The organism is Nocardia sp. CA-135398, assembly GCF_050955845.1.
Lineage (GTDB): Bacteria > Actinomycetota > Actinomycetes > Mycobacteriales > Mycobacteriaceae > Nocardia.
In genome coordinates this window covers 6,712,934-7,174,306 of record NZ_CP192084.1, presented here as the reverse complement: position 1 = coordinate 7,174,306, position 461,373 = coordinate 6,712,934, and the positions used below count along the sequence as shown (strand labels likewise).

The window sequence follows — 461,373 nt, the reverse complement described above, 5'->3', positions numbered from 1 at the left end:
TCTTGTGCTCAACATTGGTGACGAACGCTCCATTGCGGGCGCCGAGTTCGCCGGTGTGTGAGTCGAAATGGAATTTCGGCACGAAGAAAAGGCTCAGACCTTTCGTGCCAGGGCCTGCTCCCTCCGGGCGTGCGAGAACGAGGTGGAAGATGTTCTCCGCCAGGTCATCTGACTCGGCGCCGGTGATGAAACGCTTCACGCCTTCGATGTGCCAGCTGCCGTCGTCTTGTTTAACGGCCTTTGTGCGGCCGGCCCCGACGTCGGAGCCGGCGTCCGGCTCGGTGAGCACCATTGTCGCGCCCCAACGTCGATCGATCGCGATCTTCGCCCACCGTTTCTGCTCGTCATTGCCGACCCGGAACAGGACGTCGGCCATCACGGGTCCCAGCATGTAGAAGAAGACAGCGGGATTCGCGCCGAGCAACAACTCGTTGACCGCCCACGTCACCATCCACGGCGCGGGAGTGCCGCCCAGTTCGTCGGGCAGGCCGAGGAGGAACCACTCCGCGTCCTGCCAGGTGCGCACCGACTTCTTGAAGTCGTCCGGTAACGCGACCGAATGCGTCTCGGGATCGAAGATCGGCGGATTGCGGTCGGCGTCGGCGAAGGACGCGGCGACGGGACCTTCGGCCTGCCGCGCGGCCTCGGCGAGCATGGAACGGACCGTGTCCGAGTCCAAACCCGCGAAGCTACCGGATCGAAGGATCGCATCCAGTTCCATGACCTCGAACATGTTGAACTCGAGGTCGCGGACGTTGCTCTTGTAATGACCCATAGGGGACCTTTCGTGGCGCACCTCGACGGTACGTAGGTGCATCCTTTAATAGTCAATAATGCGACTATTAAGCTAGTGATCTATACCGAGCGAGGCAAGCGCTAGAACGAGCCGTCGGACGAGGTTCGACAGGCGGGTGTCTTATCGCCGGTCGGGTCGGGGCGGATCGGACGCGGGGACGGTTGGGATGTGGGCGGGATGGGCGAGGGTTGCCTGAGCCGAGTAGTGGCAGGATGACGTTTGCGCTAGGCCGCCAAGGGATGTCGAAGCGGCGCACAATGTTTCGAGTTCCTGTTTCACGCGCGTCAGGAGTCACGAATTTGACCACTCCCACGGGCCCGTCGGTCGCCGTCGACGGCTCACCCATTGCGTTGTACACACCCGAGTACGCTGCGGATCCGCATGGCACCTATCGCGAGATGCGCCGACGTTTCGGTTCCTTTGTGCCGGTGGAATTGGCGCCGGGGGTGCCCGCCACCTTGGTGATCGGATATCACGAGGCGGTCCGGATCCTCAACGATCCAGAACACTTCCCGGCCGATCCCCGGGTCTGGCAGGAGAAGATTCCCGACAGCTGCCCGGTCAAGCCGTTGATGATGTGGTATCCGGGGCCATTGCGCAACGCGGGCGCAGCGCATGCGAGGTATCGCCAAGTGAACGTCGCGGCGATCGATGGAGTGAATTTGTACGGTCGGCACGCCGCTGTGGAGCGGATGGCCATCCCGCTGATCAATGCCTTCTGCGAGGTAGGCGAGGCCGATTTGCTCAGCCAGTACGCGTTCCCGCTGGTCTTCGCGGGCCTGAACGACATGTTGGGCTGCCCACCGGAATTGGGTCTCCGGGTCGCGGCCGGCATGGCGCACCTGTTCAACTCCGTCGACGACAACGCCGGTCTGGGTATGGCGATGCTCAGTGAAGCACTACTGGAGTTGATTGCGCGCAAACGCGCTGAGCCCGGCGACGACATCGTCACACGAATGGTGCAACACCCCGCCGATCTCAATGAAGAAGAGACCCTGGCGAACATCATCAGCCTCTACGGTGCGGCATTGGAACCGCAGCAGAATCTGATCGTCAATACGCTGCTGCTGATTCTTACCGACGACCGGTTCGCGGGCGATGTGCTCGGTGGCAGCCAGTCGACACGCGACGCACTCGATGAAGTCTTGTTCACCGACCCACCTGTAGCAAACTTCGCAACCACCTACCCGCGCCAGCCGATCCTGATCGACGGCACCTGGCTGCCTGCGCACCAACCGGTTCTCATCGGCTTGTCCGCCTGCAATAACGACCCGGCGATCGCCGGCTCATTCCTCGGAAATCGTTCGCATCTGGCGTGGAGCATCGGGCCGCACGCGTGCCCTGCGACCCGGTTGGCGTCATTGATTGCCGAAGACGCCATCGATCAGTTGCTCGATGCGTTGCCCGAGATGCGCCTGGCTGTCCCGGCCGAGGAATTGACCTGGCGGCCGGGGCCTTTCCACCGAGCGCTGGCTGCGCTGCCGGTCGTCTTCCCCAAGTCCCGACCATTGAACGTTTATAGGTTGGATCACCTCAGAAGACTCCGTCGACCGGCCTAAACCGTTCTTCGTCCACCGGTGATTCAGAGAGCCGTGCGAAGATCTCGAGCGGGAGCACGAGCGGCAGCGGGGTGCGTAACGGCAGATCGTCGGTGCCTCGGACGACCACGGTGCCTCGCAACACATTTCGCAGGGCAGACGCACTCTGCTCCGCCGAATCCGGCGGGCCGGCCACGGTTGCGCGCGCCATCCAGCCCGGCCCGTCGGCGGCAACGAAGCGAAGGACGAGATCGCCCATTACCGCTGACACTTCCTCACCCCAGGGACCGGACTCGCTGGAAGCCCTGTAACCATCACTGCGCAGGTTCTGGATCAGTTCGGGACGGACCTCGTTCCACAGGCCGCCGGAAGACGGTGCGGCGAAAGCGCCTACGGTGAACTTGCCGAGCGGCGTCCGCCAATGCACCGCCCGCACGATCTGATCGTAGTCAGCCATGTCGAGGAGTAACTTGCTTCCGTCGGGTATCGGTACCCGCACCGAACCAAGGTCCAACCGACGTAGCCGGTCGTCCGGTGCGTCCTTTTCATCGAAAGGTCCCGGAGGACGCCCACCGGGCGAAGATACCGGCTTGCCGGGTCCTGTCATGGCAGCAGGATATCGAGGTGGTCGTCGCCGGGACAGCCACGAGCGTCAGGGGCATCCGCGTTTCGGCGACCGGACCGCGGATCGGCTCCAGCATTGGATTGCGTGCTGAAGGCCGATCAGCTCGATGTGCTCGATACCGCAGGTGCGCCGTGGGGACGCCGATCGTCCGGTCGTCGCCGATCCCTGTCCCACTGATGCGGACCAAGCTGACCCGGACGGATTTGCGTTGCGCGCCTTCACCATTGGCGGTGAGGGAGCCACGACGCGCGTGCTCGCCATCTCGACCGACGGAAACGTCTGGGATGCGTCCTTCGAACCGGGCAGCCCAACTCGGGTGCAGGGTGAATTCAGCGACTAGGTTCGTCGCCAGTTTGGGGTATTCGACTGTGCGGTAACGCATTCCGTGGTTCCGGTCGGAGCCGAAATGAGACTGAACGCGAAGGCTGTCCGGCGAAGTCGGTGGCCCGCAGCTCAGCTACAGCGGCGTCATCGACAAACTCGCCCAGGTCGACTCCGGTCTCCGCCGAACGACGGCCAAACTTGTTGTAGCGCTTCATCGCTGGTCGCGCTATGGAATGATCTCATGAGCCGAGATCAGTGCCCTATTGGGTTCCTATGGCGCTAACGTTGGCGTGCCGTGAACAGGCTGAGTCCCCGCCTCGTGCGCAGGGTCGACAGGTGCTCGCGGCGCGGTCAATCCATCACTCGCACAAGGGGATTCCCATGCCCATCGAACCAGACGAACGCCGTGGCATACGCGCGCAAGCTAATGCCGCGGTACGTGCCCTGATCACCAGCGTTGTCGGTGTTTTCGCACTGATAGTCCTCGTCGTGCTCATCTCAAAGGCCTTCGGCTTGGGTGGGGGAGAGTCGGAATCGGCTGCGGCGAGTACAACGCCCAGCTCAGCGCGCACCGCGCCGCCAACGACACCGGCCGCTGCGCCGGCGTCGCTGTCGGATCCGCGATGTGCGCCAGCCTCGGAAGATGTCGTCGCGCACGTGCAAGCGGGCCTCACCATGGATGGCTACCGGCTCACCAATGCCACGGTGATCGTCGACGGTCGTCTGACATTCTTCGGCGCGACGATCCTCGACGCATCTGGACAGATGCAAGAGCGTTCGGACGTGTGGATCCTGCGCGACAGCGCTGTCTTTGCCTCCACTGGTGGCGCACGGAGCAACTCGCAATTCCCGAAAGCCTCGTCGTCACCGCTGAATATTTCGGCCGCAGACGAGCGGGTGCGAGCCGTGGATGGGTGTGTAGTGGATGCGACACGCAAAAGCTGATGGTGTCGGTTTCGTCCAAGACAGCGGGCGCGGTTGTTCCTAGGCTGACCGCAGGCAATCCGATGCTCATACGTGGGAGGAATCTGATGACACGCGAACTCGTCTACACGGGCTTCATGTCGCTGGACGGCGTACTGGACTCGCCGGGCGGCAAGGCCGAGGGGCATCGCAGCGGTGGCTGGGTGATGCGAACCGAGTTCGTGCCCGAGGCGTTCTCGCTGAAGGGGGAGGAACTCGCCGATACGACTGCGTTGATGTTCGGCCGCCGCAGTTACGAGGCGTTTGCCCCGATCTGGCGCGATTCGGATGATCACGCCGCATACAAGGACCTGCCCAAGTTCGTCGTCTCATCCAGCCTGACCGATGACGCGTTGATCGATGGGTGGGGTCCGATCACGATCCTGCGATCGGAGGACGACGTCGCGAAGCTGAAGCAGACCGACGGCGGCGCGATCTACATTCACGGCAGTGCCGAGCTGGCCCGGCGTCTGTCGGACGCCGACCTGATCGACCGGTACAACCTGCTTGTGTTCCCGGTTCTGCTGGGGGCGGGTAAGAGCCTGTTCGGCCGGTCGGACCGCGACGAGCAGACGTTGCGGCTGCGGGAGTCGGCGACCTATTCCAATGGGGTGGCCAAGCTCGTCTACGAGGTCGTGCACTGAGCGGGATCGAGCGCGATCGCGCCGCCGGTCTGGGTGCGCAGTTGCTGGGCCGTCCGCCCGACGTACCGGCGCAGCGCGCGGGCGAGATGGGGTTCGTCGTAGTACCCGAGCTTGTCGACGACGTCTCCCGGAGTCTCACCCGAGGTCAGCAGGAGTGCGGCGGTGCGGGCACGTCCGATCTGCCGGACGGCACCCTGGGTAAGCCCCGTCGCCGCTCGGAAACGGCGCTCGAGCGTCCGCTCGGCCACTGCTGGCGGCGAACCCTGTAGTGTCGCCGCGACCATGGGGTCGCGGACCACGACTCCCTCGCGGACGAGCCGGTCGACGAGCGCCTCGGCGTCGTCCGGCCGTGGTGTCTGCCGGTGGGCACCATCGAGCCAGAAGGTGCGCCCGGTCACATCGGGCAGCACGATCCCACTATCGACCAGCGACGGCGTCGCCGTCGCACGCAGGGACGTCCCGACCGCGAACTGGATGCCGACGAAGCCCGCGCCTTCGGGTACGGGGGCGGTACCGGTGCGGCTCTCCGGACCTGTGATCCCCGCATGAGGGCGCCCCTCCTGCTCCCAGAACACCAGCCCCCAGGTCTCGGTCGCGACCGAGGTCATCACCGAGACCTGCTCGCTGCGGCATGTCCACACGGACTCGATCCACGGCGAATCCGACGTGCGCGTCTCGAAAAGTAGTCCCACCAGCCGGATCCTAGGCCGAACCAAGGTTCGTCATCTGCATCATTTCGAACTTGCCTGTTCAGCTTCTCGCGCGCACCTCGACGCAGCATTCGCCGTCCCGTGGCGCGAGTACCGCGTGCACACTGTCGGCGCCGAGACCGGTGAGCATGCCCGAGCAGAAAGCATGGTTGAGACCACACACCAAGTCGGGGGCGGTGGTTGCCAGCGGGTGGAACGGGCAGTTGCGCAGCCGCACACAGGTCGCGGCTTCGCGGCTGGGTTCGAATCCGTGCCCGGTGAGCATGCCCTGCATCAGGGTAAGAGCTCGCTCGACCCCCAGTCGGCCGGGCCTGATTCGTTCCCGCTCGGCTGTGCCGAGTTCCTCGCCGCGCCGCTGCGCGACCCGAATCGCCGCCTCGCGCGCTGTTTCGTCGTCGCGCTCGCTAAGCACGGCGCCCATCAGAATTTCGGCCAGCACCTCGTAGCGGCGCTCGGGAATGCTCACCCGGATATCGGCGTCGGTGGGCTCGTAGACCTTCGGGGTGCGCCCGACCCGACGTACGCCGCTGAGTGCCTCGTACCGAGCGCGCAGTAGTCCAGCGTCGACGAGTTTGTCCAGATGGAACGCGGCCAGCTTGCGGGAGATCCCGACCTCCGCGGCAGCTTCGTCCCGGGTGACGGGCCGACGGGCCGCCCGGATGAACCAGTACATCCCGCGCCGCGACTCGTCATCGAGAACCGCGACGGCACCGATCGCCGCTGCATTGGTCATTCGACCACAATAACGGCTATCAGAGCAGGTGAAAACATCCATGTTCGTCCGCGACATGCACAGGGTTGACCTTCACGGCAATTACGCCAATAATTTTTGGCATTATTCGACTCGATGCGGAGGGCCTTCGCCGCCGGATTCCGGCACTGGACTTCTTCGATCCGTCTGCCAAGGAGCACATGATGGGCATCGCAGCATTGATCACCTGGTTGTTGACCGCCGCCGGTGGGTTCGTCCTGCTTGGCACATGGGTCGCCAAAGGCGGGGCCCGGCAATCGACTACGACCCACTTGCCACCACCGGTGGTGTTCGGTCACTTCCTGCTCGCCGTCGCCGGGCTCATCGTCTGGGTCGTGTATCTGGTCGCCGACTCCGACGCGCTGGCCTGGATCGCGTTCGCGCTTCTCGTACCGGTCGCGCTGCTCGGATTCACCATGCTGGCACGATGGCTCCCGGTCTACCGCGACCGCGCCAGCGCAGCGCAGGAGCCCCCGGCGGAACGGCACTTCCCGGTCGCGGTCGTCGGCGGGCACGGTGTGTTCGCCGTCGCCACCGTCGTGTTGGTGCTGCTGACCGCTCTCGGCGTCGGGGGTAGCTAGCCCGTGTCACGCCCTGCTCTACGCGTTGTCCACGAACCGGTGAACACCATCGACCTGGCCGCCGCCGAACGCGCCGCCGGTGAGTTCCTTACCGCGCTCGGTGTCGGACTCGACGACGAACACCTGCACGCCACCCCCGGGCGGATGGCCCGCGCCTATGCCGAACTGTTCACCCCACGCCCGTTCGACCTGACGACGTTCCCGAACGACGAGGGCTACGACGAACTCGTCCTCGCCCGCCGCATCCCGCTGCGCTCGGTCTGCGAACACCACCTCTTGCCGTTCGTCGGCGTCGCCCACGTCGGCTATCTGCCCGGCGACCGGATTCTCGGACTATCCAAACTTGCCCGCGTCGTCGAACACTTCTCCCGCCGCCCCCAAGTCCAGGAACGACTCACCAAGCAGGTCGCCGACTGGCTCGCCCAACACCTGCAACCGCAAGGTGTCGGCGTCGTCATCGAGGCCGAACACACCTGCATGACCCTGCGCGGCGTCCAAGCCACCGGTACCACCACTGTCACCTCGACCCTGCTGGGCACCCTGCGTGAAGACGCCCGCTCGCGCCAGGAATTCCTCTCCCTCACCGGAATCGCACCCTGATGCCCGCCCGAATATGGCCGCGAGCACCACCGAACCGGCATAGTGCCCGCGTTCGCGGGTAGGCAGAAAGTGCCCAGCAATGGGTCAGGAGGTGAGGAAAGTGATGATGTCACCGATGCTGATGCAGCTCGTGGACATGGCACGGAACCTGTGGAACATGGTGTTCCCGAACATGCCCATGTAGTGACATCGCCCCAGCGACTGGACAGAGAACCACACGCCCCACGCGTAAGCTCTGTCCAGTCCTTATGTGCCAGACACTGATTCGGCAAACCCTCCTTCCTCCGCCGCGACCATGCCCAGCACTGGCCTCGACCGGAATCCGGAGGGCACACATGGTCCCACAATGGGTCCGCGACTACACCTCTGCTGTTGACGTGACGTCGGGGCACCGGCTGTCCAGACCACGCATCAACCGCTCGGTCCACTTGCTCAGAGACACCGCCGCGTTGAGGGCGAACGCGGCCTCATCAGGCTGCACATTCTTGCCATCGCCGCTGCCCGAACTCAGCGCCCGAACATAGAACGGCAGATAGAACACCGCCCGATGCAGCGCCTGAGCCAGCTTCGCTGTGTCCTCGACCGCCAACCGGCCGGCCACCCGGTCGTGAAGCTCGACGAATTCCAAACTGCTCAGTTCCTTCTCGGCAAGCAACAGTGCCTGAACCGCCCGATACGCGAGCAACTGCGCGTCGGTGAGCTCGGGCAACTGCGGGGACACTGTCGTCACGCTGTTCTCCTCTGATCGACGCTACGGATTAGTAGGCACACTAAGCCCGAAATCAGCCGGATAACGCACATTTCCACGATGTCAGCAACGGCATGTCACCGAGAACAAGACTGGCCAAAAGCGGTCAGCGCGCCGCCACCAGCGAATTCGATCCCTGTCGTTGAAGCCGAAGCGTCGGCTTCATCACGGCGCAATCGCTCCGATACGCCAGAAGTCGGTTAGTGTTCGGCGTTCCAGAAGCCGATACCGACGGCGCCCCACCAGCAGATCTGTGAGATGGCACCCGATGCCGCACCCCAGAGCAGCAGACGCGTCGTCAGTGGCGTCGACACATGGTTCGTCAGACGCTTGCCCAACAGCAGCGCCTGAAGCCCGTTGAGCGTCAGGATCAGAACGAATGCCATCTTGGTTCGCGTCATGGCGGATTCGAGATTGGCGACCAATCCGACCAGGCCCACCCAGATCGGCACATGCAGACGCGCGATGCCGTCCAATGCTTCGGCGAGGGTGGTCCGGCCGGCCAGCCAGACCAACATCAGATAGTCGGCGATAAGGACACCGCCAAAGCCGAGTACCAGGGCGGCCAAGTGGATGAACAGGCCGACAGTATGCAACTGCCGATCGACGTCGAGGTGGTCAGCAATCCACAGGGCGGCGCCAAGCGTCACGGTGGCCAGCAAACCCGCCGCAGCCACCGTCCACCATGAATCATGAAGTGCCACAGCACGTTGCGGGTTGTTCTCGGGCCACCGACGCCGCGCCGCGACGGTCGGATGCCACTCACCCCAGATCGTGGCGGCCGCCTGCGTTCTCGGCAACACCACGATCGAAGTGGTGGACGTCTGACCAGGTACTTCAATGGTCCCGCCGTCAGACATATGGGCCTCCAGACAAACATTCACGGCAATTGTTAGGACAGGCTAATCTATCTCTTCGGTCGGGTAAAGACGGTGGATCGTCCGTGCGGGCAGGCGCGGATCGGGCGTGAGGATGAGATGAGAACGACCCAGGCTCTGGGATTGAGCATCGGCTCGGTAAACGCGGTATCAGCCGCGGTGACCGATGACCCCGCACATCCGGTGGTGACCACCCGACGCACCACGGTGACTTTCTCCGGTGACGGCACCGCATCCATCGGCGCGGTTCCTCGCGAGGCCACGGTGCTGGCGGATTTCGCAGATCTGGCGATTACGCAGGATCCGATCGTCGTCGTAGCGGGGCGGGCCATGCGCTGCGCCGACCTGGTTGCGGCAGTGGCGAATCAGCTGGCCGCAACATCGGTGCGCAGCGTATTGGCTTACCCGGCAATATATTCCGGTGACCAGGTCGCCGAACTCCGTTCCGCGTTGGATCAGCTCGAAGCCACCGGCGTCGTACTGGTCCCTGAACCGATTGCCGCGGCGCAGTGGCTCGAAACCTGCGGTGGCGCACCGGAATCCGAACTTATCCTGGTCTATGATCTCGGCGCCAGTTGCCTGGATCTTGCAGTCGTTCGTGCTGGCAGGCTGGCCGGACCGCCGGTGCGCTCCTACGGTTTCGGTGGCCGTGCACTCGATGTGGCGGTGGCCCGATACGGACACGACATCACACCGGACGCCGAATCACGTTGGGCGGAATGCGTATCCGCCGATGATATCGCCGAGCTCCGCACCCGTCAGGTGCGTGAGTCGGTCCCCCTGGTGCGCGAATGCGTCCGTGCCGCCGGTGTCGCGGCATCGGATATCGACCGCATTCTGTTGGTCGGTGGCGCGGCCCGGCCCGCAGCGGTGGCACGAGTACTGGCCGACGAATTCGAACTCCCGATTGTCCTCGGCCCCGACCCGGCGCACACCATCGCGCTGGGTGCTGCACTGCTCGCATCCCGCCCCGCCGCGACCGACGACAGCCCGACGATCGTTCCTCGCGGCCGCCGCGAACCACGCGTCGCTGCCTTGGCGGCCGCGGTGCTCACCACCGGGCTGCTCATGCCTGCCGCGGTGCCGTTCGGGCGCACCTTGGACCATGGGTCTGCGATGGAGGCGACGGCGGTGAACGCGCCCACGGCACCGCGTTTCGATCCCCACCTCGATCCGACCCCGGTCGCAGTGGCGCCAACATTGCCGCCGAACGCGATGCTCGTCGACAACCCTATTGCGCCCCTGCGGCTCGCGGTTCCCGCGACATGGCAGGCGACTGCGCCGGACCCTGCGGCACATGACATCTCACCGCTGCCGGTCGCGGAACCGCCTGCCGGTCCTACAAAGCCCGAATCGGCGCCCACTGTCTCGACGACAGACTTCGCCTCCGCGGGGGTTCGGCCCGATGCAACCGCGCCGTCCGACACCGCCTTCGGTGCGCTATCGAATTCGGGCCGATCGAATGATTCGGGCCGATCGAACGGGTCGGGCCGACCGAGCGATTCGGGGGGACAGAGCAATTCGGGCCGACCGAGCAATTCGGGGGGACAGAGCGATTCGGGGCGAAAGGGGACCTCGGGTCGGCGGTGATCCGAAGCCCCCTGTCGATCAGGGAGAGTTGAAATACACAGCGTGTTCGGCACGACAAGCTCGCAAGCCGCTGCAGTCCCGGCAGCCGCGAGAGTTTGTGCAACAACCGATGACGACGCCTCCGGGCCGAGTTCGGAGTGAAGACTCACAGATCTCTTGCCATTGGCATTGCCCGCCGGTCCGCGCCGATCGCCGAGGACTCGGTGTTCTTCGGTCTGCACGCTTCTCGCACCCCAAGAGCTGTCGGGCTATCTGGGTCGGCCCCAGCGCCATGCACAGATTCGAGATCGGCCTATTTCCGCGGCAACTCATCCGTTCCAGATTGCGCGAGCCCGAGATCCCGGTCCGAATAAGCTCCTGAACCGGTTGTGGTTCAACATGTTTCCGATTGGCTGTGGACAATTCTCGGTGGTCGGCTCGACGACGCCGAAGCCACAACCGCGCTGGCGCACACCAGTGACGAGTTCACAGCATGGAGCCGCTGGTCCTGCTGGTCATCTGCGGTTTGTGGTCATTTCTCGATCTCGATGTGGTCGATGTCGAGGGCGACGAGGATAGGGTGGGCGAGGGATCGGCCGCCGGGTCCTCGTGGGTGTACCCGTCGGTGTGTGGGAAAGACGAGTCCAGCGAAGTTCCGGTGGTCGCTGCAGTAGTGGGCGGCGTGCGCCCATCTGCCGATCGGGTTGGCGAGGTAGTCGTGGCGGCGGATGAGACCGGCAGAATCGACGAAGAAGGTCTGGCGTCGAGAGTGGGTGTGGATCTCCGGCGGGAAGCCGACCTCGAGGCGTCGCCATAGCTCGCCTGCTTCCGACCAGGTATCGCGTTCGGTGATGGTGATTCCTTCGCGGGTAAGGAGCGCGGGCGTCGAGAGGTAGTTCCACCATGCGTATCCGGCGAAGTACGCGGCATCGAGAGCGTCCCAGCGGAGGTTGCGATGGAGTCCGCTGAGCCCGGTGAAGGCGGCGCGGGCGTTACACCGGGCACTGATCAGCTCGCCATCGCGCGTCTCGATCCGTACGTCGCCTCGATCGAATACCGCTTGCTGATCCTGGTGTGGGAAGCCTCGAAAAACGGCGTGCTGTTGTGCGAACTCCACCCGCACGGTCACGGTGGCCATCCGGTTGCCGGGAAAACGTGAGCGCAGCAGGCCACCGAATCTCCCACGGGCGGTCAGGGCGGTCACGGCCCGCCACTGTTCGAGGCCGCCGTGAGCGGTGAGGACCTCCTCGAGCAGCGCGATCATGTCTGCGCCCCGGGCAGCAGTGTGGTGAGGACGCGCCGGTCGCCGTGGACACTGGCCAAGGGCAGAGCTTGGTCGATGGTGATCGCACCGGCGGCGAGGCCCAGCACCACCTCGGGCGTGGCTTCGAGAATGGTGTCGGGGCGGCGGTCGGGCTGGAGGATCACATCCGGGCCGTACGTATCGATCCGCAGGGTCATGAACAGGCCGGGAACGTCGATGCCGAGCTCGGCCGGAGGTGAGGCCGTCCGTCCGCGGAGCAGCGCCGGGAGGGCGACGGCCAGCCAGTGCGGCTGAAAGGCGTCGCCGCCTGGGCCGCTGACCATCAACGGGGCACTCCAGCGGATGAACGCCTCCACCGGTTCGCGGAGCTGACTGCCCCAGGGCGTCAGAGCGTAGACAACGCCGCTGGTCGGGCCCGGCCTCCGCTCGATCACTCCCGAGGACTCCATGTGCCGCAGGCGGTCGGCGAGCAGATTAGTGGCGATCCCACCCAGCGCCGCCACGAGTTCGCCGTAGCGCATCGGGCCGAGAAGGAGTTCGCGGACGATCAGCAGGCTCCATCGATCACCCACCACGTCGAGTGAGCGCGCCAGCCCGCAGTACTGCCCATAGGAACGAGGTGCCTTCTGCTTGACTTCTTCCATAAGCCTTGATTTTATCAAGCTAAATCAGATGTTCTCGCACGAGAGGGTTCCCATGTCGGTTACCGGTCACGCCGCCCCTGTCGCCTCGCCGACCGCCAAGACACTCGCGGCCCTGAGCGCTGCCGGGGAGAGCGGGGATGCCGATGCGGTCGCTGAACTCTTGGCGCCCGACGTCGTCTTCCATTCCCCGATGACCACGCGACTGTGGTTCGAGGGCAAACAGGAGGTCACGGCACTACACCGTGACATCTTCGCCGTCCTCGACAACGTCGTCACCATCGAACCGCTAGCGGTGGGCGATACCGGAGCGTTCTCGTTCCGCGCCCGCGTACGCGGGGTGGAACTCGAAGCCATGAATCTGGTGCGCTGCAACGAGGAGGGGCAGATCGTTGAATTCAAGGTCTTCATCCGTCCGCTCCCCGGCCTCGCGACGCTGTTCGCCGCACTGCCGCCGCGGGTGTCAGCGAGGCGTCGCGGCCGCCTGACCGGCGTGCTCGTGGCTACCGTTGCTCGCCCGCTCGCCTTCGTAGTGCGCACCGCGGACCGCTTCGCGCCCGCATTCCTCTAGCCAACACCGATGCGTCTTTCGAGCCCGCTCCGAGAAGGTCCAGATACGACCCGGCAGTCCGCCCGGGCGCACACCCGTCTTGGTGGGTGGACGACGAGCTGTTTCCCTTCGAGAGCCGTTCGCGGAGCTGGACGGGCACGTTGGAGCAAACTGCTAACGGACTGATCACACTGCTGTCGGCCCGGCCGCGAACGCGGCGCCGTGTGCTGGGGTCCGTCATTCCCTGGCGATCATGCCGAGGGCTTCTTTTTCCTCGTCGATGTATCGGTCACCAGCGAGGTTGATGGTGACGTGATCGATCCTGATGCCGCGCAGGAGTTGTCCGGCGGGGTAGTCGCGGCTGACGGGGTCGGCGGTATCGCGTCCGATCGCGAGGCCTTCGCCGGACAGGGTGAATTTGCCGGGTTGTGTTCGCATGGATGCCTGTGCTGTTTCGGTGCCGTTGATCAGCATTCGGGTAGTTCCACGCGCGGTTCTGGGACTGTCCTCGCTTTCCTTGGTGAACGAGACGTCGATGATCAGATGGCCTGGCGTGACGGGCGCGGCCGCGGTGAGGACGGTGTGATCGATTCCGAGGAAGTTGTCCTCGTATCGGGGCGTGCCGTCCTTCAGGCCTCGCCCAATGCATTCGTGGCCGGGCAGTTCGCTCCGGATTGGAGGTCGGGGTCGTGTCCAATTCGTCGCGGTCACCATGAGCACAGCGTCGTGATTGCGAACTCGAACCAGCAGCGAGGGCCACGCAGCGCAGTCGGCATGTTGCGCTTCGCCCTGGTGTCGCTTCACGACAGCTGACGCCCGCGATATTCCGTGCCGTCGCAGCTCGGTACCTACAATAATCGTGTGACGATTTTTCGTCGCGATAGCGAAGTCGAGCTCGGCCACTACGTCGGAGGCGTCGCCGCCCGGATGAACGAGCGGGTGACGGAAATCGGCGCGACCATCTGTCGCGAACTCGAGGAAGAGATAGCCGAACTGCGCGAGGACACGCATTCGCGGGAACTGCTCGGGTCGAGCGTAGAAGCGAATGTCGAGACACTGTTGCAGGTGCTACGCCACGATATTCCGGTCGCGCGTGTCCAGGCGCCGACGGCGGCGACCGAGTACGCCAAACGCCTGGCCCAGCATGGAGTTTCGCTCAATGCGTTGATTCGCGCCTATTGGGTGGGGCAGCGACGGATGAGCGAACTGGTGTTCGCGGAAGTGCGCGCCACCGACATCGCGGCGCAGCAGCGGGTCGACGTCCTGCAGGCCATCACTACGACGCTGTTCAATTACATCGACTCGATCACCCGGCAAGTCGTCGCCGCCTACCAAGGTGAGCGGGAACAGGGGTTGGAGAATCAGAACAGCATCCGCGCACTCCAGGTTCGCGAAGTGCTCACCGAGACGAGCGTCATCGACATCGACGCGGCGACCGAGGCGATCCGCTATCCGCTGCGCTGGCATCACCTCGCGCTGGTGCTGTGGTATCCGGAGCTGAGCACCGACGGTGACGAACTGCGCCGGATGCAGCGGTTCGTGCGGGAGTTGGCCGAAGCGGCGAAGACGTCGGCGGGCCCGCTGTTCGCCGCCGTCGATCAGGTCAGCGCATGGGCCTGGTTGCCCTACCGATCGCTGCCCGCCGACCCGGTCGGCACGGTACGCAGTTTCGCACGCGACCGGACCGACGCTCCCTGCTTCGCGATCGGCACACCCGGCACCGGAGTCGAGGGCTTCCGCAGATCACACCGGCACGCTCAGGCTGCGCGCGCGGTCGCGCTCGCCCGCGGCGCGGACGATCCGATGGTCTTCTCCGCGACCGATCCGGGGTTGTCGGCCGCGGCGCTGCTGGGTGGTGACATGGCCGAAGCGCGGGACTGGGTCAGCGAGGTGCTCGGCGATCTGGCCTCCGACAGCGACAACGACGAGCGGCTCCGGGAGACCTTGCGGGTGTTCCTGCGCACCGGATCGAGCTACAAGGCTGCGGCCGCGGAAATGAATCTGCACTTCAATTCCGTGAAGTATCGGGTGGCCCGAGCGATTGCGCGGCGGGGCCGACCGATAGACGACGATCGGCTCGAGGTCGAGATGGCGTTGTTGGTGTGCCAGTGGTACGGGGGCGCGGCATTGCGCCGGGAGCCGACGTAGCGCTCTTGCCAGTGACAAACGTGCGGTAAGACTTCGTACTCGCGCAACGATGGCGCGATCTCCGTGCCGACCTACTCTTCTGGCGTCGATCTCGAGCGAACGCACAGCAAGGCGGTGGCCCCATCCAGGAGAAAGAATTGATTGCGCTCAATCTGAAGGAATCACCATCGCCGCGATCGGACGCACCGGCCGCCACCTATGCCCAGCCGGCGACGAACAACGCCGAAAAGCTTCCCTCGCCGAATACCGGGTACGAAACCGACGATATCCTCGCACTCGGAGCGCCCGCACTGGTTCTGGGCGTCGTGCTGATCGGCACCGGGTTCGCCGGGCTCCTGCTGGTAGGGAGTTGGTCACGCGACTACGGCTCGCTGCTGGTTGTAGTCGCCTACGCCATCTACATGAGTCTCGCCGGTTCACTGAGCGTGTGGGGTCTCCGATTGGCCCGCAGGCAGCACCTCCGAGGATTGGCCCGCAGGCAGCACCTCCGAGCACTTCGCAGCGACACCGACCCGCGGAACTCCACAGCAAGTTCCGTCGCGGAAACGCGCTCGCCCGAGCGCCGAAAACCCTGCGGCGTTCGTGCCGCAACACAGCGATCAGACAGCGAATCTGGAGGGCCCGCCTCGGACCGGACCGGCCGATAACCTACTGGGCGCCTCCGGCATCCGCAGGTTCGCCATTCATGCGGGACAGCCACCGCTGCCGACATCGGTGGCGGCGATCTGGACCGGCAGCACCGGCGAAGGATCCGACCGTTGACCTAGGCATCGCCCCGGGTGGTCCGAGACACGATGGGGGAATTGCGATCTCGATCTGCCGCAACACGCGGAAACGTCAAGCGCCAGCCGGACGGAATGGTGGCGTCGTGCGGCTACGCTCCGGCATAGCCGAGGCCGGCAAGCAGCTCGGTCGCGGCAACGGCCACCAACGCATCGGCCATTGCTCAGCCTCCGTTCAAGGCTCCGCATCGCGTGAACCGAGCTGAAAAGTGTCTCGTCCCGAAACCATCGCCTCCACGCTGCCGATGGTCCGTCGGTGTGCACAGCGACGCACCGCACCGCACGAGACTGCTGCTCACACAAGTCTCCAGCTTCAACCTGAAGCGTAACCGTGTCAATATCCCGCGCCGCGGCATCCACATCAGGACTCAGGCCTCGCCCAAGGCGACCTCGGCCGCCCCGGCAAGAGAGCCCATAACATCTCCGAATCGACAGCCGGAGAAAAGATCACGATTGCGCTCTTGCGCCGACAAACGTCCGCAGCTCATGCTTCATCAATGGGGACGCAGGTAGAGGGCGATCATACGGTCCGTACTGTCTAGGGCCGACGCTGCTGGGAGACGGTACCAGCGCACTCGTGGATGCGCACACACTCGATGAGGCCTCGCTCGAATCGCTCTCAATTCCTGGTTGTGAACCGGTGCCGTCGACGCCGACGGGAGCTACACGGCCTGCCCCCGAACCGCTGCCCGTCACCTTTGAAGCAAATATCCGAACGTGAAGGAACAGGCAATGTCCACCATCCACTTCAAGGAAACGACGAACTCGACACCGGAGCAGTTCGTCGCCGCGCTCACCGACTTCGGACCCGGCCGCTCGCAGGTATTCGGCAACAGCGCCGACGAATACCTCGAAGTGCACAACCAGGGCCGCCGTGAAGCCGACGTCACGGAAGGTTCACACGGCATCTGGGAACGCCTGCACTACGACTGGTCGAACCCGGACCGTGTCGTCATGACAACCACCGACTCGAACGTGTGGGGCGGCCACTCCGGTCACACCTACACCTTCAACCGCCGTCCCGACGGGAAGACCGACGTGGATGTCGTCATCGTCCGCGAGGGCAAAAACCTCAAGGGACGGGTCCTCGGCGTCGTGGTCGGGAGCGTCGGCAAACGCGTCCTGCGCCAAGCCCTCGACAAGACCGTCAAGGCTATCGAAACCCGCGACAATGGCGTCGGAACGACGAAACAAACGTGACGAGACTTGTTCGTCGAAGAACGCCGCGACCTGCGGTGTCCGATCAGCAAGGTGCGGTCGACGAACAGGCTCACCTGCCGCCGCAGCCGGTACGGGATGCGGAAGTCGCCACCCGCGGCGATGACGGTGTGTCCGTCGAGGGCCGGTAGACGACATCACCGTCGGCAGGGCGCACCGTCCGGCTTTCGGGCAGCGGGCCGTGGATGAGCTGCTGCAGCGGGGGCTGGGGCGGGATCACCGGCGAGTTCAAGTAGCCGAGTAGGGCGTCGTCGTCGCGACATGTCGCGGTTCGAGTTTCGTTCTGGCGTCGGTTGCAAACATGTTGCGGCGTGGGCGAAATCGTTGATCGAGGTCAATCGAAGCCGGGACGGTCTACTCGGGGGTTGTCGTGCGCGTGAGCGCCCCACGTAGGGCATTGATTTGTGCCTCGATGAAGGAGCGAGAGACGGGCGTTTTCGGCGCGATGACGTCGAATCCGTGGTACGCGCCCGGCACGACGTCGAGGGTGCACTGGATGCCGGTCTGCTGCAGGCGCTGGGCGTAGGCGACGTTTTCGTCGAGGAAAAGGTCGTGGTCGCCGACACCGATCCAGGTCGGGGGCAAGCCCGACAGATCCTCGCAACGTGCCGCGGCGGCAAGCATCGGTACCTCGTCGGTCCCGTAGACCGCTCCTAGATAGGATTGCCAGCCGAATCGGTTACTGCGCTGATTCCATAGGCGGAACCTGCGTTCGTCGATATCGGTTCGCAGTGCTGTTCGATCGTCGAGCATCGGATAGACCAGTAGTTGGAATGCCGGCTGAATCTCACCCTTGTCTCGGGCAAGCAAACCAAGTGCGGCTGCTAGACCGCCGCCGCCGCTCGCCCCGCCGATTGCGATGCGTTCTCGGTCGACGTCGGATTGTTCGGCGAGCCAGCGCAACGCACTGTAGCAATCATCTAGCGGAGTAGGAAAAGGGTGCTCGGGTGCGCGCCGATACTCGACTGCCGCGACTATGGCACCCAGTTCGTTACTGACCTCGGTGCAGAAGTCGTTGTCGGTCCCCGCATTCCCGGTTACGAACCCGCCCCCGTGGATCCACAGCAACGCTGGCGCCGGGGCGGATACGAGCTGGGGCCGATAGAAACGAACAGACACTGCTGGTTCGTTCGGAATCGCGATAACCTCGCCGCCCGCGCGCAGCATCGCCGCTGCGGTCGCCCACCGAGTCAACCGCAAGGTTGCCGGTCCTGTGAGGAACGACCTTGGGAGAAAGCGTGCGGTTCTCAGGTCTGGGTGGAAGCTCATGGCACACCTTCTGGCCGGGGGTTGGAGGCAGTGCTTCCTGCCTTGTGGCACCGTTCGTGCAGCGCGTTTCTACGGGAGAGCCGCCGAACACAATAACGGCTACAGTGTTGCTATTAATATGTAAGGTGTCAACAAACGGGTGCCACCCGGACGTTCGGGAACAGACTGTGACTGCATAGGTATCACTGCCGCCTACCTGCTGCGCGCTAAACCTGAACAGGCACAACAGATCCTGAATCAGCTGGCCGATGTCACCTCCTCGGCACGAGAACTCAAATCGACAGTCGGCTTGGATCGGAGCATGCGGGCAAGGTCGGCTTCGGTCTGATCGGCATCAACAAACCGGCCATCTCACATTCAGTGCGCCATGACGAAACTCGGTGCACGGCATCGCGCCCAACTCGTGGTCATCGATCTGTACGCGTCGAGCCACGAGGCTGAGTCGTACCTGAGGTGGGAGCGCGCCGAATAGTATTGACGAAATCGTCATTGACGGTCGGCGGCTCGGTGACTGCCGGTCCAGGAAGGAGCGTGCGTGCCGATGACCTCGGCGTCCAGTGGTCTACCCGAGTGGGTGCGCGAGCTCGCCCCGGCGGCTCCGGCCGCGCTGCGTCGCTCGGTGCTGCCGTCGGAGCAGGTCGAGGAGTTCGCCGCCCGGGTAGGGAACGGCGCTGCCGGGTATGCCGTCGAGCTCGGTCAGGCGATGGCGGGACGTATCCTGGCCGAGGTTCCCGAGCTCGATGTGGACGGCATCGTGCAGATGGTGCGTGGCGGCTGCGAAGCGGTGGCGTTGGAAGCCATCGGAGTGATCGCGGGTGTCAAGGACTTCGCGGTCGAGGCCGCCCCGGGCGTCTTGCTGGGACCCGCTGAGGTTGTGAGCCGAGGCGTCGGCGTCGAACATATGCTGCGCAGCATTCAGGTGGGCCATTCGATGGTCGTCGAGTACGTCCTCGACGCCGCCGAACGACTGGTGCCCGCACCGCAGCGGTTTGCGGAAATGCGGCGTATCACCGCACTGTCGTTCGGCATCGCCGATCGGCTCACGAGCGAGATGGCCCCAGGCATATGGCAATGCCCATCAGGCGTGGGTGGCGAGTTCGGCCGCAGCGCGGATGGAGGTGATCCAGGAGATCCTGCGCGGTGACCCGGTGCCGCTCGATCGGGCGGTGCGCCTGCTGGTCCGACGAGCATGTTGCTTGCCGAACCCGAAGATCCGTGCCGACAACTCCATCGGCCACAGCGACGCGGGAGTCTTGTCGACGGTGATCGTGTTCGGCCAGTCGGACGAACCGAAGAACAGCGCCTTCCACGACTTCGAACCCGCCTGGACCGCAGCGGCATAGAAGGTGTTGCCCCAGCCGTTGGCGGTCAGATTCCAGAGATACGCGGCGGCGGTGCCGACCAATAGCAGCGCCAGTCCCATGTACTCACTTCGTGGAGCACTTCGCCACGAACCGTGCCGCAGGACACGCCGTTGGGCCGCGTCCCGTGCAGTCGACACCATCACTGAATCGGTCATGCCGCACAGCATCGGCGACCGACCGCGCCGAATCCTTGTGCCCGGCTGGGAAATCGCTGGGAATCAGACTGAGTCGCCATAGGGTCGAGCACGAACCGATCCGCCGACGAGTAAATCGCTCGCCGAGTTCATCCGCGAACTGATCGTCGACGGCACCTTGGAATCAGCCCGGCGGTCATCTTGCTCTTGTCGGACAATGGGCGGCTCGCTGCGTCGACCTCGTGCGACGGTGCTGGCGCCTGGTTGGCTGGATAACCCGGTTAAGGTGAAGTCATGCCGGCGATGTTGCCGAACCAAGGTTGGAAAGCGGTTGGAGTGGACGTTCGAAGTCAGGTGACGCGCCGCAGCGCCTCGGGCGTCAGGTCCTCGCGGGTCGGATAGCCGTCGACGGCCATGATCAGGTCGGTCTCGGCCAGCAACGAGCGCAGCACGTGCACCACGCCGTCCTCGCCGCCGATCGCCAGGCCGTACGCGTAGGGCCGTCCCACGCCGACCGCGGTGGCGCCCATCGCCAGCGCCTTGACGATGTCTGCGCCGCTGCGGATGCCGGAGTCGAACAGCACCGGCAGCCCTTCTGCGGCCGCGACGACCCCGGGTAGGTAGTCGATTGCCGGTATTCCGCCGTTGGCCTGGCGGCCGCCGTGGTTGGAGCAGTAGATGCCGTCGACGCCACCGTCCCTGGCTCGGCGGGCGTCGTCGGGATGACAGATGCCCTTGAGGATCAGCGGCAACTCGGTCAACGACCGCAACCACGGCAGATCGTCCCACGTCAACGGATTGCCGAACACCGAAACCCAGTGCAGCACAGCGGCTTGCGGGTTCTCCTCAGGCGTTTGTTGTAGGCTCGCGCGGAACACCGGGTCGCTGGTGTAATTCGCCAGACAGCGGCCGCGCAGTTGCGGAAAGTTCGACGTCGACAGGTCACGCGGCCGCCATCCGGGTACCCAGGTGTCCAGGGTGACGATGATGCCTTTGTAACCTGCGGCCTCTGCACGAGCAACGAGGCTGGCCGCCAAGTCACGGTCGGTCGGCGTGTAGAGCTGGAAAAAGCCTGGGGTATCACCGAATTCGGCGGCGATGTCCTCCAGCGGATCCTCGGTCAGCGTCGAGATGACCATCGGCACACCGGTGCGCGCGGCGGCTCGTGCCGTGGCCAGATCGCCGTGGCCGTCCGGCGCGCAGATACCGGTGACGCCGATCGGCGCCATGAACACCGGCGAGGGCAGCGTCAGCCCGAACAACTCCACCGACAGATCTCGTTCGCGCTGGGCGTTGAACATCCGCGGCATCAGGCCCCAGCCGTCGAAGGCGGTGCGATTGACCCGCTGAGTGCGTTCATCGCCGGCGCCGCCGCTGACGTAGGACCAGATTGACGGCGGCATCGCCGATTCCGCCTTGGCCTCCCACTCCGCATAGGACATCGGGAATGACGGCACGATGCCCGACAGTCCCGCCAGGTAGATCTCGAACTGGTAATCGCCGAATGCCATTCGCCTGCCAGTGCCCGTCATCTCGTTCCTAACGCATGTTTTCCATCACCTGGTGGTCACTGTTCCTTGGAGTCGAGGTTGCACACCATGGGGCTGGTGGTGAACGGCTCCGGGGAGCTGAGGCAGGTACGAGCTCAGTAAGGGTTTTCGCTAAGCCAGCTCAGATAGTCTTCAAGGGCTTCTTCGAAGGTGAATTGGGGGCGCCATCCGGTGTCGCGGGTCAGTAGATCCGCATTGAACCCGCCCGAAGGATACGGTTCAGCCCGCAGCGTTTCCGGATCCATCCCCACTTGCCGCGCGGCATCGGGTCTTATCTGATAGAGCGCCAGCAGCTGTTCGCGTGCGCTGGTGGTGTAACCGCTGGACAGGTTGTAGATCCGATGCGCAAGGGTGTCGGCACCGACGACGCGCGCGAGGGCATTGGCCGTGTCGCGAACGTAGGTCAGCGGGGACGCGGCGATCATGCTCCACAGTTGTGGCAGCGGCACACCGAAATATCCCGCCCCGGCCATCAGATTTCCCCTGCCCGCTGCGGTGTGAACTGCACGACTGATGGGACTACCCATCTCCTTATAGCCCGGCCCGAACTGTGAAGTGAGACGGAGCACGGCAACTTCAAGCTGGTGCTCGTTGAGATTCTGATTGGTGGGCACCGTTGCCGATCCGCCCATCCGCCACGGAGCGGCGTAATCAAGTGCGATGCACTCCAGGGATCGTTTGACGCAAACTTCGAACTCCGGTACCGCGAGCACCCTGCCGCCATCAGGGGTATCGATGGCGCCCATCGCGTTGGGATGGTCATCGATCAGCGTTTCCACCGGAAAACGCTGGTCTTCGTTGAACGGCGGTTGCAGGCCGGCATAGACCACGATCGAACTCACGTGGACGAAGCGGGTAACTCCGGTGGCCTGAGCGGCTTCCAGACAGTTGAAGAGCATGTCGTAGTTGGCGCGGTTCACGACGCGCCTCTGAGCGTGCTGATGGGCCGCCGCGGTGTGTATCACCGCGTCAAAGTTGTACCTGCTGAACAGATCAAACACTTCCCCGCTGCGCGACAAGTCCACCGATTCGATGGCGACCTGTTGGCGGTGCTCGCCTAAAGCTTTCTCGATTGTGTCGTGTCCGCGGCGAGCGTTGAGGACAACTGAAGCCCCCGTGGCGACCAGTGCGCGTGCGGTGTTGAGCCCGACCGGCCCGCCGCCGCTGGTAATCAAGATCTGAGGCACTCTGAACTTTCCTTTGATGGATGGGTAAATGTGCTGTCTACCAAGCGATTTGAAGCGCCAGTACCGCCAAGGCGAGCGTCTCGACGCCAAGTGCGGGGATCATCGCCGACATCGGATCCTTCACGCGTATGTGGGTGATCAGCGCACCGATGATGAGCAGGCTTACTCCGGCTGCCGCGGCGATCGCGAGATGCTCAACAACGAAGCCACCAAGAAGTCCGGCCGTTGCGCAGAGTTCGAGAATGCCGATCGCACGGTTAAGACTCGTGGAGATCCCAAGGTGCTCAGCGTTCTTGCCCGCAGGACCCATGTTCAGGATCTTTGGGATACCAGCCGCGCCGATGATGAGGGCCAGAGCCACAGTGAGGACCGCCGTTACGATGTGCATTGGACTGCGCTCCATGAGTTTTGTGCGACGGTCACTGCGTTTCGGAGCACGCCAAGACCTTCGATCTTCGATGTGAGCAGGTTGCCGGGCCGCAAGTAGCGCGCGGGGTTTCGGGAGTAGCCGACACCGGCCGGGGTGCCGGTGAAGATGAGATCGCCGGTCCGCAATTCGCAGACCTTCGACAGGTGACTGATCAGTGTGGGAATGTCGAAGATCATGTCGGAGGTGCGGGCCGACTGAACCGTCTCGCCATCGATGCTCGCGGTGATGGCCAGATCGTAAGGGGTGGCCAGCTCGTCGAGAGTGGTGATCCAAGGTCCGATCGGCGTGAAAGCCTGGTGGCTTTTCGCGAGGCTGAATTGGGCTGGACTGCCGGCCATTTGGGCCTTGCGCTCGGAGATGTCCTGACCGACACAGAAGCCGGCGATGTGGCGTGCCGCGTTCTCGGCCGCGATGTCGCGTCCGGGAGATCCGATGACCACGACGAGCTCGACTTCCCAGTCGCAGGTCTCGGTGGGCAGCGGGATTGCGTGAGCAGGTCCGGCGATCGAGGATGCGAACTTCGTGAAGATGAGCGGTTCGTCGGGGACGGTCAGACCCGTCTCTTGGCTGTGGTCTGCGTAGTTGAGGCCCACCGCGAAGATTTGGCCGGGGTTGGTGACCGGAGGCCCTAGTGGGGACGGATCGCTGGCCAGTGTGTCAATGGTGTGCTCATCGTCCGGGATCGGGCCGGTCGACCGATACCAGGTGTGAATATCGGTGAGGCACGCGAGAGCCTGGTCGGGGTTGCTTGGGAAACGGCCGCCGGAGGCATCGGCGATGTCCACGGTCCCGGTACTGGTGACGAGCGTGGCTCGGTTGGCAAGGTTGGCAAGCTTCATGGTCGTGAATCCTTGATTTCAGGTGCAGTCTCGACCTAGTCCAGGCGTACCGGCGGGTCGGTCTGACTGGCCATTTGCCACACCAGCTCATCGGGCATGGCGATGATCTGCTCATAGACTTCGGCCGGATAGTGCATATGGGGTTTGGCGGGGTCGTTTCCGGGCTGCGCGACCGGCCCGGTGCCGGAGACGAATTCTTCGGGTTGGCGGTACTTTTCGAGCTCGTCGGGGCCGATGTCGTTGATCTCGACGATCTCCGGGTCGATCCAGGCCCGATCGTCGATCGCCTCACCTGTGGTGAGTTCCAGGGTGAGACCCTCGGGTCCGGCGAAGTAGATCGACTTGCAGAATCCGTGGTCGACGGGGCCCAGCACCACGATGCCGCGGCTACGAATGCGGTCGCGCAGGCCGAGCAGCTCGGCGAAGTCGGCGACGTGCAGCGAGATGTGCTGCAGGGCACCGGCCGTGACCGGCGCCGAGGCGTTGCCGGCATGGGTGACCCCGTAGTCGCGAGTGTCAGGGTTGTCGGGGTGGTAGACGAACGCAACGTAAGACTCGGGGTTGAGTTCGACGAACGCGTGCCACGCTCCCTCGGCGCCGTGCATGCGATAGAGCGCTTTGAGCGGGCAGCCGAGCACATCGGTGAAGAACGCGATCTGGTTCTTGATGTTGCGGGTGGATATGGCTACGTGGTTCACCCCACGCGGGTGGACGGCGGTCATGATGGTCACTTCCCTGTTGTCGTCGCGATTGTTGTTGCGTTGGCCATCTGCTTGTGGCACCAGTCGTGCACGACCGCGGCGTACTCGGCGGTGTGGAAGAGCATTAATTGATGCACGCCGTTGGGGTGGACGTGGAAGTCGACCGGTCCGCCGGTGGCGTCGACGACGGTCTTGGCCAACTCCGGGGGGAAGATGGGGTCTTTCTCCCCGACAGCGAACAAGATGGGCTTGGTGTTGTCCGCCAAGGTGATTTCGGGGTCATAACGCATCAGCGAACCCATCGCCGCCAGGTCGTAGTTCCAGGTGTTGAGGGGATCGCGGTGCTTCTGCTTGCCGGCGCCGCGATACCCGTAGTCCTCGTCGAAGTCCATGAACCGGTCGACGTTGAACTCCAGCGCATGACCGTACTGGGCGATCAATTGTTCATAGGCCGGGGTGCGAAACGGGTTGTCGGCCGGCATCAGCGGTCCGGACGGGATGCCGTAACCCATCAAGATGGCGCCTGCGAACTTGTCCGATGCGGCGTATGCGCAATAGGCGGCGGCGGCCCCCAGCGAGGACCCCTTGACGAAGACCGGGAGCCCCGTTTCGGCGATGATGTGATCAGCCATTTCATGCGCCGCGGCGACCCATTCGTCGAGCGTGAAATCGCCTGCGCGACGGGCGGCGCAGGACCGGCCGTGGCCGGGTGCATCCATCGACCACACCTCAGCGCCGAGCCCGGCGTAGTGCGCGCCGAAGTTGTCGTAAATACCGCCATGCCCACCCATTCCGTGCTGGACGAGCAGGGCGTGGTCGGCGTCGGGGCCGGCGAATCGGTAGGCGAAGATTTCGCCGACCACGTGGTCTTCCCGTCGCATCACGGACCTCCTGAACGTATCGAAACAAGATAAATTGATAGCCATCAATAAACACGCGAAATAGATGCTTGTCAACATCTAGGGGTATATTGGTCCCATGACCACCGCACCTCGCCGCGGTCGGCCGCCCGCCGACGAATCTCCCGCCTCGATTGACGACATCCTGGCCGCAGCCCTGCGAGTGTTCTCCGAACGCGGCTTCGACGGCACCTCTGTGGCCGCGATCAACCGTGAACTGGGGGTGAGTCACAACCTGATCCACCAGCGTTTCGGCTCCAAGGAAGCGCTGTGGTTCGCCATGATCGACTGGGCTTTCGGCAAGATCGAAGGTGGGCTGGCGGAGCTCGATACCGGCGCCGAGTCCGATGTCGTCACGGCAACGCGGCACACGATCGTGCGCTTTCTGGAACTGCATGCCGCCCACCCGGAGATCCTCAGATTGGTCACCGTCGAGGGCGCGTCGCCCAGCCCCCGCCTGACCTACCTCTGGGAAACACACATCGGTCCGTCGATCGCCCGAGTCATGGCCCCCTTGAAAGTGCTCGTCGACGCCGGCGTGCTTACCAACGCCGACATTCGCAGTCTGCATTTCCTCGTCGCACACGGCGCGACGGCGCCGTTCAGCCTCGTTCCCCTTGCCGAACTGCTCGATCCGCAGGACCCGCGGCGTCCAACCGCTGTCCGCGAACACGCAAACTTCGTGGCCGATCTCGTCGTTGCCGGACTCAAGGCCAAAGGCGCGTAGGGACAATGCGGACCAAGGTCACGCTTAGCTTTGACAACGGGCCCACCGAGGTCACACCGGTGGTCCTCGATATCCTGCGCGACCGCGGCATCCTGTCGACGTTCTTTGTCATCGGGGACCGGTTGCGCGCGCCCGGTGCCCGGCAGATCGTCCGGCGCGCGGTGCGCGAGGGCCACTGGATCGGTAACCACACCATGACGCATTCGATCCAGTTCGGCGACAGCGACGATCCCGACCTTCCCTATCGGGAGATCGGGGCAACCCACACCCTGCTCGGATCACTTGCAGGTCCCGACAGGCTATTTCGACCTTCCGGTGGTGGCGGCATCCTCGATAAGCGACTACTGAGCGCCGCAGCGGTGCGTTACTTGGAAGCCAACGGCTTCACCTGCGTGTTGTGGAACTGCATCCCGCACGACTGGGATCGACCCGACGGTTGGGTGAAGCGATGTGTCGACGACGTCCTTACTCGAGACTGGAGCTTGGTCGTCATTCACGATTTGCCCACCGGCGCAATGCGTTCTCTGCCGTCACTGCTGGACCGGTTCGCCGAATTGAACATTGATGTCGTGCAAAACTTTCCACCCGACTGCGTGCCCATCCGGCGTGGTAAAAGAACCGGCTCCCTTTCCGGATTGTGCGCAGAGAACGTCTGAATACAATTCGGCGACTGGGCGGATGAACCAGTGGAAAGGAAAGGTCCGGATCATCTCAGAGCCTTCGTACTGTGCGGCACCGGGTCAGCGCCGTCACCTTGCCCGTGATCGTCGACGGGTGGGCCTGCAACTGTCGGTCGGCGATTTCAGTCGGCGTTCGGTAATCGGCGGCGCAGAGATTGTGGAGCTCTCCGAGACCTTCGATGGTCGAGTGCGCGGTGGTGCCCGGGGTCAGAAAGCGTGGGGGTATACGGGAATGGCCGACGCCCGATGGGGTGCCGGTGAAGATCAAGTCGCCGGGCATCAGCTCGCACACTTGTGACAGATAGCTGACCAGCGTGGCGACACCGAAGATCATGGAACCGGTGCGACCCGACTGGACGAGCTCATCGTCGAGCCTGGTTTCGATGGCGAGATCGCTCGGATTCGGCAGTTCGTCGAGGGTCGTCAGCCATGGACCGATCGGGCCGAATCCGGGGTGGCTCTTTGCGGCAGCCACCGTTTCCGCGTTCGCCGCGGGCTGGATGGATGTCGTCATGGGCGCACCGCCCCGGCGAGGTTCACGCTCGCGGCACAAAGCTTGTCCAGGGCGGCGCGAGGATGCACAACGAGGCGACCGGTGCCGCGGTGTCCGAGCAGCAGCACCTGATCGCCGATGAACAAGCACACCACCCGTCGCTGCCGATACGGGATGCGGAAATAGCCGTCCGGCGCTCGGACAACCGGGGTCGGCAGTCACCGGGCCATGGATCAATTCCTCCAACGGCGCCTGAGGAAACGCCAACAGCGGGATCATCGCCACACCCGCCCGACAGCGGGATCGACCGCACCGCCCTGGACTTGTCTCGAGGCCCGGGAAGCGATGACGCCCGGAATCAGACGACCACCCGCCGGGACACGCGCCCGACAGCGGGAATCGCCCCCCACAGCTAGCAGTTCTCTCGACACGCCTGCCGCAAACATTGCAGGTCAGGACAGATATCCACGAGTAGCCTCCGCGTGTATGAGTGCTCTCGAACACGCCGCTACCAGAGGTGTCACGCGTGACACGAATCTGTGCGCGAGAGGGGACTTGAACCCCTACGTCCGTGGACACCAGAACCTAAATCTGGCGCGTCTGCCAATTTCGCCACTCGCGCTTGATGGTACGACCGTCCAAACTCTACCGGGCTTGACCGACATCGCGAAGCGCAGCCCCGGCATGTCGTACTCGCCAGTAACCTCACCTGGTATTATAACGATTAGATAACGCTCAACATGAGGAGTGCTCATGTTTCGTACGCGTTGGTAACCGGGTGGACCAGCGGGTTTGAACATGAGGGAGGGTCATGTTTCTGGGCATTCTGGTACGGCTGTCCGCAAATACTCGACGGTAAGGCAGGCGTCGCAACGCAAACGTGAGGATTTCCTCATGATTTTCTGGAATCCTTGCAGTCATCAGGGCTCATTGGTGAGGAACACCTGCGCACCGGAGGGAGCGGCGTGTCTCGACGGCATGTCGCCAGGAGAAGGAAGTCGAAGCGTCTTGACGATCAATGAGAGCACTGCGGCCGGAACCGGACAGAGCCCGAAAGTGGTTGGGGCGCCACAGCAGGGGGGTTCACGGGCCCCGCTGCTGGATCGACTGCTGGGCGGAACGCCCTACGCGCTGGCCTTCGGTGGGCAGGGTGCGCGCTGGCTCGGTGAGTTGGAGGAAATCGGGCGCGACGCCGCACTGGAGCCCGAGCTGACCGCGTTGGTCAACGAAGCGGCGACGCTGCTGGAACCTGTTGCGGCACAACTACTTGTGGTGCGACCTGTCGGGTTCGACCCGATCGGCTGGATGCTCGAGAACGAGCTCGCCGAAGGTGACGATGCCGAGGTTTCCGGTGCGCCGTCGGAGCAGGTGCTCCGGTCCGCCGTGGTTTCGATGCCGGGCGTATTCCTGACGCAGGTGGCTGCCGTGCGCGCACTGCGGCTGCAGGGTCTGGACGCCAACGAGCACGCGCCGGTCGCGGTCGTCGGGCACTCGCAGGGGCGTCTGGCCGCGACCTCGGTGCAGGCCGGTGGACAGCGCGATGCCGAACTGCTCGCCATTGCCCAAATGATCGGTGCCGCAGCGGGTTTGGTTGCCCGGCGGCGCGGTCTGATGCCGGTGGGCGAGCGTTCGTCGATGGTCGCGGTATCGAATGTCGATCCCGAGCATCTGCGCACGGTGGTGGCCGAGGTGTCCGCGGGTGTGGATCCGGCTGCGGCCGCGGTGGTTTCGATTCGCAACGGTCGGCGGCGCGTGGTTCTCTCCGGTACGCCGACCCAGCTGCAGCGGGTGCGTCAGCGTTGCGCCCAGATCCATGACGAGCAGACTCGCGAGCGCGATGCGAAGACGCGCGGTGGCGCGGTGTTCGCGCCGGTCTTCGAGGATCTGGCCGTCGATGTGGCCTTCCATCACCCCGCGCTCGCCGACACGGTCGACATCGTGAGCGGCTGGGCGTCCCAGTGTGGTCTGGATGCGGAACTGGCGGGCTCGCTTGCCAAGGAGATCCTCGTCGACCCCATCGACTGGGTCGAGGAGGTAGACGGCGTCGTCGCCGCTGGTGCGCAGTGGATTCTGGATCTGGGCCCCGGCGATCTGCTCAGTCGGCTCACCAGCGGTTCGCTCAAAGGCACCGGCGTCGGCATTGTCGCGGCCGCGACCCGTGCCGGTCAGCGCAGCCTGCTGACCCCTGGTGCCGCTCCCGAGGTGCCCCAGCCGTGGTCGGCCTTCGCGCCGCGCCCGGTGCGCCTGCCGAGCGGACGCATCGTTGTCGAGACCTCGTTCACCAAGCTGACCGGTCGCTCGCCGATCCTGCTCGCTGGCATGACCCCGACCACCGTCGACGCGAAAATCGTTGCGGCGGCGGCGAATGCGGGGCACTGGGCGGAGCTGGCCGGTGGCGGTCAGGTCACCGAGCAGATCTTCGCCGACCGGGTGGCCGAGCTGAAGACGCTGCTGCATCCGGGTCGCGCGGTGCAGTTCAACTCGCTGTTCCTCGACCCGTACCTGTGGAAGCTGCAGCTCGGCGGTAAGCGCCTGGTGCAGAAGGCCCGTGCGGCGGGCGCGCCGTTCGACGGCGTCATCGTTACGGCGGGCATCCCGGAGCTGGAAGAGGCCGTCGCGCTGATCGCGGAGCTGACCGAGGTCGGCATCACGCATGTGGCGTTCAAGCCGGGCACCGTCGCCCAGATCCGCGCGGTGCTGCGCATCGCCGACGAGGTGCCGGACTACCCGGTGATCATGCACATCGAGGGCGGCCGGGCCGGTGGACACCACTCCTGGGAGGACCTGGACGATCTGCTGCTGGAGACCTACGCCGAGCTGCGCAACCGCGACAATGTGGTGGTCTGCGTCGGCGGCGGCATCGGTACCCCGGAGCGCGCCACCGAATACCTGACCGGCGAATGGGCTGTGCCGCACGGCTATCCGGTGATGCCGCTGGACGGCGTACTGGTCGGCACCGCCGCCATGGCGACGCTCGAGGCCACCACCGCACCCGAGGTCAAGCAGCTGCTCGTCGATACCCCCGGCACCCCGGACTGGGTCGGCGCGGGCACCGCGACCGGCGGAATGGCTTCCGGCCGTAGCCAATTGGGCGCCGATATCCACGAGATCGACAATGCGGCATCGCGCACCGGCCGCCTGCTCGACGAGGTCGCCGGTGATGCCGACGCGGTCGCCGAGCGTCGCGACGAGATCATCGCCGCGCTGAATGCCACGGCCAAGCCGTACTTCGGCGATGTCGCCACCATGACCTACCTCGAGTGGCTGGAACGCTACGTCGAGCTTGCCGTCGGCTTGGACCGACGCAAGGACTTCGACTGCGGCAGCGACCTCGGCGACGCCATCCTGGAGGCCACCCGTTCGGTCTGGCTCGATATCACTTGGCGGGACCGGTTCGCGGAGATGATGCGCCGCACCGAATCCCGGCTGCACCCGGCCGATCGCGGCGAGATTCCGACGCTGTTCGAATCCGACGAGGCCTTCGAGAATCCGGTCGACGCGCTGTGCGCGCTGAAGCAGCGGTACCCGGCGGCCGCGCAGACCCTGCTGCACCCGGCGGATGTGCCGTTCTTCGTCAGCCTGTGCAAGACCCCGGGTAAACCGGTGAACTTCGTGCCGGTGGTCGACGGCGATGTGCGCCGCTGGTGGCGTTCGGATTCGCTGTGGCAGGCCCATGATCCGCGCTACTCGGCCGATCAGGTCTGTGTCATTCCGGGCACGGTCGCGGTCGCCGGTATCACCCGCGTCGACGAGCCGGTCGGCGAATTGCTCGATCGCTTCGAGCAGGACACGGCCCACACGCTGGTCCGGGCCGGTGTGGTGCCGGTCGCGATCGACGCGCGCCGCCGCGCCGGTATCACCGAGGGACCGATCGACGCGGTGCTGGCCGCGCCGGATGTCGAATGGTCCGGCCGCACCACGGTCAACCCGATCCACCGCCTCGGCGATGTCACCGAATGGACCGTAGGCGATAAGGGGGCGGTACACCCGCCGACCGGTGCGACGGTCACCGAGACCACCGGACCGGATGCCGATCACGCCTATGTCGAGCTCACGGTGCCGCTGTTCGGCGGTGACGCCGTGCGCATCCGCCTGCGCATCACCGTGCCGACCTCCCTCTACAACGGCGGCGCACCGGTCATCACCGAAACCGATGCCGACACCGCCATGTCCGCGCTGCTCGCGGTCGCCGCGGGTCAGGCGCTGCCGGAGGTGAAGGGCCAGGTCGCACACCTCAATGTGGCGTGGACCCCGGATCTGATCGCCGATCACGCGGGTGTCACCGGTTCGGGTCTGCCCGGCGCGCTGAGCACGCTCGGGCGCAGCGTGCCCGATGTGCTCGTCGGCGCGTGCTGGCCGGCCGTCTTCGCGGTGCTCGGCGCCGCGCGCAGCGCCGATGGTGACAGTGTCATCGAGGGCATGCTGGATCTGGTCCACCTCGATCACCAGGTCGCACTCGAGCGGGACCTGCCGCAGGACACCAGCATTCTCGTTGTCCGCGCCGAATCGGGTGACGTTGTCGACACCGATCTGGGACGCGTCGTCGAGGTGCGGGTGTCGGTCGGCGAGATGCGGGATCAGGGCCTCGACGTGGTGCCGTTGGCGACGCTGACCGAACGTTTCGCCATCCGCGGCCGCAACGGCGCGGGCGAGCTGACCGATCCGCCGCGCGCGGCCGGTGTGGTCTCCGATGCGGCCACCGACACCCCGCGTCGGCGTCGCCGTGATGTCACCATCCTGGCGCCGCGCACCATGCGCGCCTTCGCCGCGGTCTCCGGTGACTACAACCCGATCCACACCAGCGATTCGGCCGCCAAGCTGGCCGGACTCGGCAGCCCGATCGTGCACGGCATGTGGCTTTCGGCCGCCGCGCAGCACGTGGTGTCTGCGGTGGATCCCGAAAGTTCCACTCCGGCACGGACTTTGACCGCGTGGACCACTCGTTTCCTCGGTATGGTCCGCCCGGGCGCGGAGATCGACGTGCGCGTCGAGCGGATCGCGGTCGACGCGGGCAGCGAGATCGTCGAGGTCTCCTGCCGCACCGACGGCGATCTGGTGATGACCGCGACCGGTCGCACCGCCGCCCCGAAGACCGTCTACGCCTTCCCGGGCCAGGGCATCCAGCGCAAGGGCATGGGCCTGGACGCCCGCGCCCGCTCCAAGGCCGCCAAGGAGATCTGGGAGCGCGCCGATAAGCACACCCGCGCGGCACTGGGCTTCTCGATCCTGGCCGTGGTCCGGGACAACCCGACCTACCTCAAGGCGCGCGGTGTCGAACACCGGCACCCGGACGGCGTGCTGCACCTGACCCAGTTCACCCAAGTCGCCATGGCGGTGCTCGGTGTGGCTCAGGTCGCCGAATTGCGCGAGGCCGGTGCCTACGTCGACGGCGCCATGCTGGCCGGACATTCGGTCGGTGAATACAACGCACTCGCGGCCGTCGCCGGTGTGCTGCCGCTGGAGGCGGTGCTGGAGGTCGTCTTCCAGCGCGGCTCCGCCATGCACGAGCTGGTGCCCCGGGATGCCCAGGGCCGCAGCGACTATCGGATGGCCGCCATCCGGCCGTCGCAGATCGGGCTGCCCGATGACGAGGTCATCGATTTCGTCAACGGTGTGGGCGAGAGCGTCGGGGAATTCCTCGAGGTCGTCAACCTGAACCTGCGTGGTTCGCAGTACGCGATCGCGGGCACGGTCAAGGGCCTGGAGGCGTTGGAGACCGAAATCGACCGTCGCCGTGCCGAATTCGGTGGTAAGCGGGCGTTCATCCTGGTCCCCGGCATCGATGTGCCGTTCCACTCCACCGTGCTGCGCGAGGGTGTGCCGGAGTTCCGGCAGAAGCTCGAACAGCTGCTGCCCGCGGATCTGCACCCGGAAATCCTGGTCGGACGCTACATTCCGAACCTGGTGCCCAAGCCGTTCTCGCTGGAGCGCGCATTCATCCAGGAGATCGCCGATCTGGTGCCTTCGGAGCCGCTGGCCGCCGTGCTCGCCGACTTCGACGGCTGGGCCGCACGTCCGACCGAACTGTGCCGGGTGGTGCTGATCGAGCTGCTGGCCTGGCAGTTCGCCAGCCCGGTGCGCTGGATCGAGACCCAGGATCTGCTGTTCACCGATACCGCCAACGGCGGACTCGGCGTGCAGCGTTTCGTCGAAATCGGTTTGGGCGCGACGCCGACCGTGGCGAACCTGGCCAGCCAGACGCTGAAGCTGCCCGCCTTCGGCACGGTCACCGTCGAGGTGCTGAATATCGAGCGCGAGGCCGCGGTCGTCTACTCGACCGATACCGATCCCGCGCCGGTCGACGAGCCCGCCGATGAGCCGGTCGAAACCGCTTCGGCCGCAGCGCCGGTCGCGGCGGCGCCGGTGGCCGCCCCGGTCGCGAGCTCGGGTGGTCCGCGTCCGGATGACATCGCGTTCACCGCCGCCGACGCCACCCGCGTACTGATCGCGCTGTGGACCAAGCTGCGGCTGGATCAGATCGGCCCGGTCGACACCATCGAGGGTCTCTGCGACGGTGTCTCGTCGCGGCGCAATCAGCTGCTCGTCGACCTCGGCTCCGAGCTGTCGCTCGGTGCGATCGACGGTGCCGCCGATGCCGATATGGGTGCGCTCTCGGCCACAGTCGAGCGACTTGCCCGTACCTACAAGCCTTTCGGTTCGGTGCTCTCCGATGCCATCGGCGATCACCTGCGTAAGGTCTTCGGACCGTCCGGCAAGCGGCCCGCCGCGATCGCCGAGCGCGTCAAGAAGGTCTGGGAGCTGGGCGACGGCTGGGCCCACCACGTCACCGCCGAGGTTTCGCTGGGCACCCGCGAGGGCGTCAGCGTGCGCGGCGGCGATCTCGGCGGGCTGGTCGCGAGTGTCAGCGACGCAGCCTCGGTCGATGCGGCCATCGACGCCGCCGTGCAGGCCGTCGCGGCCCGACGCGGTGTCGCGGTATCGCTGCCGAGCGCGGGCGGCGGTGGCGGCGCCACCGTGGACGCCGCGGCGCTGGGCGAGTTCACCGAACAGATCACCGGTCGCGACGGCGTGCTTGCCACGGCCGCGCGCGTGGTGCTCGAACAGCTCGGCCTGACCGACCAGGCGTCCGCGCCGGAGGCCACCGACGACACCCTGGTCGATCTGGTCTCGGCCGAATTGGGTTCGGACTGGCCGCGTTTGGTCGCGCCCGCCTTCGACGCCCGCAAGGCCGTACTGATCGACGACCGCTGGGCGACCGCACGCGAGGATCTGGCCAAGCTCTGGCTGCTCGATGACATCGGTTCGGGCGAGGAGTCGGTGGATGGCTTCCTCGGTGCCGGTGAAGCCGTTGCGGCACAGGCGAACTGGTGGCGTGAGAAGGCCAAGCACGAGGCCCGCTCGGTACTCGCCGGACTGTACGAGCGCATCGCCGAGGCCGCGCTGAACACCGAAGAGTCCGGACTTTGGTCCTCGGATACCGCCGTGATCACCGGTGCCAGCAAGGGTTCCATCGCGGCGGCGGCCGCCGGTCGACTGCTCGGCGGCGGCGCAACGGTCGTGGTCACCACCTCGAGCCTCAATGACGAGCGGCTCGGCTTCTACCGCAAGCTCTACCGCGAGAACGCGCGCCACGGCGCCGCGCTGTGGGTCGTCCCCGCGAATATGGCGTCCTACCAGGACGTCGACGCGCTGATCGACTGGGTCGGCAGCGAGCAGGTGGACAATGCGGGCGGCGCGAAGGTCAAGATCAAGGACGCGATGACACCGAGCCTGCTGCTGCCGTTCGCGGCGCCACGGGTCGCCGGTGATCTCGCCGACGCCGGGGCCCGCGCCGAAATGGAGATGCGGGTGCTGCTCTGGTCGGTCGAGCGGCTCATCGGTGGGCTGTCCAAGATCGGCGCCGATCACGATGTCGACGCGAAACTGCATGTGGTGCTTCCGGGTTCGCCCAACCGCGGCATGTTCGGCGGCGACGGCGCCTACGGTGAGTCCAAGGCCGCACTCGACGCGGTGGTCGCCAAGTGGCGGGCCGAGAAGTCGTGGTCGAGCCGAGTCACCCTGGTGCACGCCCTGATCGGCTGGGTGCGCGGCACCGGACTGATGGGCCACAACGATCCGATGGTGACCGCGGTCGAAAAGGCCGGTGTGCATACCTGGTCCACCACCGAGATGGCCGACGAGCTGCTCAAGTGGTGCACCTCGCGGGCCCGTCAGGTGACCGCCACCGGACCGCAGCAGATCGACCTCACCGGCGGACTCGCCAGGGTCAAGCTCGATCTGCCCGCCCTGGCCAAGCAGGCCCAGGAGGACGCACCGGCCGAGACCGAGGAAGCCGTTGCGGCGGCGACGATTTCGGCGCTGCCCGCACCGCCGACCATGAGCTCGGCGCTGCCGGTGCCCGAATGGGGTTCGGTGACCGCCGATCTCGCCGATATGGTCGTCATCGTCGGCGCCGGTGAACTCGGCCCGTACGGTTCGGCGCGCACCCGGTTCGAGATGGAGGTCTCCGACGAGCTCTCGGCCGCTGGTGTGCTCGAACTCGCCTGGACCACCGGCTTGGTAACTTGGGAGAACGATCCCAAGCCCGGTTGGTACGACACCGAATCCGGTGACTACGTCCCCGAACACGAGCTGGCCGAGAAGTACCACGACGCGGTCGTCGCGCGCTGCGGTGTGCGCCGCTACGAGGACGACGGCGCCATGATCGACAATGCCGCACCGCTGATGACCTCGGTCTTCCTGGACCAGGATCTGACCTTCACGGTCGGCGGCGAGGCCGAGGCGCGCGCCTTCTACGCCGCGGATCCGGAGCACACGGTGATCACGCCGGTCGCCGATTCCGGTGACTGGCAGGTGATCCGCAAGGCGGGCACCGAGATCCGGGTGCCGCGCAAGGCCAAGCTGTCGCGCACCGTCGGCGGTCAGATCCCGACCGGCTGGGATCCCACCATCTGGGGCATCTCCGCCGATATGGCGGCCTCGGTGGACCGGGTCGCGCTGTGGAATATCGTCTGCACCGTCGACGCGTTCATCAGCTCCGGATTCAGCCCGGCCGAACTGATGAGCTGGGTGCACCCGAGCCTGGTCGCCAACACCCAGGGCACCGGTATGGGCGGCATGTCCTCGATGCGCTCGCTCTACATCGACAACCTGCTCGGTGAGTCGCGCCCGAACGACATCCTGCAGGAGGCACTGCCGAACGTCGCGCTCGCGCATGTGGTGCAGTCCTACGTCGGCAGCTACGGCGCCATGGTGCATCCGGTGGCGGCCTGCGCGACGGCGGCGGTGTCGGTCGAGGAGGGCGTCGACAAGATCCGTTTGGGCAAGGCCGAATTGGTGGTCGCCGGTGGCTTCGACGATCTCGGTATCGAGGGCATCGTCGGCTTCGGTGATATGTCGGCCACCGCGGATTCGGCGGCCATGAGCGCCAAGGGCATCAGCGACCGGTACTTCTCCCGCGCCAACGACCGCCGTCGCGGCGGCTTCGTGGAATCGCAGGGTGGTGGCACCGTCCTGCTGGCGCGCGGTGATATCGCGCTCGAACTCGGTTTGCCGGTGCTCGGTGTGGTCGCCTTCGCGCAGTCCTTCGCCGATGGCGTGCACACCTCCATCCCGGCGCCCGGCCTGGGCGCACTCGGTGCGGGGCGTGGCGGTCGCGAATCCAAGTTCGCCGCCGAACTGCGCAAACTCGGTGTGGCGCCGGACGATATCGCGGTCATCTCCAAGCACGACACCTCGACCGCGGCCAACGATCCGAACGAGTCCGAACTGCACGAGCGGTTGGCCACGGCCATCGGACGCTCCGAGGGCGCCCCGCTGTTCGTGGTCTCGCAGAAGAGCCTGACCGGACACGCCAAGGGCGGTGCGGCCGCCTTCCAGCTCATCGGCCTGTGCCAGGTGCTGGAAAACGGTGTGGTACCGCCGAATCGGAGCCTGGACTGCGTCGACGACAAGATGCAGGCATACCCGCATCTGGTCTGGGCGCGCGAACCGCTGCGTTTCGGTGAGCGGTTCCCGCTCAAGGCCGGTCTGCTGACCTCGCTCGGCTTCGGCCACGTCTCGGGTCTGCTCGCGGTGGTGCATCCGGAGGCGTTCATCCAGGCGATCGAGCCGGGACGGCGCGAGGAGTACCAGCGCCGGGCGCAGCAGCGTCAGCTCGCCGGACGGCAGCGGTTCACCGAGGCCATGTGCGGCGGTGCCCCGCTGTACGAGCGGCCGGCGGATCGGCGCCTCGGTGCCGATGGCACGCCGTCGGAGCAGAAGCGGCAGCTGGAGGCCGACGTGCTGCTCTCGCCGGAGGCACGGCTGTCCGGCAACGGCACCTACCGGGCCGACGGTGCGGGTTGCGGCACCGGGGCAGTGATTCTCGGGCAACTGGACGCCGGTGGCTCTATGGCGTAGTGGCTCCGGCCATTACCGTGCAGAGTGCGGTCGCTACGGCGGCCGCACTCTGAGTTTTTCATTTGGGCTCGAAGGCGGAGGAGCGGCGACGCATTGACCATCCTGGGTATCGGCTTGGACTTGGTGACCATTTCCGAGTTCGCCGAACAGTTGCAACGGTCCGGAACCACCATGCTCCGGGAGAGTTTCACCGCCGGTGAGCGGCGCTACTGCCAGAGCAAGGGCACCGACCCGGCACGCAGTTACGCGGCGCGCTGGGCGGCCAAAGAGGCGGTGCTGAAGGCATGGGCGTCTTCGCGTTTCGCGCGCCGCCCGCAGATCGGCGACAACCCGTACCCCCTCATCGAGGTGGTCAACGACGCCTGGGGTCGCCCGAGCATCAAACTGCACGGCCTGGCCGCCGAATTCCTGCCTCGCGCAAGGGTTCACCTGTCCCTGACGCACGACGGCGATACGGCGGCCGCGATGGTCGTCCTCGAGGATCCGGGTGAACTCGCCGACCTGATCGAAGGTCGCGAAGCGCAGTAGCCGAGGCGATGTTCGAGCCGGGAACCCGATGGCGCCCGGCTCGAACGCGGATTGCCAAAGGTTAGCGCTCGCCGCCGGTTCGGGATTCTTTTTCGGCGACCATGAGGTACGCCACCATCAGTCGTTTGAGTTCGGAGACCGCTTCGGTGTTGCTCTGGTCGTCTTGCACGGAGAAATTCAGCATGGAATAGACCACGTGCACCAAGACTTCGGCCATCATGGTGCGGCGCGCGCGGGGGGTGCGCGGAGTCAACGGGCGCAGCATTTGCGAGACGACCTCGGCGAATTCCTTTTCGTGGATCGCACCGGTGGCTCGGGTGGACGGGGTGGACTGCATGGCCAGCCACACTTCGCGCCGGGACGGGTCGGTCAGCCACAGATTCGCCAGATGGTCGACGAACTGGTTCATATGCCGCAACCAGTCCAATGACGGGATTTCACCGTGGAAATCGGCGAGTTCCTGGGAAACCGCAACCAGGTCTTGGCGATTCAGCTCGCAGACGATGACGTACTTGTTGGCGAAGAACTGGTACAGCGTGCCGATCGGCACTTCGGCCCGCGCGGCCACCTCTTCGCAGGTGAACGATTCGAACCCGACCTCGACGAGCAATTCCCGGGACGCCTGCAAGAGGGCATCGAACTTGCGTTTACTGCGCTCCTGAGTGGGCCTGCGCCGCGGCATGAGCTCCTGCGGGTCGTCCTGCAGGTCCAACGCGGGGTCCAGACGTCGTTGCTTCGACCTGGCCTCCGTGCGTACATCCACGTATCAAGGCTAGCGGTATCGACACGCGTGCGACACGCGCACCGTATCTGCGTGTTAAGGACTGTCACATTTCATCACCCATCCAAGGCGGAAATGGCGCCGAACACATAACCGAGCGTGCGTGCATCTCGACGCACGTTTCGTGCCGGGGAATCCAAGGGGCTCAGGGGTTTCGGCAAGCTCGTGAGCTCTGCAATTGCACTGGGAAGGCGTGATCAGTGGGAGCTCGATCCGTGGTAACACTAGGCGTTTCCACCGAACGCGGCGCCGTTCACGCGGTAGCCATCGCCGACGGCGGCGAGAAGCTACCCGAGCGGGTGCTGCTTCAGCGGGTGGTGAAAACTCGTGGCGATTCGAAGGCGGACTTGGCGGTCGCGGTTCAGACGGCGCTGGACACCCTAGCCGCAGAGCTGGAGTCGGAGCGCGAGATCGTGGGCGCGGCGGTCGCCTACCGCGATGCCGCCGAGCGGCGCGCCATCGTCACCAAATTGGCGTCCGGCCCGTGGCATACTGCCTCGCTGGTATCGGCCAAGTCGGCACATCTGAGTGTGGCCGGGGTCATGACCTGGCTCGATGAATTCGACGATCTGCTCATCTGCGAGGTGGTCCCTGGGCATCAGGCGTTCACTCTGATCGACCGCAAGCGCAGCCGGGTACTGGCCGCGACGAGCCATGCCGGCAGTGCGACCGCCGAGGCACTCGACGTGGCGGTGTCGGATGCCTGGGATCAGTTCGAGGCGGCGATGGTCCGGCCCGATGCGGTGGTGCTGATCGGTTCGGCCGCGGACGGCTCGGTGGTGGCAACGGCGATGGACGGCTTCGGCGCGCCGGTGCTGCCGTGCAAGATCGGGACCTCCGCCTCGGCGGTCGGTGCTGCGCTGTTCGCGATGAGTGACGCGCTGGGTGTGAGCGAGCCGGTCGAGCGGGTGCGCAGTGCGCGTGGTCATACGGCGATGTTTGCCGCGGCGAGTGTGCTGGCCGGCGGGCTGGTCGTGGGCGGCTTGTACGTGACAACACGTACGGGCGCGGTCGTCGCGGACGCCCGGGTGACCGCGGATGCCCGCATGGTCGACGGTGATACCGGATCGGCGAGCGGCTCCGCCGCGGGCTCGTCGGTGCAGCCGAATATCAACCCGTTCGATCGTCCGGAGGCCCGGCAACCGACGGCCGCCGGATCCACCTCCAACGCGACGGTGGTCGACCTCGATCTGGGCGATTCTCCGCAATACACCTTCCTGCACTGGGGCGCTCAGCCACCCGGCATGATCTCCCCGGATATGCATGAGCACGAAAACGAGGCGGCTGGATCTCAGCCGCCGCTCCCGGGCACCGGTGTCCCCGGACCGACGACCAAGGTCGGCGCCCCGAACGGAGCCATGCTCTTCCCCGGTGAAGCGCCACCCCCAGCGGCCTTCACCCCCGAGTCCTACCACTGGTGGGACAACCACTTCCGCCTGCTCGTGCAATGGGCAACACAGCAGTTGCAGCCCACCTAGGAGAAACACACGAAAGGTCCGGTGCCCCAGCGGCTCCGGACCTTTCGGTTATAGATCGGGCGGATGCGGATGGCCAGGGAGATGGCGGCCAGCGCCGAGTACGACGGGTACATGGCCGCGTGATCGACCTGCAGCCCTACCCAGCGTTGGCTCTCGCCCTCGCACATCAGGCCTTCGACCTGGACGAAACCAGTTGGGCGGAAGCCGATCTGCAGTTCGGCCTTGATCGGCTGCTCGGCGGCTACGAACAGTTCGTCCGCTCGTTCGAGCAGTAGGTCTATACCGACAGGTCCCGACGAAGTTTGGCTACGTGGCCGGTGGCGCGGACGTTGTATTGCGCCACTTCGATTTCGCCTTTTTCGTCGACCAGGAATGTGGATCGGATAACGCCGGTGACGGTCTTGCCGTACATGGTCTTCTCGCCGAACGCACCCCATGCGGTGAGGACGGATTTGTCCGGATCCGAGAGCAATGGAAAGGTGAGCTTTTCGTTGTCGCGGAACTTGGCCAATTTGGCGGGCTTATCGGGGGAGATGCCGATGACATCGATGCCAGCGCCCTCGAGCTCGGCGAGGTTGTCGCGGAAATCGCAGGCCTGTTTGGTGCAGCCGGGCGTGCTCGCGGCGGGGTAGAAGTAGACGATCACCTTGCGGCCGCGGTAATCGGACAGCGACACGTCCTTGCCGTCGGCGTCGGGCAGGGTGAAAGCCGGGGCGGGATCGCCGGGGGAGAGTCGTTGGTTGTCGGTCACCTCTTGCACGGTAATCGAACGCCCCGACAACGCGGCCGCACCGACGCGGCCCGGCTGGCTAGACTCGTCGGCGAGCGCGGTTCGCGGCACATTCGAACACGCGGTGTGAGCGACGGGCTCGGAGGCGGCAGCCTGCGTAACCACGGAAAGACCCGCGAGCACCGCAAATTGAACACAGGAGGATATACGTGGCTAGGGATACCGAGCGGATCGAGCGGGAGATCGAGGCCGCGCGGACACGGCTCGCGAGCACGCTCGACGAAATCGCCGTACGGGCCGATCCACAGCGCATCGCCGATGACACCAAGCACATTGTGCTGGCGAAGCTGAACCAGCCGAAGGTGAAATACAGCCTGATCGGCGCGGCCGCGGTGGTTGTCGGGTTGGTGCTGGTCAAGATTTTCCGCTGAGCCGAAAACGCAGAACACCCGGTGTGGCTGAGCACACCGGGTGTTCTGCGTTTCAGGGCTATCAGACCGTCGGGCAGGCGAAGCCGTCGCCGTCCGGATCCAAATGCGGGCCGTAGCCCGGTTCCCCGCGGAACAGCGGTGCCCGACCGGCCGCGCGGGCCTCGTCGCAGTTGGCGAAGGCGCCACCGGCCGAGCCCGTCTGGGACAGGCCTGCCGAACCGGTCGCGGCCGATCCGGTATCGACGGCGGATGAGCCCGTTCCTGCGGAACCGGTGGGGACGTCGGCCAGGGCTGCGGGCGCCGCTAGAAAGGCGAGTGCTGCCGCGGCAACGCTGACGGTGAGCCGGCGAACGTTCATATATTCCTCTGTTTGTGTGCTGCGGTGGAGTAGCGTCCAGGGGGAGACGCCGCATCCACTGTTGTGACGGGCCGCGTACTTGTCAACTGCGCAGCAAAACAATTAGGGGCATTAGGGGACAACGCCCCTGCGTTCGTTATTCGCCCAAACGCTTACCCGCGAGATGTTCGGCGGGGATATTGCCCATGCGTCCGGCCTGGTAATCCGCCATGGCCTGGATGATTTCGGCGCGGGTGTTCATGACGAACGGGCCGTATTGCACCACAGGCTCTTTGATCGGCAGGCCGCCGAGCAGCAGCACCTCCAGGTCGCCGGTTCGGTTGTGTTGCAAGGCATCCGCGGCGACGGTGATCGAGTCGCCGGGACCGAATACCGCGAGTTGGCCTTCGCCGATCGGTCGACGCTCGGCGCCCACCGTTCCGCTGCCGGACAGTACGTATGCCATCGCGGTAAACCGTTGCGGCCATGGGGTTTCCAGCTGGCCACCCGGCGTGATCGAGGCGTGCGCGTAGGCGATCGGGGTGTAGGTCGAACCCGGCCCCGCGAAGCCACCCATCTCACCAGCGATAATGCGCACCAGTGCGCCACCGTCGTGCGAACTGACCAGCGTCAATTCACTGCCGCGCAGATCCTGATAGCGCGGCGCGGCCATCTTCTGCGCGCGTGGCAGATTGACCCACAGTTGGATGCCGTGGAACCAGCCGCCCGCGATGACCAATTCCTCGGCGGGCAGTTCATCGTGCAGGATGCCGGAACCGGCCGTCATCCATTGGGTGTCACCTTCGCTGATGACGCCTCCGCCGCCATTGGAATCGTGGTGCACCACGGTGCCGTCCATGACGTAGGTGACGGTCTCGAAGCCGCGATGCGGATGCCACGGCGCGCCCTTGGCCTCGTAAGGCTCGTAGGCGACCGGCCCCATCTGGTCGAGCAGGATGAACGGGTCGGCCGAGCGCAGATCCATGCTGGGGAACGGCCTGCGCACCTCGAAGCCAGCGCCTTCGCGCTGCTGATGTGCGGTGCTGATGCTGCTCACCTTCCGTTCCCGCGTCGAATCCGTGGGTCGGGGCAGGCGCGGCAGCACCATGATGTCGGGGACGGTGATGGCTGGCATGGGCACCTCCTGAAGAGTTGGTGTCCATGTCAACCAAACGCTGGCTAGGATCATTCCCGTGGTGCGTTGGTTGAACGATGACGAACAGGAGACCTGGCAGGCCTTCATCCGGCTGCGTCAGCGCCTGGATGCGGCGCTATCGGCCGGGCTGGCCCAGGACGGCCTGTCCACCGCCGACTACGAACTGCTGGTGCCGTTGTCGGCCGCGCCCGGCGGCTGTCTGCGCGCCAAGGAGTTGGCCGCCGAGGTCTGCTGGGAGAAGAGCAGGCTCTCGAAACATTTGGCGCGCATGGCCGCTCGCGGGCTCGTCGACCGTCGCCCGGCCGAGGACGACGCCAGGGGGATTCTGGTCGAACTCACACCCGAGGGACGCAAGCTGCTGGAGAAGGCGGCCCCGAACCATGTCGAGTTGGTGCGCCGGATCTTCGTCGATCCGATGACACCCGCGGAGGCGCGTGCGCTGCGCTCGCTGGCGGACAAGGTGGTCGGCGAGGCCGAGAGCGAGTCCGAACTCGGCTACTGAATCACCACGGTGCGATCGGCGGCTTCACCCACAGCAGCTTCTCGTCGCTGCTATTACGCTGTGCCGCAGGATGATTCGGATGCCGAGCGGCCCAGGCATCCTTCTCGTCGAGCAGTTCGGCCACGGTTGTCCACGTCTCGTCGGTGCTCGGTGGATTCGTCTCGGCCGCACGTGCCAGCTTCCGGCGAACCGCGGTCGGCATATCCAGCAGTTCCGTTCCGGTGATGCCGCGATCCCAGATATAGGTGGCCAGGCGGCGCGCCTTCTCGGCGCGGCTCTTCGACGCGTGGTCGGAGTGGGCGTAATCGGTCATGGCGGAATCCGCATCGGTGGTGGTCGGTTCTGGTCGACCCTACGACAATGCCTCCCCGCCGTCGGGCGGGGAGGCATTTGTTCAGCAGTCGCGGATCAGTACGCCGAGTTGACGTTATCCATCGAGCCGTAGCGGTGCGCCGCGTAGTTGCAGGCCGCGGTGATGTTGGCGACCGGATCCCAGATGTCCCAGGCGGTGCCCTCGACGTGGTAGGCGTTGAAGGTCGGGTCGATCACCTGGAGCAGACCCTTGGACGGGATGCCGGCGGCGGCGTTGGAGTCCCAGAGGTTGATGGCCTGCGGGTTGCCGCCCGATTCGCGCATGATGTTGCGGTAGATGCCGTCGTAGCTGCCCGGGATGCCGTTCGCCGCCATGATGTCGAGGGCGTGGTGGATCCAGCCGTCGAGGTTGTCCTCGTAGACCGGGGCCGGGGGCGGCGGCAGGGGCAGGCCCGGAATCGGCGGCAGTTCGGGCAGGGCGGGCAGACCCGGGATGATCGGGGCGTCGACCGGCGTGACCGCGGGGGCCGGAGCAGCCGCGTCGACCGGCGCGGCAGCGGGCTGCTGCTCGGAGACCATGGCAATGCGCGACGGAACGCTGTCGTCGGCCAGCGCGACTACGGAGGAGGTGCCGACGGCGATGACACCGGCTGCGGCCACTGCCAGGGTGACACCGTCACGCAGAGAAAGGCGGCGGAAAGAGGGGAGGCGTTTGTCGAGCATTTCGAAATCAGTTCCTTGATCGTGTCCAGAGAGGCGATCCGCCGGGTTCAGACAGCGCGGATCTCCGACGGGGCACCCGGTTGGAAGCCCGCCTGAATCGGTTCGTATGCTGTTTTCGGGTTTTGTTGTGAAGGCCAGGCGAGCCCTGGCGCACGACGCGGTTAGAGCCACCCGGGGTCGGTTCCCAGCGGGTGCCGCTGTCGAGCGGGGGAGAATGCGGTCACGGGCTGTAGCGCCGCTGCTATCTCCAGCGACCGCGGCGGGTGAAACCCATCTGCCGTTGCGGTCGTTTTCCGACTGTGTGTGGATTGCTCCACGGTGTTACCAAACTGCGGTCTGTTTCTGACCTGGTCTCAGCTTGGTCACGGTCGGTTAACGCAACATGAACGAACGGTGAATGGCAGGCGTTGCCGATCTTGGAAAGCCCTGGTCGGGCTACTGGAAACCCCCTCTATGCGGGGAGTTTGCTGCTAAACGTGATGTGACGCAGGTCACGGAAATTTCCGAGTAACGCAGGCCACTTTGTCTCGATTTGGTCACCAAGTGGCCGGACGGACCCGTCCAGGGGCGACCACGCGGGTCAAAGTGTTACGCAATTGGGCCACCGTGGAATCGCCCAAAACCGACGCCCACTGGTCGGCGAATCGGGCTGCGGCGGCATCGGCCGCGCGCGTGCAGGCCCATCCTTTCGCGGTCAGTGTGATCAATCGGGCGCGCGCGTCGTCGGGGTGCGCATTGCGCTCGGCGTAACCCTTGCGTACGAGTTCGTCGACCAGCTGACTTGCTGCCTGCTTGGTCACTCCGAGATGTTCGGCCAATTCGCCGACTGTCGCCCCGTTCGGCGCCAGCCGTACGAACGCGAACCCGTGCGTCGGCCGCACGTCGGCGAATCCGGCCGCGGCCACCCCGGCGTGGATCGCATCCGTCGCGGCCGCCCCCGCGGCCAGCAAAAGCAGTGCGAGGTCCTGGCCGGGCCGCAGGGTCGAAGCGGGTTTCGGATCCGACATGCCTTACATCTTGACATAGATGGACAAGTTGCTTGACTATATAGTCAATCTGCTTGACCAAATGAAGGAGTACGACATGCCAGTAACCCGCGCCGCCGACGCCGAAGTTCACGAAATGCACGGCACCCGCTTCACCTCCTACATTCGCCCCGGCACCGGCAGCGCCGAACTGTGCGTCTGGCAGATCCAGGTGTCCGCCGATAGCGAAGGCGTGCCGCACAAGGTGCTGCGCGAGGAGGCGTTCGTCGTCATCCAGGGCGCGGTGACGATCACGATCGACGGACAGGCGGAGGCGCTGGTGGCCGGTGATGCCGCGGTGGCGCCCGCGAATTCGATGATCGCCCTGACGAATTCGGCCGCCGAACCGGCCGTGCTCGTGGTGACGGTCCCGGTCGGATTCCGCGGTGAGCTGCCCGACGGAACCGTCATCAACCCGCCATGGGTCGCCTGATGGCGTAGGTGGCGAAGAACGCTCCCGGCGAGATGGCCACTACTGGTGAAATCAGTTGGCGGGCTTGCCGAACCAGCGGGAGAGGTGGTTGTTCAGGTCCGGCTGGTGCTCGCCGATCCAGGCGACGTGGCCGTCGGGGCGTAGCAGGATGGCCGGAACATCCAGTGCCGCAGTGGGATCGGCGATGAGGTCGATTCGGTCCGACCAGCCCTCGACGGTGAGACGTTCGGTGCGGTCGAGTACCAGGCCGCGGCCTCGATGTAGTCGATCGTAGAGGCGGCCCTGTTTCAGGTCGATGTCGCGCTGGCGGCGGCCGAGCAGGTCGGGGCCTGCGCCGAAGTCGTAGCGGATGTCGATCGCGGTGATCTTCTCGATCAGGTATCGGTTGACCTCGTTGAAGTTCATCAGTTCGGCGAGCAGCCTGCGCACGGCCTGTGGGCCTGGTTCGGTGGAGTGCAGTTGCATCTGCGCGCGGGTGTTGTCGAGCACATCTGCGGCGACGGGATTGCGTTCGCTGTGGTAGGTGTCCAGCAATGTTTCCGGGGCCCAGCCGTGGATTTGTGCGGCGAGTTTCCAGCCGAGGTTGACTGCGTCTTGAACGCCCAGGTTCAGGCCCTGACCGCCGGTTGGCGGGTGGATGTGCGCCGCGTCACCGGCAAGCAGCACCCGACCGACCCGATAACGCTCGGCCAGCCGGGTGGCATCGCCGAAGCGGGACAGCCAGCGCGGCGAGTGCACGCCGAAATCGGTTCCGGCGATGGCGCGCAACTGTTGTCGGAAATCCTCGAGGGTGGGTGGTTCGGTGCGGTCGCTGACTCCCGCGGCGGGGACCACGACGCGGTAGACCCCGTCGCCGAAGGGCTGGAGACTGAATCGCTTATCGGTTGTGTAGATCTCGCCCGCCTTGGCGGCGATCTCCTCCTGCGGCACGCCCACTTCCATCTCGCCCATCAGCGTCTCGTTTCGCGAGGGCTCGCCGGGGAAGTCGACGCCGAGCAGTTTGCGCACCGTACTGCGCGCGCCGTCACAGCCGACGAGGTAACGCGACCGCAGCCGTTCCCCATCGGCCAGCTCGACGGTCACTCCCTCGTCGTCCTGCTCGAAACCGGTTACCGCGCAACCGGTCCGGACCTGCGCACCCAATTCGATCGCATGTTCTTCGAGCAGCTGATTGATGACCGGCTGCGGGATGCCCAGTAGATAGGCGTGCGCGGAATCCAGGCCCTCGGGTGCGGGTTTGGGAATAGCGGCGAAGATACCGCCGACCGGACGCAGTCTTCCGCGTTCGAGAAGCCGATCCAGCAGTCCGCGCATCCCCATCAGCTCGAGACTGCGAATATGCAGGCTGACTATGCGGACGAACGATACGGGCTCGGGTTCCTTGTCCAGAACGAGGACCCGCACATCGTGCAGCCGCAGTTCAGCGGCCAGCATCGCCCCGGTGGGCCCGCACCCGGCAATGATCACATCGAACACGAACCACCCATTCGCCTAATTCTCTGCCCCCAGTCGCCGTGCGTCCCCGTCCTCAGGCGCGGCCCGCGTGTGCAAGCGTCTCGCCGATTCCGGATTTCCGCAGGTCCTGGCATTGGTGGCCCAGTGTGCGGCACCCCAGGGGCTTGCCGCAAGCGATATATAGGGAGGGGAGTTGGCCCGATCAATGTCGAGGGCGTTGAGCGAACCCGAGTTTGGCGATGGCCGCTTCGGTGACCGGCGCAGCGGCCACAGTCGAGAACCCGGTTCGCGCAGTACGACCGGCCCACTAGGTTGCTCAGGATCCGGCGACAGATGGTGGTGACTTTTTGGTGTGCTTTTGGTGACGGTCCGGTACAAACGGAACAAGCCCGATCATGAAATCGGGCCTGACCTGCTAATTTAAGTGCGCCATCAGGGACTCGAACCCCGAACCCGCTGATTAAGAGTCAGCTGCTCTGCCAATTGAGCTAATGGCGCGTGTCTCGCTGCGCTCCGTGTTCCGGTGCGGGACAAACATTAACAGGCCGAGTGCCCAGAAGTGAAATCGGTTTCTGACCAGGGGCGATGGGGCAGTTCGCGATGGGTGTTAACACCCGGCCGAGTGCGGATGATCTAACCGGTGGAACTCGCCTGTGGCGGAGGAATTTCACATTGGACCGGACCCGTTGAGCTGGCAGAATGTCTGGAGCGTGGTCCGGACCGGACTCCGTCGGCGTTGCGGGAGGAGCGTGGTCGGGTTGGATCCGAGCCATCGGTGCCCTGCGGCATCGGGACTTGAAACGGGGTTTGGTTATGAGCGTTGGTCTTGGTCGACATCGGTCGATGAGAAAGATCACGGGACCGGTAATCGTATGCGCGGTGTTGGCGCTGGCCTTGACGGCGTGTTCGTCGTCCAACGCCGCCGACAACTCGACGGTCGTCATCGACCGTAATCCGATCACCGAGCTGATGAAGCCCAAGCTGTTGTCGCCGGTCAAGGACGGTGACATGGGGATTTCACCGGGCATGCCGCTGACCTTCAAGGTCGACGACGGCAAGTTCACCACCGTGACGCTGACCAATCCGCAGGGTGTTCCGGTCGCGGGCAAGCTGGCCGCGGACGGGCGGACCTGGGAGACCGCCGAGGTGCTCGGCTACGGCAAGACCTACAAGCTCAAGGCCGACGCGATCGGTTTGGGCGGTGCGAATTCCACCGTATTGAGCTTCACCACCAGTTCCCCGGACAGCCAGACCAAGCCGTATCTGCTGCCGGGCGAGGGTGAGGTGGTCGGGATCGGCCAGCCGGTGGCCGTGCAGTTCGACGAGAACATCCCGGATCGCAAGGCCGCGCAGAATGCGATCAAGATCACCACCGAGCCGCCGGTCGAGGGCGCCTTCTATTGGGTGAACAAGCGTGAGGTTCGTTGGCGGCCGGAGCACTTCTGGGCGCCGGGCACCAAGGTCACCATTGATGTGAACGTCTACGGCCGTGATCTCGGCAAGGGGCTGTTCGGCCAGGACAATATCCATTCGTTCTTCACCGTCGGCGATCCGACGATCTTCACCGCGGACGACAACACCAAGCAGGTGACGGTTGAGATGAACGGTGAGGTGGTGCGGACCATGCCGACCTCGATGGGCAAGGACAGCACGCCCACCGATAACGGCATCTACATCGTCGGGGACCGCTTCGACCGCATCATCATGGACTCCTCGACCTACGGCGTCGCGGTGAGTTCGCCGAACGGCTACAAGACGCCGGTCGACTACGCGACCCGACTTTCCTACTCCGGCATCTTCTTTCACTCCGCGCCGTGGTCGGTCGGTGCGCAGGGCTACTCGAACACCAGCCACGGCTGCCTGAACCTGAGCCCCGCCAACGCGCTGTGGGTTTTGCAGAACGCCAAGCGCGGCGACATCACCATCGTCAAGAACACCGTGGGTGGCACGCTTTCGGGTGTGGACGGACTCGGGGACTGGAACATTCCGTGGTCGGAGTGGAAGGCGGGCAACGCCGACAACAGCTAGGCACTACGCGCAACTGAGCGTCGCTCCGACGGCGCTTCCGAGCGCGGCGCACAGCAGCGGTCCGCCGAACAACAGATTCTCGAAGCCGGACATCGCGGCACCGGCCGAGCCGGTGCCCGAGGAGCCGGTGGTGGTGACCCCACCGGCCGATCCGGTGGTGACCGAGCTCGAACCCGTACTGGATCCGGTGCCCGGCTCGACCGCGATGTCCGCGGTCGCGGTACCGGTGGCACCTGCGAGCAGGGTGGTGCCGACGAAAGCTGCGATAACCGCCGAACGCATCACGAACTTGGTGTCTTTCTGATCGGTCGGGGTGGCGTCCCCGCCCCGCGTGCCCGCAGTCTACGGAGTGAAACATGAATTTGTCAGATAATTGGCCGAGTCCGCGAAAGCCCGAAACGCGTGGGCTTGACATGCGTGAAACCGACTGCCGCACAAAGAAATAAGCCAAGGGGGTCCGACTGTGCCGACGCCGATCATGCGGTCGTGCCGTGGTTGCGCGGCCACCCCGAACAGGGTGCCGCGCTTCTGGACGAAATAGCCGACTTCCTCCGGGCTGACGGCCGGATGCGGCTCGGCTCGGTTATCACAGTTCCTGACAGCGACAAGCCGGTACAGCAACCACCCAGCGATCGGACGCTACACTCGCTTCCGTCAACCCCACTACCGCGAGATCTGCGGCCAAGGTGCGTGGTCTCCCGAAATCGCCTGGGTATGTGGCTGACCCGGAGTGATTTCTGCTCGGCTGGGGTGGTTGGCGGTGGCTCCCGGTGCGATTCGGTCTCGACTTGCTGAAAGGGTCTGCTCCTCGTGGGTGTTGAAGATCGGTACTCGGTCACGTTCCCTGAGCGTTGTCATCCTCGTGGTTTGCCGCGTGATGCCGGGGCTGTTGTCGCGACGGTGATCGTTGCCGTTCTCGCGGTTACGGTGGCCTTTGCCTCCGGTATTGCCGTCGCTGAACCACCAGCCCCGTCGACGCGCTTTCATCAGCAACATCTCGACTGGCATACCTGCGAGGATGCGGCCCTGGTGGCGGAGGGCGCGGCCTGTACGGATGTCGAGGTGCCACTCGATTACGGCACGCCAGACGGGCCGAGCATAACGATCGCGGTCTCGCGGATCCCGGCACGCGACACAGCAGACCGTCGCGGTGTGCTGCTGACCAACTCGGGCGGTCCCGGTACGCCGGGGATCGATGCGTTCGATCTTGTCGGTGATGTTCTCGAACCGGATGTGCTGAGCCGCTATGACCTGATCGGATTCGACCCGCGCGGAGTCGCCCGATCCGGGCGGCACCAGCAATGCGGATGGCCGGTCGCCACCCCGATCCGCTCGGCAGGTGTCGGGTTACCCGGATTCGTCGCCGAAACAGTCCTGCAAGCACGGCTGGCCGCCGATTGCCTGGGGGGCGATCGAAACTGGATGCGGCAGCTCAGCACCCGCAATACCGCCCGCGACATGGACGTGATACGTGCAGCACTGAGCGAGGACCGCATCAGCTATTACGGCGTGTCTTACGGAACGTACCTGGGTGCCGTCTACTCCCAGTTGTTCCCTGGCCGATCCGATCGCATGGTGCTCGATAGTGCCATCGATCCGCAGCGCTACTGGCTTGGGTTGCAACAGGACTGGGGTCCGGCATTGGAAGCGGCCTTCGACGACTGGGCCGACTGGGTCGCGGCGCGTGACCAGCAGTACCACCTCGGCGCCTCCGCACCTGAGGTACGTCGTGGAGTCGAGGACCTGATCGACCGCGCATCGCTGTCGCCGATCGAGGTCGAGGGCTTCGGCTTCGATGATCATCTCCTGCCGAACGTGCTGTGGACGATGTTGCGTGACGCGCGATTGAACGAGGCCCTAGCGGCATCGGTACGGGCCATCACCGACGCGGCCGAGGGACGCGCACCGCAGGTGCCCCAGCAGCTGCACCAGCAGATCGAGGCCGACAAGCACGACGAAGATTCGGTCATGGTGCAGATCTGGTGTGCGGACGCACCGATGCCCGCCGACCCTGTCTGGTACTGGAATGCGATCCAGGCGGCCCGCCCGACCCAGCCGATCTTCGCCGCACTGGCCAACAACATTCAACCCTGTGCATTCTGGCCACCGCCCGTGGAACCACCCACTGTGGTCGACAACGCCGTGCCAGCACTCATCCTGCAGGCCACCGGCGACAACCGGACACCCTACGCACAGGCTGTAGCACTGCATCATCAAATGTCAGGGTCGCGCTTGATCACCTTGACCGACACCAGGATCCACATGGTGTTGCGTCCGGGTTTGAGCACCTGCATCCTCGACACCACCAACCGCTACTTCCGCAATGGAACCTTCCCGGCAGACGACCGCACCTGCCAGCCCACCACACCAATCGAGTAGGCCCCCGCTGTCCGGGTCATGCCGGGTGATTCGTGCTGGTCGTCATCCTCATTTCAGATCGAGGTGCCGTGCCGGTACGCCAGCACCTTGGCCATCAGCAAGTAGGCCGTGTGGGCTGCTAGGACCCTGGCAGCCGACAATCATCGCTGGGGGAGAAATGCCTGCCGCGCGTTCTCACGTCGCGCTGTACGAACCGGGCGGTCCGGCCGTGCTACCTGCGGAAATAAGGAAGGTGCGAACCGATAGCTCAGAATTCGGTTCGCACCCTCACAGTGGGGTGAGTGACGGGACTCGAACCCGCGACAGCCAGGATCACAACCTGGTGCTCTACCAACTGAACTACACTCACCATCGCCGGTGAATCACCAGCGCGGTCGATATTAGCGTGTCAACCCCTCGAGTCCCTAATCGGTTTTTGACGTGGCGTTTTGCGCGGTCTCCCGGTCGCCGCCGCTGAGTTCGGTCGCGACGGCGGTGATCTCCGCGGTCGAAGGGCCGGGGGCGGCGACGAAGGCGGTGCGCCGGTAGTACTCCAGCTCGCGGATGGATTCCTTGATATCGGCCAGGGCGCGGTGGGTCAGACCCTTCTCCGGCTGCCCGAAGTAGATGCGCGGGTACCAGCGGCGGCACAGCTCCTTGATGGAGCTCACATCGATCATCCGGTAGTGCAGATGCGCATCGAGTGCGGGCATATCGCGGGCGATGAAGCCGCGGTCGGTTGCGATGGAATTGCCAGCCAGTGGAACCGTGCCCGCGGTGGGGGCGTATTCGCGGATGTAGTCGAGTATCTGCTGCTCGGCGTCGGCGAGGGTGACCGTCGAGCGGCGCACTTCGTCGGTGAGGCCTGAACGTGCGTGCATATCGGCGACCACCTGCGGCATGGCGGCCAGCGCCGCGTCGTCGGCGTGAATGACGATATCCACGCCGTCACCGAGAATATTGAGGTCACTATCGGTCACGAGCGCGGCCACCTCGATCAGCTTGTCGCTGTCGAGGCGCAGGCCGGTCATCTCACAATCCATCCACACCACGTATTTGTCGGACACCCCGGCAACATTAGCTGTATTTATTGGCGATGCCTTCGGCATCGCCGCATGCTTGCTCTCGCTTCGCCCGAAACCGGAGGTTGTGCCGGTGCTGGTTGCGTTGGGAGTGCATGTCACCACCGGGTGAGCAGTCTCAGTGGGAGCAGCGGCGATAGAGTTTGCGGAAGATCGGCGTATGCGTTTCGGCACGACAGCTAACACTGCGAAAGCAGTCAGGGTCAGACCAGACGGAGGACGCGATGGACGCAGGATCGCGAGGCGATTCGATGGGGGGCGGCGGTCGGGAGACGGGTGCGCCGACCCCTCAGCAGAAGGCGGCCGCGGCACGGAAGGCGGCCGAGGAAGCCGCGCGCGTGGCCGCGGAAGCCGCCGCCGCGGCCGAGGCCGCCGAACGGGAGCTGGCCGTGCAGGAGGCGGCGGCCGCGAGCGCGGACCCGAATGCGGCCAATGCGGTGGCACAGGCCGAGGCCGCGCAAACCAAGGCCGCCGCGACGGCGCAAACCGCGGCCGCCAGCGCTGCCGCGGCGGAATCCGCCCAGTTGGCGGCGACCACGACCGCGCAGGCCGCGGAACAGTCGGTGGCGCAGCAGATCGCGGCTGGGTACGCGTTCGACGGAGCGGCACTGGAATTGGGTACCGTTGTCGTGGACGGCTCCGTGGATCCGACTGCGCGCGTGCGGATTCCGATGCGCACCATGAACCGGCACGGGCTGGTGGCCGGCGCGACCGGTACCGGCAAGACGAAGACGCTGCAGGGCATCGCCGAACAGCTTTCGCGGGCCGGGGTTCCGGTGGTGCTCGCCGATATCAAGGGCGACCTGTCCGGGCTCGCGCAGCAGGGGCAGGCCGATGAAAGGCTCAGTGCCAGGGCTGCTGAGACCGGTGCGCCGGATTGGGCGCCGACCGGTTATCCGACCGAATTCGTCTCGCTCGGTACCGGTGGTGTCGGGGTGCCGATCCGCGCGACCATCACCGCATTCGGTCCGGTGCTGCTCAGTAAGGTGTTGGCGCTCAACGAAACTCAGGAGTCCACGCTCGGGCTGATTTTTCACTGGGCGGATAAGGCGGGTCTCGGTCTGCTGGATCTGAAGGATCTGCGCGCCGTTATCACCCATCTCACCAGCCCGGAGGGCAAGGAAGATCTGAAGGGCATCGGCGGGGTTTCGGCGGCGACGGCCGGTGTCATCTTGCGCGCGCTGGCGAATCTCGAGGCCGATGGCGGTGACACCTTCTTCGGTGAGCCCGAACTGGATCCGGCCGATCTGCTGCGGACCGAGGGCGGTCATGGCGTGATCACGCTGTTCGAACTCGGTGCGCAGGCGGCGCGGCCGGTGATGTTCTCGACCTTCCTGATGTGGGTGCTCGCCGACCTGTTCCAGACGCTGCCCGAGGTCGGTGATGTCGAAAAGCCCGAGCTGGTCTTTATTTTCGACGAGGCGCATCTGCTGTTCGCGGATGCCTCGAAGGCATTCCTGGAGCAGGTGGAGCAGACGGTCAAACTGATCCGGTCCAAGGGGGTCGGCGTCTTCTTCTGCACCCAGCTGCCGACCGATATCCCGAATTCGGTGCTCTCCCAACTGGGTGCGCGCATTCAACACGCCCTGCGTGCCTTCACGCCCGACGATCAACAGGCACTGTCCAAGACGGTTCGCACCTACCCGAAGACCGGTGTCTACGACCTCGAGCAGGCGCTCACCTCGCTCGGGACCGGTGAGGCGATCGTGACGGTGCTCTCGGAGACGGGCGCGCCAACTCCCGTGGCGTGGACCAGGATTCAGCCGCCGCGCTCGCTGATGGACACCATCGGTGCGGATCAGATCAAATCCCGGGCGCTGTCCAGCGCATTGGCCGCAAAGTACGGCCAGACCATCGATCGTGAGTCGGCCTACGAGATCATGGCCGCGAAAGTCGCTGCGGTACCGGAGCAACCGGAGGCCGCTCCGGCTCCGGGGCGTTCGAAGGCCGCCCCCGAGGAGGAATCCGCCGTCGATCGCATCATGAAGAATCCGGCGGTGAAGAGCTTCCTGCGTTCGGCCGCGACCGCCGCGGGGCGGGAGATCAGCCGCAGCATTTTCGGTACCCGCAAGCGCTGAGAGCAGCGGCTAGCGGCCGCCAATCGCACCGCCGACGCGGTGGCCGTCGAATTGCTCGCGCCGTTCTCGGCGGCCGAACGCCGACAGTTGCACGACCTGCTCGGCCGGTTCATCGAACACGCCGCCGGACAAGCCTGCGACGGTGCCCGTCAGTTGCCGATATCGCGGGCGTCAGTGGTTTCGCGGCGGATCAGCTGGCGTGCGCGTCCGTCACGTACCGCGATAACCGGCGGGCGACCGACGCTGTTGTAGGACGAGGCGAGGCTGTGGTGGTAGGCGCCGGTGCACGGCACCGCGAGCACTTCGCCGGGGCGCAGATCGGCCGCGAGTTGGATATCGGTGGCCAGCACATCGCCCGCCTCGCAGCAGCGACCCGCCACTGTCGCGGTCATCTGCGGTCCGTACGGATGCCGATTCGCAACTACTGGGCGCGGCCACCGATGACGTTTGGCATTTGCTCGTGAGATCTTGGAGTTCAGTTCGCGCACCGGAGCTGTGTAGTCCACCACAGGAGTGATGCGGTCGGGTCTGATCTTCAGGGATGAACGCGGGGGTCCATCGCGCAATGCTTCCGACTGCCCGCACTTCCTGAATCGCGCGGTGGCGGGAAGCTTCTGTTGTCAGCCGCCCAGCTTCTTGTAGAACGCGCCTGCGACGGGGGCGGTGAGGGCGCGGGGACCGTATTGCCCCGCGACGCTCATGCCCTTGCTGATCAGGCCGGGAACCACGCGCATCTTGTTGCGGGCCAAGGCGTCGATGGAGATTTTGGCGGTGTATTCAGAGGTGACCCACATGAAGTCGGGCACCATGCGGTCGACGATGGAGGCGTCGGCTGGGTCGGGGGTGTCGGTGCGAACGGGCCCCGGGGCGAGCAGGGTGACGTGCACGCCCGAGCCCTTCAATTCGCCGCGCAGCGATTCGGAGAAGGTATTGGCGAACGCCTTGGTCGCCGCATAGGTCGCATTGTTCGGAATCGGCATATTGCCCGCCGCCGAACCGCTGATCAAGATGCCACCGGCACCCCGGGCGATCATGCGGGGCAGCACGGCCAAGGTGAGATCGTGCACCGCAACGGCATTGAGCTCCATCTGCGCCCGCTCATATGCCGGATCCAACTCGGCGACCGCACCGAACGTCGCGATACCGGCGTTATTACACAGGATCGAAATATCGCGTGCCGCCAACTCCTCGACCAGCGCCCCCCGCGCCGTCCGATCGGCCAGATCAACCGCCCGCACCTCCGCGGTAATCCCATGCGCCAACGTCAACCGCTGCGCAAGTTCGGTCAACACCTCACCCCGCCGCGCAACCAGGATCAACGAATACCCGCGCGCAGCAAGCTCAGCGGCAAGCGCAGTCCCGATACCAGAAGAGGCACCAGTAACAACCGCACGATTCTCAGAGGTAGCAGACGGCAAACTCACGACACGAGCCTAGGCGATCCACCCCCGCCCCCTCGCCCACGCCCCAGCTCGGATCGAAAATGTAACCATGGAGGCGCGCTCTCGACATTTGCCTCCACCAGCCACATGGTGATCATCGGTTCAGGACTGCAGTGCGGCAGTGGGCTCGCGTCGAGGGGCAACTACGTTCGGCGAGGTCGGCACCTGCCGCTGCGTCGTCCGACAAGGTGCGCGCCGACACAGCCGAGGCGGCGGCGCGCCGTCTCCCACTCCACGGAACAGCAGCGACGAGCCCAGAGGATCACGGCGCACCAAGTAGAACCCCCACACGCTCCGCTACGTTGAGAATGCGCTGGTGGAGGGGCGCTCTCGGCATTGCCTCCACCGGCGTATGGTGAGCGACGGTTCAGGACTGGTTACAGGCGGGCTGCCAGGCGGGTGCCTTGGTCGATGGCGCGTTTGGCGTCGAGTTCGGCGGCTAGGTCGGCGCCGCCGATCAGGTGGATGTCGGCGCCCGCGGCGCGTAGGGGTTCTTCGAGTTCGCGGACGGATTCCTGGCCGGCGCAGATGATGACGTTGTCGACCGGGATCAGTTGGGGGCGTTGGCGTTTCTCGCCGAAGCTGATGTGTAGGCCGTTGTCGTCGATACGTTCGTAGTTGACGCCGCCGACGTGCTCGACGCCTTTCGCCTTCAGCGCCGCGCGGTGCACCCAGCCGGAGGTCTTACCGAGGTCCTTGCCGAATGGGGTCGACCTGCGTTGCAGCAGAACGACTTCGCGGGCAGCTGGTGCTGGCTTCGGTTCGGTGAGCTGGCCGCGTGTCTGTTCATCCACGGAGTCGACGCCCCACTCTTCCTTCCATTCGTCGAGTTTGAGGGTGGGATGTCCTTCGACGGTGAGGAATTCGCTCACGTCGTAACCGATGCCGCCCGCACCGATAACGGCGACGCGCTTGCCGACCGGCCGCTCCTCGCGCACCAGTTCGGCATAGGACAGCACCATCGGGTGATCGATGCCGGGAATATTCGGAATGCGCGGGCGCACGCCGGTGGCCAGCACGATCTCGTCGTAGCGCGCCTCGAGCAACTCCGTCGCGGTGACCCGCTTGTTCAGATGCACGGTCACGCCGGTGACCTCCAGCATCCTGGTGTAGTAGCGGATCGACTCGTTGAACTCCTCCTTGCCGGGAATGCGGCGCGCGATATCGAACTGCCCGCCGATCTTGTCGTCGGCCTCGAAAAGGTCGACCCGGTGCCCACGTTCGGCGAGATTCACCGCCGCCGACAGTCCGGCCGGGCCCGCGCCGACCACGGCGACGCGTTTGGTGCGCCGTGTCGGCAGCAGCTTGAGTTCGGTTTCGTGGCCAGCGCGTGGGTTCAGCAGGCAGGAAACTGTCTTGTGTTGGAAGGCGTGATCCAGGCACGCCTGGTTGCATGCGATGCAGGTATTGATCTCGTCGACCCGATCGGCGGCGGCCTTGTTCACCCACTCCGGATCGGTGAGGAACGGTCGCGCCAGCGAAACCAGTTGCGCGTCACCGCGAGTGAGGATCTCCTCGGCGATCTCGGGCATATTGATCCGGTTGGAGGCGCAGACCGGAATGTTCACGTGTTCGGTGATCTTCGCGGTGAATTCGACGAAGGCGGCCCGCGGCACCGAGGTGACGATGGTCGGCACCCGCGCCTCGTGCCAGCCGATATCGGTATTCAGAATGCTGGCGCCCGCTGCTTCGAGTTCCTTTGCCAGCGCGACGATTTCATCGAACGTCTGCCCGTTCTCGACCAATTCCGCCATGGACAAACGGAATACGATGATGAAGTCCGGCCCGACGGCCGCGCGGGTGCGCCGCACGATCTCCACCGCGAGCCTGCGCCGGTTCTCCGGCGAGCCGCCCCACTTGTCGGTGCGCTTGTTCGTCCGCGGCGCGAGGAACTGGTTGATGAAATAGCCTTCACCACCCATGATTTCGCAACCGTCGTAGCCCGCGAACTGGGCCAGCTTCGCGCAGCGCGCGTAGTCGTCGATGGTCTGCTCGACCCCGCGCGCGGAGAGCTTGCGCGGGCGGAACGGATTGATCGGAGCCTTGATCGAGGATGCCGAAACACTGCCCGGCATATAGGAATAACGGCCCGCGTGCAGGATCTGGATGGCGATCTTGCCGCCCTCTTCGTGTACCGCCTTGGTGATCACCCGGTGCCGGTAGGCCTCGGACTTATTGGTGAGTTTGGCACCGAACGGCAGCAGCCAGCCGGTGCGGTTCGGGGCGTAGCCGCCAGTGATGATGAGACCGACACCGCCGCGGGCACGTTCGGCGAAATAGGCTGCGAGCCGGTTGGTATCCCAGGCACGATCCTCCAGGCCGGTATGCATCGACCCCATGATCACGCGATTGCGCAGTGTGGTGAAGCCGAGATCGAGAGGCTCGAAAAGATGGGGGAACGAACTCATCGCTGAGTCTCACCTTTCTTCGGGTCCGCGTGCGGGGCTGTCGCACGTGGTTGCAGGGCTTGCAGTACTTCGTCGCACCATTCGACGAATCCGGACTCCACCCGGATGCCCGCGCGCAGCACGAGGTACTGGTGCAGTGGGGTACCGGAAAGCTGTTCCGGAGCCGGGAAGTCACGTTTCTCGATGAGCCGGAACAGCTCGAGGCGCTGATTGTGCTGCTCGCGATGCCGGACGACCTCGTCGCAGAGCGCTCCGATATCGCCGTGCGCGGCGGCGCGGATCTTCACACCGAGTTCGTTTCGCGGCATCGAGGTATCGGTCGGCGCGGCGATCCAGCGCGCCAGCTCTGCCCGGCCTGCCTCGTTCACGGAGTAGACCTTCTTATCCGGCCTGCCCTCCTGGGCCACCGCCTCGCTGCTGAGCCAGCCGGATTCCTCCATGCGCTTGAGCACGCGATAGATCTGCTGATGGGACGCGCGCCAGAAGAAGCCGATGGACTTGTCGAAGCGGCGCGCCAGCTCATAGCCCGAACCGGCGCGCTCGGTCAGCGATACCAGCAGCGCATGCTCGAGTGCCATGGCGCCAGGTTATCGTTACACCCGGTACTATGCAACTGAGTGCATAGCCGAGCGGTATCGGGTGTTGGCCCGCCTGTCGAGGAGTTCCGCACTAGGCTGCGCCCATGAGCGCCGCATCGCGCAGCGATTCGATGAGGGTGGTGGCCGGGTGACGGATGAGCCGGAGATCGACGCGCGGGCAACTGTCGGGCAGGCAGCCGGGCGCGGACAAGTGGTGGCTTGGGGATTGTGGGACTGGGGGTCCTCGGCATTCAATGCCGTGATCCTGACCTTCGTCTTCTCGGTGTACCTCACCGATAAGGTCGGCGACGATCTGCCGGGCGGGGTGTCATCGAGCGCGTGGCTCGGCTGGGCTCTCGGCAGCGCGGGTTTCGTGGTCGCACTCACCGCGCCGATCAGCGGCCAGCGCTTCGACGCGAGCGCCAAACGTAAACGCTCACTAGGGTTGTTGACCGCGCTGACCGTCTTGTCGATGGCGCTGATGTTCTTCGTGCACGACGACTACCGCTATTTCTGGTTCGGCCTGGTCCTGCTCGGCTTCGGCTCGGCGTTCTTCGAATTGGCGGGCGTGCCCTACAACGCCATGCTGCGCCAGGTCTCCACCCCGGCCGATGTCGGCCGTGTCTCCGGATTCGGTTGGGCCATGGGCTATTTCGGTGGCATCTTCCTCCTGCTCATCAGCTACTTCGGTTTCATCTCCGGCCACGGCGACAATCGCGGACTACTGGGCGTGCCCATCGATGACGGTACGAATATCCGATTGGTCGCGATGCTGGCCGCGGTCTGGTTCGCCGCCTTCGCGCTGCCGGTGCTGTTCGCCGTACCCGAATTGCCGCACACCAATGCCGATCCCGGCGCGGCCAAGGCCGGATTCTTCGGCTCGTATCAGGTGCTGTGGCGGGATCTGCGGGAACTGTGGGCGGTGGATCGACGCACGGTCGGCTTCCTGGTCGCCAGTGCGATCTTCCGGGACGGTCTGGCCGGGGTTTTCACCTTCGGTGCGATCCTGGCGGTGCGGGTCTACGGCATCGCAGACTCCGATGTGCTGCTGTTCGGCATTGCCGCGAATGTCGTCGCGGCACTCGGTGCGGTCACCGCTGGCCGGTTCGATGATCGCCTCGGTCCGAAGATCGTGATCGTGATATCGCTGGTCGCCATGGTGCTCTGTGGCAGCGCGCTGTTGCTCGTGTCCGGTCCGGTCATGTTCTGGATTTTCGGCCTACTGCTGACCATCTTCGTCGGCCCCGCCCAATCCGCCGCCCGCTCGTTCCTCACCCGACTGGCCCCACCCGGGCGCGAGGGCCAGATGTTCGGCCTCTACACCACCACCGGTCGGGCCGTATCCTTCCTCGCCCCAGCACTTTTCGGCTTCTTCGTCTGGGCTTTCGACGCCGACCGCGCCGGCATTGTCGGCATCCTGGTGGTCCTCGCGGTCGGCTTGGCGGCACTGCTCCCGGTCCGCAGCCCGGATGGCATACCCAATTCCGTGGGCGACCGCGTCATCAACTGAGTCCGGGCGACCTCGCCCTATTCTTTTTTCGGCAGCCAGGCGGCCATGCCGAGTGCGATGAGGCGGACCTGTCGGATGGTGCGGTCGATGATCGCGGGCTGGTCACGCGGAGTGGCGGCGACGAAGTCGGCAATGCAGTCGGCGACCGTGGAGACGATCAGGTCGGCGGCCAATTCGAGGTCGTCGGGGGACCAGGAGTCCAGGGTCGGAATCCGGGACAGGTCGACGACCAGTTCGCGCACGATCAATTGCAGTTCGAGCGCGATGGCATGTTGCAGGGCGGCCGAGCCGCCGCGGCGTTCGCGGGTGATGAAGCCGAAGAGTTCGCGCTTGGTGGCGACCTGATCGAAGACGAACCGCACGGTCTCCGAGAGTCGGGCATCGGGTGTGCGCCGCAGTTGACGCAGGGCCAGACGCAGCGCCCGGATACCCTCGTCGACCAGGGCCGCGCCGAGATCGTCGAGTGAGGCGAAATGCCGATAGAACGCGGTCGGCACAATGCCCGCGGAGCGGGCGATCTCACGCAGGCTCAGCGCGCCGAAGCCGCGCTCGGCGGCGAGCGCGAGCGTGCCTTCGAGCAGGGCCTGCCTGGTGCGCTCCTTGCGTTCGCCCCGGGTAGCTGCGGTCTCGGTCATCACAGTGAGCATACAGCCGTTCACCATTCGTCCATTCCAAGGATGTAGTTCGGGTCACATCAGTTCCTGGTTGACACTGGACCCGGTCCATCGGTCACACTATTTGAGTGTACAGGCGTGCACTGAAATCTTCGCCGATGAGGGTTCAGGAGTACGCCGAGGCCCGAAAGCAGAGGCAACTTCCATGGTGGGACTCATCGACCTGGTGCAAACCCTGACCACACCACACTCGCTCGACCGCTACCTGGAACTCGTCCGCCCCACGCTGACGGTTCGGGAGTTGCGGGCGGAAATCACCCACGTCCGCCGCTCGGTGCCGGGCTCGGTGACGCTGACCCTGCGCCCGACCTGGCAGTGGCGCGGTCACGTCGCGGGGCAATACGTGCAGATCGGCGTCGTGATCGACGGCGTCCGGCACACCAGGTGCTATTCGCCGGTCAATCCGGCGGGTCGCCGCGACCGCCACCTGCAACTGACGGTCAAGGCGCATCCGGGCGGCCTGGTGTCGCAATACCTGTACCGCAATGCCGTACCCGGCATGGTGGTCAGCCTGGAACCGGCCGCCGGTGTATTCCAGCTGCCCGAACCGCGTCCCGAACGGATCCTGCTGATCAGCGGCGGCAGCGGCATCACCCCGGTGCTGTCCATGCTGCGCACGCTGGCGCAGGAGGGCTACCCGGGCGAACTCGCTTTCCTGCACTATGCGAAATCACCGGAGACGGTGCCGCATCGGGCCGAGCTGGAGGCGATTGCGCAGGCGCACGAGAACTTCCGCGTCGAACTGCGCTATCCCGGTGACGGTTCCGGCCATTTCGACTACGACCAACTCGAAAGCGTCGCACCTTGGTTCGCCGACGGCGAGACCTACGTCTGCGGGCCGCAGGGCCTGATGGACGCGGTGCGCAAGGTCTTCGAGGCGGAGCAGTTGGAGCAGCGGCTGCACACAGAGGAATTCACCCTGTCGACCACGCCGGTCGACGTCGAGGATGCCTTCGGCACGGTCAGCTTCTCGGCCAGCGGACGCAGCGCCGAGAACAACGGCGCGGTCCTGCTGGAGCAGGCCGAGGCCGCGGGGCTGACACCGGAGTACGGCTGCCGGATGGGTATCTGCTTCTCCTGCACCGCGGTTCGGCGCAGCGGCTGCACCCGCAACGTGCGCACCGGCGAAATCGACAGCGATCCGGATCAGCCCATCCAGCTCTGCATCAACGCGCCCGTCGGCGACGTCGACATCGATATCTGACAAAGGGGACCCAGCAATGACAATTCTGACCGAAACGAATGACGGCCCGCTGGTATTGAGCCCGGACCAGGTCGAGGAACTCGGCCGCGCCCTCGACGACCTGCGTGCCCGTGTCGTCGCCGATCTCGGCGATGCCGACCGCGAGTACATCTACTCGATCATCAAGGCGCAGCGCGGTTTCGAGATCGCCGGGCGCGGCCTGCTGTACCTCGGCTTCCTGCCGCCGTTCTGGTTGGCCGCGGTGGCCGCGCTGAGTGTGTCGAAGATCCTGGACAATATGGAGATCGGCCACAATGTCATGCACGGCCAGTACGACTGGATGCGCGAGCGCGGCCTGAATTCCCGTGAGTTCGAATGGGATACGGTCTGCCCGGCGGATCAGTGGAAGCATTCGCACAACTACATGCACCACACCTTCACCAATATCCACGGCATGGACCGCGATATCGGCTACGGCATCCTGCGCATGGACGAGGCCCAGCAGTGGAACCCGTTGCGACTGGGCCAGCCGCTCTACGCCTTCGCGCTGATGGTGCTGTTCGAATGGGGTGTCATGGGCCACGACCTGGAGGTGGAGAACATCATCCGGGGCAAGAAGAGTTGGTCGGACATCAAGCGTTTGTTGAAAGGCCAGTGGCGCAAGGCCGGTCGGCAGGTGCTCAAGGATTACCTCGTCTTCCCGGCACTGACCGGTCCGCTGTTCGTCAGCACCCTCGCCGGAAACGCCGCCGCGAATCTGGTGCGCAACCTGTGGGCCTTCTCCATCATCTTCTGCGGCCACTTCCCAACGGGCGTACAGACGTTCACCGAAGAGGAGACCGCCGAGGAGACTCGCGGTGAATGGTATGTCCGGCAGATGCTCGGCTCGGCCAACATCACCGGCAGCAAGCTGTTCCACATCATGTCGGGCAATTTGTCGCACCAGATCGAGCACCACCTGTTCCCGGATCTGCCCGCGAACCGCTATCCGCAGATCGCGCCGGAGGTTCGGGAACTGTGTGAGAAGTATGGACTGCCGTACAACACCGGCTCGCTCACTAAGCAAGTCGGATCGGTGTGGCTGAAGATTTTCAAGCTTGCACTACCGCCGTTCTTGGTCGGGAAGGAGTCCACGCCCGGTGTTATCGTGATGCGACAGCGGAACACAACCGAAGTGGGCGTGTGAATGATCGGTAAATTCGAAAGCAACAAGGATCTGATTCAAGAATTGACTTCCTCTGGTGCGCGGCATGTCGGAAATATTGCGAATATCATCACCGGCACCGTCGCGGAGGTCACCCGGGAGATCGGCGAGTGGATCACCGACGCCATCGAGATGAACGAGGCCGCGGCCGCCGCGCGCAAGGATGCCGCGGCGCAGCGCACGAACGATCTCGTCGACGAGGCCGATGTGTCCTATGACGCGGAGGTCGAGCCGAGCACGTCGTTCGTCGAGGCGGAAGTGGTCGAGCCTCAGAATGATCGGTAGGGGGCTCGCGAGCCCCCGGTGATCACCACACCGGCAGCCTGCGCCGGTGTTCGGTCACATCGGTGACCAGGTCCTTGTACCCGTCGGCCAGTTCGGCCAACCGGCTCCACTGCAGTTGGGCGTCATCGTCCAACTGCAGTGGATGCGGCGGCTGGATCGGTGCCGAGATGCCCAATGCATGTTCTGCCGCAACCCATTTCGCTGCCATTCGATCGATGACGGCGCCCAGCGTCTCGGTGTGCAGCGAGGCGCCGGCGCGGTGCTCCACATTGCTGGCGACCCAATTGTCGATATGGCCGACCAGTTCGGTTCGGTGTCCGTCGAGGTCGTCGACTAGTTGCAGGCACTGTGCGACGCATCCGCTCGACGCGTCCGGCGCATGCGCCGCCTGTAGGGCATCGCGCCTGCGTTCATGGCATTCGACCAGTTCGCGTGCCGCGGCAAGCACACGGTGCCGGTGTCGATTCGGACCGTGGGGTTCACGAAATGCGCGCAGTAGCGCCGATGGCGATGGCAGCTCGTCGGCTTCGATACGACCCGCTGCGTATTGGGTAGGCATGATGCACGCCCTTGCGGTGGCGATGGGTGTGTATTTGGATGCGCCAGGGCCGAGGAGGATTTCGGGGAGGGGCACCCCTCGGCTCCGGCGCAGCCCCGCACCCGGATCGCCCTCCATACAGTCCACCAGCACGGCAAAGAAACCGGGAAATCCGCGACGATGCGATGAGGAAGACGGCCCGAGAAAATCGGGACCTTTTCAGGAAAGCGCGATAGTCGAATCGGCGCAATAGAATGGTGTAGAAACAGATGAGCTGCCGGGAAATCGTTATGATCCGTTACGGATCGGTCACATAACCGCCGACTTTCCTACCTTCGTGAAATCGCTGAGCGCATGGGCAGCAACCACTTCCGGCGAGGTGCGCGCACGACGCCGTTCGATCGACTAGCCTCGGTCTTTGTGCCCGCCTATGTGTCTTCACCCGAGCTGACGTTCGGGTTCATGTTCGCGCTGGAAGATCCGGAGCGAATCGCCGAGGTCGTGCGCACGCTCATCCTCCGCAAGACGGTGTCGGTGTTTCGGCTCGCGCGCCTGTCCGACGACGACGGCCCGCCCGAACGCTATGTCGTGAACTGGGCGGTGATTCCGCAGATCTCGATCACTACCAGCGCCCCGGATCCCGACGAGCTGGAAGCCGGGCAGATCATGCTGGTGAACGCCTTCCTCGGCGAGGAGGGTGAGGTCAGTCTGTACTCGGCCCAGGGGCAGGCACCGGGCTGAGGGTGCGGCAGGGCCATTGCGGCACTGCGTGATTCGCCACGACGGCGGCCACCTTTTCGTTGGCGTGTCGGTATCGGAACGTGGTCTGACCCGAGGTCCGGTACGGGACAATCGGGACATTCCACTCGTTGTCGAGGCATCGAAGCACCTGGAAGGAGCATCGATCATGGAGCCCGAGAAAACCGTCGCCGCCGCTGGCCCGGCAAATCCGGTTCGTGTCCGAGGAGATCTCGATCCCGCGCTATCGCGCTGGATGTGGCTGGTCAAATGGATCCTGGCCATCCCACACGCCATTATTCTGGTATTCCTCTACATCGCGTACGCGATCGTCTCGGTGGTCGCATTCTTCGCGATTCTGATCACCGGAAACTACCCGCGCGCACTGTTCGACTTCAATGTCGGCGTCATGCGCTGGGGTTGGCGGGTCGGCTTCTACGCCTACTCGGTGCTCGGCACGGATAGGTATCCGCCGTTCAGCCTGCAGTCGGATCCGGATTATCCGGCGGATCTGGAGATCGACTATCCGGAGCAGCTGAGTCGTGGTCTGGTACTGGTGAAATGGTGGCTGCTGGCCATTCCGCACTATCTGATCCTCGCCGCGATATTCAGTGCGGGTATGGGCGGCAAGTACGGGTGGGGCGGATTTACGCTGGCCAATGTGCTTGTGCTGGTCGCAGTGCTGGCACTGCTGTTCACCGCGGTATATCCCAAGGCGCTGTTCGATTTCCTGCTCGGCCTGCACCGGTGGTCCATCCGGGTGGGCGCCTACGCCTCGCTGATGCGTGACGAATATCCGCCGTTCCGGCTCGATCAGGGCGCTCGCGAACCCGAAAACAGCTGAATATCAACCGAATCGCGGAGCCGGACAGCGGCGGCGGTCTACCAGGCGGATTCATAGATCCGCCGGACCACGTCCTCGATGTCCGGCTCCTCTATGGACAGGTCGCGAACCTCGGCTCGATCGGAAACGGCGGCGAGAACCTGTGCGGCGGTGGTCGTTTCGGCATCGAAGGCCAATCGCTGGCGCATGCCCCCGCCCTCGCTGGTCAACAGTTCGGCACTGGGCAGATCGTCCAGATTGCGGGTCGGTTCGGCCAGATCGACCACCAGCACCCGCCGCGCGCCCACCCGCACCGCCAGGCCGGTCAGTGAACCGTCGTACACCAGAGAGCCGCGGTCGACGACGAGCACCCGATCACAGAGCCGCTCGATATCGCCCATATCGTGGGTGGTCAGCAACAGCGTGGTGCCGCGCTCGGTGCGTTCGGCACGCAGGAATTCACGTAGTCGCTGTTTCGACAGCACATCGAGGCCGATGGTCGGCTCGTCGAGGATAACCAATTCGGGCGAGTGCAGCAGCGCCGCGGCGACCTCGGCCCGCATGCGCTGGCCGAGCGAGAGCTGGCGCACCGGAGTATCCAGCGTCTCGGCCATCTCCAGTTGTTCGACCAACTCGTAGGTACGTTTTTGCGCGACATCGGATTCCAGCCGGTGGATCGCCGCTAGAATCGAAAACGATTCGCGCAGTGGTAGATCCCACCACAGCTGAGAGCGCTGCCCGAACACCACCCCGATTCGGGCGGCGAGTTCGCGCCGCTGTCGCACCGGATCCAGGCCGCAGGTTCGCACGGTGCCCGCGGTGGGGACCAGAATGCCGGTCAGCATTTTGATCGTGGTCGACTTGCCCGCCCCGTTCGCACCGATATAGCCCACCGCCGAACCGCGTTCGATGCGAAATGTCATCCGATCCACCGCGGTGAGCGTTTCGCGGCTGCGTCGCCAGCGCTGCCCGTTCCTGCGGTGCAGAATGAATTGCCTTGTCAGATTCTCGATCTCGATGATCGAGTTCGATAACTCGCTGTCCGCCATGCTTATCCGCCGCCTCCCTGATAGTGCCGAGTGCCTAGTCGCCACAAACCCAACGCGAGCAGCCACACCCACAGTGCCGCCAGTGGTGCGCACCAGGCCAGCCAGGGCGGCAGCAGCGGCGGGCCGGGTAGGTGCAGTAGTGCGATGGTCGGTAGATACGCCGTGAACGCGACCGGGATGGCGAAGCCGAATACCAGCCGCAGCGACGTCGGAAAGACCGAAGCCGGTTGCATGGCGGCGAAGGAGCCGCCGTAGGTGAAGCTGTTGGTCAATTCCGCACCGTCGATCAGGTAGAACTGCGCGCCGGCGGCGCAGACGAATATCCCGCCGAACAGGGCGATGCCACTGAGCAGGCTGGTTACCAGCAGTGCGAGGGTTTGCGGACTCCAAGCGAGATCGTTGCGAACGAGGCCGAGTCCGAGCACGATGATCGCCACCGACGCGCGGGCGAATCGGCGCAGCGAGATGTCACTGGTGATGAGCTGCAACAGCAGTGGCTGGGGTCGTAGGTGGTAGGCGTCGAGCACTCCGAGCCGGATCAGGGTCGGCAGTGAATCCAGGTGCCCGAAAAGGACTTGGGCCAGTGCGAATCCGGAATTGCTCAGGCCGAACAGCAGGAGTGCGCCGTCCAGATCGAGGCCGCCGAGCACCCGGACATTGTGGTAGATGACCCACACCTCGGCGAATTCGACGATGCCGATCAGGAAGGCGCTGAATACCTCACTGGCGAAAGACAATCGGTATGCGCGCTGGGCTCGCATCCGCGAACCAAGCACCGCCGCGTAGGGGGAGAACCAGGTGCCGGCCGGTACGGGCGTATACGGGGGCTCAGCCACCCTGCACCTCCAGCCTGCGGCGCCCGGCCACCAGCAGCGCCCGGCCCACCGCACCGACCGCGAGTACCCAGAACACCTGTGCGGCAACGACCGTCATGGCATCCATCCCGATGACCCGACCCGACAGGATGTCGATCGGCGACTGCAGGATCGACGGGAACGGAGTGGCCTGCGCGACGGTGCGCAGCCATGCCGGGAACATGTGGACCGGCACGAACAGCCCGGCCAGAAACGTGCCGCAAATCTGGTATAGCACTCGGAGCCCGCGGGTTTCCACTACCCAGAATCCGATCAATCCGACGGCGAAAAGGCATAGAAATGACAACGCGACGGCCAGTATCACGCTGACCAGCCCGAGCGCGTAGGGCCCCGGTGTGCCTGGCATCACGAGCCCGAAAGTAAGCACGCCGACCAGTACGCTCGGCACCCCGCGTGGCAGGATCGTGCACGACGCGCGGCCGAGATCAACAGCGAGATAACTGAATTGGACATCGACGGGTCGCAGGAAATCGATCGCGATATCGCCGTTCTTGACCCGATCCACCAATTCCAGTGGTGGTCCCATGAATTGGGTCGCACCGAGCAGTCCCTGGGACAGCCACACGTAGGCGCCGATCGATCCCGCGTCGTAACCACCGAAGCCGCCGGAGGCGCGCACCGCCGACATCATCACCGCCGCGCGCACGAACCCGAAGACGCAATTGGTGAACAGGCCCGCGAACATCGCGAGTTTGTACTGGGATTGGCGCCGGAAACCGGCGCGCACGAGGTAGAGGTACAGCCGCGCGGTCCGGAGTGGGTGCGCTACGGCGAGCTGCGATCTGTTGCCCTCCACTCTGCCGCGCACAAACGGTTAACTCTACGGTGCGTCGGGGGACGCGCGGTAGGCGAGCGCGCGATTTTTGAAAAAGTGCGACAAACCCGCTGCCCCAATGTTAGAAACACAGTCACTTCAGATTTGCCTCGTGGGCGCTCGCGCACGACAGGAAGGTTCGTCGATGACTCTTGTCGAGATGACCGTTTTCGAGACGCTCGAGTCGAACGTGCGCGGGTACTGCCGGGCTTGGCCGACCGTCTTCGACACCGGCAGCGGGGCCTGGCTGCGCGATGAGAACGGCAAGGACTACCTGGATTTCTTCGCGGGTGCGGGCGCGCTCAACTACGGCCATAACAATCCGGTGCTGAAGCGGGCACTGCTGGATTACATCGTCGGCGACGGCATCACGCACAGCCTCGACATGTCGACCGTCGCCAAGCGGCGACTGCTGGAGGCCCTGCGCGACACGATCTTCGAGCCGCGCGGACTGGACTACAAGGTGCAGTTTCCCGGCCCGACCGGCGCGAATGCCGTCGAGGCCGCGTTGAAGTTGGCTCGCAAGGTCACCGGACGTCAGACCGTTCTCAACTTCACCAATGCCTTCCACGGCATGTCGCTCGGTGCGTTATCGGTGACCGGCAATGCCGCCAAACGCGCCGCTGCCGGTGTGCCACTGCCGCATGCGATGCCCATGCCCTACGACGGTTTCCTCGACGCCGCCGACGACCTGCAGTGGATGCGGCGGGCCCTGGACGACTCGTCCTCGGGTTTGGACAAGCCCGCCGCGGTGATCGTGGAGACGGTGCAGGGCGAGGGCGGGGTGAATGTGGCGCGCTCGCAATGGCTGCGGCAGCTGGCCGAATTGTGCCGAGCGCGCGGAATTCTGCTGATCGTCGACGATGTGCAGATGGGTTGCGGACGGACCGGTGGGTTTTTCTCGTTCGAGTTCGCGGGCATCACTCCCGACATCGTGACGCTGTCCAAATCCATCGGTGGGTACGGATTACCCATGGCGCTGGTGCTTTTCAAGCCCGAACTCGATCAGTGGGCGCCCGGTGAGCACAACGGCACCTTTCGCGGCAACAACGCGGCATTCGTCACCGCACGGGTTGCGCTCGAGCACTACTGGTGCGATAGCGCACTGGAGATTTCGACGGTGGCCAAAGGGGAGCGCACGGCCCGCGCGCTCGCCGACATCGCGGCGGCGTTTCCCGGTGTCTCGACGCGCGGGCGTGGGCTGGTGCATGGCATCGTGTTCGAGGAAGCGTCACGCGCGGGCAAGGTGTGCCAGCTCGCCTTCGAGCGCGGTTTACTCGTGGAGACCTCGGGTTCGGCCGACGAGGTGGTAAAGCTGTTGCCGCCGTTGACGATCAGCGAGGACGAATTGGATCGCGGGCTGTCGTTGCTCACCGGCGCGGTGGCGGCGATCTGCGGATAGCTACCTGCTGCCGATATTGATCACCGGGTGCGCGCTCGGATCCAGCCATCGCATAACGGCTTTGAGGTCGGCAGCCGGGATCGACACGCACCCAGCGGTCGGGCGTCCGGTTTCGACGTGCAGGAAGAAGGCCGAACCCGCGCCCGCGACGACGGGCTGGCGGTTGTAGTCGATCACGACGGCGTGTTCGTACGCCGCACCCGCCTGACCGAGGTTCTCGCTCGCGTTCTCGTTGAATTCGCAAGTGCCAGTCGCGCATTGCATGTAGTGGTTGTAGCTCGACGAGCCGGTATCGGATACCCACCAGTCCTGTGTGCCGACTTGCCGATAGGGCAGCCGGGTTCCGTCGTTCGGCGCGATCCCGAAGGCCTCGCTCAGCGTCCATACACCGGCGGGAGTGTGTGCCGAGTCCTCGCTGGCTCGGCCGATGCCATCGCGCCCGACATAGGCCAGCACCGGACCGATCTCGGCGCGCCAGCCGCCTGAAATGCGTTGCCACGCAGTCAGTGCCGCGGTCGTGTCGGCGGCGTGTTCGGCGACGACGGTGACGACCTGGTCGGCATCGCCGTGGTACGGAAGGGGCAGCTCGGACTTCGACGTGCTGGTGCACGCGGCGACGGCAGCCAGCAGCACAATGAGCAGTGCAATGCGTTTCGACAAATGAAACCTCCCGACCGGCCTCGACCCTAATGCAGATTCCGCCCTTGCCGCGGCAGGCGGGTTCGAGTGTCCGCGCGCGGGTACGCGATGAGCATTGTCGCGACATACGGGAGGTCGAATGATGACGGAAGGCAAGGTCGGCAGTCTGCGCACTGTCGTGCTGGATTGCCCGGATCCACCGAAGCTGGCCGAGTTCTATGCCCGCCTGCTCGGTGCCGAACTGACCGATGCGCCGGATGACACCTGGGTCGTCATCGAAGAACCCGGCGGCAGGCGCTTGGCGTTCCAACACGCGCCGCAGTATCGACCACCGCGTTTCCCGGATCCGGAAGCGTCCCAGCAGATACATTTCGATGTGCTGGTGGACGACATCGAGGAGGCCGAGCCGCAGGCGCTCGCACTGGGCGCGCGGTTGGTACAGGCCAATGACGACAAGCAGTTCCGCGTCTATGCCGATCCCGTCGGACACACCTTCTGCCTTATCTGGCTGCACGGGCAGTCCTGAGCGCTGGACCTGCGGGTTTGCCCGTTTGCCCACGCGGCGCGCGGGTATGACGCAGGTGACTGCCCAACCGGCAGTCATCGGAATCAGTCGCACGAAACGGGCGCCTGTTCGGACGCCTGGTTCGGGAGAGGCAGGCACCATGGCCGCGCGTCACGCGCAAACCTCAGTCGCGCACTGGACGCCGTTGCGCATCGCGGCGGCGGCGGTCGGCGCGGTGTTCCTGGTGGTCGGCGTGCTCGGCTTCATACCGGGTGTCACCACGAATTACGACAGCATGGAATGGGCCGGACACAGCTCCGACGCCGAACTTCTCGGGCTGTTCAATGTTTCGATCCTGCACAACGTTGTCCACCTGCTGTTCGGCGTAGTCGGCCTGCTGGCGTCGCGCACAGCGCTCGCCTCCCGAGCCTTCCTGCTCGGCGGCGGCCTCATCTACCTGGTGCTGTGGTTGTACGGGCTGGTCACCGACCGGCACAGCGATGCCAACTTCGTCCCGTTCAACACCGCCGACAACTGGCTGCACTTCGCACTCGGCGTCGGCATGGTCGCTACCGGGGCGGCGCTCGGTTGGTCGGGCAGCCGAGGCGTAACCGGGGCGCCGCGTCCGTCGATTCAATAGGTACGAGCCGATGAAGCCCGCTCGGACGTGCGCCCGAGCGGGTTCTGTCCGTATTCCGGGTTTCCGCCGGTGCATCAACCGGCGATACCGGGGAATGCCCGGGGTAGCAGTCGCGGTGGCGTGCGGACCGTGGCTTCGTCGTAGGAGGTGATGATGGTGTCGGAGCCGCCGACCTGGCCGGCGCGGAGCTGGCGGATGCAGCCCTGGAATCCCAGTCCGCTGATGCGAGTCTCCGATCGGGTGGAAGGCCTCGTCCGCCTCCTGGCGGTCCTGGTGCTGCTGATCGCCGTGCCCACCGCCGCCGCGGCAGGTACCGCGGCCTATAGCTCGGCATCCGAACGGATCCGCGCCGAGAATGCGACGAAAGTCGTTGTGACAGGGACCATTATCGGTACCCCCGCTCGGGTCACCGCAGCCGTCGCGGACCGCACCGCGACGGTGCGCGACCACTTCGAGGCGCAGGTCTCCTGGACCCACGACGGCAAATCCGGCACCGCGACCGTCGGTGTCCCCGATGCCGCCGAATCCGGCCAGCCCGCCCCCGTGTGGCTCGGCCCGGACGGCAAACCGACCATTCCGCCCGAAGAGTCAAGTGCCGCCGCCGTGCACGGCATCGGTGTCGGTATCGCGGTCCTGCTCGAAATCTGGTGTGGTGCGGCGGCAGTCGTCTGGGCCACCAGCTGGGCCCTGAACCGCCGCCGCCACATCCGCTTGGACCGGGAATGGCGTCAGTTCAGCCACCCGACCGGCCAGGACAGCCTGTGATGCACTCGGCGAGTACCCGGGCAGCGGACTACGACCGCTCGCGTGAGCGCACCGAACTCGACGGCTGAGATACCCGAACGGACTTTGTGATCACTTGCTCAGGGCCTTGCCGCCGTTCGGGGCCACCGCGAACCAGGTTCCGCCGACACCCTGGCCGAGCAGATCACCCGGCTTCGTGTCTTTGGAGAAGTAGTACACCGGCCAGCCGGCGATGGTGATTTGGCATGTGCCGTCGGCACGTTCGATGAATCCGACGAGTTGGGGGTCGACGCCTACGGCATAGAGCACTTGATCGCGGGTGACAGTCAGCGGCGGCCAGGTTACGGCGCACTGCCCGGCGCAGCTGGATACCGACGGATTCGCCGTATCCTTGTCGAACCGGTACAGCGACCGGCCGGTTCCATCCGAAACATACTGTCCGACAGCAGGGTTACTGGTCACCCGGAGTTGCACCGCATTCGCGGTGCCTGCCGGGGCCTGGCCCGCGTAGATCTTCAGCCAGCCTTGGGTTTTCGCTACCGCGGGTGCCTGTGCCGCGACGGGCACTGCTGCCGCAACCGCCGACGTCTGCGCCGTCGCCGCGGGGCTTTTCTCGCCACCGCATGCGCTGAGCAGGCCCGCGAGCACGACAGCGGCGGCCGAGACGGGCACAATGGCACGCTGAAAATGCTTGGCTGAATTCATCTTTCGAACCCTTCGTCGCTATTCGACAAGCTGCACACCGCATCTCGTCTCCGGTACCACGAGCGAGGGCAACCATTTGGTTCACGGGATTCGCCACTGTCGCGGTGTTCGCTATCTCACAGCGCGGGTTAGTTAACGATGTTCGGCGCTCGGATATAACAGCAGGTTCGGATCCGCCGATGAGCGGTCCGGTTGCGCTTACCTCCGCTCGGCTCACAGTGTGTCGATGAGCGCCGACACCTCGCGGGCGCAGCCGTGGGCGATCGTGATGCCGGAGCCGCCATGGCCGTAGTTGTGGATTACCGGAATCGATGAGGAGTCGGCTTCGGCGATCTCCAGCCGGACTTCGGCGCGACCCGGCCGCAGTCCGACCAGCGTTTCGATGACCTCCGCGCCGGTCAACTCCGGTACCAGATCTCGACACCGGCGCAGGATCGACTGTGTCAGTTGCGGATCGGGAGTCCGATCCCAAGCGCCCGTCTCCAGTGAGCCGCCGAGGATGCAGTCGTGGCTGCGCGGATGGACGTAGGCGCGGCCGAGTGGATGTGCTTCGTCACGCACCGATACCGAGATACCAGGGTTGGTGATGCGTACGATCTGGCCGCGGATCGGGTAGACCTCGGCGTCGTCGGCCAGCGGACCGGCGCGCAGGCCAGCACAGTTGACGATGACATCGGGCGCCAGATCGTGGAGCTCGTCCAGACTCCGGATCGTCCGCCGCACCCAATACGCGCCCGCCTGGTGAACCTGAGATGCCAACCACGGCAGGAAGATCGGCATCTCGAGCAGCGGAACGGCGAACCGGAACCCGAAGCGGTAGTTCGGCGGTAGTTCGTCCGGCCTGGCCCGGCGGAACGCTTGTACCGCCTCGGACCAGGAAGGCGTCGCCGGTTCGTCGCGATAAACGGCGAGCGATTCACACATGCGCGCACCAGGTGTATCGGCGTGCGCGAGTCGTTCCAGATGGGCGAACGTCTCGACGCTCCAGGCGGCCACCCGATCGGTCGGCCCGGCGGCGGTGGGGAACCACACCGCGGCGGCGAGGAACGATGTCGTCGAGTCGATGGGCTCCGCGCTCACCACCACGACATGGTGCCCGCCGCGCAGTAGCTCGAATGCCGTTGACAGGCCGACGATTCCGGATCCGACTACCACCGCTCGCACAGCGATTATTTTACACCATTGAGTGTGCCGTTATTTGACGATACATTATTCAACGATACGATTCGGAAGCGCGGGAGGCACTGTGACTGACGTATTGCGCGACGAGGACGTCGGGTATCAGAAGAGTCTCCGCCCGCGTCAGCTACAGATGATCGCGATCGGCGGCGCCATCGGGACCGGACTGTTCCTCGGTGCGGGCGGTCGGTTGGCCAGCGCCGGTCCCGGGCTGGTTCTGGTGTACGCGGTGTGCGGCGTATTCGTCTTCTTCGTGCTCCGCGCGCTGGGCGAGTTGGTGTTGCACCGTCCGTCATCGGGGTCGTTCGTCTCCTACGCCCGCGAGTTCTACGGCGAGAAACTGGCCTACGCGGTCGGCTGGATGTATTTCTTCCACTGGTGCATGAGCGGCATCGTGGATATCACCGCGATCGCCACCTACGTCCACTACTGGTCGGCGTTCGGCGCGATTCCGCAATGGGTCATCGCGCTGATCGCGCTTGCGGTGGTGGTGGCCATCAATCTGGTATCGGTGCGTTGGTTCGGTGAGCTGGAGTTCTGGGCCGCACTGATCAAAGTTGTTGCGCTGGTCAGTTTTCTGGTGATCGGTACGGTCTTTCTCGTCGGCCGCTTCCGGATAGCGGGCGAGAGTACCGGGCCCGGTGTTCTACGCGATCACGGCGGCCTGTTCCCGACCGGGTTGCTGCCATTGGTCGTCGTCACGACCGGTGTCGTATTCGCCTATTCCGCAGTGGAATTGGTGGGCACCGCCGCCGGAGAGGCCGAAAATCCCGAGAAGATCATGCCGCGCGCCATCAACTCGGTGATCGCACGCATCGCCGTGTTCTATGTCGGTTCGCTGGTGCTGCTGAGCCTGCTGCTGCCCTACACCGCCTTCCGAGCGGGGCAAAGCCCATTCGTCACCTTCTTCGCCAAAATCGGTGTGGAAGGCGCGGATTCCGTCATGAACCTGGTCGTGCTGACGGCAGCATTCTCCAGTCTCAATGCGGGCCTGTACTCGACCGGCCGGATCCTGCGCTCCATGTCGATGAACGGCAGCGCCCCCGCCCGCGCGGCAAAACTGTCGGCGAATGGCGTTCCCTACGTCGGGATTCTGGCGACCGGTGCGATCGCCCTGACCGGCGTCGGACTCAACGCGGTGGTTCCCGAGCAGGCATACGAGATCGTGCTGAACATGTCGGCCCTCGGCGTCATAACCGCCTGGGCGGCAATCGTGCTGTGCCAATTGCAGTTGTGGCGTTGGTGGCGCGACGGCCGCGCGACCCGACCCGCCTTCCGCCTGATCGGCACCCCCTACACCAGCATCGCCACCCTGGTCTTCCTCGCCGGTGTGGTAGCGCTGATGGCGAGCAGTGGAAGCGCAGAACAGCGCGGCGCAATCGTCGCCGTCCCCCTGATCATGGTCCCAGTACTGGTCGGTGGCTGGTTCCTCAGGCGACGACCCAGCGTCCAGCCGGTGGGGGACACCGAATCGTCTCACTAGAACGGTGCGGCTATCCGGCGCAGCGAGCGTTGGTAAAACACATCGGTGGTGTCGCGGTCCGGGGAGGAGCGCATTCCGGCCACCGCCGTTTCGTCTCCGTCCAGATGACGGGTGACTCCGAACGTCTCATTGGAAACGCCGCCGAGATCTCGGCGAGTCGTTGAAGAAGTCTGATTTTCCCCGTTTAAGGGGCGGTCTGTGGTGGTACCTATCCCACGGCAGGCCGTGACCTCTGCATACTTCGGGCTACTCGGATGGGAAATCGGTCACAGATGTGACAACTGAATTGGTGAGTTTCCGAATGTGACTCGGGGACGAACCCTCGAACTTGGATCCGCGTACGGTCGACAGAGGGTGAGACGACGTGCGCGGTACCCGTCTGCCCGCGCAAACGCGAACGGACGGGCTGCGTGGCGCCCCCGGCAGGAATCGAACCTGCGACCTAGGGATTAGAAGGCCCTTGCTCTATCCAACTGAGCTACGGAGGCAGTGGGTTCCACCATGGCCGACATTGGCCGTGCTGTCCAGCGCGCCAAGTATAGCGACCGTCCAGATTGCTAGGTTCTCAGCGTCAGCAACATTTCAGCCACCTACGGTGTGCGGGCCAAGCGAGTCGCGGCATGATCGACATCGCACCTCCGATCCGTTAGCCACCATATCGGCCCAAACCCCGCCGGGCCACGCATTAAGGGCCGACTACGCTCAGTGCCATGTCGTCACCGCAAGACCCGCCCGCCGCACCCGAGCTCGAAGCGGGTAAGCCGGGCTCCGGGACGAGCTTCGCGACATTGACCGTGCTGGCCGGTGCGATCGCGGCGGTCGTCGCCGCGATGATCGTCGGACTGTCCGCGGCGCAGGCGTTGAGCCTGCTCGGCATTCCGGATCCGGGAGCGCTGACCACCTATGGCCTGCCCGCGGTGCGCGCACTCGCCGATCTTTCCGCGGCGCTGACCGTCGGTTCGCTGCTGCTCGCGGCATTCCTGGTGCCGCCGCAGTCCAACGGGCTGCTCGATGTCGGCGGATATCGCGCGGTGCGGCGCGCCTCGAATTTCGCGTTGACCTGGGCGTGTTGTGCGGCACTGCTCATACCGCTGACGGTCTCGGACACCACCGGGCAGCCGGTGCGGCAGATCTGGCAGCCGGAGCAGTTGTGGCACGCGATCGACCAAGTGGAGCTGGCCAAGGCATGGCGGACGACGGTGCTGCTCGCGCTGATCGTCGCGGTGGGTTGCCGACTCGCGCTGCGATGGGGATGGGCCCCGGTGCTGTTCGGCGGCGCGATCGTGGCGATGATGCCGCTGGCACTGACCGGACATTCGTCCGCGGGCGGCGCGCACGATCTGGCCACCAACAGTCTGATCCTGCATCTGGTTTCGGCCGCGGTGTGGGTCGGTGGATTGTTCGCGGTGCTCGCGCATGCGATGCGTGGTGGTGGACACACCGATATCGCGGCCAGGCGGTTCTCGCTCACCGCCACCATCGCCTTCGTGGTGATCGGCGTCAGCGGTGTGATCAATTCCTGGGTGCGGGTGCCGTGGAGCGATCTGTTCACCACCACCTATGGCCGACTCGTGATCGCCAAGGCCTGTGCACTGGTGGTGCTCGGCTTATTCGGATACTTGCAGCGCCGCGCCAGCCTGCCCGCACTCGCCGCGAATCCGCGCGATCGGGCCGCGCTCATCCGCTTCGGTGGGCTGGAGGTGCTGATCTTCGCGGCGACCATGGGACTGGCCGTCGGGTTGGGGCGCACGCCGCCACCGCCGCCGACCAGCGTGCCGACACCCGCCGAGGTGGAACTCGGCTACAACCTCGACGGCCCGCCGACGACTGCGCGAATACTGTTCGACTGGCGCTTCGACTTGATCTTCGGCACGCTGGCCATCGTGCTAGCCGTGCTGTACCTGCTCGGAGTGCGTCGGTTGCGGGCGCGCGGCGATGCCTGGCCGATCGGGCGGACCATCGCGTGGCTCTCGGCCTGCGCAATCCTGCTCTTCGCCACCTCGTCCGGGGTCGGGCGGTATTCGCCAGCGGTGTTCAGCGTGCATATGGGACAGCACATGGCGCTATCGATGCTCGCGCCGATTCTGTTCGCGCTCGGCGGTGCGGTCACCCTGGCGCTGCGGGCATTGCCAGCGGCCGGGCGCACCGGTGTTCCCGGGCCGCGGGAGTGGATTCTGGCCGCGGTGCACAATCCGGTCTCGCGATTTCTGACCCATCCGATCGTCGCGTCGGTGATCTTCGTCGGCGGGTTCTACGCCCTGTACATGGGCGGCATCTACGATTCGTTCGTCGATTCCCACGCGGCGCATCTGATGATGAATCTGCATTTCCTGCTCAGCGGCTATCTGTTCTATTGGGTGGTCATCGGCATCGACCCAAAACCGCGCCAGGTGCAGCCGCTGACCAAACTGGGCATGGTGTTCGGTTCGTTGCCCTTCCACGCCTTCTTCGGCATCGCGCTGATGAGCATGACCACCGTGATGGGCGGCTGGTTCTTCCACAGTCTTGCCCTCGGCTGGAACAACGACCTGCTCGGTGATCAGCGCACCGGCGGTAGCCTGGCGTGGGCCAGTGGTGAGGTGCCGTTGGTCGTGGTGATGTTGGCGCTGCTCATCCAGTGGTCACGCAGCGACGCGAAACTCGCGAAGCGGACCGACCGGGCCGCCGACCGCGACCACGACGCGGAGCTGGCCGCCCACAACGCCATGTTCGCCGAACTGGCCAAACGTGATCGAGGAATACGTCATTGAGCTCCCATCGAGGTGCAAGCGTGAGTGAGCGGGGTACCGCGGTGGTAGAGAACAGGCACGCCCGACGGGTATATCGGTCCGATGTGCGGGCGGCCCGCAGACGGCTGACCGGTCAGGTTCGCAAGACGCCGGTCTTCCATACCTCGATCGTCGGACCGAACGGGCCGGTGCCGGTCACGCTGAAACTCGAGTACCTGCAGCACGGTGGGACATTCAAGGTGCGCGGCAGCTTCAACGCGCTGCTGGAGTCCTCGGTCCAGGTCGACCACGTGGTGATCGCCTCCGGCGGGAACGCCGGGATCGCGGCCGCGCTGGCTTCGGCTCGTCTCAGCAAGACGTGCACGGTGGTGGTTCCGGAGTCGGCGCCGCATACCAAGGTGGCCGCGATGTGGTCCTACGGTGCCGAAGTGCTGTGGCACGGAACGACTTACGCCGAGGCATACAAGTACGCGACCGAACTCGCCGAAGAGCGGGGCGCGCTGCAGCTGCACGCCTATGACCTGCCCGCCGTGGTCGCCGGTGCCGGTGTCGTCGGGCTGGAATTGGAGGAGCAGGTGCGCGGGCGACCGCCGGTGCTGGTCGCGGTCGGTGGCGGCGGGTTGGTCGCCGGTATCGCGGCGGCGCTGGGGCGGCGGCAGCAGGTGGTCGGGATCGAACCCGAGGGCATTCCGACGCTGAACTCCGCGCTGCTCGCGGATCGGCCGGTGGATGTGAATGTCCGCAGCATCGCGGCGGATTCCTTGGGCGCCAATCGAATCGGCGATATCGCGCTGGATATCGCGCGACGCTATGACGTCCGGTCGCTGCTGGTCACCGACGATGCCATCTCGACCGCGCGCGAATATCTGTGGCGCGAGTTCCGGGTCGTGGTGGAACTCGCGGGGGCGACGGCGTTGGCGGCCGTGCAGAGCGGTGCGTATGTACCCGCCGAGGGGGAGCGGCCGGTGATCGTGCTCTGTGGTGCCAATACCGATCTGTCGGTGCTCTGACCGGCTCGGGATGTTTGAAGCGGCAACTGTCCACATGCGACGAAGTTGTCCACATTCGGGAATCGGGGCGGCCTGAGGGGGTTCGGAACCGTCAAGCTGAAAGGGCATCTCGGTGCGGGACTCGGGAGCTTGACGGAGCGAAATATAAAGGGGCGCAACAATGTACGAATCGATGGTTACCGTGGTCGGGACCGTGGTCACCCATCCGGTCAAGCGCGATCTGACCAATGGCGAGCAGGTGGTGACCTTCCGGATGGCGAGCAATTCGCGGCGGTTCAATCCGGAGACGAGTGAGTGGGTCGACAGTGGGACCCTCTACCTCACCGTCAGCTGCTGGCGCCGTCTTGTGGTCGGTGTCGACGCCTCATTGCGGCGCGGCGATCCGGTGATCGCCTACGGCCAGCTGCGCACGCACGAATATCGGGCCAGGGATGGCGTGGAGCGGCGTGATGTCGAAATGCGCGCCACCTCGATCGGCCCTGACCTGTCCCGCTGCACCGCGCAGGTGGTCCGGCGCGCGGTTTCGGGCGCGGCATCCGGACCCAGTACCCTGGCACGGAATAGTTGTGACCGATCCAGCGCTGATGACCGTGCACGCGCCGATGGGGAGGGACCGGGGGAGGACGCGACGTCCTTGACTTCCGCACCGTCCCGGCTCGCGGATACCGAGCCCGTCGACGCTTGATCGCACGGCCGGATACTCCGGCGACAGTGGTGGCTCTGCTGCATTCCATCGATACCCACACCGATAGGCTTTCCTCTATGGCTGAGTTCATTTATCAGATGAAGAAGGTTCGCAAGGCGCACGGCGACAAGGTCGTGCTCGACGATGTCACCTTGAACTTCCTTCCCGGCGCGAAGATCGGCGTCGTCGGCCCCAATGGCGCGGGTAAATCCAGCGTGCTGAAGATCATGGCCGGACTGGACCAGCCGAATAACGGAGACGCCTTCCTGGCGCCGGGTGCCACGGTGGGCATCCTGCAGCAGGAGCCGCCGCTGAACGAGGAGAAGACGGTTCGCGGCAATGTCGAGGAGGGCCTCGGCGAGGTCAAGGTGAAGCTGGATCGCTTCAACGAGATCGCCGAACTCATGGCCACCGACTACTCCGACGAGCTCATGGACGAAATGGGCAAACTGCAGGAGTACCTCGATCACGCGGATGCCTGGGATGTCGATTCCCAGCTCGAGCAGGCCATGGACGCGCTGCGCTGCCCGCCGCCGGACGAGCCGGTCACCACCCTCTCCGGTGGTGAGCGCCGCCGCGTCGCACTGTGCAAGCTGCTGCTCAGCAAGCCCGACCTGCTGCTGCTCGACGAACCGACCAACCACCTCGATGCCGAGAGCGTGCTGTGGCTCGAGCAGCACCTGGCCTCCTACCAGGGCGCCGTCCTCGCCGTCACGCACGACCGATACTTCCTCGACAATGTCGCCGAGTGGATCCTCGAACTCGACCGCGGCCGCGCCTACCCGTATGAGGGCAACTACTCCACCTACCTGGAGAAGAAGGCCCAGCGTCTCGAGGTCCAAGGCAAGAAGGATCAGAAGCTGCAGAAGCGGCTCAAGGAGGAGCTGGCCTGGGTGCGTTCGGGCGCCAAGGCCCGCCAGGCCAAGAACAAGGCCCGTCTCGGCCGGTACGAGGAGATGGCTGCCGAGGCCGAGAAGCACAGGAAGTTGGACTTCGAGGAGATCCAGATCCCGGCGGGTCCGCGCCTGGGCAGTGTGGTCGTCGAGGTCGAGCATCTGGACAAGGGCTTCGGCGATCGTCAGCTCATCAAGGATCTGTCATTCACCTTGCCGCGCAACGGCATTGTCGGTGTCATCGGTCCGAACGGCGTCGGTAAGACCACGCTGTTCAAGACGATCGTCGGGCTCGAGTCGCCCGACAGCGGCGAGGTAAAGGTCGGTGAGACGGTCAAGCTGAGCTACGTCGACCAGAACCGCGCGGGCATCGACCCGAAGAAGAATGTGTGGCAGGTGGTTTCCGAGGGGCTGGACTTCATCGAGGTCGGCAACCAGGAGATGCCCTCGCGGGCCTACGTCAGCGCGTTCGGCTTCAAGGGTCCGGATCAGCAGAAGCCAGCCGGGGTGCTCTCCGGTGGTGAGCGCAACCGCCTGAACCTCGCGCTCACCCTCAAGCAGGGCGGCAACCTGATCCTGCTCGACGAGCCGACCAATGACCTCGACGTGGAAACGCTGGGCTCGCTGGAGAACGCGCTCGAGCAGTTCCCGGGCTGCGCCGTGGTCATCTCGCACGACCGCTGGTTCCTCGACCGCACCTGCACCCACATCCTGGCGTGGGAGGGTGACAACGACAACGAGGCCAAGTGGTTCTGGTTCGAGGGCAACTTCGAGGCGTACGAGGCCAATAAGATCGAGCGCCTCGGCCCGGAGGCGGCCCGCCCGCACCGGGTGACGCACCGCAAGCTCACCCGCGGCTGAGTCCGGCGTTCGGCGGGGCGGTTGCCGTGTGCACTGTCCCGTCGGGCGAGCCGAGCGGGTTCCCTCGGGCCGCCCCAGCACATTTCGGCCGAGACGAAGCGGCGGATGGGTCCGCGTCGCATGCTTCTCGGGGAGGTAGCGGGCGCAGTCCGGGCTATCCGCGATGCCTACCGCCGGACACCCTTCGGGATCGAGCCGCCGCTCCGGGTTGCGGACCGCGGCCGAGGCGATGACATCTGTGCATGACGACGTCATACGGTCGTTCTGCCGAAGGAATTGCGGCGAGCACACACCGCGCGGCGTCTTCATCGAAGGAAATACGGTCGACACACGCCCTTCCAAAGATCTGACTATGGTGGGGGACGTGCATGCGCAGGCGCAGTCCGGGCATTGGGTCGCTACCACCGCGATTGCGTCTACCTGACGTCGCCGGTCCGATCGGGTGCTGTGCCGGGACCATCGACCTCGGCAATCAAGCGGCGAACGCTGCGGTTCGGTGAACACCCTGCATTTGGAAGGGATTTCACCCACGCGTCAGCATGGCACAGCTACTCTCGGACCGGCGTCACTTTGTTGCGGAACCGAATCCGAGGGAGTTGGCGAAAAAATGACGGTCTCGTCCGAATTGTCCAGCGCGGCGTGGGCCGCGAGCTTGCCGCAGTCGCTGCGCGGCGAACTCGCAACCCTCGAGGAGGCGTATTTCCGCCACGTCGACGCGGGCGATGTGGACTGCGCGATCACCGGGATCACCCAGATCTTCCGGCGGCATATGGAACTCGCGATGACCCGCCCCGCCGGGCGGGCGCTGGTGCGGGTCTACCACCCCGACGACGGCTCCGGCCTCGGCGCCGCGGTGCAGTTGGTCACCGACGATATGTCGCTATTGGTGGAGTCGATCACCTCGTCGCTGAGCCGAATGGGCGTCAGCGTGAGCGAAGTGATCCACCCTATCTTCGAGGTGACGCGCGATCCGGACGGACGGCTGACCAGCGCGGCACCGCACGAGGTCGACAGCAACAGCACCAACGGCCTGCGCGAATCGTGGATGCACCTGCAACTGCACCCGTCGACCAGTGCCGCCCTGCTGGACCGGATCGAGCAGTCCATGCCGGATGTGGTCGCGGATGTGCGTCAGGTGATCGGCGATACCGAGGCCATCAAACAGGTGCAGAGCAATCTGGCCGATGAGCTGGAGATGGCGGCGAAATCCGGCCATGCGCCGTTCTCCGATACCGACCTGATCGATACCGCGAATCTGTTGCGCTGGTTGGCCAGTGGCAACTTCACCGTGCTCGGCTATGCCCGGTATCAGCTCAGCGCCGATGAGGGACAGACGCTCTCGAACCCGCTGCCCGGTACCTGCCTCGGCGTGCTGCGCCCGGATGTCGGCACCGACTTCCGGGTGCCGATCAACGCCGGCGACGGCCCACTGCTCATGCTCACCCAGGGCCTGGTGCCCGCCACCGTGCACCGCTCGGTATATCCGTACTTCGTCGGCGTCGCCGACTTCGACGAGTCCGGCGCGATCGTCGGCGAGCACCTGTTCATCGGTGTCTTCACGGTGACCGCGGTGCACGAGAACGTCCTGGATATCCCGGTGATCGAGCGCCGGGTGCGTTCGGTGATCGAGGAGAGCGGCTTCGATCTGGACTCGTTCTCCGGGCAGGCCATGCTCGAGGTCATCCAGTCCTTCCCGCGCACCGAACTGTTCTCCTCCGATGCCGAGACCATGCGTCGCACCGCGACCGCGGTGCTGAATGTCGGTCTGCGCCGACAGGTTCGGCTGTTCCTGCGCTCGGACGGCTACGGCCGGTTCGTCGCGTGCCTGGTCTATCTGCCCCGGGATCGCTACACCACGCGGGTGCGACTGGAGATGCAGGAAATCCTGGTGCGCGAACTGGGCGGTGTCTCCATCGACTACTCGGCGCGGGTCAGCGAAAGTGAGCTGGCCAGTGTGTATTTCACGGTGCGCATGCCGGAGTCCGAGCTCGGGGTGCCACGCGAGTCGGTGGCCCAGGCCGATACCTCCGAGGCCAATCGACTGCGCATCCAGAACCTGCTCGCCGAGGCGACGCACACCTGGGACGACCGCCTCAACGATGCGGTGAACACCTCGACCGTGCTGGATCCCGGCGTTGTACAGCGCTACGCCGAGGCCTTCCCGGAGGCGTACAAACAGGATTTCGCCGCCGAGCGCGCACTGGCCGACGTGGTCCGGCTGGAGGGCCTCGCCGCGGGCTCCATCGACCAATACTTGTATCGCCGTGCGGATTCGGTGCCGGGTTCGTGGCGGTTCACCCTCTACATCGGCGGCAGCGGCATCTCGCTGAGCCAGGTGCTTCCGGTGCTGCAGAGCCTCGGTGTCGAGGTGGTCGACGAGCGGCCGTATCAGATTCTGTTGGATCCGGTAGTCGGCGATGAGGGCGGGGAACGCTGGATCTACGACTTCGGCCTGCTGGCCCGCCCGGAGCTGCTGCGCAGTTCGCTGGACCGGGATCTGGACGCGGAATTGCTGGAGTCCTCGGCCCGAGCCGATGCGCTGGAATCGGAGGAGCGCGGGCTGCACGACCGGTTCACCGAGGCCTTCGAAGCGGTCTGGTTCGGCCGTGCCGAAGCAGACGGGCTCAATGAACTCGTGCTGCGTGCCCGGCTGACCTGGCGGACGGTGTCGATCCTGCGGATGTACGCGAAGTACCTGCAGCAGGCCGACTTCCCGTACAGCCAGGCGAACATCACCAGGGTGCTGCTCGCCTACCCCGACATCGCGCGACTGTTCGTCGATCTGTTCGCGGCACGGTTCGATCCGGATACCGAATCGGCGGAGCATGCCGCCGAATTGGAGACCCGGGTCCGCGGCCGCATCGATGAGGTCGTCAGCTTGGACGCCGACCGGATCCTGCGTGCGATCCTGTCGCTGGTCAAGGCGACGCTGCGGACGAACTACTATGTGACCGATGCCAAGGGCAATTCGCGCGGGTACATCTCGGTGAAGGTGGAACCGCGCGAGATCGCCGAATTGCCCAAGCCGAGGCCGCAATTCGAGATCTTCGTGTATTCGCCGCGGGTCGAGGGCGTGCATCTGCGCTTCGGTCCGGTCGCGCGTGGCGGGTTGCGCTGGTCCGACCGTCTGGAGGACTTCCGCACCGAGATCTTGGGCCTGGTCAAGGCACAGGCGGTGAAGAACGCGGTCATCGTGCCGGTCGGCGCCAAGGGTGGATTCGTGGTGAAGCAGCCGCCCGCGGCCACCGGTGATCCGACCGCGGATCGGCAGGCGCTCGGCGCGGAGGGCGTCGAGTGCTATCGGACCTTCATTTCCGGCCTGCTCGATGTCACCGACAATGTCGACCGCGCGACCGGTGCGGTACTGCCGCCCGCGCGGGTGATCCGCCGCGACGGCGATGACACCTACCTGGTGGTCGCCGCCGATAAGGGCACCGCCACCTTCTCCGATATCGCCAATGATGTGGCTCAGCGCTACGGGTTCTGGCTCGGTGACGCTTTCGCCTCGGGTGGTTCGGCGGGCTACGACCACAAGGCCATGGGCATTACCGCCAAGGGCGCGTGGGAGAGCGTGAAACGCCACTTCCAGGAAATGGATATCGACACGCAGACAACGGATTTCACCGTGGTCGGCGTCGGCGATATGAGCGGCGATGTGTTCGGCAACGGCATGCTGCTGTCCGAGCACATCCGGCTGGTCGCGGCCTTCGACCACCGGCACATCTTCCTGGATCCGGAGCCCGATTCGGCCATCTCGTTCCGGGAGCGGCAGCGGATCTTCGCACTGCCACGTTCGTCCTGGGCCGATTACGACACCTCGCTGATCAGCACCGGCGGTGGCGTCTGGGATCGCACCGTCAAGTCGGTGCCGATCAGCCCGCAGGCGCGAAAGGCATTGGGGCTGGCCGACGATGTGGTCGCGCTGTCGCCGCCGGAACTGGTGCGGGCGATCCTGCTCGCGCCGGCACAGCTGCTGTGGAACGGCGGTATCGGCACCTACATCAAGGCGAGTACCGAGACCAATGCCGAGGTCGGCGACAAGTCCAATGACGCGGTGCGCGTCAATGGAAATCAGCTGCGGGTCAAGGTGATCGGTGAGGGCGGCAATCTGGGTGCGACCGCGCTCGGCCGCATCGAGTTCTGCCGCAACGGCGGCAAGATGAATACCGACGCACTGGACAACTCGGCCGGTGTCGATTGCTCCGACCACGAGGTCAATATCAAGGTGCTGCTCGACGGCGTGGTCAGCGCGGGCGTACTTCCCGAGGCAGAACGCAATCCGCTGCTCGCCTCGATGACCGATGAGGTCGCCCAGATGGTGTTGCAGGACAACGTCTCCCAGAACTTCCTGATGGGCATCTCGCGGGCCGAGGCGCCTCGGATGCTGAATGTGCACAAGCGGCTCATCGAAGATCTGGAGGCGCGTCGCGGGGTGGACCGCGAGCTCGAGGCGCTGCCCTCGGAGGTGGAGATCAAGCGCAGGCTCGAGGAGGGCACCGGCCTCGCGTCGCCGGAATTGTCCAATCTCATGGCACACGTGAAGCTTTCGCTGAAGGCCGATCTGCTCGAAACCGATCTGCCGGATACCGCCTACTTCGCCACCCGGCTGCCGGAGTACTTCCCGACACCGCTGCGCGAGCGTTTCGGCACCGCCATCAAGCGACACCGACTGCGCCGCGAAATCACCACCACCATGGTGGTGAACGAGATGGTCGACTACGGCGGCATCTCCTATGCCCATCGGCTGAGCGAGGAGGTCGGCGCCAGCTCGACCGACGCGGTGCGCGCCTTCGCGGCCGCCAGCGAGATCTTCGATCTGCACGAAATGTGGGCGCGGATCCGGGGCACCGATGCCGCGGTGTCGGTGCGTGACGAACTCGAGCTGGAGACCAAGCGGACACTGGACCGCGCCTCGCGCTGGTTGCTGAGCAACCGCCCGCAGCCGATCGCGGTCGGCGCGGAGATCAACCGGTACAGCCGGGGTGTGCGGGAACTGGCGCCACAGGTGCCGGGCTGGCTGCGCGGACATCATGTCTCGACGCTGACCGATCAGTCGGCCGAAGTGATCGCCCGCGGCGCGCCGACCGACCTCGCCACCGAGGTCTTCGGGCTGCTGAATCTGTTCCCGTTGCTCGATGTGTTGGATATCGCAGATATCACCGATCGCGATGGTGACGAGGTCGGCTCGCTGTACTACGCGCTCAACGATCACCTCAAGATCGATTGGCTGTTGCAGGCGGTCAGCCACCTGGAACGCGGCGATCGCTGGCATGCGCTGGCCCGGCTCGCACTGCGCGACGATATGTACGGATCGCTGCGCTCGCTGACCCTCGACGTGCTCTCCGCGGGCGACCCGGAGGAGACAGCGGACGAGAAGATTGCATACTGGGAGTCGAAAAACCAGTCCCGGCTCGGGCGCGCTCGGGCCGCGCTGTCGGAGTTGTTCGAGTCCGGAACCCACGATCTCGCCACGCTGTCGGTTGCAGCGCGGCAAGTGCGAAGCATGGTGAGCGGGGTGGGCGCTCAATCGGAGGTACCGCGTTGACCAGTTCGCTGAACGGTAATGGGAGGGCGCTTGGTGGCAGCCTGCTGCTGCCCAAGCGCTTCCACGCCAAGGTAGACGTCAGGTGGTCGGACATGGATGTGTTCCAGCACGTCAACCATGCCCGCATGGTGACCCTGCTGGAGGAGGCACGGATTCCGTGGCTGTTCGAGGACGGACGCCCGACCGCGCCATTGCGCGAGGGCTGTGTCCTGGCCGACCTGCGGGTCCGCTACCGCGGCCAGCTGCGTCACGAGGACACCCCGCTCGATATCGCCATGTGGATCGAGCAGTTGCGTGCGGTCGACTTCACCATCGGTTACGAGGTCCGCGCCAATGGCGCGGCCCCGGACTCGCCGCCCGCGGTGGTCGCCTCGACGCAGATCGCGGCCTTCGATATGCGCTCGCAGCGCCTGCGTCGGCTCACTGATTCCGAACGTGATTACCTCGCTGAGTGGAAAGACTGACAGCGGGGCGAATCGACTCGCCTAGAGGTGGTGGCCGAGCGGGCGTGTGGGTCTCGATCGGGGGCCGTGGTGGAATGGTCGCGTGGTAGTGGCTGAATCCAGTTGCGGCGGACAGATGGTGCCGCGCTGATGTCGGGGCAGCGGGTGCTCGATGTATCCGATCCGGCCGAGCGGGAGAACCTGGCGACGTTCCTGACTCGGGCGGTGCGCTTGGATCCCGCGGCGGTGGTGCGCATGCGCCGTCGCGGGGAACGGTATGTATCCGCGTGGGTGGCAACGGGTTTCGAGGCGCTCGCGGTGCGCACCGTGGTCGCCGAACTCGGCGTCGACGATGTCACCGTCGGTGCCGACTTGGTGCTGGCCGGGTTGCCCTCCGGTAGTCCGATCGATCTCGGCTACTCGATGGATTCGGCATGGCGCGGTGCGCTGCCGCCGGATGTCGGCTTCGAACATGTCGATGATGTGCCCGCGCGTACCCTGGTCGAACTCGCCGAACAGGGTGCGGCACTGGCCAAGGAACACGGCAGCAACCACGGCCCGCCCGCCTCCCTGCTGGATCAGACGGTGCTGACGGTATCTGCGGCCGAGGTTCAGGTGCAGGTTCCGATGCGGGTCGTATTCGCTCTTACCGCAATGGATTTCATTCCACACTCTGGCGACAAGGCCGATCCGCGCCGCATTCCGGCCACCGAGATCGTGCGTGTTCGAGCCACCAAGACCTGGCTGCGTATCGATGCCCGGTACGGATCGGTCGCTCGCCGTCAAGGTGGCGGCATCCCGCTCACCCCCAGCTAGTGCCGTGTCCAGATAGCTTCTGCCGTATCGCTGCGCGGGCCCTGGGGCCCGTCGAATGGCCTCATGTCACGCCGAGCAGGCGCAGGACGGCTGTGGTGGCTGCGGCGGCGAGGATTACCACGAGCATGGGTTGGTTGCGCCAGGCCAGCAGGCCGCCGACGAGAACGCCTGCGGGGAGTGCGAATCCGAGATGGCCGGATCCGGTGGGCACGGTGGTGATGGCGACCATGGCGGCCAGTAGGACCACCGCGCCGATTTCCAGGAGCTTGGTGGCACGCTCCGGGAAGCGAATGCGGTTGCGCAGGGCGGGGCCTGACGAACGGAAGGCGTAGGTTCCGGCGGACAGTGCCGACATGGCCACCAGCAGGATTGGGGTATTCATACCTGCGCCCCTCTCGGTTCCGTCCGGGCTGTGTTGGTGTTCGGCTCGGTCATGGGGCTTGCGTTCCGTTGGAGCCAGGCTCCTCGTCGCGCTGCTTGGTCGACATCGCGAAGAAGAGCCCGGAAAGCGCAACCAGCACAGGCATTCCCGCGGGTAGAAACGGTGCGCTCGCCACGGCGGTGATGGCCCCGACGAGTGCGGCGCGCAAGGTGCTACGTGCCCGGAGTGCGGGCATGATCAGCGCCAACAGCACCGCCGGGAATACCGCATCCAGCCCGATCGCACCGGTATCGGGCACCACCGTGCCGATCAGCGCGCCGATGGCCGCACCACCCGGCCACGCAACGAGCACACCCAATCCGCTCACCCAATACGCGGCCCGTCGACGCGTCACATCGGGCTGGGCCAGTGCCAGCGCGACGGATTCGTCGTTCATCACATGCACGCCGATGCGCCGCCGCCATCCGGTGCCGACCACATCGGGCACCGACAGCCCATACGGCAGATGCCGGGCATTGACCAGCAATCCGGCCAGTACCGCGGCGATCGGGCTGCCACCGGCGGCCATGATCCCGATGAACAGGAACTCCGCCCCACCCGCGAGCACCACGATCCCGAGCACAATCGGCACCCAGAGCGGAAATCCGGAGGTGACCGCGGTAGCGCCGTAGGAAACCCCGATCAACCCGACCGCGAGCAGTACCGCCGCGATGCCGGAGAGGGTGTCCCGATCGAGTGTTCGCCATATCGAACGCATGTAGCTTATAGTGAACATGGCGGGACGATTCGTCAATATGGTTCTCTGTTGGGCGGTCAGCTACTCGACGGGAGCGGAAATGGAGCAGACTCCGACGACGCCACAGGCGGTGATCGCCGCCGCCCTGCGCCGCGAGCGCACCCGCGCCAGGTTATCGCTGACCGAGGTGGCCAACCGGGCGGGTGTGGCGAAATCCACACTGTCCCAACTGGAATCCGGTACCGGCAATCCGAGCCTGGAGACTTTATGGGCGCTGTGCGTCGCCCTGGATATGCCCTTCTCGCGGCTGCTCGACCCGCCGCGCCCCACCGTTCACGTGATTCGCGCGGGGGAGGGGCCGGTGGTCGCCGCCGCTGAGTCCGAGTACCGCGCAACGCTGCTGGCGGCCGGTCCGGCCAACTCCCGCCGCGATATTTTCCGCATCACATCCGAGCCAGGGCATGCGCGCAAATCGGAGCCGCATATCCCGGGCGTGGTCGAGCACGTGCTCCTCGCCAGTGGTCGCGCACTCGTCGGCCCGATCGACGCGCCGGTCGAACTGGCGCCCGGCGACTACATCGCCTACCCGGGCGACGCACCGCACGTCTTCGAGGCCCTCGAACCGGACACCTGGGCGACGCTGGTGGTCGAATACACCTGAAGGTCAGGCGGCGCCTTCACCGAGATACTGCAACCACACCGGGTCGAGATCGGCGGTCGTGGACAACAGCCGCCAATGCGGCCCTTTCGGCGAAACCAGCGGCGAACGCAATGTCCACCCCAGCTCGCTGAGCAGTTTGTCGGCCTTGCGGTGGTTGCACGGTGCGCAGCTCGCGACGCAGTTCTCCCAGGAATGTTCACCGCCGCGGCTGCGCGGGATGACGTGGTCGATGGTCTCCGCCTTGCCACCGCAATAGCCGCAGCGGTAGCGGTCGCGATGCATGAGGGCGGCGCGGGTCATCGGGACGCGCGCCCGATAGGGCACGTGCACATAGCTGCGCAGCCGGATGACGGATGGAATCGTGACGGCGGATTCAGCGGAATGCACCACCGAGCCCTCGGGGTCGTGGTGGACGGTGTCGGCTTTATCGCAGATGAGAAGTACGACGGCTCGGCGCGCGGACAAGGCGGTGAGCGGCTCGTAGGTGGCATTCAGAAGCAACACCCGGCGCTTCAACCAGTTGGCGGCCTCGTTCTGGACGGGCGTGAGGTGTGGAATGTGGTGAGCAGGCTCACCGGTGCGATGGGCACCCGGATGGTGGTCGGACAAGATGTGCAGCGGAGTAGCCCCCGACCCACGATTGTGGACGTCGGCGGGCTGGAGTTGTCGGTGCGTCCTGGCCTCATGTGATCGGCCGTGCCGCTGCTTCATGTTGACCCCGGTTTCTTCGTAATCAAGATCATGTGGTATCTCGGCAGAGACTGCCACCCAGTTGACCATGGAACGCCTGCTATTGCACGGTGATTTCGCACAATGTCGGATGAACTGTGGTTGAAGGGCCGCCCGTTCGTAACGCGGGCACAATGGACGGCGGCCGCAGTGCTCGAGACAATACAGCCTGGCCCCGATCGAGAGGATTCGATGACTTCCGGCGAGCAGACAGCCACGTCGTTCTACGAGGCGATCGGCGGGGCGGAGACGTTCCAGCGCATCGTCGCGGCGTTCTATCGCGAGGTGGCCGATGACGAGGTGCTGCGCCCGCTGTACCCGGAGCAGGACCTCGGACCGGCCGAGCGGCGCCTGCGCATGTTCCTGGAGCAGTACTGGGGCGGTCCGCGCACCTACTCCGACGAACGCGGGCACCCGCGGCTGCGGATGCGGCATATGCCATTCAAAATCGGTCCGGTGGAGCGCGACGCCTGGCTGCGCTGCATGCGCATCGGCGTGGCGGAAATCGAACCGGAAATTCTGGACGATGAACATCGCAAGGCATTGCTCGACTATTTGGAGATGGCGGCAAATTCGCTGATGAATGCGGCTTGGTGAGATCATCTCGGCCAATTCCGGGTCAGCGCCAGGGTTACGGTACGGGTTGTGCAACGCTGGAAATTTGCCGAATGTCACAGAACACAGTTGAGCTTGGGCGAATTTACCGAAAATCTTTGGCACTATTGCGGATGTGACTGATACACCTGCCGTGCCGGCGTCGGTGGATCGCACCGCTCAACCTTGGTGGCGGTCGGCCGTGTTCTACCAGGTCTATCCGAGATCCTTCGCGGACTCCAACGGTGACGGGATCGGCGATCTCGGTGGAGTTCGCGAGAAGCTCGGCTATCTCGAACTACTCGGGGTGGACGCGCTCTGGATCTGTCCGGTGATGCGTTCGCCGATGGCCGACGGTGGCTACGACGTCGCCGATCCGCGTGATATCGACGCACTGTTCGGCGGTATGGCGGCGATGGACGAACTGATCGCCGAGGCGCACGACCGCAATCTCAAGGTCACCATGGACCTGGTGCCCAACCACACCAGTGACCAGCATCCCTGGTTCGCCGCGGCGTTGGCCGCCGCACCCGGCAGCCACGAACGCGAGCGCTACATCTTCCGCGACGGCCGCGGACCCGACGGCGCGACGCCGCCGAACAACTGGCCGAGCATCTTCGGTGGACCCGCCTGGACCCGCATTACCGAGCCCGACGGCACCCCGGGGCAGTGGTACCTGCACATCTTCGCGCGCGAGCAACCCGATCTGAACTGGCAGAATCCGGAGGTCGCCGCGGATTTCGAGCAGACGCTGCGGTTCTGGCTCGACCGCGGCGTCGACGGCTTCCGCCTCGATGTCGCGCACGGCATGGCCAAACCGGACGGCCTGCCCGATATGGCGCGCGTCGACACCAAGATGCTCGTGCACGACGACAGCGATCCGCGCTTCAACAATCCGCATGTGCACGAGATCCACCGCCGCATCCGCAAGGTGCTCGACGAGTATCCGAACGCGGTCTCGATCGGCGAGGTGTGGGTCGACGACAACACCCGCTTCGGCGAGTACGTCCGACCGGACGAACTGCACCTGGCTTTCAATTTCCGCCTCGCCGAGGCGGAGTTCACCGCCGACCTCGTGCGGGCGGCGATCGACAATTCGCTCGCGGCCGTCGCGCCGGTCGGCGCATCGCCCACCTGGACCCTGTCCAATCACGACATCGAGCGCGAGGTCACCCGCTACGGCGGCGGTCCGGTGGGGCTGGCACGGGCCCGGGCGATGATCATGGTGGAGTTGGCGCTGCCCGGTGCGGTCTTCATCTACAACGGCGCCGAACTCGGACTACCGAATGTGGACGATCTGCCGGAGGCGGTGCTGCAGGATCCGGTCTGGGAGCGCTCCGGACATACCGAGCGCGGACGCGACGGCTGCCGGGTGCCGATTCCGTGGGAGGGCGTGACGCCGCCGTTCGGCTTCACCACGGCCGAGCAGTCCTGGCTGCCGATACCGCCGGAGTGGGCGTCATCGTCGGTCGAGGCGCAGTTGGAGGCGTTGGGCTCCACGCTGTCGCTGTATCGCTTGGCGATCGAATTACGCGGTGTCCGACCGGAATTCGCTGGTCCGCGGATCGAGTGGTACGGCAGTCCGGCGGGTTGTCTCGCCTTCCGGCGACCCGGTGGACTGGTCTGTGTATTGAATGCCTCGTCCGAGCCGATCTCGCTGCCGCCGGGGGACATCCTGCTGACCAGCGCCCCACCGGTGAACGGACAGTTGCCCGCGAATGCCGCCGCCTGGCTGGTGTGAGTGGACAACACGAGTTCGACCAGAGCGCGAACTACTACAGAGGATCGTCTAGTTTGGTTCCTGTGAGTGAGCGAAGCGAGCGAACCATGTGCCAGCGCGCAATGCGCATGACGGAGCCGAGCGTCAGCGAGGCGCAGTCATGAGCATTCTCGAGACAGTGCTGATCTTCCTCGGCATCCCGCTGGTGATCTACGGCGCGATCGCCGGATTGTCGTATCTCGGCAAGCCACTGCCCGGCGAGAAGCCGGTCCACTTCGACCTCGGTCAGAAGTGGACCCAGCCTCCCGTGCTGTGGAGTGCTACCGACGAGGTGACCGGATCGGGTCACCACGCTGAGTCGTCGCATGGGCACCATGCGGCAATCGAATCCACCGACGTGGAGCTGATCGGAGGCCGGGCAAGTGGCAAGTTCTAATTGGCCCGCGGTAGTCGAATCCGAACTGCCGCACGGATCGGTGGTCACCAGCAGCGGCCGGGTCTCGGGTGTGCACGAGGCCGGTGCGGTGTTCAAGGAAGCCCCGTTCAGCGATGACGAGCGGCTCGCCATGGACAATGCGCTCACCGAGGCGACCCGCGCGACCAAGCTGCGCTTCAACATCTACATCGGCGATCTCGGCGCTGATCCGGCCGCCGGTGCGGACGCGGTCTTCCCCGCGACCCCCGAGGCCGCGCGTTCGGTGCTCATCGCGGTTTCGCCCAATGACAAGGCCATCGAGGTGCGCTCCGGCCACGAGGTCGCCGATCGCGTCAATGACCGCGTCTGCCAGCTCGGCGTCACCGCGGCGCTGAGCTCGCTCCGGAAGGGCCAGCTCATCGACGGTCTGGTCTCCGCGGTCCGCGTGATGGCCGCGCAGATCGGTCGCTGACCCGTACCGCGTGCTCCGGCGCGTTCACCGCTGAGGTGGACGCGCCGTTTGCGTTTCGGCCGTCGAAATACGAACGGGGCGTGCGCATCACGATGGATGGCACGCCCCGCCTCAGTGACATTCAGTCCTGAGCGTCGAAGGCGCGGGCGCGCAGCGAGCGTTCGATGCCCGCCTTGCCCTCGCTCACCAGGCGGCGCAGAGCAGGCGGATGGTCATCGGCGAGGAATTTGTCCGCCGTCGCGACGGCTTCCTCGCTGATCGCCCAGGCCGGGTAGAGCCCGACGACCACGGTCTGGGCGACCTCGCTGGAGCGGCGCTCCCAGACGCCGGGAACCTCGGCGAAATAGCGCTCCACGTACGGCGTCAGCAGCTCACCCTGCCCATTGGGCGCGAAGCCGCCGACGATCGAGCGGGCGGTGATATTCGGGACCGAATCGTCCGACATCACCGTTGTCCAGGCCTGCTCCTTCACCTCGGCGATCGGACGGGCCGTCGCGGCGGCCGCGGCATGGCGCTTACCGGCGGCGGTCGGATCGTTGGACAACTCTTGATCGATGGTGGGTGTGGCGAGACCATCGACGTCGATCTCACCGGCGGCGGCGAGCGCGGTCACCAGCCGCCAGCGCAGATCGGTATCGACGATCAGACCGGGCAGGCCGACCTTCGCCGGATCACCGTCGAGCAGTTCGCGCAGCACCTCGGTATGCCAGGCCGACAGCTTGGCGCCGATGAGTGCGTTGACGAAGGCGAGTTGGTGGTCCGAACCCGCCTCGGCCTCGCGCGCGAGTTCCAGCAGCCGGTTGGCGTATTCGGGCCAGCCGGTGGTGTTGGCCCATTCCGGATCGGCGTAGCTGCCGATCGCGGTGTTCGCCTGCATCAGGAGTCGTTGCACCACACCGATTTCGGATTCGGCGCCGATGCCGCGCTGGATCAGTGCGACGAAATCGCGGGCCCGGAACTCGGCCTGCCTGGTCATCTCCCAGGCGGCCGACCAGGCCAGCGTGCGGGGCAGCGGTTCGGCGATATCGGCGATGCGGTTCACCAGCACGTCGAGCGAATCGGCATCCAGGCGCACCGAGCAGTAGGTGAGGTCGTCATCGTTGACCAGTACGAACGTGCCGCGTGGCACACCGACCAGTTCGGGGACGTCGGTGCGCTCGGCGGCATCGAGATCGAGTTCGACGCGCTTGGTGCGCACCAGCTTGCCGTCCTGATCGTCGTAGACGCCGACGGCGAGGCGATGGACGCGACGTTCGCCCGCACCGGGCGCGGCGCCCTCCTGCACCACGGCGAACGAGGTGAACTTGCCCTCGGCGTCGACCTCGAAATCCGGGCGCAGGATATTCAAGCCGGTGGTCTTGAGCCACTGCGCGCCCCAGCCGGACAGATCGCGGCCCGAGGACTGTTCCAGCGCCGAGAGCAGATCGTCGAAAGTGGCATTGCCGTAGGCGTGTTCGGTGAAATACGCGCGCAGACCCGCGAGGAACGGCTCCAGCCCGACGTAAGCGACGAGCTGCTTGAGCACGGAAGCGCCCTTGGCGTAGGTGATCCCGTCGAAGTTGACCTCCACCGCATGCAGGTCCGGGATGTCCGCGGCAATGGGGTGGGTGGAGGGCAGCTGGTCCTGCCGGTAGGCCCAGGACTTCTCCACATTCGCGAAAGTGGTCCAGGCACTTGTGTATTCGGTCGCCTCGGACTGGCACAGCACCGAGGCGAAGGTCGCGAACGACTCGTTCAACCACAGGTCGTCCCACCACTTCATGGTGACCAGATCGCCGAACCACATATGCGCCATCTCGTGCAGCACGGTCTCGGCGCGGCGCTCGTAGGAGGCTCGGGTCACCTTGGACCGGAAGACGTAGTCCTCCAAGAACGTAACGGCGCCCGCGTTCTCCATCGCGCCCGCGTTGAACTCCGGGACGAACAGCTGGTCGTACTTGCCGAAGGCGTACGGCACACCGAAGTTGTTGTGGTAGAAGCCGAATCCCTGCTTGGTCTCGGTGAACAGGCGCTCGGCGTCCATGTGCTCGGCGAGCGAGGCCCGGCAGTAGATGCCGAGCGGGATAGTGCCGTGATAGTCGGTGTAGGCGTCGGTCCACTCCGCGTACGGGCCCGCGATGAGCGCGACCAGATAGGTGCTCATCCGCGGGGTGGTGCGGAACAGGTGCTTGCCGGGATCGGCGATGAGCGTATCGACCGCGGCGGCGTTGGAGATGACCTTCCAGCTCGGTGCGGCGGTGACGCTGATATCGAAGGTGGCCTTGAGATCCGGCTGATCGAAGCAGGCGAACATGCGCTTGGCATCGGCGGTTTCGAACTGCGAGTACAGGTAGACCGCGTCATCGGTGGGGTCGACGAAGCGGTGCAGGCCCTCACCGGTATTGGAGTATTCGCAGTCGGCCTCGACGACGAGTTCGTTGTGCTCGGCCAGACCGGTGAGGGTGATGCCCTTGGCTTCGTCGTAGTCGGCGACGTCGATCGGCGTGCCGTTGAGCACGGCGGAGCGGACCCCGCGGGCGACGATATCGATGAACGTGCTCGCGCCCGCGGTCGCGGTGAAAGTGACCGTGCTGCGGGAGAAGAAGGTCTGCTCGCCCGGCTGCCCCGCCCCGTCGGTCAGGTCGAGCTCGATGCGATAGTTCTCGACCTGCACTGTCGAGGCGCGTTCGATCGCCTGGTCGCGAGTCAGGTTAGGTGCGGACATTGGACTCCTTCGTGGTTCGAAGAACATGCACGGGCGGCCCCCCGGCGGGCACAGCACTCACCACAATGCCACCTCGGTAAGGTTGCCCGCGCGGGACTTTTTCCCATAAACCCTATCGACCAGGATCGGAGCTGCGACGTGAAGCACATCCACGCCGGAAAGGTGCGCGACCTCTACGAGGACGGCGACACCCTGCTGCTCGTGGCGTCGGACCGGGTATCGGTCTACGACGTGGTGCTGCCGACGCCGATCCCGGATAAGGGCGCACTGCTGACCCAGTTGTCGAACTGGTGGTTCGAATACTTCACCGATGTGCCCAACCATGTGGTCTCCGCGACCGATGTGCCCGCGGAATTCGCCGGTCGCGGCATCCGGGTCAAGCCGCTGAAGATGGTGCAGGTCGAATGCATCGCGCGCGGCTATCTGACCGGGTCTGGGCTGAAGGAGTACGAGCTCACCGGGACGGTTTCCGGCGTCGCACTGCCGCGCGGTCTGCGCGACGGCGACATACTGCCCGAGCCGATCTTCACCCCGACGAGTAAGGCCTCCGAGGGCCACGACGAGCCCATCACCTTCGCGGATGTGGTGAATCAAGAGGGCCGCGAGGTCGCCGAGCAGTTGCGCGACCTGACTCTGAAGATCTACACCCGGGGTGCCGCGCACGCCGCCGTGCGCGGCGTCATCGTCGCCGACACCAAGGTCGAATTCGGTTGGGACGGCGACATCCTCACCCTCGGCGACGAAGTACTTACCTCCGACTCCTCGCGTTTCTGGCCCGGCGCCGAATGGGAGCCAGGGCGTCCCCAGCGCTCCTTCGACAAGCAGTTCGTGCGCGACTGGTCCACGTCCACCGGCTGGAACAAGGAGTACCCGGGCCCGGAGATCCCCGCCGAGATCGTCGATGCCACTCGGCAGAAGTACACCGAGGCCTACGAGCTGATCACCGGGCAGACGTGGGGTGGCGCGCCCCGGTAGCCATCGCAGGGGCGGTCAAGCGAGGTATTCGGCCAGCCGGTCGAGGTAGGGTCGCTGGCCTGCGCCCAGTTTGTCGCGCGCGGTGGCGAGGTCCAACCATTCGATGCGGTCGATTTCCGGGAAGGTGGCGAGCCGGCCGGATTTGGGCGGCCATTCCATTTCGAAGGTGCCCGGGACAACTGTGGACGGGTCCAGATCGCCCTCGACGGCCCAAACGGTGAGGTTCTTCGCGGATTTGCCACTGCCGTAGCGGACCTCACCCAACGGCACCCGCTCGCCCTCGGGCACCGGCAGCCCGAGCTCCTCGAGGAACTCCCGCGCCGCGGCCACCTCGGCACTCTCGTGCTCCGGCTCGTACTCACCCTTCGGAATCGACCAGGCTCCCGCATCCTTCCGCGCCCAGAACGGCCCACCCATATGCCCGATCAACACCTCGGTCGCACTGGAGCCCCGACGAAACAACAGAATCCCAGCACTGTATTTGCCTGCCACACCGAGCAGTCTGCCGCCTAGCGCCTACCAGCCGGGTGCGAACGGGTCAGCCGTGGCGGAGGTGGGCGGCGCGGAGGGTCAGGTAGTTGCGTTCGGGGGTGCTGGTGGTGTGGTTGGCGGCGGAGGTGTAGCAGGTGATGGCGGCGGCGAAATCGCCTGCCATTTCGTGTAGGTGGCCGCGGACGGCGTCGAGGCGGTGGTTGCCTGCCAGCTGGTCTTCGAGGGTGGCGGCGAGTTCGAGACCGGCGGTGGGGCCGTGCACCATGGCGGTGGCGACGGCGCGGTTGAGGGTGATCATCGGATTCTTCGAGATGCGCTCGATCATGCTGTACAGGGCCAGGATTCGACGCCAGTCGGTGTCCTCGGCGCGCAGCGCCTGCGCGTGCAGTACGGCGATCGCGGCTTGGATCTGGTAGGGACCGGTGAGACCCGAGGCGAGGGTGCCGGTCGTCAACGTGATGCCCTCGGTGATCAGCTTGCGATCCCACAGCGCGCGGTTCTGTTCGGCGAGCGGGATCAATTCACCGTGCGCCCCGGCGCGTGCGGCTCGCCGGGAGTCGGTGAGCAGCATGAGCGCGAGCAGTCCGGTGACCTCGGTGTCGTCGGGGAGCAGCCGATGGATCGACCTGGTCAGGCGGATCGCCTCATTCGAGAGGTCGGTCCGCTGTAGATCGGGTCCGGCGGTGGTGGTGTGTCCCTCGTTGAAGATCAGATACAGCACGTGCAGCACCGCACCGAGCCGCTCGTGCCATTCCGCGTCACCGGGCCTGGCGAACGGGCGGTCGATGGTGGTCAGCTTTTTCTTCGCACGCGTAATCCGTTGCGCCATGGTCGCTTCCGGCAGCAGGAAGGCATTGGCGATCTCGGCCGTGCCGAGCCCGCCGACCGCACGCAATGTCAGTGCGATGGCGCTCGCGGACGACAGCGCCGGATGGCAGCAGAGGAAGAACATGGCCAGCGTATCGTCGCGATCGACGGTCTCCGCATCGGGCACATCGCGCTCGAAAACCGTTGTCTCCCTGCGTCGCCGAGCCACCTCGGCGCGCACCGCATCGGCCATCCGCCGCTGCGCGACCTGGATCAACCACGCCCGCGGATTATCCGGCAACCCGTCGGCGGGCCATTGGGTCGCCGCCGCCAGCATGGCCTCCTGCAGCGCGTCCTCGGCGGTGTCGAAATCGCCGAATCGGCGTACCAATGTGCCGAGGACCTGCGGCGCGAGTTCGCGCAACAGGTCCTCGATGGGCAGTGCTTCGGGCATGGACGATTATTGTTCGGTCGCCGGAGCACCCATCACCGCGCGTACCTCGATGTACTCACCGATCGGCTTACCGCCCGGTCCCGGGCCAGCCGAAGCCTGTGCGGCGATCTCCAGCGCACGCTCCGGACTTTCCACATCGACGAGCCAATATCCGGCGAGGAACTCCTTGGTCTCCGGGAACGGACCATCGGTGATCACCGGTGCGGTGCGCCCGTCCGAACTGACCAATCGTGCCTCGTCCGGTCCGGCCAGCCCCTGCGCGTCGACCAGCTCACCGGTCTTTGCCAGCTCCGCGCCGAGGGCCCGCTGGAAGTCGATATGCGCCTGGATCTCCTCCGGCGTCCACTCGGTGATCGGGACGTCGCAGTTGGCGGCGGGTCCATAGGTCTTGAGCAGCATGTACTTCATATCCGGTCTCCTAGCCTTCGGTGCGCCCCGCTGGCGCGCTCGCGATGAGGTCGGAGCCGCGCACACCGATCCGACGCATCCCCGATGGTGATCCGCATCACAGCGGCACGGAGGTGTCGGCGAGCCGTTCCGGATCGACCTGCTGGCCGATCAACTCCTTGATCCGATCGGTCACATCCCAGATGTTCACATTCATCCCCGCCAGCACCCGGTTCTCGGTATCGAGCCAGAACGCGACGAACTCGCGCTTCGCCACATCGCCGCGCACGACCACCCGCGCGTACTCACCGGTCGCGGCATATCCGGTGTACTCCATGCCCAGGTCGTATTGGTCGGTGAAGAAGTACGGAAGGCGTTCGTAGGAAGCCGACTTGCCGAGCATGGTCTGCGCCGCGACGGCGGGCTGATTGAGCGCATTCGCCCAGTGCTCCACCCGAATTCGGCGCCCGAGCACCGGATGCTGCGCGTCGGCGATATCGCCGACCGCCACGATGTTCGGGTCACTGGTCGCCAGACTCGCGTCGACCAGAATGCCTCCGTCGGTCGCCAGTCCCGCGTTCGCGGCCAGTTCGATATTCGGTCGCGCGCCGACCGCGACGAGTACGGCATCGCCCTCGATCACGGTGCCGTCGGTGAGTCGGACTCCGCTTGCCAGATCCACCCCTCCCTGACTAGCGGTGATTGCCCCGGCCTGATGAGTGGTGATCGCCTCGACCTGCGCGCCGAATCGCAGGTCGACGCCGTGGTCACGGTGCAGATCCGCGAAGACCTGGCCCATCTCGGGGCCCAGCGCCGCCAGCAGCGGCAGTTCGGCGGATTCGACGATGGCGACTTCGACCTGGGCGGCGCGCGCGGCCGAGGCGACCTCGAGACCGATCCAGCCCGCCCCGATGATGACCAGCCGCCGAGCCGAGCCGAACAGCTCGATCAGGCTGTCGGAATCGTCGATGGTGCGCAACGTGTACACCTCGCGCGCATCCATGCCCGGAATCGGCAGGCGGCGTGGTGTCGAGCCGGTCGCGAGTGCGAGCTTGTCGTAGCCGAGCGTCGAACCATCCGGCAGCGTCACGGTTTTCGCGCTCGGATCGATCGCGCCGACCTCGGTGCCGAGCAATAGGTCGATGTGGTGATCGCGGTACCACTGGCTCGCATCGACGGTGAATTCCTCGAGCGATTTCTTACCGGTCAGATGTTCCTTGGACAGCGGTGGTCGCTCGTAGGGCAGATATTCCTCGGCGCTGATCAGCGTCACCGTTCCGGCGAAATCGTTGGCGCGCAGCGCTTCCGCCAGTTTGGCCGCGGCCAGCCCGCCGCCGACGATGACGAAATGCTGATCAGAGGTCATAACGGACTCCTTTTCGGGAGGGAACCGGACGCCTGCGTGTCACCCTACTGGGACCCGGGGCCGCCTTTGCAGAAAATCGGGCGTCCGGTCCGGGAACGAATCGCGCGCCCGCATGGTTGGCCACGAATAGTGGCGCGGCGAATCCGCGCGATACGTGCGTGCGATGGAGAGGAACAGGTCTGTGAGCGAGACGACCACCAAGAACGTTGCCGATTTCTGGTTCGACCCGCTGTGCCCCTGGTGTTGGATCACCTCCCGCTGGATTCTCGAGGTCGAGCAGGTCCGCGATATCGAGGCCCGTTTCCACGTGATGAGCCTGTCGGTGCTGAACGAAGGTAAGGAGGGCCTGCCGCCGCAATACGAGGAACTGCTGGCCACCGGCTGGGGGCCGGTCCGGGTCGCCATCGCCGCCGCCGAGGAGCACGGTGACAAGGTGCTCTCCCCGCTCTACACCGCGATGGGCACCCGCATCCACAACCGTCGCGAGGAGTACACCCGCGACTCCCGCAAGGAATCCCTCGCCGCGGTGATCGCGGATTCGCTCGCCGAGGTCGGCCTGCCCGCCGAGCTCGCCGCGGCCGCCGAGAGCACCGACTTCGACGAGGCGCTGCGCAAGAGCCATCACGCGGGCATGGACAAGGTCGGTCCGGATGTCGGCACCCCGACCATCCATATCAACGGCAATGCCTTCTTCGGTCCGGTGCTGTCGCGGATTCCGCGCGGCGAGGAGGCGGGCAAGCTGTGGGACGCGGCGGTCACGCTTGCCGACTACCCGCACTTCTTCGAGTTGAAGCGGACCAGGACCGAGGATCCGTCCTTCGACTGACCGACCTACGGTACGGGTTTCGGCGGCAACGCCGGGACCTCGCCGTAGCTGCTCGGGTAGGGACCGGCCGGTGGCGCACCGGCCGGTCGGCTCGGTCGCCAGAACAGTTTGTCGTGCCTGCTGCGGTCGCGCAGCGCCCACATCCGCCAGGTCAGCACCGGATGCGAGGCCATGGCATTGCTGATCCAGACGAAGAAGCCCTTCTCGACCGCGGCCCGATCGGCCATTTCGTCGAAGCCGACCAATCTGTTCAGATACTTGCCCGCGGCGAGGGTGCCCATGGCACCCGATGCGCCGACGTGGCGGTTGCAGTAGCCGTGGTTGTCGGCGGTGTACTCCTGGGACCGGATCAGCGAGCTGCCGATGATCGGCAGTGACGGTGCCACGAACATGCCGAGCTGACGCCAGTACGAGGTGTGCCCGGCCGCGATATGTCCGACCTCGTGACCGATGATGAAGGCCAGCGCCTCGGGTTCGCGTGCGGCGCCGCCGATTTCGAACAGATCGCTGTAGACCGCGACATAGCGCCGGAACCCGTGACCGGAGGCGAAGGCATTGATCTGGCCGTTGCCGAGCACGACGTAGGCGTCCGGCACCTTGGCCATGCCGAATCGGGCCGCCGCCTCGACCACCAGCTGATAGCCCTCCGGAAATTGGGTCGGCGACATCTTGACGCCGTTGACCCGCATGGACGCGTAGCTCATACCGCGCAGGAACCACACCACGATCGGCGCGAAGACCAGGATGATCAGGTAGATATTCGGCTGCTTGCCATCCAGCACGAGACCGATGCACGCAGCAAGCGCGACCAGCATCGCGAACGTGGTGATCACACAGACGACGACCAGCAGCGGAATCTCCCACGGGTGCCGTGCTGGCATGCCGTACGGAGACAGGCCGCGCGGCTGCCGCTGCGGCGGCGTACCGGGCGGGACCGGAGTGACACCGTATCCGTATGGCGCGGGTCCGTACTGGGGTAGTCCGGGGTACGGTGCGGCAGGATATTGCGGCGACGATGGGTACTGCGGCGAATTGGCGGTCGCGTCCTGAGCCCGCGCCCATCCGCCCAGTGCGGGATAGGGATCGGCGGGTCCGCCCGCCTGCTCAGGCGGCTGGAAGTCGTGCGGCTGCATGCGAAGAACTCTATTCATTTGCCGGGGACGAGGTTCGGCGCCGTTGGCGGGACGTACGCATCTGTCGATTCGCGGCGACGGGCAACGGTGTTAATCGGGACCGCACGTCCCCTCTCGCGGCGCCGCGAAACACGCCTGACAGAATCGCAGCCATGCGCGTATACCTGGGTGCCGACCATGCCGGTTTCGAACTGAAGAATCACGTCAAGGCCCATCTGGAGCAGGCGGGCCACGAGGTCGTCGACTGCGGCGCCCTCGAATACGACGCACTCGACGACTACCCCGCCTTCTGCATCGAGGCGGCCCGCCGCACCGTCGCCGATCCGGGCAGCCTCGGGCTGGTCTTCGGCGGCAGCGGCAACGGTGAGCAGATCGCCGCGAACAAGGTGCCCGGCGCCCGCTGCGCCCTGGCCTGGAGCGTGGAGACCGCCCAGCTGGCCCGTGAGCACAACAATGCCCAGCTGATCGGCATCGGCGGCCGCATGCATTCCACCGAGGAGGCGCTGGCGATCGTGGACGCGTTCGTTTCGACCAAATGGTCCGATGAGCCGCGCCACCAGCGCCGCATCGACATCCTGGCCGAGTACGAGAAGACCGGTGTGGCACCGGCGATTCCGGCCCACTGAGCGCGTAATCCGCCATCGCGCAAGGTAAGCCGAGCGGCGATGCGAGGCGGACCGGAGAGGATCTCTAGTTTCGATGCCTGAGGGCTATGCGCCGCACCGACTCCGGCAATGGCGCTTCGGGGGCAGTGTGGTCTGCGTTTCGAGCTCGCAGCAGGGTGTCGCCGCCTCTGCTGCGCGCGTCGGCGGACCGGAGAGGATTTCGAGCTTCGATGCCTGAAGGGCATACGCTGCATCGGCTCGCGCGACTACATCAGCGGCGTTTCGCCGGGGGAGTGGTGCGTGTTTCCAGCCCGCAGGGCAAATTCGCCGCCGGGGCCGCGCGGGTCGACGGTCAGGCGCTCGTCAAGGCCGAGGCGTGGGGTAAACACCTTCTGCACCACTACGAGTCGGGTCTGGTCGTACATGTGCACCTGGGGCTGTACGGGGTATTCACCGAGGTGCCGCTGCCGATGGGGGAGCCGGTCGGGCAGGTGCGGATGCGGCTCGTCGGTGACGCCTCAGCCGATGATCGCCTGTACGGCAGTGATTTACGCGGCCCGACCGCCTGCGAGGTGTACACCCGGGCCGAGGTGACGGCGCTGACCGAGCGGCTCGGCCCGGATCCGCTGCGGCGCGGCGCCGACCCCGACTGGGCCTGGCGGCGCATTCACCGCTCGCGCAGGCCGATCGGCGCACTGCTGATGGATCAGCAGGTGCTCGCCGGTGTCGGCAATGTCTACCGCGCGGAAGTCCTTTTCCGCCACGGTATTTCGCCGCACCGTCCGGGCACCGGCCTGGATCGTGCGGAATGGGACGCGATCTGGGTGGATCTGACCGAACTCATGCGCGTCGGCGTCCGTCGCGGCAAGATCGTCGTGGTCCGCCGCGAACACGACCATGGCGCACCGGCTTATGCTCCGGACAAGCCGCGGACATACGTGTATCGGCGGGCGGGCGAACCCTGCCGCCTGTGCGGGGCGACTGTCCTGCACTCGGTTCTGGAAGCCCGAAACCTGTTCTGGTGCCCGGCGTGTCAGCCGTCGTGACCGGTTACCGCCGGTCGGTTCGGTCGCCGAGGTCCCGGATCACACGAGCGAGCGCCCGGGTGCGCTCTGTTTCGGCATCGGTACGCCACACCAGGGCGTAGGGCAGCCGCGGGAGGTCGGGGACGGGGATGAAGCGGATGTCCGGTAGCGACCAGTACTCGGTGACATGCGCGGGGAACAGGTGCACGAACTCGCCGCCCGCGATGAGCACCAGGGCGTCGTCGGGACTGGTTGCGTAGGTGCCGCGGGGGATAGGGCGGCCACCTGGGGTATGGAACGGTAGGTAGGCGCCCTCCCAGTACTCCGGCCAATCGGCCCCGATAATGTGCGGGACGTCGGCGAGCGCCTCCGCTGGCAACGACTCCCGTTCAGCGAGTTCATGGTCGGCGGCTACGGCGAGCACACGGGTATCGGAGAACAGGACGGGGCCCACGGTCAGATCCGGTTCCCGGATCGGAGTCCAGACGACCAACGCGTCGACGCTGTCGTCCCGGAGCATGCTGAGCGGATCGGTGATGATGGTGGGACGGCGGATCTGCAGTTCCCACTGCGGGTGCCGCGTCCGGAATTCCTGCCAGTACAGGTGCAGCACCGAGGTGTTGTACGGCAGCAAGTCGACGCGCAGTCCGGCGCTCGGGCCGCGGGCCGCCGTCCGGGCCTGCTGAATGCCTGCCCGCAGCGCGAGGTAAGACGGCCGCAGGCTGTCGCGCAGTTGTTCACCGATCGGGGTTAGCCGCACACTGCGGCTGGTTCGTTCGAACAGCGCCGCGCCGATCTCGCGTTCCTGTTTCTTGATCGCCTTGGTAATGCTCGCGGGCGTGACGTGGAGCCGCTCGGCGGTCCGGCCGAAATGCAGTTCGTCGGCGAGCGTCAGGAAGATCTCGATGTCGCGGAGCTCCACATCGTTCCTGTCGTCGGTGGCCGGTTGCGGTGCCGTCGGTGCCCGGGATGCCGCGTGATCAGCGAATATTACTGGCCGGAGCGGCTGGCGCCGCCGATGGCCCGGGCCGTTCACGCCGCCGCGCCCGGTTCGATCGTGAACCGCTGGGAAATGCTCGTTGCCCGATGCGGTCTTGTTCGGCGCCGGACGAACGCGCACTCTGAATACCGTCACGCGGCTCGAACTCCGTGACTCATGCCGAAGTTCGTCGGCCCCAATGGGATTGGAGAAAGTGTTGTCCATTGCTCATGTCGTCGTCACCATCGTGGCGGCCGGCTGGGTCGCCTTTTCGGCGGTCTCGATGTATCAGAAGGCCAAGTGGGTGGTGGAGCCGCTGGCCGAATACGGTATCCCGCAATCGTGGTGGCCGTGGCTGGCCACCGCCAAGGCCGTCGGGTCCGTGGGGCTGCTGGTTGGCCTCGCCGTCCCTGTGATCGGGCTCGCGGCCGCGGCCGGTCTGGTGTTGTATTTCCTGGGCGCCGTGGTCACGGTGGTGCGGGCGCGTTCCTACGCCCATATTCCGTATCCGCTTATGTATCTGGTGCCCGTAGCCGCCGCGGTGGCGCTCGGGGCCGCGGCCTGATCCACTGACGTCGCTCAGGGCCGCACACACGGCCCTGAGCCCTGCGCCGGAAAGGTGTTGTCGCGTTAGTGGATTCGCTGCGGATCCAGGCCCAGCTCGGACAGGTTCATGGCCATTTTGCGGTGGACCGCCGGGATCCAGTCCAGGGCGCGCAGCGCGGTATTGCGCACACCGCGCAGGGGCGCGCTGCTGACGGTGGCGATGCGGGTCATCGTGTCGGTGAAGGCGACGACCTCCTCGGCAACGGGCCGCCGCTCGGTCTCGTAGGCGTCGAGGGTGGCGTCGGGTGCGCCCTCGCGGATCACCGCGGCCAATTTGGCGGCCAGGTTCAGCGCGTCCTGCAGGCCGGTATTCATGCCCTGCCCGCCGGCGGGGCTGTGCACATGTGCGGCGTCGCCGGCGAGGAAGATCCGGCCCGTGCGGTAGTGCTCGGCGAGCCGGTGGTGCACCCGGAATCGAGAGCTCCACACGATCTCCCGGACGATGGCCGGATCCGCCTGCGGGCCACGCGCGGTCAGCAGGTTCTGCACATGGTCGTGATCGGGTTCGGGTGGTGCCTCGTCCACCGTTGCGACGATCCGATGATGGCCGCCCGGCAGCGGCGCGAGGACGGTCACGCCTTCGGGGGAGAAGTAGAGCCGGATTTCCGCTTCGGGGACGTCCCCGTCCAGCAGGGCATCGGCGAGGACGAACGACTGCGCGTAGGTATCGCCCTGGAAGCCGATGCCGGATTGCTCGCGAACCAGGCTGTGCATACCGTCCGCACCGACCGCGTAGCGTGCCCGGATCTGTTCGCCGGATGTGGTTGTCGCGGTGACTCCGTCGGTGTCCTGGGTGAGCGAAGTCAGTTCGCAGGGCCGGATCACGCTGCCGCCGAGGTTCGACAAACGCCGCAGCAGAACGGCTTCGGTGATGTCCTGAGGAATCAGCAGTGTGTAGGGATAGTCGGTGGGCAGGTCGTCGAAGCCGACGTGCAGCAGGACACGGTCACGTTCCCGGACCGTGGCGCGCGGCACGATGATGCCGCGCGCCACGAGTTCGTCGGTCACCTCGAGTTCGGTCAGCACCTCGAGGGTTCTGGCGTGCACGACCGCGGCACGGGAGGTATTCGCGCCCTCGGCCTGTTTGTCGATGAGCACCGCGGCAACGCCCTTGTCCGCCAAGGACGCCGCAAGTGCCATGCCGACCGGACCGGCGCCGACGATGAGCACATCTGTATGGCTGGGAAGAGTCATGACAGCGACGCTACGGACGCCGCTATGCTGGCGCGTCCGTCAAATGACGGTAGTCGCCACCGTCTCCTGCCGGTCCGTCTAAGTCGACGTACCTGGCGAGTTCGGCGCGCGAGGAGACTCCGAGCTTCGGAAACGCCTTGTACAGGTGATAAGCGACCGTGCGTGCACTGAGGAACAGCCGAGTGCCGATTTCGCGATTGGTCGCGCCGGTCGCGGCCAGCCGGATCACCTGAAGTTCCTGTGGCGTCAATGCCGCCAGCGGATCCGAACTCCGGGTCTGACCGGCCGATGAGACTCCGGTCGCGCGCAATTCCGCCGCGGCGCGGTCGGCCCACGGTGCCGCGCCCAACTGGTCGAAGGTCGACAACGCGGACACGAGTTGGGCGCGCGCGTCGGCGCGGCGATTGTGCCGGCGGAGCCACTCGCCGTAGAGGAGTTCGGTGCGGGCCTGCTCGAAGGGCTGATCGCCGTGCTCATGCAGACTCAGCGCTTGCTCATACAGGTCTGCGGCGTCGCCGTCGGTAAGCAGGGCGTAGCAGCGCTGCAGAACGGCCAGTGACCACGGATTCCCGGTCGCCCGAGCCCAATTCGCGAAGCGGGCCAGCATGGGGTCCGCTCGGTGTGGATCTCCGGTCCGCACGGCGGCCTCGACGTAATCCGGGTAGGCGTAGCGCCAGACGAATCCGTGCCGCGCCGGGCCGGTCGCGGCCTTGTCCAGCCGGGCCAGCACCTGCTGGTACCGACCGAGCCCGGTGTCGAGGGCCACCAACGCCCAGGTTGCCCACGCGTGGCCGGTCATCCACGCGCCGCCCTCGGCCTGTGCTTCCGCGGCCAGGGCATGGCATTGCTTTTCATCGCCGGCTACCGCGTACATCCAGGCGGCCACACCCGATAAGTAGTGCTTCCAATATGGCTGGCCGATATCCCCCGCCAGCAGCCGGGCCTCGAGAGCGGTGGCTCGCGCGGCCCGGTGCCGGCCGCTGACGAGTTCGGCGATCGCGAGCATCATCATGGCCTGCGGCATGCGCCCGATCCGGCCCGCCGATCGGCACACGTCGACCGACCGCGTCGCATCCCTGATCATGCCGGTCACGTCGCCACGGGCGAAGCTGAGGTAGGCCGCCAGAACATGCAGGTCGAAGGGGGCGTCCTCGAGTCGCCCGAGCCCGTACGGCGCGATGTTGACGGCGAGCCGATCGCCCTCCAAGAGCAGTCGAATGTCCTGGGTGAGCGCATGGACCGCGCCGAGTGGTCCGGGCAACGCCGGGGTAAGGCGTTCGGTCTGCCGTGCCAGTTCTATCTGATCCGGGTGCGGTCGGCTGGACCAGGTGTAGATGGCCGCCCAGCCGAGCATCGTCATTCTCGTCACGTCGTCGCGGGCCGACCCGTCCAACGCCACGACACCCTCGTGAAGTAAGCGGGCGGCGTCGAGCGGCCTACCGGCGTCGAAGGCGAGCGCCGCTCGCACCCGGGACAATTCGGCGGCGACCGCGGCCTCGGCGCGCACGGTGCCGGTTGCCGCGCGTTGCACGAGTTCCGCTGCGCGCCCGGATATTCCAGCGTCCAAGGCAGCGGAAGCCGCTGCCGCCCAGCGCCGAACCGCCGCTGCGGGATCGGGTGAGAGCTCGGCGGCGCGGGCATATGCGCTGCAGACCGCGATCTGGCCGCCGCGCCGCCGCGCACGCACCGCCGCTCTTTCCAATTCGTCGGCGATCGCCGCATCGGGGGTGACAGCAATCGCGGCCAGATGCCAGGCTCGCCGGTCGTCGTCGACGGTTTCTGCCAGGGCGGAATGGGCGGCCATGCGCTGACCGACATCCGAGGCGAGCCGGGTCGCGGTGCGCACCAAGGGGTGCCGGAACACGATTCCGGTGGTGGTGACGTGTACGAGGCCGGCCTGCTCGGCTGGGGCGAAGTCGGCCAGATCCACTCCGAGTGTCGCGAGGGCACGCGCCACCGGTGTCACTTGGCCGGTGTCCTCCAAAGCCGCCACCAATAGGCATATGCGCGTCTCCGGCGACAGCACGCGGATTCTCTCGCGGAAACCCGAGAGCACCCGATCCGATGGCGGCTCAGCGATTCCCAGCGAATAGGTGAATGGGGTGAAGGCTCCGGCGCGTTGCTCGGGGGTGAGCATTCGCGTGAGCTCCAGCAGCGCGAGGGGATTGCCGCCCGACTCGGCGACTATCTGGTCGCGGACCGCCGGGGCGAGTGCACCGCCGGAGTCGGCGAGTGCACGCGCGGCCTCCCGATCCAGCCCAGGCAGCCGCAGTTCAGCCACTCCGGGCGCGAAAAAGGAACGACCCTCGTCGCGGGCAGCGAAGATCAGGCTCACCGGCTCGCTGTGTAAACGCCGCACCGCGAACAGCAGCGCGTCGGCGGATTCCTGATCGAGCCAGTGTGCGTCGTCGATCAGACAAAGCAGTGGTTCCTCGGCCGAGAGCTCGGTCAAAAGGCTCAGCGTGGCCAAGCCGACGAGAAACCGGTCGCCGGATGTGGTCTCACCCAGCCCGAGGGCGCTCAGCAGCGCGTCCGCCTGCTGCCGGGGCAGGTGGGTGAGCGTACCGAGGACCGGGCGAAGCAGGACCTGGAGAGCGGCATAGGGTAGCTCGGCCTCGGATTCGATGCCGGTTACCCGCAGCGTCCGGCATTGTGCCGCGGTCTCCGCATAGTCCAGTAGGGCCGACTTTCCGATTCCGGCATCGCCGCGCAGGATCAGGACCCCCGGGCACCCCTGCGCGGACGCGGCGAGCAGTTCGCCGATCGAATCTTCCTCGCACTTGCGGCCATACAGCATCTGCCCGTCCCGATATCCGGAATCCGTTGACTCTGAAACCTTAGTGCCGATGCACTGGCATCAGATAGCAGTCCAGTGCGCTGGAACGCGACAGCCCCGGATCTACCCGGAGATTCGACATCACCGATGGCGACCGAGCCGGGACGCTGGTCGGCCATCCCGGATGGGAATATGGCCGACCGCCCGCACCTGCTGGAGGGCCGAAACCTCTTCTGGCGCCGCACCTGTCAGGCCAGCTGAGACGCTACTGGAAGTAGCGGTGCACCATCTGGGCGATGCATACCGGTTTCTCGGCGCCTTCGCGCTCCATGACCGCGTCGACAGTGACTTGCACCGCGCCGTCGCCGAGGTCGGTGGCGTCGGCGAGGGTGGCGGTGAGGCGGACCTTGGCGCCCGCGGGGACGGGCGCTGGGAATCGGACCTTGTTTAGGCCGTAATTGATTGCCATGCCGCGGTTTTCGATGACGAGTATTTGCGACCAGAGCGGAATGAGTAGCGACAGGGTCAGATAGCCGTGGGCGATGGTGCCGCCGAAGGGGCCGGTCTTCGCGCGTTCGACATCGACATGGATCCACTGCTGGTCGTGGGTGGCCTCGGCGAACATGTCGATATCGCGCTGTGGGATCTCTAGCCAGTCGCTGGTGCCGAGCTCGGTGCCGATGAGGTCGAGTAGGTCGGTGGGTTTGTCGACGGTGGTCGCCATGTGGCGGTCTCCTTCGGTTGTTGTGGATTACGGTGTCAGTCCGCGCATTTGGCGAGCGTCGTCGCGCAGCAGCAGGCGCTGGAGCTTGCCGACGGCGTTTCGCGGCAGCTGCTCACGGAAGACGTAGTACTTCGGGATCTTGTATCGGGCGAGATTTGCTTCGAGATGTGTGCGGATCACGTCTTCATCGATGACGTGACCGGCGCGGACGACGATGAACGCCAATCCGACCTCACCCCAACGCTCGTCGGGCACGGCGACCACAGCGCAGTCGCCGACGCCCTCCAGACGCGCGATGGCCGCTTCGACCTCGGCGGGATAGATGTTCTCGCCACCGGAGATGATCATGTCTTTGACGCGGTCGACAATGTGCGCCCAGCCGTCATCGTCGATGCGGACGATATCGCCGGTGCGGAACCAGCCGTCGATGAACGCCTGTGCGGTGGCATCGGGTCGATGCCAGTATCCGGCAAAGACGTTGGGGCCCTTGACAAGTAGTTCGCCCTGGCCCGGACCTTCGATGATCTCGCCGGTCGGGGTGAGCAGCGCGACGTCGGTGAAGAAGTGCGGAACACCCGCGGATACCGGATGTGCGTCGGCGCCGTGGCGCAGTGCCATCAGCACGCCGGGGGCTGCCTCGGTCATGCCGTAGCCCTGTAGGGCTTGGATGCCGCGGGACAGCCATGCCTTGGCCACGTGTTCGAGGACGGGTGAGCCGCCGAATGCGACGCAGCGGACGCTCGACAGATCGGTGGTCTCCCACTCGGGCGCCTCGCACAGCATTTTCAGCATGGTCGGGGCGAGCGGGAATACCGTGGCCCGCCTGCGCTCGATGGTGGCCAGGAACTCGCCGGGATCGAATTTCGGTATGACAACGACGGTTCCGCCCGCGTAGAGGGTCGGCAGCGTGATCTGCCCAAGGCCGAGTACGTGGAACAGCGGGGCGGAACACAAGCTGACATCGTCGCGGCCGAGACTGAAATGGGCGAACTGGTTGAGGGTGTTCCAGACGATATTGCCGTGGGTGAGTACGGCGCCCTTGGGGCGGCCGGTGGTGCCGGAGGTGTAGAGGATCAATGCGGGATCTTCGAGTCCGACCGCGTGGGCTGGTGGTGTTCGTCCGGTGCGTTCGGCGATCGCGTTCTCGTATTCCTCGCCCAGGTGCAGCAGGCGGGGTGTGGCGGAGCTTCGTGCGAGCGCATCGATACCGGTGTCGGCACCGGTGACGAACACCGCTGGGTCGGCATCATCGAGCAGACCAGCGAGCTCCGGGGCCGCGAGCCGAGTATTGAGTGCGACGAAGATGGCACCGAGATGCATTGTGGCGAAGAGGGTTTCGAAGGTCGCGATATCGTTGTGCCCGAGATAGGCGACTCGGTCGCCCGGTCCGACACCGAATTCGGCGAGGGCCGCTGCGAGGATGTCCACGCGATCGGCGAGGGTGGCGTAGTCGACGCACCGGTCCTGTTGGATCAGCGCGATGGCGTCAGGCTCCATCCTGGCCCGCCGACGCGGCCACGAGCCGATGCCCTGGTCCATCATGCCGACCTCAATCCCAGTGCGGTGATGGCGTTTTCGCGCAGGATCAGGGGGCGGACCTCGTCCTTGATGTCGAGTTGCTCGAAGTCCTTCATCCACCGATCCGGTGAGATGAGCGGAAAGTCCGAGCCGAACAACACCTTTCGTTTGAGCAGGCTGTTGGCGTACTTGACCAGTTGCGGCGGAAAGTATTTCGGCGACCACCCGGACAGATCGATATAGACATTGGGTTTGTGGGTGGCCACGGCCAGCGCTTCGTCCTGCCAGGGAAACGACGGGTGCGCGATGATGATCGTCAGATCCGGGAAGTCGACGGCCACATCGTCGAGCAGCATCGGATTGGAGTACTTGAGCCGGATGCCGCCGCCACCGGGCAGCCCCGATCCGATTCCGGTCTGCCCGGAATGGAACAGGGCGGGCACCCCGAGCTCGCTGATGGTCTCGTAGAGCGGGTAGACGGCGCGATCGTCGGGCCGGAAGGCCTGCACGCTGGGATGGAATTTGAATCCGCGCACCCCGTGCTCGACGACCAGTCGCCGGGCTTCGGCCAGTCCCGCCTTGCCCTTGGCCGGATCGATACTGGCGAACGGGATGAGGACGTCGCTGTGCGCGGCGGCCGCGGTGGCGATGTCGTCATTGCTGATCCGTCGGTGGCCCAATGCTGATTCGGCGTCGACGGTGAATACCACCGCGGCCATGCGGCGTTCCCGATAGTAGGCGGCCATCTCGTCGATGGTCGGCGGGCCCGATTCGGCGCCGAAGTAGTCCTCGGCACCGGCGCGCAGCTGGTCCGGTAGCGAATAGTGGCCGCAGCCATCGGTTTCGGCGTGCGTGTGCACGTCGATCGCGACGAGTTGGTCCAGGTCGAGACTCATGACAGCTGCTGCGCGGTGGTCGGGATCTTGGGCAGCGGGATGCCGTAGGTTTCGAGCTGCTCACCGATCGAGGAGTCGAACGCCTCGGCGATCGCGTCGGCGGTCCAGCCGCCGTCGAGGAAGGCGCTGCGGATTTCGCTCGGATGCGACCAGAGCGACAAGCGGTCGCCGCCGATGCCTACGCACTGCCCGGTGATATGGGCGGACGCATCGGAAGCCAGGAAAACCACCAGTCCGGCGACATCCTCCGGCGTGCCGAACGAAGCTGCGCGACGCACCACCGAGGGAATCGGCTCGCCATTCTTCATTCCCTCGACGTAGGGCGCGAGGAAGGGGATGGTCTCGGTCATCGCGGTCGCCGCATTCGGGATGATCGCGTTGACCGTGATTTCGGCCCTCGCACATTCCATCGCCCACGTGCGCGCCATCGCCGCGATACCGGCTTTGGCTGCCGCGTAGTTGGTTTGACCGAAGTTGCCGCGCTGCCCGGCGGGGGATCCGGCGAGCACGACCCGCCCGCCGTGCCCGGCCTGACGGAAGTGTTTGACCGCTTCCCGAACACAGGTGAAGGTGCCGCGCAGATGAACGTGGATGACGGCGTCGAAGTCGTCGTCGGACATATTCCAGAGCACCTTGTCGCGCAGGATGCCCGCATTGGTCACCATCGCATCCAGTCGCCCGAACGTGTCGACGGCCGCCGCGACGAGGGTCTGCGCGGCCTCGGTGGTGCCGACCGCGACCGGTACGGCGAGTGCTCGACCGCCGGATTCGGCGATTTCGGCGGCGGCCTTCTCGGCGCGGTCGGCGGCCACGTCGTTGACAACGACGGCCGCGCCCGCGGCGGCCAAAGCCTTGGCATAGGCGAGGCCGAGACCTTGTCCGCTGCCGGTGACAATGGCGACTTTGCCGGTGAGATCCATCTGCGATGTTCCTTTCGATGAGCGTCAGAAGATGAGGACGGGTTTGATCGCCTTGCCGGAGGTCATATCCGCCACGGCCTGCCCGATATCGTCGAATGGGTACCGGGTGATCAGCTTGTCGATCGGGAGTCGTCCGCTGTGCACCAGTGACACCAAAGCCGGTATGGCGGTGCGGGTTTCGTGGTCGCCCAGGGTGAGTCCGACGATCTTGCGGCCGGGCAGCATGGCGTTGACGTCGAGGGCCACCTCCGCACCGAACGGTGGTGCGCCGACAATGACCAGCGTGCCGCGTGCGGCGAGGACATCCGCACCGATGCGCAGTACGGCGGTGCTGCCGGTGGTTTCCACGACGGCATCGGCGCCACCGGTGAATTCGGTGATCGCCGCGGCGACATCGGTCGTCGTCGCATCGATGATGTGCGTTGCGCCGAGTTCCCAGGCCAGTTCGAGGCGTTCGGCGACCTTGTCGACGGCGATGATGGTCGTGGCCGGTGACAGCGTGGCCGCCATAATCGCGGATAAGCCGACCGCGCCCGCACCGAGAACCACAACACTCGACCCCGGACGCGGCTGTACGACATTCCAGATCGCGCCGACACCGGTCTGGACGCCGCACCCGAGCGGGGCAATCGTTTCCAGCGGCACGTCCGAGTCGACGACGATCATGCTGCGCTCGTCGACGAGCGCGAGTCGGCTGAACGACGACTGCCCGAAGAAGTGCCCGCCCAAGGGCGCGTGATCGCGGGTGATGGTGTGGCTGTCGTCGGCTCGCGCACCGCCGATCAGGTTGAGCGGCAACCAGGTTGCGCAATAGGCGGGGTGGCCGTCGCGACAGTTCGCGCACGCTCCGCACGAGGTGAACGACAGCAGCACGTGATCACCGGGGACGACACCGGTGACTTCGGATCCGACCCGTTCGACGATGCCCGCGCCTTCGTGACCGAGGACGCCGGGGAGCGGAAACGGCAGCCCGCCGCTGGCGACGCCGAGGTCGGTGTGGCAGACGCCTACAGCGACCATGCGCACGATCGCCTCGTGCGGTGGTGGTTCATCGAGTTCGATCGGCGAGAGGGTGAACGGCGCACCGCCGGATTCGACGACGGCTGCCCAGGTGGTGGTGGTCATGATGGGTGTCCCTGCGGATTCAATCGAGAGCTATGACAACGGATTTGACCTTGGTGTAGGACGCGAGGGCCTCGGGCCCGTATTCGCGTCCGAAGCCGGAGTCCTTGACACCGCCGAACGGCATGGCCGGGTCGAGCATGGCCCAGTCGTTGACCCAGACGATTCCGGCCTGCAATTTGTCGGCGACGCGGTGCGCGCGGGCGAGGTCGGTGGTGTGCAGGCCGGATGCGAGTCCGTAGCGCGTGCCGTTGGCCAGTGCGATCGCTTCGTCTTCGGTATCGAAGGCCTGCACCGTGAGCACCGGCCCGAAGATCTCCTCCTGCACCACGCGGGAGTCGTCGGCGAGGTCCGCGATCACGGTCGGTTTGTAGTAATATCCACCGTCCAGCTCCAGCCGTTCACCACCGCACACGACCCGACCGCCCTCCCGGCGAGCCAGCGCGACATACTCTTCGACCTTCGCGATATGCCGTTGCGCGGCCATCGGTCCCACCACGGTCGCCGGATCGCGGGGGTCGCCGACAGGTACGCCCGCGACGGCTTCGCCGAGGATGCCGACGATGGTCTCGTAGAGCGACCGAGCGACCAGCAGTCGGGGACCGCCCATACAGAACTGCCCGGTATTGAAGACGAACCCTTTGATGATCGCGCCGATGGCCTTCTCGACATCGGCGTCGGCGAACACGATCTGCGCGGCATTGCCGCCGAGTTCCATGGTCACCGGCTTCAACGCCGCACCGGCCGCACTCGCCGCGCGCCGACCGATCTCGGTGGAACCGGTGAACGCGATCTTGTCCACGCCCGGATGTTCGAGCAGCGCCGCACCCACTACCGGGCCGGAGCCCGTGACGACGTTGACCACACCCGATGGCACACCGGCCCGCTCGAACAGCGTCGCCATGAACAGCGCACTGAGCGGCGTCTCTTCGGCGGGCTTGTGGACGACGACATTGCCCGCGGCCAGCGCGGGCGCGATCTTGGAGGTCGACAGGATCAGTGGAAAGTTGAACGGTGTAATGGCGGCGACCACACCGAGTGGATCGCGGCGGGTGTAGGCGAAGGCGGGCAGCGGCGTGCGGCGGGTGGCGCCCTCGATGGTCTGGGCGAGCGCGGCGCAGTACTCGTACTGCTCGATGGTGGTCGAGACGTCCACCGATCGGCACAGGGTGACCGGCTTGCCGACGTCGAGGCTTTCCAGCCGGACCAACTCGTCGGCGTTCTCGCGCACCAGCTCGGCGATTCGGAGCAGAATGCGCGCCCGTTCCCGGCCGCTGCGGCCTGACCATTCGGTGAATGCCGCGCGCGCGGCGGCGACCGCGTGATCGACATCGCTGCGGTCGGCCTCGGCGACAGTGCCGATGACCCGACCGGTCGACGGGTCGACCACATCGCTGTGGCCACCCGATGCGGAGTTCCGCCATTTGCCGTCGATGAACAGCTGTCCGTCGATGTTGTCGTTGGTGCTCATGCTTCCTCGGTCCCGTCCCGACGACTCCGGCCGCGCGGCCGAGATGCGCCTGCTCTCATCAACAGGAAACCTGATGGTTTTAGTGATGTCAGCCACTATTCGCCACTAACAGGATTCCTGTCAATGGTCTATTCTCGATTTCGCCGAACATCCCCGCTACCACGCAGAGGTCAGGAGAGTGCTGGTGACGATCTCGGAGGCGAAGCCGACCATAAGCCGACCGCTGGGCAGTCAGACCTCGCTGCTGTACGCGGTGAAGAGGGTCGAGCTGGCGGTGCGCGCGCGCCTGGACGAGCTGCTGCGCCCGGTCGGGATCACCACCTTGCAGTACACCGCGCTGACCGTGCTCGAGCGGCACGACGGTCTACCGGCCGCGCAGCTGGCGCGGGATTCGTTCGTCACGGCACAGTCGGTCGCCGATGTGGTCCGCGCGCTGGAGAGTCGCGGACTCATTGCGCGCGAACGCAACTCACGCAATCGGCGGGAGCTGCTGATCCACCTGACCGAGGCGGGGCGGCGGTTGCTCGCCGATGTCGCCGACGAGGTCGATGCGGTGGAACAGCAGATGATCAGCGGTATGACGGACGAGCAGGCCGACGATTTCCGCTCGGCATTGGTGCGAGCCTGGCATGCGCTGTCCTGACGGGCTTCGGGAATGACCCAGTCGTCGGTCCTGGCCCGCGCACTGGTTCTGCTGGAGGCGTTCGATAACGCCCACCCGGTGTTGAAGCTGTCGGAACTGGCCGAGCGCACCGGTCTTCCGCAGACCACGGTCTACCGCCATGTCGTCGATCTCGTCCAGTGGGGTGCGCTGGACCGGGCCGCGAGCGGCGGGTATCAGATCGGTTTGCGCATGGTGGAGATCGCCTCCTATTGCCCGCGTGCCAGGCCGATCCGTGATGTCGCGCTGCCGTTCATGGAGGATCTGTACGAGGCGACGCACCAGAATGTGCAGCTGGCGGTGCGCGACGGCACCGAAGTGGTCTATGTCGAATTCCTCGCCGGGCGCGACGCCGTCTTCGTGCGCACCCGAGTGGGTGCGCGGTGGCCGATGCACGCGACCGGCGTCGGGCTGGCCATCCTGGCCTATGCGCCCGCCGAGATCGTGGACAAGATCGCCGACCGGCCGCTGGCGGTATTCACCACGAAGACGATCAGCACGCCCGAGTTGCTGCGTCGCGCGCTGGCCGAGGTGCGCCGCACCGGCGTCGCGATCAGCGACGGACAGATAACCCTCGACGGATATTCCGTCGCCGCACCGATTTTCGGTTCGGATGGTCAGGTCGCGGCGGCACTGTCGATCGTGGTACCGGCCGGGGACTCGCGCCGGGCCATGTGGGCTCCGGCGGTGCGCACCGCGGCCCACGGCATCACGCGCCAGCTGGGTGGCGGGCGCTGACTTCCGTTCGACGGAAGTGTGTCTTGGCTCACGACCAGGCGGCCCACACGATGGACCGCACAGCCCGACCGGGGGATCACATTCAGGAGCATTCCGATGAGCCCGACAACCGCAATTGTCCGCGACCAGTGGTACGTGGCCGCCTACAGCCAGGAGATCGGCCACGACTTGTTCGCGCGAACCATCTGTAACGAGCCACTGGTGTTCTACCGGACCGAGGACGGCACGGTAGCGGCACTGTCGGACCGCTGCATCCACCGCCGCTATCCGCTGTCGCAGTCACGGCTGGTCGGTGACCGTGTCGTCTGCGGCTACCACGGTTTCACCTACGACCGCACCGGCGCCTGTGTCGCGGTGCCAGCGCAGACCCGCATTCCGCGCAGCGCCCGGGTGGCTTCCTACCCTGTGGTGGAACAGGATTCGTTCGTCTGGGTGTGGATCGGCGACAGCGAGTCGGCCGACCCGGCGGCGATACCGCGCGCACCGTGGCTGGTGCAGGACGGCTGGACCACCATCCGCGGCCTGGAGACCATCCAAGCCAGGCATGCGCTGCTGATGGACAATCTGATGGACCTGTCCCACGAAACCTATTTGCACGGCGGTTATATCGGCACACCCGAGGTCGCGGAGACGCCGATCACCACCGAGGTCGACCAGGCCGCCGGTGTGGTGCGGGTGAGCAGGCATATGGACGATGCCGAATGCCCGCCGTTCTATGCCAATTCGACCGGCATCACCGGACGCATCACCCGATGGCAGGACATCGAGTTCCAGCCGCCGTGCCTGTACCGACTGCACAGCCGCGTCGCGCCGCAGGGCGACTATCCGCCCGACGGCTACCAGCCCGGACGCGGTGCCGATACCGATCCCGGCGCGTTCCACACCGAAATCGTGTACGCCCTCACTCCGGAAACCGAGCATTCGGTACACGACTTCTGGATGGTGGCAAGGGATTTCGCGATCGACGACCAGGACGTGACCGACTACCTGCACAAGAGCAATCACACCGTGGTCATGCAGGACGTGGTGGCGCTGAACCTGGTCGAGGAGGTCATCGCCGCGGAGGAACGCGCCGGTGGCACTTACCAGGAGCTCTCGATCAATATCGATACCGGCGCCTTGGCGGCACGTCGGCTCATCGCCCAGCTCGCCCGGACCGAAACGACCCGAGCATGACCGCGGCCGCCTGCCATCGCGTGCAGTGGTACCCGGGCAGCGATCAGCTGTTGGGCCGATGCCATTGCGGCGCAACCCGTATCGCCGATGACCCGATCGAGATCTGGCAATGGTTGCTCGCCCACCCGGACGGTCATCGCAACGAGGTTCCCGATCCGCGGCCCGCCACCCTGATCGGAGCCGGAGCATGATCACCGAACCGGAATTCGCCGTCACCGTCGCCGACCGCCGCACCCTTGCCGACGGCATCATCGAACTCACCCTCGCCGTGACCGACGGGCACATTCCGAAATGGCAGCCGGGCGCACACATCGACCTGATCCTGCGGCCGGACCTGGTACGCCAGTATTCGCTGTGCGGCGATCCCGACGACCACGGCCGATTGACGGTCGCGGTCCTGCGTGAGACGAGCGGCCGGGGCGGATCGGCCTACATCCACGACCGGCTGACCCTAGGCGAACGCCTGCGAATCCGAGGCCCCCGCAACAACTTCCCGCTCCGCGACGCGGAACGCTATCGGTTCATCGCCGGTGGCGTCGGTATCACACCGCTGCTGCCGATGATCCGCACCGTCGCGGGTCGCGGCGGTGAGTGGAGCCTGCACTACGGCGGCCGCACCCGCGCGAGTCTGGCCTACCTACCCGAACTGTCGGAGCTCGGGCCGATCGAGGTGTATCCGCAGAGCGAGACCGGTCCGCTCGATCTCGACGCCATCCTGTCCGGTCCGGAGCCGGGCACGCTGGTGTACTGCTGCGGCCCGGAGTCGCTGTTGGCGGCGGTCGAAAGCCGATGCGCCGCAACCTGGCCCGCCGATGCCATGCACCTCGAGCGGTTCGCGCCGAAGCCTACCGAAGTGACTGTCGATTCCGCCTTCGACGTCGAATGCGCGCAATCCGGTGTCACCGTGCACATCCCGGTGAATACCTCCGTCCTCGACGCCGTCGAACAGGCCGGTATCGCGGTCCTGTCCTCCTGCCGTGAAGGCACCTGCGGCACCTGCGAAACCGTTGTCCTGGACGGTATCCCCGACCATCGCGACAGCATCCTCACCGCACAGGACACCGACGTGATGATGATCTGCCGCTCACGTTCGCGCACACCGCGCCTGGTCCTGGACATCTAGTCCGCTATCGAAAGGTTCCTGTTATGCCCGTCGTCCGTGTCTCCGATACCGATGTCCACTACTCCGTGTCCGGTGCCGGACCAGGATTGGTCCTCGTCCACGGCACCAGCATGAGCGCCGAATCCAATTTCGGGCACCTCATAGCCGAGTTCACCGATCGCCACACCGTTGTCACACCCGACTACGCGGGCAGCGGCGCCACCACCGCACCCGAGCGCCGGTTGACCCTCGACCTGCTGGTCCAGCAGATCATCGCGACCATCGAGGACGCATCGACCGGCCCGGTCGACCTGGTCGGCTTCTCGCTCGGCGCGGTCGTCTCGGCGGCCGTCGCGGCACGGCGGCCCGAACTGGTGCGCAGACTCGTCCTGGTAGCCGGTTGGTCGGTGACGGAGGATCCTCGGCAGCTGCTCACCCTGCACGGCTGGGCTGCGTCATTGGAGGCCGGTCCCGAAATGGCCTCCGCATTCGGTCCGCTGCTTGCGTTCAGCCCGGCATTCCTGAGCGGCCTCGGCCATGCGGGCCTGGCGCAATTGCGCGCCACGAAACCCGAACCCGGAACGCTGCGACAGATCGAGGTGAACCTCGACGTGGACATCCGAAACGAGCTGAGCCGTATCGCCGCACCGACATTGGTGATCGGCTGCACCCAGGACCAGCTGGTACCGGTTACCCACGCCCGTGGGCTGCACGCCGCGATCCCGAACAGCCGATACGCCGAAATCGATTGCGGCCATGTGGTGTTCTTCGAGAAGCCAGCCGAACTCGTGTCGCTGGTACAAGAGTTCTTGGCCAGCTGAAGTACAGGCCCGCTGGTTGGCGGGCCGGTACCGGATCAGCCTGCGACGGCCTTGATTTCGGGTTGGTCGGAGTCAGCGAGGGCGAAGCGGCGTCCGCCCGCGGTCTTCGCCGAATACATCGCCCGATCGGCACTACGCAGCAGATCGGTGAAATCACAGGAGTTGCCCGGCGGACAGTAGGCAGTGCCGACACTGGCCGAGACCGGTACTGGACCGGCCGTCGTCCACACTGGATCCCGCAGCGCGGCCACGATCTGACGCGCGACTTCGCTGACCGTGTTGTGCAGCGGGTTGGTGGCGAGTACGAATTCGTCACCGCCGTAACGGCAGATGACCGTATCCGGCGGGCAGATCTCACGCAGCCTGCGAGCCAGTTCGACGAGCACCTCGTCGCCGACGGCATGTCCGTAGTTGTCGTTGATCTGCTTGAACCGGTCCAGGTCGATCAGCAGCAGACCGACGCCGCGGTTCGGATCCGCCGCCATCAGCCGCACCTTGTCCTGCAGCAGCGTCCGGTTGGCCAGATCGGTGAGCGCGTCGTGGGTGGCCTCGTGCCGCAGCCGATGCTGTAGCGCGGCGATCTCCTGCACCCGCAACGACACCGCGGCCGAAATGTGTTGCTCCTGCTGGGCCAGCGCCCGCTCCTGCAGCGCCTGGGCATAGCTGTCGATGGCCTGACTGGCGACCAGCGGCCAGCGCGTCGCCACCAGCGACCCGGGCGCCCCCGCCGGGAAGCCGAGCAGCCAGCGGGTGGCCTGGGCCAGCATTCTGGTCCGTTCGAACGGCGCCTCGACCAGGCGCGCCCCCAAGTCCCGCGCCGCGGGCACCGGGAAGGGCTCGGACCTGGCCAGCAACAGCAGCCGCTCGATGATGTCGATCAATACCGGCTGCAACTGTTGTGGTGACGCGTGTGATCCCGGTTCCGCGCAGACCGCACGCGCCCACGCGCCTGCCATCTGCGCTACGGGTGGCTCGATATCCGCAGACATCGCACTCACCCGCCACGGGTGATGTCGGTAGCCGGGTGCCCTGTTCCCACGCAGGTGCCGGCGTCACCCCGATCGTTCCCACTGCTACGCGGTTGTGTCCACCTCGCTTGGTGCACGCTCACCGCCCCCTTTCCAGATACCCCCGTCCGGCAAAAAGGATCCTAGCAAGCCACTCGGCACTGAAAAACGCCGTTTTATAACGAGTTATCGGTCCCTCGCGAATGGCGATCGGGTATGTGATCGCGCTCGCGCCGTCGGCGTTACACATCAATTTTGTTCGCCGGGAAGTCGCGGACCGACACGCCGGCAGCACGCCGAAAGGGGAGGTTTCCGGCTCGCTCGCCAACCTCGCCGCGATTAGTAATAGCGATCTGCTACCGTCGATGGTGAGGATTCGCTGGGCAACGGCCCCGCTGAGCGGTTCGGTGGGGGCTGATTGGCGTTTCCGAGGCCGGATTCGGTACAGTCGGTTCGCACACGACATCGTGGCGATCCCATCAGATGTCGTATGCCTGCGGGTGTAGTTCAATGGTAGAACCTCAGCCTTCCAAGCTGATGGTGCGGGTTCGATTCCCGTCACCCGCTCCACACAGGATTCATCCTCGTCGGCACCGTCTTTCGCCGCGAGGTCACGGGGTGTAGCGCAGCTTGGTAGCGCATCCGCTTTGGGAGCGGAGGGTCGCAGGTTCAAATCCTGTCACCCCGACAGCATTGGCAGGTCCGAGGCCCTTTCGAGGCTCGCAGACCGGCGGGGTGACACGGTTTCGGCATGTCCCAGTTGGTGTTTCACCGCCTCGGCGCCGTACTTCTCGGAAGCTGCACGGCATGACCTATGCGAAGGTCGAATCCGACACCCCCGCCAGCGCGGGCAAAAGCTGTTCGCCTCGAACGGTGTTCCGTTGCGGCCGATCAAGACCGGGCGTCCGGCGACGGACCGAGTGGTTTGCTGGCAGTCGCACCAGCAGATAGCCAGCACTTCGCCGGAAGTATTCCGGTGCCGAAGAAAACTTCGCGATCTCGAGGATCGTCGGGTCGCGCCGCGGTCCGCTCGTGTTGATGGGGGCAGCTGGGACTTCATGACCCGCCGGCCGGACACGCCCTGCGCCCGCAACGGATTCCAACACCTCCTTCGATGGATCGTCTTCCCATGGGTGCGAATACAGGTCGAGCATCCGGGCCGCTGTCGTCGGCAGAATAGCGGTCGAGGAGCCCGTCCACTTCGGGCCGGGCGCGCCATCCATCTGCGGACGGCGCCCACTCATGTCCGCGGTGCGCTCGCATACCTAGGTAATGAACTCCGCTGTTTCCCTGGCAGCACCCGATGTCCATACCTCCCCCATCTGGGAATACTGACCCGACGTGCAGACAAGTCGCATGTGCCTGAGGGAACGGGGTGGGGTGGAGGGCGGTGTGATGATTCCGTGGGCGACGGTGGAGACGTTGGCACCACAGGTCGTGTCGGTGGCTTCGGTGGGGGAGGGGGCGCGTAATTTCGCCAGTTGTGACCGGGTTGTGCAGCGATTGCTGGGTAAGACTCCGGCGCTCTACGACACGCTCACGACCCGCGATATCACCGGGATGATCCGCTTGGTGCACCTGCGGGCCGAGGATATGGATCTGACGATCCCGACCCGGGCCGGGGCATACAAGCTGTTGCTGCGGCCGGTTCTCGGTCCGGGCGGCGATGTGCACGCGGTGCGGTTGTGGCTCGGTCCCGCCGCCGCGCCGATTCCCCCATTGCGCCCGGCGGTCGGTCTGATCTGGGAACTCGATACGCAGTTGATCCACCAGCCCGTCGGCCTTCGGCGGCTGTGCGGTGTCGAGGCCGAAGAGTACGTGCCTCGACGTTCCATTGCCGAACTGTTCCATCGGATTTCGAAATTCGATCGACATGTGGAGGTGCTCGATCTGCTCTACGGTCCGGTGCCGGGTCAGAAGCTCCAGTTCGACGCGATCGTGACCAGTGCGTCCGCACGACGGGGACAATGGCGGATCACCATGCGTGCTCGCGATGACGAACGTACCCGCGGCGCCTGGTGGTTGATCGAAGACGTGACCTCGGACCCCATGCCATCGATGGCGCCGCCCCTCGATCACATCGCTTTGTGGGAGGCCCACCGCCGTGCCGGGACCCATTTGGCCATAGTGCAACTCGAGCACGCCACTATCTCCCATTGGCTCACCGAGCCTGCCCCCTGGGTCCGGTGGGATTACCTGTTCCGGCCGGCCGATGTGTTCCATCCCGGTGATCGTGCTCGATTGGCCGATCTCGGCGGTGGGCTCGCATCCGGTGATGCGGCGGAAGTTACCGTCCGCACATTGAACTACCAGGGCGGATACACGCCGACGTCACTGGTGCTCTATCCGTATCCCGGATATTCGGTTCGCCCGCTCACCATCGCCCAACTCGTCCACGTCGGCGGCGATCTGCCGATTGCCCGACCGAGCGATCCCGTCGGATACGACGAACAACTGTGGCACTGTCGGTCCAACCTGCGGGCACATATCCCGGCTCACTGACCGCTAGGTCGGGGACCGGGCATCGGTAGTGGCCGGACGGTGCTGGCTGGGCTGCAGTGCCGAAATGCGTACGAATCTACCGATGTTCGGGACATACCTATTGGGAAATCGTTACCGCGACCCACCACTTGCCTGTGTGACATGGCCAGCGTTTGGAGTTTCGCTTTTGAACACGCAACAGCAGCCCGATACCGGTCCGGTTCCGCACCACGTGTCGCCCGCTGGGGGCGATGGTGACTACGTCCCGATGTATTCTCCGGAATTCGCCGCCGATCCACACACGGCTTATCGGCAGATGCGCAGCCGCTACGGCGCGATGGCACCGGTGGAACTCGCGCCAGGGGTGCCCGCGACCCTGGTGCTCGATTACTACACCGCGGTGCGCATCTTGAACGATCCAGAGCATTTCCCTGCCGATCCACGCGGCTGGCAGCAGACGATACCCATCGAATGTCCGGTGCGCCCGATACTGGAGTGGCGTCCGAACGCGCTGCGCAGCGCCGGTAACGAACACACCCGCTATCGGCAAGCTATCGCCGCGGCCATCGATGGTGCCGATCTGCACGCCCTGCATGCCACTGTGGAGTCCATTGCCGTACCGCTGATCGAGTCCTTCGACTCCTCCGATACGGCGGACCTGATCAGCCAATACGCCTTACCACTCGCATTCGGCGCGATCAACGCGATGCTGGGCTGCCCACCGGAGATCGGTCAGCGGGTCGCACAGGCGACTGCCGCGATCTTCGATGGGGTCGACGCCGAACAAGGCAACAAGATGCTCAGCGATGCTTTGCTGGACCTGATCGCCTTGAAACGAGACGAACCCGGCGATGACATCACCACGCGACTACTCACGCATCCCACCCGACTCGACGAGTCGGAGTTGATTCATCAGCTCGTCATCTTGTACGGCGCGGGAATCGAACCGCAACAGAATCTGATCGCCAATACACTGCTGCTGATGCTCACCGACGAGCGGTTCGCGGGAAATGTGTTGGGCGGCAGCCTATCGACCAGGGACGCACTCGACGAGGTCTTGTTCGCCGACCCGCCGATGGCCAATTTTTGCGTCACGTATCCACGACAACCGATTCTGTCCAGCAATATCTGGCTGCCCGCCAATGAACCGGTCGTCATCAGCATGGCCGCCTGCAACAACGATCCGACGATCAGCAGCGGTGAGTATCTCGGCAATCGTTCGCACCTGGCATGGGGTGCTGGACCACACGCCTGCCCGGCGCGAACGGCGGCCTATCTGATCGCCCAAGACGCCATCGATCAACTCCTCGACGCGCTGCCCGATCTGACGCTGGCCGTGCCGGTCGATGAACTGAGCTGGCGGCCCGGACCGTTCCACCGTGCTCTTGCCGCCCTACCCGTGGCACTCCGGGCGACATAGCCATCGGGGCCGGTTATTCCGTCGGCGCCGCCGCGGCGAATTTCGCCATATTCGATGGGCGGACAAAGGTTTCGGCGAAGGCGTCGGCCAGTGCCGTGTCATCCTGTGCGGCCAGCATCAGTTCCCGGACGGCCGGTGGGGGGTCGAGCACTGCCATTGTCCAGCGTGCCGCGGGATGAGCGACCGCGGTCAGCCATGGCTGTGCCGCCGATGTCATCCAGGCTCGGTCGAACGGGCCGGTGGGATTGCCCAGGATCGCCGCGCTGTACTGGGCGGCGCAGTGCGCGGCGTTGTTTGCGCCCTGCGCACCGCCGGGATCCATCCGGCACACGACATCGCCGCCGCCCAATACGAGGGCGCCGGAGGGCAGTGTGGCGACAGGCTCGCGCATGGTCGGCGGTACGGCGCCGACCAGAGTCGCGCCACCGTCGGTCAGTTCGGCATTGCGATACCGATCGGCAAGTGCCGCAGGCAGATACCGTTGCAGGAGTTGCACGGCCCGCCGCAGTCGCTCGGCCGGGACGCTTTGCGCGAAAACGTCCAGTCCGCGGCCGGGCAATCCCTCGAAAAGCAGTATTTCGCAGCGCCTTTCCTGTCCGGGCAGACCGGTAAGTCCCGGATAGGAGATGATTTCGCCGTGGCCGGGAAGGGCTATATAGCTGCCGAGGCCATCCGGGTCGGGCTCGACGCCGTCGAGGTACAGCACCGACAGTCGACGCATCGGCTCGGTCGGAACCGACCAGCTCGGGTCGGCCGGAAAGTATGCCGCGAGATCACGCGAGGCTCGAGTGACGACGGTCAGATCGTATTCGGCTGCTCGCCGATCCAGTTGTGGCACAGACAGTTCGGCGATCTCCAGATCGCCGCCCGTGGCCGCGAAGTCGGCGAGCCAGCGGGCGAACACCGTCCGCTGGTCGACGCTCTGCGCTGGTTCGCTGAACCGCCCGGCCCACCCGGATACCAGGTTGCGGTCGACGACCAAACTCAACCGGATGCCTTGGATACGAGGTGCGCTCGAGCGCCAAATACCCAGCCCCGCTCGGGATTCGAGGTCCAGCGTCGGCGCGAATTTCACCTGAGTACTGGTCACCGAGCCCGACAGCACCGTTGCCGCGTCGCGATCGGTCACGACGGTGACCGGGATGCCGCTGTGCCGCAGCCGCAGTGCCAGTGGTAGGCCACACTCACCAGCGCCGAGTATCTGAATTCCGCGCACGTGCAATCCTTCCCGATGGTGAATTCGCCGTTGTCAGCTTCGCGACATAGGTAGGTCACCTACATCGGGTGAAACGACGGAGGTTTCAGATTTTTCGGGCCGCCGCGACGGCTGGATACTGGCTGTTCGGCGCCGATTACCTGACTACTGTGCTCACTATGACCGGGCGATATTCATCGAGCCTCGGATCACTGCCGGGAGCTGACAGTGATTTCGTCGGACGCGAACGGGAGCTGGACAAGATCGCGACGTTGCTGCTGGATTCGGTGCCCCTGATCACCTTGATCGGATCGGGCGGCATCGGCAAGACCCGCCTTGCCACCGAGGCGGTGCACCGCTATCACAGGGCTCGTCGGGTTCCGGTCCATTGGGTTCGGCTGGCCCGGCTGGCCAGCGGGGCCGATTTATCGGCGGTCGAGGACGAGGTCGCGCAGGCGATCGTCGACGCCGATTTCTCTGATCGATCGGTACGGGCCGCACTGATCGACACCCTCACCCGTTCCGACGCCGTGCACAATCGGCTGCAGACGATCCTGGTGATGGACAATTGCGAGCATGTCCTGGACGGGTCTGGGCGATTGATCGCCGAATTACTCGACGCGGTGCCGGGTTTGACGGTGCTGGCCACCAGTCGCGAGGCGGTCGGCTGGGTCGATGAGCAATTGGTGCCGATCGGTTCCTTGCCTCGGAGGGAGGCGCTGCGGCTGTTCCGCAAGCGAGCCGAGCTCACCGGGCGTGCCATCGCCGATGATCAACTAGAGCTGGCCGATTCCATCTGTCGACATCTGGACAACCACCCGCTGTCCATCCGGCTGGCCGCCGCCCGCCTTCGGCGCCAACCGTTGCCGATGATTCTGCGCGACCTCAGCGGCGAAGCCAGCGATCGGCGGTTGCGGTGGTCGCATGGTCCGCGCGTCGGCTCCGAGGAACGGCATCGGGGCATCCAGGATGTGATCGCTTGGTCTTACGACCTGTGTACGGACCAGGAACGCTTGCTCTTCGATCGGATGTCGGTCTTCGCCGCGGGCTACGACGTGGATCCCGACGACGAGGCCGATACGTCCGTTCTCGATGTCGGCGCGGAACTGGAGGCCATCGAGGGTGTTTGCGCCGATCTCGACACCGGTGGTGGCAACCCGGAAATCGGCATCGCGACGGACGAGGTCGAGGGTCTCTTGGAGCGGTTGGCGGATCAGTCCTTGGTGTCGGTCCACCTGACTTCCGACACCGTCCGCTATTCGCTGTTGGAGAGCTTCCGGGTATTCGCTCAGCAGCGATTGCGCGAGCGCTCGGCGGGCACCGAATGGGAGCGATTGACCGCTCGGCATCGACGCTACTACCGCGACAAAGTCATGCGGGCCTGCGCCGAATGGTTGAGCCCCGCGGAACAGGATCTGCTCGATTGGGCGCGGGCGGCTTGGGACAATCTGCTCAGCGCGATCGATGGAAGTCTCACCGACCCGAGGGAATCGGTGATCGGATTGGAAATCGCCGTCGGCTTGATCTCTTTGCGGGTTCCCTTCATCAAGGGGTCGCTACGCGAGTCTCGGCGTTGGGCCGAACGAACGTTGGCGGCGACGCGCGAACTCGACCCACAGCCCATCGAACTCCAGATATCGGCAATGGCCCTGATCGGGTGGGTCAGTATGTGCCAGGGTGTGCACGCCGACGCCGAGCGGATCCTCGACGAGTGCGTCGCCGCGTGCGTGACCGATCCAATGGCACGGGCGAACTGGCGGCATAGCTTCGAGCTCGATCTCGGTCTGCCCGCACCCGTCGAGTTCACTCGTGGTACCGAGCTGATGCTGGTGCAGGGTGACGCGCGTGCGGTGGCGGTGCTCGGGAACGCACGCCAAAAGTTCGCCGCCCGTGGCGATCTCGGTGGTGCGGCCATGAGCGAGCTGTTCGAGGCACTGGCCGCCGGTTTCGGTGGCACCCCGGCACAGGCCATGGAGATTGCCCGGCGTCATCTCGACAACACCACCGCGGCCGGGGCGTGCTGGGCGAAATCCTGGGCCGAATTGGCGTGGGCGATTGCCCTGACCAAATACGGAGACCCGGAGGAAGCGCTCGTCGTCGGGCGCTCCGCGTTGGCGGATCAGGTCGTGATGCGCGACCAATGGGGCGCCCTCTGGGCGGTGCATATCCGGATGTGGACGCTCGCGCGCATGTCGGGCGATGCGCGGACCGCGGACGGAACCGTCTCGGACCAGGTGATCGCGCGGGCCACCGAAATCGCACTGCTCGGCGGCGGAGTCGCCACCTGGCGGCAGCGGTTGGGCGTGAACATAGCGAACCTTCGGCCATTCGAAACCGAAACCGACAACGCCATCGATATCGCACGGGATGTGCTCGGACACGAGCTGTTCGAAGCCACGCAGCGCGAGGGTGCCTTGCTGCGGCCGGAGCACGATGAGGTGGCGCGGCTGGCGTTGGGCACGTGGTCGCTGGACAAGCTGGAGGTGGACCATCCCATTCGGCGCGGCCGCCCGGCGCCCTGGCAGGAACTGTCGACCGCCGAGCAGGAGGTCGCGACGCTCGCGGCGGCGGGCTGGACCAATACGGCGATCGCGGCCACGCGCGGCAATTCGTTCAAAACGGTAGACGCACAGATGATCTCGATCTTCCAGAAGCTGATGATCACATCACGAGCCGACATCATCAGGTTCGTGCCCGCGGACCGGCGAAACGAGGTCACGAATGCGTCCGCGCGTCGACCGAAACGTACGCGCCGCGGGCCGACCCCCGAGCGCGGCCGCTGAGCGGCGAGAGCATTGCGGCGATGTTGTGGGCGGCCCGTCGGGCGGTGCGGCATAGGGTGGAGCCGTGCCAGACCGTGACATGTCACCGGCCGCGACCGTTCTTGTGGTCGACGATGAGCCCAACATTGTGGACCTGCTCTCCGCCGCGCTGCGGATGAGCGGCTTCGACGTGCATACCGCCGCGAGCGGGTACGCGGCGCTGGCCGAGGCCGCGGCCCATCGGCCGGACATCGTGGTGCTGGACGTGATGCTGCCGGATCTGGACGGCTATGCGGTGGCGCGGCGGCTGCGGGAGGTCGACAGTCAGGTGCCGGTGCTGTTCCTGACGTCCCGGGACGCGGTCGAGGACCGGATCGCGGGGTTGGCCGCCGGTGGCGACGACTATGTGACCAAGCCGTTCAGCATCGAGGAGGTGCTGCTGCGGCTGCGCGCGATTCTGCGGCGCACCCTCGGTCCGGAGTCCGGCGACGATCGGGTGCTCAGGTACGCGGACCTGGAACTGGATGTCGATGCGCATACGGCCTATCGGGCGGGCGACGAGATCTGGCTGTCCGCCACCGAATTCAGCCTGCTGCGGTACCTGGTGGTCAACGCGGAGAAGGTGGTCAGCAAGCAGCAGATCATCGATCGGGTGTGGAGTACGGAGACCGGTCGCGACGGGCGGGTGGTGGAGACCTTCATCAGCCAGCTCCGGCGCAAGGTCGATGCCCGGAATCCGCCGCTGATCCACACGATTCGCGGTGTTGGCTACACCTTGCGGCACGGCGGCGGGCGTTCGTGAGCGAGCGAACAATCAACACAGCCGGGCATAGCCCGGTCATGGCGGAGCCGAGCGTCAGCGACGCGCAGTCATGAGCGGGCGCCGGGTATGGAATCGGGCTCGCCGGTTGACCTTACGCACCCGACTGCTGTTGGCTCTCGTCGCGATCGCCGGCATTGGAATAGCGGCCTTCGGGCTGCTCAGCGTGACGATGTTGGATCGCGCGCTGCTCGACCGGGTGGACGACCAACTCGATCACGTTGCCAGCGATATGACTTCGACCAAGCGGCCACCGCCGCCCCCGCCCTCCGGGCCGCCGGAGTACGAGCAGTTGCCTTCGGACTTCCGGCTGATGTTCTTCGATGTCGACGGGCATCAGATCGGCAAGCTCGGCGCACCGGCCCAGGTGAGCACCGTGCCCGCATTGCCCGCGATGGACGCGGCAGCGGTACGCGCCCGCGCGAACAGTGCGTTCACCGTCGGCGACCAGAACAGCGATATCCATTGGCGGGTGCGCACCGTCGTGCAGCCCGCGACCGAATGGCAGCCCGACGGCGGCACCGTCGCGGTCGCGATGTCGCTGGCGACCACCGAGGCGACCACCGGCAATCTCCGCACGATCGAGTTGGTGGCGGGTGCGACACTGCTGCTCGCCATCTGCGTCATCGCGGCGGTTCTGGTGCGAATCGGTCTGCGTCCGTTGACCAGGATCGAGCACACGGCCGAGGCCATCGCGGCCGGGGATCTGGATCGCCGTGTCGCACAGACCGATCCGCATACCGAGGTCGGTCGGCTCGGTACCGCGTTCAATGTGATGGTCACCCGGCTGTCCACGGCACTGCGTCAGCTCGCCGATTCCGAGCAGCGGATGCGGGCGTTCATCGCCGACGCCTCGCATGAACTGCGCACCCCGCTGACCTCGGTGCGTGGTTACGCCGAGCTGTATCGGCGCGGTGGTGCGTCCGACGAGGTCGGGGTGGGGGAGATGATGAGTCGGATCGAGGGCGAGGCCATCCGGATGGGTGTGCTCGTCGACGATCTGCTGCTGTTGGCCAAATCCGATCAGGAGCGGGCGCTGGATCTGGCGGAGCTCGACTTGGTGGTGCTCGCGACGGAAGTGGTGCGCGACGCCGCTACCCGAGCCCCGGATCGGGATATCGGTCTGGAGAGTCCGGAGGACCCGGTTCGGGTCGTGGGTGACGAGCACCGGCTGCGGCAGGTCGTGACGAATCTGGTCAACAATGCGTTGGTGCATACGCCCGCGGCGGCGTCGATCACCGTCACCGTCGGGATCAGGGCCGCGGCGGCGTTGACCGAGCCGGTCGCCGCCGAAGCGGGTGCGGAACTGCCCGAGGCAGCCGAATTCGCGGTACTCGATGTGCACGATGACGGACCCGGCATCGCACCGAAGAACGCGCCGCGCATCTTCGATCGCTTCTATCGCGCCGCCGAATCACGTTCCCGCACCGGTGGTTCGGGACTCGGTCTCGCCATTGCCGATGCGATCCTCGGTGCGCACGGCGCTCGGATCCAGCTGTTGCGCACGCCCGGTTCGGGTGCGACCTTCCGAATCCTTTTCGCCGTCTCCTGATCGTCGGCGGATTCGACGCCGATGGGTTAAGTTAATGACCGTTCTGTTTCCGGGGTAGGAGAACGATGGCGCTGACCCTCGCCGAGCACGCGACGCTCGGCCTCATATGTGACACCTTCGCGCCCGGGGACGGTGCGGAGCTGCCGTCCGCATCGCGGCTGGGGGCCGTCGACGCCGTCGAGCGGTTGCTCGCACGCAATCCGAGTGCGGCAGAGCGCCGCGCCTTCGAAACCCTGCTGCGGGTATGGAATTCGCGTGGGTTCGGATTGCTGATCGGCGCCGGGCCGCGCAGGTTCGCCGATCTCACCCAGGACGAACGCGAGCAGGCGCTAGTGCGGCTCGGCAGCTCCCGGCTGGGTCGCAAGCGCGCGGTCTTCCAGGCGCTCAAGGGCGCAGCGTTGACGGCGTACTATGCGACGCCCGGCTCGACCGGGACCAATCCGGCCTGGACGGAGATGGGATTTCCGGGTCCGCTCGGCGCCTTCGCCGATGCGCCCGAGCGCGCTCTTGCTCCGGTTCGACCGATCGGCGATACGACGCTCGATTGCGATGTGGTGGTGGTCGGATCCGGTGCGGGCGGTGGTACTGCGGCGGCGGTGCTCGCGGCGGCCGGTCTGGATGTCGTGGTCGTCGAACGCGGGGGCTACTACGATGACGCGGACTTCGGTTCCGGCGAACTCGACGGACTACTGAACCTATACGCACCCGGCCCCGCGACCACCCAGGAGGGCCAGCTCGGTCTGGTCGCCGGATCGTGTCTCGGCGGTGGCACGGTGGTCAACTGGACCACCTCGTTCCGCACGCCGGACGAGGTGCGCGAGGAATGGGCGAGCCTGGGCGCCAAGCAGTTCGCGGCCGACGAGTACAGCGAGGCGCTGGACGCGGTAGAGGCCAGGCTCGGCGTCAACGGCGACCACTCCGGTGCCTCCGGTCGTGACACCGTTCTGGAACGCGGTCTGCGCGCACTGGATTGGCATGTCGATGCGGTGCCACGCAATGTGCGCGATTGTGATGCCGGAATCGAATGCGGCCGTTGCGGTTTCGGATGCCGTATCGGTGCGAAGCAGTCGGTGGCCAAGACCTGGCTGGCCGATGCCGCCGAGCACGGTGCCCGGCTGCTGATCGATACCGAGGTGCGCACGATCACGCTGCGCGAGGGCAGTGCCGGTGGGGTCGAGGCTGTCACCTCGCAAGGCGACGCGGTCACCATCCGGGCCCGAGCGGTGGTCGTCGCGGCGGGGGCGATCCAGACACCGGCGCTCCTGCGTCGCTCCGGGATATCCGGCCGCAATATCGGCCGCTACCTGCGATTGCATCCAGCCACCGCGGTTTTCGGCACCTTCGACGAGCAGATCCGGCCGTGGGAGGGCGGCATGCAGACGCGCTACTCCAGCGAGCACCGTGACCTCGACGGCCACGGCTACGGCGTGATCTACGAGACCGGGCCGTTGACGCCCGGTATGACGGTCGGGTTTCTGAATTGGACCGGCGCGGCGCAGCACCGGGCGATCATGCACAACCTCGCGCACACCGTCGCCGTCGGTGTGATCACCCGGGACCGCGACCACGGCATCGTATCGGTCGACCGTGCGGGCGATGCGGTGGTCCGCTATCGCCTGTCCGGATACGATCAAGCGCATATGCACGCCGGAATCGCCGGTGCGGCAAGGATTTTGGAAGCAGCCGGTGCGCTCCGCATCTTCTCCGGGCACCAGTCGGGTCCGGTCTACGAACCCGGTATCGCTGGCTCATATGACACCTTCGTCGCCGAATGTCTGCGTGCCGGTTACGATCCCGGCCGCTGCGCGATGGGCGCACTGCACATTATGGGCTCGGCCCGCATGGGCGGCTCGCGCGCGGATTCGGCCACCGATCCGGACGGCGTGGTCTGGGATGTGCCGAATGTCGTCGTCGCCGACGCATCCTGCTTCCCGACCGCGTCGGGGGTGAACCCGATGGTCAGCATCGAGGCCATCGCGCATATGAACGCGTCACGTCTGGCCGCTCGACTGACCTGAGCGTTGTCCGGCCGGACCGGGGCCGATCGGCGCGCAATCCGTGCCCCGGCCACTCAGCGCACATGCCGACGTAACGCGTTCCGGGACAGGGATTTGCGACCGACGGTGCGGAGCATCGGTCAATAGCCGATTGTGAAGCGCCGCTGGATGAATCGCGGCAGTTCGGCTTCGTCGAGTAGGGCGACCGCGGCGTCCTCGATGGAGATGCGGCTGTGGCCGTCGGCATCGCGGACCGGCTGGTCGCCGCCGACGCGGTAGCGGCCGGTGCGTTCACCGGGGGCGATCAATTCGGCCGGGCTGAGGTAGGTCCAGAGCCGGTTCGAGGCGCGCAGGACATCGAGCGCGGCGTGGTGGCCGCGTACCGCTGCGGCGTATTCGCGAGGGAGACCGAGTCCGTCGAGAGTATCGGCCAGGCGTTGGTCGTCATCGGCGGTGACCCGGCCGGGCTCGTACTCCAGACTCCCCGCGCCGCCGACCACGATCAGTCGCGTGCGCGGGTGTGTGTGCAGTGCGTCGAGTAGCGAACGCGCGGCGCTCGCGTAGACCGTCGGATCGGCGATGGAGCGCGCGACGGTGTCATTGAAATCCGTTGCGGCATTCCCCGGTTGGTAGCAGCTGATCAGGATGTCCATGCCGGGGATGGCCGCGGCAATGGCCGCGCTGTCGAAGATATCGAGGCTGCGCCAGGTGACGTTCGGCCGGCTGGTGGTGATCTGGCTGGCGTCCCTGGTGAACGCCGTGACGTGGTGGCCGCGGGTGACGGCCTCGGTGAGTACCCGCTGGCCGATATTGCCGGTCGCGCCGACGATTCCGATGAACATGCTGCTCCTGAGAACTGATTGATACGGCGTGTAGAAACTATACGCTGTGAAGTATTTTAGCAACGTCATGTTTTCTCACGCGATGTAGAGTTGCTGCCGTGGGCACTGGGACGCCGACCCGGCGGGAGTTACGACGCTCCGAGACGACAGCGGAGATCAAGCAGGTCGGGCTCCGGTTGATGGCCGAGGGCGGGCCGGGCGCCATCACGTTGCGGGCGATCGCGCGCGAGATGGGCATGACCGCCAATGCGGTCTACAGCTACTTCCCGACCCGTGACGATCTGATCACCGCGCTGATCAACGATGTGTACTCCGAACTGGCCGATGCGGTCGAAGCTGCCCGTGATGCCCGTCCCGCTGCCGACGCTGCGGGCCGAATTCTCGTGTGGGCCTGCGCATTTCGCGATTGGTCTGTGGCGAATCCGGCCGGGTTCCGTCTCATCTACGGCGACCCGGTGCCCAACTATGAGCCGCCCGAGGGCGGCGCCGCTCCGGACGCGGAACACCGCGTATGCGCGGGCCTGACCGGTTTGGCCGCAGGCGCGTGGCCGCATGCCGAAAACCACTACGCCGACAACGGTTTCGAGTGGTCGGACTTCGAACCGAAACTCGTCGAAGAGGTCAAGACGGAGTTCCCCGGCCTACCTCCGGCCGCGGTGGCGATCGCGCTGCGCATCTGGGGTCACCTGCACGGCCTGGTCTCCCTGGAAATCCTCGGCCACCTGCGCTCCCAGACCACCGATCCGGAAAAGCTCTACCGCAACGAGATTCGCCATCTCATCCGCTCGCTGGGCCTGACGCCACCCGAGCGCTGAGTCCGGTTGTGGGCGCAATGCCGTCGTCCGTGTTGTCGCGGTGCCCGTGGCAATGCGCGAGGTCTGCACGCCGTTTCGCGCCTGGCCTCGGCCGCAGGATGCGTATAGAGACTCGGATTGATCGCCCCTCGCTCGAGGGCAGTCGCCTGGTTCCGATCAGCTGGCCACGCGCGTGTCGTCCAACGTGTCGGCGGCAGGATCCCCGATGGCCGCGCGGGCGGCGCGTTCGGTGAGGGCGGCGAGGAAGGGGAGGCGGGCGTCGCCGAGGGACATGGCGTGGTTGCCGAGGTGGTTGGTGACGAAGCCGATGCCGAGGCCGAGACCGGGATTGGCGATACCGCCGGAGCCGCCGATGCCGAAATGGCCGAGGGCCTGGCGGGTCAGGCGAGTTCCGACGATGGCGCGGTGGTAGCCGAGAGCGAAATGCGGTGGGGCGCCGAGGACATAGTCGTAGCGGCTGTTCGGCCGCATTTCCGCGATGCGGTGGGTGGTTTCGGGACGGAGCAGGCGGCGGCCGCCGACCACGCCGTCATTGGCGATGCCGCCGTACATCTTGGCGATGGCACGGGCGGTGAAAACGCCGTTCCAGCCGGGCATCATCGCATCGTAGGGGCGCATGCCGAGGGTCATATCGGCCCAGCCGTCGTAGACCGCACTGCGGGCGGAATTCATTACCTTCACCGAGGCGAACGGTGCGATGAGCGCGTCGAACGGGACCCTGGCGATGCCGAGGCGCGGTGCGAGCCGAGCCAGCCGCTGCCGCTGGTCGGCGGGCACACCGAACCAGAAATCGTTGTCGCCCAGCGGCTCTCGAAGTTCGCTGCGCACGAGGTCGGTGAAGTCGCGGCCGGTGGCGCGTTGCGCGATCTCCGCGACCAGGGTGCCGAAGGTCAGGCCGTGATATCCGGAAGCCCGCAGCCGCAATGGATCCGGCGCGGATGCCGCCATCGCGGCGGCCACGGCATCGTGGTCGAGCAGATCGTTCGAATCGGCGACCAGACCGCGGGTGCGCTGCAATCCGGCACGATGGTTCAGCACCTCGCGGATCGTGATGCCGCCCTTGCCCTGCGCGGCGAATTCCGGCCAGTAGTCCGCCACCGGCGCGTCCAAGTCGAGCACACCGCGCTCGATCAGTCGATGCGCGACCGTCGCGGTGACGCCCTTACCGGTCGAATACGACAGCGCCATGGAATCGGCCCGCCACCGTCGGTCGCTATCCGCCCACCCCGCCCAGATATCGAGCACCGGCTCGCCGTGTAGGTACACCGCCAGCGCACCGCCGCCCTGGCTCTTACGCCGGAACATCGCGAAGAACTTGGCCGCGACGGCGGTGAACCGGTCGTCGATCAGCATGTGACCGGGCACACCCGCGTCGTCGGTGCTCGCAGCTGGCATGGTCAGACTCCTTTGTCTGTTCAGATAACGCCACACAGGCTGCTGCTAACAGTTGCAAGCAGTCTGCTAACTTACTGTAACCAGTGTTACTGGATAGACGCAATGGGCCGTGCCGGTGGTCGGAATAGCACGGCCCGACGAGGTCCGGGCTGGATCTTGGAGACGCTCACCGCGCTCGGGTGCGACGGCTCCGCTGGCGCTCCGGCCGCCGATGTGATCCGGACCTATGTGGAGCGATCCGCCCACGGGTTGTCGACCGGTCGCGGGCGATCCCTCAGAGGCGCGGGTCGACCGGCTCCGATTCGAGGGCGAGGACCGCGAACACCGCTTCGTGCACGCGCCACAGCGGTTCGCCCGCGACGAAGCGGTCCAGCGCCTCCAAGCCCAGTGCGTACTCGCGCAGCGCCATCGAGCGCTTGCGGCCCAGACCGCGGGTGCGCAACCTGCGTAGGTTGTCCTCGCGCAGGTACTCCGGGCCGTAGATGATCCGGAGATACTCGGGGCCACGGCATTTCAATCCCGGCTGGACCAGGCGATCGCCTTCGCTGCGGACCATCGCCTCGTACGGCTTCACCACCATGCCCTCGCCACCCGCCGTGGTCAGCTCGGTCCACCAGGTGGTCGCGGCGGCCTCGCTGTCCGGATCGGTCAGATCGACGATCTTTCGGCCGGTCGGGGTGAACAGCTCGGCGTCGGCAGCGACCAGCCGGTCGATATTCGACAGGTGCCAATCATGGTCGCGCACCGCGTAATTGACGCCCGCACCGGCCAGGATCTGGAACGGTGCGATACGCAGACCGACCAGACCGTCGACCGGCCAGCAGTAGCGGCCGTAGGCGGTGGTGAAGGCCGCCGCGTCGGTCTTGCGTGCGGCAGTACGCTCCGCGAGTTCGGTGACATCCAGACCCCTCGCCGCGGCGGCAGCCAGCAGGTCGGTCGCGGTGCCGAGCGCCGCACGGGCGGCCGAACCGACGGCGGCGTACTGATTGCGCAGTAGACCGACGGCTTTGGCCGACCACGGCATGAGCTCGGTATCGAGCAGCAGCCATTCGGTGTTCAACTCCTCGAACAGGCCCGCCGTTTCGGCGGCGGTACGCACGCGGGCGAGCAGCTCCTCGGTCTGTGCGGAGTCGTCGAAGAACGGCCGCCCGGTGCGGGTGTAGAGCGCGCCGGTACTGCCGTCGTCGACGCCGAAGCGATCGGCCGCGACCTGCGCTGAGCGTGTCACGAGGACGATCGCGCGTGAGCCCATGTGCTTCTCCTCGCACACCACGCGCCGCACACCTTCGGACCGGTAGTAGTCGAACGCTTCGGCGGGATGTTCGAGGTAACCGTCCAGTTGGGTGGTGGCACACGGCGCCATGGTCGGCGGCAGGTACACCAGCCAGCGCGGATCGATGGCGAAGCGGCTCATCACTTCCAATGCGGCCCCGGCGTTCTCCTCCTGCACGCCGACCCGACCGTGCTGACGGGTCTCCACCACCCGGCGACCCAGCACATCGTCCAGATCCAGCACACCGGGATCGCGGTGCACCACGCCGCCTGGTGTCGCGATGGTGGTGGCCTGCAGCGGACGCACCGGCTCGTACCAAACCCGTTCGGCCGGAACCGAAACCGGCACCCGCTCCGGATACCGCAGGGCCGAGAGCTTGCCACCGAAGACGACACCGGTATCCAGGCACAATGTGTTGTTCACCCAACGCAGATCGGTCACCGGCGTGTGGCCGTACAGCACGGTGGCGCGGCCGCGGTAATCCTCGGCCCACGGATAACGCACCGGCAGACCGTATTCGTCGGTCTCCCCGGTGGATTCGCCGTACATCGCGAAGGTGCGAACCCGCCCCGATGCGCGCCCATGGTACTCCTCCTTGAGCCCGGCGTGCGCGACCACCAGTCGGCCGCCATCGAGCACATAGTGGCTGATCAGACCGCGGCAGAAGTCCAGCGCCGCCTTGCGGAAATCCTCATCCTCGGTCTCCAACTGGGTCAGTGATTCCGCGAGCCCGTGCGCGATACGCACCTTCTTCCCGTCGAGTGCACGTACCAGCTTGTTCTCGTGATTTCCGGTGACGCACAATGCGTTTCCCGCGTTCACCATCCCCATGACGAGCCGGAGCACACCGGGGGTATCCGGCCCGCGATCGACCAGATCACCGACGAATACCGCGGTACGCCCGGCCGGGTGCGTCGCACCGACCGCCCGGCCCGCATCGTCACGCGCCAGGTCGTAGCCGAGTTCGCCGAGCAGCGTTTCCAATTCGGCCCGGCAGCCGTGCACGTCGCCGATCACATCGAACGGTCCGGTGAGCTCACGCCTATCGTTCCAGGCCTTTTCGTCGACAATGCTCGCCGACTCGATCTCCTCGACGCCGCGCAGTATGTACACCTTCCGGAAGCCCTCGCGTTCCAGCCCGCGCAGGCCCCGACGCAGTTCGCGCTGCTGCCGGGAGACCACATGCCTGGGCAGGTGCGACCGGTCCGAGCGTCGCGTATTGCGTTCGAAGCACACGTCATCGGGGACGTCGAGCACGATCGCCACCGGCAGCACATCGTGTGCCCGCGCCACCGCGATCAGTTCCTGCCGCGCCTTGGGCTGCACATTGGTGGCATCGATAACGGTGCGCAGGCCGCGCCGCAGCCGAATACCGGCGATGTGGTGCAGCAATGCGAACGCGTCCGGCGTCGAGGACTGATCGTTCTCGTCATCGCTGACGATGCCGCGACAGGCATCAGAGGAGACGACTGCGGTATCCCGAAAGTGCTTGCGCGCGAATGTCGATTTGCCGGATCCGGTGCTGCCGATCAGCACGACGAGGGAGAGCTCCGGGACGGATAGCTCGGTCATCACGCGGTTCCTCTCGTACTGCCGTCGGTCACGGCCTTGGTGAACACGGCCAGCTGCGTTGGCGGGCCGAATTCGGGATGTTCGACACCGACTGGCACGAAGCGCACCGCGTACCCGTAGCGTTCGGCCACGCCAGCGCACCAGCGCGCGAATTCCGCACGGGTCCATTCGAATCGGTGGTCGGAGTGCCGGAACTTGCCAGTGGGCAGCGTCTCGTACACCACATTGTGTTCGGCATTCGGTGTCGTCACTACTACGGAACCCGGTGCGGCCGAACCGAATACGGCGTATTCGAGCGCGCCCAACCGCGGCTCGTCGATATGCTCCACGACCTCCATCAGCACGGCGGCGTCATAGCCGCGCAACCGAGCATCGGTATACGTCAGAGCTCCCTGTAGCAACGTCAAGCGCCGCGCCACCCGCTCCGGCATCCGCTCCACCCGCAAGCGCCGCTTGGTGATGTTCAGCGCCCGCATCGATACGTCGACACCGACGACATCGGTAAAAGCCTTGTCCGCCAACAATTCCCGCAACAACGCCCCCTCGCCGCAGCCGAGATCGAGCACCCGGTGCGCCCCGACCTCCCGCAGCGCGGCCAAAACGGCGGCCCGTCGCAAGACCGCCAATGACGGTGCCCGCTCGTCGCTGTCGGCCACCGACGCAGACTGCGTCGGCGCGGAGGGTTCCACGGTGAGCTCTGCGGTGCTGTTTTCGGCAGATTCCGCCTCGTCGCACCCGTCCTCGACCGCGTCGAGCTCCTCCGCCTCAACATCGTCCACCTCGGCCAGCCGAGCCAGCGCGGTACGCACCAGCGACTGACGTCGCGCCAGGTACCGCCGCGTGATCCAGCCCCGTTCCGGATGCTCGGCCAGCCACCCGGCGCCCGCGCGAATGAGCTTGTCGACCTCGTCGGCGGCCAACCAATAGTGCTTGGCCCCATCGAGCACCGGCAGCAGGACATACAGGTGCGCGAGGGCGTCGGCAAGGCGGATTGTTCCGGCGAGTTCCAGCCGCACGTAATGCGAATCCCCCCACTCCGGAAAGGCCGGATCGAGGGGGAGTGGTTCGGCGATCACGGTCCAGCCCAGCGGTGCGAAGACCCGTTCGGCCGCCTCCGCGCCGCCCTTGCACGGCACCGCGGGCAACGCGATCCGCAACGGCAGTGCGGTCCGCGCCAATTCGGGGCGCTGATCGCACCGTCCGTGCAGTGCGGTGCGGAATACCGCGCCGAGCGCCACCGACAGCAGCGACGACGCCGCATACGGCCGATCGTTGACATACTGCCCGAGACTGAAATCCGGTGTGCCGCGCGAGCGTCCGCGCACCAACCGGATCGGATCCACCTCCAATAGCAGCGCCGCCGTACAGCGCGCCGCGGTCGCCTCCGGGTACACCACGTGCGCGGTGCCGTAGGACTGTTCGAACGCCTGCACTCGGTCCGGGTTCTTGTGCAGCAAGAAGCCCAGATCGGTCGCGGGCCAGGCCGCGCCCTCCGGCGGTGCGCAGGTGATCGTCAACAGCATCTTGCGATCGTCGCCGAGCCGCACATCGCACGCAAGGAAGTTTCGCGGGCCTTGTCAGAGACTGAGGTTCGGCCAGGTCCAGTTCGCGACCGCCGGAATATCTTCGCCGTGTTCACGAGTCCAGGCGCGGGCATTCCATCGTGCGTCGACCATCTCCTGCCGCAGCCCCGCCGCCTTCTCGCGCAAGGTCGGCACCCGGTCGATCACATCCATGACCAGGTGGTACCGGTCCAGATCGTTGAGCATCACCATATCGAAAGGGGTTGTCGTGGTGCCCTTTTCCTTGTATCCACGCACATGCAGCTCACCGTGGTTGGCGCGCCGGTAGGTGAGTCGGTGGATCAGCCAGGGGTACCCGTGGAATGCGAAGATCACCGGACGGTCCCGGGTGAACAGCGAGTCGAACTCGCTGTCGGACAGGCCGTGTGGGTGTTCGTCGGATGGTTGCAGTCGCATCAGGTCGACCACATTCACCACCCGCAGACGCAGCTCGGGCAGGCGTGCGCGCAGGATCGCCGCCGCCGCAAGCGTTTCCAGCGTCGGCACATCCCCGGCGCAGGCGAGCACGACATCGGGCGTCGTTCCCGGATCGTCGTTCTGCCCGGCCCAACCCCAGATCCCGGCACCGCGTGCGCAGTGCACGGCGGCATCGGAAACCGAAAGCCAGTCCGCCTGTGGCTGTTTCCCGGCGACCACCACATTGACGTAATGCCGTGATCGCAGGCAGTGATCGTAGGTCGACAGCAGCGTATTCGCATCCGGCGGCAGATATACCCGAACGATCGATGGTTTCTTGTTCAGCACCACATCGAGGAATCCCGGATCCTGATGGGTGAAGCCATTGTGGTCTTGTCGCCAAACATGTGACGACAGAAGGTAATTCAGGCTCGCGATGGGTCGCCGCCACGGTACCGCCGCGCTGGCGTCCAGCCATTTGGCGTGCTGATTGAACATCGCGTCGATGATGTGGATGAATGCCTCGTAGCAGGTGAAAACGCCGTGCCCGCCGGTCAGCAGGTAACCCTCGAGCAGTCCCTGGCACATATGCTCGGAAAGCACCTCGATCACCCGTCCTGCGCGGTCGAGATCCACATCGAATTCGCCGATCTCAGCCTGCCAGTTACGTCCGGTGACCTGCAGAATGTCCTGCAACCGATTGCTGGCCAATTCGTCGGGTGCGAAGGTCAGGAAGTTGTCCGGATTGCGCACGGTGACATCGCGCAGCCAGGCGCCGAGCACCCGCGTCGCCTCGTGCTGAGTCGCTCCCGGCGCACGGACCTCGACGCCATAGGATCGCCAATCGGGCAGCCGCAAATCCCGAACGAGCATGCCCCCATTGGCGATTGGATTCGCGCTCATCCGCCGATCGCCATCGGGCACCAGGTCGAGCAGCGTCGATACCGGCCTACCCGACTCATCGAAGAGCTGCTCCGGCCGATAGGACCGCAACCACTGTTCGAGCACCGCCCGGTGCTCGTCATCGGTACGCGCGGCGGCCAGTGGCACCTGATGCGCTCGGAAGGTGCCCTCGACCGGATCGCCGTCGACCATCGGCGGGCAGGTCCACCCCTTCGGCGTGCGCAACACGATCATCGGCCAACTCGGGCGTACGCCATCGGTCCCCGCGCGTGCGGCCCGCTGGATCTCCGCGATGCGATCCAGGGCGGTGTCCACGGCAGTGGCCATCTCCTGGTGCACGGCAGCGGGATCGCTGCCCGCGACGACGATCGGCTCGTAGCCGTATCCGCGCATCAGCATCAACAGTTCGGATTCCGGGATGCGCGCCAGGATGGTCGGATTGGCGATCTTGTACTGATTCAACGCGAGAATCGGCAGCACCGCGCCGTCGCGCACCGGATTGAGGAACTTATTGGCGTGCCAGCTGGTGGCCAGCGGCCCGGTCTCCGCCTCTCCGTCGCCGACCACGCAGAACACTGTCAGATCCGGATTATCCAGCGCAGCCCCGAATGCGTGCAGCAGCGAATAGCCGAGCTCACCGCCCTCGTGGAAGGAACCCGGCGTCTCCGGCGCGCAGTGACTCGGCACCCCGCCAGGGAAGGAGAACTGTGCGAACAGCGCGCCCATCCCGGTCTCGTCCTGTGGCACATGGCTGTAGAGCTCGGAGTAGGTACCCTCCAGCCACGCACAGGCATTCGGCCCGGGCCCGCCGTGTCCGGGCCCGGCCACGAAGACCGAGTCGAGATCGCGCTGTCGAATCGCCCGATTTGCGTGCACCCAGACCAGATTCAGACCGGGCACGGTGCCGAAGTGTCCGAGCAGCCGCGGTTTGATGTGTTCGGCCCGCAGCGGTTCGCGCAGCAGCGGATTGCTCATCAGATAGATCTGGCCGACCGCCAGATAGTTCGCGGCCCGCCACCACGCGTCGAGCGATTCCAATTCCGCGCGATCAAGCGGGCCCGGCGCATCCGCGAGCCGATACGGCTGCGGCGCGACGGTCGCACCGCCACTGCTTTCGACATTGTCGGCCGAGGTATCGCCCCCGACACTGGCCAGCTGGGTCATGCGTCGACTCTCCTCACACTCGGGCATCGGAAGCGGCGCCTGGAGGGACCGCCTGTCACCGGGTCCTGCACGGTTGCCGACGTCGATCGATAACGCCGGATGGAGAATTCACCGTCAGCCTACCCAGGCCGGGTCCTGCCGAATCGGTTCTCACGGTCCCGCGCCGGTGGTGGGTCCGTCTGGTGCCGGATGACACGTGATCCGGTGCCATCTGTCGTCGCATTACCCGGCTGGGCCGAGTCCAGTCGTGATGGATTATGGTCCGCCGCATGCAAACACTGCGCAGGATCATCGGTATCGGCACCATCGCCGCCGCGACATTCGCGCTGGCCGCCTGCGGTTCGGACGATGACAAGGGCTCGACTGCCACGTCTGCCGCCACGTCATCGGCCGCCACGTCATCGGCGCAGCCCACCTTCGGTCAGCTGCCCGCGCAGAACACCGGCGCCGAATGCACCGCCGACGACATCGTGGTGGTCGGCGGCTTCGGCGCGACGCCGAAGATCACCATCCCGGACACCTGCACCCCGCCGACCCAGCTCGTCGTCAAGGATCTGGTTCCCGGCACCGGGCCCGGCGCGGTCGCCGGTCAACCGCTCACCATGAACTACACGCTGATCACCTGGTCGGATAAGAAGAAGCTGGACAGCTCGTTCGACCGCGGCAAGCCCTTCCAGCTGACTCTCGGTGCCGGACAGGTCATTCCGGGCTGGGAGCAGGGTCTGGTCGGCGTGCAGGCGGGCGCGCGGCGGCTGCTGATCATCCCGCCGAACCTCGGCTACGGCGCGGGCGGCAACGGCATCAAGCCCGATGAAACGCTGGTCTTCGTCACCGACGCGGTCGCCGTCGGCAAGTAATCGCGCCGCGGCGGTGCTGCTTGCAGCCCGCCGCGACGGGTCAACTAACCTGGTCGAGATACGCACGTTAAGCCGTGCGGCGATTTCGCTCGTGATAACCCCCAGCAAGTCGGCCACAAGCAAGTCGACCAGAACCAACGAACAAGGAGCATGTCCGTGAAGAGCACCGTCGAGCAGCTGAGCCCGACCCGGGTCCGGATCAACGTCGAGGTGCCTTTCGAGGAGCTGAAGCCGGACTTCGACAAGGCCTACAAGGCGCTGGCGAACCAGGTTCGCATCCCCGGCTTCCGTCCGGGCAAGGCCCCGGCCAAGCTCATCGAGGCCCGCCTGGGCCGCGGCGCGATCCTCGAGCAGGTCGTCAACGATGTGCTGCCCGGCCGCTACAGCGAGGCCGTCACCACCTCCGAGGTCAAGGTCATCGGCCAGCCCGAGATCGAGATCACCAAGATCGAGGACGGCCAGGAGCTCGCCTTCACGGCCGAGGTCGACGTGCGTCCGGAGATCGCCCTGCCCGCCTACGACGGCATCGAGGTGACCGTCGACTCGTTCACCATCGGTGACGAGGACATCGAGGAGCAGCTGCAGTCGCTGCGCCAGCGCTTCGGCACCCTGACCGGTGTCGAGCGTCCGGTCCAGGACGGCGACTTCGTCTCCATCGACCTCTCGGCCACCGTCGACGGTGAGGACGTGCCCGAGGCGGCCACCACCGGCCTGTCCCACGAGGTCGGCTCCGGCCAGCTGATCGAGGGCCTGGACGAGGCGCTCATCGGCCTTTCGGTCGACGAGTCCAAGGAGTTCACCTCGACCCTGGTCGCCGGTGAGCACGCGGGCAAGGAGGCGGTCATCACCGTCACCGTGCGCTCGGTCAAGGAGCGCGAGCTGCCCGAGGCCGATGACGACTTCGCCCAGCTGGCCAGCGAATTCGACACCCTCGACGAGCTGAAGGAAGACCTGCGCAACCGGGTCGAGCGCGTCAAGAAGGTCGAGCAGGCCGGTCAGATCCGCGACAAGGTGCTGGAGACCCTGCTCGAGCAGGTCGAGGTGCCGCTGCCGGAGGCGGTCGTGCAGGCCGAGATCGACGCCGTGGTGCACGATGCCGTGCACGGCTTCGACCACGACGAGGCCAAGCTGGCCGAGGCACTCGAGGCCCAGGGCTCGAGCCGCGAGGAATTCGACAAGGACACCAAGGAGTCCGCCGAGAAGTCGGTGAAGACCCAGCTGCTGCTGGATGCCATCGCCGAGGCGGACAACACCCAGGTCGGCCAGGAAGAGCTCACCGAGCGGATCCTGTTCCAGGCGCAGCGCTATGGCCTTTCGCCCGAGCAGTTCATCCAGCAGGTGCAGCAGGCGGGCCAGCTCGGCGCGGTCTTCGCCGACGTGCGTCGCGGGAAGGCGCTGGCCGGTGTGGTCGGCAAAGTGAAGGTCACCGACTCCGACGGCAACGCCGTGGACACCGCCGAAATGTTCGGCGGCCCTGAGGGTTCCGAGCCGGAGGGCACCGAAGAGGCGACCGCGGCGAGCGCCGAATAATTCCATGGAAGGACAGCGTGATCGGGACACATGTGGTTGTGTGATTGCGCTGTGAGCGAGCGAAGCGAGTGAACCGAAGACACAGCGCGCCCTCGCCCAGAGTGCGGCCGAGCGCTAGCGAGGTTGCGCTCTAAGCGAAGACGGGCGGTACCGGGAGTTCGGTGCCGCCCGGCTTCGTTAATGTTTGTGTCAGCGAACCAGTGATGGCTGTGTAGCAATCAGAGCCGGTGAGAAGAGAAGGCAGGTATCCGTGACAATGAACAAGGCAGGGGTCGTCATGAGTTCCCCCACTGCTGGTCTCAACCTCAGTGATTCGGTATACGAGCGCCTGCTGCGTGAGCGCATCATCTTCCTCGGCACCCAGGTCGACGACGACATCGCCAACAAGCTGTGCGCGCAGATCTTGCTGCTGTCGGCGGAGGATCCGACCAGGGACATCTCGCTCTACATCAACTCGCCCGGTGGTTCGGTCACCGCGGGTATGGCCATCTACGACACGATGCAGTTCGCCGAGTGCGATATCGCCACCTACGGCATGGGCCTGGCCGCATCGATGGGCCAGTTCCTGCTCACCGCCGGCACCAAGGGCAAGCGGTACGCCCTGCCGCATGCGCGCATCATGATGCATCAGCCGTCGGCGGGCATCGGTGGTTCCGCGGCCGATATCGCGATCATGGCCGAACAGTTCGCACACACCAAGCGGGAGCTGAACGAGCTGCAGGCGCTGCACACCGGTAAGTCCGTCGAGCAGGTGACCGCCGACGCCGACCGCGACCGCTGGTTCACCGCGAAGGACGCCCTGGACTACGGCTTCATCGATCATGTGATCAGCCACGCGAACCAGGCCAACGGCGCGAAGAAGTAAGCCGATCCATTCGAGCGACCGGCAAGAAGTCGCCGCGGCGGCTGCGACTCGCTCAACCACACAGACTTTGGAGACGAAGATGGCCAATCTGTTCGACCCGCGCGCCGGCCTCGGCGGCACCGCCCCGGCGAGCCCGCAGTCGCGCTACATCCTGCCCTCGTTCATCGAGCACTCGAGCTTCGGGGTCAAGGAGTCCAACCCGTACAACAAGCTGTTCGAGGAGCGCATCATCTTCCTCGGCGTGCAGGTCGACGACGCCTCGGCGAACGACATCATGGCGCAGCTGTTGGTGCTGGAATCGCTGGATCCCGATCGCGACATCACCATGTACATCAACTCGCCCGGTGGTTCCTTCACCTCGCTGATGGCGATCTACGACACCATGCAGTACGTGCGTGCCGATGTGGCCACCGTCTGCTTGGGTCAGGCCGCTTCCGCCGCGGCCGTGCTGCTCGCCGCCGGTACCCCCGGCAAGCGCGCCTGCCTGCCCAATGCCCGCGTGCTGATCCACCAGCCGTCGCTGGAGGGTGGCATCCAGGGGCAGGTTTCGGACCTGGAGATCCAGGCCGCCGAGATCGAGCGCATGCGTCGCCTGATGGAAACCACGCTGGCGCGCCACACCGGTAAGGATGCGGACACCATCCGCAAGGACACCGATCGTGACAAGATCCTGACGGCCGAGGATGCCAAGGAATACGGGATCATCGACACGGTCTTCGATTACCGCAAGCTCAGCGCCCAGAAGTAAGGCCGCCGCGCCGGATGTGGCGCGCTGATCGCTCGTAAGTTGCTCTATGTCAGGAAAATCCGGCCGGGCCGCATGCCGCTCGGCATGTGCCCCGGCCGGACTGCTTCAGGGAAGCCGACCGGCCGGAAGGGTATCGGGTGGAAGGGTTTCCGAGGCGGACGGCCAGGAGTGTCGGATGGCCGTCGATCGGGGTGGAACGTGTTCCATAGTGGTAAGAACTCGGACGACCCCCGTGAGAAACATGCTCGAGTTGTCGACCTCCGTCGCGCACACCGGGTACGGTCGACCTAGGGACCTTTGCTCCCGGTTGACGGCAGTGCTCGAACCGTCGGAATCGCTCGAGGTGTTCGTGATTACACCCGAGGGTGGCGGATTGCTGGCAACCTGGATAGACGGTTGCACGCGGACAAGGAAGTAGGGACCCACGAGATGGCGCGCATCGGAGATGGCGGCGATCTGCTGAAGTGCTCGTTCTGCGGAAAGAGCCAGAAGCAGGTCAAGAAGCTCATTGCGGGACCAGGGGTGTACATCTGCGACGAGTGCATCGATCTATGCAACGAGATCATCGAGGAAGAGCTGGCCGAGTCCAGCGAGGTCAAACTCGATGAGCTGCCCAAGCCCGCCGAAATCCGGGACTTCCTGGAGAACTACGTGATCGGGCAGGACACCGCCAAGCGCACTCTCGCGGTGGCCGTCTACAACCACTACAAGCGCATCCAGGCGGGCGACAAGGGGCGCGACGGCCGCGGCGAGTCCGTCGAACTGGCCAAGTCCAACATCCTCATGCTCGGCCCCACCGGCTGCGGCAAGACCTACCTGGCGCAGACGCTGGCCAAGATGCTCAACGTCCCCTTCGCCATCGCCGACGCGACGGCGCTGACCGAGGCCGGATATGTCGGTGAGGATGTGGAGAACATCCTGCTGAAGCTGATCCAGGCCGCGGATTACGACGTGAAGCGAGCCGAGACCGGCATCATCTACATCGATGAGGTCGACAAGATCGCCCGCAAGAGCGAGAACCCGTCGATCACCCGCGATGTCTCCGGCGAGGGTGTGCAGCAGGCGCTGCTGAAGATCCTGGAGGGCACGCAGGCGAGTGTGCCGCCGCAGGGCGGGCGCAAGCATCCGCACCAGGAATTCATCCAGATCGATACCACCAACGTGCTTTTCATCGTCGCGGGTGCGTTCGCGGGGTTGGAGAAGATCATCTCCGATCGCACCGGACACCGCGGCATCGGCTTCGGCGCCGAGGTGCGCTCCAAGGCCGAAATCGACACCGATGACCACTTCGCCGAGGTGATGCCGGAGGATCTGATCAAATTCGGTCTGATCCCGGAATTCATCGGCCGCCTCCCGGTCGTCGCCTCGGTGACGAACCTGGACAAGGAGTCGTTGGTCAAGATCCTCTCCGAGCCGAAGAACGCACTGGTGAAGCAGTACGTGCGGCTGTTCGAGATGGACGGCGTCGACCTGGAATTCACCGATGACGCGCTGGAGGCGATCGCCGATCAGGCGATCCTGCGCGGCACCGGCGCCCGCGGTCTGCGCGCCATCATGGAAGAGGTGCTGCAGCTGGCGATGTTCGACATCCCCAGCCGCGATGACGTCGCCAAGGTGGTCGTGAATGCCGACACCGTCAACGACAATGTGCTGCCGACCATCGTGCCGCGCAAGGCCCAGCGCGCCGAGCGTCGGGAGAAGTCGGCGTAGTAGCGCACTTCTTATACGTCACGAGTGGGCCGGAGATTTTTCCGGCCCACTCGATGTGTATCGGCCCGCCGGTTTGGGTACTCGTAGGTCACGGTTGAGTAACCAGCCCAGTCCTGGTCCTGGATGATCGGGGCGAAAAGTTCCCGCCGACAAGGCTTCTGCCCGGCGGATTCGACGGACCGAGGTCCTCATGTCGACAGTTCTAGTTTCCTCAGATCAACACATTGCTGCCGCGGACGGATCCGGACCGCAACGGTCCGCCGATCGTCTGTGTGTGGTCGTGTCACCGCCGGTGGATTCGGTCACCTTGTGTGCCGTCGGCGGCGAAATGGATTACCTGACGGCCGAAGCCTTTCGGCAGTCTCTGCTAGAGGCGCTGCCCACGGCGGGTGCGGTGGTCGTTATCGACCTATCGCAGGTGACGTTCTTCGGCGTCGCCGGGCTGCGGGTGTTGATGGAGGCCCGATCCTGGTTCGGCCACAGCGGCCGGCGACTCCAGTTGATCACGGGCCCGCGCTGCGTGGATCGGCTACTCGAGGTCGCGGGTCATGCCGCGGTCTTCGATGTCATTCCGAGCCTGGCCGCGGTCGCGCGGCCGAAACCGCTCGAGTTGGCTCGCGCGAGCGCCTGACCACTGAAAACGCGGGTGCGGCAGTCGAATTCGGCTGCCGCACCCGTGGTCGGTAATGGCCTTACGGCGCTTCGTTGCGCATATCGTCCTGGCTCCAGTAGGCGCGCATGGCGACGATCTTGCCCTCGTCGTCGAAGTCCATCGCATCGATGGGCGAGAGCGTGAAGCGCTGGTCGCCGAACTTGGTGACGAGGGTGAACATGAAGGCGGCGTGGTTGCCCGCGATCCGAACCGAATCCGCGTGCAGCTGCGTTTCCCGATCGAGGTTTCCGAGCACCTCGTAGAACTCGCGAATGGCATCGTGGCCGCGCTTGGGTTCGGTGCCGATCGGATCCTCCACCACCGCATCGGGTGTGTAGAGGTCGACGATCGCCTCGGTCGGGCCGGAACCGACCAGCTTGACGTACTGCTCGATCACATCGCGGATCTTGGCTGCCATGGAAACCTCTCACGAATTGAAACGTGTTCTAATTCGGAGCGTAGCAGTGTCCGATGGTCGCGTGGCATGGAATCCCGCTGGGCGGGGCAGACGTACTGGCGCAGATGGCCCCCCGCGCCAGCACTCGTCGAACGGTATGTGCACCGAACGGGCTCCGATCGATGCACCTCGGTTATCTTTTTGGCGCACTAGTGATGTGGGATACGGTGACGACCGCTTGTCACATCGCTGTGCCGCCCGATCGCGCCCGGACTCGGAATCGCCATTGACTCCCTGGTTCGCCGTTGAACCTTCTGTCCCGCACTTGTGCGTCTGCTTTTGGTGTCGTCATTCGTCTTCGATGCGTTACCGCCCCCACAGCCCTTTTCGACCCGAAGTCGGTGCCCCCGGTTCGGGTCCCGACCGCTGTGTGCGAAGGCTCCGCTGGGGTTACCGGCGACCTCCGCTGGGGCGTGGCAGTTCACGACCGGGGGTCTGTGGCCCGGTGGGGCGGGGGTGGTCGGAAAACTTGTCGCTATTTCTCGCTGTTCGAACCCGGTGTGTCGAGCTTGTGTGGTGCTCGTCGTGCTGTTTACTCGGTCCGGTCAACCAGATGTTCGAGTGACGAGTGAAAGCGGAGGAGACATGGCACTGCCTACCATGACCGCGGAACAGCGCACTGAGGCGTTGGCCAAGGCGGCAGCGGTCCGCAAGGCGCGCTCCGAACTGATCGGCAAGGTGAAGGCCGGCAAGGTTTCGGTCGCCGACCTGTTGAAGAAGGCGGACAGCGACGACCTGGTCAAGAAGACAAAGGTCGCTGCCGTGATCAAGGCGCTGCCCGGTGTCGGACCGGTCAAGGCGGCCAAGCTGATGGACCAGGCGGAAATCCCCGAGGACCGCCGCATCGGTGGCCTCGGCGCCCGCCAGCGTGCGGCGTTGCTCGAAGCACTGAAGGACTGACGCGTCAGCCGTAGCGATTGCTTGCAGGTCGCTCGAAAGGGTCAGCAGCGATTGCTTGCAGGTCGCTCGAAAGGGGCAGCAGCGATTGCTTGCAGGTCGCTCGAAAGGGGCAGCAGCGATTGCTTGCAGGTCGCTCGAAAGGATCAGCCGGACCATGATCGGGAAACGAATGCTCACGTCGGTGGCGTGGCTGTACGTCGAGAACGGCCGCTTGCTCGCGGTCCGGACCGAGGGACGCGACGCCTTCTATCTGCCGGGCGGCAAGCCCGAACCCGGAGAAACCTTGGCGGGAGCGCTCGTTCGGGAGGTTCGCGAGGAAGTCGGCGTCGAATTGGAGGCGCACCGGATCACGCCCGTGGTGACCATTACGGCCCCCGCCCACGGGCGTCCCGGAACGCTGGTCGAGATGCACTGCTTCCGCGCACCCGGTCACGGCACGCCGGCTCCGGCGGCGGAGATCGCCGAGATGGCGTGGCTCGGGCCGGACGACGGGCACCTGTGTGCACCGGCCGTTGTGCGGGCACTCGACCATTTGACCGCGATCGGAGGGTGGCACGCCGCCTGAACGCGCCCACTTCGCACGGAGAACGCCCCACAGCGATGCTGTGGGGCGTTACTGTTTCGGCGGTCTAGCGGCTGGTCCGGCGGCGGGGGAGGCGGAAGGTGATCGGGTCGGGATCGCGCAGCTGCGGCCCGCGCGGGGTGACCAGGATCAGGGCCGAGCCGAGGGCGACGATCAGCGCCGCACCGATAACGCTGAGCGTGAAGCTGGCCCCGCCCATCTCGGCGGGTTTGTGGAAGGCGTGATAGATCAGGTGCGGCACGCCGAATACCAGCCAGCCGATACCCGCGACCTGGGCGAGCGCGCTGCCGCCGAGGAATAGCGCGGCCAGTGTCACCGCGGTCAGCGCCAGGAAGAACGAGCCGACATCGGAGGCGAGATGGTGGTTGTACGGGCCGTCCGCGGAGATCCACTGCATGCCGAAACCCGGAAAGCTGGTGTACCAGGAGTGCGGCGCGAAGACCGCCCACAGTCCGACGACCGCGCCCTGAAATGCCAATACCCCCAATATGATTCGCACGGCGAGCCAGCGATTGCGCTGCTGGTCGAACCGCATCCGCACGCGTAGCCCACTGGATTTGCCGTCTACCGTGATCCGCATCGGTCTCTCCGTTCATCGCCGAACCAGGGATCTGGTGCTGCAACCGTAAGTCGGACCTCGGGTCACGATCAATAGGCGGCGACCTCGTCGCTGATGGTCAGCCGGTCGGAGCGCGAATAGATGTTCATGGTGTCCCCGCGCAGGAAGCCGACCAGCGTGAGGCCGGATTCGGCGGCCAGATCGATGGCCAACGAGCTGGGCGCCGAGACGGCGCCGAGCATCGGGATGCCCGCCATCACGGCCTTCTGGACCAGTTCGAAGGAGGCGCGGCCGCTCACGATGAGCACGAGATCGTTTGCGGGGATCCGCTTTTCGAGTACGGCCCAGCCGAGCACCTTGTCGACGGCGTTGTGTCGGCCGATATCCTCGCGCACGGCGAGTGCGGTGCCGTCGGTGGTGAACAATCCCGCGGCGTGCAGGCCGCCGGTGGCGTCGAAAACCGTTTGGCGGGTGCGCAATTGGTCCGGCATGGCGGCGAGGGTTTCGGTGTCGACGATGATCGACGTGGTCGGCAGCGGGAACCTGGTGCGGGTGCGGACCTCGTCGAGCGCGGTCTTACCGCAGAGGCCGCATGCGCCGGTGGTGAGGAAGTTGCGGCCGTGCACCGGGATCGGGGTACGCAGATGGATATCGAGAACGTTGTAGGTGTTCTGGCCGTTCTCGTCGGTGCCCGCGCAGTAGCGGGCGCTCACCACATCCTCGGCGGCTTGAATGATGCCCTCGCCCAAGAGGAATCCGTGCAGCAGTTCGATATCGCTGCCCGGGGTGCGCATGGTGACGGTGAGCGATTGGCCGTCCAGGCGCAGCTCCAACGGTTCCTCCACCGCAACGGAATCCGGTCGTTCGATCACGCCGTTGGGCGAGATGCGGCGCGTCTTGCGGCGCGCGGTCACTCTACTCACGATGGCTGCCCCACATGGATGTGCGGTTCCACCCGGATCGTCACAGCCTTGGATACCGGTGTATTCGACCGTGCCGCAACGTGATCCAGCGGAACCAGGGGATTGGTCTCGGGATAGTAGGCCGCGGCATTGCCGCGCGGAGTCGAGTATTCGACGATGCGGAAGCCGGTCACCTTGCGTTCGGTGCCATCGGTCCATTCGGAGATCAGATCCACCAGATCACCGTCGACGAAACCGAATTCGGTGATGTCATCGATATTCATCAAGATCACCTTGCGGCCGCCGTGCACACCGCGGTAGCGGTCGTCCAAGCCGTAGATGGTGGTGTTGTACTGGTCGTGGCTGCGCAGGGTCTGCAGGATCAACCGGCCCTCGGGGACCGGTGTCCAGGACAGTTCGTTCACCGCGAAATTGGCCTTGCCGGTGGCGGTGCGGAATTCGCGCGAGTCGCGCGGCGGATGCGGCAGTACGAAGCCGTTGCGGTCGCGCACCCGCTTGTTGTAGTCATCGCAGCCGGGGACGACACGGGCGATCGCATCGCGGATCTTGTCGTAGTCCTGCTGATATCGCGCCCATGGCACCGGGTGATCGGCGCCGAACAGTGCCTGCGCGAGTTCACAGACGATGGCGACCTCACTGCGCAGGTGCTCGCTGACCGGCTTCAGCCGACCGGTGGACAGGTGCACCATCGACATCGAATCCTCCACCGAAACTTGCTGTTTCGTGCCGTTCTGCAGGTCGAGATCGGTGCGGCCGAGGGTGGGCAGGATGAGTGCGGTCGCGCCGTGTACGACGTGGCTGCGGTTGAGTTTGGTGGAGACGTGCACGGTCAGCGCGCAACTGCGCAGCGCCGCCTCGGTCACTCCGGTATCGGGGGTGGCGGAGACGAAATTGCCGCCCATGCCGAAGAACACCTTGGCCGTGCCCGCGCGCATGGCGCGGATGGCATCGACGGTGTCGTAGCCGTGTTTGCGCGGGCTGGTGATGCCGAATTCGCGGTCGAGTGCGTCGAGGAAGGTGTCGGGCATCTTCTCCCAGATGCCCATGGTGCGATCGCCCTGGACGTTGGAGTGGCCGCGCACCGGGCATACACCCGCGCCGGGCTTACCGATCATGCCGCGCAGCAACAGCAGGTTGGTCGCCTCCTCGATGGTGGCGACGCCGTGCTTCTGCTGGGTCAGGCCCATTGCCCAGCAGATGATGATGTTCTTCGATTCGGCCAAAAGTGTTGCGGTGCGATGCAGATCGTCGTCGGTGAGTCCGGTTGCCTCGCGTACCGTGCCGAGATCTACCGCGCGCGCATTCTTCTCGTATTCGGTGAAGCCCGCGCAATGCGCATCGACGAATTCGCGGTCGACCACCGTGCCCGGCGCACGGTCCTCTGCCTCGAACAGCAGTTTGCCCAGGCCCTGGAACAGGGCCATATCGCCGCCGAGCCGGATCTGCAGGAAGTCGTCGGCAATCGAGACGCCGCTGGTGAAACCCTTGACCGTCTGTGGGTCGCGGAAGCCGAGCAGTCCGGTCTCCGGCAGTGGGTTGACCGCGATGACCTTGGCGCCTTTGGCCTTCGCACCCGCCAGCGCGCTGAGCATGCGCGGATGATTGGTGCCCGGATTCTGGCCCGCGACGATGATCAGATCGGCCTTGTCGAAGTCGTCGATCGAGACCGAACCCTTGCCGATGCCGATGGAACTGGTCAGCGCGGCGCCGGAGGATTCGTGGCACATATTCGAACAGTCCGGCAGATTGTTCGTGCCGAAGCTGCGGACCAGCAATTGATAGAGGAACGCGGTCTCGTTGGCGGTGCGGCCCGAGGTGTAGAACAGGGCCTCGTCGGGGGAGCTCAGCGCGCGCAGGTGTTCGACTATCAGCCGGTAGGCGTCGTCCCACTCGATGGGCGCGTAATGGGTGGCGCCGGGGCGCAGCACCATCGGGTGGGTCAGACGGCCCTGCTGGCCGAGCCAGTAACCGGATTTGCTCGCCAGTTCCTCGATCGAATGCCGCGCGAAGAATTCGGGGGTGACGGTGCGCAGCGTCGCCTCCTCGGCGACGGCCTTGGCGCCGTTCTCACAGAATTCGGCCGGTCGCCGGTGCCCAGTCGGCTCCGGCCAGGCACAGCCGGGGCAGTCGAAGCCGTGCACCTGGTTGAGGCGGGCCAGGGTGCGCGCGGTGCGCAGCACCCCCATCTCCTCCACCCCGCGTTTGAGCGCGACGGCCACGGCCGTCACACCCGCGGCCTGCTCCTTCGGCTGGGTCACGGTCAGTTCGGACTCATCGATGTCCTGTGTCGGCCCATTGCGGTGCATGGTGGACATTGTCCTCTCTCCGCGAAGTTTGTCGCGGACCCACCCTTTGTCCTGATCGCCGGCGCCCGCGTATCCCGGTTGTACGAGTACCGCCCGGTTCGGATCGTATGCACTCGTGGCTGGTTCGGCATGGTATGTGCGCTACCAGGTGTATCGGTGACGCTACCTGGTAGCCAGCGGTTTTCGTCCGGGTGCGGCTGCGCGAGAAGGCTCCGCGTCGGCGGGTGCTGGCCTACCATATCTACTGATCGAATCGCTGTTCTGAGGCATGGGCGATGGGGACGCTGGCGGCAATTCCGACGCGTGCCGGCGGGGAGCGTCGGCACGCGGCCTCTCGGCGCGCGAAATCCGGTGTTCGGTGCGGGATTTTCTGTGCTGCCGCGCTGCTGGTCGCGGTGGTGCCGGTCGGGTTCGGCAGGGTGGTGGCCTTCGGGGTTCCGGCATCGGAGGAGCCGACTTCGTCGGTGGTTTCGCCATCACCTGCGCCCGGGCATCACGGGTCGGGGACGCGGGATGGGTCCGCGGCACAGTCCAGCACGGCGGTCCCGAATGACAATTCGGACGGCGGCGGGACCCGCGACGGCACCGGGACCCGCGACGGCACCGGGACCCGCGACGGAACCGGGACGGGTGACGGAACCGGGACGCGTGATGGAACCGGGACGCAGACGACGACCAGTCGGGTGCCGACTGATCCGTGCGCCGGGCGGTCCTCGGATGGGTGCGCCGGAACGACTTCCAGTCCCGCCCAGCCACGGCTGCCCGATATTGTGCTGCCGCCGATCACCATCACCTCGCCGCCGCCCCCGCAGCCGCCGATCACGCCGGATCCGCCCGCGGATTCGTCAACGGTGCCGCCGCAGCAGCAGGCACCACAGGGTCCACGGCCGCCGGAATATCCGTCGAATAGGCAGCCCCAGGTGGTTGTGCCGACGGCTCGCCCCGCGGAACCGCAGCCCACGGCTGCCGCTCCGCCGATCGCGCCGCAACCCGCCGCGCTCGAGCTCAATCCAACGGCGATCGGGCCCGGTGGCGATGTCACCGCGGCCGGATCGGGGTGTGAGCCGCAGTCGCAGGTCACCGTGCTGGTCGGGGAGACGCCGGTGGGCAATGCCGTCGCGGGGGCCGACGGCGGCTTCCGAGCACCGCTGGCGTTGGCATCGATCGATGTCGGGCGGTACGAGGTGACGGCGCGCTGCGGTCGCACACTCACCGCGGCACTGGATGTGGTGCTGGTCAGCCGGATCAGTTCCGCCACTTCGACATTGACGGTGATCCTGTTCTTCTTGTTGATCGGTGCCTGGTTCTACGGGCATCGGCTCGTCTCACACCTACCCGCGCGGAGGGAACCATGATGCGAGCCCGCGTCTCGGCGGCGACGCGAATTGTCCTGCTGCCCAGTGTGTTCGCGCTCGTGCTCGGCGGGCTGTTCGCGGCGCCGGTCGCGGCCAAACCACGGGGTGTCGACATGTCGGCGACCATCGACGATCGCGATATCGCCGAAACCTCCGCCACCGAACCGCTGCGGCTGCAACCGAACAGCACTATTCGGGTGGCCATCGCGTTGACCAACAACGGCGATGGTGCGTTGCACATACGCCGGGTGGACCTGGCCGGGCATGTGCTCGGATTGAGTTTCTTCTCGTATTCGACCGCCGTCGAATTGACCATCGCACCAGGAAAATCCGAGGCACTGAAGTATCGGCTCGACCTGACCGGACTCGAGGGGCAGGCGACCGGACTGATCGTCGCGGACTTGGCGGTGATCGGCGAGGATGGCACGCAGGTCGCCTCGATACCGCTGGACACCGATGTGCGCGGTTCGTTGTATTCGGTCTACGGGCTGTTCGGGATAGCGCTGGCGGTGCTGACCATGCTCGCCATTGTCGATGCGGCGCTGGCAGTCGCCCGGCATCGGCTGTCCACCAACCGGTGGCAGCGCGGGTTGCGGTTACTCGCTCCGGGGATCGGCATCGGATTGATGTTCGGGTTCACCGCGTCGGTGTTGCGGTGGTGGGTTCCGGATACCGGGTTGTGGCTCGCGGTTGCCGGTGTGGCCGCGGCGGTCGGCTTCCTGCTCGGATATTGTTCGCCGACACCGGAAGTCGAGGATTCCGCGCCGACCGAGGAGATCGACGAAACGGCCGATGGGGAAACCGTGCGGCTCGCGGACGGGGCGACATCTTGACATCTGATACCGGCCGATTGCGGGCCGTGCTGCCCGCATATGACATCGGCGCGCAGGTCGGCAGGGGTGGATGCGGTGTGGTGCTCGCGGGTACGCATCGTCGGTTGGGGCGGCCGGTCGCCATCAAACAGATTCCACCGCAGTTCGCGCGCGACGAGCAGGTGCGGCGTCGGTTCGTCGCCGAGGCGCGGTTGCTCGCGGCCATCGATCATCCGCATGTGGTGCGAGTTTTCGACTACATCGAGGCCGATGAGCTGTGTCTGCTGGTTATGGAGTATCTGCCCGGCGGGACCGTCGGCAGTCGGTTCGCGACCGAGGGATTCGACGCGGCCACCGCGGTCGCGGTCGGGTTGGCCTGTGCCGCGGGGCTGGAAGCGGCGCACCGCCACAAGATTCTGCACCGCGACGTCAAACCGTCGAATCTCATGTTCGGCACCGGCGGTGCGATAAAGCTGACCGATTTCGGGATCGCCAAAATCGTCGGTGGCGATGAGACATTGGTGACCAGGACCGGTGAGATCGTCGGTACTCCGTCCTATATCGCGCCGGAACAGGCACGCGGACAGCTGCTTTCGCCAGCCACCGATGTCTACGCGCTGGCGACCATGCTGTATCAACTGCTGTCCGGAGCGCTGCCGTTTCCGCCGAATGACGACCATCTGGCAACGCTTTTCGCACACGCCTTCGGTAAACCCATACCGCTCCTGGACGTCGCACCGGGCGTGCCGGAGCCGATCGCCGAGGTGGTGATGCGTGGCCTGGCAACCGATCCCGCCGATCGCTTCGATACCGCCGAACTCTTCGGAATCGCTCTCGCCGAACTCGCCGCCTCGTGCTGGGGCGGTGATTGGCTTACGCCCGTAGGGATTCCGGTCATCGGTGCCGACACCATCGTCGCCGCCGCGACCGGGAGCAGTCGTGCCGCCGGGCGATCCGGTGTGCAGCAGCCGAGAGTACAGGCTGGGTTTGGGCAGGCCGCTGTCACGCAGCGGACAGGCGCGTCTACCCGGGGCTTCGGCTCTCGGACGCCGGTAACTGCCGACCCAACTCTGCCGCCGACTGGCAACCGACATGGGGTAATTCCCGCCGCGATGCCCTCCGCTTCGTCGGCCCCAACCGAAATCACGGCGATGCCAGGTCCACGAGGTTCGGATTCGGCTCCGAGTGGGCCGATATCATCGGTGCCGCCAACGCGCGCAGGTGTCACCGGTTCCGAGCAGTTCGGCACAGCGAAACCAGAGGGACGGACCGAGCCAGCGTCGGATTGGTCCACGTCGGAGCCGCATGCGTCGGGATGGCCAGCGTCGGAGCCGTCCGTGTCGGCGCCCATCCGACCGCCGATGGTTCGGGTGCGGCCGGTGCATGGGGGGCAGGACAACGGGGTTCGGTTGGCTGATGTCGATCGTCGGGATCTGGTGCCGATCCGCGATATCGTCACATTTGCCTCGCCGTGGCCGATGTTCGGGATCGGCGCGTTGCTCGCGGTGGCTGCCTGTGCGATTGCGGTGATCGGGTTGGGTGCGCCGACCGCCGGAGGGGATCTATTGCCGGGGACCGTCACCATCGCCGGTGTCGATCCGACGGGGCCGAATCCGATCGAGGTCGATCTGGCGGAGCCGATTCCCTTGCAGGTCAACGGAATCGATGTCGACTCGGCCGCGCTTACGGTGGAGGTATTCGGCGTGCGGTTGGGCGGGGATACGGTGCCGTTGCAGCCAGGTGGTGTGGCCACCCTGCCCGATCCGGTCAACTCGCATGTGCTGGCCGGAAACTTCGACGGCGAGCTCACCCTCCTGCGCAGTGGAACCGAAATCGCCACGCAGCGAATCGAATTCCGCACGACCCAACGCCCGACCCGTACCGCAGCCGCGGCCGCGGTCGTGGTACTGGCCCTGTTCGCCGTCGCCTACCTCGAGTCCAATACCCGCACCTTGCGCCGCGGCCACGGCGGCCTCGCCAACATCATCGGCCTTTCCGCGAGCTCGGCCATCCTCGCCGCCGCAGTCTCGGGTGCGGCCTGGATTCTCCGCAATACCCCACCCACCATCACCACCTTGTCCGTCACCGCCGTACTGGCCGCGGGGGCTGGCGTCGCTGCCGCACTGGGCGTGCGACGAATCGGCAAGCGCCGCAATCTTCTTCGCCGCACACGCCGCGATACTCGTTGACGGCGGGGGACCGGGAGGGTGTGCTCGTGTTCGGCGTCGGTGCGAGCTTCACGAGCGGCGGCGCTTGCTGGTGGCCTCGGTTGGGTGCTCGAGTCGGTCGTCGGCGCGGTAGGTGAGGATGCGTTGGCCTATGCGGAGGCTCCAGCCGGGGTGGAGTTCGGTGGGGGTGGTGCCGATGCGGGTCCATTCGTCGGCACCGGGGGCGGCGATGAAAGTGCCTGCGGGGGTTGCGGCGTCGCGGACGTAGACCTTGCCGCGGTCGACCGAGACGTAGGCGTGCACCCGCGAGACGTGGCGATCGCGCGGGACCGCGAGGGGCGTGGCAGTGGCGGCACGAACCGCTTCGTCGATCATCGGGCTGCGGCCGACGACATACGGCCGGTCCAGCGGAAACGCGGAGCCGTCCGCGAGAACCAGCGCGCCGACCGGTTGTCCCGTCCCGGATTTCTCCTGGTTGTTCGGGCCGCCGACCGGACGCAGAGGCCGCGGCCGAACCCCTTGTAAAGCCGGAATCTTGTGCAGCGCAATCGGTTCCGGCCGCGCAGCAGCATCCGCCCGGGTCCCGGCGACCTCGTCCCGCTCCCTGGCGGACATGGCCTGAGTACCGATTTCCTCCGGCGCACCTGCCTGCACGGATGCGCCAGAAGGGGCTGAACCACTCCGCCGCGCCTTCGATGATGACGCGCCTGTGCGCGCCCCGGCCGCCGATCCCGCGGCCCCGACCTTATCTGTCGACTCGCCGAATCCCGCGGGTCGCGCAGCCGATTCCTGCGGGAACCTGCCAGCGTCCGTCGATCCGGTTGGTCCGGCCTTTTCGGTTGGCTCGTCGTATTCGGCAGAGTCGGCGGCGTGCGGCTGAGCCGATCTGGCCGGTCGGGGCGAGCCGATGCGCGGGGTGGCCTCGGGTTTTGCGGTCGGCTCGTGGAGGGCTTCCAATCCGGCCGGAGCGGTGGGTGGGGGTTCGGCGGGGGAGGGGGTGCCGGTGGCGCTGGCTCGGGTGGCCGCGGATTTTCCGGTGCGGCGGGCGGCTATGCGCAGGACGAAGCCGCTGCCGGGGACGATTCCGGCGCGCAGGTCGGTGCGCGGGAGTTCGTGTATCGGGAAGGCCGCGTCCGCGCCGACCATGATCCGGCGCACCGGTTCTCGCACGATTTCGTCTACCCAGGTGAATGCGCGGGCTCCGGAGAGGCGCCGGGTTCCTTCTGCGCCCTGGATCTCCGCGCTGACCTGTCCGCGCAGCAAAATGACGGTGCCGTCGGCCGTCGGCGCGATGACGCCGAACGGCGGCGGTTCGGAATTGCCGCCGAAAACCACGGCGGCCAGCCGCTGCGCGATCGCCGCCCCGGGATGGCGCGCATCGGCGACGGCCTCGATCGCACCGAGTATCCGGTCCGTGGAAGGGGTTTCGCGCGCGAGATAGACGACAACCGCACCGAAGCGTGCGATCAGACCATCGCCGGGCGCAATCCCCACCGTAGACGCGTCATTCCGCACTCGCGCCTCCTTCCCGGACCACTACCGGCGTCCAGCATAGAACGTGCCCAGCGCCCGAAACCGGCCGTCGACGAACCGCGAGCGCGCATTCGCAGTGATTCTTATCGGCGTTGCTCGACGAGGTGTCGTGCACCACTGCGTGCTCGCACGGGTTCTGTCTTCGAGCAGGCTCTGCAGTGCGGTTTCGGAACGCGGCGCGGATCCTGCGACTCGACGCCAGTGGCGGCCCACACCGACGACGGCTTGGCGGACCGCGACCGGACTCTTATCGACCGCCTCGGTGATTCCTATTGCCCGGGTCGGTGCGCGATGAGCCTGCCCGATCAGGGGCAGCCGGTGAACTCGGATGCGTGGTCTTCGAGCCAGGTGGTGAAGGACCGGGCTGGGTGGCCGGTGAGGGTGGTGACGGTGTCGGTGATCGGGGTCGGGACGCCGTCGCAGCGGCGCCAGTAGTCGAGCAGCCCGTCGGCGTAGTGGGCGGGGATGAATTCGGCCATCTGCTGTTTCCACTCGTCGGGGGTGACGTGGGCGATGGTCGCGGTGCGACCGGTGACCTCGGTGATCAGGTCGATCTGCGCGGCGAACGTCAAGGTCTGCGGTCCGGTGAGGGCATAGACACCACCACGGTGGTCCGGTTTCGTGAGCAGCGCATGGGCGCATTCGGCGACGTCGAGTTCGTGGATCGGATCGGCGTAGGCATGGGGGTAGGGCAGGCTGACCGGACGGTCGGCTTTGATAGCGAATGACCAGCCGCGGGCATTGCTGGCGAAGGCGCCGGGACGCAGCACTGAGATGGTCATCGGTGTGTCGGCGAGTCCGAGCTCGGCGTCCAGGTGCGACTTCGCGACCGGATTGGTAATCGCATCCGGATCGAGCACCGCGGACGAGGACAGCAGCACGATATGGCCAACCCCGGCTTCGGTTGCGGCGGAGGCGAATTCCGCGATGTATTCGGGCTCCGCGTACAGGAATACCGAGGTGACGCCGTCAAGTGCGGCAGCGAAGGTGGCCGGATTCCGCAGGTCGCAGGCGACGGCGGGCATTCCCGCGGGAAGTTGCCCGGGGCGGCCGGAACCGATGCGGACCGCGTGGCCGTCGGCGCGCAGCAGGGACAAGAGATTGGTGGCGACCGTGCCGCGGCCTCCGGTAATGAGAATCATCAGAAATCCTTGGGGGTGAGAGTGGTTCACTGCGGTTGCGCGGCCTGGCATGGCGTGGCAGCCGCACTAGATCGGCATCGGTGAGAAATCCGGCCAGGATCGGCCCAGGCGACGACCAGAATTACGACCGATAGAGCCCATGCCCGCGCAGTTGACGGAACGACGATCGTTACGAACGGCGTTCGACATGAACCCTAAGAGGCGAACGATGTTCGTGTCAAACAATGTTCGTCAGCGCGTATGCTCCAGGGATGAGCGCCGCACCCGTCAGCCGCCGGGCCCGTCCCGCGAAAGCACCTCTCAGCCGTGACGTCATCGTCGAGACCGGCCTGCGCATCCTCGACCGGGACGGTTCGGCAGCCCTCACCATGCGCCGCGTCGCGCAGGACCTCGATACCGGTGCGGCCTCGCTCTACGTCTACGTCGCCAACCGCGACGATCTGATGGCCGCCATGCTCGACCAGGTGCTCGGTACGGTGCCCGAGCCGACCGGCGAAACCTGGCGCGACCGGCTCACGACACTGGTCGAGACGACCGTGCGCGCGATGTCCGAACACGAGGGACTCGCACTGGTCGCGCTCGGCTCGATACCGACGAGCCCGAACGCGCTGCGGATCGTCGAGCGGCTGCTTGCCCTGCTCGCCGAGGGCGGCGTCGACCCGCAGACCAATTCTTGGGCCGTCGATCTGATCTACCTGCACATATCCGCGCAGGCCGTGGAGCAGAGCACCTACAACACCAAGGACACCAACGAGCACGACTACATCGCCGAGGTCGCCAGGCACTTCGCCGAATTGCCCGCCGAGAGGTATCCGACGCTGGTGGCGATGCGCGAACAAATGCTGGCGGGCGGCGGCGACGATCGGTCACGCTGGGCGCTGCGTGCGCTGATCAACGGCATCCTGGCGACTCCGGTCGAATGAATGTCGTGGGAGAATCGTCCATGCGGATGATTCGACCGGCGGTCGAGGACGACCTGCCGATACTGCAAGATATCGAGCGCGCGGCAGGCAAACCATTCGCCGACATCGGCATGATGGCCGTTGCCGATGATGAGCCGCCGACACTGGATACGCTCCGGGAATTCCAGCGTGCGGGCCGCGCCTGGATCTATCCCGATGACGTTGGCCGCCCGGTCGGCTATCTGATCCTCGGAATCGTCGACGGCAATGCCCATATCGACCAGGTCTCGGTGGATCCGGAGCACGCGGGCAAGCGGATCGGTAAACGCCTCATCGACCATGCCGTGCGCTGGGCGAAAGCCCAAGGGATGCAGGCGATCACGCTGACCACCTTCATCGATGTCGCCTGGAACGGCCCGTATTACGAACGCCTCGGCTTCCGCTTTCTGACGCCGGCCGAGGAGACCACGGAATTACGCGAAATCCGGGCCGCCGAGGCCGCGCACGGCCTCGATCTCTGGCCGCGGGCCGCCATGCGCGCCGAACTCGACTCCTGGCAGTTGGAGTGAGTCAATGCTGCCGTGCGAAGGCGGCCTCCGCCGCGGGCATGGCCGCCGCACGGTCCTCCGGGACGAGACCGATCCGGGTGCGGCGGTCCAGCAGGTCCTCGGTGTCGATGGCGCCTTCGTGCGTGATCGCGAAGGCGAATTCGGCTGCGGTGACGTCGATTCCGGGGGCGACCGGTTCGGCGAGAGTGGGATTCCGGTCGGCCGCTTCGAGTACGGCCGCAGACTCGCTGCCGTAGCGCTCGACCAGCACGGTCGGGGCCGTGATCCGGTCGCGAGCGGCACCGGAGACCGCGCCGACCAATGGAAGTCGCTTGGTTCGGCACGGCCCAGCGGTGAGGTTGCCGTGCGCGAGCGCCGCATCGACGGCGTCCTCGGCCATCTGACGGTAGGTGGTGAGTTTGCCGCCGACAACGGTGATGACGCCGGTCGGGGAGTGCAGCACCGCGTGCTGGCGGGAGATATCGGCGGTGCTGTTGTCGGCAGTTCGCAGCAGGGGGCGCAGTCCGGCGTAGGTGCCGCGAATGTCCTTGCGGGTCAATGGCTCTCGGAGCGCGGTGTTGATGGTGTCGAGGAGGAAATCGATTTCGGCGTCGGTGGGCTTCGGCTCGTCGGGAACCGGGCCGGGGGCATCCTCATCGGTGAGACCGAGATAGACCCGGCCGTGCGCGGCGGGGAAGGCGAAGACGAAACGGCTGGTACTGCCGGGTACGGGGACGGTCAGCGAAGCGGTCAGTCCGCCGAATGATTCGGCATCGAAAACGAGATGGGTGCCGCGACTAGGGCGCAGTTCGATGCTCGGGTCGACCTGATCGGCCCAGACGCCGGTGGCATTGATGACCGTGCGGGTCCGGACGGTCATGGCTTCGCCGGTCAGGGTGTCGCGCAGGGTGGCCGAATCTCCGGTTACGTCAAGGGCTTCCACGCGAGTGAGGATCGTCGCGCCGTGCGCGGCCGCAGTGCGAGCCAATGCGACTACCAGTCGCGCATCGTCCACCAGCTGTCCATCCCAGGCCTGCAGGCCGCCACGCAATCCGTCGCGACGCACGGTCGGCGCCAACCGCAGCGCCTCGGCGGTGGCGACCCGACGCGAACGCGGCAGTGTCGCGGGGGAAGTGCCCGCGCTGCGGCGCAGGACATCCCCGGCGAGGAAACCGGCGCGGATCAAAGTCCGTTGTGCGATACCGATTTCCGGGAGCAGCGGCACCAGCTGTGGCAGCGGGCGGACGAGATGCGGTGCGGTGGTGGTGAGCAGAATCCCACGCTCGACCGCGCTTTCGTGTGCGATGCCGACCTGCCCGCCGGCGAGATATCGGAGTCCGCCGTGCACCAGCTTCGAACTCCACCGGCTCGTGCCGAATGCCAGATCGTGGCGCTCCACCAGCACGGTCCGCAGTCCTCGTGCCGCGGCATCGAGCGCCGCACCGGTTCCGGTCACGCCGCCGCCGATGACCAGCACATCGATGTCGACGCCGTCGCCGAGCAGCTGTAGTTCACGATTGCGGCGTCCGGCATTCAGCGCGGAATTCCCGTGGGCAGCAGCCGAATTCGCAGTCATCACAATCCCTTTCGGTGGCGGAGCTCGCCGGGGTATTCGGTCGTTCGCGGTTGGGCGTTGTTATCGCGGCTTCGCCACAGGAGCGAGATAACCGTCGATCGCGCGACCCAACTCGGTATCCAGCGCGGCCCCGGCCAGCAGCGGTGCGACCGTGCCGGCCGACTGCACCGCCGACTGCGCGATGAGCAGCAGCATGGTCGCCATCTGTTCCGGCTCGCCCGCGCGAATCGTGCCGTCCCGGTGGCCCGCTCGGATGCCCGCACTGAACAGCTCGATCAGTGCGCGCTGGTTGCGGCCGAGGCGGCCGAAGACGTAGGTGAGCATCAGATCGGTATCGGTGCGGAAGATCTTGCCGAACAACGGATTCGACCGAATCGTCGCCGCACCCGCGACGACCCCTTCGACCAGTCGGGTGCGCGCGTCGCCCGCGGCGGGCATGGTGTCGGTGACGATCGCGCGCAGTTCGCGCACCAGCAGTTCGGCAACCAGCGATCCGGTATCGGGCCAGCGCCGGTAGACGGTCGGCCTGCTGACACCGGCGCGGCGGGCGACTTCGGTCAGTGTGGTGCGGCGCACCCCGAACTCCTCGACGCAGGCCCTTGCCGCGTCGAGGATCGCGAGATCGGTGGCCGTGAGCGTGTCATCGGGGACGGACGCTGCGGAAGTCATCGGGTATCACCACCGGGTGTCGGCGGCACCGAAGTGCCGAAAACGAAAGCCTGATCGTTACTGCTTGACAGTCTATGTCAAACTGTAACGCATGGTCGAGACGCAACAGCACGCCGACGAAATCGGGTCCGCCGAGACCGGTGCGCCCGCCACAAACCCGGGCGAGCCGACGCATGTGGCGAGTATGGTTTGGGACGCCTGGGGCATCCCCGCCGGACACAAGCCGCTCTCGGCTTCGATTCGGAACCTGTTGACGCAGGTATTCGGAGTGTCCGGTGACCCGGTGGCGCGCCGCGATGAGGGCGATGTGCCGCTACGCGAGTCGGCGCTGACGCCGACTCAACGGGACGGGTTGGTCGCGGTGGTCGGCGTGGGCAGCATTTCGGTCGACCACCACGATCGTCTGCTGCACGCGGGTGGCAAAAGCACCCCCGACCTGCTGCGCCGTCGCGCCGATGGTCCGCAGGACGCCCCCGACGCCGTCGTTTTTCCCGCCGATCACGAGCAGGTGCTCGCGGTGCTCGGCTACTGCGCCGAGAACGCCATCGCGGTCGTCCCCTTCGGCGGCGGTACCAGTGTGGTGGGCGGCGTCGACCCGGTCCGCGGTCGCTTCGATACCGTCATCGCGCTGGATCTGCGCCGCTTGGACGGTATTTCGGAGATCGATCCGATTAGTGGCACCGCCACCCTCGGCGCGGGACTTACCGGTCCCGAGGCCGAGGAACTCCTGGCCGCTCATGGACTTTCGCTCGGCCATTTCCCGCAGAGCTTCGAATTCGCCAGCATCGGCGGATTCGCGGCAACCCGATCCTCTGGTCAGGCATCGGCGGGCTACGGGCGCTTCGACGACATGGTCCAGCACCTCAAGATCGCAACGCCCAGCGGCACCATCGAACTCGGCCGCGCGCCCGCCTCGGCCGCGGGCCCGGACCTGCGTGAATTGTTCGTCGGGTCGGAGGGTGCCCTCGGCGTGATCACCGAGGTCACGCTGCGGGTGCATCCGGTGCCGGAGACCATCGGTTACCAGGCCTGGTCATTTCCGGACTTCGAAACCGGCGCCGCCGCACTGCGTTCGGTGGTGCAGGCGGGTGCCATGCCAACGGTGCTGCGGCTATCCGACGAAGTCGAGACCGGCGTGAATCTGGCGCGCTCCGCCGATATCGGCGGTGAGCCGGTGGCCGGTTGTCTGGCCATCACCACCTTCGAAGGTACTGCGGCGCATGTCGTTGGCCGCAGTGCCGAAGCGCGGGAATTACTCGCGGCCGCGGGCGGGACCGCGCTGGGGCGGACCCCGGCTCAGGAATGGGAGCACGGGCGTTTCGCCGCACCCTATATGCGCGATGCGCTGCTCGATCTCGGTGTGCTGTGCGAAACCCTGGAAACCGCGACGACCTGGTCGAATCTGACCGAGCTCAAGGCGAAGGCGACTGCGGCACTGACGGATTCGCTCGCCGGACAGGGCACGCCGCCGCTGGTCATGTGCCACATCTCGCACACCTATCCGACCGGAGCGTCGCTGTACTTCACCGTTATCGCCAAACAGTTGGACGATCCGATAGCCCAATGGCACATCGCGAAACGCGCGGTCGGTGACGCGATCGTGGCCGCGGGCGGCACCATCACCCACCATCATGCGGTCGGTGTCGACCACCGACCCTGGATTCCGGACGAGATCGGCGATCTGGGTGTACGCGTACTGCGAGCCGTGAAGCGGGAATTGGACCCCGCGGGCATCCTCAACCCCGGAAAGCTCGTCCCGTGACACAGGATGTCCGTCCGGTGCGGGCGATCACCGTGGTGACCAACCCGCAGTCCGGTGTCGGCAGAGGACACGAGGTGGCGGCGGCCGCGCTGGCGCGATTCGCCGAAAAGGGCGTCCAGATCACCGAGGTCCGCGCACCATCGGCCGCCGAATCCGTACGCCAGGTGCGGGATTCGATCACCGGCAGCGCCCAGCCGGATGCGGTGGTCTGCATCGGCGGCGACGGACTGATGAATGTCGTACTGGAAGCCATCGCGCGGACCGGTGTTCCGCTCGGCTTGATCCCCGCGGGCACCGGCAATGATCTCGCGCGCGAAATCGGTGTGCCCACCGACGATCCCGTCGCGGCCGCGGACCTGATCCTCGGCGGCCGCACCCGCACCATCGACCTCGGCCGCATCGAATCGCCGTCGCCCGGATTCACACCCAAATGGTTCGCCACCGTCACCGGTACCGGGTTCGATGCGCGAGTCACCTTGCGCGCCAACGATATGCGCTGGCCCAAGGGTCCGCTGCGCTATACCTTCGCCGCACTGGCCGAAATCTCCGGTCGCTTCACTGTGCCGTATCGAATCGAGCTGTCCGGCGTTGTTCCCGGTGCGCTCGACAATCCGGACGCCGACACCGTCATCGAGACCGACGCCGTCATGGTGGCCATCGGCAACACCCGCACCTATGGCGGTGGCATGCTGGTCTGCCCGGACGCGGTAATGGACGACGGGCTACTGGATCTGACTGTCGTAGGCGCGGTTTCGCGCCTGGATATGCTGCGCCTGCTGCCCGCCCTTTCGGCGGGTAGGCGAATCGATCACCCGGAATCCAAGCAGTATCGGGTCACCCAGGTGACTCTCACCGCGCCCGGTGCTCCCGCCACCGCCGACGGCGAACCCGCGGGCACGCTCCCTGTCACGCTGCGCGCGGTCCCCGGCGCGCTTACCGTACTGGTCCCCTGATTGCTACTCGTCACGCCGCGAAACTGACCCGGCGTAGGCGGTCGATGGTTGTTCGGTCGAGCACGACCGTCGACACGGGCTCGGGCGGCGGTGGACGGCCGGAGTCGACGGCGTCCATGAGGCGATCCCAGCGTCGGCAATGCAGGGTGAACGAGACCGGATTGATCCGACGTCCGCGGGCGTACTGACCTGCGCGTGCGACACCGGCGGGCACATCGAGCAGGATCAGGTGTAGCTCTCGGCCGTAGCGCCTGGCCCAGCGGGCGATCATTCGTCTGGCCCATCCGAAGGTGGCGCAGTCATGGATCACCACCGGTCCGGTGCCGTCGCGCAGTGCGGACCGGATTCCGGCGTAATGCGCGACGTGCACCACCGGCCGCCACAACGGATACGGGAGTCGACCGAGCTTGTGCCGCCACCGATTTCGCGAATGGTGCGAATCCATGACCACCGATCCCCCGGGGCCATGCGGCGGCTGCTCGGCATCGGGTTGCGCGCCGAAGAACAATCGCAGCGCGGTACTCTTGCCCGCCCCCGGAATTCCGGCCACGATCAGCGCCGTCCTCGCTGGATATCGCAATTCCTCGATCGTGTGTCCGCGTAGATCGTGCACGGAATCCGGTGTTACGACCGGGATATCGGGGAGTCGCGGTTGCGAACCGGGATAAGGCGAATCAAGCGGAGGGTTCACCTCTTCCAGGCTCCCTAGCCCGATTCGTTTCGGCAACAGGGAAAACCCTGATTCTCGCAAGGTATTTCGTGAGCTGGGGCGCATTGCCGCCGTGCCCGCGTTCACCCCCGATGACGGGACCCGGCGCGCGGGCGAACGCAGCCGGGTGCGCACCGGCCGATCCGGGCAGTGGACGCGCCGTCGCGGGCGCCAGCAGGTGCCGTTGCGGCATCCGCGTAATGAACTCGTCAAGAAGCTGAGAATTAGTTGTGGATTCGGAGCTCGGGCCGGTTTCGGCGGTAAGCTCTCCGGGTGTAGGCGGAGTCTTCGGTGTCCCTCATCCACCGAAGACTCCGCCGTCTTTATGCCTTGGCCCCTTTTGCGGCGTATCCGGGAAATCGGCGTGCGGGTCACGCCGTCGGCGTCCACTGAGGTTGGTCGCGCCGGGCTCCCGGACCCGGGCAGCGGCCCTGGACAGCGGGCACTCTGCCAGAGGGCCCGACACTTTTAGGAGCTCAGCGGGCACCCCACTAGAATGCCGGGGTGACCAGCGCAGCCCCTGACAACCCGCGTAATCGTGCCGATGCCCTCCCCAAGAGCTGGGTTCCCAGCGAGGTGGAGGCCGAGATGTATGAGCGCTGGGTAGCGGCTGGTTACTTCGCCGCCGACCCCGCCAGCGACAAGCCCGGTTACTCGATCGTGCTGCCCCCGCCGAACGTCACCGGCAGCCTGCACATGGGCCACGCGCTCGACCACACCCTGATGGACACCCTCTCGCGCCGCAAGCGCATGCAGGGTTACGAGGTGCTGTGGCTGCCGGGCATGGACCACGCGGGCATCGCCACCCAGACCATCGTGGAGAAGCAGCTCGCGGTGGACGGCAAGACCAAGGAAGACTTCGGCCGCGAACTGTTCATCGACAAGGTCTGGGACTGGAAGCGCGAGTCCGGCGGACAGATCCAGTGGCAGATGCGCGCGCTCGGCGACGGCGTCGACTGGAGCCGTGACCGCTTCACCATGGACGACGGACTCTCCCGGGCCGTGCAGACCATCTTCAAGCGCCTCTACGACGCGGGCCTGATCTACCGGGCCGAGCGCCTGGTCAACTGGTCGCCGGAACTGCGCACCGCCATCTCCGATATCGAGGTCAAATTCGAGGATGTCGAGGGCGAGCTGATTTCGCTGCGCTACGGCTCGCTGAAAGACGATGAGCCGCATGTGATCGTGGCCACCACCCGGGTGGAGACCATGCTCGGCGATACCGCGGTGGCGGTGCATCCGGAGGATCCGCGCTACAAGGATCTGATCGGCAGCACACTCGAGCATCCGATCACCGGACGCCAGATCCCGATCATCGCCGATGACTACGTCGACCCCGAATTCGGCACCGGCGCGGTGAAGATCACCCCCGCGCACGACCCCAACGACTTCGAGATGGGTCTGCGACACAACCTGCCGATGCCGAGCATCATGGACGAGCGCGCCCGGATTACCGGCACCGGAACCGAATTCGACGGTATGGACCGGTTCGAGGCGCGGGTCAAGGTGCGCGAGCGGCTCGCCGCCGAGGGCCGGATCGCCGCCGAGAAGCGGCCGTATCTGCACAGCGTCGGACATTCCGAGCGCAGCGGCGAGGCGATCGAACCGCGCCTTTCGATGCAGTGGTGGGTCAAGGTGGAGTCGCTGGCCAAGGCCGCCGGTGACGCGGTTCGCAACGGCGACACCGTGATTCACCCGACCAGCCAGGAGCCGCGCTGGTTCGAATGGGTCGACAACATGCACGACTGGTGCATCTCGCGCCAGCTGTGGTGGGGCCACCGCATCCCGATCTGGTACGGACCCGACGGCGAGGTGGTCTGCGTCGGCCCGGACGAGACCGCCCCCGAGGGCTGGGTGCAGGACCCGGATGTGCTCGACACCTGGTTCTCCTCCGGCCTGTGGCCCTTCTCCACCATGGGCTGGCCCGATTCCACCGAGGAGCTCCAGAAGTTCTATCCGACAAGCGTTCTCGTCACCGGCTACGACATCCTGTTCTTCTGGGTGGCCAGGATGATGATGTTCGGCACCTTCGTCTCCGACGACCACGTGCTGACCGCGGGCAAGGGCGGCGCGAAGCAGGTGCCGTTCAAGGATGTGTTCCTGCACGGCCTGATTCGCGATCAGTACGGCAAGAAGATGTCCAAATCGCGTGGTAACGGAATCGACCCGCTGGATTGGATCAACTCCTACGGCGCGGACGCGCTGCGCTTCACCCTGGCGCGCGGTGCGCAGCCCGGCGGTGACCTCTCGGTCGGTGAACCACATGCCCTCGCCTCGCGCAGCTTCGTGACGAAGCTGTTCAACGCCACCAAGTTCGCGCTCATGAACGGTGCGCAGCCGGGCACGCTGCCCGAGCGCGCCGAACTCACCGACGCCGACCGCTGGATCATCGATCGGCTCGAACAGGTTCGCGCCGAGGTGGATTCGGCCTTCGACGCCTACGAATTCGGCAAGGCGTGCGAGGCGCTGTACCACTTCGCCTGGGACGAACTGTGCGACTGGTATCTGGAACTGTCCAAGGTGCAGTTCGCCGCCGGTGGTTCGCGCGCCGAGTCGACCAGCATTGTGCTCGGCAATGTGCTCGATGCGGTGCTGCGATTGCTGCATCCGGTCATTCCGTTCGTCACCGAATCGCTGTGGCGGGCGCTGACCGGCGGCGAATCCGTCGTCGTCGCCACCTGGCCGGAGGCCACCGGCGTTGCCACGGATATGACTGCCGCGCAGCGTATTTCGGATGCACAGCGGTTGATCACCGAGATCCGTCGCTTCCGCAGCGACCAGGGGCTGGCCGATAAGCAGAAGGTGGCGGCCAAGCTGATCGGCCTGGACACGGCGGGCCTCACCGAACTGCACGATTCGGTGACCAATCTGGCCCGGCTCACCGAGCCCGGCGCCGAATTCGCCGCGACCGCTTCGGTCGAGGTGCGCCTGAGCGGGTCGACGGTGACGGTCGAGCTCGACACCTCCGGCGCGGTGGACCTGGATGCCGAACGCCGCCGCCTGGAGAAGGACCTCGCCGCGGCCGAGAAGGAATTGGCAACCACCACAGCAAAACTCGGTAACGAGGCCTTCCTGGCCAAGGCTCCGGATCAGGTGGTCGACAAAATCAAGGGACGTCGCGATGTCGCCGAGGCCGAAGTCGCGCGCATCGGTGCCCGGCTGGCGGAACTGAGCGGCAAATGAACACCGAACCGGAGCCGCAGTACGGCGACGACCAGCAGCCGAACCCGCGGCTCGGCTCCGGGCCGTCCCCGGTCGACCTCGCCGAAATGGCGTTGGTCGAGGCGGAATTGGACCGGCGCTGGCCGGAGACCAAGATCGAGCCATCGCTGTCGCGCATCGCGACGCTGATGGATCTGCTCGGCTCACCCCAGCAGAGCTATCCGGCCATCCACATCGCGGGCACCAATGGCAAGACCTCGGTCTCCCGGATGATCGATGCGCTGCTGACCGCACTGCACCGGCGCACCGGCCGGATCACCAGCCCGCATCTGCAGCTGGCAACCGAGCGGATCAGCATCGATAACATGCCGATCTCTCCGGCCATGTACGTGGCGACCTACCGGGAACTGCTGCCCTATATCGAGATGATCGATAAGCAGTCCGCGGCCGCCGACGGTCCGGCCATGAGCAAGTTCGAGGTGCTCACCGGCATGGCCTACGCCGCCTTCGCGGAGGCGCCGGTGGATGTCGCGGTGGTCGAGACCGGTATGGGCGGTCGCTGGGACGCGACCAATGTCATCGACGGACAGGTCGCGGTGATCACCCCGATCGGTCTGGACCACACCGATTTCCTCGGCGACGATCTCGCATCCATCGCGGGAGAGAAGGCCGGGATCATCAAACGTGCCCCGGACAGCCTGGTGCCGCGCGATACCGTCGCCGTGATCGCCGAGCAGGAACCCGAGGCCATGGATGTGCTGCTGCGCCGGGCCGTCGAGGTCGATGCCGCGGTGGCGCGCGAGGGTTCGGAGTTCCGGGTACTGGCCCGCCAGATCGCGGTCGGCGGCCAGCAGCTCGAATTGCAGGGCCTCGGCGGGGTTTACGACGAGATCTTCCTGCCGTTGCACGGTGAGCACCAAGCCCGCAATGCGGTGCTCGCGCTGGCCGCGGTCGAGGCGTTCTTCGGCGCGGGTGCGGATCGGCAGCTCGATATCGAGGCGGTGCGCGCCGGTTTCGCGAGCGTCACCAGCCCGGGGCGGATGGAGCGCATGCGCAATGCCCCGACCATCTTCATCGACGCCGCGCACAATCCGGCGGGCGCGCGGGCGCTGGCCGCCACGCTGACCACGGAATTCGACTTCCGCAAGCTGGTCGGTGTCGTCGCGGTGCTCGGCGACAAGGACGTGGCGGGCATGCTGGACGCACTGGAGCCGGTATTCGACGAGATCGTCGTCACCAACAATGGTTCGCCGCGCGCCATGGACATCGAACGCCTCGCCGACCTCGCCGTGCAGCGCTTCGGTGACGAACGGGTGGTCACCGCGGAGACCCTGCCCGATGCGTTGGAAACGGCCATCGCCATTGCCGAGGAGGTCGGCGATGCGGGCGAGATGGTTTCCGGTGCGGGCGTCGTGGTGACCGGATCGGTGGTCACCGCGGGTGCCGCGCGCGCCCTGTTCGGGAAGGACCCGGCATGAGCGTCAGGTCAGGAGAAGGCAGCGTGTGTAACCACGCAGGGCCCCGCGAATACCGCGATGAACACAGCATGAGTCGCACGGTCCGGACGCGGCGGCATGCGTAAGCACCTGGGACCCGCGAATGCCGAGAAGGAGACAGCGTGACCGATCCAACCGGCGATGCCGCCGAGCCCGAGCGGCCCGACGGGGAGCCGCAGGTCCGCCCGCCCGCCACCGACCCGTGGAAGGGTCTGCGCGGCGTCATGGCGGGCACGCTGATCCTCGAGGCGATCACCGTGCTGCTCGCATTGCCGGTGGTCGGGTCCGTCGGTGGCGGTATCGGCTGGTTCTCCGGCAGCTACCTCGTCGTCCTCGCGCTGGTGATGATCCTCGGTGCCGGACTGCAACGCCGCACATGGGCCATCCCGTTCAATCTGGGCTTGCAGGTCCTGCTGATCCTCGGCGTCTTCGTGCACCTGTCCATCGGCATCATGGGCATCTTCTTCGCCGCGGTCTGGGGCTTCATCCTGGTGCTGCGCGCCGACGTCAAACGCCGGATGGAACTCGGCCTGCTGCCGAGTCAGCGCTAGCGACTGCTTGCGGGTGCTCGACATGGTCGGCATCCAGGGCGCTTCCTAGCCGCCGGTTCGGTAACCGGGGGTATCGCCTATTAGGCTGAGCGCCGTGACTGAGCAGACGTTGGTACTCATCAAGCCGGACGGTGTGGCCCGTGGCCTCGTCGGTGAGGTGCTGGCCCGGATCGAGCGCAAGGGGCTGAAGATCGCCGCCCTGGAGCTGAAGCAGGTATCCGACGAGTTGGCGCGCGGCCACTACGCCGAACATGCCGAGAAACCGTTCTTCGGGTCCTTGATCGAGTTCATCACCTCCGGCCCGGTCGTCGCGGCCGTGCTGGAGGGTCCGCGCGCCATCGCGGCGTTCCGTCAGATCGCCGGTGGCACCGATCCGGTCGAGAAGGCCGTCCCCGGCAGCATCCGCGGCGACTTCGCACTGGAGACCCAGGAGAACCTGGTGCACGGCTCCGATTCGCCGGAATCGGCCAAGCGGGAAATCGCGCTCTGGTTTCCCGAGTTCCCGGCCTGAGTAGTGCAAGAGGCGTGAGCTGCGCGAACACATAGCGCAGCCGGCGTCGCCGCGGGACGTAGCCGAGCGCCAGCGAGGCGAAGTCGTGCGGCGATGGCGAGCCGTCGCCGCACTGTGTGGGATACTGGCAGTGGTTGCTGATGGAGCCGACTGTTCGCGCAGGTACGCGGACGATCGGTGCCGGAAGGTAACCGGATGACACTGCGGTTCGATGCCGATCATCGCTGCTACGAACAGCTGGCCCGTTGCTAGGGTCGGAGGTTCGCGTCGGCACGCTGGATGAGCGCTCGCGCCGTGGAGTTCAGCCAACAGCCAGGCGCCGCGTGACCAGTTAGCCCGACGACGAACAAAATGGTGTTAACCGGGCATGCGGGGCGAGACCACTTGACCTTGCGCCAACCGCGTGAGGTGAACGGACAGTGCCCCCGCGTCGGCCGCGTCACTCCTGCCAGGAGGGACGCGCCCGGGGACCCGAGGAGACTTCGTGGCCGATCAAGAGCCGCTGACAACAACATCACAGGATGCCGAACAATTGCCGGAGCGAATCCGAGTTCACGCGCTTGCCAAGCGGCTGGGGGTAACCAGCAAACGCATCCTGGCCAAGCTCGCCGAGTTGGGTGCCGACGCACGTAGTGCGCAATCGAATGTCGATCGAGCGGTAGCGGAATCTGTCCGCGATGCGCTCGGCACGGTGGAATCCGAGGCCGTCGAGCCCGAAGCCGCCGCGCAAGAACCGGTTGCCGCCCAGCCCGAGCCGGTCGCCGTCGAGCCGGTGGCGCCGGAGCCCGAGCCGGGCCCCATCTTCTCCGCGCCGGACCAGCCGATCGACCAGTCCGGATCGCTGCTGCCATCGGGGGAGCAGCCGGCGGCGCATCAGCCGTCGGTACAGCTGTTCACCCATTCGGTTCCGCCGGAACAGCATGTCGCGACGCCGGTCGTCTTCGAGGCCGCGGCCTCGGTCGCCGCTCCGCTGTTCCTACCGCCGGACGCAACGGCCGCCGAAGAGGCGCGACGGCGGCGTCGGGCCGAGCGGGAAAGCCGCCGCGCCGAGCGCGACAGCGCTCGCGCCGAGGAAGCCGCGGTCGAAACCGTCGAGGAAGAGCCCGAGACCACCGAGGACGAGTCGACCGAACAACAGGGCGAGGCGGATCAGCCGCGTCGTCGTCGGCGGGGCCGTCGTGGTCGTGGTCGGGGCCGGGGTGAACAGCACACCGACGCCGAATCCGACGGCGACGACACCGAAGCCGCCGACGAGAGCGTCGAGGACGAGCAAACCGCCGCCAAGGGCGAGGCCGAAGCCGAGACCAGCGACGACACCGAGACCGAGGACGACGAATCCGGTGTGCCGGAGGGGGCGAGCCGTCGTCGCCGTCGCCGTCGTCGCCGCAAGGTAGCGGGGGAGGGCGCCGATAGCGAAGCCGTCTCCGATGACGATCCGCCGAATACCGTCGTGCACGAGCGTGAGCCGCGCAATAAGAGCCGCAGCCGCGCCACCGTCGACGAGGTGCAGGGCATCACCGGCTCCACCCGGCTCGAGGCCAAGCGGCAGCGTCGGCGTGACGGTCGCGAGGCCGGTCGCCGTCGCCCGCCGATCCTGACCGAGTCGGAGTTCCTGGCCCGCCGCGAGGCGGTGGACCGGGTCATGGTGGTGCGCGAGAAGAGCCTTCCGGATCATCCGACCGCGACCCAGGTCGCGGTGCTCGAGGACAACATCCTGGTCGAGCACTTCGTCACCAATACCGGTTCGGCGTCGATGGTCGGCAATGTCTATCTCGGCAAGGTGCAGAATGTGCTGCCCTCGATGGAGGCGGCCTTCGTCGATATCGGCCGCGGCCGCAACGGTGTGCTCTATGCCGGTGAGGTGAACTGGGAGGCCGCCGGTCTCGGCGGTAAGGAGCGCAAGATCGAGCAGGCGCTCAAGCCCGGCGATCAGGTGCTGGTGCAGGTCTCCAAGGATCCGGTCGGGCACAAGGGCGCCCGGCTGACCACCCAGATCAGTCTGGCCGGACGCTTCCTGGTGTACGTGCCGGGCGGTTCGTCCACCGGTATCAGCCGCAAGCTGCCCGATACCGAGCGCAAGCGGCTCAAGGAGATCCTGCGCGATATCGTGCCCGCCGATGCCGGAGTGATCATCCGCACCGCGTCGGAGGGTGTCAGCGAGACCGAACTGGCGCGCGATGTGGAGCGGCTGCAGGCGACCTGGCGCACCATCGAGAAGGCCGCCGAGGTCAAGGACAACGGCGCGCCCAAGACGCTGTACGAAGAGCCTGACCTGTTGGTCAAGGTCATTCGCGACCTGTTCAACGAGGACTTCTCCAAGCTGGTCATCGAGGGTGAGCGGTCCTGGAGCACCGTCGAGAACTACATCCGCACGGTCGCGCCGGATATGCTCGCCCGGGTCGCCCGGCACGAGAACAACGGTGTCGATGTCTTCGAGGCCTATCGGATCGATGAGCAGCTCGCCAAGGCGCTCGATCGCAAGGTGTGGCTGCCCTCGGGCGGCACCCTGGTGATCGACCGGACCGAGGCGATGACCGTCATCGACGTCAATACCGGCAAATTCACCGGTGCGGGCGGCAGCAATCTGGAAGAGACGGTCACCAGGAACAATCTGGAGGCGGCCGAGGAGATCGTGCGCCAGATGCGGCTGCGCGATATCGGCGGCATGATCGTCGTCGACTTCATCGATATGGTGCTGGAGTCGAATCGGGATCTGGTGCTGCGCAGGCTGACCGAGGCATTGGGCCGCGACCGCACCCGGCACCAGGTCTCCGAGGTGACCTCGCTCGGCCTGGTGCAGATGACCCGCAAGAAGCTGGGCACCGGCCTGGTCGAGGCGTTCTCGACGACCTGTGAGCATTGCCACGGTCGCGGCATCCTCGTGCACACCTACCCGGTAGAGCTGACGGGTGTCGAGGACGGTGCCCGCGGCGGCCGGGAGACCGGATCGCGGCGCCGGCGTGGCCGGGACAAGGGCGCGGCGGCGAGTGCGCCCGCCGCGGCCGGCAATGGCACCGCGCACCCTGTCGAAGACGAGGCGGAGATCGCGGTCAAGCGGGCGCATCCGGTGGCGTTGGCGATGGCGGCGCATCAGTCGGAGGACGCGGCGCCCGTGGAGGATGTCGAGGACGTTGCCGATGTGGTCGCGGCGAACGATGAGGCTCCGGCCGAGGAGGTCGTGGTCTCCGACTCCGTTGCGGCGGTCGCCGAGGAAGTCGCGGAGGCGGTTGCCGAGGAAGTCGCGGAGGCCGTAACCGAGGAAGCCGCAGCGGCGGAATCGGTGGCCGAGGCGGCCGTCGGGCCCGCATCCGAGAAGGTCGTTGCGCCGGTCGAGCCCGGGGTTTCGACGTCCGTGGTGGATGAACCCGCTGCGAAGCAGGTCGCGGCATCGGCCAACGGTGTGTCCGAATCCGCGCCCCGTCCGACCGGCCGCAGACGTCGCGTCGCGCGTTCGGCGGCCGCACCGGCCGCCGACAGCACCGGTGCGGTCTTCGTGCTGCCGACGGCGGAACAGGGTGCCGCAGGGCCCGCGGTGGACTACACGGCGGACGTGCCGGTCGTGGTGCCGACGCGCAAGCCGCGCCGCCGGGCCGTCGGTCGTCCCGCCGGACCGCCGGTGGACGACGCGAACTGATCGCCACGGTCCGAAAACTCGGGACCCCCGCCGCATTTCGCGGCGGGGGTCCTGCCTTTAGCGGCACCGGTTTGGTCGGGGTGGTATCCGTCCTGTAATCTTGGACAGTCGCTGCCCCGCGACAGCGCTTATCCGCGCTGTGTTTGTGACTCGGCTCGAAGCCGAGAGCCATCAGGTTGCTGAGGCGGCGATGACTACCAGACCAGAGTGCTGTGGTTTCCAGCCGGAGTCATCCGGACGGGAGCACGCAGCCGCGCGAGCACGAGCCGCGCGCATTACAGGAAGAAGGGCAGCCGACCGATGGCAACGTACGCGATCGTCAAGACCGGCGGAAAGCAGTACAAGGTCGCGGTCGGTGACCTGGTGAAGGTCGAGAAGATCGAGGGTGCGCCGGGTTCGTCCGTGGCGCTGGCCCCGGTTCTCGTGGTGAACGGCGCCGAGCTGACCACCGATGCGGACAAGCTGGCCAAGGTTTCGGTGGCCGCAGAGGTCGTCGAGCACACCAAGGGCCCGAAGATCCGCATCCACAAGTTCAAGAACAAGACCGGCTACCACAAGCGTCAGGGTCACCGTCAGCCGCTGACGGTCCTCAAGGTCACCGGCATCAAGTAAGCCTCCGCGCTTTCTCGAATTACTTCACAGGAGTTCAGAAATGGCACATAAGAAGGGTGCATCCAGCTCGCGCAACGGTCGCGACTCGAATGCCCAGCGACTCGGCGTCAAGCGTTTCGGTGGCCAGTCCGTTTCGGCGGGCGAGATCCTGGTTCGCCAGCGTGGCACGCACTTCCACCCCGGTGTGCTCGTCGGCCGTGGTGGCGACGACACCCTGTTCGCCCTGGCGGCGGGCAAGGTCGAGTTCGGCACCAAGCGTGGCCGCAAGACCGTCAACATCGTGGTTCCGGAGCCGGCCGAGGCCTGACCGCCTCTAGCCATTTCGGACAAGCTGAGCGGGTCAGGGTGCATTCCCTGGCCCGCTTTTCGCGTTCTCGAAAGATCGCGTTCCCCAATCCCTGACCACCGAGGAGGATGATTCGGACATGTCCAAATTCATCGACCGTGTCGTATTGCACGTGCGTGCGGGCAAGGGTGGTCACGGCTGCGCCTCCGTCCGCCGCGAGAAGTTCATGCCGCTCGGCGGTCCGGACGGCGGCAATGGCGGACGGGGCGGGGATGTGATCCTCGAGGTCGACCCGAATGTGCACACGCTGCTGGACTTCCATTTCCACCCGCACGCCAAGGCGAGCAACGGCAAGCCGGGCGAGGGCAGTAATCGTGACGGCAAGCAGGGCACCGATCTGGTGCTGAAGGTGCCCGACGGCACCGTGGTGCTGGACGACGACGGCAAGGTGGTCGTCGACCTGGTCGGTTCCGGCAATAAATTCATCGTGGCCCGTGGCGGACGGGGTGGGCTCGGTAATGCCGCGCTGGCCTCCAAGGCGCGCAAGGCGCCCGGTTTCGCGCTGCTCGGCGAGGACGGTGAGGAGGGCGATCTCGTCCTCGAGCTGAAGTCCGTTGCCGATGTTGGGCTGGTCGGGTACCCGTCGGCGGGTAAGTCCTCGCTGGTTTCGGTGCTTTCGGCCGCGAAGCCGAAGATCGCGGACTATCCGTTCACCACGCTGGTGCCCAATCTCGGTGTGGTCTCCAGCGGGGACACCACCTTCACCATCGCCGATGTGCCCGGTCTGATTCCGGGTGCGAGCGAGGGGCGTGGGCTCGGGCTGGATTTCCTGCGGCATCTGGAGCGCTGCGCGGTGCTGGCGCATGTGGTGGACTGCGCGACGCTGGAGCCGGGACGCGATCCGGTCTCCGATGTCGATGCGCTCGAGGCCGAACTCGCCGCCTATAAACCGGCTCTGGATGCCGACACCGGGCTCGGTGATCTGGCCGATCGGCCGCGCGTGGTGATCCTGAACAAGGTGGATGTGCCCGATGCCGCCGAGTTGGCGGAGATGGTCACGCCCGAATTCACCGCACGTGGCTGGCCGGTCTTCGAGATCTCGGCCGTGAGCCGAGCGGGCCTGCGCCCCTTGACCTTTGCGCTCGCCGAGATGGTCGAGCAGTATCGGATCGCGCATCCGAAGGCCGCGCCGAAGCGTCCGGTGATCCGCCCGATCGCGGTGAACGAGACCGGCTTCAGCGTGATCGCCGATCCCGAGGAGCCGGGCGGCTTCATCGTGCGCGGCCCGCAGCCGGAGCGCTGGGTGCGCCAGACCCAGTTCGACAACGACGAAGCCGTCGGCTACCTCGCCGACCGCCTGGCCCGCCTCGGCGTCGAAGAGGAACTGGTGAAGCAGGGCGCGAAGCCCGGTGCACCGGTCACCATCGGCGATGTCACCTTCGAGTGGGAGCCGCAGATTTCCGCGGGCATCGATATGGTGCCCACCGGCCGCGGCACCGACATCCGCTTGGAGCAGAACGACCGGATCAGCGCCGCCGAACGCAAACACGCGTCCCGAGTGCGCCGTGGTCTGGTCAAGGACGACGAGGAATAACGTGGACGCCGTGGGCTTGTGGTGTGCGGCGGTGACTGACTCGGCGGTGGCGGCGGGTGCTTTGCGTTCGGGTGGTACGGCGGAGTCGGTTGGATCGACCGGTAATGCCGGGGCGGTCGAGGCGATGGAATCGGTGGGTTCTATTGCGGTACAGGGAGTTCGGTTGCTATGCAGGTGAGTTCGGGGATGGCCGAGGTGATGTCGCAGTCCGGGCTGAGTGAGGCAAGGACGGCGATCGCCGCGGCGCGCAGTGTGGTGGTGAAGATCGGGTCTTCGGCGCTGACCAGCCTCGAGGGCGGGCTGGATACCACGCGACTGGATCGGCTCGCCGATGCGGTGGAGGCGCGGATGCGGGCCGGGTCCGATGTGGTCGTCGTGTCATCCGGTGCGATCGGGGCGGGTATCGCGCCGCTCGGATTGACCAGTCGCCCAAGGGATTTGGCAACCAAGCAGGCTGCGGCCAGTGTCGGTCAGTTGGCATTGGCGCATGCCTGGGGCACCTCGTTCGCGCGGTTCGGGCGCACGGTCGGGCAGGTGCTGTTGAGCGCGGACGACTTCTCGCGCCGCGAACATCACCGCAATGCCCAGCGCACCCTGGACCGGTTGCGCTCGCTCGGTGCGGTTGCCGTCGTGAACGAAAACGACACCGTCGCAACCGAAGAGATCCGCTTCGGTGATAACGACCGCCTCGCCGCACTGGTCGCACATCTGGTCGGTGCCGACGCGCTGGTGCTGCTCTCCGATGTCGAGGGCCTCTACGACGGCGACCCGCGCAAGGGCGCCGCCAACTTCATCCCCGAGGTCCGCAGCAGCGCCGACCTCGACGGCGTCATCGCGGGCAGCGGCGGCGCACTCGGCACCGGCGGCATGGCCTCCAAACTGTCTGCGGCCCGGTTGGCCGCCGATGCGGGCGTGCCCGTTCTGCTGGCCGCCGCCACCGAGGCCGATATCGCGCTCAGCGCGGGCACCGTCGGCACCGCCTTCGCCGCCCGTCCGGTCCGCCTCTCCGCCCGCAAGTTCTGGGTCCGCCACGCCGCCGACAGTCGCGGCGCCATCCTCATCGATGCGGGCGCCGTCCAGGCCGTGGCCCAGCGCCGCCGCTCCCTGCTCGCCGCGGGCATCACCGGCGTCCGCGGCCGCTTCCACGGCGGTGATGTAGTCGACCTCATCGCCCCCGACAATCGCATAGTCGCCCGCGGCGTGGTCGAATACGACAGCACCGAACTCTCCGGCATGCTCGGGCGCTCCACCACCGAACTCCCGGACACCATGCAACGCCCGGTAATTCACGCCGACGACCTGGTCAAGGTGTAGGGATCCCGAGTTTCTCCGTCGATTCGCAACTGGGCCGCAGTAATGGTGTATGCGAAGCCGTTGCCCTTGAACAGCGATGGTTCTCGCCACTCACCTGCGATAACGCGTAGGAGAAGCAATTGCGCGTGTCGATGGCCATCAGTGGTCGGCAGGCCATGCTCGTAGCCGATGATCTCGTCCGGGCTGCACTTATCGATCACCGGCAGGCCTGCGCATCGGCACCGAATGGCCGCGATTTCGTCGCGGAGCGGTACTGAACGGGCGCGTCCGCTTTCGCGCGCGAGCCGCTCGCGCAGTGCGATGACGACTGCCTCGGTCAAAGTCTCACCGTCAGGGTGTTGGGATGACGCCGGGTTGGTTGGAGGTCGGGGGTTGGGAGGGGCCGGTTTGTTCGGGGATGGGGCCCGTGATTCCTGGTTGGCCGCCGGGGTCGGGGAGGGAAGGGGTTGGTGCCGACGGGACGGGGACCGGGGGTGCAGGCGGTGGTGCCTGTTGGGGTGACGGAGGCTGGGGCTCCTGCGTTGAGGGCGGGGCCGGAGGGGGTGCTTGCTGGGTTGATGGTTCCGGTGTCGGGGCGGGCTGCGGGGGCGGAGTGGGCTGCGGCGCCTGGGATTCCGGTGTCGGAGGCGCTGGGCTTGGTTGCGGCGCCGGAGATTCCGGTGTGGCGGGTGCAGGGGAGGGCTGGGGGCCGGGCGCGGGCTGCGGGGGTGGAGCCGGGGTGGACTGTGGTGCCTGGGACTCCGGGGTGCTCGGTACCGGGGCGGGTTGCGGTGGCTGGGACTCCGATGTTCCGGGCGGCGGGGTGGTGGGCGCCGGAGTGGTCGGATCCGGAGTTGGTTGTGGTGCTGGGGATTCCGGCGTGGCGGGGGTTGGTGCCGGTTCTGGGGTGGTGGGTGCCGGGGATTCCGGGGTCCCGGGCGGCGGGGTGGTGGGTGCCGGTGTCGTCGGGTCCGGAGTTGGTTGTGGTGCTGGGGATTCCGGGGTGGCGGGAACTGGTGCCGGTTCTGGGGTGGTGGGTATGGGCGCGGGTTGCGGTGCCTGGGACTCCGGGGTCCCAGGGGCTGGAGTGGTGGGTACCGGGTTGGTCGGGTCCGGGGTTTGTTGTGGTGCTGGGGATTCCGGCGTTCCGGGCGGCGGGGTGGTGGGTGCCGGTGTCGTCGGGTCCGGAGTTGGTTGTGGTGCTTGGGATTCCGGAGTCGACGGGGTTGGTGCCGGTTCCGGCGCGCCCGGGGCTGGTTTGGGTTGTGGGGCTTCCGACTCCGGGGTGGACGGCGTCGGGGTTTGTTGTGGTTTTTGGGATTCTGGGGTGGAGGGTGAGGGCGCGGTTTCGGGGACCTGTATGCCGGGCTTAGTTGCTTCGGGGGCGGGGGTGGGTGCTGATGGTGTCGCGCCCGGTGTGCCGGATAAGCCTGGTGTGCCGGGTAAGGCGGGTGGGGTGGGGAGGGCGGGGACGGCGGTGCCTGCCATTTGGTAGGCGGGTTTGTAGATCATGTTCATGGCGAGGATGGCTTCTTGGCGCAGCGCCTCTTCCGCCATTTGCGCATTGATCACATGGGCGGCTTCGAGCAGTCGGGCGATGGTGCCGATCGGGCCCGAATTGCCGGGTGGGACAACGGCGATCTTCACGGCTTCGGCGGCCGCGGCCACCGCGCCGAGGCGGGTGCCGACCTGTCCCATGATCGCGGCGAGTTCATCGACGGAGTCTGCGTAGCTGCGGGCGCTCGCGTATGCGGCTTCGGCGGCGGCGCCCTCCCAGGCCATCGAATTCATTACCCGATCCGAGCCAGCCCTGGTCAGCGGAAACGAACTGGCCAGCGTCCCTGCGACTTCCAGCCAAGTGACCGACGCGTTGAGTATCTGCGCCGCGTCGATCTGCTGGGTCTTGGCGTAGATCTCCTCATGCTTCATCGACTCGAAATGCTCCATCGAGCCGATGTAATCGGGATCATTACCACTCATCGTAGCGCCTCACTGACACTCGCCCCCGCCATCCGCACAGCACACTGTGTCCCCAGCCCACCGTGCGCCCGACAGCCACCCGGTGCGGTATCACCACGGCTCATCGTGGCACCCGCGTTTCGATTGCCCGCAGTGCCGCGGCGTTCGCGGCGTCGGCCTCCTCGAATAGTCCGCCGCTGATCAGGAAGGCCTCTTTCATGCGGTAGGCGGCTTCGATGTAGTGGTCGAGCAGGGTGGCGGCGTCGCGGGCCTTGTGCGCGAATCCGGCTTGTAATTGCTGTGCGGAGATGAATCCGCCGAAGCCGCCCAGCTCGCCCGCCGATTCGAGGCGTTGGCGTAGATAGATGAGCCGGTCGGCTTGGTTGTCGTACATTTCGGCGCAACGTCGCGCCGCGTCCGGGTCGAATTTGACGGTGCCCGCCTGCGCCTCCTGCTTGAAGCGGGCAATATCGGCTCGGCTGCTCTCGATCGTCATGCACCACACCCCCGGGGATCGGTCGGTCCGCCTCAGACTAACCGTTGGCCATGCCTCCGGATGAAATAGTTCCGGTCGGTTACGGCTTATCGGGCCTGCGCCGGAATACGTTTCTGTAGCTGGGTCGCGAGTTGCTCGGCTGAGGCGGGCACGATGTGCACGGTGTCGCCCGCCTTGATCAGATAGCGCCCGTCGCCCTTGACATCGATCCAGGTGTAGTGGATCGGCGGCTGTGGCGAGGGCTGGTCCAGCCGCCCCTCGATTCGGATGTGCCCCTCGGCGGTATGCGGCTTGAGCAGCAGCCGCCGGATCGACGGCACCGCTCGCTGCGTTACGACCACCGTCTCGTCGTCGCGGATCGCTTCGGCCGATGCCGCCCGCGCCGGTTCGTGTCCGGCCGGGACGGCGGGCAGCAGTGCGGCGATCCGAGCGCCGAGCTTGGCGCTGAGCCCGATCGAAAGTCGTACGCGCCCACCGAAATCCGATGCGGAACCGGGTTCCTGGATGGCGAGGACAGCGCGGTCGTAGATCGCACAGGCCAGTAGCCGGATCTCGGTGCCGGGGCCGTGCCCGCCGCCGATCGCCACGATCCTGGTGTGCGGTGCGGCCATGATCCGCAGGCACGCCGATAGATCCGGATCGCTGCGCGGCGGTAGTCGCTCGTCGAGCTGGGCGCGCAATTTGTCGGCTTCGGCCTCGGTTCGCGGCGTCTCGAGAATGCGCAGCGGATAGGGGTGACGATCCACTTCGGTTTCGCGCCAGATATGGGCGAACTCGTCCGGGGTGAAGGTCCAACCCACGCCGAATCACTCCTTACAACCCACGATCGTCATCGCGAGCTTACTGGTGCCTCGAGGCGTTCGAACCAAGTCTTTGCCAAGCAGTCCCCAAGGTTTGCGGGCTAACGTCGACAGCAAATCTCGGATATATCCAGACAACCCCCTCGGTTTGCGCTGCCTTGTGGTGCTGGAGCGCCTGCTCCGGTGCGGTGAACAGGGGGCGATGGGAGAGAAGCTTTGCAGGTACTCGGACCGTGGACCGACTCGGCGACATTTGCCGCGCTAGGCGGTGGTAAAGCCCATGGGTTGTACACCTTGCACAATGGTGGCTTCCGTGTCCCCGAGTGGGCGGTGCTCGGCACCGACGTCTTCAACCGGTTCCTTATCGAGACCACCACGGACGCCGATTTGGCGACTATCGTGATGGATGTCACATCGTCGGAGGACCTGGATTCGGCGCTGGCCGCCGGTGCGGAACTACGCGCCGCGATCGTCGATGCGCCACTGCCGCAGCCGATCCTCGATCTGATCGCCGACGCGTACGGCCGCCTCGGCACGGGTGCGATCGCGGTTCGATCGTCGGCGGTCGTCGAGGACGGTCCCGGCCAGTCCTATGCGGGTCAGTTCGACTCGTTTCTCAATGTGAACGGCATCGACGCGGTCGCGGCGCGGGTGCGCGACTGCTGGGCCTCGGCCTTCTCGGAGCGGTCCATCCGCTATGCCTTCGCGCACGGCCAGCCGCGCGCCGACGCCATAGCCGTTGTCCTGCAACGTCTTATCGATGCACGCACCAGCGGGGTGATGTTCACCGCGAATCCGATCAGCGGTGCCAAAGACGAATTGGTCGTCAGTGCGGTGTACGGACTCGGCGAGGGGCTGGTTTCGGGTGCGGTGGATGCCGATTCGGTTGTGGTCGACAAATCCTCCGGTGCCGTGCTGGAAATGACTGTGGGGGACAAGGATCGCAGCTATGCGCCCGCGGGCGAGCAGGGTTGCGCGGTGCTGGAGGTCGAGCAGCAGCGCCGGGAGAGCGCCGTGCTGGCCGATGCCGAACTGGCCGAATTGGTGGAGTGGGGTCGCAAGCTGGAGGCCGATTTCGGTGCGCCACAGGACATCGAGTGGGCCATCGATGCCGACGGTCTCTGGTTCCTGCAGTCGCGACCGATCACCACGGCGGTCACCGACGGCGCGACTCGCGGCGCGGTACTGCGCGGCGCCGGTGAGGCGCTCGCCGACGGCGACGAGCGAATCTGGGACAACTCCAACATCATCGAGAGCTTCAGCGGTATCACCTCACCGCTGACCTACACGACGGCCGCCGATATCTACGGCCGCGTGTACCACGGTTACGCGAAATCGCTGCGGGTGCCCGACGCGCAACTGCGCCAGACCGATCGCTGGACTCCGGTGCTACTCGGCTACTTTCACGGCCGGGTCTACTACAACCTGCTGCACTGGTACCGGATGGTGGGCATCGCCCCCGGGTATCCGTTGAACCGGAAGGTATTGGAGGCCGCGCTCGGCGTCGACGAACCGCTGCCCGACGAGATCGCGAAAACCTTGCGCCCGTTCACCTTCCGCACACCGCTGGCCAGGCTGCGGTCGCGTGCGCTCACCACGGTGACCTATGTCCGGCGGCTGTTCGGCATCGACGATATGGTCGAGCGCTTCATGACCGACTTCTACCGCGTCTACGACGAATACGACGCACTCGACTACTCGACGCTGACCGGCGAACAGGCCTACGCGGCCTATCGCAAGGTCGACCGGGATCTGGTCGAACGCTGGGGTCCGCTGATGGTCCTCGACGCGATCCTGTTGACCTGCACCGGTCTGATGTACCTGCTGACCAAACTGCTGCTGCCGAAGGCGCCGGAGTGGTTCCTGTATGCCGTCGTCGGCCCAGGCGCGGATGTCGAATCCGCCGAACCCGCGCGCGCCATGACCGAGCTCGCGCAGTTCGCTCGCCAGGATCCCGAACTGGTGTCGTTGATCAATTCGACTGCGCCGGAACGGATTTACGACGCCATCGGTGACCGCACCGAATTCCTCGGCCGGATCGAGGACTACTTCGATCGTTACGGCTACCGCAGCCTGGACGAGCTCAAGCTGGAAACCCCGGATCTGCGCGAGGATCCCGCGAGCCTGTTCATCATGCTGCGCAGCGCGATCGGCCGCGTCGGCGAGGCGGCACAGCACAGCCGCAGTGCGGAGGCCGACGAATACCTCGACGCCCATCTGCGCGGTTTCCGGCGGCGGATCTATGAACGCCTGCGCGGCAAGGTGAATCGGTGTGCCGCGCATCGGGAGCGGCTGCGGTTCTGCCGCACCAGGGCCTTCGGCATGGTCAAGCGGATGATCCGGGTAATGGGTCGAGATCTGGTCGCGCGCGGCGTCATCGACGAATTCGACGATGTCTTCGCGTTGACCGTCCAAGAGCTGCGCGGCTGTTACGAGGGCGCCGACACAGACGGCTTGCCTGACCTGGTGGCCGCACGGAAAGCCCAGCGCGCCAGGGACGCCGAGTTGGTCGCCCCGGCCCGTTTCGTCACCTCGGGGCCGACCTTCGGGCGCGCGGAACTCGTACGTCAGGGCTGGGTGCCGGTCACCGACACCCCGCCCGCGACGGTCGGCACCGTTCTACCCGGCACGCCCTCGGCATCCGGCATCGTCGAGGGCACCGCGGTGGTCGTCGACGAGCCACGCGACGTGGCAGGCGGCATTCTGGTGGCATACCGCACCGATCCCGGTTGGGTGGCCGCGCTGCCCTCGGCGTCGGCGCTGGTGATCGAGCGCGGCAGTCCCCTCACCCATGTCGCGATCGTGGCGCGGGAGTTGGGGGTGCCGACGGTGGTCCAAGTCAAGGACCTGACCAGAAAGATACGTTCTGGCATGGGAATACGGGTCGATGGCACGAACGGTACCGTGACTGTGCTGTCGGGAGGAGAGCTGCGGGATGAAGCCGGATAAAGACGTTGGCGCAGTGCGTAATTGGCTGGTCGACCCGGCGCGCGACGCCGGTATCCACCTTGCCGACGAGGCCGACGGCTGGGAATTCCGCAGCTACCACGATCTCGCTGAGCTGGCCTGGTCGATCGCGGCACGCATGCGCGAACACGGTATGGGCAGCGGCGACGGCGCATGTGTGATCATGCCGACCGGATTCCCTTGTGCCGCAGCGTTTTACGCGGTGTGGGCCTGTGGTGGGGTCTTCACCCCGGTGGCGCCGCCGATGTTCGGCGACCTCGACCAGATCATCGCCCATATCGCGGCCGTTCTGGAGCAGGCGAGTCCGCGATTGGTGGTGACCTCGACCGAGTTCGAGCAGTTGGTGCGCCAGGCCGCGGCGGCGGCGGGACGCACCGATGAGCCGCTGGTGATCGATGCCGCGAATCTGGGGCCCGCACCGGTGGAACGCGAATTCGGCGAGCCCGACGAATGCGCGCTGCTGCAATTCACCTCCGGATCCACCGGAACGCCGCGCGGCGTGCGGGTCAGCTGGCCCAACCTGGCCAACAACATCGCGATGATCTCGTCGCTGATCGACTGGCGGCACGGCGAGACCATGGTCTCCTGGCTGCCGCTCTATCACGATATGGGCCTGGTCGGCGCATTCCTCACCACCGTGACCAATCAGGGCGAGTTGTATCTGATGCGCCCTGACCAGTTCGTCCGCGATCCGGCGCGCTGGCTGCGGGCCATGTCGCACGCACAGCACACGCCCTCGCCGTCCTTCGCGCTCGGCTATGTGGCCCATCGCGTCGCGCCGGAGGAGATCGCGGATCTGGATCTGTCCGGCTGGCGCACGCTGGCCGTCGGTTCCGAACCTGTCGAGGTGGCCGATCTCCAATCCTTCGCGGGACTCGCTGGTAGACAGGGCTTTTCGACCAAGGCGTACACCCTCGCCTACGGTCTGGCCGAGGCAACGCTGATGGTGACCTCTTCGGCACGCAACCGACCCATCACCGCGCTGCGCCTGGACAATCCGAATCTGCGCTTCGGCCAACCGATTACGATTCTGGCCGAGGAATCGCTCGACGACACCCACCGTGTCGATGGCTCCGGATGGATCACCGGACTCGGCTACTCGACGCCCGAATCGACCGTGCGGGTGGTCGACGAAGACGGCCGGGAACTGCCCGACGACACCCTCGGCGAGATGATCGTCGTCGGGGATTCGGTCGCGCTGGGTTACTCCGGCGAACCCACCACCGGTTCGTCCACGCGGATCGTCGAGCGGGTGCTGTTCACCGGCGATGCCGGATTCCTGCACAACGGTGAGGTTTTCGTACTCGGCCGGATGGGCTCGAGCCTGAAGGTCCGCGGCCGGTCGGTGTTCATGGAGGACATCGAATCCCGGGTTGCCCAGGAAACCGGAATCACCAAGGGCAAGCTCGCCGCCGTCGCGATCACCGAGGCCGGCGCCCAGGGCATCGCGCTGTTCGCCGAATCGGCACCCGGTGAGTGGATTGCCGAGGCGCGCAAGATCATTCGCGGTGAACTCGGCCCCGCGCAGACGGTGACCATTGTGACCGGCCCGCGCGGCATCATCCGGCGCACCTCCAGCGGTAAACCCCGGCGTCGGCATATGTGGCAGTTGTTCGCGGACGGTGCGTTGGCTGGTGCGGTGGTGCACGAGGTCGATGGCGCCACCGAATCGGAAGCGTGGACGGACCGCCCGGCCGCCGACGATGCCGTGCCCGAGCCCGCCCTGCCCGCCGAGCGAGTACGGCAGTTGCTCGATCGCGCATTGGAAAGTGTTGCGGTAGCGCGAGATTCGACCGTTCTGTTCGAGGGCTCGCTGGCCGAGGGCTTCGGCAATGCCGGATCCGACGTCGATTTCCTGGTGGTCGCACCCGGTGACGAGGAGTTGCCGACCCTGCCGACGGTGCTGTTCATCGATGGTCGGCGCGTCGAGGTGCGGACCAGGTCCGCGGCGCAGCTGCGCAATCAGCTGGAGCTGGCGGCGAGTGGTTCGGACCAGATCGACGAGGATCTGCTCAATCGGTGTCAGCGATTTCTGCGCGCGACCGTGGTCCGGTCCGGGGGACCGGATGTCGCGGAATTGCGTGCGCTGCTGCCCCATTCGCGGTTCACGGCGCTGGTGGCCGACTGGTGGACCGGGCGCGCGACGCAGGCGCTGCGATACGCGGTCGCGCTGCGGGCCCTGCACGCCGAGGCCGAGGCCGCCGATTGGGCACGCGACGGACTGCTCCAGGCAATGAAGGGCTGGGCGGCCCGCAAGGGCGAAAGCTACCTGGAAACCAAGTGGCTGCCGCACCAACTGGACCGCATCGGAACCGACGCGCTCATCGATCGCTACAACAGCCTCACCAAGCCGACCGAACTCGCGTGGGACCGAGTTCGGGAGCTGGCCGCGGCGCTCGGCGTTCCGGAGATCGCCGACGACCCGCACCAGGTCCTGTTCGCCCGCCGACCAGGAGTCACCACCTGGACGATCGGCGGACGCATCCACGTCATCCGCGACGACCGCGATGTCTTCGCGCTCTCGGATAGTGCGGCCCGTGCCTGGCGTTCGGTGGTGTTCCGGCATTCGCTGCGCGATGTCCTCGGCCGGGCCGAACATGACATCGCCGAGGATCTGCTCGAGTTCCTCGGACTCGGTCTGGTCGGGTTGCAGTGGCGCGGAGCCGAACTCATCGAACCCGCGCTCGCGATGTGCAAGCCGGTCAAGCCGTACACCCCGGTGCCCTTCGCGGCCGCACCCGCGCTAGGACTGACCGGTGCCACCCGCGACGCTGTGATCGCGACGCTGTCACCGCTGCCCGCAACCAGATTCACCGAATGCGCGCTGAATCTGGTGTGGTCGAATGTCGTCCTGGAGAACGCCAGGGAGGACCTTGCGGGTGCGGTCAAGAATTCTCAGGGCGCGGTCGCCGATATCGCCGCACACCGGCTGATCGCCATGGCGATCCGTGTCCTGTTGTCCGCCTTCGGGGTTCACCCGCTGCCCGCCGATGTCGCGCCCGCGCAGACCCTGCGTCGACTGCTGCCGAACCACGCCCTGCGTCGTGACGATCTGCTGACGCAGCTGGAATCCGCGCGGCGGATCCGTTTCTCGGAGATAATCGGAACGGGCGGAGACACTCTCGCGGGTCTCGCGGTGCTGGATGAGTTCGTCACACTGGTCCGACGGGTCGCGGCGGGGACGGAGACGACAACGGGATTCCCGGCCTCCTTCGATTCGCGTGAGCAGTGGCGGCGCACGTTGGCGATCGGTTACGACTGGCTGCGCATCGCCGGGTATCTGAATACCGACCTGCCCCTTGACGAGGCCCGCGATCTGCTGACCTCCGGTGGCCAACAACCGCATCTGCGGGAAGGAGAGTCATGACCGCAGCATCGCGTAGCGATTCGATGACGGGTGGGCCCGCGGTGGCTGGCATTTCGACTGCCGACAAGGTGCGCCGGATCGTCCTGGCCATGGCCCCGGAACCGCCCGCCGAATTGTCCGATGAGCACCGTCTCGTCGAGGATCTCGGCTTCGATTCACTGCGTCTGATGGAACTCACCGTCGTCCTGGAGCGTGCGTTCGAACTGCCGCGCTACCGGCCCGAGGAGCTGGTTGGTGTGCGCCGGGTGGACGCGGTGATCGCCCTGGTCTCGGGAAGTTTGGCGATTGGCGAGGCGGCACTGTGAACTCCGGCGATACCGTGCTGGTGACCGGTGCGGCCGGATTGGTCGGTGCCGAGGTCGTGGCCAGGCTCGCGGCCGCTAGTCGGCCGGTTGCCGCTGTGCTGCACAGCAATTCGACCATTGTGCGCAATGACGGAACGCTGATCGAGGCCGGTACGGCCGTCGCGGGTGACGTGCGGCTGTTCGGATTCGGGCTCTCCGAGCGCGATACCGAGGATCTGGCCGAGCGGGTCGGCATCATCGTGCATTGCGCGGCCACGACGGCATTCGATGCGTCGGCGGCCGACTACGAGGAACTCAATGTGGTCGGCACCGCGAATGCCATTGCGCTCGCACGTGAGTGGGAGGTGCCGCTGGTGCATGTCAGCACCGCATATGTATGCGGTATGCGCGGCGGCACCATCGCCGAGGACGAACTCGATGCCGGTCAAACCTTTGGAAATGGCTACGAGGACAGCAAGTTTCGCGCCGAAAAGCTGGTGCGAGCGGCCGGGGAGCAAGGCCTACCATGGGCGATCGTGCGCCCCGGCATCGTGACCGGCGCCAGCGATACCGGCACGATCCGGGAGTACAAGAACCTCTACACCGTGGTGAAACTCATGGTCGAGGGCAAGTTGCGGGCACTGCCCGGCCGCTACGACGCGACGCTCTCGCTGGCGCCGGTCGACCATGTCGCCGATGTAATCGCCGCTGCTGTACTGGATTTCGATTCCGCGCGGAATCGCACGCTGCACGCGCTCGGCCGCGACACCCTTTCGCTGCGTGAGGTCTCCGATGTACTCGCCGAATATCCGTCCTTCGAGGTCGCCACCTTCGTGCCGGAGGCAACCTTCGCCGAGGACGATCTCGAGCCGATCGAGCGCGAGTACTACCGCCGCATCGGTTCGCTCTACACCAGCTATTTCCGTCGGCGGCTGGTATTCGACACCGCACACGCCGACGTACTGCTCGGCAAGCCGTCACCGGCGAGCGGCAAGGAGTACCTGCGGATACTGCTGGACTACTGCCTGGAATCGGGCTATCTGGGCATGCCGCTGCCCTCGATAGCGGACATCCTGGCCAGCAACGACTTCGACGGAGCCGCCCCATGAGTGCGATAACGCCCGAGTCGCTGCGGGAACTGCTGAGCGCGCTGACGCCGTCGCCGCAGAAGGTAGACGCCTATGTCGCCGACACCTACGTCCAGGAATCGGTGGACCAACTCGACCGACTCGGCGTCGACGCGGCGAAATTCGCCAGGGAGCATTCGCTACTGCTGCTCAAGCCGGACGCGATCGTCGCACGTTCGGTCGAACCCACACTGACCTGGCTGGCCGACAACGGTTTTCGGGTCGTCGGCGCGTTCCGTGTGCCGGTGGACCGGCACCTCGCTCGCGCACTGTGGTACTTCGCCTGGAATATCGCCTCACCCGAACGCCGCCGCTTGGCCGATCTGCTGGTCGGCATCTCGGATGTGCTCGTGCTCGTCGTGCACGGACCCGACGGTGAACTGCCCGTACCGGTGCGGCTCACCGAGGCGAAGGGCGCCACCGATCCACGCAAGCGCCGCCCTGGTGAGCTGCGGTATCTGCTCGGCCGCCACAACTACCTGTTGAACCTGGTGCATTCGCCCGACGATCCCGCCGACGTACTCCGGGAACTCGCCATCTACCTGGACGAATGGCGCCGGGCGGCGGTGATCGCACAGGCCTGCACCGGTGCGGACCGCACGGCGGACGCGGCCGCGATCGCCGAAGAACTCTATGCGCGCACACCCGCGCGCAGCTTCGATCGGGCGGACGCGCTCGACCGGGTGCTACACGATTCGGCACGGGGCGGTAGGACGGCCCCACCCGGCTTCGATCCGGCCTCGGATGCCGACTGCGCGCAGTTGCTGTATCTGGCCTGGGCCGATGGCCGAGAGCTCGATCCGTGGTCGGCGATCGTACTCGGGTCCTATGTACTTCCCATGCGGAACGGCACCGCGTCGCAGACGTTGCGGCCGGTGTCCGCCGAAGAATGGTTGGAGGGTCGAACGTGACCACTGAAGCGGCCGCCGTACAGACGGCAAGCCATACCCGCACGATCTCCCGGGAACTCGCACACCGGTGCGCGGTCTCGGAGGTGTTCGTCACCTCGTTGGACGCCTTGGGCGAGCACACCTTCGTCGCCGGAGCTCAACTACCCAGGATGCACGCGTATTACGGCGATCACGCCGGATCACTCGCGGTTCGCCATGATCCGCTTGTCGTGATGGAGGCGGCTCGGCAGGCTGCCATCGCATTGACGCACAAGTTCTATGGAGTGCCGAACGAAATGGCATTCGTGGTGCGCACTTTCAACGGCACCGGATCCGACACCGCCGCCTGGGAGGTGCGCACCGCGCCCGCCGATCTGGTGATGCACGTGCGAGTACCGCAGCGTCACCAGCGCGCTGGCGTGCTGCATGGCCTCGATATGGTGCTAGAGATCGAGTCCAACGGCGAGCCGATGCTGACGGTCGACGGATCCTTCTCCTGGGTGACCGCACGGCAGTGGTCGGGGCTGCGCAGCGGATTCCGGGACAGCCTGGGGCTCGGCCCGTTTCGCGGCGCCTCGGCACTCACCGAACGCGCCGCACCCGCCGCGGTGGGCCGGGAGAACTGGCGCAATGTGGTGATCGGCCCGCCGGTGCGCGACGGCGCGATCGCACGGGCCCGGCTCGTACCCGATCTCGGCCACCCCTTCCTGTTCGATCACCAGCTCGACCATGTGCCCGGCAGTCTGCTCATCGAGGCATGCCGTCAGACCGCACTGTCGATGGTCGTGCGCGACCTGCCCCAACTCGAATGTGTGGCAAGTACTTTCGACCGATTCGTCGAGCTGGACCTGCCCGCGGAATGCACCGCGGAGATCACCGATCAAGGGGCGGGCAATACCGTCATCCACTGCGAGATCCACCAGGCCGATGCCGTGGCGGCCCAGATCGATCTCGAATTCGCCGAGGACGCATTGGTTTCCGAGGCCGATACCGAAGGAGTCTGATGGGCGAGGAGTTCTCGGGCACCGACCTGCTGACCACCACCCGCGCCTTCCGTCGCCGCCTCGACCTGACCCGTCCGGTCGCGCGCCAGGATCTGCTGGACTGTCTGGATATCGCGGTGCACGCGCCGAGCGGCACCAACCGTCAGCCGTGGCGGTTCCTGATCGTCGAGGATCCGGCGACCAAACAGCAGATCGCCGAGTACTACCGAAAGGGTTTCGCCGCTTACCTTTCCGCGCGTACACCCCGGCCGGACCAACTCGGTGACCTGGCCTCCGGTCAGCACCTCGCGGCGCATCTGCACGAAGTGCCCGCGCTGGTCATCGTGTGCTCCCTGGGGCGCCCGCCCGCGAACGCGTCCCCGCTGCTGCTGGCCAGCTTCTACGGCTCGATCTATCCGGCGGTCTGGAACTTCATGCTCGCGCTGCACGAACGTGGGCTCGGCTCCACCATGACCACCGCGCATCTGGCCTACGAGCGCGATATCGCCGACCTGCTCGGGATTCCGTTCGAGCAGGTCACTCAGGTCGCCATGCTGCCGGTCGCGCAGCTGCTGCCCGGCACGCGCGGGCCGGGCCCGCGGCGCACGCCCGCTGCGGAGGTGACCATGTGGGATCGGTGGACCGAGGCATGAGCGAGGTCGCTGGCGCGTCGTCCTCGGGTGTCCTCGATTCCGTCGTCCGCGTCGGGCGCTTCACCGCAGTCATGTACAAACCGCACTACGTGCTGTATGGCGTGCTGTGGGTGCTGGCCTTGGAGGGCACCGCAGCGCTTGTGTCACAACCGGATTCGGCCTGGCATCCGACCGGGTCAACGGTTTTGCGCATTGTCGTCGTCGCGTTCGTCCTGCTGTATCTGCGCATGGTCGACGAACAGAAGGACCTCGATTACGACCGCGTGCACAACCCGGACCGTCCGTTGGTCACCGGCGCGATCTCCGCCACCGAACTCCGTGCCGCCATGGCCGTCATCGCCATCGGTGCGGTCGCCGCCAGCCTGACGCTTTCGGTGATCTCCGCGCTAATGATCGCCGCAGTCCTGGCCTACGGCTTGGGGCTCTGGGGTCTCGAACGGCTATCGACGACCATCCGAACCGATATCCTGGCGAACCTGGCCGTCACTTATCCTGTTCAACTCCTGGTCACTGCCTATGTCGTTCTGTCTGCCGCCGACACCGGCGAGGTCCGCGCCACCTGGAAGACCGCGGTCGCCGCCCTGATCTTCGCGGGCGCGTTCCTGCAATTCGAATTCGCCCGCAAGACTTCTCGTACGCCACGCAGCGACGAGCACTTCTACTCCAATGCCCTCGGCGCGATGGGCAGCACCGCATTCGGACTGCTGTGCGCCGCCATCGCCGCCGCCACCGATATCGCCCTCGTCCAGCCATGGACGTACACGGCGGTTGTCGCCTGGATTCCGCTGGCGCTCTTACTGCTTCCCATTTGGGGCGCGGTGCAGTTCGTGCGCGGCAGCAAGCCGGACTATCCGGTGCTCCCGGCTGTCCTGTTCATCCTGACGCTGTACACAGTGCTGATCGCGCAGGCGATCACCCTGACGTAAGCGCAACGACCGCAGCAGATTTCAGCCGGTCGGCAAGCACGCCGAGCCGAGATCGATGCCTGTTCCGACGCGCACCACAACCGAGCCCTCCGACTCCGGCGTGTAATTGCCGCCCACATACTTTGCCCGCACCGTGTGATTACCGGTCGTTGCTGGCTTCCAATCGATTTGGGCGGTCAACGAGGGACCGTTGGACGGCGTCGCCTTGTTCACCGTCGGTGTGACGCTGCCGAGAAACGTCGCGTCATCCCAGAACTCCACCGGCGGAATGTAATTCCCGAGGCCGAGCGCGGAACTCCCTGCCACAGTCGCCTTTATCTGCGCCGTGCATCCGGTAGCCGCCGAACCGGATAGCGTCACCGTGGTGGTGACATCCCCTGGTGCGCCGACGGCGGTGCCGGACGCCAGTAACGATCCGCCTCCCAACGCGACGACTGCGGCGAGAACCGCGAACCCGGACGAGATACGACGAACAGCTGTGACGGCCATATCGGCTCCTGCACTCGCGAGACTTCGACCGGTCCAGTGTCGACATAGTCGCGCGCCGACGCAAGCTCCGAGCCGCCGTTCACCGCTACCGTCCGCCCGGTGAGGAAACCGTTGCCGATCATCATGAGGACCGCCTGACCGATCTCGTCAGGCAACCGCCGCTCCAGCGCGGGCCAGTGCCTGCGCGATGCCCCGACCGATGCCTCGGGATCCGCCGGTGACCAGAGCGACGCGGTTGGCGAGTGCGATGCGTCCGTCCATGAGAGCGAACGTAATCCCGGGAGTGTGCTCCAGGTCAAGGGCTCGTGTCCGGAAATTTGATGCGCTACAACACTCCGGTGCGCCCAGGAGCATGAAGAAGTCGCAGACCGTGGATGGGTGCGGAAGCCGTGCGGTAGCTAGCAAATAGCCCGGGGCTGAGGTAACGGTTGTGTTGCCATGGGCTCACATGGCGTTGATTCCGCCGAAATTGGGAATTCTTGGTGACACGTCCCGTGAGCGGAATGAGGTGCCACATGAACACAGTGGTATGCGGCGATTGCTGGCGTCGCGAAAACTTGACGTTCGCACAGCGACTGGACCCGGCCTTCATCCGGCCCGGATTTGCCTATCTATGCCCGGAGCACCGAGCCTGCCGAGCCGAAACGCTCGGTCGGCCCGAGCTCGGACAATCGGCGGCGTGAACCCTCGAAACCAACGCGCACCCCAGCGAGTTTCGCTGGCGGTCAAGGCGCGTCGGGCAATGAACCGGTACGTCCGCGTTCGCGCTCCGCGGCGGTGGCGAGGTAATCGCCCAACTCGCGCCGCAGCGTGACATCGAGCGACCGGGCAAGGGTGGCGTGCACCGAGGCGACGGCCAGTTCGCGCATTTTGTTGAGCATCGTTGTGGTGTCGGCGATTTCGCTGCTGGTCTCCGGCAGCCAGCCCGGCCCGTGTTCGTCGACGATGTGCTCTTTGGCGGCCGTGATCATGATGTGGGTGATGTCATCGATGCGGTCGGCGACCTTGGCGTAGATCTCGATGAGGGTGCGCAGTTCCAGGCCGTATTCGTGCAATTCCGCGAATGAGGTGAGCAGTGCGGTATCGGTGAAGGCGACGGTATCGCCCTCGATCCGCACCAGCTTCATCTCCGCGAGCCGGTCGACGAGTTCGTCGGTATCGGTGCCGAGGATGGTCCCGATCAGTTCGCGGGGCACCTCGAAGGTTTCGTCCTTGGCCCAGCTGGCCGTCACCGCGTGCTGCAGGCCGAGCACCTCGGTGAGGTCCTTGCCGGTCTCCCAGCTGGTGATGAAATCGGCGATATGGGCGGTGGTGAAGCCGCGCTGCAGTAGCGCGTCGATGAGTCGCAGCCGCTCCAGATGCGAATCGTCGTAGATGCTGGCGCGCCCGTCCTTGCCGATCGGGGGCGGTAGCAGCCCGCGTTCCTGGTAGGCGCGCACATTCCGGCTCGTGGTGCCCGCGGCGCGGGCGAGATCATCGATCCGGTATTCCGGCACCGATATCACCTCCCATAGCGACTAGGCCTGCTGCACCGGCGGCCGGAATGCGGTCTTCGAACCGACCGAGTCTAACGTCCCTGCTGCCGCTAGCGATTGCTTGCAGGTCGCTCGAAACAATCAGCTGCCAGTCACCTAGGAAACTGCCGCGATCCGCGACTTCGTCGTGCGCGCGGCCGGTACGACGTGATAGTCATCGAGGTTCACTGACCGCAGCTGGCCGACGTATTGGGTGGCGAAACCCGGATACATGGTCGCATTGAACCCGTCCTCGGTGAGATACCAACTGCGGCAACCGGAGTTCCAGGTGGTGCCGCCGAGCCGCCGCTGGATCGCCGCGTTGTAGCGGTCCTGGCGGTCCATCCGCACATCGAGCATGCGCAGATTCCGGTCCAGGATGGTGCCGATCGCGCTCACCAGGTAATCGATCTGGGCCTCCATGTACACCAGCGCCGAATTGTGTCCCGGCCCCGAATTCGGTCCGAAGGTGAAGAACAGATTCGGGTACCCGGATACCGCGATGCTCTTGTAGGCATAGGCGCCGCGGCGCCACTCCTCGGCTAGTACCCGACCGTCCCTGCCGACCACCGGGATGGGGGTGCCGGTCTTGGAGACATCGAATCCGGTGGCGAAGACGATGCAATCGGCTTGGTGCTCAATACCTTCCGCGGTGCGAATGCCGTGTTCGGCGATGCGGGCGATCGGCCAGGTGATCAGTTTGCAATTCTCGCGCTGCAGCGCCGGATAGTAATCGTCGGTCATCAGCAGGCGCTTGCACCCGGCCCGGAAATCCGGGGTGAGCTGACGCCGCAGCCACGGATCCTTGACCTGCCTGTGCAGCTGAGCCCGCCCGACCAATTCGACCACCCTGGTCAGCGGGGTATTCCAGACCACGCCGAGCGCGACGGATTCGTGTCCGTAGAACCAGGCCAGGCGCGAGAGCGATTCGGCCGCGGGCACCCGACGGTAGAGCTGCTTGGTCAGTGGCGTGGTGCGCCGATTGACCCGAGGCAGTACCCATCCCGGCGTTCGCTGGAACACCTTGACCGAGGCCGCCTGATCCACCAGCTCCGGAATGATCTGCACCGCGCTGGCTCCGGTGCCGACGACCGCGACCTTCTTGCCGGTGAAGTCATAGTCGTGATCCCAACGGGCACTGTGGATCTTGTGTCCTCGGTAGTCCTCGATTCCAGGAATATTCGGCAGACTCGCGTTGGCCAGTGGTCCGGAGGCCAACACCACCGTTCTGGCGCGGACGGCCTCGGCGCGGTCTTCGATACTGATGTTCCAGACGCCGGCGTCCTCGTCGAACGTGATCCCGGTGACATTGTGGCCGAAGCGGAAGTGCTTGTGCAGTCCGAACTTCGCGGCCATCGACTCGATATAGCCGAGGATTTCCGTGCTGCCGGAGTAGGTGTGCGACCAGTTCGGGTTCGGCGCGAAACTGTAGGAGTACAGCCGCGACGGAATATCGCACGCCGCCCCGGGATAGGTGTTGTCGCGCCAGGTCCCGCCGATCGCGGTGCCGCGTTCGAAGATCGCGAAATCGCCGATTCCCTTTTGCTTCAGGCGAATCGCGGCGCCGATACCGGCGAATCCGCCGCCGATAATGGCGACATCCAGTGTTCGCATCGCTTCCTTCGTCATGCCGCGGGCTCGTAGGTGAGTTCCTTGGACCAGGTCGGCTGCGGGCGCAGCAGCCGCTTCGGCACCCGTGCGGTGATCTTGACCAGTGCGTCGGCCAAAAGGTGATAGGGGTGGCCGCGGTTGATCACCCAGCCGCCATGCATCTTCACGATCTGATACATCGGCAGTCTGCGCGCGAATTCACTGCGCTCGCCGACATTCGCGTATCGCCTCAGCGCCGCGTACAACTTCTCCTCGTCGACGCCCATTTCGACGATGTTGTCGCGCATCTTGTTCAGCAGCGGCACATAGCTCAGTACGCCGATGATGAACGTCGGCTTGGCCCACCCGCCGACCAGATCGATGAGCAGCTTGCGCATCTGCGCGTGGCCGAGCAGATCCATCACCGCGAAATCCACGGCCAGATGCCGGGATTCGTCGGCATTGATCTTCTTGAAGGCCTCCTGGCAGATCGGATCCTCGATCTCGTCCATGATGAACTTGATCAGCGCACCGTCCAGCGCCACCTCCAGCATCGGAATCACCGTGCCGAGGAATGACAGCGACATGTCGTCGGAGTACTGGTCCAGGAAGTCGATGACCAGCTTGACATTGACATTCGGTTGCGGAATCTCGTCACCGTCGAGCATGCCCCAGCGCCGCATCAGCGCGAGTTCGGCATTGGCGTGCTTCTGCTCCTCGGCATGGAAGTAGCGATAGATCTCGCGCAGCGTTTCGGTCGGCGCCTTCTTCGCCATGGCGGCGAAGCCGCGCGCGCCGACATTCTCGATCCACATCAGATCGGCCATGAACGGTTTGAGCTTGGCGTGCAGTTCGGGCGAAATCGTTTCCGCGCCGGGAGCATCCCAGTCGATATCGGCCAGCGCCCACTGCCGATCCTTGATCTTGCGGAGCATGTCGTCGAAGTCCATAGCGTTGGCCATGATCAGACTCCTGTCTTATCGGAGACCGAGGAGAGGTCCGTGGTTGTCGAGTTCTCCTGTGGCAGTAGCCGATCCAGGAGACCGAGGGCAAAGGTGTACTGGGCGGGGAAGTAGCGCTTGAGCCGCCAGATGAGGTGCGCGTCCAGTTGCGGCAGCACATAGAGCTGGCCGCGGTCGTGAGCGTCGAGGGTGGTGCGCGCGACGCTGTCGGGGGAGAAGCCGGTCAGGCGCATGAGGGTGTCGGCCAATCGGGCCGATTGCGCGGTAATGCGGCCGTCGCGAGCGACGTTCGTCTTGACGAAGGTCGGACACAGCACGGTGACCGCGACTCCGGTGCCGCTCATCTCGGCGGCCATGGTCTCCGAAAGCGACAGCACCGCGGCCTTGGACGCGTTGTAGACCGCCATCGATGGCGCGGCGGCGAAGGCGGCCGCCGATGCGACATTGATGATCCCGCCACGGGAGGCGGCGCGCAGTTGCGGTGCGAAGATCTCGCATCCGTGCACCACACCCCACAGATTGATGCCGAGCGCCCAATCCCAGTCGTCGAAACCGATTTCGCCGACCCGCTTTCCACCGATGCCGACACCGGCGTTGTTGACCACCAACGTGACCGGGCGTTCGAACAGCGATTCGGCGAAGCGCGCAAGGACTTCCACTTCCTCGCGACGCGAAACATCGCAGCGGAACGCGTGCGCCGCACCGGGATGGTTGCGCTCGATGAGAGCGACGGTCTCGTCGGCGCGGGATTCATCGATATCGGCGCAGATCACCTGCCCGCCACGCTCGGATATCTCGAGTGCGAAGGCGCGCCCGATACCGCTGCCCGCGCCGGTGACCACCGCGCGGGCGCCATGGCTGCGGCGCGGTCGGATGCCGATCGGAATGAGCTTTTCCAGTCCGAACATCTCAGCTCACCTTCTTCGTGACGGTCTGGGAAATCAGTGCGGTACGGAGGAATTCGGCGGCCCGATCCAATGCCTTGTCCGCCTCCGGAACCAGCAGCGGCAGCGCTTGGAAGACGTGCACCTGGCCCGGCCAGATCTCGAGGGCGCAGTCGCCGCCCGCATCGCGCACCATCGCGTGCAGGTGTCGGGCGTCGGCACTGAGCATTTCCGCGCCGCCCGCCTGGATCAGCAGCGGCGGCAAGGTCATACCCGGCGGGATGTGTAGCCGCAGGCGGGGTGCGTCGGCGGGCAGGTCGCGGGTGTAAGCATGGGGAAGTCGGCTGGCCGCGCGGGCCGAGATCACCGGATCCCGTTGCCGCCGTTCCTGTTCGGCGGCCAAACCGAAGGTGAGATCGATCAGCGGGGAGAACATCGCGACGGCGGCGGGTTGCGGCCGGGCTTGACGGTCGTTCTCGATCAGCAGATCCAACGCCAGATGCCCGCCCGCCGAATCGCAGGCGATGACGAGATCTTGTGCGGCGAAACCGCGGTCGAGCAGCCAGCGGTATCCGGCCTCGACATCATCGGCGGCGGCCGGAAACCGATGCTCCGGCGCGAGCCGGTAGTCGGTGAGAAAGACCGGTAGTCCGGTCCTGCTCGACAGCTGTGCGGCCAAGCCGCGGTGGGTCCGGGCCGAGCAGAGGACGTAGCCGCTGCCGTGGATGTAGTAGATGGCGCGCTGTCCGAAATCCACGCCCGGCGTGCGGACCCATTCGCCGCGGATAGTTCCGGATCTGACCTGAACGACGGATATGCCACGCGGCGTCGGACCGGCGGTGGCCATGATCGTCGCGATCAGTTTGCGTGCGAACCACACTCCCGGTGCGTTCATGGGTACTGCATTGTTCAGCGGCCGCAGCCCGATCTCGCATGCCGCGGCAGCGAGTCTGGACCGTGCCGAGGGCACCGTCGGAACGCCGGGGACCGAGGTCCTCGTTGACCTTGTCATGAGCTAAGAGTCATGCATGAATGTGCCAGTTGTCAATGGCACATTTAAAACAGGCTTTTGAGGCGTGCGCCTTTGTTTGCCAGACCACTGCGCCGTGGTGGATCGACCTGCCCGCGCGGTGCAGCAGCGCCGGGTGGTCGTCGTCCCCGATCATCAGGGACCTGTTCCGGGTGGGTCAGTAACCTCGTTCGGTATCGATCGGCGCGAGCAGAGCGCGTCCGGTGATGAAGCGCTGCACATTCGCGCCGACATGGTCCGCGAAAGCTGCGAGCCGCAGCTGCGGGGGATTCGAATCATGCGGTGTGACAATGGCATTCGGCAGCACCCAGAGCGGGTGGCCGTCCGGCAGCGGTTCGGGATCGGTGACATCCAGACCGGCGCCGCCGATCGCGCCGGAGGCCAGTGCGGCGACCAGCGCGTCGGTATCGATGAGGCTGCCGCGCGCCACATTGATCACCCAGGACGACGGCTTCAACCGGGCCAGCTCCTCGGCTCCGACCAGGTGTTTCGTCTCGGGCGTCGCGGGTGCGGCGATCACGACGTGATCGGTGCGCGGCCAGATGCGGGCGAGATGTTCGGCCGGAAGGGTCTCGACGGTATCCGGAATTCCGGGGCCGGTCACCTGGCGGCCGGAGCGGTTGACGGCGATGATGTGCGCGCCGAGCGGGACGAGCATGGGAATCAGCGCGCGCCCGATCCCGCCCGCACCGACAATGGTCACCGTCTTACCGTGCAATGTGCCGACGTGCGGGAAGAAATCGTACTGTCGCCAACTGCCCGCCCGCAGGTGCTCCGGCAGATAACGCACTCCGGCGAGCAGCAGCATCAGCGCGTGTTCGGCCACGCTCGCCGCGAAAGCGCCTGCGGCGGAAGTGAATCGGATATCCGGATGTCGAGCGAGAATGCCCGCGGTGAACCAGTCCTCGACACCGGCCGCGGGCAGCTGCACCCATTCGATGGACGCTGGCAATTCGTCCGGGAATTCACCGGGGCCGCCCGCCCAGATCAACGCTCTGGCCTGCGGCAGATCCGCGACGGTCGCACCACCCTCGACGACAGCCTTGCGCAGTAGTGTCGGCGCGGGCGTCGACGGGCCGATCGCGACCGGAACCGGAACCTCCGCGGCGCTCATAACGACCTCCTGTCGCGGGCAAAACCACTGGCACGGCGCCTGCGGCTGACTCCTTAGCGAACCGTAACACCCGGTGCCCGCCCGCCCCGCGCACCCCGAACTCGCATACCGTCCGTACTCGGGGTGGGTAGCCGCGACAAACGGTGTGCGGGCGGGCTAGTCCTCGTCGAGATCGACGTCCAGATTGTCGCGGTCGGCCCATTCCAGCAGTTGGTCGATGCGGAACACCGCCTCGTCGATGCCCTCGTGCAGATCGCCGAATTCGGCGAAGCGGGCGGGGACCGTTTTCATGGTGAAGTCCCGCGGGTCGATATCGGGTATCTCATCCCAGCGGATGGGCGTGGAGACCGTCGCCTCCGGGACGCCACGGACCGAATAGGCGGCGGCGATGGTGTGGTCGCGGGCGTTCTGGTTGTAGTCGACGAACAGCAGCTTCGGATCGCGGTCCTTGCGCCACCAGGTGGTGGTCACATCGTCTGGTGCGCGGCGCTCGACCTCCTGTGCGAAGGCGAGTGCCGCCCGGCGCACCTCGGTGAAACCCCACTCCGGTGCGATGCGCACATAGATATGCATGCCCTTGCCGCCGGAGGTCTTCGGCCAGCCGACCGCGCCCAAATCGTCGAGCACTTCCCGTGCGACGCCCGCGACTCGCTGCACCCGCGACCACGGGCAATCCGGCATCGGGTCGAGGTCGATGCGCCATTCGTCCGGTAGCTCGGTGTCATCGCGGCGCGAGTTCCACGGATGGAATTCGACCGTGGACATCTGCACCGCCCAGATGACATCGGCCAGTTCGGCCACGCAGAGTTCGTCCGCATGTCGGCCGTAGCGCGGAAAGAACACGCGCACGGTGGGAATCCAGTCCGGCGCGCCAGCGGGCAGCCGCTTCTGATGCACCTTGTCACCCGACAGCCCCTTGGGAAACCGATGCAGCATGCATGGCCGGTCCCGTAGCGCGCGGACGATACCGTCGCCGACGCTCAGGTAGTACTGCACCAGGTCGAGCTTGGTCGCACCGGACTCCGGGAAGTAGATCCGGTCCGGGTTGGAGATGCGGACGGTGCGGTCGCCGACATCGAGTTCGACAGCGGGCGACGCGGACTTGCTGGCCACCTGTCCGACGATAACGGCTCGGTGGGTGAACTGCTCGCCGCCACCCGCTGACCCGCGGCTTCGCCCGTTGTGAACACCGATGCCATCCGGGGCGAAGGGGCGCACACTGGCCAGATGATGACCAAACTGATGCGAGCGATTCGTCGACTGTTCGGTCGGGGCGGGGTGCCCGCGGGCGGTGGCCGGGGTCCGGGCGAGGCCGGTGGCGGTGCCGCGGGTGTTCGCGAGCCGCGCAGGCCGATACCGCCGGACGACCGGCTCAGCGACACCAAACGGATCGAGCCGGACCCGCCCACGCTTCGACTACCGGACGCGCGTCAGTAGGGCGCGTTCGGTGACCACCCACGCAGGCTCAGTCGGACTTGCGCAGTTCTGGCATGGGTGGTAGCTCGGTGGTATCGGCCATCGGGTCGATGCGCAGGTTATCCAAGGATTCGAAGAATGCCTCGGCCGAGCCGTACCGCGCCTTGACCTCCTCGAGCAGCCGTTTTGCGGGCAGGTTCGAGTACATAGGCCTATCGTGACCGAGAATTCCCGTCCGAAACATTAGTTAGCCAAATATTCGCCAGTTTGTTAGTTATCGATCGGCGAACGCGGGCCGAGGTTCGACGGGAGTCCGACTAGGTCTGGGTGGCGAGTGCGAAGGGCAGTACCGCTGGTGCCCCCGCGTTGCGCAGCGCGTGCGCGGCCACAGTCAGCGTCCAGCCGGTATCGGAGAGCGCGTCGACGAGCAGGATCGGACCGTCCACCGAACCGAGATCCGGGATCAGCCAGGAATCGAACAGACCGGCCACCCGGTGGGCCGAGTTCGCGGCGGAAACCGGCGGCCGGTCCGGACGCAGCTGCAAGGTGCCGAGGTCACGCAGACGGCCGACCTCGGCGAGGCGGGCGGCGAGTGTGGCGGTGAGCACCGGATAGCGGTGCGATTCCAGGGCCATTACCGCGGTCGGGCGCGTCGTCCAATTCCATTCGCGCAGCACCGCGATGCAGGCGTCGAAGACCGCATCCGGAACCGGATCGTCGGGCGCGTCCAGCAGCGCGCGCAGGCGCTGACCCCAGCCGAGATCGGTGAGCCGCCCGAGCGCACGTCCGGTCTCCGCGCCGTTGGTGATCTTGCCGGACAACGGAATTCCGAGTTTGGCCATCCCGGTGGGCCACTGCTTGCGCGGGGCGAGATCGAGGCCGGGACGGTCGAGCCGGGCGCGGGTCGCGGCGATGGCCGAGGAATCGATGGTGGTATCGAGGCGGGTACCGGTGCAGTTGTCACAGCGACCGCAGCCGGGTGCATCGGCCTCGAGTGCGGGCAAGCCGGGGTCGTCGAGCTGGCGGCGCAGGAATTGCATCCGGCAGCCCCTGGTGCGCTGATAGTCGATCATCGCCTGCTGTTCGACCTCGCGGGCCGCGGCGAGACGTTCATAGCGCTCGGTGTCATAGACCCATGGCTGTCCGGTGGCGATCCAGCCGCCGCGGACCCGCCGCACCGCACCATCCACATCGAGCACCTTGAGCACCATTTCCAGTCGCGAGCGGTTCAGCTCCACCATGGGCTCGAGCGCGACAGTCGACATGGCTCGGTCGAAATCCAGTGCGTCCAGGACCGAGCGCACGATGTGTTCGCGCGGAAAGGCAACGGAGGCAAAGTAACTCCAGATCCTGGCGTCCTCCGGACCGGGCAGCAGTATCACCTCGGCGCGATCGGTGCCGCGACCCGCACGACCGACCTGCTGGTAGTAGGCGATGGGGGAGGACGGTGCGCCGACATGCACCACGAAACCCAGATCGGGTTTGTCGAAGCCCATGCCGAGTGCCGAGGTTGCGATGAGCGCCTTCACCTCGTTGTTCAGCAGCGCCGCCTCCAAGGCCTCGCGTTCGGCGGTATCGGTCTGGCCGGTATAGGCGGCGACATTGTGGCCATGCGAATTCAGCACGTCGGCGAGGTCGTGCGCGGCGGCGACGGTGAGGGTGTAGACGATGCCGGAGCCGGTCAGTTTGTCGAGGTGGCCGCTGAGCCACGCGGTGCGCTCGACGGCATCGTCGAAGCGCACCACCGACAGGTGCAGCGATTCGCGATCCAACGTGCCGCGCAGCACTAGGGTCTCGGTGCCGATCTGGGTGGCGACATCGGTGACTACCCGATCGTTGGCGGTCGCGGTGGTGGCGAGCACCGGCACATCGGAGCCGAGATCGGCGATCAGGGTGCGGATGCGACGGTAATCGGGTCGGAAGTCGTGACCCCAGTCCGAGACGCAGTGCGCCTCGTCGATCACGACGAGTCCGGCGTCGGCGGCCAGTTTGGGCAATACCTGGTCGCGGAAGTCCGGATTGTTCAGCCGCTCCGGGCTGACCAGCAGCACATCCACCGCGCCCGCGGCCACCCGATCGTGGATCTCATCCCATTCGGTGACATTGCCGGAGTTGATGGTCGCCGCGATGACCCCCGCCCGTTCGGCAGCCGCGACCTGGTTGCGCATGAGCGCCAGTAGTGGCGAAACGATCACCGTCGGCCCGCGTCCCGCCCGCCGCAGCAGCTTGGCCGCGATGAAATACACCGCCGACTTACCCCAGCCGGTGCGCTGCACCACCAGTGCCCTGCGTCGCTGCACGATCAGCGCTTCGATCGCCGTCCACTGGTCCTCGCGCAGTTCCGCCTGCGGTCCGGCGAGGTCGCGCAGCAACTCCTCGGCCCGTTCCCGCAGGTCGGGTGCGGTGAGGTCGATCGCTGAAGTACCGGCCGCGGTGGTCATGCGCTCCATCGTGCCTGATGCCACCGACATCGCTGGCCACGGCCGTGCTTCGCCGTTCGCCGCAGGGGTCGGCGGATCGAAGGTCCCGAGCGTAGACATCACAGCGCTGCGCCGCACGGATTCGCGACGAAACGTTCCGACCCAGAGGCGGGAACGCCCGCCATAACCGCAGGCGAGTGCCGAGCCAGCGAGTACAGCTCACCGGTGACACCCGCGGCCGAAAAGGCGAAATATCGCTGGGCAACCGACAGTCGGGTGAGACGATTGCTCCGCACCGTGGGACCGCGCAGGAGGTAGCGATGACGAATTACGAGCCGCCCCCGGGTTGGTCTCCACCCGGTGCCCAATTCCGCAGCACCAGTAGATTCGGCCGGACCGTTTTCGGCATTCTGGTCGGTCTGGTGGTGACACCGGTCGGGATCGGACTCGCCGCGCACGCGGCGCTGGATACCCGGCAGTGGGTCATTCTCGGATCCGCGGCGAACCGGGCCGGATCGACGTTCCAGATCGTCGGTGGGGCGCTGTTGCTACTCCTGGTGGCCGCGCTTGCCGCGTACTCACCGGCCGGAACGGTGCTGGCCGGACTCGTCTGGGGTGTGGTGCCGGGCTTCGTGTATTTCCTGTTCCCGGATGACACCTGGCGAATCATTCATGACGACCTACCACTGTTGTCCGATGAGATGCGCCAAGCGCTGATCACCTGGGTGACCAGCGGTTTCCCCTTCATCCTCGGCGTACTGCTGCTCGGTGCGGGCGTGGCCGGCACGCTGCGACGCAACTGAATACGCAAAGGCCGAATCGCGATGGTGCGCACCGCAATTCGGCGTGCTCGAGTCGAGGTCCCGGCTACTGGCCGCGTCGCATCGGCAACACATAATCCCGGATGTCACTGAGCGCTTTTGGGGCCGAATTGCAGTTGTGCTTACCGCAATTCGGCCACCATGTCACCCTTTCACACACAGCACCTGACGCAGCGTCGCGACGATATCGACCAGATCGCTTTGTGCCGCGATGACCTCATCGATGTCCTTGTACGCGGCCGGGATCTCGTCGACCACACCCGCGTCCTTGCGCGATTCCACGCCCTCGGTCTGCGCGATCAGATCCGCGACGGTGAACCGCCGCTTCGCGGCGTTCCGGCTCATCCGCCGACCCGCACCGTGCGATGCCGACTGGAACGACGCCGGGTTTCCCTTGCCACGCACCACATATGAGCGCGTGCCCATCGAACCCGGAATCAACGCCAGATCGCCCGCGCCCGCCCGTACCGCACCCTTACGGGTCACCAGCATCGGCACGCCGTCGATCTCCTCCTCCGCCACATAGTTGTGGTGGCAAGATATCGGCTCGTCGAAATGTACTTCGCGCCCGGCGAATTCCGCACGCACCGCACCGCATACGAGCGACAGCATGACCGCGCGGTTGCGTGCGGCGTATTCTTGCGCCCAGGTCAGATCGCGCCGGTAGGCTTCCATTTCCGGTGTGCCGGAAAGGAATACGGCCAGATCGCGATCGGGTAGGTCCCGGTTGTGCGGCAGTGCGCGCGCGATGGTCATATGTCGTTCGGCGAGTTCTTTGCCGATATTGCGGCTACCGGAGTGCAGCAGGATCCACACCGAATCGTGCTCGTCCAGACAGACTTCTATGAAGTGATTGCCACCTCCTAGCGAGCCGATCTGCTTGTGCGCCTTGGATTCCAGCGCCTGCACGCCCGGATGCAACGCACCGAACTCGGACCAGAAACGCCCCCAGCCGCTGATGTGCCGGGCCAGTTCGCTGTGTGAGGCGGCGAACTGCGCGCCCAGCTTCGCGACATCGACCGCATCCTTGTGCGCCTGGAACCCCACCGGCACCGCCGCCTCGATGCGCGAGCGCAGCGAATGCAGATTGTCCGGCAGATCGGCGGCGGTGAGGTCGGTCCGCACGCTCTCCATACCGCAGCCGATATCCACCCCGACGGCCGCGGGCGCGACCGCATCGCGCATCGCGATCACCGAGCCGACCGTCGCACCCTTGCCGAGGTGCACGTCGGGCATGACGCGGACTCCGTGGACCCATGGCAGTTGCGCGATATTCCGCAGCTGCCGCAGCGCGGCCTGCTCGATTTCGTGCTCGTCGGCCCACATGAGCGTCTGCGCCCTGGTGCCGCGCAGCTCGACGGGAAACATGAGAAGCGTCCTTTCTGGTTTCGGTCTGTTCCCCGTCAACGCTAGATACCCGCAGGTCCATGCGCACTTGATTATCGATGGGCCATTACCGGACGAGCACTCCGAGCTCCGCTACCGCTATCGTGCGGGGGCGGAAAGTTCGGCGAGCGAAAGAGTGGTGAAGCGGTGAGCATCCCTCAGGGTGGATGGTCGGGTCCACCGGCGGCGGCGCGGTCCAGCAGCAGCGCGGTCGTCGTTCTGGTGGTGGTCGCCGCACTGCTATTCGTTGTGGTCGGCGTGGTCGGCGTAGTTGTGGTGCAGAAGAGCGGCGTCGTTTCGGGTGTCGCGACGGCCGCCGGTTCCGGGACGACCCCAACGGGCGTGACCGACGCCGGTGCGGTCCGGGTCGGCGATGCGAATGCGAAGGTCGTCGTTCGCGTGGTCGCGGACCTGCAGTGCCCCGCATGTAAACAATTCGAGAAACGCAACGCCAAGACTCTCGAAGACGCCGCCGAGCACGGCACCGCGATCATCGAATACGACGTCATCTCATTCTTGGACCGCGCGTCCAGCACCCAGTACTCTTCGCGTGCCGCAAATGCGTCGTATTGTGTTGCCGGACAAGACCGTTCGAAGTATCAGGGCTGGTTCGCCGCGATGTTCGAACAGCAGCCCGCTGAGGGCGGCAGTGGTCTGCCCGACAGCAAACTCGTCGAGATCGCCAAGAACGCGGGCTACACCGACCCGTCGGTCGCCCAGTGCATTACCGATCGCAAATACGACAGCTATCTCCGTGACAAGACCGACCGGGTCCTCAATGGCGATGTCAACGCCACCCCGACCGTCTTCGTCAACGGCAAGAAGCTCGACTCCAGCCAGCTGTCCAACAGCCTGGACGCCGCCATCGCCGCTGCGCGTTAGCGCCGTCGAACGTAGTCGAATGGTCGTTGCCGCCGCCGCATTCGGCCGCCATATCACTGCCTTCGGCGAGCAGCCGGAACCGATGGCGGGTAGGTGCGCACGGCGTTTCCACGGGCGATCGCGATGACGAGCCCTTCGGCATCAGGGAGGGTGATGGCGTCGTCGGCGATCCATTCGTCCAGTAGGCGGCCGAGACCGCGCCGCCACAGCAGTGCGCCGAGGTAGTGCAGCTCGGGGAGTCCGTAGCCGTCGGAGGAGTAGAGCATCGACCGGAACGGCGCGAGTTCGAGCGCTTCCGCCAGTACCGCCTCGGCTCGATGCCCCACATAGGGAATCGTCAGGCCGAGGTCCAGGTGCACGTGGTGGAAGGCGTGCGCGAGGTAGGCGGCATTGCGGTGGAAGGGCCAGCAGTGCAGCAGCATGACCGATAGGCCGGAGCCCGCGGTGAAGTGCAGGAAGTCGGTGAGCAGTAATGGATCGGCCTGTTGCAGCCGCTGATCGGTGTCGCCGAATCCGGTGTGGAACTGCAGCGGCAGGCCGAATTCCGCGCCGATGCGGGCGCCGAGTCCGACCAGCCAGCCGAGCGTCGCCGGATCGGTGAGGCGCAGTTCGTGGATGATCGTCGACGGCAGCGTATCGGTGATCGGGAAGTTCAGACCATAGCGGTAGGCCACGATCGTCTTGAGGCCGACGGCATTTCGGGCCCGACTGCGCAAGGTGGTTTCGATATCCTCGAAAGGCATTGTCGCGGTGCTGACTTCGGTGATCACCTGTTCGGCTACCTGTTCGAGCCGGACGATCTCACGCACCTCGCCAGGTGCGAGCGCGGCGAATTCCGCTCGGTCACCGCCGAATCCGGTATCGAGAAACCATCGGGTGGTGCCGGAGGCGTGCAGCAGTCGGGTGGCCGCTGCGCGCCAGCCGAGCTCGGCCCTGCGGGCCAGATACCGCTCCGGCTCGGCATGCGGTTCCAGGTCGAGAACCGGTGCGCACCAACGCCTTACCGCCAGACCGATCGCCGAATCGAAGCTGCCGCATTGCCCCTCGCCGAGCAGTCGCTCGAAGCCAGGGCGGTCCAGATCCCCGGCGACGATGCCGTGACAATGGTGATCGGTCAGCGCGACACCATCGGTGAGCACGCTAGAACCGCCACCGGGTCATCTCGATCACCTTGGCCGGGCTGATGTCCCGATAGCGTTCGGCCTCGGCGCGGCGCACGGTGAGCAGCGCATCGTGCAGTTCGACGCCGAGTGCCTCGGTGAGCACCTTGGAGTCCGCGAGTGCGTCGGCGGCCTCCATCGAACTGGTCGGCAACCGACGCACGCCCGACAGCATGAGTTGCTCAGCATCGAATCCCATTGGGTCGCCGGTGATTTCGGCGGGCAACCGCAGTTCTTCGGCGACCCCGGCGAGTCCGGCGGCAATGACCGTGCCGACGATCAGATACGGATTACCGGTCGCGTCGAAACACTTGATCTCGGCATTGGCCGCCCAGTCCTCGGTGCCCTGCACGCCGGTGATGAAGCGCAGCGCCGCCTCCCGCGTCTCCCGGCCCCAGCACTGCCAGACTCCGGCCCATCGCGAAGGTTGCAGCCGCAGGAAGCTCGCCGGATTGCCCGCGCCGACCGCGACCAGTGCGGGCAGTTCCCGCAGCACACCGGCCAGGAACGCCTCGCCAGCGCGGCGCATGCCATAGGGGCCCTCGCCCTGGGCCAATAGCGGCCCTTCGTCGTCGTGCAGCGAAAAATGCAGGTGCGCACCGGAACCCGCACCGCCGGGCTCGATACAGGGAGCCAGCAGTGCGCGCCAACCGTATTGCGCGCTCACCTGCCGGATGGTGTGCCGGACCAGGATCGCGTCATCGGCGGCCGCGACCGGATCATTGGGCGCGACCGACAATTCCAGTTGCGACAGCGCGTATTCCGGATGGAACTGATCGACGGCGACCTCCTGGCGTTCCAGGGCCGCGACGAGCTCGCTGGCGTACTCACCCACTTGGCTCAACCGGATCATGCTGTAGGCGGGCCCATATACCACTGGGACGAAATCGTTTTCGATATCCCCGCGCCCGACCGACCACTCCGTCTCGAATGCCATCGACAGCCGCAGCCCGGCATTCTGCGCCGCCTGCGCCTGCCGAGTCGCGAAGGCGCGCTGACAACCGACGAAGCGGCTGCCGTCCTGGGTGAACTTATCGGCGGGCGCCCAGGCCCACCCCGGCTGACAGGCGAGCTCGGTCAATCGCGACAGATCTGGAATCAGCCGCAGATCGCCATCGGGCCCGCCCAGATACCGCCCGACCGACATCAGATCATCGAAGGTGAACGTCTCGAAACAGGGCGAAACCCCGATCCCGAATCTGGCGGCCTGGGCCAACCGCCCCTTCGGCACCGTCTTCACCCTGGTTATCCCGGCATTATCGACAAACGTCATGGCGACCATATGGGCCTCGAGGTGCCCGATCAACGCATCATGGGCACCCTCGGCCGGTATCCGATCCGGCATAGTGGGCATGAATCCCAAGATAATCCGCCCCCGCCCGCTTCGGGACGGACTCGGGCTACCTCGTCGCGCCGCGGCTATCCGGCCGCTTATGATCGACCTGTCGGGACCAGCTGGTTTTCGCCTCGAGAGGTGAGTACATGAGTCGCTCGTGGAGCGGTCAGGGTGGCAGCCCGCCGTGAATGCGCGAATTTCCGGGAAGTCTGCGCCGATGATCGGTTGAGCGGTCGGTGTCCGAAGGTAGTGCCGAGGGGACGCAACGCGACCTGACTTTCGGCCTCGCAGCGGAACTGGCTGCGGCCGGGTTTGCCGACGCCCAAGAGATCGGCCGCGGCGCATTCGGCATCGTGTACCGGTGCACCGATTCCGCACTCGATCGGGACGTGGCGGTCAAGGTGCTCGGCTCCACGGTCGACGATGAAGACCGCACCCGCTTCCTGCGTGAACAACGTGCTTTGGGAAAGTTCTCGACCCATCCCAATATCGTCCAGGTGCTGACGACCGACGTGACCGCGACCGGACGGCCGTTCATCGTGATGCCCTTCCATCCCAGGGGTTCACTCGACGCACGGATTCGCACGGACGGACCGTTGTCGTGGCAGGAGGTGCTTGCCGTCGGCGTGAAGCTGGCGGGCGCACTGGCGACCGCGCACGCTTGCGGCGTCATCCATCGCGACGTCAACCCCGCCAACGTGCTGATCAGTGACTACGGTGAACCGCAGCTGGCGGACTTCGGTATCGCGCGCGTCGGCGGCGCGTTCGAGACAGCGGCCGGCATCGTCGCGGGCACCCCGGCCTACACGGCTCCGGAGGTGATACGCGGCGATCCTCCGACGGTTCGCTCCGATATCTACGGGCTCGGCGCGACGCTGTTCGCGGCGCTCACCGGCCATGCCGCGTTCGAGCGTCAGGCGGGGGAGTCGATGGTGGCGCAGTTCGTGCGCATCACCTCTGAACCCGTCCCCGACCTGCGTTCCGCCGGTGTACCGGCAATGGTGTGCGCGGTCCTGGAAGCCGCGATGGCCACCGACCCCACCGACCGGCCCGCCACCGCCCGAGAGTTCGGCGAGCGGATGCGCACCGTGCAGTTCTCCTGCGGGCTGCCGGTGGACACGATGCCTGCCCCGGAACACGACGGAGCCGTCGAAACCGGATCGGTCGCGGGCGGCGGGCCGATCCCGTCGAGCACGTCGAGCACCGCGACCGCGTCGCGACCGCAATCGGCCCCGACGACCCGGTTCCGTCCACCGACGACGCTGCGCAGGTTGGTCGATCGCCCGCGGTTGCTGGAGATCTTGCGGGAGGGACAATCCAGGCGGCTGGTCCTCATTCATGGCCCGGCCGGTTTCGGCAAGAGCAGTCTGGCCGCGCAGTGGGCGCACGCCCTCGAAGTGGACGGCGTCCGGGCCGCCTGGTTGGCGATCGCGGAGGACGACAACAATGTCGTGTGGTTCCTGAGCCACTTGGTCGAGGCGATTCGGCAGGTTCGCCCGACGCTGGCGATCGAACTGACGCAGATTCTCGAGGAGCGTTCCGCCGGCGCGGCGCAGCAGGTGATGACGGCCCTGATCAACGAGATCCACGACAGTGCCGAGCCTGTTGCCGTCGTGATCGATGACTGGCACCAGGTGACAAGTCCGGCGACCCTCGCCGCGATGGAGTTCCTGCTCGACAACGGATCCGACCACCTGCGATTGATTGTCACCAGCCGCACTCGCACCGGACTTCCGTTGGGGCGCATGGGTGTTCAGGACGAACTGGTGGAAATCGACGAGACCGCATTGCGTTTCGATTCTGGGGAGACGACGGATTTCCTGGTCGGTGTGAAGCGATTGCACCTGTCGAACGCCGACGTCGACCGGCTGCGCGAGTCCACGGAGGGCTGGGTGGCGGCGCTGCAGCTCGCCTCGCTGTCGCTGCGCGGCAAGGAGGATCCGGGGGCCTACCTGGACCAGATCACGGGCCAGCACTACGCCATCGGCGAATACCTGATGGAAAACGTCGTCGGCGCGCTCGAACCGCCGATGCTCGACTTCGTCATGCGGACCGCGGTCACCGACACCATCTGCGGGGATCTCGCGCAGGCGTTGACCGGAGTGCGGTCCGGGCAGGAACAGCTCGAGGAGGTGCGGCGCCGGGACCTGTTCCTGCGCGCCATCGATGACGAGCTGCGGTGGTTCCGCTATCACGCGCTCTTCGCGGACTTCTTGCGCCGCAGGCTGATCCGGCAGCATCCCGGCTTGCTCGAACAGCTCCATCTGACCGCGTCGACCTGGTTCACCGAGCACGAAAGGGTCACCGAAGCCGTGGATCACGCACTCGCGGCCGGTGCCGCCGAGCGGGCGAAACAACTGGTGCAAGCACATGCCGACACGCTGATCGAAGATTCCCGCATGGCCACCTTCCTAGGGCTGGTGAAGAAGCTGCCCGCCGAGATCACGGTTGCCGATCCACGGCTGCAACTGTCGGTGGCCTGGGCCAACATCTCGCTGCAGCGCCCCGCCGCCACCCGGACCGCGCTGGATCGTGTGGACGCGGCACTGGCCACCGCGGCACCGGACGATCCCGGGATCGCGGACCTGCGCATCCAGGCCGATGTGACGCGAGCCGCGGAATACCTTGTGACGGACCGGTTCAAGGATTTCCCGGATGCCGCCGTGGCGTGGCTGGAGCAGCCGGTGCGACCGTTCTTCGCCAGCGTCGCGGCCACCACCGCGGAAGCGGCCGCCTACTATCGTTTCGACTTTGCCGGTGCCCGCCGCTGGCATGCCTGGGCCGAGCCCTACCGGACCCGCATCAACGGTCCGGCTGGCGTGGTCTACGGCGCCTGCATCGCTGGTGAAGCCGCCGCCGAGCAACTCGACATCGCCGAAGCCGAGGCGCTCTTCCGCTCCGCGCTCGCGGAGGCCCGCAATACCGGCAGCCAATCCCACGCGACCCGGATGGCCAGCGGTCTGCTCGGCGAATTGCTCTACCAGAAGGGGCAATACGCCGAAGCCGCCGAGCTGCTGGCATCCAGTCCCGGTGTCGCGGCCGGTGCGATGGAATTCCTGGTCGCCACCTACGGGACCGGTGCCAGGCTGACGGCAATGCGCGGCGACCTCGATGCCGCACGGAGACGGTTGGACGAGGGGCAAATGGTCGCCGAGCACATCAGCCTGCCACGGCTGACCGCCCGCATTGTGAACGAGCGAGTCCGACTGGGTCTGCCGATCACCGACGAGGACCGGCAGACGCTCGAGCACCTGCCCGCGTACCAACGGCAACCGAACCACCCACTCGCGGTCACCGCCGAACTCACCCACGAGTCGGCGATCCGTCTCCTACTCGCCCAACGGTCACCGGCCGCCGCTGAGCGCTGCGCCGCTGCCGCCGAGCAGATGGTCGCCGAAATCCGCACCCAGCCCCGCCCCCGCGCTCTTCTCCAGGCTCAATTGCTATATGGCGGTTGCCTTTCCGTCGCCGGACGCACCGATCAGGCGACTGCCTGCCTGACTCCGGCACTTTCTCGGTGCGCCGAACTCGGTCTGGTCCGACTGGCCGTGGACAGCGCCCCCGCCATCGCCCCGATTGTGGAAGACCTGCTCGCCGCCCCCGAGACACCCGAACGGCTGCCCCGACCTTTCCTGCGACAGATCCTGAACGAGATCGACGGAATCAGCGAGCGGACATATCGCGAATAGGCCGTGCCAGCGTTGTCGGCGAGAAGACCATCCGCCGCGTGCTGAAGCGTAGGGACACCTCCGAAGGCTGTAAAGCCTTGCATTGGAACGAGTTTCCGTTCATCGACTGGAAGCGGCCGCGGCAGGGCAGGGATCGAGATGCCGACCACGTCGCCCCTGAGACAGCCTGATCGTGTCTCGCGGCCGAAATGCGAAGCCCCTGACGCCGAGACGGATTGCTGAAGCGCAAAGGGTCCATTAGATGTGGCGTCAAAATGGGCTGATACCAACAATTTTCGCGCGCTATGGTGTCAAATTTCAACTGCAGCAATGGTGTAGATGGCCGATACCACCAGTCAGGAGAGCGCGCATGCCCCGTGAGATCGATTCCGCTGTCTTCCCGCACCTGGATGCGGACCTGGACCGTGTCCGTGACGTTCTCGGGCCCATGCAGTTTCGCGGCCGCCCCGAGCTGACCGCACTCACCGATGAGGGGCCGGGCACGTCTCGTCGGATGGTGCGTCCGACGTTGACATTGCTGTCGTACTACCTGCTCACCGACCCCGCGAACCCCGCCGACGATCGGGCGGTGCGCGCAGCTGCCGGGGTGGAGTTGCTGCATCTGGGGTCGCTGTATCACGACGACGTCATCGATCACGCCGACCAGCGTCGCGGCCGCCCCAGCACCAACGCGGTGTGGGGTTCGCACATGGCCGTACTGGCCGGGGATTGCGTGACGACCTCGGGCACGCGCATGCTGGTCGAACTCGGCCAGCGCGAAGTTTCCGAGGCGACGATCGCGAGTGAGCAGATGTGTGCGGGCATGGTGATCGAGGCCGCCGATCAGCATGTGGGCTCCCGCAGTGAGCAGTCCTACCTGGAGTCGATCGGCGGTAAGACGGCGGCGTTGCTGTCGTTGGCGTGCCAGCTGGGCGCGATGCAGGCAGGCTGTTCGGACGAGCACCTGGAAGCGTTGGCCGAGTTCGGTCGATATTTCGGGCTGGCTTACCAGTTGTGGGACGACATCCTCGATGTGACCTCGACCGCCGAGGAAATGGGTAAGCCGGTCAATCAGGATCTGTTCGAGGGCATCTACACCCTGCCCGTGATCCGCGCGGCTGCCCGCGACCAACGTCTTGTCCGCCTGCTCGGCGGACGTATGACGCGGGAAGACGCCGCACGCGCCCGTGACCTGGTGCTCGCCTCGGGCGCGGTGGACGAAGCACAGGCGGTCGCCGACGAATTCATCGACCAAGCGCAGAATCAACTTGCCGGTCTGCCCGTTGACCCTCGCGTTCGCGACGCGATGATCGGTTATGTGCGGTCGGTACTCGATCGGCGAACTTCCCGCCCGGCCGTTTCCGAGTCCTCGAGTCCGGCACCGCACGTCGGCGGCGAATCGGTTTCGCCGCAGGCCATGTCATGGTTGCGGAGCTGGATGGCCGACACCGGCCTGATCGTCTCCTCGGCCGAGTTCGACCACTACCACCGGTGGGCAGGAGCGTTCCGTGTGTCGACACCGTTCTTGGTCCCGGCTAACGTCTTGGTCCCGGCGAACGCGGCCCGTGAACAGGCGTTCATTGCCATGTCCACACTGATGACTGTGTGCGATGACCTATTCGACGATCCGCGGTTGACGGACCCGGAAGCTGCCACCGCACTGCGGCACGGGCTGGTAGCCGTGCTGCACCAGGATCCGCAGGCACCGTGGCGCTCCGGCGCGATCGCGACGGCGTGGGCGAGCGCATGGCCGCGTGTGCGCGAAGGCCGCACCATCGACTGGCAGCAGCGGTTCCTCGACAGCGTCGAGTCGTGGTTCGAAGCCTGCGAACGCGAAGCGCACCACCGCATCAACCGCTACATCCCCGCCGCGGCCGACTGGCTAGCGCTGCGGAACTCGACCGGTGGGTTCGACATCATGATCGCCTTGATTGAGGTACACCAGGACTGGGAACTGCCGCGATCGTTGCGGAGCCACCCGGTGTTCCGCCGTCTCGAGGAACTTCTCTGGTGGGTGGGCTTGGCGGAGAACGATCTGGTGTCACTGGAACGGGACGAGACCGACCATATCCCCTACAACTTGGTCAGGGCCATTCGTCACGAAACCGGCTGCAGCCGAAGCGAAGCCGTCGATCAGGTGCAGCGCGAGGTGACGGAGAAGCGCGCTCGGATCGATGCGGTGCTCCGCTACCTCCCCGCTCTCCTGCGCGTACTGCCCGGTCTATCCGGTCGAAGGAAGGAGTACCTGGCGCTCTACGAGCACCTCAGGGATGTGGCGTTCACGGCGCGTCACGCCGATCGGTACACGCAGAGCTCGGATTCCGCGGCGCCGGACTTGGAGCGTTTGCGCCGTGAGGTCTACTACCCCGCCGCCGATTCGGCTCCGACCACTGCGTCTGCGGCAACCAAGGGGCGATGATGGAAGTGGAGAACGTCCACCACTCATACGGCAGGCGGTCGGTGCTGCGTGGGATCGACTTCGTGCTGCCCGCTGGGACGTTGGTGGGCATCGTCGGTGAGAACGGGGTGGGGAAGTCGACGCTGTTGCAGGTCCTTTCCGGAGGGCTGCGACCGGACCGGGGAACGATCCGGCACCACGGGCGGTTCGGGTACTGCCCGCAGCAGGTAATCCTGAACGACGCCTTTACCGTTCGCCAGCACCTCGACTTCTTCGCCGCGGCTTATGCCGTTCCCGATCTGCGGCGAGCCGAGCAGACCATGGAGATCCTCCGGTTCTCCGAGTACATCGATGAGCGGGTCGCGACGCTGAGCGGCGGCACCCGGCAGAAGCTCAACCTGACGCTGGCGGTGATGCACGACCCGCAGGTTCTGCTGCTCGACGAGCCATATCAGGGATTCGACTGGGAAACGTATCTGCGTTTCTGGGATCTGGTCACAGAGTTCCGTGACAGCGGTCGGTCGGTTCTGGTCGTCTCACATCTGGCCCACGACACCGACAAGCTGGATCAGGTGTGGCGGTTGCACGACGGGGTCCTACAGGACAGACAGGAGAAGGCTTGATGAGCAACGGTTTTCGACTGTTTCTGATCGCCACGCGGTTCGGCCTCATCGAGCACGCACGTAACCGGTTCGCCATGGTGTTGGTGGCCGCCTTCGTCCCCATATTGATCACTCTTGTGGGCGTGGCCGTCACCGGCGTCGAGATACCGTTCCGGCTCCGGGATACCGGTCTCGTATTGCGCGCCAACGGCAATGAGCTCGCCCAGATCAGCGTTGCCCTGATGGCGGTCTCACTGATCATCGGGTTCATGATGTTCGCGGCGACCTTCAGCAGTGGCGCATTCGATCGGCGACTGTCGATGGCCGGGTTTCCCCGGGTCGCGCTGGGACTGGCGAAGATTGCCTGCCTGGTGGTGGCCTCCGTGGTTGTCTGCGCGTATGCCACCGCGATCATCTGCTGCTACTGGTCGCCTAGGCAGCCTGTCCTGTTCGCCGCGGCGCTTTTCGGCGCGGCGATGACCTACGGTGCGTTGGGTGTCGCGCTCGGCGCGCTGCTGCGCCGCGAGGTGGAGGGCATGTTCGCCATCGCGATGATCAGCTGCGTCGATATGGCCCTGCAGAACCCGATCGCCAGCGCCGGGGCGGACAGCGATCTGGTGCGCTGGCTGCCCTCCTACGGAGCAATGCAGGCTTCGACCGCGGCCGGTTTCTCCGATACCACGCCATTCGTGGGGCTCGGCGTGCAACTGGCCTGGTTCGCCGCGAGTGCCCTGGTCGGGCTGGTCGCGTTCCATCTGCGCACCCGCTCGGCTCTGGGACCCACGATGCTGATCAGGGTCCCCGGGCAGCCAGCCGAGCACTGACCGGTGTTCCCGCGCGGGCACCTCACGGTGTATCGCGCGGGAACCGCGGCGGCGGAGGGCTCAGGAGGCGGTGCGAACCGGGTCTGCAGCCGGGTAGTAGACCTCACGACGCAAGCGTTCCAAGTCCGGCTCCGGTCCTGCGGAGGCGGAGGTTTGCGTGTGCCGATCGCTTTGCGGCACCGACAGCGCCATGTTCGTCACGCTTTCGTAGATCCCCGCGTACTTCTTCCTCAGACCGGACAGGCCGGGAAGGATGCGCAGGAGCACGGGGATGTAGCGGATCACCGCGTCGAGCTGGGCGCGGTGCTCCGTCAGCTGACGCTGCACCTGCTCGACGGCTTCACTGCGGCTGCAGCCGGTCTCGTGACGGATGGCCCGGACCAGGTTATAGGGGACTTGGTCGGCCTCGTCCTGATCGACTCCCACCAGGTCGTTCTCCACGAACGCCACAAAGAAGGCGAGTTCCTCGAGACGGCGGAACACGGGGTGGCTGCGCAGTGTCGGCGGCAGTTCGAGGTCGTGGTACACCTCCAATAAGGCGATCGCGACGTCGAACCCACTGGTCGATCTCCGCAGCGGCACATAGTCGGCTGTCGGGGGGATGTAGCCGCTGAGGCGATGGTGCGTTTCGCGTTCGGCGGCTTCGAACCATTCCTGGAGGTTGTCGAGGAACTGTTCTTGCCAGCGGGCGCTGCGGCCCGCACGCAGGCGCGGCCATAAACTCGCCCAAGCCGTCGGGAGCGCGCCAGGCCGCCACGGCTTCTCCGGGTCCTGGCGCAGTGTCGCCACCAAGCCCCGCCTCAGGGCGGTGATGGCTTCCGGATCCCTCAGCTGCGGATCCTCGAACAGGTCGTCCCACAGAAGACAGAGCATGCCCAGGCCGACCGCGGTCTGTTCACGGGCCGCGTCCGTTGGAGCAACGGCTGGCGTCACGGCTGCCAGGAGCCCGAATGCTCCTGCCCACCGACGGTGGTTCAACTCGGCCTCGGAGGCGGCAAGTCCGGTGTCCACCAACCAATTCCGCACCCATGACATAACCTGCGGCGGGAACTCCTTACGGCGGCCCCGGGGTCCCTGCGTCGCGGGTACGGAAACTGCGGGCAGCGGAGTTCGCCGGTCGAGTACGGACCGGGCATAGGCGGTCATCGCGTGGGCCGCGCGTGGGTCGACGGCCAACCCGTCGAGCTGTCCGGCGGCCTGATCGATGAATTCGTCGGCCACCGCTTGTGCTTCCTCCACGGCGCCGGAGGCGATGACGAGCTCACGGGCACGGGCGGCTTCCTCCCCCGTCATTCCGGCACGCAGCAGTCGGGCGAGGCCTCGGTCACGGGCCGCCGCGCGGATCACGGGCAGGGTGTAGATGCCCTCGGGCAGATCCGTGTTGACGGGTTTGCCCATCTCTTCGGCAGTCGAGGTCAAATCGAGGATGTCATCACGCAGCTGGTAGGCCAGCCCGAGATATCGGCCGAATCGGGCCAGTGCCTCTACTTGATCGTCGGGTCGGCCGACCGCAATCGCGCCTACCCGGCAGGCCAGCGAGAGCAGCGCCGCGGTCTTGCCGTCGCTCGCGTCCAGGTAGGACTGCTCACTGCGGGAGGCCACATACTGGTCGGCGGCCTCGATCACCATGCCCGCGCACATCTGCTCACCTGTGCTCGCCCCCGCGAGCGCTTCCCGCCCGCCGAGTTCGGCCAGCATGCGCATGCCCGCGAATAGCGCGGAGTCTCCACCAAGCACCGCGAGATGCGACCCCCACACCGCGTTGGCACTGGGGCGGCGGCGACGCTCATAGGCGTGATCGACGACGTCGTCGTGGTAGAGCGAGCCTAGGTGCAGCAACTCCACCGCAGCCGCCGCGCGCACCACCCGGTTGTCGGCCGGAGCCGCGGGATCGGTGAGCAGGTAGTACGACAGCAACGTAAACGTGGGCCGGACCAGGCGGCGAGAGGTGTCAGGCCCTTCGTCGGTGAGGGCGGTCAGTTCCGGCCTGCCCTGGAACCGTACGGGTCCGAGAACGTCACGGACGCGGTCCAAGTCCGCATCCAGATATGGGAAGACAGCCGAATCGATTTCACGTGGCACGAGGGCACTCCTGACTGGTTACACCGGTCATCTGCAACACCGTTGGTCAATGGAATTGGACACCAATTCGCGCGGAAGATGTTGGTATCGACCAATTTTGGTGCCTAGTGCGTGAGCGATGCCGGGTGGGAGCGCTGTGGCGGGCGAGTGACTCGGCGACGCGCGGGTCTTCCTCGCCGCGGCGGCGACGAGCGCACCGGCCGAGCAAAGTCATGGCGGCCCTGGGCATCGTGCAAGAAGGGGGAGCTTCTGCGGCAAGTTGCCGCCGGCCTTGGTTACCAGGTTGTGCGCCCGTTCGGCTGCCCGTCGAAGCCGAAGACGCGGGCCATGTTGTCGCCGAATCGAATTCAGCGGCCGAACGCGTCGACCAAGCCCACGTGTTCGGAAAAGGAATGGGCGTCGCGCCGCAGATCGGCATCGGCAGAGCCGCCGCGATTGTTCCACAGCGGAAGCTGCATTCCACTTTGCCTCCGCCACAAGGGGTTTGGTTTGACCACGCAGCGTGAGTCGATGGGCGGGTGATCGTTGTTCGCTACGGTGATTCGGTATCTGCGGGTGTGGTCTGTGTCGAGGTGATCAGTCGGAGCAGCGTGTTCAGGTCGCGACGCTGGCGTGGGTTGAGTACGTCGAGTGGGGGCACGGTGCTGAAGGCGAGGTCTTCCAGTGTTTGCCGGATGCGCTTGCCGGTGGCGGTCAAGGTGAGCAGACGTGCTCGCCGATCGGTTTGGTGCGGCTGCTTGCGAAGTAGGCCCTGAGACTCCAGGCGGTCGACGGTCCCCGAGGTGTTGGACAGGTCCGCGCCCAATCGTGCCGACAGATCCTTGAGGGTGAGGGGGTCGGCGAGTTCACGCAGCACCTTCGCCTGCACCGGCGTCACGCCCGCGTGGGCTGTGGCTGCGGCGAAGTGGGCGCGCACCAGCCCCACCGCCTGCTGAAGGGCTTGGACCAGCTCGGCGTTGCTGGGATTCTCGTCGGCGCCAGTTGGTTGCTGACTCATATTCCCACCGTAGCCGTGTCGCGAGAATTGGTGGTGGTTGACCACCATATTCCGGCGTGCTAGAAAGTGGTGGTAGACCACCACTATTAGCGGATCGGCGTACCGGAACGCATCCGACTCGAGAGGAGCGCGCATGGACAAGCATTGCGTCGTTGTCACCGGAAGTACCCGCGGTCTCGGATTCGCTTTGGCCGATGCGTTTCTCGCGGCGGGCTGCGCGGTGGTGGTGTCGGGGCGAACCGAGAGTGCGGTGAGCGAGTGCATCGAGAAGCTGCGCTCGACCCACCCGAACGCAAGGGTCGCGGGGGTTGCGGCCGACGTCGGCCGTATCGAGGATGTCGAGCGCCTATTCGCGGCCGCCACAGCCGCTTTCGGCCGCGTCGACCTGTGGATAAACAATGCCGGACTCGGCGGACACCCCGTACCTTTGGTCGAACTGACGGCGACGGAGATAGCCGACGTGGTGGCGGCGAATCTCACCGGCACGATGAATGGCTGCATCGTCGCACTCGCCGGAATGCGGAAGCAGCAGACAACCGGTCAGATCTTCAACACCGAAGGTTTCGGAAGTAATGGCATGAAGCGCAACGGCATGGCGATCTACGGTGCCACCAAGCAAGCGATCCGCTATTTCACCCGGTCCGTGATCAAAGAGGTCGCAGGCGGCCCGGTCCGCGTCGGCACCATCATCCCCGGGATCGTCGTCAGCGACATGCTGGCCGAGCAATACCGCGCGGCCTCGCCCCGCAGACGCGAACTCTACTCAGCTTTCGCCGATCTACCCGAAACCATTGCGGCAGACCTTGTTCCGCGGCTACTCGAGAACCGGGAACACGGCGCTGTCATTTCCTGGATGTCACCGGCCGCCATGGTCGGACGGATGCTTCGACCCAAGTACAAGAAGCGCGGACTGTTGGCGGCACTTGATGCCCCATCGCAAGCCGGCGAGCGCGTCGGCAGTGGGGCTTCGGCGAAGTCGTGACTCGGTGACGAGCTGAGAGGCGAGACTTTACGGAGCGTCTCGTGGCCTGCTCAGCGGCCGATCTGGACGTGGAGCTGAAACGGCAACGGCCTCAGTCCTTTACGTGTGGCCCGGAACCCGTTGGCTGCGATCGTTTCGGGGAACTATTACGTGGTGCGGCGAAACGCAATCGAGCCATTACCGGACGAGCGTGTCTGGTCAGCTGCACGGCGCACCGATCATCAGTTCGCGGTCTGGAGTCATTCCGGGACGGTGAAGGCTTCGGTGATACCGCCGTCGAGCGGAATGGCGGCACCGGTGATGAACCCGGCATCGTCGCTGGCGAGGAACGCGATCGTGCCGGCGGCTTCGTCCAGGGTGCCGAAACGCCCCATCGGCCAGTGCACCAGTCGCTTTTCCAGCACACTCGGATCACGCTGAAGAATCTCCCGCTGCTGCGGCGTCTCGATCGGCCCGAACAACACCGCGTTAACCCGAACTCCGCTGCGAGCCAGATGAACACCGAGGTCCCTGCTCAATTGCACAACCCCCGCCTTGGCTGCCGCGTACGCCATCGGTGCCGTCGCCGACCCGACCGCAGCCAGGAACGATGCAGCATTGATCACCGAGCCGCCGGTCGGCTCGGTGGCGAGCAGGTGCGGGATGCCGTGCTTGCAGGCCAGGAAGATGCTGGTGAGATTTGCTTCTTGGGCGTTGCGCCAGGTTTGAAGGCTCATCTCCAAAACGGAGCGATCACCACGATCCATCAACCCGACGTTGTTGTAGATCACGTCCAGACGACCGTGGTCGCGAACAACCTCCCGATACATCGCTTCGACCGCAGATTCGTCGGTGAGATCGGCATGCACCACCTGCTCACCGACCGAATGCGCGAGCTTGTCGACACCGACGACCACCGCGCCCTCCCGCGCGAAGCGGTCGGCAACAGCTCGGCCGATCAGGCTGGCAGCGCCATTGACCATGCAAACCTTGTCGGCAAGTCTCTCTGCCACACGGCCTCCCATCGACCCGAACACAAAGGTCGTCGCCCGATACCGGCACCAGACGATACGCCTTCCTCTCTGCAGCACCCTGAACTCGGCATTTCCGGACGTTCAGTTTGCCGTCGCCCCAGTTCACTGCTCAGCTGCGCGGCCTCCGATGCGGGAACCGGCCAGCGGCTGGGCCGATTCACCCATCGCTGAACACCGCCGTATCGGGATGCGAGCACCGTGCCTTGCAAAGCCGACTGTGCGATTGCAGGCCAGCCGAATTCCAGCCCGACGACCGGACGAGGAAGCTCGCCTGGGTAGGCCATCATCATTTCCAGTCTCGACCCCAGCTCGCGCCCAATCACCGACCCTGACCGATCCAGCAGACCGCCGGTTCCAATTCCGGCGCACACCACCACGTTTGGTGCAGATATCAGCCCTTGGGATGTTTCGACACCGCGCATCCCACCGTTGTCGATGACGATCCGCTGCGCACTGATACCCACAGCGACCTCGACACCGTGCGCGACACACCGCGCGGCCAGCTGCCTGAGGACTGCACGCGCGTCGACCACTACCTCGTGAACCTCAGCGGCCCGGACATGGTCGCCATCGACGTCGTGGATTACCTCGCCGATATCGCGCAGATCAACGCCGTGATGTTCGATATCCATTGCGCGCCAGAGGCAACCGAACCACCCGCTCGCGGTCACCGCCGAACTCACCCACGAGTCGGCCATTCGGCTCCTGCTCGCCCAACAGTCCCCGGCCGCCGCCGAGCGCGCCACCACCGCCGCCGAACAGATCGTCGCCGAAATCCGTACCCAACTCCGCCCCCGCGCGCTCAACGTTCACCACGCTCGTGTCGAGACATTTGACCTCGGCATTGGCCGCCCAGTCCTTCTCGCGCGCGCAAACCAGTGTGAGAAATGTGGCTTCGTGATCTTTACTTAGCGGTGTGTCTTGCTATCTGGGAGAACTCACAGCACGGTCGGTCGGCGTCGGGAGCAAAGGGGATAAATTACCCGAAAGCTCCGCTATCGGACTCGAGCGTCCAGCGTGGTGGGCCGCGACGTTGCGGGTTGCCTGCGAAGTTGCCTCGGTAGTGTCGGTAGTGCTGCTGGCCGTCGGCACGGCGGCTGCCGAGGCGCCTACGTCGGGCCCGGACCTCGGCCCGCCGGGCGGATATCACGCTCCCGCCGAGAGCGGCACCGGCCTTCCTGCCCAGCCGGTCATCACCAGGATCGAGCCGATCACCGACCGTTGGCTGCGGGTGTCCGTGCAATCGCCGTCGATGAACCGGGTCGTACAGGTGCAGGTGCTGCTCCCAGCCGACCGCAGCCGGCCGCGACCCACCCTGTACATGCTCGACGGGCGCGGCGCTCCCGAGAACGCCAGCAGCTGGACCGAGTACGGGCACGCGGTGGAGTTCTTCGCCGACAAGAACGTCAACGTCGTGCTGACCACCGGAGGACCCGCCAACCTCTACGCCGACTGGCAACGCCGAGACCCCGTCCTGGGCACCAACAAATGGGAAACCTTTCTCACCCGCGAACTGCCCCCGCTGATCGACGCCCAGTTCGAGGGCAACGGGCACAAGGCAATCGAAGGCGTATCGATGGGCGGCGAGGCCGCGATGATGCTGACGATGCGCAACCCGGGCGCCTACCGGGCGGTGGCGGCCCACAGCGGCTGCTACAGCACCGCCCCAGGGCCCGGTCAAGCCCAGGCCCGCGCGATCGTGAAAACCTACGGCGGCGACCCCGACAACATGTTCGGGACCACCGACGATCCCGACTGGCTCGCCCACGACGTCATGACACACGCGGAAGCTCTGCGCGGCACCGCGATCTACCTGTCCAGCGGCAGCGGGATTCCGGGCGAACACGATATCCTCGGCAAGGTGGACGACCTCACCGACGCCATCACCGTCGGTGGCTCCCTGGAAGCAGGCGCGTACGCATGCCTTGCCAAGCTCTCCGATCGGCTGGACCAACTGCGGATTCCCGCGACGGTGAACCTGCGGCCCACCGGCACGCATTCGTGGCCGTATTGGGCCGACGAATTGGTCCGGTCCTGGCCGCTCATCGCCCGTGCGCTCGATATCGACACGTCGTTCTCGACCACGGACCACAAGTAGGGGCCGGTACACGCCTCAGGTGGTCGGGCTTCGTAGCAGCCGAAGCCCTCCTATGTCGCGGTCTGGGATGACCTGCCGAAGTGGCAGCGGCAGGTCGACGCGCATCTTCGAAGCGTCTCACCGCTGCTCAGTGGTCGATCTGGATTCGCTGGGCTGAAAACCTAACGGCCTCAGTCCATTACGTGTTGGACTGAGGCCGTTGACCGTGGTCGGGAGCTGTTAGACGGTGGGGCGGGTGAACTCACCGTCTTGTACGCCTGCTGCGAAGGCGTCCCACTCGCCGGGGGTGAAGACCAGTGCTGGGCCGGTTGGGTTTTTCGAGTCGCGGACTCCGACCCTGCCTCCGTCGAGCCAGGCCACCCCGACGCACTGCCCGCTGCCTTCGCTGTAACTGCTCTTGAACCACTTCGCGCTTGATAGGTCACCATTCACGACGCTCGTGCTCCTTCGCTACCTGCGTGAAGGCATCCCACTCGCCGGGAGAGAAGACCAGTGCTGGGCCGGTCGGATTCTTCGAGTCGCGGACTCCGACTTTGCCTGCGTCGAGCCAGGCCACCTCGACGCATTCTCCGCTGCCTTCGCTGTAGCTGCTCTTGAACCAGTCCATGCTGAAACGATAACGGCCTCAGACCATTACGTGTGGGACTGAGGCCGTTGACCGTGGTCGGGAGCTGTTAGACGGTGGGGCGGGTGAACTCACCGCCCTGTACGCCTGCTGCGAAGGCGTCCCACTCGCCGGGAGAGAAGACCAGTGCTGGGCCGGTTGGGTTTTTCGAGTCGCGGACGCCGACTCTGCCTTCGGCGAGCCAGGCCACCTCGACGCACTGCGCGCCACCTTCGCTGTAACTGCTCTTGAACCACTTCACGCTTGATAGGTCACCATTCACGACGCTCGTGCTCCTTCGCTACCCGCCGCAGCAGGTTTCTGCTTTCTACCTCACCCAGACATGTGTCCTGGATGGCTGTAGCAAGCTCACTATAGAGCCGAACTTCGTCGGGCTTCTCGAGGTACATGTCCTGAGCCGCTCCACCCTCTATGAATACCACTGGGGGCTCAAGGGGTTCGCCTTTGGCGGTTCGGCCGAAGTTCATGACAATGAACGAACCATGAGGTATTCCCCACGTCAGACCTGCACTATACGGCTGTATTCGCAATGTGACGTTGGGTCGCTTCGACATCTCGGCAAGGTGCCTGAGCTGTGCGGCCATGGTGCTCGAACTGCCGATCACACGGTAAAGCACCGATACATGTAGCAAGACGTCCAACTGGACAGGATTCGTCTTGCGAGTGACGAGAGCTTGCCGCTTCATCCGATGCTCGACCCGCCGGTCAACGTCGTCGGGACTGGTGAACTCGGGGAACGCGCCAATGATTGCCCAGGCGTAGTCGGCAGTTTGAAGCAGACCGGGAATGTGCTGATCGTGGTAGGTGGTCAGCCGATGGGCGGCTGTCTCCAGTCCGACGTACATGTTGAAGGCAGTGCTGAAAAGGCCGCCGTATACGTGGTACCAATTCTTGAACCGGGCTTGGGTCGCGAGATCGACTGCGGCGCGGGTGTCTTCGCGTCCGACGTCGTACACCTCGCACAGCGCCTGCACATCCTGCCGCTGGACCTTCTGAATCTGTCCGGTCTCGATGCGTTGCAGCACGGCTCGCGATAGGTCGACCAATTTGGCGGCTTCGGCGATGGTGAATCCGGTTGCTTCGCGACGATCGCGAAGGAATCGTCCGAGCTGGCGGCGCGGCAGGGTTGACGATGGGCCGTCCTCTTCGGTGCTGGTCACGGGGGTCTCCTGGAATCGAGTCATGTCGGATCGGAAACTGAGCCTGTTTTCATCGCGGAACCGAGTCACGTTCTGGCGCTTTGGAGCAATCGCATTCGAGTTCTCGCTTCTGCTGGCCACGGGCAGTTGCTGATGCTGTGCTGTGGGTGGCGCTCGAGATGAGAACTGATGAGGCACGAGACCTACTCGGCCGCCACCCACCGTAATCCATCGGCCGAAGGGGCGGAGCGATGACGAACAATCAAGTGGCAGAACGAGATACCGGGCGATTCGACACGCCGAAAGCTGTCGGATTCGTGCGAGGTGACGTGTCCGGGCTCGCCGCACCACGGCATGCGAGCGCAGTGATGCAGCACGCCGGGTTACTGGGCTATCAGTACGTGTATACGATTCGGCCGCCACAGGACACCGCCGATCCGATCGGGTACGCCCTCGGCATTGCGGCCGGGCTCGGCGTGGCCGCGATCGTGGTCTACGACCTTGCGCAGGTCGATGATCAACCGGCGCGGGTCTGTGAGGACTTCGATCTCGAAACCGTTTGTCCCGCAACGAGGTGGGCGAGGGTCGCACACCCAGTGATCGAGACCGGGGCGGCGTGATGCACGAGGACACGATCGTCACGCCGCCGAGGGTTTGCGGACAGGCCGATATCGACCTGGCGCACGAGCAGATGCGCGAGCACCGCGCCTGTCGGATCGGGCGGTGCGTGTGGAAAGCGGCGGCGTATTACACGCTGGTCGATGCGGGTCGCCTTGCGCCGCAGTCGTTGACGCCGCGTGAGCGCGCTGCCGCTCGTGGGCTCGAGTTCCCACCGCTCGACAGCCAGGTGTCTGCGCGTGGTGGGCCGACGTTGCAAACTCTGCGTGAGGTGCTGGACAAACTCAACGAACTAGCGCTGCCGGGCACGGACGGCGGTGGCCACAGGTAGACGATCCGGGATGAGCGAGCATCGCACCGAGGTGGACGGCTGGCAGGCGATCTGGCGGATCGACAACTGCTGCATTCGAATGATGTTGGTGCGCAAGCTATCCGAACGGCAGCCGCTGATCTCGATGTCGAGCATCGTCGCCGCGCCGGATCTGGTGCAGGTCCGTGAGCGGTTCCCGGAATTGGCGCGGTTGTGGGACGCGGTACGGCACGAATATTGGGTCGAATCCCTCGGCCCCGGAAGCAATGGCGCACGATCCGACTGACCGGCATCGATCACATGGATAGCCCGCACGGATGTCGGCCGGAACCAGCTGTTGGCCGGGTTGTTCGGGCATTATGATCGCTACTGGATTCACCGATATTTGTCGGAACCAGCTGTTGGCCGGGTTGTTCGGGGCATTTGTGATCGCCACTGGATTCACCGATATTTGTCGAAACCAGCTGTCGGCCCGGCTTTTCGGGGGACTTGCGATCGTAATCGAATTCATCGATGAGGCTGCGACGGAACGTCTTATGCCGCAGCGTATCCGGTGAATTCCTGCGCGGTCACCGTGACCATGCGGCCACTCATTGCCTTCACCGCCGAGCGAAAGTTGGGCCTACCACTGGGCGGTAGCGGCATCGACCAAGCGGTCGAGCCGTCTCCGGCGTCGATCGCGTGCACGGTGTTGCCGTCGGTCAGGATGAGGTGGCTTGCGTCGGTTATGCCGTCGTAGCGGGAGTAGCGGGAGGCATTCGAGAACGGCGCAGATTGCTGCCAGATTCGGTGTCCGTCAGTGAGATCGAGACCGGCAAGCTGTGATCCATCGAGCGATCCGACGATCACAGTGTTACCCACTACTCCCTCGATCGCGCTCTTGCGTCCGGTCTGCTCGTCGATACCGATCTGCGGATTGGTCCAGAGGACTCGGCCTGTCGTTCGCTCGTAGGCGCTTTCGCCGGTGAGGATCGGCGGCGGCGTCGCGGTCGCGGTCGGGTACCACTCGAGGAGGGAGCTCGCGTTACTGACCTCGGTGATCGGGTGGCCATTGCGATCGAGAAGCGTGACCCGTCCCGCGCTCCAGCCGCGGTCGATCACCTGCGCAGCGACAATGCCGCCGTCGAACGTATAGCCAACGGGGCCGGTGAACAGCGACTCGCCGGTGCGCAGATCGTAGACGCGAACGTCATGGTCGTGCCCGTCCATGAAGTAGTCCTGCACGATCCTTGGCCTGACCGGGTCGCCGGGAACGGGCGTCGGATACGTCCGCCGCCAGGTGGCGTCGATAGCGGAAACGGTCCCGCGCGTGACGACGGCGGTCATCCAGTCCGCGGTTCGGCCGACTACCGCAACCACGCCGTCCCGCACGGCCACGTCCATGACCTGGAAGTCCGTCGTATGGTCTGCGAGCACCGCGCCCGTGGCAGCCTCGATGATCAACACCCGATTTGTGCCGTGGCAGGCGATCTTTCCGTCGAATACCTGCTCACGGCAGCCATAGAGTTCGCCGACATCGGTCGTCCATCGCACCTGGCCGGTGTCCGGATCGATGCCGTGCATCCGCACCGGTCCGACGGTCAGTCCAGCATTTTCGCCCGGTGCGGGTCCGCCGGGCACTGCGGTTGCCGCGACGATCATCGTCCCGGCATCCATCGGCGCGCCATAGCCGTAGTAGCGACTCAGGGTCTGCGGCGCGGCCAGCAACACCGCACCGGGCTCGTCGGACAAGTCGGCAGCGCGCAATGTCCACTGCGGCACCGGAGTGGAGTCGAGCCGGTCCGAAATCAGGAACCGGCCGCCGACCGCGGATACCTCCTGCGGCTGCATCGGCGATCGGTTTACCCACACACCCGCAGTGGTACCCGCCACCACAGCCACGACCAGCACCGTGAGCCAGATCCTCCACTGATCGGTGACCCACCCTGCCGCCTTGTTCACTCGGAGGTCTCCTTCACACAGCTATCGCGACCAGGCACCGGTCGGTCCGATACGCAAGGTATCGGCTCGTCAAAGCTGAGAACTCGGGCCGAGCCCGATGTGCCGGTTTCCGCTTGCCGCGCAGCGTGTTTCGGCCGGAACCACGTTTAGAGCCGCCGGTGCGACCTGCCAGCCGAATGGCACAAATCGGAGACCAGTGCCTTCTGAGGTAACCGAGATCCGTCGAGCGCAGTCAGATGACCGGCGCTCAGGGGCGAGTCGTGCCGCGTTGCGCTCGGCGAGCGAGCCGGACCTGATACGCGGCAACCCATCTGGACGGGGCCGGGGCAGCGGCTGCAAGAACCGTTGTTGAGCGAACCAGGGCTGGCGTGCGGTTGGGATGTCGAACGCGCTGGTCGACTCCGCGCACTCGCGGGAATGGGTGCTCGGGCCGGTCAGTAGGCTGTCACCTATGACGGTAGGGACGACGACCGGCCAGGATATCCGCGAGGCGGTGCACGATGCCGCGCGTAAGGCTCGGGTTGCTTCGCGCGCGCTCGCACAGTTGACCACGGCGCAGAAGAACGAGGCGCTGCATGCGGCGGCCGATGCGTTGCTCGCGGCGGCCGATACCGTGCTCGCCGCCAATGCCGAGGACATCGCGACGGCGCAGGCGGCGGGGACCGAGGAGTCGCTGCTGGATCGGCTGAGGCTGACCAAGGCCCGCATCGACGGCATCGCGTCCGGGCTGCGTCAGGTGGCCGGACTGCCCGATCCGGTCGGGGTGGTTGTGCGCGGGTCGACGCTGCCGAACGGGCTGGAGATCCGTCAGGTCCGGGTGCCGCTCGGCGTGGTGGGCATGGTCTACGAGGCCCGCCCGAATGTCACCGTCGACGCGTTCGGACTCGCGCTCAAATCCGGCAATGCGGCGCTGCTGCGCGGTTCCTCTTCGGCCGCGCACTCCAATGCCGCGCTCGTCGAGGTACTGCGGGAAGCCCTTGTCGCACTGGACATTCCGGCCGACGCGGTACAGCTGCTGCCCAGCCACGATCGCTCCAGCGTGACCCATCTCATCCAGGCGCGCGGCTTGGTCGACGTGGTCATCCCGCGCGGCGGGGCGGGTCTGATCAATGCGGTGGTCCGCGATGCCCAGGTGCCCACCATCGAGACCGGCACCGGCAACTGCCACGTCTATGTGCACGAAGCCGCCGATCTGGAGATGGCCGAGCAGATCCTGATCAATGCCAAGACCCGGCGCCCGAGCGTATGCAATGCCGCCGAGACGGTACTCATCGATGACGCGATCGCCACCACCGCCGTGCCCCGGCTGATCGAGGCGCTGGAACGGCACGGCGTCACCGTGCACGGCGACCTGCCCGGACTGGTGCCCGCCAACGATCAGGACTGGGGTGAGGAATACCTGACCCTCGATATCGCGCTCAAGGTTGTCAAGGATCTCGACGAGGCGGTCGAGCACATCAACACCTGGGGCACCGGCCACACCGAGGCCATCGTCACCGGTGAGCTGGCCGCGGCCCGCGAATTCACCAACCGCGTCGATGCCGCCGCCGTCATGGTGAACGCCTCCACCGCCTTCACCGACGGTGAGCAATTCGGCTTCGGCGCGGAGATCGGCATCTCCACCCAGAAGCTGCATGCTCGCGGCCCGATGGCGCTGCCGGAGCTCACTTCCACCAAGTGGATCGTCTGGGGCGACGGCCAGATCCGGCCGGTCTAGATTTCGTTCGGTGTAAGAACCGCCGAGCGCTTGCTTCGGGCACTCCCGTAGCGTTGGAGTCGGGTTTCAATGGAAGGACGCTACGTGGGTACCGAAAGCGCAGTGCAGGAGCCGATCTTCGCCTCGGTCGACGATGTGATCGAACGGCTGGCCACCACCGGGTACCTGGCCGATAAGGCGACGTCGACCTCGGTATTCCTGGCCGACCGGCTCGGTAAGCCGCTGCTGATCGAGGGCCCGGCCGGTGTCGGCAAGACCGAACTGGCCAGGGCGGTCGCGCAGACCGCGGACGCGGAGCTGGTGCGTTTGCAGTGCTACGAGGGTGTCGACGAGGCCCGCGCGCTGTACGAGTGGAATCACGCCAAGCAGATTCTGCGGATCCAGGCCTCCAGCGAGAACGACTGGGAAGAGACGAAGGCCGACGTTTTCACGGAGGAATTCCTGCTCTCGCGCCCGCTGCTGACCGCGATCCGCCGCGCCGATCCGACCGTGCTGCTCATCGACGAAACCGATAAGGCCGATGTCGAGATCGAGGGTCTGCTGCTCGAGGTGCTCAGTGATTTCGCGGTCACCGTCCCGGAACTCGGCACCATTACCGCCAGTCGCAAGCCGTTCGTCGTGCTGACCTCCAATGCGACCCGCGAACTTTCCGAAGCGCTCAAGCGCCGCTGCCTCTACCTGCACCTGGACTTCCCGGACGAGGAACTCGAGCGCCGCATCCTGGCCAGCCGGGTTCCGGAGCTGTCCGCCTCGGTCGCCGCACAGTTGGTGCAGATCGTGCACGTGCTGCGCGGGATGCAGTTGAAGAAGCTGCCGAGCGTCGCGGAATCGATCGACTGGGGACGCACCCTGCTCGCGCTGGGTTTGCAGGATCTCGACGACACCACGGTGCGCGCCACCCTCGGTGTCGTACTCAAACATCAGGCCGACCACCAGCGCGCGCTGGCCGAGCTGAAGCTGGCCTGAGTCATGGCGGCCGGATCGCAGCCCACACTCGATGCGCCGCATGGGATTTCGGGACATCTCGTCGGTTTCGTCGAGGAATTGCGGGCGCATGGCATCCCGGTGGGTCCCTCGGAGACGGTGGACGCGGGCCGCGTGTTGTCGGTGCTGGATCTGATGGACCGCGAGGTCGTGCGCGAAGGTCTGGCCTGCTCGCTGCTGCGCCGCACCACCCATCGCAGCACCTTCGACGGCCTTTTCGACCTGTGGTTCCCGGCCGCCCTCGGCGAGCGCAGCAGCACTGCGGATGATCCGGAGATTCCGCGCACGCCGTCGGGCGAGATCGACATTCCCGCGTTGCGCGGACTGCTCGCGGCCCTGCTGACCAGGGAGGATTCGACGCAGCAGCAGGAAATTATCGCCGCGCAGCTGGTCGAACAACTCGGGCAGTACGAATCCTCGCGCGGTCCGTCCTTCTCGACGTACCGAACGCTGCGCGAGGTACAGCCGGAGACGCTGCTGGCCCGGATTCTCCAAGGGCTGGCTATCGGACCGGATACCAGCGAATTCGACGCCGAGATCGCCCGCCGCATCGGTCGCCGGCGCATCGCCGGATTCCGCGCCATTGTGGAGGCGGAAACGCATCGGCGGGTCGCCGAGAATATCGGCAGGGAGCGCGTCGCGAGCTATGCCGTCTCCCGGCAGGTCGAGGACGTCGATTTCCTGCGCGCGTCCGAAACCGAGCTCGCGGAGATGCGGCGCAGCACGCAGCGACTGGCCCGAATCCTGGCATCCCGACTTGCCGTGCGGCGCAGGCACGCTCGGCGCGGCGAGATCGATCTGCGCAAGACGCTACGCAAATCCATGTCGACCGGTGGCGTGCCCATCGATCTGGTGAATCGCAAACCGCGACCGGGCCGCCCAGAGCTGGTGCTGCTCTGCGATGTGTCCGGCTCGGTGGCCGGATTCAGCAACTTCACCCTCCTGCTGGTCAATTCGCTGCGCGAGCAGTTCTCCCGGGTGCGGATATTCGCCTTCGTGGACCGGACCGATGAGGTGACCCGGTTCTTCGATCCGCACACCCAGCTGGACCAGTCCATGGCTCGGATCTTCACCGAGGGCAAGGTGGTCGGCCTGGACGGGCACTCCGACTACGGCCATGCGCTGTCGACCTTCGTCGAGCAGTGGCCCGATGCGGTGACCTCCCGCAGTTCGCTGCTGATCCTCGGTGATGCCCGCACCAATTACCGTGATCCGGATCTGAATACCCTGCGCGGGCTGGTGCGCACCGCCAAGCACGCGCATTGGCTCAATCCCGAGAAGGAAAACAACTGGGGCACAGGCGATTCCGCCGCCGACAAATATCGCGAAGTGATCGAGATGCACGAGTGCCGCTCGGCCAAACAGCTGACCGCGGTGGTGTCCCGACTGCTGCCGGTGTGATGCGATTGTGACCGAACTCATCGTAGGTCTCCGTTAACACCATCAGCATTCGTTAAGGGAACCATTGGGGCCGCACACCAGGATTCGGTCCATGGTGAACAACGCGCCGGGTGGGGCTGGCCGCAGCGGTAGTGGGGATTATTCGTTCCAGGTCGATCTGCGCGGCATCGTCGATCTGCTCTCGCATCATTTGTATTCGAGTCCCCGGGTCTACCTCCGTGAGCTACTGCAGAACGCCGTCGACGCCGTCACCGCCCGCAAGCAGCGTGATGCGTTGGCGCCCACGGCGATTCGGTTGGTCGTCGATGAATCGGGGTTGCGGATAACCGACCATGGCATCGGTCTCACCGCGGCGGATGTGCACCGTTTCCTCGCCACCATCGGGCATTCGTCCAAGCGCGACGATATCGAGGGGGCGCGTCGAGAGTTCCTCGGGCAGTTCGGCATCGGGTTGCTGGCGTGCTTCACGGTGGCCGAGACCGTCCGCGTGGTCACCCGTTCGGCAATCGCTCCGGAAGCCCCGCCCGTGGAATGGCTGGCCGCGGCGGACGGCACCTACTCGCTGCGTCAGCTCGATCCGGCAGTGCGGCAAGAGCCGGGCACCACAGTGCATCTCACGCCGCGAGCCGGTGCGCAGGAGTGGTTCACACCGGGGCGGGTGCTGGAATTGGTCCGCGACTATGGATCGCTGTTGCCCTACGACGTGACGGTCGAGGCGAACGGCGCCGGACTGCGCGCGACCGACGGTCCGCCGGTATGGCGGCGCAGCTACGCATCTCCAGCCCAGCGGCGCGCGGCGCTTTTCGAGTACGGCGAGCGCATTCTCGGATTCACCCCGCTGGATGTGATCGATCTCGATGCCGAATTGGCGGGGGTCAGCGGGGTCGCGTTCGTGCTGTCGCAGCCGGGCAACCCCGCCGAAAGCAGTGCGCACCGGGTGTATCTCAAGGGCATGCTGCTCGGTGACGCGGTGCACGGACTGCTGCCGGACTGGGCCTTCTTCGTGCGCTGTGTCATCGATACCGACAGCCTGCGTCCGACCGCCTCGCGTGAGGGCCTCTACGAAGACGAACGCCTCGCCATCGTCCGCGACAGCCTCGGCGACCGAATCCGCGACTGGCTCACCGAAATCGCCGCCGAACAACCCGAGCGGCTGGCCGCATTCCTGTCCGTGCACGCGCTCGGTGTCAAGGCGATGGCGCGGCATTCGCCCGACATGCTGCGGATCATGGTGCCGCACTTGCTATTCGAGACAACCGACGGCCGGATTCCGCTGATGGAGTTCGCGCGCAACCATCCGACCGTCCGGGTAACGGCGACGGTGGAGGAATTCCGCCAGGTGGCCGCCACCGCGGCCGCGCAGGGCATCGGTGTCGTCAACGGTGGCTATACCTACGATGCGGAACTCGTTGCGCTGCTGCCCACGGTCCTGCCCGGCATCACGGTGACCGAGCTGGACGCGGCCGCCGTCACCGCCGCCCTCGACCTGGTGGATCCGGCCGAGGAACTGGTGTTGGCCCAGGTACTCGCCGCAGCGCGCACCGCACTGGATCCGCTGTCCTGCGATGTGATTCTGCGTGCGTTCCATCCGGTTTCGGTGCCCGCGCTGCATCTGGACAGTCGCGGCGCGCGCAATGAACGAGCACGCGTCGAGACCACCGTCGGCGCGGATGAGCTCTGGACCGAAATCCTCGGCGCGCTGCAGGCGAGCACGCCCCGCGCGCAACTGGTGTTGAATCACAACAGCCCGGTGGTCCGACGATTGAGCCGGATCGACGACTCTGCCTTTCTGCGGACGGCAGTCGAATCGCTCTACGGCCAAGCGTTACTGATGACACATCGGCCATTGCGACCGGCCGATACCGCGCTGCTCAATCGCGCATTCGGCGAATTCCTCAGCTGGGCGACCCGACGTGCGGCGGGCGATAACGCGGAGGGTGCCTGAAATGGAAACCTCCGAGATCCAATCGGCATTGGCGCAGAGCCGTTCGCTGCCGCACGGACGCGGCCGCACCGAACGCCTGGAAATGCTTGCCGCCGCGGCGAAGTCGGGTCCGGACCGGGCACTGGAGGGGAGTGTCCTGTTGGAGCTGGCTCAGGCGTACGCCTATGCGGGCGAACGCGATCTGGCACCGGTCGCCTACGGCAGGCTGTTGCGGATCTACGACGACTTCCCGGCCGAACTCGGTTCGATGACGCATTCGGTGCACTGGTATCTGAAATGGCTGACCTGGGGGCTGATCGAGAATCCCGCGGTGCCGCTGCAGACCATCTATCGCTGGCTCGACGAGCTCGAAAGTCGTTATCGGCAGCGTGGATACAGTGCGCGTCCGGTGCTCGCATTGCGCTCTGACCTGGCACGGGAACTGGGGCAGCACGATCTGGCCGCCGAACTGCTCGACGCGGCGCGTGCGGCACCGCGCGACAGCATGGCCGATTGCGACGCCTGTGAACGCAACCAATGGGGTGCGAACTACGCGCAGGCCGGTGACGATGAGTCCGCGCTGGAGAGCTGGCGTCCGGTCATCACTGGTGCGCGCAGCTGTGCCGAGGAGCCGCATCGAGTGCTCGGGCAGGCTTTACTGCCGATGCTGCGCACCGGGCGCACCGCCGAGGCGCGCAGTGCGCATTTGACGGGTTATCCACTGGTGCGCCACCTTCCGGATCTGCGGCGTTCGGTCGGTGAGCACATCGAGTTCTGCGCATTGACCGGCAACGAGGCGCGTGGTCTGGAGATGCTGGCCGAGCATGCGGTGTGGCTGACCGATCCCGGCGCGGACGCCGCCATTCGGCTGGCCTTCATATCGGGTGTGTGCGTGCTGTTGCGGCGGCTGACCGAGTTGGATCTCGGTGCACTCGCCATCGGTGCGGGCACGGTGGATTCGGTGTGCGCCGAGCTGAGCGTCGAGATCGGCGAGCTCACCGCACGATACGACGCGCGCAATGGCAATACGGTGGTCAGCGAGCGGGTCGCGGCGCGGCTCGCGCAACAACCACTGGTCGACCAGCTGCCGCTCGGTATGCGAAACACCTTGCCGCGCAAGGTTGCCGCCGTAGTGCCCGCGACTGCCGCCAGCGTCGAGGAACAAGCCGAGGACGCACTGCAGCTGGCCGAACTGGCCGCGGTACGCCTCGTCGACTATCCGAAGGATGCAGAACAGTATCTGCGCCGGGCGCTTTCGATCGGCGCGACCGCGCTGCCCGCCGAACACCTCGCCCGGCTGAGTTCCCAACTCGTCATGGTGCTCTCCGGGCAGCCGGGCCGCGAATACGAACTCGCCGATGCGGCACTCACGGCCGCCGCACGCTGGGAACCGATCTCGACCGCGGATGCGATACACCTCACCTTCGTCGCCGCGCGCGCCTGTCACCGGGCCGGACGGCACGGGGAGGCGGCCGCGCTGTTCGAACAGCCACTCGCGGCGGGCGAGCAACCGTACCCGCCCGCCGAAATGGCGATCGTGCGCCGCCAATACGGCGAATCCCTGCGCAAGCTCAACCGATTCCGTGATGCGGCACGGCAATTCGTCGAGGCGGCCCGTCTCGTGCACAACGATCCCGACCGCGTCGAACTCGAAGCCGAGCTCGCCTGGTCGGCGGCCGCGGTCCTGGACTACTGCGGCGAAGACGAACAAGCCGTCCTCGCCTTCCTCCGCGCCGCCCACCTGTGGGGCACCCTCGATCGCATCGGCCCGCGAGCCAAATGCCTGCGCTCCGCGGCCTGGCTACAGCTCTACGGCGCCGGAATCGAATCCGACCGCCCCTGGCTCACGATCATGCGCGACCTACTCGCCGAACTGAAAAACATAGCCGAAACGTCCCCCTCGCCCGAGGTAACCACCGAACTCCTCAACACCCGCACCCAACTCGCCGATATGCAGTGCGACGACTGATCACCCGGCACATAGCCCGCCATCGCCGATGGTTCCAGCATTTGCGGACGATAAGAAAACTGTTAGGTGCCAGCGGCATTGTTGTGGGGGACACCGAGATCGGCTCGGTGCGTTGTCGATTCGGAGCTCCGGATGAAGAAGACCGCTGCTGTTATCGTTGCGCTGGCCAGCGCGGCAGTACTCACGGCCTGCGGGCCGGACGAATCGCCGACGACCGGGGGCGGATCGTCGGCGTCCGCGACACCGGCCGCGTCGGTGACCGCGACATCGGCCGTGTCGACGACCGTCGCCGGATCGCCACGGGCCGAAACCTTCACCGCGACAACACTGCATCTCGAGGGCGCCGGGTACAAGATCGACGTGCCGCAGGTGAGCGGTGGAAAGGTCGAGGCCAGAACCGAATTCAACGAGGCGATGCGGGCCGGGGCGCAGGAGTGGATCGACCGCATCAACCGCCCGGGCGATTCGGTCACCGGCGGTGAGAGTCAGGTCGTCCGCATCGGTTCGCAGGTGCTCAGCGGGCATCTGATCGTCGTCACGTACGCCGAAGGGGCCGCGCACCCGAACAGCAACCACTTCGCGCACGTCACCAATATCAACACCGGCAAGGCCATCACCCTGCCCGACCTGTTCACCGATCTGCAGCAGGGCCTGAACACGCTCTCGACGCAGGCCGAGGCCCAGGTGCAGCAGAACCCGAGGGCGACCGGCTACAGCAAGAGCCTGCTCACTCCGGTCGCCGAGCACTTCCAGACCTGGGTCGCCACGCCGGAGGGCATGCGGATCTACCTCGGTGAGATCGCCTCGCATGCCGCGGGCAATATCGACGTCACGGTGCCGTGGTCCGCGCTGGACGGTGTGCTGAAGCCGGGGATGCGGGCGGTCGTCAGCAGCTGATGAACCCGCGATAGCTCGCGGTGGTACGTTCTCGGGCACGAAGGCGAGCTATTCGGGGAGGCGTAATGAGGAAGACCGCTGCCGCTGTCCTGGTCAGCGTCCTGTTCGCCGTCCTCACGGCGTGTGGGTCCGCCGACCGGGTCGCCACGCCCGCGGCACCGGCCTTCACCGCGACCACTGTCAAGCTCGAGGGTCCCTGGTACTCCTTCGACCTGCCGCAGGTCGAAGGCGGACCCGACGATGCGCGCACCGATTTCAACGAAGGCTTGCGCGCCGAGCTGGATCCGTTCCTCCGGGATGCGGCCGAGACCAGGAAGGTGAGCGGATTCCACAGCGAGGTCGCTCATATCGGCCGCCACGTGCTCAGCGGTGTGCTCGGCATCGAGGTGGCCGACGGCTATCTGCATCCGATCACCTTCAAGCGCACACACGTGACGGATATCGACACCGGCAAGGCACTCACCCTGCCGGATCTGTTCACCGATCTGCCGAAGGCCCTCGCGCGGCTGTCGGCGCAGGCGGAGGTGCAGATCCCGAAGACCAGGGTCGGCCCGAACCCCTACGACAAACAGCGCATCGCCCCGGCGGTGGAGAACTTCAAGGACTGGCTGGCCATGCCCGATGGTCTGCGCGTCTACCTCGGTGAGATCGCCTCGCACGCGCTGGGCTATATCGACATCACGATCCCGTGGTCCGAACTCGACGGAGTGCTGAAGCCGGGTCTGCGGGCGGTCGTCAGCAGTTGACCGTCCGGCCCCGGCTCGGACCGAACCGACCGGTTAAGCTCGGCTCTCATGCAGGAGAACGGTCGGCATCGACGCAAGCTGGGGGTGATGGGTGGCACCTTCGACCCCATCCACCACGGCCACCTCGTCGCCGCCAGCGAAGTCGCGAACCGGTTCGACCTGGACGAGGTGATCTTCGTCCCGACCGGACAGCCGTGGCAGAAGGCCGACAGGCAGGTCAGCCCGGCCGAGGATCGCTACCTCATGACCGTGATCGCGACCGCCTCCAACCCCCGATTCTCGGTCAGCCGGGCCGATATCGACCGGGGCAAGGTCACCTACACCGTCGATACCCTGCGCGAGATGCGCAGCAAGCATCCCGATGCCGAGCTGTACTTCATCACCGGAGCTGACGCACTCGCCAACATCTTGACGTGGCAGGATTGGGCGGAGTTGTTCGAACTGGCGAAGTTCGTCGGGGTGAGCCGACCGGGGTATGAGCTGAACACCGATCATCTCGAGGAGCATCTGCGCGACCTGCCGGTCGATGCGGTGACCATGATCGAGATCCCGGCGTTGGCGATCTCATCGAGTGAATGCCGTCGCCGCGCCGCCGAGAACCGGCCGGTGTGGTACCTCGTGCCCGACGGCGTCGTGCAGTACATATCGAAGCGGCATTTATATGTGCCCGTAGGAGTGGAAGGTAATTAAGGCGTGAGCGAGCGTAGCGAGCGAACCAATAACGGAGCCGCTGCTGCGGTCATGCCGGAGCCGAGCGCCAGCGAGGTGGAGGCCGCGAGGGAGCGTAGCGAGCGAGCCGAAGGCGCCGCCGCAATTGCGGTCATGCCGGAGCCGAGCGCCAGCGAGGTGGAGGCATGAGCGCATCTGTCGAGTCGGTGGAGATGGCACAGGTCGCCGCGCGCGCGGCGGACGAGAAGCTGGCGACCGACGTCGTGGTGCTCGACGTGTCCGAACAGTTGGTGATCACCGACTGCTTCGTGATCGCCTCCGCGCCGAACGAGCGTCAGGTCAATGCCATCGTCGACAATGTCGAGGAGAAGCTGCGGGTAGCCGGGCACAAGCCGGTCCGGCGCGAGGGCACCCGCGAGGGTCGGTGGGCACTGCTGGATTACGTCGACGTCGTCGTGCACATCCAGCACAATGACGAACGCAATTTCTATGCGCTGGAACGGCTCTGGAAGGATTGTCCGGTGGTTCCGGTAGAAGGGATCGCGGCCGGGGACGACGTGTTCAAGCACACCGAGTCCGAGGGTGTCGCGGTGCGTGGTGAGGCGGGGGAAGACAGCGAGTGAACAAGTATGCCGGCGTCCGCACGCTGATCCTGCTGCGGCACGGGCAGACCGAATGGAATGCCGTCGACCGGATGCAGGGGCAGATCGACACCGATCTCACCGAGCTCGGTCGGCGTCAGGCGAAAGAGGCCGCGCGCGAACTGGTTTCGCGCAATGCGATCGCCATCGTCTCCTCAGATCTGCGGCGCGCCTTCGAAACCGCCTCGGCACTGGCCGATCACACCGATCTCCCGGTGGTCCCGGATCCGCGGCTGCGCGAAACCAACCTCGGCGACTGGGAGGGGTTGACCCATCTCGAGGTCGACGCCGACTATCCCGGCGCGCGGGTGGCCTGGCGTTTGGATGCGGCCTATACCCCGCCCGGTGGTGAGAGCAAGCTCGAGGTCGGCGCACGGTCACTACCGGTCGTTCGGGAATTGTTCGCCGAGCGGCAGGATTGGCCCGGCCGGTCTATCATCCTGGTGGCGCACGGCGGGCTGATCGCCGCCCTCACGGCCGCGCTGCTCGACCTGCCGCCGCGGAACTGGCCTGCCCTAGGGGGATTGGCCAATACCAGCTGGGTGCAGCTGAGCAGTCACGGTCCGAGCATCGATCAACCCGGTTGGCGCCTGGATGTGTGGAACGCAGCGGCGAAGGTGGCCCCGGATGTCCTCTGAAGAACCGGTTCGGCAGGTACCGGACGAATTGTTCCGTCGGGTTTCGGCGAAGCCCGAACGGGCGATCCCGGACGCGCTATTCGGACCTCCCCCGGTGAAGAATGTCGATCCGGATGAACCGGCCGAGTCGCAGACGGCCGAGTCCGACAGCGACGAAGCGGTCGCCGCCGAATCCGGCGAAGGTAACGAGGAGCCCGCCGCATCCGCGCCCGAGTTCGGAACCGGCACGGAGCCAGCGGAACCAGCGAGCGAACCACCGGAAGGTGTTGCGGCAGCTTCCGATACGGATATCGCGGTGTCGACCGGCGCTGCAGCCACAGACGAGTCCATCGCAATGGAATCCGCGCCCGATGTCCCGGCCGCGGTTGCGACCAGCGGTGACGAGTCCACTGCCACAGTGGATTCGGTGGTCGACGATCCCGAATCGGTATCCGTGGTCGAATCGGTCAGCGGTGACGAGGCTTCGACCTCGACCGATGAATCGGATCGCCCGGTGCTGCTGGTGATCGCGGACTCGCTGTCCTACTTCGGTCCGAAGGGCGGCCTGCCCGCGGACCATCCGAAAATCTGGCCGAATCTGGTCGGCGCCGAACTCGATTGGGATGTCGAGCTGATCGGGCGGATCGGCTGGACCTGCCGGGACGCGTACTGGGCGCTGATCGGCGATCCCCGGATCTGGGCTGCCGTGCCGCGCGCGGCTGCGGTCGTCTTCGCGGTCGGCGGCATGGACACCCTGCCCTCGCCACTGCCGACCGCGCTGCGCGAGTTGATCCGCTACGTGCGCCCGCCCGTGCTGCGTCGCGGGGTCCGTGGCACCTACAACTGGCTGCAGCCCAAGCTGTCGAAACTCGGTCGTCCCGTGGCCTTGCCGCCGAAGGTGAGCGTCGACTACCTGGAGCAGGCGCGTGAGGCACTGGCCCAGCTGCGCCCGGATCTGCCGGTCGTGGCGGTGCTGCCGTCCGTGCACAACTCTGCCGCCTACGGGCATGTGCACAGCGGCCGGGAGCCCGCCGTCAAGGCGCTGCGCGAATGGTCGGCCAAGACCTCGGTTCCGCTGGTCGATCTCGGTGAAGCGGTGCGCGAGGACATCTTCTCCGGCGACGCGAATCCGGACGGTATCCACTGGGGTTGGGCCGGACATACCGCGGTGGCGAATGCGATGGTGAAGACCTTGCAGGAGGTTCGGTAGTCCGTGGCCGTCGTGGTGGTCACCGATTCGTCCGCCAGCCTCCCTGCTGAACTCGTCGGTGAGTTGGACATTGCCGTTGTTCCGCTGCATGTTCTGGTCGGCGACCGCACCATCCGCGAAGGCGTCGACGCCATCGATATCGACTACGGCTCCGATACCGTGACGACCTCGGCGGCCTCACCCGGTGAGCTGCGTGCCGTCTACGAACAGGCGCTGGAGCGCAGCAATGGGGACGGCGTTGTCGCGGTGCATCTTTCGCGCCAACTCTCCGGCACCTGGGAGGCGGGACGGCAGGCGGTCCGCGATATGAATGCCGCCGATCAGGTCCGCCTGGTCGATTCACTCGGCGCTGGTCTGGCCACCGGTCTGCCGGTGCTCGCCGCCGCGCGCCGCGCGCGCAGTGGCGCGACATTGAATGTCGTCTATGACACCGCCGTCGCCGCGGCCGGCCGGTCACACACCTTCGTCCTGGTGAACCGCACCGAACAATTGCGCCGTGGCGGCCGATTGAGCAGTGCCGCAGCGTTTTTCGGCAGCGAACTGGTGAGCAAACCACTGCTGCAGATCGTCGAGGGCCGCCTGGAACTGCGCGAGAAGGTGCGCACCCGCTCCAAGGCCTACGCCAAACTCGTTGCGGCAGCGGTGGATGCGGCCGGTGACGATGGCGCCGCCGTCGCCGTACAACACCTGGGTGCCGAGGACGCCGCGAATACCGTCGCCACGCAACTGCGCGAGCTGGTACCCGGCATCCGTGAGCTGATCGTCGCGGAATTCGGGCCCACCCTGGGCGTTCATCTCGGTGTCGGCGCGGTCGGTGTGGTGGTCGTGCCCGGCGGCTGCGCCTGATCGGCTACGGTCCAGCACTCGCGAGTGTGCCGCATCTCCGGTCGAATGGCGTGGTGGGCGTAATAATTTCTGCGTGATCGCAACCCCTTCGGTCGGCGCCGCGGGTGACTAACGTCGCGGCATGACGAGTTCCGCAACTCCGATCGATCCGCCGCTGACCGTCGAATCGGTCGCCTGGGCGCATCCGGACGCGGTCATCCTGTGTGATGAGATGGCCGCCGAGGCTCTGAACTGATCGCCGATGCCACGATCCACAATGTGCGGCGGCGCCGCCAGGCGGCACCGCCCGACCCGACCTGGTCAGCGGGATATCGCCAAGTGCCGCAAGGGCGCTCGGCGATATCGAGTGGGTTGGCGGAGCTTCGATATCGAGCACGGAAGCTATGCTGAGGATGTGGGCAGCGAATGCCCGATCTGTGATAAGCACCGGGGGATCGGTGCGCTGGTCGGGCCGGTGATCTATGCGGACGACCTGGTGTTGGTGACGCATCGGCCGCTCACCGAAGGCACGCCGGTGCCGGGCTACCTCTTCGTGGAGACCCGGCGGCACGCACCGACGTTATCGACCCTGACGGACGCCGAGGCGCGGGCGGTGGGCTGGGCCGCGCGCCGCGCCGCGCACGCGTTATACGTCGAGCTGGCACCGGAATTCGTATTCTCCGCGACCACCGGACTCAGCGTCGCGCATTTCCATCAGCACGTATTCGCTCGTCCGCAGGGCACCCCCGCCTCGGTGCCGTGGATGAACGCCGACGCATGGCCGGACGCGCCACGCATCGATGCGTGTGCGCTCGGTGAACTGTGCGACCGCCTGGCGATCCACTTCGTGACCGAGCGGTGAAGGTTACAGTTCGGTGCTGCGCGCCGCGATGAGTTCGGTTATGCGGGAGAGCAATTCGTCGACGGGTAACGGTTCGAGGCGTTGGCCGTTCCGAAGCCGCACCGCGACAAGGTCATTCGCGACCTCCTTCGGTCCTATCACAATCTGGTAGGGGACCAGGCGGGCTTGCCGAATGCGCGCGCCGAGACTGCCGAGTTCAGGATCGGTGATCTCAGCGCGCAGTCCCAGCTCGCGGGAGCGTTCGACGAGCGCTTCGGCGGGCGCCGCCTCGGCCGCCGAAACCGGCAGTACGACCAGCTGGGTCGGGGCCAGCCAGGCCGGGAACGCGCCGCCGTGCACCTCGATCAGATGTGCGAAGGCCCGCTCGACGCTGCCGATTATGCTGCGGTGCACCATGACCGGGCGGTGTTTGCCGCCGTCCGCGCCGATGTAGTGCAGGTCGAATTGCTCGGGTTGGTGGAAGTCGACCTGCACGGTGGAGAGGGTGAATTCGCGGCCCGCGCTGTCGGTGAACTGGACATCGATCTTGGGGCCGTAGAACGCGGCCTCGCCCTCGGCCGCGTCATACGGCAGACCGGAGCGGTCGAGTACGTCGGTGAGTATGGCGGTCGACTGCTGCCAGAGTTCCGGGGCCGCAACATATTTCCCGCCAGGTCCGGGCAGCGAGAGGCGGTATCGGGTGGGCTGGATGCCCATGGCGGCGTGGGCCGATCGGATCAGTTCCAGCGCGCCCGCGACCTCGTCGCCGACCTGAGCCACGGTGCAGAAGATGTGGGCGTCATTGAGCTGGATCGCGCGGACACGGGTCAGTCCGCCGAGTACGCCAGAAAGTTCGGAGCGATACATCCCGCCCAATTCCGCTATCCGCAAAGGTAATTCGCGGTAACTGTGCGAGCGAGAACGGAACATCACCGCGTGGTGCGGGCACAGGCTCGGGCGCAGCACCACCTGTTCGCCGCCCAACTCCATCGGCGGGAACATATCGTCGCGGTAATGCGACCAGTGCCCGGATATTTCGTAGAGCTCCCGCTTCCCGAGCACCGGTGAGTACACGTGCCGGTACCCGGCCCGTCGCTCCGCGGTGCGGATGAATTCCTCGAGTGCGTGGCGCACGGTGGCGCCGTCGGGCAGCCAGTACGGCAGGCCGGATCCGATCAGTGGGTCGGTATCGAACAGGCCGAGTTCGCGGCCGAGTTTGCGGTGGTCGTGCACGGGGTCTCCTCGCGGACAGCGAGCGAGTGACCACAAGCCGAAGCCCCGGACACCCGCCCGGGGCTTTCGATCATGACAGCAGTCAGCGCGCCGGGACGGTCTCCGGCGTCGTCGTCACAGCAGCGCGCTTCATGTGCGCCACGGTAGCAGAGCCGTCATGGCGCTGGCACATCAATATTCCCGCGGTCGCGCAAGCAGATTCGCTGTCACACCTGTTCGGCGAGGAAGTTCTCCCAGGTGAGCTTGCCGACCGTCGCACCATCGAGGGTCAGATTCTCCTTCGCGCGATATGCGCGCCCGACCTTGCCCGGCACCGGAACCGGCAGGAACAACCGCCGCTTGCCCTCGGCCTTCAGGTACCCGCGGATCAGCTCGGCCATCGAGTACACCGTCGGTCCGACCAGATCGGGCACCCGCCCGGCCGGTTCGCCGCGCGTCAGCTCGACGAGCCGCGCGGCCACCTCCCGCGAATCGACCGGCTGCCACAGCACCGCGCCGGGCGCCGGGACGATCGGGCTCTTCGCCATGGCCCGCGCGGTCTTCAAGGCGAGGTCGTGGAACTGGGCCGCGCGCAGGATGGTGAACGGAACGCCCGATTCGATAATGGCCTGTTCGGCGGCGTACTTGGCGCGGAAGTAACCGATCGGCAGCTTTCCGGCACCGACCACACCGATATAGACGATGTGCCGCGCGCCCGCCTTGGCGGCGGCGTCGACCAGGTGCCGGGTTGCGATGTCGTCGCCCTTGGGGCCGCCCGCGAGGTGCAGGATGATCTCCGCGCCGTCGACCGCGGCCTCGACACCGGTACCCTCCAGCAGGTCTCCGGTCACGAATTCGACGCCGTTTGTCGATTCGTGGGCCTTGCGGCTGAGCATTCGAATCTTGAAACCGGCCTCGACCAGCAGTGGTGTGACGTGGCGGCCGAGTGTGCCGGTGCCGCCGGTCAGCAGGATGGTCGTCATGATTCCTCCAAGGTTCGCGTGCGCTGGTTTCACCCGGATGACGACGCAGGCGGGCAGGGTGTGACAAAGCCGGGAATTGTCCGCGCGCACCTCTACGATTCCCGGGTGACCGGATACGACCACGATGCCTTCGACCACCTCGACACCTCGACCCTGCCGCCGCGCCAGCAGCGGATCCTCGCCACGATTCGGGACTGGGTGCTGCGGTACGGGTACGCGCCGAATACCAGGGAGATCGGCGACGCCGTCGGCCTGCGGTCCTCGTCCTCGGTCTCCAAGCATCTGAAGTCCTTGGAGGACAGGGGATTTCTGCGCCGCAGCGAGTCCATGTCACGGCCGATCGATGTGCGCATGTTCCTGCGGGCGTCGGTGGTTCCGGAGCGGGCCGAGGATTCGGTCGCGGTTCCGGTCGTCGGTGATATCGCGGCGGGTACACCCATCCTCGCCGAGGAGCATGCCGACGATATGATGACGCTGCCGCGTGAACTCGTCGGTCGCGGAACGGTTTTCGGTCTGCGCGTGCGCGGCGATTCGATGATCGACGCGGCGATCTGCGACGGCGATCTTGTGGTGATCCGCAAACAGCACGAGGCGCATTCCGGTGACATCGTCGCCGCGATGATCGATGGGGAGGCGACGGTCAAGGTGTATCGCCGTCGCAACGGCCATGTATATCTGGAACCGCGCAATGCGGCCTACGACGTGATCGATGGCGACGAGGCCGTGGTGCTCGGCAAGGTCGTGTCGGTGATGCGCCGCGTGTGAAATTCCGTTGCCTGGGCTAATGGCCAGCTGTAGCGTTCCTTCGGTTTGTCCACCGATCGATCGAAGGAGTCGATGCCGTCATGAAAGCCGTCACCGAACGCGACATCAGGTCGTCGTTCGTCAACTGTTCCAAGACGACCGCCAAGAAGTTGCCGGTGCCCCGGGACCTGGACACCCAACCATGGGATGACCTGGATTTCCTCGGCTGGAGCGATCCGTCGCTGCCCGGCCGCGGCTATCTCGTTGTGCCGCAAGATGATCGCATCGTCGGCGTCGCACTGCGCTACGAAACCGGCGGATCCGGCCGGACCCAGATGTGCGCGATCTGCCTGACCTCGCATACCGGTCACGGCGTCTCGCTGATGACCGCGCACAAGGCGGGCGAATCCGGACGCCGGGGCAACTCGATCGGCACCTACATGTGCACCGACCTGGCCTGTTCGCTCTACGCCCGCGGTAAGCGCACGCCGGCGCTCGGCAATCGGTACCGCGAAGATCTCATCACCGAGGAGACCAAGATCGAGCGAGTCCGGGACAATATGAACGCCTTCGTCACCAGGCTGTTCACCTAGATCTCTTCGGTCCCAGCAATGAAATGGAGGTAGATGCCATGTGCCGACACTCAACAGATCTCGGGATGCCCAGGATTCCTCTCCGGTTGAGTAGGCCCGGAATCGGTCCGGACCTACTCATCCGGAGAGGAATAGTGGCGGGCAATCCTCAGCGGCTCGCGCGCAGTATGCGGAGCGCGCGCAGTGCGCTGGGCGGTTCGCCGCCGAATCCTGCGGATCCGTCGAGGTAGCGGGTGACGAGGTCGGGGGCGGAGAGGTCTTCGAGGTCGGTGAAGCCGAGGGCGCGCAGTTGTACGGCGATGTCGCCGGGCGTGAAGTAGCTGAACACGGGTTCGCCGACGTCGGCCAGCCGATCGGCACGTGCCTGCTGGTGCGCACGGTCTTCGTTGCTGTTCGCGAGCTGCAGGTAGTCGAAGACCACCTCGACCGGCCGGGCCTGACCAGCGATGTATTCGAGAGTGGCGTGGGCGGCGTTCGGCGTCAGATAGAAGACGACGCCGAGCCACACGAATACGGCCGGGTCCGTCCGTTTGAATCCGGTGGATTCCAATCCTGCTGCCAGCGTCTGGGTTTCGAAATCGACCGGCACGAAGGTCAACGTCTCAGGGCGGTCGATTCCGGCGGCAGTAAGGCGTTCGCGTTTCCACGCTTGGGTGGCGGGGTGGTCGACCTCGAAGACACGCAAGTCCGGCAGCGGATTGCGATAGGCGAAGGTGTCCAGGCCTGCGCCGAGGATCACGACCTGCCGCACACCAGCGGCGACGGCCGCGGCGACGGCGTCTTCGGCGAAGCGCGCGCGTGCGGCGAAGAACAGGCGGCGGGCCCGATCGTTGACCCCGTCACCGGGGTGATCGGTTGTGGGCGTGCCCAATTCGACCAGTTCCTCTGCGGTGACGCCGAGCAGACGTGCCGCAAGGGGGTCGGTGAAGATCTGTGGTCGGTCAACGATCTGGTGATAGGCGCGGGCATACGCGGTGATGAGCGCTGTCCGGCTGGGTCCGTCGTTATCCATATTCAGGAACCTACTTGCGAATGTGGCGCGTGCTCTATGAACTCACTCACGCTCACTCCGCAAAGGAGCACGCTTAAGCCATACCGATCGGTATGATGCCGTGTGTTAGCTATCGGCATGCACATCCCGTGAAAGGCCGACGATGGCGGCGACTAAGCGGTGATCGAACTGCCGCGATACGCGGCGATGCTGGCGGTGCCTGGCGCCTTGCCCAGCGACGATGACCGGTGGGCATATGAGGTCAAGTTCGACGGAATCAGGGCTCTGGCATATGTCGCCGGCGGATTGCGGCTGGTTTCACGCAACGGCAACGACATTACCGCTGCCTGGCCAGAGCTGGCGGGCTTGGCGCCGGCGGCTCCGCCGTTCGTGCTCGACGGGGAGATCGTCGTGTTCGACGCCGCCGGACGCCCCTCGTTCGAAGCGCTGCAGCCACGCATTCATCAGCGCGGACCGGCCGCCATCCGCACCCTGGCCGCGGCCGTCCCCGCGATCTACATGATCTTCGACCTACTGCATATAGGTGACCGACCGCTGGTCGACCTGACCTACGAGCAGAGGCGGGAGCTACTCGATCGCATCAGCCCACACGGTCCCCATTGGCGGGTCTCTCCGCAACTGCATGGATGCGGTGCCGACGTCCTCACCGAATCACGCCGGCTCGGACTCGAAGGCATCGTCTGCAAACGCCTCGACAGCCCCTATCTCCCTGGACGACGCAATCCCGCCTGGATCAAAGTGAAGAACGCGCGCGATCAGGAGGTGGTAATCGTCGGCTGGAAACCGGGCGCCGGCCGACGGACCGGGCACATCGGCTCGCTGCTGATGGCCGTATACGACGACACCGGGAAACTGACCTACATCGGCAACGTCGGCACCGGATTCACTCAGGTGATGCTCAACGACCTACGCGCGAAACTCCAACCGCTGCAACGCAACACGGCCCCCGTCGATGCCCCGGTCGTCGATGTCATCTGGGTCGAGCCCGAACTTGTCGGCGAAGTGACCTTCGCGGAGTGGACCGGCGATGGCCGCCTCCGGCACCCGTCCTGGCGCGGACTACGCCCCGACAAAACGCCACGTGAAGTCACCCGCACGGCACCGTCTTAGATGCGGTGTGATGCACGCACTCCCATCCTTTTTGCTATTTATGTGTCGGCAGCTTCCTGAGTGCGATCTGCCCGGAACAGGTCATCGTCAAGCAGCGCAGACTGCGAACCACGAAGAACGAGGGTGCCGGATGAGACCACCGCGGATGTCCAGCGTCGTCGAGCGACGTCTTCTGGTGAACTACCGAGTCGACCCCGAGGCTGCTGCGAGCTTGGTGCCGCCGCCGATGCGACCTCAACTGGTTGGCGGTTGGGCGGTTGCCGGCATCTGCCTGATCCGCCTCGGACAGTTCCGGCCCAGTTGGCTACCCGGCTGGGTCGGGCTGCGCAGCGAGAACGCGGCGCATCGCATCGCGGTCGAGTGGGATGGTCCGCAGGGACGCTCGACGGGGGTGTACATCTCGCGTCGCGACAGCGGCTCGGTGATCAATGTCCTTGCCGGCGGCCGACTGTTTCCGGGGGAGCACAGTTCGGCGCGGTTCGACGTGCGGGAGACGGCGCAGGACCTGCATGTGGCTTTCGCTAGTCATGACGAGACGCTCTCGGTGAGCGTGGATGTCCGGACCGTCGAGCGGTTCCAGGGCAGCGAACTGTTCGCCGATCTGGCGCAGGCATCGGACTTCTTTCGACGTGGCGCAGCCGGATTCTCGGCCACGCGTGGCGGTCGATGCCTCGATGGGCTCGAACTTCAGACGGACTCGTGGCATGTCGAGCCGGTCGAGGTCCGCTCGGTTCGGTCCACGGTCTTCGACGACCGCGACCGGTTCCCGCCAGGCAGTGCAGTACTCGACTGCGCCTTGCTGATGCGCGAGGTGCCGGTGAGCTGGCGTCCCCTTTCACCTCTGCGGGTCGCTACTGGCTACGCGACTGCAGGGAATAGCGCACGTCTGGAATAAGTGGGGGTTATCCACAGGCGCGGAGTTATCAACAGACTTTTTATTTCGCCTGTCCGGCACCGATTCCCGGCCTTGCGGCGGGACTAGCGTCGCCGCCATGTCCCGACATGACGAGCGCGAGCGGATTCGCCGACGACTGACCGTGCTGACCGAGCGAGTCGGCGTCAGCCGAACGATTGGTGCCGGGAGTCCGGTGCGTACCGACCGTGCAAGTGCTGAGCTGTGCCGAAGTTCGCCGCGTTCGTCGAGGTCCGCAAAACGATCGGCGCGAAGTAAGCCGCTGGTCCGCGGTGGACGCTGGGATGACGAAGAGTTATCCGAGGCGGTGGAGTCCGATACCGATCTTTCGTCCAACGCGGCGGCTGGGTCCGATCTCGATGACGAATCCGATCTCGAGTATGCGGAGGACTTGGCGGACGGGGTCGGCGAGGTGCGGGCACCGGGTTGGCTTGCTGAGCCGCAGCGCCGCTCGGCGTGGCGGGATCGGCTTGTGCCGGAACGGTTTCGGGGCACCCGACTGGATCCCGGGTGGCGGGGATTGGTGACGCTCGTCGCGGTCGGACTGGCAGCGGTGGTTATCGCGGCTGTCGTGGTAATGCGTGAGCGACCGGTCGCACAGATGGTGCCACTGCCGTCCGCAGTGCGCACCAGCACCGGCACCGTACCGGCTGCGTTGTCCGGCGCAAGCATGGCCGCATCGTCGTCTGCCCTTCCGGTAACTGGCGGTCCCACAACGGAATTGGTGATCAGCGTGGTCGGTCTCGTCCATCGCGGCGGGCTGGTGCGATTGCCCGCCGGGTCGCGGGTGGCCGATGCTCTCACCGCTGCGGGCGGTGCGAGGGACGGCGCGGATCTGAGCGGACTCAACCTCGCACAGCGTCTCCAGGACGGCGACCAGGTTCTCGTTGGTCCGAGCGGTCCGAACACGGGGCCGCAGCTCGGCAGCACCACAATCAGTGCAGGCGGACGGCCGCCGAGCGGCTCGGCATCGAATTCCACTGCGGCACAACGCCCATCGAGCAAAATCGACCTCAATACCGCAACCGAGGCCGAACTCGATGCCCTCCCGGGCATCGGACCGGTCACTGCTCGCGCAATCGTCGCCTGGCGCACCGCGAATAGACGATTCACCGATGTCACCCAACTCGGCGAGGTCGACGGCATCGGCCCGGCCCGCCTTGCCCGCCTGCGCGATCTGGTGACGGTATGACCGCGTTCGAGGGTGCGCCGGATGGGCAGGGCGATATCGATCGACGGGCTGCCGAGGATGGTGGGCCGACTGTTGCGGCGGCACCAGTGCTCGACGCTCGGTTGTTGCCCGCGGCACTGAGTTGTTGGGGCGCAACGGTTGTCGCGCTGACGGTGGGATGGGTCGCCGGTTTGGTGCTCGCGTCCGCGCTGGTACTGCTGGCGATCGGCCTCTGGGTGGTGCTGTTGCGCGCGGTGGCCCACCCCAGTGAGCGGTGGCGGGTGGTCGCCGTCGCCGCACTCGCCGCGCTCCTTCTCGGTGCCGGGTTCGCGGTGGCCGGGGCGTGGCGCGAGCATCGAGTGGCGACGCATCCGTTGCGGAACACCGCCGCTTCGTTGCGTGTCGTCGTGCTACCCGAGGATGATCCGAAACCGGTGCGGTCCAGCGCATTCGGAGGTGACCAGCGATGGACGGTTCGGGCGCGACTGCGCGAGTATCGGCAGGGCGGTGCGACGGTGCGGGCGGGCGGCACCGTAGTAATCCTCGGGTCCGGCGCGGACTGGGGCGAGCTGTTGCCCGGGCGAGCGGTGGAATTCCGTGCCAAGCCGGAGCAGCCGTGGCATCGCGATCTCACCGTCGCCACGCTGCGTGCCCAGGGACCGCCGGTGGTGGTCGGCGCGTTGCCCTGGTGGCAACGGATCGCCGTGGCGGTGCGCACCGACCTCGCATCGGCGGCACGCGTACTACCCGAGGAGCAGGCCGGATTGCTGCCCGCGCTGGTCGTGGGAGACACTTCCGCGCTGTCCGACGAAGTCCGCGAGGAGTTCGAAATCGCTGGACTGGAACACATTTGCGTGGTCAGCGGGGCCAACTTCACGATCTTGTTGGCGGTCGTGCTCGGTGCGGTGCGGCTGCTCACCCTTGGGCCGCGCGTCGGTGCCGCGGTCGCGGGTGCGGCGCTGCTGATGTTCATTGTTGTGGCACGTCCGGATCCGAGTGTGCTGCGCGCGGGAGCAATGGGCGCGATTACCTTGCTCGCCTTGGTAACCGGTCGCCGCAAGCAGGCATTGCCCGCGCTCTGCACGGCAGTCATCGGTCTGCTCGCGCTGTGTCCGGAACTGGCGGTGCGTGCCGGATTCGGACTTTCGGTACTGGCGACCGCCGGACTGATCCTGTTGGCACCGAGTTGGTCGGACTGGTTGCGTTCGCGCGGCTGGTGGCGGGTGCCAGCCGAGATCGTCGCCGTATCGGCCGCCGCATTCGTAGTGACGACACCGCTCGTTGTCGCGCTGACCGGGCGGCTCAGTCTTGTCGCGATTCTCGCGAATATCCTGGTCGAACCCGTAATAGCACCGGTCACGGTGCTCGGTGCGATCGGCACCGTACTTGCGGCGGCGTGGCCGCCGCTGGCCGAACTGATACTGCGCTGCGCGCAACCGCCCCTGTGGTGGTTGCTGTTCGTGGCCGAACATGCGGCAAAGGTGCCGGGCGCGGAGATCTCAGTCCGCGGTGGTCTCACCGGAGGGGCCATCGCCTGTGCTGCAGTAGTTTTCGTTGTGCTGGCATTGCGGTCGGCGATGATGCGCCGCCTTGCCGCTGCTGTACTGCTCGGTATCGCGGTCGTGCTGATTCCGGTGCGAGTCTGGCATCCGGGATGGCCGCCCGCTGGCTGGGTGTTGGCCGTCTGCGATGTCGGTCAGGGTGACGGACTCGCATTGTCCGTCGGTGACCGCACTGCGGTGGTCATCGATGTCGGACCGGACCCGCGCATCATGCGCAGCTGCCTGAACCGCTTGCGGATCAACCGAATCTCGCTCCTCGTACTGACCCATCCGCACGCCGATCACATCGCCGGACTGGCCGGTGCTTTGGAAGGCCGCTTGGTCGATGCCCTGGCGGTCGGGCCCGGCGAACTCTCCGGAACAGGCGAATTCGCAAGCACCGGCGACCGTCGAGTATCGAATTCGACCAGATCCGAGGCGGATTCAGGTGCGTCGACGGGCGCTTCCCGTGAACGACGTGCCCAGGATCGGCGCGCATCGGTCAGTGGGCCGGAGCAAGTCGCCAGCCTCGCGGCACAAGCTCACATCCCAGTAGTGGAGCTGTCCTCAGGACAGGCATTGCGTTTCGGCGCTGTCGAATTGAACGTACTCGCCCCCGTGCCACTCCAGCACCGCCCAACCGGCCCGCCCAGCACCGACGATGCCAACGACCGCTCGATCGTCATCGCCGCCACCACACCCGCGGGCCGAATCCTGCTCACCGGCGATATCGAGGCCCCGGCGCAACAACGACTGCTCCACTCGGGTGCTGCCATTCAGGCCGACCTGCTGAAGCTGCCACACCACGGATCCCGAACGACCACAAAGGAATTCATCGCCGCCGTGCACCCCCGACTCGCCTTGGTCAGCGTGGGTGCCGACAACACCTTCGGCCACCCGAACCCGAGTGTGCTCGCTGATCTGGCCGACCTGGGTGTCACCGTCGCGCGAACCGATCAACGAGGCGACGTACTGGTCCTGGGTGACGGCCGCCAGCTGCGAACCCTGACCACCCGATGAACCAGATCGCCGTCCCGATGGTCCGCGCGCCGACCCGGATAAACTCGAGGTCGGGTGCTCGCCGTGCGGACGTGTCGGTGACGAAACGTAGGATGCTCGCGTGAGCGAGCGTGGCGAGCGAACCAAAGACACAGCACCGTCGGGCACTACGGAGCTGAGCGCCAGCGAGGTGCAGTCGTGAGCGAACAGATTGCGGCCGTGCACCTGGTGCTCGGCGATGAAGAGCTGTTGGTGGAACGGGCCATCGCGGGGATTGCGGCGCAGGTGCGGGCCAATGCGCCTGATCCCGATTCGGTGCCTGTTGATCGGCTGCGGGCCGGTGATGCCAGCACCGCTGAGCTGGCGGAGTTGCTGAGTCCTTCGCTGTTCGCCGAGGATCGGGTGATCGTGCTCGAGTCGGCGGCGGAGGCCGGTAAGGAGGCGGTCGCGGTGATCACGGCCGCCGCCGAGGATCCGCCCGAAGGTGTGGTGCTCGTGGTGCTGCACTCCGGGGGCGGCCGGGCCAAGGCGCTCGCCCCCGCACTGCAGAAGTCGGGTGCGCAGGTGCACGACTGCGCCAAGCTGACCAAGGCGGCCGAGCGGGTGGAGTTCGTGCGCGGCGAATTCCGCAATGCCGGAGTGCGGGTTTCGAGCGAGGTCGTGCAGGTGATGCTGGAGGCGGTCGGCTCGGATCTGCGGGAATTGTCCGCGGCCTGTTCGCAATTGGTCGCCGATACCGGCGGCAAGATCGATACCGCCGCAGTACGCCGCTACTACTCCGGCAAGGCTGAGATCTCCGGTTTCGATGTCGCGGAACTCGCGGTCGCCGGAGATCGGCCCGGTGCCATGGAGGCGTTGCGCTGGGCCACCGACCGCGGCGTACCGCATGTGCTGCTCGCCGACGCACTCGCCGACTCCGTGCACACCATTGCCCGCGTCGGTTCCGCGGGCCGCGGCGACCCGTTCAAGCTGGCCCAACAACTGGGCATGCCGCCATGGAAGGTGAAGAAGGCCCAGGCCCAAGCGCGAGGCTGGAACCAGGCCAGCATCGGCACCGCTCTCCAGGTCGTCGCCACCCTCAACGCCGATGTCAAGGGCGGCGCCGCCGACGCCACCTACGCCTTGGAACACGCACTCACCCAGATCCTGGACCTGCACTCCGCAAGCTGAGGCGTACCTACGCAACCAGTTGGCGAATCCGAGCGGAATTTCGGCTGATCGGTGGTCGACGCGTGGATGCAGTGGTGCGAGTCGGGCTCGCACCACCGCATCGGGTGAAACTCAGTCGCGGCCTTCGATTTTCAGGTCGCCGAAGGTGACGCCGCGGGTCATCGGACGGGCCAGCATGTCGTGGGGGAAGCCCAGTTCGATCGCGCTGGCTTTTTCGAGCCGGTCCAACTGAGCGGTGTCGAATTCGACCTCGAGCGCGCCGAGGTTGTCCTCCAGTTGTGCCGCCGTACGCGCGCCGATGATCGGTGCCGTGACACCCGGGTTCTGCAGTGTCCAGGCGAGCGCTACCTGCGAGGGCGTCTTACCCAGTTGTGCCGCAACGTCTTTCACGACGTCGGCGATAACCAGGCCGCGTTCGGTGAGCGAGCCGTTGGCGGCCGCCACGTTCTTGCGGGTGCCCTCGGGTGAGCTGTCCGTGTCGTGGTCCAAATCGGCGCGGCTGTACTTGCCGGTGAGTACGCCGCTGGCCAGCGGCGACCACGGCACCACACCGAGGCCGAGTTCTTGCGCCATCGGAATCAGATCGCGTTCGACGGTCCGCTCGATCAGGCTGTACTCGATCTGCAGCGCGATCAGGGGTGACCAGCCGCGCAGGTCGGCGATGGTCTGCATGCGTGCGACCTGCCAGGCCGGTGCGTCGGAGATGCCGACATAGAGCACCTTCCCGGCGCGGACCAGATCGTCCATGGCGCGCAGGATTTCCTCGACGGGGGTCAGGAAGTCCCAGGCGTGCAGGTACAGCAGGTCGATGTAGTCGGTATTCAGCCGACGCAGACTGGCCTCCACCGAACCGACCATGCTCTTGCGGTGATTGCCGCCGGAGTTAGGATCGGTCGGGCGCCGCAGCATCGTGTATTTCGTTGCCAGCACCAGACTTTCGCGATTGGCGGCGCTGAACTCGCCGAGCAGCTGCTCGGAGGTGCCGTTGGTGTACTGGCTCGCGGTATCGATGAAGTTGCCGCCGCGCTCGACATAGGTGTCGAAGATCTTGCGGGCCTCGTCCTTATCGGCGCCCCAACCCCAATCGGCGCCGAACGTCATGGTCCCGAGGGACAGCGGAGACACCCGAAGACCTGAGCGGCCGAGCAACCGGTAGGTATCGAGGGTGCGGGCTCCGGACATGTCGTGCTCCTGTCGTTCGTACTTCGTTTGCGGTGTCTTCGAGTCTGGAACGGCGCGAGAGCATGGGTAAGGGAAGGTTTTTCCTGGGAAACCCAGTCCTAGCCACCCGTAAGATCGAGGGCGATGACGAGCACGGTGAATGCCACACAGCGGAGCGAGCTCAGGTCCGGAGGCGGTAGCGGGCCAGGGAGCTCCGCGAATTGGGCACAAGCACTCGCGGACTTCCTGCGCGCTCGGCGCGAGCGCTTGAATCCCAGCGATCTGGGTCTGCCCCCGCGCAAACAGGCTCGGCGCACGCCCGGGCTGCGGCGTGAGGAAGTCGCCGAGCTGGCGGGTGTGAGCACCGACTACATCGTGCGACTGGAACAGGGGCGCGGCCTACGTCCGTCCGCGGACGTGCTGGAGGCGCTCGCCCGCGCCCTGCGCCTGGACACCGACGAGCGCGCCTACCTCTTCGATCTGGCCCAGCAGCGCCAGCCGAATGCCGGGAAACCGAGCACCGTCCCCGCGCCCGCGCTGGAGCTGCTGGTGCACGATCTGTCGCCGCTGCCCGCGATGCTGATCAACCACCGCTACGACATCCTGGCGTGGAATCCGGAAATGGCGCGGCTGGTCGTCGACTTCGGCGCCCTGCCGCCGCGGCAGCGCAACTCGATGTGGCTGTGCCTGTTGGATCCCGCGATGCGCGATTTCTACTGCGACCGGGATCGGATCATTCGCGAGGGTGCCGCCGATCTGCGCGCGGCGTGGGCGGCCCATCCGGATGATCAGGAGCTGGCCGATCTGGTCGCCGAGTTCACCGCACGCAGCGAGGAGTTCGCGCGCGGATGGGCCAGGCACGACGTCAGAGTGCAGGGGCGCGGGAAGAAGCCGTTGCGCCACCCGGAGGTCGGGCCGCTGGTGGTCAATTTCGAAGTACTCATGCCGCTACAGGATCCTGACCAGCGCATCATCATCTATCGCGCGGCCGATGCGGACTCCCAGGCCGCGCTGGATCGGTTGAACGGCGACCTGGATTGAGCACTCGGAGATCCGCACCCGCTCGGTGCGGGTGCGGATTCGCTGGCTCTATTCGACCGAGCTGAGAACCAGCTCGACGTCGTCTTCGGACTCCTCGTACCGGCCCTCCCACTCCTCGTAGACCGGAATTTCCTCGTCCCGGGTGACGATCCACTCCAGCGAGTAGCCGCCCTCCTCATCGGGGACCATGACGTTCTCGATCTTCAGTCCGATGCCTAGGACCTCGGCGGCGCGAATGATATCCGGCAGATCTTCGGAGCGAACCGGCGTCTGATTGGCGTACACGGTAACCATGCGCCGAATCGTAGCGGGAACCTCCGACATGTGGCTGCCCGATCCGAATTCGGCTCGAGGAGTGGGATGCGGCGATGACCTGGGGATGTGGTCGGCCCGCCACTTTCCTGCCGATTTGCCAGGGCAGGCTCGATGACAGGGCACCTGCCGGGAGGGTTCCGCTGCAAGCCCAGGGAGCGGCATCGTGGCCAAAGAGGAAGATTGCTGAACTATTGCTGAAGAAAAGTCAGAATCGAGGCCGCCGAACCGGAAAAGTGATCCTCGCAATAGTCGATCAGCGACGACAAAAGCCGCCGTGGTCATCGGGGCCACGGCGGCTGCGTCAACGTATGGGTGGTACCGCGGGCGGTACCGATGTGATCAGAGCTTGTTCAGCGCCAGCGCGAGAGCCGACTTCTTGTTGGCGGCCTGGTTGGCGTGGATGACGCCCTTGGAAGCGGCCTTGTCCAGCTTGCGGCTGGCGACGACCAGCTGCTGGGCGGCCTTTTCCGTGTCACCGGCCGCGGCGGCCTCCCGGAAGCGGCGGATCTCGGTGCGCAGCTCGGACTTGACCGACTGGTTGCGCTTGCGCGCCGCCTCGTTGGTACGGATCCGCTTCATCTGGGACTTGATGTTGGCCACGCCTGTTTCCTCGTGTTCCTGTCGCTGGTGGACTGTGCTGAAAAGTTCGCGAGCGCGCGTTGGCAACCGGAGTAATCAGGTAACGCGACGCCGAAGATCGAGGGTACCAGCCGCCGCGTCGCACACGAAATCACCACCGGCCCGCACGCGAAATCGCCACCGCGCGAACGGTTCGACCGGCAACGCTACCGACCGCGGTAATGGGGCGTGAACACGACAGTGATGCAAGAAATTTACCTGCGTCTCACACGGCATCGATGCTGCGTGTTGCACGATTTTTGCATGACTCCCGCCTCGCCGCCACGTTCGGCGCGATCACCTGCGCCGACACGTGTCCGGTCGAACGGGCATGCGAACGGTAACGGCAGAGCAACCACATCCGGCCTATTCGAGGGCTACGGTCCCGGCCGATACGCGGACGCCTTCGACGAGATGTTCGACGGCCAGGGCCGGGTTCGTCAGCCGTATAAGGGAATCTTCTCGGCGCTCGCGCCGATCGACGTGGCCGATCTCGCGGCCCGCTCGGACGCACTCGACCGCGCCTTCATCGATCAGGGCATCACCTTCTCGCTATCCGGGCAGGAGCGGCCCTTCCCGCTCGATCTGGTGCCCCGGGTGATAGCGGCCGCCGAGTGGGCAAAGCTCGAGCGCGGGATCAAGCAGCGGGTGACGGCGCTGGAGCTGTTCCTCGCCGATGTCTACGGCGAGCAGAACATCCTGCGCGACGAGGTCATCCCCAAGCGGCTGGTCACCTCGTGCCAGCACTTCCATCGCGAGGCCGCCGGGCTGGTGCCGCCGAACGGGGTGCGCATTCATGTGGCGGGTATCGATCTGATCCGCGACGAGCGCGGCGATTTCCGGGTGCTGGAGGACAATCTGCGCTCGCCGTCCGGGGTGTCCTATGTCATGGAGAACCGGCGCACCATGGCGCGGGTCTTCCCGGATTTGTTCTCCTCGCACCGGGTGCGCCCGGTGGGCGACTATCCGGCCCATCTGCTGGCGGCGCTGCGGGCCTCGGCCGCGCCGAACGAGGCCGATCCGACGGTCGTCGTGCTCACCCCCGGCGTCTATAACTCGGCATACTTCGAACATTCGCTGCTGGCCAGGCAGATGGGGGTGGAGTTGGTCGAGGGGCGCGATCTGTTCTGCCGCGACAATGTCGTCTATATGCGGACCACGGCGGGGGAGCGCCAGGTCGATGTCATCTACCGCCGCATCGACGACACCTTCCTCGACCCCATGCACTTCCGGCCCGATTCGGTGCTCGGCGTCGCCGGACTGGTGAATGCCGCGCGGGCGGGCAATGTGGTCATCTCCAGCGCGATCGGCAACGGTGTCGGCGACGACAAGCTGACCTACGCGTATGTGCCGACGATCATCGAGTACTACCTCGCCGAGAAACCGGTGCTGCCCAATGTCGACACCTATCGCTGCTGGCTCGACGATGAGCGCGAAGAGGTGCTCGACCGCATCGGCGAACTGGTGATCAAACCGGTCGAGGGGTCCGGCGGCTACGGCATCGTCATCGGTCCGGTGGCCTCGTCACGGGAATTGGAGACGATCCGCCGCAAGATCAAGTCGGACCCGCGGGGCTGGATCGCTCAGCCGGTGGTGCAGCTGTCCACCGTGCCGACCAAGATCGGAAACGAGTTGGTACCGCGCCATGTCGACCTGCGGCCCTTCGCGGTCAATGATGGCGACGACATCTGGGTGCTGCCGGGCGGTTTGACGCGGGTGGCACTGCCGGACGGTTCGCTGGTCGTCAATTCCAGTCAGGGCGGCGGCAGTAAGGACACCTGGGTGCTGGCCGGGCGCGCCTCACCCGCCGACCGTGAGCTCGCGGGCGAGGAACTGGTCAGCGACCCGCCGCAGTCCGATCAGCGTGAGCTGGGCCGGGAATTGACTCCGACACAGTCGAATCAGCAACAGCAGCAGCAACAACAGGAGCAGCGGCTTGGATCGATGCGGCAGAGCCAGCGGCTGGGGCAGGGGCTGGGGCAGGGGCAGGGGCAACAGCAGCAGAGCGGGGGGACGCGCTGATGCTGGCCCGCAACGCCGAATCGCTTTATTGGATCGGACGATACGTCGAACGTGCCGATGACACCGCCCGCATCCTCGACGTCGCGGTGCATCAGTTGCTCGAGGACGCCACGGTGGATCCGGACCGAACCTCGCGAGTCCTGTTGCGGGTGTTGGGTATCGAGCCGCCCGAGGTCGAACTCGATGTCTGGTCGGTCACCGACTTGGTCGCCTTCAGCCACGACCACGGCAATTCCATTGTCGACTCGATCGCCAATGCGCGCGAAAACGCCAGGGGCGCACGCGAAGTCACCTCCAGCGAGATGTGGGAGTGCCTGAACGCCACCTATATCGGACTCACGGCCACCGAGAAGGCTGCCCGCAGTCTCGGCCCGCACGAATTCTTCCACTACATCAAGGGTCGGGCGGCAATGTTCGCCGGACTCTCCGATTCCACCCTCAGTCGCGACGACGGTTACCGCTTCCTGCTGCTCGGTCGCTCCATCGAACGCGTGGATATGACTGTGCGCCTGCTGCTTTCGCGCGCGGGCGACCGCACCTCGTCACCGGCCTGGGTGACAGTTCTGCGCTCGGCCGGTGCGCACGACACTTATCTGCGCACCCACCGCGGCGCGCTCGATGCCAATCTGGTCGCCGAATTCATCCTGCTCGACCGGCTTTTCCCGCGTTCGGTCTTTCATTCGGTGCGGGTGGCCGAGGCCTGCCTCGCCGAACTCGACCAGCGCCCGAGCAGCCGGGTCGGCGCGCGCCACGAGGCGCAGCGGCTGCTCGGCCGGGCCCGCAGCGAACTCGAATTCCTGCCACCCGGTGCGCTGCTGGAGGATCTGCAGAATCGCCTGCTTTCGCTGCAGAAGACCTGTCGCGAGGTCAGCGAGGCGATCGCGCTGCAGTACTTCCACGCCGCGCCGTGGGTGGCCTGGACCGATCTGCGCAGCAGCCAGGATAACCATGCGCAGGTGGAGGGAGAGCTGTGAGCTGGCGGATCAGGGTGGTGCACACCACCGGTTATGTTTACGACGCACCGGTCACCCGGTCGTTCAACGAGGCTCGGCTCACTCCGCGCGCGGACAGCAGACAGAACGTCATCCTGAATCGGGTCGAGACGGTGCCATCCACCCGGTCCTATCGCTACACCGACTACTGGGGTACCGCGGTCACCTCCTTCGATCTGCACGCCCCGCATACCGAATTGGAGGTCACCGGATCGTCGGTGGTGGAGACCGAACCGTTCGCCGGTCCGGCCGAGGAGTTGTCCTGGGCGGAATTGTATTCGGACAGCGTCGGCGACCGCTTCGACGAAATGCTCTCGCCCACAGTCTATGTGCCGCAGGACAAGAAGTTGGCCGCAGTCGCGAAACAGCTCGCACGCGGTGTGCCGCCCGCGAAAGCCGTTGTGCGCGCGGCCGAATGGGTGCACGCCGAAATGAATTACCTCGCGGGTACCACCTCGGTGCACACCTCGGCCGTGCAGGCCTTCGCCGAACGCCGCGGCGTATGCCAGGATTACGCGCATCTGACCCTGGTTTTGTTGCGCAGCATGGGGATTCCGAGCCGCTACGTTTCCGGATATCTGCACCCCAATCCGGCCGCCGAGATCAATACGACCGTCGCGGGGCAGTCGCACGCCTGGATCGAGGCGTGGACCGGTGCCTGGTGGGGCTACGACCCGACCAACAATATCGCCATCAACGAACAGCACATATCCGTCGGCGTCGGCCGCGACTATGCCGATGTGCCGCCGCTGAAGGGCATTTTCTCCGGCGGCGGATCGACCGATCTGGAGGTCGTCGTGGAGATCACCCGGCTCGCCTAGCCCAGCTATAGCGTTGTAGTGCTCACGTGACTCGCGTAACGTCCTTTTTCGCATCAGTCGTGATTTTCGCAGCAGTTCCCAGGTAGAAGCCCCGTGCATACGGGGAAGATCCTCTCGGAAGGTGGCGCGTATGTCTCCCACTGCTCAGGAAGTCGTCGAGGAAGTCACCGAACTGGAGCCGACGCCGGAGGCCAAGAAGTGGGCCGCCGAGGCGCTCGGCACATTCGTGCTGGTCATGAGCGGTGTCGGCACCGCGGTGCTGGCCGGTGAGCGCGTCGGTGGGCTCGGTGTTGCCCTGGCCTTCGGCTTATCTCTGCTGTTCCTGGTCTACGCGATCGGGCCGATCTCCGGCTGCCATGTGAATCCGGCTGTGACCGTCGGCCAGCTACTGCTCGGCAGGCTTTCCGTGCTCTCCGCGATCGGCTATGTGATCGCGCAGCTGATCGGCGGATTCCTGGCCGGACTCGTACTGTTCGCGATCGCGAAGAATCTGCCCTCCTACGACCGCGCGGTCAACGGGCTCGGGGCGAACGGCTGGGGTAAGCACAGTCCGTCCGCGGTGCGCGGCCCGCTCGGACAGGTGGTGATCGAGAACGGATACGGCTTGTCCGCGACGATCATCATCGAGGTGATGCTGACCGCGCTGCTGGTATTCGTGGTGCTGGCCTCCACCGATCAGATCTCCGACATTCCGCTGGCCGGTCTGTCGATCGGCGTCACGCTCGCGGTCATCCACCTGATCTCGATCCCGGTGGACAACACCTCGGTGAACCCGGCCCGCAGCCTCGCCGTCGCCTTTTACCAGGACGGTGCCGGACCCCAGGTCTGGGTCTTCGTGGTGTTCCCGCTCATCGGCGGCGTGCTCGGCGCGCTGATCTACGGCCTGCTGTTCGGCCGCTCCCGCGAAATGGTGTCTTGACCACCTCCCCGTGTCTTCACGCAGGCCAGTGAGTGGCAGCGCAGATCATCGAGTTATCCCCTGCCCTGGGAGCCCCCGCAGTGTTGCCCCTGGCTCGCCGATCAAGGTAGACACGATCCATGGAAACCAGAACGGCGCATGTTCGGCTGAAATGTTCGCTGGCGGGCGTCGCCGCTGGTCTGGCTTTGGTTGCGACCATTGCTCCGACCGCGTCGGCCGCCGCCGATCTTTCTGCTCGAGCCTCGACCACCGTAGCGGCTCCGATCGATTCGGGATCGGCCAGTGGCTCTGGATATCTGCTCAATGGTGTACTCGACCTCATCTGTGTACTCACTGGTTCACGGCCAACGTGCTGGGGCGATGTTCCCCAGTAAGTTCGGTTCGGTATAGCCCGAGCTTCTGGGGATCCGAGACAACGGATGGAGGCGAGGGCAATTCCGCACGTAAGCGGATTCAGTCCAGTATGCGGTCACAGGTCCCCGCATCTGCTCCGCGACCGTACGCCCGTTCGAAATCGGAATAACTCGGATCGACCTTGTCCATGTAATACGGGATAATGGCCGCCTCGACGTCTCGGCACAGCCATCTTTCACCCGTTTCACTATTTTCTATCTGGAAATTCAAAATGTGCCAGCCGCTTAAAGGGGCACCCGCCGCGGCCGTGCATTCACGCCCTTTCACGGATCCGAATGGGGTGAGCTGTGTGTACTTGCAGGTGTAGGTCGGCAGGGCTTGTGCCGTTGCTGTGGGGGCGGTCACCAGACCGGTGGTAGTGGCGGCCAGTATGAGTGTGGGCAGGCCGAGGCGTACAAGGCGGGGTGTGATCATCGTGGTTCCTGTTCGAAATCGAAATAAGTAACACCGTGGGAAATGGTCACTCGCGAACGGCTATATCGTTCGCGCCGCGCGGTCAGATAGGGCGACAGTTGCTCGCGTCCACCCCGGCGTTGAGCACCTCCTCCGCGTATAGCATTCCCGGGTAGATCGGATTGTCGAAGTATACAAACGCAGCACCGCACTCCCATTTTTCGCCGGTGACGCTGTTTTCCATCCAGACGGGATAGAAATATGTGTCGTCCAACGGGGCGTCGGGTGAGGCCGTGCACTTGCGCGCTTTCATCGAGTTGAATACTGCTAAGACGTTTACGATGGGCGTGTACTTGCAGGTGTAGGTCGGCAGCGGGGGTTGCGCCGCGGCGGTGGGAGCCGCCGCCAGACCGGCGGTAGCGGCAGGCACGAGCGCGGAAAGCCCAAGGAGGGCAAGGCGGGTTGAGATCATCAAGGCTCCTGATCGAATCGAAATCACTGTCGTAACAGCAGTAAGCGTCTATTCGGCGTCAGAGTCCGAATTTGTGCGAAATCCATTGGTAGACCAGTGGTTCGCGATCACGCTTGTCGATCGGACTTAAGGAATCCTTAACGACAGCTGAAGCGCCGTGAACCGGTGTTCCGATTTGTTCTGATCGCGCTGCAGTATGTCCTGGCGGGTGCGAGCGTGGGGCAGGCCCGATTCCCGGTCAGTGCCAGTGGTATTCGGTGCACAGGCGGTGGGCGACCAGGTCGAAGGTCTTACGGGCCAGGATCGCGCCTTCGCGGCGAATGCCGTCCTCCGGGACGTCGAGTACTCGATCGAGGCGGACCCAGCTCGGTCTGCCCTCGTGATCCCAACTGCCACTGCCGATTCCGACCCAGTCGCGATCGTGGGCGCGTTCCGGATTCGATGACAGCATGAGTCCGAGCAGGGTCCTGCGGTCGCGGCCAACGACGAGCACCGGGCGGTCCTTGCCGTTATTCGGATCCTCCTCGAAGGGCACCCAGGTCCACACGATCTCGCCCGGATCGGCGCGACCGTCCAGTTGCGGGCAGTACACGATTTGCCTGGCCCGCTCGGCGGTCGGCACCGGGGTCGAGGCGATCGGCCGGATCGCGACCGCGGGCGCCTTCCGTGTCGCCAGCGACCCGACCGCGCGCTCGAGCAGCGATGAGCGCTGCAGTTTGTCCACCAGCTTCGGTCCCTGCTGCTTGACGATCTTGGGACCCTGCTCCTTCGCGATGAGGCCTAGCTGCTTGCCGATCGTGTTCCAAGTTCGGGCCATTCTTGGATGGTAACGGCGCGATCTCGTCTTCTCATCAGCACTGCCTACCGCCCGGTAGTGCGAGTTCGCGCGTCATGCGTCGGTGCGCTGCCGGACTCGTGTCGAAAACGGTTGCAGCACCGGATATCTGCTGGCCGAGACGGTATCGAGGTCGCGATCGGCGCCGATCCTGGTTACCGAGTCCAGCATGCGGCGCACCCGGTCCTGGAACTCGGCCGCGTCGCGCGCGCCGTACCAGGCCAGCGGATCGGTGAGCGCCGCCGCCGGAAACTGTTCCTCGACAATGGCATCGATGGCGGGCGCGTCCGGTGTGATCGCCCGGACCACCACGTTCTGCGTGTAGCCGAATGTCGACTGTGTCTCGATGGCCACCGCGGTGTGCCGTCCCTGCCAGTCGCTGAGCCATTCCGCCTGGCTGAGTTCGGCGGGTCTGCGCAGGAAGGCGAGGTTGCCGAAGCCCTCGGTGCGGGTCGGGACCGAGTCGTCGAGCCGCAGCGGCACCGACTCGGTCACCAGATATCCGTGTGCCGCGGTGGCGAATTCGGTGAGGATATCGGCCACGGCCGTGGCCTCGGGACCGTAGCTCTGTTCGACCCAAACCGTGACCGCCGCGGCGATCGGCGGATCCAGCGTGACCATTCGCATCAATGCGGCCTGGACCGCCGCGTCACGGACATAGACGGTGACACCCGCAACCCCGAGGTCGACCAGGCGCGCGGCCACGGTGGTGCGCAGTGATTCGCACCACGACTCGGTCGCCTCGGCATCGGAACGGCGCAGGACGAAGACCAATTTCTCCATCCGCCGAAGGTACGGCCGCGGACCCGCCGGTGTGCGGGATTTGTCCGATTACCGGGACGGATTCGGCGATGCCGCGCAACAGGGTTCGCTCGCGCGCCATTCTCCGCTAGAGTCTGGCGAAGTTCGTCGCGGGAGAAGGTAATCCAGCTGTGCAACCGCAGGTATTTCCCGGAACCTACACCGACGATCATGGCACCGAGCGCATCATGTGGCGGATCGGGCCATCGCGGCACTGGGGTCCGAACCGGTTCGATATCCGCACGGTGATCCGTGGTGTTCCGGTGGCGGGGCCGGACTTCGACGCGCTCGGTCCCTACGACAAGAGCGCCGCGCTTCGGGTCGGACTGCCCGTCGACGAGTGGGATGCCATCTCGGGCTGCGCATTCTCCGGTGAACTGCCCTGCTCGGTGCAGGCGCACGACCAGCGGCAATCCAGTGTGATCCATTTCCGGCTGACACTGCCGCCAGGCGGGGTAGGGGAGTCGCTCGAACTCGCTATCGACATCGACGGGCAGACCTACCAGGGCACCGACAGATACTTCGAGGACGCGTTGTTCCGGCTCGGCCAGCAGTTCCCGGACGACATCCGGCTGCTGTCCTGCATAACGTGCCTGTTCTCCGACTACTCACCGTACGGTCACGGCCTCACCGGCATGTGGTGTCATCGCGATGCCAAGGACCAGTACCTCGCGGTCCGCACCAAGGACGACTATTTCGAGGTGCCGGTGACCGAGCAGGTACCCGAGACCTACCTGTGCACCGACTACACGCACCGCATCCCCGGCACCGGCTACCGCGGCTGAAAAGTGGTACGGAACGCGGAACGGTGAACCGCTGACAGTGCCGCTACCTCGCGCATGGGACGATGGACAGCAGTTTGCCGATACCCATGAGGAGTGGAGTGCCCGCCAGCTTCGCCGACACGACGTTCACCGATCCCGCCCGGATCCGGAACTTCTGCATCATCGCGCACATCGACCACGGCAAGTCGACGCTGGCCGACCGCATGCTGCAGCTCACCGGTGTGGTCGAGGAGCGGGCGATGCGCGCCCAGTACCTGGACCGGATGGATATCGAGCGCGAGCGCGGCATCACCATCAAGGCCCAGAATGTGCGGCTGCCCTGGCAGGTCGACGGCACCGACTACGTACTGCATCTGATCGATACGCCCGGCCACGTCGACTTCACCTATGAGGTGTCGCGTGCGCTCGAGGCGTGCGAGGGTGCGGTGCTGCTGGTCGACGCGGCGCAGGGCATCGAGGCGCAGACACTGGCGAATCTGTACCTGGCGCTGGACAAGGATCTGACGATCATCCCGGTGCTGAACAAGATCGACCTGCCCGCCGCGGATCCGGACCGCTATGCCGCCGAGATCGCTCATATCGTCGGCTGCGAACCCGATGAGGTGCTGCGGGTCTCCGGTAAGACCGGTGTCGGTGTGGTGGAGCTGCTGAACGAGGTCATCAAGCAGGTGCCACCGCCGGTCGGCGATCCGGACGCACCCGCGCGCGCCATGATCTTCGACTCGGTCTACGACACCTATCGCGGTGTGGTCACTTATGTCCGCGTGGTGGACGGCAAGATCATTCCGCGCGAGAAGATCAAGATGATGTCCACCGGCGCGACGCATGAGCTGCTCGAGGTCGGCATCGTCTCCCCGGAGCCCAAGCCCACCCAGGGCCTCGGCGTCGGCGAGGTCGGTTATCTGATCACCGGTGTGAAGGATGTGCGCCAGTCGAAGGTCGGCGATACCGTGACCTCCGCGCGCGGCGGTGCCAGCGAACCGCTCACCGGCTATCGCGAGCCGCGCCCGATGGTGTACTCCGGTTTGTACCCGGTCGACGGCTCGGACTACCCGGACCTGCGCGACGCACTGGACAAGCTCCAACTCAACGACGCCGCGCTGACCTACGAGCCGGAGACCTCGGTCGCGCTCGGCTTCGGATTCCGCTGCGGGTTCCTCGGTCTGCTGCATATGGAGATCACCCGCGAGCGTCTGCAGCGCGAATTCGATCTGGACCTGATCTCGACCGCGCCGAATGTGGTCTACAAGGTGGAGATGGAGGACGGCGCCGAACACGTCGTCACCAATCCGTCGTACTGGCCGGAGGGCAAGGTCCGGCACGTGTACGAGCCGGTGGTCAAGTGCACGATCATCTCGCCGAGCGAATTCATCGGCTCGATCATGGAGCTGTGCCAGTCCCGGCGTGGTGAGCTCGGCGGTATGGACTATCTGTCCGAGACCCGCGTCGAACTGCGCTACACCATGCCGATGGCCGAGATCATCTTCGACTTCTTCGATTCGCTGAAGTCGCGGACCCGCGGTTACGCCAGCCTCGACTACGAGGAGTCGGGTGTGCAGGAATCGGCGCTGGTCAAGGTGGATATTCTGCTGCAGGGCGAGGCCGTGGACGCGTTCAGCGCGATCGTGCACCGCGACGCCGCGCAGGCCTACGGCCACAAGATGACCACCAAACTGCGCGAACTCATTCCACGCCAGCAGTTCGAGGTGCCCATCCAGGCCGCCATCGGCTCGAAAATCATTGCCCGCGAGAACATCCGCGCCATCCGCAAGGATGTGCTCGCCAAGTGCTACGGCGGTGACATCAGCCGTAAGCGCAAACTGCTCGAGAAGCAGAAGGAGGGCAAGAAGCGCATGAAGACCATCGGCCGCGTCGACGTTCCTCAGGAAGCCTTCGTAGCCGCCCTCTCCTCCGACGCCGCCTCCGATAAACCCAAGGGCCAGAAGTAACCCGACTGGCAGTACAAAGACATCCATCGCTGTGCCATTGGGCTCGAGGTGACGTTGCCTGAACCGGTTGGCATCAAGCTCGACACCAAGCCGCTCTTGGAGTGGGTCAAAAAGTAGAGCCGCTGATCTTTACCCGGAGGCGTACACCACCCAGTGGGCTTTGATCCAGTTCGGCTGTGCCGGAATGGAGTTCGGCTTGTTGGCGGACCAGGGCGAGGCCTAGGCCGGAGCCGGGGGAGCCGGGGCCTTTGGCGAAGCGGTCGAAGGCGGTGGGTCGGATGGATTCGGGGATACCGACGCCGTCATCGTCGATGACGATCTCGACATCGGCGGAGTTGTTGCGGCGCAAGGTGTTCGGATCGGCTGCGGGTACCTTGGTATTCGGATCGTCAGCAGTTGGATCGGTGGTGCTCGGACGGGCAGAATCCGCACTTGCCCCGGCGGGTTTCGGATCGGAATTGCTCGGATCGCAACGGCGCGCGGCGACCGTGATGGTGTGCGCGTGACCGTGCTGTACGGCGTTGGTGACCGCGTTGGTGATGATGAGCATGAGACCGCCGGGTAGACCGGTCACCGTTGTCGGGGTGCATTCGGTGAGCTCGATGCTTACCTCGGGGTGTCGGCGACGGGCGTCTTGTACTGCGCGGTCGAGGGTTTCGCAGAGTTCGAAGGGCTCGAAGGCGTCGGATTCGGTGAGTTCGCCGACGGCGAGTTGTTCCAGATCGGTGAGGGTGTTCTCGATCTGGCGTTCGGCGAGCAGGACATCGGCGAGTACCGCGCGCCGCTGGTCGGCGGGTAATTCCTTGGTGGCCAGGACTTCCAGGTCGGTGCGCATCGCGGTGAGCGGTGTGCGCAACTCATGGGCGCAGACAGCGGCGAAGTCTCTGGCGCTGGCAAGTGCGCGATTGGTGGCGCCGTGTGCCGCCTCGAGTCGGGCGAGCATGCGGGTGATGGCGTCGGAAAGTTCTTCCGCCTCACGGGCTCCGCGGCCGCTCAGCGGCGGGAGCTGTTCGAGGGTATCGATACCGTGCGTCGCGGTGGCCAGTCTGCGCAGTGGCCGCGCGGCATAACCGGCGAGGAACCAGCCGAGCACCGCGGCGAGCAGCACGCCCGCGATGCCGATCCCGACGCCGATCAGCTGGCTGCGGCGGATGGCCGAATCCACCAGTGCGCGATCGGGTTCGAGCCGCACCACCAAACCGGGCGCGCCCGCGACAACGGTGCGGACGTCACCGGGGCTCACGATCACGCGCCCTGGTAGGGCAGGATCCAGGTGGGGGAGGGGGATGTCGGGGCCCAATTGTGGGGCGGTGATTGCGGGTTCCGATTGCGGGGCGGGGATTGCCGGACTGGGTTGTGGGGCGGTGATTGCGGGTTCCGATTGCGGGGCGGGGATTGCCGGACTGGGTTGTGGGCCGGGGATTGCGGGTCCCGGCGGGGTGGGGATCGCGGGACTGGGTTGCGGTGCGGCGGCGGTGGGACCCAGTTGCGGTGTGGGGAGGGGCTGTGGATCGGGGAGCGTCCGAATCACTACGTGCGGTGGCGTATCCAGCGGTGGTGCGATGGCGACGCCCATCGTCGAGACCGTGTCGTCGAACTGACGGGAACCGGTGGCGTCGAGAAGTGCCGTATAGGCGATGCCGAGCGTGACCGCGACAAGCGCCGCGACCACGCCCGACACCAACGCCACGCGAGCGCGCAACGAAAGGGACACTTCGCCTCTCGCAGACTTCACTGTCCGGCTCCCCCGACTCGTCGGCGCTCGGGTCGTCGTGCGGGAACCGATTCCGCTGCTCGCTCACGATTCCGCCGCTCGCTCATGATTCCTCCGAAGCGCTCATGCTTGTTCCCGCAGTACGAATCCCACCCCGCGCACGGTGTGGATCACCCGAGGCGCACCGTGCGCCTCCAACTTCCGCCGCAGATAGGAGACGAACACATCCACCACATTGGTGTCGGTGGTGAAGTCGTAACCCCAGACCGCGGAAAGGATCTGCTCGCGGCTGAGCACGATGCCGATGTTCTCGGCGAGCAGTGCGAGCACCTCGAATTCCCGTTTGGTCAGCTCCACCTGCTGTCCGCTCGCGAACACCCGATGCCCGGCCCGATCGATGCGCACCTGTCCGACTCGGCGTTGCTCATCACCGGACGGCCGGATCAGCGCGGGCCGACGGCGCAACAACGCATGCAGGCGCGCGACGAGTTCGCCCAGGTCGAAGGGCTTGGTCAGGTAATCGTCCGCGCCACGCTCCAGCGCCGCGATGCGATCGCTGACCGCGGTGCGCGCGCTGAGCACACAGATCGGAATATCGTTGCCCAGCGCGCGCAACGCCGTAACCACGCCCGCCCCATCCAGATTCGGCATATTCACATCGAGCACCATGGCGTCCGGCTCGGTGCTGCGGACCATCGCCAGCGCCTCGGCGCCGTCACCCGCGGTGACCACCTCGAAGTCCGAGAGTTCGAGCCCGCGCCGCAGCGAGGCGAGAACTCGAAACTCGTCGTCCACGACCAAGATGCGTTGTCCGGCCATGGGGCCACCATAGAGCCGCCCCTCGGTCAGCTGCCGCTACTGCCGCTCGGTGCCGGACGGGCGGGCCGGATGTGTACGACGCCGGGCCGAGCCGGTTCGCCGGGCTGGCCAGGCGCAACGATGACCGGTCCGGACGGATCGATATCCGGGCAGCCGGGCGGTGCGTCGATTGGCGGCAGCGGTGCGCCCGGCGCACCGAGGCCCCGACGCTCCTGGATCACCACGTGGGGTTCGCCCGGCCCCTGCACCACGCACGTCACCGTCAGGTCCCCGTCGTCAGGGAGCGGCGGATAGGCCGAGGCGGCTCCGGCGACCAACGCGGCCGCGCCGGCGGCGAATGCGGTACCCGTGACGATGGCGGCAATGCGGGCTCGGCCGCGTCCGAGGGTTGCGGTCATGATGCGATCTCCTTCGCGTCGGTGCCGGGTTTGTCCCGGCGAGACCGACGCTAAGCAGCGCAACTTCACCATCTCTTGAGCAATCATTAGAAATCTCTTGCGGCGCATCGAACTTCGGGCTGTACGCGTGGCCGCCGACGAGTTAGTCTCGTCGACACGGTTTCGGGCCGCGGGCCCGGAGCGCTCGAGCAGGTCCGATGGCGACACCGGCCCCGGTTCGGGATGCCCGCAGAAACAGGGCTTCCGTTCTGGTTTCTCCAATGGCAAGGTTATGTTGCTCGTCACAGTCGTATGCTCTGCGGACCTGCAGAATGTGACAGTTGGGTTTTCCGGAATATCGTTAGGTGATCTTCACTCGGTCTGCCCGGCGTGGTGAGGATGCTGGAAACCTGAGAGTGGAGCTTGCATGACGAGTGACCTGCCCTTCGACAGCGATGCCACCGATGCTGACGATCGTGCGGGCGATACCGCCTATCGCGTTGCCACCGGCGTCGCGCGGGTAGCGCGGGCGGGCGCGTACGTCACCGGCGGCGCGCTGGTCGCCACCAACGGCGGTCCCGCCCCCGTTCATCCCGGCGGGCAACGGCTCGACAGCTGGACTTCGGCCTACACCCGCGACCCCGATGCGGACGCGCCGAGTCCGGTGGTCACCTTCCCGGATCCGGACCCGAATTCGACACCGCCCGCACCAGTGCATTCGTCGACGCCGACCCCGCGCGATGTCAGCGTCAACGCGCCGTTCACCATCCCGAACGTGCCCAATTCGGGCGTATACATCGGAACTGTGCCGCAGCAGCATTCAGCACAGCCGTGGCAGAACACCGGGTACGGCAACAGCTATCAGCCCGGACTCGGCCTCGGAACCGAGAGCGAACGGTCCGGTCTAGATCTGCACAGCGATTCACCGCAGTCCGGCCTCGATCTCGGTACCGGACACGTGCCAGGAGTCGGTAACCTGCCCGGATTCGACCTGGGGCAGGCCGGTCACGGCTTCAACCTGCCCAACCCGAACGGCTTCCTCACTCCGGGTTCGAATCCCTTTGCTCTCCCCCGCGTTCCGGCGTCGGCGACGGCCGGCAACACCGCGATCAGCGAATCGGTGAGCAGCGATGCCGAAAGCGCCGACGACAGCGATGCGGGCGCGAGCAACGTTCCGTTCTACGGCGGCAACATGTTCCACAGCGGCGCGACCGGGGGCAGTGGTGCGCTGTTCCACGGCAACGACGCGTACCACGGCAACGACGCGTACCACGGCAACGACGCGTACCACGGCAACGACGCGTTCCAAGGTAGCGACGCATTGCACGGGGCCGACATGTTCCACGGTGTCGGCAATCCAGATGCCGTCGGTGTATTCATCAATGCGGAGGCCGCTTTCAGCGTGCATACCGAACTCGGAGTCGACTTCAGCGTCGGCCCGAACGGGATGTACCTGGCCACCCAGTCCAAGGTCGAGGTCGACGGCGCGCTGAAGGTCGAGGTCGGCGCGGGTCGGGTCGGTGACAATATCGACAGGTTCTCCGATTGGCTCGGCCAGACCCCAGGCACCACCGGACGTTCCGGTCTCGACAATTCCGGCACGCACGCCCCGGCCAATCCGGTTGGCACCCAGCCCGTCGGCGGATCCCCGTACTCGGCGGTGCAGCCTGTCGCGGTGCAGCCCGTGCAGCCGTTCGTGGCGCCGCTGCCCGCGCCGATCGCACCGGCCGTCGCGCCCGCGCCGATCGCCCCCGCGGCGGTGGCAGCGCCGGTCGCGGCCACCCCGCTGCAGACCACGATTCAGCCGGATGTGGCGAGCACCCCGGTCGCCAATGTCCTTGTCGCACTGCCGGGTCCGTCGCCGCTGACCGCGCCCGCCGCGACGGTGCCCGCGCTGTTCGAGCCGCGGCCCGTTCCGGCGAAGCATCCGGTCGTGGTCGACGATTCGCATTCGACCACCACACCGGTGACCAGCTCCCCGACCACCGTCACCAAGACGGTGCCGGTCCCCGCCGACAACACCACCGGGCATCCGACCAAGACGCCCGATACGGGCAGCACCAAGCCCGGCCACACCACAGTGCCGGACACCGATGCCACCGGGACGACGAAGATCCCGACCGCGACCCACGCGCCGACCACCCAGGCCCCCACCACGCACGCGCCGACCCACACCGCGACACCGACGACACCGGACGACGACGATGTGACGCTCCCGAGCACCGGCAATGGCGGAACCGGCACCAGTCACAACGGCGGGACAACCCCGAGCACCGTGAACGGTGGCAACTCGATCCCGAACACACACACCACCCAGCCGGATGTCGACGACCCGACCGTGGACGTCCCGACCGTCTCGGTGCCGACGGTCACGCACTCCGCACCGACGGTCCCGCCGACCGCGGATATCGATATCCCGACCGCGAATTCCCCGGCACCGATCCCGACTCAGCAACCGCACGTGCCCGCGCCGACCATGCCAGCACCGGTCACCCCGATCAAGCCGCCGACGCACCCGATCGCGGCCGAAATCAGTGATCCGGCCGATTTCGCGCACCCGGTATACGAGCCCGATCACGCGGCGCTGACGCTCATGTCCGCCGGGCTGTCCATGCCGGTGCTGCCCGATCCGGGTCTGGACGACGGTCACCATTTCGTGGCGGGGCTGGATATCACCCTGATCTAGGAGAGCCGCTCGGGGGTCGCGCGCATCCGTCGCGCTGGCGCATGTCATCGTCGAATGCGATATCCGTACGACAGTTAGGAGGAGCGGTTGTCTGCCGCAGCCGGGCTGGAGGCCGCCACGGTGAAACATCCGGAGGCGATGGCGCCGGTCATCGGCATCCTCGATCAACTGCAGGAGATGACCCGCTCCGCGGGGCGGCAAGACCTGGGTGGCCGACTGAGTATGGTCCGGGCCAGGGTCGGTGACACCCGGTTGCGCCTCGTGGTCGTCGGTGCCGCGAAGAACGGAATGAGCACTCTGGTCAACGGTCTGATCGGGGCGCGGGTGAGTGCCACCGAGAGCGCGCTGAGTGTGCCGGTGATCGCGGAGTACGGACCGGAGCCGACCGCCGTGCTTGTGAAATCGCTGGGCGCGGGCCGGATCGAACGTCAGCCCGTCGATCCGCTCGACCCCGGGCCCGCGCTGGCCGCCGACGGGGTGATCCGCGCCGAATTCACCGAGCCGAGTCCGCTGCTCGCCGAGGGCCTTGTCGTGATGGACGCACCAGGCAGCAACGGCGATGACCACACCACCTGGTCGATGATCGCCGCCGCGGATGCGGTGCTCTACGTCGGTGACGCCGGAAACGAGTTCAGCCCGGAGCAGATCGACTACCTCGAGCGCATCCAGCAACTGTGTCCGACGGTCATCTGCGCGCTGAACAAGATCGACCTGCATCCGCACTGGCAGCACACCCAGCAGCGCAATCGCGAGCTATTGGATGCGGCCGGTCTCGGCTTCGCGGTGGCGCCGGTCTCCGCGCTGCTGCACCTGCAAGCGGGCAACTATCAGCGTGATATCGAATCCGGTGTGCCCCAACTGGTCGACCACCTGCGCGACTATGTACTGGCACGGGCCGACAGCCTGGTGCTGGAAGCCGCGGCCAACGACATCCGGCTGGTCGCCGACCACCTCGCCGTGACCTTGCGGACCGAGGCCGAGGCGCTACGCGATCCGCGCCGCCGGGTGGAAATCACCGAACAACTGGTCGCCGCCCGCGACCAGGCCGACCAACTGCGGCAACGCTCGGCCAACTGGCAGGTCACCCTCGGCGACGGCAGTACCGAGCTGATGGCCGATATCGAACACGATCTGCGGCACCGGCTGCGCAGTCTGGTGCGCGATGCCGAGGCCGAGATCGCCCGGACCGATCCGGCCCGCCGCTGGCAGGATTTCGGCGCGGATCTGGACGCCCGCATCTGCGAGGCCGTCGAAGAGAATTTCGTGGTGGCGCACTACCGGGCGGTGGAACTGTCCGAGCAGGTGGCGGCCAAATTCCCCGCCGATCACCGCACGCCGCCGCTACCGGATCTACGGCTGGAAAATCCCGGTGAGGTGCTCGACCATGTGGCGCCGCTGGATCCGCTGATCAGCGGGAAAGCCGGTGTGCTCGGTCAATTCCTGACCGTCATGCGCGGGTCCTACGGTGGTCTGCTCATGGTCGGTGTGCTCACCAGTCTGCTGAAAATGCCACTGGTGAACTGGTATTCGGCCGCCGCCGCCCTGCTGCTCGGCGCCAATGCGCTGTGGGACGACCGCAAGGCGCGCAAGCAGCGCCGTCAGTCCGAGGCCAAGGTTTCGGTGGCCAGACTGATGGACGATGTGATCTTCCAGGTCGGTAAGGAATCGCGAAATCGGTTGCGCGCCGTGCAGCGCACGCTGCGCGATCACTTCACCGATATCGCCACCGATGTGCTCCGCGCCGCCGACGAACGGCTGCGCGTCGCGGAGGTGGCCTATGGCAAATACGGCGATCACCGGGAGGAACGCATCGCCGATCTGGATGTGCAACTCGGCAGGTTGCGCGGGCTGCGCGCCGAGACCGATGGGATCAGCGCGGCCGCGTAGCCGAGGACGATTCGGCTAGCGAGTCACGAGCCAGGCGATGACGATGAGCACGAGCAGGGCGATCAAGGCGAGCTGAACGCGGGAACGCGGCATCATCGCGCCCCGCTCTGCGCGATCTCGCGCACCGCCGCGATCGGCTCGGGCATCAGTGCGGGCTCAGGGCCGACGACATCCTCGGCGGTGAGTGCCGTCGCGGTCGTGCGATTACGGCCGAGCAGTTGCAGCGAGATACGCAGCAGTCGATCCAGCAGGTAGGCGATGGCGAAGCTGACCGGAACCATGCCGACCAACACCACGATGAACTGCGGGATAAACGGCAATCCCGCGACCCACAGCTCGAAGCCGTCCCACCATCCTGCGATCTGATGCACGGCACCAGCCTAGCTGTGTTGAATTTGCAGCGCCTGCGGCGCCGCGAACGTCGCTCGTAAGCCTCGCTCCGTGGGGGCGGGGAGAGGCTTGGACGGGCTTCGTCGCATGCGCTTCGACGACTCGGACGCGACACGGGGCCGCGAACTCCTCGCTCGTAAGACTGGCTCCGTGGTGGCCGAGTTCACGTTGCGTGTTTCGTGGCGGTCAGTGGGGCGCTGGTCGATGGGTTTCGGCGCGGTCGGTGGACGATATGGGCGGACGGACCGAAGATGAGGTATGGCGTCTACCGATGATCTGACCGTCGACGAACCGGCCGACCTGCCCGTGCTCAGCAAGCTGAGTCAGGTACGCCAGCACGCCACCTATCCGCCGATCGACGATTACGCATTTCTGTCCGACTGTGAGACCAGCTGTCTGATCGCCAGCAATGGCGGCGTCGAGTGGATGTGCGTGCCACGCCCCGATTCGCCGAGCATTTTCGGCGCGATGCTCGATCGCAGTGCCGGTCATTTCCGGATCGGCCCGTACGGGGTCAATGTGCCCGCGGCGCGACGGTACCTGCCCGGCGGCATGATCCTGGAGACGACCTGGCAGACCGAGACGGGCTGGCTGATCGTGCGCGACGCGCTGGTGCTCGGCCCATGGCACAACAACGATCAGCGCAGCAAGACCCATCGCCGCACGCCGATGGACTGGGATGCCGAACATATTCTGTTGCGCACGGTGAAGTGCGTGAACGGCACTGTCGAGCTGGAGATGAGCTGCGAACCCGCCTTCGACTACCACCGCGCCCCGGCCCGCTGGGAGTACACCGGCAAGGTGTACGAGGAGGCCACCGCGGTGCGTACCACCGATCCGACCGCTGGCCCGACGCTGGTGCTTACCACCGATCTGCGGCTCGGACTCGAGGGCCGCGAGGCTCGGGCAAGGACCAGGATGAAGGAGGGCGACGAGGTGTTCGTCGCGCTGACCTGGTCGGAGCTGCCCGCACCGCGCACCTTCGAGGATGCGGCGCAGAAGATGTGGCAGACCACCGAATGCTGGCGGCAGTGGATCACCCTCGGCGATTTCCCGGATCATCCGTGGCGCAACTACTTACAGCGCAGCGCGCTCACGCTCAAGGGACTCACCTACGCGCCGACCGGTGCGCTGATGGCCGCTGCCACCACTTCGCTGCCGGAAACCCCTGGTGGCCAACGCAATTGGGACTATCGCTATACCTGGGTGCGCGATTCCAGTTTCGCGCTGTGGGGCCTGTACACCCTCGGCCTGGACCGCGAGGCCAATGACTTCTTCGCCTTCCTCAGGGACGCCACCACCGGCGACAACGGCGAACCCGTTCCGTTGCAGGTGCTCTACGGTATCGGCGGCGAACGTGACCTCACCGAGAGCACGCTCGACAACCTGACCGGCTACGACGGCGCGAAACCCGTGCGCATCGGCAACGGCGCCTACAACCAGGACCAGCACGATATCTGGGGCACCATGCTCGACGCGGTGTACCTGCACGTGAAATCCCGGCAACAGGTGCCGGAGTCGCTGTGGCCGCTGCTGGAGCGCCAGGTCCAGGCGGCCATCGCGCACTGGCAGGAGCCCGACCGCGGCATTTGGGAAGTGCGCGGTGAGCCACAGCATTTCACCTCGTCGAAAGTGATGTGCTGGGTGGCATTGGACCGCGGTGCGAAACTGGCCGAGCTGCACGGCGCGAACGAGCGGGCCACCGAGTGGTACACCATCGCCGACCAGATCAAGGCCGATATCCTCACCAACGGCGTGAATGCCGACGGTGTCTTCACCCAGACCTACGGCGGTGACACCCTGGACGCGTCACTGCTGCTGGTGGTGCTGAACCGCTTCCTGCCACCGAGCGACCATCGGGTGCGCGCCACCGTGCTCTCGATCGCCGACCGGCTCACCGAGAACGGCCTGGTGCTGCGCTACCGGACCGAAACCACCGATGACGGATTGACCGGTGCCGAGGGCACCTTCACCATCTGCTCGTTCTGGTTGGTCTCCGCACTGGTCGAGATCGGCGAATTGCAGCGCGCCCGTCATCTGTGCGAGCGGCTGCTCGGCTACGCGAGTCCGCTCCGGCTCTACGCCGAGGAAATCGATTCGCGCAGCGGCCGTCATCTCGGCAACTTCCCGCAGGCCTTCACCCATCTGGCCCTGATCAACGCCGTGACACACGTGATCCGGGCCGAGCAGTCACACACGTCCGGCGGATTCCAACCAGCGCATACACCAGCGAGCCTTCCCGCCTGAGGTCATGGGGCGCCGGAAACGGACTGTGACTGTCGAAAAGACCTGCGGCTCGGTGCTTTTCGTGCATGGATGCTTTCGTTCGATTGGTGGTCGTTACTCGTCGGATTCCCGATCGGTCCCGCTGCGCCAGTCATTGAAACGCTTGCCGATTTTGGAGACGGTTTCGCCGACCTCGTGCCCCACTGTGTTCACCGCGGATCCGACATCGCGACCGAGACTCCGTACGGTGCGGATCAGCGGATCTTCCGACTGGTCGAAGTTCTGCCGATAGGTGCGCGCGGCTTCCTTGATCTCGTCGCTGATCTTGGTGTGCTTATCGTGTTCGCGGCGCGGGTAATCCCCGCCGAGCATGCGGTTGTATTCGCCCGATTGGATCCAGCGGCGCAGTTCCGCGGCGCGCAGCACCGAGAACGGATGGCTTTGCAGTTCCAGGTTGAGCAGCTTCAGGACACCGTCGCGCAGATCACCGGAGCGTTCGTAGTCATCGGCCTGCTGCAGGAACGCACCGTGGTTCATCTCCTTGATCCAGGTGCCGCCAGCGGTTTTCATATGCACCCGAACCGATGCCTCGACGTCCTGCCCGCACAGCAGTCCGGCCCGATCCCCGGACAACTCGGACTTGCGGCTCCACTCCATCAGCGCGGCGACGATCGCGCGCAATGCCCAGCCACCCACCGGCACCCAGCCCAGATTGGCCGAAATGCGCAGCAGATGCATGAGCATGGTGCGGTACACCGCATGTCCGGACAGTGCGTGCCCGATTTCGTGGCCGACGATGAAGCGCAGCTCTTCGGTGTCCATCAGATCGATCAGTCCGGTCGTCAGCACGATGAACGGCTGGTCCATGCCGATGGTGAAGGCATTCACCTGCGGGCTCTGCAGAACGAACATCTCGGGGGTGATGCGCGCGTCCAGGACTTCCACACAGTCCTGTCGCAACTGGTGCAGGGAACGGAACTGGCGTTCGTCCACGCGGACCGCGGTCGCCAGATAGAGCAGCCGGTGCTGGCGTTCCTGCAGTAGTCCCGACAGAGTGCGCAGGACGGTGTCGAAACCGGCGAGCGAGCGCAGCGTCACCAGCGCGGTGCGATCGGCGGGATGCTCCCACGCACGGGTGCTGATTTCGGGGAACCGGGTGCGAACGCGATCCGGGCTGGTAGTCATGGGATGAAACCCCCCTCTTCCAGGAACTTTGTCGGTATTTGCGGTCTGCAAGCGGATAGCTAGCGTTGATTCGAGCCGGTGGCATTTCCTCTGCTACAGTCTGCCCGTGTCTTCGAATGCCGTCCCGCAGGTCCGCCATGAATTGGCGTTGATCGCTGTCGGCAATCTCGCGGTCGCGGACATTCTCTGTCGCTGATCGGCGCCGGGCGCTGCTGCGCATCCATCTTCTCCAGACTGGCGCGCAAACTTTTTCGCAGCAGTGTCCGTATCCCCGACCTTCGGTCGACAAGTCGCGCCCCGCAGTTCTACCGACGCGACAATTAGTCCACGTCGCGGCGGAGCACAAGGAAAGGTTCCACCCATGTCACCCAGGTCCTTGCTCCTCGGATCGTCCCGATCGCGCCGTCGCCCGGTGATCGCCGCGCTGACGGCCGTCGCCGCCGTCGTGCTCACCGCGTGCGGTGGCGGAGCGAGCGACACGGTAGGCGGAGGTGGGCCCGACGGCAGCGGCGGCACCCTCAACCTCTACGCCTATGCAGTCCCGAAGCCCGGTTTCGACAAGGTCGTCCCGGAGTTCAACAAGACGGATAAGGGCAAGGGCGTCCAGATCAACGGCTCCTATGGCGCGTCGGGCGATCAGTCCCGCAAGGTCAAGGACGGCGCCGAGGCCGATATCGTCAACTTCTCGGTCGAGCCCGATATCACCCGCCTGGTCGACGCCGGTCTGGTCGATCCGAGCTGGAATGCCGACGCCACCAAGGGAATTCCGTTCGGCTCGGTCGTCGCGATCGTGGTGCGCAAGGGCAATCCGAAGGGCATCAAGGACTGGGACGATCTGCTCAAGCCGGGCGTCCAGGTCGTGACTCCGAACCCGTTCAGCTCGGGCTCGGCCAAGTGGAACCTGCTCGCGCCGTACGCCGCCAAGAGCGACGGCGGCAAGAACCCGCAGGCGGGCCTGGATTATCTGAGCCAGCTCATCTCCAAAGAGCATGTGCAGGTGCAGCCGAAGTCGGGCCGTGAAGCCACCGAGACCTTCCTGCAGGGCACCGGTGACGTGCTGCTGAGCTACGAGAACGAGGCGATCTTCTCCGAGCGCAACGGCGACCCGATCGAGCACATCGTGCCGCCGACCACCTTCAAGATCGAGAACCCGGTCGCGGTACTGAAGAACAGCAAGCATCTGGACACCGCGAACGCCTTCCGCGACTTCCTGTTCACCACCGCGGGCCAAAAGGCTTGGGCCTCCGCCGGATTCCGCCCGGTCGATCCGAAGGTGGCCGCCGACTACGCCAAGGACTTCCCGACTCCGCAGAAGCTGTGGACGATCGCCGATCTGGGTGGCTGGAAGACCGTCGACAAGGACCTGTTCGCTGCGAACACCGGCTCCGTCGCGGTCATCTACGACAAGGCCACCAAGTAGTTCGGTGATCTGAAACACACGGGATACTGGACGATTGTGACTGACAGCAGCAGCGCCGGGATCGGGCATGCGCCCGGTCCCGGCGGCTCCGAAGACGCCGCCCCCAAGGCACCCGGCCGGACCTGGTCGTGGCTGCGGGTAACCGGTTCGGTGGGTCCGCTCGGCATCGCCACCGCGGTGCTATGGCTCAGCATCATCGTGCTGCTACCGCTGGCCGCGCTGACCGTCACCTCATTCGATGACGGCTGGTCCGGGTTCTGGGACGCCGTTACCGCACCCGCGGCCATCGACTCGCTGCGCATCACGGTGCTCGTCTCCGTGGTGGTGGCGATCATCAATGTGGTGATGGGCACGCTGATCGCCTGGGTGCTGGTCCGCGACGAGTTCCCGGGCAAGAGCATCGTCAACGCGCTCATCGACCTGCCGTTCGCGCTACCGACGATCGTCGCGAGCATCGTGCTGCTGTCGCTCTACGGTCCGCAGAGTCCGATCGATATCCACCTCAACGCCACCCAGCCCGGCCTGGTGGTTGCGTTGGCATTCGTCACGCTGCCGTTCGTGGTTCGCTCGGTGCAGCCGGTGCTCATCGAGGCCGACCGGGAGGTCGAGCAGGCCGCGCTGTCCCTCGGCGCGGACAACTGGACCACCTTCCGCCGCATCGTCTTGCCGACGCTGGCGCCCGCCATCATCAGCGGCGGTGGCCTTGCCTTCGCCCGCGCCATCGGCGAATACGGTTCGGTGGTGCTGATCGGTGGCGCCATTCCGCGCAAGACCGAGATGGCCTCGCAGTACATCCAGAAGCAGATCGAGATCGATCGACCGGTGAACGCCGCGGCGGTCTCGGTCGCACTGCTGGTCATCTCGTTCGCGACCCTGCTGGTGTTGCGGCTGTGGGCCGAGCGCACCGCGCGCAAAGAGCAGGAGGCGCAATGAATCTGTCCTGGCCGACCCGTATTTCGCTGCGCGTGGTTGCGCTCGGCTATTTGTTCATCCTGCTGGTATTGCCGCTGATCATCATTCTGTGGCGCACCTTCGAGAAGGGGATCGGCGCGTTCATCGACTCGGTCTCCACGCCCGCGGCGATCTCGGCATTCCAGCTGTCGATCCTCATCGTGGCGATCGTCGTCCCGGTGAATGTCATCTTCGGCATCGTCACCGCGATCGCCCTGGTGCGCGGCAAGTTCCCGGGCCGCACGCTGGTGCAGGGCATCGTGGATCTGCCCTTCGCCGTCTCGCCGGTCGTGGTCGGTGTCGCGCTGATCCTGCTGTGGGGGGCGGACGGCTGGTTCGGCGGACTCGAAGACGTCGGCTTCAAGGTGATCTTCAATCTGCCCGGCATGGTGATCGCGACGATCTTCGTCACGCTGCCGTTCGTGGTGCGCGAGGTCGAGCCGGTGCTGCACGAGATCGGCGACGATCAGGAGCAGGCCGCCGCCACCCTCGGCGCGTCCCGCTGGCAGACGTTCTGGCGGATCACCCTGCCCGCGATCCGCTGGGGTCTGACCTACGGTGTCGTGTTGACCGTCGCGCGTGCCCTCGGTGAATTCGGCGCGGTGATCATGGTGTCCTCCGCGCTGCCGGGTAAGTCGCAGACACTGACCTTGCTCGTACACGGTCGATACATCAACGACCACAACACCTTCGGCGCATACTCCGCCGCGACCCTGCTGATGGGCCTTGCCCTCGTAGTCCTTCTGTTGATGACCCTCCTCGAACGTAAGCGGGGCACCAAGTGATCACCGTGACCAATGCGAAGAAGAACTACGGTTCCTTCGCCGCCCTGGACGATGTCAGCATCGAAATCCCGTCGGGAGAGCTGACCGCCCTGCTCGGCCCATCGGGTTCGGGCAAGTCGACGCTGCTGCGCTCGATCGCGGGCCTGGAATCGCTGGACTCCGGCGTCGTCGCCATCGCGGGCAACGATGTCACCCACATACCGCCGCAGAAGCGCGATATCGGCTTCGTATTCCAGCATTACGCCGCGTTCAAACATATGACCGTGCGCGATAACGTGGCCTTCGGACTCAAGATCCGCAAGCGTCCCAAGGGCGAAATCGCCAAGCGCGTCGACGAATTGCTCGGCATCGTCGGTCTCGACGGCTTCCAGCACCGCTATCCGGCCCAGCTCTCCGGCGGTCAGCGTCAGCGCATGGCACTGGCTCGCGCGCTCGCCGTCGACCCGCAGGTGCTGCTGCTCGACGAGCCGTTCGGCGCACTCGATGCCAAGGTGCGCGCCGATCTGCGTACCTGGCTGCGCAGACTGCACGAGGAGGTCCATGTGACCACCGTGCTGGTCACCCACGACCAGGAAGAGGCGCTCGATGTCGCCGACCGGATCGCGGTGATGAACAAGGGCCGCATCGAACAGGTCGGCAGCCCGGAGGATGTCTACGACCGGCCCGCAAACGAATTCGTGATGTCCTTCCTCGGCGCGGTGGCCCGGCTCAACGGACATCTGGTGCGTCCGCACGATATTCGCGTCGGCCGCGATGCCAGCATGGCGCTGGCCAAGGACGAGGGCACCGCGGAATCGGCGGGTGTCACCCGCGCCACCGTGGAACGCGTTGTGCACCTCGGTTTCGAGGTGCGTGTCGAGTTGCGCAATGCCGCCACCGGCGATCTGTTCGCCGCCCAGGTGACTCGCGGTGATGCCGAGGCGCTGCAGCTCAGCGATGGGGAAACCGTATACGCGCGTGCCACCCGGATTCCGGAACTGCCTGCGGGATAAGGGACCTGTTCGATTCGCGGCGCGCTCCGCTACCGCCTGCGGGCCCGTCGCGCACGCCGCGAATTCGAGTCCGCTATGGCAACGGATTCTGTATGCGCGAAATCCGTGGCCATTCCTGGCGTGTCGAAACCGAACTCCGGTTTCCGCGTCTCATATTGTGCTGAATGCGAAACACACGCTAGTGGGTTCCGGTGATTTATCGGAACGTAATCCGATGTGAGCATTCGCAATGGTCGTCGAACGCGGCCCGTATGCGGGCGGCGGGAAGTTGATCGATCACCATGTCAATTCGAAGACAGATGTTTCTCGCGCTGGCCGGTGCCAGCGCGGCGGTGATAATCCAATCCGGTCCGGCAATCGCCGCGCCACCAACCGGAACGCCCGCAGTGCGCGCACCGGATGGCCCGGTTATCACCGAGATCCCCGTGGACTCGTCCGAAGTGGCCACATTCGGTCCGGAATCGGTGGGGAAGCCGATCCCGAACTCATATGTCGGTCTGACTCGGGCGCAGTTGGTACCGCACGGAATCCAGGGCGAGCAACGGCATTTCACGCCCGATCCGGAGCAATGGGATAACGCGCGAACGATTGTCGAAGTGATCCTGCGCCGCGATATGCCCGCCTATGCGGCGGTGATCGCGCTTTCCACCGCACTGCAGGAATCGCTGCTGCGCAACCTGACCGAGGCGGTCGATCACGACTCGCTCGGGGTGTTCCAGCAGCGACCCTCCGCAGGCTGGGGTACGCCGGAGCAGCTCACCGATCCGCGTTACGCGACCGAGCGATTCCTGGACGCACTGCTGGTCCACGCCCCGGACTACCAGGCGATGCCGCTGTGGCAGGCGGCGCAGGCCGCGCAGCGCTCGGGCTTCCCGACGGCGTACGCGCGGTGGCAGGAGCAGGCCGCACAGATGGTGTCGCGGTTGCTCGGGCCGCGGCAGGGGCCGGTGCGGCGGGCGGCGAGTGGCCAGGCGATGCTGGGGTGTTGCTGATCAGTCGCCAACGGCCGCAATGGTTTTGATTTCCCGCACCGGAATCGCTCGCGAATTCCGGTGCGGGAAATCGGAACTCGTTGCTGGAGCGGGCGCTTCCGGCCGATCGCGGACTGGTCGGTATCGAGACCGTTGCGGATCGGCTCGCTGTGGCCTGTTCGGCAATCTCTGTTGAGATCTGTTTTCGCATGTAAGAACCTGTATCGGTCAGCGGTACGGCACAGTGGCCACTGGCTGGCAAACGACAGCAGGGCATCGCTGAATTCCGACGCGCCGTAAGGAGAATCGGCTAGTGCATCGGCGCGTCGCGTCCCGTGCCAGGTGAACGGGGATCCGGGCTTTGCTATGCAACCCGTGTCAGTGGCGGCGGCATGCGGACAACCGTGTGTCCGGTGGTTGGCAGGCTGGTCGCGGAGTGGTTGCGTGAATAGGGTTCGAAGCAAATCGGCTCGGCGATCAGAGGATTGCGATGGCGGTTGGTCTCGGTTTGAGCATAGGCACGGTGAACACGGTTTCCGCTCTGGCGGAGGAGGGTTCGGCCAAGGCTCCACCCGGTCGCCGCTCCGCCGCCGAACGCTCGCCCGCCATCACCCGTCGCACCACCCTCACCTTCGACAGCACCGGAATGGCCAGGGTCGGCATGATTCCGCGGCACGGACGCGCCATCACCGAATTCGCCGATCTGAGTCAACGAAAGACCAAGCAAGCCAGGGTCGGGCACCGCGCGCTCACCGCGGCCGATCTGATCGCGATCGCCGCGGAATGTCTGATCACCGAGGCGCGTCGTGATCGTCGGGCGGCCGGGGCGGGGGTCATGCTGACACATCCGGCGGGCTACACCGAGGGGCATGTGGGGGAACTGCGCGCCGCGCTGGACGCGATCGGCCTGAGTCATGTCGAGCTGGTCGCCGAACCCGTCGCGGCGGCCACCTGGCTCGAGGTCGAGCGCGGTCCGCTGATGCCGGGCCTAGCCCTGGTCTATGACCTAGGTGGGGCCAGCCTGGATATCACCCTGGTGCGGGTCGGCGCGGGTTGCCCACGCAATCCGATTGTCGGCGTGCCGATCCGTTCGTCGGACTTCGGTGGGCGTGCCTTCGGCGCGCTGGTCGCCGCGCGGGCCGGGAACGGGACGGTGCCCGCCTCCATCTCCGGTGCGGTCACCGGTATCACCGCCGACGAATTGCGCACCATTCATATCCGATCCTCGTTGAAGCTGGTCTATCGCTGCCTGCGGATGGCGGATGTGACCATGGCCGATGTGGATTGCGTGCTGGTGGTCGGCGGCGCGGCCCGTCCGGTCGAGGTGGCCCAGGTGCTTGCCGATGAACTGGCGCGTCCGGTGATCACGGCCCCGGATCCGGAACGCACGATCGCCGACGGCGCCGCCATCCTGGCGCGTCGCGCCGCCGCCGCGGACGAGGATGCGACCGGACATCATCATCGGCGCAGAGTACGCGGAGCGACGACGCGCGCCCTCTTACTTTCCCGGCGCACCAGGCGCCGCTTGACCCGGGTGGCGATCGCGGCGGGGATGTCGGCCGCTGGAGTGGCGCTCGCGCTGGCGCTGCCCGCCGACACGGTGGTCGCGGGATTGTCGCAACTCGGGTTGCGGTAAATGCAGACCCGGCGGCGTACCGCAGCGCCGCCGGGGATGCCGATCGTCGGTCAGGTTGACGTGACTCCTCGTAGGTGTAACTATGGGATACAGTAAACGTGTCCCACGAGGAGAGGCAGTGACGACGATGTCTACAGCCGTGACGCCCGCAGTCGATCCCGACCTGGCGAAGGCGCAGGAGTATGCCGCCAAGCTGCTGCTGCTCTCCGAAGGTTCGGTGAACAAGCATTTCGACCCGTTCGAGGACATCGACTGGAACAATCCGGATTTCGCCGCCGACGCCGGTGAAGAGCGCTGGGTGCTTCCGGTATCCGGTGATGCGCTCGGTCGCCACCCCTGGTACCAGGCGCTGCCGCTGGAGCGGAAGATCGCGATCGGCAAGTACCGCCAAGCCAATGTCGCCAAGGTCGGTCTGCAGTTCGAATCCATCCTGATCAGCGGCATGGTGACGCACAGCTTCGGCCTACCCAATGGCTCGCCCGAATTCCGCTACTGCTCCCACGAAATGATCGAGGAGCACAACCACACCCTGATGTTCCAGGAGATGGTCAACCGGATCGGCATCGACGTTCCCGGCATGGGCCCGCTCGTGCGCAAATTCAAGTACATCGGTGCGCCGGTGGCTGCCCTGTTCCCGAATCTGTTCTTCATGGCCGTGCTCGCGGGCGAGGAGCCGATCGACCACATTCAGAAGGCGATCCTGCGCTCGGGTGAGGACGTGCATCCGATCATGCGCGGTGTGATGGCGATTCACGTCGCCGAGGAGGCGCGCCACATTTCTTTCGCGCATGAATTCCTCAAGCAGCATGTGCCCGAGAAGAATGCGGCCAATAAGCTGGTGCTTTCGATCGTTATGCCGATCGTCATGTTCATCCTCGGCCGCTCCATCTACACCCCGCCCCGGTCGTTCTTCAAGGAGTTCGATATCCCGGACGAGGTGCGCAAGGAGTTGTTCTACGGCTCGAAGCAGGCCAAGCAGGAGTTCAGCGATTTCTTCGGCGATGTGCGCACGCTGGCCAACGACATCGGCCTGATGAACCCGATCGGTAAGGCGGTCTGGAAGCTGCTGAATATCGACGGCCACACCACCCGCTACCGCTCCGAGCCGCTGCGCTCGGCCAAGGCCGGTTGACGTGCCGTACGTCGTCACACAGTCCTGCTGTAGCGACGCGTCCTGCGTCTACGCCTGCCCGGTCAACTGCATCCATCCCACGCCCGACGAACCGGATTTTCTGACGGCGGAGATGCTGTATGTCGACCCGCAGGCATGCGTGGACTGCGGCGCTTGCGCGAGTGCGTGCCCGGTCGATGCCATCACCTCGTCGAAGAAGCTGACCGACGAGCAGAAGCCGTTCATCGAGATCAATGCCGACTTCTATCGGCAGGCGCGTCCGCGGCCGCTGCTGGCGAAGCCGGTGCCCGCGGCCGAGATCCACACCGATCGTCAGCCGCTTCGGGTGGCGATCGTCGGATCCGGACCCTCGGCCATGTACGCGGCCGATGAATTGCTGACCCAGCCCGACGTCACTGTGACGGTGTTCGACCGACTTCCGGTACCCCACGGACTCGCCAGATACGGCGTCGCGCCGGACCATGCCAAGACCAGGCAGGTCAACAGGCTCTTCGATATCATCTCGGCGCAGCCCGGTTTCGAGTCGTACCTGAATATCGAAGTGGGCAAACATATTTCGCACGCCGAACTGCTCGCGCACTTCCATGCGGTGATCTACGCGGTCGGTGCCTCCTCGGATCGTAAGCTCGACATTCCAGGAGAAGGGTTGGCGGGCAATGTATCCGCCACCGACTTTGTCGCCTGGTACAACGGGCATCCGGATCATGCCGGGCGCACCTTCGATCTGTCGCAACGGCGGGCCGTCATCGTCGGCAATGGCAATGTGGCCCTCGATGTGGCGCGCATTCTGGCCAGCGATCCGGAAACCTTGGCGGGCACCGATATCGCACCGCATGCGCTGCAGGCACTGCGGGAGAGCAAGATCGAGGAAGTCGTCGTGCTCGGTCGGCGCGGTCCGCTCGAATCCGCTTTCACCGTTCCGGAATTCGTCGGGCTGCTCGGCGCGGACGTCGATATCGCCATCGCGGGTGAACTGCCTGCGGTGACCGACGGGCTGCCGTACCAGGTCGAGCAGAAGCTGCGGTTGCTGCACAGCGTGGCCGAGCGGCCGTTCGGTGCGCGCAAGCGGATCGTCTTCCGGTATCTCGCCGCGCCGACCGCGATCCTGGGCACCGACGAGGTGACCGGTATCGAGGTGAGCCGCAACGAACTCGTCGCCGATCCGGATGGTCGCGTTCGTGCGGTGGCGACGGGGGAGACCGATCGGTTGGATGCCGGGCTGGTGCTCACCTCGGTGGGGTATCGCGGTGTCGCCTTGCCCGGCTTGCCATTCGACGAACAGGCCGCCGTGGTCCCGAACCTGAACGGTCGCGTGCTGGAACAGTCCGGTGGTGCGGTGCTGCCAGGAACCTATGTCACCGGCTGGATCAAACGCGGTCCCACCGGATTCATCGGCACCAACAAATCCTGTGCGCAGGAGACGGTTCGGCAGTTGGCCGATGATTTCAATGCCGGGCGGATGGGTGAACCCGCTGGAAACGCCACGGATTTCGACCACATGGTGCACCGTCGTCGGCCATCGGTCGTGGCCCGCCGAACCGAGGAGCGGACCGGTATCGTGCGCCGTCTGCTCGCCCGCGTCTGAGCGGCGCATGCACGCCCATGTCGCATTCGTGCTGTGTAACGGATTTCGACGCACGCCGACATGGTGAATGCGCGGTAGGTCCGTGACAACGGTCGGCACCTCGGCGCACGGCGACGCGATGAGGGCGAATGCCGGGCCGAGGTGCCGATTGGCGACTATTTGGCGGTGAACCCACCGTCGATCGCGAGTGCCGCGCCGGTGATGAAGCTGGCCTCATCGCTCAGCAGGTAGGCGCAGAACGATGCGATCTCCTCCGGCGTGCTGATCCGGCCGAGCGGATGCAATGCGGCGACGGCCGCCGCACCCTCGGACGTCGCGCCCATCGAATTGCGGAAAGCTGGCGTGTCGACCGCGCCGGAGACCAGCGCATTGACGCGAACGCCCTGTTCAGCGGCCTCCAGCGCCACCGCGCGGGTCAGTCCGACGACACCGTGTTTGGCCGCCACATATGGTGCCACCGAACCCATGCCGACCACGCCGAGATTCGAGGCGTTATTGAGGATCGCGCCGCCGCCCGAGGCGATAATGGCCGGAACCTGGTGGCGCAGACCGTAGAACACGCTGGTCAGGTTGAGTTCGAGATCGGCCCGCCACCCTGCCTCGTCGATCTGTTCGACCGGGCCGAACGCATTGACGGCGCCCGCGTTGTTGAATGCCGCGTCCAGACGGCCGTATTCGGTGAGTGCCGCCTGCGTCAGTCGGGCGACTTCGTCCTCGACGGTGACGTCGGTCGATACGAAGATCGCCCGGCCGCCCGCCGCGCGGATATCGTTCGCGACCTGCTCGCCCGCGTCTTTGCCACGAGCGCCGAGCACCACTGCCGCGCCCTCGGCCGCCGCTCGCACGGCCACCGCCTTGCCGACACCCGAGCTCGCGCCGGTGATGAGCACGACCTTGTCCGCGAAACGTGTTGACATCGTCGCCGAATTCCCTTCTCGTCCTTGCTATTTCATACCGATGACGTGGTGCTGGACCTCGGTTCGTCCGAGCGCCCGCTCATCGCTGAATCCAGTCAAGCGGTGCAGGGGTGAGGATGCTGGCGAAAATCAGCCGTTGCGTTTGATGTGTCATATTTCTGCGATTGGCACGCCCGTGCCATGAAATCTGCAGCGCTGGCAACAATTTGGTTACCGACCAGTCGGTGTGGGTTGTCGGTTCTGGGCGGTTGTATTGCGTAAGGCGAATCGGGGCTTCGGTTCGAGTTACTGCGTGATAGCGGAATCTGGCTTAGCGCAGCGGAATCGGGGCTTCGGTCGCGAAACGCCGAACGTCCAGGGGTCTGGATGAATCTTTATCGTGCGATCTAGCTGGGAGTTTGAAACAGAGTCAACGGAAGTCAAACGTTTCATATCAATTCGACATCCGAATCGATCCGGCAGCAGCTAACCTGTGGGGGCTGTTTGGGAAGCGACCGCGGCCACACGGATCTCCTGTGTGATGGACGTGGTCTCGGTGCGTTGACGGGATAGCGAATGACTACAGGTCTGGGCTTCAGCATCGGTTCAGTGAACTCCGTATCCGCCATGGTGACCGGCGAGCGACCGTTATCGTCGGTGCGGACGCGCCGCACGGCGGTGACCTTCGACAGTGCGGGCGGCATCCGAATCGGGGGAATCCCCCAATTCGATATGGCGGTAACGGATTTCGCCGATCTGGCGCGTGACCCCGAGTCGGTCGTCGTGGGAGGTCGACTCTGGTCGCCCGCGAACCTGGTCGCCGCCGTGGTCAACGGCCTGCTCGAATCCTTCCCGCCGACCGCGGGAGCTGTGGCCACCTATCCCGCGTGCTATTCCGATAAGCAGCTGTCACTGCTGCGGCAGGCATTGAATCTGGCCGGAGCCGTGGATGTGCTGCTCGTACCCGAACCCGTCGCGGCGGCGGAATGGCTCGAACAGGAACGCGGACCGCTGGAGTCCGGATTCGTGCTGGTGTACGACCTCGGTGGGGCCAGCCTCGATGTGTCCATGGTTCGGGTCGGGCCGGACTGGGACGACCACCCGATCGTCGGAAAGTCCGTGCGCTCATACGATTTCGGCGGTCGGCCGCTCGGTTCGATGATCGCGCGCTATGCCCGGGTCGCCGAACCCGGCGACAACGGGTCGATGCTGCAGATGACCTCGATCGTCGATATCACGAGTATGCGCGCCCAACACATCCGGGATTCCCTCGACGTGGTGCACGAATGTGTGGAATCGACGGGGCGGTGCCTGTCCGATATCAGCTGCGTCCTGCTGGTCGGTGGCGCCACCCGCCCCGTCGAGGTCGCGCGCACCCTCGCCGAACTCGGTCGACCGGTGGTGATGTCGAGCGATCCGGGGCAGACCGTCGCCGTCGGCGCCGCCGGGTACGCGGCCCGCACCTTCGCCCCGCTGTCGATCGGTGGTCGGCATCGAGCGCCCAAGGTCGCCGTATTCTCCAGTGCCGCAGTGGCATCCGCGGTGGCGGTATCGGCCGTCACGGTATTCGGCGGACCGGACATATCGCCGATGCCATCCCTGGTGGACGCCTCGCCGGGCAGCTTCCCGATGGAAAATCTACTTTTCGAGCCCGATGTCGAGGCGCTCGCCGATGCAGGTTCCGCTGCCGTTGGTTGGGCGACCACCATGGCGGGCTTCGGCTACTCCGGTCGACCGGCCTACGGGGTCGCACCCGTCGCCCATACCACGCCGATCGGTCCATCGGTCGGGCCCTCGGTAGCCGAGGCACATGGCGGACGACATAGTGAACCACGCAGTGCGGCACCGCATTCCGGTGGTGTCACCTACGCCAACCCGGCGCAGTTCCTGAACCCGCTGCCCTTCATCCAAAGTCCACCGGCAACGCCTGCCGCGCCCGCCACCGGCACGCCTATTCCGAGCGTCAGCCTTCCGGGTTCGATTCCCGCCCCGCCCAATTCGGCTCCTCCCGGTACCGGGACGACCCCGGGTTCCGCGACTCCGGCGTCTGGCGGCAACTCGACTGGCAACGGTGTGCCAGGCACGACAGTGGGCGAAACACCCACCGGGACTGGGACATCGGGCGGAACCGCTTCGGGCGGTAGCGGGTCCGGCGGCGGTACGGGTGATGCGTCCGGCGGTGTGACTTCGGGTACCAGTGGTTCGACGGCGGGGGATTCCACCGGCGGTTCGTCGAGTACATCGGGCGGCTCGACAAGCACCGGCACGTCAGGCGGTTCGTCCGGTGGTAGCACGTCGGGGGGTTCGACGAGTGGTGGTGCGTCGGGCTCGACAGGTGGTGGTGCGTCGGGAGACTCGACGGGGGGTGGTGCGTCGGGCGGCTCGGCGGGTAGTGGCGCGTCGGAAGGCTCCACGCATGGTGGTGCGTCGGGTGGTGGTGCGTCGGGCGGCTCGGCGGGTAGTGGTGCGTCGGGCGGCTCGGCGGGTAGTGGCGCGTCGGAAGGCTCCACGCATGGCGGTGCATCGGGAGGCTCCGCCAGTGGTGGTAACTCGGGAGGCTCTGTGAGCGGGGATACGTCGGGTGGTTCGATGAGCGGGGGTATGTCAGGTGGTGCGACGAGCGGCGGCACGCTCGGCGGTTCGACCGGTGGCGGAACCAGCGCCGGTTCGACCGGAGGCACCTCGTCCAACGGTAGGTCTTCCGGCGGAACCACTTCCGGCGGGACCTCACCCGGCGGCACCTCCTCACACGGCTCGGGCGGCTTCGGTGGTGGTGGGGGTGTCCGCAGATAGTCCTCGGTAGTATTTCTCGGTGCTCGCAGCGCCTTCGCCAGCATGAAGGCACGCAGCCGAACCGCGACCGTCCTTTTCGCGCGAGCCGCGGCCGAGCACGGAGCTGACGTCGGCGAGACGGGTGGTCGCGACGGATCACTCCGGCGACGTCGCTGAAATCCGTTCGTCCGTACGGTGATTGGTCTCGCTCTGGAGGGCGGCGTAACGCATGCCGTGGCATTCGAACTTTCGGACGTGCCCGTGCAGGGTGCGATTCCCGAGACGAGTGCGGCATTCGGGCCGTCGGTTCGTGGGCGGTCGGTTCGTGAATGCTGTGGCGGCTACAGATCTGGCGTTTCGTGGCGAGGTGGTTGCCCAGACTTGGGGTGCGGCGATGGCTGAGGCGAAGTGGGTGAAAGTCGCTGACTGCGCAGCCGATGGTGTGCTGCGTCCGACCGCGACGTTCCGGTACGGATCTGCGTCGTCGGCAGATTCGCAAACCTTGTGGCGCTGGTAAATGCGCGAATTCCGAGATGGGGTGCGGCTGTTCGTGCCTCCGGTGCGAAGTCGCGCTCGCGGCGGCATTGGTGCCGGTGGCACTTCGTGCCGAGATCTTGAGGGGGGATGAGCAGTGTGAACGATCACCGGCGCAGGGGCGGCGGTTGGGTGAAAGTCGCTGGTCTGGACGGCTGTTGGTTGCGCGGCGGACTGCCACGTGACTTTATAGACCCGCACTGTTTGTCGGGATTCGCACTTCTAGCGGCGATCGTAAGAGGTGCGGTTCCACGAAGAAGTGCGGCTGTGGACCTGCGGGGGGCGGGACACATTCGGACCGGTCGAATTTCGGTGACGCCGAGTGCCATAGCGATGCACAATGGGTTGGTGGTACACGGGGGACCTCAGCTTATTGCGCTGGATGTCGATGGAACGTTGCTGCAGACGGGATCGCCGGTCAGTGGACGGGTGATCGATGCTGTGCGGGCGGCAGTGGGGGCGGGGGCGCATGTGGTTGTGACGACGGGGCGGACGTTGATGACGACGCGGCCTGTGCTGCAGGAGCTCGGGCTGGTCGATGGACATGCGTTGTGTTCCAACGGCGCGGTGCACATCGATGTGGCGAAGGGGGAGCCGGTGGCGGTGCAGACCTTCGATCCGGGTCCTGCGGTCGCCGCCTTGCGTGCACTGTTTCCGGAGATGATCTTCGCGGTGGAGAAGGTCGGCATCGGCACCTGGGCGACGGGGGCGAGTCCGGGTGAATTCTCGATCGGCGAATACGTTCTCGTCGATGACGGCGCATTGAGCAGCGAGCCCACCCCCCGACTCAATGGTTGGTGGCCCGACGGTTCGCTGGAGGAGATGCTGCGCCTGCTCACCCGACTGCGGGTACCGGATGCGAGCTGGGTGCACGGCGAATTCGGCCCATGGCTTACTGTTTCGCGCCGCGGCGTGTCCAAGGGTTGGGCATTGGAGCGACTGCGCACCGCACTCTGCATCCCCCGCGCCGCGACCCTCGCCATCGGCGACGGCTACAACGACCGCGAAATGCTGCACTGGGCAGGACATTCCGTCGCGATGGCGAATGCACCGAAGGAGGTCCGCACCTGGGCCGACGAAGTCGCCGACGATGTCGCCGACGACGGCGTAGCCAAAATCCTGGAACGCTGGTTCGCCCACTGACCCGGACCAATGATCACCGTGCGCTAGTGGCGGCAAACGTCGAGAGACCCCGCGACCAGCGGATTCTCGTGCAGACAACCTCGGGTGGGACACCCGTGCTATGCGTTCGTGCGGTAAGCGGAGTCTCGGGTGGCGTCGTGAAAGGGGTGGGCAATCCGAGAATGACCGCCACCAATGCATTCTCGGGGCAGGGTATTCGAGTTGTGGCGTTGTGGAGGGGAGAACCCGCGGGCAATCCCGCCACCTTGCCATCTCAGGGCAGGGCGAACCTCGGGGGCTCACGAAGCGGTGCGCAGACCCCGAGAGCGCTTGTCGCCAAGCGTTCTCGGGGCGAGGTATGCGTTGGGGGAGGAGCGGGTAATCCGCGAACGCTCCGGTAGGGCGGGCCTTAATCGCGGGCGAGAATCTCCAGGTAGTGGGGGTTCTGCATGATCCCGAGGATGTTGCCGAAGGGGTCTGCTACGGAGGCAGTGATGAAATCTCCGTCGCCGCGCGGGGTGATCGGCTCGTACTCCTTGGCTCCGAGGGCCAGAAGCCGGTCGAAGCTTGCCTGCACGTCGTCGACATGCCAGTGCAGGATGGCGCCGCCGGGTGCATTCTGTGCACCGGCGGGTGCGAATTTGCGATTGATGATGCCGAGTTCGTGCTGGTAGTCGCCGATGCGGAACTCGTAGTAGCCGCCGGGCACCGCGTAGTACGGGGCGAGGCCGAGTACCTCGGTGTACCAGTCCTTCGCGGCCTCGACGTCGTCGGCATAGAACGAAACGGTGGCCATTCCTCGCAACATCTTGGTCTCCTCTGATCGGGGTCTGTGTGATCCATGATTCCGTCTAAAGTGCTCACCGAATGAGCACTTTTTTCGGGAGAATTGTGTTCATGCGAGCAGATCGATTGGTGGCCACCCTTTTGCTGATGCAGAGCCGCGGACGTGTGACGGCCGCCGAGATCGCCGCCGAACTAGAGGTTTCGGTCGCGACCGCGCGCCGCGATCTCGAGGCGCTCTCGGCCGCCGGAGTTCCGGTCTATCCGCAGCCGGGCCGCGGCGGCGGCTGGTCGCTGGTCGGCGGTGCGCGTACGGATCTCAGCGGGCTGACCGAACCGGAGGCTCGCGCGCTGTTCCTCCTGGCCGGACCGGCCGCGAACGCGGTACCCGAGGTCAAATCCGCATTGCGCAAGCTGGTGCGCGCCCTCCCGCAGACCTTCCGCACCGATGCGCAGGCCGCGGCCGAGGCGGTGGTGATTGATCCGGCACGCTGGGGTGAGCGCGATCAGGCCCGGCCGCAGCTCGTCGAATTGTTGCAGCGCGCGGTGGTAGAACGCCGCAAGGTGCAACTGATGTATGAGCGGGCGGGGGAGCGCACCCAGCGCGTCGTCGACCCGTGGGGCCTGGTCGACAAGGACGCCATCTGGTATCTCATCGCAGGCACCGACCGTGGCCGGCGCACCTTCCGCGTCGATCGCATCGTCGATACCGCGATCACCGATGAAATGGCCCACCGCCCAGCGGATTTCGATCTGTCCACGGCCTGGGCGGAGGTCGTCGGCGAGGTCGAAAAACATCGAGCCGCCACATCGGCCACCGCGCTCATCGCATCGCAACTACTGCCGATTCTGCGCAAACAGCAGGGGCGACACTGTGCGGTCGACGGTCCGGTCGCCGACGGACGCGTCCAGGTCCGCATCACCGCACCGACACCGCGCATGATCGCCCAGCAGTTGGCTGGCTGGGGTGCCGAAATCGAGGTGCTGGCACCGCGATCGGTGCAGGCGGAGTTGGCGGTACTCGGTGCCGAACTCGTCGATCGATATGCCCGCATTCACTAGGGATTCGGCGTTTGCGAGCGCCGATCAGGTATCCGGCTCGGCAGTTGCCAGCGCTGAGAAGGTGCCGCACTCGACGGTCGCAAACGTCCAGGGGCAGACCGCCGGGCCACGTCCGAGCAGATCAGCTCGGCCGCGGCCCGGTGCCGGTTTCGATCAGTGCGCGGGTGCGGGGAGCAGCCCGTGCAGTGCGCGCACCATTTCGGTGGCCACCACCGCGTGCCCGCTCATTGTGAAGTGGATGAGATCGGCGCTCATCAGATCCGGTCGCAGCCGCAGCGGATGGTCCCAAAACTCAACCAGCACGGCGTCGTAACGCGCGGCCAATTCGCGGGTGATGTCGTTGAGCGCCGACATCCGTTCCCGCATCGGGCGCATCGCCGCCATCCGTTCCACCTCCCACACATCGGCGAGGGTGAAGGTGCTCAGCTGTGCCCCGCTGCGGGCCAGTGCGTCGAAGATCGCGTCGAGATTCGCGCGCAACTCGTCGAGATTGCCGCCGGGAGTGAACAGATCGTTTCCGCCGCAGCTGATATGCACCAGGTCCGGCGCGAATTCGAGCACCTGCGGCAGCTGGTCGGCGCGGACCTGTGCGGACGTCGCGCCGATCCGGCCGGTATTCAGATATGCGAGAGCGGGATTCGCCGCGGTCAAGACCGCGGCGACGCGATCTGCCCATCCGGCGGTGTCATATCCGGGACTCGGATCGCCGACACCCTGGGCGATGGAATCGCCGAGTACCGCATAGCGCTGCCATGGCGCGTCGGCGAGCAACTCGACCGCGGCGGTGCTCAACAGCAGCATCGGATCGTTGGCTTCGGTGCGAATATCGTTGTGTGTCAAGGTGACTCCTAGCTCTGAGCGGGAACGCGCACCGGAATCGCGATGACCAATGCGGACGCGACACCGATGCCCGCGCAAACGGCGAACAGCGTGTGGAAGGCGGTCAATGCATCGGCATTGGCGGCGAATACCGCGGCAAGCACCGCGACGCCGAGCGCGCCGCCCACCTGTCTGGCGGTCAGATTCATGCCGATTCCGGCCGCGAAGCGTTGCGGCGGAAGCGAACTCGCGGCCGCTGTACCGAGCACCGTCACGACGATCCCGACGCCGCCACCGCCGAACAGCCCGGCCGGAACCCACGCCGACCACAGAGCCGGTGTCGTCCCGAAGGCATCGGTGCTCATCCAGACATTGGTGCCGGTAAACATCAGCGCCCCGAGGACGCCGATCCAGCGCCGGGTGCTCGGCGCCGTGACGCGACCGGCAATGGTCGCGGTCACCATCGAGGACACCGCGCCCACCGTCAATGCGGCGGCCGAGCCGAGCACCGAGTACTCCCAGATCGCATCGAGGAACAGCGGTCCGGCGAGCAGCCAGGCGAACATGGTCGCACCGAAGACGAACGAGGCGGCATTGGCCAGCGCATAGGGCCTGCTCTGCCACAACTCGACCGCGATGGCCGGATCGTGGTGGCGCGCGGAGCGAATCAGGGCGGCCAGGATCAGGACTGCGCCGACGCCGAAAACGGCGAGCGTGCCGGGTGCGGTCCAGCCCCACCGCTGCCCCTCGGTGACACCGGCGACCACGCCGCCGAGTCCGAGGGCAATGGCGATGGTCCCGATCGGGTCGGGTAGCGCGCTGCCGGGCTGGCGGGTGTCGGGTACCGGAATGCGCAGCGCAGGCGCGATCAGCGCGATCGCCACCGGGATATTGATGACGAATACCGCCCGCCAGCTGAATGTCTCGACCAGCGCGCCGCCGATCGCCGGACCGACCACGGCGGCGAAACCGCCTGCGGCGGACCAGGCTCCGATGGCCGCGCCGATCTTTTCGCGCGGGGTGACGGCGAGGACGAGTCCGAGCGCGGACGGCACCATCAGTGCGGCCGTCGCCCCTTGCAGCAGGCGTCCGGCAATGAGCCAACCCGCGGTGGGAGCGAGTCCGCACAGCAGCGATGTCACGGCGAAACCGACCAGTGCGATCAGGAACAGCCTGCGCCGTCCGAGGGTGTCGGCGAAGCGGCCCGCCGGGGTGAGCAGTGCCGCGAAGGCGATGGCATATCCGCTTACCACCCAGGTCAGCGTGGTCGTCGCGGTGCCGGGAAAGTCGCGGGCGATGGAGGGAAAGGCGATATTGACGACGGACAGATCCAGGAAGGCGATGAACGCCGCGCCACAGGCGATGACGAGCGTGCGCACGGCGGCCTTCGAGGTCGGCGGACTGTCGGTCCGCTCGGACACTTCGGTCATGGGGAGATCCTTCGGTGAGGCGAAATGTAAACGTACGACCGTTCGTGCAATAAAAGTACGACCGTGCGTTCGTATTTGCAACCCGAAGGTGGGACAATGGCGACATGGCAGAGTCGACAACCACCGCACAGGACACCGATCAGCGCCTCGCCAAAGGCGCCCGCTCCCGAGCCTCGATTGCCAGACATGCCGCCGACGTCGCCTCCATCGAAGGGCTGACGGGCTTGAGCATCGGCCGCCTCGCGACCGATCTCGGCATCAGCAAAAGCGGCATAGCCACCCTGTTCGGTACCAAGGAAGCGCTGCAGGTCGCGGCGGTGAAGGTGGCCCGTGAGGCCTTCGTCGAGCGAGTGATCGCGCCCAGCCTGACCGAACCACGCGGCCTACCGCGCCTGCGCGCCATCATGGATCGCTGGTTCGACCACATCACCGAACCGACATTTCCGGGCGGTTGCTTCCGGGTGGCCACCATCGCCGAATTCGACAGCAGGCCAGGCCCGGTCCGCGATGCCATCGCCGAGGATCACCGCGAATGGCTCGACTTCCTGGCCAAGCAGATTCGGCACGCTCAGGAAGCGGGCGATCTCACCGCCCGCGACGCCGATGCCATGGCTTTCGAATTCGACGCGGTGATCAGCGCGGCCAATACCGCCCAGCAGATGGGCGATGATCGCGGTGTCGCCACCGCGCGCACCATCGTGAACGCGCTGCTGGGCTGAGAACTGCTGCGGCGCAACCAATTGCGCCCGGTGCGTGCTTACGCGTCGGGGTTCAGCACCTGTGCTCGAACAGCCGAAGCGGGTGCCTTGAATCGCGGCAAGTCGCCGATGAGATCGGACAACTGACGACTGGTTCGCAGCACCGTGCCGTCGGGTCGGACGAGGGCACCGCGGCCACGCCTGAGCCAGCGTCGCAGGTCGTCCCGAGCGATAACGACAACACCGCCGCGCTGTTCGATCTCGCGACGCTGGGCCGGTGTCGGTTGTACGGCGGTGATGATCGCGAAACGACCCGCCGCGATATCGTCGACGCGACGGCCGTCGATAAGCGTGTTCGGGACCAGTTTGCCCGCAAGTCCTCGGTAAAGGCGATGCGCCACAACAAGTTCGGATCGGTGCAGTGGCGGCGTCTGTCCGTTGGCGACCAACTCGGCGAAGCCCGGCAGCCGGTGCAACCGTGGCGCAAGGAGGCGGCGCAGCAGATTTCCGAATTCGCCGCCGTCGGTCATGGCCCGTCCGGTGAACTTGGCGAGCCGGATCATGGCGTGCGCGTGCGGTTTTCGTTCGATTTCGTAGGTGTCGAGCACACTCGCGGGCAGGCTTTCGGTGAGGACGCCCGCGAGCTTCCAGGCGAGGTTGGTCGCATCCCGGAGCCCAGCGCCCATGCCCTGGCCGATGAACGGTGGGGTCAGGTGGGCGGCATCGCCGAGCAGGAAGACGCGGCCGCAATGCCAGCGGTCGGCGAGCTGCGCGCGGAAGGTGTATTCGGCGACGCGCACAAGCCGCAGTTCCTGGGACGGGGTGTTCCCGATCCACGGCGCGATCAGCGCCCGCAGGCTCGTCGAATCGCGGTAATCCGCGGCGGTTTCACCTGGACGGAGTCGGAATTCCCAGCGGTAGCGAGTCGTTCCGATCCGCATATAGGTCGCGGCGCGAACCGGATCGCAAACCTGGTGCACCCCTTCCCATTCCCCGAAGTCGGCAGCGGTATCCACATCGACGACGAGCCAGCGCTGCGCGAAGTTCAGGTCGCGCAGCGTGGCCCCGATGGCGGAGCGAACCACACTGTTCGCGCCGTCGCAACCGAGCACATATCCGGCCAGGACCGACTCGGCGGTGCCGGTGGCGCGATCGGTGAAATCAACACGCACGCGATCATTTTCCGGTGTCACGGCGATGACCTCGGCATTGCCGCGGAGGGTGATGCCGGGGTACCGCCGCACATTGGCGCGCAGGATTGCCTCGAGCTCCGGTTGGTCGAAAAGGTTCGCTTCCGGGTAGCCGTTGGCGCCGCCCGCCGGATCGCGATCGAATTGGGCGAGTACGCGCATATCCGGATCGATCAATCGCAGGCCGAGCGCCGGACGCGAGATCGCGTCGAAGTCGTCGCCGACCCCGAGACGTGCCAGGATCCGACGGATTTCGCCGTCGAGATGGACCGCCCGCGGCTGCGGGTAAATGCCGTCCCAGCGTTCCAGTACCAGGGTTTCGATGCCGTATTCGGCCAGTAATGTCGCCGCGGTGAGGCCCGTGGGACCCGCACCGACGACGACCACCGGAACCGATTTCATCGGTTCGCTCCAATCACGAGATTCATTGCCGGACGACGACTTTCCAGCGGATGGCATACCGGCCGAGGACCTCTCCGGCGGCACCTTCGGCAGCGGGATCCACTTCGACAGTCGCGACGATCGCCCCGTCTTCTACTGCCGCCGTGATGGCCCGTGCCCCGGCGACCTGCTCGAGTGCGTCCTGTAGTTCACGTCGAGTCGCGTCGGCGCGCAGGCCGAGCTTGTACGGCTTACCGACATCGGTAACCGGCAAAGCATCCAGGACCACAACGGATTTCGGCACGGCCGCCCGTTCGGGCACCCGATCGCTCGCCCAGGCGAGCAGTTCCGATTCGGTGATATCGGCACCGGCCGCGAGCGTGACATAGGCGACGGGCACTTCACCGGCGTGGACATCGGGTCGTCCGACAGCACCGGCCGCGGTTACCTGCGGATGTGACAGCAGTGCGTCCTCGATCAGCGCCGGGTCGATATTGTGCCCGCCGCGGATGATCAGATCCTTGGCGCGACCGTGCAGATGGATGAAACCGTCCGCATCGATATGCGCCAGGTCGCCGGTATCGAGCCAGCCGTCGACCGTGGTGCCGAGCCCGTCGAGAATGTGGCCGTGCTCATCGCGGCCGGTCACATAACCGGCGAAAACCGTCGGGCCACTGATCTCGAGCACTCCGATCGCACCGGCGGCCAGCGGCTCTCGGTCGCTCGCCCGCACCACACGCACCTGCTGGTAGGGCATCCGCTGCCCGACCGAACCCGGTCGCGGCCGGTCCGGATAGCTGCGGGCGGTCGCGCAGGTCGCCTCGGTGAGTCCATAGCCTTCGACCAGGGTGACACCGGTGTGCGTCTGGAAGTTCGTCCGCACCGCCGACGGCAGTGGTGACGCGCCTACCATCGCATAGCGCAGACTGCTGATATCGGCGTCGACGGGGCATTGCGCCAGCACGGCATATACCGTCGGGACCGCGCTCATCGCGGCAATGCCATAGTGCGCCACGATCTTCCAGAATTCGCCGTACAGCGCGACATCGCGGTAGCCGAGCGGTCCGGCCCACACCACCGGCTGACCCTTGAACAGCGGTGCGAGCAGCGTCACCACCAGGGCATTGACATGGAAGAGCGGGAGCGCGGCGAAGATCGTCGCATCCGCGTCGAGTAGGGAGTTGGCGGCGATCATCCAGGCATTGGCGATCTCGCCGGAGTGGGTGTGCGCGGCCAGTTTCGGCACGCCGGTGGTGCCGCCGGTGTGGAACAGCGCGGCCAGATCGTCGGAGGCCGGGAGCGGTCCGGCGAAAACCGACGAATCTTCTTCGGCGGCAAGCTCATCCAGATAACCGAGGTGTACGCCCTCGATCACCGGCAGCGGATGCGGCTCGACGGCGCCGGTGGGACGCAGCACGAGTACGGCGTCGAGCAGGCCGTCATTTGCCAGCGTGAGCGCGGATTCCCAGGTGTCGGTGGCGAGTTCGGGCCCGGCCGTGATCAGCACCCTGGCACCGGAGCGCCGCAGCAGCTCGGCGATATGCCGACCGGACATCGCGCCGTTGATGGGCGCGGCGATACCCGCCAGCTGCGCGGCGAGCGTCGCGGGAATCAACTCCGCGCAGTTGGGCGACATCAACGCGACCGCGTCGCCGCGTCGGATATCCAGCCGGTACAGCAGATTCGCATAGCGGTGCACATCGGCTAGTAGCTCGGAGTAACTGCGCTGCAAAGGTTCTCGCCACCGAGCCGCCTTCGGCAGTACGGTCAGCGCGTTTCGGTCGGGCCAGAGTTCGGCGGCCCGGACCAGCAGTGCGTAGGTCGATTCCGGCAGGCCGCGTTCGGCCAGTGGCACGGATTCGATCTCGGCCAGGTCGCCCGGGCCGGAGTAGCGCGGCCACAGCAGATCCGTTGTCGTCATGTTCACCGCGCGTACCGCACAACCGTGCGCTGGCGACCCAGATCGATCGCGCCGTCATCGGTGGCCACGGTGGCCTCGATGACGTCGCCGTCGCGCAGATATTTCGGGTTCTTGGCCTGTCCCTTGAAGAACAGCTTCCACTTGGTGGCCGCCGGGAGCAGCGAGGCGATGATCTCGACGGGCTTCGGCGGGGCACTGATCGCGGTGCCGATGGGGGTACCGGTGAGCAGCAGATCGCCCGCGTCGACTCGCTGGAATCGGGTCAGCGCCTGCAGCGTCTCGACCGGACCGTAGATCATATCGGCGACCGTCATATCCTGGCGCACTGCACCGTTGACCAGCAGCCGTAAGCGCAGATCGGTGAACCGCTTCAGCTCATCGGCGTCCAACAGCACCAATGCCGGGCCGACCGGCGTGAAGGTCGGATACGACTTCGCCTCGTAGAACTGGGTTTTCGGCAACTGCACATCGCGTGCCGAAACATCGTTGGTCACCACGAGTCCGGCCACATACTCACCGATATTGTCAGCGGTGATCGCGGTGCCGACCGGCATCGCCTTACCGAAGACCAGACCGATCTCCACCTCGTAATCCAGCAGCCGCACATGCGCGGGCCGGATGACGTCGTCGAGCGGGCCGCTGATCGAACCGGAGGATTTGCGGAAGAAGGTCAGCGGCACGGTTTCCGGATCGCCGCCCGAATCCCGCACGTGCGACGCGAAATTCGTCATCTGCGCGACCACTCGGCACGGTGCGGTCACCGGTGACACCAGTGCGAGGCTCTCGACGGGGACGACCTCGGTACCCGCCGCAGCCGCCGCCAGCGCCTGCCGGTCGGCGAGCAACTGACCGGTGGTGGTCGCGGTGGTATGCACCCGCGCGGCCCCCGCCGACGTCGACACCCACCAGGCATCGGCGGTTCGGAGAACGGAAATACTCATGAATTGGCAACTTTCAGTAGACCGCGCAGGCGGTGTAGATCGAATTCGTTGTCCGCGCGCAGCGCGTCGAATATGCCGCGCAATTCGCGAACCGATTCCCGACCGGGTTTGAGGCCGAGGAAGTCCTTGGTGGCGGGCGGTCCCCATTGGGCCAGCCCGGATGCGGTCATCGGTGCCCAGCCGGGCTCCAGCGTGCAGTCGAACATGTCGCCATCGCTGAAGTGCTCGACCAAAAACCCGTCCGGATCGCGCCAGTAGTCGAAGATCTGGCTGCCCTGGATGTGCCTGCCGATGCCCCACGACCGCTGGTAACCGTGGTCGAGCAGATATTCACCGCCAGCGGCCATGGCATCGAGATCGGCGACCTGATAAGCGGAGTGCACGTACCGGTTGACCGGACCCAACGTCAGCGCGAGTGTGTGGTGGTCGGTGGGAGTGCGGCCGCGGTCGCAACGAATGAAACTCATGACCGGGCCACGCTCGCGTTGTCCCGAGTAATAGTGGAAATCGCTGACGATCATGCCCAGGTTTTTCAGATACCAGTCGAGCGTCTCCCGATAACGAGTCGTCTGCATCACCACATGCCCGAGCCGCTGCACCTTGGCTGGTTCCCGCGGCGGCCGTTGGGTCAGGTTCGTCCGCGGCGTTTCGTGGCCGAAATTGAAGGTGTGCGGCTGCTGGGCGGGCAGGGCGGCGAGCACATGCGTATCGGCGACGACCCGCACCCGCAATCCACTCGGATCGGGCTGGTCGACGGCTGAGCCGCCGATGCTCTCCGGCAGCGGTAGCGGCTCGAGACCGGTGGCCCGCGCGAGTCGGAACAGGTCCGCCGAGTCCGCCGCCTGGTATGCGGGTCCGATGAACCTCGACCGGTTGCCTCGGCGGATGAGCACACACGGCGCACCGGGGTCGGTGCCACGCAATTGCAATTCGTCGGCCGTGCGCAGCACGGTCGTGAAACCGAAAGCGCAAGCGAAGATTTCGGCGGCGGCCAAGTCGGGTTTCTCGAACTCCAGCCACGCCAGGTCGTGCACCTTGATGATCGGATTCCGGGCTCGCCCCGGATGCTCACCCGCCTCGGCGCCGAACTCGCTGTGCAGACCCGCATGCGGATCATGCTGGTCGATCATCGGCCTCTCCCTTCGAACAAGTGAATATATCGTCACTTACGAAGGTCTATTCAGTCAAGCAATTCTGAGGAATTCGTCATTACTGACCCGGCAGGATAGGATGGCTGGATGGACCAGGGAGAGGTGATGAGCGAGCAAACCGGTACCGAACCCAATCGCTTGGAGCGGCGCAAAGCCCGTACCCGGGCGGCGCTCGTCAGCGCGGCTCAGTCCTTCCTCGCCGCCGGGAAGCCGAATGTGCCGATCCTGGAGATCACCCAGGCCGCCGATGTCGGGATGGGATCGTTCTACAACCACTTCCAAAGTCGCGAGGATCTGTTCCACGCCGCGATCGAGGAGGCGCTCGATCGGCATGGCACAACCCTCGACGTGCTGACCGAGGGGATGGACGATCCCGCGCATATCTTCGCGCAGAGCTTCCGGCTGACCGGTCGTCTGCACCGCAGAAATCCCACGTTGAGCAAGGTGCTGCTCAACCACGGTCTGGCCCTGGTCAGTTCTGCAAAGGGCCTCGCTCCCCGGGCGCGCCGCGATATCGAGGAGGCCGTTCGCGCGGGACGATTCCAGGTCCGCGATGTGGAGCTGGCCATGACCATCGTCGCCGGTGCCTCGCTTTGCCTCGGTCAGCTCCTGCACGACAATCCGGAACGCGACGATGCCGCGGCCGCGGACGAGGTCACCGAGGATCTGCTGCGCATGTTCGGCATTTCCGCGGATGAGGCGCGCGAGATCTGCCAACGGCCCCTGCCGCCGATCGAAGCGCTGCCCGACACCGCCGCCTGATAGCACGACCGGCGGATCTCGCGCGGACTGACGCCGAAACGGCGGCAGTGCTCAATGCGCTGTCGGTGCCGAGCGGCGATCTGCCCGGCTTACGCCGCTGTTCAGATGTCGATCTCCACATCGCTGATCGGGTAGGCCACGCAGGAGTGGGTGTAGCCGAACTGCTCGTCGGACAGCCGTAGTTTCGCCTCCTCGGCGGTGTGCACCTCGCCCTTGACGATCCGTACCCGGCACAGGCTGCACTCACCGGAGCGGCACGCCGCCTCGGGCCGAATGCCGTTGTCCTCCAACGCATCCAGCAACGGACGGCTCCGCGGCGTGCGGAAACTGGTATCGCCGACAGTAATGGTGACCTCCTCGCCAGGATTCACCGCCGCCGGCCAATGAGCTTGGGCGGCAGGGTCGTTCGGTGCGCCGTTGGCCTCGAAGCGAATTCGCTTGCGCGGTTGGTCGAGTGCGCGAAGTTGGTCGAGCGCGTACGGATAGAGCGCCTGCGGGCCGCAGACGTAGACCATGCGGTTGTCGAGTTGGCCGGTCAGAGTGCGGATGGTTTCGGCGGTGAGGAATCCGGTGGGGCCGGTCCAGTCGGCGTCGGGTTCGGTGATGACGTGATCGATGACGACACCGGGGTAACGGGCGGCGAGTGCGTCGAGTTCGGTGCGGAAGATGATGTCTTCGGCGGAGCGGGAGCCGTAGACGAGATGGAAGGTACGGTCCAGCTCGCGATCGATGATCTCGCGGATCATGCTCATCGCCGGGGCGACACCGGAACCACCCGCGAGGAATACCAGGTCGTCGCCGTGGAACAGCGGGTTGTGATGGAAGGTGCCCATCGGCCCGGTGGTAGTGAGCACATTCCCGACCCGCACCGTGTCGATGAGCAGATTGCTGATGCGTCCGCCTTGAACTCGCCGCACGGTCAGGTCGTAGTGGTCGAGCGTGGCTGGGCTCGACGAGATGGCGTAGGGGCGGCTGGTGCCGTCGACGAACACGTTGACGTATTGACCCGCCAGGAACGGAGGCAGTTCGAGCTGGTCGACACCCGCGAGCCGGAAGGTTTTGCTGGTCGCGGTCTCGTCGATGATCTCGGTGACGATCAGCCGCAGTCGCCGGGGGTGGTAGGCGTCGATGGTGGCGCGGGTTTCGGCGGGATGGTCGCGGGTGTCGGGGATACGGGAATCGATGTCGACGAGGACCTGCGCCGCACCGTCGAAGCGTTCCGCGAGGGGATGTTTCATGATGTGCTCCGTTCAGGCGGCCTTGGCGCGCAGCAGGCGGCGGGCCACGCGTGCGCCCGCTTCGAGGGTGGGTTGGAATCCGCCGATGCCTGCCCAGGAACCGGCCAGATGCAGTCCGGGAATGTGGGTTTCGCGTTCGCTGTTGCGGAACAGCCAGTTCTCGGTGGCGTCCTGGACGTAGCCGTAGATCGTGCCGCCGGGGTGACCGAGGTAGCGCATCACGGTCAACGGTGTTGCGACATCGACCTCTTCGATGGCGTCGCGGATACCGGGGGTGACCGTCTCGCACAGGTCGAGCAGCGTCTCGGCATAGGCGAACTTGGTGCGCGCGTATTCCGAGGGAGCGACATTGCGCCAGATATCGCCGTGCTGCAGTGTCATCAGGCTGACATGGGTGGTGCCGGTGGGTGCGAACCCGATGGGCGCGACATCGTAAGAGCTGACGCATATTCCGCGCGCGGGCTGGAAGGACCGCCACGCGTTGTAGGTGCGGTCATCGTCGGTGTCCATATTGACAAACGTTGTGCTGGTGGTGAATCCGAGTTCGGCAGGTGTTGCGTCCAGCCCCATGTGCAGTACGAAGCCGGAAACGCCGATTCTCCTGGTGCCCAGGTCATCTCGTACCGCGGCGGGCAGATCGATGCCTTCGAGCATTCCGTAGGTGGTCGGCAGCGAGGCATTGGAAACCACATCGGACGCGGTGACCTCGGTGCCGTCATCGAGTCGGACGCCCGACACCCGGCCCGCATCGGTGAGAATGGCCTCGACCGCGGTGTTGAACCGCACGTCGCCGCCCGCCTGCAGGAAGGCGTCGAGGATGGCAGTGGACATGGCTTGCGAGCCGCCGCGCAGGTGCCATGGCTTGAATTCGAAGTAGGCGAACAAGGTCAGCGCCAGATCCTGGAACCGCAGCTTCGACGGCGGCTGCCCGAGATAGGTCCAGTACATGCCAAGCGCGACCTTGATCCGGTCGTCGTCGAAGTACTCGTCGAGCACCGCCTTCAGCGGCCGCAGCCCGTATTCGAACAGCACCGGGTCGATCTGCTCGACCGGCATCCCGCGCATGGCGGCGATCTGCCAGAACGTCACCTTTTTGAGCAGTTCGAAGAACCTCGCCGTGCGGTCGCGGTTGCCGGGGAACTCGGCTTCGATGGCGTCGATCGCGGCATCCCAGTCGGCGGGCAGCGTGAGGTCGAGTTGCCCGGGGATCACCGCGCGGTACAGGTCGTGCTCCTGGACGAATTCCAGCTTGTCGGTGATATCCAGCTGCTGGAAAAGTCCCTCCCGCAATGACATCGGCTGACCCTCGACGCCCACGCCGGAAAGTTGGTGCAGCGCGACCTCGAATTCGAAACGTCCACGGCGGAAGGAGGTTCCGCAGCCGCCCGGCACATTGTGCCGCTCCAGCAACAGAGTTCGCGCACCAGCGCGCTGCAAGGTGGCCGCGGCCGTCAGCCCGGCGTTGCCCGCGCCGATGACGATGGCGTCGTAATCACTCACCCTGCGCCGCCTCACGTCGCAGCTGCTCGGTGGCCTCGGCCTTGATCCGCTCGAACTGCTCACCCATACGCGCGGACAATGCCTGCGCGGCCGACAGTGGGCGCACCATCACCATGAAGTCGTCGATCTTGCCGTGCTCGTCGAAATGCAGGAAGTCGCAGCCGGTGAGCTGCTTGCCGTCGACAGTTGCCTCGAAGACGAAGGCGTGGTCGCGGCCGTTCACGTCGGCGATCTCGCGCACGTAGCGGAAGTCCTCGAAGACGCGGATGACGGCGCGCAGGATGGCCGCGGTGATGGCTTTACCCGGATACGGCTTGAACGCGACCGGACTGGTGAACACCACGTTGTCGGCCAGCAGTGCCTCGATGGCGGCCTCGTCACGGGCCTCCACGGCCGCGCGGAAGGGGTGCATCGCTCCACCTTTCATAGTCAATTATTTGTCTATTGCGTTCGAACAGTATCCCTGTAGCTGGTTCTCTGTCCAGAGTTGATTAGACAAGAATTTGAATAGTGATAGCCTGAGCCAATGGCGTTACGTGATGCGGTGCTCGCCGCTCTGCTGGAAGGGGAGGCGTCCGGCTATGACCTGGCCAAGGGCTTCGACGCCTCGGTGGCCAACTTCTGGATGGCCACGCCCCAGCAGCTGTACAAGGAACTCGAGCGGATGGCCGCCGACGGCCTGATCGAGACCAGGGTCGTGCAGCAGGAGCGCCGCCCGAACAAGCGGCTGCACGCCATCACCGCGGCCGGTCGGGCCGCGCTGCGCGCGTTCATCGCCGAGCCCGCCAAGCCGACCGCCGTTCGTGACGAGTTGATGGTCAAGGTGCAGGGCATGGACACCGACGATGCGCCGAACGTGCGCGCGGGGTTGGCCGACAAGCTGGAATGGTCCAAGGCGAAACTGGCCCGCTACGAACGGCTGCGCGCCCGCCTGCTCGACGGGCGCAGCGAGCAGGCGTACCTCGCCGAGGCCGAGCGCATCGGTCCCTACCTGACCTTGCTGCGCGGAATCTCCTTCGAGCAGGAGAACATTCGCTGGGCCGAGTTCGTCCTGGCAGCTATCGATCGGCGTATCGCTTCGGCGTCTCCGGCGGCCGATCTGGACTCGATCGCCCGGGGGTGAGGGCGGCCCCGCGACTTCGGTGATGGCCGTGCGAGAGTGCTCCCCGCGATGTCGCCGTGTGCCAGAATTCGCTGGTGCGCAATCCCGTGGTCGACGTTGCGGTGGGCAGCGATATCGGCAGGCGCTATGCGGCGAATTTCGATGTCACCTATCTCCGTGACCGGCCGTTGCTCGCGGTGGTGGCCGACGGCATGGGAGATGGACCGGGCAGTGCGGCGGCGGGGCGGACCGCGGTCGATATCTTCGTCGACCATGTCGCGGATGCGGTGGAACTCGGGCCGGACACGCTGCGTGCCGCGGTGGCGGCGGCGCATGCTCGGCTGAGTCGGATCGGCGAGGAATTGCGGACTTTGGCCGGATGCACACTGACCGCCATGGTCGCCGCGCCGCAGGGCTGCTGGCTCGTGCAGATCGGCGACTCCCGGGTGTACCGCCTGCGTGCCGGGCTGCTCGAACTGCTGACGACCGACCATACGATGGCGTGGCTCGGCGCGGTGCACGGCTGGTATCCGTTCGATTCGCCGCAGGCAGCGGCGGCGCGGTATCAGCTGACCCGCTATATCGGGCACGGGGACGCGCCGGAACCGGATGTGTCGAGCGTGACGATGCAACCCGGCGATCGGTACCTGCTCTGCACCGACGGTGTATCCGAGCAGGTCGGCTACGACGATCTCCGGAACTGGTTGAGCCGTGGTGTTGATCCGCAGTCCGTTGTCGTCCGGCTTTTGGCTGCCGCCGATCGAGCGGGTGGAAACGATAACGCGACGGCTATTGTCGTCTACGTCGACTGAGTTGTCATCGGAGATCAGGCAGAAAGGCTCAAAGCGTCGGTGAGCGCGCTGTCGTAACGGTCCCAAACGATTTCGGTCAACGCGGTATCCGGGCCGATGACTTGCGCATGCACCACATCGGGTGCGGCGGCCACCAGGCGATCGGTGAGCTGCCCCGGTGCCAGAAACCACGGCGCCACGAGCACCCGCTCGGCACCTCTGGCATGCAAACGCGAAATTGCCTGGGTGACAGAAGGTTCCGTGGTCGCGAAGCATATTTCGGTGCGCCAGCCGGTCATACCGGCGAGCTGTCGAGCGACCTCGCCGGTCCGGGTATTCGCTGCCGCCGCTCCCGCCCCGACCGCCGCAACGACGACTCCGATCGCCGGTCCACCGAGTGGTTCACCACCCTGCGGCCGAGCGTCATACGCCGATCCCAGCGCGGCCAGGGTGCGGTCGCGGAGCGTGGCGATGAGTCGCGGGTCAGGACCGAGAACGTCGGCTCGGGTCAGCGCGAGCTGTGGGTGGGCGGTGCCGGCGGCGGCGAGCAATCCGGGTAGATCGACTCGCGCGTGATAAGCGCTACCCAGCAGCAGCGGTGCCACAACGGCGTGCGTATGTCCTTGCGCGGCAACGGCATTCACGACCTGCTCGACCGATGGCGCATTCAGATCGAGGAAGGCGAGCCGCACATCGATATCCGGGCGGGCGGCGGCGATATCGGCGACCACGGCCGACATCGTCGCGGCCGAGCGCGGATCCCGACTGCCGTGCGCCACCGCGATGAGCGCCGGTCCGGGCTCGGCATACCCGCCGATCGGTGTGACCCGGAGGGGTCCGAACATCGGTCTACGCGGTCCGCGTCCGTGGTCCGATATGCGCTCCAGTTCCGCCCACATGGACCCGCCCGGCAGTTGCGCTACCGAGCCGATACCGCCGGGCGAATTCACCTCAGACTCCGACCTCGACCGCGGTCAGCACGTCACCGACCAGACCGGCGGCGAGAGTATTGCCGCCCGCCGGATCGATGAGCAGGAAACTGCCGGTGTGCCGGTTGACGCGATAGTCGTCGGCGGCGATCGGCTCGGCGACGCGCACCGAGATGCGGCCGATATCGTTGAGCGCCAACGATTCCGGGCTCGCCTCCGCGGTCAGGTTCTGCTCGTCGAACCGCTCGACGAGTGCGCCGACGATCGCCTGCGTGGTGCGGGTGCCGTGCTTGAGCAGCAGTCGCGCGCCGGGACGCAGCGGCTTATCGCCGAGCCAGCAGACGGTCGCGTCGAAGGAGTCGAGCGGCTCCGGCGCGTCGGCGGGGGAGGCGATGATGTCACCGCGCGAGATATCCACATCGTCGGCAAGGATCAGCGTGACGCTGCGGCCGACCTGTGCGACGGCGAGCTCACCATCGGGGGTGTCGACCCGCTCGACGGTCGAGCGAATTCCCGACGGCAGCACCACGATTTCGTCGCCCGGTGAGACCGAGCCCGCCGCGATCTGGCCCGCGTAGCCGCGGTAGTCCGGGTATTCGGCGGTGCGCGGACGGATCACGTACTGCACCGGGAAGCGCAGGCCGATCGCGTGCTCGCCCGAACTGTCGGCATCCACCGGCACCGATTCGAGATGCTCGATCAGCGACGGGCCGTCGTAGTACGGGGTGTTCGCCGAGCGCGAGGCGATATTGTCGCCGTGCAGCGCGGAGACCGGAATCTCCAGCACGTCCTCGGCGGCCCAGCCGAGTGTGCTGGTGAGGGTGTTGAATTCGGCCGAGATCGCGGCGAATACGGTCGCCGGGTCATCGACCAGGTCGATCTTGTTCACCGCGAGCACCAGCTTCGGCACGCCGAGCAGCGCGAGCACCGCGGCATGCCGACGGGTCTGCTCGATGACGCCCTTGCGCGCGTCCACGAGCAGGATCACCAGCTGCGCGGTGGACGCGCCGGAGACGGTGTTGCGGGTGTACTGCACATGCCCGGGCGTATCCGCGAGCACGAAAGACCGCTTGGGTGTTGCGAAGTAGCGGTAGGCGACATCGATGGTGATGCCTTGCTCGCGTTCCGCGCGCAGCCCGTCCACGAGCAGCGAAAGATCCGGCGTGGCAAGACCTTTGTCCACCGACGCGCGGGTGACGGCGTCGATCTGGTCGGCCAGTACGGATTTCGTATCGTAGAGCAGGCGTCCGACCAGGGTGGACTTACCGTCGTCGACAGAACCGGCGGTGGCCAGCCTCAGTAGGTCGGACATATCAGAAATATCCCTCTCGCTTGCGGTCTTCCATCGCGGCCTCCGAGACTCGGTCGTCACCGCGGGTAGCTCCGCGTTCGGTCAAACGGGACGCGGCCACCTCGGCGAGAATCGCCTCGTTGTCGGCCGCGTCGGAAAGAATCGCGCCGGTGGAGGATCCGTCGCCGACGGTGCGGTAGCGCACCGAACGGGTCTCCAGCACCTCGCCGTCGCGCGGGCCGCCCCAGACACCGGGCGTCATCCACATGCCGTCGCGCTGATACACCGGCCGCTGGTGCGAGTAGTAGATGCTCGCCAGATCGATGTCCTCACGCGCGATGTAGCGCCAGATATCGAGTTCGGTCCAGTTGCTCAGCGGGAAGACCCGGACGTGCTCGCCGGGAGCGTGCTTGCCGTTGTAGAGATTCCACAGCTCGGGCCGCTGCCGCTTCGGATCCCACTGCCCGAAGGCGTTGCGCAGCGAGAAGATTCGCTCTTTGGCGCGGGAGCGCTCTTCATCGCGGCGGCCGCCGCCGAAGACCGCGTCGAAGCGGTGCTCGGTGATGGCGTCCAGCAGTGGAACCGTCTGCAGCGGATTGCGGATACCGTCCGGACGCTCGGTGAGCCGCCCGTCGGCCAGGTAGTCCTCGACCTTCGCGACATGCAGCCGCAGGCCGTACTTTTCGACGATCTTGTCGCGGAATTCGAGCACCTCGGGCAGGTTGTGCCCGGTGTCGACGTGCAGCAGCGCGAACGGCAGCGGCGCGGGCCAGAAGGCCTTGAGCGCCAGGTGCAGCAGCACCGTGGAATCCTTGCCGCCGGAGAACAGGATCACCGGCCGTTCGAATTCGCCCGCCACCTCACGGAAGATGTGGATCGATTCCGACTCCAACGCCGCGAGGGTGTCGAAATCGGTGATGCCCAAGGCACGTGCGCTGATGGTTTCGGTCATGACTGATGCAACCCGCATTCGGTCTTGGCGAGGCCGGCCCAGCGGCCGCTTCGCGGATCGGAACCCGGCTCCGGCTTCCGTGTGCACGGAGCGCAGCCGATGGACGGATATCCCTCTTCCACCAGGGGATTGACGAGGATGCCGTGCTGTTCGATATAGGCCTGCATCTCGTCGTCGGACCAGGCGGCGATCGGGTTGATCTTCACCAGTCCGAACGCCTCGTCGAACGAGATGAGCGGGGCGTTGGCCCGGGTCGGGGCCTCCACGCGGCGGATGCCGGTGACCCAGGCGTTGTAACCGCCGAGCGAACGCTTCAACGGCACAACCTTGCGCAACCGGCAGCATTCACCGGCATCGCGTGCGAACAAATCCTTGCCGAGCAGCCGATCCTGTTCGGCCACAGTATTTTCCGGCCGTACATTGATCACGTTCACGCCGTATACGGCTTCCACCGCATCGCGGGTGCCGATGGTCTCGGCGAAGTGGTAACCGGTATCCAGGAACAGCACGTCCACGCCCGAATGCACCTGGGCGGCAAGGTGAACCAGCACGCCGTCCTGCATATTCGAGGCGACGATGTATCCGGTGCCGAAGGTGTTCTCGGTCCACTGGAGCAGATCCAGTGCCGTGGCGTCGGGCCCGAGTTCGGCCGCGCCTTTTTCGGCGATCGCCCGCAATTGGCCTTCCGGCAGCTTCACGGGCAGGTCCGCCGTTACTTGATCCGTTGTCACGCTAGTTCTCCCATTTACCGAAGGTCGGCCTCGTCGGCACGAACCGCCCACTGAGCGAACCGTTCGCCGTCCTCGCGGTGCTTGATGAAGTTGCGCACCACCCGTTCGATGTAGTCACCGAGTTCGTTGGTGGTCACCTTGTGCTGACGCAATTTGCGACCGAAGGCGCTGTCGAAGCCGAGGCTGCCACCGAGGTGAACCTGGAAACCCTCGACATGATTCCCGGACCCGTCATCGATCAGCTGACCCTTGAAGCCGATATCGGCTACCTGCGCACGCGCGCAGGAGTTCGGGCAGCCGTTGATATTGATGGTCACCGGAACATCGAGCTGCGCATTGAGATCCGCGAGCCGCTCCTCCAACTCCGGCACCAGCGCCTGGGACCGCTTGCGGGTCTCGGCGAAGGAGAGCTTGCAGAATTCGATTCCGGAGCAGGCCATCAGATTCCGGCGCCACAGCGACGGACGTGCCTGCAGCCCAAGGGGTTCCAGCTCGTCGATCAGTGCGTCGACCTTATCGTCGGCGATGTCCAGAACGATCAGCTTCTGATACGGGGTGAACCGGATCCGGTCCGAGCCGTACTTCTCCGCCGCCTCGGCGACCTTGGTGAGCACGGTGCCCGAAACCCGGCCCGCGATGGGGGAGAAGCCGATCGCGTTGAGCCCGTTGCGCAGCTTCTGCACGCCGACGTGATCGATCGGCTTCTTCGGCTGCTCCGGCGCGGGACCGTCGATCAGCTTGCGCTTCAGGTATTCGTCCTCGAGCACCTGGCGGAACTTCTCGATGCCCCAGTCCTTGATGAGGAACTTCAGCCGGGCCTTGGTGCGCAGGCGACGGTAGCCGTAATCGCGGAACAGCGAGACGACGGCCTCCCACACATCGGGGACCTCATCCAGCGGCACCCACGCGCCGACGCGCTGGGCCAGCATCGGATTCGTCGACAGACCGCCGCCGACCCACAGATCCAGACCCGGGCCGTGCTCCGGGTGATTCACCCCGACGAACGCGACGTCGTTGATCTCGTGCACCACATCCTGCTGGCCCGAGATCGCGGTCTTGAACTTGCGCGGCAGGTTGGAGTACTCCTTCTTGCCGATGTAGCGGCGCACGATCTCGTCGATCGCGGGGGTCGGGTCGATGATCTCGGTCAGCGATTCACCGGCCAGCGGCGAACCGAGCACCACACGCGGGCAGTCGCCGCACGCCTCGGTGGTTTTCAGGCCGACGCCTTCGATCCGCTTCCAGATCTCCGGGACGTTCTCGACCTCGATCCAGTGGTACTGGACGTTCTCGCGGTCGGACAGGTCGGCGGTGTCGCGGGCGAACTCGGTGGAGATCTGGCCGAGGGTCTTCAGCTGCGCGACGTTCAATGCGCCCGCATCGCAGCGGATGCGCATCATGAAGTACCTGGCCTCGAGAATGTCGATGTTCTCGTCACCGGTCCAGGTGCCGTCGTAGCCCTGTTCGCGCTGGGTGTAGAGACCCCACCAGCGGAACCGGCCGCGCAGGTCGCCCTTGTCGATGCTGTCGAAGCCCTGCTTGGAATAAATGTTCTCGATCCGGGCCCGGACATTGAGCGGGTTGTCGTCCTTCTTGGACTGCTCGTTCGGGTTCAGCGGCTCGCGGTAGCCGAGCGCCCACTGGCCCTCGGCCTTGCGGCGCACCGGCTTACCGGTGCGGACTCGCGGACCCGCCGCTGCCTCGGTCCGGGGACGGTCCGGGCGGACGCGTCGTTCGGAGGCCGGGCGCTGCGGGCGCCTGTGCGGCCCGGAACCGGGCTGATCCGTTGGACCGGCGTCGGTGCTCGACGTCATGGGGTCGCTCCTGCTGGGTGGGGGTACATCCGTGCTGAAGGCGTGAGGGGCTGAACTCACGCCTGCGGTGTCAGCGGGCCGATGTCCGTCGAAATCGGGAATTACCGGGCGATCCCGGGAATGCGCGCCGCTGAGCTACCGGTGCGAACCGGGCAGACAGCAGGCGCTGCAGACGCGCTTGTAGTCGACGTGGCGACGTGCCACAAGTCGTACTCCAGATCCGCGCATGCGGCCTATTGTGCCACGTCAGGGTGGCCCTTCCGACCGCCCGGCCATATTTCCCGCGAAATCGAGGGAAATTCCCTGGACTATGCGGACCGATTGTGACGGCTGTCATAGTTAGTGGCCCGAATGCCTCGCGTGATTCGTCGAGATCGTCACCGGTGAAGCGAGTCACTCGGTTTGACCTCGAGCTAGGTCGAGGTAGCAAGCTCGGTGGCATGAGTACCGATACCGAACTCGACGCTATCCGTGCGGTCGTCGCCACCGTCCAGCACTCCCAGCAGAACGAGCTCGTGGACGAATTCGTCGGCCTGTTCCGTGAGGACGCCATCTGGACGACCGGAGGCGGCAAGCGCCTGTTCGGCCGCGCGGCCATCGCCGAGTTCACCGCCCAGGTGCTGCCGGGCGCTATGCGCGAAGGCACGGCGACCTACGAGGTCGAGCATGTGCTGTTCATCCGGCCGGACGTCGCCGCGGTCAAGGTGGTCCAGCGGTACTTCGACGGCGACGGTCAGCTGTCCGGTCAGGGCTCGCCGATGTACGTCATGGCCAAGGAGGACGGCCGCTGGCTGCTCACCGCCAACCAGAACACCGTGGTCGCCGACTGATATCCGATTCGCTCGGATTGTGCCGACTGCCATCTCGCGATGGACCCGATCACTGCGGACCCGAGACATTGCGGATCTTTGCGGCAAGGTGCCCTTGGTGACAGGGGCAGGACACCGGCGGTCACACTGGAGGGGTGAGTTCCGCCGCCCCGATCGAATCCGAGACGCCTGCCCTCATGCTGCGCGACTTCGGCGGCGGGCCGTTCGGGATCTACATCCACGTGCCGTTCTGTGCGACACGCTGCGGATATTGCGACTTCAACACCTATACCGCGGGTGAGCTGGGCACCTCGGCGTCACCGCAGTCCTGGCTCGAGGCACTGCGCGGCGAATTGGCGACGGCGGCCGAACGGTTCGCGGCGCTGCCGACCGCGACGCCCGAGGTGGCGACGATCTTCGTGGGTGGTGGCACGCCGTCACTTCTCGGCGGTGACGGCTTGGCGGAGGTGCTGGACTCGGTGCGTGCGAACTTCACCTTCGCGGCCGATGCCGAGGTGACCACCGAGTCCAATCCGGAGTCGACCTCACCGCAGTTCTTCGAACGCATCCGCGCGGCCGGATTCACCCGGGTCTCGCTCGGCATGCAATCCGCGGCCCAGCACGTGCTGAAGGTGCTGGACCGCACCCACACGCCGGGCCGGGCGGTGGCCGCCGCGAAAGAGGCGCGCGCTGCCGGATTCGAGCATGTGAATCTCGATCTGATATACGGCACGCCCGGCGAACGCGACAGCGACCTGGACGCGAGCCTGGACGCGGTGCTGAGCGCGGAGGTCGACCACGTTTCGGCCTATTCGCTCATCGTCGAGGACGGCACCGCACTGGCCCGGCGCGTGCGCCGCGGCGAACTCCCCGCCCCCGACGACGATGTGCTGGCCGCCCGCTACGAACGTATCGACTCACGCCTCAACGCCGCAGGCCTCACCTGGTACGAGGTATCCAATTGGGCCGCAGGCGATTCCGCGCGCTGTCGGCACAACCTCGGCTACTGGGACGGCGGTGACTGGCTCGGCGCGGGCCCTGGCGCGCACAGCCACGTCGGCGGCGTCCGCTGGTGGAACGTCAAACATCCTGCGCGCTATGCAGATACCGTCGCCCGCGGCGGTTTTCCGGCCGCAGGCTGGGAAAATCTCACCGACGACGAGCAACACACCGAACGCGTCATGCTCACCATCCGCCTGCGCACCGGTCTGCCCCTGAACGAATTGGCACCGACGGAATCGGCCGCCGCGACCCGAATCATCGCCGACGGCCTTGCGGTTCGCTCAGGCGACCGCCTGATCCTCACCGACCGTGGCCGCCTGCTCGCCGACGGCGTCGTCCGAGACCTGCTGACCTGAGCGTCTTCAGGATCTTCGCTCCGCGAAATCCGTTCGTGACCGCCATCGGTGCCGTCTCGGTCACCGTTCTCCCACTGCTGGATACCGACGGCGGCGAGCATTGTGACTCATTCGTACTTCACGGATGGGTTCCTCGAATGCTGGCGGTTGCACTATCACAGATCGGTAAAGACGCGTAGGCTTCGGATCAACCCAAGGAGTCCTATGCCATCGGCACGACATATCACCCTTATCTCCGAGCAGAGCGAGTTCGCTGAGGCGCGGGCCGCGGAAAAGGCCGAAAATGCGCGACAGTGCGCGATGGCCGCTCGGACGGTCGCCAGCCACGCCGAGGACGCGGCTGACTGCGAGTCTCTGCTCGCGATGCTCGGCCTGGATGCCCTCGCGGGCAAGATGGCCAAAATAACGTCCGACCTGTAGCTGCGGGCTCGCCCATCACGATGCCGCCGCAGGTGCGCCGCGGTGGGCATTCGCCCTGACTCGGGCTCCCGCACAAGCCGTGACTACCTCGCACAACACCTACCGTGTGCGAGGTAGGCACCCGCTATGCGACGTGCCCTAGCTTCTGCGGCATCGCGGATGGGGATCACGCGCGCTCGAGGGCGGTGGTGCCGTGCTTCGGGCGGTCCTCGCGAGTGGTCGTGGTCGGCGTTCACGCAGAAGGGCGTGACCGACCGATCGGTCCATCTTGTCGTTGGTGCTCGGCAAAAGGTGACAACATCATGAGCCGACAGCATCAACGACGACAGGCAGGGCTCTGATGAATATCACCCGTAGTCTCCGCGCCTGCATCGCGGCGCTCACCCTTGCTTTCACGCCCGTCCTCGCGGTTGCCCCAGCGACCGCCGAACCGCTCCCGACGATCGTGCTCGTGCACGGCGCCTTCGCCGACACCACGAGTTGGAACGGCGTAGCCGCGACACTGCGCGACCACGGTTATCGAGTGGTTGTTCCCGACAACCCGCTGCGCGGTCCCGCCTACGATGCCGCGGCCATCCAGCGCACTCTGGACACGATCTCCGGACCCGTTGTCCTGGCTGGGCATTCGTATGGCGGCTTCGTCATCAGCAACGTCCACGACCCGAAAGTTCAAGCGCTGGTCTACATTGCGGCCTTTGCCCCCGTACAAGGCGAATCCGCGCTGCTCGAAATCAATCCGATCAGCTTCCCCGGCAGCCAGTTATTGCCCCCCGCGCTCCAGATACGTCTCGTCGACGACGCAAATGGCGTGGCGGGCAAGAACCTCGACGGCTACGTGGCCCCGGACTACTTCAACTCCGTCTTCGCCCAGGACGTATCCCCCGAAGTAGCCGCCGACATGATCGCGCACCAACGCTCCCTGGCCGTATCCGCCAACCTCGAACCCTCCGGCGCCCCCTCTTGGTCCTCGACCCCCAGCTGGTACCTCGTCTCGGCCGACGACCGCGTAATCCCGCCTGCCTCCCAACGCTTCATGGCGAACCGCATGAGTGCCAACACCAGCGAAATCGCCGCCTCCCACGCTTCTCTGGTCTCCCGCCCCAACGAGGTCGCCGCCGTAGTAGAAGCCGCCGCCGGTCGATAACAAGATCCGATCGCTCGGCCTGGTCTGTGAGCACTGGGTAAGTGCCGAGCACCATAGCGGGGACCGCTGGCTGCGCGGTGAGGTCAGCGTTCGGATCTCGCTCCGGCGCAACGTCAGTCGGTCCCGAGGAGGGCTGGATCACCAGCCTCCAGGGTGTGCAACGGGCAATTGTCGAAGAGGCAATTAGACTGGATAAATAGACGTACCAAGTAACCTGCATCGAATTCGGGTCGATGCGGACGGTGCGCACGTGACCGTTACGACGGACCCGAGGACGAGCGAGGAGGTGGGGCCGATGTCGAGCACCGAGGATCGGCGCTTCGAGGTCCTGCGTGCGATCGTCGCGGACTATGTCGCGACCAAGGAGCCGATCGGGTCGAAGACGCTGGTGGAACGGCACAACCTCGGGGTATCGAGCGCGACGGTTCGCAACGATATGGCGGTGCTGGAGGCCGAGGGCTACATCACCCAGCCGCACACCAGTTCCGGTCGCATTCCGACCGATAAGGGCTACCGGCAGTTCGTGGACCGAATCTCCGAGGTGAAGCCGCTCTCCCCGGCCGAGCGCCGGGCGATCATGGAATTCCTGGAGTCCGGCGTCGATCTCGACGATGTGCTGCGCCGCGGCGTCCGGCTGCTCGCTCAGCTCACCCGTCAGGTCGCGGTGGTCCAGTATCCGACGGTGTCGGCTTCCACGGTCCGCCACATCGAGGTGGTCGCGCTGAATCCGGCTCGGTTGCTGCTGGTCGTGATCACCGATACCGGCCGCGTCGACCAACGTCTGGTGGAACTCGGCGCGCTCATCGATGACCAGGATCTCGCCGCGCTGCGGGGGATGCTCGGTGGCGCGATGGACGGCAAGCGTCTGGCCGATGCCTCCGCGGCCGTCGCCGAACTGCCCGAGCGGGCGCCGGTGCGGCTGAAGGATGTGCTGGTGCGCGTCTCGACCGTGCTGGTCGAGACCCTGGTGGAGCATCCGGAGGAGCGGTTGGTCCTCGGCGGCACCGCCAACCTGACCCGCAACGCCGGCGACTTCGTCTTCCCCGGTTCGCTGCGCGATGTGCTCGAGGCGTTGGAGGAGCAGGTGATCGTGCTGAAGCTGCTCGCGGCCGCGCAGCATCCGGGCACTGTCACGGTGCGCATCGGCGAGGAGACCCAGGTCGAGCAGATGCGCGGAACCTCGGTGGTGTCGACCGGCTACGGTGCTGCGGGTGCGGTACTCGGCGGTATGGGCGTGCTCGGTCCGACCCGGATGGACTATCCGGGGACCATCGCATCGGTCGCGGCCGTTGCCCGTTATATCGGTGAGGTGCTCGCGGAGCGCTGAGAGGCCCCGTCGCTGATACGCTCGATCCTCCGGCGGATAAAGTTGAGTGCATCCGACTAATGCTGTTGCAAACCAAGGACTAGAGAACTCAAGTGGCACGGGACTACTACGGACTGCTCGGCGTCGCGAAGAACGCGACCGACCAGGAGATCAAGCGCGCCTACCGCAAGCTGGCGCGGGAGCTCCACCCCGACGTCAACCCCGACGAGGCGGCGCAGGCCAGGTTCAAGGAAGTTTCGACCGCCTACGAGGTGCTGTCGGACCCGGAGAAGCGACGCGTCGTCGATATGGGCGGCGATCCGATGGAGTCCGGTGCCGGGGGCGCTGGCTTCACCGGCGCCGGTTTCGGTGGGCTCGGCGATGTCTTCGAGGCGTTCTTCGGTGGTATGAGCGGCTCCGGCGCGACGCGCAAGGCGCGCGGCCGGGTGCAGCCCGGCGCGGATTCGCTGCTGCGGACGAGGCTCAGCCTGGCCGAATGCGCGGTCGGTGTGACCAAACACCTGACCGTCGACACCGCCATCCTCTGCGATATCTGTCACGGCGCCGGAACCAACGGCAAGTCCAAGGCGGTGCGCTGCGAAACCTGTGGTGGTGCGGGTGAGGTCCAGTCCGTGCAGCGTTCGTTCCTCGGTCAGGTGCTGACCTCGCGTCCGTGTCCGACCTGTCGTGGCGCGGGTGAGACCATTCCCGATCCGTGCCACAAGTGTGGTGGCGACGGACGGGTGCGGGCGCGTCGCGAGATCGCCGCGCCGATTCCGGCCGGTGTCGCCAATGGCATGCGGGTGCGGCTGGCCGCGCAGGGCGAGGTGGGGCCAGGCGGTGGGCATGCGGGCGATCTGTATGTGGAGATCGTCGAGCAGCCGCATGATGTCTTCGTTCGCGACGGCGACGATCTGCACTGCACTATTCGGGTGCCGATGGTCGATGCCGCACTCGGCACCACCGTCGTCGTCGACACCATCCTGGACGGCCCGACCGAGCTGACCATTCCGCCGGGCACCCAGCCGGGTGAGATCTCGGTGCTGCGCGGCCACGGCATGCCGCGCCTGCGCTCCGGTGCGCGCGGTGATCTGCTCGCGCATCTGGACATCGTGGTGCCGACCAAGCTCGACGCCAAGAGCACCGATCTGCTGCGCAAGTACAAGGGCATGCGCACCGGTGAACGCGCCGAGGTGATGTCGGCGCAGTCCGAGCACAACAGCGGCCTTTTCGCCCGGCTGCGAGCGTCGTTCAGCGGGCGATAGTCGTTGGCCGCCACGGTCTTCTATCTCTCCGAGATTCCGGAGCCGGGTGCCATCGCGGTGCTGGACGGTCCGGAGGGACGCCATGCCGCGACGGTCCGTCGCATCCGGGTCGGCGAGCCGATCACACTGTCCGATGGCTCGGGTCTGCTCGCGGCGTCGGAAGTCGTTGCGGCGCAAAAAGATCGGCTCGAGCTGAAGGTGCTCGACCGGGTGCTCGCCGCGCCAGCGACGCCGCGGGTGACCGTTGTGCAGGCGCTGCCGAAGTCCGACCGCTCGGAGCTGGCCGTCGAGTTGATGTCCGAGGCTGGTGCGGATGTCATCGTTCCGTGGCAGGCCGCGCGTTGCATTGCCAACTGGGAAGCCAAGGCGGGCAAGGCCGTTGAGAAATGGCGCGCCGCCGCCCGCTCGGCCGCCCGGCAGTCCCGCCGCGCTTACATCCCCGAGGTCGCCGACCTGCACCGCACCCGCGACCTGCTCGACAAGATCCGGGCGGTCGTGGCGGCGGGCGGCATCGCGGTCGCACTACACGAATCCGGCACCGCCCGCTTCGTCGAGTTGCCCTTCGACAAGGCCACCGAAATTCTGCTCATCGTCGGCCCCGAAGGCGGTCTAGACGACTCCGAGCTCACCGCCTTCGCCGCTGCGGGCGCCGACGTAACCCTGCTCGGCCCCACCGTCTTGCGCACCTCCACTGCCGCCGCCGTCGCCCTCGGCGCCCTGGGTGCGTTGACCTCCCGCTGGTAGCGGGTCGGGCTGGTACGGCACTGTGAAGATCGCGACCACGCAGAGTAGTGCGACCGCGAAGCACGTCAGCGCGTACCAGAGATTTCCGATGGGGTCGCCATTGCTCGTCGAACCGTCGACGGCGGCGAAGTAGTCGGGCAGCGCGCTCACCCACAGCAATGCCATCACGGCTAGATAGACGACGCTGTAGACCCGCACGAATCCATTCGTGTAGTCCGAGCGGTCGTGCCGTAGACGCAGCCACTGCCGAGTGAGAACCGGAATCGCGACGATGCTGACGATGACCAATTCGGCCGCATAGAGGAATCCACGCACCGAGGTGCTCCCGGCACCGAAAACCGTTGCCGGGATCGGCAATACGCCGGTTCCCAATGAGCCGAGAAGGCCGATGACGACAGTGCGCCACACCAACTGCGGTCCGGAGAAGGTGCGTCCCTGGTCGACGTGGCGACCCACGAACAATTGGACGAAGAACGCCAGCGACATCGGCCACAGCGCGGCGAATACCACCACACTCGGCAGCGGTACCGAATCGAACATCGGCTGATTGAGCGAGTTTTCGATCGACCACTCCCACCAGCGCAGCTGCGGTCCGAGATGGTCGAAGATCTCATAGAAGCCGTGGTGTACGAAGCCAACGCAGACGGCGCCGACGAGAACACCGTATCGACGGAAAACGCCCAGCATTCGGACGATTTCGAAGGCCAATGTGGCCATCAATGGGTAAATCGCGACGATATAGAGGGGGAGTCGACCCCAGAGGAAATCGACGGTGAAGACGTTGTGCGCGAACATCGTGTCGACGTGTGCGTCGATACCGAAGGCCGCGGGGAAGTACAGCGGCGGTTCGATAATGAACAGGTACGCCGTCGCACCGAACCAGACCACGAGATTGGTGGGATCGCCGTGCCGACGCAGCCGCAGAATCGCGTAGATCAGCGCGAGCACCGCGCCGAGAACGATGGTGAATTCGAGGACCGGCAGCGTCCAGTTCTCCAATGCGAAGGGGTTTCGCACCTCGACGAGTCCACCTGCCTCCTGACAGGAAAAGCCGAGCGACTTCGCGAGTTCGTCGAAGGTGGGTGCGCAACGATCGGACATCAGTCCCCCTGCGCCGCAACGGAATCGGCTGTGTACCAGTACGATACGTCGTATCCCGCGTTATAGCGTTCGAACCACACATCGGCGAGTGCGGGCAGTTTCTCGTGATCCGGATTGTGCCTCGGCAATTGACTGCGGATGATGCCGACCAGCGCGATCAGTTGTTCGCCGAGTCGTAGATCGTCGAATGCGCGCGACATCGGGCCATTGTCCTCGACGGGCAGCCGCAACAGTTTCCGCAACTTCTGCTTACCGCGGTGCGTCGCGAACATCGCCAGTGCATCGATGCGGCGATCCTCCAGCGGCACATGCTTGTTGAAGCCCGCGCAGGCCACCTTGATGACCTTCATGACGTGCCGGAAGATCGACGGCGCCATGCGCATGCGGTAGGCATCGCTGCCGACAATGGAATCGAAGATGATCAGCGCCGAACTCCGATGTTCGACTTCCTCGACGAAATGCCAGATGAACAGCGATGCGACCCGGTCGTCTCCCGGCCGGAACAGGGTTGAATCGTTGTCGAGCATCAGTTTGAACACCGGGGTGAAGGTGGCCTCCAGGTCGGCGGTGTAGGCGAGCCGGTATTCCAGGGAGGTCTGCACGGTGAGGCGGTCGAATTCCGCGATTACCTCATTGAGGGTCTCCTGGAGCCCGGGGTATCGCCGGATCAGACCGTTGGCGTGCTGGCGGTGCGCGGTCGAGTGCTGCCCCTCCTGCCGCACGAACGCGTCGGCCTCCTCCGCGACCTCGGGATCGGTTATCCGCGGCATGGCCTCGCGAATCATATTGACGATCATCTTCTCGAAGCCGATCGCCAGGAAGGACACCGCATTGGCCATAGACGAGAAGGCCGGATTCTGTTCGTTCCACAGGAACGGTACGTCGTAATCCGCGAATGCGAAGCGCATCTTTCGGACTTGTAGATCGGTCACTTGGCTGTACCTCGTATTTCGACAGGGGGCGGTAGCCGTGTTCGGACGCGCGGAAGCGTCGATGTCGTGATCATACACAGATCGGCCTGAGTGTATGATGACAATCGCTCGAGCTGGGACAACGACGGCCATGTGGTAGCGTCGAGTCCCTGATCAGGACGGTCGGCGCGGTTGTCCCGCTGTCGGTTTCGCACGCGACGGACATCGTTCGAGCCCGAGGAAGCGAGCAGTGGCAGGAAGGCGTGGGTGGGGCGGGAGTCCGCCGGATAGCGATGAGGAAGCGTCCCGTCGCATTGTCGCCACCGCGGTCGAGCTGATCGGGCGGACGGGTTCGGAGATCAGCATCGCCGACGTCGCGGAGTCGCTGGGGGTCATCCGTCAGACGGTGTATCGATACTTCCCCAGTGCGGACGCGCTGATGCAGGCCGCGGCGATCGCGTCTGTCGATGGTTTTCTGGATCGGCTGACCCAGCAGGTCGGCGGTATCGAGGACCCGGTCGAAGCCATGACCGAGGCGGTGGTCTACACGCTGGCCGAGGTGCGTCGAACGCCCCACCTGGGCATTCTGCTCTCGAGCACATATTCGAATGTGCACCCCGAGAGCCTGACCTCCGAAGAGGCGCAAACCTTCGGCATGACGATGATCAAACGCTTCGACGTCGATTGGGAGCGCTACGGATACGACGACGCGTCGCTACACGAACTCGTCGAATACATCCTGCGAACAATGCAGTCGTTCTTCGTTTCTCCGGGCAATCCGCCACGGCGCGACGATGAGCTGCGTCGGTATCTGCGACGGTGGATGGGGGCCGCGATCATCGCCCAACCGAAGCCGGACGGACGCCCCGGGCGCTGACCCGGTTGGTGCGGCGGGGCAGCCGCCGTCGGCTTCGCTTACGTCGCTCGGGTCAGCGCTGCCAGTGAGCGTTCGGCGCGCCGGGAGCGGGTTGTTGCTGCCAGTTGGTGTTGGGCGCTGGCTGCTGCGGGTGGGCGTTTGGTGCGCCGGAACCGGGCTGCTGCGGGTAGGCATTGGGTGCGGCGAGACCAGGCTGCTGCGGGTGGGCATTGGGTGCGGCGAGGGCGGGGTTAGCGCCGGGGCCGGGCCACTGGGCATTGGGCATGCCCGGGGCGGGCTGCTGGTACTGGCCGGAGCCCATTCTCTCGGCGTTGGCGCGTGCGATGAGGTTGGTGACTTGGGGTACGGCGAGCGGTGTCGATGCGCCGCACCAGGTGCATTCCATGTAGTGCTTGTTGGCGAGGGGCAGGATCGGGATGAAGAAGATTGTGAATGTGGTGGCGAGTCTGCGCAGCGCGTGCGCGGCGGGATTGCCGCAGCGGCCGCAGACCAAGGTGATCATGGCGAGCGTATGCAGACGCCTCTGCCAGCCGAAGATCAGCATGTGAAACCCCCAAGGAAAGAGAATCTGATGTCGGTCACAGTAGTAGATCGGTCAGCAGGCGCCGCTAGTTAACAGACGGCCATCTCTGCATCTGGCGTATTTTGCTCAAATGCAGTGCTTTCATCCGAGTGACGGCTTCTGATGTCATTGCTTTCAGATTGCTAGAGCACCTGGGCTCGGTCCGCGCACAAGCAGCCGTTCGCCCTCGGCGGCAGCGAGATCGTGTTGGTCTGCGACCTCGCGGTCATGAGCGTCGACACCGGGTGGCGCGGAGATCACGCTGTGGAGGCGGCGCATACTGGGGAAGTGGCAACGGCTTCGAATCCGCGACGAGCGTGAATCGTCAAGTACCACACCAGAACTGCGGCCACGACGATCAACGCACCGACACAAGCTGCCAGACCGGCCCATCCGCCCTTCGCATATGCGATGCCTGCCGTGCCGCCGATGATGGCGCTGCCGAGGTAATAGGTGAACAGGTACAGCGACGATGCGGCGCCGCCCGGAGCTATCGCGCCGACCCAGGCGCTCGCCACCGCGTGAGCACCGAAAAACCCTGCGGTGCAGAGGGCTATCCCGACAATGACGGCGATCAACTGGTCCGGGATGCTGACCAGGACGCCGCCGCCCATCAGTGCGACCGAAGCCGCGAGCACGCGGTGCTTGCCGATGCGATCGGCCCAGCGCCCGGCGGCGGCCGAGGCGAGCGTGCCCGCCAGATACAGCAGGAACACCGAACCCGCAACGGCCGCAGGCAATTCGAACGGCGGTCGGGTCAGCCGATAGCCGAGGAAGTTGTAGATCGATACGAAACCGCCCACCAGAACGAAGGCCAGCCCGAACAGCGCCAGCAGCCCGCCGTGGCGCAACGGCGCGCCGATATCGCGCAGTACGGTACGCATTCCGGCGGGTCGGGCGACGAACCCACGCGAGGGCGGCAGCCCACGCACGAACCAGACGGTGCAACCGGCCGCCGCCACCGCAATCGCGGCATCGGCCCAGCGCCATGAGGTCAGATCCAACGCGAATGCCGGAATCAGCCGCCCGGACAATCCGCCGATCGACGTGCCCGCGACATAAACACCCATCGCCGCGCCCAACCCCTCCCCGTCGATTTCCTCCGCCAGATACGCCATCGCGACCGCGGGCACTCCGGCCAACGCGACCCCTTGCAGCGCCCGCCCCGCCAACAGCACCTCCAGCGATGGACTCAGCGGCAGCAGCAGGCCGATGACGGCCGACACCACCGCCGACCAGGTCATCACCCTGGTCCGACCGATCCGCGCGGACAACGCACTCACCGGCACGATCGCCAATGCGAGAAATCCCGTGGTCGACGACACGGCCAGCGCGGCTTGTGCCGGATCGACCCCGAAGCCCGCCGACAGACTCGGCAGCAAAGCCTGTGCGCTGTACATCGACGCGAAAGTGGTCAGCCCCGCGGCGAACAGCGCGGTGGTGATCCGCCGTTCGTGCGAGGTATCCGTGCTGGTCATGACACCAGAATCGGCGCACGCCGTTAAGAATGGAAATGAATACTAATCTGGTTTCTAATGCATCTGAGGCATAAGGAAAGGTCGGCACGTGCTGGGTGAAGATCTGCTGTGGTTCACGACACTCGCCGAGCTGGAGCGCGTCGGCGCGGCCGCCGAGCGGCTGCACATCGCCCAGCCGACGCTCTCGCGCATGCTGGCCCGCCTCGAACGCCGCCTCGGTGTCGAACTCTTCGACCGCCACGGAAAACGCATTGTGCTGAACGAGTTCGGCCGGACCTACTACGAACACGCCCGCCGCGCCCAGTCCGAACTCGATGCCGCCGCACAAGCCGTCGCCGACCTCGCCGATCCCGCGAAAGGCGTTGTCCGCCTGTCCTTTCAGCATTCCTTCGGCAGCTGGCTCATCCCGCAACTGATCGGCGGCTTCCGGCGCGGTTCGCCCCGCATCTCGTGCACGCTTCGACAGGGCGCTTTCGATGCGGTCGTCGATCAAATACTGGACGGCACAGCGGATTTGGCGATCGTGTCGCCCCGTCCTTCGGCGACGGGCCTCGGCTGGCGCAAACTGCTCGCACAGCCGCTCGTGCTGGCCGTGCCCGCAGAACATCGGCTCGCCGCCCGACGACAGATCCGGCTCGCCGATCTCGGCGACGCCGAATTCATAACCATGCACCCGGGTTTCGGTATGCGCCGCATCTTCGACGAACTCTGCGCCGCCGCGAATATCCGCCCCCGCATCGCCTTCGAATCGAGCGATCTGCTCACCGCCGCGGGACTGGTCGCGGCCGGACTCGGCGTCGCGCTGCTGCCGCTGGAAGATCCCACTCCCGCAGCAGGTTCGCTATCGGGCATCGCGACCGTCCCGCTCGCCGATGCCGGAGCGGCTCGGGATGTGGGACTGATCTGGTCGGCGACCGCCCCGCCATCGGACGCGGTGCGTCGATTTCGTGACTTCACCGAGGATTGGGCACGCCGGCGCGGGGGAATCCAGATGCCACGACGGTAGGTAGCGATCAGCAGGCAATCCGCGCCCGAGGTAGCCGTTTATTCAATGCGTGTTGTCAGTGGGGCGCGTTAAACTTTCATCAACGACGCAGCAATTCGAGACCGGAAAGCAGGCTATAGCCACTTTTGAGAACACAAGGCGAGATCGGCGACCCGACTACACCCACTGCAGGCATCGGTGCGGACAACGGTTCGGGCCCGGCAGCGCGCACCGTGCGTTCCAGCATCGAACTCGCTCCCGAATCCGTGTTCCCCTTCCTCGGTTCGGCCGACCAGAACCTGCGTGAACTCGAGCAGTTGCTGGATGCGGATATCCATGTCCGCGGCAATTCCGTCACTCTCACCGGCAAGGCGGCCGACGTCGCGCTCGCCGAGCGGGTGATCGAACAGCTCGTCGCGCTGACCGGTCGCAATAGAGTGGTGACCCCGGAGGCGGTGCGCCACACCGTATCCATGCTCACCGAGGGTTCCTCGGAATCCCCGGCCGAGGTGCTGAGCCTGGACATTCTGTCCCGGCGCGGTAAAACCATCCGGCCCAAGACGCTCAACCAGAAGCGCTACGTCGACGCGATCGATGCCAACACCATCGTGTTCGGCATCGGCCCAGCGGGCACCGGCAAGACGTATCTGGCGATGGCCAAGGCCGTGCAGGCATTGCAGACCAAACAGGTCAACCGGATCATCCTCACTCGCCCCGCCGTCGAGGCGGGCGAGCGGCTCGGCTTCCTGCCCGGCACGCTCAACGAGAAGATCGATCCCTATCTGCGTCCGCTCTACGACGCGCTGCACGACATGATGGACCCGGAGGCCATTCCGAAACTGATGGCGGCCGGTGTCATCGAGGTCGCACCACTGGCATATATGCGCGGTCGCACGCTGAACGATTCGTTCATCATTCTCGACGAGGCGCAGAACACCACGGCCGAGCAGATGAAGATGTTCCTCACCCGGCTCGGTTTCGGCTCGAAGATCGTGGTCACCGGTGACGTCACCCAGGTGGATCTGCCCAATGGCGCGCGCTCGGGTCTGCGCGCGGCGAGTGAGATCCTGACCAGTATCGAAGATATCCATTTCGCCGAGCTGACCAGTAGCGATGTGGTTCGGCACCGGTTGGTCTCCGATATTGTCGACGCCTATGAGCGGGCCGAGGCCGAACGGGTCACCCAGGTCGGACCGCACTATCCGGGCAACCGCGCACAGCGTCGCGCCGCGAGCCGGGGAGATCGGCGATAGTGCGACTGACGTGTCCGGGCCAGCCGCGCGGTGCGGGCCCGGGCACACCGAATACCCTGTTCAGGTGAGCATCGAGATCGCCAACGAATCGGGTATCGACGTACCCGAAGAAGACCTGGTCAGTGTCGCGCGATTCGTGATCGGCCGGATGGATGTGCATCCGGCGGCCGAGCTGTCGATGGTGCTCGTCGATCTCGACACCATGGCGGATCTGCACATGCGCTGGATGGACCTACCCGGCCCGACCGATGTCATGTCCTTCCCGATGGACGAACTGGAGCCCGGCGGTCGCCCCGACAGTGCCGAACCTGGTCCGTCCATGCTCGGCGATATCGTGCTGTGCCCCGAATTCGCCGCAGGTCAGGCCCGCAAGGCCGGTCACTCGCTCGATCACGAACTCGCGCTGCTCACCGTGCACGGCGTGCTGCACCTGCTCGGCTACGACCATGCCGAGCCGGAGGAGGAGAAGGAGATGTTCGCGCTGCAGGCGCGGCTGCTCGAGGAGTGGTACGAGAGCCTGCGCGAGGCACAGCGGCGCGCCGAATTGGCCGAACGCGACGCCCGGCTGCTGGGGAAGGCCGGTTTCACAACGCCCGGTGAGGCGCTAGGCCCCGCGTGAATTCGCTGACCCTGATCCTGCTGGCGATTCTGCTCGTCCCCGTCGGTGGCGTGTTCGCCGGAGTCGACTCGGCGCTGAACACCATCTCACCGGCGCGTCTCGACGATATGGTCCGGGCGGAGCGGCCCGGCGCGGTGCGGCTGACCAGGATCGTGGCCGACCGGCCGCGGTATGTGAATCTGCTTGTGCTGCTTCGTATTCTGTGCGAGATCTGCGCGACAGTGTTGTTGGCGGCGGCACTGATCCCGCTGTGGGACGACAATTGGGCGCTGCTGTTCACCGCCGCCGTCATGGTGCTGGTGGACTATGTGGTGATCGGGGTCGGGCCACGCACACTCGGTCGCCAGCACGCCTACTCCATCGCCCTGGCCTCGGCGCTGCCGCTGCAATTCATCGGCACTGTGCTCGGACCGGTCAGCAGGTTGCTGATCCTCATCGGTAACGCGATCACACCGGGTAAGGGATTTCGCAACGGTCCCTTCGCATCCGAGATCGAGCTGCGCGAAGTGGTCGAGATGGCAAGTGAACGCGGTGTGGTAGCCGACGATGAACGCCGAATGATCCAGTCGGTCTTCGAACTCGGCGACACCACGGCCCGCGCGGTCATGGTGCCGCGCACCGAAATGGTCTGGATCGAGGCGGATAAGACTGCGGCACAGGCGATGTCGCTCGCGGTGCGCAGCGGGCACTCGCGCATTCCGGTGGTCGGTGAGAACGTCGACGATATCCTCGGCGTGGTCTACCTGAAAGACCTTGTGCCGTATTCGGATAGAAGTCGCAAAGTGCAGGTGCGCGATGCCATGCGCCCTGCGGTGTTCATGCCCGACTCCAAACCGCTGGACAGCCTGCTCGACGAAATGCAGCGCCGCAGAAACCATATGGCGCTGTTGGTCGACGAATACGGTGGTATCGCCGGTCTGGTGACCATCGAGGATGTGCTCGAGGAGATCGTCGGTGAGATCGCCGACGAATACGACACCGACGAAACCCCGCCGATCGAGGACCTCGGCGAGGGCCGGTATCGGGTTTCGGCGCGGCTGTCGGTCGACGATCTTGCCGAACTGTACGGCCTGGAAATCGAGGAGGAGGACGTCGATACCGTCGGCGGACTCCTCGCCCACGCGCTGGGCCGGGTGCCGCTGCCCGGCTCCAAAGCCGTTGTGCACGGCCTGGTGCTGCGTGGTGAAGGCGGCGCGGACGCACGGGGACGAGTGCGGGTGCACACCGTCGTGGTGCGCAAGGCGTCGGAGAAATCGCATGCCGAGAAGTCCAACGGCAAGCGCAAAAGTAACGGATCCGAGCGGGACATCCCGTCCGATCGTGATGAGAACGGAGATAGCGAATGACCGAATTGGATGCCGAGGACACCAAACTCGTGGTGCTGGCCAAGGGCGCGCTCGGCCGCACCGGCGGCAACTCGGGCGCGGCCATCCGCGATACCGACGGCCGTACCTACGCGGCCGGTGATGTCGCCCTGGAGTCCCTGCGACTGACCGCGCTGCAGGCGGCGGTCGCGGCCGCGATCTCGAGTGGCGCCGAGGGATTCGAGACGGCCGTGGTCGTCGGCGGCAGGCTATCGGATGCCGGTGTCTTCGCGGTTCGCGAGGTTTCGCCCGAGGCGCGCATCGTCTTCACCGATCGCTCGGGTGCGGTCTTCGAGATCGTCGATGACGCCGCGGGCGCGGAGGTGCAGGGTGGCTGATACGAGCACCGAATTCCGTTCCGGCTTTGTCTGTTTCGTCGGGCGGCCGAATACCGGCAAGTCGACGCTGACCAATGCCTTGGTCGGCCAGAAGATCGCGATCACGTCTTCGCGCCCGCAGACTACCCGCCATACCATCCGCGGCATCGTGCACCGCGATCACGCCCAGCTCATCCTGGTCGACACCCCGGGTCTGCACCGGCCGCGCACGCTGCTCGGCCAACGCCTGAACGACCTCGTCCGCGATACGTATTCCGAAGTCGACGTGATCGCGCTGTGTATTCCGGCCGACGAGAAAATCGGGCCGGGCGATAAGTGGATCCTGCAGCAGATCAAGCAGATGGCGCCGAAGACCACCCTGCTCGGTGTGGTCACCAAGATCGACAAGGTGAGCCGCGACCAGGTCGCCGAACAGCTGATGGCGCTGTCGCGACTGCTCGGTCCGGAACACGATGTGGTGCCGGTCTCCGCCGTCAAGGGCGAACAGGTCGAGGTCCTCGTCGACGTCATCGCCTCGAAAATGCCGGAGGGCCCGGCCTTCTACCCCGACGGCGAGCTCACCGACGAGCCCGAGGAAACCCTCATGGCCGAGCTCATCCGGGAGGCCGCCCTGGAGGGCGTGCGCGACGAGCTCCCGCATTCGCTCGCCGTGGTCATCGAAGAGGTGCTCCCGCGCGAAGAGAACGAAGACATGCTCGACGTGCACGCCCTGCTCTACGTCGAACGGCCCTCGCAGAAGGCCATCGTCATCGGCAAGGGCGGCGCCCGCCTCAAAGAGGTCGGCACCAACGCGCGCAAGCAAATCGAGCACATCCTGGGCGTCCGCATCTACCTGCACCTGCACGTCAAGGTTGCCAAGGATTGGCAGCGCGACCCGAAACAGCTTGGCAAGCTAGGGTTCTGACGGCAGGGACCCCAGCAATAGGGGCATTCGCGTCCGCTGTGGCGATGCGCCCGCACTGCTATAGTCGGCCCGTTGGCGGCGGCTCTGTGACGACTCCGGGCGGTCGCATCGCGTCGGAAGGGTCCTGACGCTGCTCGGCTGGTTGGAGGCTCGGCTGTGGACGTGGGTGCGGTATTCGCCGGGTACCGAATCGAACGTCGGCTCGGGTCCGGCGGTATGGGCACCGTTTACCTCGCCCAGCATCCACGGCTCCCGCGCAAGGATGCCCTGAAGGTCCTTTCCGACGCGCACGCCGATGATCCACAGTTCCGGGCGCGATTCCTGCGCGAGGCCGAAATCGCCGCGCAGCTACAGCATCCCAATCTCGTCGCCGTGCGAGATCGGGGTGAGCACGACGGGCAACTCTGGATCGCCATGCAGTACGTGGACGGCAGCGACGTAGCCGAGTTGATCAAGCGGGGTCCGGACCGGCTCGGCATCGAGCGCGTCGCCGGAATCGTCACTGCGGCGGCCCACGGCCTCGACGAGATCCACCGGGCGGGCCTGTTGCATCGTGACGTGAAGCCCGCCAATATCTTGATCGCCGAACAGGACGGCGGGCCGGATCGGGTGTTGGTCACCGACTTCGGAATCGCCAGGGCCGCAGACGATTCGACGACACTCGCGGCCAGCGGTGCGACCACCGCGACGTTGGCCTATGCCTCGCCGGAACAGATCAGCGGTGATCCGATGGACCGGCGCGGCGATGTCTACGCATTGGGTTGCACGCTGTTTCAGCTGTTGACCGGCTCGGTTCCGTTCCCACGGGACAGTCCGGGGGCGGTAATGTACGCGCATCTGAACGAGGCGCCGCCACGTCCGTCGCTCGTGCGGCGCGGCGTGCCGAGCGCGTTCGATGCGGTCATCGCGACGGCGATGGCCAAGAATCCGGAAGACCGGTACCCGAGTTGTGGCGCGCTCGCGGCGGCGGCGACTCGTGCCGCCCTGGTGAGCGGTGACCTCACCGACCGTATATCGCAGATCGGCCGCAGCCGCGCTCGGCGGCGGGGTCCGCTGGTCGCGGCAGCAATGCTGGTGGTCACCGTTGTGGCGGTGCTGATTTCGACATTCCTCCTGGCCGGTGCCGACCCACCGGTCACGACCCCCGCGATCACCACCGACACCCCGCGTCCGACGAGTGTGAATGCCGCCGAGTGGGGCGCCTACGCCTATATCGTGCAGGCATTTCCGGAACTGCTGCCGCCCTCGCCGCTGGCATCCGGCTATCGAGATGCCGCCGGGTGTGTGCCGTTGGATAAAGACAACAATGCCGTTTCCTTCGATGAGGCCGCCGCACAGGGCAGGATTTTCTGCATCGGGACCTGGGATCCGGTGCGAACCATGGCGGTCACCTGCAACGCCGATCGGTCGCCGATGTACCCGGGACATTTCTTCGCCAGAGTCGAGGGCGACGAGCGTTGGGTGCGCCCCTCCGGTAGCGGCTGGGTGAACTGGGGTACCGATATCGAATTCGACGGCAAAATCATGGGCCAGTTGGAGGTGTATTTCGACGATCCGGGCCGCAACTTCTGTGCTGTGCGGATACACGGCGGTACGTCGGGTACCGACTTGCACGACAAGTGGTGGACCGATGCGCCACTGTGACGATGAGCGGAACCGAATCTTGCGGATACTTACTGCCGTGGCCGTTTCGGTGTCCATGGTGGCCCTGATGACCGGCTGCACGATATCGGGTCAACCGACGCGGGAACGACTCGACTTGCGTTCGCTCGTCGGCGGATACAGTCTCGAACCACTCGGCGCGCCGTCGGTCGCCAGCGAAAGTTACGGCCGAACACTCGAATCGGTCCGGATGGGGGAAGCTGCCGTCGATCCGCTGGCGGTGGATCCGGCACTGACCTTCGGCTTGAACGGCTTTCCCGCCGTACCGGTGCCGACCCCGGCCATAGCCGTCGCCTTTTTGGCGTCGCCGGTTCGAGCCGTCCTCGAGAAGCGCCGGATGCTGGCCGGTTACGCGATCGGGGCCAGCGATAGGGCGGCCGATCGCGTACCAGCGGTCGGCGCGGCCCGGTTGCTGACCGTCGTGTTGCTGCGCTTCCCGGACGCCGACGCCGCCAGCCAGGCTGCCGAGGAGATCGACGCCGTCGACGCGGCGGTCAGTCCGGAGAATGCGGCCGTAACCATCCCGGAATATCCGGCCGCGCACGGTCATTGGCGGCCGAATGTGCCGACGATCGCGGCATCGCTGGCCCACGAATCATTCGTGATCACCCTGCTCGCCGGGCATACCGCCGCGGATCTCGGAGCCTTGACGGGTACGGCGCGCAAGGTGTTCGACGCACAGCTGCCACTGCTCGGCGAGTTCGTGGCCACGCCGCCCATCGAATTCGCGGGACTGCCACTCGATCGCGACGGCATGCTCAGCCGTATGGTGCCGAAAGCGCCGGGACGGTGGCCGTATCCGGCCGTTACCTTCGGCACCCGACAACAGAATGCGGGCTGGGACAGCCAGATTCAGGCCGGTGGCGTCGTATACGGCCCGCGCGCGACGCAGTTGTTCCGTGGTACCGCCAAGCCGGGTGCGCCGGAGTCGATCGCCTTCAACGGGTTGGATGCGCTGGTGCGCTTTTCGAATGCCGCGGCCGCGCGCCAGTCGTTCGAAAAAGGGAAGAAGGCGGATACCGAGCAGGGGCTGCGCGGAATCGCCGGTCCGGCCGGTGTACCCGATATCTCCTGTACGCAGGCCGCCGCGGCCAGTGCCGCCTACCCGTTCAACCTGATCTGCCGGATTCTGTACGGGCGTTATGTCGCAACGATTTTCGGTAGGCAATTGACCGACTTCCAGCAGCGGGCCGCGGCACAATACGCCGTCCTGGCAAACAGCGAGCCCGCGGCATGACGTTCGTACCGGGCACGGTGTTCGCCGGGTACATCATCGAGCGCGTGCTGGGTGCGGGCGGGATGGGAACGGTGTACGTCGCGCGCCATCCCAGGTTGCCCCGCCGCGACGCACTGAAAGTGTTGTCGGACACACACAGTGGTGATGGCGAGTTCCGCGCCAGATTCATTCGGGAAGCCGAACTGGCGGCCCGGCTGGACCACCCCAATATCGTCGCGGTGCACGACCGGGGCGTTGCGGAGGGCCATCTCTGGATCGCGATGCAATTCATCGACGGTTTCGACGCGGCCGCGCTCATCCGCCGCGGCGCCGGCGAACTGCCGCCCGAACGGGCAGTGCATATCGTCGTGGAGGCCGCTCGGGGACTGGATGCGGCGCATCAGGCCGGAATGCTGCATCGCGACGTCAAACCGGGAAATATTCTGCTGCACGCTCGACCGGGACAGCCGGATCGGGTGCTCGTCACCGACTTCGGTATCGCCAGGTTCGCCGGGCAGGCGACGGTACTCACCGAGGTGGGTTCGGTACTGGCGACACTCGCCTACGCCGCGCCGGAGCAGCTCATGGCCGGCGTGGTCGACCACCGTGCCGATGTGTACGCATTGGGCTGCACGCTCTGCGAATTGCTCACCGGCACAAAGCCTTTCCCCCGTGATAGCACCGTCGCGGTGATGCAGGCGCATATCCAGGACCCGCCACCGCGGCCGACAGCGATGAATCCGGCACTGCCACCGGCGATCGACGATGTGGTTGCCCGCGCGATGGCGAAGAATCCGGACCATCGATTTCCATCCTGTGGTGCGCTGGCGGATGCGGCGGTAGCGGCTCTGCATGGTCGGCCGATCGAACCGGCGCCCCCGATACCGCCTCCGGCGCGCAAGTCGCGGCGGAAGTTCGCGGTCGTCGGTGTCGTTGGGGCGGTTATCGTGGCGCTCGCCATTGTGGGTGCGGTTGCGCTGCGCGGCGGTTCATCCGGCCGATCCTCCGGTCTCGCCGCCCCGGTGCCGAGCACGTCGATGCCGACCGCTACATCGGCGACCGGAACGGCGTCATGGGGCAATTACAGCTATATGGCTCAGGCGTTTCCGGCACTCCTGCCGTCGAGTCCGTTCAGCAGCGGGTATCAGGGCATCCGATGTGTCGCAGTCGATGCGAACGATAAACCTGTCGACGTGAACCGGCCCGCCGCTGCCGTGGGTCATCTGTCGTGCACCGGAAACCGGGATCCTGTGCTGATGATGTTGTTGTCCTGCAATACGAATCGAGATCCGAGCACCGTGCAGCCGTTCACGGATGCGGTCACGGTCGGTGATGAGCGCTGGCAGCGCTCATTCGGGGACGGCCGGTTGATCTGGTCCGATACGACTACCGCGCCGAATGATCCCAACGGCGGTAATCGGCCGATGGGTGTCATACAGGTCCAATTCGACGATCCGGCCCGCAAGTTCTGCCGGTTGCAGGTCTATGGCGGTAATTCCGGGCAGGACCTGCACGACCGCTGGTGGCCGGACGCACCGATCTAGTGGTAGGTCTCACCACCACGTTTCCGGACGGTGGCGCTCCCACCGGAGTTCTGATTCCAGTTGTGCCGCAACGGAAACCAGCAGCGGCTCGGTGTTCGCGGTGCCCATGAGTTGCGCGCCGACCGGTAGCCCATTGTCGGTGAAACCGGCGGGGACGTTCACTGCGGGCCAGCCGAGTACATTCCAAGGCCAGGTATACGGGCAGGCAGCCGTGATGAGGTCGTTGGTGGCGTTGACGCCGATGCCGTCGATTTCTTCGGCGCGCGGTGGTGGAGTCGCGGTGGTCGGGGCGAGCACCAGATCGTAGTCTCGGAAGAAGCCACCGATTCGCTTGTGCAGCAACGTTTCCGCCTGCCGCGCCGCGAACAGCGCGGGGCCGCTGAGCGCGCGGCCGAACCAGACGTTCGCCGTGGTGCGCTGGTCAACTTGTATGCCGGGCATTTTGTCGTGGACGTGGCTGACGCCGGCCAGCGAACGCGGCAGGAAAGACGCGCCGATCATGATGCCGTAGTGCAGGTCCGCCACGGTTACCGAATGACCCAGACGACGCAGTCTGGTGGCGATGCGCTGCACCGCGACTTCGACCTCCGGATGCAGTGCGGTTCTGGTGGCGGTGAACGGGATTCGCAGCGAGAGGGCGATGCGCAGCCGTCCCGGATCGCGGCCGACGGCATCGGAGACGGTGAGCGGTTCGGGGGTGTGCAGGTCGCCGGGATGCGGTCCGGCGGCGGTATCGAGCAGCAGTGCGGCATCGGCGACGGTGCGTGCCAGTGGTCCGTTGACGGTGAGGCCGTGGAATGCCTCGGCCGCTGGCCAGGTGGAGATGCGGCCGCGCTGTGGTTTGATGCCGACGAGATTGGTCCATGCGCTCGGGATGCGGACCGAGCCCGCGCCGTCGGAACCCAGTGCGGCGGGTACCAATCCGGCCGCGACGGCGGCCGCGGAACCGCCGGATGAGCCGCCCGGGGTGTATTCGGCACCCCATGGGTTGCGGGTGTGGCCGAAGGCGGCGCCGCTGGTGAACGGCAGTTGGCCGAGTTCGCAGGTATTGGTCTTGCCGACGATTACCGCACCGGCCGCGCGCAGCCGTCGAACCGCTTCCGCGTCTTCGGTTTTCGGCGGGAGATCACCGCCGCAGCCGAATGCTGTCGGCTCACCGGCGATATCGGTGTCGTCCTTGATCGCGATCGGCACGCCGAGCAGGGGGAGCCGTTCGCCCGCGGCCAAGCGCTCGTCGGCTGCTGCCGCCTCGGCGAGCGCCTTCTCACGCCGGACGACGCGGAAGGCGTTGAGGGTCGGCTGACTCGCCTCGATCCGGTCCAGTGCTGCGCCGACCGCGGCCACCGAGCTGATGCTGCCCTGTGCGATGGCGGCCGCGAAGTCGGCGAGGCCGAGTTCGGCGGTCTCGAATGGGCGCAGGCTGGCGTCGGACACCGTCATGTGAGCTCCGTCTCCTTCGATCTTTCGTTGCACGGTAGCGCGGAGCTGGTCAACCGTCCACATCGACTCCCGAATATCCACCCCTGGTAGGAGACGAAACTGTGGACATACATACGGTATGTATGTAATGGTGGACAGGCACTGCAAACACATGGAGGAACCATGGGAATCAGTACGTCACTCGGCCGCACACATGAGGTGGATCTCCCCGGCGGCCGCATTCGGTATCACGACACGGGGGAGGGCGCGCCGGTCGTTTTCGTGCACGGCCTGCTCGTCAACTCCGATCTCTGGCGCAATGTCGTCCCCACCATCGCGGCGGCGGGCTATCGCTGCCTCAGTCCGGACCTGCCGCTCGGCTCACACGAAATCCCGGTCCCTGCAGCGGATCTCACGCCCACCGGGGTCGCCGATCTGATCGCCGACTTTCTGGAGCGACTCGACCTCACCGACGTCACCGTGGTCGCCAATGACACCGGCGGCGCGATCACCCAGCTGTTGCTGACCCGTCGACCGGAGCGAATCGGCCGCGTCGTGCTGACCTCGTGCGACGCCTACGAGGCGTTCTTCCCGCCTGCCTTCGCGGCGCTGCCGGTATTGGCGCGGGTGCCCGGCTCACTACGACCGCTGACCGAGTTGATGCGGATTCGTGCGCTGCATCGGCTGCCGATCGCCTTCGGCTGGGTGACAAAGCGCCCGGTCCCGCCGGAAATCGCCGACTCCTACCTGCGGCCGAGCCGGAATTCGGCGGCGATCCGCAAGGATCTGCGCCGATTTCTGAAGACCGTGCATCGCCGCTACACGCTCGACGCCGCCACCCGATTCCCTTCGGTGCGGGTTCCGGTGCTGATCGTCTGGGCTCGCGAGGACAAGATCTTCCCGGTGAAGTTCGCCGAACGCCTGGCCGCCGATCTGCCGAACGCGACGTTGAAGTTCATCGATGACTCCTACACCTTCCTGTCCGAAGATCAGCCCGAGTTGCTCTCCGAAACGATTCTGGAGTTCACTCGGGCGCATGCAACGCCGTAGTCAGGAGGATCGCTCCCGTGCCACCAGAGCCGCGCTCGAACAAGCCGGTCGCCGGTTGTTCGCCGAGCGCGGTTTCGCGGCGACCTCGGCCGAGGAACTCGTGACCGAGGCGGGGGTCACCCGCGGCGCCCTGCACCACCACTATGGCGATAAGCGCGGCCTGTTCCTGGCCGTGCTCGAACAAATCGAGGTCGAGACCACGCAGGAAATCGAAAACGCCATCGGCGCAGGGGATCCCGATGACATTCTCACCTCGATGGCCATCGGCCTGAATGTCTTCCTGGAGATCTGTCAGCGCCCGGAGATGATCCGTATCACGCTGTACGACGGCCCGGCGGTCCTCGGCTGGCAGGCATTTCGCGAGTTCGAGGCGCGCCACGGGCTCGGCTTGGTCATCGGCGAATTGGAACGCGCCCGCGACGCCGGACTCATCGCCGATGCGCCGATTCCGGTCCTGGCCCAGCTGATCTTCAGCGCGGTCACCGAGGCCGGGCTGATCGTTGCGCACGCCACGGATAAGGCGGCCGCGCAGGCGCAGGCTCAGCAGTCGCTGATGCTGCTCATCGGAGGAATTCTGCGGACTCCCTAGTGGATGGGGAAGTCGAAGTAGGTATTCGGGAATGGCTCGTTCTTCAGGGTGAAATGCCACCATTCCTCGGCCAGATTGGTGAAACCGTGCTCGGCCATCAGATTGGTCAGCAATTCCCGCATGGCGCGCTGGGTGCCGCCGACCGAGAGGTTGGCCGTATGGGCCAGTGGATCGAAGCAGTCGTAGCCGGTGCCGAAGTCGAGGCTGTTGTCCCGGAAGCGCTGGTCGGCGGGCAGTGTGCAGGCGCGCAGCGGATCACCGGGGTGATATTGCTCCTGGTCGGTGGGCGGTAGCGCGGCGATCGTGAGATCGAGGGTGCTGCCCCGGCTGTGTCCGGACTTTTCCGCGATGTACCCGTCCCGGAACAAATCGGCCTTGTCGACTGTCGGATAGAACTCCGCGCGCATCTTGGTATCGCCGAGATCCTTTGCCCAACTGACGAATTGGTCCACCGCGCGCTGCGGTCGATAGCAGTCGTAGGTCTTCAGCCCCAACCCCATCGGCCGCAATTCCCGCTGCACTTCCGCAAGTGCCGCGCCCGCCTCCTTCGTCAACAAGCACTTGGGCGCCTCATACCCATTGATCCGCCCACCGATGAAGTTGTGCTCCCCGAAGTACCGCGCATCGACAACGATCGTCGGATCCAACTCCGTCACCGAAACGAACGCCGTCTCATCGGCCGCAGGCGAGCTCGGGTTATCTGCACAACCGGCAACTCCGACAGCCGCCACCGCCAAAACCACTGAGCAGAACCGAATTCCGCGCATCCGCAGATCATAACCACGCATCTACATTCCGGAGCCGAGTTCGGCCCGCAACCGCCCGCCCAACTCCGCTGCCTCCGCATCCGACCAAGGAATCACCCCGTTCTCGGCCATCAACGCATGAAACTGCTGATGCTCATACGGCGTGCCGGGAGTGAGCGGCTGCACATGCCAGTGCACATGCGCATTCCCCTGCTGGCTGCCCAGCGAGAGCAGATAGGTGCGCTCGGACGGCACGACGGCTTCGACAGCGCACGCGACACGATGCAGCACCGCCTGCAATCGCAGGTACGCATCCTGTTCGAAGTCGCGAACCACATGCACGATATGCGCCTTCGGTGCCACCAGAACGTGCCCGTACATCGTCGGATATCGCCCGAGAAATGCGATATGCACGCCGTCATCGAAGACGATCTCGTGCTCCGACCCGGGCACACCCGCGACAAGGTCGCAGATAAAGCACGCCCCGATGGCCGTGTCGGGGGTCGGGGTCGGGGGTTCGTGGGAGGATGACCGTGTGCGGTTGTACAGAGACGAGGCGGTTGTGGTTCGCCAGCACAAGCTGGGGGAGGCGGATCGCATTGTCACGTTGTTGACGCGGCAGCACGGGTTGGTGCGGGCGGTGGCCAAGGGGGTGCGGCGGACCAAGTCGCGGTTCGGTGCGCGGTTGGAGCCGTTCGCGTATGTGGATGTGCAACTGCATCCGGGGCGCAATCTCGACACGGTCACCCAGGTGCACACCATGGAGGCGTTCGCCGCCGATATCGTCGACGACTATGGCCGCTACACCACGGCCTGCGCGGTACTGGAGACCGCGGAGCGGCTGGCCGGTGAGGAGCGCGCACCCGCACCGAGGCTGCACGCATTGACCGCGAGCGCGCTGCGGGCGATCGCCGCCAAACAGCGCCCGCACGAGCTCATCCTCGACGCATACCTGTTGCGCGCCATGGGTTTTGCCGGTTGGGCTCCCGCACTGGACGAATGCGCGCGCTGCGCGACACCCGGCCCGCATCGCGCCTTCCACGTCGCCGCCGGTGGCGCGGTCTGCGTGCACTGCCGCCCACCCGGTTCGGCCACCCCGGCCCCTGGCGTGCTCGACCTGCTGATCGCCCTGCTGAAGGGCGAGTGGGATTACGTCGAGCAGGTTCCCGATCAGATCCGCAGGCAGGCCAGCGGCTTGGTCGCGGCGCACCTGCAATGGCACCTGGAACGTCAGCTGCGCACCCTGCCGCTGATCGAGCGCTCCACCGCGGAGTCGGTGACCGCTGGGCAGGTGGGCTGACGGCTCCGTGTTCCGGCGCTCGGGTGGGTTGGGTGAGCGACTATTTCTCTGGCCATTCGGAGGACTCGAACGGGTCCGCCCCGAACGCCGCCCACTTGGGCTGACCTCGGCACAATCTCTCCACAACCATCAGGCAGGATAGTTGGCGTGATCCTCCGTCGAGACTCTGCCGCGCCGACCAGGTCGACCAGCGCACGGTCGGGTGCCGAACGCACCATCCGTCCGCCGTCGCCGCATCCATCGGGGGCGACGCCGCCGGAATTGCCGCCGGAGTTGGTGCCCAATCACGTGGCGCTGGTGATGGACGGTAACGGTCGTTGGGCGCAGGAGCGCGGGCTGCCGCGCACCGCGGGACACGAGCGCGGCGAGGCGGTCCTGATGGACACCGTCGAGGGCTGTATCGAGATCGGTGTGAAGTGGCTCTCGGCCTACGCCTTCTCCACCGAGAACTGGCGGCGCAGCCCGGAGGAGGTGCGCTTCCTGATGGGGTTCAACCGGGATGTCATTCGCCGCCGCCGCGACGAGATGCACGAAATGGGTGTGCGGGTGCGCTGGGCGGGGCGGCGACCGCGCCTGTGGCGCAGCGTGATCAACGAACTCGAGACCGCGCAGGAGCTGACCAAGGACAACACGGTGATGACCCTCACCATGTGCGTCAACTACGGCGGGCGCGCCGAAATCGCCGATGCGGCAAGGGAAATCGCGCGTCGCGTGGCCGCGGGCGAGATCGATCCGGAGCGGGTGACCGAGGCGACGGTCGCCAAATACCTGGATGAGCCGGATATGCCGGACGTCGATCTGTTCCTGCGCCCCTCCGGTGAATTCCGCAGTTCGAACTTCCTCATCTGGCAGTCGGCCTATGCCGAATACGTCTACCAGGACACGCTGTTTCCCGATTTCGACAGGCGCAACTTGTGGGAGGCCTGTCTCCAGTACGCTTCGCGTGACCGCCGCTTCGGGGGGACCAAGTGAGCGGCGGCAGCAAATGAACGGCGGCACCGAGATGGACGCAGCAGTCACCCCCGAACAAGAGCTACAGGCCCGCGCGGGCGCCTGCCTATCGCTCTATGACGTCGATGTGCGCGTCGATTCGGAGGGTTCGATCGGCTTCGAATACGAGGGCGCGCTGTGCTCGCTGCGCGCGGTGACGCTGGCACCCGGCCTGGATGTGCTGACGCTGACCTGCGTGCTGGCCTGGGACCGACCGCTCAAGCCGCAGTTGCACAAGCGAGTCGCCGAGCGCAACAGCGCGCTCCAATTCGGTTCGATCACGCTGATCACCCGCGGCAACCAAGCCGATGTCATGTTGCGCTATACCTTCCCGGCCGCCGGTCTGGACGATCAGGCACTGGCTACCATGCTGCTGCTCGTGCTCTCCGGCGCGGGTAAGGCAAGGCAGGGACTGCTGCCTTGAACCGCTGACCGCATGACAGATGTCATGGCCGGTTCGTGACACTCGTGCGAAGTATCGGACCCCGGTTTGCGTGACCGTTGAGTCATGACATCGGCACTGACATCCACCGCGGTCTTCGCCGCGGCGGGCGGCTCGGGCAGGCACCGGGCAATCGAATTACGCGACCTGCGCAAGAGCTTCCGACTCCCCGGCGGCGGCGAGGTGCATGCCGTCGACGGACTCGACCTGGTGGTCGCGCCGGGCGAGATCGTCGCCTTCCTCGGCCCCAATGGCGCGGGTAAGACCACCACCATCGATATGCTGCTCGGGCTGGCTACGCCGGACTTCGGCAGCGTGCGGGTTTTCGGCGGCTCACCGGCGGAAGCGCTTGCGGCAGGCCGCATTTCGGCGGTCATGCAATCCGGCGGGCTATTGCCCGATCTGACCGTCGCCGAGACCGTGCGACTGGTGGCCACGCTGCACGCGCATCCGCGGGCGGTCGATGAGGTGCTCGCGCGCGCCGGTATCGCCGATATCGGCGGACGGCTGGTCGGCAAATGCTCGGGCGGGCAGAAGCAGCGCCTGCGCTTCGCGCTCGCACTGCTGCCGAATCCGGACCTGATCGTGCTCGACGAACCGACCACCGGCATGGATGTGGAAGGTCGCCGCGAGTTCTGGAATGCGATGCGCGAGGACTCCGATCGCGGCCGCACCGTCCTGTTCGCCACCCACTATCTCGATGAGGCCGACGCATACGCGGACCGGATCGTGCTGGTGCGCGCGGGCCGGGTGGTCGCGGATGGCAGTGCCGCCGAGATCAAGAACCTGGCCGCGGGACGAGCTGTCAGCGCGACCTTGCCGGGTGCCGATCCGGCCCGGCTGCTCGCGGTCCCCGGCATCGACGATGTCGAGCTGCGTGGCGACCGAATCATCTTGCACACCAAGGATTCCGACGCCATCGCGCGCTATCTGCTCACCGAGACCACTGCGGTCGATCTGGAAATCACCTCGCACAACCTCGAATCCGCATTCCTTGCGCTCACGACCGGAGACAACTGATATGACCACCCCTGCCCCACAAGCCGTTTCGACGCGTCTCCCGCTCGGCGGCTTCAGTCTCGGCTTCCTGCGCCTGGAACTGCGCCGCATGCTGCGCAATCGCCGCACCATGATCTTCACGCTGGTCATGCCGCCGCTGTTCTTCGTCATCTTCGGACTGCAATCCGATTACCGGACTGAGCCTTTCGGCTCGGGCAATGTGACCGGCTATGTGATGGTGTCGATGGCGGTGTACGGCGCGATGCTGGCCACCACCAGCGGCGGCGCGATGGTCGCGATCGAACGCGCACAGGGCTGGAGTCGCCAATTGCGACTCACCCCACTGCGTCCCGTCGCTTACATCGCGACCAAGGTTGCGGTCGCGATGGTGCTGGGCTTGGTTTCGGTCGCCGCGGTCTTCGTCATCGGCGGAATATTCGGTGCCCACCTGACGGTCACCGCCTGGGTGAGCTGCTTCCTGCTCGCATGGATCTGCTCACTGGTCTTCGCGGCCTTCGGCCTGTTCGTCGGCTACCTGCTGCCCTCGGAAAATGTCATGCAGCTACTCGGCCCCGTCCTCGCGGGCTTGTCCTTCGCCGGCGGCCTGTTCATGCCGCTGCACGGCTGGTTCGAAACGATCTCCAAGATCTTCCCCACCAACGGCGTCGCCACCTTGTCGCGCATGCCCTTCGGCGACACCAGCGCAGGATCCATCGCCCTGGCCATCCTCAATGTCATCGCGTGGGCCACGATCTTCGTCCTCGGCGCCGCCACCCTGTTCCGCCGTGACACCGCCCGCTGAACCACCCGGCACCATCAGCCGCATATCGCCAAGGGTGGGCGGCTATGCCGTGCGAGTGTTTTGCGCACTGCCAGGAGTTCCCGCTGCTGCCCGTTCGGTAGCGTCGACACTTGTGATCGACCACTGCGCGCGCAACTGGGGGCGGACTTACGGGTGCGCGCCGGCGATGCGGGAGTGCCGATGAGTGTGAAGTCCGTGCTGCGGCGTGGCGCGGTAGCCGAATTACTCGATCTGGTGGTGCGGGACGGCGGCATCGGGGCGAACATGAAGCGGCGTGGATGGTTCGGCGGGTTCATGTCGGTCATCTGGCTGTCGTACATGATCGGACCGATCATCCAGCGCTGGCGGGATGCGGATCAGCCGACGGCGAGTCTTGCGACCGCGACACTTTTCGCGTTCGCGGCGCTGATCGTCGGTTCCTTCATTGTCTTCCGGCGGGCCTATGGCACCAGCCGATGGGTGGAACGTCCGATCGATCGGCGCATGTGGCCGGTGCTCGTCGGTATGACAGCGTGCAGCGTCGGGTTGATGGCATTGCTCGGCGCGGTCGCGCTGCCGACCTTGATCTTCATCGGCGTGATCGCGATCTTTCATATGCCCTCGCGCGAATCCGGCTATGTCGCGTTCACGGTGACGCTCGCGATGTTGCTCGTGCCGGTGCTGCTGCCGAGGCTGTCCGGGGTGCCGTTCTACGTGTCGTTCGTACCCGCCCTGATCTGGGTGGCCAGGCAGCTGGGCCTGCGCGGCGAGCGGTTGGCCGAGCTGGCCCGGCGGCAGCAGGCCGAACTCGCGATCGTCGAGGAGCGCAACCGGGTCGCGCGCGACGTGCACGATATCCTCGGCCATTCACTGACCGTGATCACCGTGAAGACCGAACTCGCGCAACGCCTTATCGACGTGGATCTGATGCGGGCGAAGGCCGAGATGGCCGATGTCGAGCGGTTGGCGCGCGAGGCGCTGGCCGGGGTGCGCGATACCGTCGGTGGTCTGCGTGAGGTATCGCTGCGCGGTGAATTGGCCAATGCGCGGACCGCATTGGCGGCTGCCGATATCGATGCCACGCTGCCGGATTCCGTCCCTGACACGCCCCACAGTGAATTGTTCGGTTGGGTGCTGCGTGAGGCGGTCACCAATGTGATCCGGCACAGTGCCGCACGACACTGCACGGTCACGGTGACCGATACGAGCATCGAGGTAGTCGACGACGGTCGCGGGCTGGGGACCGGCGAATCCGGGTCCGGACTGTCCGGCCTGCGTGAACGGGTACGAGCCGCCGGGGGAACATTGACGCTGTCGTCGTCCGAGGGAGGTGTACGTGTGCGGGCAACGGTGTCCAAGTGATCCGAAAAGGGGGGTGCGCTTTCCGCGCAACTTCTGCCACGACTGGGCCGAAAGTGCACTCGCATTCCCATCGACGAAGGACCACCTAGCATGATCCGCCTGCTCCTCGCCGACGACCAGGCACTCGTCCGCGGCGCACTCGCCGCACTGCTCGGCCTCGAGTCCGATCTGGAGGTCGTCGCGGAGGTCGGTCGCGGTGACGAAGTCTTGGACGCGGTCGCGCGCAACACACCAGATGTGGTGCTGCTCGATGTGGAAATGCCCGGTATGGACGGCATCGCAGTCGCGGCGCAACTGCATACCGCCCATCCGGATGTCCGTGTCCTCATGGTCACGACCTTCGGCCGCCCCGGCTATCTGCGGCGCGCAATCGATGCTGGCGCAAGCGGATTCGTCGTGAAGGACACTCCCGCCCGCGAGCTCGCGGATGCGGTGCGTCGAGTCCATATGGGCTTGCGTGTTGTCGATCCCGCCCTTGCCACCGAAACCTTGACCGTCGGCACCTCGCCACTGACCGCCCGCGAACGCGAGGTCCTCGCGGCCGCGGCCGACGGTGCCACCGCGGGCGCCATCGCCAAACAACTGCACCTGTCCGAAGGCACCGTCCGCAACCACCTTTCCGCCGCCATCGGCAAAACCGGCACCCGCACCCGCGCCGAAGCCGTCCGTGCCGCCGAACGTCTCGGCTGGCTCTGAAAACCGCGACGTCTAGGAATCGACCGGTTGGACGGCAGGCTCGCCATAGGGCAGCAGCGTCGCCACGCCGCGTGCCAAGGTTTCCGGGTCCAGATCGCCGACGAGCAAGTGCTGCAACATGAATCCCGGCACCAGGCCGATAATCGCGGTCGCGACCGCGTGCACATCGGTATCGGGCGGTAGCCAGCCGACCTGAACCATGCGCTCGGTGTACTCGGTCCACCGGTCGCGCATCGCGAGCACGGCGGACTTGACGTATTGGGCCGCCTCGTTGTCCACCAACGCCAGCGCCCACGCCTGTGGCGCGAGCCGAACATGACCGTCCGGACCGCTGTGCGCGACCATGTACTCGGCGACGATCCGGAGAACCTGGGCCGGGGTCGGCAGCGGATCGGACCGGATCGCCCTGGTCATGGTGGCGCGTAGCTCGACCGTGGTATCGGTGGCCAGCGCGGCGATGATGTCGTTCTTGCCCTTGAAGTAGCGGTAGACCGCCCCGGCCGACAGGCCCGATTCGGTGAAGATGTCCTGCATCGAGGTCTCGTAGAAACCCTTGCGGGCAAAACAGAGCTGCGCGGCGTCGAGTATCTGCCGCCTGCGACGTTCCAGGTGTTCTTCGCTGACTCGGGGCATGGCTCCAAAGTAAAACGAATGCTCGTTCTTGACAAGCGCGATGGGCCGTGCGACGGTATCCACATCGAAAGAGAACGGTCATTCGATTTTCGGGAGAACGTCATGAATACCATCCAGCGGGCGGTCGGTGTCGGTGTCGCCGCGGCCTTGCTCCAGGCATTGATGTTGATCGCCTTCGCCTGGCCCGCGGCCCATATCGCCCCGCGCGATCTGCCCATCGCCGTCAGCGGCCCGCAGGCCGCCGTGGTGGCCGACAAGCTGACTCAGCACGATCCGGATGCCTTCGATATCAGCAATCCGGCCGACGAAGCGGCGGCGCGCGCGGCGATCGAGAACCGGGATGTCTACGGCGCCATCATCACCGGCGGCGGCGCCCCGCGTGTATTGGTCGCCTCCGGCGCGAGTCCCGTTGTGGCACAACAGCTCACCGCGATCGCCCAGCAGCTGTCCGGTGCGCCGGTGACGCCGGTCGAGGATGTGGTGGCCGCCGATCCGGACGATCCGCGCGGGGCCGCCTTCGGTGCGATGGTATTGCCGCTGGTGATGTCCGGAATCGCGGCGGGTGTCGTGCTCAGCCTGTTGATTCCGTCGGTCGGCGGTAAGGCGATCGGACTGATCACCTTCGGCCTCACGGGCGGGCTGTTGAGCATGGTGATCATTCAGGCCTGGATGTCGGTGGTCCCCGGTCCCTACCTGACGCTGGCCGCCGTCGCCGGTCTGGTGTCCTTCGCGGTCTCCGGTACGGTCGTCGGCCTGTCCACCGCGGTCGGCCGCGCGGGCATCGGCATCGCCGCACTGACCATGCTCCTGGTCGGCAACCCGTTCTCGGCCGCAACCTCGGCTCCGGAACTGCTGCCGCAGCCGTGGGGCACCGTCGGCCAACTGCTGCCGCCGGGTGCCGCCGCCTCACTGCTGCGCTCGGTTGCCTTCTTCGATGGTGCCGCCGCCACCAAACCCCTTGTGGTCCTGACGATCTGGGCTCTCGCAGCGCTGGTCCTGCTGGGTGTCGGCGCACTTCGCGGACGGCGTCCGAGCCCGGAACCCACTGCGGTCCACTCCGGCGATCCGGTCGCCGTCTGATCCTGAAATCGACTGCAGGCCACCACTGCTCGGCAGTGGTGGCCTGCATCGTCGGATGGTCAGGAGATGGTGAAGGAGAAGTTCGGGGCGCTGCCCTCACCTTTGTTCGCGTCGTAGGTCACCACGTAGGTTCCGGTGGCCGGGGACGGAACCACGAATACGACGTAATTCTTCGCGTTGTCGATGGTTTCGTTGGAATTCAGCAGTTCGTTGATCGGCCCGCGGATATCGGCCGAAACCGTTTGGCCGTCCGGGGTCTTCACAGTGAAATAATCGTAGAAGACATTCAGTCCGCCCGCCGAGATCCCCGGTCCGCCAATGATCTTGATGCGCAACGAGAGATCCATCTTGTCGCGCTCGTTCTTGGTGTAACTCGGAGCCAGTGTGCCGCCGGTGATTTCGATCGTGGTCTGATCCTGCACCAATTTGCCGGTGACATTCAGCGTCTTCGGCGCGACACCTTCGACCTGGCCCGAGGACTTCAGCGGAATCTTGGTCTGGTTATCCGAGGCCTGTCCGTAGATCACGGTAATGGTGTCGAGCAGGTGCTCGGCATCGTGCAGTGTCTTGACCGACGTGGTGACTTTGCCGGTGGCCGAACCCTTTCCCGGCACGGTCGGCGAGTCGAAGCTCGCTCCGGCGTCGACCTCCTTGTCGACCTGCAGGTAGGTGTTATTGCTGATCGTCTTGTTGTCGGGGGTGGTGTTCTTGTAGGTGATATCGATCAGCACCTTGGCGCCGCCGAATTCGTCGGGTACCACGGTCGCCTTGTCCACCGTGATGTCGAAGCCCTCGTACCATCCGGTCTTGCCGATAGTCCGGACGGTCGATTGACCGCTTTTCGCCCCCGGCTGACCCTGTCCGATGGTGCCCGGCGCGGACGCCGTAGTGGTCGGTCCGGGCTTGCCGTCCTTGTCATTGCACGCGGTCATGAGCAGGGCGGAACTGCCGATGAGCACGGCCGCTCCGATTGTGGCTATTTTCCGGCGTCTGTCCGCCGCGAAAATGGTCGATCGCACGCTGCCTCCCAGAAGATTTCGATCTCAGTGCGCGACGCCCGGAACACCCGGACGTTATGTGATTCGCAGTGAAATCTTCCTCGGTGCCAGCGCTGTTAACTATGTGACCGCAGTCACACTTCGGGGGCGTCCGCTTTCGCGCATTCGCAGCAGGTTCCGAAGATCTCCATGGTGTGGCTGACCTCGGTGAATCCGTGTTCGCCAGCGATGGTTTCGGCCCATGCCTCCACCGTAGGACCCTCGACCTCGACGGTACGTCCGCAGTGCCGGCAGACCAGATGGTGATGGTGTCCGGTGGAACACTGGCGATAGACGGATTCGCCGGTGTCGATGCGCAGTACATCGACGAGTCCGGCATCGGCCAGTGACTGCAGGGTGCGGTAGACGGTGGTCAATCCGATGCCCTCGCCGCGGCGGCGCAACTCGTCGTGCAACTCCTGCGCGGAGCGGAACTCTTCGATATCACCGAGCAGGGCGGCGATCGCACTGCGCTGGCGGGTACTGCGAATGCCAACCGGCTTCTCCGGCAAGGCCGTCTTATCTGGCACGATCACCCTTCCTCGGCATGGGCCACAGCATCGACCACGATATGCGCCAGGTGGTCGTCGACGAGTTCGTACAGCACTTCGCGGCCGGAGCGTTCCCCGTGCACAACGCCCGCGGACTTCAGAATCCGCAGATGCTGGCTGACTAGCGGTTGGGTGACACCGAGAACATCGACCAATTCGTGCACACAGCGCGGTGATTCGCGCAATTGCAGCACAATGGCGATGCGCACCGGGGCGGCGAGGGCGCGCAGCAGCTCGCCCGCGTCCTCCAGGACGCTCCGCGTCGGCACCGGCACCGGTGCGGGTGATCGGTACGGGTTGTGCGGATGGGCGGTGGCGGTCTCGGCGGTCATCGAACCAACTCCTTATTGGAAAGCGATTCCATTTTGATATGCACAGTTGCGCATGTCAAACGAGCGCGCCGCCTACTAGGCGTGTGCGGTGCAAAACCGGTTGGCCGGTGCCGATAGGCTGGAGGGCAATCTTCAGCCGAGTCGAGCGACTCGGCGCAATCGAATCCGATTCGTAGTGGATGGAGAATTCTCGAGTGGCACCCAAGTCGAAGGTGGACACCGTTGCCAACCTCGCCAAGCGCCGGGGTCTGGTGTACCCGTGTGGTGAGATCTACGGCGGCACCAAATCGGCGTGGGACTACGGTCCGCTGGGTGTCGAGCTCAAGGAGAACATCAAGAAGCAGTGGTGGCGTTCCATCGTCACCAGCCGCGAGGATGTGGTCGGCCTCGACTCGTCGGTGATTCTGCCGCGTCAGGTGTGGGTCGCCTCCGGCCACGTCGGCGTGTTCAACGATCCGCTGGTCGAATGCCTGAACTGTCACCACCGGCACCGGCAGGACCACCTGCAGGAGGCCTACGCGATCAAGCACAAGATCGACGATCCGGACTCCGTCTCGATGGAGCTCGTGGTGTGCCCGGATTGCGGCACCGTGGGTCGCTGGACCGAGCCGCGCGACTTCAACATGATGCTCAAGACCTACCTCGGCCCGGTCGAGTCCGAAGAGGGTCTGCACTACCTGCGCCCGGAAACCGCACAGGGCATTTTCATCAACTTCGCCAATGTGATGACCACCGCGCGCAAGAAGCCGCCGTTCGGCATCGCGCAGATCGGTAAGAGCTTCCGCAACGAAATCACCCCCGGCAACTTCATCTTCCGCACCCGTGAGTTCGAGCAGATGGAGATGGAGTTCTTCGTCAAGCCGGGTGAGGACGCCCAGTGGCACAAGTACTGGATCGACACCCGGTTCGCGTGGTACACCGACCTGGGCATCGACCCGGAGAACCTGCGGCTGTTCGAGCATCCGAAGGACAAGCTGTCGCACTACTCGGCGGGCACCACCGATATCGAGTACCGCTTCGGCTTCCAGGGCAATGAGTGGGGTGAGCTGGAGGGCATCGCCAACCGCACCGACTTCGATCTGAAGACCCATTCGGAGCATTCCGGCAACGACCTGAGCTACTTCGACCAGACCACCAACGAGCGCTACACGCCGTATGTCATCGAGCCCGCGGCCGGTTTGACCCGCTCGCTGATGGCTTTCCTGGTCGACGCCTACACCGTGGACCAGGCGCCCAATGCCAAGGGCGTGATGGAGGAGCGCATCAGTCTGCGCCTGGATCGCAGGCTCGCGCCGGTGAAGGCGGCGGTGCTGCCGTTGTCGCGCAACGCGGATCTGACGCCGAAGGCGAAAGACCTTGCCGCACAGCTGCGCAAGAGCTGGAATGTCGAATTCGACGACGCGGGCGCGATCGGCCGCCGCTATCGGCGCCAGGACGAAATCGGCACGCCGTTCTGCATCACCGTCGACTTCGACACCCTGGAAGACCAGGCGGTCACCATTCGCGAGCGCGATTCCATGGCGCAGGAGCGGATCGCGCTGGACAAGGTCGAGGGCTACCTGGCGCAGCACCTGATCGGCGCCTGATTTCGATAACGTCGACGCCCTGCCGCACTGCGGCAGGGCGTTTTTCGTTGGACCGACATCGCCTGCGCTGCAGGCGAATTCAACGACGGTCCGGTTTCCGGTTCGGCTGGAGGATCAACCCGATCCCGCTCGGGATCAGCAGCGCGCACCCCCACGGCACCGCGACCCAGAACGGCCAGAAGTATCCCGCGCCGGTTGCCAGCCAGATCGTGAGGCACAGTGCGTTCACCGCGACCCATGGAATCCACATGATGATGACCCACTGCGGCACGCGTTGTGCCCCGGGCACCGCCTTGCGCGGCACGGGCAGGTCCGATACCAGCGGACTCAGCTCGCCATAGGTCTTGGCGGCATACACCTGTTCGAGTCGATCGTCGTACTCGTGCAGCGACAACCGACCGTCGTTCATCGCCACCCGCAATTGTTCGGCGATTTTCTCGCGGTCTGCGTCCGATGCCCGCAGCCTTTCCTCACCCACGGGTGTCAGCTTAGGGGCTGGCGCCGTCGGCGGCAGTGCGTCTCGAAGATCGTCGGTGCATGGAAATTTCCGACCGGGTTACTCGGTTGACGGCGTATGTCACCGAGTAGGCGGGAGCCGGATATGGCAAGAGCTGTGAAGTTCGATCGTTATGGCGGAATCGAAGAGCTGAAGGTGGTCGAGGTGCCGACGCCGAAAGCGGCGCCCGGCCGGGTCGTCGTCGAGGTCGTGGCGGCTGGTATCAATCCGGGGGAGGGTTATATCCGTTCGGGCGCGATGCACGAGCGCTGGCCAGCGACATTTCCCTCGGGTGAGGGTACCGATTTCGCGGGTCGCGTCGTCGAGCTCGGCTCCGGCGTCGGCGGGATCGAGATCGGCGCCGAGGTGCTCGGATTCACCGAGGAGCGGGCCAGTCACGCCACCCATGTGGTGGTGCCCGCCGAACAGGTGACGCTCAAGCCGGGGAAACTGGATTGGGATGTCGCGGGATCGTTGTATGTCACCGGGACAACGGCTTTCGCCGCCGTGCGGGCAGTGGACCCGCAAGCGGGCGATACCGTCGCGGTTTCGGGAGCCGCGGGTGGCGTCGGCTCGATCGTCGTACAACTCCTGCGCGCAAGGGGCGCAACGGTTCTCGGCATCGCGAGCGAGGTCAATCACGATTGGTTGCGCAAGGTCGGGGTGATTCCGGTGGCCTATGGAGAGGGACTGATCGATCGGATCCGTGCGGCCGCCCCGGATGGCGTCGACGCGTTCATCGATACCTTCGGTGCCGAATATGTCGATCTCGCAATCGAACTCGGCATTTCGGTGGAGCGCATCGACACCATCATCAACTTTGCGGCCGCCGAGAGGTACGGCGTGAAGACCGACGGCAACGCCGCCGCCGGCACCATCGATGTGCTTGCCGAACTGGCCGATCTGGCCGCCGCTGGCACCATCGAGGTACCCATCGCGGCTGTCTATCCGCTCGACAAGGTCCAAGAGGCCTATCGAGAACTGGAGCAGCGCCACACGCGCGGCAAGATCGTGCTGCACCCCTAGCCGGGCACATCCCAGAATTCGTATTCGTGGCGCATGCCCCGCAGGAATAGCTCTTCGGCACGCGCCGGGTCGCCACCCGCCTCATCGAGCATCTGCCCGCAGCGGCGGGTGAGCGCCGCGAATCCGGGATCAGCGTAGGTGTCGACCCAGCGTCGGTAGCGCGGTTCCGACGGCGGATTCTCGGCCAGGATCGCGCCTAGGGTCGAATAGCCCCACATGCACGGGTACAGCGCCGCCAGTCCGTCGGCGTAGGACGCGGCCGACTCCAGCAGGAATGCGGTGTAGGCCGCGCACGGCGCACCCTTCGTCGCGCCGTCGAGATCCGCGCCGAATTCGGCGGCCAGCGACCGGTGCAGGGACAGCTCCTCGTGATAGGTCGCGTGCGCGAGATCCACCAGATCGCCGAGATGGGCCGAGGGTGCCTGCCAGGCCAGTCGGGCGAATACCCGCACATAGTCCAGCAGGAACAGATAGTCCTGTTCGAGCCAGGACCGGAAGACCGGTGCGGGCAGATCGCCGCTGGCGATGCCCGCCACCGTCGGATGCGCCAGCTGGCTTACCACCAGCGGAAAACCCAGCTCCTCCAGATGCGCCGTGAGACCGATGTGTGCCGAGGGACTCATGTGGGCAGTCTCTCTCAGTCGGACTGACTTCGGGTTTGCGCCCCGGTTGTAGTTGCCGCACGCTGACCCTTGTGTTGTGGGATGAGGAGGTTTTGGTGCGGGTGTTGGGTGCCTCGGAACAACGTTTCGTGCGGGCGGGGACCTACACCGGGCGATCGGTCACGGTCGTCGGTGATCTCGATACGAATGCGTTGGGGGCGGCCTTCACCTCGCTACAGCGTGCCTATCCGGTGCTGACCTGCCGGATCGGCGAGGATGCCACCGGCCGCGGCTATCTGCTGCGACGCGGCGAAACCCCGGAGATCGGTATGACGGCGAGTCTCGGTGATCCGGACCCCATCCGCATCCCGGATCCCATCGATCCGGCCGGACAGCTGGCCTACCTGGATGTCGTGTACTCCGAGCGGGGGCGCGCGCGGGTCACGCTTTTCGCCCACCACAGCATCGCCGACGCGGGCCACTGCGTCGAACTGCTGTCCCGACTATGGGACTTCTACACCGATTACGTCGAATCCGAGACGACAACCGTTGTGCCGCACGACTATCCGCAGTCGCTGGAATGGCATGTGTCGGCGCGTGGGATCGCCCGCTCCTCGGTCTCCGGCTTCGAGGACGTGACCAAGCCGCTGCAAGCGGTGGTCATTCCGCCCGCACCCGCGATCCCCGCGCCCGCCGCAATGGACCGGCCGCGGCGGATCGTCTTGGACCAGGAGGCGAGCGCCCGCATCATCGGCCGCGGGCGCTATCCGGGGGTGACCGTCAACGGGCTGATCACCGCCGCCCTGCTGCGCGCCTTCGCCAAGGAAAGGGCCGGGGACATCGGCGATCCGGTGCCGCTCGGCTGCCTGTATCCGGTGGATTTGCGCACCCGCCTCGACCCGCCGGTCGCGCGTGCCGAGGGCACCAATATGGCGGGTCTGGCCTCATTCGCCACGGCGGTGGACCTCTCCGCGGACATTCTCGAACTGGCCCAACATATTTCGGCCCGATTGCGGCACGATCTGGCCGAGGGCATCGTCCAGCAGTCGGTGCTGCACTTCCCGGACTACTTCGGCCCCAACCGGATCCACTCCCTGGCCGGGCACATCGCGGTGACGAATACCGGTGCCGTGCCGGTCTTCCGCATCCCCGCGAATATCGCGCTCATCGACTACGAGATCGTTTACGTCTCCGCCCATCCGCGTCCGTCCGCGGGTGCCTCGGCGGCAATCACCTTCCTGGTCTACACCTTCGAGGGCCGACTGACGGTCGGAGTGCTCGGCGGCGACGCCGACCGGCTGGTGTCCGCGGTGCGCGACGAATTGACGGCTCTAGCCGGGGAGGCCGTCAATTCCTGAAGCCGCTATTGGTAAGTGGCGTGCGTCGGGCGCATGACGAGCACGACCCGGCGCGGATGGTCGGCGACCGGACGCTGATACGGCAGGTCGTAGCGGCGTGCGAGCACATCGAAGAATTCACCGTTCGGATCGGGTTCGATGGCCTCGATGACGCCGCGGACCTCGAGGTAGCGGTAGGGCTTGTCCGGATCGTTGATGCTCACCGCGACTTCGGGATTCTGCTTGGTGTTGACGGCCTTGCGTCGATCGATCGTGGTGGTGAAGCGAAGGCGTCCGCCATCCCACACCTGCCACACCGGCGTAACCTGCGGAGTGCCGTCCGGGTTGAGCGTTGCGAGATGGGCGAACAGCGGCCGGGATAGCAAATCGGCGTGGCTCTCGGGGATTACCGGATTGTCCATGCCTCGAAGACTATCAAGGCTTTGATAGTTCAGCTATCTTTGACACTTATGAAGTTGCCCGCGGAGCAGCGGCTCGGTCTGGACCTCAAGCGTGCCGAGCAGGAGCTGATGGCCGTCAAACACGAGGCGGTCAAACCGCTTACGGTGCCGCAGTACGCCACGCTCTACGCGCTGTCGGAGAATCCGGGCATCTCAGCCGCAGCCCTTGCCCGCGAATGTCTGGTGACGCCGCAGGCGATGACAGTTGTCCTGAAGAACCTGCAGGAGCGCGGTTTCGTGGAACGGACACCGCATCCCTGGCATCGCGGTGTGCTCGAAACCCGCCTGACCCCAGCGGGTCGTAAAGCCTTCGCCAAGGCCGATGCCAAGGCCGCCGCCATCGAGCGCCGGGTGGCCGCCGCCTTCAGTGCGAAGGAGCGCGAACTGTTGCGGGAGCTGTTGGCCCGGTTCACCGAGGCGCTGCGGGAGTGAGGCGCGGTAGGTTCGTAGCGAATGCACGGTTGTGATCGAGGAAAGCGGGTGTTCGAACGGTGCGAACGAACGGAAAACGCGGGGGTGTGCTCGGTGCCGCCGCGATCGGTGTCGGGGCACTCGGCGTCGGCGAGTTGATCGCGGCCTCGCGCGGTGATTCGCTGATCGATGCGATCGGCCGGGTCATGGCCGATACCGCGCCGGTGCCGGTGGTCGAGACGACCGTCGCATTGTCCGGTAAGCACGACAAGGCCGTGACGCGCCTCGGTGTCGGGGCCGGTGCGGTCGCCGCGACGGTCGGCCTCGGGGCGCTCTCCGATCAGGCGCGCACGCCCGCTGTCGCCGCTTTCGGCGCTGCCGCAGCCGCATTGGGATTCCGTCGACCGACCCGATCACCCGCCACCGTCGCCGGTGCGGCCGCCGCCGCGAGTGTGCTCGGTCTCGGGCTGCGCAGGCGCCCGCGTCGGCCGTTCGGCGCGCTGCTGTGGGCGGTCGCCGGTGCCGGACTACTGGGCGGGGCGCGGGCGCTGATTCGTGACTACGACCGCAGACAGCGCGATGCGATCCGCCGGGTCGGCCCGCTCGGTGGGATTTCGATGGTGCCGCAGGACGGGCTGGAGGACGAGCCCGGTCTGTCGTCACTGATCACCGCGAACCGGAGTTTCTATGTCGCCGACGTCAATCTGAGTCCACCGCGGATCGATCCGACGCGCTGGCGGCTGGCGGTCACCGGCAAGGTCGCACATCCGCTGCGCCTGTCACTGGCCGAATTGGCCGCGGACGCAGTGGAATTCGATGCGGTCATGGTGTGCGTGCACAACCGGCCCGGTGAGCGTCGCGCGGGTAACGGCCGCTGGTACGGGGTGCCGCTGGCCGAATTGCTCGAGCACGCGATGCCCGAAACCGGTGCGACCCGGCTGGTGACCAGGGCCGTCGACGGATACACCATCTCACTGCCGGTGGAACCGCTGCGCTCCGGTGCGTGGCCCGGGTATCTGGTGATCGGCGTGAATGGTGAGCCGCTCGCCCCCGAGCACGGATTCCCCGCCCGCGTCTTCGTGCCCGGGCTCTACGGCCAGTACACCGGCGCGAAATGGCTCGCCGAACTGGAACTCACCGACGACAGCCACGTCGACTACTGGTGGAAGCGCGGTTGGCCGTCGGAACCGATCTGGGTGACACCACAGGCCCGCATCGACGTCACCGCGCCGGGCCGCGCGGCGGCCGGTAGCACCACCATCGCCGGTGTCGCATGGGCGCCGCCGCACGGCGTCGAGTCCGTCGAGCTGCGTATCGACGAAGGCGATTGGCGCCCAGTGGATCTCGGCACCGAACTCGCCCCCGCCGCCTGGCGCCGCTGGCGCACCACCGTCGATCTGCCCGCAGGCGAACACACGATCCAGGCCCGCGCCGTCAGCCGCTCCGGCGAGATCCAAGACGGAATCCCGCGCTCGCCGTTCCCCTCCGGCCCAACCGGCTGGCACAGCGTCACCCTCGAAATCTGAACGCTACTGCCGCGTCCGGATAGCTTGCTGCTCGGGCCGCGGTTCCGTCGAACGTAGTCGAATGGTGGTCGCCCACGGCGAATTCGACCGCCATATCACTACGCTCGGCGAGCTGCCGGGGCAGAGCAGGCAATGGCACCAGCCGTCAGAACCGGCCGCCCCGGCTGATGCGGCGGGATCCGCTGGAACCGCCGTATGAAGCGGGGGTGTAGCCGCCGGAGCGTTGGTGAGTGGCGCCGCGCAGCAGGCCCTCGATCAGGATTCCGCCGAGTACCGCACCCGCCTGCGCGGTGCCCGATGGGGGCTGGCTGTTCTCCCAGGCGCGCACGCTGGCCTGCGCCGCTTGTAATGCTCGGCCGCCCAGGTCGGCGGCAGCCTGTGCGCTGGCTAGTGCTCGAGTCGGATCGGTAGTGGAAAGTTGTTGTGCCGCATCGAAATTGCGCTGCGCCTCGGACAAACGGGTGCGTGCCTGCGCGTCGATGCCGCCGCGGCGGGTGCTGATGTAATCGGATGCCGCGCCGATCCGGGCGCGGGCATCGGTGAGGGCTCGGTCGAGTCGGCGCTGTAGGTCCTCTGCGGCCAGTTTGCGGTCGGTGGCGGCGGCATTGGCGAGGTCCAACGCGTTATCGGCGGCGACGGCGTTGTGGAAGGCATCCAATGGGTCGCTGGTCGAGGTGGCGGTTGCGATGGTCAGGGCCGTTTCCGCGGCGGTGATGGCGGCGTGCAGATCGACACCGCCATAGCCCGACAGGTCCTTCGCGGTGGCGATATCGGCGCGCAGTTCGTCGAGTATGGCGGGCAGTCCGTCGCTCGCCTGCTGGATATTCGTCGCCGCATGGTCGACGGCGTCGAGCAGCGTACGAGCCTGTCCCACGGCCCCTTCCGCGGCCCGGATCGCGGCGACCGCACCGCCCTGTTTGCCGACCGGCTGGGCGAGGGCAGCGCGTCCGGCATCGATGTTCTGCTCCGCGAAGGTGATTCGCTCGCGGGCCATGGTCACGTTGTCTCGAATCGGGGCGAGCACGCTGGCCGGATACGCGGTGGTGAGCCGGGTGAGTTCGGCTTCCGAACCCGGCGCGCGCCCGGTCAACTCGACCAAATCCCTTGTCAGCCCGTCCAATCGAGCGGGCGCGTCGATGAGCAGATCCCGCATCGCGTCGAATTCGGCCACCTGAGCGTCGAGTTCCCGATCGGCCCGCCCGACCGTGCCGATCAGATCGACCAGCATGGTGCGCTGCTGATCCGGCGTCTCGGGAACAGCGTCATCGAGCTGCTGCCTGATCGAGAATGCTTTGGCAGCAGCCGATTTCGCATTCGCCAGCGCGGTGCTGAAGCGGGTGACCGCGGTATCGCCGAATTCACCGGTCGCCAACTCCAGCTCCTCGGCGCTGGTCCGTACCGCATTGTCGATCTCGACCAGCACCTCCTTCGAACGGGCCTGCAACGCATCCAGTGACAATGCCGCAAGCGCGGTGGAATTATCGGGATCCACCCGCCGTGCCGCCGCCAACTCTGCACGCCTACGCTGAGCGCGCCGTTTGCGCGAATACAGCACAAGCCCACCGACAATCAGCACGATCAGCAGGGCAACGATCAGCAGCGTCCGTAGGCTGACCCCGCCACCTCGCATCGCCGAATCCAGGCCATCGGCCATCGCGACCCCGGCGTCGGCCCATCGGCCGTTGTGCAGCGCGGGCTCCACGTCGCGCGTCAATACGCTGTCCAACTCCGAATCGCTGACACTGCTGGGCAACTCGCCTTTGAACCAATACGCGCGGTCCTCGGTGGCAATGGCCAACAACAGATCACGTCCACCGAATCCGGACATTGTCGCGGTGCGATCGGCCCACCCCTGCGGACTCATCCCGTTGAAATCGTGCACATAGACGACCCAGAGCCGCATTTGCTGATCGGCGTAGAGGTCGCCGACCGCCGCTGTTACCCGATCGAGTTGTCCTTGATCGAGCGCCTGCGCCGAGTCGACGACATACGTTCCCATCCGCAGCGGTGGCTCAGCGCTGACCGTGCCACCGGCCAGCGCGACACAGAGAAACGCCACGCTGACGACCACCGCGGCAACCCAGCGGATTCGACGAATCGGCGCTATCGACGACATGGGATGAATCTAGCTGGCTAGCATCGAACTGTGATCACGATCGACCTGCCGTACACCGGTCACGTGTCCCCTGGATCGAATCCGCAACAGCGGGACGTCACCGGTGCCCGCATAATCAAAATGTCCGTCGGTGGCATGGACAACAATTGCTATCTGGTGCAGTGCACCGCCACCGGCGCGGCACTGCTCATCGACGCCGCCAACGAAGCCGACCGCATTATCGAACTCGTCGACCAGGAGACGCCGGGCCGCGTCGCCCTGGTCGTCACCACCCATCAGCATCGGGACCATTGGTGGGCGCTGGAAAAGGTCGCCGCGGCCACCGGCGCACCGACCGCCGCGCATCCACTCGATGCCGAACCGCTCCCGGTCAGCCCCGACCGGTTACTCGCCGACGGCGACCTCATCGAGATCGGCGACCTGGCCTTCGAGGTCGTCCATCTGCGCGGACACACGCCGGGCTCGGTTGCTCTCGCCCTGGTAGACGGCCCGGGCGTGCACCTGTTCACCGGCGACTCCCTTTTCCCGGGCGGAGTCGGCCGCACCACCAACCCGCGAGATTTCAACTCCCTCTACACCGACGTCACCACCAAGCTCTTCGAACGCTATCCGGATGACGCCGTCGTCTATCCCGGTCACGGCGACGACACCACGCTCGGCGCCGAACGCCCGCACCTGGGCGAATGGCGCGAACGCGGCTGGTAGGTCTTATGCGGCGCGCGGGTTGAGGCTTTCGAACATCCGCTCGCTGCTGGCCGCACCGTAGCCGTCGGCGACCTGGCGATCGACGAGATTCTTGATCGTGCCGACGACGTCCAGGTCCACACCCGCGTCGCGGCTGGCCGATACGATGGCATCCACGGCGGCCTTGGTGAAATCCAAGGGCTGGAACGGTTTCGAGTAATCGCCGGAGTCGATGGTGGCTCCGGCCCTCGGGAGTGATGCGGTCATCGCCGCGATCCAGCCGGACGCGCGTTGTCCGAAGTCCTCGGCCGACATGCCGACCGCGCGAACCATCGCGGCGCCGTGATAGAAGCCCGCGAACATGGCGTACATCCCGGCGAGCAGGGCGAAGTCGACCAGTGCCGCCTGCCCGGCGTCCGTGCCGAAATACTCTGCGCTGCCGAGCAATTCGAGGGTGCCGCGATGGTTGTCGAAGAGCTGGCGGGAGCCGCTGTAGAGCACGGACGAGCCGGGCCGGCCGATCATCGGCGGGACGGCCATGATGCCGCCGTCGAGGAAGTCGATGCCGTGGTCCGCGGCCCATTCGGCCAGTTCACGCGATCCGTGCGGCTCGGTGCTGGTCAGGTTGACCAGCGCGCGACCGGCAAGGATATCGGTCACCGGATCGAGTACCTCGTGCACGGACCGATGGTCCAACAGGCACGCCACCACGAGATCGCTCGCGGCGACCGCCTCGGCCGCGGTCTGGGCCGACTCAGCCCCTGCCGCAACGAGTTCCGCCTCCCGACCGGCACTGCGGTTCCAGACCGTCGTCGGATGTCCGGCCCGCACGAAGGCCGTGGCCAGCGCCTGTCCCATCGCGCCGAGCCCGAGGACCGTCACGGATGTCGTCATGTACCCACTCCTGAAAGTATCGAGATGCCCGAGGGCTTGGTTGGCGCCGGATTCATTCTCGATTTGTGCTGCACATTCGACAAGTACTGACTAATTAGTTCAGTACTAACCAGAAGGTAAGTATGGCCGATCGATATCCGCCGGTTACGTTCTCGTCGTGGGTGACCTGGCAAACTTGATGAGGTGAATTCGGCGACCCTGGCCTCGGCTACCGGATCCGGCCCGTCCCGAGGTGTCGGAGGCGGGCTGGTGCGCTGGGCGCGTCGGCTGGTCCTCGGCGCGATCTTGATTGGGGTGGTGCTGGTCGGCGGCACCGCATTCCGGGTCTGGCAGGTGGCACGAATCGACGACTACACCAAGGCGGATGCGATCGTCGTACTCGGCGCCGCGCAATACTCCGGCACCCCGTCGACGGTCTTCGAGGCGCGACTGGACCAGGCCTACAAGCTGTTCAAGGCCGGTGTCGCACCCAAGGTGATCACCGTCGGCGGTAAGCAGGAGGGCGATCTGTACACCGAGGCCGCTTCGGGCAAGAACTATCTGGAGGAGCGCGGCATACCGAGCGACCGGATCCTCGCCGTGGAAACAGGTTCGGATACTCTGCGCAGCATCGAGGCCGTCGCGACCGCCATGAGCGCGCGCGAGATGTCCTCGGCGGTGCTGGTGAGCGATCCGTGGCATTCGCTGCGCACCAGAACCATGGCCCGCGACGCCGGGCTGGAGGCCTGGACCGCGCCGACCCGGACCGGCCCCGCCGTCTACACCAGGGAGTCCCAAGCGCACGGAATCGCAAGGGAGACAGGCGCTTTGCTTTGGTATCAGCTCACGCACTTCTCATCGGACTTCAAATACTCAGCGGGACAGTGAGATTCGATGTATACCGAGCATGACCGCGAGCGAATGGTGGTGGAGGGCGCCAAGACCGCCGGACTCGGCCCGCCGCGCAGTGAATTCGAGACCGGTCACCGCACCGAATTCGCCCGCGACCGAGCCCGCGTGCTGCACTCCGCGGCGTTGCGCAGACTCGCCGACAAAACCCAGGTCATGGGTCCGCGTGACGGTGACACCCCGCGCACACGCTTGACCCATTCGATCGAGGTGGCCCAGATCGGGCGCAGTATCGCCGACGGTCTCGGCTGCGATCCGGATCTGGTCGACCTGGCCGGATTGGCGCACGATATCGGTCACCCGCCCTACGGCCACAATGGCGAGAAGGCCCTCGACATCTTCGCCGACGCGTACGGCGGATTCGAGGGCAATGCGCAGAATCTGCGCATCCTCACCCGGCTGGAGCCGAAGGTTCTGGATGCGGACGGCACCAGCGCGGGTTTGAATCTCACCCGCGCCGCACTCGACGCGGCCATCAAATACCCCTGGGGCAGAACAGGTTCGGGCACCAAGTTCGGTGCCTACGATATCGATCTGGATCGACTGGAATGGGTGCGCAAGGATGCGCCGGACCGTCGCAAGAGCCTCGAATGCCAGATCATGGACTGGTCCGACGATGTCGCGTACTCGGTACACGATGTGGAGGACGGTGTAATCGCGGGACGTATCGAATTGCGCGCGCTCGCCGATCCGTCCGAACAGGCGGCACTGGCCGAGCTCGGGCACGGCCAGCACCCATCGCTCTCGGTGGACGACCTGATCGGCGCCGCCCAGCGCCTGTCCGAACTGCCCGTGGTGGCCGAGGCCGCGTGCTACGACGGCACCATCGCGAGTTCGGTTGCGCTGAAGCGCCTCACCAGTGAACTGGTCGGCCGCTTCGCCACGGCCGCGATCATGGCCACCCGGGAAGTCGCGGGGGACGGGCCGTTGTCCCGCTATGCGGCAGATCTAGAGGTTCCGCCGATCGTCGCCGCCGAGGTCGCGATGCTCAAAACCGTCGCCCTGCGTTACGTCATGTCCGATCTCGTGCACAAGCAGCGGCAGGCCGTGCAGCGCGAGCGAATTCAGGCGGTCGCGACCCGATTGCTCGCCACGGCGCCGCACGGGCTGGATCCGCTGCTGCTCCCGTGGTGGCACGCCGCGCCCGACGACACCGCGCGGATCCGGGTAATCGTGGACCAGATCGCCTCCTATACCGAGAGTCGGCTGGAGCGGGTAGACCTGTGACCAGCCGCTGGGCGTGTCGAGGCCGGACTAGCCTAGACTGACCGCCGTGGCCGGACGACTCCCAGATCGCGATATCGCGGCAGTACGCGAACGCGTCCGGATCGAGGATGTGGTGGGGGAGTACGTCGCGCTGAAGCGGGCGGGCGTGGACTCCATGCGGGGCCTGTGCCCGTTCCACGACGAGAAGTCGCCGTCGTTCCACGTGCGGCCCAACCACGGCCTGTACCACTGCTTCGGCTGCGGTGAGGGCGGCGACGTCTTCGCCTTCCTGCAAAAGGTCGAGCACATCGGCTTCGTCGAGGCGGTCGAGCAGCTGGCCGACCGGATCGGCTACCAGATCAACTACGAGGGCGGCGGCACCTCGGTGCAGCGCGACCGCGGCACCAGGTCCAGATTGGTCGCCGCCAATGCCGCCGCGCACGAGTTCTACATGGCCAAATTGCGCGAGCCCGACGCCGAGGTGGCGCGCAAGTTCCTGACCGATCGCAACTTCGACGGCAACGCGGCCCAGCAATTCGGCTGCGGCTATGCCCCGGCGGGCTGGGATACGCTCACGAAGCATCTGCTGCGAAAGGGTTTCGACTTCAAGGAGTTGGAGGCGGCCGGGCTGTCACGGCAGGGTCAGCGCGGCCCGATCGACCGCTTCCACCGGCGGCTGCTGTGGCCGATCCGCAATCTCGGCGGTGACGTGATCGGCTTCGGTGCGCGCAAGCTCTTCGACGACGACACCATGCCCGGCAAGTACATCAATACGCCGGAAACCTTGCTGTACAAGAAGTCTCAGGTGCTCTTCGGCCTGGACCACGCCAAGCGCGAGATCGCCAAGGGCCATCAGGCAGTGGTGGTCGAGGGCTACACCGACGTGATGGCCATGCATCTGGCCGGGGTGAAAACCGCTGTCGCCTCCTGCGGCACCGCCTTCGGTGACGAGCATCTCGCCCTGCTGCGCCGACTGCTCATGGACGACAACTTCTGGCGCGGCGAAATCATCTACACCTTCGACGGTGACGCGGCCGGACAGGCGGCGGCGCTGAAAGCCTTTGCGGGCGACCAGAAGTTGGCCGGGCAGACCTACATCGCCATCGCCCCCGACGGCCAAGACCCGTGTGAACTGCGCCAGCGCTCCGGCGACGGCGCCGTACGTGATCTGGTGGCTCGACGAACCCCGTTGTACGAGTTCGTGATTCGCGGCCTGCTCGCCGACCACAACCTCGATACCGCCGAGGGACAGGTGGAGGCGCTGCGCCGCGCCGTGCCGGTGGTGGCGCAGATCAAGGACAACGCGCTGCGCAAGGCGTACGCGACCAAGCTGGCGGGCTGGGTCGGCTGGGACGATATCCAAACCGTGGTGCGGCGGGTCGGTGAGGAAGCCAAGCGCAACCGCAACGGTGGGCGCCCGAACGGCCGTGGTCCGATGGCAAGCGCGTCGCAGCCCAGCGCGGTCGTCGCCGAACATCCCGCGGCCCGTCCCAACCCGAACGACCCGACGCTGCTACCGCAACGGCAGGCACTCGGTGCGGCACTGCAGTATCCGGCGATGGCCGGTGCGGTTTTCGATTCGATCGAGACCGAGGCCTTCACCCATCCGGCCTACGCCGCCGTCCGTGCCATGATCGCCGAGGCCGGTGGCGCCGCATCCGGGCTCAGTGGTGCGGAGTGGGTCAATGCCGTGTCGGACGGGACCGATGATCTGACCATGCGTGCGCTGGTTTCCGAGCTGTCGGGTGAGCAGATGCCGGTGAAGTCGGCCAACGACATACCCCGGTTCATCACCGGCGTGCTGGCTCGGGTCCAGGAAGCCTGGGTCGGTCGTCAGATCGCGGAGCTGAAGTCGAAGCTGCAGCGGGTGTCATCGACCGAACAGGCCGAGGCTTATATGGCGCTGTTCGGTGATCTTGTCGCATTGGAGCAGTACCGCAAGAGTCTGCTTACCCAGGCGATGGGTAATCACGACGACTTCGCAGCGGGCTGAGCAGACCCGGGTTGGCCGATTCGTCGGTCCCGCGCATGTCGAAAACAGAGGATTGCCGCGCTGACGGCCAGTCGTGCACGCTGCCGTCGACCAGGTCCCACCCTCCGACCGGCAGGTTTCCGGCTCGGATCCCGCGGACTCAGCGGCGCAGCTGATCCTGCGGCACCAGAACCGTGGTCCGCTCATCCAGCGGCACCATCGGCTCCAACTTCGCCTGGGTGCTGAGCTTGTCCGACAGCTTCTGTCGCCCGAAGAGAACCAGCTTGCGAGTCACCGGACTCCCGGTGACCGCGCGCGTTGCCGCACTGATCTGTTCATAGCGACCCCGCCCGGCCTTCGTCCCGAGCACGTACCCGGCCGCAATGCCGATGATCAACCGCAGCATCTCGTAGAGCTCCTCCCAAAGTGCCTGTGCGCGGCTACCATCCTGCCCGACGCCGGGTACGCCTGTCGATCCGGATCCACCCCCACCGCGCGCCACCCCCAGACACGCCGAACCTCCCGCATGTCTCCAGGTAGAGACGCGATTTGGGAAGGCAAGCGCCGATACGCTAAAGTTTCACCTCGGCCCGCCCAATACGGACGAGCCAAAGGATAGTCCCCTATAGCTCAATTGGCAGAGCAGCCGACTGTTAATCGGCAGGTTTCTGGTTCGAGTCCAGATGGGGGAGCCGAAAACGGCCTCTGACCAGCGCATCAACGCAGACGGTTAGGGGCCGTAGTCGTATCCAGACCCGGAAACTCGCCAGAAAGTCTCCCAAAAGTCGGGGCCGGTCCTTCTCCGTCCTGATCATGGTCACTGTGACCCAGGCCGCTCATCACCGCATTATGGATGACCGCGGCCGCACCGTGATGCACTCGCCCGCGCGCCATGTATTTGCGCTGGGTCATTGCCGGATCGGCGTGCTGCAGCACATCAGCAGTCACCCTGGCGGAAAGCCCTTCATCATCGAGGAGAACGGCAACCAGTTTCCGGAACGCGTACGGGCTGACATCGTCGGGAAGCCCCAACGCCTCACGGACCCGCTGCCACTGATGACTGACATTCACCGGATCGCGCAACGTCCACTCGAATGACGGAAAGATCAAATCCACGTCGTAGTCATCCGGTGGCGGATTCTCGCGTTTGCGCAGCTGCATTTGCTCCCAGCGTCGATCGAGTATTTCGACAGCGAACTCTGGTAGCGCGATCGTGCCTTGCGGATTCTTCGGGTCGTTGTCCTTGACCACTCGCACCAATCCCTTACCAGGCACGCGAATCACTTTGCCGATTGTCTGAATGGTGCGCCGCTTACGGTCGTAGAACGGCCACGCGAAGCCCAGGACCTGACTTGGACGCTGACCGACCGCACCCATGATCGCAATCAGGTCCGCCAGGTCAGCACCGTCGCAGTACTCCGCCACGGTCGGCGGTGTGTAGGAACGGATTCCGCGTTTCTGTTCAGCCTTCGTCAGCTTGCGCGGGCACGGCACGGTCGACCAGTAGACCGACGCCAGGATGAAGCACAGGTCTTCGATCTCGATGTACGCGGCGCCACCCGTACGCCCCTTCGCCTGCACGTTCTCCGGAATCTCGGCTTCGCGTACCGGATTCACACTCAACGGGCCGCGACGCACCGCGAAACGGAACATCCCCGACAGCATCGACCGAGCATTCAACATCGAACCGCGGCCGTGGTTCGCCGCCACCCATTCGAGGAATGCCTCTGCGGTGCCCGTCGTGAACTCCTCCGGCCCGATGCGGCGGAACCCGTACTCAGCAACCAGCATGGCCGCCCACCGGTCATACAGGCGCAAAGTGTTATCGGCACGGCCCTTCTTCACCAAGTAGGCCCTGTACGCCGCCCACAGCTCCGCTACCGTCGTGCGAGCGGTTATCTCACCACTGCCCGTATCGGGCGCAAGGGCCGATGCAGCAGCACGAACCGCTGCCTCTGCACGACTCCCATCCTTATCGGGTACGCGCCGCCCTCGACTATCGAACCGGTCCGGAGATACACGATTCACCCGCCGACGTCGCCCGCTGCGATCACGAACCCATGTATCGGCCTCCCAGTGCCCGGGGCGTAACTCGGTCAACCTCACCACACCCGGCACACCCAGTTCACGAGGAGGCCGCCCCGTTATCGCCATGATGCCTACTGACCGTCAGCCGGAATCGACTCCATAGCCTCATGCAGTGCCTGCACATCCCAAATGAACTGTCGGCCACGACGTTTCGGCTTGGGCAACGCAAACGGCGCAGAGCCCTCACGATTCCAACGGCGGAGAACCTCCGGATGACAGCGCACGATCGCGGCAGCCTCCTCGGTAGTTGCCCACCGCAGGCCGTAACTCATAGATTCCGCTCGCGTCCTCACGTTCGTCGTCCCCTCCCTATGCTGCTTGCTGAGTTGCCGAAGTTTCTTCCTGCCCAGGTGGTTCGGCGGCCAGCTGTGCTCGCAGGTATTCCGCGCGCCATGTGGTTCGTTTGGCGATGGCGCCCATGATCAGGTGCTCGCGCAGAGGTCGTTCTTTGTCGCCGGGTTCGACCGGGGTGACCTTCAAGTGCGCGGTATCGGGTTTGTGGATGCCGACCGAGGCGAGTAGTTGCCGAACAAATTCCACGCGGTCGGCCTTGTGATCGGGCAGTGTCTTACCCGACCACCGGCGGGACACGAGCACGCGGCGGCCGGGCAGGCCGAGGGTGGCGCGGCGGTGTGCTTTGCCCTTGCAGCGGCCGGGCACGGTTTTGTCGCTGGCGCCTTTGGGGACGATGCCGTATTCCAGCCACACCGCGCACCTCGGTGAACATGGGGTGTGTTGGAGTTCGGTGTGCAGTCGGTCGTAGTGCACCGCGGTGCGCCGGGAGTCGGTGTTGAGGACTTCATCGATGGATTTGGTGAGGTATTTGGTGACGTAGCCGATGGCCTTGTTGGCTTGGTCACCGGCGATGACGCCTTTGATCTGGCGCGGGTCGACTTGGACACCGAAACGCACGGTGTGTGCGGGTTCGAGGTCATCAACGGTGTCGAGGACATCGAGGGCTTCATCCCAGCCAGGCAGTGGCCGGCGAGTGCGTGGATCCACAAACGTCATGGACTTGGCATCCCAGACCGGCATCTGATCACCGGTGTAGACGGGCTGGTCGAAGTGCGGCCACCACACTTGGTGATAGGTCGCCGCGGTCACCAGCCGAATCAGTTCCCGCGGAATATTGGTGCGCAGCAACACATGCAGGTGCGGGGCACCACGCTTCTGCGGTTCGACCACCGCGAAGTACTGCACGTCGTAGCCGACCGCGCGACGCAGATTCTGAATCCAGCGGTCGAACAGCGCCGAGAAATGCACGGTGTCACGGGCGGCGGCGGTGTAGTCGTAGTCCTCGGGGCACCGTGGCGAACCATCCGAGCAGGTCTTGCCATCGGAGTCTTTCGCACCGTCACGATTGATGGCGCCGTAAGACGGCATCGTGAGCGTGACCAGCATCCCGGGCCGGTACTTGCCCGCGTAGGCGTCGCCGATCGTGTTGCGGGTCACCTTCTTACGCGGCAGCGCCGGAATGTCCTGACGGCGCCGCGTCGAGCGAGCACGGCGTTTCGCCGGTTTCGGATCCAATGCGGGCAGGCGGCCACGCAGGCCGGATTCACGCAACTCCCGATCCAGGTCCATCACGATTTCGCGGATCGCTGCGGCCAGGTCTTCATCACCGTCGTCGTTCGCGGCCTGATATTGGGTCACGAGATCGGCTCGGGCGGTCAGCAATTCGGTCTGGACGTCGCTGGGTTCGCGTTTGAGGGCGACTGGTTCGGTGTCGATGTGCCAGCCTTCGCGGCATTGCGTCATCCGCAGGTAGCGGGCCTTCTTCGCGCACGCCGGACACACCGATTCGATAGTCGACTTGCACGGGGACGCCTCGTAGGTGACGGTCCCGGTCTTCGGGTCCTCCACCCGCATCGGGATCGGCCGCTTGCACACGTCGTACTGCTCAGCAGCGGCCTGAGCGATCTCGAACAGGTTCGGCATAGCGCGACGTTCGGCGGCGGTCTGGCGGGTTACGGGCTGATCGGTGGTGTCGGTCATCAGGCGGCGTCCTTGTTCCAGCGGCCATCGTCGAGGCGGGGCAGGTCGATTGCTTCGGCGAGCGAATCTGATTGCCGCATCACCAGTTCCACGGTTCCTGGACCGGCGATGGTGGCGCGGCATTCCAGGGCGCCGAAGGCGTGGGCGAGGTGTTCGACGCGGTTTTCCCAGTCGGCGGGGCAGTGGCCTTCCAGCATCCGCACCCGCAGCCGATCCACCGATCCGCCGATCTCGACGCTGCGCAAGAGCGGGACAACGGTGTGTTCACCGCGGTCGATCGTGAGATGGCAGGCGGTCATGAGGCGGGTCCAGCGGCGCCGGTACCGGAACCAGGTCAGGAACCGGTGCCGTGCCCGCGCGGTGATCCACCGCTGGAAGGTCTGCGGATGTTTCGCCCGCCAGAGCATCATCCCCGCCAGGGACGCTCCGGCCACCGCGATAGCCCAGGGCCAGCCGAGGAACACGCCGACGGCCACCGCGGCAGCGATAGGGAGGGAGACCATCGGGAACAGCAGCGCCCACCAGGCGGTGACGCCGATGCTGATGATGGCCCACCACACGGTGTTCAGGACGGCCAGGCCGATCAGGTCGAACGGGTCATGGTGCTCGGTGTTGGTGTTCATGACTGGGTGCTCCTGGTGGGAGTTCGAACAGGGGCAGTTGTTCGGGTTGTTTGCGGCGGCCACGGCGTTTGTTCACCGATTCGGCAGCCGCGACGACAACCGGATTAGGTTGACGGGGAACGGGTTTCGGTTCAGGCGTCGGTTTGGTCATGCCGCCACCTGGTGGCCGAGGGCTTCGGCGACGGCGGAGACCAGATCACGCGCGGCTGGTGGGGTGACGGCGTTTCCGGCTTGGCGGACTTGTTCGCGGCGGTTGCCCAGGATCACGTAGCGCTGATCGAAGGCCATCGCGCGGGCGATCTCGGCGGGTTCGAGCATCCGGAACTCGCAGTCCTCCACCGCCGGCGCCGCGATGGTGAGCCCGTGATGGGTCCCCGCAGCCGCGACCGTGTCCAGCGGTTCCTGAACCGATTTCGTGGTGTTGTGGTTGCGCAGCGGCACGACCAGCGCGTAGCGGTCCCGGGTAGTGGCGGTGCCGTGCGGCTGATGCGCGGGGCGAGGGGTGCCGTTGCCGTAGTACGGGACCAGCAGCGCGGTCTCGCTACGAGTGGTCATCGTGCGAACCGGGTCAGTCGTGGGCCGTGCATAGACCCCGACGCGGCCCTCCACCGGGACGAGGAGCCCATCGGTTTCTCGTGTGGTGCGTGCGGGCATCGGCTCTGTCACCGTGGACGCCGATCCACGCCAGGTACCGCCGGCGGGCACCAACGCCGGTTCGGTCCCGTACTTCGCCAGCCCTGCCCGGATACGCTGCATGGTCTTGTCGGCCAATGGTTTGCGGCGGTCCCCGATCCGTTCCCCGCGCAGGCTCCAATCGATCGCCGAGGAGGCGGGCAGCCATGCCGGTTCGACGATGGCGTTGCGGCAGGTGACTTTGGGGCAGCGCCAGGTGTATTGCGCGCGGTAGCGGCCCCACCGGCGTGCCGGGTTCTTCCAGCCCTGCACCGCGGACACCTCGATATCGCAGTGAGCGCACCAGGCTTTCGGACGAGTCCAGCGTTCCAGGTCCGGGGCACGATCACCAGCGCGCCAGCACACCACATACAGCCGATCCCGCGACTGTGGCGCCGGGGCACCAGCGGCTTGGGCGTGCATGGAATTGAGGTAGACGACGTGATAGCGGTAGCCGAGCAGATCCAATGCCTGCAGCCACGCGGGCCACATCACCCACTTGGCCGCGTCCACAACGTTTTCCACGATTATCGCCCGGTACTGGTGATATTCGGCGAACCGCACGACATCCCACATCGTCGCCCGTGACCGCTCGGCCGCTTCATCGGGCAGGATCTCCCCGAACAGGTCCGGGGTGGAATCGATGTTGCGGCGGCGTCCCCGCGCGACGCTGTGGTTGGTGCACGACGGGGACGCCCACAGTACATCGGTGCGGGGGAACAGCCGCGGATCCACCTGTGACAGGTCCGCGCAAGCGTGGTCGGTGTCCGGGTGGTTGGTGTTGTGGGTGTCCACCGCCAGCCGCCAATGATTGGCCGCCATCCGCACCATCACACCGGGTACTTCGGCGGCGCCGGAGCTGGAACCACCCGCGCCACAGAACAAATCGGTCACGGTCAACATCAGGCAGCCCACTCCCAATCGGAGTCGTCGCCGTTCTCGTTGTCGATGGCGTCATCCCAGCCGGGCAGATCCCCGGTTTCAGCAAGCAGGTGCACCGCGATCATGATCGAGTCCAAGCCACGGCGTTCGAGGTGGCAGCGACGTGCCGAGCGCAGGTGAACGACGGCGTCGAGCTCGTCACGGTTGTTGTCGTCGATTCGGCGAATGGTCATGGCAGAGCCTCGATTTCAGGGACACCGCACACGGTGCAGGTGCGCGAACGAGTGGAGATACCCAGCAGCCGTTTGGTGGTCTGCCAGGACTCGGGGAAGGAATGGCCGCGCTCAGCGCAGATGTCGGCGGCCAAGCAGCCGTCACACCGCACCTTGTCGCCGTCGTAGATCCAGCCGACACCGGCGGAATGGGCGATCAGGTATTCCACGGCCTGTCCGATCGAGTCGAAGCAGATCGACTCACCGTCGTTCTCGGCGTAGATGTCGCCGCAGCCATCGCAGTAGATGACGACATGGCATTCGGTGACGAACCCGCGCTTCATGCCGCCACCGGCCCTTCATCGCCGAGGTCATCGGGATCGAAACCGCTGTATTCCTCGACAGGACCGGTGATTTTCGGTGCTGGAGAGTAGAGCTCGACAATGCGGTCGATCGCATCGTCAGAGACCCAGAAGGCACGCACCCGCATGAACTCGGCGGTGCCGTCCTCACCGACATAGCCGACACCCGGGGTGTGCTCGGAGATCCGGTCGCAGCGGGCACCACGATCCCTTGCGCCTTGACCGTGCACCATCGTCGTTTGCGTCGGCTCATCCAGACGCAACCCGACCCGGACAGGGAACAACTGCCGGTTAGGCATCGTCTCCTTGGACGGGTCCTGCAGCGCGGCAACGACACTGACCGCAGCCGCACGCCCCTGTGACAGCAGCAGGCCGGTCAGGCGCCGGAATTCCTGCTGCTCGTCACGCTCGGCATACGACGACAGGGACGCGGCCTCATCGATGATGATCAGGATCAGCGGCTCGTCCACACTCGGGACGAGCTTGCGGATACCCGCGGCGCGCATCCGGGCCAGCCGTTCACGCATCTCGGCGACGGCTTCACGCAGCATCGTCAGGATGGTGGCGGTGTCGGTGGCGAACCGCGTGAACAGCCGGTCTTCTCCGCGCCCGAATTCCGCGCCGCCCTTGGGATCTGCCAGCCGCACATCCACCAGACGGTCACGAATCGCGGGACCGATACCGGCGATGATTGACCACAGCACCGAGCCCTTACCCGACCCGGTGGCCCCGGCGAGCAGGATGTGCCCGTAGAGGACCCGCAGCCGCCAGGTATCGAAGTTCTCGGTGACCCCGACCGGGACCGCCTCCAGGTCCACACCATTGTGAACCACCTCCGACACCGTTGTCGGCGCGGCGAGGGTGTCGAACACCCGCACCTGGAGACGGACCCAGCTGGGTTCCGGTGACAGCGCTGTCACCGCGGGAACACGCAGATAGGTGGCGAACTGGTCGAGGACTTCGTCGTTGTTCCAGTCGGCCAGGGATTGACCACCGAGCATCAGCACGTCCACGTCCAGGCCGTGATCGGTGTAGTAGTAGCTCTCGATGTAAGGGAACCCGCCCTCGATCGAACCCAGGCCCAGCGCGGCGAGCATCATGTTCGTCTGTGCCGGGTCCGCCAGAATCGAGACGGCCGTATCCAATCCGGGCGGCGCCTGAGCGGCGATATCAGCCGCGGTGAGCGGACGAGCACCCGCACCCAGTGAACGCATCCACATAAGCGCACCCGCCCCAGCGACCACACCACCCGAAACCAGCAATGCAGTAGCCGACATCACGCCACCCCCCGCAACGGCTCGAACGCCAAAGCCACCGAGTGTTCAGCCAGCACATTCGGCAGGACGTGGGAGAGCGCACGAGCATCCGCGACGCTGAGCCGCACCTCAGCACCGCCCACCAGGAACGACACCCCAGCAGCGGACTCCACCGGCTGTAACCGTTGCGCAGGAACGTATTTCACATTGCGCAGACCACCCGAGACCGTGCCGGAGTTGGGGACGGGAGTAGTCATCACGCCGCCGCCTTCACCAAGTCGACGCGAGACGCGGCAGCGTCGAGGGCATCCGCGATGCCAGCGTCGAGCAGATCCCGGAACGCTTGCGCCTGATCCACGCTCAGGTGCAGCGAGCAGTGCGGACCGAAGAACACCAGCACCTTGCCGCGGAAGTAGACGACTTCGAATGACACGTGATGCTGGGACATGGTCACCAGCAGGTCATCGTTGTGACCAGTGGTGTGACGCGGGTAGTACTTGTCGGACATCAGATACCCCCAACAGGGACAGCGATCGGCAGCATGGTCTGAGCCGGTCGCGAGGAACGAATGGACTGCACCGGCGTTACCGAAGTCAGCGGACGAGACTCGACCGCCGCGGCAGCAGGTGCAGGTGCAGGTACAGACGCGTAGTTCGCCGCCGTGCGAGGCGAAACACCCAGCGCCTTACCGATTTGGGCGTAGGACTTACCGTCAGCCCGCATAGCGACCGCACGAGCGACCGTCGCCGGATCACGCTGCGCCCGACGCTTCTTGGGAACCGGCACCGGGGCAGGTGCAGGAGTCGGAGCCACATCGGCCCGTACTTCCTCCGTCTGCTCAGGCTCGGACTCGATGGCAGGCGACTGCTCCGCTTCTGGAACCGACTGCCGTTGTGCCGCACGGAACAACACGACCAAGCCGTGGGTGTCCACCAGCAGCGAGATAGGAGCCACAGCAGCCACCAGCGCTGATGCCCACCACGGAAGCTCACGACCAGCAGCAACCGCGTGCAGGGAGTTACCAACCACCGAGACCGCAGCCCCGACCATCAACACCCACGTAAACCAGCGCCGCTCAGGACTTTTCGCCAGAACCACCGCGCCGAGCGTCGCCAAGACGATGGTGCCGTCCACGATCACCGGGAACAGCCACGCATCCTTGGCCGGGATATGCGCGAGGACCGCCAGGTCCCGCAGGGTGGCGAAGGACAGGCGGAAAGCCGCAGCCCCGACACCAGCGATGATGATGACGGCGGACCAGCGCACCACACGCATCCCCACCGACTGATCCGCCGCTTTCATCACGCCGCCTTGGACTGACGCGAGGCACCCGGATCAGCCGGAACCTGCTTCGAACCCGAGGTATCGCCCTTGATGCCCGTCGCGCGAATCGACCAACCAATCGACTTGAACTCCCCCGACCCCTGGATCTTCGGCTTGATCTCCAAGCCCTCCAACTCGATCGGAGTCATCCCCGGCACGATCTCCGCCACCGCCGGAACCGGCTGAACCGGAGACGCGAAAATCACGTCATAGCTGGCGTTCTTCGCATTCGCCGCATCCGGATCGGTCACCGTCCCCTTCCACAACCGACGACCCGTACCGTTACCGTCCGCATCAAGCTCCTGCTTCTGGATCTTCGGCGCATTCCGATCCCGGTTGAACTCCGTCACCGGCTCGATATCACCGAGCAGGAACAACCCCTTCGGAAACGCCTCACGAAACGCCGGGGCGAACCACACATCCTTCAAAGCCATCGTTGAATCTCCTTGTGTTGGCGGGTATTACGTGGCCGAGAGGGGCCTTGTAACTTCGACACATCAAGAATCTCGCGACATATAGGGACGAAATAACCCAAGAATTGGGACATTTGGGGACACTTGGTCTGGCAGAATGGATGTATGACGAACGAACGGCTCCGGGGAGCGATGGCTGCCGCCAATCTCACGAAACACGCTCTGGCCGAACGCCTTGAGATCAGCACGAAGACCATCGAGCGATGGATCACCCAGGATCGATGCCCCCATCCTGGGTTGCGACTCAAGGTCGCTCGCCTCCTAGGTCACGATGAGACCTACCTCTGGCCCGAATTGCTGGCTGGCAGTAGATCCGCCACCGCTTCACTGTCCGAACTGGTGCAGATCTGGCCGACCCGTCCAGAAGTGCCACACGAGGTCTGGCGTTCGCTCATGAAGCAAGCTGGCGACCACATCGATGTTCTGGTCTATGCCGGGGGCTTCCTCGTCGAGTCTCTCGACTTCGTGAACGTCGTCCGCACCAAAGCAGCAGCAGGCGTGCACATTCGGATCCTTCTGGGGGAAAGCGACTCACCAGAGGTCATCGCCCGCAGCCGCGAAGAGGGGTTGCCGTCACTGCCCCAGCGGTGCCAATCGACCCTGGAATATCTCAAGGAAACGATGGACTTACCGATGGTCGATATCCGCACCCATCGCACGACGCTGTACAACAGCATCTATCGATTCGGAGACTCAATGCTGGTCAACACCCACAGCTACGGTGCGTACGCCGCGAAGTCGCCAGTCCAGCACCTGCAGAAAGTTCCCGGCGGCCAACTCTTCGCTTACTACCTGGAATCGTTCGAGGCAGTCTGGAAGACCGGACGACCCGCATTACCCTGACTCCATGGGACGCCGAATCGACTACCACCAAGACCCCAACGCACCGGCCGCCAACAGCGTCCGACCGAGCGCAGCCGCGTTCGTCCAGAAGGACGATGCCGTCTTGCTGATATGCAGGTCAGACAACGGCAACTGGTCTATGCCCGGCGGAGCGCACGACCCTGGCGAATCACTTAGCCACACCGCCGTCCGTGAGACGCACGAAGAGACCGGCGTCGATATCCACGTGACCGGAGTCGTCGGCATCTTCACCGACCCAACCCACGTCATCCACTACACAAGCAATGACGAGGTCCGACAGGAATTCACCGTGGTCTATCGCGGTGAGGCAATAGGCGGACAGCCCACGACCAGCAGCGAAAGCACCCGAGTCGAGTGGGTATCGATCGAACAGATTCCAAACCTGACCATGGACCGCAGCCAGAGGAAACGGCTCGAATGGGCAATCAACGAGAGCGAACCCTACATAGACCCTGACGCTCGTTGAACAGCCGCACGTAGCCTCGGTTCAGCCTGAGTGATCGCAGTGTGAACAACACTCCCGGGCTCGTATCGTCTCAAGATCTCCGCCAACCGCTCATCCACCGTGAATTCCTCCCCACTCGGGCCAGTAGACAAGTCAGCCCACCACAGGAAATCGTCGGCGGCATCGAGGCCAGCAACATCCGTCAGCCGAAACTCATCGAACAGACTCGCATCCAGACCACGAACCCCGGCCTCGACTTCTGCGGCAGTGTGGAAAGCCACCAGATGGCACACGACATCCGAGTAATCGAGCGATTGCAACAACCGGGCGCCATCGATCGGATGGAAACCCAGGTCTGGGTGCCCGTACCCCACGTCATGCAAATACGCCGCGGTCACTGCATCGGCACGTAGTTCAGCTGGCAGGAACGCCGCAATGCTCTCCATCCGACGCCCCACCGCAATCGAGTGAGCACGCCGCGATTCCGTCAGCGGGGACAGTAACTCAGCGATCGCGTGGTTCACGGCCGCCATGCTACGCCCCCACTACCCCTTGTCGTTACGTCGAGCTATCGCAGATCGTTACCCCAGGATGGAAGGCCATGGATCCACCCAATCCTTCCCTAACGATGTCGTGAATGGCCGCCGAGCAAAGCACCGTTACTTCCGAAACTGGATGAATCGCCTTTATTTCAGGTGAGTTCTAGAACACAAGAGGCGGGCCTGGCACTTTTGCTCGCAGATGAGCGTGTCCGATTGCAATTCCTGTTGAAGTTAGTTCGAACTGATGCATATTTGTGTTCTCCCATGTTTGCATCACGCCATCAAGCTCGGGAATTTTTTCGACCAGTTCTAGCTTCACCTCCTCGGTTGAGAGGCGATTTGCCATTAAGAATACCCTTATTGTGTCCCCGTGCCCATAAAGCGGATTGTCTGGCGACACATGTTGGTCTAGAAAATTCGGGGAAAATACCGGAACCTGCCAGCGCTGCGGGTCGCGAAGCGATGGAATTAGAAGATCTTTCGGAAAATTTTCCGGGAACTCATAAGCTTCCGCGCCACGGTTGAATAACCCTGGATATCTATCGAGAAAAATTGTCGGAATTGGCTCTGTGTTTGCACCTAACCAGCCAACGCCCACGCCTTGCATATGACGATATGTCATTCCCGTACTCGACAGGGGAGCCGCGACCGGTGTTAAATTTTTACTGAGCCCGGAATACATTTCCTCGATGGAGCTCCAATGGAAGGTCATATATTTCACAATCACCAGGATTGCGAGTGTGTTCAAATGGTCGGCAGAGAGTTTGGGAGCTACTGAGATTGCCTCGTTCAATGAAACGGCCTGCACGGTTCGCTCGGTCTGCGATGATAGCTCAATGAGAAGATCTATTAGCACAGAACCCAGATCAATATCCCCTGATGTCGCAAATTCTATCTCGGCGGTGCGAATTGCGCGCTGCATCGAAGGCTGTTTGAGCGACGGAAGTCCATTCGGCTGCCTCTCGGATAGTTCGTACAAGAAGTTGCTGGTAAATTCATCTATACGATCCTCAATAATTTCTCTAGCCTCAGCCGAGTATTTGTCAAATTCGGTCCGCACTAAATCTGCACAAAGCCTCTCCATTTCAGCTTTATTCGCATCCACATGATAGTGCACATGGTTAGTGATATTTTCGCCTTGTATCAGATAAGAGCTGTCACCCGCTCTCTGCCTGCGCCACAATGTCACTTCTCGTCGCCCATGCCACCCTCGACGTTAACATCGCCAGTAGCCTGAATGAACCGAGACCGATCTCCACCCTTTTGACTCATGCGAATATTGTTCTCTGAGGGTTGCCCAGAATTGCCCCTTTGCCAAGGAAAGGTGAGTAATACGGCAACCAGGGTGACAACCCCAAGCCCGATAAGAAGCCATCGAGGCCAACTGTCTATTATGGGAGAAACCCCCACGGCTAGGGAGATTAATCCGAAGATCGTGCCGCCGATCCACTTCAAATAACCCGCCATATTCGTCTACCCCTGATTCCGCTGGTGACTACATCACGCTTTCGCCGAGAGCATACGCATCCCGGACGAGCTATGCGACCGCCTCCACCGATCTCAGATTCATGTGATGCTCGGAGCCTGCACGCACGGGAGCACTTAAAGCAGTCATTGCCGAATTCAGCAGTACAGGATCAAGGCGGCGCGCTGGCGCGCGCCGCGCCACGCTGCGCCGCGCGGCGGCGCAGGCTCCGCAAGCTCCGCCCGCACCGGCACCTCGGCGTGTCGCGGCACCCACCAGCGACCGCAAATTGATCGAAGTAATAGGCGAATCCGGCAGCCGACCGCGGCAACCATGCTCGCCACCCCGACCCGCCCGGAGCAGACCCGGTCATCGAATCCGGACCAGAACACCGGCCCGCCGCCGTCAATGATGCTGGCGCCGTTGCGAACACAGCCGCCGACCCGCACACTCCGACCTCCCATGCCGACGGCGACCGTGTCGGCGGTGAGTTCGAGCACGACATGAGGCTTGGCGTCCTTGCCGACGCAGGACCCACCGGCCAAACAGCGACCGGCGCCAGCGCCCCGACAGCCCTCGCTCAGGCTGTCACCGGCGAGTCGAGCCAGCCCACCCCACCAGCCGCCCCCGGCTCACGGCCCTGGCCACACCGCCCCATCCGCCCCGCTCACGGTCGTAGCGGCGGTCGTTGGAGATGACGGTGAAGTCGGCGCCGAGTCCACCGATGCCCGCGCCACGACGTTCGAGAACGCCAGCAAGGCAACCGGTCATGGTGCCAGCGCCGTCACAGGCCACACCAGCCTCCTCCCGGCAAGTGATCCTGGACGACGCCCGGCGCTCGATGGGCCGAATGTCACCATGGCAGCTCCTACACGATCGCGCCAAGACCAAGACAAGTCACCACGAACCCGCCTCACCAATTGAGCTGGCGCACAATACATTCCAGTGAGACGGCCCCGCAGCGAGCCTTGTCACGACCGCGCATGACCCACCACAGCGTCCTCCGTCCCACCAACCACCGGGAGCCGACCAGACTCCCCCCACCAGGAGGAAGCTGCCATGGCCAGCAACGTCACCGTCACCATCACCGGCCACCTCGCCGACGATCCCGCCCCCCGCGTCACGAACACCGGCAAACTCGTCACCAACTTCACCGTCATCTCCAACGACCGCCGCTACGACCGCGACCGCAACGAATGGGTCGACGCGACCAAGACCGCCATCCGCATCAACTGCTGGGGCGATCTGGCCCAACTCACCGGCGACAGCCTGACCAAGGGATGCCGCGTCACCGTCACCGGCCACCGCCTGACCGCCGACCCCTACATCGGCAAGGACGCCAAGCCCCACGCCGCACTCGAACTCACCGCCGACACGGTCGCCGTCGACCTGAAAGGCCAGAGCGCACAAATCAGCCGCTACGCCCGCAACGGCGCCAGCACCACCGCCACCGACGAGCCGCCGTTCTGATCCGCACCCGGTGACCGGGCCTGCTCCGAGCGGGTCCGGCCACCGAGCACAGTCACCGCGATCGACTGCCGAATTCGCCTATTACTTCAATTAAAGAGCCCGACCTACAGCAGGCGATCAGCTTGCACGACTTGCGCGTCCTTCGGCCGCGTGGCCCTCGGATGGATTGGCCTGCATTGTGTTCGCGCGCCCCTCCAGCGTCAAGGGCGCTCCTTCGTCGCGTCGCTACGCGATGGGCAAGCCCACCCTTGACCCCGGAGCCTCTACGCACGAAGGGCAGGCCCTACGGGGCAGGCGGGGTAGCCCGCCCCCAGTCGCGCAAGCCAACCCATCCCAGGGCCAGCCGCCGGGCACTCCGCCGCGCAAGGGTCACCGTGTGATGGCTGAGCGGTGCTGAGCACGAATCCACCAACACCAGCCGGGCCGACTGGCTATGGTGCGTCGACATATGGCCTCGATCGCATAACTTTGGGATATGTGGACGACTCAGACCAAACCCACCGCGGAGACCTGCCCTGGATGCGGACAACCCTTGGTTCAGCGATACACCATTCTCAAGGACAAGCAGTTCACGAAGAAGATCGATACCGCAGATGTCGGCAGCCCTCATTGCGAGGAGCCCGGATGCCCTCGGCAAGTCGAATGGAACGACGTGTAGCAACATTCGGCGGCTTGTCACTGCTCGGGGACTAACCACAACTCGCGCCGGAGGTGGCAACTGCCCAGTCAATGCCTCTTGGCGCAAACATGTCGGCCCCCATCTCTACCCTTTTGTACGTGACCACTCCAGGGCAGCCGCCCACTCCACCACCAGCAAACCCTCATTTGATTCAGATCAGCGAAGGTCCGCGCCCTGCCCGGGAAGTGTTCGGAGCCGTAGCGAAACGCTTTGTCCAAGCCGCTAAGACCGTCAACAAGGCCGCTGCGAGCACCTTCCTACTCGGTGCCTTCGTTTCCGGATGGCTCGGGCGACACAGCAGCGTGGCAATCGCCGTCGTAATCGGCGTCATCCTCGTCGCGGCCGTCTTCGTAGCCCTCTATCTAGCCGAGTCGAGCTTCCTAACCGAACGGAATGACTTCACTACTTACCGCGATCGAGCGAACAGGCGGTTCGGCTACACCGACTACGGCCCCAGTGGTTTTGAGATCGCACCGGGCTACGGGACGCCTTTCCATGGCGGACACGGGGGACATGGCGGACACGCTATGGGCAGCGGCAACGCGACAGGTGGACACGGAGGAAACGGCGGCTCCCCGGGGGGCGGTGGAGGAAACGGCGGCAGTGCGATAGCGATGGGTGGTGATGCCACCGGTGGCGATGGCGGTCATGGCGGGTATGGGCGGACTCCCGGCGTTCCCTCCTAACTAAGTCTGCCCAGGCCGTGGGAGGCCGGGAAACGTTCCGAACCAGTGAGAATCACGAAGGAGGTTCTGCGCAGCTCAGCGCAGGTTTTGCAATCTCCTCCCAGTTCGCTGGATTCCGGCCACAAGATCCTCGACATCATCGAGCGAATGCAGAGCCGCATGTAATCGGCCGGGATGTGTCGACCTGCATAGCGAGAATCGAACTGCCCGCCAGGAAGTCTCCACTAAATGGCTGGTCGTGGCAGTTTCGTGAGGTTGTTCCGAGTTGTCCAAAACAGTCTGTCGAACGTGTATCATTCTGGGCAACAACAGCTTTGGCGCAGTCGACGACAGTCAAGGGTTGTCTGTGGTAGCCCGCTGTTCTGCTAGTCGGCAGGTTTCTGGTTCGAGTCCAGATGGGGGAGCAAGAATAAGCCCCTGACCAGGAAATATGGTCAGGGGCTTCATTCGTTTGGTCCGCTGATCGGACCCTCACCAAGAAAACGCCAAGAATTCGCCACCGAACGTTTCGTCGACCGGTCGTGTCGAAACCTGACCGGGTCGTCCAACGGCGTCACTGTGATGATTCCGAACAGTGACGCGTTCGTCCCGGTTTCGTCGGTTGTGCGGTGCTGGGGCCCGTCAGGTACTGCCTCGGTGTGAGATCGATGCTGTCTACGACGAGTGTGATGAGCCGAGGTTCCGGTACGAAAATCACAACGAGATGATTGCTGTCGCATGGCATCTCGACCGTCCGAGCTGGGCGGCCTCGGGGTGGCCGGCTATTTCGAGGAGGGTTGGGTCTGTATCGCTCCCGGAGCGCTCGGGGTTCGTGATCATCTTCGGCGGGTCTATATCCATGCTGGGGCCGGACATGGGTTCGGCAATGCTTGTGGGATCTCAGCCCTCGTCGATGCACTGCGGGCGGCTACGCAACGCGTTGATTCGGAAGTGAACGGCTCTGGACGGTGGTCGTCGTAGCCGCTGGCTCCAGCCAACTCGAGTGCGCGCTCATGCCGATTATGTGATGGTTCGGCTGCACCAGACGACTAAGACGAGCAGCAGCGCGAGCGCCGCCGGACAGCGCGGCCACACTGAATCCGGCTACGCAGGCCCCGCCAACCATGTGACCAACCGAGCGCCATCGCAATTCGACCGGCCCGCGGCGCGCGGGCTTCTTCCCGTCAGACACGAACGCGACGGTACTGGCCCGTCCCCGTCCGCGCTGAGCATTCGATCCGGGCTGGCCGCTTTCCGAACGGTGTCGCCGCACACTCAACCGGATCTGCGCCATCCGCTCATCAGCGCAAGCGGTTCGGCGAAAGCCTCTCAGCTGAGCAAAGTCTCGGCCACGCGGTACGATCGCGCGTCGGTAAAACTAGGGCTTCGCGGGACATGGGGCGTGTTGGAAGGCAGCGGTGAGGCTTACGAGACTTTGATCACGCGGGTTCCCGGTCAAGTGGACCAGAGACGATTATTGGCCAGGTAAAGTGGCTGCGGCACTGCACATTTGGCGTCTCTTCGTCCGCCACCCGTATCGTCGGCTCTAGCCGCGGCGGGCGAGCTCAGGGCGAACACCTCGGCGAGGATATTCCCGTTGTACTGCTGTCCCGTTGTGTCGGTCTCCCAGAAGTCTGATGTGGTCGACCGCTCGAATTCTTTGCGCGTTGTACCCGTCTCGTAGCGGTGGAAGATCGGCTCTCGACTCTCGGCGTTCGAACTCAGCGACACATCCAGGAGAGGGGGTGCGGTGTGTGGCTGGTTCCGATGCCGGTCGATGCGCAATGATCACCCTGCCAGTCATGACAAGGAGGGCACCGGATATGCGTGTTTCTGCGGTCGACTTGGTCATAGGGCTGATTCTTGGTGTGTCCAGGGGGTTTCGGCCTCGAGTTGGGTGGCGAGGGCCAACAGGGTGGGCTCACTGCCGAGTCCGCCGATGAACTGCACACCCAGCGGAAGTCCTTGCGGGAGACGATAACTGGGGACGGATATGGCTGGACGCCCGGTGACATTGGCGAGTTGGGTGAAGGGGACCGGGGCGAGATTGGCCAGCACGGTCTGTTTCCAGGCGGCGGATTTGGTGAGTGGGCCCGCGAGGCCGAGGCGCAGGAGGGCGGTGCCGAGAAAGCGCACCGAGGCGGGTGTATCGAGTTCTCCGATGCGCACGGGTGGCTGTCCGAGGGTGGGGGTGAGAAGGAAGTCGTGGGTCTGGTGGAACGCGGCCAGGGTGCGGGAGTAGTCGTTCCATCGCTGGTGGGCCGCTGCGTAGTGGGGTGCTGTCAGTGCACGACCGGCGGCGGCGAGTAGGCGGGTATCGAGCTCGAAATCGGTGGCGCGTGCGCCGGTTGTGCGTTCGGCTTCGGCTGTGGTCGAAGCGATTTCGGTGTACCACATAGTGAGGAAGTCGGCGGCCATCCGCTGGCCGTCGATGTTGAATTCGACCGGTTCGACATCGTGGCCGAGTCTGGTCAGCAATGCGACGGTGTGATCGACGGCGGCGATGGCCTCGGGGTGCACGGGCGTGCCGATCGGCGAGCGTGTGGTGTAGCCGATACGTAGTCGCGTCGGGGTCCGTCGCGCCAGTTCACGGTAGGACTCGTTGGGGCGCGCGGTGAGATACGGTCCGCCGAGATCGGGCGTCGCGGTCAGTATGTCGAGCATGAGCGCGGTGTCGCGAACAGTGCGTGAGACGACGCCGTCGGTCGCCGCGCCGTGCAGGTATTCAGCATGACGTGGACCGCAGGGCACCAGGCCGCGGCCCGGTTTCAAGCCGAAGAGCCCACAGCAGGCCGCCGGGATTCGGATCGAACCTCCGCCGTCGTTCGCCCCCGCGACCGGTACGATCCCGGCCGCGACCGCCGCGGCGGATCCTCCGGAGGAGCCGCCGGGAGTGTGGCCCAGATGCCATGGATTGCGTGTCACTCCGTTCGCCTCTGGTTCGGTGATTCCTTTCGCCCCGAACTCGGGTGTGTTGGTTTTGCCGAAGATCACCAATCCGGCATCGAGCCATCGTTGGACGACCGCGCTGTGTGCGATGGCGACATGATTACGCATCGACCGGGAGCCACTCCCAGTTGGTACACCCGCGTAATCCTGTATCAGATCCTTGATGAGGAACGGCACCCCGGCCAGTGGCCCGTCGAGTCGCTGATCGCTGCGTGTGCGTGCGATGTCGTACATCGGCCGCACGATCGCGTTGATCTGCCCGTTGACCTGCTCGGCACGCGCGATGGCGGTCTCGAGCAGTTCGGCGGGCGAAACTTCACGGCGCGCAACCAGTTCCGCGAGACCGGTTGCGTCGAATGCCCGATACTCGGTGTATTTCATCGGTTCTCAATCAAATTCGACGCTAGGAGGTGTTCGTCGAAACGCTCGACGCGTTGAGTGTCTTCGAAAATGCGTTGAGAGACGATTTTCCCCCAGCGGACGTGCGCCAGGATGACCGCGTGGTTCTGATAGACGACGCGGCCCTGAAGATCGACGGCCTCATCGGTGAACCGCGCGGCCATCAGCGTGCGCCAGGGTGGTCCTGCGAGCAGGACCTCGTGCAGCTCACCCCGGATCCGCTCGGCGAGGAAGCGTTCGAAAAAGGCGCGGATCGCGGGCTTTCCACGATGATGCCCCGACCACGAGTGTGTGCCGTCCAGCACCAGGGTGGCGTGCTCCGCATAGGCACGTAGCAGTGGCTCGGGGTCACCCGCCATCAGCTGTCCGACGTTATGAGCGAGCACGGTGCGCAAGGTGAAAGCGTACGCGCGTGATGCCGCCTGCACGCCGATTGCGGTGGCCAGCAATAGATTCCATGAGGGGCGCTTCATGCCGCTGCCTTCCTCGCGCCGGTCGGCTCGACCACGACGACCCCACCGGAGATGACGAGGTCGGGGTACTCGAGCAATTTGAATCGCTCGAGCGCGTTGCCGTCGACCGCGATGAGATCCGCCGGCGCGCCTTCGACGAGCTGCCCGAGTGGAGCGAGCCCGAGATGTTCACCCGCTCGCGCGGTCGCCGCGGACAGCACGTCCGCCGGTGTCAGCGCGCCGTGCGCGGTGTGCAGCATCAGTTGTAGCTCGAAAGCGTCTATGCCCCAAGGCACATCGGGGTGGGCCAGATCGGTGCCGTAAAGCAGTCGGACGCCGGCCGCTACGAGGCGGACAGCATTCTGGAAGACCCCGGTGGTGCGGGACTGGGTGTCCAACGTGCCCAGAACTTGTACTCCTGCGGCCGCCGCGCGCGCGATCAGTGCGTCGGGCAGCGGATCGCACGGCACATGCGCCCACTCGTCCACTCCGGCGTCGAGCGCGAGCTCGGCGCCTGCGGGTCCACTCAGGTGGGCGGCGACGCGCAGGCCGTTGGCGTGAGCTTCGGCGACGATCACACGGACCACGTCCGGGGACAGCAGCGGCCACGGCGGTGGAGTCGTGGTCTCATGCGCGGTCCACGGCGCGCCGGCCGATCCGCCCGGCTCCAGCCCGATCTTGACCAATGCGGCGCCGCCGTCGACCAGTCGGCGCACTGCGGCGCGGGCGGTAGCGACATCGGTTACCTCGAGCGCGACGTCCTGTCCGAATACCGGAATCGGGTAGCCACCTGGTGCGGTGAGAATCGGCCCGGCGGTGAGCACTCGCAGACGCCCGTCACCGCCCGAAGCGCGCATCAGCGGGCCGCCAGTATCCCGGACGGTTGTGATGCCGTGCCGCAGCACCTTGTCGGACGGAACCCTGTCGAGCAATAAGTGGGCATGGAGGTCGATGAAGCCGGGGAGCAGTGTGCCCGCGATATGGATGGTCCGGCCGCAGTTCACCACGTGATCGGTGGGGGCGACGGCGGCGATGCGGTCGCCTTTGACCGCGACGGCGTGGTGTTCGAGGACTGTTCGGCCGTCGAAGACGAGGTCGGCGGTGATCACGTAGTCGTAGTCGTTGCTCATCAGATCTGCGCTTTCATGCTCTGCGTCGATTACTAGAGTCAAACTCTAGAGTGCAACTCTGAAGCTAGAGTATGGCTATGAGTCAGGTCAAGGGCAAACAGGCACAGAAGTCCCAGGAGACTCGGCGACGGATCCTCGCCGCCGCTGGTGAGCTCTTCATCGAACTGGGCTACGGCAACACGTCATTGCAGGACGTCGCCGAACGTGCGGGGGTCGCGGTGCAGACGATTTACTTCACGTTCCGCAACAAGCGCAATCTGCTCAAAGAGCTGGTCGATGTCACGGTCGCGGGTGATGTGGAGGCCTTGGCCACGATGGACCGCCCCTGGTTCGCTAAAGCGATGAACACCAGGACTGCGGGCGAGCATCTGCGCGCGCATGTGGAGGGGGTCACGGCGATCCTCGAGCGCGTCGCCCTGATCACCGAAGTGCTGCATTCCGCCGCGGCGATAGAACCCGAACTCGACGAATTACGGCAGCAAGGCCTCGAGCAGCGCTACCTGGTGCAGGAAACGGCCGCGCGGGCCATGCTCGGCAAGCCGGAGGCGGTTACGAACATGACCGTCGATCGGGCTGCCGACATCCTGTTCGGCGTGCTCAGCCCCGAGTTGTATCTACTCTTCGTCCGCGACCGGAGCTGGTCGGCGCGGCAATGGGAGCAATGGGCGTGTGTGACTTTGTCCGTGCAACTCGTCGACGGCCAGGCGACGTCCTGACTGGTTATGAGTGTCGGTGGTACTACAGGGGTTGAGGAACAGTGGCCCGAAATCCGGGGCCGAGGAGTTCCGTCAGCCCGTCGAGCCGGCGGGACTCGAGGGACAACAGCGGGGACTGGGTCGCCGTCCCAGACCTGGGCGCGGCGAACTGGTGCGCGGTGACCCGCAAGGGCGAGGCACGGGATCTCGTCACGAAGCAGGCCGGCACGGTTCGATGTCTCACTTCGGCATCGACGAGGGTGTGTGAGTCGTGGCGGGCCCTGTCTGCTCTGATTGCGGATAGATGACATCCACCACCTCCCGGGCGAAGGCGTCCAGATCATCCAATCCGATGCGACTCAAGGCATCCGGGGGAGTGGTGAGCAGTTCGATTGTGGCGGTGTGGATGCAACGAGTGAGCACGCGAGCCGTCGCGGTAGTGACGGGAAGTCCGGCGGAGCGTTGCAGCGCCTCGTTGACGCTGAAGTCTGTGGCGATCATGTCCGCGAGTAATCGGCGCACCGTGGGGTTGCGCAGCGCCTCGGCGTGCATCTCGACGAAGACGTCCGCGCCCGGGCGGGCCGGACCGGGAACGCGCCCCATGATCTGGGCGAGCAGTGCGATAAAGCCTTCCCGGTCCGAGGGTGTGGTGGCCGACCGCAGTGCTGCGATGTCGTCGACGTAGGCATGGAAGTGGCGTTCGGCGGTAGCGACCAGAAGAGCATCGCGCGTGGGGAAGTAATTCTTGGTCGTGCCTTCGGGTACGCCGGCATCTTGGTCAACCTGGCGGTGGGTGAGGCCGCGTGAACCCTTGGCGGCCAGGACCTCGATGGCGGTGTCCTGCAGTAGTTCTCGTCTTGATCGATTCTCGGCCACTGAGGCTGCCTTTCCGGTTGCGATCTCACCACTGTAGTGGTACCACAGTTGGGGTACCACAACTGTGGTGGTTCATCTCCTGGAGGCAACACCATGTCGACTCACGCCCATACTCATCACAGTCACGAGGTCATCTCCCCGTCCGATCCGCGCCGCTGGAAGGCGTTGGCCACGCTCGCGGCCGCGCAGTTCATGCTGATTCTCGACATCACCGTGGTGACGGTGGCTCTGCCGGATATGGGGCATGACCTGGAATTGAGTCGCGCCGCAGCGACGTGGGTGGTCACGGCTTACACCCTGCTGTTCGGTGGTTTGATGATTCTCGGTGGCCGCGCGGCCGACGTGTTCGGCGCGCGGCGAATGGTCTTCGTCGGCCTCGCGATATTCACCGCGTCCTCATTGCTGGCAGGGTTGGCGATGAATGCTGAGGTGCTCATCGGCGCACGCGTCGGGCAGGGTACTGGTGCCGCGTTGCTGTCCCCGGCCGCCATGTCGATCCTGACCACGACTTTCCATGGCGCGGAGCGCAATAGGGCACTCGGGGTGTGGGGTGCGCTGGGTGGTACCGGCGCGGCCTTCGGTGTCCTGACCGGTGGTCTGCTGACCGCAGGACCGGGTTGGTCGTGGATCTTCTTCGTGAACGTGCCGGTGGGAATCGTGCTGCTGGCCGCGATGCCCGCAGTAGTCCCGGCGACGCCGATGCGGCCCGGACATCGCATCGATTTTGTCGGCGCGGTACTGGTCACCATCGCGACGGGTGCGGCGCTCTACGGTCTGATCACCGCGGGCGACCACGGCTGGGGCGACCCGCGGGCGCTGATCCCGTTGCTGGTCGCGGTGGTGCTGTTCGGAGCGTTCATGGGCTACGAGCGCAGCGTGGCCGCACCATTGCTCGATCCCGCACTACTACTGCGCCGCCCGATCGCGGCTGGGGCGATCCTGATGCTGGTGGCGACCGGCCTGTTGATCACCAGCTTCTTCCTCGGCTCGTTCTATCTGCAACAGGCGCAGGGTAATTCGGCGCTGAGAACAGGTCTGTTGTTCCTTCCCATGGCACTGGGCACAATCGTCGGGGCGCACCATGCCGGTCACATGATCGGGCGATTCGGCTACCGCCCGATCGGTGTGTCCGGCCTGCTGGTGGCAGCGACCGGTGCGGCGATACCCGCGCTTTGGCACGGCACGCTCGCACTGCTGATCGGTTTGACCGTCGCGGCCGTGGGGCAGGGAGCGGTTATAGTCACCGCCACCACTACGGCCCTGGCGACCGTCGAGCACGCCCATGCCGGTGTCACTTCCGGGTTGGTGAACACTTTCCATGAATTCGGCTCCGCGCTGGGCGTCGCCGTCATGTCCACCGTTGCCTCGGTCAGCCTCCGCACACTCGGGATCGACCCCAGTGGGTTCACGATGGCGTTCACCCTCTGTGCATTCACGGCGCTGGTCACCGCGATCGCCGCAGCGACGTTCGTGCCCACCGGCAAGCCCGCCGAGGGGATGCGAGTGAGCGCTCACTGAGCGTGGAAATCGCTGTCAGCATCGCTGGTCGGTGCTCTGCGTGGCCCGGTGGGGCGATGCGGCCCAGGGCGCGATTGCGTGTTCTTCGGTACTCCGAGGTGTCGCTGGGCGGCATCGAAATTGCGATTGAAAATCGTGCGCTGGCTGTCCGGAGTGGAGCCGCGCCCAAGAGAGGCGATACTACGATGAAGGTCCTGGTACTCGGCGGCTACGGTGCCGTCGGCGGGCGACTGGTCACGGAGTTGCGTCACCGCGGAAGTACGGTGGTCGCCTCGGGTCGTGATCCCGATCGTGCTGATCTCGTCATCGACCTGCGGGAGCCGGGACTGGACTCATATCGCGGCGCCGCAGCCGACTCCGATGTGGTGGTGAATGCCACTGGGCTGGAGGACATCCGGCTCGCCGAACTCGCCACCACGATTGGGGCAGCTTTCGTCGATGTCACCGCCACGGCGGGCTATATCGATCGATTAGAGCAGATCCGCGCGCCCCGGCCCATTGTCCTGAACGTCGGATTGGCGCCTGGGCTGACGAATATCCTTGCCGCGCAACTACACCGGCAAACGCCGGGACCGATCGATATTGCGGTGTTGCTCGGCGCAGGAGAGAAGCATGGCGACGCCGCGACAGAATGGTCGTATCGACTGCTGGGCCGGACCTTCCGATCCGGCACCGACACCATCCGCAACTACACCCAACCACTGGCTTTCGACCTACCCGGCTATGGGAGGCGGCGGATGTATCGCGTGGACTTTTCCGACCAGCACATCCTGGCCCACGAGTTCGATACCGCGGTGCGGACTTACTTCGCACTCGATTCACGACTGGCGACCTCGGCCCTCGCCGCGCTCACCCGGCTTCCAGCCGCCGCACGAGCAACCCGGCACATCCGCGTGCCAGGATCGGAACGATGGCTCGTACTGGCCCGCGCGAGATCAGGGGAATCCCACTGGGCGCGCGGTGAGAACCAGTCCCAGGCAACCGCATTGCTGACAGTCGCCGCGGTAGAGCGCTCGACGACGGCGCTTCCCGGGGTCCATCACCTGCACAGAATCCTGCCAAAGGAGGAAATCCCGATTGCTTTTCCAATCGAATTCGGCAGCACTCCAACCTAATTCGCTCTGACAAGGATTCCGAAAAATTCTTCATCTCGGCGCTCTGGTTTTGGACGCTGCCGATCTTGCGTCGTCGAGCACTGACCGCCTCGAACACGCGATCAGCAGCCGGTGCGCTCGCAATGTGTTTCACCGATCGACTGCAGGCTGGCGGTACGGGGTGCTGGTGTCGATCTCGAGCCGTTCGTCGGCTGTTCGGCGTGGTCGGCAATGCTGGCCCGGTTCTCGGGGTAGATCGAGGTCGCTCGGCAGTCAGGCAACAGTCGGGGTGCTTACTTGCAGTGGCGAAGAGTTACCACTGCATCTTGGTCGACCAACCAGTCTTGGCTTTCCGAGGTCTGCGACGATCACGCGCAGAACGCCGCGAACTGACCCGGCGCGACGCAGTCCAGACCGTCACCCGCTGGCGGTCGAGGTCACGGTGGCCGCGTGGGCGGTGATTCGCGCCAACCGGGCCGTATCCTCAGCCGCGGTCTCGACTGCAGCGGGCGGATCTTGCGCAGGATCCCATGCTCACGGTCGGTAAGCCGAGCGAAGAAGCTGCTGCAATAGCAGTGTGTCTAGGGCCAACTGCCTTGAACGAGTGCTTGAGTTGTCTCATGCAGTCGTTGATCGCTGTAGTGGGCACGCTTCTAGGTGCAGTGGTGGGGGTTTTGGGTTCGTACACCACGCAGCGTCTCAGCTATCGAAGGGAATCATCAGAGCGGCTGGCGACGGTCCGGCGGCAGGCCTACGTTGAATTCCTCGTCGCTGTTCACGACATGTATGGACAGATCCTTGCGATACACCGAACGCTACGTGCTGGAACGATGACGCCAGTGCAAGCAACCCAGAGCCTCCACGAAGTACCCTCCCGAAATGCGCAAGCCGCCCTCGAAAACCTACGGCTTCTGGCCGGTGACGTGGTGGCTGGGGACGCAGCCTTCCTCTGGGCGAGGATGCGGCGCGACGACGAGCCTCTCGGTCGTGACCTTGATGCTCAACGTTTTGCTGCATGGCGAGAACGGTATTGGGACTCGCGTCGAAAGTTTATCGACGCGGCGAGACGTGATATCGGCTTCCGTTCCCTCGACTGGTCAACCGCTGGCGTTGGACCAGGTCGGCACCACAACGACATCTCGATCGACTCCGCGACTAGCTGACGCAACGTTGCCGCCATCCACATCCGACCGGGCGAGGCCGTGGCCTCTGGGCAGGCTGGCTGATCGGAGGTCAGGAGCGGTCGAAATCGCCTCAGTTTCGGACAGTTAGCCCTGTCCCTGCGGCAGGCGTAGTGGTGGCGGTCAGATCGGCGAGGAGTCGTAGGGCGGATGCGGAGGGTGAGCCTGGTTCGGCGTTGAACACAGCCACACGTTGTCCCTCGTCGTTCGGGAAGGTCATGAACTCGGTCATGAGTGCCAGGGTGCCCACGGTGGGATGGTGATAGGTGCGGGTGGTGCCGCCGCAGTCTCCGACCGTGTGTGCGGCCCATAGTTTCGCGAATTCGGCGCTTCCGAGGGTTAGTTCGCCGATCAGGTTGCTCAGAGCGGGGGCACCGGGGTGCTGTCCGGCAATGAGCCGCAGGTCGGCGACAGTGGAACGGGCCTTGCGGGGCCAGTCGTCATAGAGTTCACGCGTGTGGGGGTCGAGGAACATCATGCGACAGATGTTGGGGCGGTCGTAGGGGCGGTTCGGCGCATCGAAGTCGAGGTGGCCTGCCAGTAAAGCGTGCGCCATCGGATTCCATGCAAGAACGTCGAGGAAATGCCCCATGACCAGGGCGGGCACGTCCCCGAACGACTCGATCATGAGTCGTACCCCCGGCCGCACCCGCTCGGGCTTAACGGTCCGGCGGCGAGTTTTCGGCTTCGGCCGAGCCAGGGAGTACAGGTGCGCACGCTCGGCCTCGTCCAACCGCAAGGCGCGGGCGACAGCATCGAGTACGGCGTCCGAGGCATTGGGGCTCTGTCCCTGTTCGAGACGGGTGTAGTAGCCAGCGCTCACCCCGGCCAGCTGTGCAAGCTCCTCCCGCCGCAGGCCAGGCACCCGTCGCCATCCACCGTAGGTGGGAAGGCCGGCCTCGTCCGGCTGGAGCCGTGCCCGCCGCGATCGCAGGAACTCGCCCAGCTCCGCGTTCGTGCTCATGCGTACCAGTGTCGCCGATTCGTGGGCGCCGAACCTATACCTGCCAGATGTACCCACCACAGGTGTACATCCGGCAGGGGTCTGGGTCCAGGATGCCAATCGTTGCAGGCTGATTGCCAGGAGAGCAGCAACGACTGGATCAGACGAAAAGGACATGCGATGAAGATTCTTGTGATCGGTGCGACGGGAATCATCGGCAGCGCCGTCGCCGACGCCTTGGCGTTGCGCCATGAGGTCGTGCGTGCCTCACGTCGTGGGCCGGTGCGGGTGGACATGGCAGATACCGCGACGATCGACGCCCTGTTCGCGGAGGTGGAAGAAGTTGACGCGGTGGTGTGCTGTGCCGCGAGCGGCGGCTTGACACCTCTGGATGCCCTGTCGGACACGGAATTCTGGAGCGGTTTCGACGGAAAACTCGTCGGCCAGGTGAACTTGGTCCGGCGAGCGCTCGCTCGCGTACGGGACGGCGGATCGGTGACGCTCACCAGCGGCCGGTTCGCCGAGCCCGTCCCGGGAAGTTCGCTCGGCTATCTGGTCAACGCGGGCCTGGAGGCGTTCGTACACGCTGCGGCGATCGAGATGCCGCGTGGCGTTCGCCTGAATACGATCAGCCCTGGTTGGGTGCGCGAAACCCTGCTCAGCCTGGGCATGGATCCGGCTGACGGTGCCCCGGTCGCCGATGTCGCCCAGGCATATCTGGACGCCGTGGAAGGCACCGCCCACGGTCGAACGCTCTCTGTGAGCATGCCGTGACCGCCCCTTTCCGTCGACCGCGGCCGCCCTATCAGCGGGCGCCCGACCTCGCGACGGGTGACTTCACGAGCCCATCGGTGCGCACTGCCGGGTCAGAAGAGGGTGTCGCGAACCCGTAGCGGTCGGTAGCCAGTGGGGCCGCGCTGGGCAAGCTCGCCCTCGCGGACTAGTAGAAGAGTTGAAATACATTCAGCAGCAGCAGTTTTCGGTCGAAAGCCCGCAACCTGAGTGGACGAAGGGCTTCGTGGACGAGAGCTCAGAGATAGCTGTCGCTTCCGATGGAATACTGGATCAGGCACAGATTTGACTATTGATCCACGCGGAATACGAACGGGCGCTTGATGATTCATCACATAGCGGGCATTCTGATCGTAGGGCGATGGCGGGTCTTGTTCGAGGGGTGAGCACTACATGGATTAATGGGGGCCAGGTGACACGCCTTGCCTTGTCTCGGTGCTCGATCAATGGGCGGCTCTATCGGCTTTGGTCGGCAAGCTGTTCAGTAGCGTGCGCACCATGGTTGGTACCTGGGTGTCGAGTTCTGTGGGTATCGGTCGGTCGGCTGTGAGGTATCGCCGTACCGCGGCGTAGGGCAGGTCGACGACGGTGAGAAGGATTGTTGCCGTTGCCAATCCGGTTTCGGTGCGTAGTGAGTGGACGAGTGCGCGGATGGCCGTGTCCCATCGGGCTGATTCGTTGGCGCGCTCCGCTCGCGCGGTGGCGGGCCAGCTCTGGGGAGCGAAGTGGTGGACGCCGGCGAGCAGGACCTGCGCATCGAGCGGGCTGCTGCGGCACCATCGCACGATGTGGCCGGTGATCGCGGCGGCGGCCTCGACGGGATCGTCCTGGTCGAACAGGACGTACGCGTCGCGATGCAGGTGTTCGACGGCCCTGTTCCACAGGGCGGCCAGCAATGAGGGCCGGTCGGGGAAGCGGTGGTAGACCGACCCGCTCGGTGCGCCGGATTCCCGGATCACGCCGGACATCGTGACGCCTGCGGGACCCTGCGTGGCCAGCAGCCGCGCGGCAGCGTCGAGGATCGCCGCGGTGTCGTGTACGAATCTCACCACGCTGTAGAGATTACTCTCCACACATCCTTGTAGAGTGAAGTCTCTACAAAGATGAGAGGCCGATCATGACCATCACCACCGAAGACGTCTACCGACTCGCACCGTTCGTCCGCACACTCGGCGTGGAGTTCACCGAACTCACGCCCGCCGCGGTCACTGCCCGTCTGGACCACACCGTGGAGCTGTCGACGACAGGGGGTGGCCTGCACGGGGGTGCGCTGATGGGGTTGGCGGATGCGGCTGCCGCGGTCTGCGCGGTCCTCAATTCCGCCCCTGGGGCGCTGCCCGCGACGGCCGATTCGACGACGCATTTTCTGCGTCCGGTCCGCGCGGCGGCGCATGCGGTCGCCGAGCCGATGCGCATCAGCCGTAATGCGGTGGTGGTGGGTGTGCAAATCACCGACGAATCCGGCGAGTTGTGCGTGCATGTGATCCAAACAGTGCAGACACGCGTTCCGCACGCGGCCGCCTGAGGCCGAAAGATCGGCCCAGGACGGGATTGCGCGAATTCGCACTCCGGGGGTCCCGGCCACACCGTATTGTCGAGTGGCATTGCCTCATGAGGGAGAACCCACCGGTTACGAATTCAGGAGGTCGACATGCATATCCAGGACAAGGCCGACAGCCGCATCTTCGCCATCGATCTGGGCGATTTCAGGGTAGAAACGGTGCAGGACGTGATGGGTATCAGCACACCGTCGCAGGGCACGCTGGGGGAAGTGCGGATCACCCGGGGGCTTGATCGGAGCAAAGCGTTCACCGATTGGATCGAACGAACGTTGGCCGACGGCGGCGCGGATGACGCCAGGCAGGACATCACCATCACCGTGATGGACGCTGATGAGAAGCCCGGTCAGCGGATTCGCTTGCTGCGCGCCGTGCCGACCGGTTGGACGGAGCCTTCGCTCGATGTCGAGAATGCGGAGCCGGTCAGTGAAAGCGTCACCGTCGCCTACGAAGAGATGAGAATCGAGTAGCACAGTTCGCCGGGACGCTCCGTACGCCTGCGGCCAACGGCTCACCCGCACCGACTGGGATTCCCCCTGGTTTCCGAAGGTGCGAGAGCAGTTGGGGCGCAAGCAGCTTCAGGAGATCGGTGCACAGATGATCGAATTGCGGAAGACGGCACCGCGATCGCCCGCGCTGCCTTCAGCAGTGAAGAAAGGGCTCGATTCGGTCATTGCTTAACGGCGCGAAGTTTTAACCCACTGACAGGCCGTTTGTCAGCCGGAAGGATTCGACGAGGTCTTTCACTCCGAGCCTCGCCACGGTTCGCTGTCGGGCGGCACCGGTTCCGTGGTGTTCCAGGGCGGTGAGTAATCGCCTTGCCAGGGCGGTGTCACCGGCTTCTTCGAGTTCGTCGGCGATCCACTCGATCAGATCGCCCAGCATTTTCAGCGCCGGCACCTGTACTTCCTCGACCGTATCGACGGCGGGTCCGGTGAGACCATGTCGGGCGGCCGACCATACTGCGGCCGCCCCGACCTGTTGGTCGATATGCGGGCCCTCGATTCCGGCTTCCAGTTTGGCGATGGCGGTTTGTACCAGCCCACGCGTCAGTACCGCCTGTAGGACGGCATCGTCGACCGTCGCGGCGGTATCGGCGGCGCGAACTTCTACGGTGGGGTACACGTCCGAGGGGCGGGCCAGCCAGAACGACATGTGGCCATCGATGAGGACGCCGGATTCGACGAGCGTCGCCACTCGATTCTCATAGTCGTCGGCCGAACGCGCGTACGGCGGCAACCCCGAACCGGGGAACCGAGACAGCTCGGCGATCCGCCACGAGCTGTAGCCGGAGTCGTGACCGTTGTGGAACGGCGAATTCGCGCCGATCGCGATCAGGGTCGGTAACCATGGCCGTAGATGGTTGACAATGGCGACGGCTTGGTCGTCCCCGTCGACGCCGACATGTACGTGCGCACCGCAGGCGGTATAGGTCTGCGCCATTTCTCGATATCGGTTGTGGATCCGCGCGTATCGGCTGTCTTCGATGCCGCCACAGTGCGGGGTGCTGCAGATAGGCGCGTAGCCGATCGGCAGAACTACCAGTTTGCAGTCGTGCCCGGCGGTGGCGAGCTTCGCGCGGGCCGCGCGCAAATCCGAACGCAGGGTTTCCATCCTCGTGTGTACGAGGCTGACCGACTCGATCTGAACTCGCTGCAGCTCCGGTTTGAATCTGTTCGATTCGTCGGGTTCGAGGTTCGTGCGCATCCAGTCGAGAACCGCGTCCACCCCCGCGACCGGTACGCCACCGACGTCGAGTAGGAGAAACTCTTCCTCGAACCCCACTGTGCGCCGTTGCCGCATCGGATCCAACTTTCGTCGCGAACACTTCTGCCTCGCCGACATACCCGCGAAATATTGCGGCAAACACCTGGCAGCCATGACCTCGCGGCAGGTTCGCCGCGAACGGTGGTCAGGGTCAGCGCACGTGATCGCGGACGATCGCAGCGTGGGCATGCAGCACCGCGGGCAGCGTGCCGACGAAAACGGCGGTCGAGGCTTGATCGATGACCGTGGCATCGGCCCGGCATACCGTGAGCTCGCAGCCGATCAGGGGCCGCTCCAGCAAAGACAAGACGCGGGTCCAATGGTCGAGGTCGATGCGGCGGGCCAGCTCATCGAGCGCGGAGGCGACCTGCGCGCCGCTGCCGATGTGATACACGCTCCACCACACGCCCCGACCAGCGGGCCAGGTGAGATCCACCAGGCAGTCCAGCTGCTCGGCGGGGCTCACTATCGACTGTGTGGTCACCGAATCATTGTCCTCCTCATGATCAAGGGCCGGTGCTGGACCGACCACGCTATGACTCGAGTGCCGGTCACGACGGGATGGCAGGTGGGTCGGGCCGACCGGTCGCTATGTCTATTCGTGGCGTTTCAACATGGCGGTCGATTGACAATCGCCGCCCGGTGTGGCCTGCGTTGCGCCTGAATCGCTATGTGCTAGAACATTTTTCGTGATCCTCGATGCGTGTATAGAATTTCCTCGGTACAGCGGGTCCGGGGCTGATGCCTCGGCCACGAACCGCCGGGTGTGTTCGAAACCCCGGGGATAAAAGGAGGCCTTTATGCCCGGACCGGAGTTTGCGACTCTGCGTGATCAGGTGGCCGCGCTGCGGGCCGAAACCATCTCGGCCACCGAACTGCTCGAGCTGACCATCGCGCGGATCGATAAGTTCGACGACAAGGTCAACGCCGTTGTGGTGCGTGATTTCGACCGCGCCCGCGCCGCGGCGAAGCGGGCCGACGCGGCGCTGGCGCGCGGTGACCGTGCACCGCTACTCGGCGTTCCGGTGGCGGTGAAGGAATCGTTCAACGTCGCCGGTCTGCCGACCACTTGGGGATTTCCCGATGCCGAGGGTTGGCAGCCCGCCGAGGACGCGGCACTGGTCACGCGGGTCAAGGCCGCAGGCGGGGTCGTCATCGGCAAGACCAATGTGCCGCGGGCCCTGCACGACTGGCAGTCCTACAACGACATCTACGGCACCACCAATAACCCGTGGGACCTGACACGCTCGCCCGGCGGCTCCTCCGGCGGTTCGTCCGCCGCGCTCGCGGCCGGATATGTCTCGCTCGCGCTCGGCTCCGACATCGGCGGATCACTCCGCGTACCAGCGCATTTCTGCGGCATCTTCGCTCACAAGCCGTCACGGACACTGCTGCCCGGTCGCGGCAATACCCCACCTCGAACGCCCGCACTGCCCGCTCCGTCGGACCTCGCCGTGGTCGGGCCGATGACCCGCAGTGCCGCCGATCTGACACTGGCGACCCTGCTCCTCGCTGGTCCCGACGAGGTGGAAGCGGTGGCCTACAAGCTGGCGCTGGCACCGCCGCGCAGCGCCGAGCTCGAAAACTTCCGGGTGCTGGTCATCGATACTCATCCGCTGCTGCCGACCTCAACTGTCATTCGCGACGGTTTCGACCGCATCGCTCGAGGACTCGAAAAAGCCGGTGCCACAGTCGCCCGGTCCAGCGCGCTGCTGCCCGACCTCACCCTGACGGCGAATACCTACCTGACACTGCTGATGTCGCAGTTCGGCGCGGATGCCTCGGTCGACACCCATCGAGCGCTGCAGGTCGCCGATATTCCGCCGAACGCCGATACCCCGGAGGCGGTGATCCGCCGAGCGTTCGTGGCCAGTCACGGCGACTGGGTCAGGGCGGACCGGGTCCGCATCGACCTCGCCGACAAGTGGCGACGCCTGTTCACCGAATTCGATGTGGTGCTGTGCCCGATCAGCCCGACACCGGCCTTCCCCCACGACCATTCGGACATGGACACCCGCACCATCGACATCGACGGCACCACATACCCGTACAATTACCACCTGGTCTGGGCGAGTATCGCCACACTGATCGGGCTACCGGCCACCGCGGCACCCATTGGGCGCTCACCCGAAGGACTGCCCTACGGCATGCAGATCATCGGCCCCTACCTCGAAGACCACACAACCCTGCGATTCGCAGAACTGATCGAGCAGGAATTCGGCGGATTCACCCCGCCACCCGGCTTCGCATAAATGCCTGTCAACGAAATTCGATTTCACCCGACAGCCCTTTCGGGTATTCGGGCACCGCGGATTCGATCGATGATGTGCAGTGCGTTGGACGGCGCGATGTCGCCTCGCCATGCGACGTGTTGATCGGGCCGGAGCAGGACGAGGTCGCGTTCGTATAGCGAGCGGGCGTGGTCATCGCGGATGTCGACGACCTCGAGTGGCACGCCCCGCTGGGCGGCGGCGGCGGTGAGCGCGTCGACGTCGCGATCGGCGAATCGCAGCAGGGTGAAGCCGGGGCCGATGAGGTCGAGGACGGCTCGGCCGTCCGCGAGCCGGACGCTCGGAGGGCGGGCTCCGGGCCAGGTGCTCGGAATATAAGCGTCCATTCGCTGTTGCGGTGCTTGGGATTCGGGTTCGACGCATACGACGGGCGAGTGGTCGTACCGGTAGCCGAGCTCGATGCCGAGGGCCTCGTTCTCCAGATTCCCCAGATCGCTGATTTCTCGGCCGAGCCGTCGCCGGGTTCGATCGCCCAGCCAGCGCTCACTGTGCATCGAGGTTCGCGATACCGCCATGATCGCCACGCGGACGATGGCGTGGCGGGCCGCGGCTCGGCGATTGCGCAGAGCGACCGATCGGCGTTCCTGTTCGTAGGCCGCCAGCAGGCCCGGCTCGCCCCAGCCTTGGAGTTGGGCGGCCAGCATCCAGCCGAGCCCGACGGCGTCGCCCACTCCGGTGTTCATGCCGTAGCCACCGGTCGGCGTCACCTGATGTACCGCGTCACCGGCCAGCCATACCCGGCCGCGGCCGAACGAGTCGGCGACGGTGAGCCGGGGCGTCCAGGCATTGGCGACCAGCACCTGAATGTCGAACCGGCGTCCGACGCGCTCGAAGACGAACTCGCGCGGGTCGATGGCCTCGGCATCGATGCCCATGCCCAGCGGTGCGTGCAGGGTGAAGGTGTCCGCGTCGTTCTGGGAGATGATGGTCCACCCCTCGGGCGACTGCAGATGCCACAGCGTGCCGAAACGCCGGAAGACCTCTTTGTCGGCGGTGGTGAAGTGCACCAGATAGAAGCGCCCATCGGCAGGACGCGCGCCGGTGGTCAGAAGATCCTGCGCGAGTAATTTGACCACACGCGGCATGCCGAGCTCCTTGATCAGCATTGTGCGCACATCGATTTCGTGGTTGCCGATCCCGAGTTGCTGTCGAGTGCGGCTGCCCGCGCCGTCACAGCCGACGAGGTACCTTGCGCGGACGGTGCGGCGTTCTCCGGTCGCTGGGCACACCAGTTCGGCGGTGACGCCGTCGACGTCCTCGATGAAGCTGTCCAGTGCCCAGCCGTAGTGGACTCGAACATGGCGGGACCGGTCCTGGAGGAGGTCCCGCAGGGTTGGTTCGAGAATTACCTGGGACACCCGCATCGCGGGTTCCAGCGGTTGGGTTCCGTCGCCGTGCCGGTGAATGTGCTCGTAAGCCTCTGCGACGCTGGGGTATTCGAAGGAAGCCAGCTCCCAGCCGACGGCGTTGGTCGCCCACGTCACTTTGATCCGGTGGTCAGCGGGGATCGCCACCTTGCGCAGATCATCGGCGACGCCCAAGCGGCGATACAGCTCCATGCTGCGACAGTTCGTGATGTCCATCTTCGGGTGCTGGGTTGTGGTGGGGTTCCGTTCCACCACAACGCAATCCACGCCGTTGTAGTCCAGCTCCAAAGCCAGCGTCAAGCCGACCGGACCTGCACCGATCACGAGCACCGGCGTCGTCTCGGCCGGGGTGGTGAATCCGCTGGGCGAGCTGTTCATCTCGTTGTACCTTCCTTCTGATGGCGAGAATTGAACAGTAGTGTTCATTGTGTGTCAATAGCGTGTTACATGAAGCGCTGTTGATCCATCGATAACAAGTGCGTAGTGTTTGGGCGAACTCAGGAGGAGCGCTATGAACGCGATGCAACGTCGGATTGCCACCGCGGCGATGAAGCTGTTCGCGGAGCGGGGAAGCGTCGACGTGACGATCAGTGAGCTGGCCGCGGAGGCTGGCATCGCTCGGGGCACGCTGTACCGCAATGTCGAGTCGATGGAGGGGCTCTTCGCGCAGGTCCGTGCGCAACTCGCATTCGAACTCCACGACACGAACGTGCGTGCCATGGATGCGCACGGCGACCTCGACCCGCCGCTGCGGCTGGCCGTCGGTACGCGCATATTGGTGCGTCTCGCCCAGGAGAACCCGGCAATCGGCCGTTTCATCGTCCGATACGGGCTCACCGACGAGTCGTTGCGCGAGATCATGACCGGACCGCCGATGCAGGATGTTGCGGCCGGAGTCGCCGCCGGTCGTTACGTCATCACGCCCGGAACGGAAGTCAGTATCGCGTCGATGCTCCTGGGCACCACGATCAGCGCGATGTGGACCGTGCTCGAGGGGCACCAGGGGTGGCGCGAAGCCGGAACCGGTGCGGCCGAACTACTTTTGTGTGCCTTGGGGGTGCCCAGGGACGAGGCGCGGCGGATAGCGGCCAGCCCCTTGCCGAACGTGACCTTCAACTTCTGAGCGTCGGCTACTTCGCCATCGTGCGGTCAGTGTCGACTGAATTCATCAGGATCCCGTAACGAGCCTCGAAACGGCTACTCGGCCACCTCGAGAATTCTGAAACCGAAATCAATATTTGCAGACGGCAAGGACGGTATTGAACGTTCGGTAGGCGCCATAGACATGCGGCAAACCGTCACCTATGCTCGGAGATACGCCGCAGTCTTCGATAATGGCTGTCGGACAGAAATATCGAGTCCAAAATCTCCTTTCGTATGTAAGGGATATATCAATGGGCACAAGCAAACACAGGGTTTCTGACCCGCGTCGACAGAAGATGATTTCGATTGTCGTGGCGGGAGCGGTTCCACTGGCGCTCGTGCTCGGGGGAACTGCGATCGCGAACGCCGGCGCTACGTCGGCCACGGTGACCCGGTCCGACTACCTTCAGTCCGGCTACGCGGTGCCCCCGCCGCCTCCACCGCACGTGCCTTCGCCCGATGAGCCTGAGCTCCAGCCGCACCCAGAGCGCCCTGACCCAGAGCAGACCCAGCCAGAGCAGCCTCCGCCCGAGGAGAGCACGCCCGGCCAGTCGACCCGGTGATCGATTCACGAACGTCCGATCGAGATCGGTGAGCCGCACCGACTCCGGCGGCCCTGAATACGATGAGCGGCCCGCCATGGCGGGCCGCTCACTGCGGGACTGCCCCTAGAACGCGAATTCTGTTCCGTAGCCGGTTGTTTGGGCGGTTCCGTTGGTACCGTCGGCGCGCACGGTGACGAAAGGCATCGCCGATGCGGGCGACATGCATCCGCTGATGTTCAGTGGCGTGTTGGTGTGGCTGAATGTGTAGGGGAATGTCGCGTCCTGATCCAGGCTGGCTGCACCGATAACCACCGCCGTGACGTTCCCTGGTACGAGGGTTATCGAGATCGCTCCGGCGAGACCGGCATTGACGCCGACATTCGGTGAAATTGCGACGGTCACGCTGGGCGACTCACCAAGGGTCAACGCGAGCGATGGTGCGATACCCGCGCTGACGCCGACGCTCGGCGCAATCCCGATGGTTACGCCTTCGGAGACATCCACGGCGCAACCGACCAGATATCCGATCGCAATTTCCCCGCTGCGAACGGATGAAGCGCCGTCGACAGACACCGAATAATTTCCGGACACCTTGGCCGCGTGCACGAACGGGATTCCCGTTACAGTATTGGCTCCGGCCGGGACGGAATTGTTCACATCCACCGATGCGACGACGTGCATGCCGCCGCCATCGACCTCGCCGGGTTCCGCGTCGGCGGGTGCGTTGACAATGCAGGTCGCTGCACCGACGATCGCCGTGAGCGTTGCAAAACTCCTCAGATATTTCCTGGTCATAGCACTCCAGTCGACTAATTACCGACACAGACTGTTCCGTAAAAATGGATTGCTCTCGACACCGGGACTCGAAGTGTCTACCCGCACAGAAGGTTCGATACGGGACCAGCACTCGAACCTTCCGGCAGACCCTACCGTATCTACGAGACAACTGATCTCATGCGCCGCGTTACTCATCCGGCATGTCCGCATTCGCCATGCCGTTGTGGTGGTTGATGTGTCGTCGGGGAGCGCTCAGATTGTGCGGCGACACAGGGACGCATGTGCGTGGCGAGCTGGATTACCCTCTGCGGACGGTGCGGTCCGCAGAGGGTGGGTGTCAGAGGGTGTCGAAGAACTCGAGCTTCGGGGGCGCGGCCAGAAGTGGCGCCATGAGCTTACCGGCGGCGCGGAAGTGGTCGGAGCGGCTGTGCGCGTCCAAAGCGTCCTTGTCGGAATAGATTTCGAAGAATCGATAATGGTTGGGATCGGCCTGGGAGCGGGTCAGCTGGTAGACGTGATTGCCGGGTTCGTTGGCCCGGACCTGGGTGACGAGGTCGGCGACGACGGATTCGAACTCGAGGCCTGCTCCGTCCTTGACGGTCACATCGGCGGTTACTGCGAGCATGGTTCTCCTCAGGGATGAACGGACGACGGAATGAATGGTTACATCGATGCTCAGTCGGCGGCGACGAGCAGGCGGTCGTCGTGGCGAATGTCTGCGCGGGCAATGATTTCGGTCGCTGGACTCAGCGGGCCGGAGGACCGGAGTGCTGCTACCAGTACTGATGCCGTTTTCCGTCGGTGTCGGCGATGAAGATGACCGCATCGGCGCCGTCCAGCACTGCCGGGGTAAGCGGAATGTGGCCGGGCACAATCGGTTCGCCCGTGCCGATCGACGCGGGAAGCGCGGCACGCATGGCCGATGTCGGGAACAAGGCACGGCGGTCGGTCGCTTCGGAGAGCATGCCCTGGAGGGTGGCCGGATCGCTGTCGGGGTTGGCGTCGGTTGCGAGGAACGCGTAGCGCTCGCCCAGGGTGAGTCCGACGAGTGCTCCCGCGTTCCCCCAGCTCGCTTCGTGCTCGCCGCGGGGCTGGGTGTGTTGTAGATGGCTGTTGTGCGCGAAAACCAGGCACGGCCCGCGTCGCTGCTCCTGCGCGACGATCGCGAGCAGGTTCTCGGCCATCATCTCGGCGCGCACGCTGAGCAAGGTCGCGATGCGATCGGGTGTGCGGCTGGCCATGGCGGCGTGATAGCGCAGCAGGCCCTGGGCGGTGCGCGCGTGCGCGACGGCGTGGGCGTAGCCGGTCGGGTCGGCGGCGTGTAGGTCGGGCGCCGCGCGGTGCAGCGCGCTGACGAGGTCGTCGGCGAGGATGCGCAGGGCGCGGGCGCGGTCGGAGTCGCCGATGGATGCTGCCGGGTCGTACATGGCCGCCGGGTTCGTCCAGTCCGTGTCCTCGCCGACCAGCGTGTCGAGGTCGCGGACCGATTCGGGCCGCAGCGCCGCGGGCAGGTAGTCGATGACCGAGGACAGTGCGCGTCGCGGGCTCGGCGCCGCGGAGTACTCCACCGGCGCGTCGAAGCCGTAGCAGCGAATCCGGTCCTGCGGCGCGCGGCTGGCGTTGTGCGTGCGTAGCCATTCGATGAGTTCGCGGTTGCCCGGCACGGCGCCGAACCCGTGGCTGAACCCGCTCGCGAGCACCTCGTCGATCTCGGCGGTGGCCCCACCCACGTACTCGTCCACAACGGAGGCGGCAAAGAAATCGATCTCCAGCACGATCGATCGGTACCCCCGTTCGACCAGGTGACCGAGGATTTCGTTGCGCAGCAGTGGGAACGCCTCGATCCCGTGTGTCGGCTCGCCGAGGGCGAGCAGGGTCGGCGGTTCGGTGCGCGCCGCGAACAGCTCGTCGAGCGCACGGCCCAGGCTGGCCGGGTCGTCGAGTTGGCGGCCGATTCCACGCAGTGCAGCGGCAGTAGACATGAACACTCCTTCCGTAAGGAACTGCCTGCAACGCTATCGTTGAAGAATCGTGTGAAACTTCGGTGATTTCTACCTGGATTCGACAGACAAAAGCCTCAATCGGAGGTTCGAGCTGCGCCCCATCGACCTCGCCAGGGAACATGGTTTGTCCGCCCAGGCGATCCGCAACTACGACGACGCGGGCATCCTCCCGCCGACCGAGCGCAGCGTGACCGGCTACCGGCGCTACACGCCACTGCACGCGCAGGCCTTGCGCACCTTCCTCGCGTTGCGCGGTGGCCACGGCCACCAGCAGGCAATGGGGATCATGCGCGCGACCAACCGAGGCGACATCGAGTCCGCCTACCGGCTCATCGATGCCGCGCATGTCGAGCTATTCGCCGAACGCAACACCCGCACCGAGGTCGCCATGGCTCTCGGTGCCCTGTCGACCGCCACGCCCACCCCTGTCCTCGGTCGATCCCTGACTGTCGGCGAACTCGCCCGCCGACTCGGGGTGCATCCGGCGACGCTGCGCACTTGGGAGACCGAGGGCATTCTGCGCCCCGAACGCGACCGAGCCACCGGCTACCGCGAATACGGACCCGACTGTGTGCGCGACGCCGAGATCGCCCGACAACTGCGCCGGGGTGGGTACCAGCTGCGCCAGGTCGCGCAGTTCCTCGAGTCGCTGCGCGCGGCGGGCGGGTCGGACGCATTGCGCGCCTTCCTCGACTCCTGGCAGGACCGGCTCACTACGCGCAGCCGCAACCTACTCACCGGCGCGGCCCAACTCGACGCCTACCTCGCTCTACTCGATCAGAACTAGCGGCGGCAAGGTTCTCGAACATCTCGGTAGGCGGTGATCTGCCAGCGATACATACCCGAATACGGTGCTCAGGGACTTATTCTGCCCAAGTGACAAGGGCACCGGCGCTCTCGGCGCGACCATTTCGGCGACGAATGCCGCTACTGGTCGTCGGTGTCGGGCTGGCGGCGGGTGGGGCCGCCACTCGACCGTTCAGTTGGTCGGCAACCGTACTGGTGGTGGTGCCGGTGGTCGTGGTGTCGGTGGTGGCATTCCGTTCGAGGTCGGAGCAGATACCAAGCACCCCTCGGCTGCGGCGCGGAGTGGCTGTTTGGTCGACGCTGCTGGTCACCGGGACGGCGTGGGAAATGTATGCCTTTGTGCGGCAACCGAATTGGCTACGGCCGAGCGACCTGCACCCGACTTTGTCGACGCTGCTGGATCCGGCGCTCGAGCAGTGGCCGCTGCGGTTCGCCGGATGGTTGGTGTGGCTGGCTGTCGGCTGGTGGCTGGTGTCGAGATGAGCGATCGGGTGATTGTCATCGTCGGGTTCGGGCTGGTGCTGGTGGTCGCGCTCGGCTTGGTCGTGATCACGCATGTGCGCCGGGATCTGGTCGCGCCGGTGGGTGAAACGATTGCGTACCTGACGCGCAATCGGGTGGTGAGGATTGCCGCTGTGCTCGTATGGGCATGGATCGGTTGGCATTTTCTCGCGCGATAAGGGCAAAGGACCGTGGATCTGATCACATAATCCAACTGGCTACGTACGGAGACAGTAGATTGTTTCCGCGGGATGTCGATCAGGTAGCTTGGCGGTGTCGAAGACTGGACGTCCCAAAGTTGTTCGTGGTCAAGTTGATTCGTTGGGCAGGAGCCGCAGAGGTGAGTCGGGACGGATTGTCGCCGCTGAACCGCAGTGTCATCTCTGCTGTCGCGATGCGTACTCGACCGGTAGTGGGGCGGCTCCTTGGACGGTCGTTCACTTCCACTCGCGGCGACATCGTGCCGTTGCGAAACCGGTTCTTCGGTCGGTTGCGGCTCGGTGGCTCTGCGCTCGCACTGCTCGCCGCGGTGCTACTGGTAGCGCCGATGTTCGACTGTGCGCTGACTGGAGAGCACTCCCACGCACACGCGAGTCACGCTCCGGAGCAACAATCGGTCATACCGCTCTCGGCGGACCTGCACGCCGCCGCCGCCATTCATCCGCCCATGTGCGCCTGCTCGTCGCACGCCGGGCACTGTGTGCTCGAGTCGGTGCTGCCCAAAGGTATCGGGCAGGTTCCGGCCCTGCTCTTGGTCACGTTGGCCATGATGGCGGCCCTGGTTGCCGTTGCCGCGGCGACCCCGGCCGGGCTGAGTGTGCGTGGCCCACCGCTCGTCTCCGTGCCCGCCGCTCATGGCCGCGTCATCTTGACGCATCTCTGTATCGCTCGACGCTGATCGGTCAGCGCCAGGCCGACATTCTTGTGCCGTCGGCCGGTGTCCGCTGCCCGCCTCACGTCCTCACCGCCGCTCGCGGCGGATTCGATACAGGAAGCGACAGTCATGGACAAGATCGTGCTCGACCAGCGCGTGGAGACACCGCTGCTGGTCACCGCGCCGATGGCGGCCCGGCATTCGGAGTCACTGGTCGGCAACACACCGGTGTTGTGGGTCGGCGCGCCGCTGGCACCGCCCGGACGGGGATTCTGGGCCAAGCTCGAGGGGTTCAATCCCGGCGGGATGAAGGACCGGCCCGCGTTGCATATGGTGCGCCGTGCCGAGCAACGTGGTGATCTGGCACCTGGTGCGCGCATCATCGAATCCACCAGTGGCACACTCGGTCTCGGGCTGGCGCTGGCCGGAATGGTCTATCGGCACCCGGTCACCGTGGTGACCGATCCGGGCCTGGAGCCCATCGTCGAGCGGATGCTGACCGCCTACGGCGCGCAGGTTGACGTAGTCTCCGAGCCGCATCCGACCGGAGGCTGGCAGCAGGCCCGCCGCGAACGCGTCGCGGAACTGCTCGACCGCGAGCCCGACGCGTGGTGCCCGGATCAGTACACGAATCCGGACAACGTCGTCGGCTATGAATCCCTTGCGCTGGAATTGGTTCAGCAACTCGGCCGGATCGATGGGCTCGTCTGCGCGGTCGGGACCGGTGGGCACTCGGCCGGGGTGGCTCGGGTGCTGCGTTCGTTCAATCCGGACCTGAAGCTGATCGGCGTGGATACGGTGGCCTCGACCATTTTCGGTCAACCGGCGGGTTCGCGACTGATGCGCGGCCTCGGGTCGAGCATCCACCCGTCGAACGTCGACTACGCCGCATTCGACGAAGTGCATTGGGTGGCACCCGCGGAATCGGTGTGGGCTTGCCGCACCCTTGCCGCCACCCATCATGCCAGCGGTGGTTGGAGTGTCGGTGCGGTCGCGCTGGTTTCGGGATGGGCGGCGCGAACGCATGACCCGGGCACCCGCATCGCCGCCGTCTTCCCGGACGGGCCACACCGATATTTCGACACCGTCTACAACGACGCGTACTGCGCCGAGCACGGCCTGCTGGATGCCACGCCACCGACCGAGCCCGACACCATCGGCCATCCCGCCGAGCGGGTGGTTCGCACTTGGACCCGCTGCACCAGCGTCATCGATCCACGTAACCTCCTGCGGGACAAGGGGCCAGCGGCATGACGATATTCGCGAAGTTCCGCAGCTTCGATCTCGCCGCGCGGTTGCTCATGGTCAACCAGTTCGGCATCAACCTCGGCTTCTATATGTTGATGCCGTACCTGGCCGGATATCTGGCGGGTCCGTTGGGCCTGGCGGCGTGGGCCGTCGGTCTCATGCTCGGTGTGCGCAATTTTTCGCAGCAGGGCATGTTTCTGGTCGGTGGCACCTTGGCTGACCGCTTGGGTTACAAGCCGCTGATCGTGGCTGGATGTCTTTTGCGCACAGCAGGTTTCGGGCTACTGGTGTTCGCGACCTCGTTACCGGGATTGCTGATCGCCTCGGCGGCAACGGGTTTCGCGGGCGCGCTGTTCAATCCGGCGGTGCGCGCATACCTGGCCGCCGACACCGGCGAGCGTCGGGTAGAGGCCTTCGCGGTGTTCAACATCTTCTACCAGGCGGGGATCCTGGCCGGTCCGCTGGTCGGATTGGCATTGATGGCGCTCGATTTCCGAGTCACGGCCGGTGCGGCGGCGGTGGTTTTCGCCGGGTTGACAGTGGCGCAGCTGTTCGCGCTGCCGACCCGGCACGGCGAGCAGACCACGGAGCGAACCTCCGTGCTGGAGGATTGGCGCACGGTATTCGGCAACCGGCGTTTTGTCGCGTTCGCGGTGGCGATGATCGGTTCCTATGTGTTGTCGTTCCAGGTCTATCTCGCGCTACCGCTGCAGGCCGAAACCATCGCCGGTGCCCGCTCGGATGCGCTGACCTCGGCGATGTTCGTGGTGTCCGGCGCCGTTGCGGTTGCCGGGCAGCTACGCATTACCGCGTGGTTCCGTGCCCGGTGGGGGACCGGGCGCAGTCTGGTCGTCGGCATGGGCGTGCTGGCGGTGTCGTTCGTGCCGTTGGCCGTGGTGCCTGGTCCGGGTCGATTCGGTGTCGCCGCAGCGGCCGTGGTGCTGTTGTCGGCGGCGGCGCTGCTCGCCGTCGGCACGGCGGCGGTGTTCCCGTTCGAGATGGATACGGTCGTATCGCTGTCCGGCGGAAAGCTGGTGGCGACGCACTACGGCTTCTACAACACCGTGGTCGGCGTCGGCATCCTGGTCGGCAATCTGGCCACCGGCGTTGTGGTGGGCGCCGCCCGCCCGGCAGGCGTGGATTGGGCGGTGTGGGTCGGACTCACGCTGATCGGGGTCGTCGCGATGTTCGCGCTACATCGACTGGACCGCGAGGCCGGTACCAACCGACCTCCCACTCGGCCGCAGGGCGGAGCGCCGCGGACTCGCATCGGGCCAGCAGTCACGGGGTTGCGGGCAGGATCGGAGGGACGTATTCGAATGTCATTCCGAGCAGCCATACCAGAAGCAGGACCACCGGCAGGTGGAATAGGAACTGCAGGAACGTGAATCCGACGAGATCGCGGGCCCGCAGTTTGAGCACTGCCAGCAGCGGCAGCATGAAGAACGGGTTGATCAGATTCGGCAGCGCCTCGGCAACGTTGTAGATCTGTACTGTCCAGCCGAGGTTCATGTGCACATCGGTCGACGCCTGCATGACATAGGGGGCTTCGACCAGCCATTTTCCGCCGCCGGACGGGACGAAGACGCCGAGGATCACGGTATAGACGGCGATGACGACGGCGAAGCTTCCGCCGCCGCCGATGCTCGTGAAGAAATGCGCGAGGTGTTCGGAGATGGTGAGTCCGCCCCTGCCTTTGGCTTTGGTGAGGATCGCGGCCATGGCGGCGTAGAGCGGGAACTGGACGAGAATTCCGGCCGTGGCGGGTACGGCGAGGGAGATGGCCTGCAAGAACTTGCGCGGGGTCCCGTGCAGCACCAAGCCCAGCATGAGGAAGACGAGCAGATAACCATTCAGGCTGCTGACCACGGTAAGCACCGGTTTGGTGGTGAGCTGGGAAACCAACCAGCCCGCGGTCAACACCGCGGCCAGGATCGGCAGGATACGGCTGTACTCGAGCCACTCCCCGGGACGGGAGCGTGGAACCACTTCCGCGGGCTGGTCATCCAGGTCGACGTCCAGATCCTGTGCGGTCTTGATCGCCGCGTCCTTCGGCGCCGAGAAGTGCGCGATCACCACCGTGAGCGCCATGATGATGGCGCACATGAGCAGGGACTGCCAGGTGAAGATCGTGTGCCCGAAGTCGAGGACACCGGTGATTCGCAGCAGGGCCGCGGGCAACGAGGCGGCGGTGGCCTGTAGCTGCGCGGCCGATGAGGAAATTCCCAGCGCCCACACGGCGCCCAATCCCATGAACGCCGCCGCGCCCAGTGCGCGATAGTCCACCCGGAGATCGGTCCGACGGGCGATCGCACGGGCAAGCAGACCGCCGAAAACCAGGCTGAGTCCCCAGTTCACAAACGATATCGACATCGAGAGGAACGCCACGAAACTCACTGCGCTGCTGGCGGTTTGCGGCAAGGTGGCCAGTCGGTCGATCAACCGGGCGACCGGCGGGGAGGTGGCGATGACGTATCCGGTGAGCACCACCATCGCCATCTGGAGGGTGAAGGCGGTCAGATCCCAGAAGCCGTCGCCGAACGCGTTCGCGACTGTGCGCGGCGACGAACCGTTGGCCAGTGCGGCCACGGCCACGATGAATACGCCAGCCAGTGCGACAACGTAGGCGTCCGGGAACCACTTCTCTGTCCACCTCGCGAGCGACTGCGCAACCCGCGCAAGACCTTTCTCACTGGTTGCTTCGACCCTCTCGGGGCCGGTTTCGGTACTGGTGGACGTCATCTCGTCGTTCCTCATCTTTCTCTCCACGAGCCGGTGCATGTGACGCACCGCACAAGGCTCGCCTGGCGAGTATCGATGTCCCCTTGTGTCGAGACAAGAGAGAAAAGCGCAGGTACGGTCTGCAAAAATGCAGAAACCGTCGGTGGTATGGCGCTTCAGCCGAGCTCGGCGAGCTTGCGCCGCAGCACGGTTCGCTCGCGTTCATTGCCGCACAGCTCTGCCGCGCGCTCCAGTTCGGTGCGCGCCTCATCGGTGCGGCCAAGGCGGGTCAGCAGCTCGCCGCGGACGCTCGACAGCAGATGCGAATTCGACAGCGCCCCAACCGCCGCCAACTCGTCCACGATCGGCAGCGCCGCGGCGGGTCCCTGCGCCATGGAGACGGCCACCGCCCGATTGAGGTCGACCACCGGCGAAGGGGCCAGTCGGCCGAGCGCCTCGTAAATGAGCACGATGCGCTCCCAGTTCGTCGTCTCGACCGAGGCCGCGACGGCATGACATTCGGCGATAGCCGCCTGCAGGCCGTAGGCCCCGAGGCCACGGCCGACCTGCTCAGCGCGAGCCAAGGCGGCCCGTCCCCGGCGGATCGCGGCATGGTCCCAGCGGCGGCGGTCCTGCTGCTCCAATAACACCGGCTCGCCGTCCGGTCCGGTACGGGCCGGGAAGCGCGCCGCGGTCAGTTCGAGCAGCGCGAGCAGGCCGTAGACCTCGGGCTCGTTCGGCACCAGCCGGGCCAGCACCCGGGCGAGCCGCTGTGCCTCGCCCGCCAGCTCGAATCGGATCAGCTCATCACCGGAGCTGGCCGTGGAACCTTCGGTGAAGATCAGATAGATCACGCTGAGCACCGAGCCGAGACGCTCGGCCCGCTCTCGGGCCGATGGCACCTCGAACGGCACCCGCGCCGCCGCCAGGGTCTTCTTCGCGCGGGTGATCCTGGCCTGCACGGTGGCGGTCGGCACGAGGAACGCCTTGGCGATCTCGTCGCTGGTCAGACCGCCGACCACGCGCAGGGTGAGCGCCACCCTCGCCTCCCGTGCCAGCACAGGGTGGCAGGAGATGAACATCAACGCGAGCACGTTGTCATCGATTCGGTCCGGATCCCAGAGCAGGTCCTCGGCCTCACGAGTGGGTTCGCTCCCGGCGACCACACCGCCCTCGCCCAGATCACGGGCGAGGGCGGCATACCTCTCGTCGAGGGCCGAGCGCCGACGGAACGCGTCGATCGCGCGACGCCGACCCACGGTGAGCAACCACCCCGCGGGGTTGCGGGGCGCACCGTCACGTGGCCACGTCACCAGTGCCTCGGCCAACGCCTCCTGGGCGAGGTCCTCGGCCAGCGCGAAATCGCCGGTGTAGCGCGCGAGTGCACCGACGATCCGCGCCGATTCGATCCGCCAGATGGCGGCGACGGCCGCACGGCCGGTGTGATCAGCCATCGCCGTTCGGTCCGCTCAGAGCTGACCGGTCGCTTCCCTCCACTTCCGCTCCTTCTGGATCCACTCGTTGTCCTGCGGGAACTCATCGATCGTTGTGACCCGGCGGATCTCGGTCTTGAAGCCGGGACCGGTGATCGGCGACCGCTTGGCCCACTCCACCGCCTCCTCCTTCGATGCCACGTTGAGAATGTAGAACCCGCCGAACAATTCCTTGGTCTCGCCGTATGGTCCGTCGGTGACCACCGGCGTTTCGGTGGAATAGTCGACGACCACGCCATCGGCGGCATCATCGAGGCCCTCCGCGGCGACCAGCACGCCCGCCCGGATCATCTCCTCGTTGTACCGACCGACGGTCTCGAGCATCTTGTCGAAGTCGATATTCGCCATCCCCGCGTAGGCCTCGTCGGTGGCGCGCCAGATCAGCATGTACTTCATCGTTCTGTCTCCTCGAGTAGCCGGGCCCCTCTCGGACCCTCTCACTCTCGAGTCGAACGGGGCACCTCGAAAATCGACGCGCCGCCGAAAAAATCTTTACCGGTGGCGCCGCAGCGGAAGGCGAGACGCTGATCGGGCACGAGTGCGGCTCTGCGACAATGGGTTTGTCGGTTTCGAGCCGACCGGCTTGTCAGCGGTGAAACAGGCGGCGGATGCGGCTGCGGATGTCGTCCCGAGGTGGGGGAGTGGTGGGTTCGGTGATTGCCTCGGCCGAGGTTGCCTGGGCGAATCGCACGTGCAATTGTTCGCGAACCTGGTCCGGGGTGTAGGCGCGGCGGCGGCGTTCAGCGCGCACGACCACTACACCGGTTGCGACTACACCGGCCGCACCTGCCAATCCCACTGCCTTCCACCACCTCATACCGCATAGGCTACGTCCATGACGGGGACGAGCATCAGTCTCGATCGGGCGCTCGAGCTCACCAGAACCGGCGATATCTGGTTGTTCCGTGGGCATTCGGCGGCTGACCGTGCGATTCGGATGACGACGAACAGTCCGGTGAACCATGTGGGAATGTCGGTTGTGCTCGACGATCTGCCCGCGTTGATCTGGCATGCGGAGCTCGGTCGATCACTGACCGATATGTGGTCGGGTGTCGCACATCGCGGCGTGCAGTTGCACAACCTGCGGGATGCGGTTTTGGTGTGGACACACCGCTACGGTCAGCAGGCCTGGTTGCGCCAATTGAACCGTCCGGCAACCAAGGAGATGGAAGACGGTCTGCTGCGCACCATCGCTCGACTCGACGGAACCCCGTTTCCTTCCACTGCCGGTCTCGCCGGTCGCTGGCTACGCGGTCGAGTGCGTCTCCCGCGACGCCGGTCGGGCCGCGCGGCCGTTCAGGAGTTGGAAAGCGCGTACTGCGCGGAGATCGTGGCCGCGACCTACCAGTCGATGGGACTGCTATCACAACAGCGAAGCCCGAATTGGTATGACCCCGGCCGGTTTTGGAGTGGTGACGCACTGGAGCTGATCGGTGGCTATGAACTGGGTGGCGAAATAGCCGTGCAAACACCCGCCAGTTCCTGACTGCGGCCGATGAACAGGACGCGGAACGAGTTCCGGATACAGCGGGTTCGAACCAGTGACTGCTGGGCGCAAGTCGCATGGAGTTCGGCCGGTGTGACCAAGTCAGCGCACCGACCGGGACGGCAAGCTCGTGCGACTGCAACAGTCCGTCGACAGCTCAGTTCTCGACCGAGCGTTGCACGGCTGACAGAAGGGATGCGTCGGTCTCAGTGGACTCGCGTGGCGATACCTGGATAGTCGAGGATCAGGCCGTGTCGGTCGTAGGTCAGCTCGCAGGCGAAGTCGAAGGCGGGAGCCGCATAGTCATACGCCTGTTCGCTGGTACGTGAATACGTCTGCTCCAAGCGATCCACCGCAAGCCCGACCGCTCGGACGTACGCGGCCGGTGCGGCCGCCGCATGGCCGATCGGCAGGTTCAGCCGGTGTACGGGAAAGGTGTTGGTCACCGCCGACGCTTCCAGGTCCAGATCCAGACACCCACGCAAATGCGGTGCGGGGACGCCATCGATCTGCCAGTGGCCCATGCCATCTGCCTCGATAACGATCGTGCGGGTCACATCCGCACTTCGGCCGGTGATCCGCGCGGACCTGGCCAACCACGATCGGTCCACTTCGATCACATAATCCACAATCCAGGATCGACTGCCCTCGGTGGCCGTGGTGACGCCCTCAACTCGCTGTCTGCCATGGTCGGCGGTGAAGTAAGCGACCTCGAAACCCGTCCGAGCGCCTACGTGCTGCCAGGATGCGACATTCGGCAAATCTAGGAAAGGCATCGGCTACGGGTTTGCCACCGGGCTCAGGCAGCTGGACGGTGGGTCGACGAGGACGCAGAACGATGGGCCGCGGGTGGGGCGGTAGTCGGCGGGGAGACCGCCTGTCGCGATGAGTTGGGTGTAGGTGCCGACGGCGTCGGTGGGGCGGCGCGTCAGGGATGGGTCGGTACGCACATCGACGGTGTAGAGGCCGAAACGTGGTGTATAGCTGCCCCATTCGTAGTTGTCGGTGAGGCTCCAGTAGTTGTAGCCGATGACGTTCATGCCGTCGGCTTTGGCGCGCTGGATCCAGTAGACGGTGTCGCGGAGGTGATCGCTGCGGGTGTAGCCGTCGCCGCGGGGGATGCCGTTTTCGGTGGGCATGCCGTTCTCGACGATGTAGAGCGGTTTGTTCGGCAGGCGGCGCGAATAGTATTGCAGCGCATAGTAAATGCCCTCGGTACGTACCGGCAGCTCCCAGATGCGTTGTCCGGGCAGCTCCGGCATCGCCGACCCGATGGCCCTGGTGATGGAACTCAGCAGCGACTGCACCGGATCGTATGCGAAGTAGTAGTCGACGCCGACATAGTCGAGCCGATCCGCGACGCGATCGATGAACGCGCCGTTGACCTGTGCCTCCGAGCCAGCGACATAGCCGACGTTGCTGGTCACCTGGGCGCCGGGCTGCACCTGGTGGATGTAGTCGTAGATGGCGTTGTGGGCCTGCGCGAGGCGGTCGAGCATCTCGGGTGCGCTCGCCGCGCCCCGGCTGGTCTCGTGCACGATGTAGGCGACCGGTTCGTTCACGGTGACCCACAATGGATTTCGGGATGCGTAGCGGTCGACGACCGTGCTCATATTGGCCAGCCAATCCCCGACCATGCCCGGGTTGCGCCAGCCGCCGCGGTCGGCCGCCCAGCCGGGATAGACCCAGTGGTCCAGGGTGATCATCGGTCGCATTCCAGCAGCCACGATCTTCGCGATCACCGCGTCGTAGAAGCCGAACGCGCCAGCATCCCAGGTGCCCGGCGTGGGTTGCACACGCGCCCATTCGATTCCGATCCGGAACACCTTCACACCGAGCGCGGCTGCGAGGTCGATATCGGAGGCATACCGGTCGTAGAAGTCGACCGAATCCTGCAGTGCTTCGGCCCCGGAGTTCGCGATGTAACGCGTCCAATTGCTATCGGGCGCATGGCCTTCGGACTGGAATCCGGAGGACGCGACACCCCAGAGGAAATCCGAGTCCAGTACCGGTAGCGCGTTCGACCGAATCGGTGGGACAGCCGAGGAGTTCGTGCACAGCAACAATGTCGACGCCGCGGCGGCGAGCGCGGCCAGGACGTACCGACGGAACCGGGATCGCATCAATTCAGGGTAACTCGATCATCATCGGCGTTGGACGAATCAAGAATGCTGGGCTGATTTGCCACCTCAGCGCTCTACGTCGCGAGCAGCGTCCGTTGACGGATGCGTCGCCAGTGCCCGACCGGTGCCGTTCACCAACCTCGATGGCACCACTGGCACCGACCTCTATGTCCGGCAAGACAAGTTCCGCGACCAATTCGCGGCCGATGCCAGCGCCGATCGCGTACTCATGGCCGCCGCGCAACCGCCGATCGCACAGGCCGCGCTGTAGGAAAAAGGCCACCGTGGGCCGCCTGGAATGCGAAACCCATTGGGACGTCATCACCACCCAGGACCTGAACATTCCCGTCGCGCCCAGCGATTCATGGCCAACCGCGCGCACGTCACCGAAGTCGGCGCATCACACTCTGTCGCCGTCTCCCCTCTCGACGTCGTTGCCGAAGTGGTCGAACAGGCCGCAGCAGCCAAGGATTGACCCGAAAACCCAACCATCACAAGAGCGCGCATGCCGTGCCCTCGTTACCAACGGCATAGTTGTGGGAAGAGGTGTGCCCACTGGCGAGAAGGTTGCTGTGCCGGTGGGCCATCGTCGGAAGAGACGTTGCCCACTGGCGGGAACAACCGCGTTTGTCCTGGCAAGGGTTGTGCCCGCGGGTGGAAGGTTGTTGTCGCCGATGGGAGCATTTGTAGGAGGGAGGCGCGTGCCCAATGGCGGGAAGGGAAGGTCTTTTCTGGGAAGAGCTGTGCCCACCGTTGGATGCTGTGGCCGGTGGGGCACGTCATCGGGCAGCTACCGGAAAGATCCCGCACCCCAGGACCCCACCCGTGCAGCAGCGCAGTCGCCGCCCATACCACTGGCCCGTGAAAACGGTTGCCACTCTGCACTTTCCGATTGCGGAGCGCCGTCGATGCATGCCGATCATCCTTTGCGCCAGCAGCCTCGGCGGTACACTATTGATGGCGAGGTTGTTGTTCGGCTTGTCGAAGATCAGCAACGGTGTGGGACGGTCGGCAAGTAGCAAGCGCGCCAAGCAGACTCGGAAGCGCTCACCGTCCGCTAGTCGTCGGCCTTCCAGCCGTGCCAGAACGACCGCGTGCCGTTTGTGATGAGGGCTTTCAGAGCGGTTGGGCGCAAGTCTGCCGCGTTGATCTGATCTATTGGGAGCCAATCGAATTCGAGGTGTTCTTCTTGGCTGACCGGTGTGTCGTCGAGTTCTGCATCGAAGATCAGATTGACTTCATGGTGGGCATTGCCTTGATCGGTGTACCCATGCTCGACGACACCGGCGAAGCCGAGGATCCTGCCAGCGGTTCCGAGTTCCTCGGCGAGTTCGCGGAGGAGTGCGGATTCGACGGGTTCGCCGGGCTCGACGTGTCCGCCGGGGAGGAAAACCCAGGTCTTGCCGCGTTCGCGTGCCACGAGTATCCGACCGCCGTCACGGATGACGGCGCGGGCGATGATTTCGGTGGCGACAATCATCGGTGGCCCTTCGTGTCAGAGGTGCGGAACGCACACGGTGCTCTCGGCTTGGAGCGGAAGGAGTAGCGCCTACCGCTTCGGACCGTCTCGCTGGTCCAGACCGGTCGAATGGTGTCAGCCTCGATGTTTGACGGTTCCCCCAACAAGTGACTTGGAGTACCAGTGACAGCCGACATGGTCGAACCGCTACTGGATTTCGGCTGAGTTGGGGGTGCCCAGCGGGACCTTGGCGATCTCGCGCCATTCGTATCGGTGGTTGTCCCGATTCAGCTCGATCAGTGATACAGCTTTCACCTGCTCGACAACCTCGATGTCGCTCAATCGATTTCGCGTGAGCAGGTCGCGCAGGTCGATCACCGATGCCTCGCCGGTGGAGTAGGCGAGGGTGAGGTGAGGTCGGAACCGGTCGTGGCGTTCGGGCACGTTGTCGATGCCCCACACGTCCGCGATGGCTTGTTGTAGTGCGTTGCGCACTTGCTGGAAGCTTTCTGTGCTCGAGATCGGCATCCCGATGGTTTCTTCATCCACTGTGGGCGGCCCGATCAGGGCATTGAATGGCTGGCGCCGGGATAGGTGTTCGGTCGCGGCATGAGCGATTCGCTCGGCGTCCGGAGCCGTGATCTCATCGGTGAATCCGACGCCCTGGACAGTGATGTGCAGTCCTTCTTTACCAACGGGATCCATCGTAGGTATTTGCATCAGCAAAGGTTCGAACAGGTCGACGAGCCGTCGAACCGGGGAGTCGTCGGTGAAGGTCACGTGCCAGGTGTAGAACGACCGGCCCACCCGCCAACCTGGACGCCACCACCAATGATCATGCGTTGAATCCTTACCCATGAGAGTCAGTCTCCGTTCGTCCCGGCCGCGAGCGCTGGCAAGGGGGGGCCGAGATCGGCGAGTTGTCGAAATGCCAACGCGACATCAACGATTTCGGTGGCACTGCTCGCGGATCCGGTTGTCTCGCATGCCAGTTGGGCGATTTCGTCGATCCGTTGGATCAAAGGCCCGACACGGTGCTCTACCGGTGTCGTTGCCGCGACGTCGGCCAGTTCGGCCGCCGCGACATCGAAGTCGCCGAGCGCAATGAATCCTTTGATCTGCTGGCAGCGGACCATGCGTTCGGAGCCGAGGTTGCGCAATGCCGGCGCGGCGGCGCGGAACTGGCCGAGGGCACTGGTAGCGAACTCGATCGACTTCGCTGCGTCATCGTTGACGAGTGCGGCATCGGCCCAGTAGCCACCAGCGCGTTCGACCGGGCATGAGAATGGGCCACCGAATTGGTCGTTGTGTGGCTCGTCTTGCAGCTGCGCTGCGATATCGAGCGCATGCTGAATCGCAGCGGCTGATTCCTGGCCGCGGCCGAGATGGGCCAAGTCGATCGCCCTGGCGCTTGCCAGGATGAGCAGTGCTGTTCCGGCGGTGGCGTAGGTCAGACCGTCTTCGGCGGCGTCGGCGGCCACATCGTATTGTCCGCGCCATGCCGCCGCGGTGTTCTGGGCGGCCCTGATCCAGGCGCGCAACTCGTTGTCTTCGGTGTTCTCGGCAAGAGCCCACGCGGTGCGGAGATGTCGCTCCGCGATCTCCGGATTCCCGAGGTCGGTGGTTATCCAGCCCAGAATCGTCATGGACCATCCCGCGATTCCGTAGAGTTCGGCGCTCTGGCTGGGGCGTTGCCGTCCTTTAAGCAACTCGATCGCCCGGTCGCGGGTGTGGACTACACGTCGAAACAACGGCAGCGTGGGCGATTTCAGATATTCACGTGTCACCCAGCGCAGGTCGTCGTGGAGGTCCTTGATGGTCAGCGGCCCCACGTTTGTCGCTTCCGCCCATGACAGCAGTGACGCTGATTCATCAGCCGTCGCGAGTAGGAGATCCCCGCCGCTCGGTGGAGGAGTGGTCTCGGGCGGGAATTGCTCGCGACAGCGGTCCAAAACCGTTGTTTCGCATCGTCGGTGGCATCCTCCATGACCTGATACAGCAGGCGCTTACTCGACTCGTGCATGTTCGATGTCTGCCCGGATTCCCAAAGGCTGAGGGTCCGTTTGGTGACGCCGACAATGCGCGCGAACTCCATCGGGCTGCGCCGCATCGCTTCGCGGAGGGCGCGGATCTCTGTGGGCGTCCACTCGATATTCACCATACGGTTCGTTCCCCCTGCGTAGGCCAGTGCCGAACAGCAAATTACCCGCTCTTAACCCTTCTCGCGCCGGTTCCGCACTGTTATGGACCGGTGCCTTTGCTGCAGGCTCATTCCAACACCTGACGCAGGTCGAAGGCAATTTCCATCCGAAGCGCACCACGAGATGTCATAGCTCTGGGCCGCGGTTGGACGCTGCTGCCGGGGTCTCTCTGCGTCGGGTACCACGAGCGCAATCTCGGCGGGAGGAAGATATGACGAATTCAATGCTGCCGCAACGTGTTCCGTTCATCGGCCCGGTAGCCAGGTATAGCGGCGCATCCGCGGATGTGGTGGAGCTGTTCGCCGATGCGGTTCGCGAGTGGGCCGATCAGCCTGTGCGCGCACTGTCGTCCCGGTGCCGGAGTGTCGAGTCCTCCGGCACCGGGCGCACCAACCAGAAAGGGGCATGATGGGCCGAGATAGGTTGCGCACCAGTCGAACTCAGGACGGACGCAAGCTGGCTGTGTGGCGGCTGGCGGGGAAGTCAGCGCGCATCGTGCGCGTGCAATTCACTTTCGAATCGTTCACCGCGTATCGCTTACCCTCGCGCACGTCCCTTCCCGGAACGCAACCGGGAACGGTCATGTTCGAGCCGTACCCGGATCTGGCCGCCGCTCGGGAATTACTGCCCAAGCACGGTGATCTCTGGGACGCGCTTCGTGACGACTACTGGGCAGCGCTGATGAACCTGGCGGATCTGCCGAACACGTTGGAGGCGTAGGTCAGATGTACGAGCTCGATCTGTCCCATCGGAGCGAGACCGCGCCATCGGTGCGGGCGCTGCTCGCCGTATTCCATGAGGAGACCCGCTACAAACTTGCCCTCGCACCTACTGATAGCGCTCCGATTTACGAGCGCAGGTCTGATGGCTGGCTGAGCCGAGTGGACGAAGACGGTTGGATTTCCGATTCGGATGCCGATCTGGATAAAGGCGACGCGATCACTGTCACGCCGACCAGCGTGTACGACACGGAAACATCATGAGCGTGAGCAGCGGTTGCCGCTGTTGGGAGCGTTCGCTGTTGGAAAGAGGTGCCCAATGGCGGGAAGGGGAGGTGTTTGGCCTGGGAAGAGTTGTGGCCACCGGTGGAAGGTTGCTGTGGCCGGTTGGCACACCATCGGGCTATAGATCCCGCACTGCAGGCAGCAGCGCAGTCTCCGGTGCTCCTATCCCTTCGGTCCCGTCTCGCTGGTCCAGATATCAAAGGCCCGACACTTGCGGCCGAGGTGGCTAGAGTTCGGTTGAGCGGATCGTCGAGCGCGGATCAGGCGTTGGGCTGCGGAAGCCGGGATGGGAGGCCCGATCGAAATGTCACTCACTCATGATGGGCAGGCCGAGGGGGGACAAGACACCGCTACGGCGCCGGGGGTCATGGTTCTGATTGGGACAGTCGTCGGTGTTGCGGTTCTCTTGGGCGTCCACCTCGATTGGATTCCGTTCGTTGGGAATTCGACCGGTCCCGATCGGCTTGTCGGTCTGGTGATCGGCGGGATTCTGCTGGGTGTTTCGCTGGTGGGGTGGGCGATCAAGACGCTGTATCTGCTCGGCAGCGTGCGCCGGTGGTCGTGGAAAGTTGCCGCGGTTCCGGTGGTTGTGGTCGCGGGGGTGGTGGCGGGGTTGATCTTTCGGCCTGCGAGCTTCGGCTCGGCACGTCCGGAGATGGAAGGCGTGGCGGTCGAGATGCTGGGCGAGGATGGGCCGAGTTCCCGTCGGGATCTGAGTGTCGGCGGCTTGGACATCAGTTTGGTTCAACGCGAGTCCGATGGGCGCGTGTACTTCTATGACGCCGATGGATTCGTGGGTTCGACTGTCCGCGGCTGGGTGTACTCGCCCGGCAACGAGCCGGTGGGCAGTGGCGCGCGACGGTTCGAGAAGGTGTCCGAAGAGTGGTATTCGTTCGTCTTCGATATCGACTGATGTTGCCGGTGACTCGACTCGCCCGAGCGTGATCGTGAAACATCAAGTGGCAGTAGCCATCTGCACGGCTGTCACCCATGTGTTGCAATGGCAGCGGAGCACACCTACGGCGTGGTCGACACGTCCAAGACGGGCTGATCCAGACCGGGCAGAGGAAGCGATCAGGAATCGAGAAGCGCCGGTCAGGGGGTACGAAATAGCGTTGCTGACATGAACATCACCATTAACCGAGCCGCTATCGAATCCATCATCCTCGAGGTCCCCGACGTCGCGGCCGCAGAGGCTTTCTATACCGCCGCGTTCGGTCTCGGCGACAAATTGCGCTTCCGCGCCTCGGAGGAGCCGACGACCGGCTTCCGTGGCTTCATCCTCTCGCTCGTGGTGTCGCAGCCGAGTACCGTCGACAGCCTCGTCGGCACCGCTGTCGAAGGGGGCGCGACGATTCTGAAGCCCGCCAAGAAGAGTTTCTGGGGCTACGGCGGTGTCGTCCAGGCTCCGGATGGGGCGATCTGGAAGATCGCGACATCGTCGAAGAAGGAAACCGGCCCGGCCACTCGTGCGATCGACGATTTCGTGGTTCTGCTCGGGGTCGACGATGTCAAGGCGACCAAGCAGTTCTACGTCGACCATGGCCTGACCGTGGCGAAGAGCTTCGGCAGCAAGTACGTCGAGTTCGACACCCCCGCGTCCTCGATCAAGCTCGCGCTCTATGGGCGGCGTGCCGCCGCCAAGGATGCCGGTGTTTCCGCGGAGGGGAGCGGGTCGCACCGGATCGTCCTCGGCGGCAGTGCCGGAGCATTCACCGATCCGGATGGGTTCGCGTGGGAACCTCATTTGGCGTCCCAGTAGCAATCCACCACCGCCGTCGTGAACGGGAACCGCACCGGTGTAGGCCCGAAGGCGATCCGGCCCGCGCTCTCGGCCGCGGTCGCGATCATTTCGGCGACCGCCGTGGCTTCCTCGGCGGGGCAGTGCACGATTACCTCGTCGTGCTGGAAGAAGACCAGTTCGGCGCGGAGTCCGGCGTGCGTCATCGCATGACGCACGCCGGCCAGCACCAGCAGGGCCCAGTCGGCGGCACTGCCCTGCACGACGAAGTTCCGTGTGAAGCGGCCGCGAGCGCGAGTGGCGGAGGTGCCCGTCTCGGGCGATACGACGGAAGCTGGCGGGCAGGTGCGTCCCAGCCAGGTGCGCACCAAACGGCCCTCTTCACCGGCGCGGGCCGCGTCGTCGACGTACGCCACCGCGGCCGGATAGCGTCGACGCAGTTCGGCCATGTGGGTCAGGGCATCGCCGGAGGTCTGGCCGTAAATGGCGCCCAGCAGGGCGATTTTGGCTTGGGCGCGGTCGCCGCCGAAGACACCGGCGTATAGGTCTTCGCCGCGACCGGCCACCTCCATCAATCCCGGGTCGCGGGAGATCGCGGCGAGTACCCGCGGCTCCATTTGGTCGGCGTCGGCGACTACCAGACGCCATCCCGGCTCCGCGCGTATCGCTTGGCGGATCACCTTGGGAATCTGCAGGGCACCGCCACCGTTGGTGGTCCAGCGGCCGGAAACGGTTCCGCCGGGCAGGTATTCGGGACGAAAGCGGCCGTCGTGCACCCACTGCTCGAGCCAGGACCAGCCGTGCGCGGTGTACAAGCGGTAGAGCGATTTGTAGGCCAGCAATGGCGCTATCGCGGGGTGATCGATCCGCTGGAGCTCCCATTTTCGGGTGGAGGACAACGAGATCCCGACGCGGGCGAAGGCTCTGATGATGTCGTTGGGCAGGTCCGGCCGGACCCGAACACCTTCCCCGAACGCCCGCGACACCTCGTCGGCCAACTCCGCCATCCGGCGCGGCTCCAGTCCGCCCGGAAAGCGTTCTCCCAGTAGCTTGTCCAGCAACTCGCGGTGGACGTCGGCGCGCCAGGGGATCCCGGTTCGGGACATCTCCGTGGCAACCAGCATGCCCGCCGATTCGGCGGCAAGGAGCAGCCGCATTCGTTCCGGATGTTCGGTCTTCGACGTACGTGCCAGCTGACTCGCGTACACCTCCAGCAGTGCGTCGAACTCGTCCGTTCCTGGTGGCAGTGGTACCGGGCCCGATTCGAACAGCGACGGCTGGGTCTCGGCGACACGCACGGGCGCGTCCGACGGGACGGGCAGCTTGTGCAGTCGCGCCCAGGCCGCCGCCAACGAGCGAGCCTGTCCCGACTGTCCCTCCTCATGGCCGATCAGCAGCGCCTCCGCGGCCTGCACGTCATAGCACCGCTCGACCCGCACCCCCGCCGCCAGCAACGGCCGGTAGATCTCGGGCGTGGACCGCCACACCCACCGCTCGACCTCGGGACGTGCGCGCACCGCCTCGGCGAGCGATGGTTCGCGCACCACCGGTCCGGCGGGCCGACCGTCTTGATCGAGCGGACACAGCGTCGCACCTCCGTCGCCTGTTTCCGCCACTGCCCATCTCACGTCGCTGAGTCTTGCACCGAGGACAGACATCCCATCGGTAGCGGGTTCGGCCGCTGCCGTGTCCCCGACGATGATCTAGGCGCATCCGGTGATTTCGTCGTCGAGCGGGATGACGGTGCCGGTGAGGAAGCTGCCCGCGGGCACGGAGCGATGTGGTCATCGCCCTGACTGCGCTGCCGCCGCGCGAGTGTCGAGCTGCGCCAGCGACAGTGGATAGCGTGGCGCGTAGTCCAGCAGGGAGGTCGATCGGACGTGCAGATGGTCGTCGACGTGGACTAGCTCGCCAGGGGCGAGCGCTCGCCAGCGTGGGTCTTCATCGGTGCGTTCGCTGGCTACGACCACCGCTGGGAAGTCGCGAAGGTGTCCGCTGCGGGTTCGGATTCCGGCTCGTCCGGCCTGGTCCAGATGCCGGTCGCCCTGTGGACCGCCTGCTGCGCGTTCGAGAACGAAGAGGTCGTGCGTGTCGGGGTAGCGCAGTGCCCACAGGCTTGTTGCGGTGGTGAGCACCAGGTTGAGGGCGTAGACCGGCAGGTGGTCCGCAATCCATTCGACCGCGTCGGTGATGCCTGCGGTGACGTCGCCGTCGTGTCGGTCGGTGCGCTGGGTGATCAGGGCGAAGAATCGTTCGGAATCGGTGTCTCCGTGTACCAGGTCGAGGTAGTCGCCGAGTTCGGAGTCCAGTTCGTCGAGGCCGTGCAGCACGCCGTTGTGCGCGAACAGGCGGCCGCGTTGTTCGAAGGGATGGGTGTTGCGGGGTTGTAAGCCGCCGGTGGTGGCGTAGCGGATGTGCGCGACGAACGTCGTCGATTCTCGTTCGCGCGCTTCCCGGGCGAATTGGACATCCTCGTAGGCGGCGATGGGTTGTTTCTCCACCAGCGGGGCCTCGTGGGCGGTGAAGGTGCCGAGGCCGACGCCGTCGGGTTCACGTCTGCTCTGAATCGACAGACTGTCCGGCGCATCCAGCAGCCAGAATGTGGCCCGCACGCGCCGCGGTGCGGCCGACAAACCGAACAAGCGACACATGGGACTCCTGGCTGGGCGTTGTCCGCGTGTGATGACTGTCCTGCGATCGTAGTCCCAGGTCAGCCGACTTTGCGTTCCGGTCCGGAATCTCGGGGTCCGGTCCGGAATTCCCGTTCGGCCAGTGGACCAGGGGGTTCAGAGTGCGGGCTCTCGATCGGAGAGGAGCGCGCTCATATCGTGATCACGACGGATCAGCACGGGGATGGCTGTAAACCGCGTGTGCGCAAGTGATTTCGATTCTGGGGGGATTGATATGTGGGAGTGGAGCAAACATGTGGCGGAGCATGCCGCCGCCGCGGCATGGACTCGTCGACAAGACGTGTACCGACCGACGATCTGCGACCCGGAGCCAGACAGCCCATATGCCGAGACCGGTGGTTGCGCCGCGGTCGTGGACACCGGTGGAGAAGATTCGAGTGACGACGATGGCGGGACCGAGTAGTCAGCCAGATGATCACGTTTCGAGCGTATCGGTCAGAGCCGTGCGCCGAGGTGGCGCCGATGCTTCTATTGCCTGCTTCATTTCCTTGATGCCGTATTCGGTGCGGATTCGGATATCGGCGGCGATGGTGTCGGGCAGGACGTCGGTTATCCAGATCAGGCGGCCGTGCTCACCCTCGCTGTGGACCTCGAAGGATGCGTGGTGGTGGTCCAGCGATGGCCTGGCGCCTTCCACCACGGCGTAGGCCAGTCGACGGGTCCGGTCGTCGATGGAGACGATCAGTTCCCGGATGACGTGGCCGTCGGGGAATGTGAGGAAGCGTTCGACGCCCTGGATGCGGGTGTCGGCGACTCGACCGGGGAGCAGGCGTGTGTGCACGGCGCCGACATCACGGAGCACATCCCAAATGTGTTGTGGCGAAGCTTCGATGACGATTTCGGTCCGGATGGTGGCCATGGGTGCGCTAGGGCACCATCCCGAAATCGCGCGCCAGGACGGCGCGGGCACGGGCATCGGCCAAGAGCAGCCCCGCTTCCCGGCGGAGTTTGCCGAGATAACGACGTTGCTCCGGGTTGGGCGCTGTGCTCTCGAGTTCCCGGTCCAAGGAGCCAAGCGCGGATTGCAGGTCACCCACCGTATCGACGGTCGCGCCGGCGCCTAGGTTTCTGGCTTCCTTGATGAGTTGGGACAGTCGACCTTCCAGACTGAGCATTTCGCCTCCCGAGCGCGCACAGCTGCATGTCCGTCGGCGTCGCCGAAATGGGTTCCGCCGATTCGATGAACCGAATCTATTGAGCCGTTAAATAACGGTACATCAGATGGTGGAATGATGAAAGAGGCTGGCATCGCCCGGAATTCACCGTGCTGTCGGACAATAGGGCGGTTGGTGATCACTTCTCCGATGGGAGCCAGCGCTGTGCACGATGACCGTCGGTTGATCGAAAGTCGCCTCGGTCGGGTCCTTGCCGAGCGGATCGTTCCGGCGATCTATCCGGAGTCGGTGCCGCTGCGGGCATCGGTCTGGGTCGCGCCGGATGAGCCGGTGCCGGTTGCCGAAGGGTTGGCCGCGCCCCGGACGCCTATCGAATCCGGTGCCAGGTGGGGCGTGCCATGGGGGACCAGCTGGTTCACGGTCGAGGGCGCGGTGCCCGCCGAGTGGGCGGGCAAAACCGTCGAGGCGATTATCGACCTCGGTTTCGACCGGAATATGACCGGCTTCCAGTGCGAGGGTCTGGTCTATCGGTCGGACGGATCGCCGGTCAAGGGGCTGCACCCGCGCAACCAGTGGGTGCGGGTGGCGTCTCCGGCGGTCGGTGGCGAGGCGGTGCTGCTGCACGTCGAGGCGGCTTCGAACCCGATCATCCCCTTTTTCTCGCCGAACACTCTCGGTGACAAGTCCACCGCCGGTGACGAGCCGCAATATCGGCTGGGCCGAATGGATCTCGCGGTTTTCGACGACGAGGTCTGGCAGCTGGTACAGGACTTGGAGGTTCTCGGCGACCTGATGCACGAGATGCCCGAGGAGCCTGCTCGCCGCTATGACATCGTGCGTGCGATCGAGCGCGCACTCGACGCGATCGATCTGCAGGACGTGAACGCCACCGCCGCGGCGGCGCGCGAATGCCTGGTCGATGTGCTCGCGAAGCCTGCGGTACCGTCCGCGCATACGATTTCCGCGGTCGGGCACGCGCATATCGATACCGCGTGGCTGTGGCCGCTGCGCGAGACGGTGCGCAAGGTCGCGCGTACGACCGCGAATATGACCGCCCTCCTGGCCGACGAGCCCGAGTTCATCTATGCGATGTCCCAGGCCGCGCAGTACGACTTCATCAAGCGACACCGTCCCGAGGTCTACGAGCTGGTCAAGCGGGCGGTATCGGAGGGGCGGTTCGTGCCGACCGGCGGGATGTGGGTCGAGGCGGATACGAATATGCCGGGTTCGGAGGCGATGGCGCGGCAGTTCGTGCACGGAAAGCGGTTCTTCCTGGCGGAATTCGGTATCGAGAACGAAGAGGCGTGGCTGCCCGACACCTTCGGGTTCGCCGCCGGTCTGCCGCAGATCATCAAGGCGGCTGGCTCGAAATGGCTACTGACCCAGAAGATTTCGTGGAGTCAGATCAACCAGTTTCCGCACCATACCTTCCTGTGGGAGGGGATCGACGGAACGCGGATCTTCACCCACTTTCCGCCGGTCGATACCTACAACTGTTCGATGCACGGGCGTGAGATCGCCCATGCCGCACGGAATTTCAAGGAAAATGGCCGTGCGTCGATGTCGCTGGCGCCGACCGGCTGGGGTGACGGTGGCGGCGGCACGACGCGGGAGATGATCGCGAAGGCCGCCAGGATGGCCGATCTCGAGGGTTCGCCGAAAGTGGTGTGGGACTCCCCATCCGGCTTTTTCGCCAAGGCCGAGGCCGAGTACGAGAACCCGCCGGTGTGGGTAGGGGAGCTGTATCTGGAGTTGCACCGTGGCACATTGACGAGTCAGGCGAAGACCAAACAGGGCAACCGCCGCAGCGAGCATCTGCTACGGGAGGCCGAGCTGTGGGCCGCCAGCGCGGCGGTGCGGAAGAACCTCGAGTACCCGTACGCGGCATTGGACCGAATCTGGAAGACGGTGCTGCTCAACCAGTTTCATGACATCTTGCCCGGCTCGTCGATCGCGTGGGTGCACCGCGAGGCGGAGCAGACGTATGCGGCGGTGGCCGAGGAGTTGACGGCGATTATCGAGCGGGCGCAATGGGTGCTCGGCGGTGAGCGGGAGGGACCGAATATGTTCAACCCGACGCCGCACAGCTGGCGAACGGTTCCAGCAGGTGCGGCTGCTCCGGTGGATTCGGGTGATTCATGCTCGGTGGTCGAGCGTGGGGGTGGCGGTTTCGTCCTCGACAACGGTCTGTTGCGGGTAGAAGTTGACGCCCGCGGGCTCGTCGCATCGGTGTTCGACCTCGAGCATCAGCGCGAGACGCTGCCACCAGGTTCGGTCGCGAATCTCCTGCAGCTACACCCGGATTTCCCGAACTCCTGGGACGCTTGGGATGTCGATCTCTTCTACCGAAACCGGGTCACCGACCTGACCGAGGCAGAATTCGTTGCGGCAGAAACAGATTCGAAGGGCGCAGCGGTGGTGCGGATCGCCCGCTCATTCGGGTCGTCCAAGGTAGAGCAGACCCTGACACTGCGGCCGGGCGCGCGCGGTCTGGATATCGACACCACCGTCGACTGGCACGAGACCGAGAAACTCCTCAAACTTGCCTTCCCCCTGGACATCCACGCCGACCGCTATGCGTCCGAAACCCAATTCGGGCACGTCTTCCGGCCCACCCACACCAACACCAGCTGGGAGTACGCGAAGTTCGAGGCCTGCAATCACCGGTTCGTCCACTTCGCCGAGCCCGGCTGGGGTCTGGCGCTCGTCAACGACTCCACCTACGGCCACGACGTCACCCGCACTGTTCGAGCCGACGGCGGAACAACGACAACGCTGCGGTTTTCGCTGTTGCGGGCACCCCGGTTCCCTGATCCGGAGACCGATCACGGTACCCACCACTTCCGGCACGCCCTGATTCCCGGCGCTTCGATCGGAGATGCCGTGCGCGCGGGCTACCGCATCAACCTCGCCATCTCGCGCGCCGGTGTCGCCGAACCCGTTGCGCCACTGTTCATTATCGACAACGACGCCGTCGTGACCAGCGCCGTCAAACTCGCGGACGACGGCAGCGGCGACGTCGTGCTCCGCGTCTACGAGGCCCATGGCGGCCGAGCCTCGGCGCTGGTAACCACAGAATTCGACAACGCCGGATTCCAGACCTGCGATCTACTGGAACGCCCCCTACCAGCAGAGACCTCCGCAACCCCAGAGGGCGCAGGAGTCCGCCTTCGGCTACGCCCTTTCCAACTCCTCACCCTCCGCTTCGCCCTCCCACAACTGGACTGATGGCCACCATGCGCTGGTGTTGGTGGCTCTCGCCCGATGCTGCCACGACGCATGGTGATCGTTCGACCAGCATGGAGGAGGTAGGTTCGCGCGGGTCAACTGGTCGCGAGTTCACATGGATGCGGATGCTCGGCGGAGGGCATCGAGGGTGGTCTCGGGGGAAGTGTTGAAGCAGAATCGAATTCCCGGTGCCGCCTCGACTACGGCGTTGATGATGTGCTCGAACAGCAGGGTGTGGTCGGGGAAGGCTCGTATCGCACCGCCGATCATGACGAGGTCGAATCGGTGGTTGGCGAGCAGGGTTCGGATTTCGGTTTCGGCTTCGTCGGGCGATGCGCCGACCAGGTATGGGGTGATATCGAATTCGGTGTCCCGCAGGGCATCGTTCGCGGCACCGATCCTGGCGGTCAGTTGTGCCTCGTCCAGGTTGGGGAAGCGGTTGTAGTCCATGGCTTGTGGATGCAATCCGATGGTCAGTGCCCTGGGCCGTACGACTGGTTCGGACATTGGTTCTCCTCTGTGGAGCGTGGGACCGCGCGTTCGCGTGGGACTATCAGGGTCAGGTGCGACACCTTTGCTTTGTAAGCAAAGCTAATTTAGCGAGCAGGGTATGTCAACAGCGGCTGGTCTATGGGTTGCCGCCACGACGGTGATTTCGTCTGGGATCGCGACGAGCACTGGGCCACATCGATTCGGTCGAATTCGCCTGAGCGGTTCAAGCGGGCGGAGGACGCGGGAACAGTCCCTCTTGCCCATGACCAGACTCCCAAAGTTGGGAAACTGGGCGCGACTGGTGGTGCGTAGCATTCGTCAAGAGCGCCAAAGGGTTTCGCTCGTTAGGAGAATGAATCATGAAGTCGAATAATCGCGCCTTGGTGTCCGCTGTGAGCGATCTGCGTGGCACTCCGCTCGGGCAGCTTTCGGGCCAGAGCTTGACCGATCTGCTCGCGAATCTGGCCAACTCCTCAACCACCGGTATTTCGTTCAGCTCCGCTCTGATCTGATCCGAATACCGCTTCGGCATACCGGCTATCTCCGTGAACCGTAAACCGCTTCCCTTTCGTCAGTTTGTGATCAAGGTGCATAGCCGGTGCGATTTGGCGTGCAATCACTGCTATATGTATGAGCACGTCGACCAATCCTGGCGTGGCCGTCCGATGGGGCTTGCCCCGGAGACGGCCACCCGGATTGCGTTCCGCATCGCCGAACATGCGGCGGCCCATGCGCTGCTTGAGGTCGCCATCGTGCTGCACGGCGGCGAACCACTGCTGCTCGGCGTAGATCGGACCAGGGAATTCCTGGTCGCGCTGCACGCGGCCATCGCCCCGGTGGCCCGCCTGAATCTGCACATCCATACCAACGCGATTCTGCTCAGCGAGGCGTACCTCGACTTGTTCGCCGAATACAATGTGCGAGTTGGTGTTTCGCTCGACGGCGATCGCACTGCCAACGACCGGCATCGGCTGTACCGCAACGGCCGCAGCAGTTATGACCAGGTGATCACGAGCCTCGAGCTGTTGCGAAAGCCGCAGTACCGCCCGCTGTATTCCGGCCTGCTGTGCACGGTGGATATCGCCAACGACCCGATCGCCGTCTATCGTGGGCTGCTGGAGCAGGAGCCGCCGCGCATGGATCTACTACTGCCGCACTCGAATTGGGAGCATCAGCCGCCGGGCTTGCGAATACCGCGCGACCCGGACAATCCGGAACAGGGTGGCGGCGAGTATGCGCAATGGCTCATCGCCATATTCGACGCGTGGAATGCCGACGGCCGACCGGTACCGCTGCGCACCTTCGAATCGGTGGTAGCGGCCATGTACGGCCGTCCGAGCACCGCCGAGGCAATCGGACTCGATCCGGTGGATCTGTTGGTTATCGAAACCGACGGCACGCTCGAGCAGGTCGACTCGCTCAAGACCGCCTTCGAAGGCGCGGCGGCGACTGGACTGAATGTATGGGACAACAGTCTCGACGAGGCTGCGGTGCTGCCCGGAATCACCGTGCGTCGCGACGGCATCGACGGCGTCAGCGCCACCTGCCGGTCCTGTGACGTGGTTCAGGTCTGCGGCGGTGGGTTCTACCCGCACCGATACCGTCCGGGCACCGAGTTCGACAATCCCTCCGTCTATTGCGCCGATCTGAAGGAGATGATCGCTCACGTGGCCGAGTCCGAAGCCGCAGCGGGTAGAGGCGGTGCGCAGACCTCCGCCCATGCTGCCGCCGCAGCAGCGCACAGCCTGTCCGATGACGAATTCGACCAACTGGCAGCCGGTTTCGGTGATGCGGCCACGGTGAGCTGGCTAGCACAGGCGCAGTCGTCGCTACAGCGCGAATTATTGGCCGCCATCGGCCGATTCGGCCCGCAGAGTGACGAAAGATTCACGGCCGCATGGGATGTGCTCGTCTCCCTGGACGCGTCGGCGCCCGATGCGGTAGCCACGGTGCTGGCGCATCCGTACACCCGGGTGTGGGCCATCGCCCTGCTGGAGGGTGTGAGCAAGGGCGAGATGGTGCCCGAGGATGTCTATCACCTGCAGGCGGTCGCCGCGAGTGCGGCGCTGCACGCGGGCAAGGATCTGCGGTTGCCGGTGCCGGTGCGCGGCGGTGTTGCGCCGCTGCCTACTTTCGGTGCGCTGAAAGCCGATGGGGAAGAACAGGTGTGGATCGATACCGGCGCGGCCGAGAAGCTGGATCTGGTACATCCATTGCGCCTGCTGACGGCGACCGACCTGACCGTTCCGCTAGAGGACACCGACCCCTACCGCATCGGCCACAGCTATGCGGCCGACCGGCTCAGCGATGCCGAGGCGCAGCGGTGGCAGCGCGCCTTCGCCGCGGGCATCGACTTCATCGACGCACATCTGCCCGTGTACGCGCCTGGGCTGCGCGCCGGCTTGCGCACGGTCATGCCGATGGAGCCGGACGAGAACTACGACCGAAGTGCCTCCATGCGACTGGCTTTCGGCGCCGTCGGCATCGGGTTGCGACGAGCGCTGGTATCGGCCGCGCTGCCGCTGATCCACGAATTCCAGCACGTGAAGATGGGCGCCATTCTCGATATGTTCGAATTGTTCGACCGCTCCGATACGGCGCTGCGGTATTACGCACCGTGGCGGCCGGACCCGCGGCCGATCGAGGGGCTGTTGCAGGGCACCTACGCGCATATCGGCGTGACCGATTTCTGGCGGGTGCATCGCATCCGGGCCGAGGGGGCGCAGCGCCAGGAATCGGAACGGGAATTCGTGCGGTGGCGCATGATGACCGCGGAGGCGATTCGCCAACTCCAGGCATCTGGATCACTGACCCCGCTGGGGGAGCGGTTCGTTGCGGGCATGAGTGCGACGGTGCAGCCGTGGCTCGCCGAACCGGTCGATCCCACCGCGGAAAGTGCCGCGGTCCGCGCCGCGGAAGTGCACCGCGCCACATTCGACGAACGTATGAAGGTGAGCCGTGACCTCGGTTGAGTCCGCACATAGTCTGTCGGAGGATCAATTCGCGCAGCTGGCAGCGGGTTTCGGCGATGCGGCGACGGTGCGTTGGCTGGTACAGGCCCAGGCGTCGGTGCAACGTGAATTATTGGCGGCAGTAGGCAGATTCGGCCCACACGACGATGCGCGCTTCGCCGCCGCGTGGGATGTGCTGGTGGGTTTGGACGCATCGGCCCCGGACGCGGTGGCGGCGGTGCTCGCGCATCCCTACACCCGGGTGTGGGCAACCGCACTGCTCGAAAACATCAGTCGCGCAGAGTTTGTCGCCGCGGATGTTCACCACTTGGAGGCGGTCGCGGCCAGCGCCGCGCTGCTGGCAGGCGCGGATCTGCGACTGCCGGTGCCGGTGCGCGACGGTATGGCGCCGTTGCCGATGTTCGGTGCGTTGCGGGCCGCGGAGCGCGTGTGGATCGATACCGGCAAGGGCGAGGTCGCGCTGGCCGAGCCGGTGCGCAAGCTGACCTACGGCGAGCTGACCGTGACGCTGGAGGACACCGATCCCTATCGAGCGCTGCCCTATCACGGCAGCGAAATTCACCCGACCGGGCGGTTGAGCGATGTCGAGGCCGAGCACTGGCAGCAGGCTCTGGTGGGCGCTCTCGAATTCCTCGAAGAAAATCTGCCTGCGTATATGCCCGGCCTGCGTGCAGGTCTGCGGACGATACTGCCGCTGCGACCGGATGGTCCGATGAACCGAAGTGCCTCGGCCAGACTGGCATTCGGTGCGGTGGGTATCGCGGCCCGGCACCTGGATCCGCAATCACTCGCCGAACTGCTGGTGCACGAATTCCAACATGTGAAGCTCGGCGCGATGATGGATGCCTTCGAACTGTACGACCGCGCCGATATCGAACCGCGCTACCACCCACCGTGCTTTTCGCATCCACGCCCGATCGAAGGCCTACTGCACAGCACATACGCCCACGTCGCCATCACCGACTTCTGGCGAGTCCAGCGCACCATCGCGACCGGATCCGCGGCCGAGGCCGCCGAGCGTCGCTTCGCCGAGGTCCGGACGCTTACCGCCGAAGGCATAGCGCAGCTGGAGGCCGCCGAATCACTCACCTCCCTGGGCGACACCATCGTCGACGCCATGCGGCGCAGGATCACCGACGCATCGTGATCGTCTGACCAGCCCGCGGCGGCCACGGGTGGGTTATCGCTGTTCGGGGTGCGAGGGGTGGGGTGGGTGCTTACGCTCACGGGGCTTGTTTGTTCGAATCCTGGAGTTTTTCGATGACGATGCCGTCTGCGGCGCACAGCCGTGCACCGTTCACTTCGCCGATCGACACGGATGGGCCGCGGGTGGCGTTGTATACGCCGGAGTTCGCGGTGGATCCGCACCGAGCGTATCGGGATATGCGGGAGCGGTACGGAGTGTTGGTGCCGGTGGATCTCGCGCCGGGGGTGCCCGCCACCTTGGTGGTCGGCTATTACACGGCCCTGCGGATCATGAATGATCCGGATCATTTTCCGGCCGATCCGCGCACCTGGCAGCGGAGTGTGGCAGCGGACTGCCCGGTGCTGCCGATGATGCAGTGGCGACCGAATGCCTTGCGCAACGCCGGTGAAGCGCACGCCAGGTATCGACAGACCAATGTCGCGGGCCTGGAGAAGGTCGATCAGTACCACCTGCACGATACGGTGGCGAAACTCGCTGTCCCGCTGATCAATTCGTTCTGCGCGGACGGGTCGGCGGATCTCGTGCGCCAGTACGCGTTTCCGCTCGCCTTCGCGGTGCTCAATGCCATGCTGGGGTGTCCGGCCGATATCGCGCAGCAGGCCGCGACCGGTATGGCCGCGATCTTCGAGGGCATCGATGCCGAGCACGGCAACCAGCTGCTGGTCGGGGCGATGCTGGAATTGACCCAGCTCAAGCGCGCCGAACCCGGCGATGACATCACTACGCGGATGCTGCGCCACCCGACGGGGCTCAGCGATAGCGAAATGGTGCACCAGCTCGGCACGCTGTACGGCGCGGGCATCGAGCCGCAACAGAATCTGATCGTCAACACTCTGCTGCTGATCTTGACCGATGAGCGGTTCGGCGGCAGTGTGCTCGGCGGGACTCTGTCCACCCGCGACGCGCTCGACGAGGTGCTGTTCAACGATCCACCGATGGCTAATTTCTGCTTCAGTTTTCCGCGCCAGCCGATCCTGATCGACGATGTCTGGCTACCCGCTCACCAGCCGGTCGTCATCAGCATCGCCGCCTGCAATACCGATCCGGCGATTGTCGCGAATCAGTACGCGGGCAATCGCTCCCATCTGGCCTGGGGCGCCGGACCACACATATGCCCGGCGAATTCGATGGCCTATCTGATCGCGCAGGAAGCCATTGATCAACTACTGGACGCACTGCCCGAGATCCGCCTCGCGGTGCCGTCCGATCAGTTGACCTGGCGACCGGGCCCGTTCCACCGCGCACTCACCGCACTCCCGATCACCTTCCCACCGTCCCCGCCGCTATTGTCCTAGGACCGACGATGCCTCCCCGGCGGACGCAGGTCGTGCCACGCTCGGCTCATGCGACTGAGTATTTCCCTCGCCGATTTCACCTGGCCGGATTCGCCGAGTGCGATCGGCCCGCGAGTCGACCGGATCGTGCGCGCCGCCGATCAGTCCGGGCTCGACTCGGTATTCGTCATGGATCATCTGTTCCAGATCGGTTCGAACGGCCCGGCGGAGCACGACATGCTCGAGGCCTATGCCGCGCTGGGATATATCGCGGCGCGGACCGAGCGAATCCGGTTCGGCGCCTTGGTCACCGCCGTCAGCTATCGGGATCCGGGGCTACTGGTCAAGAGCGTCACGACCCTCGATGTGCTCTCCGGTGGCCGCGCCTGGCTCGGCATCGGCGCTGCCTGGAATGCCGATGAGGCCGCGGGCCTCGGCCTGTTCTTCCCGCCGACCTCCGAGCGGTACGAACGCCTGGAGGAGACCCTGCGCATCGCGAAGCAGATGTGGGCCGGCTCCGAAAAGCCTTTCCACGGAAAGCATTACACCCTCGAACGCCCACTCAACGTCCCCAATGCGCTGACCCGCCCGCACCCGCCCATCATGATCGGCGGCCAAGGCGAGCGGAAGACGCTGCGCCTGGTCGCGCAATATGCCGACGCGTGCAATCTCTTCGGTGAATCCGCCGAGACCGTCGCGGCCAAACTCGAGGTCCTGCGCGGACATTGCGAAGCCGTCGGTCGTCCCTACGAGGACATCGAAAAGACCATGGTCGCCTACTGGTATCCGGACAAATCGGTTGCGGAGCAGGTGGATTCGTTCGCCCGCTTCGCCGAGGTCGGCATTCAGCACGTCGTACTCGGCCGCCCCGGCCCATTCGTCGACGAGGACTTCGAGCAGATCGCCGAATTGGTCCGCGCGGTCGCCGACCTCTGAGATAGCACTCACCGCAGCGTTTCTGGGTGACGTTTCGGCCGTGAGGTTGCATGATGGTCCGGACCGTCACGTGGGATCAGGCACAGTTTCGATCAGCCGATCGAAGCTGGATATGCGTTGTGGCCAGCTGGAGCGCGAACGCAGCTTCAATTGCGGCAGCCTGTTTGATTGGCGCAAAACCACTGCGGGCCAAAAGTATTCGTTTCGGTTGTTGATCAGCCAGCCTGGAATCAGCACCTATCGGCGGGCTTCCCAGATATGGTGCTCGACCGGCGAGACGGTCGCACTAGGTTGGACCCGTGGTGGTCGAACATCAGTTCGCAGGAGATTTCGAGGCGCACATGACAGTGCGGCTGCCTTCGGACGAATCACGATTGGTGGAGTTGGCCGCGGCCCGCGACCTTCGTTACACCCGGATCGTGCTCGATCGTGGAGCCGTGCCGGACCAGCCGATGCTCACGTTCACTGTCTCGGGCACGCGTGCCGATGCGATTCGGGCGGTCGAGGCACATGCTCGCGCACTGACCGGGGCCGGTTTCTGCTTGGCTCGCACCAAGATCGAGGCGAGCCCGTTCAACGAAGAGATCCCCGAGACGGCCGAGGAGGCCGCCGCGCTACCAGCGGGCTGTTATTTCGAGCATCACATCAAGCTCGTCCTGGATGGTGCGGCGGATGCGATGCGCGTGCGCGCTCTCGTCGAGCCACACGCGGCGCACGTCTCACGCAATGCCCGGCGCTCGGCCGGGCATGGGCGGCACGAGCGGTTCGTTACGCAGCGGGCCTATGGCGTCGGCCTGCCCGAGGCGGGCGAGCGGCTCGCGGCTCTGCTCGCGGACTTGGCGGCCGCCGGGTTCGCGGCCATCGAGCTGGAGCGGGAGTTCGTCGTGCACGACGACCACCCGGTACTCGATGCCGGATGGATTACCGAATCGGTTGCGGTAGTGCATGACCGAGGATGAGGCCCACCGGGCGGCCCTGGACCATATGCTCGCTCTTGTCGTCGGCGCGGAGTGGTCCACCGGGCTGGTGCTGCGCGGCAGCATGACGCTGCAGGCGTGGGTGGGCGAACTAGCACGACCTCCAGCCGATCTGGATTGGATTGCGCCGGGCCTGTCGGCGGCCGACTTTCCCGACCCGCTCGATCCCTTCCCATACGTCGACGACATCACCTGGGTCCAGCAGTGGCCCGAGGCGGTGGCCGGGGCGGCCGAATACTCGATATGGACCGAGGACGAGTTCGCCACCTTCGGCAGCCGCCCGGTACTGCCCCCGGAGGGCCTGCGCTGGATGCAGGCCGAGGAGGAGTGGTGGCCGGCCGAGAAGGACAACCCGCCTTCGATATTGGGGGACCTGGTCGACGCGATAGGAAACGATCCACATGCGGGCCGCGGTGTCGTCCTCGATGCCGACGCTGTCGAAGCCGACGAACAATGGGGTTACTCCTACGGATATGACACTCCCGGAGTCCGAATCCGGGTGCCGTGGCACGCCCCCGGCCTGAAATCGCGTGCGATACAGCTGGATTTCGCGACCGAGGACATACTCCCGGACGAACGGGTCTGGACGGCCATTCCGCGCGGTGACAGCGGCCCGCCCACCCCCGTGATCACCGCGAGCCGTGAGCTGTCGCTGGCCTGGAAGCTGCTGTGGCTGCACACCGACTCGACGGAGCAGAACTGCGCTGCGGGCAAAGACCTCTACGACGCGGTACTGCTGGCCGAATGCCCACAGACACGTCTCACCCGTCGGCTGCTCCGTAAAGTGCTCGGAGACAAGGCACACGGATTCGGGCCCGAGGCGATCCGCGGCTGGCGAGTGGACTGGGGCGAATTCGCCGCGTACCACTGGGCTCGCCATGACATGGATATCGACTTCGACGTGAACACTTGGCTGCAACGACTCGCGCACGCATTGTCGGCGTCGATCGGCTGAAATCACCCCAGCTCGACGGCAATTCGTCGTATTCAGTCCGGCTTTGACGGTTCCGTCGAAGGTAGTCGAACGGTGCTCGCCCACGCCGAATTCAACCGCCATCTCACTACGCTCGGCGAGCTGCCGGAGGTGGATAGCGCAGCAAGCAATCCGGAAGCGGCACTAGGTGCTCGACCGGATGGCGCGGCGGGCGGCGATGGAGCCGAAGGTTTCGCGGTCGGCGAGGAAGCCTTCGAGGGCGAAGGTGGCGGCGCCGAGGCTGACCGGGTTGTGGGGCAGCGTGCACAGTTGCAGGGTGACCGCGGCGAAGGGGTCGGACATGGCGTGGTGCGCGGCTACCCGGCGGGTCGCGTCCAAGAGCCGTTCGCCGAGGACGTTCGCGACCAGGTCGCCGAAGACCATGGTGCGCGGGTTGAAGAGGTTCACCAGGTTGGCGACGGCCACACCCAGGTAATTGCCGGTCTTTTCGACGACCTCGCTGGCGACCGGGTCGTCGCTGGCCGCTATGGCCGCGATGGTGGCGGCATCGTCGGCCGCGAGTAGTTGGCTGGCCGGTGCGATTTCGCGCAGGGTCTGCACGATGCCGCGCGCGCTCACATAGGCCTCGACGCAGCCGTGGCGTCCGCAGCGGCATTCGCGTCCGTCGATGACGAGGTTGGTATGGCCCCACTCGCCCGCACTATTGGTCACGCCGCGATAGAGCGTGCCATCGATGACGACGCCGATGCCGACTCCGGCGCGCAGCGTGACGACGATCAGATCGTCCACATCCCGACCGGCACCGAACCAAAGATGCGCTGCCGTACTGGCTTTCAGCGGATTGTCGAGATACAGCGGATGCGGCACCCGCGGTTGCAGCAGCGATTTCAACGACACATCGTGCCAGTCCCAGTACGGCGAGAACACCGAAACGCCGCCCTCGGGTTCCACCAATCCCGGCACACTCAAACCAACGCCGAGCACCCGCTCCACATCGTCGGCGGTCAGCTCGGCGATGCCGCGCACGATCAGCTCGGTGACATCCTCGGGCCGGGTGGCCGCGGGCTGCACCGGGATCTCCACCGATCGCAGCACCGACATCGCCAAGTCGAAAAGGTCGAAATGGATACTGGTTTCGGCGATATCGACACCGACAAGCATGCCCCGAGCCGGATTGATCGCGAGCTGCGCACGCGGGCGCCCGATGCCCGGCGCGTCGTAGCCGAGTTCGGCGAGCACCCCGACGTCGAGTAGTTCGGCGATCATATTGCCGACCGTCGCGAACGAGAGACCGGTGGCGCGGGCGATCTCCTGACGGCTGGTGTGGCCCGCGGCGGCATAGACCGCCTGCAGTACATAGAACCGATTCCGGCGTCGGATATCGCGCGCGGTCAGCTGGTACACGGTCGGGCCATCTCCTTCCGATTGATATTCGCAGACGCTACCCGAGCACTTCGGCCAACACTATTTACAACAGTTATCCGAAGTCCTACTGTAACCCAGGTCACTACCCGACGCCGAGTGCCCGGCGCAGCATCAGAGGAGCACCCCATGTCCTGGACCCACCGAAGCCGTTGGACCAGAGCCGTTTTCTGCGGGGTATCGCTCGCGCTGGCCGCATCGGCCTGCTCATCGGGCAAGGACGATTCGCAGGCGAGCGGTCCGCAGCACAACACCGGCGCGATCAGCCTGGTCTACGCTCAGAAGCAGGGCGATCAGGAGTACTTCATCGGTGAGGCCGAGGGCGCGAAGGCCAAGGCCAAGGAGCTGGGCATCGATCTGAAGGTGGTGAATCTCGGAAATGACGCGAACAAGGCGGTCACCGAGGTGCAGAACGCGGTGAACCAGAAGGCCAGCGGGGTGATCGTCGTGGTGCCCGATCCATCGGTCGGCCCGCAGGTCGCCCAGCTCGCGAAGGCCGGTGGTGTCGCGCTGCTGACCTCCGATGATCAGGTCTGTACGAACGGTCCGGATCCGACGTCCTGCGCGAAAGACAATCTGGTGCCCCGGGTCGGCTTCAGCGGCACCCAGATGGGCACCGAGGTCGGCAGCCGCGCCGGTCAGGACTTCAAGAAGGCCGGGTGGAAGCCGGAGGAGACCGCGATCATCGACGCCTGGAAACAGGATGTGACCGTCTGCACCGACCGGGTCAAGGCCAATCAGAAGGCATTCAAGGAGGCCGCCGGTGTGGACGTCAAGGTGATCGAGGTCGGCACCGACAACACCCCGTCGGATGCGCAGAACAAGATCTCGGCGACGGTGTCGGGCAATCGGTCGGTGAAGAACTGGATTGTCATGGGCTGCAACGACGAGAACGTCAGCGGCGGCGTCGCGGCGATCCAGAATGCCGGATACTCCACCGACAATGTGCTCGGCGTCGGCCTCGGCGCCTACCTGGCCTGCAAGGAATGGCGCGGCGGCAAGCCGACCGGCTTCAAGGCGGCGCTGTTCATCAATGGCAAAGACGTTGGCGCACTGTCGGTTCAGACGATCTACGACTACCTGAAGAACGGCAAGCAGATGCCGCCCGAGGCGTACGCGCCGACCAAGATGGTCGACTCGACCAACTGGCAGCAGGCGGGCGTCACATGCAGCTGACCGGACTGCGGGTATCCGGGCTGAGCAAGAGCTTCGCCGGGGTGCCGGCCCTGCGCGAAGTGAGTCTGGATTTTCCCGCTGGTGCGGTGACCGCCCTGATGGGTGAGAACGGGGCAGGCAAGTCCACCCTGATCCGCATCCTCGGTGGCGATCACCGACCGGACGGTGGCCGGCTCGAGTTGGATGGTGTGCGACTCGAGCTGGCCACCCCCGCCGACGCGCGGGCGGCCGGAATCCGGGTGATCGGCCAGGAGCCGGAGATCGTGCCGCATGTTTCCGTCGCCGAGAACGTCTATCTCGGATCGCTGCCGCGGCGCTCGGGCCGCCTGCTCGACCGCGCCGCGCTACGCGAACGGATGCGCGCCGACCTCGCCCGACTCGGCTTCGATCGTGACCTCGACCCGGCCACCGTTGGCTCGAAACTCACTGCGGCGCAACGGCAATTGGTGGAGATCATGCGGGCGCTGACCACCGACGCCAAGGTGATCGCCTTCGACGAGCCGACCTCGTCGCTGTCGGATCACGAGACCGAATCGCTGTTCGCGCTGATCGGTCGATTGCGCGCGCAGGGCCTCGCGGTGATCTATGTTTCGCATCGGATGCGGGAGATCTTCCGGCTGGCCGATCGGGTCGCGGTACTACGCGATGGCGCTCTGGTCGGTGCGCGGGCCACCGCCGAAACCACCGATCGCGAGATCGTGCGGATGATGGTCGGCCGGGATCTGTCGACGTTGTTCGCGCGCAAGCACAATACGCCGGGGCGCGTTGTGCTCGAAGCGGATGCGGTGACCACCGACGATGTCCACGACGTGAGTCTGCGGGTGCACGCCGGTGAGGTGGTCGCGCTGGCCGGGCTGGTCGGTGCGGGTCGCTCGGAACTGGCCGGGGCGCTGGCCGGAGATCTGCCGATCCATTCCGGCGAGGTACGAGTGGACGGCAAGAAGCTGCGTCTGCGGCAGCCGCGCGATGCGGTGCGGGCCGGTATGGGGTACGCGCCGGAGGAACGCAAGGCGCAAGCGCTGCTGCTGCATCGCGGTGTGCGCGACAATATTTCGCTCGCCATGCTCGACCGCTTGCGGCGGCTGCGGTTCGTCCGGGGCGGCGAGGAGCGGCGGCTGGCTCGCCAGTATGTCGAATCGCTCAGGGTGCGAACACCTTCCATCGAGCAGGAGGTGCGCAAGCTCTCCGGCGGCAATCAGCAGAAGGTGGTGCTGGCCCGCTGGCTGGCCCGAAAACCCAAGGTGCTCATCCTGGATGAGCCCACACGCGGCGTCGATGTCGGCGCCAAAATCGAGATCTACCACGTCATCGAGGAACTGGCCGAATCCGGCGTCGCGGTGCTGGTGATCTCCTCGGAGCTACCCGAAGTGCTCGGCCTGGCCGACCGGATCGTGGTCATGCAGCACGGCCGGGTCACCGGTCAACTGGACCGCGAAGAGGCCAGCGAGGAGGCGATTCTCGCGCTGGCCATGGCCGCCGACCTGTCGCATACATCGCGAGGAAACCCATGACAGACCAACAACTTTCGATCCCGGTGCAGACCACCACACCCTCGGTGTCGGCTCCCGGAGCGGCCGCGCGTCGGCTGGTGCAGGCGATCGGCACCGGAAATCTCAGTCTGATCGGCGCACTGGTGGTGGTCGTCGCGATCTTCGCCTGGCTCAACGACGGCTATCTGGATCCGGCGAATCTGGCCGGAATCGGTGAGGCGGTAACGGTTTTCGGCCTGCTCGCCGTGGTCCAGACGGTCGTGATCATCTGCGGAGCGCTCGATATCTCGGTCGGCTCGCAGGCCGGTGTCGCATCGGTGATCAGCGCGATGGCCTTCACCGCGACCGCCGACAATGCCTGGTTGGGCATTCTGGCCGCGATCGGTGTCGGACTGGTGCTCGGGGCGGTCAATGGGCTGATCATCGTCTACGGTCGCGTCAATCCGGTCATCGCGACACTGGCCACCCTGGCCGCGTTCAAGGGTGTCGCGCAGTTGATATCCGGTGGTAAGGCACAGGGTTTCGTACTCGGCGACGATGTGTTCATCTTCATCGCGCGCGGCAAGATTCTGGGGCTGCCGGTGCCGGTGGTCATTCTCGCGGTGGTCGCGATCGGAATGCATGTGCTGCTGAAGTACACCGATATCGGCCGCAATATCTATGCCATCGGCGGAAATGACACGGCCGCAAGGCTTTCCGGCATCAATATCAACAAGTACCTGATCGCGGTATTCGTCCTCGCTGGTGCGGTGGCGGCCGTCGCCGGGATCATCCTGACCGCGCGGACCGGCTCCGGGCAGCCGGTCTCGGGTAGTGAGGGGCTCGAGCTGAAGGCGATTACCGCGGCGGCGTTGGGTGGGTGTGCGCTGAAGGGGGGTAAGGGCACGATCGGTGGCACGCTGCTGGCCGTCGTGCTGCTCGGCGCGCTGGACAACGGGCTGAACGTGGTTGGTGTGAATACGTTCTGGCAGAACGTCGCTCAGGGGTCGTTGCTGGTGGCGGCGGTTGTCATTCAACAGCGGCGCAGTGGGGAACGTGCGGTCGGGTTGCCGACCTAGAACCCGTCAGGAGCGAATGATGATCGAACTGAAAGCCGACCGGTGCTCGCCGCGACCGGGCAGGTTGTGTGAAGGACCGGTCTGGGATGTCCGCACCCATGAGGTGCTGTGGGTGGACATTCCGGCCGGACGCATCCACCGCGCGACCCTGCGCGACGGTGACCTCGTACACCGGTCCACCGTGGCGGTGGGGAAGCGAGTCAGCGCGGTGGTGCCGTGCGCGTCCGGCGGCCTGATCGCGACCGCCGTCGACACCTTTCTGCATATCGCCGACGACACAATGACCGAGATCGCGACGCTGGCACTGCCCGATGACGGGGTCCGGCGGCGCATGAACGATGCCAAGGCCGACCCATGGGGGCGACTGTTCGCCGGGACCATGTCGGAAGACGAAATCACCGGCACCGCAGCGCTCTATCGACTCGACCCCGATGGGAAGTTGAGTACCGTACGTCAGCAGGTGACGATCTCCAATGGTCTCGGCTGGAGCCCGGACGGTGCCACCCTCTATTACGCGGACAGCCCGACACATCGAGTCGAGGTCTTCGACTACGACTCTGCCACCGGCACTTTCGGCAATGGGCGCACCTTCGCGGAGTTTTCGGACGGTCTGCCCGATGGATTGACCGTGGACGCGCGGGGTTTCGTCTGGGTCGCGGTGTGGGGCGCGGGGCAGGTGCGTTCGTTCGATCCATCGGGTCGGCCGTATGCGGTGATCGATGTCGGCCCGGCGCAGGTTTCCAGTTGCGCCTTTGCCGGACCCGACCTGGATGTCCTCGTAATCACCACGGCCGCAGAGGGTTCCGCTGATCCTGACGCGGGGCGGCTGTTCACCTGCAGGCCGGGTGTGACCGGTCTTCCGGCGAATGCCTACTTCGATTCGAGGCTGGTGAGCAACCCATGACCGCTGATCACGGACTGATCCTGGATCCGCCGGTAATCGCGATCCTGCGCGCCCGGACCGCCGCTCGGTTCGCCGAGGTCGCCGCCGTACTGCACGAGTCGGGAATCACGGCGGTGGAGTTCACGCTCAATTCGCCGGGGGCGCTGGACGCATTGCGCGACTGCGCCGGATCGACCCATCCCGTCGGTGCGGGCACGGTGCTCACCGCCAGCGATGCCGCACGAGCCGTGGATGCGGGTGCGGCGTATCTGATCACCCCGACGGTATGTCCCGAGGTGATCGCGGAGGGCCGCCGCATGGGCATTCCGGTGATCTGCGGCGCGTTCACGCCCACCGAGATCCACAGTGCGTGGCAAGCGGGAGCGACCATGGTCAAGGTCTTTCCGGCCTCGGTCGGCGGTCCCGGTTATCTGAAGGCGATTCGAGGCCCGCTGAACGAGATCCCGTTGGTGCCGACGGGCGGTATCGGGCTCGCCGATGCTCGGGCGTATTTGGATGCGGGTGCCAGGGCGCTCGGTATGGGCTCACCGCTCGTCGGTGACGCCTGTGTCGGCGGTGATCTGGATGCGCTGCGTGAGCGTGCGTCAGCGGTGCGAAAGGCGTTGCTGTGAAGGACGGCGCGATGACCGGCGGATTGGTAACGCTCGGCGAAGCACTCGGTGTCGTCGCCGCAACCGAGTTCGGTCCGCTGGCTCCCGGTGCGGCAATGCGGATGGATTTCGCGGGCGCGGAAGCAACAGTCGCCATCGGGGTGCGCAGGTTGGGGCACCAGAGTGCATGGGTGGGCTGCGTCGGTGCCGACGCTGTCGGCACCATGGTGCTGGATCGACTCCGCGCCGAACAGGTCGATGTCTCGCGATGCCGCATCGAGCCAGAACTGCCGAGCGGACTGATGCTGCGCGAGCGTCGAACAGCCGATCACATGCGAGTCACCTACTACCGCAAGGGTTTCGCAGGATCTCGGTTGTCGGCCGACGATATCGATATCGCTCAGATCGCCACCGCACGTATGCTGCATCTCACCGGGATCACCCCGGCACTGAGCCCATCCGCCCGCGACGCCGTCCACACCGCACTCGACGCCGCCGTCGATGCCGGGGCGACCATCTCCCTCGACATCAACTACCGCCGTGCATTGTGGTCGGAAACGGAGGCGGCCGCGGAACTTTCGAAGCTGGTGTCTCGCGCCCGCATCGTTTTCGCCGGTACGGACGAAGCGGCGATCCTGGTACCGGCGGCGTCACCGGCGGCGATGGCGGAATCCCTTGCCGCACTGGGTCCTTCGCAAGTGGTGGTCAAACTCGGATCCGAAGGCGCACTCGCACTGCACAATGGCGAGCTCATCCGACAGCCACCGGTGGAAATCCGCAGCGTCGACCCGGTCGGCGCGGGCGATGCGTTCGTCGCGGGCTACCTCGCCGGTGTGCTCGACAACGGCTCCGTGCGGCACAGCCTGCAATTGGCCGCTACCTGCGGCGCATTCGCCGTATCCGTACCCGGTGACTGGGCTGGCCTGCCGTTCCGGCACGAACTCGGCCTGCTCACCGGCGCCGACATCAACCGATGAGGGGAAGAGCATGAGTCGTCTGGCAGACCGGGTCGCGGTCGTCACCGGGGGCGCGTCCGGCATCGGTGCGGCCACCGCCCACCGGCTAGCCGCCGAAGGCGCGGCGGTCGTCATCGCCGATATCGCCGAAACCGCGGGGCGCGAGGTCGCTTCGAAGATCCGTGCGGCGGGTCATCGAGCCGAATTCGTTCGGTGCGATGTGACTTCGGAGGATTCCTGGATCGAGCTACGCAATAGCGTCAACGAGCGCTTCGGCCCGCTGGACTTCTTGTGCAGCAACGCATCCCGACAGGCCACCATCCCGGCACACGAATTGACAAGGCAGGCATGGGATGACGGCCTCGCGGTCAACTTGACCCCGCTCTTCCTCGGCCTGCATACCTTCATCGACGATCTGCGTAGCCGCAGCGGCAATGTGGTCGCGGTATCCAGTGTGCATGCCCAATTCGGGCTGCCAGGATATCCGGTCTACGCCGCCGCCAAGGGCGGGTTGACCGCCCTGGTTCGGCAGCTGGCCGTCGAGTACGGGCGCTCGCGGGTGCGGGTCAATGCCGTGCTGCCCGGACCGATTCTCACCCCGGTATGGGATGACGTAGACGAGGCAGGTCGACGGCTGTCCGCCCAGGCCACCGCCCTGGACCGGATGGGCGCACCCGAGGAGGTCGCCGCCGCGGTGGCCTTCCTCGCCTCCGACGACGCCTCCTTCATCACCGGTGCCAACCTGGTCGTCGACGGCGGCTGGAGTGTACGAAAGGAGTCCCGGTGAAGATCACCGCACTCACCACCTACCTGGTCGCACCGCGCTGGTGCTTCCTGAAGATCGAGACCGATGAGGGCATCACCGGCTGGGGTGAACCGGTGCTCGAGGGGCGCGCGCACACCGTCGCCGCCGCCGTCGACGAACTGGCCGACTACCTCGTCGGCAAGGATCCGATGAGCATCGAAGCGCACTGGCAGGCGCTGACCAAGGGCGGTTTCTATCGGGGCGGACCGATCCTGTCGAGTGCGGTCGCGGGCATCGACCAGGCGCTCTGGGATATCACCGGTAAGGCGCTGGGCGTACCGGTTTGGCAGTTGTTGGGCGGTGCCGTCCGCGATCGTATCCGGGTGTACAGCTGGATCGGCGGCGATCGCCCCGACGATGTCGCGCGGGCTGCGGTGGAGCGAAAAGAGCAGGGCTTCACCGCGATCAAGATGAACGGCTCCGCCGAATTGGAGCTGATCGATACGCCGCGCGCGACCCGTGGCATCGTCGATCGAGTCGCGGCTGTGCGCGAGGCAACCGGCGACGACTTCGATATCGCCGTCGATTTCCATGGCCGCCTGTCGATTCCGATGGCGCGACGTGTGCTGCCGTTACTGGAACCGTACCTGCCGTTCTTCGTGGAGGAACCACTCGTCCCGGAGTGCAGCAGTCAGATCGGCGAAATCACCCGCGCGACAAGCATTCCCATCGCCACCGGCGAACGGCTCTATTCACGTTGGGATTTCAATGCGGTGCTCGATCAGGGCATCGCCGTAGTCCAACCCGATCTCTCGCACGCGGGTGGCATCTCCGAGGTCCGCCGCATCGCCGCCCTCGCCGAGGCCCGCGATATCGCCCTCGCCCCACACTGCCCCCTCGGTCCCATCGCCCTCGCCGCCAGCCTCCAGGTCGGCTTCGCCACCCCGAACCTGCTCATCCAGGAGCAAAGCCTCGGCATCCACTACAACACCGGCTCCGACTTGCTCGACTACCTCGCCGACCCGGCGGTTTTCGCCTACCGCGACGGCTACGTCGACCTGCTGCAAGCCCCCGGCCTGGGCGTCCAGATCGATGAAGCGGCGGTGACCCGCGCCGCCGAACAGGGCCACCGCTGGCGAAATCCGATCTGGCACCGCAAGGACGGTTCCTTCGCCGAGTGGTGACGCCGTCGTTGATCACCAGGACGCGATCAGCCGCCTACCTCGCGCGATAGCGGTTCCACCGACCGGGATTCACTTCTTCCTGGCACGGTAGGCAGCGACCGCGTTGCGATTTCCGCATGCGGTGCTGCAATAGCGGCGCGATCTATTGCGGGACAAGTCGAGAACCAGCCCCTCGCAGCCTGCGTCGGCGCACAGCGACAACCGACTCAGCTCGTCGGAGCGGACCAGATCGATCATTGCCATCGCGGTCTCGACGGCGATGCGGACCGGGAGCGGAGCCTGCGCGGACACCGCGTGGATGTGGTAATCGACATCGCCGTGCCGGACCAATTGCGGCAGGGCTCGATGCTTCGCCAGCGTCTCGTTGATCAGCCGCACCGTCGTATCACGGTCACTCGTCAGCATCCGACGCAAGGGTGTGCGCAAGGCGCGCACCGCCGCGAGCTCGGCGGCGTCCCCGGAATGCACGCCGGTGTAGACGTGCTTGACGAAAAACTCGTCGAGCTGGGCGATCTCGGTCAACGTATCCGGCTCCTCGGCCGAATTCACCAGCTCCACCGCGGCAACCAGCGCCGCCTCAGTGTCATGAGCAAAGACCATGTTGACATATTACCCGACCAACCTTAGCGTCATGAGTCATGGTTACGATGACTGATGACAGCACTGTGCGGCGGCTGCGAGTGGGACTGCTCTGCGCGGTGGTGTCCGCGTCCTCGTTCGGGCTATCGGGTTCACTGGCGCGCGGCTTGATGAATGCGGGCTGGAGCTCCGCGTCCGTCGTGGCGGTCCGCGTGCTGGTCGCCGCGGCGGTACTGCTGCCGATCGCGTTGGTGCAGCTCCATGGTGACTGGGATCTGTTGCGCCGCAACGTATCTCTGATCACCGCGTACGGAATGCTCGCCGTTGCCGGGACCCAACTCGCCTACTTCAACGCCGTCGCCCACATGCAAGTCGGCGTTGCGCTGCTCATCGAATACACCGCGCCGGTCGCCGTGGTCGGCTGGCTATGGCTGCGTCAGAGTCAACGGCCCAGTGCGGCAACGGTTCTCGGTGCGCTACTCGGCATGACGGGCCTGATCCTGGTCATCGATCTGCGCTCCGGCCTGGCCGCCAGCGGCATCGGCATCGCGTGGGCACTCGCCGCCATGATCGGAGCCTCCGCCTACTTCCTGCTCTCCGCCCACGGCGACGGCACGCTGCCGGGCACCGTACTCGCCGCCGGTGGCCTCCTCCTCGGCGGACTCGCCCTCCTCGTTGCGGGCGCAATCGGCATCGTGCCCCTGCACGCCACCACCAATCCCGTTGTCTTCCAACACCTCACCGTCTCGTGGTGGCCGCCCGTCCTCGCGCTCGGCACAATCACCGCCGCGTTGGCCTACGTCTCCGGCATCGCCGCCACCCGCCTCTTGGGTTCCCGCCTCGCCTCTTTCGTCGCCCTCTTCGAAGTCCTGGCCGCCTTGGCCTTCGCCTGGGTCCTACTCGGCGAATCCCCTCGCCCCCTCCAACTACTCGGCGGCACCCTGATCCTCATAGGAGTAATCACCGTCCGCCAGGGCGAAACCGCCCCCGCGCAAGCCGAGAATGCTGAACCCGGTAGATAGGAAGCGATCCAGGCGGTGTAGCTCCCACCCGATTGTGACTGTGAAGGGGAGTGTTCCGAATTCACCCCCTGGCTGAGATCGGCGTGGCAGGTTCGGGGTGCGACGGATGGGGATGGGGATGGGGATGACTGAAACTGATTCGACGGCAACGATTTCTACCTCGGCGGTTTTCGACGTACGGCGGCCCGCAAGTCACCGCCGTAGGCCAACTGACAGCGCCTCAGCCGCGGCAGCCGCGATAGCACCGGCAACGCCACTGAGCGCCGGCGAATCGACCTTCCACTGCTGCCAAAATAGCGGCACATCGATATAGGAATCCCCATCGATGCGCACGAGGCCGCGACCACCCCGAATCTGCAGATCCGGCAGCATCCCCCACCCCAGCCCGATCCGAATCGCCTCCGCGAATCCGGCCGACGACGGCACATAATGCCGCGGCGGATCCACCGGCTTTCCACACCGCCGCCGCAGTTGCCGATCCTGCAGATCGTCCTTGCGGTCGAAAAGTACAACCGGCGCAACGGAATACGCCTCGGCCGTCGGCCCGTCCGCGAACCAGGTCCGCGTGAACCGCGGATTCGCCATGGGCCGATATCGCATGGCGCCGAGCCGCTCCACCCGACACCCCTGCACCGCCGAGGAGGTGGCGGTAATGGCCGCCATCACCGTCCCGTCGCGCAGCAATCGAGTCGTATGCTCCTCGTCCTCGCGATGTATCTCGAAACACACCCCGGCGGGTGCCTGCCGCAACGCGGGCATCACCCACGTTTCCAGCGAGTCGGCATTGACCGCGATCGGTACCCGGATCGGCCGATCCGCGGGTCGATCGGCATCGCCGAGTTCGCGTGCGGCATCTCCGGCGAGCAGTTCGACCTGTCGCGCCAGACGCAGCACCGCGAGCCCGGATTCGGTGGGCCGCACCGGTTTTGTGCGTTGCAGGAGTATGCGACCGGCGGCATCCTCGAGTGCCTTGATGCGTTGACTGACCGCCGACGGTGTCACGCGGAGACTGCGCGCGGCCGCGTCGAAGGTGCCCTCGGTGACCGCCGCATTGAGCGCACGGAGCTGATCGAGCTGCAGGTCCATTAAGAAATCTTAAAGCTACTTCAGAATCTTTAGCTGGTCTGGTCAGCGCTGCGGATCTAGCGTCGATGCATGTGACGGCATCATCGGCGGCCCTTGCGGCCATTTCGGGACTCGGCTTCGGACTCTCCTTGATCGTGGCGATCGGCGCGCAGAACGCCTTCGTCCTGCGACAAGGTCTGCGCGGCCAGCATGTGCTCGCGGTGGTCGCGGTGTGCACCGTGTCGGACATCGTGCTGATCGCGGCGGGAGTCGGCGGGTTGGGTGTCGTGGTCGAATCGGCACCCGTGCTGCTGACGGTGGTCCGCTACGGCGGAGCCGCATTTCTACTCGGCTACGGCATTCTCGCCGCCCGCCGCGCCTTCGCGGCATCGAGCCTGACCGCCGATTCCACCGGCGCCACCGTCGCACTGGGCGCGACCGTCCTCACCTGCCTGGCCCTGACCTGGCTCAATCCGCACGTCTACCTCGACACGGTGCTGCTGCTCGGCTCCTTCGCCAATACCTACACCAGCCCGGATCGCTGGTTCCTCGGTGCGGGCGCGATGGTCGCCAGCATCATCTGGTTCACCTCGCTCGGCTACGGCGCCCGCAAACTCGGTCCGCTGTTCGCCCGCCCGACCGCATGGCGCGTACTCGATTCGGTGATCGCGGCCGTGATGTTCGGCCTTGCGCTGGGCTTATTGCTCACCGGCTAAGCTGGCGGAACCTGCAACGCCGGGGGATCGGCTCGCGATCAGTACGTGATGGGTGGGGGTCGCCGCCCCGGCGGGAGAGGTGGGCAGGCAGTGAATTATCCGTACGGTGACGGGGAGCAGCCGCGGCAGGATCCGGCGCCGTGGGGACAGCCCGTGGACTATCCGGCGCAGCAGGGCTGGAGTCGGACCGGCTACCCGATGGGATATCCGAGCGCGCCCACGCCGAGCCCGCCACCGAAATCGAAGACCGGTGTGATCGTCGCGGTGGCGCTCGGGTTGGTCGCGATGCTCGCCGTGGTCGGCGTCGGTCTGGTCGTCATTACCGGACGCGATAAGGACAAATCGCAGGCATCGAACGCCACGGCCACCGTTGTCCCGGCGACGAGCACGCCGCGTACCAGCACTCCGCGAACGACCACGACAACGCCGCCCACGGGCCAGCCGTCCTCGGGCAAGCTCACCTACAACGACTTCGCCGGCGACTGGAACTTCAAATTCGACAGCGTCGAACTGCACGCCGACTGGATCGAGGGCCGCGACCACGCCAACTGCCGCGACTTCGAGATCAACGGCACGCTCACCGGCTTGGGCTGCCAGTACGCCGCCGAAATGGTGTACCGGGCCGAGGGCGGCGGGCTGAAGATCACCCAATTCGTCCTCGCGATGTCGACCGAGGGCCAGGCCACGGCCGCGCTCGGCAAGTTCACCGATGCGGACCTGCACCTGCGACCGGGCACCTACATCGACAATTTCGTCACCGGCAAATGGCGCGACGGGACCGAGAAGGAATTCGTCGTGGTCACGGTGGCCACCGCCAATTCGGCAGTCGCCGCGGACACGGTCAAGAAGTATCTGCAGTACCGGCACGCGGATACGCTCGGCGCGCTGGCCTTCCGCTAGTCGGATGAAGGGGCCGCAAGCCTGTGGCAGTGTCGGTGTCATGCGATTGCGAAGCTGGAAGACCACCGCCGCGATCTGCGCGTGGGGCATGTTGCTCGGCGGATGCGCGCACGACTCATCCGGTTCGTCGGTGCGCACCACGACGCCGCAGCCGAGCGACGAACCGTCGACGAACCCGCCGAATTTCATCGCCGATGACCGCGTCGTCGTCATCGACCCCGGACACAATGGCGGCAATGCCGCC

General features: G+C 65.6%; 427 protein-coding genes, 7 tRNA genes and 4 pseudogenes (2 of these 438 only partly in view). 238 read left to right on the top strand and 200 right to left on the bottom strand.

The features are described from left to right. On the bottom strand, nt 1-775 hold the 5' portion of the coding sequence (locus ACQP1T_RS31985; RefSeq protein WP_433756745.1) for an acyl-CoA dehydrogenase. 1,061 nt of this gene lie to the left of the window's left edge; the window shows 775 of its 1,836 coding nt (coding positions 1-775); it begins with the start codon at nt 773-775; its stop codon lies off the left edge, out of view. Between the two features lie 320 nt (nt 776-1,095). Between ACQP1T_RS31985 and ACQP1T_RS31980 the strand changes: the two genes are divergently transcribed. Further along, nucleotides 1,096-2,355 (top strand): cytochrome P450, encoded by a 1,260-nt coding sequence (locus ACQP1T_RS31980; RefSeq protein WP_433756744.1) that lies wholly within the window; start codon nt 1,096-1,098, stop codon nt 2,353-2,355. Here ACQP1T_RS31980 and ACQP1T_RS31975 read toward each other — a convergent pair. Beyond that, a complete protein-coding gene (locus ACQP1T_RS31975) occupies nt 2,330-2,941 on the bottom strand; it encodes a DUF3710 domain-containing protein (protein ID WP_433756743.1) in 612 nt (203 codons plus the stop codon). The two genes, ACQP1T_RS31980 and ACQP1T_RS31975, sit on opposite strands and share 26 nt — an antisense overlap. Nucleotides 2,942-3,619: 678 nt before the next feature. Between ACQP1T_RS31975 and ACQP1T_RS31970 the strand changes: the two genes are divergently transcribed. Further along, the gene (locus tag ACQP1T_RS31970) at nt 3,620-4,228 is read left to right on the top strand and encodes a hypothetical protein (RefSeq protein ID WP_433756742.1); all 609 of its coding nucleotides are present in this window, start codon (nt 3,620-3,622) and stop codon (nt 4,226-4,228) included. Between the two features lie 86 nt (nt 4,229-4,314). Continuing rightward, the gene (locus tag ACQP1T_RS31965) at nt 4,315-4,890 is read left to right on the top strand and encodes a dihydrofolate reductase family protein (protein ID WP_433756741.1); all 576 of its coding nucleotides are present in this window, start codon (nt 4,315-4,317) and stop codon (nt 4,888-4,890) included. Here the strand turns inward: ACQP1T_RS31965 and ACQP1T_RS31960 are convergent. Both ACQP1T_RS31960 and ACQP1T_RS31955 read right to left on the bottom strand, forming a co-directional pair. Continuing rightward, nucleotides 4,872-5,582: a helix-turn-helix domain-containing protein gene (locus ACQP1T_RS31960; protein WP_433756740.1), complete on the bottom strand. Its 711-nt coding sequence runs from the start codon at nt 5,580-5,582 to the stop codon at nt 4,872-4,874. The genes ACQP1T_RS31965 and ACQP1T_RS31960 overlap by 19 nt on opposite strands. A 58-nt stretch (nt 5,583-5,640) precedes the next feature. Further along, complete coding sequence (locus ACQP1T_RS31955; protein ID WP_433756739.1) at nt 5,641-6,333, bottom strand: helix-turn-helix transcriptional regulator; 693 nt, start codon at nt 6,331-6,333, stop codon at nt 5,641-5,643. Between the two features lie 179 nt (nt 6,334-6,512). On the opposite strand from ACQP1T_RS31955, the gene ACQP1T_RS31950 reads away from it, so the two are divergent. Further along, nucleotides 6,513-6,932, top strand: a complete 420-nt coding sequence (locus tag ACQP1T_RS31950) for a hypothetical protein (RefSeq protein ID WP_433756738.1) — start codon at nt 6,513-6,515, stop codon at nt 6,930-6,932. Nucleotides 6,933-6,935: 3 nt separating this feature from the next. Then, nucleotides 6,936-7,532 (top strand): GTP cyclohydrolase I FolE, encoded by a 597-nt coding sequence (gene folE / locus ACQP1T_RS31945; protein WP_433756737.1) that lies wholly within the window; start codon nt 6,936-6,938, stop codon nt 7,530-7,532. 358 nt (nt 7,533-7,890) lie between these two features. Here folE and ACQP1T_RS31940 read toward each other — a convergent pair whose 3' ends face one another. Then, nucleotides 7,891-8,253, bottom strand: coding sequence for a hypothetical protein (locus ACQP1T_RS31940; protein WP_433756736.1), 363 nt, complete (start codon nt 8,251-8,253; stop codon nt 7,891-7,893). A gap of 227 nt (nt 8,254-8,480) precedes the next feature. Then, on the bottom strand, nt 8,481-8,942 hold the full coding sequence (locus tag ACQP1T_RS31935) for a hypothetical protein (protein ID WP_433756735.1): 462 nt from the start codon (nt 8,940-8,942) through the stop codon (nt 8,481-8,483). A gap of 315 nt (nt 8,943-9,257) precedes the next feature. Between ACQP1T_RS31935 and ACQP1T_RS31930 the strand changes: the two genes are divergently transcribed. Then, on the top strand, nt 9,258-10,748 hold the full coding sequence (locus tag ACQP1T_RS31930; RefSeq protein ID WP_433756734.1) for an Hsp70 family protein: 1,491 nt from the start codon (nt 9,258-9,260) through the stop codon (nt 10,746-10,748). 511 nt (nt 10,749-11,259) lie between these two features. Here the strand turns inward: ACQP1T_RS31930 and ACQP1T_RS31925 are convergent. Together ACQP1T_RS31925 and ACQP1T_RS31920 are read right to left on the bottom strand one after the other, a co-directional pair. Beyond that, a complete protein-coding gene (locus ACQP1T_RS31925) occupies nt 11,260-11,991 on the bottom strand; it encodes a hypothetical protein (protein WP_433756733.1) in 732 nt (243 codons plus the stop codon). Beyond that, a complete protein-coding gene (locus ACQP1T_RS31920) occupies nt 11,988-12,635 on the bottom strand; it encodes a winged helix-turn-helix transcriptional regulator (RefSeq protein WP_433756732.1) in 648 nt (215 codons plus the stop codon). The genes ACQP1T_RS31925 and ACQP1T_RS31920 overlap by 4 nt, the downstream gene beginning before the upstream one ends. 52 nt (nt 12,636-12,687) lie before the next feature. On the opposite strand from ACQP1T_RS31920, the gene ACQP1T_RS31915 reads away from it, so the two are divergent. After that, nucleotides 12,688-13,203, top strand: a complete 516-nt coding sequence (locus ACQP1T_RS31915) for a nuclear transport factor 2 family protein (protein WP_433756730.1) — start codon at nt 12,688-12,690, stop codon at nt 13,201-13,203. Between the two features lie 216 nt (nt 13,204-13,419). Here the strand turns inward: ACQP1T_RS31915 and ACQP1T_RS31910 are convergent, their stop codons facing one another. Further along, on the bottom strand, nt 13,420-13,896 hold the full coding sequence (locus ACQP1T_RS31910) for a hypothetical protein (protein ID WP_433756729.1): 477 nt from the start codon (nt 13,894-13,896) through the stop codon (nt 13,420-13,422). Between the two features lie 213 nt (nt 13,897-14,109). On the opposite strand from ACQP1T_RS31910, the gene ACQP1T_RS31905 reads away from it, so the two are divergent. Together ACQP1T_RS31905 and ACQP1T_RS31900 are read left to right on the top strand one after the other, a co-directional pair. Then, the gene (locus tag ACQP1T_RS31905) at nt 14,110-15,330 is read left to right on the top strand and encodes a PucR family transcriptional regulator (protein ID WP_433762442.1); all 1,221 of its coding nucleotides are present in this window, start codon (nt 14,110-14,112) and stop codon (nt 15,328-15,330) included. A 1,514-nt stretch (nt 15,331-16,844) separates the two neighbouring features. Continuing rightward, nucleotides 16,845-17,312, top strand: a complete 468-nt coding sequence (locus ACQP1T_RS31900; RefSeq protein ID WP_433756728.1) for a hypothetical protein — start codon at nt 16,845-16,847, stop codon at nt 17,310-17,312. Between the two features lie 372 nt (nt 17,313-17,684). On the opposite strand, the gene ACQP1T_RS31895 is transcribed toward ACQP1T_RS31900, so the two are convergent. Then, a complete protein-coding gene (locus ACQP1T_RS31895; protein ID WP_433756727.1) occupies nt 17,685-18,599 on the bottom strand; it encodes an alpha/beta hydrolase in 915 nt (304 codons plus the stop codon). 541 nt (nt 18,600-19,140) lie between these two features. Between ACQP1T_RS31895 and ACQP1T_RS31890 the strand changes: the two genes are divergently transcribed. Continuing rightward, nucleotides 19,141-19,743 (top strand): hypothetical protein, encoded by a 603-nt coding sequence (locus ACQP1T_RS31890; protein WP_433756726.1) that lies wholly within the window; start codon nt 19,141-19,143, stop codon nt 19,741-19,743. Between the two features lie 57 nt (nt 19,744-19,800). Here the strand turns inward: ACQP1T_RS31890 and ACQP1T_RS31885 are convergent. The 7 genes and pseudogenes from ACQP1T_RS31885 to ACQP1T_RS31855 form a co-directional block, all read right to left on the bottom strand. Next, nucleotides 19,801-20,106: pseudogene (locus tag ACQP1T_RS31885) on the bottom strand (glycosyl transferase); the annotation flags it as partial. A 341-nt stretch (nt 20,107-20,447) separates the two neighbouring features. Next, nucleotides 20,448-21,608, bottom strand: coding sequence for an alpha-hydroxy-acid oxidizing protein (locus ACQP1T_RS31880; RefSeq protein ID WP_433762441.1), 1,161 nt, complete (start codon nt 21,606-21,608; stop codon nt 20,448-20,450). Between the two features lie 134 nt (nt 21,609-21,742). Further along, nucleotides 21,743-22,834, bottom strand: coding sequence for an NAD-dependent epimerase/dehydratase family protein (locus tag ACQP1T_RS31875; protein WP_433756725.1), 1,092 nt, complete (start codon nt 22,832-22,834; stop codon nt 21,743-21,745). Between the two features lie 37 nt (nt 22,835-22,871). Continuing rightward, nucleotides 22,872-23,222, bottom strand: coding sequence for a DoxX family protein (locus ACQP1T_RS31870; RefSeq protein ID WP_433756724.1), 351 nt, complete (start codon nt 23,220-23,222; stop codon nt 22,872-22,874). After that, a complete protein-coding gene (locus ACQP1T_RS31865; protein ID WP_433756723.1) occupies nt 23,210-24,049 on the bottom strand; it encodes a fumarylacetoacetate hydrolase family protein in 840 nt (279 codons plus the stop codon). The genes ACQP1T_RS31870 and ACQP1T_RS31865 overlap by 13 nt, the downstream gene beginning before the upstream one ends. Nucleotides 24,050-24,138: 89 nt before the next feature. Further along, nucleotides 24,139-24,825, bottom strand: coding sequence for a VOC family protein (locus ACQP1T_RS31860; protein WP_433756722.1), 687 nt, complete (start codon nt 24,823-24,825; stop codon nt 24,139-24,141). A 5-nt stretch (nt 24,826-24,830) separates the two neighbouring features. Next, a complete protein-coding gene (locus tag ACQP1T_RS31855; protein WP_433756720.1) occupies nt 24,831-25,685 on the bottom strand; it encodes an alpha/beta hydrolase in 855 nt (284 codons plus the stop codon). Nucleotides 25,686-25,866: 181 nt separating this feature from the next. On the opposite strand from ACQP1T_RS31855, the gene ACQP1T_RS31850 reads away from it, so the two are divergent. Beyond that, nucleotides 25,867-26,430 carry a TetR/AcrR family transcriptional regulator gene (locus ACQP1T_RS31850; protein WP_433756719.1) on the top strand — a complete coding sequence of 188 codons (564 nt, stop codon included), beginning with the start codon at nt 25,867-25,869 and terminating at the stop codon, nt 26,428-26,430. A gap of 5 nt (nt 26,431-26,435) precedes the next feature. Then, a complete protein-coding gene (locus ACQP1T_RS31845; RefSeq protein ID WP_433756718.1) occupies nt 26,436-27,086 on the top strand; it encodes a polysaccharide deacetylase family protein in 651 nt (216 codons plus the stop codon). A 55-nt stretch (nt 27,087-27,141) separates the two neighbouring features. On the opposite strand, the gene ACQP1T_RS31840 is transcribed toward ACQP1T_RS31845, so the two are convergent. Both ACQP1T_RS31840 and ACQP1T_RS31835 read right to left on the bottom strand, forming a co-directional pair. Then, on the bottom strand, nt 27,142-27,624 hold the full coding sequence (locus ACQP1T_RS31840; RefSeq protein ID WP_433756717.1) for a fumarylacetoacetate hydrolase family protein: 483 nt from the start codon (nt 27,622-27,624) through the stop codon (nt 27,142-27,144). 519 nt (nt 27,625-28,143) lie between these two features. Beyond that, nucleotides 28,144-28,225 (bottom strand) — tRNA-Leu (locus ACQP1T_RS31835). A gap of 386 nt (nt 28,226-28,611) precedes the next feature. Here ACQP1T_RS31835 and ACQP1T_RS31830 point away from each other — a divergent pair. Next, entirely contained in the window at nt 28,612-37,965 is a 9,354-nt protein-coding gene (locus tag ACQP1T_RS31830; protein WP_433756716.1) for a fatty acid synthase subunit beta domain-containing protein, read from the top strand. A gap of 93 nt (nt 37,966-38,058) precedes the next feature. Then, nucleotides 38,059-38,493, top strand: coding sequence for a holo-ACP synthase AcpS (gene acpS, locus ACQP1T_RS31825; protein WP_040687506.1), 435 nt, complete (start codon nt 38,059-38,061; stop codon nt 38,491-38,493). A gap of 61 nt (nt 38,494-38,554) precedes the next feature. Here the strand turns inward: acpS and ACQP1T_RS31820 are convergent, their stop codons facing one another. After that, the gene (locus ACQP1T_RS31820) at nt 38,555-39,175 is read right to left on the bottom strand and encodes a TetR/AcrR family transcriptional regulator (RefSeq protein ID WP_245672533.1); all 621 of its coding nucleotides are present in this window, start codon (nt 39,173-39,175) and stop codon (nt 38,555-38,557) included. Between the two features lie 314 nt (nt 39,176-39,489). Between ACQP1T_RS31820 and ACQP1T_RS31815 the strand changes: the two genes are divergently transcribed. Together ACQP1T_RS31815 and ACQP1T_RS31810 are read left to right on the top strand one after the other, a co-directional pair. After that, entirely contained in the window at nt 39,490-40,752 is a 1,263-nt protein-coding gene (locus tag ACQP1T_RS31815; RefSeq protein WP_433756715.1) for a hypothetical protein, read from the top strand. Between the two features lie 119 nt (nt 40,753-40,871). Further along, nucleotides 40,872-41,027, top strand: a complete 156-nt coding sequence (locus tag ACQP1T_RS31810) for a hypothetical protein (protein WP_433756714.1) — start codon at nt 40,872-40,874, stop codon at nt 41,025-41,027. A gap of 2 nt (nt 41,028-41,029) precedes the next feature. Here ACQP1T_RS31810 and bcp read toward each other — a convergent pair whose 3' ends face one another. After that, entirely contained in the window at nt 41,030-41,503 is a 474-nt protein-coding gene (gene bcp / locus ACQP1T_RS31805) for a thioredoxin-dependent thiol peroxidase (protein ID WP_433756713.1), read from the bottom strand. A 188-nt stretch (nt 41,504-41,691) separates the two neighbouring features. Between bcp and ACQP1T_RS31800 the strand changes: the two genes are divergently transcribed. Next, nucleotides 41,692-41,913 (top strand): DUF3618 domain-containing protein, encoded by a 222-nt coding sequence (locus ACQP1T_RS31800; protein ID WP_433756712.1) that lies wholly within the window; start codon nt 41,692-41,694, stop codon nt 41,911-41,913. Nucleotides 41,914-41,974: 61 nt separating this feature from the next. On the opposite strand, the gene ACQP1T_RS31795 is transcribed toward ACQP1T_RS31800, so the two are convergent. Both ACQP1T_RS31795 and ACQP1T_RS31790 read right to left on the bottom strand, forming a co-directional pair. Beyond that, entirely contained in the window at nt 41,975-42,271 is a 297-nt protein-coding gene (locus ACQP1T_RS31795; protein ID WP_433756711.1) for an excalibur calcium-binding domain-containing protein, read from the bottom strand. Nucleotides 42,272-42,407: 136 nt separating this feature from the next. After that, the gene (locus ACQP1T_RS31790; protein ID WP_433756710.1) at nt 42,408-43,385 is read right to left on the bottom strand and encodes a pirin family protein; all 978 of its coding nucleotides are present in this window, start codon (nt 43,383-43,385) and stop codon (nt 42,408-42,410) included. A 58-nt stretch (nt 43,386-43,443) separates the two neighbouring features. On the opposite strand from ACQP1T_RS31790, the gene ACQP1T_RS31785 reads away from it, so the two are divergent. Next, complete coding sequence (locus ACQP1T_RS31785) at nt 43,444-43,908, top strand: MarR family winged helix-turn-helix transcriptional regulator (RefSeq protein ID WP_433756709.1); 465 nt, start codon at nt 43,444-43,446, stop codon at nt 43,906-43,908. A 1-nt stretch (nt 43,909) separates the two neighbouring features. On the opposite strand, the gene ACQP1T_RS31780 is transcribed toward ACQP1T_RS31785, so the two are convergent. From ACQP1T_RS31780 to ACQP1T_RS31770, 3 genes are all read right to left on the bottom strand, one after another. After that, nucleotides 43,910-44,221, bottom strand: a complete 312-nt coding sequence (locus tag ACQP1T_RS31780) for a hypothetical protein (protein WP_433756708.1) — start codon at nt 44,219-44,221, stop codon at nt 43,910-43,912. 95 nt (nt 44,222-44,316) lie between these two features. After that, nucleotides 44,317-44,943: a transglycosylase SLT domain-containing protein gene (locus ACQP1T_RS31775; RefSeq protein WP_433756707.1), complete on the bottom strand. Its 627-nt coding sequence runs from the start codon at nt 44,941-44,943 to the stop codon at nt 44,317-44,319. 536 nt (nt 44,944-45,479) lie between these two features. Further along, complete coding sequence (locus ACQP1T_RS31770; protein WP_433756706.1) at nt 45,480-45,950, bottom strand: MarR family winged helix-turn-helix transcriptional regulator; 471 nt, start codon at nt 45,948-45,950, stop codon at nt 45,480-45,482. A 76-nt stretch (nt 45,951-46,026) separates the two neighbouring features. Here ACQP1T_RS31770 and ACQP1T_RS31765 point away from each other — a divergent pair, with 76 nt between their 5' ends. Continuing rightward, the gene (locus ACQP1T_RS31765) at nt 46,027-46,401 is read left to right on the top strand and encodes a cupin domain-containing protein (RefSeq protein ID WP_433756705.1); all 375 of its coding nucleotides are present in this window, start codon (nt 46,027-46,029) and stop codon (nt 46,399-46,401) included. Nucleotides 46,402-46,452: 51 nt separating this feature from the next. Here the strand turns inward: ACQP1T_RS31765 and rox are convergent, their stop codons facing one another. Both rox and ACQP1T_RS31755 read right to left on the bottom strand, forming a co-directional pair. After that, complete coding sequence (gene rox / locus ACQP1T_RS31760) at nt 46,453-47,877, bottom strand: rifampin monooxygenase (protein WP_433756704.1); 1,425 nt, start codon at nt 47,875-47,877, stop codon at nt 46,453-46,455. A gap of 404 nt (nt 47,878-48,281) precedes the next feature. Further along, nucleotides 48,282-48,354: transfer RNA gene (locus tag ACQP1T_RS31755), tRNA-Lys, on the bottom strand. 315 nt (nt 48,355-48,669) lie between these two features. Between ACQP1T_RS31755 and ACQP1T_RS31750 the strand changes: the two genes are divergently transcribed. After that, nucleotides 48,670-49,884: a L,D-transpeptidase gene (locus tag ACQP1T_RS31750; RefSeq protein ID WP_433756703.1), complete on the top strand. Its 1,215-nt coding sequence runs from the start codon at nt 48,670-48,672 to the stop codon at nt 49,882-49,884. A gap of 3 nt (nt 49,885-49,887) precedes the next feature. Here ACQP1T_RS31750 and ACQP1T_RS31745 read toward each other — a convergent pair whose 3' ends face one another. After that, nucleotides 49,888-50,166, bottom strand: coding sequence for a hypothetical protein (locus ACQP1T_RS31745; RefSeq protein WP_433756702.1), 279 nt, complete (start codon nt 50,164-50,166; stop codon nt 49,888-49,890). Nucleotides 50,167-50,751: 585 nt separating this feature from the next. Here ACQP1T_RS31745 and ACQP1T_RS31740 point away from each other — a divergent pair. Then, nucleotides 50,752-52,263, top strand: coding sequence for an alpha/beta fold hydrolase (locus tag ACQP1T_RS31740; RefSeq protein WP_433756701.1), 1,512 nt, complete (start codon nt 50,752-50,754; stop codon nt 52,261-52,263). Nucleotides 52,264-52,536: 273 nt separating this feature from the next. Here ACQP1T_RS31740 and ACQP1T_RS31735 read toward each other — a convergent pair. Together ACQP1T_RS31735 and orn are read right to left on the bottom strand one after the other, a co-directional pair. Further along, nucleotides 52,537-52,612, bottom strand: a tRNA-His gene (locus ACQP1T_RS31735). Nucleotides 52,613-52,667: 55 nt separating this feature from the next. After that, nucleotides 52,668-53,309: an oligoribonuclease gene (gene orn, locus ACQP1T_RS31730; protein ID WP_433756700.1), complete on the bottom strand. Its 642-nt coding sequence runs from the start codon at nt 53,307-53,309 to the stop codon at nt 52,668-52,670. A 239-nt stretch (nt 53,310-53,548) separates the two neighbouring features. Here orn and ACQP1T_RS31725 point away from each other — a divergent pair, with 239 nt between their 5' ends. Next, on the top strand, nt 53,549-55,402 hold the full coding sequence (locus tag ACQP1T_RS31725; RefSeq protein ID WP_433756699.1) for a helicase HerA-like domain-containing protein: 1,854 nt from the start codon (nt 53,549-53,551) through the stop codon (nt 55,400-55,402). A gap of 9 nt (nt 55,403-55,411) precedes the next feature. Here ACQP1T_RS31725 and ACQP1T_RS31720 read toward each other — a convergent pair whose 3' ends face one another. From ACQP1T_RS31720 to ACQP1T_RS31700, 5 genes are all read right to left on the bottom strand, one after another. After that, nucleotides 55,412-55,534, bottom strand: a complete 123-nt coding sequence (locus ACQP1T_RS31720; protein ID WP_433756698.1) for a hypothetical protein — start codon at nt 55,532-55,534, stop codon at nt 55,412-55,414. 17 nt (nt 55,535-55,551) lie between these two features. After that, nucleotides 55,552-55,890, bottom strand: coding sequence for a hypothetical protein (locus tag ACQP1T_RS31715; protein WP_433762440.1), 339 nt, complete (start codon nt 55,888-55,890; stop codon nt 55,552-55,554). A gap of 132 nt (nt 55,891-56,022) precedes the next feature. Further along, entirely contained in the window at nt 56,023-56,826 is an 804-nt protein-coding gene (gene cmrA, locus ACQP1T_RS31710) for a mycolate reductase (RefSeq protein WP_433756697.1), read from the bottom strand. Nucleotides 56,827-57,221: 395 nt separating this feature from the next. After that, nucleotides 57,222-59,252, bottom strand: a complete 2,031-nt coding sequence (locus ACQP1T_RS31705) for an FAD-dependent oxidoreductase (RefSeq protein WP_433756696.1) — start codon at nt 59,250-59,252, stop codon at nt 57,222-57,224. Further along, nucleotides 59,249-59,830 carry a PadR family transcriptional regulator gene (locus ACQP1T_RS31700; RefSeq protein WP_433756695.1) on the bottom strand — a complete coding sequence of 194 codons (582 nt, stop codon included), beginning with the start codon at nt 59,828-59,830 and terminating at the stop codon, nt 59,249-59,251. Before ACQP1T_RS31700 ends, ACQP1T_RS31705 begins: the two co-directional genes overlap by 4 nt. Before the next feature lie 148 nt (nt 59,831-59,978). Between ACQP1T_RS31700 and ACQP1T_RS31695 the strand changes: the two genes are divergently transcribed. After that, nucleotides 59,979-61,340: an MFS transporter gene (locus tag ACQP1T_RS31695; protein WP_433756694.1), complete on the top strand. Its 1,362-nt coding sequence runs from the start codon at nt 59,979-59,981 to the stop codon at nt 61,338-61,340. Between the two features lie 17 nt (nt 61,341-61,357). Here the strand turns inward: ACQP1T_RS31695 and ACQP1T_RS31690 are convergent, their stop codons facing one another. Beyond that, the gene (locus tag ACQP1T_RS31690) at nt 61,358-61,975 is read right to left on the bottom strand and encodes a TetR family transcriptional regulator (RefSeq protein WP_433756693.1); all 618 of its coding nucleotides are present in this window, start codon (nt 61,973-61,975) and stop codon (nt 61,358-61,360) included. Between the two features lie 184 nt (nt 61,976-62,159). On the opposite strand from ACQP1T_RS31690, the gene ACQP1T_RS31685 reads away from it, so the two are divergent. The 3 genes from ACQP1T_RS31685 to ACQP1T_RS31675 are packed head-to-tail and all read left to right on the top strand — an operon-like array spanning nt 62,160 to nt 64,686. Beyond that, complete coding sequence (locus tag ACQP1T_RS31685) at nt 62,160-63,218, top strand: ferredoxin reductase (protein ID WP_433756692.1); 1,059 nt, start codon at nt 62,160-62,162, stop codon at nt 63,216-63,218. Between the two features lie 16 nt (nt 63,219-63,234). Next, nucleotides 63,235-64,383, top strand: a complete 1,149-nt coding sequence (locus ACQP1T_RS31680) for a fatty acid desaturase family protein (protein WP_433756691.1) — start codon at nt 63,235-63,237, stop codon at nt 64,381-64,383. Next, the gene (locus tag ACQP1T_RS31675; protein ID WP_433756690.1) at nt 64,384-64,686 is read left to right on the top strand and encodes a hypothetical protein; all 303 of its coding nucleotides are present in this window, start codon (nt 64,384-64,386) and stop codon (nt 64,684-64,686) included. It abuts the gene before it with no gap. Between the two features lie 22 nt (nt 64,687-64,708). Here ACQP1T_RS31675 and ACQP1T_RS31670 read toward each other — a convergent pair whose 3' ends face one another. Beyond that, on the bottom strand, nt 64,709-65,245 hold the full coding sequence (locus ACQP1T_RS31670; protein ID WP_433756689.1) for a DUF4254 domain-containing protein: 537 nt from the start codon (nt 65,243-65,245) through the stop codon (nt 64,709-64,711). Between the two features lie 441 nt (nt 65,246-65,686). Between ACQP1T_RS31670 and ACQP1T_RS31665 the strand changes: the two genes are divergently transcribed. Then, nucleotides 65,687-65,965: a hypothetical protein gene (locus ACQP1T_RS31665; protein WP_433756688.1), complete on the top strand. Its 279-nt coding sequence runs from the start codon at nt 65,687-65,689 to the stop codon at nt 65,963-65,965. A gap of 166 nt (nt 65,966-66,131) precedes the next feature. Then, nucleotides 66,132-66,806, top strand: a complete 675-nt coding sequence (locus ACQP1T_RS31660; RefSeq protein WP_433756687.1) for a DUF4389 domain-containing protein — start codon at nt 66,132-66,134, stop codon at nt 66,804-66,806. Nucleotides 66,807-66,844: 38 nt separating this feature from the next. Here the strand turns inward: ACQP1T_RS31660 and ACQP1T_RS31655 are convergent, their stop codons facing one another. Genes ACQP1T_RS31655 through ACQP1T_RS31645 form a run of 3 tightly spaced genes read right to left on the bottom strand, consistent with a single transcriptional unit; the run spans nt 66,845 to nt 69,517 of the window. Then, complete coding sequence (locus ACQP1T_RS31655; protein ID WP_433756686.1) at nt 66,845-67,834, bottom strand: ABC transporter ATP-binding protein; 990 nt, start codon at nt 67,832-67,834, stop codon at nt 66,845-66,847. Between the two features lie 2 nt (nt 67,835-67,836). Next, entirely contained in the window at nt 67,837-68,670 is an 834-nt protein-coding gene (locus ACQP1T_RS31650) for an ABC transporter permease (protein WP_433756685.1), read from the bottom strand. Further along, nucleotides 68,663-69,517: an ABC transporter permease gene (locus tag ACQP1T_RS31645; RefSeq protein ID WP_433756684.1), complete on the bottom strand. Its 855-nt coding sequence runs from the start codon at nt 69,515-69,517 to the stop codon at nt 68,663-68,665. The genes ACQP1T_RS31650 and ACQP1T_RS31645 overlap by 8 nt, the downstream gene beginning before the upstream one ends. A 151-nt stretch (nt 69,518-69,668) precedes the next feature. Here ACQP1T_RS31645 and ectB point away from each other — a divergent pair, with 151 nt between their 5' ends. Further along, complete coding sequence (gene ectB / locus ACQP1T_RS31640; RefSeq protein ID WP_433756683.1) at nt 69,669-70,925, top strand: diaminobutyrate--2-oxoglutarate transaminase; 1,257 nt, start codon at nt 69,669-69,671, stop codon at nt 70,923-70,925. On the opposite strand, the gene ACQP1T_RS31635 is transcribed toward ectB, so the two are convergent. Next, nucleotides 70,926-71,585 (bottom strand): L,D-transpeptidase family protein, encoded by a 660-nt coding sequence (locus tag ACQP1T_RS31635; RefSeq protein WP_433756682.1) that lies wholly within the window; start codon nt 71,583-71,585, stop codon nt 70,926-70,928. It abuts the gene before it with no gap. A 118-nt stretch (nt 71,586-71,703) separates the two neighbouring features. Here ACQP1T_RS31635 and ACQP1T_RS31630 point away from each other — a divergent pair, with 118 nt between their 5' ends. The 3 genes from ACQP1T_RS31630 (at nt 71,704) to ACQP1T_RS31620 (ending at nt 73,474) form a co-directional block, all read left to right on the top strand. Further along, entirely contained in the window at nt 71,704-72,090 is a 387-nt protein-coding gene (locus ACQP1T_RS31630) for a VOC family protein (protein ID WP_433756681.1), read from the top strand. 139 nt (nt 72,091-72,229) lie between these two features. Then, on the top strand, nt 72,230-72,709 hold the full coding sequence (locus ACQP1T_RS31625) for a DUF4383 domain-containing protein (RefSeq protein ID WP_433756680.1): 480 nt from the start codon (nt 72,230-72,232) through the stop codon (nt 72,707-72,709). Between the two features lie 195 nt (nt 72,710-72,904). After that, entirely contained in the window at nt 72,905-73,474 is a 570-nt protein-coding gene (locus ACQP1T_RS31620; RefSeq protein WP_433756679.1) for an Rv1733c family protein, read from the top strand. Between the two features lie 90 nt (nt 73,475-73,564). Here the strand turns inward: ACQP1T_RS31620 and ACQP1T_RS31615 are convergent, their stop codons facing one another. Then, the gene (locus ACQP1T_RS31615) at nt 73,565-74,158 is read right to left on the bottom strand and encodes a hypothetical protein (RefSeq protein ID WP_433756678.1); all 594 of its coding nucleotides are present in this window, start codon (nt 74,156-74,158) and stop codon (nt 73,565-73,567) included. 213 nt (nt 74,159-74,371) lie between these two features. Beyond that, the gene (locus ACQP1T_RS31610; RefSeq protein WP_433756677.1) at nt 74,372-75,322 is read right to left on the bottom strand and encodes an FAD-dependent oxidoreductase; all 951 of its coding nucleotides are present in this window, start codon (nt 75,320-75,322) and stop codon (nt 74,372-74,374) included. Nucleotides 75,323-75,404: 82 nt separating this feature from the next. Here ACQP1T_RS31610 and ACQP1T_RS31605 point away from each other — a divergent pair, with 82 nt between their 5' ends. After that, nucleotides 75,405-76,820 (top strand): amino acid permease, encoded by a 1,416-nt coding sequence (locus tag ACQP1T_RS31605; RefSeq protein ID WP_433756676.1) that lies wholly within the window; start codon nt 75,405-75,407, stop codon nt 76,818-76,820. A 411-nt stretch (nt 76,821-77,231) separates the two neighbouring features. Here ACQP1T_RS31605 and ACQP1T_RS31600 read toward each other — a convergent pair. Then, nucleotides 77,232-77,308 (bottom strand) — tRNA-Arg (locus ACQP1T_RS31600). A gap of 222 nt (nt 77,309-77,530) precedes the next feature. On the opposite strand from ACQP1T_RS31600, the gene ACQP1T_RS31595 reads away from it, so the two are divergent. The 7 genes from ACQP1T_RS31595 to ACQP1T_RS31565 all read left to right on the top strand — a co-directional run bounded on the left by ACQP1T_RS31595 (nt 77,531) and on the right by ACQP1T_RS31565 (nt 89,802). After that, the gene (locus ACQP1T_RS31595; RefSeq protein ID WP_433756675.1) at nt 77,531-79,570 is read left to right on the top strand and encodes a cytochrome c oxidase assembly protein; all 2,040 of its coding nucleotides are present in this window, start codon (nt 77,531-77,533) and stop codon (nt 79,568-79,570) included. Nucleotides 79,571-79,590: 20 nt separating this feature from the next. Further along, nucleotides 79,591-80,559, top strand: coding sequence for a threonine/serine dehydratase (locus ACQP1T_RS31590; RefSeq protein ID WP_433756674.1), 969 nt, complete (start codon nt 79,591-79,593; stop codon nt 80,557-80,559). Between the two features lie 160 nt (nt 80,560-80,719). Continuing rightward, the gene (locus ACQP1T_RS31585) at nt 80,720-81,244 is read left to right on the top strand and encodes a single-stranded DNA-binding protein (protein ID WP_433756673.1); all 525 of its coding nucleotides are present in this window, start codon (nt 80,720-80,722) and stop codon (nt 81,242-81,244) included. A gap of 77 nt (nt 81,245-81,321) precedes the next feature. Continuing rightward, nucleotides 81,322-82,998: an energy-dependent translational throttle protein EttA gene (gene ettA, locus ACQP1T_RS31580; protein ID WP_433756672.1), complete on the top strand. Its 1,677-nt coding sequence runs from the start codon at nt 81,322-81,324 to the stop codon at nt 82,996-82,998. A 607-nt stretch (nt 82,999-83,605) separates the two neighbouring features. After that, entirely contained in the window at nt 83,606-88,543 is a 4,938-nt protein-coding gene (locus tag ACQP1T_RS31575) for an NAD-glutamate dehydrogenase (protein ID WP_433756671.1), read from the top strand. An 8-nt stretch (nt 88,544-88,551) separates the two neighbouring features. Then, complete coding sequence (locus ACQP1T_RS31570) at nt 88,552-89,007, top strand: acyl-CoA thioesterase (RefSeq protein ID WP_433762439.1); 456 nt, start codon at nt 88,552-88,554, stop codon at nt 89,005-89,007. A 129-nt stretch (nt 89,008-89,136) separates the two neighbouring features. After that, nucleotides 89,137-89,802, top strand: a complete 666-nt coding sequence (locus tag ACQP1T_RS31565) for a hypothetical protein (protein WP_433756670.1) — start codon at nt 89,137-89,139, stop codon at nt 89,800-89,802. Nucleotides 89,803-89,863: 61 nt separating this feature from the next. On the opposite strand, the gene ACQP1T_RS31560 is transcribed toward ACQP1T_RS31565, so the two are convergent. Further along, nucleotides 89,864-90,184 carry an AzlD domain-containing protein gene (locus ACQP1T_RS31560; protein ID WP_433756669.1) on the bottom strand — a complete coding sequence of 107 codons (321 nt, stop codon included), beginning with the start codon at nt 90,182-90,184 and terminating at the stop codon, nt 89,864-89,866. Nucleotides 90,185-90,233: 49 nt separating this feature from the next. Further along, entirely contained in the window at nt 90,234-90,941 is a 708-nt protein-coding gene (locus ACQP1T_RS31555) for an AzlC family ABC transporter permease (protein WP_433756668.1), read from the bottom strand. Nucleotides 90,942-91,020: 79 nt separating this feature from the next. On the opposite strand from ACQP1T_RS31555, the gene ACQP1T_RS31550 reads away from it, so the two are divergent. Beyond that, entirely contained in the window at nt 91,021-91,581 is a 561-nt protein-coding gene (locus tag ACQP1T_RS31550) for a helix-turn-helix domain-containing protein (RefSeq protein WP_433756667.1), read from the top strand. Nucleotides 91,582-91,584: 3 nt separating this feature from the next. On the opposite strand, the gene ACQP1T_RS31545 is transcribed toward ACQP1T_RS31550, so the two are convergent. Then, a complete protein-coding gene (locus ACQP1T_RS31545) occupies nt 91,585-92,190 on the bottom strand; it encodes an HNH endonuclease (protein WP_433756666.1) in 606 nt (201 codons plus the stop codon). Between the two features lie 312 nt (nt 92,191-92,502). Between ACQP1T_RS31545 and ACQP1T_RS31540 the strand changes: the two genes are divergently transcribed. The 4 genes from ACQP1T_RS31540 (at nt 92,503) to ACQP1T_RS31525 (ending at nt 95,511) form a co-directional block, all read left to right on the top strand. Beyond that, nucleotides 92,503-92,907 (top strand): globin, encoded by a 405-nt coding sequence (locus tag ACQP1T_RS31540; protein WP_397038869.1) that lies wholly within the window; start codon nt 92,503-92,505, stop codon nt 92,905-92,907. Nucleotides 92,908-93,040: 133 nt separating this feature from the next. Beyond that, a complete protein-coding gene (locus ACQP1T_RS31535) occupies nt 93,041-94,645 on the top strand; it encodes a glycoside hydrolase family 13 protein (protein WP_433756665.1) in 1,605 nt (534 codons plus the stop codon). Between the two features lie 139 nt (nt 94,646-94,784). Further along, complete coding sequence (gene ctaJ, locus ACQP1T_RS31530) at nt 94,785-95,060, top strand: aa3-type cytochrome oxidase subunit CtaJ (protein WP_433756664.1); 276 nt, start codon at nt 94,785-94,787, stop codon at nt 95,058-95,060. Further along, nucleotides 95,047-95,511 (top strand): DUF5130 domain-containing protein, encoded by a 465-nt coding sequence (locus tag ACQP1T_RS31525; protein WP_433756663.1) that lies wholly within the window; start codon nt 95,047-95,049, stop codon nt 95,509-95,511. Before ctaJ ends, ACQP1T_RS31525 begins: the two co-directional genes overlap by 14 nt. Before the next feature lie 121 nt (nt 95,512-95,632). On the opposite strand, the gene pepN is transcribed toward ACQP1T_RS31525, so the two are convergent. Beyond that, nucleotides 95,633-98,215: an aminopeptidase N gene (pepN, locus tag ACQP1T_RS31520; protein ID WP_433756662.1), complete on the bottom strand. Its 2,583-nt coding sequence runs from the start codon at nt 98,213-98,215 to the stop codon at nt 95,633-95,635. Nucleotides 98,216-98,353: 138 nt separating this feature from the next. Between pepN and ACQP1T_RS31515 the strand changes: the two genes are divergently transcribed. After that, nucleotides 98,354-99,190: a phosphoribosylaminoimidazolesuccinocarboxamide synthase gene (locus ACQP1T_RS31515; RefSeq protein ID WP_433756661.1), complete on the top strand. Its 837-nt coding sequence runs from the start codon at nt 98,354-98,356 to the stop codon at nt 99,188-99,190. A gap of 15 nt (nt 99,191-99,205) precedes the next feature. Here ACQP1T_RS31515 and ACQP1T_RS31510 read toward each other — a convergent pair whose 3' ends face one another. From ACQP1T_RS31510 to ACQP1T_RS31495, 4 genes are all read right to left on the bottom strand, one after another. Beyond that, a complete protein-coding gene (locus ACQP1T_RS31510; protein ID WP_433756660.1) occupies nt 99,206-99,682 on the bottom strand; it encodes an NUDIX domain-containing protein in 477 nt (158 codons plus the stop codon). A gap of 46 nt (nt 99,683-99,728) precedes the next feature. Beyond that, entirely contained in the window at nt 99,729-100,943 is a 1,215-nt protein-coding gene (locus ACQP1T_RS31505; protein ID WP_433756659.1) for an RNA polymerase sigma factor, read from the bottom strand. Nucleotides 100,944-100,949: 6 nt separating this feature from the next. Continuing rightward, complete coding sequence (locus tag ACQP1T_RS31500; protein WP_433756658.1) at nt 100,950-101,351, bottom strand: YciI family protein; 402 nt, start codon at nt 101,349-101,351, stop codon at nt 100,950-100,952. A gap of 97 nt (nt 101,352-101,448) precedes the next feature. After that, complete coding sequence (locus ACQP1T_RS31495; RefSeq protein WP_433756657.1) at nt 101,449-102,696, bottom strand: NAD(P)/FAD-dependent oxidoreductase; 1,248 nt, start codon at nt 102,694-102,696, stop codon at nt 101,449-101,451. Between the two features lie 181 nt (nt 102,697-102,877). On the opposite strand from ACQP1T_RS31495, the gene ACQP1T_RS31490 reads away from it, so the two are divergent. Further along, nucleotides 102,878-103,522 carry a mycothiol-dependent nitroreductase Rv2466c family protein gene (locus tag ACQP1T_RS31490; protein ID WP_433756656.1) on the top strand — a complete coding sequence of 215 codons (645 nt, stop codon included), beginning with the start codon at nt 102,878-102,880 and terminating at the stop codon, nt 103,520-103,522. A gap of 5 nt (nt 103,523-103,527) precedes the next feature. On the opposite strand, the gene ACQP1T_RS31485 is transcribed toward ACQP1T_RS31490, so the two are convergent. Next, a complete protein-coding gene (locus ACQP1T_RS31485; RefSeq protein ID WP_433756655.1) occupies nt 103,528-104,655 on the bottom strand; it encodes a M48 family metallopeptidase in 1,128 nt (375 codons plus the stop codon). 152 nt (nt 104,656-104,807) lie between these two features. Here ACQP1T_RS31485 and ACQP1T_RS31480 point away from each other — a divergent pair, with 152 nt between their 5' ends. Beyond that, a complete protein-coding gene (locus ACQP1T_RS31480; RefSeq protein ID WP_397039069.1) occupies nt 104,808-105,281 on the top strand; it encodes a ribose-5-phosphate isomerase in 474 nt (157 codons plus the stop codon). 209 nt (nt 105,282-105,490) lie between these two features. Further along, on the top strand, nt 105,491-106,306 hold the full coding sequence (locus ACQP1T_RS31475) for an Fpg/Nei family DNA glycosylase (protein ID WP_433756654.1): 816 nt from the start codon (nt 105,491-105,493) through the stop codon (nt 106,304-106,306). Between the two features lie 4 nt (nt 106,307-106,310). On the opposite strand, the gene ACQP1T_RS31470 is transcribed toward ACQP1T_RS31475, so the two are convergent. Next, entirely contained in the window at nt 106,311-107,207 is an 897-nt protein-coding gene (locus ACQP1T_RS31470; RefSeq protein ID WP_433756653.1) for a LysR family transcriptional regulator, read from the bottom strand. 274 nt (nt 107,208-107,481) lie between these two features. On the opposite strand from ACQP1T_RS31470, the gene ACQP1T_RS31465 reads away from it, so the two are divergent. Then, the gene (locus tag ACQP1T_RS31465; RefSeq protein WP_433756652.1) at nt 107,482-107,829 is read left to right on the top strand and encodes a DoxX family protein; all 348 of its coding nucleotides are present in this window, start codon (nt 107,482-107,484) and stop codon (nt 107,827-107,829) included. Nucleotides 107,830-107,894: 65 nt separating this feature from the next. Here ACQP1T_RS31465 and ACQP1T_RS31460 read toward each other — a convergent pair whose 3' ends face one another. The 8 genes from ACQP1T_RS31460 to ACQP1T_RS31425 form a co-directional block, all read right to left on the bottom strand. Beyond that, complete coding sequence (locus ACQP1T_RS31460; protein WP_433756651.1) at nt 107,895-109,064, bottom strand: FAD-dependent monooxygenase; 1,170 nt, start codon at nt 109,062-109,064, stop codon at nt 107,895-107,897. A gap of 22 nt (nt 109,065-109,086) precedes the next feature. Beyond that, nucleotides 109,087-111,861, bottom strand: coding sequence for a LuxR C-terminal-related transcriptional regulator (locus ACQP1T_RS31455; RefSeq protein ID WP_433756650.1), 2,775 nt, complete (start codon nt 111,859-111,861; stop codon nt 109,087-109,089). A 244-nt stretch (nt 111,862-112,105) separates the two neighbouring features. Then, a complete protein-coding gene (locus ACQP1T_RS31450) occupies nt 112,106-112,564 on the bottom strand; it encodes a MaoC family dehydratase (RefSeq protein ID WP_433756649.1) in 459 nt (152 codons plus the stop codon). Between the two features lie 27 nt (nt 112,565-112,591). Then, entirely contained in the window at nt 112,592-114,106 is a 1,515-nt protein-coding gene (locus ACQP1T_RS31445; protein WP_433756648.1) for an acyl-CoA synthetase, read from the bottom strand. Next, the gene (locus ACQP1T_RS31440; RefSeq protein WP_433756647.1) at nt 114,103-114,978 is read right to left on the bottom strand and encodes an amidohydrolase family protein; all 876 of its coding nucleotides are present in this window, start codon (nt 114,976-114,978) and stop codon (nt 114,103-114,105) included. The genes ACQP1T_RS31445 and ACQP1T_RS31440 overlap by 4 nt, the downstream gene beginning before the upstream one ends. Next, nucleotides 114,975-115,898, bottom strand: coding sequence for an SDR family oxidoreductase (locus ACQP1T_RS31435; protein WP_433756646.1), 924 nt, complete (start codon nt 115,896-115,898; stop codon nt 114,975-114,977). The genes ACQP1T_RS31440 and ACQP1T_RS31435 overlap by 4 nt, the downstream gene beginning before the upstream one ends. Nucleotides 115,899-115,922: 24 nt before the next feature. Continuing rightward, the gene (locus ACQP1T_RS31430) at nt 115,923-117,023 is read right to left on the bottom strand and encodes an NAD(P)-dependent alcohol dehydrogenase (protein ID WP_433756645.1); all 1,101 of its coding nucleotides are present in this window, start codon (nt 117,021-117,023) and stop codon (nt 115,923-115,925) included. A 19-nt stretch (nt 117,024-117,042) separates the two neighbouring features. After that, the gene (locus ACQP1T_RS31425) at nt 117,043-118,491 is read right to left on the bottom strand and encodes an aldehyde dehydrogenase family protein (RefSeq protein WP_433756644.1); all 1,449 of its coding nucleotides are present in this window, start codon (nt 118,489-118,491) and stop codon (nt 117,043-117,045) included. A gap of 184 nt (nt 118,492-118,675) precedes the next feature. Here ACQP1T_RS31425 and ACQP1T_RS31420 point away from each other — a divergent pair, with 184 nt between their 5' ends. The 6 genes from ACQP1T_RS31420 (at nt 118,676) to ACQP1T_RS31395 (ending at nt 122,989) form a co-directional block, all read left to right on the top strand. Next, nucleotides 118,676-119,134: a MarR family winged helix-turn-helix transcriptional regulator gene (locus ACQP1T_RS31420; RefSeq protein ID WP_433756643.1), complete on the top strand. Its 459-nt coding sequence runs from the start codon at nt 118,676-118,678 to the stop codon at nt 119,132-119,134. Nucleotides 119,135-119,146: 12 nt separating this feature from the next. Continuing rightward, nucleotides 119,147-119,890: an IclR family transcriptional regulator gene (locus ACQP1T_RS31415; RefSeq protein WP_433756642.1), complete on the top strand. Its 744-nt coding sequence runs from the start codon at nt 119,147-119,149 to the stop codon at nt 119,888-119,890. Nucleotides 119,891-119,986: 96 nt separating this feature from the next. Further along, nucleotides 119,987-121,066, top strand: coding sequence for a Rieske 2Fe-2S domain-containing protein (locus ACQP1T_RS31410; RefSeq protein ID WP_433756641.1), 1,080 nt, complete (start codon nt 119,987-119,989; stop codon nt 121,064-121,066). Then, complete coding sequence (locus ACQP1T_RS31405; RefSeq protein WP_433756640.1) at nt 121,063-121,257, top strand: hypothetical protein; 195 nt, start codon at nt 121,063-121,065, stop codon at nt 121,255-121,257. The genes ACQP1T_RS31410 and ACQP1T_RS31405 overlap by 4 nt, the downstream gene beginning before the upstream one ends. Further along, nucleotides 121,254-122,189: a PDR/VanB family oxidoreductase gene (locus ACQP1T_RS31400; protein WP_433756639.1), complete on the top strand. Its 936-nt coding sequence runs from the start codon at nt 121,254-121,256 to the stop codon at nt 122,187-122,189. Before ACQP1T_RS31405 ends, ACQP1T_RS31400 begins: the two co-directional genes overlap by 4 nt. A gap of 23 nt (nt 122,190-122,212) precedes the next feature. After that, nucleotides 122,213-122,989, top strand: a complete 777-nt coding sequence (locus ACQP1T_RS31395) for an alpha/beta fold hydrolase (RefSeq protein WP_433756638.1) — start codon at nt 122,213-122,215, stop codon at nt 122,987-122,989. A 35-nt stretch (nt 122,990-123,024) separates the two neighbouring features. On the opposite strand, the gene ACQP1T_RS31390 is transcribed toward ACQP1T_RS31395, so the two are convergent. After that, nucleotides 123,025-123,978, bottom strand: coding sequence for a diguanylate cyclase domain-containing protein (locus ACQP1T_RS31390; protein WP_433756637.1), 954 nt, complete (start codon nt 123,976-123,978; stop codon nt 123,025-123,027). Between the two features lie 514 nt (nt 123,979-124,492). On the opposite strand from ACQP1T_RS31390, the gene ACQP1T_RS31385 reads away from it, so the two are divergent. The 4 genes from ACQP1T_RS31385 to ACQP1T_RS31370 all read left to right on the top strand — a co-directional run bounded on the left by ACQP1T_RS31385 (nt 124,493) and on the right by ACQP1T_RS31370 (nt 127,897). Then, nucleotides 124,493-124,566 (top strand) — tRNA-Gly (locus ACQP1T_RS31385). A gap of 44 nt (nt 124,567-124,610) precedes the next feature. Beyond that, a tRNA-Pro gene (locus ACQP1T_RS31380) sits at nt 124,611-124,684 on the top strand. A gap of 707 nt (nt 124,685-125,391) precedes the next feature. Further along, the gene (locus ACQP1T_RS31375; protein ID WP_433762437.1) at nt 125,392-126,498 is read left to right on the top strand and encodes a GAF domain-containing protein; all 1,107 of its coding nucleotides are present in this window, start codon (nt 125,392-125,394) and stop codon (nt 126,496-126,498) included. Nucleotides 126,499-126,664: 166 nt separating this feature from the next. Further along, nucleotides 126,665-127,897, top strand: a complete 1,233-nt coding sequence (locus tag ACQP1T_RS31370) for a cytochrome P450 (RefSeq protein ID WP_433756636.1) — start codon at nt 126,665-126,667, stop codon at nt 127,895-127,897. A 13-nt stretch (nt 127,898-127,910) separates the two neighbouring features. On the opposite strand, the gene ACQP1T_RS31365 is transcribed toward ACQP1T_RS31370, so the two are convergent. Next, nucleotides 127,911-129,113 carry a styrene monooxygenase/indole monooxygenase family protein gene (locus tag ACQP1T_RS31365; RefSeq protein WP_433756635.1) on the bottom strand — a complete coding sequence of 401 codons (1,203 nt, stop codon included), beginning with the start codon at nt 129,111-129,113 and terminating at the stop codon, nt 127,911-127,913. Nucleotides 129,114-129,271: 158 nt separating this feature from the next. On the opposite strand from ACQP1T_RS31365, the gene ACQP1T_RS31360 reads away from it, so the two are divergent. The 4 genes from ACQP1T_RS31360 to ACQP1T_RS31345 all read left to right on the top strand — a co-directional run bounded on the left by ACQP1T_RS31360 (nt 129,272) and on the right by ACQP1T_RS31345 (nt 136,244). Then, nucleotides 129,272-131,875, top strand: coding sequence for an AAA family ATPase (locus ACQP1T_RS31360; RefSeq protein WP_433756634.1), 2,604 nt, complete (start codon nt 129,272-129,274; stop codon nt 131,873-131,875). Between the two features lie 79 nt (nt 131,876-131,954). Continuing rightward, the gene (locus tag ACQP1T_RS31355) at nt 131,955-132,656 is read left to right on the top strand and encodes a response regulator transcription factor (RefSeq protein WP_433762435.1); all 702 of its coding nucleotides are present in this window, start codon (nt 131,955-131,957) and stop codon (nt 132,654-132,656) included. A 106-nt stretch (nt 132,657-132,762) separates the two neighbouring features. Then, nucleotides 132,763-134,226 (top strand): sensor histidine kinase, encoded by a 1,464-nt coding sequence (locus ACQP1T_RS31350; protein ID WP_433756633.1) that lies wholly within the window; start codon nt 132,763-132,765, stop codon nt 134,224-134,226. A gap of 65 nt (nt 134,227-134,291) precedes the next feature. Next, nucleotides 134,292-136,244, top strand: coding sequence for a GMC family oxidoreductase N-terminal domain-containing protein (locus tag ACQP1T_RS31345; protein WP_433756632.1), 1,953 nt, complete (start codon nt 134,292-134,294; stop codon nt 136,242-136,244). Nucleotides 136,245-136,363: 119 nt separating this feature from the next. Here the strand turns inward: ACQP1T_RS31345 and ACQP1T_RS31340 are convergent, their stop codons facing one another. Continuing rightward, the gene (locus tag ACQP1T_RS31340; protein ID WP_433756631.1) at nt 136,364-137,065 is read right to left on the bottom strand and encodes an NAD(P)-dependent oxidoreductase; all 702 of its coding nucleotides are present in this window, start codon (nt 137,063-137,065) and stop codon (nt 136,364-136,366) included. Nucleotides 137,066-137,163: 98 nt separating this feature from the next. Between ACQP1T_RS31340 and ACQP1T_RS31335 the strand changes: the two genes are divergently transcribed. Further along, on the top strand, nt 137,164-137,880 hold the full coding sequence (locus tag ACQP1T_RS31335; RefSeq protein ID WP_433756630.1) for a TetR/AcrR family transcriptional regulator: 717 nt from the start codon (nt 137,164-137,166) through the stop codon (nt 137,878-137,880). 156 nt (nt 137,881-138,036) lie between these two features. Here the strand turns inward: ACQP1T_RS31335 and ACQP1T_RS31330 are convergent, their stop codons facing one another. From ACQP1T_RS31330 to ACQP1T_RS31315, 4 genes are all read right to left on the bottom strand, one after another. After that, nucleotides 138,037-139,275 carry a serine hydrolase domain-containing protein gene (locus ACQP1T_RS31330; RefSeq protein ID WP_433756629.1) on the bottom strand — a complete coding sequence of 413 codons (1,239 nt, stop codon included), beginning with the start codon at nt 139,273-139,275 and terminating at the stop codon, nt 138,037-138,039. Nucleotides 139,276-139,549: 274 nt separating this feature from the next. Continuing rightward, complete coding sequence (locus ACQP1T_RS31325) at nt 139,550-142,120, bottom strand: polynucleotide kinase-phosphatase (protein WP_433756628.1); 2,571 nt, start codon at nt 142,118-142,120, stop codon at nt 139,550-139,552. Beyond that, nucleotides 142,120-143,643 carry a 3' terminal RNA ribose 2'-O-methyltransferase Hen1 gene (locus tag ACQP1T_RS31320; RefSeq protein WP_433756627.1) on the bottom strand — a complete coding sequence of 508 codons (1,524 nt, stop codon included), beginning with the start codon at nt 143,641-143,643 and terminating at the stop codon, nt 142,120-142,122. The genes ACQP1T_RS31325 and ACQP1T_RS31320 overlap by 1 nt, the downstream gene beginning before the upstream one ends. 54 nt (nt 143,644-143,697) lie before the next feature. Then, nucleotides 143,698-146,166, bottom strand: coding sequence for a phosphoketolase family protein (locus ACQP1T_RS31315; RefSeq protein ID WP_433756626.1), 2,469 nt, complete (start codon nt 146,164-146,166; stop codon nt 143,698-143,700). Between the two features lie 269 nt (nt 146,167-146,435). Between ACQP1T_RS31315 and ACQP1T_RS31310 the strand changes: the two genes are divergently transcribed. From ACQP1T_RS31310 to ACQP1T_RS31285, 6 genes are all read left to right on the top strand, one after another. Beyond that, nucleotides 146,436-147,023: an FKBP-type peptidyl-prolyl cis-trans isomerase gene (locus ACQP1T_RS31310; RefSeq protein ID WP_433756625.1), complete on the top strand. Its 588-nt coding sequence runs from the start codon at nt 146,436-146,438 to the stop codon at nt 147,021-147,023. A 156-nt stretch (nt 147,024-147,179) separates the two neighbouring features. After that, nucleotides 147,180-148,553 (top strand): trigger factor, encoded by a 1,374-nt coding sequence (tig, locus tag ACQP1T_RS31305; RefSeq protein ID WP_433756624.1) that lies wholly within the window; start codon nt 147,180-147,182, stop codon nt 148,551-148,553. 277 nt (nt 148,554-148,830) lie between these two features. Further along, nucleotides 148,831-149,418 (top strand): ATP-dependent Clp protease proteolytic subunit, encoded by a 588-nt coding sequence (locus ACQP1T_RS31300; RefSeq protein WP_062992728.1) that lies wholly within the window; start codon nt 148,831-148,833, stop codon nt 149,416-149,418. A gap of 79 nt (nt 149,419-149,497) precedes the next feature. Then, nucleotides 149,498-150,166, top strand: coding sequence for an ATP-dependent Clp protease proteolytic subunit (locus ACQP1T_RS31295; RefSeq protein WP_063044696.1), 669 nt, complete (start codon nt 149,498-149,500; stop codon nt 150,164-150,166). Nucleotides 150,167-150,595: 429 nt separating this feature from the next. Continuing rightward, complete coding sequence (gene clpX, locus ACQP1T_RS31290) at nt 150,596-151,876, top strand: ATP-dependent Clp protease ATP-binding subunit ClpX (RefSeq protein ID WP_433756623.1); 1,281 nt, start codon at nt 150,596-150,598, stop codon at nt 151,874-151,876. Nucleotides 151,877-152,150: 274 nt separating this feature from the next. Continuing rightward, a complete protein-coding gene (locus ACQP1T_RS31285; protein WP_433756622.1) occupies nt 152,151-152,507 on the top strand; it encodes an STAS domain-containing protein in 357 nt (118 codons plus the stop codon). Nucleotides 152,508-152,568: 61 nt separating this feature from the next. On the opposite strand, the gene ACQP1T_RS31280 is transcribed toward ACQP1T_RS31285, so the two are convergent. Continuing rightward, nucleotides 152,569-152,946 carry a nuclear transport factor 2 family protein gene (locus ACQP1T_RS31280; protein ID WP_433756621.1) on the bottom strand — a complete coding sequence of 126 codons (378 nt, stop codon included), beginning with the start codon at nt 152,944-152,946 and terminating at the stop codon, nt 152,569-152,571. Nucleotides 152,947-153,570: 624 nt separating this feature from the next. Between ACQP1T_RS31280 and mihF the strand changes: the two genes are divergently transcribed. Then, the gene (mihF, locus tag ACQP1T_RS31275) at nt 153,571-153,885 is read left to right on the top strand and encodes an integration host factor, actinobacterial type (protein ID WP_040687687.1); all 315 of its coding nucleotides are present in this window, start codon (nt 153,571-153,573) and stop codon (nt 153,883-153,885) included. Between the two features lie 154 nt (nt 153,886-154,039). Further along, nucleotides 154,040-154,450, top strand: coding sequence for an NUDIX hydrolase (locus ACQP1T_RS31270; protein ID WP_433756620.1), 411 nt, complete (start codon nt 154,040-154,042; stop codon nt 154,448-154,450). Nucleotides 154,451-154,514: 64 nt separating this feature from the next. On the opposite strand, the gene ACQP1T_RS31265 is transcribed toward ACQP1T_RS31270, so the two are convergent. The 3 genes from ACQP1T_RS31265 to ACQP1T_RS31255 form a co-directional block, all read right to left on the bottom strand. Beyond that, nucleotides 154,515-155,048, bottom strand: a complete 534-nt coding sequence (locus tag ACQP1T_RS31265) for a hypothetical protein (protein ID WP_433756619.1) — start codon at nt 155,046-155,048, stop codon at nt 154,515-154,517. 68 nt (nt 155,049-155,116) lie between these two features. Then, nucleotides 155,117-155,950: a formate dehydrogenase accessory sulfurtransferase FdhD gene (gene fdhD / locus ACQP1T_RS31260; RefSeq protein WP_433756618.1), complete on the bottom strand. Its 834-nt coding sequence runs from the start codon at nt 155,948-155,950 to the stop codon at nt 155,117-155,119. Next, nucleotides 155,947-158,256 (bottom strand): FdhF/YdeP family oxidoreductase, encoded by a 2,310-nt coding sequence (locus ACQP1T_RS31255; RefSeq protein ID WP_433762434.1) that lies wholly within the window; start codon nt 158,254-158,256, stop codon nt 155,947-155,949. Before ACQP1T_RS31255 ends, fdhD begins: the two co-directional genes overlap by 4 nt. A 275-nt stretch (nt 158,257-158,531) precedes the next feature. On the opposite strand from ACQP1T_RS31255, the gene ACQP1T_RS31250 reads away from it, so the two are divergent. The 3 genes from ACQP1T_RS31250 to ACQP1T_RS31240 are packed head-to-tail and all read left to right on the top strand — an operon-like array spanning nt 158,532 to nt 162,612. Beyond that, nucleotides 158,532-159,611, top strand: a complete 1,080-nt coding sequence (locus tag ACQP1T_RS31250) for a hypothetical protein (RefSeq protein WP_433756617.1) — start codon at nt 158,532-158,534, stop codon at nt 159,609-159,611. Then, nucleotides 159,608-160,444: a hypothetical protein gene (locus ACQP1T_RS31245; protein ID WP_433756616.1), complete on the top strand. Its 837-nt coding sequence runs from the start codon at nt 159,608-159,610 to the stop codon at nt 160,442-160,444. Before ACQP1T_RS31250 ends, ACQP1T_RS31245 begins: the two co-directional genes overlap by 4 nt. Beyond that, the gene (locus tag ACQP1T_RS31240; protein ID WP_433756615.1) at nt 160,441-162,612 is read left to right on the top strand and encodes a protein kinase domain-containing protein; all 2,172 of its coding nucleotides are present in this window, start codon (nt 160,441-160,443) and stop codon (nt 162,610-162,612) included. Before ACQP1T_RS31245 ends, ACQP1T_RS31240 begins: the two co-directional genes overlap by 4 nt. A gap of 48 nt (nt 162,613-162,660) precedes the next feature. Here the strand turns inward: ACQP1T_RS31240 and ACQP1T_RS31235 are convergent, their stop codons facing one another. Beyond that, the gene (locus ACQP1T_RS31235) at nt 162,661-164,106 is read right to left on the bottom strand and encodes an FHA domain-containing protein (RefSeq protein WP_433756614.1); all 1,446 of its coding nucleotides are present in this window, start codon (nt 164,104-164,106) and stop codon (nt 162,661-162,663) included. Between the two features lie 323 nt (nt 164,107-164,429). After that, nucleotides 164,430-165,266 (bottom strand): SDR family oxidoreductase, encoded by an 837-nt coding sequence (locus ACQP1T_RS31230; protein WP_433756613.1) that lies wholly within the window; start codon nt 165,264-165,266, stop codon nt 164,430-164,432. Nucleotides 165,267-165,517: 251 nt separating this feature from the next. Here ACQP1T_RS31230 and ACQP1T_RS31225 point away from each other — a divergent pair, with 251 nt between their 5' ends. Both ACQP1T_RS31225 and ACQP1T_RS31220 read left to right on the top strand, forming a co-directional pair. Further along, nucleotides 165,518-166,189, top strand: coding sequence for a TetR/AcrR family transcriptional regulator (locus tag ACQP1T_RS31225; protein WP_433756612.1), 672 nt, complete (start codon nt 165,518-165,520; stop codon nt 166,187-166,189). A gap of 5 nt (nt 166,190-166,194) precedes the next feature. Beyond that, entirely contained in the window at nt 166,195-166,737 is a 543-nt protein-coding gene (locus tag ACQP1T_RS31220) for a GNAT family N-acetyltransferase (protein WP_433756611.1), read from the top strand. Nucleotide 166,738: 1 nt separating this feature from the next. On the opposite strand, the gene ACQP1T_RS31215 is transcribed toward ACQP1T_RS31220, so the two are convergent. Then, complete coding sequence (locus ACQP1T_RS31215; protein ID WP_433756610.1) at nt 166,739-168,292, bottom strand: glycerol-3-phosphate dehydrogenase/oxidase; 1,554 nt, start codon at nt 168,290-168,292, stop codon at nt 166,739-166,741. 60 nt (nt 168,293-168,352) lie between these two features. Next, nucleotides 168,353-168,961 (bottom strand): TetR/AcrR family transcriptional regulator, encoded by a 609-nt coding sequence (locus ACQP1T_RS31210; RefSeq protein WP_433756609.1) that lies wholly within the window; start codon nt 168,959-168,961, stop codon nt 168,353-168,355. Nucleotides 168,962-169,145: 184 nt separating this feature from the next. Between ACQP1T_RS31210 and ACQP1T_RS31205 the strand changes: the two genes are divergently transcribed. Continuing rightward, nucleotides 169,146-170,723 carry an FAD-binding oxidoreductase gene (locus tag ACQP1T_RS31205; protein WP_433762433.1) on the top strand — a complete coding sequence of 526 codons (1,578 nt, stop codon included), beginning with the start codon at nt 169,146-169,148 and terminating at the stop codon, nt 170,721-170,723. Next, on the top strand, nt 170,720-171,676 hold the full coding sequence (locus ACQP1T_RS31200) for a YegS/Rv2252/BmrU family lipid kinase (RefSeq protein WP_433756608.1): 957 nt from the start codon (nt 170,720-170,722) through the stop codon (nt 171,674-171,676). The genes ACQP1T_RS31205 and ACQP1T_RS31200 overlap by 4 nt, the downstream gene beginning before the upstream one ends. A gap of 10 nt (nt 171,677-171,686) precedes the next feature. Here the strand turns inward: ACQP1T_RS31200 and ACQP1T_RS31195 are convergent, their stop codons facing one another. Beyond that, on the bottom strand, nt 171,687-172,367 hold the full coding sequence (locus tag ACQP1T_RS31195) for an AAA family ATPase (RefSeq protein WP_433756607.1): 681 nt from the start codon (nt 172,365-172,367) through the stop codon (nt 171,687-171,689). A 522-nt stretch (nt 172,368-172,889) separates the two neighbouring features. Between ACQP1T_RS31195 and ACQP1T_RS31190 the strand changes: the two genes are divergently transcribed. From ACQP1T_RS31190 to proB, 9 genes are all read left to right on the top strand, one after another. Then, entirely contained in the window at nt 172,890-175,568 is a 2,679-nt protein-coding gene (locus ACQP1T_RS31190; protein WP_433756606.1) for a valine--tRNA ligase, read from the top strand. Continuing rightward, nucleotides 175,565-177,025, top strand: coding sequence for a bifunctional tetrahydrofolate synthase/dihydrofolate synthase (gene folC, locus ACQP1T_RS31185; protein ID WP_433756605.1), 1,461 nt, complete (start codon nt 175,565-175,567; stop codon nt 177,023-177,025). The genes ACQP1T_RS31190 and folC overlap by 4 nt, the downstream gene beginning before the upstream one ends. Before the next feature lie 242 nt (nt 177,026-177,267). After that, nucleotides 177,268-177,594: a DUF4233 domain-containing protein gene (locus ACQP1T_RS31180; RefSeq protein ID WP_433762432.1), complete on the top strand. Its 327-nt coding sequence runs from the start codon at nt 177,268-177,270 to the stop codon at nt 177,592-177,594. 94 nt (nt 177,595-177,688) lie between these two features. Continuing rightward, nucleotides 177,689-178,105, top strand: a complete 417-nt coding sequence (gene ndk / locus ACQP1T_RS31175; protein ID WP_433756604.1) for a nucleoside-diphosphate kinase — start codon at nt 177,689-177,691, stop codon at nt 178,103-178,105. 484 nt (nt 178,106-178,589) lie between these two features. Continuing rightward, on the top strand, nt 178,590-181,739 hold the full coding sequence (locus tag ACQP1T_RS31170) for a translation initiation factor IF-2 N-terminal domain-containing protein (RefSeq protein WP_433756603.1): 3,150 nt from the start codon (nt 178,590-178,592) through the stop codon (nt 181,737-181,739). A 300-nt stretch (nt 181,740-182,039) separates the two neighbouring features. Then, entirely contained in the window at nt 182,040-182,351 is a 312-nt protein-coding gene (rplU, locus tag ACQP1T_RS31165; RefSeq protein ID WP_040687720.1) for a 50S ribosomal protein L21, read from the top strand. 40 nt (nt 182,352-182,391) lie between these two features. Beyond that, on the top strand, nt 182,392-182,658 hold the full coding sequence (gene rpmA / locus ACQP1T_RS31160) for a 50S ribosomal protein L27 (protein WP_040687721.1): 267 nt from the start codon (nt 182,392-182,394) through the stop codon (nt 182,656-182,658). Nucleotides 182,659-182,776: 118 nt separating this feature from the next. After that, a complete protein-coding gene (obgE, locus tag ACQP1T_RS31155; protein ID WP_433756602.1) occupies nt 182,777-184,231 on the top strand; it encodes a GTPase ObgE in 1,455 nt (484 codons plus the stop codon). 198 nt (nt 184,232-184,429) lie between these two features. After that, nucleotides 184,430-185,545: a glutamate 5-kinase gene (gene proB / locus ACQP1T_RS31150; RefSeq protein ID WP_433762431.1), complete on the top strand. Its 1,116-nt coding sequence runs from the start codon at nt 184,430-184,432 to the stop codon at nt 185,543-185,545. Between the two features lie 146 nt (nt 185,546-185,691). Here proB and ACQP1T_RS31145 read toward each other — a convergent pair. From ACQP1T_RS31145 to ACQP1T_RS31130, 4 genes and pseudogenes are all read right to left on the bottom strand, one after another. Beyond that, nucleotides 185,692-185,865 (bottom strand): annotated as a pseudogene (locus tag ACQP1T_RS31145) (type II toxin-antitoxin system VapB family antitoxin); the annotation flags it as partial. Between the two features lie 10 nt (nt 185,866-185,875). Beyond that, nucleotides 185,876-187,504 (bottom strand): hypothetical protein, encoded by a 1,629-nt coding sequence (locus ACQP1T_RS31140; protein ID WP_433756601.1) that lies wholly within the window; start codon nt 187,502-187,504, stop codon nt 185,876-185,878. Between the two features lie 100 nt (nt 187,505-187,604). Beyond that, nucleotides 187,605-187,979, bottom strand: a complete 375-nt coding sequence (locus tag ACQP1T_RS31135) for a hypothetical protein (RefSeq protein WP_433756600.1) — start codon at nt 187,977-187,979, stop codon at nt 187,605-187,607. A gap of 86 nt (nt 187,980-188,065) precedes the next feature. Further along, nucleotides 188,066-188,779 (bottom strand): ESX secretion-associated protein EspG, encoded by a 714-nt coding sequence (locus tag ACQP1T_RS31130; RefSeq protein ID WP_433756599.1) that lies wholly within the window; start codon nt 188,777-188,779, stop codon nt 188,066-188,068. 216 nt (nt 188,780-188,995) lie between these two features. Between ACQP1T_RS31130 and ACQP1T_RS31125 the strand changes: the two genes are divergently transcribed. From ACQP1T_RS31125 to ACQP1T_RS31090, 8 genes are read left to right on the top strand one after another with little or no spacing between them, the layout of a single operon-like run. Continuing rightward, complete coding sequence (locus tag ACQP1T_RS31125; RefSeq protein WP_433756598.1) at nt 188,996-191,728, top strand: phosphoenolpyruvate synthase; 2,733 nt, start codon at nt 188,996-188,998, stop codon at nt 191,726-191,728. After that, nucleotides 191,715-195,113: an AMP-binding protein gene (locus tag ACQP1T_RS31120; RefSeq protein ID WP_433756597.1), complete on the top strand. Its 3,399-nt coding sequence runs from the start codon at nt 191,715-191,717 to the stop codon at nt 195,111-195,113. Before ACQP1T_RS31125 ends, ACQP1T_RS31120 begins: the two co-directional genes overlap by 14 nt. After that, nucleotides 195,110-195,418: an acyl carrier protein gene (locus ACQP1T_RS31115; RefSeq protein ID WP_433756596.1), complete on the top strand. Its 309-nt coding sequence runs from the start codon at nt 195,110-195,112 to the stop codon at nt 195,416-195,418. The genes ACQP1T_RS31120 and ACQP1T_RS31115 overlap by 4 nt, the downstream gene beginning before the upstream one ends. Then, nucleotides 195,415-196,506: an SDR family oxidoreductase gene (locus ACQP1T_RS31110; protein ID WP_433756595.1), complete on the top strand. Its 1,092-nt coding sequence runs from the start codon at nt 195,415-195,417 to the stop codon at nt 196,504-196,506. The genes ACQP1T_RS31115 and ACQP1T_RS31110 overlap by 4 nt, the downstream gene beginning before the upstream one ends. After that, complete coding sequence (locus tag ACQP1T_RS31105) at nt 196,503-197,435, top strand: nucleoside-diphosphate kinase (protein WP_433756594.1); 933 nt, start codon at nt 196,503-196,505, stop codon at nt 197,433-197,435. Before ACQP1T_RS31110 ends, ACQP1T_RS31105 begins: the two co-directional genes overlap by 4 nt. Further along, nucleotides 197,432-198,418, top strand: a complete 987-nt coding sequence (locus tag ACQP1T_RS31100; protein ID WP_433756593.1) for a ScbA/BarX family gamma-butyrolactone biosynthesis protein — start codon at nt 197,432-197,434, stop codon at nt 198,416-198,418. The genes ACQP1T_RS31105 and ACQP1T_RS31100 overlap by 4 nt, the downstream gene beginning before the upstream one ends. Further along, nucleotides 198,418-199,050 carry a nitroreductase family protein gene (locus ACQP1T_RS31095; RefSeq protein ID WP_433756592.1) on the top strand — a complete coding sequence of 211 codons (633 nt, stop codon included), beginning with the start codon at nt 198,418-198,420 and terminating at the stop codon, nt 199,048-199,050. Before ACQP1T_RS31100 ends, ACQP1T_RS31095 begins: the two co-directional genes overlap by 1 nt. After that, nucleotides 199,047-199,976: a hypothetical protein gene (locus tag ACQP1T_RS31090; RefSeq protein WP_433756591.1), complete on the top strand. Its 930-nt coding sequence runs from the start codon at nt 199,047-199,049 to the stop codon at nt 199,974-199,976. Before ACQP1T_RS31095 ends, ACQP1T_RS31090 begins: the two co-directional genes overlap by 4 nt. A 21-nt stretch (nt 199,977-199,997) precedes the next feature. Here ACQP1T_RS31090 and ACQP1T_RS31085 read toward each other — a convergent pair whose 3' ends face one another. The 7 genes and pseudogenes from ACQP1T_RS31085 to ACQP1T_RS31055 all read right to left on the bottom strand — a co-directional run bounded on the left by ACQP1T_RS31085 (nt 199,998) and on the right by ACQP1T_RS31055 (nt 206,310). Next, nucleotides 199,998-200,465, bottom strand: a complete 468-nt coding sequence (locus ACQP1T_RS31085; protein WP_433756590.1) for a hypothetical protein — start codon at nt 200,463-200,465, stop codon at nt 199,998-200,000. 150 nt (nt 200,466-200,615) lie between these two features. Further along, nucleotides 200,616-200,726 (bottom strand): annotated as a pseudogene (locus ACQP1T_RS31080) (SDR family NAD(P)-dependent oxidoreductase); the annotation flags it as partial. 464 nt (nt 200,727-201,190) lie between these two features. Next, nucleotides 201,191-201,961 (bottom strand): MerR family transcriptional regulator, encoded by a 771-nt coding sequence (locus ACQP1T_RS31075; protein ID WP_433756589.1) that lies wholly within the window; start codon nt 201,959-201,961, stop codon nt 201,191-201,193. A gap of 135 nt (nt 201,962-202,096) precedes the next feature. Further along, nucleotides 202,097-203,608 (bottom strand): flavin-containing monooxygenase, encoded by a 1,512-nt coding sequence (locus tag ACQP1T_RS31070; RefSeq protein ID WP_433756588.1) that lies wholly within the window; start codon nt 203,606-203,608, stop codon nt 202,097-202,099. Beyond that, nucleotides 203,605-204,531 (bottom strand): ferritin-like domain-containing protein, encoded by a 927-nt coding sequence (locus ACQP1T_RS31065; protein ID WP_433756587.1) that lies wholly within the window; start codon nt 204,529-204,531, stop codon nt 203,605-203,607. The genes ACQP1T_RS31070 and ACQP1T_RS31065 overlap by 4 nt, the downstream gene beginning before the upstream one ends. Nucleotides 204,532-204,533: 2 nt before the next feature. Then, a complete protein-coding gene (locus tag ACQP1T_RS31060; RefSeq protein WP_433756586.1) occupies nt 204,534-205,439 on the bottom strand; it encodes an SDR family NAD(P)-dependent oxidoreductase in 906 nt (301 codons plus the stop codon). A gap of 1 nt (nt 205,440) precedes the next feature. Next, the gene (locus ACQP1T_RS31055; protein ID WP_433756585.1) at nt 205,441-206,310 is read right to left on the bottom strand and encodes an alpha/beta hydrolase; all 870 of its coding nucleotides are present in this window, start codon (nt 206,308-206,310) and stop codon (nt 205,441-205,443) included. On the opposite strand from ACQP1T_RS31055, the gene ACQP1T_RS31050 reads away from it, so the two are divergent. After that, nucleotides 206,309-206,434, top strand: a complete 126-nt coding sequence (locus ACQP1T_RS31050; protein WP_433756584.1) for a hypothetical protein — start codon at nt 206,309-206,311, stop codon at nt 206,432-206,434. The genes ACQP1T_RS31055 and ACQP1T_RS31050 overlap by 2 nt on opposite strands. A gap of 168 nt (nt 206,435-206,602) precedes the next feature. On the opposite strand, the gene ACQP1T_RS31045 is transcribed toward ACQP1T_RS31050, so the two are convergent. Next, complete coding sequence (locus tag ACQP1T_RS31045; RefSeq protein ID WP_433756583.1) at nt 206,603-207,559, bottom strand: D-isomer specific 2-hydroxyacid dehydrogenase family protein; 957 nt, start codon at nt 207,557-207,559, stop codon at nt 206,603-206,605. A 156-nt stretch (nt 207,560-207,715) separates the two neighbouring features. Continuing rightward, a complete protein-coding gene (gene ligD, locus ACQP1T_RS31040; protein ID WP_433756582.1) occupies nt 207,716-208,672 on the bottom strand; it encodes a non-homologous end-joining DNA ligase in 957 nt (318 codons plus the stop codon). A gap of 114 nt (nt 208,673-208,786) precedes the next feature. Here ligD (ACQP1T_RS31040) and ACQP1T_RS31035 point away from each other — a divergent pair, with 114 nt between their 5' ends. Beyond that, entirely contained in the window at nt 208,787-208,996 is a 210-nt protein-coding gene (locus tag ACQP1T_RS31035; RefSeq protein ID WP_157110752.1) for a hypothetical protein, read from the top strand. Nucleotides 208,997-209,024: 28 nt separating this feature from the next. Here ACQP1T_RS31035 and ACQP1T_RS31030 read toward each other — a convergent pair whose 3' ends face one another. Together ACQP1T_RS31030 and ACQP1T_RS31025 are read right to left on the bottom strand one after the other, a co-directional pair. Then, nucleotides 209,025-209,183: a hypothetical protein gene (locus ACQP1T_RS31030; protein WP_433756581.1), complete on the bottom strand. Its 159-nt coding sequence runs from the start codon at nt 209,181-209,183 to the stop codon at nt 209,025-209,027. A gap of 109 nt (nt 209,184-209,292) precedes the next feature. Continuing rightward, complete coding sequence (locus ACQP1T_RS31025) at nt 209,293-211,416, bottom strand: RecQ family ATP-dependent DNA helicase (protein WP_433756580.1); 2,124 nt, start codon at nt 211,414-211,416, stop codon at nt 209,293-209,295. Nucleotides 211,417-211,715: 299 nt separating this feature from the next. Between ACQP1T_RS31025 and ACQP1T_RS31020 the strand changes: the two genes are divergently transcribed. Beyond that, on the top strand, nt 211,716-212,198 hold the full coding sequence (locus tag ACQP1T_RS31020; RefSeq protein WP_433756579.1) for a hypothetical protein: 483 nt from the start codon (nt 211,716-211,718) through the stop codon (nt 212,196-212,198). A 162-nt stretch (nt 212,199-212,360) separates the two neighbouring features. On the opposite strand, the gene ACQP1T_RS31015 is transcribed toward ACQP1T_RS31020, so the two are convergent. Continuing rightward, nucleotides 212,361-213,584, bottom strand: a complete 1,224-nt coding sequence (locus ACQP1T_RS31015) for an RtcB family protein (protein ID WP_433756578.1) — start codon at nt 213,582-213,584, stop codon at nt 212,361-212,363. 165 nt (nt 213,585-213,749) lie between these two features. Here ACQP1T_RS31015 and ACQP1T_RS31010 point away from each other — a divergent pair, with 165 nt between their 5' ends. After that, nucleotides 213,750-214,484, top strand: a complete 735-nt coding sequence (locus ACQP1T_RS31010; protein ID WP_433756577.1) for a DsbA family protein — start codon at nt 213,750-213,752, stop codon at nt 214,482-214,484. Between the two features lie 53 nt (nt 214,485-214,537). Here ACQP1T_RS31010 and ACQP1T_RS31005 read toward each other — a convergent pair whose 3' ends face one another. Beyond that, nucleotides 214,538-215,623, bottom strand: a complete 1,086-nt coding sequence (locus tag ACQP1T_RS31005) for an amidohydrolase family protein (RefSeq protein ID WP_433756576.1) — start codon at nt 215,621-215,623, stop codon at nt 214,538-214,540. Nucleotide 215,624: 1 nt separating this feature from the next. Beyond that, nucleotides 215,625-216,998 carry a glutamine synthetase gene (locus ACQP1T_RS31000; protein WP_433756575.1) on the bottom strand — a complete coding sequence of 458 codons (1,374 nt, stop codon included), beginning with the start codon at nt 216,996-216,998 and terminating at the stop codon, nt 215,625-215,627. A 218-nt stretch (nt 216,999-217,216) separates the two neighbouring features. On the opposite strand from ACQP1T_RS31000, the gene ACQP1T_RS30995 reads away from it, so the two are divergent. The 4 genes from ACQP1T_RS30995 to ACQP1T_RS30980 all read left to right on the top strand — a co-directional run bounded on the left by ACQP1T_RS30995 (nt 217,217) and on the right by ACQP1T_RS30980 (nt 224,472). Next, the gene (locus tag ACQP1T_RS30995) at nt 217,217-220,669 is read left to right on the top strand and encodes a protein kinase domain-containing protein (protein WP_433756574.1); all 3,453 of its coding nucleotides are present in this window, start codon (nt 217,217-217,219) and stop codon (nt 220,667-220,669) included. Between the two features lie 349 nt (nt 220,670-221,018). Further along, entirely contained in the window at nt 221,019-223,067 is a 2,049-nt protein-coding gene (locus tag ACQP1T_RS30990) for a polyprenyl synthetase family protein (protein ID WP_433756573.1), read from the top strand. After that, complete coding sequence (locus ACQP1T_RS30985) at nt 223,064-223,669, top strand: ABC transporter ATP-binding protein (protein WP_433756572.1); 606 nt, start codon at nt 223,064-223,066, stop codon at nt 223,667-223,669. The genes ACQP1T_RS30990 and ACQP1T_RS30985 overlap by 4 nt, the downstream gene beginning before the upstream one ends. Continuing rightward, entirely contained in the window at nt 223,669-224,472 is an 804-nt protein-coding gene (locus ACQP1T_RS30980) for a hypothetical protein (protein WP_433756571.1), read from the top strand. The genes ACQP1T_RS30985 and ACQP1T_RS30980 overlap by 1 nt, the downstream gene beginning before the upstream one ends. 60 nt (nt 224,473-224,532) lie before the next feature. Here ACQP1T_RS30980 and ACQP1T_RS30975 read toward each other — a convergent pair whose 3' ends face one another. Continuing rightward, nucleotides 224,533-226,554 carry a polyprenyl synthetase family protein gene (locus ACQP1T_RS30975; protein ID WP_433756570.1) on the bottom strand — a complete coding sequence of 674 codons (2,022 nt, stop codon included), beginning with the start codon at nt 226,552-226,554 and terminating at the stop codon, nt 224,533-224,535. 532 nt (nt 226,555-227,086) lie between these two features. Beyond that, nucleotides 227,087-227,551 carry a MarR family winged helix-turn-helix transcriptional regulator gene (locus tag ACQP1T_RS30970; protein WP_433756569.1) on the bottom strand — a complete coding sequence of 155 codons (465 nt, stop codon included), beginning with the start codon at nt 227,549-227,551 and terminating at the stop codon, nt 227,087-227,089. 133 nt (nt 227,552-227,684) lie between these two features. Between ACQP1T_RS30970 and ACQP1T_RS30965 the strand changes: the two genes are divergently transcribed. Next, nucleotides 227,685-228,533 carry an SDR family NAD(P)-dependent oxidoreductase gene (locus ACQP1T_RS30965; RefSeq protein ID WP_433756568.1) on the top strand — a complete coding sequence of 283 codons (849 nt, stop codon included), beginning with the start codon at nt 227,685-227,687 and terminating at the stop codon, nt 228,531-228,533. A gap of 239 nt (nt 228,534-228,772) precedes the next feature. Here the strand turns inward: ACQP1T_RS30965 and ACQP1T_RS30960 are convergent, their stop codons facing one another. Genes ACQP1T_RS30960 through ACQP1T_RS30950 form a run of 3 tightly spaced genes read right to left on the bottom strand, consistent with a single transcriptional unit; the run spans nt 228,773 to nt 230,359 of the window. After that, nucleotides 228,773-229,549, bottom strand: a complete 777-nt coding sequence (locus tag ACQP1T_RS30960) for an SDR family oxidoreductase (RefSeq protein WP_433756567.1) — start codon at nt 229,547-229,549, stop codon at nt 228,773-228,775. Then, nucleotides 229,471-230,178: an FAD-dependent oxidoreductase gene (locus ACQP1T_RS30955; RefSeq protein WP_433756566.1), complete on the bottom strand. Its 708-nt coding sequence runs from the start codon at nt 230,176-230,178 to the stop codon at nt 229,471-229,473. Before ACQP1T_RS30955 ends, ACQP1T_RS30960 begins: the two co-directional genes overlap by 79 nt. Next, nucleotides 230,153-230,359 carry a hypothetical protein gene (locus ACQP1T_RS30950; protein WP_433756565.1) on the bottom strand — a complete coding sequence of 69 codons (207 nt, stop codon included), beginning with the start codon at nt 230,357-230,359 and terminating at the stop codon, nt 230,153-230,155. The genes ACQP1T_RS30955 and ACQP1T_RS30950 overlap by 26 nt, the downstream gene beginning before the upstream one ends. Nucleotides 230,360-230,609: 250 nt before the next feature. Here ACQP1T_RS30950 and ACQP1T_RS30945 point away from each other — a divergent pair, with 250 nt between their 5' ends. Next, entirely contained in the window at nt 230,610-231,644 is a 1,035-nt protein-coding gene (locus ACQP1T_RS30945) for an alpha/beta hydrolase (RefSeq protein WP_433756564.1), read from the top strand. Nucleotides 231,645-231,863: 219 nt separating this feature from the next. Here ACQP1T_RS30945 and ACQP1T_RS30940 read toward each other — a convergent pair whose 3' ends face one another. The 4 genes from ACQP1T_RS30940 to ACQP1T_RS30925 all read right to left on the bottom strand — a co-directional run bounded on the left by ACQP1T_RS30940 (nt 231,864) and on the right by ACQP1T_RS30925 (nt 233,429). Further along, nucleotides 231,864-232,076 carry a DUF397 domain-containing protein gene (locus tag ACQP1T_RS30940; protein ID WP_433756563.1) on the bottom strand — a complete coding sequence of 71 codons (213 nt, stop codon included), beginning with the start codon at nt 232,074-232,076 and terminating at the stop codon, nt 231,864-231,866. Continuing rightward, the gene (locus ACQP1T_RS30935; RefSeq protein ID WP_433756562.1) at nt 232,066-232,251 is read right to left on the bottom strand and encodes a DUF397 domain-containing protein; all 186 of its coding nucleotides are present in this window, start codon (nt 232,249-232,251) and stop codon (nt 232,066-232,068) included. The genes ACQP1T_RS30940 and ACQP1T_RS30935 overlap by 11 nt, the downstream gene beginning before the upstream one ends. Nucleotides 232,252-232,318: 67 nt before the next feature. Further along, a complete protein-coding gene (locus ACQP1T_RS30930; protein ID WP_433756561.1) occupies nt 232,319-232,531 on the bottom strand; it encodes a DUF397 domain-containing protein in 213 nt (70 codons plus the stop codon). Continuing rightward, on the bottom strand, nt 232,521-233,429 hold the full coding sequence (locus tag ACQP1T_RS30925; RefSeq protein ID WP_433756560.1) for a helix-turn-helix domain-containing protein: 909 nt from the start codon (nt 233,427-233,429) through the stop codon (nt 232,521-232,523). Before ACQP1T_RS30925 ends, ACQP1T_RS30930 begins: the two co-directional genes overlap by 11 nt. 230 nt (nt 233,430-233,659) lie before the next feature. Between ACQP1T_RS30925 and ACQP1T_RS30920 the strand changes: the two genes are divergently transcribed. From ACQP1T_RS30920 to ACQP1T_RS30910, 3 genes are read left to right on the top strand one after another with little or no spacing between them, the layout of a single operon-like run. After that, on the top strand, nt 233,660-234,028 hold the full coding sequence (locus ACQP1T_RS30920) for a hypothetical protein (protein ID WP_433756559.1): 369 nt from the start codon (nt 233,660-233,662) through the stop codon (nt 234,026-234,028). Beyond that, nucleotides 234,028-234,357, top strand: a complete 330-nt coding sequence (locus tag ACQP1T_RS30915) for a hypothetical protein (RefSeq protein ID WP_433756558.1) — start codon at nt 234,028-234,030, stop codon at nt 234,355-234,357. Before ACQP1T_RS30920 ends, ACQP1T_RS30915 begins: the two co-directional genes overlap by 1 nt. Nucleotides 234,358-234,367: 10 nt before the next feature. Beyond that, the gene (locus tag ACQP1T_RS30910; RefSeq protein ID WP_433756557.1) at nt 234,368-234,622 is read left to right on the top strand and encodes a hypothetical protein; all 255 of its coding nucleotides are present in this window, start codon (nt 234,368-234,370) and stop codon (nt 234,620-234,622) included. A gap of 248 nt (nt 234,623-234,870) precedes the next feature. On the opposite strand, the gene ACQP1T_RS30905 is transcribed toward ACQP1T_RS30910, so the two are convergent. Further along, a complete protein-coding gene (locus tag ACQP1T_RS30905) occupies nt 234,871-236,277 on the bottom strand; it encodes a PQQ-binding-like beta-propeller repeat protein (protein ID WP_433756556.1) in 1,407 nt (468 codons plus the stop codon). Nucleotides 236,278-236,728: 451 nt separating this feature from the next. On the opposite strand from ACQP1T_RS30905, the gene ACQP1T_RS30900 reads away from it, so the two are divergent. The 14 genes from ACQP1T_RS30900 (at nt 236,729) to ACQP1T_RS30835 (ending at nt 250,739) form a co-directional block, all read left to right on the top strand. Beyond that, complete coding sequence (locus ACQP1T_RS30900) at nt 236,729-237,994, top strand: glutamate-5-semialdehyde dehydrogenase (RefSeq protein WP_433756555.1); 1,266 nt, start codon at nt 236,729-236,731, stop codon at nt 237,992-237,994. Between the two features lie 84 nt (nt 237,995-238,078). After that, nucleotides 238,079-238,960, top strand: coding sequence for an AAA family ATPase (locus ACQP1T_RS30895; RefSeq protein ID WP_433756554.1), 882 nt, complete (start codon nt 238,079-238,081; stop codon nt 238,958-238,960). Between the two features lie 3 nt (nt 238,961-238,963). Then, nucleotides 238,964-240,379 carry a vWA domain-containing protein gene (locus ACQP1T_RS30890; RefSeq protein ID WP_433756553.1) on the top strand — a complete coding sequence of 472 codons (1,416 nt, stop codon included), beginning with the start codon at nt 238,964-238,966 and terminating at the stop codon, nt 240,377-240,379. A gap of 91 nt (nt 240,380-240,470) precedes the next feature. Then, entirely contained in the window at nt 240,471-242,324 is a 1,854-nt protein-coding gene (locus ACQP1T_RS30885) for an HSP90 family protein (RefSeq protein WP_433756552.1), read from the top strand. Nucleotide 242,325: 1 nt separating this feature from the next. Beyond that, nucleotides 242,326-244,272 carry a hypothetical protein gene (locus ACQP1T_RS30880; protein ID WP_433756551.1) on the top strand — a complete coding sequence of 649 codons (1,947 nt, stop codon included), beginning with the start codon at nt 242,326-242,328 and terminating at the stop codon, nt 244,270-244,272. Nucleotides 244,273-244,404: 132 nt separating this feature from the next. After that, nucleotides 244,405-245,169 carry an RsiV family protein gene (locus ACQP1T_RS30875; protein ID WP_433756550.1) on the top strand — a complete coding sequence of 255 codons (765 nt, stop codon included), beginning with the start codon at nt 244,405-244,407 and terminating at the stop codon, nt 245,167-245,169. A gap of 65 nt (nt 245,170-245,234) precedes the next feature. Further along, nucleotides 245,235-245,915, top strand: coding sequence for an RsiV family protein (locus tag ACQP1T_RS30870; protein WP_433756549.1), 681 nt, complete (start codon nt 245,235-245,237; stop codon nt 245,913-245,915). A 48-nt stretch (nt 245,916-245,963) separates the two neighbouring features. Then, the gene (nadD, locus tag ACQP1T_RS30865; RefSeq protein WP_433756548.1) at nt 245,964-246,605 is read left to right on the top strand and encodes a nicotinate-nucleotide adenylyltransferase; all 642 of its coding nucleotides are present in this window, start codon (nt 245,964-245,966) and stop codon (nt 246,603-246,605) included. A gap of 3 nt (nt 246,606-246,608) precedes the next feature. Further along, nucleotides 246,609-246,773 carry a hypothetical protein gene (locus tag ACQP1T_RS30860; RefSeq protein WP_433756547.1) on the top strand — a complete coding sequence of 55 codons (165 nt, stop codon included), beginning with the start codon at nt 246,609-246,611 and terminating at the stop codon, nt 246,771-246,773. Further along, nucleotides 246,770-247,207: a ribosome silencing factor gene (rsfS, locus tag ACQP1T_RS30855; RefSeq protein WP_433756546.1), complete on the top strand. Its 438-nt coding sequence runs from the start codon at nt 246,770-246,772 to the stop codon at nt 247,205-247,207. Before ACQP1T_RS30860 ends, rsfS begins: the two co-directional genes overlap by 4 nt. After that, the gene (locus tag ACQP1T_RS30850) at nt 247,204-247,863 is read left to right on the top strand and encodes a histidine phosphatase family protein (RefSeq protein WP_433756545.1); all 660 of its coding nucleotides are present in this window, start codon (nt 247,204-247,206) and stop codon (nt 247,861-247,863) included. The genes rsfS and ACQP1T_RS30850 overlap by 4 nt, the downstream gene beginning before the upstream one ends. Next, complete coding sequence (gene octT / locus ACQP1T_RS30845) at nt 247,853-249,052, top strand: diglucosylglycerate octanoyltransferase (protein ID WP_433756544.1); 1,200 nt, start codon at nt 247,853-247,855, stop codon at nt 249,050-249,052. The genes ACQP1T_RS30850 and octT overlap by 11 nt, the downstream gene beginning before the upstream one ends. 3 nt (nt 249,053-249,055) lie before the next feature. Next, complete coding sequence (locus tag ACQP1T_RS30840; protein WP_433756543.1) at nt 249,056-249,898, top strand: DegV family protein; 843 nt, start codon at nt 249,056-249,058, stop codon at nt 249,896-249,898. 394 nt (nt 249,899-250,292) lie between these two features. Further along, nucleotides 250,293-250,739, top strand: a complete 447-nt coding sequence (locus tag ACQP1T_RS30835) for an HIT family protein (RefSeq protein WP_433756542.1) — start codon at nt 250,293-250,295, stop codon at nt 250,737-250,739. A 3-nt stretch (nt 250,740-250,742) separates the two neighbouring features. Here the strand turns inward: ACQP1T_RS30835 and thrS are convergent, their stop codons facing one another. After that, entirely contained in the window at nt 250,743-251,951 is a 1,209-nt protein-coding gene (gene thrS, locus ACQP1T_RS30830) for a threonine--tRNA ligase (protein WP_433756541.1), read from the bottom strand. Between the two features lie 206 nt (nt 251,952-252,157). Continuing rightward, nucleotides 252,158-252,913: an SDR family oxidoreductase gene (locus ACQP1T_RS30825; RefSeq protein WP_433756540.1), complete on the bottom strand. Its 756-nt coding sequence runs from the start codon at nt 252,911-252,913 to the stop codon at nt 252,158-252,160. A 105-nt stretch (nt 252,914-253,018) separates the two neighbouring features. Here ACQP1T_RS30825 and lexA point away from each other — a divergent pair, with 105 nt between their 5' ends. Both lexA and ACQP1T_RS30815 read left to right on the top strand, forming a co-directional pair. Next, nucleotides 253,019-253,678 (top strand): transcriptional repressor LexA, encoded by a 660-nt coding sequence (gene lexA, locus ACQP1T_RS30820; protein ID WP_433756539.1) that lies wholly within the window; start codon nt 253,019-253,021, stop codon nt 253,676-253,678. Nucleotides 253,679-253,758: 80 nt separating this feature from the next. Then, nucleotides 253,759-254,250 carry an FBP domain-containing protein gene (locus ACQP1T_RS30815; protein ID WP_433756538.1) on the top strand — a complete coding sequence of 164 codons (492 nt, stop codon included), beginning with the start codon at nt 253,759-253,761 and terminating at the stop codon, nt 254,248-254,250. 148 nt (nt 254,251-254,398) lie between these two features. On the opposite strand, the gene ACQP1T_RS30810 is transcribed toward ACQP1T_RS30815, so the two are convergent. Continuing rightward, nucleotides 254,399-255,262, bottom strand: coding sequence for a class I SAM-dependent methyltransferase (locus tag ACQP1T_RS30810; protein WP_433756537.1), 864 nt, complete (start codon nt 255,260-255,262; stop codon nt 254,399-254,401). 159 nt (nt 255,263-255,421) lie between these two features. Here ACQP1T_RS30810 and ligD (ACQP1T_RS30805) point away from each other — a divergent pair, with 159 nt between their 5' ends. The 5 genes from ligD (ACQP1T_RS30805) (at nt 255,422) to holA (ending at nt 262,166) form a co-directional block, all read left to right on the top strand. Next, on the top strand, nt 255,422-256,372 hold the full coding sequence (gene ligD, locus ACQP1T_RS30805) for a non-homologous end-joining DNA ligase (RefSeq protein WP_433756536.1): 951 nt from the start codon (nt 255,422-255,424) through the stop codon (nt 256,370-256,372). Between the two features lie 130 nt (nt 256,373-256,502). Beyond that, complete coding sequence (locus ACQP1T_RS30800) at nt 256,503-257,267, top strand: DUF2071 domain-containing protein (RefSeq protein WP_433756535.1); 765 nt, start codon at nt 256,503-256,505, stop codon at nt 257,265-257,267. A 97-nt stretch (nt 257,268-257,364) separates the two neighbouring features. Continuing rightward, nucleotides 257,365-258,477, top strand: coding sequence for a helix-hairpin-helix domain-containing protein (locus ACQP1T_RS30795; RefSeq protein WP_433756534.1), 1,113 nt, complete (start codon nt 257,365-257,367; stop codon nt 258,475-258,477). Continuing rightward, complete coding sequence (locus tag ACQP1T_RS30790; protein ID WP_433756533.1) at nt 258,474-261,017, top strand: ComEC/Rec2 family competence protein; 2,544 nt, start codon at nt 258,474-258,476, stop codon at nt 261,015-261,017. Before ACQP1T_RS30795 ends, ACQP1T_RS30790 begins: the two co-directional genes overlap by 4 nt. 177 nt (nt 261,018-261,194) lie before the next feature. Continuing rightward, nucleotides 261,195-262,166 carry a DNA polymerase III subunit delta gene (gene holA, locus ACQP1T_RS30785; protein ID WP_433756532.1) on the top strand — a complete coding sequence of 324 codons (972 nt, stop codon included), beginning with the start codon at nt 261,195-261,197 and terminating at the stop codon, nt 262,164-262,166. A gap of 111 nt (nt 262,167-262,277) precedes the next feature. Here holA and ACQP1T_RS30780 read toward each other — a convergent pair whose 3' ends face one another. Next, a complete protein-coding gene (locus tag ACQP1T_RS30780) occupies nt 262,278-263,348 on the bottom strand; it encodes an aldo/keto reductase (RefSeq protein WP_433756530.1) in 1,071 nt (356 codons plus the stop codon). A gap of 123 nt (nt 263,349-263,471) precedes the next feature. On the opposite strand from ACQP1T_RS30780, the gene ACQP1T_RS30775 reads away from it, so the two are divergent. Continuing rightward, entirely contained in the window at nt 263,472-264,368 is an 897-nt protein-coding gene (locus ACQP1T_RS30775) for a helix-turn-helix domain-containing protein (RefSeq protein ID WP_433756529.1), read from the top strand. A gap of 48 nt (nt 264,369-264,416) precedes the next feature. On the opposite strand, the gene ACQP1T_RS30770 is transcribed toward ACQP1T_RS30775, so the two are convergent. Both ACQP1T_RS30770 and rpsT read right to left on the bottom strand, forming a co-directional pair. Continuing rightward, complete coding sequence (locus ACQP1T_RS30770) at nt 264,417-264,662, bottom strand: hypothetical protein (RefSeq protein WP_062993423.1); 246 nt, start codon at nt 264,660-264,662, stop codon at nt 264,417-264,419. A gap of 360 nt (nt 264,663-265,022) precedes the next feature. Next, complete coding sequence (gene rpsT, locus ACQP1T_RS30765; protein ID WP_364384968.1) at nt 265,023-265,283, bottom strand: 30S ribosomal protein S20; 261 nt, start codon at nt 265,281-265,283, stop codon at nt 265,023-265,025. 432 nt (nt 265,284-265,715) lie between these two features. Here rpsT and ACQP1T_RS30760 point away from each other — a divergent pair, with 432 nt between their 5' ends. From ACQP1T_RS30760 to ACQP1T_RS30745, 4 genes are all read left to right on the top strand, one after another. After that, complete coding sequence (locus ACQP1T_RS30760) at nt 265,716-267,323, top strand: circularly permuted type 2 ATP-grasp protein (protein WP_433762430.1); 1,608 nt, start codon at nt 265,716-265,718, stop codon at nt 267,321-267,323. Continuing rightward, nucleotides 267,323-268,297, top strand: coding sequence for an alpha-E domain-containing protein (locus ACQP1T_RS30755; RefSeq protein WP_433756528.1), 975 nt, complete (start codon nt 267,323-267,325; stop codon nt 268,295-268,297). The genes ACQP1T_RS30760 and ACQP1T_RS30755 overlap by 1 nt, the downstream gene beginning before the upstream one ends. Continuing rightward, complete coding sequence (locus ACQP1T_RS30750) at nt 268,294-269,136, top strand: transglutaminase family protein (RefSeq protein ID WP_433756527.1); 843 nt, start codon at nt 268,294-268,296, stop codon at nt 269,134-269,136. Before ACQP1T_RS30755 ends, ACQP1T_RS30750 begins: the two co-directional genes overlap by 4 nt. A gap of 130 nt (nt 269,137-269,266) precedes the next feature. Beyond that, nucleotides 269,267-270,055 (top strand): aquaporin, encoded by a 789-nt coding sequence (locus tag ACQP1T_RS30745; RefSeq protein WP_433756526.1) that lies wholly within the window; start codon nt 269,267-269,269, stop codon nt 270,053-270,055. A gap of 453 nt (nt 270,056-270,508) precedes the next feature. Here the strand turns inward: ACQP1T_RS30745 and ACQP1T_RS30740 are convergent, their stop codons facing one another. The 4 genes from ACQP1T_RS30740 to ACQP1T_RS30725 all read right to left on the bottom strand — a co-directional run bounded on the left by ACQP1T_RS30740 (nt 270,509) and on the right by ACQP1T_RS30725 (nt 272,952). Then, complete coding sequence (locus ACQP1T_RS30740) at nt 270,509-270,883, bottom strand: hypothetical protein (protein WP_433756525.1); 375 nt, start codon at nt 270,881-270,883, stop codon at nt 270,509-270,511. 82 nt (nt 270,884-270,965) lie between these two features. Further along, on the bottom strand, nt 270,966-271,334 hold the full coding sequence (locus ACQP1T_RS30735; RefSeq protein WP_433756524.1) for a hypothetical protein: 369 nt from the start codon (nt 271,332-271,334) through the stop codon (nt 270,966-270,968). Nucleotides 271,335-271,572: 238 nt separating this feature from the next. Then, on the bottom strand, nt 271,573-272,151 hold the full coding sequence (locus ACQP1T_RS30730) for a type II toxin-antitoxin system PemK/MazF family toxin (protein WP_433756523.1): 579 nt from the start codon (nt 272,149-272,151) through the stop codon (nt 271,573-271,575). A 72-nt stretch (nt 272,152-272,223) separates the two neighbouring features. Beyond that, a complete protein-coding gene (locus tag ACQP1T_RS30725) occupies nt 272,224-272,952 on the bottom strand; it encodes a hypothetical protein (protein WP_433756522.1) in 729 nt (242 codons plus the stop codon). A gap of 149 nt (nt 272,953-273,101) precedes the next feature. On the opposite strand from ACQP1T_RS30725, the gene ACQP1T_RS30720 reads away from it, so the two are divergent. Beyond that, nucleotides 273,102-273,755 carry a DUF6304 family protein gene (locus tag ACQP1T_RS30720; RefSeq protein WP_433756521.1) on the top strand — a complete coding sequence of 218 codons (654 nt, stop codon included), beginning with the start codon at nt 273,102-273,104 and terminating at the stop codon, nt 273,753-273,755. Between the two features lie 86 nt (nt 273,756-273,841). Next, nucleotides 273,842-275,704, top strand: coding sequence for a translation elongation factor 4 (gene lepA / locus ACQP1T_RS30715; RefSeq protein WP_433756520.1), 1,863 nt, complete (start codon nt 273,842-273,844; stop codon nt 275,702-275,704). A gap of 106 nt (nt 275,705-275,810) precedes the next feature. Here the strand turns inward: lepA and ACQP1T_RS30710 are convergent, their stop codons facing one another. The 3 genes from ACQP1T_RS30710 to ACQP1T_RS30700 form a co-directional block, all read right to left on the bottom strand. Next, nucleotides 275,811-277,439, bottom strand: coding sequence for an ATP-binding protein (locus ACQP1T_RS30710; RefSeq protein ID WP_433756519.1), 1,629 nt, complete (start codon nt 277,437-277,439; stop codon nt 275,811-275,813). Nucleotides 277,440-277,541: 102 nt separating this feature from the next. Further along, nucleotides 277,542-278,237, bottom strand: coding sequence for a response regulator transcription factor (locus ACQP1T_RS30705; RefSeq protein ID WP_433756518.1), 696 nt, complete (start codon nt 278,235-278,237; stop codon nt 277,542-277,544). A 26-nt stretch (nt 278,238-278,263) separates the two neighbouring features. After that, complete coding sequence (locus ACQP1T_RS30700; RefSeq protein ID WP_433756517.1) at nt 278,264-278,635, bottom strand: hypothetical protein; 372 nt, start codon at nt 278,633-278,635, stop codon at nt 278,264-278,266. Between the two features lie 406 nt (nt 278,636-279,041). On the opposite strand from ACQP1T_RS30700, the gene ACQP1T_RS30695 reads away from it, so the two are divergent. Both ACQP1T_RS30695 and ACQP1T_RS30690 read left to right on the top strand, forming a co-directional pair. Then, nucleotides 279,042-281,300: a hypothetical protein gene (locus ACQP1T_RS30695; protein WP_433756516.1), complete on the top strand. Its 2,259-nt coding sequence runs from the start codon at nt 279,042-279,044 to the stop codon at nt 281,298-281,300. A gap of 87 nt (nt 281,301-281,387) precedes the next feature. Continuing rightward, nucleotides 281,388-283,187 carry a hypothetical protein gene (locus ACQP1T_RS30690; RefSeq protein ID WP_433756515.1) on the top strand — a complete coding sequence of 600 codons (1,800 nt, stop codon included), beginning with the start codon at nt 281,388-281,390 and terminating at the stop codon, nt 283,185-283,187. Nucleotides 283,188-283,279: 92 nt separating this feature from the next. On the opposite strand, the gene ACQP1T_RS30685 is transcribed toward ACQP1T_RS30690, so the two are convergent. Next, nucleotides 283,280-283,558, bottom strand: a complete 279-nt coding sequence (locus ACQP1T_RS30685; protein ID WP_433756514.1) for a hypothetical protein — start codon at nt 283,556-283,558, stop codon at nt 283,280-283,282. A 277-nt stretch (nt 283,559-283,835) separates the two neighbouring features. Here ACQP1T_RS30685 and ACQP1T_RS30680 point away from each other — a divergent pair, with 277 nt between their 5' ends. After that, nucleotides 283,836-285,824: a glycoside hydrolase family 15 protein gene (locus ACQP1T_RS30680; protein ID WP_433756513.1), complete on the top strand. Its 1,989-nt coding sequence runs from the start codon at nt 283,836-283,838 to the stop codon at nt 285,822-285,824. A 93-nt stretch (nt 285,825-285,917) separates the two neighbouring features. Here the strand turns inward: ACQP1T_RS30680 and ACQP1T_RS30675 are convergent, their stop codons facing one another. Then, the gene (locus ACQP1T_RS30675) at nt 285,918-286,988 is read right to left on the bottom strand and encodes a M48 family metallopeptidase (RefSeq protein ID WP_433756512.1); all 1,071 of its coding nucleotides are present in this window, start codon (nt 286,986-286,988) and stop codon (nt 285,918-285,920) included. 106 nt (nt 286,989-287,094) lie between these two features. Here ACQP1T_RS30675 and ACQP1T_RS30670 point away from each other — a divergent pair, with 106 nt between their 5' ends. The 9 genes from ACQP1T_RS30670 to ACQP1T_RS30630 all read left to right on the top strand — a co-directional run bounded on the left by ACQP1T_RS30670 (nt 287,095) and on the right by ACQP1T_RS30630 (nt 296,460). Next, nucleotides 287,095-287,184, top strand: coding sequence for an Ms4533A family Cys-rich leader peptide (locus tag ACQP1T_RS30670; RefSeq protein ID WP_324188356.1), 90 nt, complete (start codon nt 287,095-287,097; stop codon nt 287,182-287,184). Nucleotides 287,185-287,349: 165 nt separating this feature from the next. Beyond that, entirely contained in the window at nt 287,350-288,408 is a 1,059-nt protein-coding gene (locus ACQP1T_RS30665) for a sulfate ABC transporter substrate-binding protein (protein WP_433756511.1), read from the top strand. A 132-nt stretch (nt 288,409-288,540) separates the two neighbouring features. Then, the gene (gene cysT, locus ACQP1T_RS30660) at nt 288,541-289,341 is read left to right on the top strand and encodes a sulfate ABC transporter permease subunit CysT (RefSeq protein ID WP_433762429.1); all 801 of its coding nucleotides are present in this window, start codon (nt 288,541-288,543) and stop codon (nt 289,339-289,341) included. Then, complete coding sequence (gene cysW, locus ACQP1T_RS30655; RefSeq protein WP_433756510.1) at nt 289,338-290,144, top strand: sulfate ABC transporter permease subunit CysW; 807 nt, start codon at nt 289,338-289,340, stop codon at nt 290,142-290,144. Before cysT ends, cysW begins: the two co-directional genes overlap by 4 nt. After that, nucleotides 290,141-291,136 carry a sulfate/molybdate ABC transporter ATP-binding protein gene (locus ACQP1T_RS30650; RefSeq protein ID WP_433756509.1) on the top strand — a complete coding sequence of 332 codons (996 nt, stop codon included), beginning with the start codon at nt 290,141-290,143 and terminating at the stop codon, nt 291,134-291,136. Before cysW ends, ACQP1T_RS30650 begins: the two co-directional genes overlap by 4 nt. 281 nt (nt 291,137-291,417) lie before the next feature. After that, a complete protein-coding gene (locus tag ACQP1T_RS30645; RefSeq protein ID WP_433756508.1) occupies nt 291,418-292,128 on the top strand; it encodes a hypothetical protein in 711 nt (236 codons plus the stop codon). A 502-nt stretch (nt 292,129-292,630) separates the two neighbouring features. Then, nucleotides 292,631-293,743 carry an Hsp70 family protein gene (locus tag ACQP1T_RS30640; RefSeq protein WP_433756507.1) on the top strand — a complete coding sequence of 371 codons (1,113 nt, stop codon included), beginning with the start codon at nt 292,631-292,633 and terminating at the stop codon, nt 293,741-293,743. A gap of 127 nt (nt 293,744-293,870) precedes the next feature. After that, nucleotides 293,871-294,875, top strand: coding sequence for an AurF N-oxygenase family protein (locus ACQP1T_RS30635; protein ID WP_433762428.1), 1,005 nt, complete (start codon nt 293,871-293,873; stop codon nt 294,873-294,875). Between the two features lies 1 nt (nt 294,876). Further along, entirely contained in the window at nt 294,877-296,460 is a 1,584-nt protein-coding gene (locus tag ACQP1T_RS30630) for an FAD-dependent oxidoreductase (protein ID WP_433756506.1), read from the top strand. A gap of 155 nt (nt 296,461-296,615) precedes the next feature. On the opposite strand, the gene ACQP1T_RS30625 is transcribed toward ACQP1T_RS30630, so the two are convergent. Next, complete coding sequence (locus tag ACQP1T_RS30625) at nt 296,616-297,377, bottom strand: SDR family NAD(P)-dependent oxidoreductase (RefSeq protein ID WP_433756505.1); 762 nt, start codon at nt 297,375-297,377, stop codon at nt 296,616-296,618. A 588-nt stretch (nt 297,378-297,965) separates the two neighbouring features. Here ACQP1T_RS30625 and ACQP1T_RS30620 point away from each other — a divergent pair. Both ACQP1T_RS30620 and ACQP1T_RS30615 read left to right on the top strand, forming a co-directional pair. Then, complete coding sequence (locus tag ACQP1T_RS30620; protein ID WP_433756504.1) at nt 297,966-300,149, top strand: Hsp70 family protein; 2,184 nt, start codon at nt 297,966-297,968, stop codon at nt 300,147-300,149. Between the two features lie 846 nt (nt 300,150-300,995). Then, nucleotides 300,996-301,805 carry an HAD family hydrolase gene (locus tag ACQP1T_RS30615; protein WP_433756503.1) on the top strand — a complete coding sequence of 270 codons (810 nt, stop codon included), beginning with the start codon at nt 300,996-300,998 and terminating at the stop codon, nt 301,803-301,805. 388 nt (nt 301,806-302,193) lie between these two features. Here ACQP1T_RS30615 and ACQP1T_RS30610 read toward each other — a convergent pair whose 3' ends face one another. After that, the gene (locus ACQP1T_RS30610) at nt 302,194-302,592 is read right to left on the bottom strand and encodes a VOC family protein (protein ID WP_433756502.1); all 399 of its coding nucleotides are present in this window, start codon (nt 302,590-302,592) and stop codon (nt 302,194-302,196) included. 89 nt (nt 302,593-302,681) lie between these two features. Here ACQP1T_RS30610 and ACQP1T_RS30605 point away from each other — a divergent pair, with 89 nt between their 5' ends. Then, nucleotides 302,682-303,629 carry a helix-turn-helix transcriptional regulator gene (locus ACQP1T_RS30605; protein ID WP_433756501.1) on the top strand — a complete coding sequence of 316 codons (948 nt, stop codon included), beginning with the start codon at nt 302,682-302,684 and terminating at the stop codon, nt 303,627-303,629. A 153-nt stretch (nt 303,630-303,782) separates the two neighbouring features. Here ACQP1T_RS30605 and ACQP1T_RS30600 read toward each other — a convergent pair whose 3' ends face one another. Continuing rightward, nucleotides 303,783-304,469, bottom strand: coding sequence for an SGNH/GDSL hydrolase family protein (locus tag ACQP1T_RS30600; protein WP_433756500.1), 687 nt, complete (start codon nt 304,467-304,469; stop codon nt 303,783-303,785). A gap of 8 nt (nt 304,470-304,477) precedes the next feature. Next, nucleotides 304,478-305,878 (bottom strand): MFS transporter, encoded by a 1,401-nt coding sequence (locus ACQP1T_RS30595; RefSeq protein WP_433756499.1) that lies wholly within the window; start codon nt 305,876-305,878, stop codon nt 304,478-304,480. A gap of 104 nt (nt 305,879-305,982) precedes the next feature. Between ACQP1T_RS30595 and ACQP1T_RS30590 the strand changes: the two genes are divergently transcribed. Further along, nucleotides 305,983-306,597 (top strand): TetR/AcrR family transcriptional regulator, encoded by a 615-nt coding sequence (locus tag ACQP1T_RS30590; RefSeq protein WP_433756497.1) that lies wholly within the window; start codon nt 305,983-305,985, stop codon nt 306,595-306,597. A 38-nt stretch (nt 306,598-306,635) separates the two neighbouring features. Here ACQP1T_RS30590 and ACQP1T_RS30585 read toward each other — a convergent pair whose 3' ends face one another. The 4 genes from ACQP1T_RS30585 to ACQP1T_RS30570 are packed head-to-tail and all read right to left on the bottom strand — an operon-like array spanning nt 306,636 to nt 312,139. Next, nucleotides 306,636-308,168 (bottom strand): bifunctional 3-(3-hydroxy-phenyl)propionate/3-hydroxycinnamic acid hydroxylase, encoded by a 1,533-nt coding sequence (locus ACQP1T_RS30585; RefSeq protein WP_433756496.1) that lies wholly within the window; start codon nt 308,166-308,168, stop codon nt 306,636-306,638. Between the two features lie 22 nt (nt 308,169-308,190). After that, nucleotides 308,191-310,068, bottom strand: coding sequence for an acyl-CoA synthetase (locus ACQP1T_RS30580; RefSeq protein WP_433756495.1), 1,878 nt, complete (start codon nt 310,066-310,068; stop codon nt 308,191-308,193). Between the two features lie 2 nt (nt 310,069-310,070). Further along, on the bottom strand, nt 310,071-311,009 hold the full coding sequence (locus tag ACQP1T_RS30575) for a fumarylacetoacetate hydrolase family protein (protein ID WP_433756494.1): 939 nt from the start codon (nt 311,007-311,009) through the stop codon (nt 310,071-310,073). Continuing rightward, nucleotides 311,006-312,139: a VOC family protein gene (locus ACQP1T_RS30570; RefSeq protein ID WP_433756493.1), complete on the bottom strand. Its 1,134-nt coding sequence runs from the start codon at nt 312,137-312,139 to the stop codon at nt 311,006-311,008. Before ACQP1T_RS30570 ends, ACQP1T_RS30575 begins: the two co-directional genes overlap by 4 nt. Before the next feature lie 126 nt (nt 312,140-312,265). On the opposite strand from ACQP1T_RS30570, the gene ACQP1T_RS30565 reads away from it, so the two are divergent. Continuing rightward, on the top strand, nt 312,266-312,922 hold the full coding sequence (locus ACQP1T_RS30565; protein WP_433756492.1) for a TetR/AcrR family transcriptional regulator: 657 nt from the start codon (nt 312,266-312,268) through the stop codon (nt 312,920-312,922). A gap of 101 nt (nt 312,923-313,023) precedes the next feature. Here ACQP1T_RS30565 and ACQP1T_RS30560 read toward each other — a convergent pair whose 3' ends face one another. Genes ACQP1T_RS30560 through ACQP1T_RS30550 form a run of 3 tightly spaced genes read right to left on the bottom strand, consistent with a single transcriptional unit; the run spans nt 313,024 to nt 316,072 of the window. Further along, on the bottom strand, nt 313,024-314,160 hold the full coding sequence (locus tag ACQP1T_RS30560) for a 2Fe-2S iron-sulfur cluster-binding protein (protein WP_433756491.1): 1,137 nt from the start codon (nt 314,158-314,160) through the stop codon (nt 313,024-313,026). Nucleotides 314,161-314,172: 12 nt separating this feature from the next. Beyond that, nucleotides 314,173-315,660, bottom strand: coding sequence for a phytoene desaturase family protein (locus tag ACQP1T_RS30555; RefSeq protein ID WP_433756490.1), 1,488 nt, complete (start codon nt 315,658-315,660; stop codon nt 314,173-314,175). Further along, complete coding sequence (locus ACQP1T_RS30550) at nt 315,653-316,072, bottom strand: nuclear transport factor 2 family protein (protein ID WP_433756489.1); 420 nt, start codon at nt 316,070-316,072, stop codon at nt 315,653-315,655. Before ACQP1T_RS30550 ends, ACQP1T_RS30555 begins: the two co-directional genes overlap by 8 nt. 114 nt (nt 316,073-316,186) lie before the next feature. Between ACQP1T_RS30550 and ACQP1T_RS30545 the strand changes: the two genes are divergently transcribed. Both ACQP1T_RS30545 and ACQP1T_RS30540 read left to right on the top strand, forming a co-directional pair. Beyond that, on the top strand, nt 316,187-316,783 hold the full coding sequence (locus ACQP1T_RS30545; protein WP_433756488.1) for a PadR family transcriptional regulator: 597 nt from the start codon (nt 316,187-316,189) through the stop codon (nt 316,781-316,783). Between the two features lie 74 nt (nt 316,784-316,857). After that, complete coding sequence (locus ACQP1T_RS30540) at nt 316,858-317,574, top strand: PP2C family protein-serine/threonine phosphatase (protein WP_433756487.1); 717 nt, start codon at nt 316,858-316,860, stop codon at nt 317,572-317,574. A gap of 14 nt (nt 317,575-317,588) precedes the next feature. On the opposite strand, the gene ACQP1T_RS30535 is transcribed toward ACQP1T_RS30540, so the two are convergent. From ACQP1T_RS30535 to ACQP1T_RS30510, 6 genes are all read right to left on the bottom strand, one after another. After that, a complete protein-coding gene (locus tag ACQP1T_RS30535) occupies nt 317,589-318,398 on the bottom strand; it encodes a sirohydrochlorin chelatase (RefSeq protein ID WP_433756486.1) in 810 nt (269 codons plus the stop codon). 106 nt (nt 318,399-318,504) lie between these two features. Continuing rightward, complete coding sequence (locus ACQP1T_RS30530; RefSeq protein WP_433756485.1) at nt 318,505-319,794, bottom strand: sulfate adenylyltransferase subunit 1; 1,290 nt, start codon at nt 319,792-319,794, stop codon at nt 318,505-318,507. A 1-nt stretch (nt 319,795) separates the two neighbouring features. After that, nucleotides 319,796-320,743 carry a sulfate adenylyltransferase subunit CysD gene (gene cysD / locus ACQP1T_RS30525; RefSeq protein ID WP_433756484.1) on the bottom strand — a complete coding sequence of 316 codons (948 nt, stop codon included), beginning with the start codon at nt 320,741-320,743 and terminating at the stop codon, nt 319,796-319,798. Continuing rightward, nucleotides 320,722-321,456, bottom strand: a complete 735-nt coding sequence (locus tag ACQP1T_RS30520; RefSeq protein WP_433756483.1) for a phosphoadenylyl-sulfate reductase — start codon at nt 321,454-321,456, stop codon at nt 320,722-320,724. The genes cysD and ACQP1T_RS30520 overlap by 22 nt, the downstream gene beginning before the upstream one ends. 14 nt (nt 321,457-321,470) lie before the next feature. After that, nucleotides 321,471-323,270: a nitrite/sulfite reductase gene (locus ACQP1T_RS30515; RefSeq protein ID WP_433756482.1), complete on the bottom strand. Its 1,800-nt coding sequence runs from the start codon at nt 323,268-323,270 to the stop codon at nt 321,471-321,473. A 135-nt stretch (nt 323,271-323,405) separates the two neighbouring features. Continuing rightward, nucleotides 323,406-323,498: an Ms4527A family Cys-rich leader peptide gene (locus ACQP1T_RS30510; RefSeq protein ID WP_357302009.1), complete on the bottom strand. Its 93-nt coding sequence runs from the start codon at nt 323,496-323,498 to the stop codon at nt 323,406-323,408. A gap of 212 nt (nt 323,499-323,710) precedes the next feature. On the opposite strand from ACQP1T_RS30510, the gene ACQP1T_RS30505 reads away from it, so the two are divergent. From ACQP1T_RS30505 to ACQP1T_RS30475, 7 genes are all read left to right on the top strand, one after another. After that, nucleotides 323,711-324,100: an SgcJ/EcaC family oxidoreductase gene (locus ACQP1T_RS30505; RefSeq protein WP_433756481.1), complete on the top strand. Its 390-nt coding sequence runs from the start codon at nt 323,711-323,713 to the stop codon at nt 324,098-324,100. A gap of 176 nt (nt 324,101-324,276) precedes the next feature. Further along, nucleotides 324,277-325,437, top strand: a complete 1,161-nt coding sequence (gene hemW / locus ACQP1T_RS30500) for a radical SAM family heme chaperone HemW (RefSeq protein ID WP_433762427.1) — start codon at nt 324,277-324,279, stop codon at nt 325,435-325,437. 204 nt (nt 325,438-325,641) lie between these two features. Further along, nucleotides 325,642-325,857, top strand: a complete 216-nt coding sequence (locus ACQP1T_RS30495; protein ID WP_433756480.1) for a hypothetical protein — start codon at nt 325,642-325,644, stop codon at nt 325,855-325,857. Between the two features lie 340 nt (nt 325,858-326,197). Next, nucleotides 326,198-327,001 (top strand): alpha/beta fold hydrolase, encoded by an 804-nt coding sequence (locus tag ACQP1T_RS30490; RefSeq protein WP_433756479.1) that lies wholly within the window; start codon nt 326,198-326,200, stop codon nt 326,999-327,001. A 295-nt stretch (nt 327,002-327,296) separates the two neighbouring features. After that, complete coding sequence (gene hrcA / locus ACQP1T_RS30485) at nt 327,297-328,328, top strand: heat-inducible transcriptional repressor HrcA (protein WP_433756478.1); 1,032 nt, start codon at nt 327,297-327,299, stop codon at nt 328,326-328,328. Nucleotides 328,329-328,420: 92 nt separating this feature from the next. After that, nucleotides 328,421-329,572: a molecular chaperone DnaJ gene (gene dnaJ, locus ACQP1T_RS30480; protein ID WP_433756477.1), complete on the top strand. Its 1,152-nt coding sequence runs from the start codon at nt 328,421-328,423 to the stop codon at nt 329,570-329,572. 3 nt (nt 329,573-329,575) lie between these two features. After that, nucleotides 329,576-330,316, top strand: coding sequence for a 16S rRNA (uracil(1498)-N(3))-methyltransferase (locus ACQP1T_RS30475; protein ID WP_433756476.1), 741 nt, complete (start codon nt 329,576-329,578; stop codon nt 330,314-330,316). Between the two features lie 15 nt (nt 330,317-330,331). On the opposite strand, the pseudogene ACQP1T_RS30470 reads toward ACQP1T_RS30475, so the two are convergent. Both ACQP1T_RS30470 and ACQP1T_RS30465 read right to left on the bottom strand, forming a co-directional pair. Further along, nucleotides 330,332-331,417: pseudogene (locus tag ACQP1T_RS30470) on the bottom strand (hypothetical protein); the annotation flags it as partial. Next, nucleotides 331,417-332,349 (bottom strand): metal-dependent hydrolase, encoded by a 933-nt coding sequence (locus ACQP1T_RS30465; RefSeq protein WP_433756475.1) that lies wholly within the window; start codon nt 332,347-332,349, stop codon nt 331,417-331,419. The gene ACQP1T_RS30465 and the pseudogene ACQP1T_RS30470, both read right to left, overlap by 1 nt. 229 nt (nt 332,350-332,578) lie before the next feature. Here ACQP1T_RS30465 and ACQP1T_RS30460 point away from each other — a divergent pair, with 229 nt between their 5' ends. Next, a complete protein-coding gene (locus ACQP1T_RS30460) occupies nt 332,579-333,205 on the top strand; it encodes a TetR/AcrR family transcriptional regulator (protein WP_433756474.1) in 627 nt (208 codons plus the stop codon). A 52-nt stretch (nt 333,206-333,257) separates the two neighbouring features. On the opposite strand, the gene ACQP1T_RS30455 is transcribed toward ACQP1T_RS30460, so the two are convergent. Both ACQP1T_RS30455 and ACQP1T_RS30450 read right to left on the bottom strand, forming a co-directional pair. After that, nucleotides 333,258-333,749, bottom strand: a complete 492-nt coding sequence (locus ACQP1T_RS30455) for a zinc-ribbon domain-containing protein (protein ID WP_433756473.1) — start codon at nt 333,747-333,749, stop codon at nt 333,258-333,260. 275 nt (nt 333,750-334,024) lie between these two features. Beyond that, on the bottom strand, nt 334,025-335,245 hold the full coding sequence (locus tag ACQP1T_RS30450) for an MFS transporter (RefSeq protein WP_433756472.1): 1,221 nt from the start codon (nt 335,243-335,245) through the stop codon (nt 334,025-334,027). A gap of 88 nt (nt 335,246-335,333) precedes the next feature. Between ACQP1T_RS30450 and ACQP1T_RS30445 the strand changes: the two genes are divergently transcribed. The 9 genes from ACQP1T_RS30445 (at nt 335,334) to ACQP1T_RS30405 (ending at nt 345,130) form a co-directional block, all read left to right on the top strand. After that, on the top strand, nt 335,334-336,251 hold the full coding sequence (locus ACQP1T_RS30445; RefSeq protein ID WP_433756471.1) for a LysR family transcriptional regulator: 918 nt from the start codon (nt 335,334-335,336) through the stop codon (nt 336,249-336,251). A 143-nt stretch (nt 336,252-336,394) separates the two neighbouring features. Next, nucleotides 336,395-337,483, top strand: a complete 1,089-nt coding sequence (locus ACQP1T_RS30440) for a PhoH family protein (protein ID WP_433762426.1) — start codon at nt 336,395-336,397, stop codon at nt 337,481-337,483. Nucleotides 337,484-337,547: 64 nt separating this feature from the next. Beyond that, entirely contained in the window at nt 337,548-338,102 is a 555-nt protein-coding gene (ybeY, locus tag ACQP1T_RS30435; RefSeq protein WP_062991264.1) for an rRNA maturation RNase YbeY, read from the top strand. Further along, nucleotides 338,099-339,448: a hemolysin family protein gene (locus tag ACQP1T_RS30430; protein WP_433756470.1), complete on the top strand. Its 1,350-nt coding sequence runs from the start codon at nt 338,099-338,101 to the stop codon at nt 339,446-339,448. Before ybeY ends, ACQP1T_RS30430 begins: the two co-directional genes overlap by 4 nt. Then, nucleotides 339,445-339,804 carry a cytidine deaminase gene (locus ACQP1T_RS30425; protein ID WP_433756469.1) on the top strand — a complete coding sequence of 120 codons (360 nt, stop codon included), beginning with the start codon at nt 339,445-339,447 and terminating at the stop codon, nt 339,802-339,804. Before ACQP1T_RS30430 ends, ACQP1T_RS30425 begins: the two co-directional genes overlap by 4 nt. Continuing rightward, complete coding sequence (gene era / locus ACQP1T_RS30420; protein WP_433756468.1) at nt 339,797-340,708, top strand: GTPase Era; 912 nt, start codon at nt 339,797-339,799, stop codon at nt 340,706-340,708. Before ACQP1T_RS30425 ends, era begins: the two co-directional genes overlap by 8 nt. A gap of 156 nt (nt 340,709-340,864) precedes the next feature. Next, nucleotides 340,865-342,352 (top strand): serine/threonine-protein kinase, encoded by a 1,488-nt coding sequence (locus ACQP1T_RS30415; RefSeq protein WP_433756467.1) that lies wholly within the window; start codon nt 340,865-340,867, stop codon nt 342,350-342,352. A gap of 37 nt (nt 342,353-342,389) precedes the next feature. Next, nucleotides 342,390-343,607: a DUF7373 family lipoprotein gene (locus ACQP1T_RS30410; RefSeq protein ID WP_433756466.1), complete on the top strand. Its 1,218-nt coding sequence runs from the start codon at nt 342,390-342,392 to the stop codon at nt 343,605-343,607. Further along, nucleotides 343,604-345,130, top strand: coding sequence for a serine/threonine-protein kinase (locus tag ACQP1T_RS30405; RefSeq protein ID WP_433756465.1), 1,527 nt, complete (start codon nt 343,604-343,606; stop codon nt 345,128-345,130). Before ACQP1T_RS30410 ends, ACQP1T_RS30405 begins: the two co-directional genes overlap by 4 nt. Before the next feature lie 9 nt (nt 345,131-345,139). On the opposite strand, the gene ACQP1T_RS30400 is transcribed toward ACQP1T_RS30405, so the two are convergent. Beyond that, nucleotides 345,140-346,570, bottom strand: a complete 1,431-nt coding sequence (locus ACQP1T_RS30400) for an amidase (protein WP_433756464.1) — start codon at nt 346,568-346,570, stop codon at nt 345,140-345,142. A gap of 162 nt (nt 346,571-346,732) precedes the next feature. Between ACQP1T_RS30400 and ACQP1T_RS30395 the strand changes: the two genes are divergently transcribed. Both ACQP1T_RS30395 and ACQP1T_RS30390 read left to right on the top strand, forming a co-directional pair. After that, a complete protein-coding gene (locus ACQP1T_RS30395) occupies nt 346,733-347,599 on the top strand; it encodes an alpha/beta fold hydrolase (RefSeq protein ID WP_433756463.1) in 867 nt (288 codons plus the stop codon). Further along, on the top strand, nt 347,586-348,188 hold the full coding sequence (locus ACQP1T_RS30390) for a TetR/AcrR family transcriptional regulator (protein ID WP_433756462.1): 603 nt from the start codon (nt 347,586-347,588) through the stop codon (nt 348,186-348,188). Before ACQP1T_RS30395 ends, ACQP1T_RS30390 begins: the two co-directional genes overlap by 14 nt. Here ACQP1T_RS30390 and ACQP1T_RS30385 read toward each other — a convergent pair. Continuing rightward, complete coding sequence (locus tag ACQP1T_RS30385; RefSeq protein WP_433756461.1) at nt 348,185-348,955, bottom strand: M15 family metallopeptidase; 771 nt, start codon at nt 348,953-348,955, stop codon at nt 348,185-348,187. The genes ACQP1T_RS30390 and ACQP1T_RS30385 overlap by 4 nt on opposite strands. Nucleotides 348,956-348,976: 21 nt before the next feature. Continuing rightward, on the bottom strand, nt 348,977-349,387 hold the full coding sequence (locus ACQP1T_RS30380; protein WP_433756460.1) for an HIT family protein: 411 nt from the start codon (nt 349,385-349,387) through the stop codon (nt 348,977-348,979). 82 nt (nt 349,388-349,469) lie between these two features. Here ACQP1T_RS30380 and recO point away from each other — a divergent pair, with 82 nt between their 5' ends. The 7 genes from recO to ACQP1T_RS30345 all read left to right on the top strand — a co-directional run bounded on the left by recO (nt 349,470) and on the right by ACQP1T_RS30345 (nt 355,504). Further along, on the top strand, nt 349,470-350,234 hold the full coding sequence (gene recO / locus ACQP1T_RS30375; RefSeq protein WP_433756459.1) for a DNA repair protein RecO: 765 nt from the start codon (nt 349,470-349,472) through the stop codon (nt 350,232-350,234). 150 nt (nt 350,235-350,384) lie between these two features. Then, nucleotides 350,385-351,206 (top strand): isoprenyl transferase, encoded by an 822-nt coding sequence (locus ACQP1T_RS30370; protein WP_433762425.1) that lies wholly within the window; start codon nt 350,385-350,387, stop codon nt 351,204-351,206. Nucleotides 351,207-351,237: 31 nt separating this feature from the next. After that, nucleotides 351,238-351,648 carry a YbjN domain-containing protein gene (locus tag ACQP1T_RS30365; RefSeq protein WP_433756458.1) on the top strand — a complete coding sequence of 137 codons (411 nt, stop codon included), beginning with the start codon at nt 351,238-351,240 and terminating at the stop codon, nt 351,646-351,648. A gap of 84 nt (nt 351,649-351,732) precedes the next feature. Continuing rightward, the gene (locus ACQP1T_RS30360) at nt 351,733-352,686 is read left to right on the top strand and encodes an ABC transporter ATP-binding protein (RefSeq protein WP_433756457.1); all 954 of its coding nucleotides are present in this window, start codon (nt 351,733-351,735) and stop codon (nt 352,684-352,686) included. A gap of 1 nt (nt 352,687) precedes the next feature. Then, entirely contained in the window at nt 352,688-353,467 is a 780-nt protein-coding gene (locus tag ACQP1T_RS30355) for an ABC transporter permease (RefSeq protein WP_433756456.1), read from the top strand. Nucleotides 353,468-353,647: 180 nt separating this feature from the next. After that, entirely contained in the window at nt 353,648-354,808 is a 1,161-nt protein-coding gene (locus ACQP1T_RS30350) for a sensor histidine kinase (RefSeq protein ID WP_433756455.1), read from the top strand. Nucleotides 354,809-354,898: 90 nt separating this feature from the next. Then, complete coding sequence (locus tag ACQP1T_RS30345) at nt 354,899-355,504, top strand: response regulator (protein ID WP_433756454.1); 606 nt, start codon at nt 354,899-354,901, stop codon at nt 355,502-355,504. 12 nt (nt 355,505-355,516) lie between these two features. On the opposite strand, the gene ACQP1T_RS30340 is transcribed toward ACQP1T_RS30345, so the two are convergent. Further along, the gene (locus ACQP1T_RS30340; protein ID WP_433756453.1) at nt 355,517-356,137 is read right to left on the bottom strand and encodes a TetR/AcrR family transcriptional regulator; all 621 of its coding nucleotides are present in this window, start codon (nt 356,135-356,137) and stop codon (nt 355,517-355,519) included. A gap of 102 nt (nt 356,138-356,239) precedes the next feature. On the opposite strand from ACQP1T_RS30340, the gene ACQP1T_RS30335 reads away from it, so the two are divergent. Continuing rightward, nucleotides 356,240-357,217 (top strand): hypothetical protein, encoded by a 978-nt coding sequence (locus ACQP1T_RS30335; protein ID WP_433756452.1) that lies wholly within the window; start codon nt 356,240-356,242, stop codon nt 357,215-357,217. Between the two features lie 59 nt (nt 357,218-357,276). Here ACQP1T_RS30335 and ACQP1T_RS30330 read toward each other — a convergent pair whose 3' ends face one another. The 3 genes from ACQP1T_RS30330 to ACQP1T_RS30320 all read right to left on the bottom strand — a co-directional run bounded on the left by ACQP1T_RS30330 (nt 357,277) and on the right by ACQP1T_RS30320 (nt 359,137). Continuing rightward, nucleotides 357,277-358,176, bottom strand: coding sequence for a hypothetical protein (locus tag ACQP1T_RS30330; RefSeq protein WP_433756451.1), 900 nt, complete (start codon nt 358,174-358,176; stop codon nt 357,277-357,279). Between the two features lie 173 nt (nt 358,177-358,349). Continuing rightward, nucleotides 358,350-358,784, bottom strand: coding sequence for a Fur family transcriptional regulator (locus ACQP1T_RS30325; protein ID WP_433756450.1), 435 nt, complete (start codon nt 358,782-358,784; stop codon nt 358,350-358,352). Nucleotides 358,785-358,786: 2 nt separating this feature from the next. Continuing rightward, on the bottom strand, nt 358,787-359,137 hold the full coding sequence (locus ACQP1T_RS30320) for an ArsR/SmtB family transcription factor (RefSeq protein WP_062991218.1): 351 nt from the start codon (nt 359,135-359,137) through the stop codon (nt 358,787-358,789). Between the two features lie 194 nt (nt 359,138-359,331). Between ACQP1T_RS30320 and ACQP1T_RS30315 the strand changes: the two genes are divergently transcribed. Continuing rightward, a complete protein-coding gene (locus ACQP1T_RS30315) occupies nt 359,332-360,723 on the top strand; it encodes a glycine--tRNA ligase (RefSeq protein WP_433756449.1) in 1,392 nt (463 codons plus the stop codon). 79 nt (nt 360,724-360,802) lie between these two features. Here the strand turns inward: ACQP1T_RS30315 and ACQP1T_RS30310 are convergent, their stop codons facing one another. Further along, nucleotides 360,803-361,201, bottom strand: coding sequence for a DUF1707 domain-containing protein (locus tag ACQP1T_RS30310; RefSeq protein ID WP_433756448.1), 399 nt, complete (start codon nt 361,199-361,201; stop codon nt 360,803-360,805). Between the two features lie 123 nt (nt 361,202-361,324). On the opposite strand from ACQP1T_RS30310, the gene ACQP1T_RS30305 reads away from it, so the two are divergent. Further along, the gene (locus ACQP1T_RS30305) at nt 361,325-362,245 is read left to right on the top strand and encodes an NADP-dependent oxidoreductase (protein ID WP_433756447.1); all 921 of its coding nucleotides are present in this window, start codon (nt 361,325-361,327) and stop codon (nt 362,243-362,245) included. Here the strand turns inward: ACQP1T_RS30305 and ACQP1T_RS30300 are convergent. After that, the gene (locus ACQP1T_RS30300; RefSeq protein ID WP_433756446.1) at nt 362,242-362,868 is read right to left on the bottom strand and encodes a TenA family protein; all 627 of its coding nucleotides are present in this window, start codon (nt 362,866-362,868) and stop codon (nt 362,242-362,244) included. The genes ACQP1T_RS30305 and ACQP1T_RS30300 overlap by 4 nt on opposite strands. A 95-nt stretch (nt 362,869-362,963) precedes the next feature. Here ACQP1T_RS30300 and ACQP1T_RS30295 point away from each other — a divergent pair, with 95 nt between their 5' ends. Next, on the top strand, nt 362,964-364,205 hold the full coding sequence (locus ACQP1T_RS30295; RefSeq protein ID WP_433756445.1) for a phthiocerol/phthiodiolone dimycocerosyl transferase family protein: 1,242 nt from the start codon (nt 362,964-362,966) through the stop codon (nt 364,203-364,205). Between the two features lie 5 nt (nt 364,206-364,210). Here ACQP1T_RS30295 and ACQP1T_RS30290 read toward each other — a convergent pair whose 3' ends face one another. Then, the gene (locus ACQP1T_RS30290) at nt 364,211-364,606 is read right to left on the bottom strand and encodes a PPOX class F420-dependent oxidoreductase (protein ID WP_062991210.1); all 396 of its coding nucleotides are present in this window, start codon (nt 364,604-364,606) and stop codon (nt 364,211-364,213) included. A 48-nt stretch (nt 364,607-364,654) separates the two neighbouring features. Between ACQP1T_RS30290 and ACQP1T_RS30285 the strand changes: the two genes are divergently transcribed. Beyond that, nucleotides 364,655-365,077 (top strand): MarR family winged helix-turn-helix transcriptional regulator, encoded by a 423-nt coding sequence (locus ACQP1T_RS30285; RefSeq protein WP_433756444.1) that lies wholly within the window; start codon nt 364,655-364,657, stop codon nt 365,075-365,077. Between the two features lie 59 nt (nt 365,078-365,136). Beyond that, on the top strand, nt 365,137-366,582 hold the full coding sequence (locus ACQP1T_RS30280; RefSeq protein WP_433756443.1) for a molybdopterin-dependent oxidoreductase: 1,446 nt from the start codon (nt 365,137-365,139) through the stop codon (nt 366,580-366,582). Nucleotides 366,583-366,727: 145 nt separating this feature from the next. On the opposite strand, the gene ACQP1T_RS30275 is transcribed toward ACQP1T_RS30280, so the two are convergent. Next, the gene (locus tag ACQP1T_RS30275; RefSeq protein ID WP_433756442.1) at nt 366,728-368,698 is read right to left on the bottom strand and encodes a TPM domain-containing protein; all 1,971 of its coding nucleotides are present in this window, start codon (nt 368,696-368,698) and stop codon (nt 366,728-366,730) included. Between the two features lie 30 nt (nt 368,699-368,728). Here ACQP1T_RS30275 and ACQP1T_RS30270 point away from each other — a divergent pair, with 30 nt between their 5' ends. Beyond that, the gene (locus tag ACQP1T_RS30270; RefSeq protein ID WP_433756441.1) at nt 368,729-369,403 is read left to right on the top strand and encodes an MBL fold metallo-hydrolase; all 675 of its coding nucleotides are present in this window, start codon (nt 368,729-368,731) and stop codon (nt 369,401-369,403) included. A 3-nt stretch (nt 369,404-369,406) separates the two neighbouring features. On the opposite strand, the gene ACQP1T_RS30265 is transcribed toward ACQP1T_RS30270, so the two are convergent. Beyond that, complete coding sequence (locus ACQP1T_RS30265; protein WP_433756440.1) at nt 369,407-370,276, bottom strand: NAD(P)-dependent oxidoreductase; 870 nt, start codon at nt 370,274-370,276, stop codon at nt 369,407-369,409. Between the two features lie 183 nt (nt 370,277-370,459). On the opposite strand from ACQP1T_RS30265, the gene ACQP1T_RS30260 reads away from it, so the two are divergent. Genes ACQP1T_RS30260 through dnaG form a run of 3 tightly spaced genes read left to right on the top strand, consistent with a single transcriptional unit; the run spans nt 370,460 to nt 374,363 of the window. After that, the gene (locus ACQP1T_RS30260; protein WP_433756439.1) at nt 370,460-371,143 is read left to right on the top strand and encodes a YdcF family protein; all 684 of its coding nucleotides are present in this window, start codon (nt 370,460-370,462) and stop codon (nt 371,141-371,143) included. 6 nt (nt 371,144-371,149) lie between these two features. Next, nucleotides 371,150-372,391 (top strand): deoxyguanosinetriphosphate triphosphohydrolase, encoded by a 1,242-nt coding sequence (locus tag ACQP1T_RS30255; protein WP_433756438.1) that lies wholly within the window; start codon nt 371,150-371,152, stop codon nt 372,389-372,391. A gap of 46 nt (nt 372,392-372,437) precedes the next feature. After that, the gene (gene dnaG, locus ACQP1T_RS30250) at nt 372,438-374,363 is read left to right on the top strand and encodes a DNA primase (protein ID WP_433756437.1); all 1,926 of its coding nucleotides are present in this window, start codon (nt 372,438-372,440) and stop codon (nt 374,361-374,363) included. 139 nt (nt 374,364-374,502) lie between these two features. Here the strand turns inward: dnaG and ACQP1T_RS30245 are convergent, their stop codons facing one another. Beyond that, the gene (locus ACQP1T_RS30245) at nt 374,503-374,748 is read right to left on the bottom strand and encodes a hypothetical protein (protein WP_040688111.1); all 246 of its coding nucleotides are present in this window, start codon (nt 374,746-374,748) and stop codon (nt 374,503-374,505) included. A gap of 213 nt (nt 374,749-374,961) precedes the next feature. Here ACQP1T_RS30245 and ACQP1T_RS30240 point away from each other — a divergent pair. After that, nucleotides 374,962-375,034, top strand: a tRNA-Asn gene (locus tag ACQP1T_RS30240). Between the two features lie 25 nt (nt 375,035-375,059). On the opposite strand, the gene ACQP1T_RS30235 is transcribed toward ACQP1T_RS30240, so the two are convergent. From ACQP1T_RS30235 to ACQP1T_RS30185, 11 genes are all read right to left on the bottom strand, one after another. After that, a complete protein-coding gene (locus tag ACQP1T_RS30235) occupies nt 375,060-376,187 on the bottom strand; it encodes a site-specific integrase (RefSeq protein ID WP_433762424.1) in 1,128 nt (375 codons plus the stop codon). 552 nt (nt 376,188-376,739) lie between these two features. Beyond that, nucleotides 376,740-378,425 (bottom strand): replication initiator, encoded by a 1,686-nt coding sequence (locus tag ACQP1T_RS30230; RefSeq protein WP_433756436.1) that lies wholly within the window; start codon nt 378,423-378,425, stop codon nt 376,740-376,742. Continuing rightward, nucleotides 378,425-379,048: a hypothetical protein gene (locus tag ACQP1T_RS30225; RefSeq protein ID WP_433756435.1), complete on the bottom strand. Its 624-nt coding sequence runs from the start codon at nt 379,046-379,048 to the stop codon at nt 378,425-378,427. Before ACQP1T_RS30225 ends, ACQP1T_RS30230 begins: the two co-directional genes overlap by 1 nt. 147 nt (nt 379,049-379,195) lie before the next feature. Further along, complete coding sequence (locus tag ACQP1T_RS30220; protein WP_433756434.1) at nt 379,196-380,623, bottom strand: DNA cytosine methyltransferase; 1,428 nt, start codon at nt 380,621-380,623, stop codon at nt 379,196-379,198. Further along, nucleotides 380,623-380,835, bottom strand: a complete 213-nt coding sequence (locus ACQP1T_RS30215; protein WP_433756433.1) for a hypothetical protein — start codon at nt 380,833-380,835, stop codon at nt 380,623-380,625. The genes ACQP1T_RS30220 and ACQP1T_RS30215 overlap by 1 nt, the downstream gene beginning before the upstream one ends. Continuing rightward, the gene (locus ACQP1T_RS30210; protein WP_433756432.1) at nt 380,832-381,158 is read right to left on the bottom strand and encodes a hypothetical protein; all 327 of its coding nucleotides are present in this window, start codon (nt 381,156-381,158) and stop codon (nt 380,832-380,834) included. The genes ACQP1T_RS30215 and ACQP1T_RS30210 overlap by 4 nt, the downstream gene beginning before the upstream one ends. Then, complete coding sequence (locus ACQP1T_RS30205) at nt 381,155-382,453, bottom strand: FtsK/SpoIIIE domain-containing protein (protein ID WP_433756431.1); 1,299 nt, start codon at nt 382,451-382,453, stop codon at nt 381,155-381,157. The genes ACQP1T_RS30210 and ACQP1T_RS30205 overlap by 4 nt, the downstream gene beginning before the upstream one ends. Beyond that, complete coding sequence (locus ACQP1T_RS30200; RefSeq protein ID WP_433756430.1) at nt 382,453-382,689, bottom strand: hypothetical protein; 237 nt, start codon at nt 382,687-382,689, stop codon at nt 382,453-382,455. Before ACQP1T_RS30200 ends, ACQP1T_RS30205 begins: the two co-directional genes overlap by 1 nt. Further along, the gene (locus ACQP1T_RS30195; RefSeq protein ID WP_433756429.1) at nt 382,689-382,940 is read right to left on the bottom strand and encodes a hypothetical protein; all 252 of its coding nucleotides are present in this window, start codon (nt 382,938-382,940) and stop codon (nt 382,689-382,691) included. The genes ACQP1T_RS30200 and ACQP1T_RS30195 overlap by 1 nt, the downstream gene beginning before the upstream one ends. After that, nucleotides 382,940-383,734: a DUF2637 domain-containing protein gene (locus ACQP1T_RS30190; protein WP_433756428.1), complete on the bottom strand. Its 795-nt coding sequence runs from the start codon at nt 383,732-383,734 to the stop codon at nt 382,940-382,942. The genes ACQP1T_RS30195 and ACQP1T_RS30190 overlap by 1 nt, the downstream gene beginning before the upstream one ends. Further along, nucleotides 383,734-384,189 carry a hypothetical protein gene (locus ACQP1T_RS30185; RefSeq protein WP_433756427.1) on the bottom strand — a complete coding sequence of 152 codons (456 nt, stop codon included), beginning with the start codon at nt 384,187-384,189 and terminating at the stop codon, nt 383,734-383,736. Before ACQP1T_RS30185 ends, ACQP1T_RS30190 begins: the two co-directional genes overlap by 1 nt. 144 nt (nt 384,190-384,333) lie before the next feature. Here ACQP1T_RS30185 and ACQP1T_RS30180 point away from each other — a divergent pair, with 144 nt between their 5' ends. Both ACQP1T_RS30180 and ACQP1T_RS30175 read left to right on the top strand, forming a co-directional pair. Beyond that, nucleotides 384,334-385,071, top strand: a complete 738-nt coding sequence (locus ACQP1T_RS30180) for a helix-turn-helix domain-containing protein (protein ID WP_433756426.1) — start codon at nt 384,334-384,336, stop codon at nt 385,069-385,071. 4 nt (nt 385,072-385,075) lie between these two features. Next, the gene (locus ACQP1T_RS30175; protein ID WP_433756425.1) at nt 385,076-385,558 is read left to right on the top strand and encodes an NUDIX hydrolase; all 483 of its coding nucleotides are present in this window, start codon (nt 385,076-385,078) and stop codon (nt 385,556-385,558) included. Here ACQP1T_RS30175 and ACQP1T_RS30170 read toward each other — a convergent pair. The 4 genes from ACQP1T_RS30170 to ACQP1T_RS30155 all read right to left on the bottom strand — a co-directional run bounded on the left by ACQP1T_RS30170 (nt 385,534) and on the right by ACQP1T_RS30155 (nt 388,339). Beyond that, a complete protein-coding gene (locus ACQP1T_RS30170) occupies nt 385,534-386,061 on the bottom strand; it encodes an HD domain-containing protein (RefSeq protein ID WP_433756424.1) in 528 nt (175 codons plus the stop codon). The two genes, ACQP1T_RS30175 and ACQP1T_RS30170, sit on opposite strands and share 25 nt — an antisense overlap. A 178-nt stretch (nt 386,062-386,239) precedes the next feature. Continuing rightward, nucleotides 386,240-387,268 carry an LPO_1073/Vpar_1526 family protein gene (locus ACQP1T_RS30165; protein WP_433756423.1) on the bottom strand — a complete coding sequence of 343 codons (1,029 nt, stop codon included), beginning with the start codon at nt 387,266-387,268 and terminating at the stop codon, nt 386,240-386,242. Between the two features lie 434 nt (nt 387,269-387,702). Next, on the bottom strand, nt 387,703-388,044 hold the full coding sequence (locus ACQP1T_RS30160) for a hypothetical protein (RefSeq protein WP_433756422.1): 342 nt from the start codon (nt 388,042-388,044) through the stop codon (nt 387,703-387,705). Nucleotides 388,045-388,132: 88 nt separating this feature from the next. Next, nucleotides 388,133-388,339, bottom strand: coding sequence for a hypothetical protein (locus ACQP1T_RS30155; protein WP_433756421.1), 207 nt, complete (start codon nt 388,337-388,339; stop codon nt 388,133-388,135). A gap of 264 nt (nt 388,340-388,603) precedes the next feature. Here ACQP1T_RS30155 and ACQP1T_RS30150 point away from each other — a divergent pair, with 264 nt between their 5' ends. After that, a complete protein-coding gene (locus ACQP1T_RS30150; protein WP_433756420.1) occupies nt 388,604-389,014 on the top strand; it encodes a single-stranded DNA-binding protein in 411 nt (136 codons plus the stop codon). 3,192 nt (nt 389,015-392,206) lie between these two features. Here the strand turns inward: ACQP1T_RS30150 and ACQP1T_RS30145 are convergent. From ACQP1T_RS30145 to ACQP1T_RS30135, 3 genes are all read right to left on the bottom strand, one after another. Further along, nucleotides 392,207-393,688 (bottom strand): amidase, encoded by a 1,482-nt coding sequence (locus tag ACQP1T_RS30145; protein WP_433756419.1) that lies wholly within the window; start codon nt 393,686-393,688, stop codon nt 392,207-392,209. Beyond that, nucleotides 393,685-394,092 (bottom strand): nuclear transport factor 2 family protein, encoded by a 408-nt coding sequence (locus ACQP1T_RS30140; RefSeq protein WP_433762423.1) that lies wholly within the window; start codon nt 394,090-394,092, stop codon nt 393,685-393,687. The genes ACQP1T_RS30145 and ACQP1T_RS30140 overlap by 4 nt, the downstream gene beginning before the upstream one ends. Nucleotides 394,093-394,175: 83 nt before the next feature. Beyond that, on the bottom strand, nt 394,176-395,288 hold the full coding sequence (locus ACQP1T_RS30135; protein WP_433756418.1) for an amidohydrolase family protein: 1,113 nt from the start codon (nt 395,286-395,288) through the stop codon (nt 394,176-394,178). Between the two features lie 77 nt (nt 395,289-395,365). Here ACQP1T_RS30135 and ACQP1T_RS30130 point away from each other — a divergent pair, with 77 nt between their 5' ends. Beyond that, nucleotides 395,366-396,004: a TetR/AcrR family transcriptional regulator gene (locus ACQP1T_RS30130; RefSeq protein ID WP_433756417.1), complete on the top strand. Its 639-nt coding sequence runs from the start codon at nt 395,366-395,368 to the stop codon at nt 396,002-396,004. A gap of 219 nt (nt 396,005-396,223) precedes the next feature. On the opposite strand, the gene ACQP1T_RS30125 is transcribed toward ACQP1T_RS30130, so the two are convergent. Continuing rightward, nucleotides 396,224-396,859 (bottom strand): TetR/AcrR family transcriptional regulator, encoded by a 636-nt coding sequence (locus tag ACQP1T_RS30125; protein WP_433756416.1) that lies wholly within the window; start codon nt 396,857-396,859, stop codon nt 396,224-396,226. 93 nt (nt 396,860-396,952) lie between these two features. On the opposite strand from ACQP1T_RS30125, the gene ACQP1T_RS30120 reads away from it, so the two are divergent. After that, on the top strand, nt 396,953-398,377 hold the full coding sequence (locus ACQP1T_RS30120; protein WP_433756415.1) for an MFS transporter: 1,425 nt from the start codon (nt 396,953-396,955) through the stop codon (nt 398,375-398,377). Nucleotides 398,378-398,562: 185 nt separating this feature from the next. Continuing rightward, on the top strand, nt 398,563-399,492 hold the full coding sequence (locus ACQP1T_RS30115; RefSeq protein ID WP_433756414.1) for a hypothetical protein: 930 nt from the start codon (nt 398,563-398,565) through the stop codon (nt 399,490-399,492). A 1,233-nt stretch (nt 399,493-400,725) separates the two neighbouring features. Here the strand turns inward: ACQP1T_RS30115 and ACQP1T_RS30110 are convergent. Then, entirely contained in the window at nt 400,726-401,616 is an 891-nt protein-coding gene (locus ACQP1T_RS30110; protein WP_433756413.1) for a helix-turn-helix transcriptional regulator, read from the bottom strand. A gap of 159 nt (nt 401,617-401,775) precedes the next feature. Between ACQP1T_RS30110 and ACQP1T_RS30105 the strand changes: the two genes are divergently transcribed. Beyond that, on the top strand, nt 401,776-402,369 hold the full coding sequence (locus tag ACQP1T_RS30105; protein WP_433756412.1) for a short chain dehydrogenase: 594 nt from the start codon (nt 401,776-401,778) through the stop codon (nt 402,367-402,369). 461 nt (nt 402,370-402,830) lie between these two features. On the opposite strand, the gene ACQP1T_RS30100 is transcribed toward ACQP1T_RS30105, so the two are convergent. Then, complete coding sequence (locus ACQP1T_RS30100; RefSeq protein ID WP_433756411.1) at nt 402,831-403,439, bottom strand: TetR/AcrR family transcriptional regulator; 609 nt, start codon at nt 403,437-403,439, stop codon at nt 402,831-402,833. A 65-nt stretch (nt 403,440-403,504) separates the two neighbouring features. Between ACQP1T_RS30100 and ACQP1T_RS30095 the strand changes: the two genes are divergently transcribed. Both ACQP1T_RS30095 and ACQP1T_RS30090 read left to right on the top strand, forming a co-directional pair. Beyond that, nucleotides 403,505-403,912, top strand: a complete 408-nt coding sequence (locus ACQP1T_RS30095) for a PaaI family thioesterase (RefSeq protein WP_433756410.1) — start codon at nt 403,505-403,507, stop codon at nt 403,910-403,912. 126 nt (nt 403,913-404,038) lie between these two features. Continuing rightward, a complete protein-coding gene (locus tag ACQP1T_RS30090; protein ID WP_433756409.1) occupies nt 404,039-404,416 on the top strand; it encodes a phage tail protein in 378 nt (125 codons plus the stop codon). 223 nt (nt 404,417-404,639) lie between these two features. On the opposite strand, the gene ACQP1T_RS30085 is transcribed toward ACQP1T_RS30090, so the two are convergent. Both ACQP1T_RS30085 and ACQP1T_RS30080 read right to left on the bottom strand, forming a co-directional pair. After that, the gene (locus ACQP1T_RS30085; protein ID WP_433756408.1) at nt 404,640-405,749 is read right to left on the bottom strand and encodes a carboxylate-amine ligase; all 1,110 of its coding nucleotides are present in this window, start codon (nt 405,747-405,749) and stop codon (nt 404,640-404,642) included. Between the two features lie 115 nt (nt 405,750-405,864). Next, nucleotides 405,865-406,197: a hypothetical protein gene (locus ACQP1T_RS30080; RefSeq protein WP_433756407.1), complete on the bottom strand. Its 333-nt coding sequence runs from the start codon at nt 406,195-406,197 to the stop codon at nt 405,865-405,867. Between the two features lie 316 nt (nt 406,198-406,513). Between ACQP1T_RS30080 and ACQP1T_RS30075 the strand changes: the two genes are divergently transcribed. After that, nucleotides 406,514-407,965 carry an amidase gene (locus ACQP1T_RS30075; RefSeq protein ID WP_433756406.1) on the top strand — a complete coding sequence of 484 codons (1,452 nt, stop codon included), beginning with the start codon at nt 406,514-406,516 and terminating at the stop codon, nt 407,963-407,965. A 23-nt stretch (nt 407,966-407,988) separates the two neighbouring features. Here the strand turns inward: ACQP1T_RS30075 and ACQP1T_RS30070 are convergent, their stop codons facing one another. Next, complete coding sequence (locus ACQP1T_RS30070) at nt 407,989-409,749, bottom strand: FAD-dependent monooxygenase (RefSeq protein ID WP_433756405.1); 1,761 nt, start codon at nt 409,747-409,749, stop codon at nt 407,989-407,991. 133 nt (nt 409,750-409,882) lie between these two features. On the opposite strand from ACQP1T_RS30070, the gene ACQP1T_RS30065 reads away from it, so the two are divergent. After that, nucleotides 409,883-410,494, top strand: coding sequence for a TetR/AcrR family transcriptional regulator (locus ACQP1T_RS30065; RefSeq protein WP_433756404.1), 612 nt, complete (start codon nt 409,883-409,885; stop codon nt 410,492-410,494). A 688-nt stretch (nt 410,495-411,182) separates the two neighbouring features. Here ACQP1T_RS30065 and ACQP1T_RS30060 read toward each other — a convergent pair. The 3 genes from ACQP1T_RS30060 to ACQP1T_RS30050 form a co-directional block, all read right to left on the bottom strand. Continuing rightward, nucleotides 411,183-411,854 carry an MspA family porin gene (locus ACQP1T_RS30060; protein ID WP_433756403.1) on the bottom strand — a complete coding sequence of 224 codons (672 nt, stop codon included), beginning with the start codon at nt 411,852-411,854 and terminating at the stop codon, nt 411,183-411,185. A 319-nt stretch (nt 411,855-412,173) separates the two neighbouring features. Then, entirely contained in the window at nt 412,174-412,461 is a 288-nt protein-coding gene (locus tag ACQP1T_RS30055; protein WP_433756402.1) for a putative quinol monooxygenase, read from the bottom strand. Between the two features lie 148 nt (nt 412,462-412,609). After that, the gene (locus ACQP1T_RS30050; protein WP_433756401.1) at nt 412,610-413,818 is read right to left on the bottom strand and encodes an erythromycin esterase family protein; all 1,209 of its coding nucleotides are present in this window, start codon (nt 413,816-413,818) and stop codon (nt 412,610-412,612) included. 112 nt (nt 413,819-413,930) lie between these two features. On the opposite strand from ACQP1T_RS30050, the gene ACQP1T_RS30045 reads away from it, so the two are divergent. The 6 genes from ACQP1T_RS30045 (at nt 413,931) to ACQP1T_RS30020 (ending at nt 418,657) form a co-directional block, all read left to right on the top strand. Next, a complete protein-coding gene (locus tag ACQP1T_RS30045) occupies nt 413,931-414,626 on the top strand; it encodes a MerR family transcriptional regulator (protein WP_433762421.1) in 696 nt (231 codons plus the stop codon). 89 nt (nt 414,627-414,715) lie between these two features. Next, nucleotides 414,716-415,129, top strand: a complete 414-nt coding sequence (locus ACQP1T_RS30040; RefSeq protein ID WP_433756400.1) for a hypothetical protein — start codon at nt 414,716-414,718, stop codon at nt 415,127-415,129. Next, on the top strand, nt 415,126-415,326 hold the full coding sequence (locus tag ACQP1T_RS30035; protein ID WP_433756399.1) for a DUF6186 family protein: 201 nt from the start codon (nt 415,126-415,128) through the stop codon (nt 415,324-415,326). The genes ACQP1T_RS30040 and ACQP1T_RS30035 overlap by 4 nt, the downstream gene beginning before the upstream one ends. Before the next feature lie 281 nt (nt 415,327-415,607). Further along, nucleotides 415,608-416,045 (top strand): hypothetical protein, encoded by a 438-nt coding sequence (locus ACQP1T_RS30030; RefSeq protein ID WP_433756398.1) that lies wholly within the window; start codon nt 415,608-415,610, stop codon nt 416,043-416,045. Between the two features lie 105 nt (nt 416,046-416,150). Further along, complete coding sequence (locus ACQP1T_RS30025) at nt 416,151-417,275, top strand: PLP-dependent cysteine synthase family protein (RefSeq protein WP_433762420.1); 1,125 nt, start codon at nt 416,151-416,153, stop codon at nt 417,273-417,275. Next, nucleotides 417,272-418,657 carry an MFS transporter gene (locus tag ACQP1T_RS30020; RefSeq protein WP_433756397.1) on the top strand — a complete coding sequence of 462 codons (1,386 nt, stop codon included), beginning with the start codon at nt 417,272-417,274 and terminating at the stop codon, nt 418,655-418,657. The genes ACQP1T_RS30025 and ACQP1T_RS30020 overlap by 4 nt, the downstream gene beginning before the upstream one ends. Here ACQP1T_RS30020 and ACQP1T_RS30015 read toward each other — a convergent pair. From ACQP1T_RS30015 to ACQP1T_RS30000, 4 genes are all read right to left on the bottom strand, one after another. Next, on the bottom strand, nt 418,551-420,011 hold the full coding sequence (locus ACQP1T_RS30015; protein ID WP_433756396.1) for a short-chain fatty acid transporter: 1,461 nt from the start codon (nt 420,009-420,011) through the stop codon (nt 418,551-418,553). The two genes, ACQP1T_RS30020 and ACQP1T_RS30015, sit on opposite strands and share 107 nt — an antisense overlap. A 155-nt stretch (nt 420,012-420,166) precedes the next feature. Continuing rightward, nucleotides 420,167-421,444 carry an RNA polymerase sigma factor gene (locus tag ACQP1T_RS30010; RefSeq protein WP_433756395.1) on the bottom strand — a complete coding sequence of 426 codons (1,278 nt, stop codon included), beginning with the start codon at nt 421,442-421,444 and terminating at the stop codon, nt 420,167-420,169. 15 nt (nt 421,445-421,459) lie between these two features. Further along, nucleotides 421,460-421,879: a YciI family protein gene (locus ACQP1T_RS30005; protein ID WP_396955850.1), complete on the bottom strand. Its 420-nt coding sequence runs from the start codon at nt 421,877-421,879 to the stop codon at nt 421,460-421,462. A 190-nt stretch (nt 421,880-422,069) separates the two neighbouring features. Next, nucleotides 422,070-422,300 carry a hypothetical protein gene (locus tag ACQP1T_RS30000; protein WP_433756394.1) on the bottom strand — a complete coding sequence of 77 codons (231 nt, stop codon included), beginning with the start codon at nt 422,298-422,300 and terminating at the stop codon, nt 422,070-422,072. An 18-nt stretch (nt 422,301-422,318) separates the two neighbouring features. Here ACQP1T_RS30000 and ACQP1T_RS29995 point away from each other — a divergent pair, with 18 nt between their 5' ends. Then, a complete protein-coding gene (locus tag ACQP1T_RS29995) occupies nt 422,319-422,969 on the top strand; it encodes a hypothetical protein (RefSeq protein ID WP_433756393.1) in 651 nt (216 codons plus the stop codon). Nucleotides 422,970-423,175: 206 nt separating this feature from the next. Here ACQP1T_RS29995 and ACQP1T_RS29990 read toward each other — a convergent pair whose 3' ends face one another. Then, nucleotides 423,176-423,745 (bottom strand): putative glycolipid-binding domain-containing protein, encoded by a 570-nt coding sequence (locus ACQP1T_RS29990; protein WP_433756392.1) that lies wholly within the window; start codon nt 423,743-423,745, stop codon nt 423,176-423,178. A 3-nt stretch (nt 423,746-423,748) separates the two neighbouring features. Next, nucleotides 423,749-425,092, bottom strand: a complete 1,344-nt coding sequence (locus ACQP1T_RS29985) for a family 1 glycosylhydrolase (protein ID WP_433756391.1) — start codon at nt 425,090-425,092, stop codon at nt 423,749-423,751. Between the two features lie 124 nt (nt 425,093-425,216). Here ACQP1T_RS29985 and ACQP1T_RS29980 point away from each other — a divergent pair, with 124 nt between their 5' ends. Continuing rightward, nucleotides 425,217-425,363: a hypothetical protein gene (locus tag ACQP1T_RS29980; protein ID WP_433756390.1), complete on the top strand. Its 147-nt coding sequence runs from the start codon at nt 425,217-425,219 to the stop codon at nt 425,361-425,363. Nucleotides 425,364-426,149: 786 nt separating this feature from the next. Here the strand turns inward: ACQP1T_RS29980 and ACQP1T_RS29975 are convergent. The 3 genes from ACQP1T_RS29975 to ACQP1T_RS29965 form a co-directional block, all read right to left on the bottom strand. Continuing rightward, nucleotides 426,150-426,572, bottom strand: coding sequence for an NUDIX domain-containing protein (locus ACQP1T_RS29975; protein ID WP_433756389.1), 423 nt, complete (start codon nt 426,570-426,572; stop codon nt 426,150-426,152). Between the two features lie 186 nt (nt 426,573-426,758). After that, entirely contained in the window at nt 426,759-427,409 is a 651-nt protein-coding gene (locus ACQP1T_RS29970; RefSeq protein WP_433756387.1) for a 2'-5' RNA ligase family protein, read from the bottom strand. A gap of 5 nt (nt 427,410-427,414) precedes the next feature. Next, nucleotides 427,415-428,383, bottom strand: a complete 969-nt coding sequence (locus ACQP1T_RS29965) for a hypothetical protein (protein WP_433756386.1) — start codon at nt 428,381-428,383, stop codon at nt 427,415-427,417. A gap of 580 nt (nt 428,384-428,963) precedes the next feature. Between ACQP1T_RS29965 and ACQP1T_RS29960 the strand changes: the two genes are divergently transcribed. From ACQP1T_RS29960 to ACQP1T_RS29940, 5 genes are all read left to right on the top strand, one after another. Continuing rightward, nucleotides 428,964-429,161, top strand: coding sequence for a hypothetical protein (locus tag ACQP1T_RS29960; RefSeq protein ID WP_433756384.1), 198 nt, complete (start codon nt 428,964-428,966; stop codon nt 429,159-429,161). A 173-nt stretch (nt 429,162-429,334) separates the two neighbouring features. Then, entirely contained in the window at nt 429,335-429,472 is a 138-nt protein-coding gene (locus tag ACQP1T_RS29955; RefSeq protein WP_433756383.1) for a hypothetical protein, read from the top strand. A 5-nt stretch (nt 429,473-429,477) separates the two neighbouring features. Further along, nucleotides 429,478-429,735, top strand: coding sequence for a hypothetical protein (locus tag ACQP1T_RS29950; protein ID WP_433756382.1), 258 nt, complete (start codon nt 429,478-429,480; stop codon nt 429,733-429,735). Between the two features lie 388 nt (nt 429,736-430,123). Beyond that, entirely contained in the window at nt 430,124-430,669 is a 546-nt protein-coding gene (locus tag ACQP1T_RS29945; protein ID WP_433756381.1) for a hypothetical protein, read from the top strand. A 210-nt stretch (nt 430,670-430,879) separates the two neighbouring features. Further along, nucleotides 430,880-431,518, top strand: coding sequence for a glyoxalase (locus ACQP1T_RS29940; RefSeq protein ID WP_433756380.1), 639 nt, complete (start codon nt 430,880-430,882; stop codon nt 431,516-431,518). Here the strand turns inward: ACQP1T_RS29940 and ACQP1T_RS29935 are convergent. From ACQP1T_RS29935 to ACQP1T_RS29920, 4 genes are all read right to left on the bottom strand, one after another. Beyond that, a complete protein-coding gene (locus tag ACQP1T_RS29935) occupies nt 431,500-433,125 on the bottom strand; it encodes a bifunctional 3'-5' exonuclease/DNA polymerase (protein ID WP_433756379.1) in 1,626 nt (541 codons plus the stop codon). The genes ACQP1T_RS29940 and ACQP1T_RS29935 overlap by 19 nt on opposite strands. Before the next feature lie 156 nt (nt 433,126-433,281). Then, the gene (locus tag ACQP1T_RS29930) at nt 433,282-434,148 is read right to left on the bottom strand and encodes a class II glutamine amidotransferase (protein WP_433756378.1); all 867 of its coding nucleotides are present in this window, start codon (nt 434,146-434,148) and stop codon (nt 433,282-433,284) included. A 454-nt stretch (nt 434,149-434,602) separates the two neighbouring features. Next, on the bottom strand, nt 434,603-435,046 hold the full coding sequence (locus ACQP1T_RS29925; RefSeq protein ID WP_433756377.1) for an SRPBCC family protein: 444 nt from the start codon (nt 435,044-435,046) through the stop codon (nt 434,603-434,605). A gap of 7 nt (nt 435,047-435,053) precedes the next feature. Continuing rightward, the gene (locus tag ACQP1T_RS29920; RefSeq protein ID WP_433756376.1) at nt 435,054-435,302 is read right to left on the bottom strand and encodes a hypothetical protein; all 249 of its coding nucleotides are present in this window, start codon (nt 435,300-435,302) and stop codon (nt 435,054-435,056) included. 204 nt (nt 435,303-435,506) lie between these two features. Between ACQP1T_RS29920 and ACQP1T_RS29915 the strand changes: the two genes are divergently transcribed. Beyond that, the gene (locus ACQP1T_RS29915; protein WP_433762419.1) at nt 435,507-438,530 is read left to right on the top strand and encodes an alpha-mannosidase; all 3,024 of its coding nucleotides are present in this window, start codon (nt 435,507-435,509) and stop codon (nt 438,528-438,530) included. Nucleotides 438,531-438,641: 111 nt separating this feature from the next. Here ACQP1T_RS29915 and ACQP1T_RS29910 read toward each other — a convergent pair whose 3' ends face one another. Next, nucleotides 438,642-439,037, bottom strand: a complete 396-nt coding sequence (locus tag ACQP1T_RS29910; protein WP_433756375.1) for a hypothetical protein — start codon at nt 439,035-439,037, stop codon at nt 438,642-438,644. 344 nt (nt 439,038-439,381) lie between these two features. Here ACQP1T_RS29910 and ACQP1T_RS29905 point away from each other — a divergent pair, with 344 nt between their 5' ends. The 7 genes from ACQP1T_RS29905 to ACQP1T_RS29875 all read left to right on the top strand — a co-directional run bounded on the left by ACQP1T_RS29905 (nt 439,382) and on the right by ACQP1T_RS29875 (nt 447,343). Further along, a complete protein-coding gene (locus tag ACQP1T_RS29905) occupies nt 439,382-439,534 on the top strand; it encodes a hypothetical protein (RefSeq protein ID WP_433756374.1) in 153 nt (50 codons plus the stop codon). Nucleotides 439,535-439,567: 33 nt separating this feature from the next. Next, a complete protein-coding gene (locus tag ACQP1T_RS29900) occupies nt 439,568-441,994 on the top strand; it encodes an FxsB family cyclophane-forming radical SAM/SPASM peptide maturase (protein ID WP_433756373.1) in 2,427 nt (808 codons plus the stop codon). Further along, complete coding sequence (locus tag ACQP1T_RS29895) at nt 441,981-443,141, top strand: aKG-HExxH-type peptide beta-hydroxylase (RefSeq protein ID WP_433756372.1); 1,161 nt, start codon at nt 441,981-441,983, stop codon at nt 443,139-443,141. The genes ACQP1T_RS29900 and ACQP1T_RS29895 overlap by 14 nt, the downstream gene beginning before the upstream one ends. A 113-nt stretch (nt 443,142-443,254) precedes the next feature. Beyond that, nucleotides 443,255-444,496 carry a cytochrome P450 gene (locus ACQP1T_RS29890; protein ID WP_433756371.1) on the top strand — a complete coding sequence of 414 codons (1,242 nt, stop codon included), beginning with the start codon at nt 443,255-443,257 and terminating at the stop codon, nt 444,494-444,496. A 48-nt stretch (nt 444,497-444,544) separates the two neighbouring features. Further along, entirely contained in the window at nt 444,545-445,411 is an 867-nt protein-coding gene (locus ACQP1T_RS29885) for an LLM class F420-dependent oxidoreductase (protein ID WP_433756370.1), read from the top strand. A 299-nt stretch (nt 445,412-445,710) separates the two neighbouring features. Further along, nucleotides 445,711-446,370, top strand: a complete 660-nt coding sequence (locus ACQP1T_RS29880) for a hypothetical protein (protein ID WP_433756369.1) — start codon at nt 445,711-445,713, stop codon at nt 446,368-446,370. Beyond that, nucleotides 446,357-447,343: a nucleotidyl transferase AbiEii/AbiGii toxin family protein gene (locus tag ACQP1T_RS29875; protein WP_433756368.1), complete on the top strand. Its 987-nt coding sequence runs from the start codon at nt 446,357-446,359 to the stop codon at nt 447,341-447,343. The genes ACQP1T_RS29880 and ACQP1T_RS29875 overlap by 14 nt, the downstream gene beginning before the upstream one ends. 162 nt (nt 447,344-447,505) lie before the next feature. Here the strand turns inward: ACQP1T_RS29875 and ACQP1T_RS29870 are convergent, their stop codons facing one another. Continuing rightward, nucleotides 447,506-448,726 carry an ROK family protein gene (locus ACQP1T_RS29870; RefSeq protein ID WP_433756367.1) on the bottom strand — a complete coding sequence of 407 codons (1,221 nt, stop codon included), beginning with the start codon at nt 448,724-448,726 and terminating at the stop codon, nt 447,506-447,508. 147 nt (nt 448,727-448,873) lie between these two features. Between ACQP1T_RS29870 and ACQP1T_RS29865 the strand changes: the two genes are divergently transcribed. The 8 genes from ACQP1T_RS29865 to dgoD are packed head-to-tail and all read left to right on the top strand — an operon-like array spanning nt 448,874 to nt 456,847. Beyond that, nucleotides 448,874-449,920 (top strand): substrate-binding domain-containing protein, encoded by a 1,047-nt coding sequence (locus ACQP1T_RS29865; protein ID WP_433756366.1) that lies wholly within the window; start codon nt 448,874-448,876, stop codon nt 449,918-449,920. Beyond that, nucleotides 449,911-451,431 carry a sugar ABC transporter ATP-binding protein gene (locus tag ACQP1T_RS29860; RefSeq protein ID WP_433756365.1) on the top strand — a complete coding sequence of 507 codons (1,521 nt, stop codon included), beginning with the start codon at nt 449,911-449,913 and terminating at the stop codon, nt 451,429-451,431. The genes ACQP1T_RS29865 and ACQP1T_RS29860 overlap by 10 nt, the downstream gene beginning before the upstream one ends. Next, nucleotides 451,428-452,468 (top strand): ABC transporter permease, encoded by a 1,041-nt coding sequence (locus tag ACQP1T_RS29855; RefSeq protein WP_433756364.1) that lies wholly within the window; start codon nt 451,428-451,430, stop codon nt 452,466-452,468. Before ACQP1T_RS29860 ends, ACQP1T_RS29855 begins: the two co-directional genes overlap by 4 nt. Nucleotides 452,469-452,484: 16 nt before the next feature. Then, a complete protein-coding gene (locus ACQP1T_RS29850) occupies nt 452,485-453,372 on the top strand; it encodes an SMP-30/gluconolactonase/LRE family protein (RefSeq protein ID WP_433756363.1) in 888 nt (295 codons plus the stop codon). Beyond that, nucleotides 453,369-453,983: a bifunctional 4-hydroxy-2-oxoglutarate aldolase/2-dehydro-3-deoxy-phosphogluconate aldolase gene (locus ACQP1T_RS29845; protein ID WP_433756362.1), complete on the top strand. Its 615-nt coding sequence runs from the start codon at nt 453,369-453,371 to the stop codon at nt 453,981-453,983. The genes ACQP1T_RS29850 and ACQP1T_RS29845 overlap by 4 nt, the downstream gene beginning before the upstream one ends. 11 nt (nt 453,984-453,994) lie before the next feature. Continuing rightward, a complete protein-coding gene (locus ACQP1T_RS29840; RefSeq protein ID WP_433756361.1) occupies nt 453,995-454,939 on the top strand; it encodes a sugar kinase in 945 nt (314 codons plus the stop codon). A 10-nt stretch (nt 454,940-454,949) separates the two neighbouring features. Continuing rightward, a complete protein-coding gene (locus tag ACQP1T_RS29835; protein WP_433756360.1) occupies nt 454,950-455,705 on the top strand; it encodes an SDR family NAD(P)-dependent oxidoreductase in 756 nt (251 codons plus the stop codon). After that, the gene (gene dgoD / locus ACQP1T_RS29830) at nt 455,702-456,847 is read left to right on the top strand and encodes a galactonate dehydratase (protein ID WP_433756359.1); all 1,146 of its coding nucleotides are present in this window, start codon (nt 455,702-455,704) and stop codon (nt 456,845-456,847) included. Before ACQP1T_RS29835 ends, dgoD begins: the two co-directional genes overlap by 4 nt. A gap of 69 nt (nt 456,848-456,916) precedes the next feature. Here the strand turns inward: dgoD and ACQP1T_RS29825 are convergent, their stop codons facing one another. After that, the gene (locus ACQP1T_RS29825; RefSeq protein WP_433756358.1) at nt 456,917-457,447 is read right to left on the bottom strand and encodes a CGNR zinc finger domain-containing protein; all 531 of its coding nucleotides are present in this window, start codon (nt 457,445-457,447) and stop codon (nt 456,917-456,919) included. Between the two features lie 38 nt (nt 457,448-457,485). Between ACQP1T_RS29825 and ACQP1T_RS29820 the strand changes: the two genes are divergently transcribed. After that, complete coding sequence (locus ACQP1T_RS29820) at nt 457,486-458,448, top strand: EamA family transporter (RefSeq protein ID WP_433756357.1); 963 nt, start codon at nt 457,486-457,488, stop codon at nt 458,446-458,448. Nucleotides 458,449-458,640: 192 nt separating this feature from the next. On the opposite strand, the gene ACQP1T_RS29815 is transcribed toward ACQP1T_RS29820, so the two are convergent. Continuing rightward, entirely contained in the window at nt 458,641-459,534 is an 894-nt protein-coding gene (locus ACQP1T_RS29815; protein WP_433756356.1) for a LysR family transcriptional regulator ArgP, read from the bottom strand. A 65-nt stretch (nt 459,535-459,599) separates the two neighbouring features. Between ACQP1T_RS29815 and ACQP1T_RS29810 the strand changes: the two genes are divergently transcribed. The 3 genes from ACQP1T_RS29810 to ACQP1T_RS29800 form a co-directional block, all read left to right on the top strand. Further along, nucleotides 459,600-460,229, top strand: a complete 630-nt coding sequence (locus ACQP1T_RS29810) for a LysE/ArgO family amino acid transporter (RefSeq protein ID WP_433756355.1) — start codon at nt 459,600-459,602, stop codon at nt 460,227-460,229. Nucleotides 460,230-460,319: 90 nt separating this feature from the next. Beyond that, entirely contained in the window at nt 460,320-461,129 is an 810-nt protein-coding gene (locus tag ACQP1T_RS29805) for a hypothetical protein (RefSeq protein ID WP_433756354.1), read from the top strand. Nucleotides 461,130-461,169: 40 nt separating this feature from the next. Next, a protein-coding gene (locus ACQP1T_RS29800) for an N-acetylmuramoyl-L-alanine amidase (RefSeq protein WP_433756353.1) crosses the window boundary here: on the top strand, nt 461,170-461,373 show its 5' portion. The gene runs 597 nt beyond the window's last position; the window shows 204 of its 801 coding nt (coding positions 1-204); its start codon is at nt 461,170-461,172; its stop codon lies off the right edge, out of view.

Coding starts and splice junctions, on each gene's coding strand:
- ACQP1T_RS31975 (WP_433756743.1), bottom strand. CDS start 2,941: ATGACAGGACCCGGCAAGCCGGTATCTTCGCCCGGTGGGCGTCCTCCG.
- ACQP1T_RS31965 (WP_433756741.1), top strand. CDS start 4,315: ATGACACGCGAACTCGTCTACACGGGCTTCATGTCGCTGGACGGCGTA.
- ACQP1T_RS31955 (WP_433756739.1), bottom strand. CDS start 6,333: ATGACCAATGCAGCGGCGATCGGTGCCGTCGCGGTTCTCGATGACGAG.
- ACQP1T_RS31950 (WP_433756738.1), top strand. CDS start 6,513: ATGATGGGCATCGCAGCATTGATCACCTGGTTGTTGACCGCCGCCGGT.
- ACQP1T_RS31930 (WP_433756734.1), top strand. CDS start 9,258: ATGAGAACGACCCAGGCTCTGGGATTGAGCATCGGCTCGGTAAACGCG.
- ACQP1T_RS31925 (WP_433756733.1), bottom strand. CDS start 11,991: ATGATCGCGCTGCTCGAGGAGGTCCTCACCGCTCACGGCGGCCTCGAA.
- ACQP1T_RS31920 (WP_433756732.1), bottom strand. CDS start 12,635: ATGGAAGAAGTCAAGCAGAAGGCACCTCGTTCCTATGGGCAGTACTGC.
- ACQP1T_RS31915 (WP_433756730.1), top strand. CDS start 12,688: ATGTCGGTTACCGGTCACGCCGCCCCTGTCGCCTCGCCGACCGCCAAG.
- ACQP1T_RS31910 (WP_433756729.1), bottom strand. CDS start 13,896: ATGGTGACCGCGACGAATTGGACACGACCCCGACCTCCAATCCGGAGC.
- ACQP1T_RS31905 (WP_433762442.1), top strand. CDS start 14,110: ATGAACGAGCGGGTGACGGAAATCGGCGCGACCATCTGTCGCGAACTC.
- ACQP1T_RS31900 (WP_433756728.1), top strand. CDS start 16,845: ATGTCCACCATCCACTTCAAGGAAACGACGAACTCGACACCGGAGCAG.
- ACQP1T_RS31895 (WP_433756727.1), bottom strand. CDS start 18,599: ATGAGCTTCCACCCAGACCTGAGAACCGCACGCTTTCTCCCAAGGTCG.
- ACQP1T_RS31890 (WP_433756726.1), top strand. CDS start 19,141: ATGACCTCGGCGTCCAGTGGTCTACCCGAGTGGGTGCGCGAGCTCGCC.
- ACQP1T_RS31880 (WP_433762441.1), bottom strand. CDS start 21,608: ATGGCATTCGGCGATTACCAGTTCGAGATCTACCTGGCGGGACTGTCG.
- ACQP1T_RS31870 (WP_433756724.1), bottom strand. CDS start 23,222: ATGCACATCGTAACGGCGGTCCTCACTGTGGCTCTGGCCCTCATCATC.
- ACQP1T_RS31860 (WP_433756722.1), bottom strand. CDS start 24,825: ATGACCGCCGTCCACCCGCGTGGGGTGAACCACGTAGCCATATCCACC.
- ACQP1T_RS31855 (WP_433756720.1), bottom strand. CDS start 25,685: ATGCGACGGGAAGACCACGTGGTCGGCGAAATCTTCGCCTACCGATTC.
- ACQP1T_RS31845 (WP_433756718.1), top strand. CDS start 26,436: ATGCGGACCAAGGTCACGCTTAGCTTTGACAACGGGCCCACCGAGGTC.
- ACQP1T_RS31840 (WP_433756717.1), bottom strand. CDS start 27,624: ATGACGACATCCATCCAGCCCGCGGCGAACGCGGAAACGGTGGCTGCC.
- ACQP1T_RS31820 (WP_245672533.1), bottom strand. CDS start 39,175: ATGCCGCGGCGCAGGCCCACTCAGGAGCGCAGTAAACGCAAGTTCGAT.
- ACQP1T_RS31795 (WP_433756711.1), bottom strand. CDS start 42,271: ATGAACGTTCGCCGGCTCACCGTCAGCGTTGCCGCGGCAGCACTCGCC.
- ACQP1T_RS31790 (WP_433756710.1), bottom strand. CDS start 43,385: ATGCCAGCCATCACCGTCCCCGACATCATGGTGCTGCCGCGCCTGCCC.
- ACQP1T_RS31780 (WP_433756708.1), bottom strand. CDS start 44,221: ATGACCGATTACGCCCACTCCGACCACGCGTCGAAGAGCCGCGCCGAG.
- ACQP1T_RS31775 (WP_433756707.1), bottom strand. CDS start 44,943: ATGCTCGACAAACGCCTCCCCTCTTTCCGCCGCCTTTCTCTGCGTGAC.
- ACQP1T_RS31770 (WP_433756706.1), bottom strand. CDS start 45,950: ATGTCGGATCCGAAACCCGCTTCGACCCTGCGGCCCGGCCAGGACCTC.
- ACQP1T_RS31765 (WP_433756705.1), top strand. CDS start 46,027: ATGCCAGTAACCCGCGCCGCCGACGCCGAAGTTCACGAAATGCACGGC.
- ACQP1T_RS31750 (WP_433756703.1), top strand. CDS start 48,670: ATGAGCGTTGGTCTTGGTCGACATCGGTCGATGAGAAAGATCACGGGA.
- ACQP1T_RS31745 (WP_433756702.1), bottom strand. CDS start 50,166: ATGCGTTCGGCGGTTATCGCAGCTTTCGTCGGCACCACCCTGCTCGCA.
- ACQP1T_RS31725 (WP_433756699.1), top strand. CDS start 53,549: ATGGACGCAGGATCGCGAGGCGATTCGATGGGGGGCGGCGGTCGGGAG.
- ACQP1T_RS31705 (WP_433756696.1), bottom strand. CDS start 59,252: ATGAGTTCGTTCCCCCATCTTTTCGAGCCTCTCGATCTCGGCTTCACC.
- ACQP1T_RS31700 (WP_433756695.1), bottom strand. CDS start 59,830: ATGGCACTCGAGCATGCGCTGCTGGTATCGCTGACCGAGCGCGCCGGT.
- ACQP1T_RS31690 (WP_433756693.1), bottom strand. CDS start 61,975: ATGACCGAGACCGCAGCTACCCGGGGCGAACGCAAGGAGCGCACCAGG.
- ACQP1T_RS31685 (WP_433756692.1), top strand. CDS start 62,160: ATGGTGGGACTCATCGACCTGGTGCAAACCCTGACCACACCACACTCG.
- ACQP1T_RS31680 (WP_433756691.1), top strand. CDS start 63,235: ATGACAATTCTGACCGAAACGAATGACGGCCCGCTGGTATTGAGCCCG.
- ACQP1T_RS31675 (WP_433756690.1), top strand. CDS start 64,384: ATGATCGGTAAATTCGAAAGCAACAAGGATCTGATTCAAGAATTGACT.
- ACQP1T_RS31670 (WP_433756689.1), bottom strand. CDS start 65,245: ATGCCTACCCAATACGCAGCGGGTCGTATCGAAGCCGACGAGCTGCCA.
- ACQP1T_RS31665 (WP_433756688.1), top strand. CDS start 65,687: ATGTTCGCGCTGGAAGATCCGGAGCGAATCGCCGAGGTCGTGCGCACG.
- ACQP1T_RS31660 (WP_433756687.1), top strand. CDS start 66,132: ATGGAGCCCGAGAAAACCGTCGCCGCCGCTGGCCCGGCAAATCCGGTT.
- ACQP1T_RS31655 (WP_433756686.1), bottom strand. CDS start 67,834: ATGGCGGACAGCGAGTTATCGAACTCGATCATCGAGATCGAGAATCTG.
- ectB (WP_433756683.1), top strand. CDS start 69,669: ATGACTCTTGTCGAGATGACCGTTTTCGAGACGCTCGAGTCGAACGTG.
- ACQP1T_RS31630 (WP_433756681.1), top strand. CDS start 71,704: ATGATGACGGAAGGCAAGGTCGGCAGTCTGCGCACTGTCGTGCTGGAT.
- ACQP1T_RS31625 (WP_433756680.1), top strand. CDS start 72,230: ATGGCCGCGCGTCACGCGCAAACCTCAGTCGCGCACTGGACGCCGTTG.
- ACQP1T_RS31620 (WP_433756679.1), top strand. CDS start 72,905: ATGCAGCCCTGGAATCCCAGTCCGCTGATGCGAGTCTCCGATCGGGTG.
- ACQP1T_RS31615 (WP_433756678.1), bottom strand. CDS start 74,158: ATGAATTCAGCCAAGCATTTTCAGCGTGCCATTGTGCCCGTCTCGGCC.
- ACQP1T_RS31595 (WP_433756675.1), top strand. CDS start 77,531: ATGTCGTCACCGCAAGACCCGCCCGCCGCACCCGAGCTCGAAGCGGGT.
- ACQP1T_RS31585 (WP_433756673.1), top strand. CDS start 80,720: ATGTACGAATCGATGGTTACCGTGGTCGGGACCGTGGTCACCCATCCG.
- ettA (WP_433756672.1), top strand. CDS start 81,322: ATGGCTGAGTTCATTTATCAGATGAAGAAGGTTCGCAAGGCGCACGGC.
- ACQP1T_RS31575 (WP_433756671.1), top strand. CDS start 83,606: ATGACGGTCTCGTCCGAATTGTCCAGCGCGGCGTGGGCCGCGAGCTTG.
- ACQP1T_RS31565 (WP_433756670.1), top strand. CDS start 89,137: ATGTCGGGGCAGCGGGTGCTCGATGTATCCGATCCGGCCGAGCGGGAG.
- ACQP1T_RS31560 (WP_433756669.1), bottom strand. CDS start 90,184: ATGAATACCCCAATCCTGCTGGTGGCCATGTCGGCACTGTCCGCCGGA.
- ACQP1T_RS31555 (WP_433756668.1), bottom strand. CDS start 90,941: ATGCGTTCGATATGGCGAACACTCGATCGGGACACCCTCTCCGGCATC.
- ACQP1T_RS31550 (WP_433756667.1), top strand. CDS start 91,021: ATGGAGCAGACTCCGACGACGCCACAGGCGGTGATCGCCGCCGCCCTG.
- ACQP1T_RS31540 (WP_397038869.1), top strand. CDS start 92,503: ATGACTTCCGGCGAGCAGACAGCCACGTCGTTCTACGAGGCGATCGGC.
- ctaJ (WP_433756664.1), top strand. CDS start 94,785: ATGAGCATTCTCGAGACAGTGCTGATCTTCCTCGGCATCCCGCTGGTG.
- pepN (WP_433756662.1), bottom strand. CDS start 98,215: ATGTCCGCACCTAACCTGACTCGCGACCAGGCGATCGAACGCGCCTCG.
- ACQP1T_RS31505 (WP_433756659.1), bottom strand. CDS start 100,943: ATGCCCGAAGCACTGCCCATCGAGGACCTGTTGCGCGAACTCGCGCCG.
- ACQP1T_RS31500 (WP_433756658.1), bottom strand. CDS start 101,351: ATGAAGTACATGCTGCTCAAGACCTATGGACCCGCCGCCAACTGCGAC.
- ACQP1T_RS31495 (WP_433756657.1), bottom strand. CDS start 102,696: ATGACCTCTGATCAGCATTTCGTCATCGTCGGCGGCGGGCTGGCCGCG.
- ACQP1T_RS31485 (WP_433756655.1), bottom strand. CDS start 104,655: ATGCAGCCGCACGACTTCCAGCCGCCTGAGCAGGCGGGCGGACCCGCC.
- ACQP1T_RS31480 (WP_397039069.1), top strand. CDS start 104,808: ATGCGCGTATACCTGGGTGCCGACCATGCCGGTTTCGAACTGAAGAAT.
- ACQP1T_RS31475 (WP_433756654.1), top strand. CDS start 105,491: ATGCCTGAAGGGCATACGCTGCATCGGCTCGCGCGACTACATCAGCGG.
- ACQP1T_RS31460 (WP_433756651.1), bottom strand. CDS start 109,064: ATGACTCTTCCCAGCCATACAGATGTGCTCATCGTCGGCGCCGGTCCG.
- ACQP1T_RS31455 (WP_433756650.1), bottom strand. CDS start 111,861: ATGCTGTATGGCCGCAAGTGCGAGGAAGATTCGATCGGCGAACTGCTC.
- ACQP1T_RS31450 (WP_433756649.1), bottom strand. CDS start 112,564: ATGGCGACCACCGTCGACAAACCCACCGACCTACTCGACCTCATCGGC.
- ACQP1T_RS31445 (WP_433756648.1), bottom strand. CDS start 114,106: ATGATGGACCAGGGCATCGGCTCGTGGCCGCGTCGGCGGGCCAGGATG.
- ACQP1T_RS31440 (WP_433756647.1), bottom strand. CDS start 114,978: ATGAGTCTCGACCTGGACCAACTCGTCGCGATCGACGTGCACACGCAC.
- ACQP1T_RS31435 (WP_433756646.1), bottom strand. CDS start 115,898: ATGGATCTCACCGGCAAAGTCGCCATTGTCACCGGCAGCGGACAAGGT.
- ACQP1T_RS31430 (WP_433756645.1), bottom strand. CDS start 117,023: ATGACCACCACCACCTGGGCAGCCGTCGTCGAATCCGGCGGTGCGCCG.
- ACQP1T_RS31425 (WP_433756644.1), bottom strand. CDS start 118,491: ATGAGCACCAACGACAACATCGACGGACAGCTGTTCATCGACGGCAAA.
- ACQP1T_RS31415 (WP_433756642.1), top strand. CDS start 119,147: ATGACCCAGTCGTCGGTCCTGGCCCGCGCACTGGTTCTGCTGGAGGCG.
- ACQP1T_RS31410 (WP_433756641.1), top strand. CDS start 119,987: ATGAGCCCGACAACCGCAATTGTCCGCGACCAGTGGTACGTGGCCGCC.
- ACQP1T_RS31405 (WP_433756640.1), top strand. CDS start 121,063: ATGACCGCGGCCGCCTGCCATCGCGTGCAGTGGTACCCGGGCAGCGAT.
- ACQP1T_RS31400 (WP_433756639.1), top strand. CDS start 121,254: ATGATCACCGAACCGGAATTCGCCGTCACCGTCGCCGACCGCCGCACC.
- ACQP1T_RS31395 (WP_433756638.1), top strand. CDS start 122,213: ATGCCCGTCGTCCGTGTCTCCGATACCGATGTCCACTACTCCGTGTCC.
- ACQP1T_RS31390 (WP_433756637.1), bottom strand. CDS start 123,978: ATGTCTGCGGATATCGAGCCACCCGTAGCGCAGATGGCAGGCGCGTGG.
- ACQP1T_RS31375 (WP_433762437.1), top strand. CDS start 125,392: ATGATTCCGTGGGCGACGGTGGAGACGTTGGCACCACAGGTCGTGTCG.
- ACQP1T_RS31360 (WP_433756634.1), top strand. CDS start 129,272: ATGACCGGGCGATATTCATCGAGCCTCGGATCACTGCCGGGAGCTGAC.
- ACQP1T_RS31355 (WP_433762435.1), top strand. CDS start 131,955: ATGTCACCGGCCGCGACCGTTCTTGTGGTCGACGATGAGCCCAACATT.
- ACQP1T_RS31345 (WP_433756632.1), top strand. CDS start 134,292: ATGGCGCTGACCCTCGCCGAGCACGCGACGCTCGGCCTCATATGTGAC.
- ACQP1T_RS31340 (WP_433756631.1), bottom strand. CDS start 137,065: ATGTTCATCGGAATCGTCGGCGCGACCGGCAATATCGGCCAGCGGGTA.
- ACQP1T_RS31330 (WP_433756629.1), bottom strand. CDS start 139,275: ATGCCAGCTGCGAGCACCGACGACGCGGGTGTGCCCGGTCACATGCTG.
- ACQP1T_RS31325 (WP_433756628.1), bottom strand. CDS start 142,120: ATGACCGAGCTATCCGTCCCGGAGCTCTCCCTCGTCGTGCTGATCGGC.
- ACQP1T_RS31320 (WP_433756627.1), bottom strand. CDS start 143,643: ATGCTGTTGACGATCACCTGCGCACCGCCGGAGGGCGCGGCCTGGCCC.
- ACQP1T_RS31315 (WP_433756626.1), bottom strand. CDS start 146,166: ATGACCCAGCTGGCCAGTGTCGGGGGCGATACCTCGGCCGACAATGTC.
- ACQP1T_RS31310 (WP_433756625.1), top strand. CDS start 146,436: ATGCAAACACTGCGCAGGATCATCGGTATCGGCACCATCGCCGCCGCG.
- ACQP1T_RS31300 (WP_062992728.1), top strand. CDS start 148,831: ATGAGTTCCCCCACTGCTGGTCTCAACCTCAGTGATTCGGTATACGAG.
- ACQP1T_RS31295 (WP_063044696.1), top strand. CDS start 149,498: ATGGCCAATCTGTTCGACCCGCGCGCCGGCCTCGGCGGCACCGCCCCG.
- clpX (WP_433756623.1), top strand. CDS start 150,596: ATGGCGCGCATCGGAGATGGCGGCGATCTGCTGAAGTGCTCGTTCTGC.
- ACQP1T_RS31280 (WP_433756621.1), bottom strand. CDS start 152,946: ATGGCAGCCAAGATCCGCGATGTGATCGAGCAGTACGTCAAGCTGGTC.
- mihF (WP_040687687.1), top strand. CDS start 153,571: ATGGCACTGCCTACCATGACCGCGGAACAGCGCACTGAGGCGTTGGCC.
- ACQP1T_RS31270 (WP_433756620.1), top strand. CDS start 154,040: ATGATCGGGAAACGAATGCTCACGTCGGTGGCGTGGCTGTACGTCGAG.
- ACQP1T_RS31265 (WP_433756619.1), bottom strand. CDS start 155,048: ATGCGGATCACGGTAGACGGCAAATCCAGTGGGCTACGCGTGCGGATG.
- ACQP1T_RS31255 (WP_433762434.1), bottom strand. CDS start 158,256: ATGCACCGCAATGGGCCGACACAGGACATCGATGAGTCCGAACTGACC.
- ACQP1T_RS31250 (WP_433756617.1), top strand. CDS start 158,532: ATGGGGACGCTGGCGGCAATTCCGACGCGTGCCGGCGGGGAGCGTCGG.
- ACQP1T_RS31245 (WP_433756616.1), top strand. CDS start 159,608: ATGATGCGAGCCCGCGTCTCGGCGGCGACGCGAATTGTCCTGCTGCCC.
- ACQP1T_RS31230 (WP_433756613.1), bottom strand. CDS start 165,266: ATGATTCTCATTACCGGAGGCCGCGGCACGGTCGCCACCAATCTCTTG.
- ACQP1T_RS31225 (WP_433756612.1), top strand. CDS start 165,518: ATGAGCGCCGCACCCGTCAGCCGCCGGGCCCGTCCCGCGAAAGCACCT.
- ACQP1T_RS31215 (WP_433756610.1), bottom strand. CDS start 168,292: ATGACTGCGAATTCGGCTGCTGCCCACGGGAATTCCGCGCTGAATGCC.
- ACQP1T_RS31210 (WP_433756609.1), bottom strand. CDS start 168,961: ATGACTTCCGCAGCGTCCGTCCCCGATGACACGCTCACGGCCACCGAT.
- ACQP1T_RS31205 (WP_433762433.1), top strand. CDS start 169,146: ATGGTTTGGGACGCCTGGGGCATCCCCGCCGGACACAAGCCGCTCTCG.
- folC (WP_433756605.1), top strand. CDS start 175,565: ATGAACACCGAACCGGAGCCGCAGTACGGCGACGACCAGCAGCCGAAC.
- ACQP1T_RS31180 (WP_433762432.1), top strand. CDS start 177,268: ATGGCGGGCACGCTGATCCTCGAGGCGATCACCGTGCTGCTCGCATTG.
- rplU (WP_040687720.1), top strand. CDS start 182,040: ATGGCAACGTACGCGATCGTCAAGACCGGCGGAAAGCAGTACAAGGTC.
- rpmA (WP_040687721.1), top strand. CDS start 182,392: ATGGCACATAAGAAGGGTGCATCCAGCTCGCGCAACGGTCGCGACTCG.
- obgE (WP_433756602.1), top strand. CDS start 182,777: ATGTCCAAATTCATCGACCGTGTCGTATTGCACGTGCGTGCGGGCAAG.
- proB (WP_433762431.1), top strand. CDS start 184,430: ATGTCGCAGTCCGGGCTGAGTGAGGCAAGGACGGCGATCGCCGCGGCG.
- ACQP1T_RS31140 (WP_433756601.1), bottom strand. CDS start 187,504: ATGAGTGGTAATGATCCCGATTACATCGGCTCGATGGAGCATTTCGAG.
- ACQP1T_RS31135 (WP_433756600.1), bottom strand. CDS start 187,979: ATGACGATCGAGAGCAGCCGAGCCGATATTGCCCGCTTCAAGCAGGAG.
- ACQP1T_RS31120 (WP_433756597.1), top strand. CDS start 191,715: ATGAAGCCGGATAAAGACGTTGGCGCAGTGCGTAATTGGCTGGTCGAC.
- ACQP1T_RS31115 (WP_433756596.1), top strand. CDS start 195,110: ATGACCGCAGCATCGCGTAGCGATTCGATGACGGGTGGGCCCGCGGTG.
- ACQP1T_RS31105 (WP_433756594.1), top strand. CDS start 196,503: ATGAGTGCGATAACGCCCGAGTCGCTGCGGGAACTGCTGAGCGCGCTG.
- ACQP1T_RS31095 (WP_433756592.1), top strand. CDS start 198,418: ATGGGCGAGGAGTTCTCGGGCACCGACCTGCTGACCACCACCCGCGCC.
- ACQP1T_RS31090 (WP_433756591.1), top strand. CDS start 199,047: ATGAGCGAGGTCGCTGGCGCGTCGTCCTCGGGTGTCCTCGATTCCGTC.
- ACQP1T_RS31085 (WP_433756590.1), bottom strand. CDS start 200,465: ATGGCCGTCACAGCTGTTCGTCGTATCTCGTCCGGGTTCGCGGTTCTC.
- ACQP1T_RS31070 (WP_433756588.1), bottom strand. CDS start 203,608: ATGACGAAGGAAGCGATGCGAACACTGGATGTCGCCATTATCGGCGGC.
- ACQP1T_RS31065 (WP_433756587.1), bottom strand. CDS start 204,531: ATGGCCAACGCTATGGACTTCGACGACATGCTCCGCAAGATCAAGGAT.
- ACQP1T_RS31060 (WP_433756586.1), bottom strand. CDS start 205,439: ATGTTCGGACTGGAAAAGCTCATTCCGATCGGCATCCGACCGCGCCGC.
- ACQP1T_RS31050 (WP_433756584.1), top strand. CDS start 206,309: ATGGGTACTGCATTGTTCAGCGGCCGCAGCCCGATCTCGCATGCCGCG.
- ACQP1T_RS31055 (WP_433756585.1), bottom strand. CDS start 206,310: ATGAACGCACCGGGAGTGTGGTTCGCACGCAAACTGATCGCGACGATC.
- ACQP1T_RS31045 (WP_433756583.1), bottom strand. CDS start 207,559: ATGAGCGCCGCGGAGGTTCCGGTTCCGGTCGCGATCGGCCCGTCGACG.
- ACQP1T_RS31035 (WP_157110752.1), top strand. CDS start 208,787: ATGATGACCAAACTGATGCGAGCGATTCGTCGACTGTTCGGTCGGGGC.
- ACQP1T_RS31030 (WP_433756581.1), bottom strand. CDS start 209,183: ATGTACTCGAACCTGCCCGCAAAACGGCTGCTCGAGGAGGTCAAGGCG.
- ACQP1T_RS31025 (WP_433756580.1), bottom strand. CDS start 211,416: ATGACCACCGCGGCCGGTACTTCAGCGATCGACCTCACCGCACCCGAC.
- ACQP1T_RS31020 (WP_433756579.1), top strand. CDS start 211,716: ATGACGAATTACGAGCCGCCCCCGGGTTGGTCTCCACCCGGTGCCCAA.
- ACQP1T_RS31015 (WP_433756578.1), bottom strand. CDS start 213,584: ATGTTTCCCGTCGAGCTGCGCGGCACCAGGGCGCAGACGCTCATGTGG.
- ACQP1T_RS31000 (WP_433756575.1), bottom strand. CDS start 216,998: ATGCCCACTATGCCGGATCGGATACCGGCCGAGGGTGCCCATGATGCG.
- ACQP1T_RS30990 (WP_433756573.1), top strand. CDS start 221,019: ATGCCCCGTGAGATCGATTCCGCTGTCTTCCCGCACCTGGATGCGGAC.
- ACQP1T_RS30985 (WP_433756572.1), top strand. CDS start 223,064: ATGATGGAAGTGGAGAACGTCCACCACTCATACGGCAGGCGGTCGGTG.
- ACQP1T_RS30980 (WP_433756571.1), top strand. CDS start 223,669: ATGAGCAACGGTTTTCGACTGTTTCTGATCGCCACGCGGTTCGGCCTC.
- ACQP1T_RS30970 (WP_433756569.1), bottom strand. CDS start 227,551: ATGAGTCAGCAACCAACTGGCGCCGACGAGAATCCCAGCAACGCCGAG.
- ACQP1T_RS30965 (WP_433756568.1), top strand. CDS start 227,685: ATGGACAAGCATTGCGTCGTTGTCACCGGAAGTACCCGCGGTCTCGGA.
- ACQP1T_RS30955 (WP_433756566.1), bottom strand. CDS start 230,178: ATGGATATCGAACATCACGGCGTTGATCTGCGCGATATCGGCGAGGTA.
- ACQP1T_RS30935 (WP_433756562.1), bottom strand. CDS start 232,251: ATGGACTGGTTCAAGAGCAGCTACAGCGAAGGCAGCGGAGAATGCGTC.
- ACQP1T_RS30920 (WP_433756559.1), top strand. CDS start 233,660: ATGACGAACAATCAAGTGGCAGAACGAGATACCGGGCGATTCGACACG.
- ACQP1T_RS30915 (WP_433756558.1), top strand. CDS start 234,028: ATGCACGAGGACACGATCGTCACGCCGCCGAGGGTTTGCGGACAGGCC.
- ACQP1T_RS30910 (WP_433756557.1), top strand. CDS start 234,368: ATGAGCGAGCATCGCACCGAGGTGGACGGCTGGCAGGCGATCTGGCGG.
- ACQP1T_RS30900 (WP_433756555.1), top strand. CDS start 236,729: ATGACGGTAGGGACGACGACCGGCCAGGATATCCGCGAGGCGGTGCAC.
- ACQP1T_RS30890 (WP_433756553.1), top strand. CDS start 238,964: ATGGCGGCCGGATCGCAGCCCACACTCGATGCGCCGCATGGGATTTCG.
- ACQP1T_RS30885 (WP_433756552.1), top strand. CDS start 240,471: ATGGTGAACAACGCGCCGGGTGGGGCTGGCCGCAGCGGTAGTGGGGAT.
- ACQP1T_RS30880 (WP_433756551.1), top strand. CDS start 242,326: ATGGAAACCTCCGAGATCCAATCGGCATTGGCGCAGAGCCGTTCGCTG.
- ACQP1T_RS30875 (WP_433756550.1), top strand. CDS start 244,405: ATGAAGAAGACCGCTGCTGTTATCGTTGCGCTGGCCAGCGCGGCAGTA.
- ACQP1T_RS30870 (WP_433756549.1), top strand. CDS start 245,235: ATGAGGAAGACCGCTGCCGCTGTCCTGGTCAGCGTCCTGTTCGCCGTC.
- nadD (WP_433756548.1), top strand. CDS start 245,964: ATGCAGGAGAACGGTCGGCATCGACGCAAGCTGGGGGTGATGGGTGGC.
- rsfS (WP_433756546.1), top strand. CDS start 246,770: ATGAGCGCATCTGTCGAGTCGGTGGAGATGGCACAGGTCGCCGCGCGC.
- octT (WP_433756544.1), top strand. CDS start 247,853: ATGTCCTCTGAAGAACCGGTTCGGCAGGTACCGGACGAATTGTTCCGT.
- ACQP1T_RS30825 (WP_433756540.1), bottom strand. CDS start 252,913: ATGACGACCATCCTGCTGACCGGCGGCACCGGCACACTCGGCCGCCAC.
- ACQP1T_RS30815 (WP_433756538.1), top strand. CDS start 253,759: ATGAAAGCCGTCACCGAACGCGACATCAGGTCGTCGTTCGTCAACTGT.
- ACQP1T_RS30810 (WP_433756537.1), bottom strand. CDS start 255,262: ATGGATAACGACGGACCCAGCCGGACAGCGCTCATCACCGCGTATGCC.
- ACQP1T_RS30800 (WP_433756535.1), top strand. CDS start 256,503: ATGAGACCACCGCGGATGTCCAGCGTCGTCGAGCGACGTCTTCTGGTG.
- ACQP1T_RS30795 (WP_433756534.1), top strand. CDS start 257,365: ATGTCCCGACATGACGAGCGCGAGCGGATTCGCCGACGACTGACCGTG.
- ACQP1T_RS30790 (WP_433756533.1), top strand. CDS start 258,474: ATGACCGCGTTCGAGGGTGCGCCGGATGGGCAGGGCGATATCGATCGA.
- ACQP1T_RS30780 (WP_433756530.1), bottom strand. CDS start 263,348: ATGTCCGGAGCCCGCACCCTCGATACCTACCGGTTGCTCGGCCGCTCA.
- ACQP1T_RS30775 (WP_433756529.1), top strand. CDS start 263,472: ATGACGAGCACGGTGAATGCCACACAGCGGAGCGAGCTCAGGTCCGGA.
- ACQP1T_RS30770 (WP_062993423.1), bottom strand. CDS start 264,662: ATGGTTACCGTGTACGCCAATCAGACGCCGGTTCGCTCCGAAGATCTG.
- ACQP1T_RS30760 (WP_433762430.1), top strand. CDS start 265,716: ATGTTCGACGGCCAGGGCCGGGTTCGTCAGCCGTATAAGGGAATCTTC.
- ACQP1T_RS30755 (WP_433756528.1), top strand. CDS start 267,323: ATGCTGGCCCGCAACGCCGAATCGCTTTATTGGATCGGACGATACGTC.
- ACQP1T_RS30745 (WP_433756526.1), top strand. CDS start 269,267: ATGTCTCCCACTGCTCAGGAAGTCGTCGAGGAAGTCACCGAACTGGAG.
- ACQP1T_RS30740 (WP_433756525.1), bottom strand. CDS start 270,883: ATGATCACACCCCGCCTTGTACGCCTCGGCCTGCCCACACTCATACTG.
- ACQP1T_RS30735 (WP_433756524.1), bottom strand. CDS start 271,334: ATGATCTCAACCCGCCTTGCCCTCCTTGGGCTTTCCGCGCTCGTGCCT.
- ACQP1T_RS30730 (WP_433756523.1), bottom strand. CDS start 272,151: ATGGCCCGAACTTGGAACACGATCGGCAAGCAGCTAGGCCTCATCGCG.
- ACQP1T_RS30725 (WP_433756522.1), bottom strand. CDS start 272,952: ATGGAGAAATTGGTCTTCGTCCTGCGCCGTTCCGATGCCGAGGCGACC.
- lepA (WP_433756520.1), top strand. CDS start 273,842: ATGAGGAGTGGAGTGCCCGCCAGCTTCGCCGACACGACGTTCACCGAT.
- ACQP1T_RS30705 (WP_433756518.1), bottom strand. CDS start 278,237: ATGGCCGGACAACGCATCTTGGTCGTGGACGACGAGTTTCGAGTTCTC.
- ACQP1T_RS30700 (WP_433756517.1), bottom strand. CDS start 278,635: ATGACCGCAACCCTCGGACGCGGCCGAGCCCGCATTGCCGCCATCGTC.
- ACQP1T_RS30695 (WP_433756516.1), top strand. CDS start 279,042: ATGACGAGTGACCTGCCCTTCGACAGCGATGCCACCGATGCTGACGAT.
- ACQP1T_RS30680 (WP_433756513.1), top strand. CDS start 283,836: ATGGCGTCTACCGATGATCTGACCGTCGACGAACCGGCCGACCTGCCC.
- ACQP1T_RS30675 (WP_433756512.1), bottom strand. CDS start 286,988: ATGACTACCAGCCCGGATCGCGTTCGCACCCGGTTCCCCGAAATCAGC.
- ACQP1T_RS30665 (WP_433756511.1), top strand. CDS start 287,350: ATGTCACCCAGGTCCTTGCTCCTCGGATCGTCCCGATCGCGCCGTCGC.
- cysW (WP_433756510.1), top strand. CDS start 289,338: ATGAATCTGTCCTGGCCGACCCGTATTTCGCTGCGCGTGGTTGCGCTC.
- ACQP1T_RS30645 (WP_433756508.1), top strand. CDS start 291,418: ATGTCAATTCGAAGACAGATGTTTCTCGCGCTGGCCGGTGCCAGCGCG.
- ACQP1T_RS30635 (WP_433762428.1), top strand. CDS start 293,871: ATGTCTACAGCCGTGACGCCCGCAGTCGATCCCGACCTGGCGAAGGCG.
- ACQP1T_RS30625 (WP_433756505.1), bottom strand. CDS start 297,377: ATGTCAACACGTTTCGCGGACAAGGTCGTGCTCATCACCGGCGCGAGC.
- ACQP1T_RS30615 (WP_433756503.1), top strand. CDS start 300,996: ATGCACAATGGGTTGGTGGTACACGGGGGACCTCAGCTTATTGCGCTG.
- ACQP1T_RS30610 (WP_433756502.1), bottom strand. CDS start 302,592: ATGTTGCGAGGAATGGCCACCGTTTCGTTCTATGCCGACGACGTCGAG.
- ACQP1T_RS30605 (WP_433756501.1), top strand. CDS start 302,682: ATGCGAGCAGATCGATTGGTGGCCACCCTTTTGCTGATGCAGAGCCGC.
- ACQP1T_RS30595 (WP_433756499.1), bottom strand. CDS start 305,878: ATGACCGAAGTGTCCGAGCGGACCGACAGTCCGCCGACCTCGAAGGCC.
- ACQP1T_RS30590 (WP_433756497.1), top strand. CDS start 305,983: ATGGCAGAGTCGACAACCACCGCACAGGACACCGATCAGCGCCTCGCC.
- ACQP1T_RS30585 (WP_433756496.1), bottom strand. CDS start 308,168: ATGAAATCGGTTCCGGTGGTCGTCGTCGGTGCGGGTCCCACGGGCCTC.
- ACQP1T_RS30580 (WP_433756495.1), bottom strand. CDS start 310,068: ATGACGACAACGGATCTGCTGTGGCCGCGCTACTCCGGCCCGGGCGAC.
- ACQP1T_RS30575 (WP_433756494.1), bottom strand. CDS start 311,009: ATGAGTATTTCCGTTCTCCGAACCGCCGATGCCTGGTGGGTGTCGACG.
- ACQP1T_RS30570 (WP_433756493.1), bottom strand. CDS start 312,139: ATGATCGACCAGCATGATCCGCATGCGGGTCTGCACAGCGAGTTCGGC.
- ACQP1T_RS30565 (WP_433756492.1), top strand. CDS start 312,266: ATGAGCGAGCAAACCGGTACCGAACCCAATCGCTTGGAGCGGCGCAAA.
- ACQP1T_RS30560 (WP_433756491.1), bottom strand. CDS start 314,160: ATGAAACATCCCCTCGCGGAACGCTTCGACGGTGCGGCGCAGGTCCTC.
- ACQP1T_RS30550 (WP_433756489.1), bottom strand. CDS start 316,072: ATGCACCCCTTCCGCGCGGCCGTGGAGGCCCGTGACGAGGCCGCCATC.
- ACQP1T_RS30545 (WP_433756488.1), top strand. CDS start 316,187: ATGGCGTTACGTGATGCGGTGCTCGCCGCTCTGCTGGAAGGGGAGGCG.
- ACQP1T_RS30535 (WP_433756486.1), bottom strand. CDS start 318,398: ATGTTCGGACCCCTCCGGGTCACACCGATCGGCGGGTATGCCGAGCCC.
- ACQP1T_RS30530 (WP_433756485.1), bottom strand. CDS start 319,794: ATGTCCGACCTACTGAGGCTGGCCACCGCCGGTTCTGTCGACGACGGT.
- cysD (WP_433756484.1), bottom strand. CDS start 320,743: ATGCGGGTTGCATCAGTCATGACCGAAACCATCAGCGCACGTGCCTTG.
- ACQP1T_RS30515 (WP_433756482.1), bottom strand. CDS start 323,270: ATGACGTCGAGCACCGACGCCGGTCCAACGGATCAGCCCGGTTCCGGG.
- ACQP1T_RS30510 (WP_357302009.1), bottom strand. CDS start 323,498: ATGCGCGGATCTGGAGTACGACTTGTGGCACGTCGCCACGTCGACTAC.
- ACQP1T_RS30505 (WP_433756481.1), top strand. CDS start 323,711: ATGAGTACCGATACCGAACTCGACGCTATCCGTGCGGTCGTCGCCACC.
- hemW (WP_433762427.1), top strand. CDS start 324,277: ATGCTGCGCGACTTCGGCGGCGGGCCGTTCGGGATCTACATCCACGTG.
- ACQP1T_RS30495 (WP_433756480.1), top strand. CDS start 325,642: ATGCCATCGGCACGACATATCACCCTTATCTCCGAGCAGAGCGAGTTC.
- ACQP1T_RS30490 (WP_433756479.1), top strand. CDS start 326,198: ATGAATATCACCCGTAGTCTCCGCGCCTGCATCGCGGCGCTCACCCTT.
- hrcA (WP_433756478.1), top strand. CDS start 327,297: ATGTCGAGCACCGAGGATCGGCGCTTCGAGGTCCTGCGTGCGATCGTC.
- ACQP1T_RS30455 (WP_433756473.1), bottom strand. CDS start 333,749: ATGCTGATCTTCGGCTGGCAGAGGCGTCTGCATACGCTCGCCATGATC.
- ACQP1T_RS30450 (WP_433756472.1), bottom strand. CDS start 335,245: ATGACCAGCACGGATACCTCGCACGAACGGCGGATCACCACCGCGCTG.
- ACQP1T_RS30425 (WP_433756469.1), top strand. CDS start 339,445: ATGACCGAATTGGATGCCGAGGACACCAAACTCGTGGTGCTGGCCAAG.
- ACQP1T_RS30405 (WP_433756465.1), top strand. CDS start 343,604: ATGACGTTCGTACCGGGCACGGTGTTCGCCGGGTACATCATCGAGCGC.
- ACQP1T_RS30400 (WP_433756464.1), bottom strand. CDS start 346,570: ATGACGGTGTCCGACGCCAGCCTGCGCCCATTCGAGACCGCCGAACTC.
- ACQP1T_RS30395 (WP_433756463.1), top strand. CDS start 346,733: ATGGGAATCAGTACGTCACTCGGCCGCACACATGAGGTGGATCTCCCC.
- ACQP1T_RS30390 (WP_433756462.1), top strand. CDS start 347,586: ATGCAACGCCGTAGTCAGGAGGATCGCTCCCGTGCCACCAGAGCCGCG.
- ACQP1T_RS30385 (WP_433756461.1), bottom strand. CDS start 348,955: ATGCGCGGAATTCGGTTCTGCTCAGTGGTTTTGGCGGTGGCGGCTGTC.
- ACQP1T_RS30365 (WP_433756458.1), top strand. CDS start 351,238: ATGGACGCAGCAGTCACCCCCGAACAAGAGCTACAGGCCCGCGCGGGC.
- ACQP1T_RS30360 (WP_433756457.1), top strand. CDS start 351,733: ATGACATCGGCACTGACATCCACCGCGGTCTTCGCCGCGGCGGGCGGC.
- ACQP1T_RS30355 (WP_433756456.1), top strand. CDS start 352,688: ATGACCACCCCTGCCCCACAAGCCGTTTCGACGCGTCTCCCGCTCGGC.
- ACQP1T_RS30350 (WP_433756455.1), top strand. CDS start 353,648: ATGAGTGTGAAGTCCGTGCTGCGGCGTGGCGCGGTAGCCGAATTACTC.
- ACQP1T_RS30345 (WP_433756454.1), top strand. CDS start 354,899: ATGATCCGCCTGCTCCTCGCCGACGACCAGGCACTCGTCCGCGGCGCA.
- ACQP1T_RS30340 (WP_433756453.1), bottom strand. CDS start 356,137: ATGCCCCGAGTCAGCGAAGAACACCTGGAACGTCGCAGGCGGCAGATA.
- ACQP1T_RS30335 (WP_433756452.1), top strand. CDS start 356,240: ATGAATACCATCCAGCGGGCGGTCGGTGTCGGTGTCGCCGCGGCCTTG.
- ACQP1T_RS30320 (WP_062991218.1), bottom strand. CDS start 359,137: ATGACCGCCGAGACCGCCACCGCCCATCCGCACAACCCGTACCGATCA.
- ACQP1T_RS30305 (WP_433756447.1), top strand. CDS start 361,325: ATGGCAAGAGCTGTGAAGTTCGATCGTTATGGCGGAATCGAAGAGCTG.
- ACQP1T_RS30300 (WP_433756446.1), bottom strand. CDS start 362,868: ATGAGTCCCTCGGCACACATCGGTCTCACGGCGCATCTGGAGGAGCTG.
- ACQP1T_RS30290 (WP_062991210.1), bottom strand. CDS start 364,606: ATGGACAATCCGGTAATCCCCGAGAGCCACGCCGATTTGCTATCCCGG.
- ACQP1T_RS30285 (WP_433756444.1), top strand. CDS start 364,655: ATGAAGTTGCCCGCGGAGCAGCGGCTCGGTCTGGACCTCAAGCGTGCC.
- ACQP1T_RS30275 (WP_433756442.1), bottom strand. CDS start 368,698: ATGTCGTCGATAGCGCCGATTCGTCGAATCCGCTGGGTTGCCGCGGTG.
- ACQP1T_RS30265 (WP_433756440.1), bottom strand. CDS start 370,276: ATGACGACATCCGTGACGGTCCTCGGGCTCGGCGCGATGGGACAGGCG.
- ACQP1T_RS30255 (WP_433756438.1), top strand. CDS start 371,150: ATGTATACCGAGCATGACCGCGAGCGAATGGTGGTGGAGGGCGCCAAG.
- ACQP1T_RS30245 (WP_040688111.1), bottom strand. CDS start 374,748: ATGCTGCGGTTGATCATCGGCATTGCGGCCGGGTACGTGCTCGGGACG.
- ACQP1T_RS30230 (WP_433756436.1), bottom strand. CDS start 378,425: ATGACCGACACCACCGATCAGCCCGTAACCCGCCAGACCGCCGCCGAA.
- ACQP1T_RS30225 (WP_433756435.1), bottom strand. CDS start 379,048: ATGAACACCAACACCGAGCACCATGACCCGTTCGACCTGATCGGCCTG.
- ACQP1T_RS30220 (WP_433756434.1), bottom strand. CDS start 380,623: ATGTTGACCGTGACCGATTTGTTCTGTGGCGCGGGTGGTTCCAGCTCC.
- ACQP1T_RS30215 (WP_433756433.1), bottom strand. CDS start 380,835: ATGACCATTCGCCGAATCGACGACAACAACCGTGACGAGCTCGACGCC.
- ACQP1T_RS30210 (WP_433756432.1), bottom strand. CDS start 381,158: ATGAAGCGCGGGTTCGTCACCGAATGCCATGTCGTCATCTACTGCGAT.
- ACQP1T_RS30205 (WP_433756431.1), bottom strand. CDS start 382,453: ATGTCGGCTACTGCATTGCTGGTTTCGGGTGGTGTGGTCGCTGGGGCG.
- ACQP1T_RS30200 (WP_433756430.1), bottom strand. CDS start 382,689: ATGACTACTCCCGTCCCCAACTCCGGCACGGTCTCGGGTGGTCTGCGC.
- ACQP1T_RS30195 (WP_433756429.1), bottom strand. CDS start 382,940: ATGTCCGACAAGTACTACCCGCGTCACACCACTGGTCACAACGATGAC.
- ACQP1T_RS30190 (WP_433756428.1), bottom strand. CDS start 383,734: ATGAAAGCGGCGGATCAGTCGGTGGGGATGCGTGTGGTGCGCTGGTCC.
- ACQP1T_RS30185 (WP_433756427.1), bottom strand. CDS start 384,189: ATGGCTTTGAAGGATGTGTGGTTCGCCCCGGCGTTTCGTGAGGCGTTT.
- ACQP1T_RS30180 (WP_433756426.1), top strand. CDS start 384,334: ATGACGAACGAACGGCTCCGGGGAGCGATGGCTGCCGCCAATCTCACG.
- ACQP1T_RS30175 (WP_433756425.1), top strand. CDS start 385,076: ATGGGACGCCGAATCGACTACCACCAAGACCCCAACGCACCGGCCGCC.
- ACQP1T_RS30150 (WP_433756420.1), top strand. CDS start 388,604: ATGGCCAGCAACGTCACCGTCACCATCACCGGCCACCTCGCCGACGAT.
- ACQP1T_RS30145 (WP_433756419.1), bottom strand. CDS start 393,688: ATGAAATACACCGAGTATCGGGCATTCGACGCAACCGGTCTCGCGGAA.
- ACQP1T_RS30135 (WP_433756418.1), bottom strand. CDS start 395,288: ATGAGCAACGACTACGACTACGTGATCACCGCCGACCTCGTCTTCGAC.
- ACQP1T_RS30130 (WP_433756417.1), top strand. CDS start 395,366: ATGAGTCAGGTCAAGGGCAAACAGGCACAGAAGTCCCAGGAGACTCGG.
- ACQP1T_RS30120 (WP_433756415.1), top strand. CDS start 396,953: ATGTCGACTCACGCCCATACTCATCACAGTCACGAGGTCATCTCCCCG.
- ACQP1T_RS30115 (WP_433756414.1), top strand. CDS start 398,563: ATGAAGGTCCTGGTACTCGGCGGCTACGGTGCCGTCGGCGGGCGACTG.
- ACQP1T_RS30110 (WP_433756413.1), bottom strand. CDS start 401,616: ATGAGCACGAACGCGGAGCTGGGCGAGTTCCTGCGATCGCGGCGGGCA.
- ACQP1T_RS30105 (WP_433756412.1), top strand. CDS start 401,776: ATGAAGATTCTTGTGATCGGTGCGACGGGAATCATCGGCAGCGCCGTC.
- ACQP1T_RS30095 (WP_433756410.1), top strand. CDS start 403,505: ATGACCATCACCACCGAAGACGTCTACCGACTCGCACCGTTCGTCCGC.
- ACQP1T_RS30090 (WP_433756409.1), top strand. CDS start 404,039: ATGCATATCCAGGACAAGGCCGACAGCCGCATCTTCGCCATCGATCTG.
- ACQP1T_RS30085 (WP_433756408.1), bottom strand. CDS start 405,749: ATGCGGCAACGGCGCACAGTGGGGTTCGAGGAAGAGTTTCTCCTACTC.
- ACQP1T_RS30075 (WP_433756406.1), top strand. CDS start 406,514: ATGCCCGGACCGGAGTTTGCGACTCTGCGTGATCAGGTGGCCGCGCTG.
- ACQP1T_RS30070 (WP_433756405.1), bottom strand. CDS start 409,749: ATGAACAGCTCGCCCAGCGGATTCACCACCCCGGCCGAGACGACGCCG.
- ACQP1T_RS30065 (WP_433756404.1), top strand. CDS start 409,883: ATGAACGCGATGCAACGTCGGATTGCCACCGCGGCGATGAAGCTGTTC.
- ACQP1T_RS30060 (WP_433756403.1), bottom strand. CDS start 411,854: ATGACCAGGAAATATCTGAGGAGTTTTGCAACGCTCACGGCGATCGTC.
- ACQP1T_RS30055 (WP_433756402.1), bottom strand. CDS start 412,461: ATGCTCGCAGTAACCGCCGATGTGACCGTCAAGGACGGAGCAGGCCTC.
- ACQP1T_RS30050 (WP_433756401.1), bottom strand. CDS start 413,818: ATGTCTACTGCCGCTGCACTGCGTGGAATCGGCCGCCAACTCGACGAC.
- ACQP1T_RS30035 (WP_433756399.1), top strand. CDS start 415,126: ATGAGCGATCGGGTGATTGTCATCGTCGGGTTCGGGCTGGTGCTGGTG.
- ACQP1T_RS30025 (WP_433762420.1), top strand. CDS start 416,151: ATGGACAAGATCGTGCTCGACCAGCGCGTGGAGACACCGCTGCTGGTC.
- ACQP1T_RS30020 (WP_433756397.1), top strand. CDS start 417,272: ATGACGATATTCGCGAAGTTCCGCAGCTTCGATCTCGCCGCGCGGTTG.
- ACQP1T_RS30015 (WP_433756396.1), bottom strand. CDS start 420,011: ATGACGTCCACCAGTACCGAAACCGGCCCCGAGAGGGTCGAAGCAACC.
- ACQP1T_RS30010 (WP_433756395.1), bottom strand. CDS start 421,444: ATGGCTGATCACACCGGCCGTGCGGCCGTCGCCGCCATCTGGCGGATC.
- ACQP1T_RS30005 (WP_396955850.1), bottom strand. CDS start 421,879: ATGAAGTACATGCTGATCTGGCGCGCCACCGACGAGGCCTACGCGGGG.
- ACQP1T_RS30000 (WP_433756394.1), bottom strand. CDS start 422,300: ATGAGGTGGTGGAAGGCAGTGGGATTGGCAGGTGCGGCCGGTGTAGTC.
- ACQP1T_RS29995 (WP_433756393.1), top strand. CDS start 422,319: ATGACGGGGACGAGCATCAGTCTCGATCGGGCGCTCGAGCTCACCAGA.
- ACQP1T_RS29990 (WP_433756392.1), bottom strand. CDS start 423,745: ATGCCTTTCCTAGATTTGCCGAATGTCGCATCCTGGCAGCACGTAGGC.
- ACQP1T_RS29985 (WP_433756391.1), bottom strand. CDS start 425,092: ATGCGATCCCGGTTCCGTCGGTACGTCCTGGCCGCGCTCGCCGCCGCG.
- ACQP1T_RS29975 (WP_433756389.1), bottom strand. CDS start 426,572: ATGATTGTCGCCACCGAAATCATCGCCCGCGCCGTCATCCGTGACGGC.
- ACQP1T_RS29970 (WP_433756387.1), bottom strand. CDS start 427,409: ATGGGTAAGGATTCAACGCATGATCATTGGTGGTGGCGTCCAGGTTGG.
- ACQP1T_RS29960 (WP_433756384.1), top strand. CDS start 428,964: ATGACGAATTCAATGCTGCCGCAACGTGTTCCGTTCATCGGCCCGGTA.
- ACQP1T_RS29955 (WP_433756383.1), top strand. CDS start 429,335: ATGTTCGAGCCGTACCCGGATCTGGCCGCCGCTCGGGAATTACTGCCC.
- ACQP1T_RS29950 (WP_433756382.1), top strand. CDS start 429,478: ATGTACGAGCTCGATCTGTCCCATCGGAGCGAGACCGCGCCATCGGTG.
- ACQP1T_RS29945 (WP_433756381.1), top strand. CDS start 430,124: ATGGTTCTGATTGGGACAGTCGTCGGTGTTGCGGTTCTCTTGGGCGTC.
- ACQP1T_RS29940 (WP_433756380.1), top strand. CDS start 430,880: ATGAACATCACCATTAACCGAGCCGCTATCGAATCCATCATCCTCGAG.
- ACQP1T_RS29930 (WP_433756378.1), bottom strand. CDS start 434,148: ATGTGTCGCTTGTTCGGTTTGTCGGCCGCACCGCGGCGCGTGCGGGCC.
- ACQP1T_RS29925 (WP_433756377.1), bottom strand. CDS start 435,046: ATGGCCACCATCCGGACCGAAATCGTCATCGAAGCTTCGCCACAACAC.
- ACQP1T_RS29920 (WP_433756376.1), bottom strand. CDS start 435,302: ATGCTCAGTCTGGAAGGTCGACTGTCCCAACTCATCAAGGAAGCCAGA.
- ACQP1T_RS29910 (WP_433756375.1), bottom strand. CDS start 439,037: ATGTCCGAACCAGTCGTACGGCCCAGGGCACTGACCATCGGATTGCAT.
- ACQP1T_RS29905 (WP_433756374.1), top strand. CDS start 439,382: ATGAAGTCGAATAATCGCGCCTTGGTGTCCGCTGTGAGCGATCTGCGT.
- ACQP1T_RS29890 (WP_433756371.1), top strand. CDS start 443,255: ATGACGATGCCGTCTGCGGCGCACAGCCGTGCACCGTTCACTTCGCCG.
- ACQP1T_RS29885 (WP_433756370.1), top strand. CDS start 444,545: ATGCGACTGAGTATTTCCCTCGCCGATTTCACCTGGCCGGATTCGCCG.
- ACQP1T_RS29875 (WP_433756368.1), top strand. CDS start 446,357: ATGACCGAGGATGAGGCCCACCGGGCGGCCCTGGACCATATGCTCGCT.
- ACQP1T_RS29865 (WP_433756366.1), top strand. CDS start 448,874: ATGTCCTGGACCCACCGAAGCCGTTGGACCAGAGCCGTTTTCTGCGGG.
- ACQP1T_RS29860 (WP_433756365.1), top strand. CDS start 449,911: ATGCAGCTGACCGGACTGCGGGTATCCGGGCTGAGCAAGAGCTTCGCC.
- ACQP1T_RS29855 (WP_433756364.1), top strand. CDS start 451,428: ATGACAGACCAACAACTTTCGATCCCGGTGCAGACCACCACACCCTCG.
- ACQP1T_RS29850 (WP_433756363.1), top strand. CDS start 452,485: ATGATGATCGAACTGAAAGCCGACCGGTGCTCGCCGCGACCGGGCAGG.
- ACQP1T_RS29845 (WP_433756362.1), top strand. CDS start 453,369: ATGACCGCTGATCACGGACTGATCCTGGATCCGCCGGTAATCGCGATC.
- ACQP1T_RS29840 (WP_433756361.1), top strand. CDS start 453,995: ATGACCGGCGGATTGGTAACGCTCGGCGAAGCACTCGGTGTCGTCGCC.
- ACQP1T_RS29835 (WP_433756360.1), top strand. CDS start 454,950: ATGAGTCGTCTGGCAGACCGGGTCGCGGTCGTCACCGGGGGCGCGTCC.
- ACQP1T_RS29825 (WP_433756358.1), bottom strand. CDS start 457,447: ATGGTCTTTGCTCATGACACTGAGGCGGCGCTGGTTGCCGCGGTGGAG.
- ACQP1T_RS29820 (WP_433756357.1), top strand. CDS start 457,486: ATGGTTACGATGACTGATGACAGCACTGTGCGGCGGCTGCGAGTGGGA.
- ACQP1T_RS29815 (WP_433756356.1), bottom strand. CDS start 459,534: ATGGACCTGCAGCTCGATCAGCTCCGTGCGCTCAATGCGGCGGTCACC.
- ACQP1T_RS29810 (WP_433756355.1), top strand. CDS start 459,600: ATGCATGTGACGGCATCATCGGCGGCCCTTGCGGCCATTTCGGGACTC.